This window comes from Gryllotalpicola protaetiae (assembly GCF_003627055.1).
GTDB lineage: Bacteria > Actinomycetota > Actinomycetes > Actinomycetales > Microbacteriaceae > Gryllotalpicola > Gryllotalpicola protaetiae.
Genome location: NZ_CP032624.1, coordinates 2,654,410 through 3,105,384, shown reverse-complemented (window position 1 = coordinate 3,105,384; position 450,975 = coordinate 2,654,410). Strand labels below are relative to the sequence as shown.

Below are 450,975 nucleotides of genomic sequence, written 5' to 3'. Positions count from 1 at the left end.
GAGCGGGCCGATCAGGTTGCCGATCGCGAATGGGAAGAAGAAGTAGCCCGTGTGGTCGTTCGGGATGCCGTAGAAGTTCTGCAGCACCAGCGCATAGCTGAAGAAGATCGCGTTGTAGAGGAACGACTGGGTGATCATCATCGCGGCGGCCGTGACCGTGCGTTTCGGGTAGTCCCGAAACAGCGTGCGCGCGATCACCCGGAACGGGACGTACTCGATGGGTTTGAGCTCGAGCGCCTTGGACTCGTCGACGGGTGTGAGGTTCCCGCCCTGCGATTCGACGAGCTCTTCGATCTCACCGATGGTCTTGTTCGCCTCGGCCTCGCGGCCATGCGTCACGAGCCACCGCGGGCTCTCGGGAATGTGCCGGCGCAGATAGATGATGAACAGGCCGATCACCGGGCCGATCCAGAAGGCGATGCGCCAGCCCCAGTTCTCCGGCACCAGGTCGTGGTTGAACAGCGGGATGCTCGCGGCCGCACCGAGCGCCGCACCGGCCCAGTAGGTGCCGTTGATCGCGATGTCGACCCGGCCGCGGTAGTGCGAGGGGATCAGCTCATCGATCGCGGAGTTGATCGCGGCGTACTCGCCGCCGATGCCCGCCCCTGCGACGAAGCGGAAGAGCAGCAGGAACCACAGCGAGAACGCGAAGCCGCCGACGCCCGAGCCGACCAGGTAGATGGCGAGCGTCAGGATGAACAGGCGGCGCCTGCCCAATCGGTCGGAGAGCCAGCCGAAGTACAGCGAGCCGACCACCTCGCCGACGAGGTAGATCGTTCCGACGAGGCCGACCTGGGCGCTCGAGAGGTTGAGCGTGTGCGCGTAGCCGTTGGCCGCGACGAGCTGCACTTCGAGGCCGTCGAGGATCCACGCGACCCCGAGCCCGACGACCACGGACCAGTGGAACTTCGTCCACGGCAGCCGGTCGAGCCGGGCGGGGATGAGACTGCGAACCGTGCCACCTGTCGCTGAAGTCGACGCCGTTGTCATGTGCGCACGGTACCCCCGCGCCTGCGTCATGCAACAGGTCTTGCATGACGCGGCGATCGGTGGCAGGGAATCCGGGCAGGGGCGTCTCCGGAGCCCCTCCCGGCTTCGAAGACGTGCGCTCGGACCGGTACCTCACAGTCCACTCGGGGTCGGCGACCACTTCGTCGTAGTCGTTGCTCGAAGTGCCGGCGCTTGCGCGATCCCCCGGATCCCCATTGATCCGCTGATCAATCTGCACTGACGCGGGGCCGGGGTCAAGCGAGGCTAGGTCACGATCGGATCAAGACGCGCATATGCCTCGCCCTGCGCCGGCCGCCGATCCGCCTGCCCACGCTCGGGCCAGAGCGAGAACGCGCGCTCGGCCTGTGCCGTGATGGTGAGCGCGGGGTTCACGCCGAGGTTCGCCGACACCGTCGATCCGTCGACGATATGCAGGCCCGGATAGCCCCACACCCGGTGATACGCGTCGACGACGCCGCCGGCCGGGTCGGCCGCGATCGTCGCCCCGCCGAGGAAGTGCGCGGTCAGCGGCACGCCGAACAGCTCGAGCCAGGTGCCGCGGGGCAGCGAGCGGATGCCGGTGTCCTCCTCGAGCTGCGCGGCCATGGCCTCAGTCGCCCGGTGCGCCTGCGGCAGCCAGTCGGGGTTCGGCTCGCCGTCGCCCTGCCTGCTCGTGAGGCGGACGCCGCGATCCCGTCCCCAGCGCGTGCGCGGGTGAAGCGACCTTTCCGCGGGCGTTGCGTCTCCCGCGGAAAGGCGGTTTCTCCCGCGCACGGGTGAGGGACGCGGCGTGACCGTGAGCGAGTTGTCGGCGCTCTGCATCACGAGCGCGATGACTCCGCGCTCTGTGGCGCGCCATGGCACGCTCGCGCGCAGTTCGGTGAGCGGATGCCTGGCGAACCGCCCCAGCAGGAACCCGAGCCGCCGGTGCAGGGGCCTCCCGCCCGGGGCGAGCACCGTCACGAGCGCCATGAGGGCGTTGGAGCCCTTGCCGTAGCGCACGTTCTGCACGTGCGTCTTCTCGTCGACGTAGAGCGAGGTGGTGATCGCCGAGCCCTCGGTCAGATCGACCCCTTCCGGCACCCGCACGGCGAGGGCGCCGTCGAGGGCCTCCGAGTTCGTGCGGGTGAGCCGGCCGAGCGCATCGGAGAGCTGCGGCAGCTCGCCGCGCTCCTTGAGCGTGTGCAGCAGCTTCTGGGTCCCCCACGCGCCTGCCGCGAAGACGACCTGCGCGGCGGTGACCGTGCGGCGGTCCTTCGGCGTGAGCGCGGTGCCCGTGCGCTCGGTCGTGATCACATAGCCGCCCGCCTGGTCGCCGTCGTCGATCGGGCGCACCGAGACCACCGTGCGCATCGGCTCGATGACGGCACCGCGCCGCTCGGCCAGCCAGAGGTAGTTCTTCACGAGCGTGTTCTTCGCACCGACGCGGCAGCCGACCATGCAGTTGCCGCAGAGCGTGCAGCTGGTGCGGTCGGGACCCTCGCCGCCGAAGAACGGGTCGGGCACGGTGACACCGCGCCGGGGACCGCCGGCCTGATCAGCGCCGCCGGCGCCCGGGATCCCGTAGTAGACGCCGGTCGGCGCGGTGCGGAAGGTCTCGGGCACGCCGAGGCGCAGCGCCACCTTCCGCATGAGCTGCTCGGCGGGCCCGTCGTACGGGTAGCGCTCTGCGGTGCCCAGCATCCGTTTGGCCGTCTCGTAGTGGGGCGCCAGCTCGCGCTGCCAGTCGGTGATGCCCGCCCAGCCGCCGCTCTCGAAGAACGACTGCCCCGGCACGTACTGCACGTTCGCGTAGTTGAGCGAGCCGCCGCCCACCCCGGCCCCCGCCAGGATCAGCACGTCGGGCAGCTTGTGCAGCCGCTGCGGGCCGTACCACCCGAGCGCAGGCGCCCAGAGCGCGTTGCGCACGTCCCAGTTGGTCTTCGCGAACTCGTGGTCCTCGAAGCGGCGGCCTGCCTCGTACACCAGCACGCCGTAGCCCTTCTCGGCCAGCCGCAGTGCCGCGACCGAACCACCGAAACCGGACCCGATGACCACCACGTCGTGGTCGAACTCCCCCGTCATGCGGCCGATGCTACTACTGACTGACAGTCAATAGCTCACGCCAACACCTCGGCGAGCAGCCCGTCGATCTGGTTCAGGGCCATCTTCGAGCCCTCTTCGTGGCCCATCGCGAGCATCTTCTCGAGGTAGGGCACCGAGTCGAACACCGTCACGGCGGTGAGGCGCGTGGCCGGCCTGCCGCCCAGCTCGACGGATTCGAAGGTGACGACGCCGTGCATCGAGCCATCGGGGTCAGGCGCCTTGGTGTCGTTGTCGGCGAGGCCGCCGTCGAACTCGATGCGATGCGGCCGGTCGACGGCGGTCGTCGCCCACCAGGCGCGCTGGAACTCGCCGGCGGGGCCGGTCGAGTAGTAGCTCGAGGTGCCGCCCGGCGTGAGGTCGTGGGTCTCGAAGGTCGCCGGGAACGGCTCGGGGCACCACCACTTCTCGAGCTGGCGCGGGTCCTCCCACAGCTGCCAGATGCGCTCGACGGGTGCCGCGAACTCGCAGACGATGGTGAGACTGCGGGCTTCCGGATCCCGCGTGGATGAGATGACGGGCATGATGCCTTCCCCTTAGTTCTCGTTGTTCGTGTCGTTCTCTGCGGCGAGCAGCGCGTCGATCGCGTTCGCCCGCGCGTGCCAGAGCCGTTCGTAACGGCCCAGCAGCTCGCGCGCGCGCCCGATCGTGTCGACCTCGCCGCTCACGAGCTGCTCGCGGCCGTTCCTGCTCTTGCTCACGAGCGCCGCCCTCTCGAGCACCGCGACGTGCTTCTGCACGGCCGCGAAGCTCATCGCATAGCCGGCCGCGAGCTCGCTCACCGAGTGCGGCCTCTGCAGCACGCGGGTCACGATGTCGCGCCTGGTCGCATCAGCCAGTGCGTGGAAGATGCGGTCAATGTCACTATCTACAACCATTTGGTTGTACGTTAGCGCGAGCGGATGCTTCGCACAAGACCCCGCTCACCCGAGCGGTTCCTGCCCGCCGGTAGCCTTGAGCCCATGCGTCGCACGCTCACCGCCCTCGCCCTCGCTGCCGCCGCGGCGTTCGCGCTTACCGGCTGCGCGAGCGGCGAGCCCACTGTCGGCACGGGGCCGACTCATGCCGTGGCTGTGTCGCCGAGCCCGGCGGTCACGAGCGCCGCCGACTGCACGGGCGTGTTCGTGACCGTGCAGTTCGGCTTGCTGGGGGCCGATGACGTGAATGCGTGCGCGCCGGCATCCGCCCCTCTCACCGCCGCTGCCGCGCTGAAGGCCGTCGGCGTCACGACCGAGGGCACCCAGCAGTACGGCGACCAGGTCGTATGCCGCGTGAACGGCGAGCCGTCCGCGTCGAAGCCGATCGACGTTCCCGGCCAGGCGCCGTATACCGAGAAATGCGCGGGGATGCCGGCCGCGTTCGCGTACTGGGCCGTCTGGGTGCGCGACTCTGCCGCCGGCCAGTGGGACTACGCCCAGAGCGGCATCACGACCGAGCAGCTGAAGCCCGGCCAGACGCTCGGCGTGAAGTTCACGACCGGCAGCGACACCACTCCCCCGCAGGGCTGAGCCTGTGCGCTTCCGGGCGGCGCCGCTGCGGCAGGCTGCGATCTTCGCGGCCGTGTTCGTGGCCGTCCGGGTCGTCTACGCCGCGGTGTTCGCGGGGGCCTCGGGCACCGGCATCCGCCTGCTCGATCTGCCCCTCATCACGTTGCCCGCGCCGTTCACCGGTGTGCGCCTGCTCGGGCCGGTCACGCTGGACGGTCTCGCCGCCGTCGCGCTGTCAGCCGTGCCCTTCGCCGCGGTGATCTTCGGGTTCGGCCTGCTGAACGCGCTGTTCGACGTGCGGCCGTGGTTCGCCGCGGCAGCGCGACGCGGGCCGCTGCGCTCGTTCGCGCGGTCGCTGGTAATCGCCTGGCAGACGCTGCCTGCGCTCGCCGCAGCCCTGCGGCGGGCGGCTCGCGCGGCGCGACTCCGCGGTGAGCGCCCGGGCCCGCGCGTGCTGGTGCCCGTGCTCGAGGACGCGATCGAGCGCGCGGTCACGCTGGCCGCGTCGCTCGAGCTGCGCGGGTTCGCGGCGTCGCGGCGGCTCGACGGCGCCTGCGAGGTGCCCGTCCGCGTGTCGGGCGCTGTGCTGGCGCGCCCCGGTTGCGCGCTGTCGATCCCGTCGCTCTCGCTGGCGACCGGCACGCTGACCGTGCTCACCGGTGCCACCGGGGCCGGGAAGTCGACCGTGCTCGATGCGCTCTCCGGGCTGTTCCAGCACGCCGATGGGGGCGTGCAGCAGGGCGTGATCGAGGTCGGCGGGATCGATCGGGCTCTCGTGCCGCCACGCGACACCGCCGGATTCGTGGGCGCGGTGGCGCAGCGGGTGCGAGCCGCGTTCGTCGGCGAGACGGTGGCTGAGGAGTTGGGCTTCGCGCTCGCCCTGCGCGGGGTCGCGCCGGTGATCGTCGGCGCGCGGGTCGCCGAGGTGGCGGAGCGGCTCGGATTCCCGCACCTGCTGTCGCGCCCGATCTCGGCGCTCTCGGCCGGCGAGGCGGAGCTCGTCGCGATCGGCGCCGCTCTCGCCGAGAGACCGACGCTGCTGCTGGTCGACGAGCCGCTCGCGGAGCTCGATTCCGCCGCGCGCCCGCGCGTCGTGGCCGCGCTGGCGTCTCTGGCGCATGAGGGCGGCATGTGCGTGCTGGTGGCGGAGCATCGCGTCGCGTGGTTCTCGGGCGTCGCGGACGGGTGGCTGTCGATCGCGGACGGCAAGCTGGCGGAGTTGGATGCTTCCTCCGCAGCACTTCGATCAGGGCACCAGTTTTCCGCGCCAAGCCCCCATTGGTGCCCTCCCGGCACCAATGGGGGCGGCGAGGCACCAACGGGGGCCTCGGGCGGAGAAGTGGTGTCCTCATCGAAACGCGCCGGAGAGGTCGTGGCCGAGGCGCGCGGGGTGAGCGTGGAACATGGCGAGCGGCCCGCGGTCGACGATGTGTCGCTCGCGCTCGCCGCAGGCGAGATCGTCGCACTCACCGGGCCGAACGGGGCCGGCAAGTCGTCGCTGCTGTGGGAGCTCGCCGTTCCGCGCGAATCCGGCCGCGTCTTCGTCCGCGGCGACGACGTGCGGACGCTCACGCACCGCGACCGGCGCTCCGCCGTCGCGCTCGTGCCCGAGTCGCTCGAGGACCTCTTCGTCACCGATTCCGTCGCCGCCGAGTGCCGGCGAGCCGACCGCCGCGCATCGCGAGGCGCGACGCTGCGCCGGGTCGGCGAGCTCCTCGGCCACGACGCGACGGCGCTCGCGGACACGCACCCGCGCGACCTGTCGGGCGGGCAGCGGGTGTGCCTCGCCGTCGCGCTGCAGCTCGCCGCGGACCCCGCGGTGCTGCTCATCGACGAGCCCGTGCGCGGCCTCGATCACGACGCGCAGCGCGAGGTCGCCGCCGCGATCCGACGAGCGGCCGCCAACGGCACCGCCGTCATGTTCGCGACGCACGAGACGGAGTTCGCGGCGGCGGTCGCGCAACGCACCATCCGCCTCGAGCAGGGCCGGATCAGCGAGACGCAGAGGGTGACGGCACCGTGACGGCCGCGACCACTCCTTCTGAGGCGTCGCCGACGGCAGGCATCCGCCCGGCTTTGCGCCCTCGTCTCGACTGGCGTGGAATCGCGCTCATCGCCGGAAGCGCAGCGGCCGCGGCCGGATTCGCCTGGCCGTTCTTCGCCCCCGCCCTGCCGCAGGACGCGCAGAACGCGGTGCCATATCTCGCCCTCGCGCTCGTACCGGCGATCGTCGCCGCGCTGCTGCTCGCGCTCGACCGGCAGTTCGCGAGCGCGAAGGCCGTCGCACTGCTCGGCGTGCTCGGCGCCATCGGCGCGGCGACCCGCGTGCTCGGCGACACAGTGGGCGGCATCGAGCCGGTGTTCGTCGTGCTGATCCTCGCGGGGCGCGCGCTCGGAGCGCGCTTCGGGTTCCTGCTCGGGCTCGTCGTCATGACCGTCTCGGCGATCATCACCGGCGGCGTCGGGCCGTGGCTGCCGTTCCAGCTGTTCGCCTGCGCATGGGTCGCCGCCGGGGCCGGGCTGCTGCCGCGCATCCGCTCGCGCATCGGCGAGCTGGTGATGCTCGCGGTCTACGGCGCGCTCGCATCGTGGATCGTCGGCGCCCTGCTCAACCTGTGGTTCTGGCCGTTCGCCATCGCGTCGGGGTCGAGCATCTCGTACGCGCCCGACGCGTCCGGCGTCGCCAACCTGAAGGCGTTCGCGCTGTACTCGCTCGCCACCTCGACGCTCACGTGGGACACCGTCCGGGCGCTCACGACGGTCGTCGGCATCGCACTCATCGGCCGCCCTGTGCTCGCCGCACTGCGCCGCGCGAAGCTGTAGCTAGACCGAGAAATACTTGGCTTCTGGGTGGTGGAAGACGAAGGCGTCGGTCGACTGCTCGGGATGCAGCTGCAGCTCCTCCGACAGCTCGACGCCGATGCGCTCGGGGCGCAGCAGTTCGACGACCTTGCGGCGGTCCTCCATGTCGGGGCACGCCGGGTAGCCGAGCGAGAAGCGCGCGCCGCGGTAGTCGAGTTTGAACAGCCCCTCGACCGAGGCCGGCTCCTCGGCGGCGAAGCCGAGCTCGGCGCGGATGCGCGCGTGCCAGAACTCCGCCAGCGCTTCGGTGAGCTGCATCGCGAGCCCGTTGAGCTCGAGGTAGTCGCGGTAGTGGTTGCCGTCGAACAGCTTCGATGTTGCGCGGCTGACGGACTGGCCGGCGGTGACGAGCTGCACGGGCATCACGTCGACCTGCCCTGGTGAATCGGCAGCGCCGCGCGAGCGCACGAAGTCGGCGAGGCACAGGTGCCGGTCGCGGCGCTGGCGCGGGAAGTGGAAGCGCAGCCGCTCGGCGCCCAGCGTGCCGCCGGACCCGCCGTCCGGGGCGAGCAGGCCTGGCGTACCCAGCGTGCCGGCGACATCGTCGCCATGGTGCAGCACGACGACGTCGTCACCTTCCGCGACAACCGGGAAATACCCGTAGGCGACGGATGCTTCCAGCAGGCCCTCCGCGAGAATGCGGTCGAGCCAGTACCGCAGCCGCGGGCGCCCTTCGGTCTCCACGAGTTGCTCGTACGACGCGGACTCGGAGCCGCGCCCGGGTTTGAGACCCCACTGCCCCATGAACGTCGCGCGCTCGTCGAGGAACGCGGAGAAGTCGGCGAGCGGGATGCCCCGCACGATGCGCGTTCCCCAGAACGGCGGGGCGGGCACGGGGTTATCGGTGGCGACGTCGGAACGGGTCGGCATCGCCTCCGGCTCGGTCAGGGTGAGCTGGGCGCCCTCGCGGTGGATGCGCTTCTTGAGCGGCGGAAGGCCGACCGAGTCCGGCGCGGCGCCGCGGGCGATCTTGACGAGCGGCTCCATCAGGGCGAGGCCCTCGAAGGCATCCCGCGCGTATCTCACCTGGCCGTCGAACTGGGACGCCAAGTCGTCCTCGACGTAGGCGCGCGTGAGCGCCGCCCCGCCGAGGAGCACGGGCCAGCGCTGCGCGACACCGCGCTGGTTCAGCTCGAGCAGGTTCTCCTTCATCACGACCGTCGACTTCACGAGCAGCCCGCTCATGCCGATGACGTCGGCGTTGTGACGCTCTGCGGCGGCGATGATGTCGGTGATCGGCTGCTTGATGCCGAGGTTGATCACCTCGTAGCCGTTGTTGGTGAGGATGATGTCGACGAGGTTCTTGCCGATGTCGTGCACGTCGCCGCGCACGGTGGCCAGCACGATGCGGCCCTTCCCCGCCGAGGCATCCGCCTTGTCCATGTGGGGCTCGAGGTAGGCGACCGCGGTCTTCATCACCTCGGCCGACTGCAGCACGAAGGGCAGCTGCATCTCGCCGGCGCCGAAGCGCTCGCCGACGATCTTCATGCCCTCGAGCAGGTGAACGTTGATGATGTCGAGCGCGCTCGTGCCGTCGGCCATCGCCTGGTCAAGATCGGCCTCCAGGCCCTTGGCCTCACCGTCGATGATGCGCCGCTCGAGCCGCTCGCCCACGGGCAGCGCCTCCAGCTCGGCGGCGCGCTGGTCGCGCAGCGCCTTCGTGTCGACGCCCTCGAACAGCTCGAGGATGCGCGCGAGCGGATCGTATTCGAGGTCGCCGTCGGCGTTGTAGCGGCGACGGTCCCACACGAGGTCGAGCGCGACCTGGCGCTGCTCGTCGGGCAGCGAGGCGAGCGGCACGATCTTGGCCGCGTCGATGATGGCCGAGTCGAGACCGGCCTGCACAGCCTCGTGCAGGAACACCGAGTTGAGCACCTGCCGGGCCGCGGGGTTGAGGCCGAACGACACGTTCGAGACGCCGAGCGTGGTGTGGATCCCGGGGTACTTCGCGGTGATCTGCGCGATCGCCGAGATCGTCTCGATCGCGTCGCGCCTGGTCTCCTCCTGCCCGGTGGCGATCGGGAAGGTGAGGCAGTCGACGATGATGTCGGTGACCTCGAGGCCCCACTCCCCCGTCAGCGACTCGACGAGACGGGTCGCGATCGCGACCTTGCCCTCCGCCGTGCGCGCCTGGCCCTGCTCGTCGATCGTGAGCGCGACGACCGCAGCGCCGTGCTCCTTGACGAGCGGCATGATGCGGCCGTACCGGGACTCCGGCCCGTCGCCGTCCTCGAAGTTCACCGAGTTGATGACCGGCCGGCCGCCGATCAGCTCGAGGCCGGCCTGCAGCACGGCGGGCTCGGTCGAGTCGACGACGAGGGGCAGGGTCGAGGCGCTCGCCAGGCGGGACACGACCTCGCGGGCATCCGCCACGCCGTCTCGCCCGACGTAGTCGACACAGACGTCGAGCAGGTGCGCGCCCGCCCTGATCTGCTTGCGCGCGATCTCGACGCAGTCGTCCCAGCGCTCCTCGAGCATCGCCTCGCGGAAGGCCTTCGAGCCGTTCGCATTGGTGCGCTCGCCGATCGCGAGGTACGACGCGTCCTGCTCGAACGGCACGTGCTGGTACAGGCTCGCGACACCGGGGTCGACCTCGATCGGGCGCGCGGTCGCGGCCGCCCGGCCGACGCGCTCGACGACGGCGCGCAGGTGCTCGGGCGTCGTGCCGCAGCAACCGCCGACGAGCCCCAGCCCGAACTCGCGCACGAACTGCTCGTGCGCGGTGGCGAGCTCCGCAGGCTGCAGCGGGTACTCCGCGCCGTTCGTGCCGAGCATGGGAAGCCCGGCGTTCGGCATGCACATCACGGGCACCCGCGAGTGCTTCGACAGGTAGCGCAGGTGCTCGCTCATCAGGTCAGGACCGGTCGCGCAGTTGAGGCCGATCGCGTCGACGCCGAGCGGTTCGATCGCGGTGAGCGCGGCGCCCACCTCTGAGCCCATGAGCATGGTGCCGGTCGTCTCGATCGTGATCTCGACGAAGATCGGCAGCCGGATGCCTGCGGCGGCGCTCGCCCGCTTGCAGCCGTTGATCGCGGCCTTCGTCTGGAGCAGGTCCTGCGAGGTCTCGACGAGGAACGCGTCGGCGCCGCCCGAGATGAGGCCAGCCGCCTGCTGGGCGAAGGTGTCGCGCAGGTGCGCGTAGGTGGTGTGACCGAGGCTCGGCAGCTTCGTGCCCGGCCCGATCGACCCGAGCACCCAGCGCTGCCGGCCGTCGCGGGCCTCCCACGCGTCGGCGCGCTCGCGGGCGATGCGGGCGCCGGCCGTCGCGAGCTCCTCGATGCGGTCGTCGATGCCGTAGTCGGAGAGGTTCGACCAGTTCGCGCCGAAGGTGTTCGTCTCGACCGCGTCGACGCCGACCTCGAAGTAGGCGTCGTGGATGCCGCCGATGATGTCGGGCCGAGTCACGTTGAGGATCTCGTTGCAGCCCTCGAGCTGCCGATAGTCCTCGAGCGTCGGGTCCTGCGCCTGGATCATCGTGCCCATCGCGCCGTCGGCCACGACGACGCGGGTCGCGACCTCGTCGAGCAGGGCTCGCGAACGGGGAGGAACGGCGGCCGTGGCGGGACTCGGGGTCACCGAACCAGGTTACCGGCGCGTGCGCGGGTGAAACGGCGCTTCCGCGGGCGAGGCTTCACCCGCGGAAGCGCGTCTTCACCCGCGCACACCGGGCGGGGCGAGGTCGGGCGACTCCAGATGCAGTCCGCGCAGCGCGAGCCGCGCCGCCTGCCACCCCGACTGACCGTGCACGCCGGGGCCGGGGGCTGTCGAGGCGCCACATAGGAACACGCCGGGAAGCGGCGTGCGCCAGGGCTCGCGCCGCGGTAGCGGCCGACCCACGAGCTGCCACGTCGATGTGGCTCCTGCCGCGATGTCGCCGCCGATGAGGTTGGGGTCCAGCTGCTCGAGGTCGCGCGCCGAGGTGCCGGCGCTCGCGAGCACGGTGTCGCGGAACCCGGGGGCGAAGCGCTCGATCTCGGCGGTGATCGCGTCGGTGCGATCGTCCGTCGCGCCGGCCGGCACGTGGGTGTACGCCCAAAGAACGTGCTTCCCAGCCGGGGCCCGCGTGTCGTCGATCACGCTCGGCTGACTGACGAGCAGATACGGATGCGTGGGGAGCCGCCCGCTCGCGACCTCGCCCTCCGCTCGGGCGAGGTCGGCCCGCGTGCCGCCGACGTGCACCGTCACCGCCTCGCGCAGCTCGGCTGCCGCCCATGGCACGGGCTCGCTCAGCGCGAAGTCGACCTTCGCGATGCCGTCGCCGTAGCGGAACCGCTGCAGCGCGACGCGATAGGGCGTGGGCAGCCGGTCGCCGGCGATCCTGGCGAAGGCACGCGGCGTGACGTCGAACAGCACGGCGTCCGCATCCGCCACCTCGTCGATCTTCTCGATCTCGACCCCGGTCTCGATGCGCCCACCGTGCGCGATGAGGTCGTCGGCGAGCGCCTGCGTGATCGCGCCGCTGCCGCCGCGCGGCACGGGCCAGCCGCGCGCGTGCGCGAACGCCGCGAGCACGAGACCGGGCGCTGCGGCGCCGAGTGCGGGCAGCCGCTTGTTGGTGTGGGCGATCACGCCGGTGAGCAGCGCGGGCGCCGCCTCCGTCAGGAACTCCCGGTTCCACCAGTGGCTGCCCTGCTCGAGCGCGCGCAGCCCGAGGCGCAGAGCGACCACCGGGTGCGCGGGCGGCAGGACGGCGCCGCCGATGACGTCGGCGACGCGGTCGGCGTCGGCCGCCAGCGGCCACAGCAGGCGGCGCCAGGTCGAGGCATCCGCCCCCAGCCCCTGCGCGGTGCGCTCGAGGTCGCGCCATGCGAGCGCCGCGGTCGTCTCGGTCAGCGCGTGGCCGTACGACAGCTCCGGAGTCAGCAGCTCGATGCGCCGATCGAGGCCGAAGCGGCGGAAGAACGCGGACTGCACCGCCATCGGATGCACGGCGGAGCCCACATCGTGGCGGAAACCGGAAAGGGTGAGCTCGCGGGTCGCCGCCCCGCCGCCGAGGTGCTCGGACTGCTCGAACACGGTGACCGCGAGGCCCGCGCGCGCGAGCGTGACGGCGCCGGCGAGCCCGTTCGGCCCTGAGCCGACGACGATCGCGCGACCGGTGCTCATGCGCCTAACGCTAGGGGTATCGGCGCGGCGGCTGTAGGGGTGTCGCCCGGGCGGAGGGCGCGCTACGGTCGCGCTTGGCATGGATTGGGCGCATCTCGACTGGCTCGGCACGGGCGACTACGACGTCGCCCGCGAGGTGCTGCAGCGCGGTGTCGCGGCGATCTTCTTGGTCGCGTTCCTGTCGGCCGCCGACCAGTTCCCCGCGCTGCTCGGCGAGCACGGGCTGCTGCCGGTGCCCCGGTTCCTGCAGTACGCGTACGCGCGGCGCCAGCCGACGATCTTCCGCTGGCATTACAGCGATCGGATGCTTCGCCTGGTGGCCTGGGCCGGGGTCGTCGTCTCGGCCGCGCTCGTGGCCGGCCTGCCGCAGCTCGCGCCGCCGTGGCTCACAACCGTGCTCTTCCTGGTGCTGTGGGGCGCGTACCTCTCGATCGTGAACGTCGGCCAGACGTTCTACGGCTTCGGGTGGGAGTCCTTGCTCTGCGAGGCGGGCTTCACCGTCGCCTGGCTGGGCTCGGCCGGAACCGGCACCCCACTCACCACACTGTTCCTCATCAGATGGCTCGTGTTCCGGCTCGAATTCGGCGCGGGCATGATCAAGCTGCGCGGCGGACGCGAGTGGCGCGATCTCACGGCGCTGTACTACCACCACGAGACCCAGCCGATGCCGGGGCCGCTCAGCAGGCGGGCGCACCTGCTGCCCAGGTGGATGCACCGCGGCGAGGTTCTCGGCAACCACTTCGCGCAGCTCGTGTGCCCGTTCTTCCTGTTCGCGCCGCAGCCGATCGCCTCGATCGCGGCGGCTGTCATGATCGTGACGCAGCTGTGGCTGATCGTCACCGGCAACTTCGCGTGGCTCAACTGGATCACTGTGGTGCTGCTGTTCTCCGGCATCGACGACGGGGTCGTGCACGCGGTGATTCCGGGGTGGGCGTGGCCGGTTTCCGTCCCTGCGGATGCCGGCGGGGTACCGCTCTGGTACGGGGTGCCGGTGCTCGCGGCATCCGCCCTGCTCGTCTATCTGTCCTGGCGGCCGGCGCGCAATCTGCTCGCGCGCCGCCAGCTGATGAACGCGAGCTTCAACCGCTGGCACCTGGTGAACGCCTACGGCGCGTTCGGCACGGTGACGAAGCGGCGCGACGAGATCGTGATCGAGGGCACGGATGACCCGACCGGCTCTTCCGGCTGGAGGGAGTACGAGTTCCACGGGAAGCCCGGCGACCCGGCCCGCGTGCCGCGGTGGTTCGCGCCGTACCACCTGAGACTCGACTGGCTGATGTGGTTCCTCGCGCTCGGCGCGGAAGGCGGCGGCTGGTTCGACCTGCTGCTCGTGCGGCTGCTGCAGGCCGATCGGCCGACGCTGCGGCTGCTGCGCGTCGACCCGTTCGGTGGCCGTGCGCCGCGATTGGTGCGGGCGCGTGTCTTCCGCTACCGCTTCGCGACGCGCGCGGAGCATCGGGTGACTGGGCTCGTGTGGATCCGCGAGGAGCGCGGGCTTCTCGTCCCGCCGGTGGGTACCCGCGACGTCGAAGAACGGGCGTGACCGGCCCGAGGCCGGCTGCACCCGTCACTGCAGAGCGAGTCGGTCCGGCACCTCGTACTGCAGGCGGCCGAGCCACTCGGCGTACTCGGCCGGCCACGGCCGCCCGGTCGGCAGGTGCCGCAGCTGACGCCGCACCTCCCCTGACGACGACGCCACCGGGATCACCCGGGTCGGCGCCTTCCGCGACAGCGCGCCGAACCACCAGTGCCGCCAGGTCCCCTCGACCGACTCGGGGTCGAGGACCAGGTAGTAGTCGGGCAGCTGGGCGCGGCCGGCACGCAAGGCATCCGCCGCCGCCTCCGCCTCGAACAGCAGCGTGTCGAGCGTCACACGGTCGTCGAAGAACTCGACCCAGGCCGCCGCGACGTGCGCGAGCGGGTCGACGTCGCTGATCACGTACGACGCCTGCGACGTGCTGATGCGACGCGAGGCGTCGGTCTCGTCGCCGACCGCCAAGGTGAACGCGTCGACGTTGCGCAAGGAGCCGAGCTCGGAGATCAGCTCGGGCGACTCGCCGCCGACGAGGGCGACGACTGTTCCGGAAGAAGCGGCCATGTTCCAGCGTATGCGCAGCTCAGCGCATGCTGGCGTCGATCTGGTCGCGACGCGCCAGCAGCAGCTCGTCGAACACCGCGATGGGCAACGGATGCCTGGTTGTGAAGTGCACCGACCCCGTCGTCGTCTCGAGCTCGGGGTGTGCGGCCGCCACCACTGACACCGCGACGCCGCTGAACGGGTAGACGGAATACCCCGCCTTCGTGACCTGCAGCGTGATGAGCGCCTTGCCGCGGTACGTCAGAGCCGGCATCCCATAGCTGCGGCCCTCGCATGTGCCCTCGACGATCTCGCGCGCGCGCTCGAAGTACGGGCGCAGCACCTTCGCGCGCCCCTCGTCGATCGAGCCGAGGTAGTCGTCGACCTCGGAGGCCGTGTCGGACATGCGAACAGTGTGCACAGCCCCTCACCGCCGCGCAACAGTCCGTACAATCGCGTCAGCTAACGTCAACCCCGTGAACCCGCTCTGGCCGTCGCAGTACCCGCGCCCCGAACAGCTCATCGTGCACCTCTCCGACACGCACTTCACGGCAGGCCGCGCGCCGATGTTCGGCCAGGTCGACTCCGACGAGGTGCTGGCTCAGGGGCTCAGACAGCTCGTCGGCGCCGGCCTGTCCCCCAGCGCGATCGTCATCACGGGCGACGTCGCCGATACGGGTGCCGGCGACGCCTACACGCGCGTGCGCGCGGCGATCGAGCCCGTCGTGGCCGAGCTGGGCGCCGAGCTCGTCTGGGTGATGGGCAACCACGACATCCGCGGCCGCTTCCGCGCGGGCTTGCTCGACGAGGACGCCACCGATGAGCCCTACGACCGCGTCATCGATCTGGACGGCCTGCGCCTCATCGTGCTCGACTCGACCGTCCCCGGGTTCCACTACGGCGCGCTCAGCGACGAGCAGCTCGCATGGCTGGCATCCGTTCTCTCCACCCCTGCGCCGCGCGGCACGCTGCTCGCCCTGCATCACCCGCCGATCCCGTCGCCGCAGGTCTTCGACGAGCTGATCGAGCTGCGCGATCAGGCCGGGCTCGAGAAGGTCGTCGCCGGCACCGACGTGCGCGGCATCCTCGCGGGGCATCTGCACTACTCGACGCACTCGACCTTCGCCGGCGTGCCCGTTTCGGTCGCGTCGGCGACCTGCTACACGAACGACCCGCTGCTGTCGCAGAACGGGTTGCGCGCGCAGGCGGGCGGGCAAGCGTTCGACATCGTGCACGTTTACGCCGATCGGATGCTTCACACGACGATCCCCGTCGGCGACTGGCCCACCGTGTACGAGGTCACCGCGGCACAGGCCGCGCGGATCGCGGCCCTGCCGGACGAGCAGCAGCAGGCGCTCGCCCGGCGCTACGTGACCGTCGGCGGGCTCTCCGGAGTTCCCGAGCTGTAAGCGCACTGACGGTTCCTGAGAGTGGACCATGCGTTCTTCTAGCGGCAAAGTGAGCACCCGTGTAGCTTCCGCGACATGACCAAACCCACGATCGTGCTCGTTCACGGCGCCTGGGCCGACGCTTCCAGCTGGAACCCCGTCGCCACCGCGCTCCAGTCGCAGGGCTTCACCGTCCTCGCCCCCACCAACCTGCTGCGCGGCGTGCAGCAGGACGCGGACTACATCGCCTCGTACCTCGCCCAGCACACCTCGGGCCCCGTCGTCCTCGTCGGGCACTCGTACGGCGGGTTCGTCATCACAAACGCCGGCGCGCACGGCGGCGATGTGAAGGCGCTCGTGTACATCGACGCGTTCGCACCCGATGAGGGGCAGTTTGTGTTCCAGCTGCTCGGCGGCTCGGGGTCGGCGTTCGACGTGCCCGACCCGACGACGGTGTTCGACATCCTCGGCTACCCGGGCGCCCCAGAGGGCGACGCCGAGGCGCACCTGAAGCCTGACACCGTGCACAACTCGTTCGCGCAGGACCTGCCCGAGGCCGAGCGCTGGCTCATCGTCGCCGGCCAGCGCCCCATCACCCTGCAGGCCAACACGACTCCGTCGGGCGTGCCCGCCTGGAAGACGATTCCCTCATGGGCCGTCGTCGGCACGGAAGACAAGGTGATCCCGCCGGCCGTGCAGCGCAGCATGGCCGAGAATGCGGGCGCCACGATCACCGAGGTGGCCGGTTCGCACGTGTCGATGCTGTCGCACCCGCAGGCAACGATCGACGCGATCCTCGCAGCCGTCGCCGCGGTGTCGGAGCCAGCCGGGGTCTGAGCTCAGGGGCGGAATTCGACGCCCGTCCAGAGCTCCGAGAGGCGCCACAGCTCCCGGCCGAACTCCGGCCGGGAGCTCGCGCTGCGGGCAGGGAACGGCACGGGCGCGCCCTTCATCCAGAACTCGGGGGCGTAGAGCCCGCCGCCCTGCGCGGCCGGGTCGGTGAGGGCGCGTACCAGCGGCGTCGCGCCCCAGTTCTTCCCCTGCGCGCCGAAGGCGAGCCAGCTCTCGAAGACGGGCGGGCGCGGCGGCGTCACCCCGGCGCGCGCAGCGGTGAGCCCGTCGGCGGAGTAACCGGGGTGTGCGGCGAGCGCGATCGACGACGAGCCGGATGCCCGCAGCCGCCGTTCCAGCTCCCACGCGAAGCCCTGCGCGGCATGCTTCGAGAGCGCGTAGGCGCGAGCGCCGGAATAGCCGTGCTCGGTGTTGAGCGCCGCAGCATCCGCCCTGGCGAACATCGTCGCCATGCTCGTCATGCCGACCCATCTGCTGCCCTCCGTACGCGCGAGCGCCGGCCAAGCGGTCGCTGCGAGCAGGAAGTGGCCGAGGTGGTTGGTGGCGAAGGTGACCTCGAAGCCCTCCGGAGTGGTCTGGCGCCGACGCGGACCCCAGGTGATCGCGCCGTTCGCGGCGATGCCGTCGAGCCGATCCCAGTGCGCGACGGCTTCGCCTGCGGCGCGGGCGGATGGCGGGGAGGCGAGGTCGAGCGGCAGGAATCCGACCTCGGCCCCGCCCACGCGCGCCTCGATCGCCGCAATCGCCCGCCGCGCCCTGGCCTCGTCACGTGCCGCGATCACCACGCGCGCACCCGCCCCGGCGAGCTGCTCGGCCGCGAAGTAGCCGATGCCGCGGCTGCCGCCCGTGACGAGGAAGACCTTCCCGCTCTGATCTGGCAGGCGTCTCGGGTCCCACCCGTCTCGTGCCGGCATCCGCCACCCCTTCTCGGTCGTCTCTCACGCACAGTCTGCCGGGTCGTAAGGTGCAGCCCGCTGGTTTGAGGCGTCAGGCCGCGTCGAGCTTCTTCACCTTCGGCACCCCGGCGGCGCGCTCGCGCGCAAGGTCGTAGGCGTTCTGCATTGCGAGCCAGGCTCGCGCCGTCGACACGCCTGCTTGTTCGAGCCGCACCGCCAGGTTGGGGCTGATCGCGGCGCGCTCGTTGATGACGCGACTGAGGGTCACACGCGCGACGCCCAAGCGATCGGCTGCCTCGGTGACGCTGAGCCCAAGGTCTGCAATCACGTCTTCGCGCAGAATCGCGCCCGGATGAACCGGAGTCCTCATAGCCACATCCGCTCCTTTGTCAGTGACAGTCCTGATAGTCGACTAACTCGATGTCTTGCTCGGTGAAGCGAAACGTCACACGCCAATTGCCATTCACCCAAATTGACCAGAATCCCGCGAGTTGTCCTTTGACACGACAGCTGAAGCTACAGGAGTTCGCGGCGGCGCTCGAGGAAGGCGGCCTCGACCTCGTTCGTGGTGAGGAGCAGGGCTTCCGCATACGCGTCGGCCGCGGCATCCGTCTCGCCCAATTGCCGCAGCAGTTCGGCGCGGGTCGCGGCGAGGTACGGGTATGCCGCAAGCCGCGGGTCGGACCCCAGCTCGTCGACGACGGCGAGCGCGGCAGCCGGGCCGTCGACGAAACTCAGCGCCACGGCGCGGTTGAGGGCGACGACCGGCGACGGCCAGCGTGCGAGCAAGAGGTCGTAGAGGCCGAGGATCTGGGGCCAGTCGGTCGCGGCCCAGCTCGGCGCCTCGTCGTGGAGTGCGGCGAGCGCGGCCATGAGCCCGTAGCGGCCCGCGGGCGGGGCGGCGAGCGCCTGCTCGACCAGGATCTGCCCTTCGGCGATCAGCGCGGGGTCCCAGACCCGGCGGTCCTGATCTTCGAGGCGCACCAAGGCGCCGGAGGCATCGAGACGCGCCCCGCGGCGGGCATCCGTCAGCAGCATGAGCGCGAGCAGGCCGGCGACCTCGCGCTCGCCGGGGAGGAGCAGGCGAAGCATCCGCCCGAGCTGAATCCCGCGCTCGGCCAGCTCGGGCCGCGTCAGCTGTGTACCCGCCGCCGCCGTGTAGCCGCTGGTGAAGGCGAGGTGCACGACATCGAGAACGGATGCCAGCCGGTCGGGCAGCTCGGCCGCATCGGGCGCCCGGTACGGAATGCCGGTCGCGGCGATCTTCTTCTTCGCGCGGGTGAGGCGCGCCTGCATCGTGGTCTCGGTGACGAGCAGGGCGCGCGCCACCTCGACGGTCGAGAGCCCGCAGACGAAGCGCAGCGTGAGAGCGAGCCTCGCCTCGGGCGCGAGCGCCGGGTGGCAGCAGGTGAAGACGAGCCGCAGGCGCTCGTCGGGGAAGTCGTAGGGCAGTGTCTCGACGGGGTCTGGCACGAGCAGCGGCAGCTTGCGGGCGAGCGTGCCCGCTCGGCGGCGCACCTCGAGGGCGCGGCGCGTCGCGACCGTCGTGAGCCAGGCGCCCGGCTTTGCGGGCACGCCGGATCGCGCCCAGTGCACGAGGGCCTGTGCGTAGGCGTCCTGCACGCAGTCCTCGGCGAGGTCGAGGTCGCCGGTGACGCGGGCGGTCGCCGCGAGCACGAGCGCCCATTCGCGCTCGTGCGCCGCGGCGACCGCCGCTGCAACATCCGCCATCTACTGCCCGGTCTGCAGGTCGGGGCCCATCTCGCGCTGCGGCCACACCTCGACCGCGCCGTAGACGCTCGGCACCTGCTTCGCCAGCGCGAGCGCCTCGTCGTAGTCGGCGGCCTCGATGACGTAGTAGCCGCCGAGCACCTCCTTCGTCTCGAGGAAGGTGCCGTCCGTCACGGTCACCCCGCCCTCGGTCTGCCGGATCGTCGTCGCCGTGTCGCTCGTGTCGAGCTGCGCACCGCCGCGGATCGCCGCCTTGTTGTTCGCGATGAACGCGACGTGCTTCTCGTGCATGTCAGCCATGACCTCGGGCGGCGTGTCGGCGAAACGCGTCTCGTCGTCGTAGATCAGCACCAGGTACGTGCCCATGTCCGTCTCCTTTGCTTGGGAACTTCACTACTCCGATGCGCGAGCTTGCGCGAGATCGACAACAAGACGAGCAGATCCGTTGGACGGAAAACGCTAGGACCGCGCCGCACCAGGATCTCCCCACCTGATCCAGTAATCGCCTCACGCAAGGGTCGTGACACTACAGCGCTCGAGTTGACCGCGATATTGACTTGCTTGCCTGTTGAAAAATAGTTCCTGAACTGCTGTGTCTTCGCCTGGTACTTATGGGGCTCATCGGAATTGGGCGTGTAGGTGGGGTCTGAAGCCGCCGGCTTCCAGCAGGGATCTCGCGATGCAGTGGCTGAGGTTCCGGAACCCGAGCGCGCTTCCGCGGAGGTGTTCGAGTCGGCCGTTGAGCGCCTCGGTCGGGCCGTTGCTGGTGCCGGGGCGCTCGAAGAACGCGAGGATGTCCGCGGCGCGCTGCTTCAGGGTCCGGCCGAGACGGCGCAGCTCGGCCAGCTGCGCGGGAACCCCGGCGGAGAGCATGTCGATGGTCTCGCGCATGAGCTTCTTCCCCTCGGCCTTCTCGCCGGTGCGGTAGGCGGCGATGACGCGCTGGTAGGTCCTCCAGGTGACCTCGACTTCCACGTGCTCGGGGATCGCGAACGCGGCGTCCAGGCGGGCCCGCTGTTTCTCAGTCAGCAGGCATTCTCCGGCGTGCAGGGTGCGGCGGATCCGGTAGAGCGGATCGCCGGACCTGCCGCGGTGCCCCAGGGTCTGCTGCTGCACCCGCTGCCGGCAGGCATCGAGTCCGTCGCCGGCGAGCTTGACGACATTGAAGGGGTCCATGACGGGCACCGCGTCGGGCAGCTCTTCCGCGGCGGCGGTCTTGAACCCGGTGAACCCGTCCATCGCCACGACCTCGATGCCGTCCCGCCACTGCTTCGGACGGGCGGCGAGCCACTGCTTGAACACCTGCTTGGAGCGGCCGGGCACCATGTCCAGAGGATATGCAACGCCTCCGACGGCAGGCTGCCCGCGGCGGGATCCGTCTGCAGAGCGAGGGACCCGTCCGCGGAATATCCGAAACTCGTCGTGAAGCTCAAGCCGCCGAATGCCGGCGCGCCAGCCGGAATCGACACTGTCGACGACAGCTGCTCATCGAGCGCGTTGTAGCTGCCAACCGTGGTCTTGTAGGCAAGCCCTGGCATGCCGGGAGTGGGCGATTCACTACCACGAGCCACAGGCTTCAGCGGATCTCCACCTCGGCGACTAGATCACTAAAGTCGGGAGCCCCAACGCCATCACTGCACCGAAATCTTAAGACGCCGCGATCATCTAGGTCGACGCGCATTGCCGCATTGAGAAGCCATGCTTGCGTCACGCCGTTGACCCGCCATGTATTCCAGATGCGCAATGACCGTCCTTGCTTCGACTCCCAGGCAATCTGGACACGAATCTCATTTGGCGCCGTGTCCTGCCAAAGAACGACGTCGTCGGTTCTTGTCGACTCAATTCCAAGAGCGCCGCCGCGGATCCGTAGCCTGAAGCCCTGGGGCGGGTGTGGAATCGCTGAACGAAATCGGATCGTCATCCTGCTCGTGTCTGTGGGTAGTTCGTAAAGGCTGTAGAGCGGGCCGTGCCAATCGATCTGGTGTTTCTGCTGTTCGGCAAACAGTCCGGCGAGGTCAGGAGTCACGTCAATATCCACGGTGTCAGTATGGGTCACTGACGGCGTGGTCTTATGGTGAGGTCCCACATGTCGGCCGATGCGGGTACCGACTGACCGGACGACGGAACCGCCATCGCCATGCTGGCGACAACTCATGACAAGTCTCGTGAGAGGCGTCAAAGCGCGCGTCGCGATCTCAGGCTTGATCTTTGAAAAATCTCGCCACGTCATAATTTGCAATTAGGAAGGCACTTTGGCGCGGGGATCTGCCGTAGCGGTTCGCATGATCAGGGTCCGCACCCAGTGAACGAAGGGCTTCGACGGCGGAATTTGATTCTCCCCGATAGCTCATAACCGCAACGAAAAGGGGCGAATTGCCGTGCTTGTTTTCGGCTTCCAAAGCAACGCCGGCTTCGGCGAGCGCTCGAACTACGCGACCGCTGCCGCCTTGAGCTGCAAAATGCAGAGGAGTGAATCCGTCGGCGTCCGGCAATGACGGATCCAAGCCCTCAGCAAGCAGAACCTTGATCTTGTCGCTGTCCCCCTCAGCCGCAGCGTAGTGCAATGCGGTACGCCCCTCTTGATCGATCACGTTCACCTCGGCATTTCAAAAAGATGGCTGCGGTTGCTTGACGGGCTTTCGATTTGATAGTGATCTGGATCGTTCTCATACTCGATCACTTGTTGCCTCGTCCAACCCGATCCACGCGCAAGTTGCTGTGTGCGCCACCACTCATACCCGGGCAAATGTCCGTAGTCAACCCGCGCGGTAGTCAGGCGAATTCAATTCGGCAAATTACGAACCGGTGCGCATAATCCGTTCTAGTCGGTTCTGAGCAAATACATCGCCCATCAAGCTAGCGCGGGGGCGGCCGATGGCTTCGTTTACTGAAACACGAACTTCATTGAGTCGACGGCTCGGATCAAGATCGTCGTACTCAACGCGGTATGCAGCGTCGTTAATTTCCTGATACCGGTACAAAGGCGGCATTCTCCACAAGTCCCGATCCCAACCGGGAAGAACGCCAAGAACGGGCCAAGATCCAGTTTCCACCCCGAGGCTCCCGAAATGGCCTATCAAGAGCGCGTCCTCAGGGCTCAACGTTGACAAGTCCAGCAAATCTGGCACTTTCGCTCGGCGGGGGCCGAAGAAGTGCCCAGCCAGAACCCCATTCTTGGCGCTTCGAGCGATCACGACCGTGCCATATCCGCCTCCCGGTACCGGCACTGCCGCAACCGTTCCTTCCGGAATGCGCTCACTCTTGGCCAAAGCTACTTGAACCTCTCCAGATAGCTGCTCGCAGCCTGCTGATATGCCGCTAGATTCGGGTTTGAGGGACTGACCGCGCCGATCTTGTTAAACCCACCGTTCGCCGCCCTCGCTTCCGGATAACGCTGATAGAGCCAGTCTTCCAGCCCGCGCTGCTCAGCATAGTCGTCCGTGTAAAATTCTTCATTGAAGTCAAACTGGCGCAGTATTGGGTCCTGTGCGTGCTGGCCCTGCCTAGCAACGAAGTCTTTCGTGCGGCCGGTGCGCACGACGTTTCCGTCACCGTCACGAAGTGTGTAGACGCCCCCACGCGCGTCCGCGGCGTTCTTGCCGGCGAAGACGTCGCCGAAGAAAGACTCGAATTCCGCTCCGAGGTCTTCGGCCGCTCCGTCTTCCGGTGCGGCTTCGGCGGCGGAGTTCATCCAGAGCATCTGCATTTGCGTGTTGGCCGACATCAGGTCCAGCTCATCGCCCAGGCTCTCCTCGCCCGGCTTAGCTGAGGCCCCAAGTCCGTAGTTGTCCTGCTGCCAGGCCTTGGCCATGGCATCCTTGAAAGCCTTAGAACTCGCGACAGTCAGGCCCCAGAGGTATATCTGCCCTAGTGGTGTTGCTTCGTATGCGGCCTGCTTCTGATCCGCGATCATCGTCGCGCTGGCCGCGGTGGCGCTGCCCTTGCTTGTCCCACAATTCGTTGCCTGGGTGAGAGCACCATTGCTCTGAAGGCATTCCCCCGAGGGGTCGGTGTCGGTGACCGGGTCGTTGCCGGCGTACGCGTACGCGTTCAACGACGCGAAGCTCGTGGCGTCCAGCAGCGGGTCCGCGGTCGTGAACGACCCGGTCGCCGAGTCATACAGGCGCGCACCCACCTGCGTGAGCCCGGAAAGCGCCGAGGACGAATCGTTCAGGAACCCGCGGTCCGAGGACCACGAGACGCCCGTGCCGCGGGTGTTGCCGAACGGGTCCGTGAACCTCTTCGTGACCTGCCCGGTGGCGGAGTTCACTTCCACATCCGGTGAGCCGTCCACGTCCACGCCCAGCCAGTACAGGCTCGAGGTCGTCGCCCCGGCGGCCGCGTCGCGCTCGGCGAACGGGACCCCTTCGACGCTGTACGTGCGGGATGCCGACGCGCTGGCCGCCCCGGCGGCGAGGCGCACCTCGGTGTCCCCGAGGAACAGAGTGGAGCCGGTGGGGTCGATCTGCAGCAGCAGGCTCCCGCCCGCGTCGTACACGCGCGTCTGCGTCGAGGTGCCCGAGGTGATGGTGGCGGTCTTGCCCTGCGAGTCGTACGACGCCGTCAACGCACCCAGCTGGGTAGCATCCCCGGCCGCATCCCAGCTATAGCTATACGGCTGCGTGCTGGTTGTCGCACCGGTGGCGGCGATCTGTGCGACCGCATGCGGATGCGGCGCCCCGGCCGCCGGATAGCGGTAGGCCGCCACCGTGTCGGTCCCGGATGCTGTGGTGGCGTGCTGGGTGGCCGAGAGCCGGTTCCCGGTCGCCGTGTCATACGTGAACGACTCCCAGTACGGCGCCGGACCACCCAACGTGGTCGAAGACGGTGCGGCCGTGCAGGAGGCGGAGGACGGCGACCACGCCGTCACCGGACATCGGCGTCCACGCCTTTGTTAGGGACGACGGGTCACGAAGGCGGCGCGTTCACCAGGAGTGTGTCGACGTACATGGAGAGGCTTCGTGAAGCGCCTTCTTCCCAGCGCTTTCGAACACGCGAGTGCGGAAAGATCCGAAGGGAGTGAAAGACCACAAGCGCCGCAGTCTCGTATTGTTCATCCCAGACCCAAGAACCGTCGTATCTCTGCCGGATGGCCTCACCGAAGTAGGCGCCGATGACCCGCACCATGGCCGCCCGCAGCTCATCGGATGCCTGGAGCCAGGGAGTCAGGCTGTCGATCAGCTCCTCGAGACCCGAGAGGGTGTTGAGCCGCCCATCGAGGCTAAAGCCGTTGCGGAGCGCAAGACGCTGACAGATCTCAGCATCCGAGATCATCTGCGGCTGGAGCTCATCACCGCGTTGCCGCATTGCCTCTCCTCAACTCAGAGCCAGCTGAGGCAGGTTTTCCCACCCGTCTTTGACGAATGCCGCATGGCCTAGCCCGGTCTTGATGCGAGCGGCGAGTTCGGCCCGATCATCGGGGGCATCAGTAAGGCTCGCATAAAGCCAGCACGCCAACCCGCCTTCAGCCTCGGACGTCTTAGACCACGGCAGGCCCTCAACAAGCCCTGCCCCGAACGCCTCTACATACCGGCCCGAAAACCAATTGAGCCAAAAGATCCCAGGAAGTCTTTGATTAATTGTTCCACTTACATACTGCTTCATGAACTCGGGCCAAGTATCTAAGAATGCATAGGCAATATTATGTCGTGCAAAAAAGTCGCTTTGAAAAAAGCTTGACAAGATGTTTATGTCACGCAGTCCGGGCCGATCAATAGCCACGTCTACAAGGTTAGCGCTTCCCTGACTCTGTGCAGTGGGCATGCACGCACGTATCCCGACTGTTGTTCGCGGGCCCCGCCCGATGAGATCGTGGCAGGGAAGCTCATGCGTAACTGGCGGAATAGTAAGAAGCTCCGTAACAACGGCTTCAGTATATAGCCTTCGTACTGGCTCCACATCATCTATGCGATCGAGCTTGACGCCATATGATTGAATTTCGTTGAGTACGGCAATGAGCTTGGCCGGATCGGTAAGGACAGTGTCGAAGGCCATCCAAAGGTACAAACTCTCCATTATTCTCCGTACGGGACGAAAGCGCCAGGACCGCGCCGGACCAGGATCTCCCCACCCGAGCGTGCGATCGCCTGTCGCAGGGGCGCAGACACCACAGTGTTCGAGTTGACCACGATATTGACTTGCTTGCCTGTTGCAAGGTAGTTCCTGAATTGATGCGTCTTCGCCTGGTATTTGACGTCCTTCACTTCCCAGATCTGGCCTCCGTCAACAGAATCAGGGATGCTTCCGCCCGGGACTTTCGCGGTGTTCTTGGTCAGTCCCAATTCTTCCAAGGTATCGGCTTCGAACTGCTGCCCCCTAAGCAACTGTGGCGGAACTGCCCCCGAATCCGCTAGATCGGCTGAGCTCTTCCCGCTGAAGACATCGGCCATCAGCCCTTCGAATTCCGCTCCGAGGTCTTCGGCTGCTCCGTCTTCGGGTGCGGCTTCGGCGGCGGAGTTCATCTGCAGCATCTGCATCTGCGTGTTGGCCGACATCAGGTCCAGCTGCTCGCCCCAGGTCTCTTGGCCGGGCTTCGCCTTCGGAAGCGTGTAGAGCCGCTTGACCGCCTCGGCGAACGCCGGAGAGTTCAAGTAGTCCGCGTAATGCGCCAAGTACTTCTGTCCGGCGGGTGTTGCTTCGTACGCGGCTTGGGCGTGGTCGGCGGCCATCGTCGCGCTGGCCGCGGTCGCGCTGCCCTTACTCGCCCCGCAATTCGTTGCCTGGGTGAGAGCCCCGTTGCTCTGAAGGCATTCTCCCGAGGGGTCGGTGTCGGTGACCGGGTCGTTGCCGGCGTACGCGTACGCGTTCAACGACGCGAAGCTCGTGGCGTCCAGCAGCGGGTCCGCGGTCGTGAACGACCCGGTCGCCGAGTCATACAGGCGCGCACCCACCTGCGTGAGCCCGGAAAGCGCCGAGGACGAATCGTTCAGGAACCCGCGGTCCGAGGACCACGAGACGCCCGTGCCGCGGGTGTTGCCGAACGGGTCCGTGAACCTCTTCGTGACCTGCCCGGTGGCGGAGTTCACTTCCACATCCGGTGAGCCGTCCACGTCCACGCCCAGCCAGTACAGGCTCGAGGTCGTCGCCCCGGCGGCCGCGTCGCGCTCGGCGAACGGGACCCCTTCGACGCTGTACGTGCGGGATGCCGACGCGCTGGCCGCCCCGGCGGCGAGGCGCACCTCGGTGTCCCCGAGGAACAGAGTGGAGCCGGTGGGGTCGATCTGCAGCAGCAGGCTCCCGCCCGCGTCGTACACGCGCGTCTGCGTCGAGGTGCCCGAGGTGATGGTGGCGGTCTTGCCCTGCGAGTCGTACGACGCCGTCAACGCACCCAGCTGGGTAGCATCCCCGGCCGCATCCCAGCTATAGCTATACGGCTGCGTGCTGGTTGTCGCACCGGTGGCGGCGATCTGTGCGACCGCATGCGGATGCGGCGCCCCGGCCGCCGGATAGCGGTAGGCCGCCACCGTGTCGGTCCCGGATGCTGTGGTGGCGTGCTGGGTGGCCGAGAGCCGGTTCCCGGTCGCCGTGTCATACGTGAACGACTCCCAGTACGGCGCCGGACCACCCAACGTGGTCGAAGACGGTGCGGCCGTGCAGGAGGCGGAGGACGGCGACCACGCCGTCACCGGACATCGGCGTCCACGCCTTTGTTAGGGACGACGGGTCACGAAGGCGGCGCGTTCACCAGGAGTGTGTCGACGTACATGGAGAGGCTTCGTGAAGCGCCTTCTTCCCAGCGCTTTCGAACACGCGAGTGCGGAAAGATCCGAAGGGAGTGAAAGACCACAAGCGCCGCAGTCTCGTATTGTTCATCCCAGACCCAAGAACCGTCGTATCTCTGCCGGATGGCCTCACCGAAGTAGGCGCCGATGACCCGCACCATGGCCGCCCGCAGCTCATCGGATGCCTGGAGCCAGGGAGTCAGGCTGTCGATCAGCTCCTCGAGACCCGAGAGGGTGTTGAGCCGCCCATCGAGGCTAAAGCCGTTGCGGAGCGCAAGACGCTGACAGATCTCAGCATCCGAGATCATCTGCGGCTGGAGCTCATCACCGCGTTGCCGCATTGCCTCTCCTCAACTCAGAGCCAGCTGAGGCAGGTTTTCCCACCCGTCTTTGACGAATGCCGCATGGCCTAGCCCGGTCTTGATGCGAGCGGCGAGTTCGGCCCGATCATCGGGGGCATCAGTAAGGCTCGCATAAAGCCAGCACGCCAACCCGCCTTCAGCCTCGGACGTCTTAGACCACGGCAGGCCCTCAACAAGCCCTGCCCCGAACGCCTCTACATACCGGCCCGAAAACCAATTGAGCCAAAAGATCCCAGGAAGTCTTTGATTAATTGTTCCACTTACATACTGCTTCATGAACTCGGGCCAAGTATCTAAGAATGCATAGGCAATATTATGTCGTGCAAAAAAGTCGCTTTGAAAAAAGCTTGACAAGATGTTTATGTCACGCAGTCCGGGCCGATCAATAGCCACGTCTACAAGGTTAGCGCTTCCCTGACTCTGTGCAGTGGGCATGCACGCACGTATCCCGACTGTTGTTCGCGGGCCCCGCCCGATGAGATCGTGGCAGGGAAGCTCATGCGTAACTGGCGGAATAGTAAGAAGCTCCGTAACAACGGCTTCAGTATATAGCCTTCGTACTGGCTCCACATCATCTATGCGATCGAGCTTGACGCCATATGATTGAATTTCGTTGAGTACGGCAATGAGCTTGGCCGGATCGGTAAGGACAGTGTCGAAGGCCATCCAAAGGTACAAACTCTCCATTATTCTCCGTACGGGACGAAAGCGCCAGGACCGCGCCGGACCAGGATCTCCCCACCCGAGCGTGCGATCGCCTGTCGCAGGGGCGCAGACACCACAGTGTTCGAGTTGACCACGATATTGACTTGCTTGCCTGTTGCAAGGTAGTTCCTGAATTGATGCGTCTTCGCCTGGTATTTGACGTCCTTCACTTCCCAGATCTGGCCTCCGTCAACAGAATCAGGGATGCTTCCGCCCGGGACTTTCGCGGTGTTCTTGGTCAGTCCCAATTCTTCCAAGGTATCGGCTTCGAACTGCTGCCCCCTAAGCAACTGTGGCGGAACTGCCCCCGAATCCGCTAGATCGGCTGAGCTCTTCCCGCTGAAGACATCGGCCATCAGCCCTTCGAATTCCGCTCCGAGGTCTTCGGCTGCTCCGTCTTCGGGTGCGGCTTCGGCGGCGGAGTTCATCTGCAGCATCTGCATCTGCGTGTTGGCCGACATCAGGTCCAGCTGCTCGCCCCAGGTCTCTTGGCCGGGCTTCGCCTTCGGAAGCGTGTAGAGCCGCTTGACCGCCTCGGCGAACGCCGGAGAGTTCAAGTAGTCCGCGTAATGCGCCAAGTACTTCTGTCCGGCGGGTGTTGCTTCGTACGCGGCTTGGGCGTGGTCGGCGGCCATCGTCGCGCTGGCCGCGGTCGCGCTGCCCTTACTCGCCCCGCAATTCGTTGCCTGGGTGAGAGCCCCGTTGCTCTGAAGGCATTCTCCCGAGGGGTCGGTGTCGGTGACCGGGTCGTTGCCGGCGTACGCGTACGCGTTCAACGACGCGAAGCTCGTGGCGTCCAGCAGCGGGTCCGCGGTCGTGAACGACCCGGTCGCCGAGTCATACAGGCGCGCACCCACCTGCGTGAGCCCGGAAAGCGCCGAGGACGAATCGTTCAGGAACCCGCGGTCCGAGGACCACGAGACGCCCGTGCCGCGGGTGTTGCCGAACGGGTCCGTGAACCTCTTCGTGACCTGCCCGGTGGCGGAGTTCACTTCCACATCCGGTGAGCCGTCCACGTCCACGCCCAGCCAGTACAGGCTCGAGGTCGTCGCCCCGGCGGCCGCGTCGCGCTCGGCGAACGGGACCCCTTCGACGCTGTACGTGCGGGATGCCGACGCGCTGGCCGCCCCGGCGGCGAGGCGCACCTCGGTGTCCCCGAGGAACAGAGTGGAGCCGGTGGGGTCGATCTGCAGCAGCAGGCTCCCGCCCGCGTCGTACACGCGCGTCTGCGTCGAGGTGCCCGAGGTGATGGTGGCGGTCTTGCCCTGCGAGTCGTACGACGCCGTCAACGCACCCAGCTGGGTAGCATCCCCGGCCGCATCCCAGCTATAGCTATACGGCTGCGTGCTGGTTGTCGCACCGGTGGCGGCGATCTGTGCGACCGCATGCGGATGCGGCGCCCCGGCCGCCGGATAGCGGTAGGCCGCCACCGTGTCGGTCCCGGATGCTGTGGTGGCGTGCTGGGTGGCCGAGAGCCGGTTCCCGGTCGCCGTGTCATACGTGAACGACTCCCAGTACGGCGCCGGACCACCCAACGTGGTCGAAGACGGTGCGGCCGTGCAGGAGGCGGAGGACGGCGACCACGCCGCCGTCAGCTCACTCAGCGCGTCATAGCCGAAGCACTGCGTATCAGTCGCGGCGGCGCTGGTGTTGCTCTCCTGCGTGATCCGCCCGGAAGCATCCCTGGTGTACTGCCGGTCGGCGAGGATCGTGGCCGCCGATCCGGTCGCCGCCTCATCCTGCAGCGCGTTCAGGTCCCCCGTGGCGGGGTCGTAGCCGTAGGAGGTGTACAGGTAGGTCGATCCGGTGGTGTGGGAGAAACCCGCCAGCTGCCCCAGACCCGTGTGGTTCACCGACCCGTAGGCCACACTCCCGCGCACACTCGTGACCTGATCCCGTGAGTCGCGGAGGATATGCAACGCCTCCGACGGCAGGCTGCCCGCGGCGGGATCCGTCTGCAAAGCAAGGGACCCATCCGCGGAATACGCGAAGCTCGTCGTGAAGCTCGAGCCGCCGAATGCCGGCGCGCCGGCCGGAATCGACACTGTCGACGACAGCTGCTCATCGAGCGTGTTGTAGCTGCCGACAGCGGTCTTGTAAGCGAGACCTGGCGAGCCGGGGGTCGAGCCGGTGTAGGCGGTAGAAGAGGTCAGGTCGCCCTTGTCCAGGGTGTCGTAGACCCAGGAGTCCAGGATCGTGCCGGCGCTGCCTGTGGCGGTGCCCTGGTAGGTGGCGGTCTTCCTGTTCAGCCCGTCGTAGGTGTAGGACAGCGTGGTGCCGTTGCCGTCGGTGCTGGTCAGGAGGTCGCCGGCATCGTCGTAGCTGCTCGTTGTCGTGCCGGTGTCGGGGTCGGCGGCGGTGATCTGCTGCCCGAGCACGTCGTATGCCCACGTCCAGGTGTTCCCGGCGGGGTCGACGGTCTTCGTCATGTGACCGGCCGGGTCGTAGCTGTACTGGGTGGTCTGCTGCGGTGCCGTCGGGCTCGGAGACGCGGCGAGGTAGTCGACCAGGCTGGTCTGCTGCCCGAGCGAGTTGGTGTAGCTCGTCGTCGGAGTGCCGCCGGCAGGCGGCGTGGTGTCGGTGCGGTCGGCGCCGCGGTACGTGAAGGCGGTGGTGCGACGCAGTGTCCCGCTGCTGTAGAGGCTTGTGGTCGTGGTGCGGCCGGCGCCGTCGTAGCTGGTGTCGGTCTCCGAGGGGATCTGCTGCTGGCTCGCCGGCACGAACAGGGCCGTGGCCGGGTTGGCCTGGGTGGTGACGTAGGGGCTGTTCTGCAGGTCCACGCGGCCGGCGGCGTCGTAGCCGGTGTCCGACATGACCGTGCCCTGGCTGCCGCTGGCCTGGGACTGAACCTGCCTTCCGAGCCCGTCGTAGAGGTCGATGGTCGTGTTGGACGTGTTCGCCGACTGGGTGACGGTCGTGATCGTCGATGCGGCGGTCTGCGACTCGGTGTAGCTGTAGCCGATCGAAGCAGTTGCTCCGGCGGACTGGGACGCTGTCGGGGTCCACACCCCAGTGCGGCGCCCGAGCGCGTCGTAGGCCGCCGTGGTCAGGTGGCCGTTCTGATCGGTCACCGAAGTCTCGACGCCCCACGCTGGGTTGTAGGCGGTCGTCGTCGTCCAGCTCAGCGGGTTCGTGGTCAGCTCGCTGGTCAGCGGGCCACGCGCTGCCGGGGTGTAGACGGTACTGGTGGTGTGGCCGAGCACGTCGGTGACCGCCAGCGGGCGGCCGAGACTGTCGTAACTGGTCGTGCTCGCGGTGGCCCAGTGGGCGGTGGCCGCGGTGGTTCCCGTGTAGCCGTCGACTTCTTGCGTGGCCGTCAGGTGGCCTTTGCTGGGTGTGGCCGCCGGGGCGGTCGGCGGGGTGGCCGGGACGCTGGCGCCGTCGTAGTAGTCGGCGGTGTCGGAGAGGACGTCGGCGGGGTAGCGGGCGGTGGCGGTGCTGGCGCAGGGGACGGCGAGTGCGGTGACGCGCTGGATAGCGCCGATGATCCAGGCGGTCGTGTTCGGTTGGGTGTAGCCGGTTGTGGTGCAGCTTGTGCCTGCGTCGCTGGTGGCCTTCTCGGCGGTGGTGATCAGCCCGTTCCCCGGGTCGTAGCTGTTGGTTGTCGTGATGGTGCGGTTGCCGCCGGCGGAGAGCGGCTGGGTGGTGACATCCACGCCGTCTTCGACGAAGCGGGCGGTGTGGGTTCCATCGTCGGCCTTCACGGCCGACGCCCACGGTGTGGAGACGGTGTCGGACAGGATGGCGCCGCCAGCGCCCTCGAGGCTCTTCTGCTCGCGGAGCTGACCGGCAAGCCAGAGCGAGTCGTGGACCGTGCTGGAGCCGGTCACGTCGACGGTCTTGGCACCGCCGGTGGTGCTGGCGCGGTCGCCGTCCATGCCCTGGAAGTAGGTGTAGTCCGTTGTCTGCTGCAGAGCTGGCGTGCTGGAGTCCCCGACGCGGACCTCGACGGTGTTGTAGCCGGCGTACACGTTCCAGGTGCGCTGATCGGCCGGTGTCAGCGGAGAGGTGTTGTACCGCCAGGCGGGTGTTCCGGTGTATTGGTAGTCCGTCTCGATCGGCCGGTCGTTGCCGCCGCCAGTCTTCGGGTCATCCAGTGTGGAGGTGACCACGTACTTGAAGAACAGGTCGAGCTTCGGGGTGGTGTACGGCAAGACGCCGGGGGCCCAGTACTCGGGGTAGCAGAGCTTCGTGTTCGTGTTCGCAGCCGCCTCGATCGCCGCAGCATTCGCCGGCGTGCAGTCGCTGCTGGTGGTGTAGTTGACAGCGAGGGATTCCCCGAGGCCGGTCTGGATCGCGGAGATGCGATATTTCATCAGGGGCGCGAGGCCGTCGATGGCCCACACCCTGTTCTGCATGGGGACGCCGCTGAACACGGTGGGCGGTTCGGTGAGGCTCGCCGAGCCGGTGTAGCCGGTGTGGGAGATCTGGGACAGCCACAGTGCCGCGTTGGTGCCGTCGCCGGGGCTGGGGAAGCTATGGCTGAGCGTCCAGGCGTCGACGTTCGCGTAGCTGCTGCCGGTGAAGTACTGAGTCGTGACGCTCGCCAGCATCGAAGTGGTGAAGAACGTCGGGGAGACGAGCCCCGTGCACGCGCCGGAGGCGCAGTTCTGGTCGAAGGGCACATCCGGGTAGTTCGCGGGCGTCGCCGGGGTGGCGATTTGGCCCGAGGCCGCTTCGCTCGTGCATCCGCTGCCGGCCGCGCAGCGCCCATTGGCGGCATATGAGAACGTGACCCGGTCGCTCGCCGCGTTCGCCACGTATGGGGCGTTGCCGGCGATCCCGTAGTCGATGTGGTCGAGCTCGCCGCCGCGCGTGTAGGAGACCGCTGTGGTGCCGTTCTGGGAATAGTGGTTGGTCTGAGCGTCGTAGTAGAGGGCTTCGGCGTTCCCGTCCGGGTCGAGGATGTAGTCGAGGTTCCACCGCCACGCCTGGGTGCACGAGGAGGTCGCGAAGGTGCTGGCGTGGCACGGCTCGCCCGCATCGTTTCCGTAGACAGGCACGGTCCAGGCGGAGTTCGTGGCGGCGTTGCCGGATGACCAGCCGGGCAGCTGGTTCAGCCCGAAGAAGTACTGGGTGCCGTCGGTGGTCGTCACCTTCCAGCAGTCGTCGTCGTATGTCCCGTTGGACGGGCCGCAGCCGGCGGCCTGGCCGACGAGGTGCTCGATGCGGGAGCCGTCGTCGGCCTGCATGACCCAGGTTCCGGTGGCGGTGTCCTTGACGAGCTGGCCGGAGTGGCCGTCGAAGGAGATGGTGGCATTGTCGCTCTGCCAGCACAGGTCGCCGGAGGTCGCCACCGGGCCGCTTGGGCCGCTGTCGTCGGAACAGGGTGTGTAGCTGCGCTCGATGAACCCGCCGCCGGACAGGCTCCAGCTCTCGCCGACGGAGCCCGGCTGGTTGTTCGTCGACCCACTTTCGCCGTCGACGGCTTGCGAGTCGTAGTCCAGCGCCAGGGCCGGCGCGGGGCCTGCCGCGGCCGGTGGGGTGCGCAGCGGGTAGGACCAGGCGAAGTCGCCGGTCTGCGTCGACACGTTCCAGCTGTCGGAGGGCTTCAGCGGCGTGGCCGTGAAGTTCCCGGTCCCGGTCGCTGAGACGGGGGCGGCAGTGGCTTGCAGCAACGTTGTCGTGCTCGTGGTCGTGGCCGTGAGCGTCACGGCGCTGGCTGTTGCGGCGACTGCCGGTGTGTCGCTCGGGTCGGCGCCGGTCGCTGCGGCCGCGGTTTTCGAGGCCGTGGCAGAGTCGGCTGGTTCCTGAGTCCAGCGCAGCCGGCTTGCGAAGTCGGCCCCGTAGAGGCCCTGCAGGGTTCCGGCGGGGATGTTGACGGCGACCACGCCGCTGCCGGCTTGCTTGTCGGTGCGGTGCAGGAGGAGCGCGAGCCCGTTCGCGCCGTAGCGCTTCGCGTCGGTCTTGCTGAGAACGGTCACGCTGTAGCCGACAGTGTTGGCCTGCGTCGAGTCCGCCGGCTCGATGGGAGCCGTCCGGATGCCGGTAGATCCGATCTCGGACCATTTCCGCCCGAGGTGGCCGCCGCCGCCGTTCGGAAGCGTGACATCGGCGCCGCGGTCCGGGCGGCCGGGGGCGATGTCGCTGGTGGTGGTCACAATCTTGGTCGGGGCAACGGCCGCGGACTTGAGGGCGTGCGCGGCCGTGGAGACCGGCCGCGCGAGTTCTCCCGGGACAGGCTTCGCCTGCGGGAACTCGTACGGATGGAACTGTTCCGTGGCGCCCGCCGGGGTGGCCGCCGCGAATGACGAGGCGAGGATGGCGACGGCAGCCAGAGCCGAGAAAGTGCGCGAAAGCCAGGGCATCGAGCGTGGCATCGGGTCTCCTTGCACAGTCGCGCCGACTTACTCGGCCGGGCTCAGGAAGTAGAGGTTCTCGATCTGCTGGTGGTCGAGGATGCCCTGGTAGACGCCGGGGTCTGCGATTAGCCCGTTCCATGAGTCCAGGGTGAAGCCGAGGCTGGTGGCGCCTCCGATGACGACATGGCCGGTTGCGGAGGTATCACCGCTGGGCACCGCGTATCCGGCGACGGCCGAGGGGTCCACGACGTCGCCGACGCGCACCGAAATCTGATGGTTGGATGCGTCCCATTCACCGATCACCAGCGACCACTTCCCCAGAGGCAGGCCCGGCGCGGTCGCACAGGGCATCTGCCCGGCGCCCGCCTGCGTGTGGAGGCACATGCGCGTGCTGCCGCCCGTGCTGCCGGAGCCGCCGGGCGATTCCTGCAGGTAGAACCCCGACGACGTCGCCCCGGATTCGGAGAGGATCGTGTGGTAATGGGTCGACGCTGCGGTCGTCTGCTCGGGATACACCCACGCGGCCGCAGTGAAGCTCTTCGTCGTGTCGATGGCCTGCTGGCTCGTCTGGTCTTGCCCGAGAACGGCCGTGTAGCCGAGGGTGGACTCTACGATCTGCCCTTCGCAGTTCGAGGAGGGTGAAGTGAAGTGCTCGGCGCCGACGCGGCACCGGTAGATCGCCTCCGACGGGATACCGGCCGGGGGCGCGGCCCAGATGTAGCCGAGCGTCGTCAGGCTGTACCCGCTCTGCCCTTCGCAGTTGGAGGAGCCCGTCGTCATCTCATCCCCGGTGGAGAGCTTGCACTCATACAGGGCGTGCGTGCCGCTTGGCTGCGCGCCGTCTGTGCTTCCGATCGCGCCGAGGTTGACGCTCTCCAATGCGTAACCGGACGGCAGCGCACCTTCGGTGAACACCATGTGGTCGCTGCCGTTGTTGCCACGGTGCAGCACCGAGTAGCCGGCGAAGGAGAACGCCGCGCCGATGGAGTAGCCGGCTTGGGCGAGATCCGTTGGCAGGTCGGCCTGGGTTGAAGTCGCGTCTGCAAGGCTCTGACCGGAACCGAGTGTCACGGGCAAGGCTGTCTGGTTGGTGTCGGCCACGCTGCTCTGCGTCGGGCTGACCCCCACGTCGGTGACCCATTCATGGCCGCCGCCGGTTGTCGGGTTCACGCCGTCATCGGCGCCGACCGCGAGCGTCGCGGTCGGCAGGGAGAGGAAGCCGGACGTGATCGCCGAGCCAGAAGGCGAGACGTTCCCCGCGCCGTCGACCGCCTCCACCCACAGGGTCGCCTGCGGGTAAGGAGGTGCGACGGTCAGCGCCGTTGTTCCTGCCGAGGCGCACACGATCGTGTACTGGCCCTGGTAGGAGGGGCAGGCGGCCAGCGCCTGGCTGTTGCCGGGAACGTAGGGCACGGACGCCACGTTCGCGGTCGGCCCTGGCGTGCTGCTGCTCGTCCACCAGTACACGAGTTCTGCCACGTGGTCGGCGCTATTCACCGTCACGTCCACCGTCGACGGCTTGCCGATCGTCAGACTTGTCACGCCGGAATCCAGTGTGACCGTCGGCCAAGCTGGCGCCTCGTTGTCGACGCTGAAGTAGCACGTTCCAGATGCCGGGCCGGACAGCGTCCCATCGTTGGCTGTTGCATGCCAGGAATAGCTGCCATCGCCCAGAGCGCCTTTCGGGATCTGGGCCGTCTGCGCACCCTCGGCACCCGATGCGGTCCCGTTCCACGCTGCGGTGCCCACTACATTGAATAGAACGCTGAGGTCGCCGCCATCCGGGTCGGTCGCGCTGGCCTGCAGTGTGATCGCCTGCGCCTTGCTGTTCACCCATGCCGGCGCAACTGCAGTGCCGCAGCCTCGCACGGGGCTGGCGATCGAAAGCCCGGTCGGCCCGTTCGGCGCCGAGTCGTACGTCACAGCCAAGGTCGCGTTCAGCGCCCAGTGCTTGCGGTCCGAAAGGTTCGACTCATCGCTGGCCCTCAAGCCGAATTGTGTCGAGCCAATGGAATTTGACGCCGCCCACTGCATCGCAGCCGCCACACCCACCCCGTTCGTTCCCGCCACAGGGGTGAACGTAGCCTGCGGGTGCGCCCACACATTCGCCGTCGCGTTCTCCTGATTCCAGGTCGCTCCGGGAGTCAACAGCGGGCTCTCGATCAGATACAAACCGGCGGTGTCTGTGCTGCTCCAGCTCTCGGTCTCGTTCAGCGTCAATCGCGCATCGGAAATTGTCTTGCCCGCTAAGGCTCCGGTCGGGAACTGCCAAAACGCCCGCGAGCGGTACGAGATCCCGTCCTGAACCGCAGAGCCCGTCCCGAGCCAGCTCGAGTTGTAGTTGCCGTTCAGGTACGACTGGTTCGGGTAGGCCATATCGTCATACCAGTGGTCGTTGTCGCCGGAAGACCACGCCGGGTCGACGAAGATCGGGTACACGGCGCTCGTGTCACTTCCGATCGCGGTGATGTCCAAGTCCTCGTGCGAGGCTGTCACGGAATGCGCGACGGGCTTCGGCTCGGCCTTGCCGCCAGGGCCCGCAGGGCTCGAACCCGGTTGCGAGGAGTCCCACCACAAGGGCTCCTGCGCCTTGACCTTCGCACCCGAGGAGAACGTCGCGACGGTGGAATCGACCTGATCCTCGCTCAGCGTTGCGCCCTGCACGCCGAGCTCCAGCGCTTGCAGTTGTGGGTTCGCAGCCGCGGTTTCCGAGTGCACCTCGAAGATCTCCGACATCCCCGACGGCGTCGCCGACAGCACCAGGTCGACGCCCGGCAGCACCGAGCTGTAGGTCGCCGTCGACCCAGATATTGATGGCACCGGCAAGATCCCGTCCGGCCAGGTCTGATCGGCCCAGGAGCCATCCGGCGCCTGAATCCTCGCCATCGTGCTCGTGTTGCCGCTCGAGAACTCGATCCCGTTCGGAACTGTGGATGGCGTCCACAGCCCGTCGGCTGCAAGTGTGAGCTTCGTGTTCACTGGCTTCCACGCGCCATCAGAGAGCACTCGCTGCGGCACGGAATCCGAAACCAGCTGCATCTGACCATCAGGCAGCGCGAGGACCTCAGTCGTTGGTGTGCTCTCGCCCGTCACGCCGACCGCGTGATCGTGCGCCGCGGCGATCGCCTCGGCAGCCGCGTCCGACGCAGCCCATTGAGCGTCTGCCGGACTCAAGTCGGCAGCCGGCGCTGTTGCCGCCCGAGCGGGCAGCGGAGTAGCCAGCCCGCATGCCAGCAGCACGACTGCGGCTCCTGCCGCGATTGCCATCGTTGACCGAAACACTCGAGCCCCCAAACCCGTGACTGAGAGGACACTACGAGCCGATCCATGGCCAGAGATATGGCACCTGCGTGCCATCTTCGCGCGCCCCGTCTACCCCTGAGCGGGGGCGTTGTTCCCCGAATCTTGGCGCTCATAGCATCTGCGTAGGCGCTCGAGAGGGGGACGGTGCTATACGACTCGGGCAAGCGCGAAACGGATCACGCGCGCGGCGGGAATGCCGCTTCCGCCCTGGTCGAAGATTTCACCACCGAACTCGCCTCACGCGTCGCAGCTTCCAGAGCGCTCGCGACGCGGCGGATGGCGCGCCGTGTGGCTCTTCTCACGGCGGGCTACGCTCTCGCGCTGCTCAATGGCGATGTACTAATACCGACCGATACCGATGGAATCGCACAGGCACTGATCGCGGATGGGAACACTTCAGAAGAACTCGTACTGGGCGCATCGATCTTGTTCGGCCTCGCGGTCACTCATCTCGGCCGCGTCCGCGCCGAGAGCAGCGAGGCGATCGCGAACGCAGCCAATCGCGCCATCTTGATCTGGCTCACGCCGACCATGACTGCCTTCGGCCGATTGTCCTCAGGCCCCCACGCGGCTTCTTTGGCCACAAGCGCCGCCGCCGCAAGCCGCCTAACCAGGCGAGAACGAGAGGTGCTTCTCGCCCTCGCGGCGACGACGCGCACCTCGGACCTGTGCCAGATGCTCACCATCTCGGCCAATACACTCCGTCACCACATCTCGAAACTGTGCGAGAAGCTTGGGGCTCGCAATCGATATGAGGCTTTACTCATCGCCCAACGGCTCAACCTCACGACATGACCGCAGTTGCAACGGAGCTTCCGCCGAGACATCGCCAGGAACCGATTCCCACTATTTAGCCGATTCCTAGCGATGCGCGCTTACCGTGAGCACATGGCGGGCCTGCGCGCTCGGGACTTACGAACCCCCGGCCCCCGCGCGACGTTGGCTGTCGCCGGGGCGATCGTCGCCGCGCTCGTGGTGGTGGTCGCCGTGCTCGCCTTCCGGCTCGGGGGCGCGAGCGACGCCGCGGCGAGCGCCACCCATACTCCGAAGCCGACGCCCAGCCCGACCGCGCCGACGGTCGCGCAGCTCTACCGCCTGGTCGGCCCGTCGGTCGTCATCGTGCAGACGAGCACCGGCGAGCTCGGCACCGGCATCGTCGCCACCAGCGACGGCACGATCATCACCGCGAACCACGTGATCTCGGGCGGCGGCACGATCGAGGTCGCCTTCTCGGACGGCACCGAGACCCAGGCATCCGTCATCTCGTCAGACCTGACCACCGACATCGCCGCGCTCGCCCCCGCCCAGCTGCCGCAGCCGCTCGTGCCCGCCACGCTCGGCGGCGACACGACGGTCGGCGCGCCCGTTGTCGCGATCGGCAACCCGCTCGGGCTGAGCTACAGCGTCTCAAGCGGCGTCGTGGCCGGCACCGATCGCAAGGCCGACACGGATGCGGGCGAGTTCAGCGGGCTGATCCAGTTCGACGCGAGTGTGAACCCCGGCAGCTCGGGCGGACCACTGCTCGACGGCAGCGGCGACGTCATCGGCATTGTCGTCTCGATCGCCGACCCCGGGCACGACGGCGCGTGGGCAGGCGTCGGCTTCGCCGTGCCCATCGGCGCGGCCCTCGGCGGCACCGGCACAGGCGAGCCGGCGCCACAGCTCTAGATAAACGGATGCCTGACACGAAGGAACACGCATGGTGACCTCACTCCCCCCGCACCCCCTCGAGCACGTACTGTTCGAGGTCAAGCGCACGATCGTCGGGCAGGACGTCCTGCTCGAGCGCATGGCCGTCGCCCTGCTCGCGGGCGGCCATCTGCTCGTCGAGGGCGTGCCCGGCCTCGCCAAGACGCTCGCGGTGAAGTCGCTCGCCTCGGCGATCGGCGGCCAGTTCCAGCGCGTGCAGTTCACGCCGGACCTCGTGCCCGCCGACCTCGTCGGCACCCGCGTCTACCACCAGCACACAGGCGAGTTCGAGACGGTGCTCGGGCCGGTGTTCGCGAACCTGCTGCTCGCCGACGAGATCAACCGCGCGCCCGCGAAGGTGCAGTCGGCGCTGCTCGAGGTCATGCAGGAGCACCAGGTGACGATCGGGCGCGAGACCTTCCGCGTGCCCGAGCCGTTCCTCGTCATGGCGACCGAGAACCCGATCGAGTCCGAGGGCACGTACCCGCTGCCCGAAGCGCAGGTCGACCGCTTCATGATGAAGGTCGTCGTCGACTACCCCACCCAGCCCGAGGAGCACGCGATCGTCGACCGTGCGCTGCGGCCGGCGCCGCTGATCCAGGCGATGCTGTCGCCGGAGTCGCTCATCGAGATGCGGGAGCTGGTCGACACGATCTACGTCGACCCGGCGATCACCGACTACGCCGTGCGGCTCGTCACGGCCACCCGGTCGCCGGGGCTCGTGGGACTCGGTGAGCTGGAGCGCTATGTGTCGTATGGCGCGAGCCCGCGCGCATCCATCGCCCTCGTGCTCGGCGGTCGCGCGCTCGCGTTCCTGCGCGGCCGCGGCTACGTCCTTCCGCAGGACCTCGCCGAGCTCGCCCTCGACGTGCTGCGCCACCGCGTCGTGCTCAGCTACGAGGCGCTCGCCGACGAGGTCGACGCCGACGCGATCGTCTCGCGCGTGCTCGGCGTCGTGCCGGCGCCCGAGGTCGTGCTGCAGGCGCGATGAAGAACAGGTGAGAGCGGATGCCTGAGCCCACCACGTCCCGTGCGGCGGAAAGGCTGCTGCTGCGGCTCGAGTGGCGCGTGCTGCGCCGCCTCGAGGGGCAGCTGCAGGGCGGCTACCGCACGGCGCTGCGCGGCTCTGGGTTCGACTTCGCGGGGCTGCGCGCCTACGTCGCCGGCGACGACGCCCGCCGCATGGACTGGAACGTCACCGCGCGGCTCGGCGAGCCGCACGTGCGCGTCTTCACCGAGGACCGCGAGCTGACGGTGTGGCTCGTGCTCGATCGCTCGGCGTCGCTCGGTGCAGGCCACCGCACCGAGGCCGGCCGCGGCAAGGACGACGTGCTCGCCGAGTTGGCCCTCGCCCTCGCGCGCCTGTTCGGGCGCGGCGGGAACCGGGTCGGCGCTCTCTTCTACGACGAGGGCGCGACCCGCGTCGTGCCGCCGGGGACCGGGCGACGGCACGCGCTGCGCATCGGGCACGAGCTGTCGCGCGAAGCATCGGCCCCGCGCCCGAAAACCCGCGCCACCACCGATCTCGCCGCCATGCTCGACCGCATAGCCGGGCTCGCGCGCCGCCGCAGCCTGATCATCGTCGTCTCGGATTTCATCGGCACCGGCGACTGGCCGGCCGCCCTGCTGCGGCTGACACAGCGGCATGAGGTGGTCGCGCTGCGCGTGACGGATGCCGCGGAGGGCGAGCTGCCCGAGGCGGGCCTCATCATCGTCGAAGACGCCGAGACCGGCGAGCAGCTGGTCGTCGACACCTCGGACCCGGTGTTCCGCGCGGGTTACCGCCGCGGCGTCGACCGGCTCGAGGGTGAGCTCGACGCGGGCATGCGCCGCGCCGGGGTGCCCGTGCACCGCGTCGACACCGAGCGCGAGCTCGACCGCGCGCTCGTCGACATCGTCGCCGCCACCCAACGGCCCCGGGCAGAGCGGCGCCCATGACCCTCGACGCTGCTCCCCTGCTCGTGCTCGGCGCCGTCGTCGTCGCGGCGCTCATCGTCGTCGCAATCGTGTTCGACCAGCGCCGCAGCGCCGCACTCGCCCGCCTCGGCGCGAACCGGGCGGGAAGCGGGCGTGCTCGTCGGATCGGCATCTGTCTGACGATCGCGGGCGTGGGTGTGCTGGCGTTCGGGGCGGCGGGGCCTGCGGCATCCGTGCCCGTCCCGCGCGCATCCGGCACGGTGATGATCGCGATGGACGTGTCGCAGTCGATGAGCGCCACCGACGTGAAGCCGAGCCGCATCGTCGCAGCCGAGAAGGCGGCCAAGAAGTTCATCGACGCGCAGCCGTCGAGCGTCGACATCGGCGTCGTCGCGTTCGAAGAGGGCGCGCTCGTGACGACGAAGCCGAACGCCGACCACAGCCAGGCGCTCAACGCGATCGAGCGGCTCAAGGTCTCGGGGGGCACCTCGCTCGCGGCGGCGATCACGGGCTCACTCGCGGCGATCACCGGGAAGACGGTCACGATCGGGCAGGACGGGCAGCTGCCGGACCTCGGCTACTGGGGCTCGGCGACGATCGTGATCTTCAGCGACGGGCAGGACACGGGCAACCCCGACGCCGTCACCGCCGCCGAGCTGCTCGCCCAGCAGTCGAGTGTGCACGTCGACACCGTCGGCGTCGGGACCACCGCGGGCACGACGGTGACCGTCGACGGCTACCGGCTGCACACCGCCCTCGACGAGGACACGCTGAAGGGCATCTCGCAGATCACGAGCGGCGCATACCACCCTGCGACGGATGCCGCGCAACTCGGCAGCGTCGCGAAGTCGATCGACCTCAGACTGACCCTGCAGAACAAGGCGTACCCGCTGGCGGGCGGCCTCATCGGCCTCGCGCTCGCACTGCTGCTCGCCGGCGCGGTGCTGACCGTGGCCGGCACGGGGCGGGTGGTCTGATGAGCTTCACATGGCCGTGGGCGCTGCTCGCACTGGTCGTCATTCCGGCGCTGCTCCTCACCGCCTGGTGGCTGCGGCGGCGCCGTCGGCGCGCGGCGGTGCGGGTCGCGTCGATCGCGGTCGTGCGGCAGGCGCTGCCCGCGCGCAGCAGCTGGGTGCGGCGGATTCCGGTTGCTCTGATGCTGCTCGGCATCGGGGTGCTCGCGGTCGGGGCGGCGCGGCCGCAGGCATCCGTCACCGTCCCGTCGAAATCGTCGACGATCGTGCTCGCTCTCGACGTGTCCGGCTCGATGTGCTCGACCGATGTGAAGCCCAACCGCATCACGGCCGCCGAGCAGCAGGCGAGCACCTTCATCACGTCGCTCGCCGGCGGCCCGAAGGTCGGGCTCGTCGCCTTCGCCGGCGCGGCGGGCGTGCTCGTGCCGCCGACCGGCGACACGAAGTCGCTGCTCGACGGGCTGAAGGGCCTCACCACCTCGCGCGGCACGGCGATCGGGCAGGCGGTGATGACGTCACTCGACGCGATCTCGAAGGTCGACCCGTCGGTCGCGCCGACCGGCACCGACAGCACCGCGCCCGACATGGTTCCGGCGCCGAAGCCCGGCGCCTTCGCCCCCGACGCGATCGTGCTGCTGACGGACGGCGCCAACACGCAGGGGATCGACCCGCAGACGGCCGCGAAGTTCGCGGCGGAGCGGCACGTGCGCGTCTTCACCATCGGCTTCGGCACGACTACGCCGTCGTCGCTCGTCTGCCCCGGCTCGCAGCTGAACGACGGCTTCGGCGGGTTCGGCGGCGGCGGGTTCGGCCCGGGGGCCGGCGGCGGTTTCGACGGGGGCGGCTTCGGCGGGCGCGGCAACGTGCTGCAGATCGACGAGGGCGCGCTGAAGCAGATCGCGAAGACGACCGGCGGCACCTATCACCGCGCGCAGAACGCCGACGAGCTCAAGAGCGCGCTGGCGAGCCTGCCGAGCAAGTTCAGCCTTGTGAAGCAGCATGTCGACCTCGCCGCATGGTTCGCCGGCATCGGCGGCCTGCTGATCGCGGTCGCGGTCGGGCTGTCGCTGTGGTTCTCGCGGGTGCGCACGCCCGGCGGCATACGACAGACGACGTATGGCGGTGACCGCCCGCCGCCGTGATGATGCGGCCATGCGGGTGCGGCGCGTGAGGACGGTCGGGTTGCTCGGCGCGCTTGCACTCGCGGTGGTGATCGGGGTGAGCGGATGCTTCGGCCCGTCCGCCTCCGCGAGCGGACCGGCCGGCGCTGCGAAGTTCTACCACCAGAAGCTGACGTGGAAGCCGTGCGTCGGCGCGTACATCTGCACCAAGGTCACCGTCCCCGAGGACTGGAGCAAGCCTGGCGGAGCGACCATCCACGTGGGTCTCATCAAGAGCGCCGCGCTCTCCGGGCGCGCAAAGGGGACGATCATCTGGAACCCGGGCGGACCCGGCGGAGTAGCCGAGGACTACACGGGCGGAACCAGCTATGGAGTCGACGGTCTCGTCGCAGCGGACTACGACGTAGTCGGCTACGACCCACCAGGCGTCGGGCTCTCGACGCGGGTGGACTGCGGACCGGAGTCCGAGCTCGGCACGCTGATCTTCGCCCCCGACCCGGCGCCCGTCGGCAGCGCGGCGTGGGTCTCGGCGGAGGAGAAGAGTGACCGCAGCTACGCGGCTGAATGCGTCAAGCACACGGGAACCGAGCTGCTCCGACATGTCGACACGGTGACGGCCGCGCGCGACCTCGACGTCGTCCGCGCAGCTCTCGGGCAGAAGCGGCTCGACTACGTCGGCGAGTCCTATGGAACAGACCTCGGCATCGTGTACGAATCCCTGTTCCCCGAGCACATCGGCCGCGTCGTCCTCGACGGCGTGGAGGACCCTCTCGAGCCCGCCGTCGACCTCGATGTCAACGCGGCCGCCGCGTTCGAGAAGGACCTCGACGACTACCTGGCGTCATGCAGCGGCAGGCTCGGGTGCCCGTTCACCGGATCGCTGGATCAAAGCCGCGCGACGTTGGCGAATCTGCTCGCCGGCCTTGCGGACCATCCGCTGACGACCTCCGGCAGTTTCCGACTCGGCGGCGGGGCCGCCACGCTCGGCATCAGCGATGGCCTCGCTTCGCAGTCCCTCACCGGCACCGCGTTCTCGAATCTCGATGACGCCCTCACCGCGGCGATGCACGGAAACGGCGATGACCTGCTCACGCTCGCAGAGGACTACTTCGCCTGGAGCCCGGACTTCACCTCAGGCTCGTGGTACCCCGCCAACATCGCCATCTCATGCGCGGATCGGAGTCTTCCCACCGGTGCCGCGGCGATGGCGGACGAAGCGATGAAACTGCGCACGGCGGCGCCGGTGCTCGGCCCCTATTTCAGCTATCAGGGCGCCGTCTGCGAAGGCCTTCCCACATCGGGCAAGCACTTCAGCGACAAGACGCTGCCGAGACCTGCGCACCCCGTGCTCATCGTTTCGGCAACCGGCGACCCTGAGACGCCGCACTCGAACGCCGTCGCCGTCCATGCCCGAATGTCGAACACACGTCTGCTGATCCGCGACGGTGACGGTCACACCTCGTACAACGGCGGCAACAACTGCGTCGACAGTGCCGTTGACGCGTACTTGATGTCGGGCACGCTCCCGCAGGACAACACGCACTGCTAGGTTCGGCGCGTGCCGACCGACGCGCCCGCCGCGCCCCCAGCCCGCCATCCCGGCACCGTCGCCGAGGTGTTCCTCGTCTTCCTGCGCCTCGGCGTCACCTCGTTCGGCGGCCCGGTCGCGCATCTCGGATACTTCCGCGATGCGTTCGTGCTGCGCCGCCGCTGGCTGTCCGAGAAGGCGTATGCCGACCTCGTCGCCCTCTGCCAGTTCCTGCCGGGCCCCGCCAGCAGCCAGGTGGGCATGGCGATCGGGCTGCAGCGCGCGGGATTCCTGGGGATGCTCGCCGCCTGGTGCGCCTTCACCCTGCCGTCGGCTGCACTGCTCACCGCATTCGCCTTCGGCGTCGAGGCCGTCGGCGACATCGGCGACACCGGCTGGCTGCAGGGGCTCAAGGCGGCTGCCGTCGCGGTCGTCGCGCAGGCCGTGCTCGGCATGGCCCGCACGCTCGCGCCCGACACCAAGCGCGCGACCATCGCGATCGGTGCGATGATCGCCGTGCTGCTCATCCCGAGCTCGCTCGGCCAGGTGATCGTGATCGCCGCGGCCGCCGGGGCCGGCCTGCTGTGGCTGACTGCGCCGCCGACGACGATCGAAGATGCAGATGCCTTCACCGTCCGCGTACCCCGCGGCGTCGCCGTCGCGTGCCTCACCCTGTTCTTCGCACTGCTCGCGGCGCTGCCCATCGCGTACGCGGCGACGCACGACGCAGGCATCCGCCTCGTCGACATCTTCTACCGCTCGGGCGCGCTGGTCTTCGGCGGCGGCCATGTCGTGCTGCCTCTGCTGCAGGCGGGCACGGTGCAGACCGGGCTCGTGAGCCATACCGATTTCCTGGCGGGCTACGGCGCGGCGCAGGCGGTTCCGGGGCCGCTCTTCACGTTCGCGGCGTTCCTCGGGGCCGTCATGCAATCGGGCCCGACGGGCGTCGCGGGCGCGTCGATCGCGCTCCTCGCGATCTTCCTGCCCCCGGCGCTGCTGATCGTCGGGGCGCTGCCTTTCTGGGATGCGCTGCGCGCCGCCCCGCGCGTGCGCCGCGCGCTCATGGGAGTGAACGCCGGCGTCGTTGGCATCCTCGCCGCCGCGCTCTACGACCCGGTCTTCACGTCGGGCGTCACCTCGGCGCGTGCTCTCGCCGTCGCTGTCGCGGCGTTCCTGGCCCTGCAGTTCTGGAAGTCGCCGCCCTGGGCTGTCGTCATCGCGGCCGGCGTGATCGGGTTCCTCGTCCTGTGACGCCTCGCGGCCGATCGGGCGCAACTGAGTCGATCGGGCAGATCGATCGGCACAATCGGTGCGCCCGATCGACCCGATTGCGCCCGATCTGCTCAGCGCCCTACCCGCCGAGCGCGGCGATCTGGGCGGCCGCCTTGAGCTTCATCTCGGCGAGCTCCGCCTCGGGCTCCGACGAGGCCGTGATCCCCCCGCCGGTGCCGAAGGTCGCGCGATCGCCGTCGACGACGATCGTCCGGATCGTCGTCGCGAAATCCGCCGGCCCGTCCGCCGCGAAGTAGCCGAAGGCGCCCGCATATGCCCCGCGCGGCATGCCTTCGAGCTCGGCCAGCAGCTCAACCGAACGCCGCTTCGGCGCGCCGGTCATCGACCCCGCGGGGAAGAGCGCGGCGAAGGCATCCGTCGCCCCCATGCCCGGAGCCAGCCGCCCCCTCACCGTGCTCACCAGCTGGTGCACGGTGCGGTAGCTCTCGAGGCCGAACAACTCGTCGACGGTCACCGAGCCGAGTTCGCTCACTCGGGACAGGTCGTTGCGCACCAGGTCGACGATCATCAGGTTCTCGGCTTGCTCCTTCTCGCTCGCGAGCAGCTCTGCGGCGAGCGCGGCGTCTGCGGCGGCCTCGGCCGCCCGAGGCCGCGTGCCCTTCATCGGTCGCGTCGCGGCGACGCCGTCGCGCACCTCGACGAACCGCTCGGGCGAGGCGCTCAGCAGCTCGAGTCCGCCGAGCCGCAGGTAGCCGCCGTGATGACTCGGCGCGAGCCGACGCAGCCGCCGATACACGTCGACCGGCGATGACGGTCGCGGCGCCGACCACTGCTCGGTGAGGCACAGCTGGTAGGCGTCCCCCGCGGCGATATGCGCCTGACTCGCCCGGATCAGCCCGAGATAACCCGCGTCATCATGCGCGCGCAAGATCTCGACGTGCTCGGTCGCGGCTGGCGGGTCGGATGCCTCGGCCGAAGCCCCCTCGAGCGCGCGCAGCGTCGCCTCGACCCAGTCGCCGTCGAGGTCGGCCGCGACGACCTTCACGACGCGAGCGCCGTGGTCGAAGACGACAGCCCGTTCGACCAGCATCATCGCGGCGAGCGCACCGCCGGCGGCCGCGGTCGGCACCCCCAGCAGCGCCGACCCGAACTCGTGCGAGAACCACCCCGCCCATGCGGGCAGCAGTCCGGCCCCGACCTTTGCGGACCCCACGGGCCGGTCGGCATCAACGCTGCCAACGCGCTCGAGAAGTTCAGCGAGATCCGCCTTCAACGCGGCGAGCATCGGCGAGACATCCGTCGCGGTGCGCGCGCTCAGCCGACGCGCGGCAGCGCCTGGCCACCCGATCACGCTGATGCCGTCGACGGCATCGGGCCCGGAATCGAGCCACACCACTTCGCTGCCCCGGTCGAGTGCGAGAAACGCCGCCTCCGGGTCGACCCAGGTCGCTGCGCGCTCGATCATCGTGCGAGCGTACCGGTCGGCCGCGTGGCGACCAGTGCCTCCCGCGTCATTTCGATGAGGGAACAGATTCGGCGCGTCGCCAAAAGTGTTCCCTCATCTGAGTCCGCCGACAGGCACGCCGCCGCTCGGTGCGACGGCGACCTCGCTCCTGCCGTCAGCCCCAGACGTCCTCGGCGATCGCGACGACCTCGCGCACCTTCGCCCACTGCTGCTCCTCGGTCAGCAGATTGCCCTCCTCCGTCGAGGCGAAGCCGCACTGCGGGCTGAGGGCGAGCTGCTCGAGCGGCGCGAACTCGGTCGCCTCCTCGATGCGCCGTTTGATCGCGTCGACATCCTCGAGCTCCCCCGACTTCGACGTGATCAGGCCGAGCACCACCGTCTTCGCACCGTGCGGCAGGAACCTCAGGGGCTCGAATCCGCCCGCGCGCTCGCTGTCGTACTCGAGGAAGTACCCGTCGTAGTCCGTGTTCGCGAGCAACTGCTCGGCGATGGGCTCGTAGCCGCCCGACGAGATCCAGGTCGACCGGAAGTTCCCGCGGCACACATGGGTCGTCACGACCATGTCCGACGGCTTGCCTGCGAGCGACGCGTTGATCAGCTCGGCATACCGCTCGGCGAGGCCCTCGGTGCGGATGCCTCGGGCGGCCGCCTTCTCGAGCTCGACCTCGGAGCAGAGGTACGCCCAGGCGGTGTCGTCGAACTGCAGGTACCGGCACCCGGCGTCGTAGAACGCCCGAACGGCGTCGCGGTAGGCGGCGGCGAGGTCGTCGAACGCGTCCTCATGGTCGACGTAGGCAGTGGTCGTCACCGCGTCGGCGTCCAATCGGAAGTGGAGCACCGTCGGCGACGGGATGGTCATCTTGGGAAGCAGACCGGCCGGCGCGTTCTCGTGCAGATAGCTGTAGTGCGCCAGGAACGGGTGCGTCGATGAGAACCCGATGCGGTCGCTGACCCGAAGCACCTTGTTCGCGGTCGAGACGCCCGTGAATTGGATTCCGTGGTCAGAGTCGACCACTGAGACCCCGTCGAGCCCGTCGAAGAAGTCGTAGTGCCACCACGCGCGCCTGAGCTCGCCGTCGGTCACGGCGCGCAGCCCTGAGTCCCGCTGCCGCCCGAGCACGTCGACGATGGCGGCGTTCTCGATCACGCGCAGCTGGTCCGCGTCGAGCAGGCCGAGCTCATAGTCGGCGCGGGCGAGCTTCACGCTCTCCGGGCGCAGGAAGCTGCCGACGATGTCACTGCGGAACGGAGGATCGACACTCACACGAGTCACGCTAGCCGCTCGGCCGCGCACACGGCCCGGCATGTCGTTAATCGAACCCCGGGCGGCCTGTCAACGGTCTGTTCCCCGCCGGCCCGCGCGCCTACGTTCACTACTACGGGGCGGCGCGGCCCCAAGAAGGGGGCAGGCATGAACAGCCAAGCTGTGTATCGGACGGAAGCGGGCGACTGGCGCATCGAGAAGCAGAGCGACGGCCTCTACCGCGTCACCGGCGCGGGCCACGGCACGAAGGGCAACGCGGGATTCATCGAGCAGGTCGGCGGCGTCTGGGTGGCGCTCGCCGGTGCGCGGCTCGACCACTGCGTCGAGGTCGGGCAGTCGGTCACCTTCGACCGCGCCGCAGCGCTGCTGCTGAAACACGGACCGGCGTGAGCCCGCGCCGACAGATCTCCCGCTCGCTCGGCGTCCGCCTCATCGAGGGCGGCGCCGAGTTCGCGGTGTACAGCGAGAACGCAGACGCAGTGGCAGTGTGCGTCGTCGGCGCCGACGGCACGGAGACCCGCACCGACCTCGGCGACCGCACCGGCCACGTGTTCCACGGGTTCGTTCGCGGCGTGGAGCCCGGCACACGCTACGGCCTGCGCGTCACGGGGCCGTCGGACCCGGCATCCGGCCTGCGGTTCGACGACAGCAAGCTGCTGCTCGACCCGTATGCGACCGCGACGACGGATGCTTCGGACGGCACGATCCTCGGCGTCGTGACCGACCCCCGCTCGTTCGACTGGGGCGACGACGCGCCGCCGCGCACGCCGCTCGCCGACACGGTCGTCTACGAGCTGCACGTGAAGGGCTTCACGAAGACGATGCCCGGCGTCCCCGAGGAGCTGCGCGGCACGTACGCCGGCCTCGCCCACGGCGCGGCGATCGACTACCTGCGCGATCTCGGCGTGACGGCCGTCGAGCTGATGCCGGTGCACCGCTTCGTGCAGGACGGGCACCTGCTTGAGAAGGGCTTGCGGAACTACTGGGGCTACAACTCGCTCGCGTTCCTCGCGCCTCATCCCGAGTACGCCGCAGCGGACGACCCGCTCGCCCAGGTCGACGAGTTCAAGACGATGGTCGCGGCGCTGCACGCGGCCGGCATCGAGGTGATCCTCGACGTGGTCTACAACCACACGGCCGAGGGCAACCACGACGGCCCGACGCTGAGTCTCAAGGGCATCGACAACCCGTCCTACTACCGCCTCGTCGAGGGCGACCCGGAGCACTACTTCGACACGACCGGCACGGGCAACAGTCTCAACGTGGGGCATCCGGCGGCCCTCGCCCTGATCATGGACTCGCTGCGCTACTGGGTGACCGAGATGCACGTCGACGGGTTCCGTTTCGACCTCGCGACGACGCTCACGCGGCAGGGCGGCGACCCCGACGTGCACAGCGCGTTCCTCGCGCTGACCCATCAGGATCCGACGCTCGCGCCGGTGAAGCTGATCGCGGAGCCGTGGGACACCGCGGGCTATCAGGTGGGCGGCTTCCCTGCCGACTGGTCGGAGTGGAACGGCCGCTACCGGGACGACGTGCGCGACTTCTGGCGCGGGCGGCCCGGGATCCTCGGCACGTTCTCGCAGCGCGTGCTCGGAAGCCCCGACGTATACGAGGCGTCGCGGCGCTCACCGCTGTCGAGCGTGAACTTCGTGACGGCGCACGACGGGTTCACGCTCGCCGACCTGACCAGCTACGACGAGAAGCACAACGAGGCCAACGGCGAGGGCGGCGCAGACGGGGAATCCGACAACCGCTCCTCGGGCTACGGCGCAGAGGGGCCGACCGACGACGAGGGCATCAACCGGCTGCGCACCCGGCAACGCAAGAACTTCCTCGCGACTCTGCTGCTGTCGGCCGGCGTGCCGATGCTGCTCGGCGGCGATGAGCGCGGGCGCACCCAGGGCGGCAACAACAACGCCTACTGCCAGGACAACGAGACGTCGTGGTTCGACTGGGAGCACGGCGACGACGAGCTGCTCGACCTCACGCGCAGGCTCATCGCGCTGCGCAGGGCGGAACCCGCCCTGCAACCCGACTGGTATCGAGAGGCGCCCGGAACCGGCATCCTGCGCTCGGTCGACCTGCGCCGCGCGGACGGCCGGCGGTTCGTCGCATCGGACTGGCTGCGCGCCGAGCACCGGGCGATCGTGTTCATCCTCGGCCACGCGGGCCACGACGCGTTCGCGGTGCTGATGAACGCGGCGGAGAACGGGGTCGAGTTCTCGCTGCCGCGACCGCCGCATCACGCCTGGCGGCTCGAGCTCACGAGCGACGAAGGCCTCGCGGTCGAGGTCGCCCGCCGGCTGACGCTCGCGCCGCGGTCGTTCGCCGTGCTGCGCTCGACGCGATCACTGCGCTGACGCGCACTCGCTCGTCCGGTCCCTCCACCGCCTGAAGCCGCGCCCGCAGAGCAACGACGCGATCGAATGCCGCCCGCGAGGTGCCTAGGCTGACCCCATGGCCACCGTCGTTCTCGTCAGGCACGGTCGCACCGCCGCGAACGTCGCGGGCGTGCTGGCCGGCCGCGCAGCCGGGGTGGGCCTCGACGAGGTGGGCCGCGAGCAGGCTGCGCGCACCGCCGAGCGCCTCGCCGCCGCTCCGCTGGCGGCTGTCGTCTCGAGCCCGCTGATGCGCTGCCGCCAGACCGCGCGGTCGATCATCGCCCGGCAGACGGGAACCCCCGAGACACCGCTCGACCGCGGCTTCATCGAGGCCGACTACGGCACGTGGCAGGGCCGCGCGATCGGCGAGCTCGCCCGAGAGCCGCTGTGGGACGTGGTGCAGTCGCGGCCGTCTGTGGCCGAGTTCCCGGGCGGCGAGGCGCTGACCGCCATGCAGGCGCGGGCGCTCGCGGCGCTGCGCCGCCACGACCACGCTGTCGAGCAGCGATTCGGCCCGGCATCCGTCTTCGCAGTGGTCACCCACGCCGACATCATCAAGTCGCTCATCATCGACGCGCAGGGGCGCCCGCTCGACGAGTTCCAGCGGATCGCCATCGCCCCAGCATCCTTGTCGATCGTCCGTTACTCGGGTGGGCAGGCCGACGTGCTCGCGATGAACTCGGTCAGCGGCGCGCTCGCGATCCCGAGTGAGGCGCGTAGATGACGGATGCCGCGGCTGGCCACCCCGACGGCGAGCTGCGCCTCATCGGGCGCATCCCGACCGCGTCCAACGCGGCGTTCCTGGCGTCGGTCGGTGAGACGCCGGTGATCTACAAGCCGACCGCCGGCGAGAAGCCTCTGTGGGACTTCCCCGACGGCGACCTCGCCCAGCGCGAGGTCGCGGCCTACCTCGTCTCAGAGGCGCTCGGCTGGGGCATCGTGCCGCCGACCTGGCTGCGCGACGGGCCGTTCGGCGCGGGCATGGTGCAGCTGTGGCGCGAGCCGAGCGGCCCGCGTGCGGTCGAGCTGTCACCGCCGGAAGCGCGGGCGGATGATGGTCGCCGGCGCGTGTTCGACATCATCGGCGAGCCCGACTTCCCCGTCGCGATCCTGCACGAGGACTCGGCCGCGCTGCGCCATATCGCCGTCTTCGACGTGATCGTGAACAACGCCGACCGCAAGGGCGGCCACATCCTCGAGATGCCGGGCGGCCACCGCCACGGTGTCGACCACGGCCTCACCTTTCACGTCGACGACAAGCTGCGCACGGTGCTGTGGGGCTGGGTCGGCGACGAGCTGACGGATGCCGAGCTGGCCGGCGTCGCAGCCGTGCGGGCGGCCCTCGCGAGCGCGCTCGGAGTCGCCCTCGCCGAGCTGCTGAACCCGTACGAGCTCGAGATGCTCGACTTCCGCTGCGAGCTGCTGCTCACGGAACACCGCTTCCCTGCGCCGCAGGGCAGCTGGCACACGGTGCCGTGGCCGCTCATGTGAATTACGCCAAAAAGCGTATTCGTGCCGCGCGGCGGCCCCGCCACGATGTGAAGAATGTTGGCTATGACCTGGCGCCCCGCTGACCTTGATGCCCTCGACCTCGAATACTCGCTCGTGCTCGCCGCGGGCGACTCCGGCGACGAGGTCGAGCTCGGCTTCGTGATAGTCGAAGGCGCCGTCTTCATCCGCGCCTACAGCGGGCCGAGCTCGACGTGGTTCCAGGCCGCGCGCGCCGCGGGGCGGGGCACGGTCGAATTCGGCGATCAGACCCTTGAGATCACCTTCACGGACGCCTCGGCTGAAGCATCCGTCATCGATGCCGCCTACTTCGAGAAGTACGGGCCCGCCGCCTCGCTCGCCACCAGCGCAGACGCGCGCGCCGCGACTCTGCAGCTCGACGCCGCGCGCTGACCCCCGGCGACGGCTACCGTTGAGGGATGACCGACACGGATTCCGCGCAGCCCGCCACCGATGACGCAAGCGCCGCGCCGGCGTTCACCGACCTCGGCCTGAGCGACGCGGTGCTCAAAGCGCTGAAAGACGTCGGCTATGAGACGCCGTCGGCGATCCAGGCGGCGACGATCCCGCTGCTTCTCGAGGGCCGCGACGTCGTCGGCCTCGCCCAGACCGGCACCGGAAAGACGGCTGCGTTCGCGCTGCCGATCGTCTCGCGCCTCGACATCTCTCAGAAGACACCCCAGGCTCTCGTCCTGTCGCCCACCCGCGAGCTGGCGCTGCAGGTCTCGGAGGCGTTCGAGAGCTACATGGCGCACGTGCGCGGCGCGCATGTGCTGCCGATCTACGGCGGCCAGGGCTACGGCACGCAGCTGTCGGCGCTGCGGCGCGGCGTGCACGTCGTCGTCGGCACGCCCGGCCGCATCATGGACCACCTCGAGAAGGGCACCCTCGACCTCTCCGAGCTCAAGTACCTCGTGCTCGACGAGGCGGACGAGATGCTGAAGATGGGCTTCGCCGAAGACGTCGAGACGATCCTCGCCGAGACGCCGGACGAAAAGCAGGTCGCACTGTTCTCGGCGACGATGCCCGCGCAGATCCGCCGCATCTCGAAGACCTACCTGCACGACCCGCAGGAGGTCACGGTCAAGACGAAGACCACGACCAGTGCGAACACCACGCAGCGCTACCTCGTCGTCTCGTACCCGCAGAAGGTCGACGCCCTCACCCGCATCCTCGAGGTCGAGAACTTCGACGGGATGATCGTGTTCGTCCGCACCAAGAACGAGACCGAGACACTCGCCGAGAAGCTGCGCGCCCGCGGCTACACGGCCGCCGCGATCAACGGCGACGTGCCGCAGGCGCAGCGCGAGCGCACGGTCGAGCAGCTGAAGGCGGCGAAGCTCGACATCCTGGTGGCGACAGATGTCGCGGCCCGCGGCCTCGACGTCGAGCGCATCAGCCACGTGGTCAACTACGACCTGCCGATCGACACCGAGTCGTACGTGCACCGCATCGGCCGCACGGGGCGCGCGGGTCGCAGCGGCGCCGCGATCAGCTTCGTCACCCCGCGCGAGCGTCGTATGCTCGGCACGATCGAGAAGGCGACCAGGCAGCCGATCACGCAGATGCAGCTGCCGACCGTCGACGACATCAACTCGACGCGCCTCACCCGCTTCGACGACGCGATCACGACGGCGCTCGAGCAGGAAGGCCGTATCTCGGCGTTCCGCGACATCATCGCCCACTACGTCGAACACCACGATGTGCCGGAGACCGACGTCGCCGCGGCGCTGGCCGTCGTCGCGCAGGGCGACGAGCCGCTGCTGCTCTCGCCGGAAGACGTGCTGCGCCCGCCGGTCGAGCGTGACGACCGGCGCGGGCGCGACCGCGATGGGGGGCGCGGCGATCGATTCGATCGGTCGGATGCCTCAGGCCGGCGCGGTCGTGACCGTGGCGCGCGCTCAGGTGGCGCCCTCGCGCCCTACCGCATCGAGGTCGGCAAGCGGCAGCACGTCGAGCCGCGCCAGATCGTGGGCGCGCTCGCGAACGAGGGCGGCCTGAGCCGCGACGACTTCGGCGCGATCAAGATCTTCCCCGACTTCTCGATCGTCGAGCTGCCCGCCGAGCTCGGCGCCGACACGCTGCGCCGGCTGGAGAGCACCCGCATCAGCGGCCGGCTCATCGAGCTCGCGCCCGACCAGGGTCGCAAGCCGCGCAGGCCGCGCCGCGACTGAGGCCGGTGGTTCTCACCAGAGGCTCGTCTGCAGCGTGGCGCCCGCTACGAGCGGCGCTGCCCCGACGAGCCGCTGCAGCGCGATGGCGTCGAACGGCGGCCGGTCTGTCGGAGTCGTCTTGTAGTCCGGGTCGTCGAAGTAGAAGAAGACGTCACGGCCTGCACCGTCGGGCCCGGCCCCGGCCAGCCACGCGCGTACGCGCGCGGCATGGTGCTCGAGGTCCTCAGGGGTCTGTCCTTCGGGGAACCGCCGCCGGGTGTCCTCGAATCGCACATAGACGAAATCCGCGGTGACGGCGTCGATGACCGGTCGCTCCGTCGAGTTCGTTATGACGGCAGCCACTCCGTGGCGACGCAGCAGTTCGAGATAGCGCTCGTTCACGAAGCTCCCATGACGCACCTCCATGCTGTGCCGCAGCGGGCGATCGGGTACCTTAGCGAGCTCGTCATCGACCTGGCCGCCGTGCCGTGCGATGAAGCTGCGCGCCTCATCGACGGAGCGCGGCAGCGCAGCGAGGAATCCGTCTATCAGCTCCGGGTCGAACGCGAGCGTGGGCGGAAGCTGCCAGAGGAACGGCCCGAGCTTCTCGCGCAGCAGCAGCGGACCCGAGGCGAGGAACGCGGCGACCTCATGCTCGGCACCGCGGAGTCGTCGTTCGTGCGTGATCGCCCCGTGCGCCTTGACGGCGAAGACGAAGTGCTCAGGCACTGCGTCGTGCCACTTGAGGAACGTCGATGGCGACTGCAGTCCGTGGTAGGTCGAGTTGACCTCGACCGTCGAGAGCCGCGCCGCGAAGTAGGCGAGCTCCTTCGTCTTCGCAAGACCACTGGGGTAGAACGTGCCGTTCCAGGCATCCTTCTGCCACGCCGACGTGCCGATGAATGCTCGGCCTCGTGCCTCTGCCATGCCCTCACGGTAACCGTCGGTCAACGTCTGCGCCCGGGTCACGGCGGCGTCGCGCTGTTCGCGGCTTTCGAACTTCTCGTCAGGAATCGCCCTGACCTCACCGCTTCTTGCCCTCGCGGAAGAGCGAGATCGCCTTGTCGATGCGCTTGGTCCTGGTCTCCGGGGTCTTCGCATCGTTGATGCTGTCGACGTGGTAGCGCTGCAGACTGTTGGAGAGACCGGCGAAGAATGCGCCGAGCCCGGGCTCAGCCGACAGCGCAGAGGCGAAGTCGTCGGGGATCACGATGCCGGTGTTGTTCCCGGTCGCCTCCACCGTGGTGTCGAATTCTGCGCTCGCTGGCATCCTCGCTGACCTCCTCGTACCGCTGCAGACTAGCCTTGCAGGCATGACTTCGCTCGCTCCCGTCGATGCCGCCGCGGTCGCCGGCGGCCCGTCCCTTTCCCAGGTGCGGAAGCTGGTGACGTCGATTCCCGGGCCGCGCTCTGTGGAGCTGCTGGAGCGCAAGAAGGCGGCGGTCGCCGCCGCGGTCGGCGTCTCGGTGCCTGTCGCGGTCGTCGCGGCCGGCGGCGGTGTGGTCGTCGACGCCGACGGCAACTCGCTGATCGACCTCGGCTCGGGCATCGCCGTCACCTCGGTCGGCAACGCCAACCCGCGTGTCGTCGAGGCGGTCACCGCGCAGGTCGCGGCGTTCACCCACACCTGCTTCATGATCGCGCCCTATGAGCCCTACGTGGAGGTCGCCGAGGCTCTCAACCGCCTCACCCCCGGCGACTTCGCGAAGCGCACCGCCCTGTTCAACTCGGGTGCTGAGGCCGTCGAGAACGCGGTCAAGATCGCCCGCAGTTACACGGGCCGCCAGGCCGTCGTCGCCTTCGACCACGCCTATCACGGTCGCACCAACCTGACGATGGCGCTCACCGCGAAGAGCAAGCCGTACAAGTCGGGCTTCGGCCCGTTCGCTCCTGAGGTCTACCGCGCGCCGATGTCGTACCCGTTCCGCGACGGGCTGAGCGGTGCCGAGGCCGCCGAGCGCGCCATCTCGATGATCGAGAAGCAGGTCGGGGCCGAGAACCTCGCGGCGATCCTGATCGAGCCGATCCAGGGCGAGGGCGGTTTCATCGTGCCGGCACCCGGCTTCCTGCCCGCGCTCGCCGCGTGGGCGAGGCAGAACGACGTCGTGTTCATCGCCGACGAGGTGCAGACCGGTTTCGCACGCACCGGCCACATGTTCGCGAGCGAGCACGAGGGAATCGTGCCCGACCTGATCACCACCGCGAAGGGCATCGCGGGCGGCCTGCCGCTGTCGGCCGTCACGGGCCGTGCCGAGATCATGGATGCCCCGCAGGTCGGCGGCCTCGGCGGCACCTATGGCGGGAATCCGCTCGCGTGCGTCGCGGCACTCGCCGCGATCGAGGCGTTCGAGCACGACGGGCTGGTCGAGCGCGCCGGCCGCATCGGCGAGGTCATCGCCGAGTGGGCCGTGTCTGTGCGCGCCGACGAGCCGCGCATCGCGGACGTCCGCGGCCGCGGCGCGATGGTCGCGATCGAGCTCGTCGACCCCACGACCGGTGCGCCGGATGCCGCGCTTGCCGGCCGCGTCGTCAGGTACGCCTACGAGCACGGGGTGATCGTGCTCACCGCCGGCACCTACGGCAACGTGATCCGCTTCCTGCCCCCGCTGTCGATCGGCGACGAGCTGCTCGCCGAGGGCCTCGGCGTCGTGCGCGAGGCCCTCTTAGCGAGCTGAGTCGGGCGGGGCGCCGGCGTCAGCCGATGCGGATGAGCTTCTTGTTCACGAACTCGTCCGCACCGAAGCGGCCGAGCTCGCGCCCGAAGCCGGAGCGCTTGACGCCGCCGAACGGCAGTTCCGGGCTGTCCGCCCCGACGAGGTTGACGTAGACCATGCCCACGTCGAGCCGGTCGGCGACGCGCTCGGCCTGGGCGGCATCCGTCGTGAACACGTACGAGCCGAGGCCGAACGAGGTGTCGTTGGCGATGCGCACCGCGTCGTCCTCGTCGGCCGCGCGGTAGACGACGGCCACCGGGCCGAAGAACTCCTCACGGTAGGCGTCGTTCGACGCGTCGACGTCGGTGAGCAGGGTCGGCTGGTAGAAGCATCCGTCGCGCTCGCCCCCGAATACGAGCGTCGCGCCCTGGCTGACGGCACGCTTCACCTGGTCGTCGAGCCGATCGGCCGCGGCAGCCGAGGACAGCGGGCCGATGACGGCGTCCTCGAGGCTCGGGTCGACGGGCGACGCCGCAGCGAGCGCCGCGCCGAACTTCTCGAGGAAGGCGTCGTAGAGGTCGTCGGCGATGACGAACCGCTTCGCCGCGTTGCACGACTGGCCGGTGTTGTCGAGGCGTGCGGCGACCGCTGACTCGACGGCGCCGTCGAGGTCGTCGGTCGAGAGCAGGATGAACGGGTCCGAGCCGCCGAGCTCGAGCACGACCTTCTTGAGGTGGCGGCCGGCGAGCGCCGCGACGGCCGAGCCCGCGCGTTCGGAGCCGGTGAGCGAGACGCCGCGCACGCGCGGGTCGGCGATGACGGTCTCGATCTGCTCGTTCGTGGCGTAGATGTTCTCGTAGGCGCCGGCTGGCAGCCCGGCATCCTGGAAGATCTGCTCGATCGCGGCGGCGGACTCGGGGCACTGCGGCGCGTGCTTCAGAAGGATCGTGTTGCCGATGACCAGGTTGGGGCCGGCGAAGCGGGCGACCTGATAGGCGGGAAAATTCCAGGGCATGATGCCGAGCAGGGGGCCGAAGGATGCTTTGCGCACGAGCGCGGACCCCTCGCCGCCGAGCAGCGTGATCGGCTCGTCGGCGAGGAACCGGGCAGCGTTGTCGGCGTAGTACTCATAGATATCGGCGGCGAAGTCGACCTCGGCGACGGCCTGCTCGATCGGCTTTCCCATCTCGCGGGTGATGATCTCGCCGAGCTCGCGGCTGCGCTCGCGGTGCAGTTCGGCGACCCTGCCGACCACCGCTGCGCGCTCTTCGACGGGCACTCGCGACCAGTGCGCGTGCGCGGCCGCCGCACCGGCGATCGCCGCGTCGAGCTCGGCGTCCGTGATCTCGGGGTAGGACTTCAGAAGCACCCCCGAAGCCGGGTTGGTGACGGCATACGTACTCATCAAGCTGTCCTCTCCGCGATCGCGCTGTCTCGATCGTCCTCCCCCAATCTCACCGCATCGCGGCGCGCCGGGCTAGGGCACGGCGCGGGGTGAAGCGATGCGCGTCGGCGGGTACCTGATGCGCATGAGCATTCACGACTCCGACAGCAACGAGCACGAGCACGAGCACGACGAGAAGCACACCCAGGGCGTGCCGCGCGAAGACGGCGCGTCAGAGCCCGACACCGCGAGCGGCGGCGCGCCCGACGAGGCGGACGACGAGGACGATCACTGAGCAGCGGCCGCCGGTGCGCCGGAGTAGCATCCGGCCGTGACCGCCGCTGAAGTCGAGGAGACTGCGGACGGTCTGCTGTCCGCGTTCCGCTGGCTCGCCGAACGCCTGCCTGCCGGCTGGAGTCGAACCGAGGGTCGCTCCGTCGCGGCGGTGACCGGGTTGCCCGCACCCGTGTTGAACGGCGTGTGGAGCGCCGAGGCGCACGCCGACCCTCAGGTTCTTGCCGAGCTGGTTGGCGTCGTGAGCGCGGCGGGGCTGCCGTGGTCGCTGCAGTCCCCCTCTCACAAGGAGTCGATGGGTCCGTTCGCTCACGCGCAGTCCCTCGTCGCGACCGAAACGATCCCGCTGATGCGCGTGGAACGTCGGCCGTGGTTGCGAGCGACCCCCGGGCTGACGATGCGGAGGCTCGAGACGCAGGATGCCGCGCTGCACGCTCGGCTCGCAAGCCTGGGCTACCCGGCACCGGCCGCCGTGTTCGAGCCGCTCGCGTCGGCCGAGCTCGCAGAAACGGGCGACATCGGATACTTCGTGGGCGAGGTGGAAGGCGAGCCGGTCGCGACGGCTCTTGGCCTGATGTTGGAAGACCATGTCGGCATCTTCGACGTCGCCACCCTGCCCGAGTATCGCCGCAGAGGCTTCGGTGCGGCTCTCACCGCCGCAGTGATCGATGACGCCATGGATCGCGGCGCGGGGTGGGCGTGGCTGCAATCGAGTCCGGCCGGATTCGGCGTGTACGAGAGCCTCGGCTTCCGGACGGTCTCGGAGTGGACGTGCTGGGCGCCGGCGTAGGCGCTCCCCCCTCGGCGATTTGTCCGTAGGGTGGGCCGATGATCGAGTCGGACATCGACGCACCGGGCGGCCGGCGCATTCACCTCTACGACAGTGGTCGAGTGGGCGGCTCGGGGGTCATCTACTGGCAGCATGGCGCCGGCATGAGCGGGCTGCCACCTCTGCCATTCGTCCATCGCGCACGCGACCTGGGGATTCGCGTCGTCAGCCACGATCGTCCCGGCTACGGGCGCTCGGCACCGCAGTCCGGCCGCAGCGTGGCCGACGGAGCCCGCGACGCCACATCCGTCCTGGATGCGCTGGAGATCGAATCCGCGGCGACACTCGGCCTGTCGGCGGGGGCGATGCACGCGCTCGCGGCTGTCGCCGTGAATCCGCTCCGTTTCACTGCCGCCGCGGTCCTCGGCGGCCCGGCGCCGTACGGCGCCGTAGGGCTGGACTGGTTCGCCGGCATGAGCGCCGCGAACCGGGCCGAGTTCGAGGCGGGGCTGGCGGGCGCCGAGCCGCTCCGCTCGCACCTGTCGGCGACGACCGAGGTCGACCTCGGCATGTTCGCAGCCGCCGATCTCGAAGCGATGCACGGCCCCTATTGGCAGTGGCAGCTCGACGCAGCCGCCGCCACGTCGACCGAGGGCACGATCGACGACGAACTGGCCTGTCTCGCCGACTGGCGATTCCGACTGGACCAGATCACCGCGCCCGTCCTGATCATGCACGGCGCCGACGACACCTTCGTTCCTGCAACGCACGCTCGCTGGGTAGCCGGCGCCATCCCGACGAGCACGCTTCGCATCGAACCCGGCGGACACATCAGCACCATCCCCTTGGTCGAAGAGTCCCTGCCGTGGCTGCTGGCATCTGGCCCGCGATTGGGGTTGAGCAGACGCTGAAGCGATGAACGCAAGCCGGCCCCGGTCGCCGGTTAGCGTTGCAGCATGACAGGAACTGGCTCGTCGGGAGTGCGACAGCTACGGCTGGTCGTTCACGCGGAGGATTTCGAAGCGGCGCTCGCGTTCTACCGAGACGTGCTCGGCCTGCCAGAGCAGGCCGCGTTCACCGGTGACGGCGACGCGAAGGTGGTGATCCTCGACGCCGGCCGGGCCACGTTGGAACTCTCCAACCCGGCCCAGGTCGAAATGATCGACCGCGTCGAAGCGGGCGGGGCGCCGAGCGCGCGCATCCGCGTCGCGTTCGAGGTAGATGACGCAGGAGGCAAGACCGGCGAGCTGGTCGACGCAGGCGCGGAACTCATCGCCTCGCCCCGAACGACCCCTTGGCAGTCTCTCAACTCACGGTTGAACGCCCCTGCCGGACTGCAGATCACACTGTTCCAGGAACTCGAACCCATCGAACTGCGCACACAACGAGACGGCTTCGGCACCGCCTGAGATCCTTCGAGCATCTCGAGCGTCTCGCGAGTCATCGCATCCATCGTGCCGGAAAACTCCGAGCCGCCAGTCAGACGCGATGGCCGCCCGCCGATACGTCAGCGTGCGTCGGCATTTGAGGTCGCGAGGTGCCTGACCAGGAACTTGACACTGCGGTTGATGATGTCATCGGCCTGTGTGGCGGTCCACGCGCTGTGGGGATAGCCGTCGAAGGTGTCGATACTCACGTTCGAGCCGGCGACCTCGACGAGGGCCTCGCGGTTCTCCGTCGAGACGTACTCGTCGGCAGTGCCGAACACGAGATACGTCGGGGCGGAGATCGCAGCGAGGTGCTGAGCGACGTCGGCGGCGTACGCCTCCTGCCAAAACGCATTGCCGACGCGCTGTCCGCCTTCTTCTACGAATCCGTCCGGCCTGGCAGTAAAGGCGTCGATGTTCGCATCGGGCACCCACGCAACCACCGCGCCAACGGGTAGTCCGTCTGCCGCGCAAATGGTTGCGGATGCGCCCATGCTTTGACCGAACAGGGCGACTCGTCGCCCTGCATCGAGTTCGCGTCGCGCGAGCAGCTTGATCGTCTCGACCCAGTCGGTGAACCGCGACTCGAGGAAGTCGCCGTCGGAGTCCCCGGACCCGTACTGGTCGAAGCGCAAGGATGAGATTCCGGCTGCTGCGAGCTGCCTCGCCGCCCGGACGAAGGTTCTGTTCGGCCCCGTCTTCTCACCGCGGAAGCCGTGGCTGAAGATGACGGTCGCCTCGCTGTCGGCATCATGGCGAGCGCACGCGATCGAGCGGCCACGGATGTCGGTGCGGAAAAACGTCTCAGACGGCGATGTCACGATCTCAGCCTGACATGCAGCCCCGCGAGGCCGGCCGCGTTGACTGAACAAGCGGCGACCCATGTTCGAGGCTGCGTGCGACCGCCGGTCTCGTACGCGGCATCCACGACGAAGCTCGCGCCGTCTTTCGCTACCGCCGGCAAATCCCATCGGGCAGTCACCACACTGCTGAGCCGCCGATGTCCGGCAACAAGAGATTCGTCCTACCATCCCGCTCTCACGAGCGGATGCGAGTCCCTCAGTGCACGTCGACGGTGAGTGATGCGCGGAGCAGTTCTTTCGCACGTGCGTAGCGGGTGCGTGCGGTCGAGCCGGGGATGCCCAGGAGCTCGGCGGCCTGTACGAGTGTCATCCGCTCCCAATGGATGAGGCGGACGAGTTCGCCGAGATCGGCGTCCAGGCGCTGGATGGCGTCTCTGACCTCCGCGCCGTCGTCGGCCGCCGGGGCAGCCGCAGCGCGGCTCGAGTATCCGCGGATGCGGTCGGCCAGCGCCCATCGTCGCCGCTCGCCGCGCCGATGGTTGAGGAGCACATTGCGGGCGATCCCGAACAGCCACATCCGGGCGCGTTCCGGCTCGCCGGGAAGATCCACGACGCGCTTCCACGCGGACACCATGGTCTCGCCGAGCAGATCGGGCGCGTCATCCGGGCCGACGCGGCGCTGGAAGTAGCCGAGCAGATCCGGCGCGGTCTCGGTGAGCGCGCGGGTGAGCCGGGCGTCATCCCGCCTCATCCGCGGGCCTTGGGGTAGGGCTGGCCGTTGCTGTCGACGCACGTGAGCTGACTGACCGGGTCCTGCGCGACGGCATAGGGGTCGATGCCGTGGCTGGAGAGCTCGTTGTCTTTGGCCTCGTCGATGGCGATGGCCCACGCCATCGACTCATGATCGTATTCGATCGACTCCGCCTGGCTCGCCGGCATCGTGTCGAGATCGGCGACCGTCTCGCCCGCGGTCAACCCGTATGGCAACCACGCACGCTCCGCAGGGACGAGCGCCTGCGTGTCGACGAGGGCATCGCCCGAGCGGTACCAGTTGTGCAGGACCGTGGTGGCCTGTGCCCAGATCGGGTCGGGGTCCGGGCCGAGGCTGTACGCGGCTTCCCGATAGTTGCACTGGAATCCGTAGGCCATCGTGAACGACATGGCGATCAATGGTTGCTTCGAGCGTGTCGGCGGCCGGAATCCGCCGGTGGCGGCGTATGCGACCCCGGTCCCGCCGGCGAGCAGCGCCACCACCATGCCGCCTGCCAGCCACGCCCGGGCGCGGCGCGGACGCGGCGCGGCCGTGCGCGCGTCGCCGACCATCGCACGGAATTCAGCAGCGGGAACGTGCGGGGATGCCGGTGCGGAACGATCCAGCAGGTCGTCCAGGATGTCGCGGGTCATGTCTCCTCCATCGTCGATGGTGCTCACACCCCGTACCTGTCCGGCATCCCGCGTTTCGTCCTCACGAGAGATTGCGAGAGTTCCTATGGCCGGTTCATCGGCAGTGTTCCACCTGGGGATCCCGTTGTGATCCCGTTGTGACCGCGACGTTCTGGCGTCCGAGGGCTACCGTTTCCGCGCGAGCTGCGGCCCCATGAAGCATCGGAGAGGTATCCGCTCGTCGACGGCTGGACTCACGCCGGCACCACGAAATCAGACAGGCCTGGGCACAGAAGCGCACGGTCGCGCTCGCCTCGGCCGCGAACCAATAGCCAGATGCCGAGAGCTCGGCTCTCAGACCTCCCAGTCGACCTCGTCACTCGCAAACCAGTGCAGACCGCGGCTCCGCCAGGCGGCGGCATGCCGGGCCAGAGCCGATCGCAGTCGTTCCCACGAGGTGGCGGTGGTCCCCCACGCATGCTCGGCGATGAGAGGAAGTCGAGGGAGAAGAAGCGCCAGCATGTCTGCGTCGCTGCGAACGGTCTCCGCCCAGAGGGCTGCTTCGATTCCGGCGAGCCGGCTTGCGTCGAATCCCGGGGCGAGGTCGTCAGGATTCCAGGCGGCGTACTCGTCAAGGCTGGCCGGTGGATAAAGGGGGTTCCCGAGCCGGGCGCGCAACTCCCCTTGTGCCGGGTCCGAGCTCGGCGCTGCATAACGTCGGTCGAGGTACGTCGCGGAAACAGGCGACGCGACCACCCAGGCACCCTGCCTACTGGCCAGGTCCAGGTCGTCTCGAGCGGGCGCGTAGTGCACGATGAGGTCGTCCACCGCCAATCCCAGCACGGTCTCCGGCAGCGCGCCGCTACGGGCGAGTGCGTCCAGCAGCTCCGGTTGGATCCAGTACTGGACGATGCTCTCCGCGGGCAGTGCGCCGCGCGCGGCCTCTTGCCAGCCGACCACGTACTTTCCGGTGCCCGCGACCAGCTGCGCCGCCCGCGTCACGAAGCGCGCATGCTCCGAGGGGGTGAGGTCGAAGGCCTCGTCGCCGCCGATGTGGACATAGCGGCCAGGCGTGAGATCGGCGACGGCGCAGATCACGTCATCGACGAAACGCCACGTCTCCTCCCGACTCCCGTCGAGTGCTGCTCGGCGCTGGCCGGAGTCGTCCTGCGCCGCATCCGCACCGATCTCGGGGTATGCCGCGATCGCGGCGGCGCTGTGTCCCGGCAGGTCGATCTCCGGTACGACGGTGATGAATCGAGCGGCGGCATGATCGACGATGCGCTGGTATTCGGCGGCGCTGTAGTGCGGGCCGGCGGCGGTGAGAGCCGGCCTCGTCGGGATCGCCAAGCGCCATCCCTGGTCGTCGGTCAGGTGCAGGTGCAGCGTGTTGAACTTGTAGAGGTCCAGCAGGTCGATGACCTGTAAGACCCGATCGACGTCGAGGAAGTGCCGGGCGACGTCGAGACTGAGGCCGCGCCAGGCGAATCGGGGGGCGTCGAGGATCGTCGTGCAGGCGATGCTTCCCGTGGCGGGGCCGGTCGCCGCCAGCTGGGTAAGGGTGGTCAGGCCGCGATGGATCCCCTCGGGGTGGGTCGCGCGCACGAGGATGCGCTCAAGCGTGACCTCGAGGCGGTATCGCTCACGCTCTACGTCGGCGCCATCCGCACGCACACCGCGCACGGCAGGCAGCCGTTCCTCACCGGGGATGGCATCGACCAGCTGCAGTTCGATCACGTTCGTCGAATCGACCGCATCGCCTCGGGTGATGTCGATGCCGCACCACGCGCGCAGGCTCGACACAAACGTCGCGCCAGTTTCCTCCAAGCAGGGGGCGGTGACGCGCAGCGCGGCGCCCCGTCCCAGCTCGAACGCCCTCGTGCTCTCCGTGATCTGCAGGGGGCGAGGGATCAGGTCTGCGGTGCTCACTTGACCCCTTTGATCGGCAGGACGGCGAGGGCGGATGCCGCGGCAAGCGCCATTCCCACTGGGAACAGCGCTGCGTAGCCGCCCGTGGCGAGGACGATGCCGCCGGCGATTCCCGGCGCCAGAACGTTCGGCAGCTGCCCGGCGATGTTGACGATGCCGAGATCCTTTCCGTGCCCGTCGGTCGACGGCAGAACCTCTGAGACGAGGGCGGTGTCGATGGCTTGGAAGCACCCGAAGCCGAGCCCCGCGATCACCGCCAGCGTGTACATCGCTGGAGCCGTGGGGGATGCCAGTGGCGCAATGAGTGCGGCGCCGACCATGACGGCCGCGATGATGACGAAGGGCTTCCGACGTCCCAGACGGTCGGAGAGGCGCCCGACGACCGCGGTGGAGATGATCACACCCGCGGCGATGATGATGCCGAGCCTGGCCACGACCGCCGAAGCGCCATCGCCGAGGCCGATGTAGTCCTGCAAGATGTACAGCTGGAATCCGAAGACGACGTAGAAGCCCGCGTAGGCGCACATCCTGCTCAGGAACGCCCACCCGAAGTCGGGGTGACGCACCGGGTTGAACCAGAAGATCGTCACCAGCTCGCGCCACCGCATCCGCGTCACACTCATCTGACGACTGGAGCCGTCCATGCACACGATGACGAACAAGCCGATGATCACGACGGTGAGTCCGGCGAGCACGACATAGCCGGAAGCGACGTCGCTGGCGAATGCCGCGCCGTACACCTGGCCGCCGACTGTGCCGAGCATGACCCCAAGTCCCCACAGCGACGCGAAGGTGCCGCGCTGCTCGGTTGGCACGCGGTCCGGCATGACCGCGGTGAGCGGCGCCCACGCGGCGTTGAAACCGATCTGCGCCACCACCCAGGCGATCGCGACGGCAGGAATGGTCGACGCGAACGCGAGGGCGACCAAAGCGACGCCGCCGAGGACGACGCCCGCGAGCATCCAGGGCGCTCGTCGGCCCAGGCGGTTGCGGGTGCGATCAGAGAAGAAGCCCGCGATGGGCTGGGAGAGCAACGACGCGACCGCCCCTGCGGTGCTGACGAGGGCGAGCTGGGCGACTTTGTCGCTTTCGCCGACCAGATGCTGCACCTGCAGGGCCAGCAGGACGGACGTCACCGCACCCCAGACCAGCGAGATGCTGAAAGACGCCGGGCCGAACATGACGAGAAGGCGCCGGCGCGACCGGGGATCCAAGAGCTGCGATGCGGCTGAACTCGGCGGGAAGAGCGGGGCGTCGGTCATGCTGCGGCTGTCCACTTCTTCGTCGGGCATGCGGACGGAACGCACCATGCCACCAAAACTGTCTTGGTCAGTCACATTAGCCACGAAAAACTGGCATAGCAAGACACTTTTCAAGGGGCGCCGCTAACGTGGCGATGTGAGCACACAAGCAGCATCGCCGGGACTGCGTGAGCGGAAGAAGTCGACGCTTCGTGCGCGACTCATCGAGGCCGCTCTGGAGCTCTGTGAAGAAGCGGGCTATGAGGCGACGACTGTGGGGCAGATCTCGCAGCGCGTCGGCGTCTCCACCCGCACCTTCAACCGGTATTTCGCCACGAAAGACGAGGTCGTGCTCGCGCACGAGGATCAGGTCATGGACGAGCTGGTCGCCGCCCTGGAAGCGCGACCGCCCGGCGAATCGCCTTTGACCGCGCTGCGGGGGATCTTCAGAGACCTGTTGGACGACAGTCGGTGGAACGACGCCCGGCTGCGGCGCTTCTGGCGCGCAGAAGCGCTGATCCGCGACAGCCCTGAGTTGATGGGCGCCAACTTCGCCAGATGGGAAGGCAGAAAGGAGCGTCTGGCCCGCCTGTTCGCGGCGCGCAGCGGCCAGGTTGTCGGCTTCGAGTGGCGCCTGCTCGCCTCCGTCGCATTCACGGCGATCGGCATCGCGCTCTCCGAATGGGCGGGCCTCCCCGCCCCGGATCGCGTGGCATGCGCCAGGCTCATCGACGCGGCGCTGGGGCGAGTCGCCCGCGGGCTCGATCACACGAGGCCTTGACGCCGCGCGGCCATCGCCCAGGCGGGCCATCCGTCGCGAAGCCTGAGAGCTCCGCGACGGATGGCCCGTTCGCTGAGTGCTACTTGACGACGGCGAAGCCGGCGTTCCAGCCGATCTTCTCCCCAACGGCGAGGGTGAGCTGCAGGAATCCGAGCGCCTCCAGCTCGTGCGCGCGGCGCAGCGAGCCCGCGTCGATCGCCGCGAGGCCGCCGGCCTCGATCGCGGCGGCGAGCGCCGACTTCGCCGCGTCGTCGTCACCGGCGATCAGCACCGTGGTCTTCTCGGGCCCGATCTGACCCGAGGCAAGCGTGGCCGCGAAGTTCGTGTTGAACGCCTTCAGAACGTGGGCGCCGGGGACCGACTGCTGCAGCTGGGCCGCGGCCGAGCTGCCCTCGGGCACCACCAGCGCGTCGAAGGTCTCGAAGTCCAACGGGTTGGTGATGTCGACGACGACCTTTCCGGCGAGCTGCTCGCCGTAGTTGGTCGCGATCGCCGCGAGAGCCGGGTACGGCACCGCGAGCACCACGATGTCACCGGTCACCTGCGCGTTCGTCTCGGAACTGCCGATGTGCTGCACGGATGCCCCGCCAGAGGCGAGCACGCCGGCGATCGCCGACCCCATGTTGCCACTGCCGAAGATCGTCACGCTGGTCATCGTCTGCTTCTTCCTGGCGCCACTCGCGCCGATTGGTTGTTGATACAAGCAATATATGCCGATTTAGTTGAAGATGCAAGTTTTTTGATAGACTCAGGCCATGACCGAACCACGCTGGCTGAGCCGCAGCGAACAGGACACCTGGGTGTCGTTCGCGGCCGTCCTCGAGCTGCTCCCCCGTGAGCTCGACGCGCAGCTCCAGCGCGACGAGACGCTGACACACTTCGACTACTTCACGCTCGCGATGCTCTCGGAAGCAGAGAATCGCACCCTGCGGATGACGGCGCTGGCCTCCATGACCAACTCCACGCTGCCGCGCCTGTCGCACGTGATCTCCCGGCTCGAGAAGCGCGGCTACGTGCGCCGCGAGCAGTGCGCCGAGGATGCCCGCGCGACCAACGCCGTCATGACCGACGAGGGCTGGCAGAAGATCGTGCAGGCCGCGCCCGGCCACGTCGAGAACGTGCGCTCGCTCGTCTTCGACCCCCTCACCGCCGAGCAGCTCAGGAACCTGCACGAGATCTCAGCGGCCCTGCTGCGCCGGCTCGACCCCGAAGGCCGGATGATGGCGTCCGCCCGCTCGAGCTCCGGGCGCGAGTAGCCGCGGATCTCCCGTCGCAGGCGCGCCGCGTCGCACGCGTCCGCGTGAGTGGACGTGTGCGATCAGTCGTCTTCGTCGACCAGATCGAGCAGATCAGGTGGAAATAGAAGTAAAACCACACCTGTTGTCTATTTCATGACTTCGGGGCATGGCGGCTCCCTCACGAGCCGAGGCGAGCGGAAAGTGGATGCACGCGTCGAGGCGACCCGGGCCCGTCTGCGCACGGCGGTCTTCGAACTGGCGTCCGCCAAGGACATCGCAGACGTGTCCGTCGCCGAACTGGCCCGCGCCGCCGACATCGACCGCAGCACCTTCTACTCTCACGCGAGCTCGCCGACCGAGTTGCTGAGCGGATTCCTGGGCGACGAGCTCGACCCGTTGCGCGAGGCGGTCGAGAGCACCCTCGACGAGGTCCCCGACACCCTGGCCGCCGTCGGCGCGCAGCTCAACGGCCGCCTCATCGACCACCTCGAGCGCAATACCGCGCTCTACTCCCAGCACGACGGCCGCCCGAACACCGCACTTCACCTCACCCTCGGCGCGTACACGAGCGGGGCGCTCGAGCAGGTCCTCGAACACCTGCACGCGCAGGGGGCATCGGGGCCGGCATCCGTCGATGAGCGCCGCTATCTCGCCTCGTTCATCGGCTATGGCGTCGTCGGCGCGGTCGCGACCTGGCTCGCCGAGCCCGAGCCGCGCGATCGCAGCCGGCTCGAGCGGGCGCTCGGCCTGGTCTACAGCGCCTGGCTGGTCCCGGCAGCCGAAAGCACCCCGCTGCGATCCCGCAGCGGACACTCGATCGAAGGAGAAACCCCATGAAGGCATGGCGTCTGACCGCCGCCCACGAGCCGCTCACGCTCGCTGAGGTGCCCGAGCCGGTGGCCGGCCCCGGCGAGGTCGTGATCGACGTCAAGGCCGCGAGCCTGTGCCACAGCGACGTCGGCTTCCTCGACGGGACCCTGACCGGCATCCTCGGCTTCACCCCGATCACCCTCGGCCACGAGATCGCCGGGGTCGTCTCGGCCGTGGGCGAGGGCGTCACCGGAGTGACGGTCGGCGAGCGCGTCGGCGTCCCGACCGCATTCGGCGGCCCCGGTCAGGCGACCGACGGAGGCTTCGCCCCGAAGGTCAAGGTCGGCGCCGAATGGGTCCTGCCGCTGCCCGACGGCATCTCGTTCCAGCAGGCGGCACCGGCGACGGATGCCGGCATGACCGCCTACCACGCGCTGAAGCTCGGCGGCGTCACGGCCGGGACGAAGCTCGGCATCATCGGCGCGGGCGGCCTCGGCTCGCTCGCCATCCAGTTCGCGGTCGGCCTCGGCGCAGAGGTCTACGTCGCCGAGATCAACGAGTCTGTGTGGGATGCCACCCGCGCCCACGGCGCGAAGGCCGTCGCAAAGGACATCACCGAGTTCGCCGACCTCGGCCTCGAGGTCATCGTCGACTACGCCGGCTTCGGCACCACCACCGCAGGCGCCATCGACGCCATCGCCCCGAAAGGCACCGTCGTGCAGGTCGGCCTGGGGCGCGAGCGCGCGGACATCTCCTCGCAGAACGTCGTCTTCAAAGAGGTCACCTATGTCGGCTCGTCTGCGGGCACGCACGAGGACTGCGCCGCCGTGATGCAGCTCATCGCCGACGGCAAGGCGTCTTCGACGCTGAGCGAGATCGGCTTCGACGAGATCGGCGAAGGCGTCGAGAGGCTCGCCCGCGGCGAGGTCGTCGGGCGTCTGGTCGCTGTCCTGCCGTGAGCGCCTGACCCGCGCGGCCACCCCGACCGCGGGCCCACCATCAGCTCGTCGTGATCTCTCGGACGACGCGCATCGTTCTCAGTGGCGTCACTAGGCCCCGGGCGGAGCGCGCAGCCCGGCGTTGCCGTGCCATTGGTGAGACTCCCGCGACTTGGGCGCTTGGTGCCGGATTGTCAATGGCTGGCACTGGGGCGTCCGCGGGCAAACGATGCTCGCATGAGCAATAGCGAGAATGACGAACGTGAGAAGGACTGGGGCGAGCAAGACGCGGATGCGGCTCACCCGTTCGATCAGACCAATGGCATCGTCGAAGGCCTAGAGGGTGATGCCGACTCTCCTGAAGAAGCCGACAAGAAGACCGAAAACGTAAACAGCACCGGCTTCTTGCCTGCGCCTGCGCCGGGGGGCCAGATGCTGCCCGGCGTCGTTCCCGTCGGCACCGAACAGGAGGCCAGCGCCGAGGCCGATGAGCCTGACTGAGCTTGAGACTGTGACTGCTTGCCCGCAAGGCCACGAGTCCTCGCTTGAGGAGTGCGCGTCTTCGCGGGGCTGACCTGGGCCGGCGCGGCGAGGCGCCGGCCCAGACCTGCGTCAGCGGAGAGCAGCGCTCAGTGCGACGTTCCATCCGGCGCCGTTTCGGGCGAGGCCCATCAGGAGGATGGCGGCCCACTCCAGAACGTAGGTCGACTCAAGGCCGCCCGTGTCGAGGGGGCGGATGCCGACGCTCTCGAGGAACATCGCGAAGCGCGCCCTCGCCTCCGAGTCGCCTCCGGCGAAGAGCGCGTCGAGGGGCGCGGCTTCGGCGAGCACGTCGCGGAAGATCGTGTTGAACGCCTTCAGGACCTGGGTGCCCCTCGGCGCCACGGCAGCGATCTGCTGCGACACGGATTCCCCCGGGGTGGTGACGATCCCGGTGCCGTCGGAGTTGAACGGGTTGGTGATGTCGATGAGGATCTTGCCGGTCAGCGCGTCCCCGAACTGCGTCACCACCTCGACCGCGTGCTGGTAGAGAACGGCCACGAAGACGATATCCCCGGCCGGTCGGGCGCCGAAGGTGCCGACCGTGGCGCCGTGTCCGATGTAGTCGGCTGCTGCTTTGGCCTTCGCCGGGTTGCGGCCGATGATCTCGATGCTGTGGCCGTGCTGTGCCGCGCGGGCACCGATGGCGGTGGCCATGTTGCCTGCGCCGATGATGCTGATGGTGGTCATGGTGCGTTCTCCTTTGTCGTAAGGGGCGTGGGTCGGTGGTCAAGGGTGCGTCGGATGGCGGTCAGATGATTCCGCCGACGATCTCGTCGAGCGGCTCGGGCTGGCCGGCTTCGTGGTGGAGCCGGGTGCCGCCGCGGATCAGTGCGGCGCTGAGAACGGCGCCGGCCCAGAAGGCGCCAGCAGCCCACCAGAATCCGATCGAGTAGCCGTGCATGGTCGCGTTCACGGCGGCATGGTGGCCGTGGACCGTCAGATAGTGACCCGTCGCGGCGGCGACGACGGTGCTGACGACGGCGATGCCGAGTGCGGGGCCGAGTTGCTGGAACACGTTGTTGACAGCGCCGGCCGTACCGGCGTCCCTGGCATCGATTCCCAGTTGTCCGACCGCGACCGCCGAGACGATGGCTGATCCGATGCCGACACCGGCGAGGACCAGCCCGGGCAGCACCCAGGCCGCGTACGGGCTGTGGATTCCGGTCTGGGCGAGCAGCGCAGCTCCAGCGCCGCCGATGAGCAGGCCGCCGGCGACGATGACGCGGAGGGTCAGGTGCTTCACGAGCACGTTCTGGGTGAGCGTGGCGATGATGATGACCGTGATCATCATCGGGAGGAACGCGACTCCGGTCATGAGCGGTGAGTAGCCGAGCGTGCCCTGGAAGTAGTAGGTCAGGAACAGGAAGAGCACGAACACCCCGGCCTGGCCGAGGAAGAGCGTCAGGTATGCGGCGCCGCGGTTGCGGTCGGCGAGGACATGCAGCGGGACGAGCGGGCTGCGGTCGAAGCGCTGCAGCACGATGAAGCCGACGAGCAGCCCGGCACCGGCAATGAGCGAGATCAGGGTGACCAGGGATCCCCAGCCGTTGGTCTGGGCCGTCGAGGCGCCGAAGACCAGCCCGAACAGCGCCGCCGAGCCGAGGATCGTGCTCGGCACGGACAGTCGTGGCGTGTCAGCGTGATCGGTGTTGTGCAGCAGCGCGAAGCCGCCGACGACGCCGACCACGGCGAAGACGATGTTGACGTACATCGTCCAGCGCCACCCCGCATAGTCGGTCAGCAGTCCGCCGAGCATCAGCCCGACAGCCGAGGAGCTTCCCGCGACGGCGCCGAAGATCGCGAACGCCTTGTTCAGCTCCTTCAGATCGGTGAAGATCACGGTGATCAGCGATAGCGCCGCCGGCGCCATGATCGCGGCGAAGCCGCCCTGGAAGGCGCGCGCCGTGATCAGCGCTGCGATGTTCGGAGCCGCGCCCGCCACCGCGGACGCGACGGCGAACCCGATCAGCCCGGTGATGAAGACGCTCTTGCGCCCGAACGCGTCCGCCAGCCGGCCGCCGAGCAGAAGCAGGCTTCCGAACGCCAGCAGGTAGGCGGTGACGACCCAGCCGCGAGCAGCATCCGAGAAGCCGAGGTCCGCCTGCACCGAGGGAAGCGCGACGTTCACGATCGTCGCGTCCAGCAGCAGCATCATCTGGGCGATGAGGATGACTCCCAGCGCGAGCCACCGCCTGCCGTGGTGGGGATCGTGCACTGCATCCGGCTGCGCGGCTCTCTGATCCGCCTGTGGAGCGGTCGCGGGCTCGTGGGTACTCATCGTGTTCTCTCCTGGTGAGTTCAAGTCGGGATGCAAAGGTGAGGCACCCCTCCGGTCATACACACGAACGGAGGGGTGCCTCAGGTTATTCCGGAGGGGTACCTCATTTTGTGAACCTGAGAGCAACCTCGACTTCCCGGCTAAAATCAGGAGATGACCGTGACCGATGTCCAGCAGGTCGACAGGCCTCTGCGACGCGACGCGCGCGAGCGCCGCAGCAGGCTCGTCGCGGCGGCGCAGCGCGAGTTCGCCGCGCACGGCGCGGACGCCTCTCTCGAGAAGATCGCACGCAGCGCCGGCGTGGCCATCGGCACCCTGTACCGCCACTTCCCCACACGTCTGGACCTGCTCATGGCAGCGTTCCGGCCCCGCGTGCAGGAATTCCGCGACGGCGCAGCGACTGCTCTTGCCATGGACGACCCGTGGGATGGCCTCGTCTACTACCTGGAGAACCTCTTCGCCATGCAAGTCGGCGACCGCGGCTTCAACGACTTCCTCTCCCGCCGCTTCACCGACAACGCCGAGACCGAGCGCATCCACGACGAGATGTGCCAGCAGATCGAAGACGTCCTCACCCGCGCCCAAGACGCAGGCGAGGCGCGCCCCGACATCACGCAGGCCGACATCGTCAACCTCATCTGGTCCAACGGCCGCATCATCGACGCCACGAGCGAGACCGCACCCAACGCCTGGCGCCGCTATCTGCACCTCATGCTCGACGCCTACCGCGCCGAACGCGCGCATCCGATCCCGGAACCACCGATGACCAGCGACCAGCTGTACAACGCGATGGTCCACCTGAGCGAAGCTAAGTAGACGCCCACTGCCCGCGAAGGGATATAAACAGCCCCGGTGAAAAATGTAGTTTCACCGGGGCTTTTTGGTCGGGCTGACAAGATTTGAACTTGCGACCCCCTGACCCCCAGGCGTCCAGACGGCCGTCGTCGGGCCAGAAACCGCGTAGTTCCGCGGATCAGATCATGCAGCACGCGTCATGCGATGCATGGTTTGCATGATTCTGGTCCCCTTTTGGTCCCCCTCCGGCGGTACGCCAAGAACACAGCTTCCGAGGCGTCGCCAGTCAGTCGATAACGGACGACCTGCCCGTTTAGGTATTCGAACCGTGCCCTTGCATTTGTGCAATGCGATCATCAGCATCCTCAAAATCGTCCTCGATGTCCGCGATGACAACGGCCGTGCCGTAGACGACCGCAGCATCGGTCCCTGGTGTTGCCGCTTGGTCTGTGTCAAGCAGCAGCAGGCTTTGCAAGCTCGCGATCTCATCCCATCCAGATCGGCCTTCTTCCGCTGAGCCCTTTGCGGTGGACAGGTCATCAGTGATCGCCGAGCCGATGACCGTCAAAATGTTGCTGAGCGCGGACACATACTCGGTTCCAGCGTGAGCGGAGGTGAGTTCATCGAGTTGCGTTTTGAGGCCGACAAGACGGTCCCACGATTCGTCAAGCACCCGTCCTTCCTCGTCGGGAATCAGAGTGCTCCCGCGGATCGCAATGATCGCCGCGATCGACGAGAGACGACGAGCTTGCTGAAGATAAGCCCCGTAGGGATCAGAAATTGGTGTCGCAGCGATCGAGCCTGCGAATGCGGAAGGCGCTCCACGATCGCCAAGTGGGAGCACCCCGTGATGCGCAACCTGGAAGATCGAGGCAGACAAGTAGCCATCGGCTGAGCGCAGTCCAATCCATACACGCCGGTCGGGCTGTTCAACAGCAGCTCTCGCAGCATCCGCGAGAGATGCGAGAGCATTTAGATGGGTGAGGACGCTCTCTCCTTCCACAATGATCACTAGGTCTCCTGGAGGCCAACTCATCATCGTGTGGTCGGAGGAGCTCGGCACTACAGCGACCGCGTACCCCGCGTTTGCGAGCGCAAGTCGCATTCGTTCGGCCTCTTTCTGCAAGGCTGCGAAAGAGCGCTCGGTCGCAACGGTGCCTGCTGCTGCGATCCGAGCGGTTCCCGTGTGTCGCCCAGCAGCGGCCCGCATGGATACGCGCATTGATAAGTCCGATCCTGCGCTGGCGGACGCGACCATTCGCAATTGGCGGAGACAGTCGAGTAGCTGAGCGCAATCGGGCGGGTCGGGGAGGTAGCGGTATCGGTCGAGTTCGATCAATGCGCCGACCTTTGGGATGAGACTGTCGAGCGTTCCGACAGTCAGGATGGGGCGCCGCTCGGCGACATCTGCCCGTGCAAGGTTTGGAATGACGTGCTGGAGCATCGATCGCACGACAGTGATGGCGTCGCTCTCGACGGGATAGTCACCGAGGGCGCCCGGCACTTCGTCCGTGTAGCCCTCGTCTGCCGGGGAGTCCATCTCGGAAAGTAGCGCGTTCACCGATTCGAACTGACGAACAATCGCTTGAGGCACAGTCCGATCGCCTAAGTGGGCGATGGTGATTTCGGGAAGCAGGTCGATGAGTGCCCCGAGTGCTTTAGCCTCAGCCGCAAGCTTGGACGTCAGCGTGCCCGCGCCGTACTTTCGAGACAACGCTCGAGCCTGGGCTCTGTTGTCGGAGACTTCGAGGGTATGGGGCAAATTCTCCCGCGGAATCGCTTTGTCAACGAGCGGGTAGTCGCCGAGCTTGACCAAACGCCCAAGGGCATCAACGGCACTTACCCGGGCGATCAACGCTGTCGGCGCAAGAGCGAGGGCCAGTCGGCACACCTCAACGACGGCCTCGTTCTGGTTCGGCTGTAGCTCCTCGTCGACAAAGATCCACCTGCCATCCACCCCGTCTTCTACGCGTTCCAGCGACGCTAGCCACGGTGTTTCTGTCGCGATCCTGCGCAGGAGGAGCTGCTCGCCGCCGGCTGTGATGACAGCGCGTTCCGCAAGTTCGGGTGCCGCGCGGCGCAACGCCTCCGTCATATCGGCCGCGTCGTGCAGCGGCCATACAGTCAGGCGTGCGCCGATTGCACCTGCCGTGGACTCCAGGGCTGTGACGTCAAAACCGCGAAGTACGGTGATGGCCTGCAAAAGGAGTTGAGTTGCATCATCATCGGGGACCGCGGCGGTCGTGAGTTCTTCGACCAGCGTCGTGTCGATCATTTGCCATAGGGGTTGCAGATCCGGATCGGTCGGGACGCTGCGGAGCCGCTCAACGGCTGCCACAATCTCGGGTTTGAAGAGCTGTTCTGTGTCGGGGCGTGGCTTTGTGCGGGACATCGTGAACGCAGTTACAGCGTTGCCAGCATCAACGTCACATTCATCGAGGATGAGCTTCCAGTCGTCGGCCCGCCGTCGCAGTCCATCGGCGCGGAAAGCGGATGCGACTGCGATGAGCGTCTGGAGGGTGCGATCGCGTGTGATGCGCTCGGTTGCGGCCTGGATCATTACGGCCTGGTCGGCCCCGGACTCGAGTGTGCGTCGGAGGAATCGTGCGAGTTCGGCGCTGGTCACCAGAGGGACAATGCGCTTGAGGGTCTCCTGCTGTCCGAAGGGGTGAGCTGTCCGGGCGAGTGCGGCGGAGCGGATTTCGTGCAGCGGCCGTATGAGGTTGCCCGAGTCCTCAACGATGAGGTGCTCGTCGATGAGGCGGCGACTGGCGGCGATGAATGCGTCGCGATCGGCATCCAGAGCGGATTGGATCGCGTATGCAGGGACGGCGACGCCGTATTGGTTGGCACACGATGCGAGCCGGAGGATCTCAAGCTCAAGATGTCGACTCGGGTCTGCTTCGCGTGCGGCGACTTGCGCGCTGACGACACTGTCGAGATTCACGCCTTCGGTGAGCAGAGTGACGTACTCCAGTAGGAGGCCGCCTGCTCGCTCGGCTGGTTCCCGCCATCCGGCCCATTCGGTGAGATTGTCAGCCCGGTAGTCGCGCCAGAGTTGCTCTGCAAAGGTGTCGTCAAGCATGGGCGTTATCGTGGCAATGGCCGACAGTAGCGGGACAGGGAAGCGGTCTTCCTCCCGAATTGAAACAACGGTGATCACGTTCGACAGATCCGCGAGCCGTCTCAGTAGTCGATCGAGCAGATCTGGGTCGTGGCGCCCAGCGTCGTCGATGAGGACTCCCACAGGGGCATACGCACTCGGCCGCAAAGACTCAATGCGTGCGGAAAGAAGTGCGACGGCATCGCGCCCGGTGCGCCCCGTTGGTGTCAGCGAGTGGACATGCTGCCAGCGATACAGACTCCGGGTCTCGTGCGCGGCGGCGTAGGCGAGTGCGCTCTTGCCACTGCCGCTCGGCCCGGCAACGACCGCCAACCGGCGGGCCACCGCGACTTCGATCACCTGCTGGGTTAGTTCAACACGGGGCACGAGCAATCCGGCAGCGACATGAGGAGCCCCCACATGCACGCCCTGACGTATGTCCGAGTCATCAGCAGGCGATCTCCAGTCGATTGCCTCGCAAACCCCCAGCGACCTTGCTTCATCGAGCAACTCGAGGTCAACGGTCGCAAGGACCTGGTCTATGAGGACATCGATGCCTGCAATGTCCACGGCCGCGCGCCGCGCGACATCCGGGTCCGCGTTCGCGTCGCTAGCCTGTCCCACTTGGGTGCACACGGCAGCCACAATGATTTCCGCAAGTCCATCCGGGAAATCACGAGCCCCGGCAACGATGCTGATCGCCTGCGCGTGCGGATCAGGACAGATTACAACTGAGGCTGAGGCCGCAAAGGCAACCGAATCCTGATCGTTGTCGAAGGATAGAGCATCCAGTTCCTTGGCCAATTCACTCGAGGCACTCGAGCCAGGTCGTGCAGCCTCACTCCCCCACCCGGGAACTGGGATTCGAGCGACCGGGCGCTCAAGCAAGAGGATCGTCTCGGCTGAGAGTTCGGCTTCCCTGCGCTTCACCCAGGCCTTCGCGACGGAACGTAAGTCTTTTCGCAGGTCTGTCGGGGCGAAATCGCCCGCGCTCTCGCGTCGCGACTTGACCTGAATGAAGAACGACCCGCTCGACGACTGCACCGAAATGTCGTCAAACCCTTCCGGTGTCACGACCGCTGTCGCGTCGCCTTCGCTCCACAGGCGCAATACAACAAGCGTGGCGACCAGATCCTGAAAACGAAAGCCGCGCCCGGCACGCGCACCGGCTCGGGAAGCAACCCACAACGCAGCCTGCGGGTCGGTTGGCACGCTAGTTGTCGCTGGGCTGGCAGGCGGTGAGGTCTCCCGTTTCTTGCCGCGGCGCTCCTGCGCGGCACCTCGTCGGCGCGCTTCGGCTATCGCGCGCTCGGAGTTTCGACGGGTCATATATTGATGGTATCGACGACCAGTGACGCACCTTCTAAGAGAGCCAGGCCGGGATGCCACTGACGCCATCTAGGATTCCGCAGAGGTCAACCGAAGAACTCCACGCCATGTCGGTGTTTGAGTTGACCATGTCAAAGGGAGGGTGAACGAGCACTCGCGTGCACGGTTCCAGTGCCCACCCTCCTGAAACAGATCGTCCGAAAATCCGACGAGGCTCCCCGCAGATCGAAGCTAGTTGGCTATCGCAGCGTCTGGCGCCCAGAGGTGGCGGGTGATGCCTTGATCTTCCTCGGTTGCGCGTTCGCCGAGTTCAATGGTGATGAGCTCGTCGCCTTCGTAGGCAGGGCTGAGCTCGAGAGCTAAGTAATCAAACAGTTCGCGTTCGTGGACGGCGATTATGACTTGCCGGTCGTTCTGCTTCGAAAGGAGGCGGATGAGTGCAGCGAACTGCGCCACATGTACTTCGTCCATTGCTTGGACGGGGTCATCGAAGACAAGGCACGGGACGATCGGTTCGACGGCGAGGTGGAGCGCGAGGAACAGGGACAGTGCTGCTGTGTTCAGATTGCCCGCAGACAGCATCATTTGGGGCGGGCCGCTGGCTTCGCCGTTGCGGTGGGTGGTCTCCAACTTGATGTCGAACGTCTTCTTTGTTGCGCTGGGAATTCCGAAGCTTGGGATGAACCCTTCGTTCGGGGCGAGCCTAGTGAATACGGTCTTCCAGACTTCGTTGAGGGATTCCGTGAAGACACGGTGGACGATGTTGGTGCGTGCCTGTGTTGCGGCTTCGTGGACTTCCTTCGCTACCCCTTGGCGGCGCTTCGCTTCAGCGACACGGTCGTCCCATTGCTTCTTGTGTTCGGCGATATCGGCGAGGCGTTGGACAGCTGCGGATTCGTCGTCGAGCGCGGCCGCAAGGCGAGCCGCTTCGACATCTGTTTTCCGGTACTGGTTGGCCTTGTCTGTGAGGCGGGCAACTTGAGCTTCGGCGCTTTTGAGCAGTTCTGCCGATACTGTCTGGAACGAATCGAACGTCGGAACCACGGTGACCTCCAGAAGGCTCGCGTATCTGGCGAGCTCGCCGCCGATGTGCCGCTCTTCTGAAGTAGCGGCCTCAAGGTCGTCGAGTGATTGCTGAAGGTCACGCACGAGCCGGAAGAGGTCCGTCCCGGCGGACTTGGTAGCTTCGATTCCTCCGATTTGGGCGGCGAGTTCAACGAGGGTTGCGTGACGCTCCTCGACGGCCTGCTGCTGGTCGGCGGAAAGGAGCCGGGCTATGAGTTGGGTGTGCTCAGTTTCCACACGAGTGACCCGTGCCGCAAGTTCGTCGCGCTCGTTCCGCAGGTCGACAAGTTGCTGTCCGTGACTGGTGAGCTCAGCCAGTTTTGTATCGATGTGAGCTAGGAGGCTGTGATGACCTGTTTCATTGAAGTCCCGGTCGCAGACCGGGCACCTGTTGCTATCGTCGACGACGCTGCGGACTGCGGCTAAGCCCTCGACGAGGGCGCTTGAATGCTCATGAGCATCAGCGAGTCGAGTCTGAAGCACATCCAACGCAGCTTGGTCGGACTCCAGTTGCGTGCCAACCGATTCGACCTGCGCGCGAACGTCGGAGGCATCGCTCAGCTCCTGGAGGGCCGAGTTCGTAGCGTACTCGACGGCGATACGCGGTTCGCTGCGCAGGTCGACACCAGCAGCCTGGGCTGCCGCTTCCCACGCCCGGACTTTCGCCCCGCCCTCGGCCTCCCACGCCTCTTTGTCGGCGGTCGCAGCCGCCAGCGCAAGGCGGGTCTCCTCGATTCGTTGCGTGGTCGGACGTTCGACCAGTGCTGAGATACGACCGCCCAAAGCGATGAGCTCCTGATGGAGCGTTACAGCAGCGGCAGACTCGACCCGGGTGGTGTCGCCGTCGAGTGTCGACCGGACGACCGCAAGAAGGTCCACATCGGAACCGGCGTCAGTCATTTCGCGATCGAGTCCAGCGACGGCCTCGCGGGTCGCGGCCCGCGCGTTGGTGACCTGCGTCCGGATTTCGGCTCGCAGAGCAGTCTGTTCTTTGAGCTGCATGGCTGCTGTCTTCGCTTCGCGATCGGCTTCGTCGACGCCGGCCGCGAGTTTCTTGAAGAGCCTGAAGTCATTTGCATCGCTGAGCCCGGTGCGAAGAGCGTCCAGTTTCTCAAGGCCAAGGAGCTCGTTGACGAACTTCTCGAGCGCTGTCTGTTCGTTGCCTTCGCGGGCTTGGTATAGGTCGAGGAGACGACCCAGCGATGTCTGGTCCAGGTAGCACCGTTCAGCGTAGAACTTCGCGGCGGCGGCGTTGAAGGCGGGGGTGCCTTCCAAACGCGCGCCGTTCACGGTCAGCGGGGTGCCGGGCGTTCCCGCTTGCAGGTACTCGGCAACGTCGGCTCGAACCGTTGCGTAGGACTGCCCGAGGAACGGGAGGTGCGCTCGGTAGCGATCGGACTGACGTTCCATGCTCCGAATACCGCCAGTCAAGGCGAGTTCTAGCGCCGACAGAACGCTTGTCTTTCCCGTGCCGTTTGGGCCGTGAATGAGTACGACGGGTGCGTCGAAAGGCAGTTCACGAGTGCCTTCTATGCGCCGGAAGTCGGAGACCATAAGGCGACGAATGGGGACGTCACTCATCGCCATCCCCCACCTCGTCGGTCCAGCCTGCTCCTTCATTCGCGTAGCGGCGCAGGGCTTCCTTTACTGTGTCCGGTCCGTCCGCGGCAGTCTTGATGAGCGCGATGTGGTCCGATGTCGCCCTCAGGGGACCGAGGACGGCCATCACTTCGTTGACTGGGTCGCCTCCGTGAACGAGGTCCGCGTTCGGCAGCTTCAGCGGCAGGAGGACGGCAACGGCTTCCTCAATTTCCGCGATATCGGGTGTGGAGGACGCGATGGGAAGGATGCGGGCGTATCGCTCCAACTCGATTCGATCGGAGGCGGCGACTCCGCCGAGAAGTACGAGACTCACAGGTCGCCGTGACGCCGCCAGGTCAAGGGAACGGGCTAAACCCGCGACGAGGCGTTGCAGACGCCGACGAGGAACTTGGTCAGTCGCAATCAGAACCAAGTCATGCGAAGTATTCATTCCGCGGGCCGCGGCCTCGAAGTCGAACTCTGTGCCGACAACAGTCAGAGGCTTGGGAAGTCGTTCGAAACCAGCTCTCTCCAGTACGGCGAGGACATCTTGAACGCTTGTCATCAGAACCCGCTCGCGAGTTTGAACGCCTCATACAAGTCATCAGCTGAGGCAGTGTCGGCGATGCTGGATGCGACGCTGAACCGCCCGGCTCTGGGCTTGCCATCACGACCGAAGCGAGATCTCGGTGATCGGGTCTGGGCCGGGGGCTCTTCATCCGCTATGACGATCAGCACATCCCCATCACTGTCGTCGAACGAGGCCTCCAACTCAAGCTGCGTCGACGTCGTGGCGTCCTTTACAAAGAACACACGGGCGGTTCGCTGGCCAGTGACCAGATGAACCACACCATCGCCGACTGCCCTGGCATCGCCCGGCATAGCTGACCACTGCCCCGAGGCGAGTCCGCGACCAATCAATGCCAGCGCGACACCGAGCCGCCCGAACTGTTTCGAAGGGAAATCTGCGTTGAGAACCGCCTGGGCGACAGGACGATCCGACAGCGGTTCATAGCGACCGCCACCGGCGGTCGGCATGCGGCCCGTACGAAAGACAGTCAGCGCCAAGTTTGCTACGTCGATAAGACGGGCAGCGAACCCCCTCTGAAACTCCAAAATCGCCGAGCGTTCGAGCGCTTCTGCGTCGTCGGGGTCAGCATTTTTCGCTGCCAGGTCGCGGAGGCCAAGTAGGTCTGTCTGCAACTGGCTCACGGCTGCCGGTCCCCAGACACTCTCAATTTCATGCTCGATCAAGAAGCTCAGTTTCTCGGTGAGCGACGACAGGACCAGGGCCAACAACGTTGGCTTGCCGTACGCACCCAGAAGGGCGGACTGTGCGATAGCGCTAGCGTTCCCCTGGTGATTCGAGCCATACGTAATCTTGAGAAGGTTCCGGTGATACGACTCCAGGTGCTCTTCACTGAGGACAACCGCAGGCGATGACGCCGGCCACGGCCGAGCCAAATCCTGGATGGCTCCCGCGAACACCGTGTGGAGGTTTGCATCCTGCGCCGACAGACCAAGCATCAACGTCAACCGGTCGGTATAGAGCACCTCAAGGTGCTTGCGCATCGACCGGTTCTCTGGCTGCTCAGTCCACCTCGAAATCTGTGATTCACGTGCGATGAGCAAATCCCGGTACTCGGACTCTTCATCTCGGGCACGCACCGCACAGCCATGGAACTTGATCACCTCAATACGCGGCCCGACAACACGAAAATCATCCGGCTTCACGGCAACGCGAACCAGCGAGCCAAACGCCGGAGTCAGTTCGCCGAGTGCCTTCTCAAGGAGCCCATCCCAGTTCGCGGTGACCGCCGATGCGACCAGCCCCTCCAGCATGAGGATCGCGATGCAGTAGTGCTCCACATCGGGCTCAAGGTCCGGTGCCCCATAGGTGTTCGGGACATCGAGACCTGTCCAGACGAGATAGTCGTCAGGGTTGGTGTCACCTACGAGAACATCAAGAACGCGCGAGTAGTTCGTCACCAGAGCTGGGATGATGCGGTCCCGCAGCGGCCAGCCCTCGACTGCGATCGAGAAATCGATGCTCTTCAGTTCCTCGCCCGTCAGACCGGCGAGCCGCAGCACCTCGTCAAGCGCGACCCGGTACTCACAGTTCGTGTCACCAGCAACGATGTTCGACCGGAGGTGCTCTATGACACGCTTGAGGAGTGCATTGACATTCGGCACCCTGTCGCGAGAGATACCCGAACCAAGCCACAGCACGTACTGACCTTCATTGAAGGCAGCAGTGAACGCTGAGAAGGTCGACCCGAACCTCTCCAGAACAGCCGGAACCGTTCGTAAAGGTTCAGCCATCCCGTCCCCCAAGCACGATACGTCTCCGCAACCCGCGGACGGTCTGGACGTCAGTGTGTCCAAGCCAATCTTGCCACGATTGCACGTTGATCCATTGAGAGCGTGAGCTCCGCGGTGGTCTCTACAGGCTCCACTCTGGCAGCACCATCCAATAACGGCATGCCGGTCTTGCGCCTACTCGAAGCGGAAACCGAACAGGCCACCGTCCTCAGTTGCGTCGCTGAGCCTCGTATCGAGAAGGTAGTCAGAACTATCGAAGGCCCCCTCGGCTTCTACGGACGCCAAGAAGTCTGAGTTCATTGTGACGACGTACTGAAATCCGTACTGCTCCGCTAAGCGCGCACCGATGTTTAGGCAGGACGCGACCTGCCGATGGTCGGTCGCGTCGAAGTTGTGGCTGTCATGCACTAATACCCGCGGTGCCCGTCCGAGCTGGAGGCCCTGAATCAAGGTGACGATGTCGAGAAGGAATGTCTCAACTCCCAGGATGCCCGTGCTGGCGTCGCCCGAGATTTCCGGCTTGACCTTCAGCGTCCCCAGAGACGACGGAGAGACCAACAGGTCAGAATGCCGTCATGGGCCAGAAGTACCAACGTCTGATTCCGCTTGTTTACTTGAGTTTTAGCCTACCAAGGGGCGTACGACAAGTGCGAAACCTCACACGTCCGCGGTACCGCATGGAATCTCCGACGCCACAACCGAGCACCGGCGGCGAGGGAGCTGGACTGCACTCGACCCCCTCGCGCAGGATTGCGAATCGGCGTTCAGGCCCGTAGGTAAACTCGAAATGGAGTTGAACTGCCTCTAAGACTCAAGCTGTCGCCCGACCGGTACCCGAGCCAGCGAGGGCCACACCGCTTGCCCCAATGCCGCCGTGGCGCTCCAGTTCTCGGGCCCGAGTGCCCCGAGCAAAATCTCGAGGGCGGTCCCGACCTCGGCATCCCGTAGTCCGGCGATCGTATGGGGCAGCGACGATGGCAGCGTTGCGAGTAGTCGCTGAAGGCTCGCGTCCCAAGCGGCTGTCAGAGCAGTCTCGCGAAGCTCGATGAGGATGCTGTCCAGCGATTGGCGAGCGCCTTCCGATAGTCCGAGCTCGGCTAGCTGGGGCTCGATGAGGTCGGCCAATAGAGCGTCAACTCGGGTCACTTGACCGAGGGAGGTCTGTGCCTCCGGTATGGGCGCGCCGAACTGGCCGGCCGCCAGCACGGAATGGGCGATCGTGCGCGCGACGGGAGTTCCCGCGAACGCTGCTTTCAGCGCGTTCCGGATGTACATCAGGTCATTTCCCACGCTGGCGTTGGAGAGGCCAATTGCGACGGCACGAACGTCTTGCGGAACGGGACCCGAGAGTGCTCGCAGCGCCACGTCGATCAATCTTCGCTGCCATCTGGGAGTCCGGGCAGCTAGGCCGTCGTCGAGCAGATATGCCGCCAGCTCCGGGCCGATTGCGCACAACCAGCCGGGCCAATTCGCGTTCTTGTCCACGTTTTCCACGACGTCGGTGACGAGGTCTCGGCGATGATCGGGACCTTCTGCGAACACACGTCCAGCCACGAACACCCAGGTATTGCGCCAGTGAGGGCTCGGCGCGGTTGCTGACAGATGAGCGTTAAGTTGCTCGTCGGTGACATTGCTCAACGCGCGTGCGGCCATCAGTTCCTGAAGGCTGCGTATCTCAAAAGAGACTCCGTCGTTCTCTGCAGGGACTAGCAGCACCAGGCGCTCGGTGGTTGCTTGGACAATCCGGTCCGCGATCCGGTCCACCTGCGGGCCAAGCTGGTGACCGACCTGGACGAGCCGCTGGACGGCAAGTTGGCGCAGTTCATCCTTCGTGAGGATCGCACGTGCATCGGTCGAGGTCTCGGCGTGGATTTGTAGCGACAGGCCGACAGCTTCGTGAAGGTCCGTGATCGCGGGTCGATGTTCGGCCAGGAATGGTGCGAGGTTTGTGGGTTTCGCTGATTCCCGTTGGTAGATGGTCTCGAAGTATCGCCAGAAAAGCTGGTATCGGTCAGCCGGAAGTACTCCGAACTGTTCAAGGATCAAGGTCATGATCAGAACTTGTAGCGGCGTCTTCATGAGTCGCAACATCGTGGCGTCGGATGCGTGTCGCTCGAAGCGTGCGATGACTTGATCTCGGCGGTCTAGGTCGTCAGAGAGTCGGCGAGAGGTGATATGGCGTCCATAGCTGATAGCTGTCGGAGCATCCAGGTACTTCAAGTTGAGCTGGGTAAACAGCTCAGGCATGATCTGTTCCGTGTAACCCATTGGTCGGGTCGTGACGATCACGAGGAGGTCTGCATCGTCCTGGTGCGCTTCCTCGACGAAGGTTCTGATCTCGTCCAGCACGCGGGGGCGCACTTCCGGCGCGGTGACTTCATCGAGTCCGTCGAGGACGACGAGGCACGGCCAGTGCTGGAACCACCTCTTCAGTGTGTGCGGCTTGATGTCCAGTTCGGCACGGGCAGTCACGCGTTCGCTCAGCCATCTCAACAGGCTCTTATCGCCGCTTGGACCAATCTCGTCGGCGTAGTGCGCGAGGTTTACCCGAATCGGCCACCGATGGTTCTTTGGGGCCGATACGCCGATGCGCTCCAGGGCGGCTGCGGTTCCGTCGAGGATCGCGGTTGTTGTTGCTGTGAGTGATTCGTCGGCAGCGAACCCGGACCGGTACATCTGGGTCAAGAACGACGTGGTCGTGCTCTTGCCGCTACCAGGTTGACCTGTGATGACGAGGTGCGGCTGCGCCGAGTGGAATGACGGCTTTAGTACGGAGTCGCCGCGGTCGATCACTTCCTGAAGCAGCGTCGTATTTTCGGCGCGCGTCCCGTCGGCCTTGAGATCGATGATGACCTCGTCGATCGATTGTCGGGTTGTCCCCCCAGCGTCACTGAAGTTCACCCAGCGCTCGACGCCCAGAGTTCTCATTGCGTGCGCTTTTAAAACAGGCTCGAACTGAGAAGGATCGAGCAGCCCGCCGAGCGCACCGAGCCGGGTGAGTAGGTCCCCGACCGTCAGCATTCCCTTGAAGGCGTTACGAATTCCGTCGTTCACCGTCAGTAAGCCGTTGAGCTGGTCGCGATGCCAGACCTTCGCAGACCGAAGACCTCGGGCGGCCAACGAGTCCCGGCCGTCAGTTCCAGGCACGGGCGAGGTGATCCGCTGACGGATGTTGGCGTTGATCTGGTCGATTCCGCCAGAGTTTGCGACGCTGCTTAGCCGCGCATTCGTCACGAAGATGATGTACTGAGGAAACTGTCCTCGCTTACTGTCGTTGGCCATCCAAGAATCGAATTCATCGGAAACCTGCTTCAGTAGCCATGAGGCGTTCTGCGCAGGAGTTCCGAGGGTTTCCTTTTGCTTCGCTTGAAGGACGATGTACCCGTCCCAAGAGTCCGTCCCGAAGCCCGTTGTCGCGGACCAGTTCACCGGTCCGGTGTAGGTCGCTTCCCGTCCACCATCCGGGCCCGACCCGAAGGCCTCGACTCCGTGCCCGAGTGCCTTGAGCGCCAACGCGACTGTGAGCTGCTCAAACGCCCGCGGGCTGAGTTCCTCCAACGGGTAGTCCTGCGCCATCGAGCCGCCTCCCGTGAATCGTCCTGCCCAATGATCCCATCAGGGACGGACACCGACGCGGAAGCCACACCCGCTGCTCAATAGTCTGCGATAAGGGCGACAATCTCAGAGCCAGTCGTAAGTGGCGTCCCGTCTGAGGAGATCTGGGTCCAGGCGCAGTGCGATCCACTATGGGCCTCAGGGAGGTCTTGCCCGGCTAAAGGAACCTTGCAGCCTACGTTGCAGGAGGATGGTGACATGAGCACAATCGAGCTGGGGAGCGCGGGAGCGCCGACATTGGAGCGGCTCTTCCGAGGCGAGTGGAGTTTCTCGACGCACCCCGACATCGCACTTCCCGGAACCCTGACCTTCACTCCCGCACAAGGCGCTCGCTTGGAAGTGGACGGCGAGTTCCTCGGCCAACATTTATGGACTGACGATTTCCAGATCCTCGGAACGGACGCTCACGGCACACGAGTCACGATGCTTGAGCCGCAGCGGATACTGACGACTACGCGTGCGGGAAAGCACAGTGAGGTCTGGGCTGCGCGAGAGATCGCTGTTGGGGCCTGGCTTCCAGATGGAACCGCGACGATGGTGAAGTCTCTGACTCTGAGAACGCGCGCGACTAGGGCCTGGGCGGACCAACACTCACCTGAAGTGCAGGAAACCTCCGAGGCCGGAGCAGTCGCGGTCCGGTCCGCGGTTCCTGAGCCACTCAGGTCGCGGCTCTTGGCTGGAACCCTCACCTTTCGATGGAACATCCAACAGCGGTCCAGTTCTATCGGCTTCAGCCGTCGCTACGTACCAGAGTTTGAGTACGTGCCTGACGAACCATTGGCTCTATCTGCGGCGTGGGAGGCATTTGTTACGCCTGTGCTGCACCTCATGACATTGGCCTGCGATACGGGCGACCAGTTCGAGAGTCTGACAGTTCAGCCCGCCGATGCCGAAGACGATGACGCGGAAGGTGTGGGCGCGCCCAAGGACGGGTACGACTACCCGATCTTCCCTGGCAGTTTCGAGTGGCTCACTTCGTCTTGGATGGCTCATCCAACTGATCGTGAATTTCCTGCCGACTTTGAGTTCCTCATCCCCTTTGACGAGATGGCGGTGCGCTTTCCAACACTTGTGGCCCGTTGGTTTGAAATGGATGAGCAAGGACGATCGGCCTTCTACAACTTCTTCGCATACGTGATGTGGCCCGCACTGAGCTCATTCGAGGAGTCCTTCCTGCGCGTAGTGCGCGCGCTGGAGGTTTGGCATGGTGTTCTCGACCCGTCGCTCGCGATTCCCGAAGTGGACTTCGCTCCCATCAAACGGAAGGTCAAGGAAGCTCTCGAAGGTGAACCACAAGGTGAGCTTGTTGTGTCTCGCCTCAAGCACGCAAACGAGCACAGCCTGAAAGCCCGCCTCGAACTGATGGTCGGCCGCTCCAGCCCGTTCGTTCGAGCGCGGTATGAGCGGCGAGAGCGCTTCCTTCGGCGCGTCGTTGATACACGTGACTCACTAACGCACGTTGGTGACCTCGGCGATCGATTCCAAGGGCGGGAACTATCTGAGGCGCTCGTACTTCTCAGCACGCTGATGAAAGCTGTGATGCTCCGCGAATTAGGTCTTGACGAACCTGAGGTAGATGCGATGCTTCGGCGAACTCAGTCAGTGAAGTATGGAATCAGATGAGCTTGCGCGCCGACCTACGCGGAGGGCGTCTCGTGTCACAACGCACTGTCGCCGGGAGTGGCCGGGCAGTCTTGCATCACATGGTTGTGTCTACGCTCCGATGGCCTCGTAGCGAGCCGACTTCATGGCGTCGCTTTGTTGCCGCACGCGGCGGCGCTCAGCGCTCTCTCGGACGCAGACGCGGAGCAGGAGGACGAGGCTGACGGGCCCCATGACCAGGAACTTGAGTGCGTTCCACAGGAACAGGAGCACGAGAAGGTTGAGCCATCCCGGAGCGCCGTCTGCGATGAGATTGGTGCAGATGCTCGCGGCGAGCAGGTGCGGGGCGGCCAGGAGCATCGCCGGGACACCCCACTTGAGGCCGCGGCGAGTGCGGATCAGGTCGAGCAGGATGTTCGTCGGCATGTAGCGGCGAAGGAAGTATCGGGTGTGGACGCTTGCCGCCCAGAGCAGTCTAAGCATGGTCGGGCCTCTCATCAGACGTGTTTCTCCGTCGAGGAGGCAGAACATGATGAGTGGCCCCGAAGGGACTGTCCCGAAGGACCCGCAGAGATTGGAACGCTGCCTCTCTTCTAGGGTACGACTTCCGGGCGACATTCGTAAGAGGTGCACACTTCGCGCCCTGGTTCCGAGCGCGCACCTGCCTGGCACAGTCTGATGGGAGCCGGGCATGGTGATGATCACTTCTCTCGCCAAGGACGAGCGAACCGCCAGGGTCGCTCTCGCCGCCACACTGGAGCCGGATGACTCGGTGACGGGCAGGCTGGTGTCGGCGGTCGGCGCGGCCGAGGCCGTGCGCCTGGCCGCAGGCACCGGCGCGTTCCCGAAGAAAGTCGATGCGGTCGAGGGTGAGTTGTGGCGGAAGAAGGTCGCTCCTCGTCTTGATGTGCGCACCATCACGCGGGCGCTGTCCGAGACCGACCGGCTGGGGCTCCGCATCATCGTTCCCAGTGAGAGCGACTGGCCCAGCGGCCTGAACGATTTGGGCGACCGCACGCCGACCGCATTGTGGGTGCGCGGGGCCGGTTCATTTCTGACCACACCGCTTCACGATCGGGTGACGATCACCGGCGCCCGCGCAGCCACCGGGTACGGCGAGCACGTCGCCGTCGAGCTCGCCTCCGATCTGGCAAGGACCGAACGGCTCGTCGTCGCCGGCGGTGCCTACGGCATCGACAGGGCCGCGCACAGCGCCGCCTTGGCTGCGGGAGGGCGGACGATCGCGGTGCTCGCGGGCGGCCTGGACCGTCTCTACCCGGCAGGCAACCATGAGCTGCTGGATCGCATCGGCGACGTTGGCCTACTCGTCAGCGAGATGGCCCCCGGTGCCGCGCCGACCAAGTGGCGCTTTCTCGCCCGCAATCGCATCCTGGGCGCCATCTCGGGCGCGACCGTGATCGTGGAAGCCGGCTACCGCTCGGGCTCACTCAACGTCGCCGCCCGCGCGGCCCAGATCGGCCGCCCGGTCGGCGCAGTTCCCGGCCCAGTAACCAGCGCCGCGAGCTCGGGCGCTCACCAGCTGCTCCGCGAAGGCATCGCCTCCCTCATCACCGATGCCGACGATGTCAACGCCCTCGCCCGCCCGCCCGCCGTAGCCAGCGGGCGAGCGTTTGAGCATGAGGCCGGGGTAGCCCGCTCCGCGCGCCCTCCGGGACGTTCGTTGTAATTGCGTCAGGTCCGCGGTGCGTGTCCCGATGTCCCGGGTGATGTGCTCGCTCATCTCTACGCTTAGAACATGACCTTTACCGCACTGCATCGCGCCCTCGGGGTCGCGCCGGGGCCGTTGACCGATGAGCTGCTCGATGCGGCGGTGAGCGGCGGCGTGGTGGAGGCGAATGACTTGGATTGGAAGTCTGAGCTGCCGCCGGCGAAGGGGCTGCCGCAGACTGACTTCCCCAAGGATGTCGCCGCGATGGCGAACAGCGGCGGAGGAGTCATCGTCTTCGGCGTGCGGGAGTCGCAGAAGGCCGCGACGGAGCGGGTCGATGTCGGCGAGTTCGATGAGGCGTATGAGAGATCGCTACGCAGCGCCGCGATCACCGCCATCTCGCCGCCGGTGTTCGGGCTGAACGTGCATCGGCTCGGAGATGAGGGCAACCGTGCCATCGTGGTCGAGATCCCGTCGAGCGTCGACGGCCCGCATCTGATCTACAGGAACGACTACTTTGGTGCGCCGGTGCGCAACGACTCGGACACTGTGTGGATGAAGGAGCGTCAGATCGAGGCGATGTATCGAGCGCGGTTCGATGAGCGTCGCCACGCCACCGAGGCCCTGGACAATCTATTCGCCGAAGCCGCGGGCGGGCGCAGCTCGGGTGAGCGTGCCTGGCTGATTGCCGTCGCCCATCCCCGTGTTCCCCGGTTCCGGGATCGGCTGACTCGGGACGAGGCCCGTGATGTGCTGTCCAAGACCGAGGGGCTTGCCCTGACGTACGCTGGCCGAGGTGGGGTTCATCCTTTGGAGAGCGTCGACAGGCACAACCCTCGACCTGGTCTGCGGCGCTGGGTTGCGGTCAACACTGCGACCGGCGACCGGTCGACGTGGAAAGAGTCTTGGCTGAGCATTCACCGCGATGGTTCGGTGACTCTCGCGGCGGCGGTGGGCGGGCATCGCATGAGCAGTGACGGCTACTTCGAGGGCTCGCAGGTTCAGTCTGCTGGTCTTGAATGCGGTATCGCGGACTTCATGGGACTCCTCCGCGCCACGGCCGAGGCGACCGACAACGACGAGTACGACGTGCGTATCGGGATCGAGTGGACCGGCGAGCAGCCGCTGACCATCCTGACCACCGATAATTTCGGTCAGACCTTTGACGGCGTCTCCACGCCGCTGCACCACTACGCCCCGGTCGAGACCACCGTGAACGCGGTCGAGCCTGCGTTGGACTACTACTGGCATGTCCACGACCTCGCCCTGGATTGCGTGAACCAGGGCGGCGTCTCGAACGTGCGGATGATCCAGCCCCCGGAGCGGACCGACCAGCAGTAGGCCGTTACAGCGACGGCCCAACGCGCTGAGTCCCTGTGCGACGCGTGCTTTCCTGCTCTGTCTGCTCAGCCTGGGTGAGGTTCTGTGCCCGGTCGAGCGCGGCGCGGGCGCGGGCGGCGTCGAGCTTCTGAGCGTCGGCCTCTGCGGGTGCGCCAAGCGGGAGCGGGTCGGCGATCCCGTAGCGATCCCGATACGCCGCGATGGTGCGTGCGGCATGTCGCCACAATTGCGCTGCTCGTTCCTGCTTCGGTTGCTTCCCGAGCGCCTCGATCCACTCGTGGCCCTCGCTGACTACGGCATCGAGGATCGCGTCTGCGCGGGCTTCGATGAGGTCGCGTCGCTTGGCGAGCGCCTGCCGGAACTCCGGGCTCATGGTTCCGGTGGCCTCGGGAATGAGACCAGCGATCAGGCGCGGCATCTTGCGGGCGCGCGCGGAGCCGGCGGGTCGCTCGGTGGCTTTGGCGACGCGGTGGTGGAGGACGGCGGCGATGTCGTCCGCATCGGTGAATCGTCGTGCTCGCACGAGGCGCGGTAGCAGCGTGTCGACCTCGTGGTGGTTGGCCTCGGCTCGGCGCAGTTCAGCGGTCAGCGCGCCGAATGCCGGAGAGTTGATCGCGGCTTCTGCCTCCTCGTCGGTGAGTCCGGATGCGCGGACGAGGGTCGCCCAGCGGTCGCGTTGCGCGGCGGCGGCGATCGTCTCGTACTCGGCGGAGAGCTGACCGATGTTCGCCCATGCTTCCTGCTCGGCGGTGGTCGTCTCGTGGGCGGAGAGCTCGGCGCCGACGTGCCGCAGCACCCCGAACAGCACCGACCGGGCGGTGGCTTCGATGTTGTCTCCAGGGTGCGGGCCGTCGTGGGAGCCGTCGGGCTTGTCGACGGCGACGTAGGCCCTGTTCGCCTCACGGCCGCGGGTGAGGGCGACGTACAGGTTCTCCCGTGTCATCGAAGCGTCGACCAGGACGTGGGCGGTGTCGGTGGTGATGCCCTGCGCGCGGAAAGAGGTCACCGCGTAGCCGAGGTCGAGGTGTTCGGCCACGTACCCGGCCGGGAGCACGACCGACCCGCCCCAGCGTCTCGCGGTGCGACGGAGAGTGAGCGAGCCATCGTCGCGGACCTCGGTGACTGTCCATCTGTCGCCGTTTCGGACCCAGCCGCGGCCGGCGCGCAGGCGTCGGTTGTTGTGCCGGGTGATGACCGAATCCCCGGCCGCCGCGCGGGTCCCGTCGTGCAGCTCGACCTCGTGCAACGCGTTCACCGTGCCGTCGAGGATCAGGTCTGTGCGGGCCCGCTGGTTGAGCGCGAGGACGGACTCGTTCGAGTCGGTGACCAGCACGGTCGCTCGTCCGGCAAGCCGGTCGGTCCGCCATGCGGCGTAGGCGGTGTCGATCATCGTCTCAGTCTCCCCGCCGTGGATTCGGCCGTGCTTCAGGTAGGTGTCGATGACCTCGGTGCGCCCGTGACGCAGACCGAGCGAAGCGGTCTTCTCCCACGGGTTCGCGAACCTGTGGACGTCGACCAGTTCGGGGGCGTCGTCCCGGTCGTGCACGAGCAGCGAGAACGCCCCGCCCGCGTCTACCGACTGGAGCTGCGCGTAGTCACCGACGAGCAAGACCTTCGCCCCAGTCTCGGCGGCGAGGCTCGTAATCCGGTCGAGCGACAGCGTGCCGGCGAGCGAGGCTTCATCGAGGATCACGAGCTGCCCCGTGCGGAACGTCTCGCCGGTGCGCTCGTGGGTGTCCCACCACTTCGCGGTGTTCTCGGTCTGGATGCCGAGGTCATCGGCGAGGACCTGCGCCGCGACAGCGGAGGGGGCGAGTCCGACCACCGAGCCGGGACCGTGCTCTGACTCCCACGCGCGACGGAGCGCGTTCATCGCGGTCGTCTTGCCCGCCCCGGCGGGACCCACGAGGACATCGACGACGCGGCCGGAGACGGCGACCTTCGCCAGGGCAGCGACCTGGTCGTCGCCGAGCATCTGCCCCTTCCGGTCGGGCCGTGCCGCGATCCGCTCGACCGTCGCCAGCGGCACAGTCGGTCCGGTGGTGGTCCGGGCGCGCTCGAGGAGGCGGTCTTCGGCCGCCAGCAGCACTTCGGAGGAGAACACGGTCGAGTGCTTCGGCCGGAACACGCTGGTTCCGTCCGGTCGCTGGAACACCGCGGGGCTCGATGCGAGCTCGGGCGGCGTCAGCCGCAGCGACACGGCCTCGGCGGCGTCCACGACCAGACCGACGACCGCCTCCCGATCGTCGGTGGTAGCGAACCTGTAGCTCATGGTCTGCCGGGCCGCCTCGGCGGTCAGGTTCCATCGCCGCCAGGTCGAGCGCTTCTCACCGACCGTCTCGACCACGCTTGTCCCGAGGGAAGCAATCACGTCCAACGGCACGTCGTCCGCGCGGAGCAGTAGCGGCTCCTCGTTCGCGGTCACATCCTGCGCCCACGAGGTCGCGTCCGATCCGAGGATACGGCCGGCGCGCTGTCGCCACTCGGCGGTGAGGTCGGCCAGCGAGTGCACTTCCTTCTCCGGCCGCGTGGTGAGGGTTGCCTGGGCGCGGAGCTTCATGATCGTCGCCGGAGCCGGCCTGCGCCCGTGCTCGGTGACGTACTGCTCGATCAGGCGATCAGTCTCGACGTCGATGTGCCGCGACCTCGTGGAGAACGCAGCCAGCAGTTCCTCTGGCACGCCGACGATCACCCACGCCGGGTTCCGGTCGCGGCCCATCTCGCGGGCCTCCCACACGACGCCGAACATGCGGGTCAGGTGGTCGGCGAACACCGCCTCGTGCAGCTCCGACATGGCGACGGTCGCCGCGTGCATGGGTCGCCCATCGAGGGAGCGCCACTTGCCGTCGAGGACGGTCTGCACCTTGTTCGAGACAACCACATGCGTATGCAAGTGCGGATCGCCCGCACGAGAGTCGTAGTGGTCGTACCCGGTTGCGATCAGCCCGTGAACGTCCACCTGTGCAACCGCGCCGTTGCGCCCGGTTGCGCCCGTGCGGGTGGCTGCAACCTCCCGCTCCATGAACGCAACCACCTCCGCAACCGCCGCATGATGCGCCTGCCCGATCAGAGATTGCGTGCCCGCGTCCGCAACGGCCCACAACACGGACGCCGACTTAGGGATGGAGAACGTGAAGTCGTATCCCGCAACCGCTCGCCGCGTGCCGCGCTCGGCCTCCTCCGCCTCGATTGCGGCGACCGCCTCCGCACGGGAGACCGGCCCCAGAGTAGGGTCGAGGTCCGCGACGCGCTCAGCGACCCGCTCAGCGACAGGCCGGTACGCGGGGTACGCGCGGCCCAACGGCTTCCCGGTGATCGGGTCGCGGCCCATGCCGATGAGGAGCTGGAGCTGGGCTTCGGAGACCTGATCGCCCTCCCCGATCTGACCGCCGCCGAGGTCAGCGACGCCGGAGCCGAGCCACCTGCCGGGCGGCGTGCCCTCGGCGTTGTAGTACCTCGTCAACGGCGTCGAGAGCGACCTGTCACCGTCGCCTGCGGCGACCGTGCGCAGCAGGTACTTGTAGCCATCACCCGCCGACATCACGCGCATCGAAACCGTCATCGCCCTGCCTCCGCTCGCTCATCGGGGAGGTGAGCGAGCGACTGCCCGAAGCGGGCGGGCGACCTCGATCTGCAAGAGGCGTGGTGGCTCAGATCATGAAAAGGAAACGACGGGTCGGACGCGCAGCCGGACAGCTACGCGGCATGATCGGGAACTGCGTCGCGCACCTGGCAGGTGGCCATCCCTGCATCGAATTCATGAGTGGACGACGACCGGGAATCACCCGACCTGCCGGAGTCTTCATGCGCGAGCCGAACGATCGCGACCGTGGCCCACGGGCAGTCGCGCCATTGATCGTGCTTCGCTGGCGGCGCCGGGTGCATTCGAGCGTCCATTGCGAAACCTCGCATCCGAGCCGAAGACCGTCTATCGAGATGCCGGCACCGCGGTGAGGTTTCCTAGAGCCACTCCCCCGCGCTGTCGAACAGTTCCTGCAATTCGTTGATCAACCGCGCGACGTGGAAACCGTCCGCGACCGCATGGTGAAGCTGCACCGCCAGAGGAATGAACACTCGGTCACCCTCATCGACATACTTTCCGAGAGTGAAAATCGGCAGGTAGTGCCCGTGCCCGCCTGCGATGTTCAACTCGAAGCCCGTAAACGACACCCACGGCAGGCTCGAGATGTCGAACGCGTTGTCCGGCAGCTCGCCCTGCGGGAACATCCGATCAGCCGAACGGTGGATTCGCGACAGTTCGACTGCCTCGGCGTGAAAAGCGTCGAAGTCATCGTCGTGGGGAAGCCACACGCTAGAGAAGGTCTCGCGATCAGAGTTGAAGACTGTGAACGCCGGATGCACGACATCCCAGACCGAAGGAATACCGTCATCGACAGACATCCGAAACTCTTCGTGTCTGTTCAACAGGCTTGAGATCGCCCATACCTGTGAGGGATAGGCTTTACGACCCGCCTGACGCACAGCCGTCGTAAACGATGTCACATCGAGGCGGATGGTCAAGCTATATGTGCACGGAAAACGCGTGAAGTGCTCGAACTGATCGCGACGAGGCCAGGCATCGAGGTCGACGAGTCGCCTCTGGTTCATCGAACCACCTACCTTCCAAAGATATGAGGGACGCGGCGTGCTCCCAGCCATTCCTGAGACACCGTGCGCGACGTCGAGTCGGCGCACCCAGTGATCTGCACTGTGCACCATGGTCGGCCTCCGACAACGCTGGTCCTATAATCTCATCACCGAACGGCCCCAACCTCCACTCATCAGTGACGCCTCGGCAGCAGTTGCCGCCAGCCCCGCGAAAGACGGGGCCTCACGCTGATCGATCCGTCAGCGAACAGGGTGGTGGCGTGGCAGTCGTTACCGACATTGGCGTGATCCGTGCGGCCGGTGGCGTTCGGGCCGATGGTGCCGCTCTGTGACCTGCGCGAGGGTGGTGGCATGCCTGAAAAGAAGAATCAAACGGATCCGCGGAGCGCGGATGGCAGCGCCGGGGATGCCGACTACGGGGTCATCGGTCTCGACTACGCCCGATATCGGCGCCCTGAGCCAGCCTTCGCTGCGGCGATTGCAGCTGCCCTGGGCGACGCCAGAACGCTGGTGAACATCGGTGCCGGCGCCGGCTCCTACGAGCCCACGGACCTCGACGTCACCGCGGTCGAGCCCAGTGCCGCGATGCGAGCGCAGCGCCCTGTCGGCTCCGCTGCGGTCGTCGACGCGGCTGCCGAGCGGATGCCGTTCCCGAATGCTGCCTTCGACGCGGCCCTGGCCTCCTTCACCGTCCACCAATGGCGGGACCTGCGTGCAGGCCTGCGGGAGGCGCGGCGCGTGGCGAGCGGGCCGGTCGTAATCCTCACCTGCGATCCGGCGGCGTTGCGATCCTCGTGGCTGAACGAGTACGCGCCCGAGGTCATCTCGACCGAGGCAGGGCGATACCCAAAGGTTGCCGACATCCGCTCGGGCCTCGGCGGGACCGTCACGGTCACAGCGTTGCCAATCCCTCTCGCGTGCACCGACGGCTTCTCGGAGGCGTATTACGGTCGGCCCGAAGCGCTCCTGGACGCGGGCGCCCGCCTGGCGAACTCGGCTTGGAGCTTCGTGGAACGGACCGTCGGCGAACGGTTCGAGCGGACTCTCCGCGCCGATCTCGACAGCGGTGCGTGGGATGCCCGGCATGGTCGCCTGCGCACCCAGCCGTTCTTCGATGGATCGCTGCGCCTGATCGTGGGCCGCCCGTGACGGGTGCCTCGGTGCTCAGATCCACGGTCGGCCGGTCGTTGTGGCCTACTGCTGCCTGGTTCTGGGCGTTGCAGTTCGCGGTATTGAACCCGCTGCTTGCGGTCCTGCTGGTTGCTCTCTATGACGCCACTCCGACACAGCTCGGTTTGACGCTCGGCGCGTACAACATCGGCGGGTTCATCGCGTCGCTGGTGATCCCGGCCGCCGCCGACAGATCGGGCGACTATCTCCGCCCTTTGCTGATCTGCGGGATCTGCGGTGTCGCGATGGTCATCGCCCTCGCCGTGACGACGGCACTGCCGGTCGCGTTGCTTGCACTCGTGCTCCTCGGGGGTCCACCGGGGGTTGGCTCCACGCTCCTGTTCGCTCAGCTGCGTCATGACGGGGCCTCGCCGTCACGGGTGATCCGGACCCGCGCGATCGTGTCGTTCGCGTGGGTAGTCGGGCCGCCGCTCGCCACCGCGTGCACCGGAGCGTTCGGAAACGGCTCCGCGCTGTGGCTGCTCGCTGGCATCGGGGTGGTCAACGTCGCAACCGCCCTGCTGCTCCACCGCGCCCGTCCCCGCGGCGCGAGCGAAGCGGGGCCGCAGGTTTCCCGTCCACCGATTCTCACTCAACTGCGCGGCTGGGGACGCTGGGGAACCGTCTCCGCGTTTCTCGTGCTCCAAGTGACCAACATCGCGACCGTGACAGTCACCACCCTGTTCGTCACTGTTCAGATGCACGCGCCGGTATTGTGGGCGGGCCTCATTCTCGGGGCGGCAGCTCTCATGGAGATCCCCGCGCTCCTGATCATCGGCCGAATCCACACGCGCATGGCCGCAAGAACCCTGATCCTCATCTCCTGTGTCGTGGGCGTCGCATACTATGCTCTCGCGGCTGGCGCCCAGAACACCTGGCAGCTCCTGATCCTGCAGCCGCTGAACGCATGGTTCTTCGCCACAGTTGCAGGCGTCGGACTGACGGTTTTCCAGGACGTCTTCCCGAGCCCGGGGCTGGCGTCCGGGCTGTTCGCCAATACCCGTCGCATCGGCGCGGTTCTCTCCGGCCTGCTCATCGCCGCCCTCGCAGTCTTCCCTGACACCTACCGGTCCGTCTACACGGCAGCTGCGATCCTCGTCACCGTCGCCCTCTTCGGCTACGCGGTAGCGGCTTACCCTCCTCGCGCGAACGCGACGGGCGCCGATGCGCAGTAGTGTCTCGAAGATGACCTCCTCAAGGAACCACCGCGTCGGTGTTCTCGTCCTCGATGGTGCGAAGGCGCTCGATGTCGGGATCGCGGCCCACGTCTTCGCCAAACGACCGAGCATGCCGTACGAGGTTCGCGTCTGCGGTGAGCACCCCGGCACGGTCGAGGGCTGGAACGGACTGGCCTACGCCGTCAGCCACGGCCTCGAGACGCTCGCCTGGGCCGATACGATCCTCGTCCCCGGCTATCGGAACCCCGCCGATACTCGCACCTCACCCAAGGTCATGGAAGCGCTGCGCACCGCCTATGCCCGCGGAGCCCGGATCGCCGCGATCTCTACCGGAGCGTTCACCCTGGCGGCCGCGAAACTCCTCGACGGCAAGCGTGCCACCACGCATTGGCACTACACGCACGCTATGCGCGAGAAGTACCCCGAGATCGCTGTCGACGAGAACGTACTCTTCGTGGATGCCGGCCAGGTCCTCACGAGCGCAGGCGCTGCCAGCGGCATCGACCTCTGCCTGCACCTCATCCGCCGCGACCACGGCGTCGGACTCGCGAACCACGTCGCCCGCCGACTCGTGAGCGCACCGTACCGATCGGGTGGACAGGCCCAGTACCTCCCGCACAGCATCCCTGAACCGCTCGGCGACGCCTTCGCGCACACCCGCGCCTGGGCTCTCGAACACCTTCGTGACGACCTCACCCTGACCGCTCTTGCGAGGCAGGCCAACGTCTCGCCCCGTACCTTTTCCCGACGCTTCACCGCGGACACCGGTATCACCCCCATGCAATGGGTCCTCCGGGCGCGCGTCGACCACGCCCGAGAACTCCTGGAACGCACCGACCTCACCATCACCCAGATCGCTGGGGCCGTCGGTCTCGGAACCGACACCAACCTCCGCCGACACTTCGGCAGCATCATCGGAACTTCACCATCGGCCTACCGCCAGGCCTTTCACGAATAGACGACCAGCGACCGCACCAGTATTTTTGACCATCGCCTATCGGACGCAGTCAGAGGGCCATGCCCAGCACGGTTCGAACGGTAATACTGCCTCCGTGGTCATCTTCGCGACATACGTCAACTTCAACACCCTTCAGATCGCTGAGGTCCGTGCGCCGACTCCCGGTCAGTTGAAGGTTCCGATCCAAATGGAATCGGTTAAGTGAGGCTGGTGCCGAGTCGTGTTGCTCGATGGTGAGGCAGCAGGTCGGGGAAAAGTGCTTCGAGGTCGCCGGTGGCGCGGGTGTCCTCGCCAACCCATGGGCGGAAGCGGTGGGTTGTGTCAGGTCTCAAGCTGCTGGCGTTCCGGCAGCGATGACCTGTCCAATGGCGTCACGGGATTCCGTGAGCGCGTCGATCGCAGAGATGATGCGGTCTTGTTCGTGCCGGAGTTCGTCAATGAGTTCCGCGCAGACAGGGGTGAGCTGCCCGAGTCGTTCGGTGAGGCAGGGCAGCACCGTGCCAATGGTGGCGGTGCTCAGCCCGACGTTCAGGAGTTGCCTGACCCGGCGAGCAGCGACGAGGTCGTCTACGGAGTAGTCGCGATAGCCGGAGCTGTTGCGTGCTGGGTCGAGTAGGCCTTGATCCTCGTAGTAGCGCAGCAGGCGGGCGGAGATGCCGGTGCGTACGGACGCTTCGGCGATACGCATGTGACGAACCTCTCGAGACGTGCCGATTTGCCTTCACATTGATGTCAAGGTTCAGCCTATCAGTATGAGCGTTGCACCACCCTCTTCGAAGAAGACACCGCACCCATCGGTCGTGCTCACTGGCTTCGTGCTGTTGGTGTTCTGCACCGGCACGGCCGAGTACCTCGTCGCGGGGGTCCTTCCCCAGGTCGCAGCTGACCTGGACGTGAGTGTCGCTGTGGCGGGCCAGACGGTGACCGCGTACGCGCTGGGGGTGGCTATCGGCGGTCCGCTCGTCACGGTTGCCACAGCCCGACTGCCGCGCAAGGGGCTGGCGCTGAGTCTCGGGCTGCTCTTCGTCGTCGGGACGATCCTGGCCGCCGTCGCTCCAGGATTCGTCTGGCTGGTGGTAGGACGAGTGGTCTCTGCGTGCGCGCAGGCGACGCTGTTCGCGATCGCCCTGGTGACCGCTGCACAGGCAATGGGACTAGCACGCTCCGGGCAGGCTGTCGCGATCGTCTCCTCGGGGCTCACAGTCGCGACGATGTTAGGCGTCCCGTTGGGAGCGCTGCTGGGCGGAAGCACGAGCTGGCGTGTGCCGTTCGCGATCGTCGCTGTCGTCGCCGCCCTCGGTGTGCTGTTGTTGGCTGTCGCGATGCCGCGCACACCCGCACCGCAGACTGGGGCGGGCGACGAAATTCGGACATTGCTGCGCGGCCCCGTGCTTCTCGCAGTGGCCACGACGGTCCTCGGATTCGCCGGTGTCGGCATGGTCTTCACCTACCTCGTGCCCTTGCTGACCGATGTGAGCGGCCTCGCCGCGAGTCTCGTGCCGGTACTGCTGCTGGCATACGGCGCAGGGGGGTTCGCGGGGAACCTCATCGCCGGAAAGCTCACGGACATCAACCTCGGGGCGACACTGCGCGGCGTTCTTGTGGCGCTGGTGGTCACGCTGGCAGCGTTCCCGTTGCTGGCGTCCTACCCGATCCCGATGGTGGCACTCACTCTTGTGCTCGGCTTGCTATCCACCGCGACGATCGCCCCCCTGCAAACCCTGCTGCTACGCCACGCTGGCTCTGCGCCCAGTCTGGCCCTCGCCGTCAACGTCGGTGCGTTCAATCTCGCCAACGCCATCGGTTCCGCCCTGGGCGGCATCGGCGTCGCCGTCGGACTGCTGCGCTTCGGCGGGTTCGGCGGCGCCGTCATCGCGCTGCTCGGACTGCTGTTAGCCGTACTTGCCCTCCACGCGACTCCACCAGCGGCCTCCACTTCATTCACCCAGAAGGAAGAACACGCATGAGAACCGCACTCATCCACCGTTACGGCGGACCAGAAGTGCTGCAAGTCGAGGACATGCCTGAACCGCAGCCGAATGCCGGAGAGGCGATCGTTGCCGTGATTGCCTCGACCATCAACCCCGTCGATGTCAAGACCCGTACACCCGGCACCGTCCAGCAGGTTCCTGGTTTCCCGGCCGTCCTCGGCTGGGACATCGCGGGAATCCTGCTTCACGCACCTGCCGAGTCCTCCTCGTAATCCGGTGCCACCGGTGCGGTGGGTGATGACCGTGTCTCCGATCGCGGCTCTGATGCTGTCGTGCAGCTCGACCTCCCGCGGTCCGCGCACGGTGCCGTCCAGGAACAGGTCGGTCCGCGCCCGCACGTTCGACGCCGTGACCGACTCGTTCGAGTCGGTGACCAGCACGGTCGCCTTCCCGGCGAGCAGGTCCGCCTCCACGCGGTGTCCGTCATCTGTTCGGTCTCGGCGCCCTGGACGCGGCCGTGGTCGATGTAGGTGTCGATGACCTGCGACCGTGGCGCAAGCCAAGGGAGGAGGTCTTCTCCCACGGTTTGTCGAAACGATGGGCATCGGCGAGCTCGGGCGTCGTCGCCGCCGTACGCGAGCAGCGAGAACGCGCCGCCGGCGGCGACGGCCTGGAGTTGCGCGTAGTCCTCGTCCTGCTCGACGCATGCCGGGTACGACCCTCGGTGACTTGTCGGCGGGGTGCTGGTGCGAGCTGTGGCACGTGGGCACCCAGCGCTGCGGTTTGACAAACGTCAGGTCTGGAAGTAGAAGTCCGTGTGGAGTTTGCAGCCCGGGTTGAAGGGTGCGGCGCAGGCCGGGCAGGCCTCTGTGTCGAGGTATTCGGTGACGGTCAGCTGGCGTCCGCAGACGCCGCAGAGCACCGCCTGCTCGCCGCGAGATTCGATCGGCCATTGTTCCGTGTCGTGGTCGGCGGTCTCGGCGTGGCAGAGGTGGCAGGGGTAGAACTCCTGGCAGCACGCGAACTTGATCGCGATCACGTCGAGCGGCGTGTGGTAATGGATGCAGCGCGTCTCCTGATCGACGACGGAGCCGAGGACGCGCGGCCGTGCGTCGCTCATCGCACACCCCGGGCGGTGAGCGCGTCTCCGAACTCGTCCGCGTGTTTGAGCGCCACGACGAGGAAGGGGACGACGAACAAGCGCAGGCTGGCCCGTGTGCCGCGGGCACGCTGGGCATCACGGACCTCGCCGGCGAGCCGAGCCAGCACCGGGATGGTGTTCAATGTCACTGTCAGCAGCAGGGCGACCCGTTGAGGATCGACGCGAAGCCGCTGCAGGGGATGGAGGCCACGCTCGACTGCGTGCAGCAGTGCGCTCACCCGCGTCGTGATGACCAGCAGTGCGGCGATCACGACCGCCGCGACGACCCGGGAGGCGTTGGCGACCGCTTGCTCCGGGCCGAGGAACACCAGCTGACCGGCGAGGGTGATCGCGACGACCCAGCGCACGCTGCGCACCTGACGGCCGAGCTCGCGCATGCCGTCACCGAGACCGGCCATGGCGTAGGCGAGGATGGTCACCGCCGCAGCGGCCCCCGCCGCCCACCACACCGCGGGGAGCAGTGAAACGCCGAGAACGACAGCAAGCAGGAGAAGAACCTTGGGACCGGCAGGCATGCGGTGCAGCCGGCCGTTGCCGGGACGGTACAGGGTCAGCATCGCAGCTTCGCCTCATACTCGGCGATGATCGCGGCCGGCTTGCCGACCGCCGTCAACCGACCTTCCGCGAACAGCACCGCCACATCGCAGCGCCTCGCCAGCGCGAGGTCGTGGCTCACCAGCACCAAACGGTGGCCCGTGTCCTTGAACAGGTGATCGGCTACGCGCCCGGCGTTGCGGGCGTCCAGGTACGCGGTCGGCTCGTCGGCGATCACCAGCTCCGGCTCGCGCACGAACGCGCCACACAGCGCAAGCAGCTGCTTCTGACCGCCCGAGAGATCGTGCGACGGATGGTCGGCCAGCGCCGTCAGGCCGAACCGCTCGAGCGCGACCGCCACCCGTTCCCGGATCTCGTCGGAACGCAGCCGGTCGGCGCGCAGCGAGAACGCGACGTCCTCGGCCACCGTCGGCATGACGATCTGGGCATCCGGGTTGCTGAACACGACCGCGACCCGTCGCCGCAGTTCGCCCGCCCGGTTGGCGGGGTTGAGCCCCAGAACGCTCAGCTCGCCGGCAGTGTGGCCGACGAGGCCGCCGAGCAGCCGTGCGAACGTGGACTTGCCGGAGCCGTTCTCACCCACGACCGCGACGGTGCGCGCATCCACGTCAAGGGATACCTCACGCAGCACGTCGACGTCTCCGAGGCGCACCCACACGTCGTTGAGGCGGATGCTCATCGCGCCACCTCCAGCACCGCGGCGATCCCGAGGCCGCCGCCGACCGATGCGGCGGCGACGCCGAGGGTTCCGGCCGGGGTCGAGGTTCGCACGAGCCGGCTGAACAGTCGCACGACGGCGACGGCCCCGCTCGCGCCCCAGGGATGTCCCAGCGCGAGGGCACCGCCGTCGGCGCAGACCCGCGAGTCGTCGTCCGCGAGGCCGAGCCGATTCAGCACGGCGAGGCTCTGCGCGGCGAACGCTTCCACGATCTCGAACGCGGCGACGTCGCTGACCGTCGCGCCGGCGGAGAGCAGGGCGGCCTCGATGGCGGGTGCGGCGCCGATGCCGGGAAGCGCGGGGTCACAGCCGATCACGGCAGCCGCTCGAACCACGAGTCCGGGTGCCGCGCCCGCGGGCGCCACGACCACGGCGGCGGCACCGTCGCCGATGCGCGTGGCGGTGCCTGCAGAGACCGTCCCACCGTCGAAGAGCGCTGGAAACCGCGAAAGGAACGGCTCTGCCGCACCGATCGCGTCGTCACGGTCGAGTCCGGCCAGCGGCACCAGCTCGGCGTCGAACCGCCCCGCGATCAAGGCCGCCCGTGCACGCGAGTGGCTGCGAGCGGCGTACTCGTCCTGCCGCTCACGCGTGATCCCATCGTGCACGGCGAGATCCTCTGCCGCTCGCGTCATCCCGGGATCGGCGAACCCTGCCGGGGCGAACGGTGCACGGTCGTAGGCGACACCGCCGATGGAACGGACCGGAGCAGTGGATGCGCTCTCGACACCGCCGGCCACTCGCGGTCGCTCGTCCCCGGCGCGGATCGCGGTCGCCGCATCCAGCACCGCCGCGAGCCCACTGCCGCACTGGCGGTCGACAGTGCCACCGGGGACCTCCATCCCGAGCCCCGAGGCCAGAGCAGCCACCCGGCCCAGGTTGCCGCCGGGACCCATGCAGTTGCCCAGCAGAACCTCCGCCACCCCGATCGGCGCCCCGATCGCCGCTTCCGCGTCGGCCAGAGCAGCACGGATCGCCGCCGCGGCCAGATCCTCGACGCGCACGGAGGCGAGCGCCCGCCCGCGCGTGCCGATAGCTGTGCGGCGGGCAGCGATGATGACCGGATCGCGATCAGACGTCAAGACGGGACACCTCCCCGGCCAGCGCGCGGCGCGCGGCCTCGGCTCGCGCGGGCTTCCCCGATGCCGTGCGCGGAAGGTGTCCGGCGAACCAGCGCCTCGGCCGGTGCGCGGGAGCCAGACGCGCGACCGCCGCGCGGCGAAGCTCCGTGGCCGCGTCGCCGTCCAGCTCCACGAACGCCGCGACCAGCGCACCGACCGGTGCGCGGGGCATTCCGAACACGATCGCGTCGCGAACGCCGGGAACCGAGCGCAGCACGGCCTCGACCTCCTCTGGAACGATCGTCGCGGATGCGCTCAGGATCGCATCGTCAGCCCGGCCGAGCAGCCGCAGTCGCCCGTCAACGAGTTCCGCCCGATCACCGACCGTCGCCCACGCGCCGTCCCGACGCCACGGACCGTCGGCGCCGGCGTACCCCGACGCGATGAACGGAGAACGCACCCACAGCTCGCCGGCCCGGATGCTCAGCTCCGCGCCGGGGAACGCTCTCAGACCGTCGCCCTCATCCACGGCGACGAATGACAGCTCGGCAGCGCCGTAGTACGCGGTCACGCGGATGCCGGCGGCCTCCGCACGTTCACGAAGAGCCGGGTCGAGAGGAGATCCGCCGACCAGCGCCGCGCGCAGGCGTGAGGGTGCGCCAGCATCGAGCACGGCGCGCAACGCCTGCGGGGTGCCATGCAGACAATGGGCATCGGAGTTCGACGCGACCCCCAGAAGCGGACGAGGTCCGCCCCCAAGTGCGTGCGCGAGCGAGAACAGGGTGAGTGACGCAGCAGGAGGCGCGGGGAGCAACACGGCATCGTCCGGACCGGCCCCGAGATACCCCGCCACGGCTTCGAACGACTCAGCCCACGATGACGCGCTGCGCAGCACGATGCGCGGCGATCCGCTACTACCCGATGTGAGCGTCGCCCAGGCGATATCGTCAGTGAGCTGCATGCCGGCCGAGGCCGCGCGCACGGTTTCCCACATCGCGCTCGGCCAGCGGTCGTCGCCGACCAGCGGGACGTCGCCGGCCGCGCGGATCTCGCGCAGAGCGTCGAGCAGCCCAGTCGTGGAGCCGCTGAGCGGAACGATCACGACACGACGGCGTGATCAGTTTCAGAGATGGTCGCAGGCTTCTCCGCCCATACCCGACGGAACGCCCGCGGATAGGCCCGCACCAGGGTCATCACCACGGCCGTGGCGAGCACCGCCTTCACCAGGTCGCCCGGGACGAACACCAAGCTCGTCAGCGCCGTCTCTGCCAACGGCAGGCGCGTCACCGCACTCTGCACCGGGATGCCCACTGCGTAGATCGCCAGGATCCCGCCGACCACCACGCCCACGAATGTCCGCCACAGCACCGGTTTGCGGCCGCCCGCATGCACGATGAGGCCGATCACGAATGCGCCGAGAATCCAGCCGAGCGCAAACCCGGCGGACGGGCCGACGAAGACCCCGATGCCACCGCGACCACCCGCGAGCAGAGGAAGCCCGACCGCCACGAGGGCCATCAGGACGGTCATCGACAATGCGCCGAGCCACGGTCCGAGAATGGCGCCGGCGAGCATCACGCCCAGGGTCTGCGCCGTGATCGGCACGGCGCCCAGCACGGTGAAGCCGCCGGGTAGGCCCAGCACGGCCACGATCGCTGCGAAAACAGCCACCCGTGCGAGGTCGGTCGCGTCCAACCGGCGGAAACGAGGCCGGCGGGCCGGCGCAGGGTGAGTGGTCATGGCGGCTCCTTTAGTAGCGGTACACCTGAACGGTGTTCACTAGAACGTCGTTCAGTATAGTTATGCCATGACCGGATCCGAAAACGGACGCAGGCACACCCGCGACGACGTCGCACGCACCGCCTTACGCATCCTGGACGACTACGGCCTCCCCGACCTCACCATGCGGCGTCTCGCGAGCGCGCTCGACGTGCAGCCCAGCGCGCTCTACTGGCACTTCTCCAACAAGCAGAGCCTTCTCGCAGAACTGGCGGACCGCATCGTGACCCGCGCAACGGTCCCGGGCCCCGCCCCCGGCGGCGCCGCGCGAGTCCACGCCGAGGCTGCCGCGCTCCGAGATGCACTGCTCGCGTATCGCGACGGAGCCGAGGTGGTGGCCAGCACGCTCGCGCTCGGCCTGGGATCAACTGTCGCGCACGACAGGCTCGCGGCCGCGATCGCCGCCGACGGCTTCGATCCGAACACCGCCCGACGTGCGGCGTCCACGCTGCTGCACTTCATACTCGGACATGTCTCGCATGAGCAACAGCGGATGCAGTACGACAGCCTCGGCGTGCTCGCCGACCACACCGGCTCCCTCCGCGACGAGGACGACCCGGCGGCCGAATACGCCTTCGGCGTGGGTCTCCTGGTGTCCGGCCTAGAGTTGAGCCGCTCCCCCGCGTGACACACGCGAACCTCTCCCGATGCGCACTCGGCTGACAACGCGACGGCCGACTACGAATCCCTCCCCCGTAAGCCGCATGATGCATGCCGCATGCCGCATGCCGACCAAACGTCATTACAAGGGCAAGGCTTCGCGCGGGCGAACAAGGTGATCGGGACGTAGAGCGTGCGCGGTGATCGCGATACGTGCTTTACACCGTCCCGTCGAGACGGCCGGAGCACCCTGCAATGACCAGGCCAGCATCGAGTTCATGAGTGGGCCACGGCCGGGCCTACGAGCCCGGCTTGCAAAGCATAACTAACACTGTTAGTTTATGCGTCTGGGGGTGACATGTCACGCAGGGCACGAATCGACCGCGGCGGAATAGTCAGTGCCGCGCTGGAGCTGTTGGACGAAGAGGGTCTGGCGGGCCTTTCGATGCGCGCGCTGGGCTCGCGGCTCGGGGTGCAGGCGGCGTCGTTGTACAACCATGTTTCAGGCAAGCCCGAGTTGCAGCAGCTCATCGCAGACGAGGTGTGGGCCGGCGTCATCGGCGCTCTGGATCAGGGTCTGCCGTGGCGGCCCTTGTTCGAGCAGCTCGCATCCGGCGTACGCGCGGGGCTGCGCGCCCACCCGGGTGCTGCCCAGGTGCTGGCCGTCACCAACGTATCGGCGGAGGTCTACCGCCCGGCCATCCCGATCATTACGCAGGCATTCGCCGCGCTCGGAGTCGGGAAGCAGGACGCGCTGCTCGCGATCTCCTCGCTCAGCGTGCTCGTGATCGGCCTCGCCGGTGCCGAGTTCGGCGACGTGCCCCACTCCCCGGTCGCGCGACCGGATTACTACGACGACTGGTTCGAGCTCGCTGTCGGGACGTTCCTCGACGGCGTCGCCGCTCGCCTCATCACAGGAATCTGAGCATGCTCATCACCGCCATCACTCTCGTCGTCCTCGCCGACGCGTATTTCGTGATCACGACCCTCGTCGACTTGCACCCCCTGAACAACGTCACCGCAGCGACCTCCAACGAGCGCCGCACCGAGGTGCTCGTCAACGCCCCGATCATGCTGCTGCCGGCGATCCTGTTGGCGACCGCCGGGGAGCTACGCTTGCCGTGGCTCGGGATGATCGGAAGCGCGATCGAGCTGGTGATCGCGCTCAGCGGGCTCGCCCTGTGGTGGTTGCCCTACGTGGCCGGAGTCACGGTGCCCTGGGCCACTGCAGGCGCAGGCAGCAGTTGGAAAGAGATGCACGCGCGCACCTATGCGCATACCGTGATCATCCTGCCCAGGATCGGTGACCGGCCCCGACCCAACCTCGAGCACATGATCCTTCATGCGCTGGTCCTCGCTGCGGCCATCATCGGATTCATCGCCACCGGCCAGCTCTAATAGCGCGGGAAGCGACCCTCGGATGCCCCACAGGAACGCGCCATTCACGATGACGATCACGCCTTCCGGTGTCTCACCTCACGTGATGTGGGACGCTATCGCCAGCCGCGAGTGGTCATCGGTCAACTGAAAATGACGCATTCTCGACCACCGGTCGGGAGGTATTCGGTCGCGGCCACCTGCCAGCATGCGTTCAGCTCCGGATAGCCGAGCAGGTACGGACATCACCTCGCCTGTAGAGTCTCCGCGTGAGGATCGAGCCGATGCATGGTGCACCCCGAGACGAGAAAGCATTGGCGGCGTTTCTTGATCAGGGCTGGCCGGCGTTCATATCTGCTGACGCTGTCGCTGCGCAGTACCTTCCGAGCGTCAGGGAGCGTTTCGCCGATCTTGAGCTGCTCGTTGTGGATGGCGACCGATATGTGGGTGCCGGTTGGGCTGTTCCGATCGTCTGGGACGGGAGTGCTGGCTCGTTGCCCGAGGGATATTCGGACAGCCTGCGTCGTTCCGTGACGGAAGAGACAGCGCACACGCCGAACACGCTCGTGGTGTGCGCGGCCCAGATCGACCAAGCCGAGCAGGGGCGGGGCATCGCGGCAGATCTTCTGCGCGCGTTCCGAGAGCAAGCAGTGGCTCGTGGCTTGGAGTATCTGATCGTCCCGTTGCGCCCCACGCTCAAACACCGGTATCCGCTCACCGCGATTGCAGACTATGCAGCGTGGATCCGAGCAGACGGTGCACCCTTCGATCCGTGGCTGAGAACCCATTGGCGGATGGGTGCGCGCGTCCTCGCCACAGCAGCGCAGTCGCAGACCATGACGGGAACCATCGCCGAGTGGGAAGACTGGACCGGAATGACGCTCCCGGATGCCGGCGACTACATCATCCCCGGCGGACTCGCACCTCTTCGTATCGACGACAACGGAAACGGCACCTATGTTGAACCCAACATCTGGGTCCAACATCCGTTGGACACCCCCGCTCACTAACCACCGGGGGTCTGTCCGATAAAGGGACTGTCTGATTCTCGCTGTTTCTGGATCGGACTGACCGAAAGGAACGGCGTGCGCGCCTCCGTCCGCGTTGCGTCAATTCCGATCTCCTGCGACGTGGAACATTCAAGTCGCCCAAACACATGGTCGACCTCAAGCCAGGAATCCGCATTGACAGTTCTTAGTCCACGATGAAGAGCGTTGCACCCCTGGCGGTGCTCGACCGGTGTGCTTCCATATTGCTCGCCACTTCATAACTCTGTCCGGCAGTCAGATGGATCACGCGACCGTCGTCGAGTTCGGTGCGAAGTTCGCCACCTGTCACGAGGAGAATGTGACCTCGCGTGCACCAGTGATCCGCAACATAACCTGGGGTATATTCCACCATTCGGATTCGAACCGCACCGATCTGTTTTGTGCGCCACAGGGCAAAGCCCGCCGACCCGGCATGCTCGGTGGGGTCGATGGCAGTCCAATCTGTTGTCGTGAACGGATGACCGACATCGATCACCATGGAGCCTCCCTATGTATTGACGGTTGCATGGCGCCTAGGCCGTCTCAAAATGTTGCGATCATACTGCCAGTGGCTTCGACCTCGTCGGGGGTCGGATCGGGTAGATGCTCCGTGACCAATGTGACCGCCAACGCTCAGCCACCCACGATGACCAGGATGACTGCTGCGATAAACACCAGTTGATAGATGATGCGCGGCATGAGCGCGGTGTGGGGTGCGTCGGGGTGGCGTCGGGCACCCGCGGCATAGATGTTTGCGGGGAACATGGCGATCAGCAGCAGGCCGAGGCAGACGGCGGCGAGCACTCTGGTCTGCGGGATAAGCAGTCCAATCGCGCCGACGATCTCGAGAATACCGGTCACGGACACGACCAACGCCGGCGCCGGGATCACGGGCGGGACGATGGCGATGAATCCTGCCCGCCGTCGGGGAACGAAATGGGTGATCGACGTCATGATGAACATCGCGGCCAGCCCATAGGCGGTCGCGGACGGCCAGGAGTCGATCACCGGGAGTCCGCTGATCCACCCGACGAGCCGGGTAAGTGCACTGATGACGATCAGGACGATGAGTGGCGCCACGGCGAAAAGCTCCCCCTTCAGAATGCGGCAAGTCCGGCGGCCAGGATGCCGATGCCCGCGACGATCAAGCCCGCCGTGACGCATCCGACCCCTGCCCACAGCAGGACGACCAAACGGTTGGGCCCCGCGGGGTCACGACCAATGACGGAGAGAAAGAATCCGGCAGGCATCAGGATCGCCGCGGCTGGCACCCCGTACCGGGCGATCACGTCCCACGCCCCCGACAACTTCGCTGAGTCCACGACGGAGAGGATCACTACCGACAGGACGAGCAGCACGGCGGCGTGGGCATGTCCGGCTCGGAAGAAGCTCTTCTGCAGCGTGTTGGCCGGAACGCCGCCCCGGACAACCCGGGTGAGGAATACACCGCCAGATTCCACGGTCACCAAGGCAAGCAGCAGGATGCCGATGACGACAAGGGACTGAGAATGGATAGCCATAGTCTCCAACTATAGATAGTTGTAGAATCTAGTGTCAACGGAGGTCACTCATGCGCGTGTCAAAACTCGTCGAACGGTCGGGGGTCCCGCTCGCGACGATCAAGTACTACATCCGCGAGGGCGTGCTCATGCCCGGCGAGACGACCAGCGCCACACAGGCCACCTATGGTGAACACCACCTGCGTCGCCTGGCACTCATTCGCGCCCTCACCGATATCGTTGGCCTCTCCGTACAGAAGACGGCCGAGGTGATCCGTCTCATCGAAACGCCGGGTGATGACCTTTTCCTCGCCCTCGGTGCCGCCATTGGCGCACTTCCGCCCTACGACGACTCGGACGGCGACGAACAACGCGACTACCCGCTAGCCCGCGCCGTACTGGAACGAAACGGCCAGGTGTACGATCCCGACTACCCCGCCGTCGCTCAGCTCGAACGAGCTCTCACGGCCGCGTCCGCTGCCGGATTCCCCATTGACGATGATCGCCTCGACCACTACGCCGCACACACCCGGGCCATCGCCTACTACGACCTCGATCACGCGCCGGAAGGGCCAGCGCGAGCCACAATCGAATACGCAGTCCTAGGCACCGCGCTCAACGAACCCGTCATCGCCGCCCTACGCCGACTCGCCCACCAAGACCTCGCCCTCGGCCGGTTCAGTGCGAATATCCCCGCCAGCTGAGGGCCGTACCTGACGATAGACGCATCGGCAACCTCACAACCGCTTCGTCGGCGCAGGGGCTGTCCGATAGATGGCGCGCTCGGCTCTCATGCCACATAAGGCGGATATTCCAGGGTGGCTGCGGCTAGCTCGGCGGCATCCTCACCGCAGAATCGTCTGATGAGATGTAGTCCCAGATCCAACCCCGATGTGAGTGCACCAGCGGTGATGACTCTGCCATCGTCCACCACCCTGTCGTCGACCACTTCACCGACGAGCGGTTCGAACTCGCTGAAGCAACTTCGGTTCGTGGTGGCACGATGCTCGCGCAGGAGACCGGCGTGAGCCAAGATCATCCCACCGGTGCAGACAGATGCGATCCAATCAACTTGGAGTTCGGCATTGGTCAGTGCTCGTGCAATTACCCCATTCTGGGCCTCCGCCCATGCTCCACGCTCTGCGCGGTTGAGCCAACCGCCCCCTGGCACGATTACACCGTCAGGACGAGGCTTGCCGGGATCGAGCAGAGCGAGGCCGACGTTGAGGCTTACACCACGTTGAGATGTGATGACACCGGCCCCGTGTGCGGCTGCCAGCTCAACTTCTGCTCCTCCAGCCGCCAGTGCCTCAAAGGGGCCGAAAACATCGATCTCGTCAAAGCCGTCGAAGACGGCGATCTGCACGCGCATATGACCAGATAACCGTGAGGTGCTCGGAGAAGGAACTGGCATAGTTGCCACTATGCAACAAGATCTCGCCAACCCGCGCCGCGTTGTTGTCCTTGCGCTGCAACCCGTCGTGATGTTCGATCTGTCCATCCCGCTGCTCATATTCGGGCGAGACGGCTACGAAGTGCGCGTGGCAACCGAGAACACGGGGGTGATCGCCACGACGAACGGCGTGAGCATCCAGGTCGAGTGCGGGTTGGACGCGCTCGAAACAGCGGACACTGTGCTCGTGCCCGGCTTCGGCCGCGCGACAGAACTGTCGACCGCTGAGCTGTCTGCTCTGCGATCCGCGCGAGATAGAGGCACAAGAATGGTGTCGATCTGCACCGGAGCGTTCGCACTTGCAGCAGCTGGGATCCTCGACGGCGTGGAAGCAACAACACACTGGGCGCACGCTGCCGAACTCGCTCGGCGGTATCCGAATGTCTACGTCAACCCTGATGCGCTTTATGTGGATCACGGTGATGTGATCACCAGCGCCGGCGTCACCGCGGGTATTGACTTGTGCCTGCATCTAGTGGAATCCGACCTCGGAGCCGGTGCGTCCTTAGATGCAGCCCGAGCGATCGTTGCCCCTCTGCGACGAGAGGGCGGCCAAGCACAGTACAGGCCAAGCCCGGTCGTGCCGGACTCTGATCAACTGCATTCAGTACTGAACTGGGCTACCGGTCACCTCGACCATGATCTGACGAGCGCAGTCCTGTCCCGGCGTGCTCACTTGTCGACTCGCACCTTCCATCGACGGTGCGTCGAGCTGACGGGACTGCCACCAGGCGAGTGGGTCACCCGTCAGCGCCTGGCATATGCACGACGTCTCCTGGAGGATCCCACTCTGTCCATCGACGAGGTGGCGATCCGGTCCGGGATCGGTTCGGCGAATAATCTGCGCCATCACTTCCGCCGCGCGTTGGCCACCACGCCGAGCCGATATCGCAACGCGTTCTTCAGAGAACCCGAGAACGTTCCCGCGTGAGCTGGATGCCGCCACCTGTGAAACGAGCCCCTGCCAACCCTCATTCGGATCGGCGACATCCCTGAGATCATCGGAATGCTAGGTCGTCCGGTCCGAACGACGGGGCTGAGAGAAGAGCATCGCATCCTTATGGACGCGGAGACCGTCGAGCATGGTGACGATCTCGTACAGCACCGCCTTCCTTACCCCCACCGGGTCCGGCGATCGTGCGACGACAACCGCCGCCTCACACAATGCCCCAAGGAGGAGCCTGGATCTCACCGAGCTGTCTCCTTCGCGCATTTGACCCGCTTCCTGCAGCCTGCGTAGTGCGTCGGTGAGCAGGGCGCCAACGTATTCATCCTCGACCACTCTGGCCTGATCGCGGCCGAGAATGGCGGGGCCGTCGAATACGATGATCCGACCGATCGACGTGCGCTGGCATTCCCGGATGAAAGCGTCGATGCCTGCGATGAGTCCGTCCCAGCCGTCACCTGCGTCCGCAGCTGAGTCTGTCAGCGTGGCCACCAGTTGCTGCTGCGCCTGGACGAAGACCGCTCGAAAGAGTGCCGATTTGTCGGTGAAGTGATGGTAGAGCGCGCCCTTGGTCATTCCAGCGCGCGCGGCGATGTCATCGGTCGAGACCGCTGCGTACCCTTCGTCGCCGAACATCTGTGCTGCGACGTTCACCAGCCGGGCCGCTGTACTCTCCGAGCGCTCTCGCTGACTGCGCGGGGTTCTCAAAAAAGACCTCCTTGACGGGGCAGGATTGCATTGATAGCTTACATACTCCAAGTACATACTTGAAGTATGTAGAGAGGAAAGGATATCTCATGACCGATTTTGTCGACCGGTGGGCGGCCTTCTGGGCGGCCCCCAACCCCGATGGGGTGGAGACCATTGCAGATGAGGGCATCGTGCTGCGGTACCCGGGAGTTCCCGAACCGATGACCGGTGTCGACGCATGGAAGGAACGTGTCGCTTCCATCGTCGAACGGTTTCCCGATGTGCGCCTCGATGTGACCTATCACGCGACCGTCGATGATCTCTGCTTCATCAGCTGGCGGGCGTCCGCCACAAGTCAGGGCAGGGCCATCTCATGGGAAGGGACTGATCGGATGCTGCTCAGAAACGGCCGCGTCATCGACTCGATGGTTGCGTTCGACACCTCAGGCTTCCGCCCGGCTGCCTGAATGGGAGTCGCGGCGCTCGCGGACCGCGGGCGCCGCGATCCCCGGCCCCCCGCTAAGCGCGTCATAGTCAGCGCGCGCCTCGAGAACGGCCCCCATATGAGTTTCAGACCACGCCTTGATCGCCGCCATGAGCGGGAGCAGCGTGCGTCCCAGCGCCGTGAGTTCATAGTCGGTGCGAACCGGGACGGAGGGCGTGAGGCGCCGCTCCACGATGCCATCCCGTTCGAGGGCGCGCAGGGTCTGGGTGAGCATCTTCTGGCTGACTCCGGCGAGTTTCCGGGCGAGTTCGCTGTAGCGCATTGGCCCGTCGGAGAGAGCGTTTATGGCGAGACTGACCCATTTGTCGGCGATGCGATCGAGCAGTTTTCGCGAAGGACATTCGGAGAGATAGGCGTTGAACTGCTGGCGTTGCTCGTCCCGAACCGCTGCAGCGCTCTTGGACACAACACTCTCCTTTCAGTGCATACGGCACTTGTGGGTGCCTTCTTCCTATTGGAGGGTAGTTTATTTATCGTCGAGCAGATGAAGGCAGTGCAGATCAGATCGTTCGGTGGTATCGATGTACTCGAACTCCGCGAGGTGGATGTTCCCCATCCTGGCCCCGGTCAGCTTAGGATTCGCGTGGAGGCCGCAGCAGTAAATCCTGTGGATATTCAGACCCGCTCGGGCGCCCTCGCTCAAGCCTGTGTGATGCTTCCCCGCCCCCACATCGGCCTGGGGTGGGATGTAGCCGGAGTCGTGGACCACGTCGGCGCCGGGGGTCGTTCGGACCTCACAGTCGGTGACCGGGTCATCGCCTTGTCGGATCGGCTCATGCAGCCACTCAAGGGTCAGGCTGACTTCGTGGTCGTCGATTCTTCACATGCAGCGCGGATTCCGATCGACGCCGACCCCGTCGCCCTGAGCACTCTGCCGCTTAGCGGCCTGACGGCGCTTCAAGCGCTCGACTACGCCGACATGGCGCCAGGACAGACTTTGCTCGTCACCGGAGCGGCCGGTTCGGTCGGCGGCTACGTCCTGCAGTTGGCGCAGAGGATCGGCCTCCAGGTGATCGCAACAGCACGAGCACATGACGAGACGCTCGTGCGTGCGCTCGGGGCGCACGAATTCGTCCCGAGTAATGAAGACCTCGCGGAAGAAACGCGACGCCTAACGTCGGGCGGCGCTGATGCCGTTGTGGACGCGGCGTCACTTGGCCTCGCAGCACTCGACGCGGTGAGAGGCAGCGGGACGTTCATCTCGCTTTCCGGACCCGGACCCATCCCGCTGCGTGGCACCCAAGTACGAAGCGTGTGGATCCGCGCCGACGGCGGACAACTCGCTCGACTCGTCGACGCGGATCTCACGCACCGGGTTGCTGGAACACATCCGTTGGAGCACGTCGGCGCCGTACACGAGCGCATGCAGGTAGGCGGGGAACGCGGAAGACACGTCCTGCTGCCCTGAGGCAGACCGTCATGAGCCCCACCGGTGTCCCCCAAGGCTCGTCCGCACCGAGGAACCTTGGCACTCATTGAACATCAGATATGGAGACATTTCATGCAAGCATTGCGATTGATCAGCCCAGCCCTCGACGCGAGCCAGGTGCGGGTCGGCGATGTCCCCGTCCCCATCGCGGGAGAGGGCGAGGTTCTCATCGAGGTGGCTTTCGCCGGACTCAACTTTTCAGACGTCATGGCGCGCCGAGGTGACCCCGGCTACGCAGCGTCCTACCCATTCATCCCCGGGCTGGAAATTGCCGGCATCGTGCGCGAGGTTGCCGACGGCGCGCAGCTGGCCCCCGGCGATCGTGTCGCTGCCTTCGTGCCTGGCGGCGGCCTCGCCGAGTTGGCGGTCGCGTCCGCCGCACTGACGGTACGCGTTCCACCGGAGGTTCCGCTGGATCTCGCGGCCACAGCGCCGCTAATGCTATCGACCGCCATACTCCTTTTGGAGGATGTCGGCCGCATCCGGCCCGGCGAATCACTGCTGATGCACTCCGCCGGCGGCGGACTGGGCTCGTCGGTATCCCAGGTCGCGGCGTTCTTGCATGCTGGAGTGAAAGTCGGCACCGTCGGCCGGGAGGACAAGATAGCGGCCGCACGTAACGCCGGATGGGACCACGTCGTCGTGCGCGACGGGAACTGGCCGCTGAAAGTTCAACAGCTTCTCCCGGATGGAGTCGAACTCGTGCTCGACCCCACCGGAACGGACAACCTCGACCACGACGCCCGTCTCGTTGCCGCCGGGGGTCGGATGGTTCTCTTCGGCAACCCAGGCGGCGGGGATCTCTCCCCCCTACCCGGCCTGCGCACCCTCATGGCCGGCAACATCGGAATTCTCGGCTTCAGTATTCGGCGGTTAAGTGCGGACAAGCCCACCCGCGTTGCTGCAGCACTCGCCCGTGCGCTGGATCTGCTCGCGAGCGGAGCCATCCGCCCCGAGGTCACTGTCATCGACGGACTAGTCAACGTCGCAGCCGTGCACAACCTGTTGGCGTCTGGCCGAGGAGTCGGCAAGTATGTCGCCGCTGTCACACCGGAGTGAGCACAAAGGTCTGGGCTCTTATGATCGGTGGTTCGGCGATCCAGGCCTTGCCCGCTACTATTTTGACAGGCCCCTGTCGAATGGAGGAATTGTGACTCGACTGCAGCGCGTGGTGATCTCGGTGTCCGACCTCGATCGGGCGGTGTCCTTCTACCGGGACTTGCTCGGCCTGCCGGGGACGGTGGGCGACGGAAAGGCAATACTGTCCGGTGCAAGGAACGTGGAGTTGCTACTGCACGAGCGTGAGACTGTCCCAAGCGATCTTTCTGTTGCGCTCAGCTTCGGCGTCGGTGAGCTCGAAACGGTGTGCTCTGCATGGCTGGCGGCTGGCGGCATCGTCGTCGACGCACCCGCGGATCAGCCGTGGGGCGAGCGGATGGCTGTGGTGCGAGATCCTGACGGCCATCTCGTCTGTTTGACGGCCGATCATGCCTGAGCACGCCCTGCCACCGCATCCCCTGGACGAATTGCTCACACAACTGGTCGATCATGTGTTTGCACTGTCCAGCCATTTCCTGGCTGCCGGCGACACGATCACCGCACCCGAAGGCCTCAGCGCGGCACGGTGGCTGGTGCTGGGAGCGCTCCAGAACGGCCCAATGTCCCCTGCCGGGATCGCTCGCCAACGCGGGCTGACCCGACAATCGGTGCGTGAGAGCGTCGCGCGACTCGAGGGCAGCGGACACATCTCCCGGGCCGACGGGGAAGATCGGAGAACCTTCCTCGTCGAGCTCACCGACAAGGGGCGCCAGGCGCTGGATCGGATCGAACCGCGTCGGCGCGAGTGGGCGACACAGACCGCCCTGAATGTCGACTCCGCGCATCTCGAAGGTGCCGTGACAGTCCTGGGTCAGCTTCGGTCGATGACCGAAGCACGCCCCCTGAGAAAGGAAGACGAATGACCATCGAGTACGAACTGGCCACCCCGGCCGAGGTGGATATCGAGGAGGTGGCACGCGTCTACGCGGAGTCCGGTCTCGGCGACCGGCGGCCCGTTGACGATACGCCACGATTCACCGCGATGGTGCGAGGCTGCAACCTGCTCGTGCTGGCGAGGGAACAAGGCCGAGCCGTCGGGGTCGCGCGCTGTCTCACCGACGACTCCTACGTGACCTACGTGAGCGACCTCGCCGTATCGAAGAGCCATCAGCATCTCGGAATCGGGCGGCGCCTGCTCGATGAGATCGAACGTCACACCCCGGGCGTGAAAATCGTGCTGCTCGCCGCGCCGGAGGCACAGGACTATTACCCGAAGGTCGGGTTCACACCTCACCACTCGGCGTGGGTGCGGAGCCCGACAGATCCCTGGCAGCGCCCCTGACCCGCTGGCACGGTCGCCGGTTCACGTCATCCGACGACGGCGGACGGTCTATCAGGCGCCGATACTCGGCGCCGCCGCGAGCCAGCTCCTCATACGGGTCAGCGCGCCCTTGCCTGCGACACGGTCGACGTCGTCCGCGACGTCTCTGATCGAGACGTCGCGCAATGCAGAGCGCCAGGCCTCTTCAGCCGCGATCATTACTCGCGCGATGGAGCAGGCCCTCTGGCAATCCTCAGCGGCTGCGGCGCAGGGACCCCGCTGGCGGATCTCGGTGCAGACGAATGCCGCCCCGTCGCCCTCGATCGCCCGAACGACATCGAGCACGGTGATGCTCTCGGCCGATCGCGTCAACCGGTAACCGCCGCGCTTGCCCCGCACAGATTCGATCAGCCCGTCGGCGGCGAGAGACTGCAGATGCTTGGCGAGATAAGTCGGCGACACGTCGTACAACTCAGCGAGCCGGGCGACCGGAACCGGCTCCTCCACTCCCCTGCTGAGCACGACACAGCAATGCAGCGCCCACTCCACCCCGCCAGACAATCGCATCACCTAACCCTACTTGATTCGGACAACATTTATCCGGATAATTAACCGGACATCATCTATCCGAAATAGGAGGAACCCATGAGAGTTGTCGTTCTGGGAGGCAGGGGCCGTATCGGTGCCGACGTGGTCAGGCTGTTGCAGGAGCGCGGCGATGACGTCGTGACCGTGTCACGGTCAACTGGCGTGGACGCCGTGCAGGACATCGGCCTCGTTTCCGCATTCCACGGAGCCGACACGGTTGTCGACGTGACCAACGCGGCGATCTACAACGAAGCCGAAGTGGTGGAGTACTTCACCTCGGTCACACGGAACGTGACGACTGCCGAGCAGAAGACCGGAGTCGGTCACCACGTCGCGCTGGGGATCGTGGGTATGGACCGGCTCACCACATCCGGCTACCTGGCGGGCAAGGCCGCCCAGGAGCACGCCATCGCCGAGAGTGACATACCATCGACGATCGTACGCGCTACTCAGTTCTTCGAGTTCCTGCCCAACATCCTCGACGCCCTCTCTGCGGACGGCACCGTTCGTGCCCCAGCGACGGCTTTCCAACCGGTTGCGGCGCTCGATGTCGCACGCGCCGTCGCCGACGCCGTGATCGCAGGACCTGGATCGAAGGTCGTCGAGGTCGCCGGCCCAGAGCGAACCTCCATGGCCGAATTCCTCCGCCGTGCAGCGGACGCGTCTCGACCGGTCGTCGAAGACGCCGACGCACGCTACTTCGGAGTCGATGTCGGCCGTGACGGGCTCGTCCCGTTGGGGACCTTCACGACCGGACGGATCGATTATGCGGCGTGGCAGCGCACACAGGACGGCGTCTGAACAAACACACAGGCACGGTGGATCCGTTAGCTTGCCGGCGGATCCACCGGCCGGGACATCTATTGCTCGGCGAGCACCTGCCCGATGATACGCGCTCCGTCCGGGAACGCGCCGGGGTTCGGACCTGAATAGTTGAGGCGCAGATATCGGCCCGTGGGCTCGGCTGGGAACCAGTCGTCACCGGCGGCGACAAGGACACCCTGGATCTCGCAGTCGCGGATCACCCGCGCCAGGTCCGTGCCGTCTGGCAGTCGCAGCCAGAGATTCAGACCTCCGCGTGGCACCTGCTCCAGGTGGGTATTCGGCGCGAACTCTCGGAGCGCGTCAACGAGAAGATCGCGGCGTGAGGCGAGTTGCCGGCGCAGGGTTCGCAGATGGGTGCGCCAGGCGGGCTGGCTGACAACATCGAGGGCGGCAGCCTGCAGCACGCCGCTGACGTACATGGTCTGTGCCTGGGAATCTACGAGGATGCGGTCACGGGCGGGGCCACGGGCGATGAGCCCGGCGACTCTGATAGCCGGTGACACGCTCTTGGTGAGAGACCGGATGTAGACGACATGTCCGCTGTCATCGTGCGCAGCAACCGGTGCAGAGTCGGCCGTGATCCCGAAATCATGCGCCCAGTCATCCTCGATGAGGAAGGCTCCGTGGCCCCGCACGATAGCGAGTACTCGGTCGACGATCTCCTGTGGCCACTGGGCTCCCGTCGGGTTGGCGAAGTTAGGCTGCGCGTAGAACGCCCGCGCGCCCGTCTGCGTGAACGCCCGATCAAGTTCATCGGGATCCGGGCCACGGTGGCCGCTAGGGATCGGGACGACCTCCACACCGACCTGTGCAGCGGCGAGGATCGCGCCCCAATAGCTCGGCGACTCGATCAGCAGCGGGCGCCCCGCACCCACCAGCGCACGGAACAGCGTGCTCAGCCCGCTCTGACTGCCAGGCAAGATGGTCACGTCGCTCACGGCGGGAGGGGTGAGGCCTGTCGGGGTGACCGCGCCGAGTTCGGATGCGAACCAGGCCTGCAGATCGGGCAGGCCCGCGGCGGGCGGTCGAAGGACAGCGGCGTCGCCGCGAGCGGCTCGGGCGAGCGCTGTTCGCACAAGCCCGACAGGAAGCAACTCCTTGTCGGGGTAGCCCGAGTGAAGCGCGATGACATCGTTGGGCGCCGTCCGCAGCGCAGATCCCGCTGAAGGCAGGTGGCTCGACGGCGAGCCGAGCGCAGCAGTCTGCCACCCGTAGTCGTGCGGACGGGCGATGCGTACTGCACGCACGAACGTACCCACGCCCGCACGCGCTTCCACGAGGCCCTGTGTGGCCAGTGTTCGCAATGCTCTCTGCACCGTGACCGGGCTCACGCCGTACCGGGCGACGATAGCCCGGGTTGAGGGGAGTTGAGCCCCCGCGGACGCCGACACGATCCATTCCTGCAATACCTCGACGAGGCGATCACTGCTACTGTTGATCATGACAGCACATGATAGCGCTATTGCTTCGGGTCCCTCTCCGCTACTGAAAACGCGATCCGGCCTGTGGTGGGGCCTGCTCGGTGTGGCCGCGTTCTCGTTCACCATGCCATTCACCCGCGTAGCCGTGGCCGGCGGGGCCATGTCTCCGCTGTTCGTCGGGTCGGGTCGGGCCGTCATCGCCGCGCTGCTCGCCGGAGTCGCGCTCGCAGTCACTCGGCAGCGAATGCCGCTCGGGCGTCAGTGGGGTCAACTGGCAATCGTCGCCGGTGGCGTCATTGTCGGCTTCCCGCTACTGACCTCGTATGCACTGACCACCGCTCCTGCCAGCCACGGAGCCGTCGTCGTCGCCCTACTACCGGCTGCGACCGCAGTGACGACCGTGATCAGGGGGCACGAACGCCCACCCGTGACATTCTGGGCCACCGCAGCCATTGGCGCCGTCGCAGCCGTCGCGTTCGCCTGCGTGCAAGGAGGCGGGATCGCACAACTCCAGTGGTCGGACCTGCTGCTGTTCGCCGCCGTCGTCGCCTGCGCGATCGGGTACGCCGAGGGCGGCATCCTCTCCCGGCAGCTGGGCTCGTGGCAGACCATCTCATGGTCGCTCGTGCTAGCCGCCCCCCTCATGGTCGCGCTCACCGGAGCCGCCATCATCCAGCAACCACCACACGGGACCTTCGTGGAATGGGGCGCCTTCGCCTACCTGGCGGTCGTGAGCATGTTCCTCGGGTACTTCGCCTGGTACCGGGGCCTCGCCATCGGTCCGATGGCGCAGGTGAGCCAGGTGCAGTTGGCTCAGCCCGTGATGACGATCGTCTGGGCCACGGTCCTCCTGCACGAGCAGCTCACCTGGCCCACCGTCCTCGGCGGCGTCGCTGTCATCGCGTGCGCGCTCCTCGCGGTCAGGGCCAGAGGTCGCGGGCGACCGAGTCGGAGCCTTCGCAGACCACGAGGTGTTCGATGACCGGCAGACCTTTCGGGGTCTCCCGGAACCGCGGCCGCTCAAGAATTCGATCGTCGCTGGTGGTCGAAATCGGGCGTCTTGTAAGGTCCTGATGTAAGCGTTGTGGTAAAGTCAATGCTTACATCATGCTGGAGGCATGGATGTAAATCGACCTGCTGCGGATTTGGTTGTTCGTGTCGTTAACGCCGCAACGGCGGGAGAGCTCGACGTCGACTGGACTCGTCAGTTGCTAGCACGAGAGTCGCTGCCCATCCGTCACCGGGCCCCGGGTGATCACATCGACCTCGCAAGCACGCAGCGGGCGTTGATCAAGCTGGCCTCCGACGTGCGGCCGCTGTTCGAGTCCACCGTGCTCGACGAAGCGGCTAACCAACTCAACACCTTGCTGGCGGAACTGCCTGTGCGTGTCAGCGTCTCGATCTCAGACAACTTCGCCCCCCATCTGCATTTCGATGGCCACGGTCCGAGCATCGGCGAACGATTGCGAGCAAACGGGCTAGTAGCTCTCGCGGTGCTTCTGGCCGATACAACAGGGCTGCTCCGCCTCGGTATCTGTGCTGCACCCGATTGCGACCTGGTCTTCGTTGATTTCAGTCGGGCAGGGCGCCAGCGATTCTGCTCGCGTCGGTGCGCCACCCGCAGCCACGTCGCCGCTCATCGCCGCCGCATCGCAAGCGGGCTCGGATGAGCACAGCACCGGTTAACGAACAAGCACCGGAACGATCGCCCATTACACAGGCCTTCCGCCTTGCGGGACTCGCAGCTCTGGCGCTGCTCGCGGAGCCTCTGACCGGAGTCGCCGATGCCGCGACGGCGGGCACGCTCGGGATCGTGATCCAAGCCTCGCTGGCCGTTGGCGCCGGCATCATCACGACCACGACCTGGCTGCTGACCCCGCTCCTGTTCGCGCAGACCACCGAGATCGGACGTCTGCGCGCGGACGGCCACCTCTCCCGCGCGGGGAAGACCGTGCGCACCACCATGAAGCTGGCGTCGGGCTGGGGTGTGATTCTCGCGCTCTCCATCACGGCGGTTGCGCTGCTGATCATCGGCGACCCCGAGGCCCGCTCGTACCTTCTCGCCCGCGCAGCGGGCATGCCAGTGTCGGCCCTCGTCCTCGCCGGCTACGGCGCGCTTCGCGGTGCGGACGCCGTACGCGACGTCACCTTCGCAGCGCTCGGCGGCGCTGTCGTTCACATCGGACTAGATGCGCTGATCGCCGCGACAGCTTGGGGTGGGCTCCTCGGCGTCGGGCTCGCCTCCGGGATATCGCAGTTGCTCGTATTCACGGTCGTACTACGCAGACTGATCGTGCGCGGCCTCTGGATCATCGTCCCCATCAACGACGGCACGCAACTGATACCGGCGTCGACGCGGAACTTCGTCCGCCCAGTCGCCCTCCTCGTGACCCGTTCGGCATTGCTCGGAGCCGCCACTCTGGCGATGACGGCAGCCGCCGTCTCTAACGGGCCGGAAAAGGCGGCCGCGCACCTCATCGTCTATCAGTGCTGGCTGCTCGCCGTGCTCGCGATCGAAGGGTGGAAATCCGCGGCGCAGATTCTCATCTCGACCGCGCCAACCGTTACGCGGCGGCGAAAGCTGGAGCGTCTCCTGCTGCTCGTTTCCCTTCTGATCGGTGCGGTCTCGTTTCTGGTGGTTCTCGCCGTCGGCGATCCGGTGCTCTCCGGTCTCACCGCTGACGAGACGGTCTCAGATTCCGCACGTGCAATTTGGTGGCTTTCGGCGCTTTCTTTGGGGGTGGGTGCGGTGGCGTTTACCCGAGACGGAATCGAGTTCGGGCGCGGGGCCTACCTCTTCAATCTCTCTCGCGTCGCCGCAGGCAGCGGCCTCGGCCTGATTGGCACCGTGGTCACAGCCGCATCCGGTGACCTTCTCTGGATGTGGGCAGCGATGACTGCCGGGCTCGTATTACGCGCCGCACTACCATCGAGCCGCACAATGCCATCTGAGCACCGCCGTGGACTCTCCCCCGCCGAGATGCGCGGCCTCAGCGCACGGCTACCCGACCCAATATCGAGTGATCGATGTGGTACGGAAAGCACGCGATGAGGACCACAGCCTCGCTCAACGCGTTGCGAACAGCTCGGGATCCCACCGCTCCCCCTCGCGACCGACCCGCGAGACGTCCCCGGACAGCGGGCACCCCAGTTCTGGGGGGCGTCAAGCTGAGCCCGATTCTTCAGAAAGTGAGCTCACAAGCGCGCCGACGGTCTTGATCAGCATGTCCCGACGACGTGAGCGATCACCAACCTCCCCGACAAGAAGGCGATCAATCTGCTCGAGTATCGGCCACCCGCAACTCAACACGACGATCGCGAAGAGCAACTCCGCGGATCGGGGGCGAGGGATTCCCGGAAGAACGCGCGCAATATCATCCACTTTCTTGTCGCTGAGCACGATGCGCTCAGGTGATCTGGTTGGCGGGCGATCCGACAGGCTCTCCCAGAACAACAGCCGCGCGAGGGTCCGATCGTCGCTGTGGTGGTCGAACATTCTTCCCGCGTAGTCGAGCACGGCGCTCTTGCCCGTGCCGGTGATGGGGATCAGTTCCATCACTCGCACCATCTCGTTCGCGACGACGGCGTCGAACAGTTCAGATTTGCTGCCGAAGTACTTGTAGATGCGCTGCTTGTTGACACCGGCCACCTCAGCGATCCGGTCCACTCGCCCCCCCGCCAATCCATGATCGGCGAACTCCCTAGTCGCAGCATCCAAAAGAAGCCGTCGGGTTCGCTCGGTGTCCCATGCCATACCGACACGATAGCAAATACCAACCAGGTAGTTGCGGACTCGCGCCGCACACGTTAGAGTCACTCCAAATAAAAACCAACTAGTTGGAGTTCTTATGACCCCTCAACCATCCCCGTCACGCCCCGCCCCGTCGATCCATGTCCGTGCGGTCCTCACCTGGCTGTCGATCTTCCCGCTTGTCGTGATCGGATTCACCATCCTGGGCGCCTTCGCAGACGGATGGAGTCCGGTGCTTCGCGCACTGGTATTGACGCTCGCTGTCGTCCCGTTGGCCGTCTACGTCTTCGTCCCGCTTCTTCTCTCCGGCTATGTCCGGCTCACATCTCGCCTGGGCCGGGGCGAACAGTGACCACGAGAGGTTCACTCGAGCGTCTTATGGACGCCGTCGCCGGGCCGGTGCTGATCCCAGGTGACGACGGTTACGCCGAGGAACTGGCCGGCTTCAATCTCACCGTGACCCATTACCCCAAGGTCATCGTCGGGGCGGCAATTGACGACGACGTGCGGGCGGCCATTGAGTACGCGCGAGTCGAAGGATTGAAAATAGGTGTCCTCGCTACAGGTCACGGCAGCATGTCGCCGCATGGCGGACTCCTCATCAGCACTCGGCGCATGACCGAGCTCACTGTCGACGCCAATACTCAGACCGTGCGAGTGGGGGCTGGAGTCCGATGGGGAGAGGTCATTGAAACACTGTCCGGTGCTGGCCTAGCGCCGTTGAACGGCTCGTCGCCTTTGGTGGGCGTGGTCGGGTACACGCTCGGCGGGGGAATCGGCCCGCTCGGGCGCTTGCACGGCTACGCGTCCGATCATGTCCTGGAGATGCAGGTTGTCACTCCTGACGGAAGAATGCGCACCGTTTCACCGCAGCTTCACTCGGAGTTGCACTCAGGCATCCTCGGGGGTAAGGACAGTTTCGGGATCGTCACCTCGATGAAATTCCGGGTGTTCCCGCACTCCAGGTTCTTCGGAGGAGGTCTGTACTTCTCGGGCGAACACGCACACGCCGTGGTCGATGGCTGGTCGCGATGGCTTCTTCGTGCGCCAGACGAGGTCTCGACCTCGATCGCCTTCCTGCGACTGCCTGACCTTCCATCGGTTCCGGAGCACGTCCGCGGTCGATTCGCCGTGCACCTGCGGGCGGCGCACTTCGGATCAAGATCGGCAGGAGAGACGATGGCGCGGGAACTTCGGCAACTGGCGCCATCGACGTTCGACTCGCTCGGCGAACGACCCTACTCCGAGATCGCACGCGTGCACGACGACGGAACCGAGCCGATGCCGTACCTGGAATCGAACATCATGCTTCGCGCTTTCGATGCGAAAGCCGCCATGACCCTGCTCCGGATCACAGGTCCGGCATCGACGAGCGCCGAGATCATGGTGGAATTGCGTCACCTCGGAGGAGCCCTGAACCGTCCGCCAGCGCATCCGAGCCTCGTCAGCAACAGGGACGCCGCGTTCAACCTCTCGGTGCTCTCCCACCCGGAGTCCTCCGGAAGCGACCGCCTCTTCCGCGAGATGGCCCCCTGGGCGACAGGCACCCGCTATCTGAACTTCCTGGGCGGAGCAGGCGCGAGCTCGAGGCTCGCGTCCGCATACGATGCCGCCGATCTCGAACGACTGCGAAGGTTGAAAGCGCAGTACGACCCTGATCAGCTCTTCCCGGCGCACGTGGCCGCAGCTCCGGCCCCCCGGATCGACGCAGCTCGTGAGTGAACGCCTCGCCACGCATGCAGCAACATCTGGCCAAAATATGTCGACTGGTCTATTATCTCCCCCATGGGAAACAAAGGCGAGCGAACACAGACCCGCATGGTGGAGTCGATGCTTGAGCTCATCCAGACACAGGGCTATACCGGGGCCGGGCTTAACGCCGTGACCGAGCACGCTAGGGTCCCGAAAGGGTCGATCTACTTCCACTTCCCTGGGGGGAAAGCCACGCTCGGCGCACGGGCGGTCGAGTTGGCTGCGCAGCAGCTGAGCGACCAACTGGCCGAGGCCATGGCCAATGCCGAGTCCCCTCGCGACGTCGTGGAGTCCATGGTCACAGCCCTGATCGAGATGCTGGTCGAGAGCGACTATCGACTGGGCTGCCCGGTATCGGTGGTGACCCTGGACGCAAGTGAGCGTAGTGAAGTGCTGCGCACCGCCTGCGCCGTCGCCTTCGACTCGTGGATCACGACACTCGCCGACTACCTAGAGACCCAGCGGCATCCGCGCCCGCAAGCATGGGCGATGGCGACGACTATCGTGACGAGCCTCGAAGGCACAGTCATCCTCTGTCGTGCGCACCGGAGCGTCGAAGCGCTCCGCGATACCGCAGCCGTGCTGGGCAGCATCCTCGATCACGCATCATCGCAAACGGAGGCGCTTCGATGAACGAGCCCGCACCGCAGCGGCACGCACTCATATTCGGTGCGACTGGCCTTATCGGTCGCCACGTGATCCTTGCACTCGATGAGGCCGACGTGCGCGTGACTGCTGCCAGCAGATCCGACTCGAGCGAGAGGCGCCTACGAGATTGGCTCGCCGACCACGACCGAGGAGAGAACGTCGAGCACGTTCGCGTCGACTTCGCGAGCGATCGCCTCCTTCTCGACGATGCGACGCAATGGGCCGGGATCACCGAGATCTACAGCTGCGCCGGCGCTTACCGCTTCGGAATGGGGATCGACGAGGCACGAGCGGCCAATGTCCACAGCGTCGAGCGGATCGTGGATTTCGCGGCGACCCTGCCTGCGATCCGCCGTGTCGTGCACGTCTCCGGCTACCGGGTGGGAGGACAGGAACCTGCGATCGAACGGTGGGATGCGGAGCGCATTCGGCGTGTCTATTCGACGCTCGGCGCCTACGAGGCGTCGAAGGTCGAGTCAGACGCCGTGTTCCGAACTCGTGCGGCTCGGATGGGCGTGCCGTGGAGCGTTGTCAACCCGTCCACCGTCATCGGAGACAGTAGGTCGGGCGAGACCGATCAACAGCTCGGACTGGCCGCAAACCTGGAAGACCTGTGGCACGGCAGGCTACCCGCCCTGCCCGGGAGCGACGCCACGTTCGTGCCCGTTGTCACCGCCGATTATCTCGCCGCGTTCATGGCGCTGCTCCCCGCAGACGACTCTACTGCACGGAAGAGCTACTGGATCCTCGACGACCAGACTCCGGCACTGCCTGCGCTGCTTTCAGGAATTGCGCGTCACTACGGGACGAAGGCTCCGAGACTGCGCATTCCCGCTGCGGTGATCAAGCGTCTTCCCCAGGCCGTGACCCGAACGGACCCGGAGACGCTCAGCTTCCTGTCTCGGGATCGCTACCCCACAGGCACGGCGATCGCCGTTGCCCGCAGACACGATCTCACGATGCCACCCACGGAACACTCCATCGATGTGTGGGCGGACTATCTCGCCGCTCATCGATTTGGCGCTGCACCTGAGCCGGATCGCCGCTTCGTTACCGTTGGCGGAGTGCGTACGTTCGAGCTTGGTCGTGCCCACGCCTCGACGATCGTGCTTCCCGGTCTGCCCGTCAACGCCGACACCTGGGCCGCCGTGGTCCGACTGTTGCCTGATGCGCGGGCGCTTGATCTTCCCGGCTTGGGCATGAGCGCAGGCGATGGGTCGTGGGACTGGTCTCGCTGGTTGGAAGCGCTTCTCGCCACATCCGACCAAACGCATATGGTCGCGCACTCCATCGCCTCGGCCGCTGCCCTTGAAGCGGCTGCGGCAGCGCCGCAGAAGGTCCGCAGGCTTACCTTGGTCGCCCCGTTCTTCCTGCAAGGGTCACCAGAGCCGATCTTGCGGGTGCAACCGGTGGTTCGGGCCCTTCTTAAGCGAGCGAAGCCTGCCGACATCGCCCGGCGCCTCACCGGCGACGAGAAGAACGCCGCAGCCCTGCAATCCAGCGTCGCGGATCTTCGGCGTCCCGGAACGGCAGCCCGCGTCGCCGGCCTGTTGGCCCGGTCGTCGGATCCGCGTTGGCGGGGCCACTTACGCGAGCTCCTGCGGAACTACCGCGGCTCCGTGCACATCGTCGTCGGAGCCGATGACCCTCTCACCTCGGAGGCGATCGACGACCTCGCGCCGCTGGGTCACGTCACCGTCTCGGAGATCGCCCACGCCGGGCACCACCCTCAGGTTACGCATCCCGTGAAGGTCGCAGATCTCATCAGCTCGTTTCTGCCTTCGAATGAGTTCGGGCTGGATCAGGCGAGCGCCAAGTGAAAGGGACGACAGCTCCGCCGGTGGCCGGTCTCAGCGCCGAACGACGAAATAGGCATCCGCCGCGCACGTTGCCGTTCTTCACCGTCGATGTGTTCACCGAGGAGCGCTTCGGCGGAAATCCTCTTGCCGTGGTCATGATGAACGATGAACTCGACACCGCGATGATGCAGACGGTGGCCGCCGAGTTCAACCTGAGCGAGACCACGTTCGTCTTGCCGTCCAGCGATCCAGTGAATACGGCCAGGATCCGTATCTTCAATCGCACGGCCGAGATGGCTTTCGCCGGCCACCCATTGGTCGGCACCGCCTTCACCCTGGCGACCCAAAGACCCGATCTAACGGCGGCGATCTTCGAGACCGCCGCCGGCCTCGTCGACGTCGCGATCGAACGCGACCCGAACGGCGCGCCAATCGCCGCGGTGATCGTGCCGCCGCAACCGCTGCAGGTCGGGGAACCAGTGCCGCCCGACGTCATCGCTAAAGCACTCCGACTGCACCCCGAAGACGTGCTAACGACGAATCACGCACCGGTCGCGACCTCCACCGGCACGTCCTATGTCATCGCGGAACTGGCCGACGACGCGCTGTCGCGGTGCGATCCAGATCTCGCGATGTTCCGGGAAGCCCGGGATGCCGATCCGCGACTCGGTGGTCGCTTCTCCGTTCACGTCTATTCCAAGCGCGGTCGGTCGATCCGCGCCCGGATGTTCGCGCCGCTCGCGGGAACATGGGAGGACCCCGCCACCGGAAGCGCGAATGCGGCGCTCGCCTGCCTGCTCCTGTCGCTCGAACCGGGTGCCACGGAGGACAGCTTCATCGTCCATCAGGGCGTCGAAATGGGTAGGCCAAGCGTGCTGCATGTTGATGCGCGGCGCACCCCTGACGGGATCGTCGCGACCCTGCGCGGCTCATGTGTCCCCGTCATGCGAGGGGAGCTCACGGTATGATCTGTGTCTTCCGCATACAACATCGGGCGGCGGGCTGTCTCTCGACCGGTCAAGCTGATGAACGGTCGCGTCTGCGGGCCGCTGGTTCGCCCGTATTGGTAGCGTGAACACCGTGAATATGACAGAGGCTGAAGAGTTCGCTCGGCAATGGGTAGACGCATGGAACGCGCACGATCTCGATGCTGTGCTTTCGCACTTTACCGACGACGCGGAGTTCTCCTCGCCCGTCGCGGCGCAGCTTCTTCCTGAGACGCACGGGGTACTCCGCGGTAAGCAGGAGATCCGTAGCTACTGGGCAATCGGACTGGAGAGGATCCCTATGCTGCGTTTCGAGATCGTCCAGGTCTACGCCGGGCTCAGCACGATAGTGATCAACTACCGCAACCACACCGGGAGTCTCGTCAATGAGGTTCTGCTACTCAACGACGACGGTATGGTCGAACGCGGCTACGGCACGTACCTAGTCGATGACGCCGCAAGAACGAGTGGCGCCTAGCAACCAAGGTTACCGATTCGTCAGGGCGAGTCCCGGGACGAGCTGCAGTCAGCCGGTCGAACCGGCTGGAATCCGCGTTGCGGTCCCAGCCCGAGCCGCGGCAAGAGCTTCCGCGGAATGGCTATTGTTAGGTTCCTGGAGCCATGGCGGATTCAATCCGAGCGAGCGCCCCTCGAAGCGCATCGATGTTACCCAGCAACTCCTTTCGCTGTCGCTGCAGCCGGAAGGCAAGCTCCGGGCACACGGCAAGTGTCGGCTCGATGCCGTCTGACACGCAGTGAGCAACGCGGACGATGGCGGACGTGGGCATGCCTGCGTCTATTAGCCAGCGAATGCTCCTCACACGAGCGACTTCCACCTCGTCATATTCGCGATAGCCGTTGAGTCCTCGGTTTGGATGCAGTAAGCCTCGCTCCTCGTAGTAGCGAAGCAACCTCTCGTTGACCCCAGTGAGCTCCGCAACAGCTCCGATCTTCATGTTTACGAGAGTACTTGAGCTTCACATGGTGTGAGGCTCTAGCTTGCATGTCATGACTGGATCAGTATTCATCATCGGTGCGGGCCCCGGCATAGGTGCAGCTGTCGCCCGCCGCTTCGCCCGCGAGAACCGTCCGATCGCGCTGCTCGCGCGTCGGCACGAAACTCTTGAGGCGGTTCGCAGTTCCGTACTCTCGCAGGTCGCTATCGCGACGGTCGCAGCTGACTGCAGCGATGAAAGATCGCTTCGCCGCGGACTCGATACTGCGGTCGCGGAGGTGGGACCTCCGGAGGTAGTCATATACAACGCTGCCGTGATCCGTCCCGATCGGATCGGGGAGCTCACAATGAGTCGCATCCTGAAAACTTGGGCGGTGGATGTCGGCGGGGCCGCTATCGCAGGTTCCCATCTCATACCGACCATGGTCGATAACGGAGGCGGCTCCTTCCTCATCACGGGAGGAATGCCCACTCCGAAATTCGACTACGTCACCCTCTCACTCGGAAAACTCGGCGTGAGAACGCTGGCACGAATACTCGATGCGGAGTTTGCTACGCAGGGCCTTCACGTCGCAAGCGTGACCATCTCTGATGTGGTCGCCCCTGGAGGTCGGTACGATCCCGACATCATCGCGGAACATTACTGGTCACTTCACGTCCAGCCCGCGGAATCCTGGGACCTGGAGGTTGTCATCTGACGCATCTTCGGGACCGCGCCCGGGACCGCGCGTCTGCAAGCTTGCCAAGCGAAGTTGCATAAAGAAACCGACGGGAACTCTTCGTCCGCACTCGCGGTGGCACACCGTCACCCGCCGTCCCGGCGGAAATGGCGACTCATACCTTCGTCGCTTTCACTGATCCCTCCTGCGCACCTTCCCGTCGCGGACTTCCGGTCCGTCGCGCCTCGCAGAGGAGAAGATCATCATGAAAGTCGGTATCGCCCCGAGTACCCGGCAGATCAGGTACGTCGAGAAGCTGCATGAGCACCTGGTCGACGCAGTCGAGCGCGTCGTCTCGGGCAATGACTGGCGGCGTGCGCTGGAGTTTACGGCGAGGTTCCGCTCACGCAGTTTCGGGAACACGCTGCTGATCTGGGCGCAGCACCTTGAAGCCTTCGAGCAGGGGCACGTGCACGCGCCAGAGCCGACCTATGTTGCGGGATACAAGCAATGGCAGTCCCTCAGCAGGCAGGTTAAGAAGGGCCAGCCGGGATACATGATCCTCGCCCCGGTGACCGGCCGGTTCGCATCCTCGACACCCCAGGATCCGTCCTCATGGCGACGTCTCGGTCGGGTCGAGAAGCCGAAGGCGGGCGAGGCGATGCGCTCCCGCATGGTCGGCGCGAAACCCGCGTATGTATGGGATGTCTCCCAGACCGACGGCGATCCAATTCCAGAGCGTCCGTCCCCGTTGCTGCTCGAGGGCGAAGCGCCCGAAGGCCTCTGGGATGGACTGGCGGGCCTGGTGGAGGCGGAGGGGTTCGCGGTGGTGCGGGTCGAGCACGAGGAGATGATCCACGGCGCGAACGGTCTAACTGACTACCAGGCTCGGACGGTCGCGGTGCGGACGAACATGGACGATGCCGCACAGGTGAAGACCCTCGCCCATGAACTCGCGCATGTGAAGCTGCACGGCCCCGATAGTCCCGATGCAACGGGGCACCGTGGGGTCGGTGAGGTGGAGGCCGAGTCGGTGGCGTTGATGATCGGCGCCGCGCATGGCATGGACACCACCGGCTACACGATCCCTTACGTCTCCGGCTGGGCGAGCACCGTCACGGACAAGGACCCGGCGGAGGTGGTGCAGGCCACCGGTGAGCGCGTCCGCAAGGCTGCCGGGGCGATCCTCGATGCTCTCCCCACAGCGCAGATCGGTGACGGTGACCCGCCCGGTCTCACCCGGGACCCCAAGCGTCCCGAACGTACCCCGAGAGCAGAGCGCCCTGCGGCAACGCGGGCGGTGGAGCCGCCGCGGTCGTCTCGCGCGGCGGAGGCGGCGGTGAGGGGCCTGTGATGAGCACCGCCGGACTGTTCGCCCAGGTCGCCGACTTGCCGCCGGCTGCGGCCGCTAGACGACTTGCGCACGCTGGGGTGCCGGTGTTCCCGTGCGTGCCCGACGGGAAGCGGCCGCTCACTCGCCGTGGCTTCCACGACGCGAGCACTGACCCGGCTCAGGTCGAGCCCTGGTGGCGGCGGTGGCCGGCCGCGAACATCGGCGTACCGACCGGCGCCGCCTCTGGATTCGTGGTGGTGGATGTGGATGTGCATGGCCCCGTTGATGGGCGGGTCGGCTTCGGCCGCGCGACCGTGGCGGGGTTGACCGGCGGGTGGGAGATGTTGGTGCGCACGCCTACGGGCGGGATGCACGCCTACTATCCGGCGACGCCGGGGACGGAGCAGCGGTCGTGGCAGGCGGGACGCGCCGGAGTGGATTTCCGTGGCGACGGCGGCTACATCATCGTCCCGCCCTCAGCCCGGACGATCGCGGGCACCACGGCCCGGTACCGGGTCGAGGAGGTCGGCTCTGGCCCCGCGAGAACCCTGGACGCCGGGCGGTTGCGGAACGTCCTCGCCCCTCGCCCCGACCCTCGCCCTCGACCTGGTACCTGGCAGCCGGTGGGGCGGGAGGATGCCGAGCGGTTGGCGCGCTGGCTGGACAGGCAGGACACCGACCGCAACCTGAAACTGTTCTGGGCGTCCTGCAGGCTCGCTGAGGGCGGCGTCCCGCTCGCTGATGCTCTCGATGCGGTATTGACGGCGGCGAAGTCCGACTTCGGGCCGCGAGAAATCGCCGCGACCGTCCGCTCCGCGTACCGCACCGTCCGCCCCGAGCCTGCCCGCCGCGAGTCGCCGCCGGTGCGGGGTGAGTCGTCTGAGTCGAGGTGGTTCGGCCGTCACGCCACCACTGGGTCGTTACTGAGGGGGCGGGGGCTGTGATGACCCCGGCGACGAGAACGCGCGGTGGCCGGGTCGCGGTGGCAACCGCGGTGGCCGGAACCGTGTTCATCGCCGCGGGTGCGTTCTGGCTCTCGTTCACGGCCCTGGCTGATCTTGCCCGTCGCTCGGGGGTGGATGCGGGGCAGGCGTGGGCGTGGCCGCTGATCGTGGACGGCATCATCGTCGTCGCCACCGTCGCCGTCGTCGCGCTGGCGGGGCAACGCTCGGCCTGGTATCCGTGGGCGCTGCTGGCCGCTGGTGCGGTGGTGTCGGTGACCGCGAACGCGATCCACGCCGTCGTCGCCGCGGACGCCGACGTGCCGGGTGTGCTCGCCGCGTCGGTGGCGGCGGTGCCGCCGCTGGTGCTGCTGGCGATCACCCACCTGACCGTCATCCTCACCCGCCCCATACCCGCACCCGTGCCCGAGGCATCACGAGAACCAGGCGAGGAGACGGCGACGGTTGCTCAGCCGCCCGTGCCGGTGGGGCGTGAGGTGGCGGTGCTGCTGCGGGAGGAGGAGGGCTGGTCGAACAAGCAGATCGCCCGCCACCTCGGTGTGCACCCGTCCACGGTCGGACGCTGGTTCGCCCGCTCCGCCCTGACCGATCCCGATACGGAGGAGACGACATGAACGACGACGACCAGCGCACCGCCCGAGTCCGGGAGCATTCCGCACGACGCCGGGAGGAGTCCGAGACGCCGGACACGGCGCACGGTGTCGGTGCCGGGGACGTGTCGGAGCTGGCCCGTCACGGCGATCCCTCCGCGACGAACACGAAGACTGCCGGTGCGGCGGAGGCGAAAAGGCGTCGGCCGGGGGTGGAGTGGGTGCGCCCGTCCGATCTGCTGGCCTCGCGGATGGGCAGGGTCGCCGGGCAAGGCATCGACTTCCAAGCCGAGCTCGTCCGTCGCGCCCGCCGGGCACCCGGCCAGGCATACCGCGGCACACGCAGAGTCGCCCGCAAGGGTGCGCAGGTTGCGAGCGAGCGGGCACGGAGGCTGCCCCCCGTGACCGCCTTCGGTAGTGGCGGCGTCGGGGAGCGGCACTCGTGGGTCTCGCGGTCCGGGATCGGGTTGGGGTGACGTAGCCCATGTGCGTCCCTCCTGCACCGGCGAGCACCACGCCTGGGGGACGCGTGCGCACCTGCTGTTCAGGAGGTGCGCGAATGACACAGGCAAGCACCCGCAACGAGGGGCGGGATCGGTTCGAGGACTCGGAGGCGCTGCGCGCCCTCCTCACCAGACTCCATGACGCCGGGCAGGATGCGTGGCGGAACGACCCGGAGGCGGCTGCGCTGATGCGGCACGCGGCCGACAAGTACGCGGCGCTGGCCCGTAAGCACGGCCTGGACCCGTGGGAGGCCGCCAGCGCGGCATTCGAGGCGATGCGGGGAGCCGCCACGAGGCGTGCGGATGATCCGTGGGCGGTGGTGACCCGCGCGGTCCAGGTGACCTGCATCGGCGAGGAGCGCGGCAACGGCCTGCTGTGCTCGGTGCACCAGGCCCGCCGGCCCCGCTATTCGGTGTTCCACGACGCGGAGCGGTTCAGCGACCGGGAGAACCCGCTGACCGACTACCACCCCGCGTTCCACGTCGACCCTTTCGCCGACGACGCCCACGATGACTCCGGCGAGGACGAGGATTTGCTGCTGGAGCGGACGATGAACGTTGTCTCGGCGGTGGAGGACACGATCGCGTTCCTCAGCCGCGTCGGGTGGGCGCCGGAGACCGCGCGGGCCGGGGTGGAGTACATCACCGGGCGGCTTGCCGAGTCCGTGTCTCGGCGGTCGGCATTCGAGGTCCTGCGCCGCGACCGGCAGGCCCGCGCCCTCCTGGACCTGCCCGGCACCTCCTGGACGACGCTGCTGCGGGTCGTGCTCGGCAACCCCGACCCCGCCCTCGCGCACACCAACGCCGGCCGCGGGATGCTCGTGCGGCTTCTCATCGGGGAACCGTTGCGGGTGCTGTGGCGTGACGACGACCTCGTGCTCACCGCGGGCCTTGCCGCTCCCGCTAACGGGAGCGAGGAGCCATGAGTTCTCCGCAGGATGGGCACATCGAGTTGGAGCGTGCGGTGGACTCCATCGGTGTCGGACGCCGGCACCGGCAGGACTACGGCGACCTCGCACCATTGGTCGAGTCGATTCGCCGCAACGGCCTGCTGCAACCCATCACGATCACCCTCGACGGCAACCTCATCTGCGGCGCGAGACGGCTGGCGGCGATCAAGCTGCTCGGGTGGAAGACCGTCAAAGTGTGGGTCCGGTCCGGCGTCTCGGATCGGCTCGGGCAGCTCCTCGCGGAGCAGGACGACAACCTGCTGCACAAGCCGCTGACCCAGTTCGAGGCCGCCGCCCTCTACCGTGAACTCAAGACCCTGCTGGCCGAGGATGCGGCCCGCCGTCAGGAGGCCACCCGCTTCCACGCCGCGGACGATGCGGGAGATGACGGTGCCATTAAGTTAACGGCACCGTGGGACACGCCCCCGGGCGAGGCCGCCGTGCAGGCCGCGCAGATGGTCACCGGCCGCGACTCCCACACCACATTGGAGCGCATCGGCCGCCTCGAACACCTCGCCGCCGACCGAACCCAACCCGAGTCCGTGCGCACTCGCGCGGCGGAGGAGGTCGAGCGGATCAAGGCCGGCGGAGGCGTCTACCCCTCCCACCTGCGCGTCAACGCCGAACTCTCCCTCGCCGAGCTCGACCAGATCGCCGCCGACCCCGCCCTGCCCGCTGATGTGCGCGGGCAGGCCCGCACCGAGGCCGTGCAGGTGCGGGCGGCGGAGCGTGACGCGCGGGCGGTGGAGCTGGAGGAGTTGGCGCAGGCCGCGCTCGCCCGCGTGAAGGCCGCCAAGAAGACCGGCCGGAAACCCCCGCGCCGCCCGCTGACCGCGGTCGAGAACCAGGGTGAGCCGGTGCCGTTCCCGCTGACCGTGTTCGTCGCGATCTGGGACGACATGGCCGGATGGTGGCTGCACCATGACCCGGACGAGGTTGGCCCGGCGTTGACCGAGGAGCAATGGTCGCGGTTCGAGCAGACCGTCGCCGGCACGATCGCGTTCGCTGATACCGCCCGCGCTGCCCGCCGGGCGCAGGAGCGCAGCGAGCACATCGCCTGACCGCCGCTTCGTGGGGGCGTGTGTGCACCTTCCAGGCGACCACCTACCTGTCGCCTCTTGGGAGGACCCGCATGGACCCCGCCACCCTCGCTGATCGCCGCCGTCGTCGTCTGCTGATCGCCACGATCGCGGGCGGGCTCGTGCTGCTCCTGCTGGTCGGTGTCGGCATTTACGGGCTGCTGCGCGGCCCCGCACCCCGCACTGACTCCATCCCCGCCGACCCACCGAGTTCCACCGTGACCGTCCCGACGGCCGGGCCGTCCGGTGAGGGGCCGGTGGCGGTGCCGCAGGCCGGCGGCCCGGAGGCGTTCGCTCGTGCGGCCGCCAGCGCGCTGTTCACCTGGGACACCACCACCGGTGACGGCCCGATGGACTACGCGCAGATGCTCGCAGACGTCGCCGCCGAGAACGAGGCGGACGCACTGGCCGGGGATGTGCGGGCGTATCTGCCGAGTGTGGAGGCGTGGGGGCAGCTCCGCCAGTACCAGACCCGCCAATGGCTCATCGTCGATACCGCGGTCATCCCGTATGCGTGGGAGACCGCGGTCGCGCAGGCCGCACCGGGCCAGATTCCCGCGGGGACCGTCGCGTACACCATCGAGGGCACCCGGCACCGGGACGGCACCTGGGGCACCGAACCTGTGGAGGCGTCCCGGACGGTGTCGTTCACGGTGTTCATCGTCTGCACCCCGGCAGTCACAGGCCGCGGTGTCACCGGCACGACCTGTGAGCTGCTGCGCCTGTCCCAACTCGACAACCCCCTCCGCTGAGAGCAGGTGGTTGTTGTGTGGAAGAAGCTCGCCGCGTTCGCGGTCGCCCTGCTGTTCTTCGCCCCCTCGGTCGTGCTGGTCGGGGTGGCGGCCGTGGTCAATCCTTCGATGACCGCATGCGCACCTGGGTCCCTCGCCGTGGGGCCGATCCCGGAGTCGCTGACCGCGACCACCCGAGGCGGGGAGACCGTCACCCTGAGCCGTACCCAGCTCACCCACGCGGCCACGATCATCACGGTCGGCGGGCAGACCGTCGGTGTCGGCCGTCCGGGAGTGGTGATCGCGCTGATGGCCGCGCTCACGGAGTCCTCGTTGCGGATGCTCGCGAATACCGGCACTTACCCGGAGTCGGCCGACTTCCCGAACGATGGCAACGGGTCCGATCACGACTCGCTGGGTTTGTTCCAGATGCGGCCCGCCGCTGGGTGGGGCACCGTCGCCGAGCTCATGGATTCGACCTATCAGGCGCGTGCGTTCTACGGCGGCGAGACCGGCCCGAACCACCCGTCTCCGCGTGGGTTGCTGGACATTCCCGGTTGGCAGAGCATGGACCCCGGCGAAGCCGCTCAGGCCGTCGAGGTTTCGGCGTACCCGGACAGGTATCAGAACTACCAGCCGGTGGCCGAGGCGATCCTCGCCGCCCTGACCCGCCCGCCCAGCACGGGCGGAGGCGGTGGCGGGGCGCCGATCGTGCCGGAGACGACGCGCATCGTGTTCCCGCTCCCCGAGGGGACGTGGGTGGACACCGACAGTTTCGGGTGGCGCACCGACCCGTTCACCGGGGAGCGCGCCTTCCACGCAGGGTCCGATCTTGCCGCCGCGGACGGCACCCCGATCCTCGCCATCGCGGACGGGGTGGTCATGCACGCCGGCTACAGCGGCGGCTTCGGCGGCCTGGTCATCATCGAGCACACCGTCGCCGGTGAGCGGGTCGCGTCCTATTACGCGCATATGTGGGAGACCGGCATCCACGTCACCGAAGGGCAGACCGTGACCGCCGGGCAGCACATCGGAGACGTGGGCTCCTCCGGCCGCTCCACCGGACCCCACCTCCACCTGGAGATCCACCCCGGCGGGCAAGGACAGCCCGCCGTCGACGGTACCGCCTGGCTCGCCGACCACAATGCGGAAGGCGTCACCGGCGGGGACACGACCCTCGCGACCTGCACCGCTGGGGGTGGGGCCTGATGGACGTGTTTCCCGACTTCGGCGGCGTCGGCGGTGCCGCAGAGCTGCGCTCCATCGTCGGGGCACTGCTGATGTTCGTCCTCATCATCGCCGTGCTCATGCTCATCGTCTGCGCGATCGTGTGGGCGGTCGCCTCGTCCAGCGGCAACCACCAGGCCGCGACAAAGGCCCGCACCGGCCTGCTCGTCTCGGTCGGCGCCGCCGCTCTTGCCGGTGCCGGGGTGGCGTGGGTGAACTTCCTCCTCGGCGTCGGCGAACAACTCTGATCAGCCGGAGTCAGGTGAGGATGCCGGCGCCGCGCAGGTAGTCGGCAAGGTTCGCCGTCACCGGGAGCTGGTCGAGCTCGGCGGCGGTGACCCAGCGGGCGTCGTCCGCGTCGTCGCCCGATGCCAGCTCGCCGCCGGTGACGGTGGCGGCGAAGTCGTGCACCTCGAACATTCGCTCGTCGCCGGCCGGGATCGTCACGCACCACAGCTCACGCCCTACCGACACCCGCAGCCCGGTTTCCTCGAACGTCTCCCGCGCGGCCGCTTCAGCCAGGGTTTCGCCGGGCTCGACGCTGCCGCCGGGGATCGACCAGCGGCCTTTCTCCGGCTCGGTGCCGCGCAGCACGAGCAGCACACGTCCCGCGTCGTCGGTGATGACGGCGCTGGCGGCCAGAACGATTCCCACCAGCCCAGGCTATCCGCCTGTCGCTGGGTGGCGGGGTGCACCTGACCGTCGAGAACACGTCTCGCGAACAGTCAGGAGCAACCCCCGTGATCGACATCGACCCCAACAGCTCGGGACTTCCCGGTATCGAGCAGCTACGCATCATCGTCGGCGCCGTGATGACCGTCGGCCTCATCCTCAGTGTCCTCGCCCTGATCATCTCGGCGATCGTGTGGGGGTTCGGCGCCAACTCCTCCAACCCGCACCTCGCCAGCCGCGGCAAGGTCGGTGTCCTCGTCTCGTGCGGGGCGGCGATCATCTGCGGTGCTGCGGTGACGCTGATCAACTTCTTCTGGGGCGTCGGGCAGGCCGTCTGATGACCACCCCAGCAACGCCTCGCTCGCGGCGGGGGTGGGTGCGGTGAGCGTGTGCGATGTCCCGGTCATCTCCTCCGTCTGCGACGCCGTGGGCGAGGGCACGGCGTCGTTGATCGCGGCGCCGTTCGACTGGCTCGGCCAGGCGACGGCCGGGGCGGCTGCCTGGCTGTTCGAGGCGGTCTGGACCGTGTTCGACACCACCACCCTGGTCGATGTCACCAGCGCCGAGTACGTCGGGGTCTACAACGTGCTGTTCGGCGTCGCGATCTTCGTGATGCTCGTGTTCTTCTGCCTCCAACTCATCACCGGCCTCATCCACCGCGACCCCACCGCCCTGTCCCGCGCCGCCCTGGGGCTCGCCAAAAGCGTGCTCGGCAGCTTCCTCGTCATCACCCTGACCGCGCTGCTGCTGGAAGTCACCGACCAGCTCGCGGTCGGGATCGTGCAGGCCACCGGGAACACGATGGAAGGAATGGGGACCCAGATCGGGCTCCTCGCCACCGGCCTTGCCGGGATCAACATCGCCGCGCCCGGTGTCGGCGCGATCCTGACCATCTTCCTCGCCGGCCTCGCCATCTCCGCGGCCGCGATCGTCTGGTTCAGTCTCCTCATCCGCAAGGCGCTGCTGCTGGTCGCGATCGTGTTCGGCCCCATCGCCCTGGCCGGGGCGACGTGGGATGCCACCAAGGGCTGGTTCGCCAAGTGGGCCGCATTCGTGATCGCCCTCATCTTCTCCAAGCTCGTCCTCGTCGTGATCTTCCTCGTGGCGATCGGGCAAGTCTCCGCCCCCATCGAAGCGGACCTCGCCTCCATCAGCGACCCGATCGCCGGGGTGGTGCTGATGTTCATCGCCGCGTTCGCGCCGTACATCACCTACAAGTTCCTGTCCTTCGTCGGCTTCGACATGTACCACGCCATGTCCAGCGAGCAGGAGGCGAAGTCCGCACTGAACCGGCCCGTCCCCGTCCCGGGCGCGCCCAAGGGCGACAGCGCCAAGAAGGTGCTTGACGGCGGCGGTGACACCGGCGGCAAGCCCAGCGGCGGAACTGGCGGAGGGGGCGGGTCGACGCCGCCGCCTGTGGGTGGCCCGGCGGCATCGGGCGGTGCCGGAGCGACCGGAACTGTCGGGGGCGCTGCCGCGTCATCCGGCGGAGGAGCCGGAGCCGGAGCGGGGGCGGGGGCCAGCGCGGGTGCTGGTGCGGCCGCGGGGCCTGTCGGGGCGGCGGTCGTCGTCGGCGGTGCAGTGGTCAAGGGTGCCGCGACCGCCGGGTCGAAGGCCGGTGCCGCTGTCGGCGGTGCCGCAGAGAACCATGCCGGCGCCGCGGGCGAACAAGCATCCCCGCCGCCGGTTCCACCCACCCAGGGCACACCCGCGCCGTCGTCACGCCCGGCACCCTCCGCCCCGCCCGCTGCGCCGTCGCAGGGGTCGTCGTCGCGGAGGTCGGACCCGCCGCCGCCTCCGTCCTCGAAGCCGTCCGGGAAGGAATGAGCCCATGGTCACCACCACGCACACCGAGTACCCGTTGTCGCCGGTGCAGTTCTCCCGCCTCACCCGCCGCGGGATCATGCTCGGCCTGTCGTTGCCGCAACTGATCGTCCTCGGCATCGCGATCCTCACCGTCGTCGCCTCCCTCTACACGAGCGGCGGCATGGGCCTGGCCTGGACGTCCCCGGTCTGGGCCGGCGCCGCCCTCCTCGCGGTGATCCCGGCAGGGGGCAGGAAGCTGATCGAGTGGGTGCCCATCCTGACCCGCTGGACTGCGCGCACCTATCTGGGCCAGCTCATCTACCGGCGCCGGGTCATCCGCCCGCGCCCGGCCGGCACCCTCGCCCTGCCGGGAGATGCGGCGCCGCTGCGGGAATGGGAGGACCCGGAGACGGGGGCGGCGATGGTCCACGACCCGCACGCGCAGACCCTTACCGTCATCCTCGGCGTCTCCCACCCGGCGTTCGTGCTCCTGGACCCCGGTGAGCAGCAACGCCGCGTCTCCGGCTGGGGACGTGTCCTGGCCGCCGCGTGCCGGTCAGGGCGGATCGCCCGCATCCAAGTCAGTGAGCGGACCCTGCCGGATTCGGGGACGGGGTTGGCGGAGTGGTGGCGCACCCACGGGACCGACGACGGCTCCTGGGCCGCGACCACCTACGCCGAACTCATCGACCGTGCCGGCCCCGCCGGGGAACGCCACGCGACCACGATCAGCCTCGCCCTGGACATGAAGAACAGCGCCCGGCAGATCAGAACCTCCGGCGGCGGCATACGCGGCGCTGCCGCCGTGCTGCGGCAGGAGATGACCACCCTGAGCACGGCGCTCCGCGCGGCAGAGCTCACCTCGACCGGGTGGCTCACCCCTGGCGAGGTCGCCGTCATCCTCCGCGGAGCGTACGACCCCGCCGCAGCCCCCGCCCTGGAACGCCACGGCGACCTCGGCCGCGACCTTGCCACCGCCGGTCCAGTGGCGGTCACCGAGACCTGGGACCGCCTGCGATCCGACAGCGCCTTCCATGCGGTGCTGTGGATCACCGAATGGCCCCGCTCACAGGTCTACCCAGGGTTCCTCGCCCCGCTCGTGCTGTCCAACGGCATCCTCCGCACCCTCGCCCTGCACTACACCCCGGTACGCGCCGACCAGGCGGCGAGGGACCTGCGGAAGAAGAAGACCGAACTCATCTCCGACGCGACCCAACGCCGCAAGATCGGGCAAATCGACGACGCCGCCTCCAGTGCGGAGCTCGATGACGTGCTGCAACAGGAGGCGGACCTGACCGCCGGGCACGGCGTCCTCCGTGTCTCCGGCCTCGTCTCCGTGTCCGCCCCGACCGTGGACGAGCTCGACGCCGCGGTGGCCGCAGTCGAGCAGGCCGCGATCCAAGCCTCCTGCGAGACCCGCCGCCTCGTCGGCCAGCAAGCGGCCGCGTTCACCGCCGCCGCCCTGCCGCTGTGCCGGCCCGTCTGACCCTGACCACCATCAACCGTTCCCTTGTGAGGAGCCGATCATGCCAACCTTCGACAACCCCGTGGAGGACGCGATGGAGGCATCCGCCGCGCTGCGTGGCCTCGCCCACGCCACCCGCACCTTCGACAATCCCGCCGAGACCTACCCCGTGCTCGGGGAACTGCTGGCCGGGGTGCGGTCGTTGCGGCAGGTGCTCGACCAGCTCGCCGCCGCCCACATCAAGGCCCGGTCCCGCGCGCACACCGACGCGGGCAGTCAGCCCGCCGGGGCGACGGCGGCGCTGGCGGCGGCGGATGAGCTGCACCAGGCCGGCACCCTGCTGGACACGGTCCATGACCGGGTAGACGCGGCGATGTCGCAGTCCGGGCAGATCGCCTGGCACCCCGCCCCCGAACCCCTCGACACGACCGGCGCGACGCGCACCACGGTGCAGGCTGGGGAGCTGAGGTTGACGGTGTGGCCGGATGTCCCGCTGGGCGAGCACCAGCGGTACGCGTACCGCATCGAGCACCCGGCCACCGGGCAGTCGGTCGAGGGACGGGACCTGTTCACCGGCACGGGCGCCCCCGTCTCACCGGAGCGGGCGCTGCGCGAGCTCGCGGTGTTCCTCTCCGCCGCCGGCGAAGCACGCCAGTTCACGATCGAGAATCCCGGCCAGCACACCGACAACGACGGGGCGTTCCCGGATTGGGTGACCGATGCCGCCCGCCAGCACCCCGACACCCTGATCGAGCTGATCGACCACGACCCAGACATCGCGGATAAGACGAGCAGGCGGTGGGTCAGCGTCGTGTTCCTCCAAGGCGACGAAGCCGACCCGGTGCTGGACATCATCGAACGAGATGGCACGGACACGGCGATCGAGCGCCTGGCCGGGTACGACTTCGGGGAGGAGACGACCCAGGCTGCGCTCGAGAACGGGTACGTCTACGACACGCCCCCGACCGGCGCCCTGGATCGCACCGCGATCGGGGATGTCTACACACTCACCTACAGTCCCTTCCTCGGCCACGTCTCCTTGCTTCGCACGCACGACGCCGCACCTGACCCGGCGCTGCTGGACATCGACATCCCCGCGCCCGCTCCGGCTCGGCGGACGGTCGAGCGGGCACCGGTTCGAGCGGGGCGTGCGGAGGCGACGGATTGGTTCGCCCGCCGGCCGGGCGCATCCGCCTCGCACGGGCGGGGGTTGGCGCTGTGACCGGGCAGGATGAGGGGCGTCTGCATACGGCGGTGCTGGTCGGCCCAGAGGGTGAGCGCCGACGGCATCGCAAAGCTCGCCAGAAAGCTGCCACCCGGATCGAGACCACCGCCCGCGACACACGGAGGGCGGAGGCGAAAGCGAGGTGGGAGACGGAGCAGGCCGAGCGCCGAAACACCACCTACCTCCCCGCTGGTGGCGAGTCCGGTGCTGCCGCGTTGCGGACTCCGGGGTGGCTGCGGCTTCCGAAGCACCAGGACACGTCCGCGACCCTCGCCGGGCAGTACCCGTTCCTGGCCGAGGGGGGCCTCGGCTCGGCCGGCGTGTTCGTCGGCCAGGACCTCTACTCCGGCGGGAGTTTTGTCTACGACCCGTGGGTGCTCTACCAGCAAGGCCTCATCACCGCCCCCAACGTCGTCCTCGCAGGGATTGTCGGCTCCGGCAAGTCCTCCCTCGCGAAGTCCCTCTACACCCGCTCGCTGCCGTTCGGCCGGCGCGTCTACGTCCCCGGCGATCCCAAGGGCGAGCACACCGCCGTTGCCGAAGCGGTCGGCGGGAAAGCGATCGTCCTGGGGCATGGCCTATCGAACCGCCTGAACCCGCTCGATGAGGGCCACCGCCCCTCGGCCGTGTCGGATGCGGAGTGGGCAATGCAGGTCGCCTCCCGCCGCCGAGACCTCATCGGCGCCCTGGCGGAGACCGTGCTGGATCGTGTGCTGTCGCCGTTGGAGCACACCGCGATCGACCTCGCCCTCCAAGACGCGGTCAGGTCTGCGGAGGTGCCGATCCTGCCGATGGTCGTCGACCGCATCCTGGCCCCCAACCATGAGGATGACGAAGACGGTCGACTCGCCGAAGACGGCCGTCTCGTCGGCCATGCCCTGCGCCGCCTCGTGGCCGGCGACTTGCAAGGGCTGTTCGACGGTCCCTCCACGGTGAGGTTCGACCCGTCACTGCCGATGGTGTCGCTGGACCTGTCCCGCGTCGCCGAGAACAGCACCTTGATCTCGGTGCTGATGACGTGCTCGTCCGCGTGGATGGAATCGGCGCTGTCGGACCCGAACGGCGGGCAGCGGTGGGTGATCTACGACGAAGCCTGGCGCCTCATGGCCTACCCTTCCCTGCTGCGCCGCATGGATGCACAGTGGCGGCTCGCCCGGCACTTCGGGATCGCGAACATGCTGATCTTCCACAAGCTCTCCGACCTCGACAATGTGGGCGACCAGGGCTCCGCCATGAGAGCCCTGGCGTCTTCGCTGCTGGCAAACGCGGAGACCCGGATCGTCTACCGGCAGGAAGCCGACCAGCTCGGCTCCACCGCTACCGCCCTCGGGCTGACCGGCACCGAGCAGAAGCTCCTCCCCAGCCTCGGCACCGGACAAGGGCTGTGGCGGATCAAGGACCGTTCTTTCGTCGTGCAGCACCAGCTCCACCCCGCCGAGCTGACCGCGTTCGACACCACCACCCGCATGACCTCGGATTCCCGTAAGCTCACGAATCGTGAAACCTGAAAGGGTGGGGACTCGCGGGTTCAGGGTCAACCTAGGGGCGCGTGAGGGTGTGAGTTCGTGGAACTCACGTCACCTCGATGAGAGGTCTGCTGGATTGCCGGGTTTGTGCCAGAGCAGCAGGTAGCGCCAGTAGAGGAGCCGCCGCACGCGTGCGCCGGGCAGGAGCATCGCGACCTGGGCCGCAGCTTCTCGGGTGGTCAGCGGCGGGTACATCTCGACCGGCATCGACTGGTCGTCGCTCTTGGGGAACCCGCCCACGCGCCGCAGCGCCCGCCGGGCTGCGAACAGCGTGCCGAGCGCGCGATATCCGACCGCGGCCGCGATCTCGACATGAAGCTCGTGGGCGAGGTCCGGTCGAGGGAGGGCGATGGCGGCAAGGACACCACCCGGCCGCAAAGCAGCCGCCAGCTTCGGCAGGACGTCCGGCAGGGACATGTGATGCAGAGCGCTGATCGAGAAAATCGCGTCGTAGCCGTCAGCGGGCAACGGGTCGGTGAGGATGTCGGCCAGGACGCACTCGACGTTGTCGGGCGCCCGGTGGCAGGCTTGATCGATCATCTCTGCGGAACGGTCGAGAGCGTCGACCTTCTCGGCGCGCCCGGCCAGTTGGATGGCGAACGAGCCGACGCCACAGCCGACGTCCAGCACCCGTTGTGGGCGGAGGCATCTGGCGCAGCAGGAGCCGGTGGTAGTATGCGTTGTGATCCCAGTCGAGCACGGCTAGAACCTAGCCGTTCCTTCTGTGGCGTTCATGAGTCGTGGCCTCGCCCGTCGCTTATTTCGGTTTGATCTGCTCCAGAACGTGCCCGGTCATCGCATGCACGTCGCCCTGGTATCGGGCGATCGCGAAGTCGTAGAACTGCACCAGCGTCCCGGCCCTGCCCGCCCATATACTCACCGCCCGACCCGCGCTCCGCGGCTCTGCGAGGAAACGATCAGCGCCATCCGATGCTGCGCTCCATAGCTGTGCGGCCGGGCTCTGCCGGAACTCGAACACCGTCACGCCGCCTGAATATGCCCGCCGGTCAGTGCGGCCACCGCCATCGCCAGCACATATTGAGCGACAGCTCCTACTCGAAGCCCTCTTCGTGCGGATGCCGTGCCGATCGGAACCAATAGCCAGCAATCGGTCGCCACGCTCAAGCCACCTCAACTACTCCGGGCCCGATTCTCTTGGTGATCGAGCCGTTGAAGTATGGCGGTGGTCTCGGGGTCCGCAGGGAGGAAAGTCTCGATAGCCAGCTCGGACACGGTGACATCCAGCGGAGTTCCGAAGGTCGCAATGGTGCAGAACAAGGCCAGCTCATCGTCACGGTAGCGGATGCGTAAAGGCACCATCAGTTCGGGAGCGTCATCGGTTTGTCCGGGATCATGCGGGGCGTAGCCTACGACCTCTCTGTACAGTGCGGCCAAGGCGGGATCTCCGGTGAGTGTGACGCGACGGCCCAGTCTGGCCAGCAGCGAGTGGCTCCATTCGCCGAAATTGAGGATGCGTGGACGCATTCCTTTCGGGTGGAGGGCCAGGCGCAGCGCGTTTACGGGTGCTTCGAGCAGGAATGGGTCAGCGTCAAGGCTAAAGATGCCGAAACCGGCGTTGGATTCCACGATGTTCCAGCCGCGATCGACAACGTGCGCAGGAAAGGGTTCGTTGGCGGTCACGATACGACGCAAGGCTGCTCGCACGGAGGCCATCTCCTCACTCTCCAACGCAAGCGCAGTGAATGCCGGCGCAAAGCCCGCAGCGAGGAGCAGCTCGTTCTGCTCCCGCGGCACCAGTTCGAGATGCGTGCCGAGCCGGGCGATCATCTCCCTGCTAGGGTGCGAGCGGCCAGTTTCCAGGAAGCTGAGGTGGCGGACGGAGATCCCGGCGACGGAGGCTAGACCGAGCTGACTGAGTCCTCTCCGCTCCCGCCATGTTCGCATGAGTTCGCCCACCGGGGGCCGGCGCCGGCCGGCCGGTGACGCGCTCGTATCCTGCACGATCACCACGGTAGACCCTCTGTGGTTTTCTCGAACCGGTAGAGGATCGATTTCATCGCCTCGTCAATGACCACGTCGACCCCGGCGGTGTGAGAGGACGGGTCAACCCAGTCGGCCCACAGTGCACCGTGGTGCGCTGCGGCATGGCCGGATAACCGGCGTCCTGGCACCGAACCATTCGAGGCGAGTTGTGCTTCGGCGCGCTGGTTGAGTTCCGCCACGGCGACGGTCGGCGTGCTGAATTGCCAGTCTTTTCGGATGTGCGAGGCGTCATCCAGCAGGAGGAGATCGTATCCACCGCCGATCTTCTCCCCAGCGCTTGAGAGCATAGACCACGAGAGTGCAACCGCCCGCTGCGATCTGTAGAACCAGTCGCCGGGAGCGAAGACGGCGATGCCGCCGGAGACGAATTGTTCGTGCGCCTCTGTGATCCGCCTGAAGAGCGCTTCATGTCCCCGGAATTCGCGAGTTGGAGTGAAATGCGCTGCATCCCGCGTCCACATTTGTCGGATGGCGTCATGGCGGAGAAGGGGGTTGGGCTCGTTCCACTGCTGCACATACCGCCGCACGACTCCGGCCGCCTCTTCCTGAGATGGTGTCGTGAACGTGGTCGCGTTCATCGGGCATCCCTTCCGGAGGGTAGTGCCTGGGTCAGCGCGATCAGGACGGCCGCGATGGCCAGGAGGAAGACCAGGCTGTGAGTGAAAGCTACGCCGTAGCCTGCGCCGGCGAGGCCGTGGTAAAAGACGATTCCGATCAGTGCCACGCCTAGCGCATTGCCGATCTGGAGAGCCGTGCTCAGCACTCCGGATGCGGATCCTGCATATTCGGGGTGCATCCGTGCCAGCACGGTGGATGCCAACGGTGCCACTGCCAGACCCATGCCTGCCCCGTCCACGACGAGTCCGGGGATGAGCCAGCCGACCGACGCGGAATCACCGCCGACGATGACGGCTGCGCTGAGCAGGGCGAGGCCAACAACCATAAGCAAGGCGCCCATCGCGATGACCTGGCGGCCCAGTCGGCGGGCGATTCGTCCCGCGGTCATCGAAGTCAGCAGATATCCTGCACCGATCGCGGTGAAGAGCACGCCCGCGCCGAGAGCGTCCAGACCGCGACCGGACTGAAGGTACAGGGCAAGCACCAGGAAGAAGGAAGCTTGGCCGATCCAAAACACCAGCTGACAGGCCAGGCCGACGACGAAGGCCCGGTCGTGGAACATTTCCACATTCACCAGTGGGGCACCGCCACGCTCAGCGAGTCGCCGCTGCTGCCAAACGAACACCGCAAACAGCGCCGCGCCAGCACCCAGGCTCAGCCAGGCCCATACCGGCCAGCCCGCGTCACGACCCTGGATCAGCGGAAGCACGATCGCGGTAATGGCTGCGGCGACCAACAGAATCCCTGCCGGATCGAGCCGCGCTTTGACCCGTGGTGTCGCGGGCACGAGCGCCTGTGCCAGAACGATGATCAGTGCTCCGATCGGGATGTTGACGAGGAAGCAGGAGCGCCAGCCCAGTCCTGCGATATCGGCGTGGGTGAGCGCACCGCCGATCAGCTGGCCGAACACCGCGGCGAGGCCCATCGCGAGCCCGTAGCCGGTGAACACCCGCGCTCGCGCCGCCCCGGTGTACAGGGTGCCGAGGATTGCGAGCACCTGCGGGGCCAGCAGAGCCGAGGCGAGCCCCTGGACGACGCGAGCCGCGATGAGCATCCCCGCGCTCGCGGCCACGCCGCACAGCAGAGAAGCGACGGTGAAGAGTCCGAGCCCCAGCAGGAACATGCTCTTCCTGCCGTACAGGTCGCCCAGGCGTCCGCCGGTGATCAGTCCGACCCCATAGGCCAGCCCAAACCCCGCCAGCACCCACTCGATCTGAGCCGACGAAGCCCCTAGTCCCTCCTGCATCGAAGGCACGGCAACATTCACGATGAAGAAGTCCAACGTCGTCATGAACACACCAGCGAGAACCACCGGCAGAACCAGCGGATGCACGGGCCTTGAAGTCGGGCTGGACCCTTCGGACAATTCACTGACCGCGGTCACCATAGCTGTTCTCCTTCTGATCGGCGCGCCGCCCGCACGATGCGCGACGACCCACCACTCAGAATTCCCACGACCGGATAGCCCCGCAATTACCCTCCAGGTAAAGGGTGACCGGAAGTTGCGCTGGATCAATCGTCGGGCGCCGACTTCCTGATAGGAATGCTGAGGCTTCGTCGCTGGATGCCCGACGATGTCAACTAATGAGCGGTCGGACGCACCTATCCGGCGTGATACAAGAGAAGGATTTTGGACCCGACCTCGAGGGCCCCGAGCACCCCGCGGGGAGAGTGAGCCGGCGCCGCTACAAGCGGGCGACCAGCGAGGCCTCGGCCGAGAAACTGTCGGTCCCGATTGTCCTACCGCAAGTCGTCATGGCCGTTGCCGAGGACGGCAGCATGACGGTCGCCGTCGACGGGACGCATCTCGCCCCGGAGCCGCTTGCGCCGAGGTGGCAACGTGACTCCTTCGCCCGGGTGCTCGACCAGCTCACCGAACAGCGCCGCTCCCCTATGCGAGTCGAGGTGCACGAGGCCGACGGAACCGTGTTCACCGACATCGTCACTCCCGGCAAGAGCCGCCGTCCCCAGCCCGAAATCGATCACGCACGACCAGCACCGAAAGTCGGACCCGAGTTGGTCGTGCTGCATGGTGAGGGGTTCGTGCCCGGTGAGGACGTAGCGATCGCGGTCGTGATCGCGTACGGCGACGCCGCTCCGGACGGCACCATGCGCGGCCTGCTCACCGCGGACCAGCTCGCCACGAGCCCGACTCGTGAGGTCATCCTGCTCGGCCGCGTCTCGGGCACCCTGACGATCGAGCATCCCGAATGAGCACGCCGAGACCTGCGGGGTCGCTCGGGGACGAGCTGAGCAACCTCGGCATCGGCCTGCTCATCGGCGCCGCGATCTTCGCCTGTATCCTCCGCGGAGCCGGCTCCGTCACCGCGTGGATCACCGGCGTCGGCCAGCCCGACGGCGGCATCGAGGCCGGGCTCCGCGTGCTGCTCAACCCCGCAGACCCGGCGGCCGCGCTCGACGCACCCGGCCTGAACGTCGTCGCCTACTGGCTCACCGCGGCCCTGCTGATCCTCGGGGCCGGGGCGGCCGGATGGTGGGCTTGGCGGTTCTTCCGCGAGCACGGCCGACAGGTGAAGACCGACCCGTACCGCATCGCCGGGATCGCCACCCGCAGCGAGGTCGTCAAGGCTGCCTCCGAGACGGCGTTGCTGCGCCGTGCCAGGCATCTGCGGCCCTCTCTCGACAGGATCCGCCCGAAGGACGTCGGCTACCGAATCGGGACCTCACGCGGCACATCCGTGTGGGCATCGGTCGAAGACAGCATCCTGTTGATCGGCCCGCCCCGCTCCGGCAAGGGCGCCCATATCGTCATCAACGCCATCCTCGACGCGCCCGGCGCCGCCGTCACGACGAGCACGAGGCCGGACAACCTCACCGCGACGCTCCGCGCCCGGGAGCGGATTGGCCCGGTCGCCGTCTTCGACCCGCAACACCTCGCCGAAGGCATACCCGCCGGACTGCGGTGGTCGCCCATCCGCGGATGCGAGGACCCGCTGACAGCGATGATCCGCGCGACAGGCCTCGCCGCCGGCACCGGCCTGTCCGCGGGAGGGGTCGAGGGCGGCGGGTTCTGGGAGGGCAAAACCCGGACAGCGCTCCAAGCCCTGCTCCACGCCGCCGCGCTCGACCACCGGTCACCCTCGGAGCTGTTCCGCTGGACCCTCGACCCCTCCGCCGCCGCAGACGCCGTGGCGATCCTCACCGCGAATCCACTCGCCGCAACTGGGTGGGCGGACTCGTTGCAGGCGATGATCGACTCCGACCCCCGAACCCGCGACTCCATCTGGCAAGGCGTCTCGCTCGCCCTCGCCGCCCTCGCAGACCCGCGCGTCCTCGATGCTGTATCTCCGAGGGAGGGCGAGGACTTCGATCCCGAAGCGTTCCTCCGGGCGAAAGGGACCCTCTACCTGCTCGCTACCGGTGCCGGTGCGAACAGCAGCGCGGCGTTGGTGGCGGCGTTCGTGGAAGACCTCGTGGAAGCCGCTCGGCATCTCGCGGCGACCAGCCCCGGAGCCCGCCTCGACCCGCCGCTGCTGCTCGCGCTCGATGAGGTGGGCAATCTCGCGCCCCTGCCGTCGCTTCCGACGCTCATGGCTGAGGGCGGCGGAACCGGGATCACGACGATGCCCGTGCTCCAGTCGCTCGCGCAGGCGCGGGAGAAGTGGTCAGAGAACGCGGCCGGCGCGATCTGGGACGCAAGCATCGTCAAGATCATCCTCGGCGGAGCGTCGAACTCCAAGGACCTACACGACCTCACCACGCTCATCGGCGAACGGGACGAAGTGACCGGCTCCACCACGGTCGGAGACCACGGCTCCCGCTCCGCACAACGCTCCATCCGCCGCGTGCCGATCATGCCGCCCGACACGATCCGCATCCTGCCGTTCGGCACCGCGCTCGTGCTGCTGCGCTCCGCGCCGCCCATCGTCACCCGGATGCGGACCTGGACAGACCGGCCCGACGCGAAAGAGCTGCGCGCTGACCGGGCCGACATCGAGGCGACCTTGCTGCGCCGCTCGGAGGAGCCGCCGGGCGCACCTGCCTGACAGAGCGGCCCCGTCGTGGGGTCGCCGCCGATGTCAGAAAGAGGGGCAGTCCGATGGCTCTCCACACGCAGGAATCCCTCTCGGGGTTCATCGCCTCCGACCCGCAGCTCACCCACACCGAGCGGGGCGATGCGCGGTTCTACGCCAAGATCGGGCAGGAGCACTACCGCCGTGAGGACGACGGGTCGTTCACGCAGACCGAGACGACCTTCCATGACCTCGTGGCGTTCAAGAAGACCGCCGAGCGCGCTCACGACCGGCTCGCCAAGGGCGACAAGTTCGTCGCGGAGGGCTACACCCGCGAGTACGACCGCGCCACGCCGGAGGGCGAGATAGTCAAGGCCGAGGAATTCGTGGCGAAGAAGATCGGCCACGACCTCGCCCGCACGAGCTACGAGGTCGACCGCACCCGCCGCCAGCCCGCCACGACACAGGAGCCCGTGGGACAGGCGGCCGACGCAGCTCGTCGCGAGAGCTCGGGCGCCGCCCCGGCGCTCGGGCTCTGAACGGCGGTGACCGCGATGAACGAGAACGACACCGCCCCCGAGACCGACGAGCCGGACCTGGACGAGGAGTCCGAGGAGTTCGACGGGCCGCTGATCCCCGAGCCGCCGCACCCAGTCAACTGGAACCTGCTCACCGCCGACGAGGCGGAAGCCGAGTGGCTGGAGCTCAACCGGTGGGTCGACTGGCTGCGACGCACCTACGGGCTCCCCGCCAGCGTGATCCCGCCGTTCTGGCACCGGCACCCCGAGCTCTTGTGGGAACTGAGCGCGCTCCACTTGCACTGGCTGTCCGCCTACGACCCGGAACAGAACGGCTCCGCACCACTGGGCTGGCATCGCGATTTCGCCGACGCCCGGCAGCGGCTGCGCGACTGGGTCGCGGCTTCGGGGACCCGTCTGGATCGCGACCGGCCCACTCGCCAGACCGCCTGGCCCGGCGACGACCCTGCCGAGCCGGTCGAGGACACAATCATCGCCCACCGCGATCAGGACTTCGTGCAGTTCGTCCTCGACGACGTCGCCACCCGCCGCGAGGCCGAGGACGCCTTCTATGCCGGACTCGATCCGAACACCGGAGAAGTCTCGTGAACCAGAACAGCGGCACGATCATGGTCTCTCCGCTGATGGACAGTCGCGAGATCGCCGCGTATCTCAAGGTGTCCGAGTCGACGCTGTCCCGGTGGCGGTCCGCCGGTCAGGGGCCGCCGTTCCTGCGTCTGGGCGGGATCGCCCGCTACCGGATCGATGCGGTCGACGCGTGGCTGGCTGGTCTGGAGCATGGCCATGCCCCGGAAGGCTGAACCGCTCCCGCAGGCGCAGCCCAAGCCCGTCCCACCAGTTGGGGTGAAGATCTCCACCGATATGGAGCGCCGCTCCTATGGCATCCGTGCTCGAGCCCGCTGGACCGATCCGATCAGCAAGCGCCGGGTGATCCGCTCGGAGATCGTCGCCGACGAGGCCGCCGCGCACGCGTTCTTCGACTCGCTGCGGCAGTCGTCCGTGAAGGGCATGGACGTGTCGATGACGCTCACAAAGTTCGTCACCGCGATCGGCGACAGGTGGGCCCGCGGATTGGACCCGACATCGACCGGGGAAACCTACGGGTATGGGCTCAAGCTGCGCGTGCTGCCCGCGCTCGGGCATCTGCCGGTGACGCAGATCACCGCCGGGGCGATCGACCGCACCATCGACGCCTGGGAGAAACGGCACGGGGCTTCCACCATCAAGAACTCCATCGCGCCGCTGGTGCGTGTGCTCGATGAGGCCGTGCGGGACGGGCTGATCGCGATCAACCCGGCGAAGAATCGCGCCAAGCGCAGCCTGAACCGCAACGCGTTCCGCATCCAACCCGCCGAGCAGGCATCCCCGCGCGCGCACGCCATCCCCGATATGGGCACGCTGACCCGGCTCGCCGAGGCATGCGGGAAGATCGACCAGTCGTACTCGGACTTCGTCATGCTCGCCGCCCTCCTCGCCGCGCGCTCATCGGAAGTCTCCGGGCTGCAGGCCGGCGATGTCCGCTTCGACAAGAACGTCGTCGTGATCGCCCGGCAGACCTATCCCGGGAAGGGCGGGCTCGTCACGAAGCAGACCAAGGGCCGCAAGGAGCGCCGGGTCCCGATCCTCGACCCGTTGCGGCCGATCCTCGAACGCCTCACGAAAGACAAGGAACCAGAGGGCCGGCTGCTGGTCGGGCCGAAGGGCGGCGCGCTCACCACCGCGACCGTGCGGGACGCGACGAACTGGGATCAGATCGTCAAGGATCTCGGCTTGCCCGATCTCACCCGTCACGGGCTCCGGCACACCGGGGCGACCTGGATGGCCGACGCTGGCATCCCGCTGCACGTTCTCCAGGACATCCTCGGCCACGCCTCGGTCGAGACCACCCGCGGCTACCTGCATCCCGACGACCGCCATCTGGCCTCCGCCGCCGAGCAGGCCAACGCCTTCCTCAAACGGTCTGCCAAGGTGAGCGGGCAGTCGCGCCGCAGCGCGTCGAGGACCTTGTAGAGGCGCGTGGAGATGCCCGCGCAGCGTTCTGGTCCCCTTTTGGTCCCCTTATCCACAGGTTGCTCCGTTCGGAGGGCATCAGAAGCCGATCGACGCCTCTCGCCGGTCGAGCGGGGGGACCAGGAGGGGACCAACAGAAACCCGTCGCCGGACATGACGAAGCCCCGATGAAATTGGCTTCTCATCAGGGCTTTTTCGTCGGGATGACAGGATTTGAACCTGCGACCCCCTGACCCCCAGTCAGGTGCGCTACCAAGCTGCGCCACATCCCGTGGCATCATTTTTCAGTTATTCGGGCCGACCAGAGCGGGGTAAACCCCTTGACCCCCAGTCAGGTGCGCTACCAAGCTGCGCCACAGCCCGTTGCCGACTGCGCCGAAGCGCGGACAACCTGACCATCATAACGTGACGCCTGGGCCTCCGACGAATCGAGCGGGCGACGGATGCCCGATGTCGGTGCCCCTCGCTACCGTGGGCTCATGGCACCGACGCCGATCACCGAGCAGCTGCGCGTCATCCCGGCGAACGAGGCGAGCTGGGCCGACATCCAGGCCGTCTTCGGCCCGCGCGGCGACGCGCACGGCTGCCAGTGCCAGTGGTTCAAGGTTCCCGCGAAGCAATTCGGCGTCGTCCCCTGGCAGGAACTCGAGCAGCGCCAGCGCGAGCTCACACATTGCGGCGAGCCGACAGCAAAGCACACGACAGGCCTCGTCGCATACCTCGGCGGCGAGCCCGTCGGCTGGGTCGCCGTCGAGCCGCGCATCAATTACGTGCGCATGCAGACGCAGCGCATCCCGTGGCTAGGGCGCGATGAAGACAAGGCAGATGCGGGTGTCTGGGCCGTCAGCTGCTTCGTCACCAGGGTTGGCTTCCGTGGCCGCGGCCTGATGGCAGAGCTCGCCGCGGCCGCGGCCGGCTTCGCCAGAGACCGCGGCGCCAGCGCTGCAGAGGGCTACCCGCTGGTCCTGAAGCCCGGCGAGAGGCTCGGCTGGGGCGAGCTCTACGTGGGCGCGGTCTCAGCGTTCGCCGCGGCGGGCTTCCGTGAGGTCAGCCGGCCGAGCCCCCGCCGCGCGGTGATGCGCATCGACTTCTCATCGACGGCAGATAAGGGCGCTCGACGGTAGTCGGCGGTCATATGGTGTGGAGATGAGCCCAACCGTGGGCCGGCTGCGGTATGAACACGCGCCGGTCATCTCACACGACGAACAAGTGGCGAGCGGCAGGCGGATCCGCAACGAGCTGCCGCGGAGTGCGCATGCGGTCTATCGTGCGGATGCCGGCCGCGACCCCCTGGGAATCATTCAGCGTCAGCACGAGGCGCGCGTCCCCGAGCTGGTCCCGCTCCGCCTCGAGCGGATGCTGGCCAGTCCGTTCGCGTTCTACCGTGGGACCGCGGCGATCCAGGCGGCCGACTTGGCGCACGAAGCGACGACCGGCATCCGGGTCGTGATCTGCGGTGACGCCCATCTCTCGAACTTCGGCATCTACTCCTCCTCGCAGCGCAGCCTCGTCTTCGACCTCAACGACTTCGATGAGTCGACAGTCGGCCCGTGGGAATGGGATATCAAACGCCTGATCACGAGCGTGATCATCGCCGCGCGCGATCGAGGTTCGAAGGAATCCGCCGTTCGAAAGGCAGCACTTCACTCCGCGTACGCATACCGAGCGGGGTTGCGGCGCATCCTCGAGAGGAACGTGATCGAGCGCTACTACGTCCGGGTCGACGTCGCAGCTGCGAGCGCGGGCCTCGACCCGGATTCCAAGTCCGTCGTCGAGGGCGCCATCAAGGCGGCACGGAAGCGCACGTCGGAGCGGGTCTTCCAGAAGATCACGGAGCGGGCGCCCGACGGCTCCGTCCGCATCGTCGAGCAGCCGCCGACGCTGACGCATGTCGAACCGCAGATCGAGGAGCGCATCCACAACGACTTCAACGCCTATCTCACGACCGTGCCGCCCGACGTGGCGCTCCTGCTGTCCCAGTACACGCCGACCGACGTGGCGCGCCGGGTCGTTGGGGTCGGCAGCGTCGGCACGCGCTGCTACATCCTGGTGCTCACCGGGCCGCGCGGCGAGCCGCTCATCCTGCAGGTCAAGCAGGCCACCCGCTCCGTGATCGACGAGTTCGGCGGGGTCGCCCTCGACCCGACGCCCGAAGGGTTCCCCGACCCGACCACGCTGCACGGCTATCGGGTCACCTCGAGCCAGCGCATCCTCCAGGCGACGTCGGACCCGTTCCTCGGGCACCTCTCGGCGCGAGGCAACCAGTTCTACGCCCGCCAATTCCGCGACGGAAACGTCTCGATCGACACGTCCGAGCTTTCCGAGCAGACCTTCGGCGGCTACGCCCAGGCCTGCGCCCTCCTGCTGTCCAGAGCGCACGCGCAGAGCCCGGATGCCGCACGCATCGGCGGGTACCTGGGTAGCGGCGACGCATTCGACCGCGCGGTCGTCGACTGGTCGCTCGCGTATGCCGATCAGTCGCTATCCGACTACCGGCAGTTGCAGGCCGCCGTCGCGGCCGGGCGCCTCTAGCGCTGCCGCCGCTCCCGAACCCTCATATTGAGAACGATCGGGGACCCCTCGAACCCGTAGATCTCGCGCAGCCGCCGCTGGATGTAGCGGCGGTAGCCCGGGTCGAGGAATCCGGTCGTGAACAGGACGAATGTCGGCGGCCGGCTCGACGCCTGCGTGCCGAACAGGATGCGCGGCTGCTTCCCGCCCCGCAGGGGGTGCGGGTGCGCGGCGACGAGTTCGGCGAGGAAGGCGTTGAACTTGCCGGTGCCGATGCGTGTGTCCCACGACTCGAGCGCGAGCTCCAGCGCCGGCACGAGCTTCTCGAGGTGGCGGCCGGTCTTCGCCGAGATGTTGACGCGCGGCGCCCAGTCGACGTGCGCGAGGTTCTGCTCGATCTCGCGCTCGAGGTAGCGGCGGCGGTCGTCGTCCAGCAGGTCCCACTTGTTGTACGCGATCACCAGCGCGCGACCCGACTCGAGCACGAGGTCGACGATGCGCACGTCCTGCTCGCTGATCGGCTGTGTCACGTCGAGCACAACGACGGCGACTTCAGCCTTTTCCAGGGCGGTCGAGGTGCGCAGCGACGCGTAGAAATCGGCGCCTTGCGACAGGTGCACACGGCGACGGATGCCTGCGGTGTCGACGAACCGCCACACCTTGCCGCCGAGCTCGATCTGCTCATCGACCGGGTCGCGGGTCGTGCCGGCCAGGTCGTTGACGACCACGCGCTCCTCGCCGGCGGCCTTGTTCAAGAGCGACGACTTGCCGACGTTCGGGCGCCCGACGATGGCGACGCGGCGGGGGCCGCCGACCTCGCGCTTCGCGACGGCCGACACCTCGGGCAGCTTGCCGACGACGAGGTCGAGCAGGTCGGCGACCCCGCGCCCGTGCAGCGCCGACACGGGATGCGGCTCGCCGAGGCCGAGAGACCACAGGGCTGCCGACTGCGGCTCGAGGCGCGCGTCGTCGACCTTGTTGGCGACGAGATATACCGGCTTCTTCGTCTTGCGCAGCAGGCGCACGACGTGCTCGTCCGTCGCGGTGGCGCCGACGTTCGAGTCGACGACGAACATGACGGCGTCGGCGAGGTCGATCGCCACCTCGGCCTGCGCCGCGACCGAGGCGTCGATACCGCGGGCGTCGGGCTCCCAGCCGCCGGTGTCGACGATGGTGAAGCGGCGGTTCATCCACTCGGCCTGATACGAGACGCGGTCGCGCGTGACACCCGGCGTATCCTCGACGACGGCCTCGCGGCGGCCCAGGATGCGGTTGACGAGCGCCGACTTGCCGACGTTCGGCCGGCCGACGATGGCGACAACGGGCAGCGCAGGAAGATACGCGATCGCGGAGACATCCTCGGACGCGGCATCCAGAACCGCGAGGTCCTCGTCGTCGAGATCGTAGTCGGCGAGGCCGCCGCGCAGCGCCGCGGTGCGGCGCTCGGCGGACACGTCGTCGAGCGCGGCGAGCTTGTCGGCCAGGTCGTCGCCGCCGACAGCGGCGTCGTCGAAGTCGTCGGTGTCGGCCATGGGTTTCTCGTTTCTACAGATTGGTGCGAATCACGGCGATGACCGCGTCCACGGTCTCATCGAAGTCCAGCTCGGTTGAATCGACGGTCGTCACCCCGTCTGCGGCGGTCATGAAGTCCACGACGCGCGAATCGGCGCGGTCCCGCGCCTTCAGCTGCTCGCCGACGACCTGAGCCGAATACCCGGTCAACTCGGCAGAGCGACGTCCCATTCTAGCTTCTTCGCTCGCCGTCAGCAGAACGCGCACCTGGGCGTCCGGGGCGACGGCGGTCGTGATGTCGCGCCCCTCGATCACGATGCCGTCCCTCTCGGTCGCGGCGGCGATCGACCGGAAGACCTCGGTGAGCGCCGCCCGCACCTCCGGCACGCGCGCGACGAGGCTCACGATGCCAGTGACGGCAGGCTTGCGGATGGCATCCGTCACGTCCTTCTCACCCACGCGCACAGAGAAGTGATCGGGGTCGGTCGCCTCACTGAACTCGAAAGAAGGCAGGGCAGAGGCGACGGATGCCGCATCCTCGAGCTCCACGCCCGCGTTCTGCGCGTGCCAGGCGAACGCGCGATACGCCGCCCCGGTGTCGAGGTAGGCGTAGCCGAGCTTGCGCGCGACCGCCTTCGACACACTCGACTTCCCGCTTCCGGCCGGCCCATCAACGGCAACCACGATCCTGCTCATCCGGCGATCCTCCAGCCGCGCGCGGTCAGGTCCTCGACGGTGCGCGCGAGCACCTCCGGCACGACGGCGAGCTCGGCGATGCCGATCTGCGCGCCCGGCGAGTGCTCCATGCGGAAGTCCTCGATGTTGACGCCGAGCTCGCCGAGTTCGGCGAACAGCCGGCCGAGCTGCCCCGGCCGGTCGTCGATCAGCACGACGACGCTCGCGAAGCGGCGGTCCTGACCGTGCTTCCCCGGCAGCCGCGCGACCCCCGCGTTGCCTCCGGCGAGCGTCTCGGCGAGCGAGCGCCGGCTTCCTGGCTCGTCGATGTTCTCGAGCGCCCCGATCACCTCGTCGAGGTCGCCGCGGTACGCGCGCAGGATCGAGGCGACCGTCGCCGCGTTCGCCGACAGGATCTGCACCCACAGCGCGGGGTCGCTTGAGGCGATGCGCGTGACGTCGCGCACTCCCCCGCCGGCCAGGCCGAGCGCGGCATCCGTCGCACCGCCCAGCCTGCGCGCCATCAGCGTCGAGACCAGCTGCGGCGTATGGGAGACGAGGGCGACGGATTCGTCGTGAACCGCGGCGTCCATCTCGACCGGGATGGCGCCGAGGTCGAGCGCGAGCGCCTCGACCGCCGACACCCGGGCACGGCCCAGCTCGGACCGTGTGCACACGACCCACGGCCGGCCGAGGAACAGGTCGGCGCGCGCTGAGATCGGGCCGCCGCGCTCGCGACCGGCGAGCGGGTGCGAGCCGACGTAGCGCGACAGGTCCGCACCCGAAGCCGCGAGCTCCGCGAGCGGCGCCGACTTCACGCTCGCGACGTCGGTGACGATCGCGTCGGGGAAGGCCGCGAGCTCGGCCGCGACGACTTCGGCGATCGCGTCGGGTGGCACGGCCACCACGATGAGAGCGGGCGCGTCCGTCTCGGCGGGCGGGCGCCCGGCCCCGTATTCGACCGCGAGGCGGGCGGCGGTACGTGAGGCATCCGTCACCACCACGTCGACGCCGTGCGCACGCAGACCGAGGCCGACGGATGCCCCGAGCAGGCCCGACCCGACGATGCGGACCGTCCCGCCCACTCGCGCTTCCGTCACATCCGGCCCTTCTGCTCCTCGGCCCCGCGTGCGAGGGTGAGCAGCTGGCCGAGTTCGATTTTAGTCAGCTCGCGGGTGCGCCCCAGCTTGAGGCTGCCGAGGTGCAGCGGCCCGAAGCTGCGCCGAACGAGCTCGATGACCGGGTGGCCGGCGGCCTCCATCATGCGGCGCACGATGCGGTTGCGGCCCGAATGCAGGGTGAGCTCGACCATAGATGCCCCGTCGGTGGCCCCCCGCGTGATGAGCTTGCCGCGGTCGATGCGGATCGGCCCGTCGTCGAGCTCGATGCCGTTCCGCAGCTCCTGCAGCGTCTGCGCGGTGACCGTGCCCTTCACCTTCGCGATATACGTCTTCTCGACCCCGAACGACGGGTGCGCGAGCACCTGCGCGAGCGGCCCGTCGTTGGTCAGCACGAGCAGCCCGCTCGTGTCGTAGTCGAGCCGCCCGACGTTGAACAGCCGCTCCTCGTAATCTGCGACGAACCCCGACAGATCGGCGCGCCCGCGCTCGTCGCTCATCGAGCTGATCACCTTGGTCGGCTTGTTGAGCATCAGATAGCGCCTGGTCTGGTCGAGCTGCACGGCGACGCCGTCGACGGCGAGCAGGTCGGTCTCGGGGTCGATGCGGGCGCCGAGCTCGGTGACCTTCTTCCCGTTCACGGTCACCCGCCCGCGCACGATCAGCTCCTCCGACGCGCGCCGGCTCGCGACACCGGCGGCCGCCATGACCTTCTGCAGCCGTTCCCCGTCGGTGCGCTGCGCGCCCCCATGGTCAGCGGACATCGCCCTCGAACCCTTCCGTGCCGTCGGCGAGCAGCGGCGAGATCAGCGGCAGCTCGTCGAGCGAGTTGATGCCGAGCTGTGTCAGCAGCAGCTCGGTGGTGCCGTAGTTGATCGCGCCGGTCTCGGAGTCTGCGAACACCTCGGTGATCAGCCCACGGCTCAGCAGCGTGCGCACCACGGAGTCGACGTTGACCGCGCGGATGCTGGCGACCTGGCCACGCGTGATCGGCTGCTTGTACGCGATGACAGCGAGCGTCTCGAGCGCCGCCTGCGACAGCTTCGTCGGGTTCTGCGTGACGACGAAGTCGTTCACGACCGCGTCGTACTCCGCGCGCACGTACAGCCGCCAGCCGCCGCCGACCTCGCGCAGCTCGAAGCCGCGCCGCACTCCCCCGGTCGTCGGGTCGTCGCCGTTGTAGTCCGCGACCAGCGCCTCGATCGCCTGTCGCACCGCCGCCACCGGCGCGCCGACGGACGTGGCGAGGCTCACGAGGCTCTGCGGCTCGTCGGCGATCATCAGAATGGCTTCGAGCGCACGCCTCACGTCGAGAGAATCACCCGTCATAGTCAGCCCCCAGATTGGCGAGGTTGTCTTCTGTCCAGTTCGCGGCCGACCATTGCACGGTCAGCTCGCCGAGCGGCTCCAGCTGCTCGAAGTGAATGGCCGCGTGCCGGTACAGCTCGAGGATCGCGAGGAAGCGCGCGATGATCACGCCCTTCACCTCGACGCCGGCGATCAGCTCGCGAAACGACCTGGGCGCCCCGTCGCGCAGCAGGGCGACGACGGTCGCGGCCTGCTCGCGGATGCTGACGAGCGGCGCGTGCAGATGGTCGAGACCGACCACCGGGATCTCTTTCGGCGTGAACGCGAGCAGCGCGAGCGCCGCGAAATCATCCGCCGACAGCGTCCACACCAGCTCGGGTGTGCGCGCACGATACCTCTCGTCGAGCCGCACGACGCGGGCATGGCGAGCGGATTCCCGTTGCAGATGCTCGTCGAACCATGCCGACGCCTCCTTGAAAGCGCGGTACTGCAGCAGCCTCGCGAACAGCAGGTCGCGGGCCTCGAGCAGCGCGACGTCCTCGGCGTCGACGAGCTCGCCCTGCGGCAAGAGCCCCGCGACCTTGAGGTCGAGCAAGGTCGCTGCGACGACGAGGAACTCGCTCGCCTGGTCGAGCTCCGAGGCCAGGTCGATGCCGCGCAGGTAGGCGATGAACTCGTCGGTGACGCGCGAGAGCGCGATCTCGGTGATGTCGAGCTCGTGCTTGCCGATCAGCGACAGCAGCAGGTCGAACGGGCCCTCGAAGTTGTCCAGCGCGACGCGGAACGACGGCGCCTGCGCCTCAAGGTCACCCGTGGGATCAGGCGACGGCGCCACGCGAGACGAGCTCCCGTGCGAGGTGGCGGTAGGCCTCCGCGGCCGGGTGGTCCGGCGCGAACTGCGTGATCGGCGAGCCCGCCACCGAGGCGTCCGGGAACTTCACGGTGCGCGAGATGACGGTGTCGAGAACCTTGTCCTTGAAGGCCTCGATCACGCGCTCGTAGACCTCGCGCGAGTGCAGCGTGCGCGCGTCGAACATCGTCACGAGAATCCCGTCGAGCTCGAGCGCGGGGTTGAGCCGCTCCTTGACCTTCTCGACTGTCTCGATCAGCAGCGCGACGCCGCGCAGCGCGAAGTACTCGCTCTCGAGCGGGATCAGCACACCGTGCGCCGCAGTCAGCGCATTGACGGTCAGGATGCCGAGCGAGGGCTGGCAGTCGATGAGGATGACGTCGTAGTCGTCGCTCACGCGGCGCAGCACGCGCGCGAGCGCTTGCTCGCGGGCGACCTCGTTGACGAGGTGCACCTCTGCGGCGGACAGGTCGATGTTCGCAGGGATCACGTCGAGCCCGGGCACGCCGGTCGGCTGAATCGCCTCGCGCGGCTCGAGCTTGCCGTTGAGCAGCAGGTCGTAGATCGTGGTCGCCTCGTGCGTGTTCACCGCGAGGCCCGCCGACAGCGCACCCTGCGGGTCGAAGTCGATGGCGAGCACCTTGCGGCCGTACTCGGCGAGCGCCGCACCCAGGCTGATGCTGGTCGTCGTCTTGCCGACGCCGCCCTTCTGGTTGCACAGCGTGATGATGCGCGCGGGCCCGTGCTGCTTCAGCGGTGCTGGCACCGGGAAATCGGTCTTCGTGCGCTCCATCGGCACAACACTACCGCGCACGCGGATGCGCCTGTGTGTACACGTCGCGCAGGGTGTCGGCCGTCACGAGCGTGTACAGCTGGGTGGTGGCGACGGATGCATGGCCCAACAGTTCCTGCACCACGCGCACGTCCGCGCCGCCCTCGAGCAGATGCGTCGCGAAGGAGTGTCGCAGGGTGTGCGGCGAGATCTCGGCCTTCAGTTCGGCCCTCTCCGCGGCCTTCTTGATGATGAGCCATGCGTTCTGCCGCGACACCCGTTGCCCGCGCACTCCGAGGAACAGCGCGGCGGCGTCGCGGCCCTTTCCGCGCGAGGCGAGCGCGGGGCGGGCACGCACGAGGTACGCGTCGAGCGCGGTGCGCGCGTAGCTGCCGAGCGGCACGATGCGCTGCTTGTCTCCCTTGCCGGTGAGGCGCACGATCTCGCGGTCGACGACGTCGTCGACGTCGAGGTCGACCGCTTCGGAGACGCGCGCGCCGGTCGCGTACAGGAGCTCGAGCAGCGCCCGGTCGCGCAGCGCCACGATGTCGTCGCCTGAGGCGGTCTCGATCAGCGCCGTGACGTCCGCCTGAGGGATCGCCTTCGGAAGCCGCAGCGGTTTCTTGGGGGTGCGCAGTTCGCGTGCGGCATCCGTCTGCACCCGCCCTTCGACCTGCAGGAAGCGGTGCAGCTGCCGCACGGCCCCGAGCATGCGAGAGATGGATGCCGCGGCCAGCTCTCGCTGGCCCAGGAACTTCGCATACGCACTGAGCGTCGCGGGAACCACCTCGTCAAGCGAGTCGATCCCCTGATCTGCGAGCCAATCCGTGTACGCAGCGAGATCCCGCCGATACGAGGCGATGGTGTTCTTCGCAAGCCGCCGCTCGAGCCCGGCATACCTGAGGTACGCCGTCACGTCGCGCTCGATCGCCGACGCAGACCGGCCGCTCAGCGCAGGCGCGGGTGCCTCGACCACGGCTCCTCCGGCGCGCCGAGGCTCGTCCACCCGCGCGCCCGGGACGCGTGCGCCGCGAGCGCGCCGATCGTGAGGGGCGGGTTCTGCAGACGGCGCGCGAGCACGCCGTCGACGACCTCGTCGAGAGGCACCCAGCGCTTCACGATGTCGGCCTCCTCGTCACTGCGCTCGAAGGCCGTCGGCGTCGCCGAGAGCCCGCGGGCGAGGTAGAGCCGGATCGCCTCGTTGCTGCCGCCCGGCGTGGTCCAGAACTCGCTGAGCACGCTCCAGTCGGTGGCGACCAGATCGGCCTCCTCCGCGAGCTCGCGCTGCGCGGCGAGCAGGGGGTCCTCGCCCTCGACATCGAGCAGACCGGCGGGAAGCTCCCAATCGCGGAAGCGGATCGGATGCCGGTACTGCTGGATCACCAGCATCCGGTCGTCCTCGTCGAGCGCGACGACCGCGACAGCCCCCGTGTGATCGATGTAGTCGCGCCGCAGCTCGTGCCCGTTGTACTCGAACACGTCATAGCGCACGTCCCATACCCGCCCCTCGAAGACCAGCTTCGAGTCGACGATGCGCACCTCGGCCCGCTCGTCGGCGATCAGGCCGTCATCGGCGCCGCGCTCAGGCAACGTTCTCCTGCTCCTCGACGGGGAACAGGCGGGTGGACTCCTGACGCTCGAGCGCCGCGCCGATCAGGCCCCGGAACAGCGGGTTGGCGCGGTTCGGTCGGCTGCGCAGCTCGGGGTGCGCCTGCGTCGCGACGTAGAAGGGGTGCACCTCGCGCGGCAGCTCGACGTACTCGACGAGGTGCCCGTCGGGCGAGACGCCCGAGAACCACAGCCCGGCATCCGCGATCTGCTGGCGGTACCTGTTGTTGACCTCGTAGCGGTGGCGGTGGCGCTCGGATGCCTCGGGCGCGCCGTACAGCTCGGTGACGATCGAGCCCTCGGCGAGCTTCGCCGGGTACAGGCCGAGACGCATGGTTCCGCCCAGGTCGCCACCGGCGATGATGTCGACCTGCTCCGCCATCGTCGCGATCACGGGGAACTCGGTGTCCGGGTCGAACTCGCTCGACGAGGCGCCGGGCAGCCCGGCGACGTTGCGCGCGTACTCGATGACCATGCACTGCAGGCCGAGGCACAGGCCGAGCGTCGGAATCCCGTTCTCCCGCGCGAAGCGCAGAGCGCCGAGCTTGCCCTCGATGCCGCGGATGCCGAAGCCGCCCGGCACGCAGATCCCGTCGACGTCGGCGAGCGCCTTCGCGGCGCCGTCCGGCGTCTCGCACGTGTCGGAGGCGACCCAGCGCAGCTGCACCTTCGTGTGGTGCGCGAAGCCGCCGGCCTTCAGCGCCTCGGAGACCGACAGGTAGGCATCCGGCAGATCGATGTACTTGCCGACGAGCGCGATCGTGATCTCCTTGCGGGGCTCGTGCACGACCTTGAGCAGCTCGTTCCAGCTGGTCCGGTCGGGCTCGACGGCCTTCTCGCCGAGGCCGAGCTGCTCGATCACATAGCTGTCCAGCCCCTGCTGGTGCAGTGTCACGGGGATGTCGTAGATGCTCGGCAGATCGACCGTGTTGATGACGGCGTCTTCGTCGACGTCGCACATCAGCGCGATCTTCTTCTTGTTCGAGTCGGAGACGGGCCGGTCGCTGCGCAGCACCAAAGCGTCGGGCTGGATGCCCATCGAGCGCAGCATCGCCACGGAGTGCTGCGTCGGCTTGGTCTTCTGCTCGCCCGAGGCGTTCATGAACGGCACGAGCGACACGTGCACGAAGAACACGTTCTTGCGGCCCAGCTCGTGGCGGATCTGGCGGGCGGCCTCGATGAACGGCTGCGACTCGATGTCGCCGACGGTGCCGCCAACCTCGGTGATGATCACATCGGGCTGCGGGTCCGCGGTGGCCTGCAGGCGCATGCGGCGCTTGATCTCGTCCGAGATGTGCGGGATGACCTGGACGGTGTCGCCGAGGTACTCGCCGCGGCGCTCCTTCGCGATCACCTGCGAGTAGATCTGGCCGGTGGTGACGTTGGCCGCCTGCGACAGGTTCACGTCGAGGAAGCGCTCGTAGTGGCCGATGTCGAGGTCGGTCTCGGCGCCGTCATCGGTGACGAACACCTCGCCGTGCTGGAACGGGTTCATCGTGCCCGGGTCGACGTTGAGATAGGGGTCGAGCTTCTGCATCACCACGTGCAGTCCGCGTGAGGTCAGCAGATTGCCGAGGCTTGCGGCGGTGAGGCCCTTGCCCAACGAAGAAACGACACCACCCGTCACGAAGATGTGCTTGGTAGTGCCGTTTGAAGAATTGATCTGGCCCGCGTCTGAAGAATCCACCACGGGCTTCGATTCTATCGCACCCGACCCGATGGTTGAGGAGCACGCGAAGCGCGCGTCTCGAAACCATCGGCCTCACAGCTGCTACGAACGCGCGAGCTCCAGAAGCTCCCGCGCGTGCGCGACCCCGCTCTCGGAATCCGCAAGTCCCGACAGCAGCCGCGCCATCTCTGCTTCGCGCTCGCCGCCCTCCAGCTGCCGCACGCTGCTGGCGGTCACCGCGCCGCCGGTGTCCTTCACCACGTTCAGGTGATTGTTCGCGAACGCGGCGACCTGCGCGAGGTGCGTGACGACGAGCACCTGCGAGCGCTCGGCGAGACGGGCGAGCCGTCGGCCGATCTCGATCGCCGCCGCGCCTCCCACGCCGGCGTCGACCTCGTCGAACACGAAGGTCGGCACGGGGTCGCTGCCCGCGAGCACGACCTCGATGGCGAGCATCACGCGCGACAGCTCGCCCCCTGAGGCTCCGCGGCCGAGGGGCCGCGGCTCGCTGCCGGGGTGCGGCTGCAGCAGGATCGCGACCTGATCGCGCCCCGATGCCCCCAGTTCGCCGCGGTCGCTCACCTCGACGACGATGCGCGCGTCCGGCATGGCGAGCGCGGCGAGTTCACGGGTGACGGATGCCGCGAGCTCCTCCCCCGCCGCAGCGCGCGCCGTCGACAGCCCGTCAGCCAGCTCCTCGGCCGCCGCGGCGTCTTCGGCGACACGTGCCGTCAGCTCTGCGATCCGGTCAGAGTCCCCGTCCAGCTCGAACAGCCGCGCGCTCCCGCTCTGCAGCCGATCGATCACGTCGTCGAGCGACGACCCGTGCTTCCGCACGAGCGCCGCCAGCAGCGCTTTGCGCTCCTGCAGCAGTTCGAGGTCGTGGGAGCCGTCGGTGTCGAGCGCTGCGAGGTACGACGAGAGCTGGGCGGCGGCATCCGTCACCTGGTACTGCGCCGTCTGCAGCGCCTCGGCGATCGCTCCGAGCTCGGCGTCGTGACGCGCGGCGCTCTCGAGCGAGCGACGCGACGCGTCCAGCAGGCTGAGGGCATCGGGGCCGTCGGATTCCTCCGCCGAAAGCACCTCGCGCGCCTCTGCGGCCGCGACCCGCAGCGTCTCGGCGTTCTCGAGCCGCTCGATGCGCTCGTCGAGCTCGGCGTCCTCGCCGGGCTGCGGCGCCGCCGTCTCGATCTCGTCGAGCGCGGCACGCAGCTCTTCGGCCTCGCGCACGCGCCGATCCCGGTCGCCGGTCAGCTGCTCGAGCTCGGCGGCGCCGTCCTTCCAGCGCCGCCATACGGACTGGTACTCGGCGAGGGATGCCTGGAACCCAGCCCCCGCGAACCGGTCGAGCGCCTCGCGCTGAGCCGTGGCGCTCTTCAACCGCAGCTGCTCGGACTGCCCGTGCACGACAACCAGGCGCTCACCGAGCTCGGAGAGCACGGCGACGGGCGCGCTGCGCCCGCCGGCGTAGGCGCGGCTGCGGCCCTCCGGCGACACCGAGCGGCTGAGCACGAGCTCCGCGTCGCCGCTCTCGCCGATCGGGTCGACGTCGCCCCCTGAATCCCGCACCCGCTCGGTGATCTCGCCGTCGGCCGGCACCAGCCAGCGCCCTTCGACCCAGCTCTGCGTCGCGCCCATGCGCACGGTCCCGCTGTCCGACCGTTCCCCGAGCAGGAGTCCGAGCGCCGTCACGACCATCGTCTTGCCCGCGCCGGTCTCGCCGGTGATCGCCGTGAACCCCGGCCCGAGCGGCAGCGTGGCCTCCGCGATGACGCCGAGGTCGCGGATCGAGATCTCCTCGATCACACTGCACCCCGTGTGGCGCGGCGCTGCCGCGACGTGCTCGCGCCCGTCACGCCGGCCCTCGCCAGCCCACGACGGGAAGGTTGAACTTCCGCACGAGCCGGTCGGTGAACGCCGCGCGGTGCATGCGCGCCATCTTCACCGGGATCGGCGAACGGGTGACCACGATGCGCGCGCCGGGCCGCAGCTCGACCGAGCGGCGCCCGTCGCACCACAGAATGCCGCCGGTCTGCACGCGGTCGAGCAGCTCGACCGCGATCGCGGAATCCGGCGTCACCACGAGCGGCTTCGCGAACAGCGCGTGCGCCGAGATCGGCGTGAACAGCAGCGCGTCGAGCGTGGGCCACACGATCGGCCCTCCTGCGGAGAACGAGTACGCGGTCGATCCTGTCGGCGTCGACATCACGACGCCGTCGCAGCCGAAGCTCGACAGCGGGCGCCGGTCGACCTCGACCATCACCTCGATCATCCGCTCGCGGCTGGCCTTCTCGACGCTGGCCTCGTTCAGCGCCCAGTCCTCGTACACGACCTCGCCGTCGTACTTCACGCGCACCGCGAGCGTCATGCGCTCCTCGACCTCGTAGTCGCCGGCGAGTGCCCGTGCGACCGAGCGCTTCAGGTCGTCGCGCTCGCTCTCTGCCAAGAACCCGACATGGCCGAGATTCACCCCGAGGATCGGCACGTTCTCGCCGCGCACCATCTCGGCAGCACGCAGAATCGTCCCGTCCCCGCCCAGCACGATGACGAGCTCCAGGTCTCCGGGCCGGCACTCGGCCCCGAGCACCTCGAGGCCCATCAGCTCAGGCGCGTACGCGCGCAGATCGTGCAGCTCGTCAGAGCTCAGCACGGGCACGACGTCGGATTCGTCGAGCAGCTGCCTGCACACCTGCAGCGCAGACTCGAGGGACTCCTCGCGCCCGGTGTGCGAGACGACCAGGATGCGGCGACCGGCCATTGAACGTCACGCTCCCGTCATCGTCGAAACCCTGTCCACCCATTCTGTCGGATTCGTCCCGCGCGCCGCCGACATCCAGCACACGTACTCGCGGTTCCCGTACGTTCCGGCGATCGGCGACGGTGTGAGCCCTGCGATTCCGAGCCCGAGGTCCCACGCGGCCCACAGCACCCCGGCCACGGCGTCTGCGCGCAGCACGGGGTCGCGCACGATCCCCTCTTTCACGCCGGTGCGCCCGACCTCGAACTGCGGCTTGATCAGCACCACGAAGTCCGCATCGCGAGTCGCGGTCTCACGCGCGGCCGGCAGCACGTGGGTGAGCGAGATGAACGACAGGTCACCGACGACGAGGTCCGGCGATTCAGAGATTCCGGATGCCTCGGCCAGCCGCGTCGCGGTCAGATACCGCGCGTTCACGCCCTCGAGGTCGCTCACCCGCGGGTCGCCCTTCACGGGCACGGAAAGCTGCCCGTGCCCGACGTCGACCGCGAGCACGTGCCGCGCCCCTCTTTCGAGCAGCACCTGCGTGAACCCGCCGGTCGACGCGCCGAGGTCGAGCGCAAGTCGGCCGCTCGGGTCGACGTCGAACGCGTCGAGCGCGGCGATCAGCTTGTGCGCGCCGCGGCTCACGTAGTGGTCGGGCAGAGCGACGACGATCGCGCTCGCGTCATCGACCTGAGCGGATGCCTTGACGACCGGCTTCCCGTCGACCGTCACGCGCCCGTCGGCGATCAGCTTCGCAGCGGCCGTGCGGGAGCGCGCGAGCCTCCGTGCGACGACGGCTGCGTCGAGTCGGGTGGACGGCACCGGCTCAGCGCCCGCCCTGTCGGTCGGCCGCGTCGAGCGCTTCGCGCAGCTCGTCGTGCAGGTGGGCGTAGGCCTCCGCACGCGTCTCGAGCGGCTGGTCCTCGATCAGCCTGAGGCGCGGCAGCAGCGCGTCGCCGCGCACGTCGTCGTCTCGCTCGTCTGCCACGATCTCCACGGTACAGCGAGCTACCGATACAGGCGTTCCGGCACGTCGAGCGCGTAGATCGCGATGCCGGAGTCCCAGATCGCGTGGCAGGCCGCGCGCAGCAGGTTCACCGGGTCGCCGCCTTCTCTGGCCACCTCGACCGTGGTCCCGCTCACGCGTACCGCGGCGTCGCCGACAACGGTCGCCCCGCCGCGCGCCTTCTCGACGGCCGGGTACGCCTCGTGCAGCCCGCGCAGATCCTCGAGGATGTAGGTCGGCCGCGAGTCCGGCCCTGCCGCCAGCAGCTGCTTGGCCTTGTCGATGCCGGTCAGCACGAGCACAGAGTCGATGCCCGCGCGATTCGCGCCGATCACGTCGGTGTCCAACCGATCGCCGATGAAGAGCGGATGCTTCGCGCCGAACCGCGCTCGCGCCTCCTCGAAGATCGCGACCTCCGGCTTCCCAGCGACGACCGGCAGGCGTCCGACCGCGTTGTGCACCGCGGACACCAGCGTGCCGTTGCCCGGCGCGATGCCGCGGGCGACCGGCAGCGTCCAGTCCATGTTCGTCGCGACCCACGGGATCCCGTCATCGCCGCCGGCGAGCGCGAAGGACGCCTCGGCGAGGTCCTTCCACCCGAGCTCCGGCGCGAACCCCTGGATCACGGCGGCCGGCTCGTCGTCTGCGGAGCTCACGATCGTGAACCCGGCGGCGCTCACGACCGAGGAGAGCCCCTCGCCTCCGATGACCAGGATCCGAGCCTCAGCGGGAACGAGCCCCGCGAGCAGCCGGACCGCTGCCTGCGGCGACGTGACGATGTCGCTCGGCTGCGTGTCGAGGCCGAAGCCGCGCAACTGCTCCGCGACCGCGGCGTCCGTGCGCGACGCGTTGTTCGTGATGTACCCGACGCGCGCGCCTTGCGCGGCCTGGTTGATGCTCTCGACCGCGTGCGGAATCGCCTCGTGGCCCTTGTAGACGACCCCGTCGAGGTCGGCGAGCAGAACGTCGACGCCGTCGAGCGGCGCCGCCTGAACGCTATTCCTTGTCCGGAACAGTGCCATCGCCGTCCCCGTCCTCGTCGGCGCCCTCGTCGAGCAGCTCGGCGACCTCGTCCTCGACACTGAATTCCTCGTCGTCCTCGCCCGCGTCGTCCGCTCCGTCATCGGCCTCGTCGGCCGCATTGTCTTCGGCGCTGAACCGGTCATCATCTTCGGCTGCGTCGTCAGCGCCGTCGCCGGGCTCGATGTCCTCTTCGAGGTCGCCGCCTTCGACGATCACATCGACGGTCTCGTGCTCAGCCACCTCCGACGCCTCCTCGAGCGCCTCGGTCGCGCGATCGGCGCGGTCCCACCACTCCTGGGCCTCCGCCGCGCGCCCTAGCTCGTCGAGCACATCGCCGTACGCCTGGAACAGGGCAGGACTCCACGAATACGCGACGTCAGGATCCAGCTGCGGAATCTCGAGCTCGCCGAGCGCAAGCTCCTGCTGCCCGAGATCAAGGCGCGCACCGGACATCGCGATAGCGAGGGATGCCTGCACCTCGTTGCTCAGGGTCGAACGGTCCACCGACCGCCCGAGCTCCAGCGCGCGGTCCGGTCGCCCGACTCCGCGCTCACTGTCGACCATCAGCGGGAGCTGGTCGTCCTTGCCGGAGATGCGCCGATAGGTGCGCAGCTCGCGGAGCGCGAGCGCGAAGTCACCGGATGCGTATGCGGTGATCGCGAGCGTCTCGCGCACGACGCCGACGCGGCCTGCACGGCGCGCAGCCGACAGCGCGTGCTTGTGTGCCAGCTCGGGGTCGTCATCGATGAGGCGCGCGGCCATCACGAGGTGCCGCGCGACCTCTTCCGCGTTGTCCTTGGCCAGCGTGCGCAGCTCGAGCCGTGCGCCGTATTCGAGATCCTTGCCGGTGACGGACTCCGGCAATTCGGGGTCGTCGTGACGCGGCCGAACCGACCTGAGCTCGGCGCGCAGCCGGCGCTCTTCGTCGTCCTGCCACTCGGGCCGCGACGCGTCGCGGTCACCGCGCGCCGGCCTGCCGTCGCGCGTCCACAGACGCTGCTCGTCATCCCGCCGCGGGCGGTGGTCGTTGTCGCGGCGTTCGCCCTGCCCGCCGTCGCGGCGCGGACCGCGGAACTCGCCGTCGCGGCGCGGCTTGTCGTCACCGTCGTGACGCGGCCGAGCCTCGCCGTCGCTGCGTGGCCGGGACGGCCCTTCGCGACGCGGGCGTTCGGCCCCGCCACCGTACGTGCGTCGCTCACCGTCGCGCTGGCCGTAGCCGCGCCCGTCACCGTCGCGACGCGGCCGCTCACTCCGATCGCCGTAGGGACGACGTTCACCATCCCGTGGCGTGACGCCGCGCGCATCGCCATCGCGCCGAGCCCGCTGATCGCCATAAGGCCGACGCTCTCCATCGCGGGGTGAATAGCCGCGCCGCTCACCATCGCGGGCAGAGTATCCGCGTCGCTCGCCGTCCTGACGTGGGCGATCGCCCCGGTCACCGTAGGTCCGACGCTCACCGTCACGCGCAGCGCCACCGCGGCCCTCGCCATCTCGACGAGGTCGCTGATCGCCCTGCGGCCGACGGCCACCGTCACGCGGAGCGTAGCCCCGACCGTCGCCATCGCGACGCGGCCGAGCAGCCTGGTCGCCGTACGACCGGCGCTCACCGCCGCGCGGCACACCTCCGCGACCGTCGCCATCGCGACGCGGCCGCTGATCCCCGTATGACCCGCGCTCGCCATCGCGTGGCGCAGCCCGACGAGCGTCGCCATCGCGACGCGGCGGCTGATCTCGGTACGACCGGCGCTCACCGTCACGTGGGACGTAGCCCCGACGCTCGCCATCCCGGCCCGGGCGTTCGCCTCGGTCACCAGAGGGGCGGCGTTCGCCGTCGCGCCGTTCGCCACCACCGCGGCGCTCAGAGTTGTAGCGCGGAGCAGGCCGGCCGCCTCGGTCGTCGCGACCGCGCGGACCTCCCGGCTCGCGGCGCGAGCCGCGCTCCTTGTCGTCATCGCCTGAGCTGTCGCTCACGGTCTACTCCTCACGCTGCTGTGGACTTATAGGCATTAAAGCGAAAGGGCCATCCGAATATCGGATGGCCCTTTCATAATGGGTGTTCGGCGGTGTCCTACTCTCCCACAGGGTCGCCCCTGCAGTACCATCGGCGCTGGGAGTCTTAGCTTCCGGGTTCGGAATGTGTCCGGGCGTTTCCCTCCCGCTATGGCCGCCGAAACGTGTTCGACCAGGCACTGGTCTGTTTTCAGCTTGTGTGCTGGTGCCCGTATGTCGGGAACCACTCAGTGGACGCGAGTCAACAGTGAAGACTGATGTTGGGGTGTAACAAGTTGTCGGCTTATTAGTACCGGTCAGCTGCGCAGGTCTTTCGTCCCTGCTTCCACATCCGGCCTATCAACCCAGTCGTCTGGCTGGGAGCCTCTCCCCACGAGGGGATGGAGATCTCATCTCGAGGCCGGCTTCCCGCTTAGATGCTTTCAGCGGTTATCCATCCCGAACGTAGCTAATCAGCGGTGCTCCTGGCGGAACAACTGACACACCAGAGGTTCGTCCAACCCGGTCCTCTCGTACTAGGGTCAGATCCTCTCAAATCTCCTGCGCGCGCAGCGGATAGGGACCGAACTGTCTCACGACGTTCTAAACCCAGCTCGCGTACCGCTTTAATGGGCGAACAGCCCAACCCTTGGGACCTACTCCAGCCCCAGGATGCGACGAGCCGACATCGAGGTGCCAAACCATGCCGTCGATATGGACTCTTGGGCAAGATCAGCCTGTTATCCCCGAGGTACCTTTTATCCGTTGAGCGACGGCCGTTCCACAACGTACCGCCGGATCACTAGTCCCGACTTTCGTCCCTGCTCGACCTGTCAGTCTCACAGTCAAGCTCCCTTGTGCACTTACACTCGCCACCTGATTGCCAACCAGGTTGAGGGAACCTTTGGGCGCCTCCGTTACTCTTTAGGAGGCAACCGCCCCAGTTAAACTACCCACCAGGCACTGTCCCTTGACCGGATCACGGTCAGAAGTTAGATATCCAGAGCGACCAGAGTGGTATTTCAACAATGACTCCACGAACACTAGCGTGCCCGCTTCGCAGTCTCCCACCTATCCTACACAAGCCGCACCGAACACCAATACCAAGCTATAGTAAAGGTCACGGGGTCTTTCCGTCCTGCTGCGCGTAACGAGCATCTTTACTCGTAGTGCAATTTCGCCGAGTTCGCGGTTGAGACAGCTGGGAAGTCGTTACGCCATTCGTGCAGGTCGGAACTTACCCGACAAGGAATTTCGCTACCTTAGGATGGTTATAGTTACCACCGCCGTTTACTGGGGCTTAAATTCTCAGCTTCGCTCAATAAAGAGCTGACCGGTCCTCTTAACCTTCCAGCACCGGGCAGGCGTCAGTCCGTATACATCGTCTTGCGACTTGGCACGGACCTGTGTTTTTAGTAAACAGTCGCTTCCCACTGGTCTCTGCGGCCACTCCACGCTCCCCCAGCAAGTGGGTTCACGCTTCGGGCCCCCCTTCTCCCGAAGTTACGGGGGCATTTTGCCGAGTTCCTTAACCACGATTCTCTCGATCTCCTTGGTATTCTCTACCTGACCACCTGAGTCGGTTTGGGGTACGGGCGGCTAGAACCTCGCGTCGATGCTTTTCTTGGCAGCATAGGATCACCGAATTCCCCTTGACGGGTATGCGTCAGATCTCAGGCACACAGGAGACGGATTTGCCTATCTCCAGCCCTACATCCTTGCCCCGGGACAACCATCGCCCGGTACGGCTACCTTCCTGCGTCACACCTGTTAACACGCTTGCCTCCCCGGACTGGGTCGCATGCTCCGCCGGCGGCGCCCCCTCGAAAGGAGACAGTGCCGGCATCGGATGCTTAGCATTACCAGATCAGCATGGGCGGTTCTTCGCCGGTACGGGAATATCAACCCGTTGTCCATCGACTACGCCTGTCGGCCTCGCCTTAGGTCCCGACTTACCCAGGGCGGATTAACCTGGCCCTGGAACCCTTGGTCTTTCGGAGGACGGGTTTCTCACCCGTCTTTCGCTACTCATGCCTGCATTCTCACTCGTGTGGCCTCCACAGCTGGGTCACCCCGCTGCTTCACCGCCCACACGACGCTCTCCTACCCATCACCGCGACTGGACCACGAAGGCCTGTCTGCTGCGGCAATGCCACGACTTCGGTGGCGTGCTTGAGCCCCGTTACATTGTCGGCGCGGAATCACTTGACCAGTGAGCTATTACGCACTCTTTCAAGGGTGGCTGCTTCTAAGCCAACCTCCTGGTTGTCTGTGCAACTCCACATCCTTTCCCACTTAGCACGCGCTTAGGGACCTTAGTCGGTGGTCTGGGTTGTTTCCCTCTCGACGATGAAGCTTATCCCCCACCGTCTCACTGCTGCGCTCTCACTTACCGGCATTCGGAGTTTGGCTAACGTCAGTAAGCTTTTAGGCCCCATCGGCTATCCAGTAGCTCTACCTCCGGCAAGAAACACGCAACGCTGCACCTAAATGCATTTCGGAGAGAACCAGCTATCACGAAGTTTGATTGGCCTTTCACCCCTACCCACAGCTCATCCCCCAGGTTTTCAACCCTGGTGGGTTCGGTCCTCCACGACGTCTTACCGTCGCTTCAACCTGGCCATGGGTAGATCACTTCGCTTCGGGTCTAGGACACGCGACTAAAAACGCCCTATTCGGACTCGCTTTCGCTACGGCTTCCCCACACGGGTTAACCTCGCCACGTATCGCTAACTCGCAGGCTCATTCTTCAAAAGGCACGCCGTCACCGGAACAAGCCGGCTCCGACGGTTTGTAAGCGAACGGTTTCAGGAACTATTTCACTCCCCTCCCGGGGTACTTTTCACCTTTCCCTCACGGTACTTGTCCGCTATCGGTCATCTGGGAGTATTCAGGCTTACCAGGTGGTCCTGGCAGATTCACACGGGATTTCTCGGGCCCCGTGCTACTCGGGAACACCCTCCGGCCGGCGCAGCATTTCGGCTACAGGACTCTCACCCGCTACGGTCAGCCTTTCCAAGCTGTTCGCCTACACCACGCGCACGTCACCGCAGGAGAACGGCAGTCCTCCTCGAAGGGTCCCACAACCCCCACCACGCAACCCCTGCCGGGTATCACACGTGACAGGTTTAGCCACATCCGCGTTCGCTCGCCACTACTAACGGAATCACATTTTGTTTTCTCTTCCTGTGGGTACTGAGATGTTTCACTTCCCCACGTTCCCTCTACCCGCCCTATACATTCAGGCGGGAGTAACCAGGTCACCCAAAGGGCCTGGCCAGGTTTCCCCATTCGGACACCCTCGGATCACAGTTCGCTTATCAACTCCCCGAGGCTTATCGCAGATTGCTACGTCCTTCATCGGCTCCAGATGCCAAGGCATCCACCGTTCGCTCTTAGAAACTTGCCACCACAACATGAGTCAAAAAAGAATCGCTCCAAGAGCCAAAGCCCTCAGAACAGACCATTTTGGTGACCCGCAAACTCAAAAGAGCCGCGGATCTAAGATGCTCGCGTCCACTGTGTAGTTCTCAAAATACGGACAGCACCCCCCACCCGCAGAACAAAACCTGCATCGGGAAGGCCTGAAGAAAAACCGCTCAACCACCAACCGGCAGCCAGCACGGTCCCTCAGGACCCAACAGCGCGCACCCCCCGACCAACCCCAACCAGCCCCGTTCCAAACCCGAAGGCCGTACTGAGAACCGATCAGCTCGATCGGAGGCATCGTCAATGTTCCACCCATGAGCCCCACCCCACAGACATTCGCCATGGGCGCGGGTTCTGGACCAGCAAGCTGGTCAGATGCTCCTTAGAAAGGAGGTGATCCAGCCGCACCTTCCGGTACGGCTACCTTGTTACGACTTAGTCCTAATCACCGATCCCACCTTCGACAGCTCCCTCCTTACGGTTAGGCCACTGGCTTCGGGTGTTACCGACTTTCATGACTTGACGGGCGGTGTGTACAAGGCCCGGGAACGTATTCACCGCAGCGTTGCTGATCTGCGATTACTAGCGACTCCGACTTCATGAGGTCGAGTTGCAGACCTCAATCCGAACTGAGACCGGCTTTTTGGGATTCGCTCCGCCTTACGACATCGCAGCCCTTTGTACCGGCCATTGTAGCATGCGTGAAGCCCAAGACATAAGGGGCATGATGATTTGACGTCATCCCCACCTTCCTCCGAGTTGACCCCGGCAGTCTCCTATGAGTTCCCACCATAACGTGCTGGCAACATAGAACGAGGGTTGCGCTCGTTGCGGGACTTAACCCAACATCTCACGACACGAGCTGACGACAACCATGCACCACCTGTATACCGACCACAAGGGGGCGACCATCTCTGGCCGTTTCCGGTATATGTCAAGCCTTGGTAAGGTTCTTCGCGTTGCATCGAATTAATCCGCATGCTCCGCCGCTTGTGCGGGCCCCCGTCAATTCCTTTGAGTTTTAGCCTTGCGGCCGTACTCCCCAGGCGGGGCGCTTAATGCGTTAGCTACGACACGGAAACCGTGGAATGGTCCCCACATCTAGCGCCCAACGTTTACGGCGTGGACTACCAGGGTATCTAATCCTGTTCGCTCCCCACGCTTTCGCTCCTCAGCGTCAGTTACGGCCCAGAGAACTGCCTTCGCCATCGGTGTTCTTCCTGATATCTGCGCATTCCACCGCTACACCAGGAGTTCCATTCTCCCCTACCGCACTCTAGCCCGCCCGTACCCACCGCACGCCTCAGGTTGAGCCTGAGGATTTCACGGCAGACGCGACGAACCGCCTACGAGCTCTTTACGCCCAATAATTCCGGACAACGCTCGGACCCTACGTATTACCGCGGCTGCTGGCACGTAGTTAGCCGGTCCTTTTTCTGCAGGTACCGTCACCCGAAGGCTTCTTCCCTGCCAAAAGAGGTTTACAACCCGAAGGCCGTCATCCCCCACGCGGCGTTGCTGCATCAGGCTTTCGCCCATTGTGCAATATTCCCCACTGCTGCCTCCCGTAGGAGTCTGGGCCGTGTCTCAGTCCCAGTGTGGCCGGTCACCCTCTCAGGCCGGCTACCCGTCGTCGCCTTGGTGAGCCACTACCTCACCAACAAGCTGATAGGCCGCGAGCCCATCCATGGCCGATAAATCTTTCCACCCCCCACCATGCGGCGAGAAGTCCTATCCAGTATTAGACGCCGTTTCCAACGCGTATCCCAGAGCCAAGGGCAGGTTACTCACGTGTTACTCACCCGTTCGCCACTAATCCAGCCAGTGCAAGCACCAGCCTTCATCGTTCGACTTGCATGTGTTAAGCACGCCGCCAGCGTTCGTCCTGAGCCAGGATCAAACTCTCCACAAAAAACTTGCGGACAAAGTCCGACCATGACAAAAGAACATCAAAACTGACATTCAATCCATCAAATAAACCAAAGGAATCCCAACACCATCCAAAAAACGGTGCCAGGGGTATTGGCATTGACAATGTGCACGCTGTTGAGTTCTCAAAGACCGTACGCACCCGGCCTAGACCTTTCGGTCATCGCGCCGGGGCAACCTATCTAACTTACCACACTCGCTGCTCTTCACTCGTCGCGATGACGCGACGCGGAGCTGGTGTGGACTTCCCATCTTAGGCACTCGGCTCGGGCCAAACAAGTGACCTTCGGAGTGTCTGTGATGAGGTCCCGCTTGAGGCCGGCGAGCTGAGCAGCTCAGCCGCACCTTTGGGGTGACAAGTAAGTAATTTACGCGGCACCAGGCCACCGCTCAAATCCAGGCAGCGCCCCGGGCGTGTCGCGGTCTACTCGACCGCGAACACCCCGGCGAGCGTCTTCTTTCCGCGACGCAGCACGGCCAGCCGGCCGGCGATCAGGTGGTCGGCGATCACCGCCTGATCGTCGTCGATCTTGAGGTTGTTCACGTAGACACCGCCCTGCGCGATCGCACGCCGGGACTCGGACAGACTCGTCGTGAGAGCGGTGTCGACGAGCAGCTGCGCGATCGTCTCAGCGCCCGAGGCGTCGACCGTCGGGAGTTCGCGCAGCGCCGCCTCGAGTGTGCCCGTGTCGAGGAGCGAAAGGTCACCGTTGCCGAAGAGAGCCTGCGATGCGAGGACAGCGGCGTTCGCGGCATCCGGCCCGTGCACCAGAGTCGTCACCTCGACGGCAAGTGTGCGCTGCGCCTCGCGGCGGAACGGCACCTCGACAACGGACTGCTCCAGCCGCTCGATCTCCGCGCGCGACAGGAAGGTGAAGATCTTGATGCGCGAGATCACATCGGCATCGTCGGTGTTGAGCCAGAACTGGTAGAAGGCGTACGGGCTGGTCAGGGACGCGTCCAGCCAGACGGCGTTGCCCTCGCTCTTGCCGAACTTGGTGCCGTCGCTGTTCGTGATCAGCGGTGTGCCGATCGCGTGCGCAGAGACGCCCTCGACACGTCTGATCAGATCGGTGCCGCTCGTGAGATTGCCCCACTGATCGCTGCCGCCGGTCTGAAGGACGCAGCCGTGCTGACGGTAGAGCTCGAGGAAGTCGAGCCCCTGGAGGATCTGGTAGCTGAACTCCGTGTACGAGATTCCCGCGTCGGAGTTGAGGCGGGCGGCCACCGCGTCCTTCTTGAGCATGGTGCCGACGCGGTAGTGCTTGCCGATGTCACGGAGGAAGTCGATCGCGCTCAGCTGCCCGAACCAGTCGAGGTTGTTCACGAGGCTCGCGGCGTTGTCGCCCTCGAAGCTCAGGAACTTCGACACCTGCGCCTGCAGGTAGCCGACCCACTCGCCGACGGTCTCTTTCGTGTTGAGCGTGCGCTCGGCGGTCGGGCGCGGGTCGCCGATCAGGCCCGTCGAACCGCCGACCAGGGCAAGCGGGCGATGCCCCGCGAGCTGCAGCCGGCGCAGCAGCACGAGCTGCACCAGATTGCCGAGGTGGAGGCTCGCCGCGGTCGGGTCGAAACCGCAGTAGTACGTGATGGGATCGCCTGCGAGGAGCTGCTTGAGCTCGCTCTCATCAGTGGAGACATGGATGAGGCCGCGCCAGACGATTTCGTCCCAGATGGATTCGAAGGAGGAATCGTTGTGCTGCGCGGCCAGGATTTCAGGCGTCGACACGCGGTCAACGGTATCAGCGGCCGCTCGCGCGAGAGTTCCAGCATTCACCTGGACTCGTGAATAGTTAGAGGTATAGCCTTAATATCGCACGAGTTAAAGGCTTTAGCTTAAGGAGCGCGATGTTCGTCATCACCGCGGATCAGATCGACTCGCGTCGCAGCGCCGACCTCGTCAGCGCCGAGCTCGAACGGATCAACGGAGAGCACGCGGCCGGGCTGGCCCTTCCGGCAGACCGCACCGCCGGCGACGAGCTGCAGGCACTCACCGATGACGCCGCGACCGCCCTCGCGCTCGCGCTGCAGCTCACCCGCACGCGCAGCTTCCACGTCGGGATAGGGGTCGGGCCAGTGCGCTCGCCGCTGCCGGCCGCGACACGCGAAGCGAGCGGGCCGGCGTTCTTCGCGGCACGGGACGCCGCGACGAGGGCGAAGAAGTCAGGCATCCGCCTCGCCATTCACAGTCAGAGCCAGCCACAGGCGGGCAGCACCCGCGCGGATGACGCGGAGTCGCTGCTCGCACTGCTGCTCATCGTGCGCGAGCGGCGGTCGGATGCCGGGTGGGAGCTGTTCGACCTCCTGGCCGCAGGGCGCACGCAGGCGGAGGCCGCGGCACGCCTCGGGATCTCAGCGCCTGCCGCGAGCGCACGCGCGAAGGCCGCGAACATCAAGGCGGAGCTCGCTGCGCTGCCCGGTCTCACTAGGCTCTTGGAGCAAGCCGACCTCATGACGCGACAGGAGCAGTAGCCGATGTACTACGCCGGGCCCGGGATCATCGTCGCGGTGCTGTTCTGGATCGTCCTCGCACTCGTCGTCGCGGGAGGGGTCGTCTTCTCGGTGCTCGCGGTGAAGGGCGGCCGCTGGGCCGCGATCGCCGCCGGAGCCTTCCTGGTCGTCGCCGTCGTTATGGTCGGCCTGCCGCACCCCCAGGGACCGGCAGTGCTGGGCGCCGTGATCGCGCTCGGCGCTGTCGCCATCTCGGCCTTCGGCGGCTCGCCCGCCGTGCGGACCGTGCTCGCCCTCGCGACGCGACAGGTCGAGGGCACGGCCGGCGGGATCCTCATCGAGCCGAGGGACGCGACGGCGCCCGGGCAGACGCGGGAGGTGCTGCGCGGCGGCCTCACCATCGGCATCCTCGAGCGCATCGGGACCACCGTCTCACTGCTCGCAGGTGTGCCTGAGGCGATCGCCGTGATCATCGCGATCAAGGGCGTCGGCCGGTTCAGCGAGCTCGGGGCCTCCGAAGCGCAGGAGCGCTTCATCATCGGCACACTCGTCAGCCTGGGGTGGGCGGCGCTGTGCGGGGCACTCGCGCACCTGGTCTGGTAGCGCGCGGCTTCGCCGGGCGGTAGACCGAGACCGTCGGGTCGCCCGCGATCCAGAACCTCCAGGGGAACGCCTCTCCCCCGCCATCGCCCGAGACCCCGACGCGCGGGCCGGAGACGAAGGCGGGCGGCCTCGCCTCGAGTTCGAGGGCAAACGGTGCGGAGAGCGCGTCCGCACCGTTCTCGTCGAGGCGGATGCCCGCCGCGACGGTGAGACGGGCCGGACCGCGGGCGAGGTCGCGCGCGGGGACCGCACCCCGGCGCACCTCGGCGAGCTGGGTGCCCTCGACCACCTCGGCGGCGCGCAGCAGGACCGCCGTTGCGGCGCCCGGCGGCGAGCACACCAGGTTCGCGCAGACATGCATGCCGTACGTGAAGTACACGTAGACGAAACCGGGCTCCCCGTACATCACGCCGTTGCGCTTCGTGCGACCGCGGAAGGCGTGCGAGCCGGGGTCCGCGCCGTCGCCCAGATACGCCTCGACCTCGGTGAGGCGGAGCACGACCGCCCCGGCATCCGTCTCGTGTGTCAGCCGCGCGCCGAGCAGAAGCGGGGCGATCTCGGTCGCCGGACGTGCGAAGAACTCGCGGTCTGGAGTGAACCGAGCATCGACGGGCACGTCAGAAGAGCCGGCCGCCGACGGCGTAGGTCACGATGATGCCCGCGACGACGATGGCGACCGCGACGCTCAGGATGGACCACCACAACCACGGGCGCATCGCCTTCTTCTGGCGCGGGGTGCTGTCGAGCTTGAACCGGGCCATCACAGTGCCTCCTGAGTCGCGCCGATGCGGGCGGTGACCTGACGAACGCGATCGGCGAGCAGGGCGCGCTGCGCGGCGACCCGCACGGGTGCGGTGCCGGCGATGCCGTCGCGGCTCGCGACGGATCCCTCGATCGTGAGGACCTCGCGGACCTCGGGTGTCAGGTGCGGCGAGATCTGGGCGAGAGACACGTCGTCGACCGCCTCGAGCCCGATGCCGCGCCGCTCCGCGAAGGACACCAGGTTGCCGGTGATCTCGTGAGCGTCGCGGAAGGGCACGTGCTGCTTCACGAGCCACTCGGCGACGTCGGTCGCGAGCGAATAGCCCTCAGGCGCGAGCTCGCGCATGCGGTCGGTGTGGAAACGCAGCGTCGCGACCATGCCGGTGAAGGCGGGCAGCAGGACCTCGAGCGTATCGATCGAGTCGAAGACCGGCTCCTTGTCCTCCTGGAGGTCGCGGTTGTACGCGAGCGGAAGGCCCTTCAGCGTCGCAAGGAGGCCCGTGAGGTTGCCGATGAGGCGGCCCGACTTGCCGCGCGCGAGCTCGGCGATGTCGGGGTTCTTCTTCTGCGGCATGATCGACGAGCCCGTCGAGTAGCTGTCGTCGAGGGTGACGAAGCCGAACTCGCGGGTGTTCCAGATGATGATCTCCTCCGCGAGGCGCGAGAGGTCGATGCCGAGCTGGGCCGTCACGTAGGCGAACTCCGCGACGACGTCGCGCGAGGCGGTCGCGTCGATCGAGTTCGGGGCGACCGCCGCGAAGCCGAGCTCGTCGGCGATCAGGGCGGCATCCAGGCCCAGGGTGTTGCCGGCCAGCGCTCCCGAGCCGTAGGGCGAGGCATCCGCGCGTCTGCGCCAGTCGTCGAGCCGCTCGAGATCGCGCACGAGCGGCCAGCAATGCGCCAGCAGGTGGTGCGCGAGCAGCACGGGCTGCGCGTGCTGCAGATGCGTGCGGCCGGGCATGATCGCATCGGCGTTCGCCTCCGCCTGCGCGGCGAGCGCGTCGATGAGGTCGACGACGAGCCCGGCGAGCACGGCGGAGTGGTCGCGCAGCAGCATGCGGATCAGCGTCGCGATCTGGTCGTTGCGGCTGCGGCCCGCGCGGAGCTTGCCACCCAGCTCGGCGCCGGCGATCTCGATGAGACCGCGCTCGAGGGCCGAGTGGACGTCTTCGTCGGATGCCGCAGGAAGGAACTCGCCCGTGTCTACGCGACGCTGCAGCTCGTCGATCGCGGCGATCATGCCGCCGAGCTCTGCGTCGTCGAGGTAGCCGGCGCGGTGCAGGGCGCGGGCGTGGGCGCGCGAGCCTGTCAGGTCATAGCCGGCCAGCTGCCAGTCGAACTGCGTGGACTTGCTGAGGCGGGCGAGCTCGGGCGACGGGCCGTCGGCGAAGCGGCCGCCCCAGAGAGCGCCGGCCTCGCCCGCGCGGTTGATGTCGTCAGGCATCCGACCCCTCTTTGTTCTTCTCGAGCAGCCACGCGAGCACGGCCTTCTGCGCATGCAGACGGTTCTCCGCCTCGTCCCAGACGACGGACTGCGGGCCGTCGAGGACCTCTGACGTGACCTCGTAGCCGCGGTACGCGGGCAGGCAGTGCAGGAAGATCGCCTCGGGCGCCGCCTGCGCCATCAGAGCTGCATCGACCGTGTAGCCCGCGAACGCCTCGACGCGCGCCGACTTCTCGTCCTCCTGGCCCATCGAGACCCAGGTGTCGGTGAGGATCACGTCTGCGCCCGCAGCGGCCGCTGTCGTGTCGGTGAGGACCTCGACGGATCCGCCGGTCGTCTCGGCGATGCGCGCGGCGTCGGCGAGGATGCCCGCGTCGGGCTGGTACGCCGCCGGGGTGGCGATGCGGACGTGCATGCCGGCGGTCGCGCCGCCCAGCAGATACGAGTGCGCCATGTTGTTCGCGCCGTCGCCGACGTAGGTCATCGTGAGGCCGGCGAGACGGCCCTTGTGCTCGGCGATGGTGAGCAGGTCCGCGAGGATCTGGCACGGGTGGAAGTCGTCGGTCAGAGCGTTGACGACCGGGACACCCGCGTATTCGGCCATCGTCTCGAGGTCGGACTGCGCGTAGGTGCGCCACACGATCGCGGCGACCTGGCGGCCGATGATCCGCGCGACATCCGGAACGGACTCGCGCGTGCCGATCTGCGCCTTCGTTCCATCGACCAGGAACGGCGCGCCCTGGAGCTCGGCGACACCCACCGTGAAGGACGTCTGGGTGCGCAGCGTCGGCTTGTCGAAGATGAGCGCGACGGTCTTCGGGCCGGCGAGCGGCGACGCCGCGAAGCGGTCTGCTTTGAGGCGCGCGGCGAGGTCGAGGATCTCGGCCTGCTCGGCGGGCGTCACATCGTCGTCGCGGAGGAAATGGCGCCTCATGCGCTCACCTTCCGTTCGTGGGCCTCCGCTTTCGCGTCGACCTCGTGGAGCGCGGCACCGAAGCGCGCGCGGAATTCGTCGAGCTCGATCTCGCCGATCACGAGCGGCGGGGCGAGGCGGATGCTGTCGGGGCCCGTCGCATTGATGATGAGGCCCTGCCCGCGGGCTGCGGTGACGAGCGCCTCGGCGACAGGTGCTGCCAGCGCGATGCCGACGAGCAGGCCCCGGCCGCGGGTGCCCGCGATGAGCGGAGACTCGAGGTCGGCGATGACGGCTTTCAGCTGCTCGCCCCTGGCCCGGGCGTTCTCGACGAGGCCGGACGCCTCGATCTCACCGAGCACCGCATTGGCGGCTGCCGTCGCGAGCGGGTTGCCGCCGAACGTCGTGCCGTGCTGGCCGCGGTGGAACAGTGCGGAGGCCGCGCCGAAGGTGACCAGGGCGCCGATCGGGACGCCGCCCGCCATGCCCTTCGCCAGGGTGATCGCGTCGGGCGTGATGCCTTCGTGCTGGAATCCGAACCAGTCCCCGGTGCGGCCGGCGCCGGTCTGGACCTCGTCGACGATGAGCAGTGCGCCGTGCCGCTGCGTGAGCTCGCGCGCCTTCGCGAAGAATCCGGCGGGGAGTTCGAGCACGCCCGCCTCGCCCTGGATCGGCTCGACGAAGAGCGCAGCGACGCTGTCGTCGATTGCCGCCTCGAGCGACTCGAGAGTCGCCGGGATGTGCTCGACACCCGAGACCATGGGCTGGAAGGGGTCGCGCATGTAGGCCTTGCCGGTGAGCGCGAGTGCGCCCATGGTGCGGCCGTGGAAAGCGTTCTGCAGCGCGAGGACGCGGGTCTTCGAACCGTCACCGCGGTTCAGCCGCGCGAGCTTGAAGGCCGCTTCGTTCGCCTCTGTGCCCGAGTTCGCGAAGAAGACGCGGCCCTGGTCGCCTGCGCCGGTGAGCCGCTTCAGCCGCTCGGCGAGCTCGAGCTGCGGCGCCGAGGCGAACAGGTTCGAGACATGCGCGGCGAGCGAGACCTGACGGGTGACCGCCTCGATCAGGACGGGGTGCGCGTGGCCGAGCGAGTTCACGGCGATGCCGCCGAGGAAATCGAGGTACTTGTTGCCCTCGGCGTCCCACACCCACGCGCCCTGGCCGTGATCGAGCAGCAGCGGCGGGGTGGCGAAGGTGCCGACCAGGTCGGACTCGTAGCGGGACTGCCACGCCGCCGGGGCGGACGTGCTGTTCTCGGTCACGCGGTGACCTCCGTTCCGATGCCCTGCTGGGTGAAGATCTCGAGCAGGATCGAGTGAGGGATGCGGCCGTCGACGATCGCGGCCTTGGGAACGCCGCCCTGGACGGCGTCGAGGCACGCCGACATCTTCGGGATCATGCCGGACTCCAGGCTCGGCAGCAGCGCGTGCAGCTCGCCCGCCGAGATGCTCGTGAGCATCGACGCGCGGTCGGGCCAGTCGCGATAGAGGCCGGCGACGTCGGTCAGGACGATGAGCTTCTCAGCCCGCAGGGCCACTGCGAGGGCCGCGGCCGCGGCATCCGCATTCACATTCAATGACTGCCCTGCCACGTCGCCGTCGGGGGCGACCGACGAGACGACGGGAATCCGCCCGGCGTCGAGCTGGGTCAGGATCACCTCGGGATTCACCGCGACGACGTCGCCCACGAGGCCGAGGTCGACGATCTCGCCGTCGACCATCGCGCCGCGCCTGCGGCCGGTGAACAGCCCCGCGTCCTCGCCGGACATGCCGATGGCGATCGTCGGGTTGAGCTCGTTGAGCGAGCGGACGATGCCGCGGTTGATGTGCCCCGTGAGCACCATGCGCACGACGTCCATCGCCTCGGGCGTCGTGACGCGGTAGCCGCCCTTGAACTCGCTGTGGATGCCGAGCTTGTCAAGCATCGATGAGATCTGCGGGCCGCCGCCGTGGACGACGACCGGCTTCAACCCGACGTGGTGGAGATAGAGGATGTCCTCGGCGAAGGTGCGCTGCAGCTCGGGGCTGACCATCGCGTTGCCGCCGAACTTGACGACGACGATCTTGTCGCGGAACGAGCCGAGCCACGACAGCGACTCGATGAGGATCGCGGTCTTCTCGAGCGCAGCCTCGCGTGCGGCGACGATCTCTGCGTCGTCCGGGTTGATGGTGGTGAGGGTTTCGTCGGCCATGGCGTCAGCTCGCGTACGCGCTGTTCTCGTGCACGTAGTCGTGCGTGAGGTCGTTGGTCAGGATCGTCGCGCGAGCCGGGCCCACCTTCACATCGATGCGGATGTCGACGGCGCGCGGGGTGAGGTCGACGAGCTCGCGCGGCTGGTCGGGCTGGCCTGCGGCGCAGACGCGGACGCCGTTGAACCACACGTCGATGTCGTAGGGGTCGAACTCGGCCGCGGTCGTGCCGACGGCGGCGAGCACCCGGCCCCAGTTGGGATCGTTGCCGAAGATCGCCGCCTTGAAGAGGTTGTTGCGGGCCACCGCGCGGCCGACCTCCACCGCATCGCTCTCGCTCGCCGCGTTCTCGACATGGATGGCGATGTCGTGGGATGCCCCCTCGGCGTCCCCCTGCAGCTGCTCGGCGAGGCTCTGGCAGACCTCGGTGAGGGCTGCCGTGAACTCGGTGAGGTCGGGTGTGACGCCGCTCGCCCCGGAGCCGAGCAGAGCGACGGTGTCATTGGTCGACATGCAGCCGTCGGAGTCGAGACGGTCGAAAGTGACCGCCGTTGCTGAGCGCAGCGCCTGGTCGAGCTCGGCGCTCGGGAGCACTGCGTCGGTCGTGATCACGACCAGCATGGTGGCGAGGCCCGGAGCGAGCATGCCGGCGCCCTTCGCCATTCCGCCGATCGTCCAGCCGGCCGGCGAGGTGCGCACAGCCTGCTTCGCCACAGTGTCGGTCGTCATGATCGCCTCGGCCGCCGACTGACCGCCGGCGGGCGTTCCGGCGAGCGCGGCCGCTGCATCCGTCACCCCTGCCGTCACCTTGGCGAGATCGAGCTGCTCGCCGATGAGGCCCGTCGAGCACACCAGCACGTCGCCCGCGGAGATGTCGAGCAGCTCGGCGACGCGTTCGGCCGTAGCGTGCGTGGTCTGGAAGCCTTGCGCGCCGGTGTAGCAGTTGGCTCCGCCCGAGTTGAGGACGATGGCCGAGACGGTGCCGTCCTTGATGACCTCTTTGCTCCACAGCACCGGATTCGCGAGGCACCGGTTGCTCGTGAAGACGGTCGCCGCGTTCTGGAGGGGGCCGACGTTGCGGACCAGCGCCACGTCGGACCTGCCGGTCGACTTGAGCCCGGCGGGCACGCCGGCTGCGAGGAATCCTGCTGCTGCGGTGACGCTCACGGGGCGACTCCGTTCGTGGTCAGCGCGGTGCCCTCAGGCAGGCCCAGCGCGATGTTTGCGGACTGGACGGCGGCGCCCGCCGTGCCCTTCACGAGGTTGTCGACCGCGATCAGTGCGACGACCCTGTTCGCCGCCTCGTCGACGGTGACGCCGATGAGCGCGGTGTTCGCGCCGAGGACATCGGCGGTGCGGGGCCAGGTGCCCTCGGGCAGCAGCTGCACGAACGCCTCGCCCGCGTAGGCGCCCTCCCAGGCATCCCGCACCTGCTGCGTGGTTACGCCCGCCTTGAGCGGCGCGGTGACGGTCGCGAGGATGCCGCGCGCCATCGGCACGAGGACCGGCGTGAACGACACCTTCGGATCGGTGGCGCCCGCGAGCTTCAGGTTCTGGATGATCTCGGGGATGTGCCGGTGGCCGCCGCCGACACCGTACGGGTTGGCCGAGCCGAGAAGCTCGCTGCCGAGGTACTGCACCTTGAGGTTCTTGCCTGCGCCTGAGGGCCCGACCGCGAGGACCGCGACGATGTCCTCGTCGATGAGGCCGGCTGTGATGCCGGGGGCGATCGCGAGTGAGACCGAGCTCGCGTTGCAGCCGGGGGCCGCGATCTTCGTGGCGCCGATGAGGCGATCGCGCAGCTTTCCGCCGGCGGCGGGCAGCTCGGGCACCCCGTAGGCCCACGGCTCGTTGAACTCGCCGCCGTAGAACTTGGCCCACGCCGCCTCGTCGGTGAGGCGGTGGTCGGCGCCGCAGTCGACGACGAGGACGTCGTCGGGCAGTTGCGCGGTGATCGCGCCCGACGCGCCGTGGGGCAGGGCGAGGAAGACCACGTCGTGGCCCGCGAGGACGGCGGGAGTGGTCTCTTGCAGGATCAGGTGCGCATACGAGCGCAGATGCGGCTGCAGCAGGGCGAGCGGCTTTCCCGCGTTCGAGGATGCGGTCACGGTTGTGACCTCGAAATCGGGGTGGCCTGCGAGCAGCCGCAGCACCTCCCCGCCGGCGTAGCCGGATGCTCCGGCGACGGCGACCGTGTACGTCATGGTTGGTTCCACCTTGTTATTTCTGGACGGCGACGGATTCTGAGTCACGGCGACGCCTGCGTGGAACCGGCAGACTTCCGGCTACGCGAGCGCCGCCGAGATTCGGCCGCCCAGGAAACGTCGACGCAGCACGAGCCGCGCACGCGAACGTGCGGCGACGGTGATGCGGACGGAAGTCATGCCGCCAGCATATCCGCCGCCGCGGGTCACTCGCGAACCGTCGCGCCGAAGCGGTCACCGGCGAGTGCGGCACCCGCGAGCTTGGCGTCGCTCGCCTCGGACGCCGTCAGCGTGCGATCGCCCGCGCGGAAGCGCAGCGCGAAAGTCAGGCTCTTGCAGCCGGCGGGCACGCCCTGGCCGCGATAGTCGTCGACCACCTGGGCGTGCTCGAGCAGCTCGCCCGCGCCCTCGACGACCGCAGCGAGCACCTCGCCCGCGGCCGCGGCGAGCGGCACGACGAGCGAGAGGTCCTGCGTTGCGGCCGGAAACGACGAGATCGGCGCGACCTCGAGGGTCTCGGGCGATGCCGCGATCAGCGCGCCCAGATCGGCCTCGAACACCGCGACGATGCGCGGCAGGTCGAGCTCGGCTGCGAGGGCGGGCAGCAGCTCGCCGGCGAATCCGACGGATGCCTCGCCGTCGGCTGTCGCCACGAAGAGCTCTGCGGTGCGACCCGGGTGCAGGCTCGCGTGGCGTCCCTGGCGGACGGAGATCTCGACCCCCACCGCGGCGCCGAGGGTGCGCACCGCGGCGAGCGCGTCGGCGAGACCGGTCGCCACGGCCGGATGGCCCGGCTGCTTCGGCGTCGCGTTGCCGAGGAACAGGCCGGCGACGTGGCGGGGCTGCGGCGGGATGCTCGCGTCGAGCGCCGCGAGCGTGGCGTCGTCCGGGCGCGCGTTCCCGATCGGCAGGCGGTCGACGCCGTAGCTCACGCCGGCTTCAGGTCGGAAGACGAGGCCGAGCTCGTAGACCGCGAGGTCGGTGAGCCCGCGCGACAGGTTGCGCTGCGCGATGTCGATGAGACCGGGCAGCAGCGTGGTGCGCAGGAACGGCACACGCGCGTCGAGGGCGTTGGCGAGCTTAACCGCGGGCACCGGCTCGCCGCTCGGCGAGCCGAACGCGTTGTTCTGCTCGGCCGTCAGGAACGGCATGGCCAGGACCTCGGTGAGTCCGCTGCCCGCAAGCGCCCAGGCCGCCTGGCGACGCAGCTGCTGCTCGCGGGTGAGGCCGCGCCCGGGGGGCGCGACCGGGATGACGCTCGGGATACGCTCGTAGCCGCCCACGCGCGCCACCTCTTCGGCGAGGGTCGCCGCGTCGGTGAGGTCGGGGCGCCAACTCGGCGGGGTGACCGTGAACCCGGCATCCGCCTTCACCACGCTCGCCCCGATCGCCGTCAACGTGCGCTCGATCTCGGCGTCGTCGTAGTCGACGCCGACGAGCCGCGTGGCGAAGCCGCTCGGCAGCTCGATCGGCTGCGGAGCCGATTCGTTGTGGATGCGCGCACCCAGTGCCACCGCATGACCGCCCGCGAGCTGCTCGAGCAGCTGCACGACGCGCGCCGCGGCCGCCTCGGCCACGGCAGGGTCCACGCCGCGCTCGAAGCGGCGGGACGCCTCGGAGGGCAGCTTCTGGCGACGCGCGGTGCGCGCGATCGACACCGGGTCGAAGTTCGCCGCCTCGACCAGAACCCGCGTCGTCGTGTCGGACATCTCGGTCTTCGCGCCGCCCATCACGCCGGCGAGGCCGATGGCGCCCGACTCGTCAGCGATGAGCAGATCTTCCGGGTCGAGCTTGCGCACGGCTCCGTCGAGGGTCTCGAGCGTCTCGCCGGGCTGCGCTCGACGCACCGTGATGCCGCCGGCCAGCTTGTCGAGGTCATAGCCGTGGATCGGCTGCCCGAACTCGAGCATCACGTAGTTCGTGATGTCGACGGGCAGCGTGAGCGATCGGATGCCTGCGAGACGTAGCCGCGCCGCGAGCCACGGCGGCGTCGGACGCGTCGGGTCGACGCCCTCGACGGTGCGCGCGACGAACACGGACGCGCCGACGTTGCCGCGGATGGGGGCGTCGTCGGAGATCGCGAGCGGGAAGCCGTCGGCTGCGGCATCCGACTGCACCTGATCGACCGGGTCGCGGAAGACCGCGCCGGTCGCGTGCGAATACTCCCGCGCGATGCCGCGGATCGAGAAGGCGTAGCCGCGGTCGGGCGTGACGTTGACCTCGACGGCCGCGTCGTCGAGACCGAGCAGCGCGATCGCGTCGGCGCCGATCTCGGGGTCGAGGCCGAGGGTCGCGAGCACGAGGATGCCCGCGTGCTCGTCGTTGAGCCCGAGCTCGCGGCCCGAGGCGATCATGCCGTCGCTCGTGTGGCCGTAGGTCTTGCGCGCCGCGATCGGGAACGGGCCGGGCAGCACGGCGCCGGGCAGCGTGACCGCGACCTTGTCGCCGGCCGCGAAGTTGTGGGCGCCGCAGACGATGCCGCGCACTCCCCCGTTCGCCTCGCCGACGTCGACCTGGCACCAGCGGATGGTCTTGCCGTTGCTCTGCGGCTCTTCGACGAACTCGAGCACCTGACCGACCACGACGGGGCCGGTCACCTCGAAGCGGTGGATCGCCTCTTCCTCGAGGCCGACCTTGACGAGCGCCGCGTGGACGTCCTCGGGGGTCGAGCCGGGGAGCAGATCGACGTACTCGGCGAGCCAGCTGAGTGGGACGCGCATCAGACCACCATTCCGAACGACTGGGAGAAGCGGATGTCGCCTTCGAGGAAGTCGCGCATGTCGCTGAGCTCGCTGCGGAACTGCAGGGTGCGCTCGAGGCCCATGCCGAAGGCGAAGCCGGTGTACACCTCGGGGTCGACGCCGCCCGCGCGCAGCACGTTGGCGTTGACCATGCCGCAGCCGCCCCACTCGATCCAGCGGGGGCCGCCCTTGGCGGACGGGTGCCAGACGTCGAGCTCGGCCGACGGCTCGGTGAACGGGAAGTAGTTGGGGCGCAGTCGGATCTTCGCCTCAGGGCCGAACATCACGCGCGCGAAGTGCTCGAGCGTTCCGCGCAGGTGCGCCATGGTGAGCCCCTTGTCGACGGCGAGGCCCTCGATCTGGCTGAACGCGGGCACGTGCGTCGCGTCGACCTCGTCGGTGCGGTAGGCGCGGCCGGGCGCGACGATGTAGATCGGCAGCTCACGGCCGAGCAACGAGCGGATCTGCACCGGGCTAGTGTGCGTGCGCATCACGAGGTGGCGCTCGACGGGCTCGACGAAGAAGGTGTCCTGCAGGGCGCGGGCCGGGTGGTCCTCGTCGAAGTTCAGCGCGTCGAAGTTGAACCACTCGTTCTCGAGCTCTGGCCCTTCCGCGATCTCCCAGCCCATGCCGATGAAGATGTCGCTGACCTTCTCCTGAATGAGCGAGAGCGGATGCCGGGAGCCGACGCGCCCCGGAACGGCGAGCGCCGTCACGTCGACGGCCTCCGCCGCGAGCTGGGCGTGCTCTTCGGCTGCGGAGATCTCGGCCTCCTTCGCCGAGAAGGCCTGGTTGACCCGGCCGCGGGCGCCGCCGACGAGCTTGCCGAGGGCCGCCTTCTGATCGTTCGGGACGCTGCGCAGCTGCCCGTTGAGGCGCGCGAGCAATGAATGCTCGCCGAGGTGCTGCGCACGCACGTCCTTGAGGGCGGCGGAGTCGTCGGCTGCGGTGATGGCCGCGAGGGCGGCGTCGACGGCGGCGCGGACGGACTCCTCGTTGAGCTCGGGAGTGTCTGACACGGTCCACAAGCTTACCGGGGGCGTCTGCGCCTCTCGGCGCGGCGACATCGCCTATGCCCGCTGGGCGAAGGCGGATTCGTAGAGACAGACGGATGCCGCGGTGGCGAGGTTCATCGACTCGGCGTACCCGTAGATCGGAACGGTGATGACGCGGTCGACCAGCTCGAGGTCTTCCGCCTCGAGCCCGCGCGCCTCATTGCCGAACACCCAGGCCGTCGGCGCCGCGAGCAGGTTCTCGCGCCGGGCGACCAGCAGGTCTTCGCCCTTGACGTCGGCGGCGAGCACCTGCAGCCCCGCTTCACGCGCCCGCCCGACGACATCGCCGAGGCTCGCGCCGACCGCGACCGGAAGATGGAAGATCGACCCCGTCGTCGACCTGACGACCTTGGGGTTGTACAGATCGACCGTGCGGCCGGTGAAGATCACGGCGTCGACGCCGGCCGAGTCCGCGGCGCGCACGATGGTGCCGGCATTGCCCGGGTCGCGCACTTCCTCGAGGACCGCGATGAGCTTCGGTTCACCGGAGAAGATGTCCTTCACCGAGGTCGGGAACTGGTGCACGACCCCGACGAAGCCCTGCGGCGTGACGGTGTCGGACATCGCGTTCAGCACCTCTTCGGTGACGAACTCGACGTCGACGCCCGCGTCGACCGCGGTCTGCGCGATGTCGGTGTAGCGGTCGAGCGCCGTGGGCGTCGCATAGAGCTCGACGATCAGCTCCGGCCGATAGCTGAGCACCTCGCTCGCGGCCTGCGGCCCCTCGAGCAGGAACATGCCGGTCTCGGCGCGGGCGGTCTTCTTCGCGAGCTTCGCGACGCTGCGGACGCGCGGAGACCGGGGATTGTCGAGCACGGTCGTCAGTCTACAAAAAGGCCCGGTCATCACGGGGATGACCGGGCCTTTCGAGCGGGATGCCCGCTTATGCAGCCTTGGGGGCCGAGGTGTCTGCCGGAAGCGCCTTCTTGGCGGCCTCGACGAGGCCCGCGAAGGTGTTCGGCTCGTTGACCGCGAGGTCGGCGAGGATACGGCGGTCGACCTCGATGCCGGCCAGGCCGAGGCCCTGGATCAGGCGGTTGTAGGTCAGGCCGTTCTGGCGGGCCGCGGCGTTGATGCGCTGGATCCACAGGCGGCGGAACTCGCCCTTGCGAGCGTGACGGTCACGGTAGGCGTAGACGAGCGAGTGGGTGACCTGCTCCTTGGCCTTGCGGTAGAGACGCGAGCGCTGGCCGCGGTAGCCCTCCGCGCGCTCCAGGATGGTCCGACGCTTCTTGTGTGCGTTTACTGCGCGCTTGACACGAGCCATTTCTTTACTTCCTTAAACTCTGGGCCGGGCTCAGTTGGCGAGCAGGCGCTTGATGATCTTGGCGTCGACGGCCGGGAGGACCTGGTCCTCGTTGAGGCGACGCTTGCGACGGGCCGACTTGACCTCGAGGTTGTGGCGCATGCCGGCCTGCTGCTTCATGACCTTGCCGCTGCCGGTGATCTTGAAGCGCTTCTTGGCGCCCGAGTGGGACTTCTGCTTGGGCATCTCGTTATTCCTTCTCGTTCGTCGCCTCGGGCTGAGGGGCCTCAGCCGGCGAGCTGTTCGTTTCCTGGGCACGCGACTCGGCCTTCGCCTGTGCGCGCCGCGCGTTGGCCTCGGCCTTCGCGTCCGCCTTGTTCTTCAGCGGGCCGATGACCATGACCATGTTTCGACCGTCGATGGTCGGGTTCGATTCGACAGAACCGAACTCCGCTACATCTTCGGCAAATCTTTGGAGCAGACGGACGCCCTGCTCGGGGCGGGACTGCTCGCGACCGCGGAAGAGGATCATGGCCTTGACCTTGTCCCCCGTCTGGAGGAAGCCGATGGCCCGCTTCATCTTGGTCTCGTAGTCGTGCTTGTCGATCTTGAGGCGGAACCGGACCTCTTTGAGGATGGTGTTCGCCTGGTTGCGCCTGGCCTCCTTGGCCTTCTGCGCAGCCTCGTACTTGAACTTGCCGTAGTCCATGATCTTCACCACGGGGGGCTTGGAGTTCGGGGCGACCTCAACGAGGTCGAGATCCGCTTCCTGCGCCAGGCGAAGTGCGACCTCGATCTTCACGACGCCGATCTGCTCGCCGTTAGGGCCGACGAGTCGCACTTCGGGGACGCGAATACGGTCATTGGTACGGGGATCGCTGATGCGTAGCTCCTCTGTTCGAGACATATTTCCGACTGCCGCAAGGCAACGAGAGGAGAACTGCTTTCGCCGCGACGCCCGCGCACCTGCGCGTGCAATCACTCGGCACGCCCCCGAAGTGCTCGTGAGCACCGACCGGCGGACCGGCGGAGGGCATCGACCCGGTAGCCTGTTGAGGCGGTCAACGCGGGTGGGAAGGGATTCCACTTTCGTTCCGACGCACAGAGGCGACGGAGCCAGTAGATGAGTCTACCAGACACGAGGGCAGGGTTATGAGCGACGTCGAGGATGCCACCAGGGACATCGCCGAGGTTCCCGCAGCCGAGTTGATCACCACCGTGTCCGTGCATCTGATGAGCGCCGCCGCGGTGAAGCTCGGGCTGGCGGAGAACGGCGAGGCGGACCTCGACCTGGACGAGGCGCGCAAGCTCATCGACGCACTCGCCGGCCTCGTGACGGCATCCGCCCCCCATATCGGCGATCAGCATGCCCGCCCGCTGCGCGACGGTCTGCGCACGCTGCAGTTGGCGTTCCGCGAGGCGTCGCAGATCCCCGACGAGCCGGGCAAGGGCCCCGGCGAGAAGTGGACAGGCTCCGTCATCTGAGCTCGGTGTCGTGCCCCGGCTGACACGATGCGGGGCGGATATGTAGGTGCTTCGGCGCTCGCGTCCGGGTTCTGCCCAGACGGCCCGTTTAGCGTCGAACACGTGATCAGGCGACAGGCGCTCGGATGGCTCGGTGCGGCCGTCTGCTCGGTCGCTCTCGTCATCGCGGGCGGACTCGTTCTGAGCAGCTTGGCCGTGCACCGCTATCTGCAGGCGTCGGATTCCGCGCAGCAGCGCAGTCAGACGTCGGCCGCCGGTGAGACGCCCGCCGCAAGCGAGCGCGCTGCCGTCGAACGCACCGTCTCGGCGCTCGTACGCATGCCGGGAGTGGCGACGGCGACCAGCTCGACGGACAGGTCTGACACGCCTGCGCAGCCGGGTGTCATGAGCCTGCGCAGCAGCCCCTCGCCGACGACGGACTCCACGACGCTCAGCTACGACGTGTCGGTGATCATGAATCCCGACGCGACGGCCGCGCAGTGCGCCGAGGTCGTGTTCACGATGACGCAGCGGCTGCAGAACGGGCGCGTCAGCCTCGAGCTCTCGCTTCCCGCCGGCGATGGGCATGCGGCATCCGTCATCGACTACCGCAATGTGTTCGCGACGCCCGTGCCCCGCTCGACCGTCGCCGCCGTCTCGCATGCCGTCGATGTCGCCGCCTCTGTGCCCGGCGTGAGATCGGTGCATGTGGTGGTGCCGTATACCTGGAACCTCGCCTCTGGCGATCTCGAGGTGCAGATGGCGACGGATGACTCGCATCAGACCGCCCAGTTGAAGGACGCACTCTCGCGCACGGCCCTCGCCGACGTCGGCTGGGCGGACCCGAGTTCGGCGCCGAGCTCGATGCCGTCACCGGCACCGACTCAGCCATCGCGCTGACTCAGTCGCTGACGAGCTGCAGCGTCAGCGAGTCGACGCCGTTCGCGATCTCGGGTGACGCGGCCCAGCGCTCGGACAGACGCGCCACCAACTGCCGGAGGGATTCCGGGGCGAGCCCCGCTCGAAGACGCAGGCGCACCGCGAGCTCGGCCGCCTGCAGCCGTTGCGCCGGGTCGGCCGCCGCCAGTTCGAGGCCGACGGCGTCGGACTCACCGGAGAGGGCCCGCTCGAACGCCGCACGGATCGCTGGCGCACGGTAGGGAGCGACCCAGTCCGCGCCGGTCGCAAGGGCGAAGACGGCGGGTCGGCGCAGCACGAACTCTGTCGGGCTGGCCGGGTCGATCACGATCAGCTCGGTCTGCTCGCTCGCGGCGGCGAGGGCCACCCGCGGGCCTGCTGCAGGCACGGGACGCGCCTTCGGATCCCACGCGGCGAGCGTCTGCACCGACGTGAACGCCGGCAGCACCTTGCGACCGTCCGGCCCGGCAACCGTCACGATGGAAAGCTCCTGCGTCTTGTCGACCAGGTGTCCGTCTGGGGCGGTCTCGACCTCGCCGGCGTGCGCCAGGAGCGGGATCAGCAGACGGGCGCTTCGGAAGGTCGCGACGACATCCTCAGGGGAAGCCGTTCCGGTCAGGAATCCGGTCAGCGCCTGGAGCAGCCGCGGGTCGGCTGAACCGTCATCGGCCGCCGCAGTGTTGGGGGTGAAGCTTCGCCCGGCCCACGGCTGGCCGGCCGAGTCGGCGGCGCCGTGCGCCTCGCGCGGTTCAGTCCCCTGCGACACGGAGCGCCTCGGTCAGTGTGAAACGCCCCGAATACAGGGCCTTGCCGACGATCGCCCCCTCGATGCCGTTCGGCACGAGCGCGCGCAACGCGGCGATGTCATCGAGGCTCGAGATGCCGCCGGAGGCGACGACCGGCTTGTCGGTCTTGGCCGCAAGCTCGGCGAGCAGCCCGACGTTGGGGCCGCGCAGCGTTCCGTCTTTCGTGACGTCAGTGACGACGTAGCGCCGGCAGCCGGCTGCCTCCAGGCGGCCGAGGACCTCCCAGAGGTCACCGCCCTCCCTGGTCCAGCCGCGCGCGGCGAGCGTGGTGCCGCGCACGTCGAGGCCGACCGCGATCGCCTCGCCGAATCTGCCGATCACCGCGTCGGCCCACTCGGGGTTCTCCAGCGCGGCCGTGCCGAGGTTGACTCTTGTGGCGCCGAGCTCGAGAGCCTGCTCCAGAGATGCGTCGTCGCGGATACCGCCCGACAGCTCGATCTTCACGCCCTGGACCTCGCGCAGCACATCGCGCATGATCGCGCGGTTGTCGCCACGCCCGAAGGCCGCGTCGAGATCGACGAGGTGGATCCACTCGGCGCCCTGCCCGGCCCAGTCGAGCGCCGCGTCGATCGGGCTGCCGTAGCCCGTCTCGCTGCCCGCCTCACCCTGGGTGAGACGCACGGCCTGGCCGCCCGCGACGTCGACGGCGGGGAGAAGGACGAGCTGGGGCGCGGTGGGTGCGTCGGTCATGCGTTGCTTTCTGGTGGTGCGGATGCGGGGGGCGCGCACTACTTGCGCAGTGACCGCACCCAGTTGGTGAGCAGGCGGATGCCGGCCTGCCCGGACTTCTCGGGGTGGAACTGGGTCGCGCTGAGCGGCCCGTTCTCGACTGCGGCGATGAACCTCGCGCCGTGCTCGGCCCAGGTCACTCGCGGCGCGGGGAACGGCGGCTGGGTCTCAAGCGACCAGTCCTGCGCCGCGTAGGAGTGCACGAAGTAGAAGCGCTCGCCCTCGATGCCGTCGAAGAGCACGGACCCTGACGGGGCCTCGACGGTGTTCCAGCCCATGTGCGGAAGAACGGGCGCGTCGAGCTCTGAGACCTCGCCCGGCCACTCCCCCAGCCCGTCGGTCTCAGCGCCGCGCTCGTCACCGTGCTCGAAGAGGACCTGCATGCCGACGCAGATGCCGAGGACCGGGCGGCCGCCTGCAAGACGGCGCTCGATGACCTCGTCGCCGCGCACGGCCTTGAGCTGCTCGACCACCGCACGGAATGCGCCGACACCCGGGACGAGAAGCCCGTCGGCGTCCATCACGGCCTGGCGGTCGCGGGTCACCGTGACCTCAGCGCCCGCCGCCTCGAGCGCCTTGGCCGCCGAGTGCACATTCCCACTGCCGTAGTCGAGCACGACCACGGTCGGACGGGCGGTCGCGCCGGTCACAGGGCGCCCTTCGTCGACGGGACGCCGCTCACCGCCGCATCGAAGGCCTTGGCCTGCCGGAACGCGCGCGCAAAGGCTTTGAACTCGGCCTCGGCGATGTGGTGGGGGTCGCGGCCGTCGAGGACCCGGACGTGAACCGTGAGCGCCGCGTTGAATGCGATCGCCTCGAGGACGTGCCTGACCATCGAACCCGTGAAGTGGCCGCCGATCAGGTGGAGCTCGAAACCGGCAGGCTCGCCGGAGTGCACCAGGTACGGACGGCCGGAGATGTCGACGACAGCCTGAACCAGAGCGTCATCGAGCGGGACGAGCGCGTCGCCGAACCGACCGATACCGCTCTTGTCGCCGAGCGCCTGGCGGATCGCCTGGCCGAGGACGATGCCCGTGTCTTCGACAGTGTGGTGGACGTCGATATCGGTGTCGCCGCTCGCCCGAACGGTGAGGTCGGTCAACGAGTGCTTCGCGAACGCAGTGAGCAGGTGGTTGTAGAACGGCACCGACGTGTCGATGTCGCTGCGCCCCGTGCCGTCGAGGTCGAGGCTCAGCTCGATGCGCGACTCGCTGGTCTCACGTGTGATGGAGGCGGAACGGGGGCCTGCGGTCATACGCTCAGCCTACCGGGGCGCGCTCGGGCGACGCCGTGCGCGGGCTGCCATGCCGCTCGACATAGCGGGCCATCGCGTCGAGGAATTCCCCGGTCTCGGCTTCGGTGCCTGCCGAGACCCGCAGGCTGTTCGGGATGCCCATCTCACGGATGATGATGCCCTCGGCCAGCAGCTCGTCGAACACCTCACGCGGGTCGGCTACGCCGTCGAAGAGGACGAAGTTGCTCCAGGTGCGATACGCCCGGAAGCCGAGCGCATTCAGCCCGTCGACGATGCGGTCGCGCTGCACCTTGATCTCATCGACCATGGCGAGCATCTCGCGTGAGTGCGCAAGCGCCCCGAGCGCGGCCGCCTGCGTGAGCGCGGACAGGTGGTAGGGAAGCCGTACGAGACGCAGCGCGTCGGTGATCGCCGGATCTGCGGCGAGGTAACCGAGCCGGACGCCGGCGTAGGCGAACGCCTTGCTCATCGTGCGAGAGATCACCAGGCGCTCGCGACCCGGCAGCAGCGTCAGTGCGCTCGGCTGGCCGGCCGGGAAGAACTCTGCGTAGGCCTCGTCGACGACGACGACGCCCTGTGCCTCGGCGTAGACCGCCTCAATGACGTCGAGCGACAGCGGGGTCCCGGTCGGATTGTTGGGCGAGCACAGGATGACGACATCGGGCTGAGTGCGCCTGACCCACTCGGCCGCCCGGCCTGCGGAGAGCTCGTAGTCGGCATCGCGGTCGCCGGCCACCCAGGCGGTTCCCGTTCCGGAGGCGAGCAGCGGGTACATCGAGTAGGTCGGGGCGAAACCGAGCACGGTGCGCCCAGGGCCGCCGAACGCCTGCAGCAGCTGCTGCAGGATTTCGTTCGACCCGTTCGCCGCCCAGAGGTTGTCGCGGCTCAGGCCGTGACCCAGATACCCGGCCAGCGCCTCACGGAGCTCGACGAACTCGCGATCGGGATAGCGGTTGGCGCCGGCGATCGCCTTCGCAAGGCGACCCAGCACATCGGCCTGCACGTCGTCGGGAATGGGGTGGGTGTTCTCGTTGACGTTCAGCTCGACCCGGACATGCTTCTGCGGCGCCCCATAGGGCTCGCGCCCACGCAGGTCATCGCGGATCGGCAGATCAGACAGAGACGTCACCCTTCCATCGTAGGCGCGGCGCCTCACGCACTCGCCCGCCTACTTGGCGTACTGCGGCGGGACCGCGAGCGTCTGACCGGGGGTGACCACCGAACCCTGCAGACCGTTCATGTCGACGAGTGCGTCGACGACGTCCCGCGGGTCGTCGTGTGGAGCGATCGCCTCAGCGATCTGCCACAGGGACTCACCAGGGGTGACCGTGACATGCTCGAGCGCTGCCGTCGAGGCCGGGGGCTCGCCACCCGCCGCGGCGAAGCCGGAATTGACACCGAACCAGAGTGCTGCGGCGACAAGCGGCGTAGCAGCGAGTGCAACCAGCACAACCCGGCCGCGGCGCGTGAGCCGCAGATGCGAGCGCGCGCCCGCGGCAGACAAGTGAACAGTGACGCTGCTCATCTCGGACCCTCTACCTTCGTCATCTGATTCGGAACGCATGTTCGATGTTTTCTGCATTTCCGAACCTATCTTCGATTTGGTCATTACGCAAGCCCCTGCCGATCAGCGAAGTTATCCACCGGTTTCGGCGACTCGCTCGAACAAATCGCCTACACAACGAGGGTTTGCCGCTAATCTGTGGCTCACTGGTCGAAATGCAACCAGGGACCACCGACATTGGGGATTCACGTGACCACAGATGCAGTCGCCAAAGACACTCCAGCCGGCAAAGACGCCGGCGTCCCTCCCAAGCGGCGCACGCGACGCCGCAAGAACCTCAGCGACAAGCAGCTCGCGATCCTGGACGTGATCAAGAAGTCGCTCGCGGCGCGTGGCTACCCGCCGAGCATGCGCGAGATCGGCGACGCCGTCGGGCTCGCCTCGCTGTCGAGCGTGACTCACCAGCTGAATCAGCTCGAGCTCTCGGGCTATCTGCGCCGTGACCCCAACAGACCGCGTGCGCTCGAGATCCTGATCGACCCGCCGTCGCCCACCGAGCAGACCGATGACTTCGAGGCGAAGGCGCCGGTCGGCGACGCGACGCTGGTGCCGCTGGTCGGCCGAATCGCCGCCGGGGTGCCGATCACGGCCGACCAGCAGGTGGAAGAGGTGTTCCCGCTTCCGCGGCGACTGGTGGGAAACGGCGATCTGTTCATGCTCAAGGTCGCAGGCGAATCGATGATCGACGCGGCGATCTGCGATGGCGACTGGGTGGTCGTGCGGCAGCAGCAGGACGCGATCAACGGCGACATCGTCGCGGCCATGCTCGAGGGCGAAGCCACGGTCAAGGTCTTCCGCCAGCGCGACGGCCACACCTGGCTCCTGCCGCGGAACTCGGCGTTCGAGCCGATCCTCGGCGACGAGGCCGTCGTGCTCGGAAAGGTCGTCGCGGTCCTTCGAGCGGTCTGACCCGGGTCAGGCCAGCGGCGCCCCGGCGAACTCGGTCGAGACGAGCCGCTCGTAGAGCCCCGCCTCGATGAGCCCAGCGCGGGCAAGCACCGCCAATGGCGTCTCATGCAGGTTGCGCGTGTAGAGGTGGATGCCCGGCGCGCCCCCGTCGACCAGCTGCTGCACCAGCTCGGCCGCGAAGTCGATTCCGATCTCGCGCTGACCCTCTGCGGTGGGTTCGGCGCCGAGCCTGCCGACGAGCTGCGTCGGCGCCTGCTCGCCGGCGAGCTCGCGGGCACGCACGACGCCAGAGGTGCTCACGACCGGCAGGATGCCCGGGATGATGGGAAACTCGACGCCGGCTGCCCTGGCTCGCTCCACCAGGCGGAAATAGTCGTCTGCGTGGAAGAAGAGCTGCGTCAGGGCCAGGTTCGCGCCCGCGGCCTGCTTCGCCAGCAGTGTGTCGATGTCCTGTTGAAACGACCGTGAAGACGGATGCCCGTTCACGAACGCCGCGACCGCGATGACGACGCGCTCTCGGCCCTCGCGATCCAGGGTGATTCCCGGGGTCCCAGGAAGACGCACCTCACGCCAAGGGGCGCGCTCATGCTGCACCGCCTGAATGAGCTGGACGAGTTCCGCCCCTGAGCGGATGTCGCCGGGGAACTCCTCAGCCGTCGAGCCGAGCGGCAGGTCGCCGCGCACTGCGAGGAAGCTGTGCACCCCGGCATCCATGAAGGTCCGCACGGTGTCATGGCTGGACTGCACGCTCGAGCCGACACACGTGAGGTGCGCCATGGTGCGCACCTCAGGGTGTCGGTCGATGACGTGTTTGAGGACGTCGAGTGATGCGTCCTGCGACGACCCGCCCGCTCCGTAGGTGACCGAGACGAACTCGGGCCCTGCGGCGACCAGCCTGGCGATGCGATCCGGCAGCTGCTGCGCCACCCGGTCGGAACGCGCAGGGTGCAGTTCGAACGAGAACGGCACCTGCCTCATGATCGCGGCGCCGCTTCGAGCCGATAGGGCTCGAACTGCGCAAGGCGCGTCGGGTCGATCAGTGCCGAGATGCGCGTGCCCGCCTCCGTGTACGCCTGGGAAGTGACCCTGCCGCGTTCGTGCAGCGCGGAGATCACCTCTCCATGGGCATAGGGCACCAGCAGCTCGATCGGAACCGAGCGATCGGGGATGAGATAGGCGATCCGAGCGAGCACCTCATCGATGCCCTCTCCCGTGCGGGCACTTGCGAACACGGCGCCGGGCACCAGGCCGCGCAGCACGAGACGGGCGTCGTCATCGATCAGGTCGGACTTGTTGAAGACCACGAGCTCGGGGATGTCGCGCGCGCCCACCTCGCCGATCACGTCGCGCACGGTCTGAAGCTGGCTCGCAGGGTCGGGGTGGGACCCGTCCACGACGTGGACGATCACGTCGGCATCCTGCACCTCCTCCAGCGTCGAGCGGAACGCCTCGACCAGCTGGTGCGGCAGATTGCGCACGAACCCGACCGTGTCGGCGAGTGTGTAGGGCCGGCCGTCGACGGTCTGCGAGCGGCGCACCGTCGAGTCGAGCGTCGCGAACAGCGCGTTCTCGACGAGCACACCCGCCCGCGTGATGCGGTTCAGCATGCTCGACTTGCCCGCGTTCGTGTAGCCGGCGATGGCCACAGACGGCACCTCGTTGCGGCGACGGTTCGCCCGCTTGGCGTCGCGCGCCGGCTTCATCTCCTTGATCTGCTTGCGCAGCTTCGCCATGCGGGAGTGGATGCGGCGGCGGTCGAGCTCGATCTTCGTCTCACCCGGGCCGCGACTGCCCATGCCGTTGCCGGCGCCGCCGACCTGGCCGCCGGCCTGCCTGCTCATCGACTCGCCCCAGCCGCGCAGGCGCGGCAGCAGGTACTCGAGCTGGGCGAGCTCGACCTGCGCCTTGCCCTCGCGGCTCTTGGCATGCTGGCTGAAGATGTCGAGGATGACGGCGGTGCGGTCGATGACCTTGACCTTCACCACGTCTTCGAGGGCGCGCCGCTGGCTCGGCGCGAGCTCGGTGTCAGCGATGACGGTGTCTGCACCCAGGTGCGCGACCACCGCCGCCAGTTCCTCTGCCTTTCCGCGGCCGAGGTAGGTGCTGGGATCGGGGTGCGGGCGGCGCTGCAACAGCCCGTCGAGCACAACGGCGCCCGCGGTCTCTGCAAGGGCTGCGAGCTCGCGCAGCGAGTTCTCGGCGTCTTCGAGCGACCCGCCTGAGTAGACGCCGATCAGGATGACGTTCTCGAGGCGCAGCTGGCGATACTCGACCTCGGTGACGTCCTCGAGCTCCGTCGAAAGGCCGCCGACGCGCCTCAGCGCGGCCCGGTCGTCTCGATCGAGCTGCTCGCCATCGGTGCTGTCGAAGCCTGCGGCATCCGTCGTCGCCTGCAATGCCTGCGCACGCTGACCGAACAGCGAATAGCCGGCCGCGTGGGAATCCGCGTTCGCAAGGACGCGCGCCACGACGTCGTCGTCTGCGCGGGTCTCGGTGTCGTGTGAAGTGGGGTGATCTGCGGTCATTATTGAGAATTAACTCTAGTTCTGTCGGTGCTGTACGTTTCTGACATGTCTTCCGGTGACCACTACTTCAGCGCGTCACCGGGAAGCGACCCGAAGCTGCGGCCCATCGATGTGCGCCTCGCGGGCCGCGATCTCACGGTCACGACGGGCGCTGGCGTGTTCAGCCCGGACCACGTCGACACCGGCACCGCCGTGCTGCTCGCCAACACGCCGCCACCGCCGCCAGGCGGGCACCTGCTCGACCTGGGCTGCGGGTGGGGGCCGATCTCGCTGTCGCTCGCGCTCGGGTCTCCGCACGCCACCGTGTGGGCCGTCGACGTGAACGAACGGGCGCTCGAACTCGTCGCGCGCAACGCCGCCGACCTCGGCATCACCAATGTCAACGCGGTGCGACCGGAGGATGTTCCCGCCGACATCGCCTTCATGACCATCTGGTCGAACCCGCCGATCAGAGTGGGCAAGAACGAGCTGCACGGCCTGCTGCAGACCTGGCTGCCGCGGCTCGAGGCAGGGTCGGATGCCTGGCTGGTCATCGCCCGCAACCTCGGCTCCGACTCGCTGCAGCGCTGGCTCGACAGCACGCTTCCCGCGTACGGCACCACCCGCGCGGCGACCAGCAAGGGATTCCGCGTGCTCCGTGTGCGGCGGCACGCCGAGCAGTAGTCGCGGCGTGCCCTCACGCACTCAGGCGAGAGAGATCTCGCCGTCGAAGACGAGCTCGGCCGGACCGGAGAGCGACAGATGCTCGCCGTCCTCCGCCTCGAACATGCGCACCAGCACCTCGCCGCCCGGCACCTCGACGCGCCACTCGTCCGGCGCACGATCGCCCGCCCAATGGCGGATCGCGAGCGCGGCGGCCACCGTGCCGGTGCCGCACGACATCGTCTCGCCGACCCCGCGCTCGTGGACGCGCATGCGGATATGGCCCACTCCGTCGCGCACCAGCGGCACGCCGGGGACGACGAACTCGACGTTCGCCCCGCCCGCGGGCTCGGGTTCGATGACGGGGACGTAGTTGAGGTCGAGAGCGTCGAGCTCTGCGTCGTCGGAGAGCGCGACGACGACGTGCGGGTTGCCGACGTCGATGCTGAGCCCTGGACGCGCGACCTTGAACGATCTCGCGGTGACGAGCGGCTCATCGTCGGCCGTCCACCAGGTGCCCATGTCGACCTGGTAGCCGAGCTCCGAGCGCTGCACGTCGCGCACGCCGGCTCGGGTGCCGATCGGCAGGATCTCACCGTGCTGCAGTTCGGCGAGCCCGCTGCGGGTCAGGAACTCGGCGTAGACGCGGATTCCGTTTCCGCACATCTCGGCGATCGAGCCGTCGGCGTTGTAGTAGTCCATGAACCACTCGGCCCCTGGATTGTCGAGCAGCGACGACGCGCCAGGAAGGATGTTCTCAGATCGCACCGCACGGATCACACCGTCGGCGCCGATGCCGAAATGCCGGTCGCAGAGGACCTGAACCTGCGCCGTGGTCAGCTCAAGGGAGCCGTCGGGGTCGGCGAAGAGGATGAAGTCGTTCCCGGTGCCGTGACCCTTGCTGAAGTGGAGCGTGACCGCCATTCGTCAAGCCTATCGACGGCCGCGTGGGCTCGCTGTGAGGCATCCGCTGCCTCGGTGTCGAACCATGCCACGTGCTCATACCGCTTGAACCAGCTGACCTGCCTGCGCGCATAGCGGCGCGTCATCGCCTGCGTCTGCGCGATCGCCTCAGGCTCACTGAGCTCACCGCGAAGCTGGGCGAGCGCCTGCGCGTAGCCGATCGCCCGAGACGCCGTCACACCCTGCTCGAGGCCGACGGAGCGCAGCCCGTCGGCCTCGGCGACCAGTCCCTCGGCCCACATCGCCTCGACCCGGGCGTCGAGGCGCGTGACGAGCAGCTCGCGCGGCGTGGACAGGCCGATGACGACTGACGGATGCCACAGCCGAGGCGACTCGGGCAGCGCCGCGCCGTGGCCGAGCTCGGCGAGCTCGTGGATCTCGAGCGCCCGGACGACGCGCCGGCCGTTCGCCGGGTCGACTCTCTCGGCAGTCGCGGGGTCGACCGCCTTCAGGCGCGCATACAGCCTGCCGGGACCCTGCTGCTCGAGCTCGCGCTCCAACCGAGCGCGCAGCTCGCGATCCCGCGCCGGGAAGCGGAAGTCGTACACGACGCTGGAGACGTACAGTCCGGAGCCGCCGACCAGGATCGGGATCGCACCCCGCCGCTGAATGGCCTCGATCGTGACGCGTGCGTCGCGCTGGTAGGCGGCGACGCTCGCCTCGTCGGTCACGTCGAGCGCGTCGAGCAGGTGATGCGGGATGCCTCGCCGCTGCGTCTCACTGACCTTCGCCGTGCCGATGTCCATACCCCGGTACAGCTGCATCGCGTCGGCGTTCACGATCTCGGCCGGCTCGCCGCGCGCGGCGAGCGACTCGGCGACGCCGATCGCCAGCTCCGACTTCCCGGTGCCGGTCGCGCCGACGACAGCGAGGAGCGGCGCGCCCGTCACATTCAGCGCAGTTCGTCGTTCAGGTCGTAGATCGGCGCCGTCGCGACCGCGATCGCCGACTCACCCAGCGGCCGCAAGGTCGGCATGCCGAGCGTCACCGATCCGGAGGCGCCGGTCGCGGCACCATGGCTGTGACCGCTCGGGATGCCGCAGGCCTCGGCCTGCTCGGCGTCCCAGGCGTCCCCCGCGCGGGTGCGGCGGATCGCGAGCGGGGCGCCCTGCGGCGAGTCGGCGAGCAGGTGGAACGGCGCAGCATGGGTGACCTGCACGGTGACGACATCGCCGGGGCGCGGCACAGGCGAGTTCGCCGGCACCTCGAAGTGCACGAGACGGCTGTCTTCGGCGCGGCCGCTCATACGGTGGGTCTCGCCGTCCTTCTTCCCCTCGCCGGTCGAGACGAGAACCTCGACCGTGCGGCCGAGCTGCCTCTCGTTCTCCTCGAGCGAGATGCGCTCCTGCACGGCGGTGAGACGCTCGTAGCGCTCCTGCACGACCGCCTTCGGAACCTGATCGGCCATCGTCGCCGCGGGCGTTCCTGGCCGGATCGAGTACTGGAAGGTGAACGCCGAGGCGAATCGCGCCTGCTCGACCACGCGGAGCGTCTCCTGGAAGTCCTCCTCCGTCTCGCCGGGGAAGCCGACGATGATGTCGGTCGAGATCGCCGCGTTCGGGATCTTGGCGCGGACCCGGTCGAGGATGCCGAGGAACTTCTCCGACCGGTAGGAGCGTCGCATGGCGCGCAGGATCCTGTCCGAGCCCGACTGGAGCGGCATGTGCAGCTGCGGCATGACGTTCGGCGTCTCGGCCATCGCGTCGATGACGTCGTCGGTGAACGCCGCCGGGTGCGGGCTGGTGAACCGCACACGCTCAAGGCCCTCGATCTGGCCGGCGGCGCGCAGCAGCTTGCCGAACGCCTGGCGGTCGCCGAACTCGACGCCGTAGGAGTTCACGTTCTGGCCGAGCAGTGTGACCTCGATCGCTCCCTGGTCGACGAGCGACCGAAGCTCGGCGAGGATCTCGCCGGGCCGGCGGTCGCGCTCCTTGCCGCGCAGCGACGGCACGATGCAGAAGGTGCACGTGTTGTTGCAGCCGACCGAGATCGACACCCAGCCGCTGTAGCTCGAATCGCGCTTCGTCGGAAGCGTCGACGGGAAGGTCTCGAGCGCCTCGAGGATCTCGATCTCGGCCTCGTCGTTGTGGCGGGCTCGCTCGAGCAGGCTCGGCAGCGAGCCCATGTTGTGGGTGCCGAAGACCACATCGACCCACGGCGCCTTCTCGAGGATGACGCTCTTGTCCTTCTGGGCGAGGCAGCCGCCGACGGCGATCTGCATGCCGGTGTGCCGCCTCTTGACGGAAGCCAGATGACCGAGGTTGCCGTAGAGCTTGTTGTCGGCGTTCTCGCGAACGGCGCAGGTGTTGATGACGACGATGTCTGCCTCTGCGCCATCGGCCGGAAGGTAGCCGGCCGCTTCGAGCGAGCCCGCCAGCCGCTCTGAGTCGTGAACGTTCATCTGGCACCCGTAGGTGCGCACCTCGTACGTGCGGCGACGCCCGGTCTCGTCGACAGCGGCGTCGGATGGCGCGATCGTGGTCGGCAGTTCGCTCGGCCGATTCGTCTCACGACTCGGGATGACGGTGCTCATGGTGCGACAAGTCTACGATCGTCGCGCCTGCGAGCATGCCGCCCGGAGCGACGGGCGAGCTCAGCGGCTCTCGTGCCTGCTGCGCATGGCGTCGCCCACGGCGATGCAGACCGCCTCACCCGAGTAGCCCCGTCGCTGCAGATAGCCGTACAGGCGCCGCTCGGCGGTCTGGTCGTCGAGGTCGTGCAGCTGGGCCACACGCTTCAACGCCACCTCGATGGCCTGGTCGAGCTCGTCTTCCTGGTCATAGTCTGCCAGCGCCTCGAAGATCGCGTCGTCGTCGATGTGGCGACGTCGCAGCTCGCGCTCGATGGCCTGTCTGCCCTGGCCCTTCCTGGCTCGTGCCGCGTAGACCAGCGAGACCGCGAGCGCGCCGTCGTCAAGCAGGCCGACGCTTTCGAGCCGGTCGAGCTCGGCCTCGGCGACCGCCTCGTCGACCTCGCGCTTGCGCAGCACCTGCTCGAGCTCCCATCGGGACATGCCGCGGCGGGCGAGCTGGTGCAGCGACACGTTGGCAGCACGCTTGCCCGCCTTCTCGCGCACTCTGCCGAGCGCGCCCTCGGCGGTGCCCTGCTCGGCTGCGGCGTCAGCCTCGGCGACCGAGCGCACTGCCGCAGCAGCCGCCTGCGCACGCTCGGTCGGCGCGGCGCCGGGCAGGTAGGCGATCGCCGCCTGCCCGGCCGGCCGGCCGTCGTGCTTCACCACGCGGCGGCGCCCGGCGCCGACGCCGCTCGCACGCTCATCGTCAGAGGGGAAGAACCGGACGACCATGTCGCGCCGCCCGCTAGGCGCCCTTGCGCTGCGGCAGCTTCGCCACGTTCTCGGGCGCGGCGGCGATCACCTCTGCAACAGCGTTCGGGTCTTTCACGACGCCGAGCTTCACCAGGATCTTCTGCTCGATCTCAGTCGCGATCTCGGCGTGCTCGATGAGGAAGTTACGCGAGTTCTCCTTGCCCTGGCCCAGCTGGTCGCCCTCGTAGGTGTACCAAGCCCCGGACTTCTTCACGATGCCGTGCTCGACGCCGAAGTCGAGCAGGCTGCCCTCGCGTGAGATGCCCACGCCGTAGAGGATGTCGAACTCGGCCTGTTTGAACGGCGGCGCCATCTTGTTCTTGACGACCTTCACGCGCGTGCGGTTTCCGACTGCGTCGGCACCGTCTTTCAGGGTCTCGATGCGGCGGATGTCGAGTCGGACCGATGCGTAGAACTTGAGCGCCTTGCCGCCGGAGGTGGTCTCAGGGCTTCCGAAGAACACCCCGACCTTCTCACGCAGCTGGTTGATGAAGATCATGGTCGTGTTCGTCTGGTTGAGCGCACCGGTCAGCTTGCGCAGCGCCTGGGACATGAGACGCGCCTGAAGGCCGACATGCGAGTCGCCCATCTCACCCTCGATCTCGGCGCGGGGAACGAGCGCCGCGACAGAGTCGATCACGATCAGGTCGATCGAGCCGGAGCGCACGAGCATGTCGGCGATCTCGAGCGCCTGCTCGCCCGTGTCGGGCTGAGAGACGAGCAGCGCGTCGATGTCGACACCGAGCTTCTTCGCATACTCGGGATCGAGCGCGTGCTCGGCATCGATGAACGCGGCGATTCCGCCGCCCCGCTGCGCGTTCGCGATCGCGTGCAACGTCAGCGTCGTCTTACCCGACGACTCAGGACCGTAGATCTCGACGATGCGGCCACGGGGCAGCCCGCCGATGCCGAGTGCGACGTCGAGGGCGATCGACCCGGTCGGAACGACCTCGACCGGTGCGCGCTCGTCGCTGCCGAGGCGCATGACCGAGCCCTTGCCGAACTGGCGATCGATCTGTGCGAGAGCGGTCTCGAGCGCTTTCTCGCGATCGGCTGGAGTGGGCATTTACGTTCCTTTCGAAGGACTGCGGCGGTGACGTCTGCGACAGTACGCGCAGGGTCTGACATCGGCCGGCCGAGCACGTGCATCGGTGTGAAACTCACCGACGACCCGGCCTGTGCTGGTCAAGTCATCGCTGAGGACACGATAGCAACGGTCGAACCCGTGTTCGAGATCGATGCGGCGTGTCTTGCAGCGAATTTCGTATCAGCCGCGATTCTTCTTCGGCTCGACCAACCCGGCTCCGTGGCGGCGGGCCACCGGGACATCCATCGCCTCGCAGAGCGCGAGCCACGCGTCGCGCGCCGGAACGCCCGCCGCGATCGCCTGCTCCGCCGTGCGCGAGCCGAGCTCGATGATAACCAGCTCACGCACGAGCTGGCCGCCGTAGGCGGCGCCGAACTCGTGCTCGACCGCTCGGTTGAACTCACTCAGTCGCATGGTGACTCCACGTTAAGACAGACGGATGCCCCGAGCCGCAGCCCGGGGCATCCGCCCTAAATCGAATGACCTCAGCGCTGGCTGACCAGCTCGCCGTCGAAGCCGGCTGCGAAGTCGTCCGGCAGGGCGTCTGGCACGATCGACTCGATGCCTTCGAGGACGGCAAGGCGGTCGCCCACCTCGCGCATGATGACCGAGATCGGCGTGTCGAGCGCCTCGGCGACGGAGGCGAGGATCTCGCTCGACGCCTCCTTCTGGCCGCGCTCGACCTCGCTCAGATACCCGAGCGCCACGCTCGCCTTGCTGGCGACCTGGCGAAGGGTGCGGCCCTTCTGAAGGCGGAAGTCCCGCAGAACGTCGCCGATCTCCTGACGAACCAGAATCATGGGCGCCCCCTTCCTGCTCGGTCGGCCGATCATTCGGCCGAAGGTGGAAGCGCCCATTCCGCGCGCTTCTTGCGTTGCACTGTAGTTCACGTTCCCTGCAATCCGCTGGCTAATCGTATGAAAAGTAACGTGAGCGAAATAGCGGCTATTCCGCGAGCCGCGCGGCGAGCGCCGCAACGGCCGCGGTGACGGTTCGAGCACGGATTCCTGCCCTGTCGCCGGCGAGCTGCAGGGCCTCCACCCATGTGTCCGGTCCGACCGCGACCCCGACGAACACGGTGCCGACCGGTTGGCCGCCCTGCGGGTCCGGCCCGGCGACACCCGTCGTCGAGATGCCGATGTCGGCCGCCTTGCCGTCGACCGCGAGGACCGCGCGCACCCGCTCCGCGAGCTGCCGCGCGACGTCGGGGTGCACCGGGCCGTGCTCGCCGATCAGGGTCTCGTCGACGCCGACGACGCTGTGCTTGAGCTCGGTGGCATAGACCACCACTCCCCCGTTCACCACAGCCGATGCGCCGGCCGGCCGCGTGAGCTCTGCCGTGAGCTGCCCCCCGGTGAGCGATTCCGCGACCGCGACCGTGAGGCCCCGCAGGGTGAGCGTCGCGATGAGCCCGGCCGTCTGGTCGACTTCGTCGATGAGCCTCTCGTCAGGCATCCGACCCCTCGTCACGCCGCCTGCGCAGCTTCACCGCGTTCCATGCGTAGTCGAGCCCGGAGACGACTGTCAGCACGAGCGCGATGGCCATGAGCACCCAGTTGACCCAGTGCACCCAGTCGCCGAGCGGCACCCACAGGGGCACGAGCGCGAAGGAGATCGCGACGGCCTGCGCGACCGTCTTCAGCTTGCCGCCGCGGCTCGCGGGGATCACCCCGCCGCGGATGACCGCGAACCGGTACACCGTGATGCCGACCTCGCGCACGAGGATCACGATCGTGACCCACCACCACAGCTCGCCGAGGATCGACAGGCCGACGAGCGCCGCGCCCGTCAGCACCTTGTCCGCGATGGGGTCGAGCAGCTTGCCGAGCTCGGTGACGAGCCCGCGGCTGCGCGCCAGGTAGCCGTCCACACCGTCCGTCGCGATGCCGACGATGAACAGCACGGCCGCCCACCAGCGCAGCGGGCCGTCGTTGCCGGCGTCTGCCAGCAGCATCCAGAAGAAGACCGGGGCGAACAGGATCCGCACGATCGTGATCGTGTTGGGCAGGTTCCAGTTGCTCGGCCGCGCGGGGCGTCCCTCTGCGGCGCCGGGCTGGGTCATGCATCCAGCCTAGAGGCCCCTTGCCCGCCTACTCCGGCTGCGGTGCGAAGCGGTCGACGAACGCGAGCGCCTCCTGCGCGACCGCGGCCCAGCCGTGGTCGATCGTCAGCGAGTGCCCACGGCCCGGGATCTCAAGGAACTCGGTCACGCCCGGGTTCTTCTCCTGCTGCTTGAACGTGGCCTTCGTGATCGACAGCGGCACCGTGTTGTCCTCCGCGCCGCCGATGACGAGCAGAGGGCCGCGATCCGGATTCTTCACGTCGACGGTCACCTCGTTGTGGAACGGGTTGAAGTTGGCGACGACGGCCTGGAACAGCGGGACGCCGGAGGCGGGCACATGGAACTCGTCATAGAGCTTCTGCGCCTCGTCTTCTTCCAGGTTGTTGGCCCATCCGTAGGTGAACTGCTCGAAGGTGAGGGCGATCGCCTTTCCGCGGTTGGCCGGATTCCCGAGGACCGGGGCCGCGGACTTGATGGACGACAGCGGCACGGGCAGCACACCCTTGAACGGCGCGTTGTCGATCGCCACCGTGACGGCCGCGGCACCCGTGCCCGCGATCTTCTGCGCGATCAGGCCTCCGAACGAGTGGCCGATCACCACGGGCTGCAGGTCGAGCTTCTCGATCGCCGCGAGGTAGTGGTCCGTGACCTGCTGGACCATCTTGTGGGCGAAGGCGTCGGGATTCTCGCGTGCCTCCTCGACGGTCAGCGGGTCGTCCGGCCAGCCGGGGGCCAGCGTCGTGTAGCCGCTGCTCTCGAACAGCTCGCGCCACGGCTTCCAGCTGCTCGAGAGCAGCCACAGTCCGTGCACGAACACCACCGGGGTCCTGCCCGACGCGTTCGCGCGGTCGACCTCCTCTTGCTCCCACGACGTGATCTCCGGCATCCGTGCGCACCTTTCGCTTCGGTTCGACGAGACGTCAGCGGTCGGATGCCGCGCTCGCGGTCTGATGAGGTTGTGTCACATCATGCCGCGATCGCGGCTCTCGCAACAGGTGCACGATTCAGTCGCGGCCGGTGAGCCCCCAGGCATCCTCGTCAGGCGACGCCTCGACCTCTTCGAGCCCGCCGAAGTCGTCGGCGAGCGGGTCGCTGTCGTAGCGATCGGCGGCGGACGCCTGGGCGGGCGGCGACTGCGCAGGAGCGGGCGCCGATGCATCCTCGCCGCGAATCCTCGCGAGTACCGCGGGCAGCTGCTCAGCCGACGCGAGCACGTCGCGCGCCTTCGACCCCTCCGAGGGCCCGACGATCTCACGGGACTCGAGGAGGTCCATCAGACGACCGGCCTTGGCGAAGCCGACGCGCAGCTTGCGCTGCAGCATCGAGGTCGAGCCGAACTGCGTCGACACGACGAGCTCTGCGGCCGCGATCAGCAGCTCGAGGTCGTCGCCGATGTCGGAGTCGATCTGCTTCCTCTCGGCGGCAGGCACCACGTCCTGACGGTAGTCGGGGCGCGCCTGGCGGGTCACGTGGTCGACGACCTTCTGGATCTCGGACTCGTTCACCCAGGCGCCTTGCACGCGCAGCGGCTTGCCTGCGCCCATCGGCAGGAACAGCGCATCGCCCTGGCCGATCAGCTTGTCGGCACCCGGTTGGTCGAGGATGACGCGAGAGTCGGTCACCGAGGTGACCGCGAAGGCGAGGCGCGAGGGCACATTCGCCTTGATGAGGCCGGTGACGACATCGACGGACGGCCGCTGCGTGGCGAGCACGAGGTGGATGCCGGAGGCGCGAGCGAGCTGGGTGATGCGCACGATCGAATCCTCGACGTCGCGCGGCGCGACCATCATGAGGTCGGCGAGCTCGTCGACCACGACCAGCAGGTACGGGTACGGCTTGAGCTGGCGCTCACTGCCTGCCGGAAGCACGATCTCGTTGTTCACGACGGCCTTGTTGAAGTCGTCGATGTGGCGGAAGCCGAACGACGCGAGGTCGTCGTACCGCATGTCCATCTCCTTCACGACCCACTGCAGCGCCTCCGCGGCCTTCTTGGGGTTCGTGATGATGGGCGTGATGAGGTGCGGCACGCCGCCATAGATCGTGAGCTCGACGCGCTTCGGGTCGATGAGCACCATGCGCACCTCGGTGGGCTTCGCGCGCATGAGCAGCGAGGTGATCATCGAGTTGACGAAGGACGACTTGCCGGAACCGGTGGAGCCCGCGACGAGCAGGTGCGGCATCTTCGCGAGGTTCGCGACGACGTAGCCGCCGCCGACGTCTTTTCCGACGCCGATCGTCATGGGGTGCCTGCTGTTCGTGGCGGCCGCGGAGCGCAGCACGTCACCGAGAGACACCGTCTCGCGGTCGGAGTTCGGGATCTCGATGCCGATCGCGCTCTTGCCGGGGATCGGCGAGAGGATGCGCACCTCGTTCGACGCGACGGCGTACGACAGGTTCTTCGACAGCGCGGTGACGCGCTCGACCTTGACGCCCGGGCCGAGCTCGATCTCGTACTGGGTCACTGTCGGTCCGCGCGAGAAGCCGGTGACCTTGGCGTCGACACCGAACTGGGTGAGGACCTCGGTGATGGCGCGCACGACCTCGTCGTTGGCCGACGACCGGGTCTTCGGTGGTGGGCCAGCCGACAGCGTGCTTGCGGAGGGCAGCACGTACGGCTTGGCCGGCTCGGCCGGCTTGATGACGGGAACGACCTCGCCGCCCTCGGTGAGCGGCAGCAGGTCGTCGACCGGCACCACCTCGGTCATGTTGTCGCTGCGCAGGCCGGCCGCGCCGTCCGGCACTTCGCCGGTGAACCGCTTGACCGCGTCTTCCGCGTTGGCGAGCTCGGCGAAGACGTCGAGCCCGCTCGGCTCAGGAGCCGGCTCGATCGCGGAGGCGAAGCCGCCCTTGGCGGGGGCCGCCTCGCCGAAGACATCCGTCAGGCCGTTCGCATCGTGCTCGAAGTCGGGGTCCTCTTCCCGACCGCTCTTGTTGCGGCGCCACCACGGCAGCTTGTCGGAGTCGGCCGGCGCATCGTCGTCGATTCCGTCGAGCTCGACGGCGAGGCTCTTCTCGGCCTTCGCCGCCTTCGCGGCCTCGCGCTCCTCGTCGGTCGGCAGGCTCGCACCGAACAGGTAGGCGTACAACTCGTGCAGGCGGCGGCCGATGCGGTTCGGCGGCGTCTTGGTGATGATCAGCAGGCTGAGCGCCAGCAGCACGATCATGATCGCCGTCGCGCCGTACTGGGTGGTGATGTGGATGAGGGAGGCCCCGATCATCCACCCGATGACACCGCCCGCCTGCGCCAGCACGGGCATTCCGTCGACCGCCTGCGGCCGGTCGCTGAAGATGTGGCACAGGCCCGAGACGCTGATCAAGGCGATGACGAGCCCGATCCCGATGCGCGTGTTGTCATGCACAGACGAGGGATGCCGGAACAGCCACACCGCGAACAGGAACAGCACCACGGGCAGCACGAAGGCCACCCTGCCCAGCAGGCCGCCGAACGACCACGCGTCGAGCGCGTGAGCCCACGACGCATTGATGAAGAACCACTCGACGCCCGCACCGGCGATCGCGAGCAGCACGAGGAAGAAGGGAAGCCCATCGCGGCGCTCTTCCTTCGCGAGGGTCTCAGGCCCGAGCGCGCGGGCGGCGCCGCCCACGAGGTGCGCCAGCCCCATCCACGCCCGGGCGATGAGTGCGTGCTCGGTCGTCTCGATGACGACGGTCTGGTTGGTCGGCAGCTTCTTGGTAGGCGCGGTCTTCTGTCGCTGACTCGCCTGACCGCGCGAAGCCCCGCCGCTCGCACCGCGGGCGCGCGAAGAGGACTTGGTGCTCGTGGCCATGGTGCGAACGTAGCCGAGGGGTGCGACAACACCCCGGAACGGGGCCGGAGAGTCTGCGCTTAGGAGGTTCTCAGGCTCACGCCTCGATACTCTGCCGACCCGTCATCGAGCTAGGCCTCGATGACCAGGGGCACGATCATCGGGCGGCGGCGGTAGCTCGTGTTCACCCAGCGGCCGACCGTGCGGCGCACGAGCTGCGTGAGCGCGTGGTTGTCGCGCACCCCGTTCCCAGCCGCCTCGCGCAGCGCGGCCGCGATCTTCGGCTTGACGGCGTCGAACACCGCGTCGTCCTCCGCGAAGCCGCGGGCGTGGATCTCGGGGCCGGCGACGATGCGGCCTGAGGCGGCCTCGACGACGACAATGACCGAGATGAAGCCCTCTTCGCCGAGGATCCGCCGGTCTTTCAGATCGGCGTCCGTGATCTCACCGACGCTCGACCCGTCGACGTAGACGTAGCCGATGTCGAGCTGGCCGACGACCCGCGCGACGCCCTCGTGCAGGTCGACGACGGTGCCGTTGGAGGCGAGGATCGTGTTCTCGTCGGGGATGCCGGTCTGACGGGCGAGCTTCGCGCTGGCATCCAGATGCCGGTACTCGCCGTGCACGGGCATGACGAACGTGGGCTTCAGGATGTTGTAGCAGTACAAGAGCTCGCCTGCTGACGCGTGGCCGGAGACGTGCACCTTCGCGTTGCCCTTGTGCACGACGGTCGCACCGAGCTTCGTGAGCCCGTCGATCACGCGGTAGACCGAGTTCTCGTTGCCGGGGATCAGGCTCGAGGCGAGGATCACGGTGTCGCCGGGCCCAAGCTCGATCTGGTGGTCGAGGTTCGCCATGCGGGCGAGCACCGCCATCGGCTCGCCCTGCGAGCCGGTCGACATGTAGACGATCTTGTTGTCGGAAAGGTCGGCGGCCTTCCGGTAGTCGATCAGCACGCCGTCGGGCACCTTGAGGTAGCCGAGCTCGGCGGCGATGCCCATGTTGCGCACCATCGAGCGGCCGAGCAGCGCGACGCGGCGGCCGTTCTTCGCGGCGGCGTCCATCACCTGCTGCACGCGGTGCACGTGGCTCGAGAAGCTCGCGACGACGACGCGCCGGGGCGCGTTCGCGATGACGTTGGCGAGCACCGGGCCGATCTCGCGCTCGATGGGCGTGAAGCCGGGCACGTCGGCGTTGGTCGAGTCCGGCAGGAACAGGTCGACCCCGTTCTCGCCGAGGCGCGAGAAGGCGCGCAGGTCGGTGAGGCGACCGTCGAGCGGCAACTGGTCCATCTTGAAGTCGCCGGTGTGCAGCACGACGCCGGCCCAGGTGGTGACCGCGACGGCCAGAGCATCCGGAATGGAGTGGTTGACCGCGATGAATTCGAGCGTGAACGGCCCGAGGGTCTCGACGTCGCCCTCTTTGACCTGCAGCGTGTACGGCTTGATGCGGTGCTCTTTGAGCTTCGCCTCGACAAGCGCGAGGGTGAGCCCCGAGCCGATCAGCGGGATATCACCGCGCAGCTTCAGCAGATATGGGACGGCACCGATGTGGTCTTCGTGGCCATGGGTGAGCACGATGCCGATGACGTCGTCCAGGCGATTCCTGATGGGCCCGAAGTCCGGCAGGATCAGGTCGACGCCCAGCTGGTCGGGCTCGGGGAACAGCACGCCGCAGTCGACGATGAGGATCTTGCCGTCGATCTCGTACACCGTCATGTTGCGGCCGACCTCGCCGAGCCCACCGGTGGGGAAGATGCGCAGCGTTCGCGGCTCGAGTGCGGGCGGGTCGAAGACGGCTTCTGCCATGGCTCCTCTATTTTCTGATCGGATGCCTGCGGTCGAGGTGGCTCAGCGCGTTGCGCCGGCGACCTTCGGCAGGGCGCCGCCCGCGGCCGCATTGCGGTCGGGGCGGAAGTTGCTGAAATCGACGCCCTCGACATCGTGGACGAGGTCGAGCTCTTCCTCGATGAGGGCGGCCTCGAAGTCCTCGGGGCCGACGAGCGGCAGGCGCACGCGCGGCGACTCGATGCGGCCGAGGCCGTGCAGGATGTACTTCACGGCGACGGTTCCGGGCACGTGGGTCATGGTGGCGCGCACGAGCGGCTCGAGCTTCTTGTGCTGCTCGGTCGCGGTGGCGAGGTCGCCGCGGTTCACCGCGTCGACGATGATGCGGTACGGCCGGGCCGCGATGTTCGACGTCGTGCCGACCAGGCCGGCCGCGCCGATCGCGAGGTGCGGCAGCACGTTCGCGTCGTCGCCCGAGAAGTACAGCAGGTCGGTGTTGTTCAGCACCCGGCTCACCTCGGCGAAGTTGCCCTTTGCATCCTTGACTCCGCGGATGTTCGGGTGCTTCGACGCGCGCAGCAGGGTCTCGTAGCTGAGCGCGACGCCCGTGCGGCCGGGGATGTCGTACAGGATGACCGGCAGGTCGGTCGCGTCGGCGATGAGCCGGAAGTGCGTCAGGATGCCCGCCTGCGTCGGCTTGTTGTAGTACGGCGTGACGATCATGATGCCGTCGATGCCGAGCTTCTCGCTCTTCTTGTAGAGCTGGATCGCGTGCGCGGTCTCGTTCGACCCGCCGGCCTGGATGATCCTCGCGCGCCCGGCCGCGACGTCCTTCGCGACCTCGATGGCGCGCAGCTTCTCCGCGTCCGTCAGGGTGGACGTCTCGCCCGTGGTGCCCGAGATGATCAGCCCGTCTGAGCCGTTGGTCACCACGCTGTCGACGTGCTTCTCGAATCCGGCCCAATCGACCTCGCCGTCAGCGGTCATGGGCGTGACCAGGGCGGTGAGCACCTGGCCGAACGGATTCTCAGTCGACATGACTCTCAGGCTACCGGGTCGGCCTGTCTCCGGCCTCCGTCACTATTCGTCACGTCCCTGCGGCCGGTGCGTGCCCGCGCGTACCGTTTAACGGTTATGTCACCTCTCGCAGCAGTCCTCTCGGTCCTCGGCCTGATCGCCGCCGCGACCGTCGTCGGACTCGTCTGGAAGCAGCGCACGGGCCGCGTCGCTCCGGCGTCGGGCGGCGCCCAGATCGTGAGCCCGGCGGATGTCGGAGCGGCTGCGCCCTTCGGCGAGAAGGCCACCCTGCTGCAGTTCTCGACCGAGTTCTGCGCATACTGCCCGGCGACCAGGCGCGTGCTCGGCGGCCTCGCCGACGCCAACGACGGGGTCGCGCACGTCGACGTCGACCTCACCCACTCGCCAGAGCTCGCGCAGCGCTTCCGCGTGCTGCAGACGCCGACGACGCTGCTGCTCGACGGCGACGGCGCCGTGCGGGCGCGGATCGGCGGCGCTCCGAAGCGAGCCGAGCTGGAAGCATCCCTCGCCCGAATCCTCAACGGAGACGCACATGTCGCAGCCTGACCTTCGCCCCCTGCCCGGAACCCAGGGCATCGACCCGCGCGGCCCGCGCTTCTCCGCCGGGATCACCGCCGTGCTGCTCGCGGTCGACCTCGTGCTCGGCCTCGTCGGCCTGCAGCTCGCCGCGTGGATCCTGCTCGTCGTGATCGCCGTGCTGTTCCTGTGGGGCGCGGTCGCCGGCGTCCAGAAGCATCCGTACGGCGCCCTCTATCGCGCCGCGCTGCGCCCGCGGCTCGCGCCGCCCGCCGAGCTCGAGGACCCGGCCCCGCCGACCTTCGCGCAGCTCGTCGGCCTGATCATCACGGGCCTCGGCGTGATCCTGGGAATCTGGTTCCCCGTGATCGTTGTCATCGCCGCCGCGCTCGCCTTCGTCGCCGCGTTCCTCAACTCGGTGTTCGGCTACTGCCTCGGCTGCCAGATCTACCTGTTGCTCGTGCGAGCCGGGCTGATCCGTCGCGGAACCGGCACTGCCGCGTAACCCGCCCCGCTCCTAGGCTGAAACCGGATCGCACCGACGGCGGTGCGGCCGACGACCTAGGAGGCACCACATGGCTCTCACGAGCAACGCATCGGCCGTCTGGAACGGAGATCTGCCGAGCGGCAGCGGGAACATCACGCTCGACTCGTCGAAGCTCGCGACCTTCTCGTACAACTGGAAGGCGCGCTCGGAGGGTGAGAGCGGCGTCTCGACGCCGGAGGAGCTGCTGGCCGCCGCGCACGCGGGATGCTTCGCCATGGCGTTCGCGAACGAGCTCGCCTCGGCCGGCCACACCGCCACGCGCGTCTCCGCCTCAGCAGCCGTCACCTTCGACATCTCGAAGGGCGGCATCACCGGAAGCCATCTCGTCGTCGACGCCGAGGTCCCCGGGATCGCCGAGGACGAGTTCCAGCAGATCGCCGCAGCCGCGAAGGCCGGCTGCCCGGTCTCGAAGGCGCTGACCGGCATCGAGATCACCCTCGAGGCCAAACTGGCCTAGCGGCTAGTACTGCAGCAGCGAGAAGGTCTCGATGCCGCGGTCCTCGAGCTTGGCGCGGCCCCCGAGGCCGTCGAGCTCGAGGGCCACGGCGAAACCCGTCACGTGCCAGCCGGCGCGCTCCATGAGGTTGGCTGCTGCGAGGGCCGTTCCGCCTGTGGCGAGCACGTCGTCGACGATCAGCACGCGGCTGCCGACGGGCAGCTGATCGACGTGCACCTCGAGGGCGGCGACGCCGTACTCGAGGGAGTACTCCTGGCTGAGCACCGCGCGCGGCAGCTTGCCCGCCTTGCGCACGCTCAGGACACCGGCACCCGTCACGATCGAGGCGGCGCCGGCGATCAGGAATCCACGAGCCTCCAGACCGCCGAGGTACTCGAAGCGGCCCTCGAACGGCGCCGTGAGCGCGGTCGACAGTGCTTTGAGCGCCGCGCCGTCGGCGAACACGGGAGTGAGGTCGCGGAACGTCACGCCGTGCTCGGGGAAATCGGGGATCGACGCGATCAGGCTGTCGACGAGGGCTGCTTCGGGGGTGACGGTCACGGGCAGAAGCCTAGGCGTGCGGCGACTTGGAGAGCTTGATCGCCTCGCGCAGCGCCCAGCGGGCGCGACGGCGATCACCTGAGGCGTCGTAGGCGAGACCGAGCCGGAACCACGCGCGCCAGCTTCCCGGCTCTGCTTCGACCTCTGCCTTGTACTTCGGGAACTCCTCATCGGCGACCTCGCGCACCGGACGGCCGGACGCCGTCACTGCCGTCTCGACGGGCAGGCCGCCCTCGGCCGCCAGCTGCTTGACGAGCCTCTCGGTCTGGAATCCGAACCGCAGCTCCCGCCACAGCGCCCAGATCGCGATCAGCGGGAACACGATGAGCGCACAGCCCGCGATGACACCGAGCGCCGTGCCCGCCTCGAACAGCAGCACCGCGCGCTGCCCGGCGATCACGATGTAGATCAGCAGCAGCAGCGCCATGATGAGCGCGGCGATGCGGCCCTTCATCGTTCGGCCGGCGCCCCGAGGTCGATGAGGGCGTCGAGGCCGACGGTGAGCCCGGTGCGCTCGGTGGCTGCGCGCAGTGCGAGCAGGATGCCCGCCGAGTACGCGCTCGAGCTGATGACGTCGTGCCTGATGACGAGGGTCTCGCCTTCCGCGCCGAACGTGACCTCCTGGCGGGCGGAGACGCCGGGCAGTCGCAGGCTGTGGATCGGCACGGAGCCCACCTGCTGACCACGCGCCCGCTGGTCGATGTGCGGTGCGGACACCGGCCCGAGCTCGCCCCGCGCCTCCTGGATCAGCTCTGCGGTGCGCACCGCCGTGCCCGACGGCGAGTCCACCTTGCCGGCGCCGTGCGTCTCGACGATCTCGATCGCGTCGAAGAACCGGCTGGCCGCCGCAGCGAACGCGGTGCCGAGGGCGCTTCCGAGGGAGAAGTTGGGGATGACGACGACGCCGCGCTCCGGATGCGCGGCGAGCAGGGGCTTCAACGTCGCGAGCCGATCGGCCGACCAGCCGGAGGTGCCCACGACGACGTTGCGCCCGTGGGTCACCGCGTAGTCGACGATGGCGTGGCTCACCTGGGGCAGCGTCACGTCGAGGACGACGTCACTCGGGGCATCCGCCGCCCCCAGCATCTCGGCGTGCTCGCTGCGCGACCCGAGCCGCGCCACCACCTCGAAACCGTCCGCCTGGTCGAGAAGCGCCGTCGCCGCCGAGCCGAGCTTGCCGGTCGCTCCGACCACGGCCACGCGGATCGTCATACCCCGTGCCTTTCTGTTCGCCGGTCCCTGCCCGGCGAACTCGGTGAGGCGCCGTACACGCCGCCGCTTCACCTCAACCCTACTGTTGGAGCCATGCCGTTCGAACCCGTGCCCGTCACCGATGCCCGCGCCGATGAGCTGCTCACGGAGTACTTCGCCTACCGCTCCGCCACCTTCCCCGTCGCCGACGGCTATGTGGTCAAGCCACCGGACGCCGCCGTGTTCACCCCGCCGGCGGGCGAGTTCGTGCTCGCTCTCAACGAGTCGGGGACGGCGATCGGATGCGGCGGCATCAGGCGCCTGCCCGACGACGTGCTCGGCGGCGAGCCGCGCACGGTGTGGGAGGTCAAGCACCTGTGGGTGCGGGATGCCGGCCGCGGACGCGGCACCGGGCGGGCGCTGCTCGCCGAGCTCGAGCGCCGGGCAGCGGCATTCGGTGCGACGACGGTCGTGCTCGACACGAACGCGAGCCTCGTGGCCGCGAACGCGCTGTACGCCTCGAACGGCTACGTGGCGATCCCGCCGTACAACGACAACGGGAACGCGACGACCTGGTTCCGCAAGGACGTCTAGAACGGCAGCACGTCGGGCAGACCCGTGCGCAGCTCGGCCGGCAGGTGCCCGAGATCGTTGAAGACCAGCAGCTCCGGCTTCTTGGCCGGGCGGTGGCGGATGACGGTGAGCGACGCGTTCGCGGCGTTGAGGCCGAGCCACCGCCACGTCGGGGCGTCCATCACCTCGCGCACGAACCATGCGATCACGAAGTTGTGCGTGATCAGCAGGTCGTGGCGCTCGGCGCGCGACGGCGAGAGGAACTCGGCGACCGCATCGTCCATCTGCGCGTGGCCCGCCTCGATGCGCGCCTCGCTGATGCCGTGGAAGAACGGCTCGAACGACTTCGGCGTGCCGGGCTCGGGCCCTGAGGGGATGCAGTCGAACAGCAGGTTCGACGGCTCCGGGTCGATCGCGGGCAGGCGCTCGGCGAGCACGCGGGCGGTCTGCTCGCCGCGCATCAGCGGTGAGTGGTACGTGCCGGTGAACGGCACGCCGCCGAGACGGTCGGCGAGCATGCGCACCTGCCGGATGCCGCGCGGCGAGAGCGGCCCGTCCTCCATGCCGTGCTCGGCGTCCTGCTGCTCGCCATGGCGCACGAGGTACAGATAGTGCGTCATCCGAGGCCCAGTCCGGCGAAGGCGCTCGCGTCGAGGTCGCCGACCGCGGCGAGCGCCGGCTGCACTGCCGCGAACTCTGCGGCGAGCTCGCGCACCTGAGCGGAGGTGACGAGGGCGAGCCTGCGCAGGCTCTCGTCGAGATCGCTGAACTCACCCATGCCGACCTCGGCGCGGCCGAGCCGCGTCATGCGAGTGTCTGAGTCCTCGAGGGCGAGCGCGGTCGCGCCGGAGAGCTGGCCTACCGCGCGCCGCAGCTCCTCCCCCGTGATGCCGAACTCGGCGAGGCGGGCCAGTTCGTCGCGCGCCAGCTCGACCACCTGCGGCGCCTTGTGCGGCGCGCAGCCCGCGTAGACGCCGAACAGTCCGGCATCCGAGAAGCCCGCTGCGAACGAATACACCGAGTAGGCGAGCCCGCGCTTCTCGCGGATCTCCTGGAACAGCCGGCTCGACATTCCCCCGCCCAGCACGGCATTGAGCACCGCGAGCGCCGAGCGCCGCTCATCGGTGGCCACGAGCCCGGGCACGCCGAGGAACAGGTTCACCTGCTCCACCGGGCGCTGGATGGTGACCACGGATGAGCGGTACCCCAGCTCCGCCGGTGCAACCGGACGGCGGGCGGCCGGCTGCGCGTCGTCGGGGAATTCGCCGCGGGCGAGGGCCGCCGTCACATCGGCGACGAGGCGGTCATGGTCGACGGCCCCGGCCGCCGCGACGACGAGGTGCTCTGGCCGGTGCGTTGCGCGATAGTGCTGCCACACTCCGTCGCGGGTCGCAGCGCGGATGGTCGCGGGGTCCCCGCCGATGGGGCGGCCGAGCGGATGCCTGCCCAGCACCGCCTTGTAGAGCTGCTCGCTCGCGGCATCCGCTGGGTCGTCGTCGGCCATCGCGAGCTCTTCGAGGATCACTTGGCGCTCGTTGTCGAACTCGTCAGGGTCGATCACGCTCGAGCTGATCATGTCGCCGATCACCTCGACGGCCATCGACAGATCCTTGTCCTGCACCTTGGCGTAGTAGCAGGTGTACTCCTTGCTCGTCGCCGCGTTGTGCTCGCCGCCGACCGCGTCGAACGAGACGGCGATCTCGAGGGCGGTGCGCGACGGCGTGCCCTTGAACAGCAGGTGCTCGAGGAAGTGGGTCGAGCCGAAGCTCGCGCTGTGGCCCTCGTCGCCGCCCGTCTCGTCGCGTGAACCGACCGTCACCCAGAATCCGACAGTGGCGCTGCGCGCCCCCGGGACCCGCTCGCTCAGGACGCGGGCGCCGTTCGGCAGCACTGTGCGCCGCACCAGCGCGTCGCCAGAGGCCGCGAACGCCAACTCGACCGCGTCGAGCGGGAGGGACACTGCGCCGTTCATCACCTGCCACTCTATGGCGGACGACGAGGCCGCCGCACCGCCGGGACGCGCCCCCTGAACTCGGGACACGCGAAGAGCGCGTGTCCCCCGGGATGAGGACCCGAAGGCGAGGGTCTAGATATACTGACGACTTGAGCGTCGACCCCGCGCTTGCCTTGGTTTTCCCTTGCCATCAGCATTTTCTCAGCCCGTCAGAAGGACTCGCTGCATGATTCCGACCGCCATTGCGCCTCGGCCGCCCGCACCTGCGAAGCTGAAGATCCTCGACGTCGCCGACCAGCTGTTCTACAACGAGGGCATTCACACCGTCGGCGTCGATCGGATCATCACCGAGGCGCACGTCACCAAGGCCACCTTCTACAAGCACTACCGTTCGAAGGACCTGCTGATCGTCGCCTACGTCGAAGGCAGGCACCTGCGGGCGAAGCAGCTCATCGACGAAGCGCGCAGCGACCTCAGGGACGCGGCCGACGTGCTGCGCGCGCTCGCCACGCTGATCGGCCAGATCGCGACGCGGCCCGGCTTCCACGGCTGCCCGTTCATCAACGCAGCCGCCCAGTTCGGCGACCCGAGTCACCCCGTGCGCCAGGCGGTCAGCCGGCACCGCGGCTGGGAGCGGTCCCTCGTCGCCGAGCTCGTCGACGAGCTGGGCCACGCGGCTCCCGAGGACGCGGTCGACGACCTGATCCTGTTCCGCGACGGCGCGCTCTCCGGCAGCAACGTCGGCGACCCGGAGCGCGCCTATCGCGCGCTGGCGCGCGCGATCGAGCGGATCATCGCCGAGCGCTCGGCCGGCGCAGCCGAGCAGCTGCTCACCGCATAGCTCGGGCTCACGCGAGACCGACGGATTCCTGGGCGAGCCCCGCCTTCGCCGCAGCGCGGGTCACCGCGTCGATCGTGCGTGCGACCGCTTCGGCGTCCGTGTGCGCATTGCTGACCGAGAAGCGGAGGACGGCCTGCCCGTGCCAGCGCGACGGCGAGGCATACGCGACCCCGTCGGCGAGCAGCGCGTCGCCGAGCGCGACCGTGGCCTCGTCGCCGGTCGCGGCGACGCACACCTGGGTGAACACCACGTCGTTCACGACGCACAGCCCTGGGATGCCGCCGAGTCCTGCCGCGAGGCCCGCCGCCGCCCCGGCGAGCCGGTCGACGAGCGCCACGACCCCGTCGCGGCCGAGTTCGCGCAGCGCCGCCCACACGGGCACCCCGCGGGCCCGCCGGGAGAGCTCGGGCACGAGGTCGTGCGGCTCCGACATGGTGCCGTCTTCGGGAAGGTAGGCCGCGGTGAAGCCCATCGCCTCGGTGAGCGCGCTGCGGTCGGCGACGACGGCGACGCCGCAGTCGTATGGGGTGTTCAGGGTCTTGTGCGCGTCGGTCGCCCACGAGTCCGCTGCGGCGAACCCGGCCGTGAGGTGCCGGAACCGGGGCGAAGCGGCGGCCCATAGCCCGAATGCGCCGTCGATGTGCGCCCAGGCGTCGGCCGCGTGGATGACGTCGACGGCCGCCGCGAAGTCGTCGAAGGCGCCCGAGTGCACATTGCCGGCCTGCAGCGCGACGATCGCCGGCCCCTCGCCCTCAGCCAGCGCCGCCTCGAGAGCCGCGACGTCGATGCGGCCCTCGTCGTCCGCCGGGATCAGCCGCGGCAGCCCGAGCCCGGCCATGCGGCCCGCGGACTCGACGGACTCGTGGCGCTCCGCGCCGGCAAGGAAGCGGACCTTCGGGCCGCCCGCGAGGCCGTCGCGTCCGCTCCTCCAGCCGGCCCGCTCCAGTACCCGGTCTCGTGCGGCGGTCAGGCAGGTGAAGTTCGCCGTCGTCGCGCCCGTCACGAACCCCACGCCGGAGACAGCCGGAAGGCCGAGCAGCTCGAGCACCCAGCCGGCGGCGAGCTCCTCAGCTCCCGTCGTCGTCGGGGTGAGCCGCATGCCCGTGTTCTGATCCCACGCGCTGACCAGCCAGTCGGCGCCGAGCGCCGCGGGGAGCGTGCCGCCGATGACGAATCCGAAGAAGCGCGACGACGGCATGCCGACGAGGCCCGGCTCGCCCGCGGTGGCAAGATGCTCGACGACCTCGGGTGCCGGCGTGCCGTGCGACGGCAGCTCGCGCCCCAGCGCGTCCTTGATCTGGTCGATGTCGGCATGCGGTGCGATCGGCCGCTCGGGCAGGCTGGCGAGCCAGCGGCTCGCGTTCCGGTGCGCCACCTCCAGCGCTTCAGCGAATTCTTCGAGCTCGCTCATGGGAGAAGATCATGTCGCGCTCGCGGCTCCGCCGCCAGACGCCGCTCAGCGTGCGGTCTCGACCGCCCTGTCGAGCTCGAGCATCTCCGCTCGCGTGAGCCGCACGGACCCCGCGTCCATCAAGAGGTCGACCTGTTCCGGCCGGGTGACCTGCACGATCGGCGCGACCACGCCCCGTTTGGCGAGCAGCCATGCGAGCTGGGCCGTGACGGGCGCGATGCCGAGCTCTGCCGAGACGCGGTCGAGCGCGACGCCGATGCGGTGCTCGCGCCCGCGGCCCGCGAGCACATCGATCGCCCGCTCGGGCTCCGGCTTCACGACCCGCGCGTTGACCGCCTGGCTGAGCCGGGCGCCGCGGCCCCAGCCGGAGAGCACCTTGGGCGGCAGCGACGGGCTCGCGAGCGCGAGCGAAGCCGCCGTCGCGTCCGGCAGGAGGGCGAGCTGCTGCGCGGCAGCGACCATGCGCATCTCTGCGTCGCTCGCGACCTTGTCCGTGATGTCCCAGTCGAGGCGGACCGCGGCGATGCGCGGCAGGCCGTTGCCCGCCAGCACACGCGCCTCGAGCAGCTGGTCACCGGTTGCGCCGACCGCACCGAGGTGCCGCACCTTCCCCGCGACGACGAGCTCGTCGGCCGCGCCGAGCAGCTGGTCGACGCTGAGGTCGAGGCGCGCCGCCTCCCCCAGATCGAGCACGAGCAGGTCGATGCGCTCGAGACGCAGCCGCTTCAGCGCGGCCTCGACGGCGCGCACGAGTCGGTTCGAGCCGCTCGCGCGACCGCCGTCGCGGGCGACCGATGGCGTCAGCATCGTCAGCACCTTGGCTGGCCTGCTCGATGCGAGCCAGCTGGCGACGAGTTCCTGGCTGTGCCCTGAGCCGTCTTCGTCGCCGACGTCGTAGAGGCTGCCGCCGCGCGTGGCGAAACGGTGCAGGATGCGCCCGGCCGCGACCTCGTCGACGGCGGCGAGGCGGCCCGTTCCCAATGCGAACGGGAACGCGGACAGCTCGGTGTCGCCGACGCGCCGCTCGGCGAGGATCGGCACCGGCCGCGTGAATGCGGCGTCGTCGGCCGCGAAGATCGTCGCCTCGACGTCAGCGCTGTCGTGACCTGTGAGGGACCCCCGGCCCGACTGGCTGATGTGCTCGCGCGCCCCGACGGGCGAGTAGTCGCTCACGAGCCCCCCTTCCCCTGTGATGGCGATGCCCCCGCACCGCCTCACGGAATGAGGTTATGTCACGCCTCCGACATCCACGGGCATCCACCCGTACGAATCGCGCAACCGTTATGAAATGTTCGCCCAGCGGACAATGCAGGGCACTAAAAGGGCGGATGCCTGCGCCGAGAACACTCGGCACAGGCATCCGCGCTGTCGTCGATCGCTCGCGCCTACTCGGCGGCGACGGTCTCCTCCGCCGGGGCGTCAGCCTCGGCCTCGGCGATCACCGGGGCGAGCGACAGCTTGCCGCGGTCGTCGATCTTGGTGATCTCGACGAGGATCTTCTGGCCGACGCCGAGCACGTCCTCGACGTTCTCGACACGCTTGCCGCCGGCGAGCTTGCGCACCTCGGAGATGTGCAGCAGGCCGTCCTTGCCGGGCAGCAGCGAGATGAACGCGCCGAAGGTCGCGATCTTGACGACCGTGCCCAGGAACTGCTCGCCGACCTCGGGGTTCGTCGGGTTGGCGATCGCGTTGACCTGCGCACGCGCGGCCTCGGCGCTCGGGCCGTCGGTGGCGCCGATGTAGACGGTGCCGTCCTCTTCGATCGAGATCTCGGCGCCGGTCTCGTCCTGGATGGCGTTGATCGTCTTGCCCTTCGGGCCGATCAGCTCGCCGATCTTGTCGGTCGGGATCTGCACGCTGATCACGCGCGGAGCGGTCGGAGCCATCTCGTCCGGGCCGTCGATCGCCTGGTTGATGACACCCAGGATCGTGATGCGGGCGTCGTGCGCCTGCTGCAGCGCGCCGGCGAGCACCGACGACGGGATGCCGTCGAGCTTCGTGTCGAGCTGGATCGCGGTGACGAACTCGGAGGTGCCGGCGACCTTGAAGTCCATGTCGCCCAGCGCGTCCTCCGCGCCGAGGATGTCGGTCAGCGCGGCGTACTTGGTCTCGCCGTCGACCGTCTCGGAGATGAGGCCCATCGCGATGCCCGCGACCGGAGCCTTCAGCGGCACACCCGCGTTGAGCAGCGACAGCGTCGAGGCGCAGACGGAGCCCATCGAGGTCGAGCCGTTCGAGCCGAGCGCCTCGGAGACCTGGCGGATGGCGTACGGGAACTCCTCGCGCGAGGGCAGCACCGGCACGAGCGCGCGCTCTGCCAGGAATCCGTGGCCGATCTCGCGGCGCTTCGGGCTGCCGACCCGGCCGGTCTCACCGGTCGAGTAGGGCGGGAAGTTGTAGTGGTGCAGGTAGCGCTTGTGCGTCACCGGCGAGAGCGAGTCGATCTGCTGCTCCATCTTGAGCATGTTCAGCGTGGTGACGCCGAGGATCTGGGTCTCGCCGCGCTGGAAGATCGCCGAGCCGTGGACGCGCGGGATGACCTGCACCTCGGCGTCGAGCGGGCGGATGTCGCGCAGGCCGCGACCGTCGATGCGGATGCCCTCGGAGAGGACGCGGCCGCGCATGACCTTCTTGGTGACCGACTTGTAGGCGGCGGACACCTCGCCGAGCGTCGACTCGGGCAGCTCGCCCGCCTCGACCTTGGCCGCGATGGCCTCCTTGACGCGCGCCTTGAGGGCGTCGTCGGCGTTCTGGCGCTCGATCTTGTCGGCGATCCGGTAGATCGGGCCGAGCTCGGCGAGCGCGAGCGCCTCGACGGCGGCGTAGCTCTCAGCGGTGTAGGGCAGGAAGACCGGGTACGGCTGGACCTCCTTGGCCGACTGCGCGGCGAGTGAGGCCTGCGCCTCGACGAGGGTCTTGATGAACGGCTTGGCCGCCTCGAGGCCCTGGGCGACGACGTCCTCAGAGGGCTTGGTCGCGCCGGCCTTGATGAGGTCCCAGCTGCCTTCCGTGGCCTCGGCCTCGACCATCATGATCGCGACGTCCTCGTTGCCGGCGGCGTCGGTGATCACGCGGCCCGCGACGACGATGTCGAACACCGCGTCGGCGAGCTGGCTGTGCTTGGGGAATGCGACCCACTGGTCGCCGATGAGCGCGAGGCGCACACCCGCGATCGGGCCGCTGAACGGCAGGCCCGAGATCTGGGTCGATGCGGATGCCGCGTTGATCGCGAGCGCGTCGTAGAACTCGTCGGGCGCGATCGAGAGGACGGTGATGACGATCTGCACCTCGTTGCGGATGCCGTCGGCGAACGACGGGCGCAGAGGGCGGTCGATGAGACGGCAGACGAGGATCGCCTCGGTCGAGGGGCGGCCCTCGCGGCGGAAGAACGAGCCGGGGATCTTGCCGGCGGCGTACGAGCGCTCTTCGACGTCGACGGTCAGCGGGAAGAAGTCGAAGTTGTCCTTCGGCTGCTTGCTGACGCTCGTCGCGGAGAGCAGCATCGTCTCTTCGTCGAGGTAAGCGGCGACGGCGCCCTGCGCCTGCTGCGCGAGGCGGCCGGTCTCGAACCGGACGACGCGCTTGCCGAACTTGCCGTTGTCGAGAACGGCCTCGGCGAACTTGATTTCAGGACCTTCCATTAAGGTCTTACTCCTTTGGGTTCCGCGCCGCCGTGTTGCGGACGCGGGCGTACAGCGGAGCAGGAAAAACAGGACTGAGCACTAGCTCGTGCTGGCCACCAGTAGAAGAGCGCGGACAAGAGCTTCCGAAATCCACCACCGAGGACCAGCCTCCTGTCGGCCTGCCCCTACAGGCCCAATTCTATCAGTGGGACTCCGCCGAATGCCGGTAGTGCCAGACGGCCTGCGCCGCGGCGAACAGTTCCTGCCCGTAGCCGCGGCCGTAGCTCGCCGCGTGCACGGCGAGTGGATGGAGCTGATGCAGCGGAATCCGCGCGCGCCAGCCCGCATGCAGCGGGTGCACGCTCTCGTAGCCGGCGATGAGCTCGTTGAGGTGCGGAGCTCCGAACAGCGCGAGCATCGCGAGGTCTGTTTCGCGATGGCCGCCGTGCGCAGCCGGGTCGATCAGCACGCCGCCGCGCTCGTCCCACAGCAGGTTGCCGTTCCACAGGTCGCCGTGCAGACGCGCAGGTGGCTCGCCGTCGTCGAACTCGCCGTCGGCGATGAAGCCGCACAGTTGCCGGACAAGACGCGCCTCCCCGCTCGTCACGCTGCCCGCGTCCTCCGCGATGTCGAGGAACGGCAGCACGCGGTCGCGGGCATAGAACGCGCCCCAGCTCGCGTCGTGCGCGTATGCCTGGGGCCGATCGCCGATGAACCCGGGGCCGGCCCATCCGGCGGGCGGTGCTCCGAAGGCGTCGGCGCCTGCGTCGTGCGTGCGCGCCAGCGCCGCACCGAATGCGCGTGCGGCTTCCGGCGTCGGCCGCGCCGGCTGGATGCGCTCGAGCTCGATACGGCCGGACGCGACCGCGATCACGGCCGCGACGCGGGCTCCCCCAGCATCCGTCGCCGCGGCGAGCCAGCGCAGCCCCGCCGCCTCCGACTCGAAGAATCCGTCGGGCGCAGCCGGGTTCTGCTTGACGATGGTCTCCACCCGTCCAGTCTCGCTCGGTCGTCAGTAAGTCAGGCCGTGCACCCACAGAACCGGACTTTGGGACGACCGAGCGCGGTGTGCAGCAGTGGGTCGTCGAAAAGTCATCCGGCACGCGTGGTTGACCGGACTAATCGACGACCGGCGTCGATGCCGCCTCGGTCAGCGGCGGCGGAGCATGGGAACGGCGGTTGCGATGACGATGGCGAGGACGGCGAGCGCGAAGCCGACGAGGACGCCGGGGATCGGGAAGAAGGCGAGCGCGACGCCGACCGCGATCACGGGGATCGTCAGGCCCGCGTACGCCGCCAGGAACATCGCGGCGAGCACCTCACCCCGGTTGTCAGGGCGAGCGGATGCCGCGGCGACGCCGATCGACGAGGTGAAGACGAGCCCGACGCCGGCGCCCGCGATGACACCGGCGACCAGGAAGAGCGCGAGCGACGGCGCGAGGCCGACGATCGCGACGAGGCCGAGACCCACGACCATCAGGCCGACGCCGAGGCGCAGCTTCTGAGTGCGCTCCACGCGGGCGAACACGAACTGGGAGACGGCGCTCGCGCCCATCACGGCGAAGACGACGACGCCCGCGACCAGATGGCTCTGGATGTGCAGCAGCCCGATCACGATGCTCGCGGTGAGCGCCGTGAAGAAGCCGAAGACGCTGAACGCGGCCGCCGCGCCGATCGCGGCCGCCCCGAAGGTCGCCCGCGCGTCGTCGGGGATGCTGACCTTCTGCGGTGCGTACGGACGGCGGGATGCCCGGACGTCGACGGTCTCCGGCACGAAGAGCGCGAACACGATCGTCACCGCGAGCAGTCCGAGGAAGATCGCGAACGGCGTGAACACGGGCGCGGGCAGGAACTGAGCGATCAGGCCGCCGAGCAGCGGGCCGAGCGCGAGACCGCCCGTGTTGATCACGGTCGCGACCGTGCCGGCGGTGGCGCCGTCCTCGTCGGGGTGCGACACCGCGCGCAACTCGGCGAGGTACGCGGTGGCCGTCGCGGTCAGCATTCCGATGCCGACGCCCGAGACGAAGCGCGCCACGAGCAGGCCGGACAGATCGTTCCAGAACAGGAACATCACGGCGGCGAGCGCCTCCACCCCGACCGCCGCGAGGACGATGCGCCGCCGGCCGAGCCAGTCACTGACGTGGCCTGCGAGATACAGCGCCACCATCACGCCCACCGCGTAGGCGGCGAAGACGATGGTGACGACGTAGCCGGGGAACCCGTCACGCTGCTCGTAGATCGGATAGAGCGGGGTCGGCACGGTCGAGAACGCCATCGCGAACAGGAACGCGACGGCGATGATCCAGAACCCTGCGTGGTGCGCCGCGCGGCCTGCGGTGCGGCTCTCGGCGGTCATTGTTGTCATGGTAGGGAGAACCGGGGCAGGCATCCGTTCATTCATCATCGCCGACGAATGTTCTTGCAGACACAAATCGGATTCCTCGATAATCGGGGTCGTGGACGGACGCCAGCTCGAGATCTTCGCCGCCGTCGCCGAGGAGAGCAGCTTCAGCCGCGCCGCCCGGCGGCTCTTCGCGGCGCAGTCGACCGTCTCGGCGGCCGTGCGCTCCCTTGAGCAGGAGCTCGGCGCGAAGCTGTTCGAGCGCTCGACACGCTCGGTCGAGTTGACCGCGTTCGGCGAGACCGCGCTCAGCGACGCCCGCGTCGCGCTCGAGGCGATGGAGCGCATCCGCACCCTCGCCTCGCCGGAGACTGCCGGTCTGCGCGGGCGGGTGCGTCTCGGGATCTTCTCGAATCTCGAGTTCCTCGACCTTCCCGAGCTGCTCGGGCGCTTCCATCGGGAGCATCCGCTCGTGAACCTGCGCCTCGTCGTCTCGAGCGCGGGGTCGAGCGGGCTGCTCGACGACATCAGGCACGGGCGCCTCGACGTCGCACTGGTCGGGCTGCCCGCGCAGGATCTCGCCGGCCTCGACGCGACTCCGCTCGGCGAGGCCGAGTTCACGGCGGTGCTTCCGGCCGGGCATCCGCTCGCCTCTCGCCGGTCGCTGACGCTCGCCGATCTCGCCAGCGAGCCGTTCGTGGACTCGCCGCCCGGCTTCGGAAACCGGCTGGCGGTCGATCGCGCGTTCGAGGCGCTCGGGAGCCCGCGAACGGTGGTCGCGGAAGTGCCTGAGCTCCCGAGTGTTCCCCGGTTCGTCGCTCAGGGTCTCGGCGTGGCGGTCGTGCCGATGATCACCTCCATGAGCGGCGTCGACGTGGTCGCCGTGCCGCTGCGGGACGGTCCGCTATGGACCCTGTCGGCCATCGCGCCGCTGCGGCACAGTGCGGCCGCCGACGCCATGCTCGAGCTGCTGCAGGCCCGGCGGGGCGGCACCCCTCAGGCCACGTTGCGGTAGCGCGTCAGCTCGGCCTCGAGCTCGCGGATGCGGTGCCGGTCGCGCTCGCGCCGGTAGGCGGGGATCGTGACGATGAGCGCCACGATCACGCCGATCGCGCCGCCCACGCTGTTGGAGACGATGTCGCGCACATCGGAGACGCGCCCGGGGATGAACCGTTGCGCCGTCTCGATGAAGCCCGTCATCGCCACGCACAGCAGCACCGCCGCCCACCAGAACCGGCGGCCGAGCAGCAGGACGAGGAACAGGCCGATCGGCGCGAACATCGCGATGTTGGCAGCGAACTCGACGTGGTCGTACGTCAGCTGGGCGGCGAGACCCGGCCACCGTGACGCCGCGAGCTCACGGCCTTCGCGCAGCGCCTCGACGAGCCAGTCCTGGCGCTGATGGTCGAGCGGCTGCGGCCCGAGCGTGACCCACGCGACGAGCGCCAGGTAGGCGAGCGTCAGCGGCGCGAGGACCGGGTGGCGGCGGAACATCAGGCGACGACCCCCGCCTCGCCGACGCGCAGGCCCTCGAGGCGCACATCGACCTTGAACGCGCGCTCGACGCCGGTCACCTCGGCCGGCACGACCGCGTAGCGACCGGCCGCTCGCAGCTCGTCGAGCACACCCTGCCAGCCGACCTGGGCGTGGTCGCTGAGCCGGCCGACATGGTAGAACCGGCCGGCGGTGAGCAGGTACACGGCGACGTCTGAGCGCAGACCGAGCCAGCTGCCCGCGTCGGGCACGAGCAGCGCGCGCAACCCATCGGCTCCCCGCGCGGCGGCGGCGCTGATGGCGTACTGGTGCCTGTGCACGTCGGCGACCGCACTCGGGCCGCCCGCGGTGGCGGACTCGGCGAGCTCAAGCCCGTCGAGACGCTTCAGCTGCCCTTCCGCCGTGAAGTTCGGGCCACGGCGGCGGGCCCCGATCACGAGCGCCACGACGAGTGCGGCGCCGTAGACGACCGTGACGACGATGCCCGTGACATAGGCGCCGATCGCGTGCAGATCGTACAGCGGGCTGGTCGCCGCCATGAGCAGGAACAGCACGAGCCACGGCAGCGGCGCCCAGCGCCAGAAGGGCTTACGACGTGGCCTGGGCATCCTGCAACGCTACTGGTACAGCGCTGGGCGTGCGCCGCACGGTACGTGTGAGCCCGATGGCAATCAGCGCCTCGGCCGCCGTGTAAGTGAGCATCACCCAGAAGCCGGACTGCGGCAGCGCGAGATCGGGCCGGAAGAGGTGGATCGCGAGCAGCCCGTCGGAGACGATGAAGACGAGCCCGCCAACGCCGAGCAGACGCGAGGTGTAGGCGGCCACCGCAGCCATCGTGCACAGGGCGAGCCCATAGAGCATGACGGCGGGCAGCATCGCCCCGACGTGTGTGACCAGCAGGCTGAGCAGCGCGAGGTACAGAGCGACGAACGGCATCGCGTGCCGCCAGGTCCAGCTCGGATTCCGGTGGCGGATCGCCCGCCGCGTGAACGCGACGATGAAGCTGACGTGCGCGAGCAGGAACGAGCCGAGCCCGAAGACGAACGAGACGCCGAGCAGCACGTCGCCGCCCCACGAGAACAGCAGCGCGAGCACGAGCCACGCGGTCACGGGGCTGCGCAGCGGCGTGATCGTGAGCAGCACCGCGAGGATCAGCAGAGGCATCAGCGCCCACTGCGAGTACCGCGCGAGGGCATCGAGGTGGGCGAGGTCGGCAATCAGGTTGACGACGGCCGCTGCGGCGTAGGGGAGGTAGGGCAGGAACGTCTTTGTTCGCATGGTGAGCAGATGCTATAGCCCAGGCATCCGCTCATTGAAAAAGGGCCGTCAACCGAGAACGGGTGACGGCCCTTGAAGCCTTGAGAGGCTGCCGCGTCGGGCTGGGACCGGCGCGCGATCAGCGCTCTATCGACGCAAACCCAGACGCTCGATCAGAGCGCGGTAGCGCTCGATGTCGATCTCCTGCAGGTAGCCCAGCAGGCGGCGACGGTGACCGACCAGGATCAGCAGACCACGACGCGAGTGGTGGTCGTGCTTGTGCTCCTTGAGGTGCTCGGTCAGGTCTTTGATCCGCTTGGTGAGGATCGCGACCTGGACCTCAGGGGATCCGGTGTCACCGGGGTGGGTAGCGTACTCGTCGATGATCGCCTTCTTGGCCTCTGAATCAAGTGCCATGGATGGGATCCCCTTTCTCTCGCTGCGCGGTGCCCGGGGCAGGATGCCTGAGCTCTCTTGTTCCGCGGCCGTCGGACGGCAACCTTGAAAGTCTAGCAGAGGGCGGCCCCGGCTCAGAATGCGGCCGACTTCGTCGCCTGCCTCAACGTTGCTCCCAGGCCGAATGGGGAACCTGACACGTATGCGGGGCACACGATCGGACATCCAGGGCCTGCGCGCCCTGGCGGTCGCAGCAGTCGTACTCGACCACGCTGGCCTGCCGGGGGTCGGCGGCGGCTACGTCGGCGTCGACGTCTTCTTCGTCGTCTCCGGCTTCCTCATCACCGGCCAGCTGGCCCGGCGGCTCGGGGCGACCGGGCGCATCGGCTTCGCCGACTTCTACGCGCGCCGCGCCCGCCGCATCCTGCCCGCATCGCTCACGGTGCTCGCGCTCACAGCCGGCGGGGTGCTGCTGTTCGTGCCGCCAACGCTCAGATCACAGGCGATGGCGGATGCCGCGGCGGTCGCGCTCTACGCACCGAACTACGTCTTCGCGGCACGCGGCACCGACTACCTCGCCAACCCGACGCCGTCGGTGTTCCAGCACTACTGGTCGCTCGGCGTCGAGGAGCAGTTCTATCTGCTGTGGCCCGCCCTGATCGGCCTCGCGTGGCTGCTGCTGCGCCGCCGCCGCGCGGCGATCGGCGGGGTGCTGGGGCTTCTGGCCGCCGCGTCCTTCATCGCGGGACTGGTGCTGACCCAGACGAACCAGCCGTGGGCGTTCTTCGCGCTGTGGCCGCGCGCGTGGGAGCTCGCTGCGGGCGGTCTGCTCGCCCTCGCCGCGCCGCGGGTGGCACGGCTGCTGCCGTCGTGGGCCGCCCGCTTCCTCGGCTGGGCAGGGCTCGCCGGAATCGTCGCAGCATGCACGCTGTTCACCGCCGACACCGTGTTCCCCGGCACGGCGGCACTGCTGCCCGTTCTCGCGACCGTCGCGGTGATCGCCGCCGGCGAAGTGCCCGCGCGCGGCTCGGTCGGCGGCCTGCTCGGGCTGCGCCCCTTCCAGTTCCTCGGTGCGATCTCGTATTCGCTCTACCTCATGCACTGGCCGATCGAGCAGCTGCCGCAGGCGGCGGTCGGGTACGAGAATCCGTTGCCGCTCGCTCTCAAGCTGGCCCTCGCCGGCGTCGCCGTGCCGATCGCGTGGGCCATGTACCGGTTCCTCGAGAACCCGGTGCGGCACGCCTCGGCGCTCGCCGCCGCGGGCCCTCGGCGCAGCCTGCTGGCGGCGCTCGGCGGCAGCGGGGTGCTGGCCGCGGCATCCGCCGTCGCCATCGTGCTGACCGCCAACCCGACCCTGCATGCCGGGCGCGACGTCGCCGACCAGGCGCCGACCGCGCCGGTGAAGTCGACCGCCTTCGTGCCGGGGAACCTGAAGCCGCCGCTCTCCAAGGCGTCGAGCGACAACCCGTCGCTGTACAGCGACGGCTGCGAGCTCGACTTCTCGGCGTCCGAGCCGAAGCCGTGCGGCTTCGGCCCGGACGGCGCGCCGACCGTCGTGCTCTGGGGCGACTCGGCGGCCGCCCAGTGGGCGCCCGGGCTGCAGCAGGCGATCGAGTCCTCGGGCAGCCGGCTCGTCACCCAGACGAAGAGCGGCTGCGCATCGACGCTCGTGACCCACGTGAAGGACGGCGAGGCGTACCCGTCGTGCGACGCGTGGCGGAAGAACGTGCTCGCGCAGCTGGCGGCCGACCCGCCCGCCGTGATCGTGCTCGCCGACTACGCCAATGAGGAGTTGCCGAAGGGGGCAGACCCGGAGAAGACCTGGGCCGACGGAATCGCCGACACGATCTCTCGGCTGCCCGCGCAGTCGAAGGTGCTGCTGCTCGCGGACAGTCCCGACTTCGGGACGAGCCCGATCGAGTGCCTGTCGCGGCATGTCGAAGACGCGGACGCGTGCGCCCGGCCTGCGGCCGTCGCGCTGCGCTCCCCCGGCCGCGTCGCGACCTTCCGCGCCGCGGGTGACACCCGTGCGGACCTCATCGACCTGACGCCGTACTTCTGCGCGGACACCTGCCCCGCGATCGTCGGCGACACGCTCGTGTACCGCGACTCGCACCATCTGACCGCGAGCTATTCGAGCGAGCTGGCCGCGCCGCTCGCGACGAAGCTGGCGCCCTACCTGCCGTAGCCTTGACCGGTGAGCGACCCGGACCATCCCGCCTCCGCCGCGCCCGCACGTCGCTCGCTGTTCGTCGACACGACTCCCCTTCGGGAGAGCCCGCCGTTCGCGCGCCTCTGGGGCGGCAACGCGATCGCCGGCATCGGCAGTCAGATCACGGTCGTCGCCGTCGGGCTGCAGATCTACGACATCACCCACTCGACGCTCGCGGTGTCGTTCGTGGCGCTGTTCGCACTCGGGCCGATGGTCGTCTTCGGCATCTACGGCGGGATGCTCGCCGATGTCTTCGATCGGCGGAAGGTGGCGCTCATCTCGGCGCTCGTCGCGTGGGCGGCGACCGCGGGGATCTGCGCGCTCGCGTGGCTGCACAACGAGACCGTGTGGCCGCTCTACGTGCTGACCATGCTGAACACGGTCGGGGCGACCGTGTTCGCCTCAGCCGACACCGCCATCACCCCGCGGCTGCTGCGCAAGGAGCTGCTGCCCGCGGCGGCCGCGCTGAACGGCATCTCGGCCGCGATCTCGATCACCGTCGGCCCCGCGGTCGCCGGGGTGCTCGTCGCCGCCGTCGGCTTCGCCCCGACCTTCTCCATCGACGTGGTGACCTTCACCTGCGCCTTCCTCGCCGTGCTGCTGCTGCCGCCCGTCGTGCCGGAGCCCGGCGCCGAACGGCCGGGGCTGCGCTCGCTCATCGAAGGCGCGCGCTTCCTGCGGCGCGCTGCCAATATCCGCACCTCGTTCATCGCCGACATCATCGCGATGACCTTCGGGCAGCCGCGCGTGCTGCTGCCCGCGGTCGGCGCCCTGCTGATCGGCGGCGGGGCCGTCACCGTCGGCGTGCTGACCGCCGGCTACGCGATCGGCGGCCTGATCTCCAGCGTGTTCTCCGGCCCGCTCGGGCACGTGCGGGCGCAGGGCCGCGCCGTCGGGAGGGCGATCACCGTGTACGGCGCCGCGATCCTCGCCTTCGGCGTGGTGCTGCTCGTCCAGAGCCTCGACGGGCACGGGCGCGTCTCGCAGCACTGGGGCGATGTGCACTGGCCATCGCTCATCGCCGCAGCCGCGGCGCTGCTCGTCGCCGGTGGCGCCGACAACGTGAGCGCCATCTTCCGCGGGACGATCCTGCAGGCATCCGCCCCTGATGCCATGCGCGGGCGCATTCAGAGCGTCTTCATCGTCGTCGTGACCGCCGGGCCGCGCGTCGGCGACCTCTACATCGGCGCCGTGAGTGCGATCTGGGTCGCACTGTGGCCTGGGCCGGTCGCCGGCGGCGTCCTGATCGTCGTGCTGATCTTCGTGCTGATGCGCACACAGCGCTCGTTCCGCGAGTACGACGCCCTACATCCGGTCGCGTGAACGGAGAAGGCCCCGGCGAACCGGGGCCTTTCGCGTGTTACTTCACGCCCAGAAGGTCGATGACGAAGATCAGCGTCTGACCGCCGAGCGGGTGGCCGCTGCCGGCCGGGCCGTAGGCGAGGTGCGGCGGGATGGTCAGCTTGCGGCGGCCGCCGACCTTCATGCCGGGGATGCCTTCCTGCCAGCCGGCGATCAGCCCGCGCAGCGGGAATTGGATCGACTGGCCGCGGCCCCACGACGAGTCGAACTCCTCGCCGCTGTCGAAGCCCACGCCGACGTAATGCACGTCGACGGTGGCACCGGGGACGGCCTCCGCGCCGCTGCCGACCTCGAGGTCGACGATCTCGAGCTCGGTGGGAGCGGCGCCCTCGGGCGCCTCGATCTCGGGCTTGGTCTTTTCGGTATCTGCCATGCCGTCAATCAAAGCGGCTCAGGCCAGCCGCGCGCAAAGCGATCAGCGGATGCCCAGCCGCTCTTGCCTGTTCGGCGGCCTCGCGGGACACTAGAGGCAAGAACTCGCCGACCGCTCGCGTTGCAGGCACAGCCGCACCAGGGTCGGCGAGTTTGCATGTGTAGGCGGTGCGGGCGGCACTCCGCTGGTCTCAGCCCGCCAGCACGTGCCGCCGGTCGTCTGTCACGACGCGCAGCAGGCGCAGCTCGTCACGCTGCGCCCGCACCCGCCCGTGGTTGCTCTGGATGCGCTGCCGCGTGTACGCGAGCGCCGTCGCATCCCGGATGAAGCGACGCATGGCGCGTCTCGCGCGCGGCCCACGGCCGCGCGCCCACAGCCGGGCCTGTCTGCGCCCGCTGCTCGTGCCGAGCAGGTCGACCTCCGCCGGCGTGAACCAGCCTGCGCGCGCATACATCGTGAGCGCCTGATAGGTGAGCTGGGCGTCGCGGCGGCGGGCGAGCAGAACGAAGACGGCGACGAGGGCGAAGATCGGCAGCTCGACGATCAGGTAGAAGAAGAACGCGCCGTTCTCGTTGAAGGCCGAGCCCAGGTTGAAGCCGGCGTGCAGCACGATCGCGAGCGCGAGGCCGCCGAGGAACAGACCGACCGTGCGGCCGACGCTGCGCTGACCGCGCGCCGCGTAGCCGAGCGCGATGCCCGTGCACGAGGTGAAGGTCAGGTGCGCGAACGGCGAGAGGATGCCGCGCACATAGAAGGTGTACGCGAGATCGGTGTCGCCGCCGTCGCGCAGGGCGAGCCCGAAGTACTGGATGTTCTCGACGAAGGCGAAGCCCGCGGCGATCGTCGCCGCGTAGACGACCCCGTCGACCGGCCCGTCGAAGGTGCGCTGGGCGATCAGGAAGATGATCAGCACGCCGACGCCCTTGGCGACCTCCTCGACGATCGGCGACTGCACCGTGATCATGAAGAACTGGCTGCGGCTCACGCCGAGGTGATGGCTGTAGACGTTGAGCGTCTCGTCGACGACGAGCGCCGTGAGGATCGACACGCCCGCACCCCAGAGGAAGGCGAAGGCGCGCGCGACGAACGGCTCCGGTTCCCAGCGGTCGACCCAGCGCACCACCGCGAGCACCGCCACGAGCGGCACGAGGGCGATTAGGCCGTTCAGCACGACGCCGTCGACGCCGAGCACACTCACGAGATAGGCGACGACCCAGAGCACCGCGATCGCGCAGATCGCGATGCCGACCACGATCAGGGCCGCCATCCGCACGTTGCGCGGGCGGCCCGAGACCGTGGGCAGCAGGGATGCGATCGGCCCCGCCGCCGACGTCGGCGGCGCGTACGGATCGGTGGCGCTCATCGGAACCTCACTCGATGATCTCGAACACCTTGCCGGGGTTGAGGATGCCCCGCGGGTCGAACACAGTCTTCACCTGGCGTTGAAGAGCATACGAGTCGGGGCCCAGCTCGTCGATGAGATGGTGGCGCTTCAGGATGCCGACGCCGTGCTCGCCCGTGAGGGTGCCGCCCAGCGCGAGCGCGACCCGGAACAGCGCATCGGCCGCCTGCTGCACGACCGGTGTCACCGCCCCGCCGTCGACCACGAAGTTCGGGTGCAGATTGCCGTCGCCGGCGTGCGCCACCGTCGGAATGCGCACGCCGTACCGCGCCGAGATCTCGGCGATCGCGTCGAACGCGTCGGCGAGGCGCGAGCGCGGCACCGAGACGTCTTCGATGAGCACCTCGCCGCGGGCTGCGAGGGCGGGGTGGAACGCGCGGCGGATGCTGAGCAGCTGTTCCCCCGTCGCGGCATCCGTCGACACCCTGGTCTGCCCGCCCGCCTGCTCGATGAGTTCGACGGCGTGCAGCACCGTCTCAGGCGCAGGCGACTCATCGAACTGAACGAGCAGGAATCCGTCGCCGCTCGCGTGCCCCATGGCGCTGTGGATCACCTCGTCGCCGAGGTAGGCGCGGATCGCCTCGAGCGCCTGCCCGTCGAGCAGCTCCATCACGGCCGGGCGCAACCGCGCGGCGACCACCGCACTCGACGCGGCGGCCGCCTGGCGGATCTGCGGGAAGAACGCGCCGACCGTCACGACGTCGCCGGCCGGCCGCGGCAGCACGCGCACGGTCGCCTCGACGACGACCCCGAGCGTGCCCTCGGATCCGACGAAGAGCGCCGTCAGGTCATAGCCCGTGACGCCCTTGACGGTGCGGTGGCCCGTCGTGAGCAGCCGCCCGTCGGCGAGCACCACCTTGAGGCCGAGCACCGCCTCGCGCGTGACGCCGTATTTCGCGCACAGCAGGCCGCCGGCGTTCGTCGCGATGTTGCCGCCGATCGACGAGATCGCCTTGCTGGCCGGGTCGGGGGCATACCAGAGCCCGTACGGCTCGAGGGCCGCGTCGAGGTCGGCGTTGATGACGCCCGGCTCGACGACGGCGAGCTCGTTCGCCGGATCGATCTCGATGATCTGGTTCATCTTGGCGACCGAGAGCACGATCACGCCCGCGTCCCCGACGGCACCGGCCGCGAGCCCCGTGCCGGTGCCGCGCGGCACGACGCCGACGCCGGCCTCGTTCGCGAGCCGCAGCGTCGTCTGCACGTGGTCGACACTGCTCGCCTCGACCAGCGCGAGCGGGGCGGACGCCGACAGGAATCCGGATTTGTCGGTGCGCACCGCCTCGAGGCGGACGGGGTCGATGGTGACCACGTCACCCAGCTCGGCGGTGAGACGGGCGACGAGATCCATCCCCCGATGCTATTGCCGTCTTACGATTGACTGCGGCCCTGGGGCGAGCAGCCCGCGCCGCGGAAGCGGCGGCGCTCGAAGGCGGGAGAGGAGACTGGCGCATGACCACCCTCTCCGTCGTGATACCCGCGCTCGACGACGCCGACATGCTGCGGCAGTCGCTCGCCGCCCTGGCGGCGCAGACACGGCCGGTCGACGAGATCATCGTGGTCGACAACGGCAGCACGGATGCCACGGCCGATGTCGCCCGTGCGGGCGGCGCGCGGGTGCTGTTCCAGCCGCAGCGCGGCATCATGTCGGCCTCGGCAACCGGCTACGACGCCGCGCACACCGACCTCATCGCACGCATCGACGCCGACTCGAGGCCGCCGGCCGACTGGGCGGAGCGCGTGGTCGCCGAGTTCGACGCGTCGCCGGCCATCGGCGTGCTGACCGGGCCCGGATCGTTCTACGGCCCGCACGCGTGGGCGAACTGGATCGGCGAGCACCTCTATATCCCCGCGTACTTCCACATCGTCGGCCCGTGGCTCGGCGGGCCGCCGATCTTCGGCTCGAACTTCATCATGCGGGCATCCGTGTGGAACGAGGTGCGCCAGCTGGTGCACCGAGACGACCCCCGCATCCACGACGACCTCGACATCACGCTCCACCTGCCGCTGGATGTCGTGGTGCGCTATGACGAGGCCCTGCGGGTCGGGGTCTCGGCCAGGCCGCTCGAGAGCTGGCACGGCATCGGACGCCGGCTCGCCTGGGCGTACCACACCTTCGCGGAGCACTGGCCCGAAGCATCCCCATGGGGTCGCCGCGCCCTGCGGCGCGATTTCGTGCGGCCCGTCGGCGCCGAACGCGCCGATGTCAGCGCGCGCTGAGCTTCTCGCTCGTGCGGTACAGCTGCACAAGGTCGAGCGCGAGCTGGTGCGGCGTGGTCTCACACGGACTGTGACCGGTCGCGTAGACCGCGACGGCCGCGCCGATGCGCTTCGCGAAGCGGCGATAGAGCTTCGCACGCCACAGGTCGTGTTCGCCCGCCACGACGAGCTTCGGCACGGCTGAGTCGCGCAGCGGCTGGTACAGGTTCGGGGTCGTCATCATGAGGCCGACGATGCCGTCCACACTCTCGCGCCGGGTGTGGTCGAGCCGCGCGTTCGCGAAGGCGAGCCGCTCGGGCGTCACCTTGCTGAAGTTCGTGCGGACGTTCCAGATCATCACGCCCCCGACGAAGTGCTTGCGGACGAGGAACGGCACGCGGGCGAGCCACCCGAGCGTGCGCACCCCGCGGAAGACCTGCCCGGTCAACGGGGGCGTCGCGAGCAGCGTCAGCGAGCGCACGAGCTCCGGCCGCTGCACGGTGACCAGCTGCGCGACGATGCCCGCGAACGAGAAGCCGAGCAGGTGCGCAGGCGTGCTGCCCGCCTCGAGGAAGGCGATCATGTCGTCGACGAAGAGCTCGTAGCTCCAGCCCTCGGCGCCCTCGGGGCCCGCGTCGGCCGATTCGTACTGGCCGGGCAGGTCGTAGCTCTGCACGAAATAGCCCTGCCCCGCGAGGATCGGCGCGAGCAGCGCGAAGTCCTCCTTCGAGCCGGTGATGCCGGGGACCATAACGACGCGCTCGCCCTCAGGGTCGCCGAGGTCCCACGCGGCGAGCGACCCGCTCGGGGCCGCGAAGCGGTAGGCCCTGGTGCCCTCCGGCGCCAGCGCCCAGTCGATCGGCGGAAGCACCTCGTCGAGCCCATAGGCGGCTTCCGCGGTCATGGGCAGGCTCATGCGGGCTGCTCCGCACGTCGAAAGGTCGTGATCATGTCCAGTGCGAGTTGGTTCGGAGTGGTCTCGCACGGGCTGTGCCCCGTGCGGTAGACGGCGAGTTCTGCGCCGATCATATCCGCGTACTCGGCGTGTGCCCGCACGGGCCACAGGTCGTGCTGGCCCGTCGCGACGAGCAACGGCACGCCAGCGGAGGCGACGGCCGCCGTGACATCCGGCGTGTCCATCATGAGCGCGATGATGTCGTCGACGCTCTCGCGCCGGGTGATGCCGAGGCGGGCGCGCACGAAGTCGAGCCGGCGCTCGTCGACGCCGTTCTTGTTGGTCTGGATGCCCCAGATCATCAGCCCGGCGCCCGCATGCGGCGACGCGAAGCGTGCGATCGGCCCGATGATCTTGATGCCGCGGAAGACGTTGCCGGTGAGCGGGGGCGTGGTGAGCAGGGTCAGGCTGCGGAACAGCTCCGGACGGCCGGCGAGGGCGAGCTGGGCGAGGATGCCCGCGAACGAGTAACCGAGCACGTGCGCGGGCTCGCCCGCCTCGAGAAACGTGATGAAGTCGGCCAGGTAGAGGTCGTAGTCCCAGTGGCCCGATACCCGCGACGGGCCGGCCGCGGCCGACTCGTACTGGCCGGCGAGGTCGTAGGACTCGACGAAGTACCCCGCCTCGACGAGCGGCGGGGCGAGCAGCACGAAGTCCTCTTTCGAGCCGGTCGCGCCGGGCACCAGCACCACGCGTGGGTTCGCGGGGTCGCCGATCGACCACGCCGCGAGGCTGCCGCTGGGCGCGTCGAACCGGAACGCCGTCGAGCCGGGGTCAGGCGCCGACCAGTCGATCGGGTGCAGCCGCGCATCGAGCTCGGCCGCCTGGGCCCGCGTGTCGACCGCCGTCTCCATACGGTCCATTGTGCTCTTCCCCGCGCGTTTCCCCGTGCGTTCAGTCGCCGGCCGGCGCACCGGAGAGTCGCTCGGGCGACAGCTCGATGGCCACCTGCTCGCGCGTCATCAGACCCGACTCGACCACGAGGTCGGCGATGCTGCGGCCCGTCAGCAGCGCGGTCTTCGCGAGCGCGGCTGAGGCCTGATAGCCGATGAACGGCGTCAGGGCCGTCACGACGCTGACGCTAGAGCCGACCATGCCGGCCAGCCGCTGCTCGTTCGCCGTGATGCCCTCCACACAGTTCACCCGCAGGGTGAGGAATGCCTGCCGCATCCAGGTGATCGACTGCAGCAGGGAGTGCGCGATCACCGGCTCGAAGGCGTTCAGCTGCAGCTGGCCGGCCTCGACCGCCATGGTCACCGTCACGTCGGCGCCGGCGACCGAGAACGCGACCTGGTTGACCGCCTCGGGGATGACGGGGTTCACCTTCCCCGGCATGATGCTCGAGCCCGCCTGCTTCGGCGGCAGGCTGATCTCGCCGAACCCCGCCTGTGGGCCTGAGGACAGCAGCCGCAGGTCGTTGCAGATCTTCGACAGCTTCACGGCCGCCCGCTTGAGCGCCGACGAGAACGTCATGAACACGCCGGTGTCGCTCGTCGCCTCGATGAGATCGCCCGCCGTGACCAGGTCGAGGCCGGTGATCTCGGAGAGGTGCCTGCGCACTCCGGCCGCGTAGCGCGGGTCGGCGTTGATGCCCGTGCCGATCGCGGTCGCACCGAGGTTGATCTCCGACAGGAGCGGCAGCGTGTCGGTGATGCGGTCGACGTCCTCGGACATCGTGGTGGCCCAGCCGTGGAACTCCTGCCCGAGCGTCAGCGGCACCGCGTCCTGCAGCTGGGTGCGGCCGATCTTGAGGATGTGCGCGAACTCGACCCCCTTCGCGGCGAACGCGTCGCGAAGCATCCGCATCTCACCGAGCATGCTTGAAAGGGAATACATCATCGCGATCTTGATGGCGGTGGGGTAGACGTCGTTGGTCGACTGGCTGCGGTTGACGTCGTCGAGCGGGCTGAGGAAGCCGTACTCGCCCTTCTCGTGGCCGCCGAGCTCCAGCGCGCGGTTCGCGATCACCTCGTTGGCGTTCATGTTGGTCGACGTGCCCGCCCCGCCCTGGATCACGCCGACGACGAACTGGTCATGCAGGCGCCCGCCGATCACCTCGGCGCAGGCGGCGTCGATGAGAGCCGCCTTGTCCGGTGAGAGCACGCCGAGCTCGACGTTCGCCCGCGCGGCGGCCTGCTTCACGGAGGCGAGAGCGACGACGAGCTCGGGATACACCGAGATCTGCCGCTTGCTGATCGGGAAGTTGTCGATGGCGCGGGCCGTGTGGATGCCCCAATATGCCTCGTCGGGAATCTGACGTTCGCCTAATGAATCCGTCTCCGTGCGCACGACACCCGCCCCTCCGGGCTCAGCTGATCCTGCCGAGCACCTTGCGAATGAGATTCTCGCGCGCCGGAGTGTACGGGGGCGCGATCAGCTGGATCGTGTCGGGCTTGAGCGGCTTGCTCAGCACCGCCTTCTCGTGGCTGAACGTCACGAGCGACCGGCGCCCGTGGTATGCGCCCGCGCCGCTCGCGCCGACGCCGCCGAACGGCAGCCCGTGCACGCCGATGTGGCCGAGCGGAATGCCGAAGCCGAGCGCCCCTGACGAGGTCTCGGTGAGGAAGCGGCGCCGGGTGCGCGCGTCGTCGCTGAACACGTACAGCGCAAGCGGCTTCTCGCCCGCGGTGATGTAGCGGATCGCGTCGTCCAGCCCGTCGACGGTCACGAACGGCAGGATCGGCCCGAAGATCTCCTGCTGCATGACGGGCGCGTCACGGGGCACCTCGGCGAGCACTGTCGGCGCGAGGTAGCGCTCACCGGCATCCCTCTCACCGCCGGTGACCAGCCGTCCCGCGCCCAGCAGGCCGGCCAGCCGCTCGAACTGGCGGTCGTTGATGATGCGGCCGTAGTCGCCGCTCTTCTTGGGATCCGCACCGAAGTATCGCTCGATCCACTTGGCGATCAGGGGTCCGAGCTTCGCCTGCACGGTGCTCGTCGCGAGCACGTAGTCGGGCGCGATGCACGTCTGGCCGGCGTTCAGGAACCGGCCCCACACGATGCGCGCGGCAGCCGCGTCGAGGTCGACCGAGTCGTCGACGTACGTCGGCGACTTGCCGCCCAGCTCGAGCGTGACGGGCGTGAGGTTCTTCGCGGCGGCCTCGAGCACGATGCGGCCGACCGTGCCGTTGCCGGTGTAGAAGATGTGGTCGAGCTTCTGCGCCAGCAGCTCCGTGGTCTCCGGCACCCCGCCCTCGATGACCGCGACCGCTGCGGGATCGAGGTACCGCGGCACCAGTTCCGCGAGCACGCGCGAGGTGGCCGGCGACAGCTCGCTCGGCTTCAGCACGACGGCGTTGCCCGCGGCGAACGCGCCGATCGCCGGGGCGAGGGTGAGCTGCACCGGGTAGTTCCACGGCGCGATGATCGCGACGACGCCGAGCGGCTCGAGCACGGTCTTGGCCGTCGCGGGCAGCAGCGCGGCCGGCGCGGCGACGCGGGCCGGCCGCAGCCAGCCGCGCAGGTGCTTCTGCACCGAGCCGAGCTCGGCGAGCGTGAAGCCGATCTCGGCGTACTGCGCCTCGGCCGGCGCCTTGTGCAGGTCGTCCCAGAGCGCCTTCTCGAGCGCCGGGCCGTTCTCGCGCAGCAGGGCGCCGAGCGCCTTGAGCTGCGCGAGGCGCCAGGTGAGCGGCTTGGTGCGGCCGGATTCATACGCGTCGCGCAGGCGCGCGACGGTGTCAGAGGCGGATGCCTGGCCCAAGGTCTCCCCCATCGCTGCAGTGCTCATGCGCGTCAGCCTAGTCTTACTGACCGACCGTCAATAGCGTGTCCAGGTGCGAGGGCAGCCCGAGGTCCGGGTGGAACCGCGTCGTGAGCTGCGGGCCCTCCGGTCCGTCGGGGATCAGGCGCCACAGCCACCGGAACGGCGTGCCGACGAACTGCAGGTGCAGTTCGAGCGCGCCGTTCAGCCAGCCCGCGCGGGCCGCCACCGGAACGTCGCGCAGCGACTCGAGCGGGCTCGACGGGAACGTTCCGTAGACCCACTCGGTGCGGCCCGCGATGAGCTGGGCCGAGCCGCCGCCCTGACTCACGCCCGGCCCGGAGAGCTCCAGCGTCACAGCGTCGTCCGCGAACGTCACCGCGAGGCCGTCGACCCCGATCGGAGTGCCGGGAAGGCCGAACCGCGTGCCGTCGAGAGAGTCTTCGGCCGCGGCATCAGCCGCCTCGAGTCGCGGCTCCGGAACCCGGCGTCCGCTCAGCGCGAACAGCTCGCCGTCGACGTCGCCGAGAACCTCATGACCCGCCTCCACCCCCGGCAGCAGCTCGCGCCAGATGAGCTCGAGGATGCGATTCGCGTCGGGCGACCCGGAGGTGGTCGCGACGACGAGGTCGAGCTCGGGGATCACGACGGCGAACTGGCCGCACATGCCGTCGGCGCGGAATCCGTGGCTGGAGCGCCAGAGCTGGAATCCGTAGCCGATCTCGGACTCGTGGCTGCCGAACCAGGGGTTGCGGACCTGGTGCGCGCTCGCCTGATCGATCCACTCGGCCGGCACGAGCTGCCTGCCCTCCCATTCGCCGCGCTGCAGCAGCAGCTGGCCGAACTGGGCGAGCTGCCTCGTCGTCAGTTTGAGCCCCGTGCCGCCGTGCTCGAGACCGCGCCGGTCGCGCTCCCAGTGGGGCGTCGGCCAGCCGAGGGGGCCGAACAGCCGCTCGTCGAGGAACTCGGTGAGACTCTGACCGGAGCGGCGCACCACGGCCGCCGCGAGCACGTAGGTGCTCGCCGTGCTGTAGACGAAGTGCGTGCCGGGCGGGTACTCGGCCGGCGACTCGAAGAACAGCTCGACGCCGTCTCGCTCGGGCAGCGACTGCAGAACGTCCCAGAGATCGCTGTCGTGCCCCGTCGTCATCGTGAGCAGGTGGCGCACCGTCTGCCCCGGGATCTCGCGGAACTCGGGGAAGATCGCATGCGTCGGCTCGTCGAGCGCAAGAAGTCCCTCGCTGATCGCGAGGCCCACCGCCATCGACGTGAACGCCTTGCTGACCGAGAACATCATGTGCGGCTCATCCGGCTGATACGGGTGCCACCAGCCCTCGGTCGCGACCCGCCCGTGCCGGGCGATCACCAGGCCGTGCACACCGAGCCCCTTCTTGTCGACCGCGTCGGCGAACGCCGTGATCGCGGCCTCATCGATGCCAAGGGATGCCGGGCTCGAGTGCTCCATTGCCATGTGATCGACAGTAGCGCCGGGCGAGGACCGGCGCTCGGACGGCACTGCGCGCCGGGCGAGGACCGGCGCGCAGATGGCATTACCCGCGCCGGCCCACCATTATTGGCCCATGTCAGCGCGCACAGCCATCTGGACCCTGCACGGCGATGGGAAGACCATCGCACCCACCGCGATCGTCGGGCCGGGTGAGCGGCTCAGCTGGCCGCGCACGATCGGCATCGGGGCTCAGCACGTCGTCGCGATGTTCGGCGCGACGTTCCTCGTCCCCCTGATCACCGGATTCCCACCGGCGACGACGCTGCTGTTCTCCGGCATCGGCACGCTGCTGTTCCTGTTCATCACCCGCAACCGGCTGCCCAGCTACCTCGGCTCCTCATTCGCGTTCCTCGCTCCGATCGCGGCGGCCATGGGCCCGAAGTACGAGAAGGTCGACCATCTGCCGGCGGCGCTGTTCGGCATCGTCGCCGTCGGCGTGCTGCTCGCACTCGTCGGCCTGCTCGTGATCGTCACGGGCACGGCCTGGATCGACGCGCTCATGCCGCCGGTGGTCGCCGGCGCGATCGTGGCGCTGATCGGGTTCAACCTCGCACCCACCGCCGGCTCGAACTTCGGGCAGGCGCCGCTCACCGCCGGCATCACCCTCGCGGCGATCGTGCTGATCGCGGTGATCTTCCGCGGGCTCATCGGGCGGCTGTCGATCTTCCTCGGCGTCGTCGTCGGCTGGATCGCGGCGGCGCTGCAGGGTCAGGTCGACTTCTCTGCCGTGGGCAAGGCGGCGTGGTTCGGGCTGCCGCAGTTCCATCTGCCTGCGAATCCGTTCAGCGACGCGCTTCCCACCTGGGGCCTCCTGCCCGCGTTCCTGCCGATCGTGCTCGCCCTGATCGCCGAGAACGTCGGGCACATCCGTGGCGTCGCGGCGATGTCCGGGCATCCCGAGCTCAACAGGCAGACCGGTCGCGCGCTGTTCGCCGACGGCCTGTCGACGGTGATCGCCGGCATGTTCGGCGGCTCGGGAACGACGACCTACGGCGAGAACATCGGCACCATGGCAGCGACGCGCGTGTACTCGACGGCTGCGTACTGGGTGGCCGGCGCCATCGCGATCATCCTCGGCCTGTGCCCCAAGGTCGGCGCGGTGATCTACTCGATCCCCGCTGGCGTGCTCGGCGGGGCCACGGTCGCGCTCTACGGCCTCATCGGCGTCATCGGCATCAAGATCTGGATCGACAACAAGGTCGATTTCTCGCGCCCACGCAACCAGTTCACCGCTGCGATCGCACTGGTGATCGGCATCGCGAACATCTCACTCACCTTCGGGCAGGTGCAGATCGCCGGCATCGCGCTCGGCGCGATCGCCGCCGTCGTGGTCTACCACGTGATGACCTGGATCGGGACGCGGCGCGGAACTGCGTGATCGGAATGAGGATCACCGACGCCACGGCCCCTCCCGTACGATCGAGCGCGTGACGAACGACACGGCCGCACGCCCCACGCTGCGGGAGTGGTTCCTGACCGGGATGACGGACATCCGCGGCACTCAGGTCGGGCCGCACGCGGCCGAGTCCGAGAAGCCGGCGTCATGGTGGCGCGTCATGTGCCTCACCGGCCTCGACTACTTCTCGACCCTCGGCTACCAGCCGGCGATCGCCGCTCTCGCGGCCGGCCTGATCGCGCCGTTCGCCACCATCGTGCTGGTGCTGCTGACGCTCTGCTGCGCGCTGCCGGTCTACCGCAGGGTCGCCCGCGAGAGCTTCAAAGGCTCCGGCTCGATCGCGATGCTCGAGCGCACGCTGCCGTACTGGTGGGGCAAGCTGCTCGTTCTCGCGCTGCTCGGCTTCGCGGCGACCGACTTCATGATCACCATGACGCTGTCCGCCGCGGACGCCACGGCGCACGCGATCGAGAACCCGCTCACCCCGAGCTGGATGTCGGGCGCCGGCTGGCAGATCGGCATCACGCTGTTCCTGCTCGCCATCCTCTCCGCGGTCTTCCTGCGCGGATTCCGCGAGGCGATCGGCATCGCAGTCGTGCTCGTCGCCGCCTATCTGCTGCTGAACGCCGTCGTCGTGATCGTCGCGTTCCTGCACATCGCCGACCACCCCGTGGTCGTCGACGACTGGTGGTCGGCGATGTTCCGGCAGAACGGCAACTGGGCCCAGATCATCGGGATCTCGCTGCTCGTCTTCCCGAAGCTCGCCCTCGGCATGTCGGGCTTCGAGACGGGCGTCGCCGTCATGCCGCAGATCAAGGGCGGCCCGCAGGACACCCCGACGCTCCCGATGGGCCGCATTCGCGGCACCAAGCGCCTGCTCGGCACCGCGGCCGCGATCATGAGCGTGTTCCTCATCACCTCGAGCATCACGACGACCCTGCTGATCCCGCAGAAGGAGTTCCAAGCCGGCGGGCAGGCGAACGGGCGCGCGCTCGCGTTCCTCGCGCACGAATACCTCGGCCCCGCCTTCGGCTCGGTGTACGACGTCTCCACGATCGCCATCCTGTGGTTCGCCGGCGCCTCGGCGATGGCGGGCCTGCTCAACCTCGTGCCGCGCTACCTGCCGCGCTACGGCATGGCCCCGCAGTGGGCGAGCGCGGTGCGGCCGCTCGTCGTCGTGTTCGGGCTCATCGCGTTCCTGATCACGATCGTCTTCCGCGCGAGCGTCGACGCGCAGGGCGGCGCCTACGCCACCGGCGTGCTGGTGCTCATGAGCTCGGCCGCGCTCGCCGTCACGATCTCTGCATACCGGCACCGCCAGCACAAGCGCATCTGGGCGTTCGGCTTCGTCACGGTCGCGTTCCTCTATTCCACCGTGGTCAACGTCATCGAGCGGCCCGACGGCGTGCGCATCGCCGCCCTGTTCATCCTCGCGATCCTCGTGATCTCACTCGTCTCGCGCGCGAAGCGCTCCTTCGAGCTGCGCGCGTCGTCGGTGAGCTTCGACCCGGTCGCGGACGCGTGGCTGCAGGAGGACGCGGACGACGAATCCGGCGTCATCCGCATCGTGGCGCACGAGCCGGGCCCGGACACCAAGGACGAGTACAGCGACAAGAGCAAGTCGGAGCGCTACTTCAGCCACATCCCGCAGGGCGCCCGCCTGATGTTCATAGAGGTCATGCCCAAGCCGCGCACCAAAGAGGACTCGTCCGATTTCGTCGAGACGCTGCTCGTTCGCGGCGTCGAGAAGCACGGCTACCGCGTGCTGCAGCTCGAGAGCATCTCGGTCCCGAACGCGATCGCGGCGGTGCTGCTCGAGATCCGCGACCAGACCGGCATCGTGCCGAGCGTGTACTTCCAGTGGAACGAGGGGAACCCGATCTCCAACATGGCCCGCTTCCTGCTCGACGGCACCGGCGAGATCGCGCCGGTGACGCGCGAGGTGCTGCGCGAGGCGGAGAAGAACCCTAAGCGTCGGCCGATCGTACACGTGAGCTGACCTGGGCGATGAAGTCCTGCAGGCGCTCGTAGACCTCGGCCGACTCCGGGTGCGCGGTGTCCTGCTGCCAGGTGTGCTCGGTGTTGCGCGAGTCCCAGCCGTAGCTGACGAATTCGACGGGGATGCCTGCGGCCTCGGCCTTCTTCGCGAAGTTGACGTTCGCGTGATAGAAGATGTCGCGCTCGCTCGTGGTGACGAGCACGGGCGGGAAGTTCTCGTCGACCCATTCGATGGGGCTGAGCCAGCGGGACGCCCGCTGCAGCGACGCCGGCTTCATGCGATGGCGTCGATAGCCCGGCAGAAGCATCCGCACGAAATCGTGACTCATGATGAAGCCGGGCTCGAACACGACCGAGAAGTCGACGGCGCCGCAGTGCAGCACGAGGCCGCCGAGCTCGCCGCGGGTGACCGCCGGGCGCAGGCGGAAGTGGTTCGCGAGCTCAGGCCGGGTCGTCGTCGCGGCGAGCAGCGCCGCGATCTGCGCGCCGGCGGAGTCGCCGCCGAGGACGATCGCGCTCGCGTCGCCGCCGTGCTCGCCGACGTGCGCGACCACCCAACGCAGCGCCTCGTTGGCGTCGTTCAGCATGTGGCGCATGCCGAAGCCGCCGCCGCGCAGACCGGCCCGGCGATAGTTCACGTTGACGACGACGATGCCCGTGTCGGCCTGCACCGCGCAGTACTTGGTGAGCGCCGACTTGTCGCCGCTCGTCCAGCCGCCGCCGTGGAAGTAGACGTAGACGGGAAGCCTGTCCTCTTCTTCAACAGGGCGTGAACCGCCGGTGTCGCGGCGCGGCGTGAGCACGTCGAGACGGTGGCCGGGGTGGTGGTCGCCGACATAGTCGACGTCGAGCAGGTAGTCCACGGTGCGCACCGGTTCCTGGTTCAGCCGACGGGACTGCAGGGGCGCGAAGGGCAGCATCATCGCCGTCCACAGCCAGGGGCCGACGGGGAACGGCGCCGAGCGGCTACCGGAGCGCCGTGACATCGATCAACGCCAGAAGGGCGAGTGCATAGGCGGATTCCGGGTCGGATGCGTCGAATTCGCGCGGCTCGCCGGCCCTCTCGGTCGTCACGCGCCAACCGCCGCCCGGAAGGGCGGCGAGGCTGCGGAACGTGCCGCCGAGCAGTTCGCGCAGCTGGTCTTCGCGCGGCAGCCACAGCGACTGCTCGAGCGAGACCGAGTCCAGGGCCCACTCGGTCGTCCCGTTGAATCCGAGGATCGTGCCCGTGTCGAACTCGTGCGCCTCGACCGTCATATCGGACACGGTGAAGGTCTCGTCTGAGGCGAATTCCGGGCCGTCGATTCGGAAGAAATCGCCCGGAGCGGGATGCCATTCCAACCCGGCGTCCCGCAGCTGCCGGGCGAGTGAACTCGCGATCACACGCTCATTATGGCCCCACGAAACCGGTGATCGTCCGGGTGCGCCCTTGGCAACGGCCGGGAGCGGAATGGATCTGGCACTCTCGGCGTTCGAGTGCTAATGTGACTTCAAGTTGAGTCGATGTGACTCAAGTTAGGGACCACAGAGAAGGAGCTGATTCATATGGCCATGAACTTCGACCCGTTCCGCGAGTTCGACCGCCTCGCGGGCTCGTTCGTCGACCGCCCCGCGGGCCCGCGGCTGATGCCGATGGACCTCTACAAGGACGGCGAGACGTACGTGCTCTCGGCCGACCTGCCCGGCATCGACCCCGGCTCGGTCGACATCGACATCGACGGGCAGCTGCTGACCATCCGCGCGCAGCGCACCCTTGCGACCGGCGACGGCGTCAAGTGGCTCACCCGCGAGCGCCAGGGCGGCACGTTCCTGCGCCAGCTGAGCCTGGGCCAGGGCGTCGACACCGAGCGCATCGCCGCCGATTACTCGAACGGCGTGCTGTCGATCACGATCCCGATGAGCGAGAAGGCCAAGCCGCGCAAGATCGCCGTGGCTTCGCGGCCCGAGACCGTGCACCCGGCCGTCGAGGACTCGCACAGCGAGGCCGCAGAGGCATAAGCACCGCATGCAGAAAGGCCCCGGCTCGCCGGGGCCTTTCTGCATGCGGTGTCAGCGGGTGACGACGACGATCTTGCCGCGCACGTGGCCCGCCTCGAGGCGGGCGTACGCCTCGGCGACGCGCTCGATCGGGTAGACGGCCTCGATCGGCACCGTGATCGAGCCGTCTGCGACGAGTCGCACGATCTCGGCGAACTGCTCCATCGTCGCCTGCGGGTTGCCGACGCCCTGGGCGCCGCGGTGCCCGCGCGCGGCGATCGTGTTGATGCGCTCGATCGGCACGCCGAGGGCGAGCGCCGCGTCGACCGAGTCGGGGCCGTGGCAGTCGAGCGCGGCGGTGAAGCCATCGGGCGCGGCATCCGTCAGCCGCTCGATCAGGCCGTCGCCGTAGGCGACGGGCGTGACGCCGAGATCACGCAGGAACTCGTGGTTCGCCTCGCTCGCGGTGCCGAACACGGTCGCGCCGCGCAGCCGCGCGAGCTGGGCCGCGATGACGCCCACTCCCCCGGCGGCCGCGCTCACGAGCACCGTGTCGCCCGGGCCGACGCCGACGCGGTCGACGGCCGCGATCGCCGTGCGCGCCGTCACCACGAGCGCACCGGCCGTGTCGTAGTCGAGCGCGGCGGGCTTCTCGATGAGGACGCCGTCGCGCTCGGCATCCGCCCCATCAGCCTGGATGATGACGAAATCACCCAGCGCATGGTGCCGCCGCCCGCCGAGCACCGCATCGCCCAGGGTGAAGCGGGTGACTCCGGGGCCGAGCTCGTCGACGTCGCCCGCGAAGTCGAAGCCGACGCCGGTTCCGCGACCGTCGCCACGCGGGTCGGCGATGCCGTAGTGCGCCGCATGCCCGGGCGAGTTCATGACCTTGAAGTCGACCGGGTTGAGGCCGTTCGCCCGGACCTGCACCCGTACCTCGCCGGGACCCGGATGCGGCGGCTCCTCATGGACGACGCCCAGCACCTCGGCCGTCGGGCCGAACCGGTGAAATCTCGCGAAGCGGGCCATGCTCGCAACGCTAACGTGGACAGGGTGACCGGCATCGCCCCCAGCCCCAAGAAGATCCCCACAGAGCGCACCTTCCACGGCGACACGGTCGTCGACGAGTACGAGTGGCTGCGCACGAAGGACGATCCCGAGGTGATCGCACACCTCACCGCCGAGAACGCCTACGCGGAGGCCCGCAACGCGCACCTCGCACCCCTGCGTGAGGCGATCTTCGAAGAGATCAGGTCGCGTACCCTCGAGACCGACCTGAGCGTGCCCGTGCGCGAGGGCGCTTGGTGGTACTATTCGCGCTCGTTCGAGGGGAAGCAGTACGGCGTGCAGTGCCGCGCGCCGATCGCCGGGCCCGACGACTGGGCGCCGCCGCGGCCCGCCGAGGTCGACGCCGCGACGCCGGCGCTGCCCGGCGAGCAGGTGCTGTTCGACTCGAACGTCGAGGCCGCCGGGCACGACTTCTTCTCGCTCGGGTCGTTCGACGTGTCGGCCGACGGGCGCCTGCTGGCCTACGCCGTCGACGTCGAGGGTGACGAGCGGTACACGCTGCGCGTGCGCGACCTCGAGACCGGAGCCGATCTCGACGACGAGGTGCCCGGCACCGCGGCCGGGGCGTTCTTCGCGCCCGGCGGCGGCTTCGTCTTCTACACGACCGTCGACGACGCCTGGCGGCCGGACACCGTCTGGAGGCACGAGGTCGGCACCGTCGCCTCTGCCGACGTGCAGGTGTTCCACGAGCCCGACGAGCGCTACTGGGTGGGTGCGGGGCTCACACGCAGCCGCCGCTTCATCGAGGTGGGCGCATCGTCATCGGTCACGAGCGAGTCATGGCTGATCGATGCGGATGCCCCGACTGACGCGCCCCGCGTCGTCTGGCCGCGGCGCGAGGGCGTCGAGTACTCGGTCGACCACGCGGTCGTCGCAGGCGAAGACAGGCTGCTGATCCTGCACAACGACGGGGCCCTCGATTTCGAACTGGTGGACGTGCCGGCATCCGACCCCGCCGCCGCGCCGCGCGTGCTGATCGCGCACGACCCGGCCGTGCGGCTCGACGACATCGACGCGTTCGCCGAGCGTGTGGTCGTCGAGTACCGGCGCGAGGGGCTGACGCGACTCGGGCTGCTGCCGCTCACGGACGCCGGGTACGGCGAGCTGGTCGAGGTGCCGTTCGATGAGCCGCTCTACACCGTGCACGCCTCGGGCAACCCGGAGTGGGAGCAGCCCACGATCCGACTCGGCTACGGGTCGCTCGTGACGCCGTCGACCGTCTACGACCTCGTGCCGGCGACCGGGGAGCTGAGGCTGCTCAAGCAGCAGCCCGTGCTCGGCGGCTACGACCCGTCGCACTATGAGCAGCGCCGCGAGTGGGCGGTCGCGTCCGACGGTACGCGCGTTCCGATCTCGCTCGTGTACCGGCGCGAGCTCGTGTCGTTCGGCGCCGATGGCGCGCCTGCCGCACCGGCGCCGCTGGAGCTGTACGGATACGGCTCGTACGAGCACAGCATCGACCCGTCGTTCTCGATCGCCCGGCTGTCGCTGCTCGACCGCGGCGTCGTGTTCGCGATCGCGCACGTGCGCGGCGGCGGCGAGCTCGGTCGCTCGTGGTACGAAGACGGCAAGAAGCTTGCGAAGCGGAACACCTTCACCGACTTCGTCGCGAGCGCGCGCCACCTGGTCGAGACTGGCTGGGCCTCGCCCGCGCGTCTCGTCGCGGAGGGCGGGAGCGCCGGCGGCCTGCTCATGGGTGCGGTCGCGAACCTGGCCCCCGAGCTGTTCAGCGGTGTCCTTGCCGAGGTGCCGTTCGTCGATGCGTTGACCTCGATCCTCGACCCGTCGCTGCCGCTCACGGTGATCGAGTGGGACGAGTGGGGCGACCCGCTGCACGACGCGTCCGTCTACGAGTACATGCGCTCCTACACGCCGTACGAGAACGTGAGGCCGGATGCTGCATACCCGCCGATCCTGGCCGTGACCAGCCTCAACGACACGCGCGTGCTGTACGTCGAGCCGGCCAAGTGGGTGGCTCGGCTGCGCGCGGTCGGCGCCGACGCGCTGCTCAAGATCGAGATGGTCGCTGGCCACGGCGGCGTCTCGGGTCGCTACAACGCGTGGCGCGAGCGCGCGTGGGAGCTCGCCTGGCTCCTCGACCGGCTCGGCCTCGCGGCACACTAGAGCCCGTCGCCGCGAAGGGCACACAGATCTAGCCGAAGAGCAGAGCCGCCTCGTCCCAGCGGTAGCGCGGCACCGAGTTGAGGCTGCGCGTGGCCTCGGTGATGCTCACATCGACCACGTCCGTGCCGCGCAATGCCACCATGGTGCCCCACTTGCCGTCGTGCACCGCGTCGACCGCCGCCATGCCGAACCGGGTCGCCAGCACGCGGTCGAAGGCGCTCGGCGCGCCACCACGCTGGATGTGGCCGATGACGGTAGCACGCGATTCGATGCCCGTGCGCTCCTCGATCATCGGCGCGATGATGTCGGCGATACCGCCCAGCAGCGGGCGCCCGAACGGGTCGAGGCCCTTGTGCGAGTGCGCTCCGTCCATCGTCGGCAGGTGGAAGCCCTCGCTGACCACGATCACCGGTGCGCGACCGCGGTCGCGCACCGACTCGACCCACTCGCAGATCTGCTCGATCGTCGCCGTGACCTCGGGGATCAGAATCGCGTGCGCCCCGGCTGCCATGCCCGAGTGCAGCGCGATCCAGCCCACGTAGCGGCCCATCACCTCGACCACCATGCAGCGCGCGTGCGACTCGGCGGTCGTGCGCAGGCGGTCGATCGCCTCGGTCGCGATGCCCACGGCCGTGTCGAATCCGAAGGTGTAGTCGGTGGCCTGCAGGTCGTTGTCGATGGTCTTCGGAACGCCGACGATCTTCAGCCCGTCGGCCGACAGACGGCGCGCCGCGCTCAGTGTGCCCTCGCCGCCGATCGCGATGATCGCGTCGATGCCGTTCCTGTCGAGCACCTTCTGGATGTTCTCCGGGCCGCCGCCCGCCTCATACGGGTTCGTGCGGCTCGAGCCGAGGATCGTGCCGCCCTCTTTCGAGAGACCCCGGACGCGGTGCCGCGGAAGCTCCATGAGGTCGCCCTCGACGACGCCCTTCCAGCCCCACCTGAAACCTACGAAGTCGTGGCCATAGACACGATCGCCCTTGAGGACGGCGCCCCTGATGACGGCGTTGAGTCCGGGGCAGTCCCCACCGGAGGTCAGAATTCCGATTCGCATGGCAACTCCTTCTGGGGCGAGACTATCGGCTCGCCCACTACCGGTGGATCACACTCCGAGCGCGCGTGCAAGCTTCGAGCCGGCCGACGGCGGTTGCGCCCCTGAGGCGACGAGTCGTTCCTCGATCGCGTCGAGCAGGGCTGCGCGATCGGATGCCTCGCCCACGCTGCCTCCAGGCAGCAGCTCGACCTCCCATTCCTGCCAGCGACGCTCCGTGCCGCTGGTTGCTCCCTCGCGCAGGTCCGTCGCGACGACGTGATCGTCGGCGAGCTCGGCGACGGGCTCGCCCGCGGCGTCGCGCAGCACGGTCGCGACGCGGTGATTGCGGATCCGCGCGACGGGAACCAGTGGAACGTCGCCGACGAGCCCAACCAGCTCCGCGCGCACGTCGTCGGGCACGCCCTCATCGTCGCCGAGCTCGAACTGCTGCTCGCGTCGACCCTCGTCGAGCGGAGGCCACTTGATGTGCCACCCCGCGTCGTGGCCGCCGAGGCGCCGGCGCACGGCGATGCGGAGGCTCGAGAGCCTCATCTCGGCGGTGTCGTAGTACGTGGCGTCGAGATCGAAGGCATCCGCCTCGTCGGCTGAGGCCACACGCCCCGCTCCGATCAGCGACGGCACCCGTGCTGCCGCGTCGACGTCGTACTTCCGCTCGATCTCGACCTCGCCACCGCCCATGTGAACAGTTTGGTCCATGGTCGGAAAGGAACCCGAATCGGGTATTGGCCCGCAGCGAGGCCCCGGCGTAGCCTGCATGCCATGAGCGACAGCCGACCCACCGAATTCGACGACGACGACGTCGATCTCGAGGATGAGGCCCCCGAGGACGTCGAGGACTACGAGCCCGAGACCGAGAGCTACGACGAGGACGATCTCGACCTCGACGACGACTTCGAGTCGGACGATGAGGCGTTCCCCGACGAGGAGCGCCCCACCGGCTACGACGACGAGCTCGACGAAGACGACGAGGAATTCGACGACTTCGACGAATGACTACGAGAGCGCGTCCCGAAGCAGCCCGATGAGCGCGTCGAGCTGAACGGATGCCTCAGAGCCCGGCTCGACGTCGATGCCGTCGAGCGCGCGCAGCGAGAGGCCCTGCTTCGCGTCGATGAGTTCGGCGATCTTCGAGTCGATGGTCTGCGCCGCGATGATGCGCCATGCGGTGACCGGCTCCTCCTGCCCGATGCGGTGCACGCGGTCGATGGCCTGCGTCTGCTCGGCTGACGTCCACGACAGCTCGGCGAGCACGACGTTCGACGACACCTGGAGGTTGATGCCGACGCCGGCCGCGGTCAGCGAGCAGACGACGACAGAGACCTCCGGGTCGTTCTGGAACGCGTCGATCGCCTTCTGCCGCTCGATCGCGTTCTGATCGCCGCGGATCGACACCGACTTCAGCTCGCGCGCCGCGAACAGCGCCTCCGCCTGGTCCATGACGTCGATGTGCTTGGCGAAGAACACGACCTTGCCCGTAGAGCGGGCGAGCTGTGCAGCGTAGTCGGCCGCGAGGCCGGCCTTCGCCTGGCCGATGCGCCTGACCATCGTGAACACGTTCTCGCCGGTCTTGGCGTTCTTCGACTCCTCGAGCTCGGCGTGCGCGACCATCCTGATGAGGTGCTCGCGCCTGGCATCCGAATCGCCCTCGAGGCTCTCGCCTACACCGGCCGCGAGCGCGCGCTGATAGCGCGCCACGAGGCGGGCCGCGAGCTCGCGCTCTGCCGCCTTGATCGACCGGCCCAGCTCGTCGTCGAGCTCGACGGGAAGGTCGACGACGCGCCGAGAGGGCAGATCGGCTGCGACGTCGATCTTGCGGCGACGCACGATGCCGAGGTCGATGACGGTCTCCCGCGCCTCCGGATAGAACTCGTGGTCGGCCGGGGTGAGCCCGGTCTCCTCGAGGCGGTTCATGAGCTCGCGGGTCGGCTTGGCCCCGTCGATCCAGCCGAGGAACTGCCAGATCGCGCGGAAGTCGTCGATGTCGTTGATCAGCGGCGTACCGGTAAGGGCGATGAGCAGCGGATGCCCGCCGGGCGCCGTCTTGCGGATCGTGTCGGCGAGCGCCAGCACGTACTGCGAGCGCTGCGAGTGGAGGTTCTTGATGAAGTGCGCCTCGTCGACGACCATGCCCTTGAAGCCCATCTGGGCGATCCAGGAGAGGTGGCGATCGAGCACCTCGTAGTTCACGATCACGATGTCGGCGAACGCGTCGAGGCCGGCGCCGTCGCCGTGGATCACGGTGGCCCGGCGCTGCGGCGTCCACCGCTCGACCTCGCGCTGCCAGTTCATCTTGACGACGTTGGGCACGACGACGAGCAACGGGTAGGCGTCGGCGACGGATGCCGCGAGCAGCGACTGCGCCGTCTTGCCGAGACCCGGCTCGTCGGCGAGCAGGAAGCTGCGGTGGCCGAGGCGCGCGGACTCGACGAACTGGGCCTGGTGATGCATGAGCTCCATGCCGTGGGGCGCGTAGCGGTCGATCTTCGGGGCGGGCGGCAGCTCCATGCTGGCGATCTGGCCGCCTGCGCCCTGCTCGAAGGACTTGAACAGCGGCCCGAGCAGCTCCCATGAATCGAGGCGCCGGCGCGGAGCGGGCGCCGCTTGATCGGCGTACCGGCTGAAGTCGGGGGCGAGGAACGGGTTCGAGAGCTGACGCGCCTTCACCGACTGCGGCACGACCTGCTTCTCGGCGAGCTCGGCCGAGAGCACGGGCTTGTTGTCGATGACCTTCGGCTCGTCAACGGTGATGATGAGGTCATCGGGGCTGAGCGCCGTGCCCGATTCGAGCAGCCAGTCGCGGCGCATCGTCTGCGCGGCGGCCGACGGCGCGGCATCCGTCTCGAGCAGCTGGATCAGGCTCGTGTCGCGCGCCGCGGTCTTCGCGAGGATCTGCGCGATGCCGTCGAGCCGCTTCAGCTGCTCGGCACGCTGCGCCTCGGTGAGTTCCGGGTCGGACTTGGCGCGGGCGCGCTCTTCACGCATGAGCAGTGCGATGACCTGGAACTTCGTGCGGTTGGTGGGCCCGAGCTTCTTGCCGCCCTGGGCTTTCGCCTCGACCTCGCGAACGCGACGGGCGAGGACGGGGATGAGGCCGTCGTTGTTCTGATGACGGCGCCCGGAGCGTCGCTGCTGTGCGACGCGCTCTCCGGTCTGGGACATGTGCCTCCACGAACGATATGTGGGTCCGCCCGGGAAGCCCCCGGGTGCGGACCGGCTGTGTCTTTTACGAACACAGCGCACGGATGCCGGGGCCGTGGCACGAACGAGCAGCGAAAGCCTCTCGGGCCGCGGCGGAACGGGAATCCGGCGCGGTATCAGTCTACCTCAGGAGTTCGGAGTGACCTTGATCAGCACGCCGGCGGCGATGAAGGTCGCCGCCGCTGCGATGCTGAGGCCCTGGAACGCGATGGCCGGAAAGGGCAGCGGGAAGACCGGATTCCATACGACGACGATCGCTGCGAGGCCGACGACGAACCACCACTGCTTGGCCTGGATCGCGAACCAGCCGGTGATCGCGGCGAGGATCGCGGTCGGGTACTCGATCCAGGTGTAGTTCGGCGAGCCGACGAGCGCGAGACCGGCCATCACCACGATCGCACCGAGGAAGCCTGGGGCAAGCGCGAGGCGGGCGGGCTGGGGCGCGTTCGTGGGGCGTGGCATGGCGGGGGAAGCCTATCGGGCGCTGCCTCTCACCCCGCTGAACGGGCCCCTGTGCTCAGCCGAGCAGCGCGGGCTCGCCCTTGCGCAGCAGGAACGCGGCGGGGTCGCCGCCGCAGCTCGAGTGCACGGTGAACTCCGACTGGCGCGCGAGCAGAGCGAAGTCGTCCTCGTCGAGCCGGGACATCGGCACGCGGCGCAGCTCGGCGTCCGCCGCGATGCCGCACACCGCGAAGACGACGTCGGGAAGCTCGTCGGCCGTGTCCGCCTTGTCGAGGTACACGATGGGCGCCCCGGTGCGATCGAGCGGAAGCACGCTGAGGATCGCCGCGACCGCGGCCTCCGTCGAGACCTCGCTCAACTCGATGACGGTGTGGTCGGGTCCACTGACCGGCGTAGCGATCGACCCCGCGGTGAGCGTGAGCCACTGGCCGGGCCGCATGCCGTCGAGAACGGTGAGCAGGGTGCCCGAAAGGATCGGGTCGAGGTTCTTGAGCACGAAACGCCTCATCTCAGCAGTCGTAAAAACTGACTCTCCCTCAACCCGAGATCGACGATAACCGCAGAGACACATGGAGCAGAACACCCCAACCGGGGGGCCATCACGGCGTGTCGCGCGGACCGCACGGCATCCGCCCTCACACGAAGTGGTAGCGGACTACGCCTCGAGCGCAGGGCGCAGGGCCTCGAACCACGCGGCGTAGCCCGCGTCGGTGAGATGCAGGCCGTCGGTCGTGAACTCGCCCTTGAGACCGCCGTTCTCGTCCGCGAGAGCAGGCCACAGGTCGACATAGCGGCACGAGACGGTGGGCACGAAGCTCTCGAGGTGCTCGTTCACGCTGCGGACGATGTGCGCGTATTCCGGCTGGCGCGGCGGGATGCTCTGCATCACGATGTTCGCGGCCGGCAGCTTCTCGCGCAGCACGCCGAGGATCTCCTCGATGTTCTGCGCGACCTCTTCTGGCGGAAGGCGCCACGCGAAGTCGTTGGTGCCGATCTCGACGACGACGACGGACGGCGCTGCCGCGACCACCTCGTCGAGCCGATCGAGCAGATCGTGCGTCGTGTTCCCCTCGACGCCGAAGTTGATGACGTGCTGGTCAGGCAGCAGCGCCTGCCAATCGCCGTGCTCGGTCAGACTGTCGCCGACGAACGCGGTCACGGTCGCTTCGGTCATGTTCATGGCCTCCTTGAGTACATAAGTTAGCGAACTACTCGGCCCGCCTGGGGCCGTTGCGCCACGTCAGTGCACGAGAGTGCGCCCCATGATCGCCGAGCTGAGCGCGTCTACGGGGTCCGCGGCCGAATGCGGGTTGGCGATCAGCGTGAAATCCACATCGCCGATCTCGGGGAGCCCGAGCCGGTTGCTGACCTTGACGAGGTCGCCCGGGATCAGCGTGCGCGGGAACACCGCGACGCCGAGCCCGGCGCGAACGGCGGAGAGCACGCCGTTCACCTCGCGGGTGTTGCAGGTGATGCGCCAGGTGCGGCCCGCGCTCTCGAGCGCGTCGATCGCCATCTGCCTGCTCATCGACGGGTCCTGGTACGACACGAGCGGCACCGGCTCGTCAGGCCCGAGCTGGATGCCGTCGAGCGCCATCCACACCATCTGGTCGGTGCTGACGCGGGTCCCCTCGTCGCTGCCCGGGGTCTGCTTGATGAAGATCAGATCGAGCTGACCCGAGCCGAGCCGCCGATGCAGAGCGCCCGACTGGCCGACCGTGAGCTCGAGGTTGAGCTGGGGATGCAGCGCGCGGAAGTCCCTGAGGATGCGCGGCAGCTGCGTCATCGTGAAGTCGTCGGCAGCGCCGAACCGCAGTCGGCCGCGCATCGCCTTGCCACTGAAGTAGCTCTCGGCCGATGCGTGCGCCGCGAGGATGCTGCGCGCGAACCCGGCCATCGCGTCGCCGTTGTCGGTGAGGCGCACCTGGCGGGTGTCTCGGTCGATGAGGATGCGCCCGGCTTGCGTCTCGAGCCGCCGCACGTGCTGGCTCACCGTGGGCTGGCTGAGCTGCAGCCGCTGCCCGGCCCGGGTGAAGCTGCCGGTCTCTGCGACGGCCAGGAAGGTGCGCAGCAGGACGGGGTCGAACATCGCGTTCCTCGACTCTCACTATTGCGTTTCCCAATGGGAGTTATTGCCTTCATTCTACGGATCTATCGAATCGATGCGACTAGCGTTGATCGCGCCGTGACTGCAATGCCTGCGAATCCCCCGACCGAGCCGATGCCGGTACTGGCCGCCAGGCCACGCTGGCGCGACATGTTCGCCTCGCTGAAAGTGCCGAACTACCGGCTCTACGCGACCGGCCAGATCGTCTCGACGACCGCCCAGGGCATGCAGCGCATCGCTCAGGACTGGATCGTGCTGCAGCTCTCCGGCAACGTGGCCGACGTCGGCATCACCGTCGCACTGCAGTTCGCGCCCATGCTCGTCTTCGGCCTCTATGGCGGCGTCATCGCCGACCGGTACCCGAAGCGCCGCATCCTGCAGGTCACGCAGACGCTCTCCGCGCTGCTCGCCGGCACGATGGCCGTGCTCATCTTCACCGGCAGCCTGCAGGTTTGGATGATCTGGTGCGTCGCCCTCATCGGCGGGTTCGGCACCCTCGTCGACAACCCGGCCAGGCAGTCGTTCGTCTCCGAGGTGGTCGGCCCGTCGCTGCTGCGCAACGCCCTCAGCCTGAACTCGTCGACGTTCCAGCTCGGCGCGCTGATCGGGCCGGCGATCGGCGGCATCCTGCTGTCGGCGATCGGCGGCGGGTGGTCGTTCGGCGTCAACGCGCTCGCGTGCCTCGGCACGGTGTTCGCGCTGAGCCGCATGGACCCGTCGAAGCTGCGGCCCGCCCCGAAGGCGCCACGCCGCAAGGGCCAGTTGCGCGAGGGGCTCGAATACGCCGCCCGAAAGGACGAGATCCTCTTCACGCTGATCGTCCTCAGCTCGGTGGCGCTGTTCGTGTACACCCTGCCCGTGCTGCTGACGGCGTTCGCCGATCATGTCTACGACGTCGGCTCCTCCGGCTACGGCATCTTCAACGCCCTCGTCGCCCTCGGCGCGCTGAGCGGCGCGCTGCTCTCGAACCTCCGCGCCACCGTCACCCTGCGCACCGTCGTCGTCGGCGCCATGGTGCTCGGCGTCGTGCAGTCGCTCGCCGGCCTCGCGCCGCAGATCGCGATCTTCGGCGTGCTGCTCGTCGGCGCGGGCATGTCGCAGCTGCTGTACTTCATCGCCTCGAACTCGCTCGTCCAGATGTCGACCAACATCGCGATCAGGGGCCGCGTCATGGGCGTGTTCGTGCTGATCCAGCTCGGCGGCCAGTCGATCGGCGGGCCCCTGATGGGATGGATCGTCGACAGCTTCGGCCCGCACGTCGGCATGACCGTCTCCGGCGTCATGCCGCTTCTGACGGCGAGCGTCGCCGGCCTCGTGCTTCTCAAGCGGCGCGGACAGTCCGTGAGAACCGCGTTCGGCGCGCGGCTGTGGCGGCGCAGCGGGTCACCACGCGCCGGACGCTGAGCGAGCTGCGCTCGCGAAGGCGAGCCCGGTTTCGCCAATAGGCTGAAAGGCATGGCTGAACCGCTCGTCCTCGCCGTCGACTTCGGCGGAACCAAGGTCGAGGCCGCCCTCGTGCGGCCTGACGGGACCCTCGTCGCCGGCTCCCGGAGCCGCGCCGCGACCGGCCGCAGCGCCGAGGTGGCCGAGCTCGAGGCATCCGTCGCCCAGGTCGTGAGCCACGCCCTCGAATCGCTCGACGCCGAGTCCGAGCTGATCGGCGCCGGGGTCGCGTGCGCCGGGCCGATCGACCGCGCGGCCGGCGCCATCTCGCCCCTGAACGTGCCGTCGTGGCGCGGCTACCCCATGCGCGCGCTGGTCGAGCAGGTGCTGGCGGATGCCGGGCACGATGTCCCGGTCGTGCTGGAGATGGACGGCGTGGCGATCGTGCTCGCCGAGCACTGGGTCGGCGCCGCGCAGGGGGCGCAGAACGTCATGGGAATGGTCGTCTCCACCGGTGTCGGCGGCGGCATCATCACGCACGGCCGCGTCGTCGTCGGGAAGACCGGCAACGCAGGGCACATCGGCCACGTCGACGTCGCCGGCTTCGAGGGCGAGAACACCTTCGGGAACCCGCACGTGCTCGAGGCGATCGCGAGCGGGCCGCACACGGTCGCGTTCGCCCGCCGAGGCGGCTTCGCAGGCACGTCGGGCGAGGAACTGGCGACCGCCTATGCGGCGGGCGACCCGGTCGCGCGCGGCGCGATCGAGCGCACCGGGCGGGCGATCGGCCAGGCCATCGCCAGCGCCACCGCGCTGCTCGACCTCGAGGTCGTCGCCATCGGCGGCGGCTTCTCGCAGGCGACGCCCGACCTGTTCGGTGTGATCCGCGCGCAGATCGCGACACACCACTTCGAGTTCGTGCGTCAGGTTCGCGTCGTCCCCTCGGGCCTGTCGGGCGAGGGGCCGCTCATCGGCGCCGCGGCGCTCATCTACCGCGCGGAGATGATTCCCGCCTAGCTCAGACGCCGAGCACGCGGCTGGCGACCTTCACGTCGTCGGCGATCTGCTCCACAAGGGCGGGGATGCCCTGGAACGCGGTCATTCCGCGGATGCGCGCGACGAAGACCACCTCGACCTCATGGTCGTAGAGGTCGATCGTCTCGCCGATCACGTGCGCCTCGACCTGCTTCTGCGGCACCCCCTCGAAGGTCGGGTTGTTGCCGACCGAGATCGCCGCGGGGTGGCGCACTCCATTGTCGACGAGCCAGCCGGCGTAGATGCCGTCGGCCGGAATCAGCCCCTCGGAGTGCGCGGAGAGGTTCGCCGTCGGGAAGCCGAGCTCGCGGCCGCGCTTCGCACCGTGCACGACGAGCCCGCGCAGCGTCGCCGGCCGGCCGAGCAGCCGTTCGGCCCGCTCGACGTCGCCCGCGGCGAGCAGCTGGCGGATGCGCGTCGACGACACCCGCTCGCCCGCCGTGCCGACCACGTCGTCGATCAGCTCGACGGTGAATCCGAGTTCGTCGCCGAGCGCGCGCAGCTCTGAGACGTCGCCGGCGTTGCCTGCGCCGAAGCGGAAGTCGCTGCCGACGAACACGCGCTTGGCGCGCAGCGACCTGACCAGGTACTCCGTGACGAACCGCTCGGCCGAGACGCCGGCGAAGTCCTCGTCGAAGCGCACCACGAGGGTCGCGTCGACGCCCGTCGCCGCGAGCAGCTCGAGCTTCTGGTCTAGGCTCGCGAGCGCGTCGGGGCAGCGCTCTGGCGCGATGATCTCGAGCGGATTCCTGTCGAAGGTGACGACAGCCGAGACGAGTCCGTGCGCCTGCGCCGCAGTGACGAGCTGCTCGATGACCGCGCGGTGGCCGGAGTGCACGCCGTCGAACTTGCCGATGGTCACGGCGCTCGGCCCGAAATCCGGCGAGATCTCTGACTCGGATCGGAAGACCCTCACGCCGCCGCCTTTCCCCGAACCCCGGCGGGGTGCGTGCGCAGCCACCACATGCCGGCCAGCGGCAGCACCAGCGGCACGAACCAGTAGCCCTGGCCGAACACCGTCCAGACGGTCGCGGTGTCGCCGAACGCGTTCCCGGAGTCCGGGCCGACCGCGTCCGGGAAGAACGTGGTGATGGCGCCGACGACGACGACGCCGGCGAACTCGACCGAGACGGTGGCCCAGGCGATGCGGTACCACACGCCCTTGTGGAGGATCAGTGCGACCATCGCGAGCACGTACACGAGGGCGGAGATGCCGGAGATCGAGATCGCGATCGGCGCCTTCGAGAAGTGGTCGATGATCTGGAACGCGCTGCGGCCGACGGCCGCCATCACGAGCACCGCGTACACCGCGATGAGCACGGTGAGCGTGCCGGTGCCGACCAGGCGCGGCATGACGGCCGAGAGCCTCTCGGTGACGGATCTGGACTCGGACATCGCTAGACGATTCTAGGTTGGCCGGGCTGTGAGCTCGTACGCACCTACGCTCCTTGCACCGTCCAAATGATCCACATCCTGTAGAGCATCACGCTGACCGCCAGCCCAGACACCCCCAGCACGACCACGCTCCACCGCCCGCGCTCGACGAGCGCCCAGATCATGGCGAGCAGCGGGACGAGCACGATCGCGACCTGGTACATCCAGAACTCGAGCAGGCTGCCCGTCGGATGGTTGCCGACGGCCGGCGCAATGGCCGAGGTCACGAGCTGCGCGATCAGCAGCACGGCGACGAGCGCGATCGGCCCCATGCTCACGTCGCTGGGGGGCCGCCCGGCGAAGCCGAGCACCAGGCACAGCACGCCCGCGGCGAGCGCGATGAAGATCTGCGCGAAGGTGAACCACTCGACCACTCAGGACTCCTCGTTCGGGAAGCCGGTCTCGACGCGCACGACACCGGTCGCCGACACGGTGGCGAGGGCGACCAGGCGGCCGGATGGACCGATGGCAGCCCGGATTCCGGGCTGCTCGGTCGCCTCGACCTGAAGCTTCTTGCCGTGCCCGAGGTCGACGGCCTGCTGAGGGTCGAGTTCGAGCACGGGGAACAGTCTGCCAGCAGCATCCGCCGGGCCCTGCAGCACACTCGCGACGGGCACGCTACCGTCCGCGAGGGACTCGAGTGCGGTCGCATCAACCACGGAGAACGGCCCGACCGACGTGCGCCGCAGCATCGTGAGGTGCCCGCCGACCCCGAGCGCGCGGCCGAGGTCACGGGCGAGAGCGCGGATGTAGGTGCCTGACGAGCAGGCGACGCGCACGTCGAGGTCGATCAGCCCAGGCATCCGCCTCGTCGCCCGCAATTCGAATTCGTGGATCGTGACGGGCCTCGCGGCCAGCTCGACCTCTTCGCCCGCGCGGGCACGCGCATAAGCGCGCTTGCCGTCGACCTTGATGGCGCTCACGGTGCTCGGCACCTGCTCGATAGGGCCGGTGAGGGTTCGGATGCCTGCTGCGATCGCCACGTCGCCCACGGCGTCGACGACCCCGGCCTCCGCGCGCTCGACCACGTCGCCTTCCGCATCGTCGGTGACGGTCGACTCCCCCAGCCGGATCGTCGCCTCGTACACCTTGTCGGTGCCGACGACGTGGGTCAGCAGCCGGGTCGCCGTGCCGATTCCGACGATGAGCAGCCCGGTCGCCATAGGGTCGAGGGTGCCCGCATGGCCGACCTTGCGGGTGTTCGCCGCGCGACGGATGCGAGCGACGACGTCGTGGCTCGTGAGCCCCTGGGGCTTGTCGACGAGCAGGATGCCGCTCGGCGCGGCCTCGCTCACGACGCGTTCCTCGCGGCCAGAACAGGGCCGAGCTTGTCGCCGAATGCGCACCCGAGCAGCTCGTGCGCGGTGTCGTCGCTGTCGTAGAGCTGGGTCATCTGCAGCGTCAGCAGCGTGTTGAGCAGCATGCCGCCCGCCAGGAAGTCACGCACGTCCTCCGGGGCGAACCCGGCCTCGTCGCGCAGGATCCGATAGATGACCAGGAAGCCCTCACGGGCGTACTTCCCGATCACGGGGTCATGGCCGAGCAGGAAGCCCTGCATCAACGGCAGCACGATGTCGCCCTCGTCGACGAGGTCGACGTAGGCGCGGCCGAGGAACTTCTTGCGCTCCGTGACGTCGAGTGCCTGCACCTCCGGACGTGCGAGCGCCGCGCGCATGCGCTCCTCGAGTCGCTCCCGCGCGCGCAGCAGCAGCTCGCAGAACAGCTTCTCCTTGCTGCCGAACATGCGCACCACGTAGGGCTGGCTGATGCCGGCCGCCTGGGCGACCTGGTCGGTGGTCGTCGCGGCGTAGCCACGTTCGCCGAACACCTTCGCCGCGGCATCCAGAATCTGCTCGCGACGCTGCGCCGCAGGAATCCGCTCGCTCTTCGTCTCACTCACGCTTGACAGGTTATCAGTCGATTACTTAGAGTCTGCGTTTGTAATCATTCAATTACCACCATTGGAGGACAACGTGTCTGTTCCCCTCGCGACGGAAGCCGCGCAGACTGACGCCGTGGCACCGCGCTTCCTACGCCGCCCGCTGTGGGTCGTCATCGCCGCAGCGTCCCTGCCCATGTTCATGGGCACCCTCGACAACCTCGTCGTGACCAACGCCCTGCCCGTCATCGGCCGCGATCTGCACGCGGGCATCGACGAGCTCGAGTGGGTCATCAACGCCTATGCGCTCGCGTTCGCGAGCTTCATCCTGACCGCGGCCGCCCTCGGCGACCGCTTCGGCCGCCGCACCGTCTTCGTGATCGGCATCGGCCTGTTCACGCTCGCCTCCGCCCTGTCGGCGCTCAGTGCCGAGCCGTGGCAGCTGATCGCCGCGCGTGCATTGCAGGGCGTCGGCGCGGCGGCGCTCATGCCGCTCTCGCTGACGATGCTCGCCGGCTCGGTGAGCGAGAAGGCGCGGCCTGCCGCGATCGGCGTGTGGGGCGGCGTCGCCGGCCTCGGCGTCGCGCTCGGGCCGCTCATCGGCGGCGCCGTCACGCAGGGCTGGGCCTGGCAGGGCATCTTCTGGCTGAACGTTCCGGTGGGCATCATCGCCGTGCCGCTCGTGCTGTGGGCGCTGCCCAACAGCTTCGGGGCGAGGCTGCGGGCCGATCTGCTCGGCCTCGTGCTCGCCGGTGTCGGCGTCTTCGGCATCGTCTACGGCATCGTCCGCGGCAACTCGGCCGGCTGGTCGAGCGGCGAGGTGCTCACCGCCCTCATCGGCGGCGGCGTGCTGATCGCGGCGTTCATCGCGTGGGAGACCCGCGCGCCCGCACCCATGCTGCCCCTGCGCCTGTTCCGCTTCCCGAGCTTCACGATCGCGAACGCGGTCGGCGTGATCTTCAGCTTCGGCATCTTCGGCGCGATCTTCATCCTGATCCAGTTCCTGCAGGTCGTGCAGGGGAAGAACCCGCTCGAGGCGGGCGTCATGACGATCCCATGGACGATGCTTCCGCTCATCGTCTCACCGCTCACCGGCTTCCTGATCCTGCCGAGATTCGGGCCGCGGATGCCGATCGCGGTCGGTCTCGCGATCTCCGCCATCGCCATCGGCTGGATCGCGTGGATCATGTCGCCCGACCTCACGTACTCGGCCATGGTCGCGCCGTTCCTGCTCGCCGGGCTCGGCATGGGGCTGATCTTCGCGCCGTCGTCGACCGCGGTCCTGATGGACATGCCAGAGACCGATCACGCCAAGGCGTCTGGCACGAACTCGACGCTGCGCGAGATCGGCACGGCGCTCGGCATCGCGGTGCTGACCGCGGTCTTCACCGGCGCCGGCGGGCAGCTGACCCCGACGGGCTATGTGGATGCCGCACAGAAGGCCGTCTTCGTCGGCGCCGCCGTGCTGGCGCTCGCCGCGATCGTGGCGCTCTGGCTGCCCGGGCGGAAGTCGATTCTCGCCGCTCGCTAGCCTTGAGCCCATGCGCATCGGGGTCATCGGGGCGGGGGCCATCGGGGGCGCCATCGCGGCACTGCTCGACCGTGCGGGGCACGAGGTCGAGGTGACGGCGCGCGGCGCGACCCTCGCCGCGATCGATTCCGCGGGGCTGCGCCTCGACGGCAAGTGGGGCGAGCACACCGCTCGCGTCACCGCCGCCGGGGCGCTCACCCGCACCCCGGAGCTGGCGTTCCTCGCGACGAAGGCGCAGGACGCGGCATCCGCTCTCGAACTGAATCGCGACCGCCTCGCGGGCGTGCCGCTCGTCGTCGTGCAGAACGGCCTCGAGGGGCTCGAGACCGTGCGGCGGGTGAGCCCCCGCTCCCCCGCCTTCGGCGCGCTCGCGCTCTACGCCGCGCAGAACGTGGAGCCCGGCCGGGTGACGATCACCGCGACCGGCACCACCGTGGTCGACCGGTCACGCGAGGCGGCCGCGCTGCTGGCATCCGTCATGCCTGCCCAGGTCACCGACAACTTCCGCGGCGCGCAGTGGACCAAGCTCGTGATCAACATGGTGAACGGAACGCCCGCGGCCACTGGGCTGCCGGTGCAGCAGACGGTCGCCGACGCGCGGCTGCGGCCGATCGTGACCGGGCTGATCCGAGAGGCGTCGCGGGTCGGGCTCGCGCACGGGGTGCGTTTCGATGCGATGCAGGGGCTGTCGCATGCCGGCGTGCGGTTCGCGGCCACTGCCCCGCTCTGGGCCGGCCAGCTGCTGCCGCGGCTGATGGCGCGGCGCATGGGCGCCGTTCCCAATCTCGGGTCGACGCTGCAGAGCATCAGGCGAGGGCAGCGCACCGAGATCGACTACCTGAACGGCGCCGTCGTCGCGCAGGCCGAGCAGGTCGGCCTGCGCGCGCCGGTCAATCAGACGGTGACGGCCGCGGTCCACGCGGTCGAGGACTCCGGCAGGTTCTTCTCGCCCGACGAGCTGGCAGAGCTCGTGCGCGCGGCCAGCGCCTCGTCCAGCCAGTCGTAGACCCCGCCACCGACCGCGGTCACCCGACCGAGCGCTCAAGGCCCGCCTTCAGATCGGCGGGAAGCGCGCCGACCACGGTCGTCGTCACGGTCGTCGCGACGGTGGGGGTGCCGGCCGGCACCGCGCCGATCGCCTCGGTCGCACCTTCAGGCTCGTTGAGGAACGACGTCCTGCCGGTGACGAGGCCTGTCGACGTGTCGATCGTCAGCCGATCGTCGCTGTGGATGCCGAGGAGCCGAAGGGTCGACAGGGTGCCGCTCGTGCCGAGCAGACTCACCCCAGGAATGAGCGCGAGCGCCTTGAACGAGGCCGCCCGCAGTCCTGCCGGCAGCAGATTCGACTGCAGGTCCGCGACGATGGCGTCGAAAACGAACTCGTTGTCGGCCGCGATCAGCGTGGGATCCGTCGAGTTGCCGTACCCGGCAGGCGACAGCTGCTGGCGGTAGAAGGCGAGCAGCGCGGCCGGGTCCGTCGGGACCGCCGAGGCGTCGACGTCGCTGCCGGCCGGCGAGTCGAGACGGGAGGGGCGCCCGCCGGCGTCGGACGCACCGGCCGGCACCATGCCGCCGCGGAAATACTGCACCGCGTTCGCATACATGCCGGGGTTCTCCGCCTGCTGTTGCGCGATCGCGGCATCCACGTCGTCGCCCGTCTTGTCCGAGATCATCACGGCGGTCGCGTTGTCGTCCTCGACCCACATGCCCGAACGGTCGGCGGGCACAAAGATCACGTTCGAGGAATGCGTGATCCACGATGCCGTCGAGCCCTGCCGGCGCTGCCCGTAGGTCCCGGGGCCTGCGGTGTTCAGCCGGGCGTAGTCGGTCTCGACGCGCAGGTACTGCCCGGGTGCGGGCTGCGCCGGGGCCGATCGGGGGGCGAGTCGGGCCGCACGGTTCAGCACCTCCTCCGCGCTCGCCGGCGGAACGGCGACAATGCCGGTGCCGCCGTGATGGCGGCCCGGCTTCGCGACCGGGCCGAGACCGCCGACGGATGCCACGACCAGCGCGACCGCGACGACTGCCGCCGCCGCGGTGGCGACACCCGCCCAGGCGAAGCCGCGTCGATGGCGGCGGCTCACCGCGCGCGGCGGCGCCTCGGCGGCGATCGCCTGCTCGAGCCGCGCGAGCGCCGCGTCGGTCTGCTCTGCGGTCGGCCCGTCGACGTCAGATCGCAGACGGCGCACCTGGTCCAAGGCATCCATCGCCCTCTCCTCTCGTATTCGCATCGGCACTGGTCAGATCTCGGATTCCGGCCGCATCGGCGGCCGCGGCGAGTTTGCGTCTCACCCGGTTCAGCCGGGAGCGCACCGTGCCGATCGGCACTCCGAGCGCCGCGGCGACGCCCGCGTAGTCGAGGTCGGCCCAGGCATACAGCAGCAGCGTCTCGCGGTCGCGGCGCGGCAGAGCGGCGATGGCAGGCGCCAGTCCGGCGACGTCCCGCTCGGCATCCAGCCGCTCGATGATCGCCTGCCCGCCGTCGCCGCCCTCGCGGAACGCCGCGGTGGCTGCTTCGAGGGCACGCAGGACCCGCGCCTCCCCCGCGCGGTGCCGCCGGATGAGCACCGTCGCGATGCCGAACAGCCAGGGCCCGGCATCCTCGTACTCGGTGTCGAACCGGGCGCGTCGGCGGAAGGCGACCACGAAGGTCTCCGACATGATGTCCTGCGCCGCCTCAGCGCCGACGCGCTTCGCCGCATAGCGGAAGATGCGATCGGAGTGCCGCGGGAACAGCAGGCCGAACATCGCCGGGTCCGTCTGGGAACCGACGACGATGTCTCGATCAGTGCTCACACCGGTACTTCCGCGATCGTGCCGATCGAGTTCACGCGACATCGACGGTGAACAGCTCGCCGACTTCGCAGTCGAGGGCGGCGCAGATCGCCTCGAGGGTGCTGAACCGCACGGCCTTCGCGCGGTCGTTCTTCAGCACCGAGAGGTTGACCACGCTCACGCCGGCCCTGGCCGACAGCTCGACCAGGGTCATGCCGCGCTCGGCGAGCAGCTCGTCGAGGTGGCAGCGGACAGCCGCCACTAGACGAGGCCCTCGCTGTCCTGCCGGTACGCCGCGCCGACGCGGAACACCGCGGCGAGCGCGAGCAACGCTGCCGCCACGTAGAGCGGCCAGCCGATGAAGACGGTGACGCCCTCGTTGGTGTTCCACAGGCCGTCCTGATCGGCTGGCGCGCCGGCGAGCACGGTCGTGAAAGCGAAGTCGGCGATTCCGCGCAGCGCGTCCGCCGCCTCGAAGCCGGCGAAGACGACACCCGCGAGCCACAGCAGCGCGACGTACGACGCCCGCGCGAACGGGACGCCGGCGGCCATGCGATTCGTGAGCACCACCAGGCACACGGCGATCCCCGCTCCGGTGAGGATGGCGACGATGTCCGCCAGGCCGTGCATCACGATCGTGCCGACGGGGATGCCCGCGACGGTCGCCGTCATCTCGGTGAAGTGCGCCGTGCTGCCCGGAACGATGAACGCCGCTCCGGAGAAGGTGTTCCCGGTCGGCTGAGGCACCGGGTAGTCCGTGCTCCAGGTCCACGTGATGCCACTCGCTCGGCTTCCGAGATCCCTGAGCAGCTGATTGACGGCATCGAACAGCTGGATCGCTGAGAGGACGAGGTAGAGCAGCGAGATCCAGAACACGAACCGCAGCGCCCCGGACTTCGCCAGAGGGCGGGCGATCTCGTCGGTGAGAGCCATCCGCTGAACATATCGATTTTCGTTATGCCTGTCGATATCCTCACCAGGGGTGCCGCTAGGCGGCCGACCAGCCCGTCCAGCGCTGGGCGCGGATCGCGATGACCGGGCCGTCGGGCCGGCGAGCTCGGTACTGCGGGTAGCGAGCGACGAGGACATCGATCGGATGCCTGAGCTCACCGGCATCCGTCAGCACCGTCGCCTCGCCGTCGACTCGCGCCCACCACAGCTCGTCCCAATCGTCGCCGTACGCGTCGACCAGCAATGCGACCTGGGGATTCTCGGCGATGTTGCGCAGCCGTCGAAGATTCGGCGACGACTTCGGCTTGAAGTCGACGGCGATGTAGATGAGCTCGCCCTCAGGCGCGAAGACGACCGGGACGAGGTGCGGCGCACCGTCGCGGCCGACGGTTGCGAGCCGCGCCACGCGGGCGGAGGCGACGCGTGCCCGCGCATCCGCCTCACTCAGCTTCACTCGGTCACCGGGTCGAATGTCGGGTACCCGAGCCGTTCTGCGACGGTCTGCATGGTGAGGTCGTGCGTGACGACCGTCGCGTCGAGCCCGCTGGCGATGACCGAGCCGAGGTGGATCGCATCGAGGGTCTTGAGGGGAGGCTCGATCGACTCGGCCGCGGCGAGCACACCCTCTGTCACGGGAACGAGCGAGAACACATCCAGCACCTCATCGCGCAGCCGAACCGGGAGTTCCTCGCGCCGCAGCACCCTGGTGAGCTCGGTGCGCAGCAGACGCGACGAGACCAGGGCATCGCTTTGCCCGGCGCTGACAGCGTCGATCCAGACGGCTGCGGATGGCGAATGCCCCAACAGCGCGCGCAGCGCGACGGAGGCGTCGACATAGTAGGTCGTCAACGGTCGCGCTCGTCGGCGAGCAGCTCGTCGATGGTCGCAGCGCTCGTCAACTCGTGCCGCGGAAGGTCGGCGAGACGAGAGCCGCCCGATCGCTTCGGCTCGACGAGCAGAGGGACGGCCGCCAACGGCACGATTCGCGCGATCTCACGGTCATGCCGCGTGACCCGGTACGTCTCACCGGCCTCGACGTCGGCGAGCATCGCCGTCGGGTTCTGCCTGAGCTGGCCGACCGTGATCGACTTCATGACTCGATGGTACGCGAATGTCTACCGATGTCTACGCCTGACCATGGCGCTCAGCGACTGACTAGGCTCGCCACGTGGCCGACAATGCACAGCTCATCCGCTCGCGCGAGTTGTACGGCGGGGTGCCGTATGCCTACGCCGCGACCGCGCCGGCGGATGCCCGGCTGGTCCACCTCGCCGGCGCGTGCCCTCTGAACGCCGACGGCTCGACGGCGGCGGTCGGGGACTACGAGGGCCAGACCCTGACGTGTCTCGAGAACCTGCGCATCGCGCTCGGCGACGCCGGTGCCGAGCTCACGGATGTCGTGTTCCTGCGCGTTCTCGTCGCCTCGAACCGACAGCAGGACCTCTCCGCGGCCTGGGCGACGGTGCGCACGGCGTTCGGCGACCACGACGCACCCGGCACGCTGTTCGGTGTCACCGTGCTCGGCTGGCCCGATCAGCTCGTCGAGATCGAGGCGATCGCCGCCGTGCGCTGACGGCGCCTCAGCGGCCGCCCGTGAGGGAACGGCTGCGTTGTGCCGCGCCGGCCGCACCATACGGGTATGCGTCGACGCGGGGCGAGCTCGCGCCCGACAGCTCGGCGAGCTCGTCCGGCGAGAGCTCGAGCTCGACGGCGCCGAGATTGTCGGCGAGCTGCTCGAGGTTCCGTGCCCCGAGGATCACGCTCGTCACCGCAGGCTGCGCGCCGAGCCAGGCGAGGGCGACCTGCGACATCGAGACCCCGCGCGCCTCGGCGACGCGCCCCACCGCATCGAGGACCGACCACGTGCGGTCGTCGGCGTTCCGCGCCTGCCAGGCCTCCATGCCCCGCTTCGGGTTCTCGCCGAGGCGCGTCGCGCCGGTCGGGTCCACGTCGCGCCGGTACTTGCCGCTCAGCCAGCCGCCCGCGAGCGGCGACCACGGCAGCAGGCCGATGCCGGCGTCGAGCGCGGCGGGGACGACCTCGTGCTCGATGCCGCGCACGAGCAGGTTGTACTGCGGCTGCAGGGTGACCGGGGCCGGCCAGCCGTGCGCCTTCGCCACGTGCACAGCCTTCGTCAGCTGCCAGCCGAGGTAGTTCGAGAAGCCGTAGTAGGCGATCTTCCCGGCTGCGACGGCCTCGGCGAGGAATCCGAGCGTCTCCTCGACCGGTGTGTGCGCGTCCCACGCATGCATCTGGTAGACGTCGATCTGCTCGACGCCGAGGCGCGTGAGCGAGGCGTCCAGCGCGCGACCGAGGTGACGGCGGCTGAGCCCCAGATCGTTCACGCCGTCGCCCATGGGGAAACGGCCCTTCGTCGCGATGACGATGTCCTTCGCCTCGGTCGGATGCGCCGCGAGCCAATGACCGATGATCGTCTCCGAGCCGCCACGGCTGTAGACGTCGGCGGTGTCCACGAAATTGCCGCCCGCGGCGACGAACGCGTCGAGGATCGCGTGCGACGTGGGCTCATCGGCCTCCGCGCCGAACGTCATCGTGCCGAGGGTGTGCGCAGAGACGACGGTGCCGCTTGCGCCCAGGGTGCGGTAATGCATGGTTTTCTCCTTACCCGGCTGACCGACGGGGCGATCAGCAGGAGTCGCTGAGGATCCGCTTCGGCACGTCAGGCGACGACGTGTCGACGACGGCGGATGCCGAGAAGAACGGCGTCGCGGCGACGAGGTACTCATCGTCGGGCTCGGCCTGCTGCGCGTCGACGTAGACCAGGAAGTGCCAGATGCCCTTGAACGCGCCGAGCAGGTAGGCGCCGTCGACGATCAGCACGGCATCCGCCGGCGCGGTCTTCCACTCCGACAGGGCAGGCACATCACGGGCCGCGTCGAAGGCCGAGGTCTGGAACCCTGTGCTGCCCGCGAGCCGCCACGGGTCGAGCAGCACGCGACGGAAGGTCGTCTCGTCGTAGGCCTGGTCGCCGGAGCCACGGATCGCTCGCGGCTTCAGGAAGTCGCCCATCGAGGCACGGAACGCGGGCACGCCGCCGTCGTCGAACACCGCGGCGAGGTCGTCGGCGAGCGCGTGAGCTCCCGAGCCGGGGAATCCGTCGACGCCGATGATGCGCCGGCCGCGCGGGTAGTTGGACAGGATCTCGTCGCGCAGACCGCGGAGGAACTCGACGCGGGGTGTAGACACGAGCTGCATGCCTCGAGCGTACGCCGCGGAATAGGCTTTTCCGGTGCCCGAGACCACGACCACGACCACGACCCTGAGCGAAGCGGTCAACGGCTGGTTCCTGGCCAACGCCCGCGAGCTGCCATGGCGTGAGAGCGGATGCTCGGCCTGGGGCATCCTCGTCTCGGAATTCATGCTGCAGCAGACTCCGGTCGCCCGCGTGCTGCCGCAGTGGCAGGCTTGGCTCGAGCGCTGGCCGACGCCGGGCGCCCTCGCCGCGGTGCCGCCGGGCGAGGCCGTGCGCGCCTGGAACCGGCTCGGCTACCCACGCCGTGCGCTCTGGCTGCACGCATGCGCCGTCGCGATCACCGAGCAGCATGGCGGCAAGGTGCCGCGCGACGTGGACGCACTGCTCGCTCTTCCCGGCATCGGCCCGTACACGGCGCGCGCCGTCGCCGTCTTCGCGTACGGTGTGCGGGCTCCCGTAGTCGACACGAACGTGCGGCGCGTGCTGGCGCGAGCCGTTGACGGGCAGGCCGAGCCGGGCCCGCCGTCTGCCGTGCGCGATCTCGCCGCGATGTCTGCCGTGCTGCCCGTCGACGACGCCGAGGCGCGCGTCTTCAACGCCGGCGCGATGGAGCTCGGCGCGCTGGTCTGCACGGCCCGCGCACCGCTGTGCGGCGACTGCCCGCTGGCATCCGCCTGCGCCTGGCGCATCGCGGGGTACCCGTCTTACGACGGGCCGCGGCGCGCGGTGCAGAAGAAGTACGAGGGCAGCGACCGTCACGTGCGCGGACTCATCATGCGCGAGCTGCGCGCGGCTCACGTGCCCGTGACGGATGCCGAGGTAGCGGCGCTCTGGCCCGACGAGGTCCAGCTCGCGAGGTCTCTCGCGGGCCTCGTCGCCGACGGCCTCGCCGTGCGCGACGGCACGGGCTACGTGCTTCCGTGAAGGCGGCTTCAAGGTGCTTCATGGGCGCCGCAAGTAGCCTGAGGTGATGCCCGAATCGCCGCTCTCCGCCTCGCCGTACGAGGTGCTCGGCGTCGACGCGCGCGCCAGCGAGGACGAGCTGAAGCGGGCGTACCGCAGGCGCTTGCGCGAGACCCACCCCGACACGGGCGGCTCGGCCGCAGAATTCCGCGCCGTGCAGGAGGCGTGGGAGCGCATCGGGACGCCGGAGGCGCGGGCGATCTTCAACAGGTCCAGGTCTCCGTTCAGCGCCGCGGGCGGCGCCGAGTCGGGCGGCGGGGGCGCGAGTGACGACGAGCACGTCTGGGCGACCTCGCGCACCGAGGGGGTGCGCCGTGACACGCGGCCCCGCGCCCGCTCATACGGCCACCCCGGCGGCTGGCGCCGCGAGCGCTACCTCGCGATGATGCGCGAATGGGCCGGCCGCGGCACAGCGCTCGATGACCCCTACGACCCCGCGTTGGTGCGAACCGCGCCGTACGAGATCCGACACACGCTCGCCGACGCGCTCGCCGAAGAGGCGACCGCGCGGGCCACTGCAGACCTCGGCATCGGCTACACGGTCTGGCACGACGTGTTCGCCCACGACGGCGGCAAGATCGATCATCTCGTGCTCGGTCCGACGGGTCTGTTCGCGCTCCAGTCCGAGGACTACGGCGGCGCTGTCACCGTGAAACGCGGCGAGCTGATCCCGGCGGAGCCGGGGGTGCAGCTCGACGGCCGTCCCGCGCACGACCTGGCCGAGCGGGCGCGCCACCTCGGTCGCGCGCTCGGCGTGAAGTTCGCCGGCGCGATCGTCGTGCTGCCCGACGACGCGCTCGAGGCGCCGGGGGTGGAGATCGGAAAGTACCGGGGCATCGCGCTCCTCGCGGTGCAGAGCTCGGTGCTCGGCCACCTGCTGCGCGAGGGTGTGCCCGGCGTGCCCCGCGCGCTCGGGCTCGACCTGTTCGAGGTGCGCAGCCGCCTCCAGCGCGGCGTTCGCTTCATTTAGTTGCCGCAGGAATCCGCAACCGACTTGCGAAAACGGATGCCTTCGCCTTAGCTATTTAGGTAATGCTTACCTTACCCACTGAGCTCGACCGCGTCCGCGACGACCGTCCCGCCTACCGCCCGTTCCGCGTGGCCGTGCGCTCGGTCGCCCGGCTCTCGCCGTCGTTCCTCCGGGTGACCTTCGCGGGTGACGAGCTGGCCGACTTCGGCCGGGCGGGCCTCGACCAGCGCGTCAAGCTGCTGCTTCCGCTCGAGGGCGCCGACGCGCCCCGCGGTTTCGAGCACCTCGGCATCTGCTCGCCCGACGCCGTCGCCGACGGCAGCTGGTACGAGCTCTGGCGAGCGGCCCCTGAGCATCTGCGCAACCCGTTCCGCACCTACACGGTCCGGGCGATCCGCCAGCAGGAGCGGGAGCTCGACGTCGACTTCGCCGTGCACGGCGACGGCGGCCCCGCCAGCCGCTGGGTGCGCAGCGCCCGCGCGGGCGATGAGGTCGTCATCGTGGGCCCCGACGACCGGTCGACGGGCTGGCGCATCGGGCTCGACTGGCATCCCGGCACGCGCGACGAGCTGCTGCTCGTCGGCGACGAGACCGCGGTGCCTGCCGTGTGCTCGATCCTCGAGTCGCTCGAGCCGGGCGTGCGGGCGCGGGCATTCCTCGAGATCCCCGAGGCGGCGGACGCGCTCGACGTCGCGCTCGGCTGCCCCGATCACGCGGTGACCTGGTTGCCCCGGAACGGCGGCGCCCGCGGCGAGCGCCTCATCGCCGAGGTGCGCGACTGGGCGCTCGCCCGGCGGCACCTCGTCGCTCCGGCATCCGTCGGCGGTCGCGCCGCAGCGTCGTCGAGCACAGACACGACGTCGCTGGCGAGCGCCGAATCCGACACAGACCCCGGACTCGTGTGGGACTCACCCGCCGAGGCAGCCGACACCGGCTTCTACGCCTGGATCGCCGGCGAGACGCAGACCGTCGTCACCCTGCGCCGCTTCCTCGTCAGAGAGCTCGGGGCCGACCGCGGCAGGGTCGCCTTCATGGGCTACTGGCGCCAGGGGCGGGCGGAGCTCGCCTGACATGTCCTCCACCCACAGAGCCACGATCTTTGTGGCGTCCTTCGTCGCGCTCGCCCTGCTCACGCTGCTGAGCCTGGGGCTCGGCGCCGAGTCGCTCTCGCTCGCCCAGCTGCTGCACGCTCTGGCACACCCGTTGGGCGGCGGCCAGCCCGAGCGGATCGTCATCGGGCTGCGGCTGCCGCGCACCGCCGTCGCGCTGGTCGCAGGTGCCGCTCTCGGCCTCGCGGGCGCCGTCATGCAGGGCGTCACCCGCAACCCGCTCGCCGACCCCGGTCTGCTCGGCGTGAATGCGGGCGCCTCGCTCGCCGTCGTGACGGCCATCGGGGCCTTCGGCGTCTCGACCGCATCGGGCTACGTGTGGTTCGCGTTCGGCGGCGCGGCCGTCGCCGCGGCGGTCGTCTACGCGATCGGCGTGCTCGGCTCGGGTGGCGCGACCCCCGTCAAGCTCGCGCTGGCGGGCGCAGCGCTGACTGCGACCCTCACGTCGATCACCACGCTCGTGCTGCTCTCGCACCAGGACGTGTTCCAGCAGTTCCGGTTCTGGCAGGTTGGGTCGGTCGCGGGCCGCTCACTGCACGACGTCGGCGTCATCGCCCCGTTCGCGGCGGTCGGCGCAGTGCTGGCGCTCGTCGGTGGCCGGATGCTGGACGTGCTCGCCCTCGGCGACGACGCCGCCCGCGGGCTCGGCCTCAACGTGCCTCTCGCCCGCGCGATCTGCGCCGTCGCGGTCGTGCTGCTCGCCGGCGGCGCGACGTCGATCGCGGGCCCCGTGGTCTTCGTCGGACTGGTCGCCACGCACGCGGCCCGGCCCCTCGCCGGCCAGGACCACCGCACGCTGATCGCGCTCGCCGGCCTCGTCGGAGCGGGGCTGCTCGTGGCATCCGATCTCATCGGCCGGTTCATCGCCCCACCTGGCGAGCTCGAGGCCGGCGTCGTCATCGCGCTGATCGGCGCGCCCGTGATGATCGCGCTGGTGCGCAGGCGGCGGGCGGTGATGACCGCGTGACGATTCAGCTCGGGGCAGCGGATGCCTCCGCCGTACCCGCCCTCGCCGTGCGCCAGGCGCTTCGTCTGGGCCGGCGTCGGCGTGCTCTCGCGGTGAGCGGTCTTGCCGCGGCAGTCCTGCTCGTCGGGGTGCTGAGCCTCAGCCTCGGGACGATCCCGGTTCCTGCGACGCGCCTGCCCGCCGTGCTCGCCGGCCACGGCGACCCGCTCGAGAACCTCGCCGTGCTGACCCTGCGACTGCCGCGCTGGACGACCGGCGCACTCGTCGGCGTCGCCCTCGGCCTCGCCGGCGCGCTGTTCCAGACGACGCTGCGCAACCCGCTCGCGAGCCCCGACATCCTCGGCATCTCCGGCGGCGCGAGCGTCGCCGCCGTCACCGCGATGCTCGTCTTCCACGCGACCGGCGTCGGCGTGCCGCTCGCCGCGCTCATCGGCGGTGCCGTCGTGGCCGCCATCATCGGCCTGCTGTCGTGGCGCGAGGGTTTCGCCGGGCAGCGCTTCGTGCTGATCGGCATCGCCGTCGCGTTCCTCGCGAGCGGCGGCCTGTCGTACCTGATCACCCGCGCCGACGTGCGCGCGGCGCAGCAGGCGCTCGCCTGGACGGTCGGCAGCGTCAGCGATCCGAGCTGGCCCGAGACCGGCCTGCTCGCCGCCGCTCTCGTGGTGCTCGTGCCGCTCGCGCTCTGGCTCGCCGTTCCGCTGCGCGTGCTCGCCATGGGGTCGGATGCCGCGCACGGCCTCGGCGTGCGGCCCGTCGCCATGACGGTGCTCGCGACGGCGACGGGTGTCGCGCTGGCGTCCGTCGCCACGGCCGTGGCCGGCCCGGTCGCGTTCGTCGCGTTCGTCGCCGCTCCGATCGCGCGCCGCATCGTCGGCGCGGGCGGGCTGCAGCCGGTGGCATCCGCTCTCACGGGCGTCGCGCTCGTGACCGCGGCCGACTTCGTGGCGGCCAGACTCGGCGACTTCCAGGCGCCGGTCGGGCTCGTCACCGGCGTCGTCGGCGCCCCCTACCTGCTCTGGCTGCTGACCAGGAAGGACGGTATCGGCGCATGAGCGCGGCCCTCACCCCCGCGACCCCGCGCACGCTCGCCGCGCACGGCCTGCAGCTCGCCTACGACGGCCACGTCATCGTGCCAGGCCTCGACCTCGAGCTCGCCCCCGGCCGCATCACCGCGATCATCGGCGCGAACGGCAGCGGCAAGTCGACCGTGCTGCGCGGGCTCGCCCGGCTGCTCGCGCCACGCGCGGGCGACGTCACGCTCGACGGCGAGGACCTGCGCGGCATCCCCGGGCGGCGCCTCGCACGCATGCTCGGCATCCTGCCGCAGGAGCCCATCGCGCCAGAGGGCGCCACCGTCGCCGAACTGGTCATGCGCGGCAGGCATCCGCATCAGGGCGTGTTCGGCGGCCGCAGCGCCGCCGATGAGGCCGTCGTCGCCGAGGCGCTGCACCTCACCGACACCGCGGAGCTCGCCGGCCGTCGCCTCGGCGAGCTCTCCGGAGGCCAGCGCCAGCGTGTCTGGATCGCCCTCGCGCTCGCGCAGAACCCGGACGTGCTGCTGCTCGACGAGCCGACCACGTTCCTCGACATCGCGCACCAGCTCGAGGTCCTCGACCTGCTGGCCGAGCTGAACGCGCGCCTCGGCACGACCGTCGTCATGGTGCTGCACGACCTCAATCTGGCTGCTCGCTACGCGGACGAGCTCGTCGTCGTTGCCGACGGCCGAGTGCTCGCCGCAGGCTCCCCCGCCGACGTCATCACCGAGCCGGTGCTCTCCGCCGCGTTCGGACTCGCCGCCCGGGTCATCGCCGACCCGGAGACCGGCTCGCCGCTTGTCATCCCCACCGCACGCAAGACGCGCGGAGACCGCACAAAGCCGGCCGAAGCGGCCGGCTTCGAGAACAACAGTAGGGAAAACTCATGACCCCACGACGCAAGGCGCTCATCGGCGCGGCCGTCGCCGTCATCGCCGCACTCGGCCTGGCCGGTTGCTCGTCGGCCGACAACGGCAGCGGCGCATCGCAGCCGACGAGCTCGGCGAAGGCATCCGCCGTCACCATCCATGACGCGTTCGGCGACACCGTCATCGCATCCAAGCCGAAACGCGTCGTCACGCTCGGCTGGGGCTCGACCGAGGCGGCACTCGCGATCGGCGTCGACCCCGTCGCGATGCCGTTCCAGGCGTACGCCGGCGACAAGGACGGCGTGCTGCCCTGGATCAAGGACTACGTCGCCAAGAACAAGCTCGAGATGCCGAAGGTGCTGCCGAACACGACCGACGACCCGCCCTACGAGGCGATCGCCGCGGCGAAGCCCGACCTGATCCTCGCACCCTACTCGGGCCTCACCCAGAAGCAGGACCAGCTGCTCAAGGCGATCGCACCCACCGTCGCCTACCCGGACCAGCCGTGGGCGACGCCGTGGAAGGACATCATCTCGATCTCGGGCACGGCGCTGTTCGAGCCCGCGAAGGCGACGAAGGTGCTCGACGGGATCGAGACGCAGATCAAGGATGCCGCCGCCGCCCACCCCGAGTTCAAGGGCAAGTCGATCGCCGAGGTCTGGGCGTCGCCGCAGGAGTTCGACGTCTACAAGAAGGAGGACCCGCGCGTGCAGTTCGCGCTCGACCTCGGCTTCACCTCCGCCCCGAGCGTCGACCAGCTCGCGAACGGCGACCAGACGTTCTACTACGCGCTCAGCACCGAGAAGGTCGACCAGCTCACGAGCGATGTGCTCGTCTCCTACGGCGACACGGATGCCTCACAGCAAGCATTCCTCACTTCCAGCTACGGTTCGGGGATGAGCCAGGTGAAGGCCGGGGCCGTCGCGCAGCTGACCGGCCCGGCGTTCATCTCGGCCGTCTCGCCGCCCACTGCGCTGTCGCTGTCGTGGGGTCTCAAGGACTACGTCGCGGCGCTCTCGAAGGCGGCGAAGGCCGCCGGCTGACACAGGCTCCCCCGACGGTTCTGGACGTTCGGGGGCACAGGGAAGGGCCCGGGGAGGATCGCTCTCCGGGCCCTTTCGTGAGGCATCCGATCTATTCTTCGATCTCGTCCTCGTCGTACTCGCGCGGCTTGACGTACGGGTCCTCGTCGCCGGCGTAGTGCGCGGTCTCAGCGAGCGCGGCCACCTCGGAGTCGCGTGCTGCCGCTGAGCGCAGCAGCTCGTCGATGTGGGCGGCGTTCTCGGGGATCGCGTCGGCGATGAACTCGAGCGTGGGGGTGAGTCGCACGCTGATGTTGCGACCCACCTCGGTGCGCAGCATGCCGGTCGCGGCCTTGAGAGCCGCGGCCGAATCCGTGCGCTCCTGCTCGGTCCCGTAGACCGTGTAGAAGACGGATGCATGCTGCAGGTCGCCCGTCACCCGGACGTCCGTGATCGTCACGAAGCCCAGGCGCGGGTCGCGCAGCCCCTTCTCGAGGCGCTTCGCGATCACGACCTTGATGCGGTCTGCCAGCTTCCTGGCGCGTTCCGGATCCGCCATGTCCTAACCTCGCGGCTTCTCAACCATTTCGATGGTCTCGATCTCGTCGCCGACCTGGATGTCGTTGAACTTGCCGAGGCCGATGCCGGCCTCGAAGTCCGTGCGCACCTCGGTGACGTCGTCCTTGAAGCGACGCAGCGACTCGATGGCGAGGCCGTCGGCCAGCACCACCCCGTCGCGGATGACGCGCGCCTTGGCGTTGCGCGTGATCGTGCCGCTGCGGACGTAGACACCCGCGATGTTGCCCCACTTGGACGAGCGGAACACCTCGCGGATCTCGGCGAGACCCGACTGCACCTCTTCGAACTCCGGCTTGAGCATGCCCTTGAGGGACTGCTCGATGTCGTCGATCGCGTTGTAGATGACCGAGTAGAACCGGATGTCGACACCCTCGCGGGCGGCGCGCTCGCGGGCCTTGACGTCCGGGCGGACGTTGAAGCCGACGATGATCGCGTTGTCGATCGTCGCGAGGTCCACGTCGGACTCGGTGATCGCGCCGACGCCGCGGTGGAGGATGCGCAGCTGGACGCTGTCGTCGACCTCGATCTTGAGCAGCGACTCCTCGAGCGCCTCGACGGCACCGGAGACGTCACCCTTGATGATGAGGTTGAGCGACTCGACCTTGCCCTCTTCGAGAGCGCGGGTGAAGTCCTCGAGGCTGATGCGCTTGCGGGCCTTGGCCAGCTGGGCGTTGCGCTCGGCCGCCTCGCGCTTCTCGGCGATCTGGCGGGCCGTGCGGTCGTCCTCCGTCACGATGAAGGTGTCACCGGCGCGCGGCACCGACGACAGACCCTGCACCTGGACGGGGCGGCTCGGCAGAGCCTCCGCGACGTTCTCGCCGTTCTCGTCGAGCATCGCGCGGACGCGGCCGTAGGCCGTGCCTGCGACGATCGAGTCGCCGACATGCAGCGTTCCGGACTGGATGAGGACGGTCGCCACGGCGCCACGGCCCTTGTCGAGCTTGGCTTCGATCGCCACACCGCGCGCGTCCTTGTCGGGGTTCGCGCGCAGATCGAGACCCGCGTCTGCCGTGAGCAGCACCGCCTCGAGAAGCTCGGTGAGACCGATGTTCTCGCGCGCCGACACGTCGACGAAGATCGTCTCGCCGCCGTACTCCTCGGCCACGAGGCCGAACTCGGTGAGCTGCTGGCGCACCTTGGCCGGGTTGGCGTCGGGCTTGTCGATCTTGTTGACCGCGACCACGATCGGCACGTCGGCCGCCTGCATGTGGTTCAGCGCCTCGATGGTCTGCGGCATGATGCCGTCGTCCGCCGCGACTACGAGGATCGCGATGTCGGAGACCTGCGCACCGCGGGCACGCATGGCGGTGAACGCCTCGTGACCGGGGGTGTCGATGAAGGTGATGGCGCGCTCGGCGCCTTCGTGCTCCGTCCACACCTGGTACGCACCGATGTGCTGCGTGATGCCGCCGGCCTCGCCTGCGACCACGTTGGTCTGGCGGATCGCGTCGAGCAGGCGGGTCTTGCCGTGGTCGACGTGGCCGACGACGGTGACCACAGGCGGCCGGGGCAGCAGGTCCTCGTCGGACTCGTCCTCGAGCTCCTGCTCGAGGTCGATGTCGAAGCCCTCGAGGAGCTCCTTGTCCTCGTCCTCTGGGGAGACGATCTGGATCTTGTAGCCGAGCTCCGCGCCGAGCACCTCGAAGGTGGCCTCGTCGAGCGACTCGGTCGCCGTCGCCATCTCACCGAGGTGGAAGAGGACGGTGACCAGGTTGCCGGGGCTCGCGTCGATCTTGTCCGCGAAGTCGGAGATCGACGAGCCGCGACGCAGCCGGACGATCGTCGAGCCGTCGCCGCGGGGAACGCTCACGCCGCCGAGCGACGGTGCCTCCCGCATCTCGAACTCTTGGCGCTTCGTCCGCTTCGACTTGCGGGCGCGGCTCTTGCCGCCGCCACGGCCGAACGCACCGGCGGTACCGCCACCGGGGCCACGACCGCGGCCGCCGCCGCCACCGGGGCGCGGGCCGCCGAAGCCGCCGCCAGGAGCGCCGCCACCTGGGCGCTGGAAACCACCTGCACCGGCGCCGCCGGGACGCTGGAAGCCGCCTGCGCCGCCCGGACGACCGGGACCGCCAGGGCGGCCCTGACCAGCGCCCTGGCGCTGGAAGCCCTGACCGGGGCGGGGCGCGCCGGGGCGCGGAGCACCCGGACGGGGTGCGCCGGGGCGCGGAGCCTGAGGCCGCGGGATGTTGCCGGGCGAGGGGCGCTGGCCCATGCCCTGCGACGACGCGAACGGGTTGTTGCCGGGGCGCGGCGTGCCGGCTGGGCGCTGGCCCATGCCCTGCGACGACGCGAACGGGTTGTTGCCGGGGCGCGGCGTGCCCTGCGGGCGCGGCGCGGCCGGCTTGGCCGCACTGGGCGCGGAACCGCCACGCGGGGCATCCGTCTGCTCGGCCGCCGGGCGTTCGGCCGGTGCCTGCGCGGCGGGCGCGGGCGCCTCGGCCACGGGGGCGGCTTCGGCCTTCGCGGCAGGAGCAGGTGCCGGGCGCGGTGCGGCCGGCTTGGCCGGGCCGGGCTTCGCGGAAGCTGCCGGCGCCTTCGCGCCGGCGTCGCCGGAGACCAGCTCTGGGTGGTCCTTGATGTATGCCGTGAGCTTGCGCACGGCGGGGGGTTCGATGGTCGACGAGGGAGTCTTCACGAACTCCTTCAACTCGCCGTTGAGGATTTCGACCGCAGCCTTGCTCTCGATTCCGAGGTTCTTGGCGATCTCACTCACGCGTGGTTTGGCAGCCACATTTCTCCTGTTCCGAGGCCCGCCCTCGGTTCAGGGCAGGCGCTAGTGGTGGACGGGTCTCATTTCGAGCCGCTCATTAGTTGTCCATTAGCCGTTCAGCCTGTTCTCTAGCTGGTGCGCGATCGATACCGTTTCGATCGCGCCTGACACCCGCAGCGCTCGCCCGAAGGCTTTGCGCTGGAGCGCCTTCTTCACGCATTCCGGGCTCGGGTGGAGCCACGCACCCCGACCCGGCAGTGTGGCGGACTCGTCCACCACGATGACGGATTCTTGGACGACGACCCTCAGAAGAGAGGATCTCGGAGCGCGAGAACGGCACCCGATGCACGTTCTGACGGGTTCCATTCTAGACCCCTGCCTTTAGCAGCGCTGACAGCGCAGCAGCAGAAATGCCGGGAGAGGTGTTCCCCCGGCATCCCCTGTCACTCACTGAGCCGAGTCGGGCTGGATGTCGATCTTCGCGCCCGTGAGCTTCGCGGCGAGGCGGGCGTTCTGCCCTTCCTTGCCGATCGCGAGCGAGAGCTGATAATCCGGCACGAGTGCGCGCACGGCCTTGAGGTTCTCGTCGACGACGTACGCCTTGGTCACCTTCGCCGGGCTGAGGGCGGATGCCACGAACGCGGCGAGATCCGGCGAGTAGTCGACGATGTCGATCTTCTCGTTGTTGAGCTCCGCCGTGACGGCGCGCACGCGCGACCCCATCTCGCCGATGCACGCGCCCTTGGCGTTGATGCCGGGCTCGACGGCGCGCACCGCGATCTTGGTGCGGTGCCCCGCCTCACGCGCGAGCGACACGATCTCGACCAGGCCGCCCGCGATCTCGGGAACCTCCAGCGCGAACAGCTTGCGCACGAGCGCCGGGTGGGTGCGGCTCACCGTGATCTGCGGGCCTTTGAGACCCTTCGCCACACTCGTCACGTAGACGCGGATGCGGGAGCCGTGGGCGTATTCCTCGCCGGGCACCTGCTCCTCAGGGGGCAGAATCGCCTCGATCGAGCCGAGGTCGACGTGCACCATGCGGGGGTTGGGGCCCTGCTGGATGACGCCCGCGACGATGTCGCCCTCGCGGCCCTTGAACTCGCCGAGCACCGACTCGTCCTGGATGTCGCGCAGGCGCTGGTTGATGACCTGCTTCGCCGCGAACGCCGCGATGCGACCGAAGTCGCTGGGGCTGTCCTCTGCCTCGCCGATGACGTTGCCCTCGTCGTCGAGCTCAGGGACGTAGACGGTGACGTGCCCCGACTTGCGATCGAGGTGCACCCGCGCGGCGGGCTGCTTCGTCGCAGTCTCTGCGTGCGGGGCGGGAGCGGCGCCGGGGGCGCCGTGGTGGTGCGGTTCGGCCTGCCCGGTGTGCTTCAGGTAGGCGGTCAGAATCGCCTGCTCGATGATGTGGACGAGCTCGTCGAAGGGGATCTCCTTCTCGCGCTCCATCAATCGCAGGACGCTGAGGTCGATGTCCATATGCCGGCCTCCTCAATATTGACTTTCCGGTATTCAGTTCAGCGCCCGGGTCATTCCAGCGCGCACAGCAGCCCACGCTCGCGCGCAGGCTAAACAACCAGTCTACCCGAGCATTCGGCGCCGAGGCCAGGCGTGCTCTTGACGCGGCATCTCATTTCAGTGTTAATCATCGTTAACATGAAAACGACTCGCACCTACGTGATGCGCGAACGCGCCGAGCGGGCCGAGCGGACGCGCGAGCGCGTCCTCACGGCCACCGTCGCACTCGGCTATTCCCGACCGCTCGCGCAGTTGACGCTGCAGGCCGTCGCTGACCGCGCGGGCGTGTCGGTGCAGACGGTGCTGCGCCAGTTCGGCACCCGCGACGAGCTGATCGCGGCGGCGATCGAGCACGAGCAGGGCCAGGTGCGCGACGATCGCGTCGCCGACCCCGACGATCTGGCCGCGTCGCTGCGCTCGCTGCTCGTCGAGTACGAGCGCCTCGGCGACGGCATGATCCGCATCCTCGGGCAAGAGGAGTGGGAACCCGCGGCCGCCGCGATCACCGGGCCCGGTCGCGCGCTGCACCGGAGCTGGGTGATGCGAGCGTTCGCCCCTGCCATCGCCGCCGCAGCCGACGCTGCGGCCGCGACCGACCTGCTCGTCGCCGCGACCGACCTCTACGTCTGGAAGCTCTTCAGGCGCGATCGCGGGCTCGGCCGCGACGCCACGGCGGCGCGCATCCGCGCGCTCGTCGACGCGGTGCTCGCGTCGCTCCCCTCTGGGCCGGGTGCGCCCGAAGCATCCGGCCCCTCCCCCAGTTGAAACGGAGACGCCCGTGTCTCGCATCATGTTCGTGTCGGCCGATGCAGGCGGAAATCTGCCGCCCGCGCTCGCCCTCGCCCGCACCCTCGCCGCGCACGGCCATGAGGTCGCGATCGCCGGCAGCCCCCGCCAGAGCACGCGCGTCGGCGACGTCGCCTTCCGCTCACTGCCGGCGCTCGCGGACTGGCCGGACCCGACCGCGCCGTGCTCGGCCGTCGCCACCGTGCGGAAGTATCTGCGCCTCGCCGCCTCGCGCCGCATCGCCGCAGATGCCGCCGCAGCGGCCCGCGACTGGGCGGCCGACGCCGTCGTCGTGGACTGCATGATGCCGTCATCCGCCCAGGCCGTTCACGAGAGCGGGAAGCGCACCGCGATCCTCTTCCACACGCTGCTGTCGTACTGGACGGGACCGTGGGCGCACGGCCCCATCGGCGGACTCGCACGGCTCGCTGGCACCGACGCGGTGCGGGCCTGGTCGCAGGCCGACGCCCGCCTCGTCACGACCGTGCGGGAGCTGGATTCCGGCTCACTGCCCGAGACGAGCTGGATCGGCACGACCGAGAGCGGGGTCGCGGCGATGCCGGCCGAGCCGCCCCTCGTGCTGGTCAGCTTCAGCAGCATCTTCTACCCGGGCCAGGCGGCCGCGTACCGGAACGTGATCGCCGCGCTCGGAACGCTGCCGGTGCGCGCGATCGTGACGATCGGCGCCGGCGAGTCGATCGGCGGTGAGACACCGCCCAATGTCGAGGTGCGCGGCTACGCCGATCATTCGCAGCTCATGCCCGGCGCCGCGCTCGTGATCACCCATGGCGGCCACTCGACGACGCTCAAGGCGCTCGCGCACGGCATCCCTGTTCTCGTCGTGCCCATGTACTTCCCGGTCGATCACCCGATCATCGGCCGCTCGGTCGAGCAGGCCGCGGTCGGTGCCGTGGTCTCGCACAAGGCTCGGCCGGCGGAGTTCGCAGCGGCCATCGCCGGGCTCCTCGGCGACCCGGCGCGCGCGGTCGCGGCGCGCGCGCTCGGCGAGCGCATCAGGGCGACGGATGCCGCGGAATCCGCCGCACGCATCATCGCCGGCCTCGCGCCGAGCTCAAACGCCGTGGAATCGCGCTGACGCGCGCCGCGACGGCCGCGCCGCGGCGCGCCGCGGCGCGCTAGCGTGAGGCATGCTGTACGAACATCAGGGGCTCACGCCGCGGGTGCACGGCGACGCGGTCGTCGCACCGAGTGCGGTGGTGAGCGGTGACGTCGAGCTCGACGAGGGCGTGCAGGTGCTGCACGGGGCTGTGATCACCTCAGAGGGCGGCCCGGTGCGGATCGGTGCGTACACGATCGTGATGGAGAACGCCGTGATCCGCGGGGTCACCGGCAACGCCGTCAGCATCGGCGACCACTGCCTGGTCGGCCCCCACGCATACGTCTCCGGGGCGACCGTCGAGCCCGAGGTCTTCCTCGCCACCGGCAGCCGCGTCTTCAACGGCGCGGTCATCGGCCGCGGCAGCGAGGTGCGCATCGACGCGATCGTGCACCTGCGCACCGAGCTGCCCGAGGGCACCACGGTGCCGATCGGCTGGGTCGCGGTGGGGTCGCCCCCGCTCATCGCCCCGCCTGAGCAGCACGACGAGATCGAGGCGCGGCAGCGCGAGCTCGACTTCCCCGAGTACGTGTTCGGCCTCGACCGCGACACTCCGGACCTCATGGTGCAGCTCACGGAGCGCTACGGCGCCCGCCTCGGCCGTCACTCCGACGACCGGGCGGTCTGAGCGGACGACGACGGGTGCGAGAAGTACGTTCCATCGCGAACGAGCGTACTTTTCGCACCCGTTGCCCTCAGCCCCGATAGCCGCGCGCTCGCAAGATGGTCACGAGGCGGGCGATGAAGTCCACGGGGTCTCCGAAGACATCTGCCGCGAACACCCGGATGACCTTCCAGCCAGCCTCCTCAAGTAGCTCGCGCCGGCGCTGGTCCCGCGCCCACTGCCTCCGATCGCTCCAGTGGTTCTCGCCCTCATACTCGAGAGCGACCCGCCACTGCGGGAACTTCAGATCTGGGCGCAGCGTGAGGCTGCCTCCTTGGACCGGCGTCGGGTCATTCACCAGAGGCTCCGGAAGCCCGGCCGCGACGACCATGAGCCGCAGCAGCGATTCTGGACGGGAATCCACGCCCTCCCTCACCCGCGCGAGCGCCCACCTCAGCTTCTGAGCACCGCGGCCGCGGGCATGCCGATCGACCGCATCGGCGAGCTCCAGCCTCGTCGCCAACGGGGTTCGATAGCGACCATCGTCGGGGTTGCCCGAGATCAGGTAGTCCCCAACCGCCACGAGCTCTTCGCGGCTCAACTCACCGGCGAGCTGGCACCATGCGTCAGGCGGCGACACGAGCGCGAATCCGAACGCGGTCCGCAATCGCGCCCGGCCCTCGACAACCTTGATGCCCTGCACGCCATGCGTTCGCGGAGGCGTTCGCGGTGCGATCACCCCGACCACCAATGGCCGTTCCTCGAATCGATCGGTGAGGGGCGCCTGCCACACGAGCGCGGCCGTGCTTCCGGCGAAGAACTGGCCCGGAAGCATCCGCGCGCTGTACTCACGGCACGCGATCTGGGTTGCAGAGAGGTGCGCGCGCAATGGGTCGGCCTGCCCTTCGATCACGTTGACGCCGTGATACGGATGCCGCACCACGGGCTGCCTCAGCTGGGCACGCGTCAGCCCACCGAGCTGCGCAGCCGCGGTCGAGAATGCCTGTCCGTGAAAGCCGGGATCGATCGGCTTGCGAATCGTCATGCGCGCAAGCATCCGCACCGCGCGCGCACTTGCGTGGCGTGCTTACTTGTGCACTGTGGGAAACTCGCGCCCTTCGGCGGGTGTGGAAAGTACGTCCGATGGCGAACGAACGCACTTTTCGCACCCGCCGACGGGGCGGCGCAGGGCGGGGACGAGCTCAGCGCCAGCCCAGGGCCGGGGCGACCTCCGTCAGGATCGACTCGATCACGTGGGCGTTGTACTCGACGCCGAGCTGGTTGGGCACGGTGAGCAGCAGGGTGTCGGCCGCGGCGATCGCCTCGTCCTCGGCGAGCTGCTCGATGAGCTTGTCCGGCTCTGCCGCGTAGCTGCGGCCGAAGATCGCACGCGTGGTCTCGTCGATGAATCCGATCTGGTCGTGCTCGTCGCGGCCCTGCCCGAAGTACGCGCGATCCTCATCCGTGACGAGCGCGAAGATGCTGCGGCTGACCGAGACGCGCGGCTCGCGCTCCCAGCCCTGCTCCTTCCACGCGGCGCGGTAGCGCTCGATCTGCGCCGCCTGCTGCTGGTGGAAGGGCCTGCCGTCCTCGTCGTTCTTGAGCGTCGAGCTCTGCAGGTTCATGCCGAGCTCCGCGGCCCACTCGGCGGTCGCATTCGAGCCGGCGCCCCACCAGATGCGGTCGCGCAGCCCTTCGGAGAACGGCTCGAGCGGCAGGAGCCCCGGCGGGTTCGGGAACATCGGCCGCGGGCTCGGCTGAGCGAACCCCTCGCCCTCGATGACCTTCAGGAACACCTCGGCGCGGCTGCGCGCCATGTCGGCGCCGCTCGCGTCGTCTTCGCCCGGGTCGTAGCCGAAGTACCGGAAGCCGTCGACGACCTGCTCGGGCGACCCCCGCGAGACGCCGAGCTGCAGTCTGCCGCCTGCGATGAGGTCGGCTGCGCCAGCATCCTCAGCCATGTACAGCGGGTTCTCGTATCTGAAGTCGATGACGGCCGTGCCGATCTCGATCTTCGAGGTGCGCGCGCCGACCGCGGCGAGCAGCGGGAACGGGGAGGCGAGCTGGCGGGCGAAGTGGTGCACGCGGAAGTACGCGCCATCAGCGCCCAGCTCTTCGGCTGCGACCGCCAGGTCGATCGACTGCAGCAGCGCGTCGGATGCCGAGCGGGTCTGCGAGTGCGGCGACGGGGTCCAGTGGCCGAAGCTCAAGAATCCGATTGATTTCACGGATGCCACAACAGCACAAACGCCGCGGAAATGCCGGGGCCGCGCCGATCGTGTGCGGCGATCGGCGCGGCTCAGCAGGGGTGGGGTGTGTCAGCCCCTGGTGCGCCACTCGTCGAGCGGCAGGCGCAGCGCGATCGCGGCGACCATGGCGAGGCCGACGGTCTCGAGGATCGCGCCGGCGACCTCGAACCATTCGCTGCCCGCGATGAGGCCGGTCACGTGCAGCACGGGCCAGGCGATGATCAGGACGCCGGCGAGCTTCGGCACCCCGCGGCTGAGCAGCGCCGCGAGCCCGAGCAGGAGTGTGCCGACCAGGTTGCCCGCGACGAACACGAGGAACCACGGCTGAGCGCTCGGGTCGTTCTGGGATGCGTCGATGGCCGCAGCCGCGTCGACATGGTGCTCGCCGAGCGCCATCACGAGCCAGTTGGTGCCGCTGACGACGGCGTACGAGATGTATCCGGCGCCCATGAGCGCAACCGCGATGAGCGCGAGCCGCGGGCGCGTCGGGCGCAGCACCCGGGTCGCCGTGGGCAGGCCGACGATCAGGATCATGACGCCGACGATGAGCGCGACGGTCGCGAGGCGCAGCAGGCCCTCTTCGCTGCTGTACAGCTCCATCGCGTTCGCGGCGGTGGAGTCGTCGCCGCCGTTCAGGGTGGCGAGCGCGTACGCGAGGTTGACGACGGCCTGGGCGAGGATGCCGAGCGGAAGCGCGACCGCGGTGCAGAAGCGCCGGAAGCCGGCCGTCGGATCGGGGGTGAGCTGCGCCGTGAACTGCGGCGCGGCGATGGTCTGAGTCATGGCGGAGCCTTTCGAGGTGGATGGTGCGTACTCGACCACCCTCGTGCGGCGGCACGCGCCCGGCATCGGCGCCCGCCCCGAGATCGCCTACGCATCAGCACTGATTTCGAGCAGAACTCAGCTGCCCTATCGTGGGCGCATGGCGTGGGGTCGCACAGTCGTCATCGCCTGCTGGCTGGCCGTGGCCGCAGGCGTTGCGACGTTCGCGGTGCTCGCCCCTGGACCGCTCGACGATGTCGGCTCGTTCCTCGGCGGCCTCGCGCTCGCGGCCGTGCCGCTGGTGCTCGCCGTGGTCGTCGTGCGGCGCTTCCCCGCGCATCCGGTCGGCGCACTGCTCGGGGCGAGCGGGGCCTCCGCCGCGCTCGTGACGTTGCCGATCCCCGGGCAGCTCACGACATCGGGTGTGCTGCAGGGCGTCTGGGTGCTGCTCTACCTGCCGCTCGCGCTGCTGCTGATCACGGCGCCCGACGGGCACGCCCGGTCACGCTATGCGCGTGTCGTGGCGTACGGCTTCACGGGTGTCAGCGCATTCTTCGTCGTGGGCTGCGTGTTCGACGCGCTGTTCCCCGGCACGCCGGCGCTCCAGGCGATCGGCGGGGTCGTGCTCGGGCTGATCATGCTGTCGCTGCTGGCATCCGCTCTCGCTCCGGTGCTGCGCTATCGCGCGGCCGACGAGCGCGAGCGGCTGCAGCTGCGGTGGCTGTTCGTCGCAGGGTTCTCGCTGCCGCTCACGCTGATGCTGTGCTGGACCGGCTACCTCGTGTTCGGCGACCCGTCGCTCGTCGGCATCGGGCTCGAGGTGATGTTCGTCGCCATCCCGGCGGCGGCCGCGATCGCCGTCGTGCGGCCGGCGTGGTTCGACATCGACCGGGTGGCGCTCGAGATCGCGACCACGGTGGCCGTGGGGGTCGCGGTGCTCGCGCTGCTCACGGCGGCAAGCCTCAGCTTCGGCATCCGTCTCGCCGGCATCACGCCGGTCGCCGCGCTCGTCGTCGCGGTCGTTCTGACGGCGTTCGCGGCGGCGGTCTACCCGCTGGCGCGCCGCCTTCTGGCGCGCGTGGTCTACCCGGAGCGCGGCCGGGTGCTGGCGGCACTGCGGCTGCTGCGCCAGGAGGTCGACGCCGGCCGCGCCGAGCCCGAGTCCGTCGAGGCGATGCTGCGCGAGACCTTGCGCGACCCAGGGTTGCGGGTGGCCTACCGCCGCGTCGGCGACGCCGCCCTGGTCGGGCTCGACGGCTCACCGGTGACGGGCGAGCGGCTCGAGCCGGTGCGGCTCGCCGGCGAAGAGATCGGGGCGCTCGCCGTCTCGCCCGACCGCGCCCGGCGCATCGCGCGCTCGGTGGCCGATGCCGCGGCCCCACTCGTCGAAGCCGCCCGACTGCGCGGCGAGCTCGCCCGCACCTCCGCCGAGCTCGCGGCCTCGCGTGAGCGGATCGTGCGCGCCGGCTATGAGGAGCGCCGCCGGCTCGAGCGCGACCTGCACGACGGGGCGCAGCAGCGACTCGTCGCGCTCGGCATGTCACTGCGCGTGCTGCAGCGCACGGCGCCCTCCGCCGACACGCTCGCCGGGTCGCTCGACACCGCGGTCGCCGAGCTCAGCACGGCGCTCGCCGAGCTGCGTCAGATCGCGCACGGCATGCGCCCGAGCGCCCTCGACGACGGCATCGGGCCCGCACTCGCGAGCCTGGTCGCACTCGCGCCCGAGGCGATCGAGCTCGACGTGCAGACCGGCGAGCTGCCCGACGCGGTCGGCACGACTGCGTATTTCGTCGCCAGCGAGGCGGTGACGAACGCGGTCAAACATGCGGATGCCTCGCGCATTCACGTCTCGGTGCATGGGAGCGGCGACTGGGTGAGGGTCAGGGTCGTCGACGACGGCCGCGGTGGCGCCGTGATGCGCCCCACCGCAGGGCTCGCCGGACTGCACGACCGCGTCGCGGCGCTCGGCGGCCGGCTCGAGATCGCCTCGGAAGCCGGGACCGGCACGGCGGTGGAGGCGATGCTGCCGTGGCAGACATGACGCCGCTGCGGGTCGTGATCGGCGAGGACTCCGCTCTGTTCCGCGAAGGGCTCGCCGCGTTGCTGCAGTCGGCCGGGCACGAGGTCGTCGCGCGCGCGGCGACCGCCACGGCGGCGGTCGCTCAGGTGCGCGCGCATGCGCCCGACATCGTCGTTCTCGACATCCGCATGCCGTCGGGCGAGGAGGGGGTCGCCGCGGCGCTCGAGATCCGCGCGTGGGATCCCCCCACCCCTGTCCTGCTGCTGTCGCAGCACATCGAGACGCGCCGCTCTGTCGAGCTGGTGTCGTCGGGGGGTTTCGGCTATCTGCTGAAGGACCGTGTGCTCGACGTCGACGACTTCCTCGCCGCGCTCGAGCGCGTCGCGCGCGGCGGGACGGCGCTCGACCCTGAGGTGGTCTCGCGGCTGGTGGCGAGCGCTCGGGCGTCCAGTGTGCTCGACCCGCTCACGCCTCGCGAGCTGGATGTGCTCGCGCTCATGGCGCAGGGCCGCTCGAACGCGGCGATCGGGCAGCGCCTGTTCCTGTCGGAGCGGACGGTGGAGACCCACATCCGCAGCATCCTCGCCAAGCTCACGATCCCGGAGTCGGCCGACGGCCACCGGCGGGTGCTCGCGATCCTCACCTACCTCGAGGCACGAGCGGCCTGAGGCCGTGGCCGCACGGCCCGGGCGCTATGCGGTGAGCTGCGCGACCGCGTCGGCGATCGCGACCGTCTCGCGCTCGCCCGTCGCACGGTTCCAGAGCTCGACCTGGCCGTCGGCCGCGCCACGGCCCACGACGAGAACGCGCGGCACGCCGATCAGCTCGGCGTCGCCGAACTTCACGCCGGGACTCACCTTCGGGCGGTCGTCGTAGAGCACGTCGAGGCCCGCCGCCTCGAGCTGCGCGATGACGTCTTCCGCGATGCCGTAGACCGCGTCGTCCTTGCCGGTCGCGACCACGTGCACGTCGAAGGGGGCGACGGATGCCGGCCAGATCAGGCCCTTCTCGTCGTTGTTCTCCTCGGCGATGATCGCGAGGATGCGCGTGACGCCGATCCCGTAGGACCCCATCGTGACCGTGACGAGCTTGCCGTTCTCGTCGAGCACCTTGAGGCCGAGGACCTCGGCGTACTTGCGGCCGAGCTGGAAGACGTGGCCGATCTCCATGCCTCGCTCGATCGTGACCGGCCCCGAGCCGTCGGGCGCCTCGTCGCCGGGCAGCACCGCGGCCGCCTCGACGACGCCGTCGGCGGTGAAGTCGCGGCCCGCGACCAGGCCGAGCACGTGCTTGCCCTCGACGTTGGCGCCGGTCACCCAGCCCGAGCCGTCGGCCACGCGGGGGTCGACGAGATAGCGGATGCCGGTGCGCGACTCCTCGCCGAGCACGGCGCCGTCGGGCGACCAGGGACCGATGTAGCCCTTCACGAGGCCCGGGTTCTTCGCGAAGTCGGCCTCGGTGGCGGGCTCGACCTCGGCAGGCTGGAACGCCACCTCCGCACGCTTGATGTCGAGCTCGCGGTCACCGGGGATGCCGACGACGACGAGCTCGCGCGTGCCGTCGAGGTGGGTGAGCGCGAGCACGACGTTCTTGAGCGTGTCGGCCGCAGTCCACGCGCGGCCGTCGGGGCGGGGGTGGTTCGCGTTGGCGATCGCGACGAGCGACTCGATCGTCGGGGTGTTCGGGGTGTCGACGACCTCCTGAGGGGTCAGCTTCTCGTAGCCGCGAGCGGGCGGTGCGGTCGTGGTGAAGGCTTCGACATTGGCTGCGTAGCCGCCGGCCGACTGCACGAAGGTGTCCTCGCCGACGGGGGTCGGGTGCAGGAACTCCTCGCTGCGCGAGCCGCCCATCGCGCCGGCATCCGCCTGCACGATGACGTAGCTCAGGCCGAGGCGCTGGAAGATGCGCTCGTATGCGTCGCGCTGCGCGAGGTAGGAGGCGTCCAGCCCGGCATCCGTGTAGTCGAAGGAGTACGCGTCCTTCATCGTGAACTCGCGGCCACGCAGGAGCCCAGCGCGGGGCCGCGCCTCGTCGCGGTACTTGTCCTGGATCTGGAAGATCGTGAGCGGCAGGTCCTTGTACGAGGAGTACAGGTCCTTCACGAGCAGGGTGAACATCTCCTCGTGGGTGGGCGCGAGCAGATAGTCGGCGCCCTTCCTGTCCTTGAGGCGGAAGATGAGGTCGCCGTACTCGGTCCAGCGATTCGTCGCCTCATAGGGCTCGCGGGGCACGAGCGCCGGGAAGTGCACCTCGTGCGCGCCAGCCGCTGCCATCTCCTCGCGGATGATCTGCTCGATCTTCGCCTTCACCCTGAGGCCCAGCGGGAGCCACGAGAAGACGCCGGCCGCCGTGCGCCGGATGTAGCCGGCGCGCACGAGCAGCTTGTGGCTCACGACCTCGGCGTCGGCGGGGTCTTCGCGCAGGGTGCGCAGGAAGTAGTTGGAAAGGCGAGTGGGCACGGGTCAAGTTTTCCACATCGGCTTGCGCGCCTTGACAGCGGAAAGCTCGAGGGCCGTACGGTCGCAGGCATGGAAGTCTCTGCACCGTCTTCAGAAGTCGAGCTCTACCAGTCCGCCGACGGCTCGGTGACCCTGGAGGTCAAGACTGACGACGACACCGTGTGGCTGACGCAAGCTCAGCTATCGGCATTGTTCGGCCGCGATCGCACCGTAATTGCCAGGCATGTCGCGAATGCCAAGAGAGACGAGCTCTCAGGGAATCCAGTTAGTGCACTTTTTGCACATACTGCCGATGACGGCAAGACCTATCAGGTCGAGCATTACAACCTGGACACCATCATCTCCGTCGGCTACCGCGTCAAGTCCACGGAAGGGGTTCGGTTCCGTCGGTGGGCATCCGACGTACTCAAGCGGTACCTCGATCTTGGCGGACACGCAGCCGGGTAGCCTCGGGCCATGGCGCGACGCAGCTCTCGACTCTCGGCGTCGGCGGCGCAGAGCGAACTTGCCGAGGCGCTCGCGGCGCTGCGGGTTCAGCTCGGGGTTCCTGGCGAGTGGCCCGACGATGCCGCGGTCGAGGCGGAGCAGGCATCCGCCGCCCCGCTCGGCGAACTGCCCGACCTGACCGACCTCGAATTCTTGACCATCGACCCGGCAGGGTCGACCGATCTCGACCAGGCGATGCATCTGGCGACGACGGACGCCGGTTTCGAGGTGCACTACGCGATCGCCGACGTGCCCTTCTTCGTCGCCCCCGACGGCGCTCTCGACGACGAGACGCGGCGGCGCGGGCAGACGCTCTACGCGCCCGACGGACGGATCCCGCTGCACCCGGCCGTGATCTCGGAGGGTGCGGGCTCGCTGCTGCCCGGGCAGCTGAGGCGAGCGTTCGTGTGGCGGTTCGAGCTCGAGGCCGGCGGCACGGTGACCGCCACCTCGCTCACCCGCGCGCTCGTGAAGTCACGTCGGCAGTGGAGCTACGACGAGGCGCAGCAGGCGATCGACGACGGCACCGCTCCCCCGGCGCTTGCGCCGCTGCCCGCGATCGGCAAGGCGCTGATCGCGCAGGAGGCGGCGCGGGGCGGGGCATCCCTCAACACTCCGGACCAAGAGGTCGTGCTGACACCGGACGGCTACGGCGTCGAGCGGCGCGTGCCGCTGCCGATCGAGGACTGGAACGCGCAGCTCTCACTGCTGACCGGCATGGCCGCAGCCCACATCATGCTCGGCGGCGGGGTGGGGATTCTGCGCACCATGCCACCCGCCGACGAGTCCGCCGTCGCCGCATTCCGCGCGCGCACCGAACTGCTCGGCTTGCCATGGGCCGAGGGCACCGAGTACGGCGAGTACCTTCGTGGTCTCGACAGGGCTCAGCCGCGGGTGCTCGCCGTGCTGCAGGCGGCCGCGTCGCTGTTCCGGAACGCCGGCTACGAGGTGTTCGACGGCGCGCCCCCGAAACAGCCGGTGCAGGCAGCGCTCGCAGCACCCTACGCGCACGTGACCGCGCCGCTGCGCCGGCTCGTCGACCGCTGGGGCCTTGTGATCTGCGAGGCGCTCGCGACGGGGAAGCCGGTGCCCGACTGGGCGCGTGCCTCGCTGCCCGAACTGCCGCGCATCATGGCGACGACCTCGTCGCTGTCGGGTCGTCTCGACTCGGGCGCGCTCGACCGCGTCGAAGCCGCCGTGCTCTCGGGCCGCGTCGGCGACGAGTTCGATGCCGTGGTGCTCGCGCAGAATCACACGAAGACACGGATTCAGCTTGCGGAGCCGCCGGTCGAGGCATCCGTCGACGGCATCGTGGGCGCGCCGGGCGACACGCTGCGCGTGCGGCTGGTCGGGACGGCCATCGCGACCGGCGAGATGGAGTTCGCACCGGTCGCGATCGGGTGATTCAGCGAGCGGATGCCTGCAGCGCGGCCTCGACGTAGGGCGTGAGATCGACCGCCACGGTGGCGGGCAGGGTGACGGCGGCCGGGCTCAGTTGCTCGGGCACAGGTAGCCCTTCAGGCGGTCCTTCGTGCATCCGGTCGCATCGAATCCGCCATTGGCGGTGCCGCGGGGCGCGGAATCCACGACGCTGGTGGCGACCGAGGTCCACTCGATGCTGGTGCCGGCCGGCATTCCGCTGTCCGCCCTTAACAGCACCTCGCGCTCGCCGATGAATGCGCCGGTGGCGGGGTCGATGATGATGTCCTGGCGGTAGCCGGCGCTGGTCGAGGCGAAGCCGACCGCGGTGCCGGTGCGGCCGTCGAGGTTCGCGGCCTTGTCTGTCAGCTGCACACCGGGGATCAGCGCGGCTGCGCGGAACAGCGCGGCGCGGGTGCCCGCCGGGACGATGCCGGTGCGCAGCAGGTCGGCGATCCACCCGATCGCGGCCGCGCCCTGCGAGTCCCCCTGGCCCTTCGAGCGCGCGTAGACCTGGTCGAGCAGCTTCCCCGGGCCGCTCGGCAGCGCGGCGATCGCGGCCGGCGTCATGTCCGTCGAGCACGAGCCGTAGTAGCAGCCGCCGGCCCCCACGACCCATTCAGTGGGAACGTTGAAATCGCCTGCGAGGTCCTGCTTGGCGGCGGCCTCTGACGCGGGGCCGAACGTCCGATACAGGGTCGCCGCCGGCCGGATCCAGATCCATGTCTGCGACTGATCCGCCGGGATGTACTGCTCGTCGGAGTTCTCGCGAAGGTACGACACGGTCGTCCCCGACTCGCCGCCGACCGTCGAACTGTACACCGCGTCGGTCGTGAGCTTGAGGTACTGCCCGGGCGGCACGACGGGGTCGCTCGCGTTCGCAGCGACATCAGCTGCGTTGATCAGCGCGGATGCCGCAGCCGGGCTCGCCCCGCCGTGCCCGCCCGGCAGCCCGATCACGTTCGTCAGCGCGAGCGCAGCTGCGACGCCGAAGGCGACCGCGACTCCTCCGGCCGTCCAGCCGGCGCGGCGCCAGGTGAGACGTGGGCGACTCGCCCGTGCTCGTGGGCGCTGCTTCGGCGAAGCATCCGTCGTCCACAGCTCCTCGAGCTGCGCGCGACCTGCGACGAGCGCCCCCTCGCTCGGCTCCTTGATCTCAGCGCGCACCCGGCGCAACAGCGTCAACTCGTCCACGATCCACCTCCTCGTGGCGGGCATCGCCCGCGTCGAAAGCCGCCCGCAGCTTGGTGCGGGCGCGGTTCAGTCGTGAGCGGACGGTTCCGATCGGAATCCCCAGCGCGCCTGCGACGCCCTCGTAGTCGAGGTCGCCCCATGCGTACAGCAGCAGCGCGTCGCGGTCGCCGTCGCGCAGGCGCCGGACGGCTCCGGCGATGCGCCGCACGGCGGCCGCAGCGTCAAGGGTGTCGCCGAGTGCGGCCATCGGGTCCGCGGCGAGGATCGTCGCCGCATCGGCCGCGACGAGCGCCCGCCAGGCCTTCGCCTCGAGCCGCGCGTGCTTCCGCAGCAGGGTCGTCGCGATGCCGAGCAGCCACGGCCGGGCATCCACCTGGTCGGTGTCGAACGCGCCGCGCTTCTCGAAGGCGACCAGGAAGGTCTCGGCCATCACATCGTCGGCCACCTGAACGCCCGCGCGCCGCGCCGCGTAGCGGTGCACCGTGCGGGCGTGCCGGTCGTACAGCTCGCCGAAGCGCGCCGGCTGCGACCGGGAGGCCGTGATGATCTCGCCGTCTGTGCTCACGTCAGGTATTGCACGTTTCGGCGGTTCGGGTTCACGGTTTCACGAAGCCCGAGCCGCGGGCGTCCGGCGCGAGTTCAGTGGCCGACGGTCACCGACGGCTCGCCGACCGGGGCGTCGGCGCCCATCTCGGCCGCGAGGCGGCGAGACTCGGCGATCAGCGTCTCGACGATCTCGGACTCCGGCACCGTCTTGATGACCTCGCCGCGCACGAAGATCTGGCCCTTGCCGTTGCCGGAGGCCACGCCGAGGTCGGCCTCGCGCGCCTCGCCCGGGCCGTTCACGACGCAGCCCATGACGGCGACGCGCAGCGGGACGGTGACATCCTTGAGGCCTTCCGTCACATTGTTCGCCAGCGAGTAGACGTCGACCTGGGCGCGGCCGCAGGAGGGGCACGAGACGATCTCGAGCTTGCGCTCGCGCAGGTTCAGCGAGCGCAGGATCTGCAGGCCCACCTTCACCTCTTCGACCGGCGGTGCGGAGAGCGAGACGCGGATGGTGTCGCCGATGCCCTCTGACAGCAGGATTCCGAAGGCTGTCGCGCTCTTGATAGTCCCCTGGAACGCCGGCCCCGCCTCGGTGACGCCGAGGTGCAGGGGCCAGTCGCCCCGCTCGGCGAGCAGGCGGTAGGCCTTCACCATCACGACGGGGTCGTTGTGCTTGACCGAGATTTTGAAGTCGTGGAAGTCGTGCTCTTCGAAGAGAGACGCCTCCCACACGGCGGACTCGACGAGCGCCTCCGGCGTCGGCTTGCCGTACTTCTGCAGCAGGCTCGGCTCGAGCGAGCCCGCGTTCACGCCGATGCGCAGCGAGACACCCGCGGCCTTCGCGCGCCGCGCGATCTCGCCGACCTGGTCGTCGAACTTGCGGATGTTCCCCGGATTCACGCGCACCGCGGCGCACCCCGCGTCGATCGCGGCGAAGACGTAGTTCGGCTGGAAGTGGATGTCGGCGATGACCGGGATCTGGCTCTTCTTCGCGATGATCGGCAGCGCCTCTGCGTCGTCGCGGCTCGGCACGGCGACGCGCACGATGTCGCAGCCTGCCGCCGTGAGCTCGGCGATCTGCTGCAGCGTCGCGTTGATGTTCGTCGTCGGCGTCGTGGTCATCGACTGCACGCTGACGGGCGCGTCGCCGCCGACCAGAACCTTGCCCACCTTGATCTGGCGGGACACGCGTCGGGGGGCGAGAACGTCGGGCGCCGTCGGCATGCCCAGATTGATTGCTGCCACCTCAGAAGTCTAGGTAAGGACGTGACATGCGCGCTCAGCCAGCCATCAGCGAATCGGCTACTTGCTCGCCGATTCGCGGAGCGACTCGCGCTGCGCTGGCCGCTGAAGAGCGACAGCCCGGTGGGCTGTCGCGCGGCTGGCGCTGGCCAAGCTGCGCTTGGCCAGGACCGGCGTGACTAACCAGCGCTGATCGGCTTCACGAGGTCGGCATAGGCGAGCAGCAGCTCCATCGCGATGAGCACCGTGACCACGCCGAAGGTGAGCGGCAGCAGGCGCGCCATGTCGACGTGCTTGGGCTTCTTCCCCCGGCGGAACGCGGCGAACCACCAGCGCTTCCCCTGCTCCCACAGCGCCCCGAGGATGTGCCCGCCGTCGAGCGGCAGCAGCGGCACGAGGTTGAAGACGAACAGCGAGATGTTGAGCGCGGCCACGATCGACAGCAGCCACTCGAGGCGGTCCACGAACGGCGTCTGGGTGTTGCTCGCGACGTCGCCTGCGAGGCGACCGACTCCGATCAGACCGACGGGGCCGTTCGCATCGCGCTGCTGCGAGCCGAACGCGGCGTTCCACACCTGCACCATGCGGTTCGGCAGGTTGAGGAACACGCCCGTCGTCGCGGACAGCTGCTTGCCGACGGCGCCGGGAACCGAAGAGATCGGCTGGCGCACATTGCCCTGCCCGAACGCGAAGCCGACCACGCCGGCCTTCACGACCTTCGCGTTGCCCTGGGCGTCGTAGACCGTCTTGCTCGACAGCACGGGCGTCATCGACAGCGTCACATCCTGCCCGCCCCGCTCGACGACGACCGAGATCTGACGGCCCGGCGCGTCACCGATGAGGTCGGATGCCTTCTGGAAGTCGTTCCCGATGCGGTGGCCGTCGACGCTGACGATTCGGTCCCCCGGCTGCATTCCCGCGAGCGCCGCGGGCGCGACCGGATCGGCGCCGGTGCAGGTCGTCGACGTGCTCGTCGCGGGCTTGAGGCATTGCGACACCGAATCGACGACGGGGATGCTCGACGGGATTCCGACGCCCACCGCGATGATGCCGATGACGACGACGGCGATGACGAGGTTGGCGAAGGGTCCCGCGAACATGATGATGATCCGCTTCCACGGCGCCGCCGCGTAGAACGCGCGGTGCTCCTCCCCCGCGGGCACCGTCTCGGCGCTCGACTGACGCGCGCTGTCGATGAACTGCGCGAGGCGCCCGCGCCGCGGCTGCTTCCCGTCGGGCCCCGGCGGGAACATGCCGATCATCGCGATGTAGCCGCCGATCGGCAACGACTTCACGCCGTACTCGGTGTCGCCCTTCGTGCGGCTCCACAGTGTGTTGCCGAAGCCGATCATGTACTGCGTGACCTTGACGCCGAAGATCTTCGCGGCCGTCAGGTGCCCGAGCTCGTGCAGGCCGATCGAGACGCCGATGCCGACGACGATGAAGACGATGCCGAAGAGGAACAGCAGGACGGATTCCACACGGCCAACCTAACCGCGGCCGCTTTGAACCTGCCGCAAGACGGCTATGTGTGACGCAGGTGGACGCGGTAAGCATCCGTCGCTCATTTAGGCTTTGCCTCGTGACGAATCCCGATCGCCAGACGAAGGCCCAGCGCCAGAACGCCGCACGTGAGAAGGCCCGCATCATGCGGGAGGAAGCGAAGCGGAAGGCGCGCCGCAACCGGTTCATCCTTCAGGGCAGCATCGGCGTGGTCATCATCGCCGTGATCGTGGTGGTCGTCATCGTGATCGTGAATGTCTCTCGTCCCACCTCGAACGCCGGGCCGCGGAACATGATCAGCGACGGCATCGTGCTGACGAGCTCCACAACATATGTCGCCACGCCGGGCATCGCGCACAACGGCAAGCCGACGCCGACGACTCAGCAGGACGACGGCAAGGCGCACATCACGATCTACGAAGACCTGCAATGCCCCATCTGCCAGCAGTTCGAACAGGCCAACAGCGCCCAGATCGGGCAGTGGCTCGACGCCGGCACCGCGACCTACGAGATCCACCCGATCTCTCTGCCGAACCTCGATGCGGCCTCGAACGGCAACCACTACTCGAGCCGTGCGGCGAGCGCCATCGGATGCGTCGCGCAGTACTCGCCGAGTGACTTCTTCGCCGTCAACACGGCGTTCTACGCCAACCAGCCCGAGGAGAACGGACACGGCAAGACCGACGCCCAGATCCTCGCGACGATCAAGAAGGGCGGCGCGAGCAGCGCCGCGATCACCGACTGCGTGCACGAAGAGAAGTTCAAGGGGTGGGTGCAGGCGGCGAGCAACCGCGCGCTGAGCGGAACCTCGATCCCGAACTCGAGCCTCAAGCAGATCACGGGCACGCCCACGATCATCGTGAACGGTCACCAGTACCAGCCGCCGACCGGCAGCCAGGGCTGGGCTGACACCGCCGCGTTCGAGACGTTCGTCAAGACGACGGTTTCCGGCTGGTCGCCCGACGGCTCGGGCGCGACGGCATCGCCGTCGCCGAGCCCAGCGGGCTGATCGCCCCGCTTGAGGCAATCGCAGGAGGCTGGTTCGTCGCCGTCGGCGCAGGCCAGCCTCTGCGCGACGCCGCTCGGGGCTCCCGCAAGGTGGGCGCCCTCTCGCTCGCCCGCGCGATACGGTCCCGTCCGCGCGCTATGCACAGACGCATTGCGCGGCGCTGCTCGCATCGCGCGGATGACGGGGCGAGCTACCGGCCGGCAGCGATGAGCGCGTCGGCCGTGGCGCGCGCCCACTCTTCGGCGGCAGCGAGCGACTCGCGGCTCAGCGCACCCTCTGGGGTGTGCGCGTCGACGACGCGCTGCACGGTGTCGACGATGTCGAGGAATCCGATCGTTCCCGCGTGGAACGCGTGGACCGCCTGCTCGTTCGCCGCGTTGAACACGGCGGGGTAGGTGCCGCCGGCCTCGCCGACATGCTTCGCGAGCGCCACAGCGGGGAACGCGGCGTCGTCGAGCGGCTCGAAGGTCCAGGCGTGCGATCTCGTCCAGTCGAGCGGCACGCCGACGCCGGCGACGCGGTGCGGCCAGTCGAGGCCGAGCGAGATCGGCAGGCGCATGTCGGGCGGGCTCGCCTGCGCGAGCGTCGAGCCGTCGACGAATTCGACGAGCGAGTGCACCACCGACTGCGCGTGCACGGTGACCTCGATACGGTCGAACGGCACGTCGAAGAGCAGGTGCGCTTCGATCACCTCGAGCCCCTTGTTGACGAGCGTGGCCGAGTTGGTCGTGACCATCAGCCCCATGTCCCACGTGGGGTGCGCCAGGGCCTCGGCCGGGGTGACGGATGCCAGCGATTCGCGGCTGCGCCCCCGGAACGGCCCGCCCGATGCGGTCACGACGAGCCGGCGCACCTCGTCGTGCGTGCCCGAGCGCAGCGCCTGCGCGAGGGCGGAGTGCTCCGAGTCGACGGGCACGAGCTGGCCCGGCTTCGCAAGCCCCGTCACGAGCTCGCCGCCGACGATCAGGCTCTCCTTGTTGGCGAGCGCCAGCGTGCGGCCGGTCTCGAGCGCGGCGATCGTCGGGCCGAGTCCCACCGAGCCTGTGATGCCGTTCAGCACCACCTCGGCATCGACCTCGCGCACGAGCGCCTCGGCCTCCGCAGCCCCGAGGGCGGTGTGCACGACGGAGAATTCGGATGCCTGAGCCGCGAGCCCCGCGACATCCGTGCCCGCAGCCAAGCCGACCACCTCGAACCGCTCGCGGTTCGCCCTGATGACGTCGAGCGCCTGTGTGCCGATCGAGCCGGTGGAGCCGAGGATGATGACGCGTCGCACGATGACGACGCTACCGGTTCGGCCTACTGCTGGGCGGGTGTGGCGGCCGTGTAGAGGATGTCGATGACGAACACCAGGGTCGACGTCTTCGTGATCGTCGTCTGGTTCTGCGGCGGGTTGTCGCCGTAGCCGTCGGCGGGCGGGATGACGACCTCGACCTGCGAGCCGACCGTCTGGCCGACGAGCGCGTCACCGAAGCCCTTCACGACGTCGGTGGTCGCGAACGATGCCGGCGTCGACGGGTAGGTGCCGCCATGCGCGTCGCCCCATGACTCGTCGAAGATCTTGCCGCTCTTCCACTCGGTGCCCTGGTACTGCACGGTCACGGTGTCGCCGGCCGTGACGGTGGCGCCGGTGCCCTTCTTGAGCACCTCGATCTGGGTCGTCGTCGGCGGGGTCGACTTCTTGTCGTAGCTGATGCTGGGCGTGCCGTCCTTCGCGAGCTTCACGGTCGGGAAGCCGGCCTGCGGAGTCTGGTCGGCGCCGTCGGCCTTCTCGGCGAGCTGCCCCAGGATGTCGCCGACGAACACCACGGTGTCGGTCGCCTTCACGCTGCCGTCGCTGAAGTTGTTCTTCACATTGTCGGCGTTGCCGAAGGCGACGGAGGCGGGCGCTGCGTAGACCGTGCGGGTGCCGACGGGCTCGCAGCCGAAGGCGTGCGTGAGCCCCGGGACCTTGCTGGCGTCGCCGAGCTGGATCTGCAGCAGGCCCTTCTGGTCGCCGTAGCCGTAGGGGGCCGAGATCGCATTGCCGCTCGTCGCGTCATACGCCGCGAAGCCGATGATGACGGTGGTGCCCGCCTTCGGCTTCTCGCCGGTGCCTTCGGTGACGACAGCGCGCTGCTCGGCCTTCGCCGTGGTGCCCTTCGGCACGTTCACGGTCGGCGCGGTGCCCGCGTCACCGGTGACCTGCACCGCCTTCGTCGCGTCGCCCTCCTTGATGGAGCAACCGAGATCGATGCTCGCCGCAGCGCTCGACGTTGGCTTCGGAGTGCTCTTGGCCTTCGCACCCCCACCGCCGGCGCAGGCTGTCAGCAGCAGGGCGGAGGCCGCCGCGAGGACGACGAGTGAGACGGATCTGCGCACGAAAAAACTCTCGATCGAGGGGTGGAGGGTTTCAGTGTGCACCATCGACCTTTCCGGTTTCTCAAGATCGCGTGCACGTAGGGTGGGCGCGTGCACCTCCGCCGCCTCGTGTCGCGAACGGGCTGGGCCAGCTGGTCGGCCCGCGCCGTCGCCGCTGCGGTGCTCCTCGTCATGGTCATCGCGCTCACGACGCTGACGGTGCACACCGCCGCCGCAAGCCGCGCCGACAACGCCCCGCATGCGACCCAGATCACCGGGAAGACGAAGCTGCCGCCCTTCCAGGCCGGCGAGCTGATCAGCGACGACTCGTTCTTCAACGCGCAGGCGATGACCACCACGGGCATCCAGCAGTGGCTGCTGCAGATGCCGTGCGAACCGAAGGACACCTCTCCGTGCCTCGCGTTCTTCCGCCAGGACACGGCGACACGCCCGGCGAACACGAACTGCGGCCGGTATTCCGGCGCCCACGACGAGAGCGCCGCCGCGATCGTCTCGAAGGTCGCGCGGGCGTGTGGCATCAGCCCGCGCGTCCTGCTCGTGCTCGTGCAGAAGGAGCAGTCGCTCATCACCCGGCCGAGCGCCTACGGCTACCAGCTGGCGACCGGCTACGCCTGCCCGGACTCCGGCAAATGCGATGAGAAATACTACGGATTCTTCAACCAGCTGTACTCCGCCGCGTGGCAGTTCCGCGAATACGGCAACGCCAAGGATCACTGGGCGATCGCGCCGGGCACGGCGAAGGTGCAGTACTCGCCCGATGCCTCCTGCGGGGCATCCGCCATCACTGTCGCGAACCAGGCGACCGCCGACCTGTACCTGTACACGCCGTATCAGCCGGATGCCTACACGCGGGCCCACCCGGACGGGCCGGCCGGGCGCTGTTCGGCATACGGCAACCTCAACTTCTTCCGCCTGTACAGCGTGTGGTTCGGCGACCCGCGAGCGGTGAGATACCCCGAGTGGTGGGGGCCGTGCCTCGACAACGTGGGCGGAATCGCATGCCGCGACGGGAATTGAACTGCGATTACCCTTGGCGGAATGGCACTCGAAGCTGACACCTCCGAGGCGGCGGCAGACCCCGCGTCCGAGCCCGACGACGATGTCGAGACCAGCGCGGACATCCGGCACACGAACCGCGGTCTGTACACGCTGGCGCGGTTCACGATGTCGCCGCTCGCCCGCCTGCTGTTCCGACCGCGCGTCATCGGGCGGCACAATGTGCCGAAGCGCGGCCCTGTCATCATCGCCAGCAACCACCTGTCGTTCATCGACTCCGTCGCCATTCCCATGGTCTCGCCTCGGCGTGTGCGTTTCCTCGCGAAGTCCTCGTACTTCGACGGCACGGGAGCGAGGGGCGGCTTCCAGAGGCTCTTCTTCAGCTCGGTGGGCGCGATTCCCGTCGTGCGCGGCGCAGGCAGCGCCGCGCAGGCCGCGCTCGACCAGTCGCGGCGCATCATCGAGTCGGGCGAGGCGTTCGCCCTCTACCCGGAGGGCACGCGCTCACTCGACGGCCGGCTCTACAAGGGCCGCACCGGCGCCGCCTGGCTCGCGCTCACGACGGGTGCGCCGGTCGTGCCCGTCGGGCTCAAGCGCACCAACGACTTCCTGCCGGTCGGCGCGAAGATCCCCCGCAACGTGCGCATCACGATCGAGTTCGGCAAGCCGCTCGACCTGCGCCACCTCGGCTCTGCCGACTCCGGCAAGGCGCGCAGGCAGGCTACGGACGAGATCATGTCGGCGATCCAGTCGCTGTCCGGGCAGGAGCTCGCCGGCAGCTACAACGAGGCTCCGCCGAGCGGCACCGTCGAGCGCGTCAGGCGCCTGATCCCCCACGAACGGCGATAGCCGGCTCGTGTTGTACGGGGAAGTTCACGGATGAGGCGATGAAGCACATGCGCTGGGCCTCGTGGTGGAGCTCTTCGGCGAGCGCCAGCTGCGCGGCATCCGTGATCTCGATGCGCGGGCGCAGCGTGACGGACGTGAAGCGGCCGCCGCCGTCGGGCGTCTGGGCCATCGTGCCCACCGCTTCGTCGTCGTAGGAGACCACCGTGACGCCCGCCGTCGCCGCCGCGTGCAGGTAGCTGAGCATGTGGCACTGCGACAGGGCGGCGAGCAGCAGCTCCTCCGGGTTCCAGCGCGCCGAGTCGCCCCGGAAAGCCGGATCCGAGCTGCCGGCGATGTCGGCCTTGCCTGCCGCGCTGATGTCGTGGTCCCGGCCGTAGTCGCGGTAGCCGCTGGTGCCTGTTCCCCGGTTCCCGCTCCAGCTGACGGTCACGGCGTAGTGGTGCTCGAGTCCCATGCGGCCAGTCTGTCACCCGGGCAGGGGCGGGCTCCGCCGATACACTGCCAGAATGACCGCCCCTCAGACCCCCGGCCATGGACTCTCGGACCTGACGGGCATCTCGAACCGGCCAGAGGCGACCGCCACCCTCGCCGACTCTGCCGAGCTGGCCGTCGTGGTGCGCGGCGACTTCGTCGAGTCGCGGCATGCGGGCAGCGCCGTCGTGCTCGGGCAGGACGCCGCCCTGGTGCGCACGGTCGGGGACCCTGCCGCGCCGGTGTTCGGGCGGTCGTCCCTCAAGCCTTTGCAGGCGCTGGCCGCGCTCTCGGCGGGTGCGGAGCTCGAGGGGGTCGAGCTCGCCGTCGCGTCCGCGAGCCATTCGGGCACCCCCGCTCACGTCGAGACGGTGCGCAGCATCCTCGCGAAGGCGCAGCTGCCCGAGTCCGCGCTGAAGTGCCCGGCTGCCATGCCGGCCGACGCAGACGCTCGCGCACGCGTGCACGCAGCGGGCGGCAGCGCCGCTCCGATCTACATGGAATGCTCGGGCAAGCACGCCGCGATGCTGCTCGCGTGCGTCGCGAACGGCTGGGACGTCGACGAATACCTGGACACAGAGCACCCCGTGCAGAAGCACGTCGTCGACACGCTCGAGCGGCTCACCGGCGAGAAGGTCGCCAACTTCGCGGTGGACGGCTGCGGCGCACCGACGTTCGCCGTGTCGCTGACGGGACTCGCCCGCGGCACCCAGCGCATCGCGACGGCACAGGCCTCGTCGCCGTTCCCGCTCTACAAGAAGGCCGCGGCCGTGGCGCAGGCGATCCGCGACTTCCCGTGGGCGATCCACGGGCAGGGGCTCAGCGACAGCGTGCTCGTCGAGCGACTCGGCGTGCTGGCGAAACGCGGCGCCGAGGGGCTGCTCGTCGTGGCGGCACCTGACGGCACCACGGTCGCCCTCAAGGTGCTCGACGGCGCGCACCGGCCTGCGGCGGTCGTCGCGCTGACGCTGCTCGTGAAGGCGGGGGCGCTGCCTGCGGCATCCGTCGCCGCCGTGCTGCCCGATGTCGTGGGCCCCGTGCTCGGGGGCGGCCGACCCGTCGGCGAAGTCCGTCCGGTCGTCTGACCTTCGCAACCGATTCCGCTCTGTCAGTTCGATTGAATGACGGATTTCGCAGCCGATCGCGCTGAGCACTGTCGATCTCGACCCTTCACCGACTAACGTGGGTGTCGGCCCACGAGGCCGGACGCCGACGACAGGAGCGACATGCGCATCGCAGTACCCCGTGAGATCAAGGACAACGAGTACCGCGTGGCGATCACGCCGGCCGGGGTGCACGCGCTGAGCAGCAGCGGCCACCGCGTCGTCGTCGAGGCCGGCGCCGGTCTCGGCTCGTCGATCACCGACGCCGAGTACCGCGACGCGGGCGCCGAGATCGAGCCGCATGCCGCGACGGTCTGGGCCGACGCCGACCTCGTGCTCAAGGTGAAGGAGCCGATCGCACGCGAGTACGGCTACTTCCGCCCCGGCCTCGTGCTCTTCACCTATCTTCACCTGGCAGCCGACCGGCCGCTCACCGATGCGCTCGTCGCGTCCGGGGTCACCGCGATCGCCTACGAGACGGTGCAGCTTCCCAGCCGTCAGCTTCCGCTGCTCGCGCCCATGAGCGAGGTCGCCGGCCGGCTCGCGCCGATCGTCGGCGCCAACACCCTGATGAAGCCGGCGGGCGGGGTCGGGCTGCTCGTCCCTGGCGTGCCCGGCACGCGGCCGGCCAATGTCGTCATCATCGGCGGCGGGGTCGCCGGCTCCAACGCGATCACGACCGCCGTCGGGCTCGGCGCACAGGTCACCGTGCTCGACACGAACATCGAGCGGCTGCGGCAGCTCGACGACCTGTACCAGGGCCGCATCAAGACGATCGCGTCGAACCCGTTCGAGATCGAGAAGGCCGTCACTGCCGCCGACCTCGTGGTCGGCTCCGTGCTGATCCCGGGTGCGAAGGCGCCGAAGCTCGTGACGAACGAGCTCGTGGCGCGCATGCGGCCGGGAAGCGTGCTGGTCGACATCGCGATCGACCAGGGCGGCTGCTTCGAGGACAGCCGCCCGACCACGCACAGCGCACCGACGTTCCCGGTGCACGACTCGATCTTCTACTGCGTCGCGAACATGCCGGGCGCCGTCGCGCAGACGTCGACGTATGCGCTGACCAACGCGACGCTGCCGTACCTGCGCGCCATCGCCGGGCGGGGGTGGCAGGCGGCGCTCGCCGCCGACAACTCGCTCGCGCTCGGCTTGAACGTGCATGCCGGCGCCGTGGTGAACCCCGGCGTCGCCGCGGCTCACGGGCTTCCTCTCGGTTCCTTGCAGGCGTCGATCGCATAGCAGCAACGACCCAGTGGGTCGTTGCGCGATCGACGCCGAGCGAGCTGCGCTCGCGAGGGGTAGCTCCCGCGCGATCGACGCCGAGCGAGCTGCGCTCGCGAGGGGCAGTCCCCGCGCGATCGACGCCGAGCGAGCTGCGCTCGCGAGGGGCAGTCCCCGCGCGATCGACGCCGAGCGAGCTGCGCTCGCGAGGGCAGCCTATGCGGCGGTGAGCACACACCGCCGCATCCGCCCGTCGGTGAGCACGAGCCAGCCCGAGCCGGTGCCCGGCGCCAGTGGCGGTGGGAGTACTCGGCTGCGCGTCAGCGCCCGCACGTCCGCCGCATCACAGCCCGAGAAGACGACCGTATGCCGCGATTTGAGCGTCGCGAACAGCGACCACCTGCCCATCCAGGCCTCGGGATCGCCGACGAGCAGCACACCGACGGGCAGGTGTCCATCTGCGAGCAGAGCCTCGGGGGTCAGCGCGCCGGGCTCCGCAGGCCGGGTCAGGTCGACGAGGGATTCAGGAGGCAGGCCGGCGGCACGGGCCCGCGCGACGATCCGTGCCGGCGACCGGCTGACCACGACGGTGGCACTGCCCTGCGGGGGAACGAGCTGCACCGGCGACGGCGGCTCACCGCCCGCCGACGCGCGCACCCCGGCGAAGGTCTCGAGGTGCGGCGGCGGAGCGAGGAACTGCACGCGCCGACCGCGCCAGACTCCGCCGCCCGCGGGCATGCCCTCGTCCCACAGTTCCGCGGCCGCGCCGGCGAGCACGTGATCCTGCTTGCTCTGCTGTCGCAGCAGCACCGTCTCACGCGCGAGCCCGAGCGCGCCGCGCAACGGGCCTGTCTGCCGCTGAGCGGCGACAACCGGGTAGACACCGGCCGCAGGCCCGTCGCGCAGTACTCGCGCGAGCCGGTCGCACCAGACCACCGCGTACTCGTCCCCCAGACGAGCGCAGAGCGCGTCGGCGTCGTCGACGGCGAGCAACAGCCCGGGCTCGGCGCGCGCCTCCGGGTCCTCACAGCGCTCGGCGGCTGCCTCGACCGCGTCCCACGCCTGCTCGCGATCGGCCCCGACGATGACGGATTCGACGGTGGATGCATCCGCGAGGAGCCTCAGCAGGCTCGACTTGCCGCTGCGTGCGGCGCCGAGCACGACCAGCGGCGCCTGCTCCGGCTGGAATTCGAGCATGGCCCGGCGCTGCTGCTCGGGCAGGTCGGCGACGCCGACCACCTGCGGCGTCGCCCGCGCGGAAAGGTCGGCGCGGGTGAGCACCTCTGGCAACGGGTCGAGCCACGGCCGCCTCGGCGGCGCGGCCGGCGGTGTCGCCGCGGCGAGCCCGGCGAGGTCGGCCGCCGCCGTGCGGGCGACCTGCACCTCGGTGGTCGCGCCGTCGATCGACAGGATGCACCTGCCCGGCGTCGCCGCCGACAGCCGTGACGCGGCGTCGGTGCCGACGACCCATCGACTGTCGGCATCGGACTGCACGCGCAGGCTGAGCCGCAGTGGGCAGTTGGCGACCAGCGCGTCGCGCATCACGCCGGCTGGTCGCTGAGTCGCGAGGATCAGGTGGATGCCCAGCGCCCGCCCCCGCGCAGCGATGTCGGCGAACAGCGGCCCGAAGTCGGGGAAGGCGTCGATCATCGCGGCGAACTCGTCGACCACGATCACGAGCCGGGGCAGCGCGCCACGCGCGTCGGCGACGTCGCGCACGCCGAGCCGTGCGAGCTCGGCCTCTCGGCGGCGCAGCTCGGCCGACAGGCTGCTGAGGGCGCGCGCCGCCTCGCCATGCGCCAGATCGGTGACGACTCCCACGACGTGCGGCAGCGCTGCGAGTGGCCGAAAGGCTGTGCCGCCCTTGAAATCCACCAGCAGAACGACGACCTCGTCGCTCGTGCGGCCCGAGACGATGCCGGCCACCCACGTCACCAGCAACTCGCTCTTGCCGCTGCCCGTGACGCCGGCGACGACCGCGTGCGGCCCGTCGGAGACCAGGTCGATCTCGGCGACGCCGTGCAGGGTGCGGCCGATGGAGGCGGCGAGCCGCGGGCCGCCGGCCGCCGGCAGGTCGCCGAACGCCACCTCGCCCGGCAGCGAACGGGTCGCCGCGCCGAGCCCCAGTCCCGCCGCGCGCACCGCCAGCGCCGCGGCGATGCGCGCGGCCTCAGACAGGGAGACGAGCTCAGGCACGACGGATGCCTCGAGCGGCTCGTGGTCACGACCGCGAGCGGCGCCGCCTGCCTTCGGACCCGGGTAGTGCTCGACGATGGCCGCGAGAGGCGATGCCAGCGTGACGACGGTGCGGAAGCCGGGAGGCACGAGACGTGCCTCGGCGAACACCCCGAGCCGCGGCCCGATGCCGGCGGCACCGACCTGATGCGGCAGCCGATCGAGCCAGTCCCACTCACCGCGCGCCCTGCCTGCCGCGTCCGCGAGGTCAGGCGGCGCGAGCCGGCCGGGCGGCAGCGCCGTGTACAGCTGCACGAGAAGCCCGCGCAGATAGGCGCGGGCGAGCACCCCTGGGCCGCAGACGGCGACCCCCTCGACGGGGTCGGCGAGCACGGGCGCATCGTCGAGCCGAGCCGCGGCGCGCTGCAGCTCGAGTTCGTCGGTGTCGCGCGCGTCGCCCGAGATCACGAGTCCGCTCGCCACCGAGCCGCGCCCCAGGCTCACCACTGTCTCTTCGCCCTTCCAGAGCACAGGGCCGTCGAGCCCGTCGATCGCCGCGGCCGCCCCACGTGCGCGCCGCAGCAGCTCGCGCCGCAGCCTGTCGTGCGCCCCGGCGATGCGCTCGCGCAACCGGTCCAGCTCTTCGGCGCGCTCGGCGAACGCCGCACGGCGCTCGCGCCCGCCGCCGCGGCGCCCCTCGACCAGCGAGAGCACCGCACCGACCGGGCCGAGCGCGGCGAACGCCAGCGAATACGGCGATCGGGTCATGAGCCAGAGAGCTCCCGCCATCACGACCGGCGTGATGAAGGCGGCCCACGACATGCGGGCGGGGCGCGGTGCGGGGGGCCTCGGCGGGAGTGCGAGCGGGGTGGTCACCCGCTCAGAAGAGCACGGCTGAGGCATCCGCCCCTGCTCGGATGCACCCAAATGTGGAGAACGCGAGCGATCCCGCGGTTGCGCTGGGGAAGATCCCCGGCGATCAGCCCACGATCAGGTACTGATCGCCGATCTCGACCCGCGATCCGCGGGTCACGCGGTAGCGCCGCCCCGGCTCGCATTCGCGGCGCATGCCGTCGTCGCTGACGATCGCAGTTCCGTTCGACGAGAAGCGGTCGAGCACCCAGAGCTCCTCGGCCTCGACACCAAACTCGAGATGCGTCTTCGACACCGACCGGCCCGGGTCTGCGATCGGTACGAGCTGATCGAAGACCTCACCGTCGCCCGCGACCGGCTTGCGCCCCACAAGCCCGTTTCCGGCGATGATCACGCGCTCGCCGGTCGAGGCCGCGATCACCCACGTCGGAACGGGCGCCGACAGGTCGCCCTGGTCGGGCAGAGCCGACTGCTCGACCACCGCGGGCCGAGCCGCGGCCGCCGTGCGACGCGCGGCCGATTCGCTGATGGTGCGCAGCACCGACGCGGTCACGACCTGCGTGTCGGTGGGACGGCTGTCATCGACCGGACGCTTGAGATACGGCGTCGCCTCGACGGCGCTGCCGCATTCGCCGCAGAAGATCGCCCCATCGAAGAGCTCGCTTCCGCACACGCGGCATGTCAGTGCTCCGGTCCCCTCCACGCTCTCACGATAACCCGGCCGCCTGCGACCGGGGCCGAGGTCACGCCGTGACAGGACCGGTTCGCGCGCGCCTTCCCGCGCCCCCAGTTCGGGGCTTCGCGGCCGCGAGCTCGGGGGTTCCGAGCACATCGACGACGACCACACTGACGTTGTCGCGGCCGCCGTTGCCGAGGGCCGCGTCCATCAGACGGGTGGCAGCGTCGGAGGCGGAGGCACCGATCGACAGGAAGTGTCGGATACCGTGCTCGGTGAGCTCCTTCGTCAGCCCGTCGGAGCAGACGAGCAGCCGAGAGCCGGCGACGATCGGGATCAGCCAGAAGTCCGGCACGGGGTCCTCATTGAACCCGACGGCACGCGTGATGACGTTCGCGTGCGGGTGCACCTCGGCCTCGGACGGGGTGATGAGCCCCCTGTCGAGCAGCTGCTGCACGATGCTGTGGTCGACCGTGAGCTGCTCGAGCACCCCGTCCTGCAGCTGGTAGACGCGCGAGTCGCCGATGTTGAACACGAGCCAGTACGGCTCGCCGTCTTTGAGAGTCAGGGCGAGGCCTGTCACCGTCGTTCCCGTGCCGAGGTCGGTCATGCCGACCCCGCGCGTCATGTCGTCGACCGCTGCACGCAGCGCGTCGCTGATCTCGGGCGCGGCGATGAAGCGGCGGCCGAGCTGCTCGGCGAGGCGGGTGATGACCGCGGCACTTGCGAAGTCGCCCGCCTCGTGGCCGCCCATGCCGTCGGCGACGGCGAAGATCGGGGCCCTGGCCAGCACACTGTCCTCGTTGACGGCGCGGCGGTGCCCTCGATCGCTCGCCGCCGACCACGACAGCGTGATGCGTGCGCCGTCGTGCTCAGGCAGCGCGACGTCATGCCGCCTGCTGCTGCGACCGATCTGAGTCACAGAGGTCTCCCGGGATGGAGTCGTTCGGTGGTCGCAGACAGCCTAGTCAGTAGATGCTCCTGCTGTTGACCTGATCTCAATAACTCACTCGCCGATGAAAGACATCACGTGCTTGATGCGCGTGTAGTCCTCGAAGCCGTACTGCGAGAGGTCCTTGCCGTAGCCCGAGTGCTTGAACCCGCCATGCGGCATCTCGGCGACGATCGGGATGTGCGTGTTGATCCACACGCAGCCGAAGTCGAGGCCCTTCGCGAACCGCATCGCGCGGGCGTGGTCGCGGGTCCACACCGATGAGGCGAGCCCGTACTGCACGCCGTTCGCGTGCCGCAGGGCTTCGGATTCCTCACGGAACGTCTGCACCGTGATGACCGGCCCGAAGATCTCCGTCTGGATGTGCTCGTCGGTCTGCCGGAGGCCGTCGAGCACGGTCGGCTCGATGAGGAATCCGCTCTCGCCCTTGCGCGCACCGCCGGTCACCACGCGCGCGTGGTCGGGCAGCCTGTCGAGGAAGCCCATCACCCGCGCGAACTGGTCTGCGTTGTTCACCGCGCCGAAGAACGCGTCGGCGTCGCCGGGAAGGCCCACCGGCGTGTTCGCCTGCGCGTATTCGGCGAGCGCGGCCACGAACTCGTCATGCACCCGCTCGTGCACGAGCACGCGGGTCGCGGCGGTGCAGTCCTGCCCCGCATTGAAGTAGCCGGCGCTCGCGATGCCGGCGACCGCCTTCTCGAGATCGGCGTCGTCGAAGACGATGACCGGCGCCTTTCCGCCCAGTTCGAGATGCACGCGCTTGAGATCGGCGGATGCCGCGCGCGCGACCTCCATTCCCGCGCGGACGGACCCGGTGATCGACACCAGCTGGGGCGTCTTGTGGTCGATCATCGCGGCGCCGGTGCCGCGATCCCCGACGACGACGTTGAGCACGCCCTTCGGCAGGAACTCGGCGGCGACCTCGGCGAGCAGCAGGGTCGACTGCGGCGTCGTGTCCGAGGGCTTGAGCACGGTCGTGTTGCCCGCGGCGAGCGCGGGCGCGAACTTCCACACCGCCATGTTCAGCGGGTAGTTCCACGGCGTGACCTGGCCCACGACCCCGATCGGCTCGCGGCGCACGAAGCTCGTGTGATCCTTCACGTACTCGCCCGCTGCGCGACCCTCGAGGTTGCGCGCGGCGCCGGCGAAGAAGCGGATCTGGTCGACCGAGAGCATGATCTCGTCGGCCACCAGGTTGGCGCGCGGCTTGCCGGTGTCCTGCGACTCGAGGTCGGCGAACTCGTCGGCGCGCTGCTCCATCGCGTCGGCGATGCGGAAGAGGGCGAGCTGGCGCTCGGCCGGCGTCGTGTCGCGCCAGACTTCGAAGGCGTCGGATGCTGCGCCGAACGCCCGATCGACATCGGCGGCCGTCGACACGGGTGACTGCGCGTATTCGACTTCGGTCGCCGGGTCGATCAGCGGCAGGGTGCGCTCGCCCCCGGCATCCGCATATTCACCGGCGATGAAATTCTTGAGCACGCGCGTTGACGACATGCACCGACTCTACCGATTTCGTTGCAACCTGCGCTTACTGATGCGGATTCACTTGCTGATGCCTAGTTGCACTGACAGAATCGCACTATGTCGTCCCTGCCGCGCTCGATCGCGCCCCGCCCCCAGCCGCTCGACGAGGTCTCGAAAGCGATCATCGAGCAGCTGCAGGCCGACGGCCGCAGGTCGTACGCGGAGATCGGCAAGGCCGTCGGCCTCTCGGAGGCCGCGGTGCGGCAGCGCGTGCAGAAGCTGACGGAATCGGGCGTCATGCAGATCGTCGCCGTGACCGACCCGCTGCAACTCGGCTTCAACCGCCAGGCCATGATCGGGATCCGCGCGAGCGGCGACACGCGCGTGGTCGCCGAGCAGCTCGCGCGGCTGGAATCCGTCGACTACGTCGTGCTCACCGCGGGCGACTTCGACATCATCGTCGAGGTCGTGTGCGAGAGCGACGACGAGCTGATCTCGCTGCTGAACTCCGAGATCCGCGCCATCGAGAACGTGGTCTCCACCGAGACCTTCGTGTACCTCCGCTTGCAGAAGCAGCACTACAACTGGGGCACGCGCTAGACCGGCGCCGCCCCGAAGGGAAGTACGGCACATGACCGACACCATCGCTCCGACCGTCTACACCGAGGCCGCTGACGCCGCACTGCGCGCGAAGGCGAAGGACCACCTGTGGATGCACATGTCGTCGCAGGGACCCATTGAGGCCGGCGAGACCCCCATCATCGTGCGCGGTGAGGGCCACACCATCTGGGACAGCCGCGGCAAGTCCTACATCGACGGCCTCGCCGGGCTGTTCGTCGTGAACGCCGGGCACGGCCGGCGGCGGCTTGCGGAGGTCGCGGCCAAGCAGGCCGAGCAGCTGGCGTTCTTCCCGCTGTGGTCGTACGCGCACCCGGCGGCGATCGAACTCGCCGACCGGCTCGCCGACTATGCGCCGGGCGACCTCAACCGCGTGTTCTTCTCCACCGGCGGCGGCGAGGCGGTCGAGACCGCGTTCAAGCTCGCGAAGAACTACTGGAAGCTGGTCGGCCGGCCGCTCAAGCACAAGGTGATCTCGCGGGCGATCGCCTACCACGGCACCCCGCAGGGCGCCCTCGCGATCACCGGCCTGCCCGGGCTCAAGCAGCAGTTCGAGCCGCTCACCCCCGGCGGCTTCCGCGTGCCGAACACGAACTACTACCGTGCGGAGCAGTCCGGCTTCCCCGGCGGCACCGAGGAGGAGTTCGGCATCTGGGCGGCCGAGCGCATCCGCCAGGCCATCGAGTTCGAGGGGCCCGATACGGTCGCGGCCGTCTTCCTCGAGCCCGTGCAGAACTCGGGCGGATGCTTCCCGCCGCCACCCGGCTACTTCCAGCGCGTCCGCGAGATCTGCGACGAGTACGACGTGCTGCTCGTCTCCGACGAGGTGATCTGCGCGTTCGGGCGCATCGGCTCGATGTTCGCCTCGGACGACTTCGGCTACGTGCCCGACATGATCACCTGCGCGAAGGCCCTGACGTCTGGCTACTCCCCCATCGGCGCCACGATCGTGAGCGACCGCATCTACGAGCCGTTCCGCACGGGCGAGAACAACTTCTACCACGGGTACACCTTCGCCGGGCATCCGGTCTCGGCCGCCGTCGCGCTCGAGAACCTCGACATCTTCGAAGAGGAGGGGCTGAACCAGCGGGTGAAGGACAACTCGCCCTTGTTCAGAGCCGAGCTCGAGAAGCTGCTGGCGCTGCCGATCGTCGGCGATGTGCGCGGCGCCGGGTACTTCTTCGGCATCGAGCTCGTGAAGGACAAGGCAACGAAGGAGACGTTCACCGGCGAGGAGTCCGAGCGGATCCTCAAGGGCTTCGTCTCGCACCAGCTGTTCGAGAACGGCCTCTACTGCCGCGCGGACGACCGCGGCGACCCCGTCATCCAGCTCTCGCCGCCGCTCACGATCGGGCCGGCCGAGTTCGTGCAGATGCGCGAGATCCTCGAGGGCGTGCTCTCCGACGCCTGGACCAAGATCTGAGCGGGCGGATGCCTGCATAGGAACCGGCCCTACCACGCACGATCGGCCCTACGGAACCTCGGGTTCCAGTAGGGCCGATCGTGCGTATTGCGCCCGGTTCCTACGACTGCTGTTGGCGTCAGTCGGCGAGCAGGGCCTCGAGGTACGCGACCGTCTCTTCCCAGCCGGCGACGGCGTGGGTGCGCACGCCGGTGCGCACCACGGGGTAGTCGTTGCCGTCTGGGTCGAGGCGGTCGCCGACGAAGATCATGTCGCCGACCGCGACGCCACTCGCCGAGACGAGCTTTTCGAGCGCGTAGCCCTTGTCGACGCCCGTGCGGGTGATGTCGATCGATGTCGAGCCGCCCGAGCGGACAGAGAGCTGCGGAAGCTGGGACTGAACGGATGCCGCGAGGCGGTTCTTCTTCTCCCCCGTGGGATCCCAGGCCTTCTTCGCGTCGACGGGCGCCTGCTGGCCAAGCGCGGAGAAGGTGATCTGCGAGCCGCGGTCTTCGAGGATCGGGCCCCAGGTCTCGCTCTCCCAGTAGCCGAACTCCTTCGCGGTCGTCTCGATCGCCGACAGCGCCGCCGACTTCTCGTCCTCCGTCAGCCCGTCCTCGTACTGCATGGCCCAAGCGCCGTCGACGAAGCGCCAGTACTGGGTGCCGGTCACCGGCATGAGGTGCAGCCGGCTGAGGCCTTCGGCCGAGGCATCCGTCAGCCTCTCGATCACCTGCTGACGGAACTGGCCGATCTGGCCGCCCGAGATGATCGCGACCGCGGCGCGCTCGAGCAGGCGACTGAGCACCGAGGCCACCGCGTCAGGCAGAGGCGACTTGGAGGGCGCCAGCGTGTCGTCGAGATCGAAGGCGATGAGCTGGGCGTCGATGGTCATGCAGGTGCTCTCCGATAGAGGTAAGGGACTCCGCCATCGTACCGATCGCACCCGATTCCCCGCCCTGGGTCCGCCCTAACAGCCCTCCGGCATCACGAACGCCCAGTTCGGCAGGTGACCCTGCGTGAGCACCGACTGCAGCAGCTCGGCCAGGCCGTAGGACGGGTCCAGCTCACGTGCCCGGCCGACGAAGCGGCCCGCGACCGAGCCGCGCCCCTGGGACCAGTGCAGCCAGGCGAGGACGGTGAGCGGAATGTGCGCGATGTCGTCAGGCGCGAGAACGGCGAGGCGCGACACGAGCGTGATCGCCCGCGCGATGCGGTCACGGTCAGGTGGCTCCGCGCTGCCGATGCCCATCAGGTCGAGCGCGATGGTGTCGTCGCCCGGCCCGATCTCGCCGTCGTCGATGCGCTCGGCCTCATCGAGCAGCTCGAGACCCCGGTCGCCGCCCCACGCCCAGGTGAACAGCACGGCGTCGCGCAGCTCGGGGTGCATCAGCACGTGCATGAGCGCCGCGAAGTCGTCGCTGGTCGCTGCACGCGGGTCGAGGGCGATCGCATCCTCGGCGTCGACGACGGGGCGCATGATCACCCCGCGGCGCAGCAGGCGATCAAGGGCGAGCTCGAACGCCTGCCTGGCGAGATACCCCGCCGTCGGCAACTCGGCGAGCTCGTCGGGGGCCGCCTTCGGCTCGCAGTCCTCGGCTCCGGGCGGCGCCTCTTCGAGCTCGTCGAGTCGGTGCGCGATGCCCGCGTCATGCCCGTCATACGCGCCCCAGGCATCGTCGGCGACGCAGAGCGCGTCGTGCACGGCGAACCCGGAGCCGAGCAGACGCTTGACCAGCGGGCGAACCAGCGACGCCCGAGCCACGTCGCCGTCGGCGCCGAACGGCCCGTCGGTGAAGACCACCACCAGCGTCCGCTCGACATCGGGCACCTTGCACAGCATGCCCGCGAGCGAGGTGACGTAGCGCTTCTCGGCCGCGGGCGGCGCCGGGTCGGGCAGGTCGACCCGCAGCGTGGAGACGCGCCCGCCTGCGTGGGTGTTGATGAGCACGATGCTGCGGCGCGGCCGGTAGCCGAGCAGGTGCGGCACGGCCGCGGCGACGTCGCGGGAGGAGCGCAGGCGGATGAGCCTGTCGGGGGGTGCGGTCTGGGTCATGCAGGCAAGACTGCGCGCAGCATCCGTTGCCATCTGCAACAAAATGGCGTGAGATGGCACGGATGCGGCACACCAGCGCCTGTGAGCGGAAAGACCCGCGCTACACCTCGTCGATCGCCGCCCCGGCGAACTGCGCCTGGTACAGCCGCGCGTATGCGCCGCCCGCCTCGAGCAGCGACGAATGAGTCCCCTGCTCGACGATGTCGCCGTGCTCCATGACGAGGATCAGGTCGGCATCGCGGATCGTCGACAGCCGGTGGGCGATCACGAACGAGGTGCGCCCGGCGCGAAGCGCGCTCATCGCCTGCTGCACCAGAACCTCGGTGCGCGTGTCGACCGAGCTGGTCGCCTCGTCGAGGATCAGCACAGACGGCCGCGACAGGAACGCGCGCGCGATCGTCAGCAGCTGCTTCTCGCCGGCCGAGACGTTGGCGCCCTCATCCTCGAGCACGGTGTCGTAGCCGTCGGGAAGCGAGTGCACGAAGCGGTCGACATACGCCGCGCGGGCCGCCGCGAGGATCTCGTCCTCCGCGGCATCCGTTCGTCCGTATGCGATGTTGTCGCGAATCGTGCCCGCGAACAGCCAGGTGTCCTGCAGGACCATGCCCATCGCGTCGCGCAGCTCCTGCCTGCGCAGGTGGCGCGTGTCGACGCCGTCGAGCGTGATGCGCCCGGAATCCGGGTCGTAGAACCGCATCATGAGGTTCACGAGGGTGGTCTTTCCCGCACCCGTCGGCCCCACGATCGCGACCGTCTGCCCCGGCTCCGCCACCAGGTTCAGCTTCGTGATCAGCGGCTTGTCCGGCGAGTACGCGAACGCCACGTCCTCGAAGGCGAAGCGCCCCGTGACCTCGCGCAGAGGCTCGGCGTCCATGTCGTCGGGCGTCTGCTCGTCGGCGTCGAGCAGCTCGAACACGCGCTCGGCGCTCGCAACGCCCGACTGCAGCAGGTTCGCCATCGACCCGAGCTGGGTGAGCGGCTGCGTGAACTGGCGCGAGTACTGGATGAAGGCCTGCACGCTGCCGAGGGACAGCGACCCGCTCGTGATCAAGAGCCCGCCGACGACGGCGATCACGACATAGATCAGGTTCCCGACGAACATCATGGCCGGCATGATGATGCCGCTCACGAACTGCGCGCCGAAGCTCGCGCCGAACAGCTCGTCGTTCTTCGCGGCGAACCGCGCCTCGACCTCGCGGTGGCGCCCGAACACCTTGACGAGTGCGTGGCCGCTGAACGCCTCCTCGATCTGCGCATTGAGCTCGCCCATGTGCCGCCACTGCGCCACGAACTGCTTCTGCGAGCGCTTCGCGATCTGCTGTGTGACGACGATCGTGAGCGGGATCGTGACGAGCGCGATGATCGCGAGCAGCCACGAGGTCCAGAACATGAACGCGAGGACGCCGATCACGGTGAGCAGCGACTGCAGCAGCTGGCTCATCGTCTGCTGCAGGCTCTGCTGCACGTTGTCGATGTCGTTGGTCACACGCGAGAGCAGCTCGCCGCGCGGCATCCGGTCGAAATACGAGAGCGGCAGCCGGTGGATCTTCGCCTCGACGTCCTGCCGCAGCGCGAACGTGGTGCGCGCGACGACGCCGTTCATGATCCACCCCTGCGCCCAGCCGAAGAACGCGGCGATGACATAGAGCAGCAGCACCCACATCAGCAGGTGCGCGAGCGAGGTGAAGTCGATGCCCTGACCTGGAGTGAAGTCGATGTGCCGCAGCAGATCGGCCATCTGGGTGTTGCCCTGCTTCTCGAGCCCGGCGATCACCTCCGCCTTGGTCGTGCCGGCCGGCAGGTGGGTGAACTGACGGCCGATGAACCCGGCGAACACGATGTTGGTCGCGTCACCGAGCAGCTTGGGTCCGATGACGGTGAAGGCCACGGATGCCGCGCCCAGGACCGCCACGAGAACGACCGCCAGTCGCTCGCCGCGCAGCCGGCCGAGCAACCGCCTCGCGCTCGGCCCGAAGCTCGACGCCTTCTCGCCGGGCAGCGCCATGCCCATCGGGCCGCCGCCGCCCATGGGGCCGCGGCGAGCGCCTGCGGGTGGGCCGGCAGGCCGCGCGTCGGCGGCGGGGCCCGCGGGGGCCGAGGCAGGGGTCTTGTCGCTCATCGCGCCTCCTCCGCGGTGAGCTGCGAGCTCACGATCTCGGCGTACGTCTCGTTGCCCGCGAGCAGCTCCTCGTGCGTTCCGGCGCCGACGATGCGGCCGTCTTCGAGCACGATGATGCGGTCCGCTTCGACGATGGTCGACACGCGCTGGGCGACGATCACGAAGGTCGCGCCGTCGACCTCTCTCTTCAAGGCCGCGCGGAGCCGGGCATCCGTCGCCAGGTCGAGCGCCGAGAACGAGTCGTCGAACACGTAGATCTCCGGCCGCTTGACGAGCGCGCGCGCGATCGCGAGCCGTTGCCGCTGGCCGCCGGAGACGTTCGTGCCGCCCTGGGCGATGGCCCCGTCGAGGCCGCCCTCCATCTCGCGCACGAAGCCCTCGGCCTGGGCGATGCGCAGCGCCGCCCACAGCTCGTCCTCCGTCGCGTCGGGCTTGCCATAGCGCAGGTTGCTCGCCACCGTGCCCGAGAACAGGTACGGCTTCTGCGGCACGAGGCCGATGCGGCTCCACAGCAGCTCGGGGTCGAGCTCGGCCACGTCGACGCCGTCGATGTAGACGGTGCCGCTCGTCGCGTCGAACAGCCGCGGCAGCAGGCTCACGAGGGTCGTCTTGCCGGCGCCCGTCGAGCCGACGATCGCGAGCGTCTGGCCTCGCTCTGCCCGGAACGAGACGTCGGTGAGCACGGGCTGCTCGGCGCCCGGATAGTGGAAGCCGACCTCGAACAACTCGATCGTGCCCTGCTCGGCGAGCTCGGTGACGGGCGCCGCGGGCGGGGCGACCGACGGCTCGGTGTCGAGCACCTCGCTGATGCGCGTGGCCGAGACGGCGGCACGCGGCACCATGACCGCCATGAACGTCGCCATCATGACCGACATCAGAATCTGGGCCAGGTAGGCGAGGAACGCGGTCAACGCGCCGATCGGCATGCCGTCCTGCACACGGAACGCGCCGAACCAGATCACGGCGACGCTCGACAGGTTGAGGATCAGCATGACGATGGGGAACATCGTCGTCATCCAGCGGCCGGCGTTGAGGGCCGCCTCCATGACATCGGAGTTCACATCTTCGAAGCGCTTCGTCTCGATGTCCTCGCGCACGAACGCGCGGACGACGCGGATGCCGGTCAGCTGCTCGCGCAGCACCCTGTTCACCGCGTCGATGCGCTTCTGCATCTTCCGGAACCACGGCACCATGCGGCTGACGACGGCGCCGACGCACACGAGCAGCACGGGCACCGCGACGGCGATGATCCACGACAGGTCCGCGTCCTGCTGGATCGCGAGGATGACACCGCCGATCGCGGTGATCGGGGCGGAGACCATCATGGTGCAGCTCATCAGCACGAGCATCTGCACCTGCTGCACGTCGTTCGTCGACCGTGTGATCAGGCTCGGCGCGCCGAACACCTGCACTTCGCGCTCGCTGAACTCGCCGACGCGGGTGAACACGTTGAGCCTCAGGTCGCGACCGAGGCTCATGGCGGCACGGGCACCGAAGTACACCGCGGTGATCGAGCACGCGACCTGCACCAGCGTCACGAGCAGCATCCACGCGCCGATGCGCATGATGTAGCCGGTGTCGCCCTTGGCGACGCCGTTGTCGATGATGTTGGCGTTGAGCGTCGGCAGATAGAGCGCCGCAAGCGACTGGGCGAGCTGGAACACCAGCACCCCGACGAGCAGCTTCCAATGCGGGCCGAGATGGCGGCGCAGCAGGGTGATCAGCATCGATCTTCCTTGGTTTCGGTAGGGGTGGCGGATGCCTGGGTGGCGGATGCCTGGCGGGCGGCTCCATCGCCGACGATCCCATGAAGGGCGAGGTCGACGAGCTCGTCGATCTCGATGGGGCCGGAGGCCTGGAACGGGCCGATGGAGGTGACGAAGGACAGGGCGCGCAGGAACGGCCCGATCCGATCTGGCGCGATGCCGAGCCGCTCGATGTCGGGCGCGAAGAGCTCGGCGATGATCTGCGCGTAGCCGTCGCCCGTGTCGCGCGGCACGGGCGGCCGCTCGCGCATGCCGACGGCCGTCATCATCGCGAAGACGCCCTGGAAGCGCTCCTGGAGCATGGAGAGCACCTGGCGCACCTTGAACTCGAGCGGCAGGGTTGGGTCGATGGCCCCGAGGCGCACGCGCAGCGGCGCCGGATCGAGGTACTTCGCGACAGCCGCGTCGATCACGGCGTCCTTGTCGCCGAATGCGCGGAACACAGTGCCCTCGGCCACCCCGGCGGCCTCGGCGATCTGCTTCGACGTCACTGCGGCGCCCGCGGCGAGCACGAGCGGGATCGTCGCGTCGACGATCTGCGCGCGCCGGTCCTCCGGGCTCATCGCGGGGGCGCGCCGCGCGGGAGCCGCCTCGGGCGAAGCATCCGTCGTGGTCACTCGCTCACTCTAGTGAGTGAGTACTCACTCGGCAATACGGTCTGCCGTTCGACCCGCTGCTCCGAGGGGTGCGTCCGGGCTCCGTCTTCGCGGCTGCTGCGACCCGAGCGCACCCCTCGGCGGCGAAGGAGCAAGGGCAAAGGCAGAGAGAGCCCGTCCGGCTACACGAACGCGGCGAAGAGGCGCGAGATGTCGGCGACCTCATCCGGCGAGGGATGCCAGGCCGAGGCCGCTGCCACGTTGGCGTGCACCTGCTCGGCCTTCGTCGCGCCCGCGATCACCGAGGTGAGCCCCGGCTGGGCCAGCAGCCAGCCGAACGTCGCCTCGAGCATCGTGATGCCGCGTGCGTCGGCGAATGCCTGATATTCGTCGAGAAGGTCCCATGGGGCGTCGTCGACGAGATGCCTGCGCTGCTGCATGATGCGACTGTCGGCGGGGCCGCCGTCGCGCGTGAACTTGCCGGTCAGCAGCCCGTTCTGCAGCGGGAAGAACGGCAGGAACCCGAGGCCGTACTCGTTCACGGCCGGCAGCACCTCGCGCTCGGCGCCGCGGGTGAGCAGGTTGTATTCGTTCTGGGCCGAGATGAACTTGGGATGCCCGGCGAGCGCCGCCTGGTACTCGGCATCCGCGATCTGCCACCCGCTCAGATTCGAGTGGCCGATGTAGCGCACCTTGCCCTCGCCGATGAGGTCGTCGAGCACGGCGAGCGTCTCTTCGATCGGCGTTACACCGTCGGGCCGGTGCAGCTGGTAGAGGTCGATCCAGTCGGTCCTGAGGCGGGTCAGCGAGCCCTCGACCGCGCGGCGCACATAGCGGCGCGAGCCGCGGGCGCCCCAATCGGGGCCGTTCGCGCCCGCCATGTCCATGCCGAACTTGGTGGCGAGCACGATGCGGTCGCGCTTGCCCGCGAGAGCGTTGCCCATGAGCGTCTCGGAGAGGCCACGCTGCGCGCCATAGATGTCGGCCGTGTCGAACAGGGTCACGCCCGCGTCGACGGCGGCGTCGATCACGGCGTTCGTGCCCTCCTGCGTCTCGGTGACGGTGCCGGCGCGGCCGAAATTGTTGCAGCCGAGTCCGATGGTCGAGACGACGAGGCCGGAGCGGCCGAGAGCGCGGTATTCGATTTCTGCCATGTCTCGAGCCTAGGTTCGATGAGCGGCCGTTCGGCTATGCGGACGCCTGGAACGCGGCATCCGTCGCCCGCACCACCCGCATGATGTTGCCGCCCGCGAGCTTCGCGAGGTCGGCAGCCGACCAGCCTCGGCGCGCGAGCTCGGCGAGCAGCTTCGGGTAGCCCGCGACGCTCTCGAGTCCACTCGGCAGGTCGGGGGTGCCGTCGAAGTCGCCGCCGAGGCCGAGGTGGTCGACGCCCGCGACCGCCCGCGCGTGCTCGACATGGTCGGCGACGTCGGCCACCGTGACCCGCGGCTTGTCGCCCTCGCGGCCGCCGGCGAGCCACAGGCGGTACTCGTCTGAGACGAATTGAGGGACGAAGGTGATCATCACGACGCCGTCATTGCCGGGAATCCGCTCGAGCACGTCATCGGGCACGTTGCGCACGTGGTCGGTGACGGCCCGGCACGAGCTGTGGCTGAAGATGACGGGGGCGGATGCCTCGTCGAGCGCGTCATGCATCGTGGTCGTCGCGACGTGCGACAGGTCGACGAGCATGCCCAGGCGGCCTAGCTCGCGCACGAGCTCGCGGCCCCGGTCGGAGAGGCCGCCGTGCTGCGGGTCGTCGGTCGCGGAATCCGCGAACTCGCTCGTCAGCCAGTGCGTGAGGGTGAGGTAGCGCACGCCGAGGCGCGCGTACTGGCGCAGCACCGCGAGCGAGCCGTCGAGCTGGTGGCTGCCCTCTGCGCCGAGGAAGCTCGCGACCGTGCCGCGGCTGCGCGCCTCCTCGAAGTCGGCTGCGCTGCGGGCGAGGGTGAAGTGGTCGGGGTATCGTCTTGCGAGCCGGTGCACGACGTCGATCTGCTCGAGCGTCTCGCGCACATGCTCGGCGCCGGCACGGCGGTCTTCGACGTAGACCGACCAGAACTGGCCGCCCACTCCCCCTGCGGCAAGGCGCGGCACGTCGGTGTGGAAGTCGTCGCTCTGGTCGCTGTCGAGGCCGTCGAGAGAGGAGTCGCGCCCCTCGCGCAGAGCCCACGGCCAGTCGTTGTGGCCATCGACGATCGGATGCCTGGCGAGCGCGTCTCGGGCAGTGGCGTCGGCAGCGGTCATGCCCCCATCCTGCTGCGTTGCGCCGATCTTCCCCAGCACAGCTGCCCGCGGTGCGGCATTCTCAACCGATGTCCGATTCCCGCGAGCCGGTGTCGGCGGCCGCGGTTACTGTCGAGATATGACCACCGCGATTCCCCTCTTCCTGGCGCGCACCGATTCGCCCATCGGCCGCCTCGAGCTGACCAGCGACGGCGACGCCGTGACCTCGCTGTCGATCGCCCGCGAAGGGCGCCTTCCTCTCGAGACCCTTCCCGAGAACTCGAACGCCGTGCTCGACGAGGCGGTGCGGCAGCTCGGCGAGTACTTCGCCGGGTCGCGCACCACGTTCGACGTGCCACTGCACCTCGCGGGCACCGACTTCCAGAAGTCCGTCTGGGCGATCCTCGCGAAGCTGCCGTTCGGCGAGTTCACCTCCTACGGCGAGATCGGGCTCGAGCTGGGCCTGCTGACCGCGGGGCGCGCCGTCGGCGGGGCCGTCGGCGCCAATCCGGTTCCCCTGCTGATCGGCTGCCACCGCGTGCTGTCGTCGAACGGCAGAGTGACCGGCTACAGCGGCGGCGACGGCATTCCGACCAAGCTCTGGCTGCTCGCCCACGAGGGCATCACCCTCGCCGCATGAGCGGCTATCGCGACGCCGTAGAGGGCGCAGACGGCAAGCCGCGCTGCGCCTGGGCGGTCTCCTCCCCCGAATACGTCGCCTACCACGACGACGAGTGGGGCTTCCCGCTGAAAGACGAGCGGCGGCTGTTCGAGAAGATCTGCCTAGAGGGCTTCCAGGCCGGGCTGTCGTGGATCACGATCCTGCGCCGCCGCGAGGGCTTCCGCGCCGCATTCGACGGGTTCGACCCTGCGACCGTCGCCGCCTATGGCGAGGCCGATGTCGAGCGGCTGCTCGGTGACGAGCGGATCATCCGCCACCGCGGCAAGATCGAGGCGACGATCGGCAACGCTCGCGCCCTGCTGGCGCTCGACGAGCCGCTCGTCGAGCTGGTGTGGTCGTTCGCGCCCGAACCCGGCTCGCGACCCAGGCCGGCCTCCTTCCTCGACGTGCCGGCGGTCACGCCCGAGAGCACGGCGCTCAGCAAAGAGCTGCGGAGGCGCGGGTTCCGATTCGTCGGCCCGACGACGATGTACGCGATGATGCAGTCGGCGGGGCTGGTCGACGACCACGTCGCCGGCTGCTGGCGCGCACGGGCTGTCAGTCAGGCCGAGGCGCACCCCTAGACGCGCACCGTTCCCATCGCCCCGCGCGCCACGCTGCTGCCCGACCGCAGAGCACGGCTTTCGAGGGAGAACGCGAGGCGGCGACCGATTCGCGCGTGCTCCTCGGCCTGACTTGGAATGAGCATAGCTCACTTCCTGTGATGCCTCGCAAGCCCCCCACATACGGGTCGAGCCGGCCGCGGGGCGTCAGGCGGTGATGAGCACCAGCCGCGATCCTGCGCCCGCGGGGCCGGGGGTGCCGGCCTCAAGGCGGAAGCCGTGCGCTGCACCCCAGTCGACGAGCTCCCGAACGGTGCCCGGGTGCTCACCGCTCAGCGCGTAGGCGCGCGCGAGCTCGCCCTTGGCGTGCTTGTTGAAGTGGTTGAGGGCGCGGCGGCGTCCGTCCGGTCCCTCGGCGACGACCTCGAGCCAGACCGCATGCGGCGCGGGCCCGAGCGCCGCATAGCCCTGCGAGCGCGCGTCGAGCACGAGGCCGCTCTCGCCGCCGAGCGCCCCGGCCGCGGCATCCGCCCACAGCGCCCGCAGCCGCACACCCGGAAGCCGAGAGTCGTGCGAGAGCCGGTAGTCCGGGATCCCGTCGAGCGCGCCGATCGGGCCCAGCACGGCGGAATGGATGACGACGTGCCGGCCGAGCCGCTCACGCGCGTGCTCTGGCAGCGTCGCCGCGTCGAGGGCGTCGTAGAGCACACCCGTGTAGCGGTCGGCCGCCGGCAGCACCTCTGAGGTCTCGAGCACCCGGTTCTTCGCCACCTCGTGGTGCTGCTTCACGCCGAGCTTCAGCGCTTTGACGGCCGCCTCGTGGTCGTGCGCGAGGGCGGTCACCGCGTCGAGGGTGGCTCGCCTGGCATCCGTCAGCATCGGGTAGCGCAGTTCCGAGAGCGCGAGCCGCGTGCCGGGCGCACCGCCCGCGCGCTTCGTCTCAGACGGAGGCAGCAAGAGCAGCACGAGGATTCCTGACGGGAACGCGGAAGTCCCGCCCCGGCGAGCGGGGCGGGACTTCCGTTGAGAGAGACAGTCTTCCGGCTAAACCAACTCGGCCTGCGACGCGACGATCGTGACGATGTCAGCCGCGACCGAGAAGTAGCCGCCTTCGGCGTTCGCCGTGATGCGCTCGCCGCCCGGCAGCGTCAGCCGCACCTGACCGCCCCTGGCGAGCAGGGCGAGCACCGGCTCGTGACCGGCGAGCACGCCGATCTCGCCAATCGTGGTCTTCGCCACGACCATCGAGGCCTCGCCCGACCACACCTTGTGGTCAGCCGCGACGACGCTGACGTTGAGCAGCTTCGCCATGGCTTACGCGTTCTCCTTCTGGATCTGCGCCCACTTCTCTTCCACGTCGGAGATGGAGCCGACGTTGAAGAACGCCTGGGTGGCGACGTGGTCGAAGTCACCGCGGGTGATCGCGTCGAACGACTCGATCGTGTCCTTGATGGGGACCGTGGAGCCCTCGACACCGGTGAACTTCTTCGCCATGTAGGTGTTCTGCGAGAGGAACTGCTGGATGCGGCGAGCACGCTCGACCGTGATCTTGTCCTCTTCGGAGAGCTCGTCGACACCGAGGATTGCGATGATCTCCTGCAGCTCCTTGTTCTTCTGCAGGACCTGCTTCACGTTCGTGGCCACGCGGTAGTGGTCCTCGCCGATGTAGCGCGGGTCGAGGATGCGCGAGGTCGAGCTCAGCGGGTCGACCGCGGGGTAGAGGCCCTGCGAGGCGATCTCACGCGAGAGCTCGGTGGTCGCGTCGAGGTGCGCGAACGTGGTGGCCGGGGCCGGGTCGGTGTAGTCGTCAGCCGGCACATAGATCGCCTGCAGCGAGGTGATCGAGTGACCGCGCGTCGAGGTGATGCGCTCCTGCAGAACGCCCATCTCGTCGGCGAGGTTCGGCTGGTAGCCCACCGCGGAGGGCATGCGGCCGAGCAGCGTCGAGACCTCGGACCCCGCCTGCGTGAAGCGGAAGATGTTGTCGATGAACAGCAGCACGTCCTGCTTCTGGACGTCGCGGAAGTACTCGGCCATGGTCAGCGCCGAGAGGGCGACGCGCAGACGCGTCCCCGGCGGCTCATCCATCTGGCCGAAGACCAGGGCGGTCTTGTCGAAGACGCCGGCCTCCTCCATCTCGTGGATGAGGTCGTTGCCCTCACGGGTACGCTCGCCGACGCCGGCGAACACCGACACACCGCCGTGGTCCTGCGCGACGCGCTGGATCATCTCCTGGATGAGGACCGTCTTGCCGACGCCCGCGCCGCCGAACAGGCCGATCTTGCCGCCCAGCACGTAGGGCGTCAGCAGGTCGATGACCTTGATGCCGGTCTCGAACATCTGGGTCTTCGACTCGAGCTGGTCGAACGACGGCGCCTTGCGGTGGATCGGCCAGCGCTCGGTGATCTCGATCTTCTCGCCGGGCTGGGCGTTCAGAATCTCGCCTGTGACGTCGAAGACGCGGCCCTTGGTCACGTCGCCGACGGGCACGGAGATCGCTGCGCCGGTGTCGCGCACCTCCTGGCCGCGGACGATGCCGTCCGTCGGCTTCAGGGAGATGGCGCGCACGAGGTCGTCACCGAGGTGCTGGGCGACCTCGAGCGTGATCTCGTGGGCTTCCTCTTCGTCACCGGTGAAATTGATGGTGGTCTTGAGGGCGTTGTAGATCTCGGGGATCGAGTCGTGCGGGAACTCGATGTCCACGACGGGGCCGGTGACGCGCGCCACACGGCCGACGCCGGGGGTCACCTTGGCGTCGGTGCCGGGGGTCTCGGCGGTGATGGTCATTGTTGTCTCTCTCTGTTGGTCAAACAGCGTGTCTGTCTCTCGGACAGCCCGTGTGGTGTCAGGAGGCGAGCGCGTCGGCGCCGCCGACGATCTCGGAGATCTGCTGAGTGATCTCGGCCTGACGTGCGTTGTTGGCGAGGCGCGTGTAGTTGGTGATCAGCTTGTCCGCATTGTCGGATGCCGACTTCATCGCCTTCTGCGTCGCAGCGTGCTTCGACGCCGCCGAGTGGAGCAGCGCGTAGAACACGCGGCTCTCGACGTATGCCGGCAGCAGCTGGTCGAGCACGGTCTGGGCGTCGGGCTCGAACTCGTAGAGCGGCGGCACACCGTCGGCGTCCGGCAGGGTCTCGTCTTCGAGCTTGCCCTCGATCTCGAGGGGAAGCAGGCGACGGACCGTCGGCACCTGGGTGATCGAGCTCACGAACCGGTTGAAGACGCCGTGGATCTCGCTGACGCCGCCCTCCGACTCCGGACGCGTGAAGAGCTCGATCTGCTTGTCGCTGATCTCCTTCGCGAGCTCGAACGTGGGCTGGTCGGTCTCACCCGTCCAGCTCTCGAGGTACTCCCGGCGCCGGAACGCGAAGTAACCGACGGCCTTGCGACCGACCAGGAAGTACACGACCTCTTTGCCCTGCTCGGTGAGCAGGGTCTCGAGCTGCATCGCCTGGCGGATCACCTGCGAGTTGAACGCGCCGGCGAGACCGCGGTCGGACGTGTACACCACGATGAGCGAGCGGCCGATCTGCTCGGGCTCGGTCGTCAGCGGGTGCTGCACGTTCGAGCGGTGGGCGACGAGCGCCACCGCCTTCGAGAGCTCCTCGGTGTAGGGAGCGGCCTCGTTCACCCGCGCAAGCGACTTGGCGATCCGGCTCGCGCTGATGAGCTCCATCGCGCGGGTGATCTTCTTCGTCGTCTGCGCGGACCGGATCTTCGACCGGTAGATGCGAAGCTGAGCGCCCATGCCTAGTTGCTCCCGGGGATCTTCTCCTGCTCGACAGCATCGGCCTCGAGGGCCGCGTGCTGCTCCGTGCCAGGCGCGTCGAGGGGCTGGCCCTTGCCGGTCTGGAACTCGAGCTTGAACGTGTCGATCTGGGAGGAGATCTCGGCGACGGTCTCGTCAGAGAGCTGGCCGGTCTCGCGCAGGGTGTCGAGCACCGTGGTGTTGCGACGCAGGTGGCCGAGCAGCTCGCCTTCGAAGCGCAGGATGTCCTCCACCGCGATGTCGTCGAGCTTGCCGTTGGTGCCGGCCCAGATCGAGACGACCTGCTCCTCCACCGGGTACGGCGAGTACTGCGGCTGGCGCAGCAGCTCGGTCAGGCGCGCACCGCGCTCGAGCTGTCGACGCGAAGCCGCGTCGAGGTCGGAGGCGAACATCGCGAACGCCTGCAGCGAGCGGTACTGGGCCAGTTCCAGCTTCAACGTGCCCGAGACCTTCTTGATGTGCTTCAGCTGCGCGTCGCCACCGACGCGCGAGACCGAGATGCCCACGTCGACCGCGGGGCGCTGGTTCGCGTTGAACAGGTCGGATTGCAGGAAGATCTGGCCGTCGGTGATCGAGATCACGTTGGTCGGGATGTACGCCGAGACGTCGTTCGCCTTCGTCTCGATGATCGGAAGACCGGTCATCGAGCCGTGGCCGAGCTCGTCGGACAGCTTCGCGCAACGCTCGAGCAGACGCGAGTGCAGGTAGAAGACGTCGCCGGGGTATGCCTCGCGGCCCGGCGGGCGGCGCAGCAGGAGCGACACGGCGCGGTACGCCTCGGCCTGCTTGGTCAGGTCGTCGAAGATGATCAGGACGTGCTTGCCGCCGTACATCCAGTGCTGGCCGATGGCCGAGCCGGTGTAGGGGGCGAGGTACTTGAAGCCGGCGGGGTCGGAGGCCGGCGCTGCGACGATGGTCGTGTACTCCATCGCGCCGGCCTCTTCGAGGGCGCCCTTCACCGAGGCGATGGTCGAGCCCTTCTGGCCGATCGCGACGTAGATGCAGCGCACCTGCTTGTCGGGGTCACCGGAGTCCCAGTTGGCCTTCTGGTTGATGATCGTGTCGATCGCGATCGCCGTCTTGCCGGTCTGGCGGTCGCCGATGATGAGCTGGCGCTGGCCGCGACCGATCGGGATCATCGCGTCGATGGCCTTGATGCCGGTCTGCATCGGCTCGTGCACCGACTTGCGCTGCATGACGCCGGGCGCCTGCAGCTCGAGTGCGCGGCGGTCGTCGGTGACGATGTCGCCGAGGCCGTCGATCGGGTTGCCGAGCGGGTCGACCACGCGGCCGAGGTACCCGTCGCCGACGGCGACGGAGAGGACCTCACCGGTGCGGGTGACTTCCTGGCCTTCTTCGATGCCGGCGAACTCGCCGAGCACGACGACGCCGATCTCGTCCTCGTCGAGGTTCAGCGCCAGGCCGAGCGTGCCGTCGGCGAAGCGGATGAGCTCGTTCGCCATGACGCCGGGGAGTCCCTCGACGTGCGCGATGCCGTCAGCCGCGTCGAGCACATGACCGACCTCGGTGGCGGCAGCCTTGCTGGGCTCGTACGACGTGACGAAGTCCTTCAGCGCGTCCCTGATCTCATCGGGGCTGATGGAGATGTCTGCCATGTTGTTCCTTTGATTAGCGAGGCGCTGGCCTCAATGGTGAAGACCGGTTATGCGAGCTGCAGCCGCACGTCTGAGAGACGCGTTGCGATGCTCGAGTCGATGACGTCGTCGCCGACCCGCACGCGCAGGCCGCCGATGAGCGAGGCGTCGATGACGGTGCTGAGTGCGACCGCCTTGCCGTAACGCGCCGCGAACACGTCGCGGAGACGACCGAGCTGGGCCGCGGTCAGCGGCTGCGCGGTGGTGACGACCGCGAGCACCGCGTCGCGCTGGTCGGCGATCGTCTGCTGCGCCCAGCGGAGGGATTCGCGGATGCTTCGACCGCGCGGGTCGGCGACGAGCTGGCTCACGATGGCGACCGTGCCCGCGGAGACCTTGCCCGTGAGAAGGCGGTCGACGACGCCGACCTTCGCGTCAGCGCCGGCGAGCTTGCTGCGCAGCGCGAGCTCGAGCTCCGCGTCGGACGAGACCGCCCCTGAAACGGCGAACAGCTCGTCGCCGAGGCGCTCGGCATCCGCGGAGTTCTGCGCGATGGCGCGCACGCCGACCTCTTCCAGCCCCTCTGCCAGGTCCGCCGACGCGGACCAGCGCTGCTGGACGGCGGTCTTGAGGATGGCGAGCGTCGATGCGGCGACCTTCCCGCCGAAGATGCGCTCGGTCAGCGCCGCCTTCTCGGCAGGGTCGGCGGTCGGGTCTGCGATGGTGTTGCGCAGCTGCAGCGAGGAACCGACGAGGCGCGCGATGGAGAACAGCTCCTCCGCGACGGCGAGGTCGGCCGCGCCGCCCTGCTGGGCGAGCGCGTCGCGCAGCACGACGGCCGCGCTCCGGGTGGCGCTGCCCATTAGGCCTGCGCCCCTGCCTTGCCCTCGCTCGCCTCGAGTTCTGCGAGGAAGCGGTCGACCACGCTGCTGGCCTTCGCGTCGTCCTTCAGGGACTCGCCGATGACACCCGAGGCGAGATCGATCGCGAGGGAGCCGACCTCGGTGCGCAGCTGCGATGCCGCGGCCTTGCGCTCGGCCGCGATCTGCGCCTGCGCGTTCGCGGTGACGCGGGCCGCCTCGACAGTGGCCTGGTCCTTGTGCTCGGCGACGATGCGCTTACCGTCTTCACGTGCCTGCTCGCGGATGACCGCGGCCTCGCTGCGAGCGTCTGCCAGCTGGGCGGTGTACTGCTCGAGCAGCGCGTTCGCCTTGTCCTGGGCCTCGTCGGCGCGCTCGATGTTGCCCTGGATCGCGTCACGACGGGCGTCGAGCGCCTTGTTGACGGCGGGCAGGACCTTCCAGATCAGCACAGCCAGAACGGCGAGGAACGCGATGGTTCCCCACACCAGGTCGGGCAACTCGGGAACGAGCACGCTGTGCGAGGTCGACCCCTGGTCAGCCGCGAGGATCAATGCGTGAGACATACTCACTCCCTAACGGTGGCTGCAGGATTTAGGACGGGAACGGGATGAAGGCAACACCGATCGCAATGAAGCACAGGGCCTCCGTCAGCGCGATACCGATCCACATCAGGGTCTGGAGGCGCCCGGCGAGCTCGGGCTGGCGAGCGACGGACTCGATCGTCTTGCCGACGACGAGGCCGACGCCGATGGCCGAGCCGATGACTGCGAGGCCGAAGGCGAGCGGTGCGATATTACCGACCATTTGTTGTTCCTTTCAGGGTGTCCTGTTGTGCCGTCGAGCTCAGTGCTCGTCGGCGATGGCCATCTGGATGTAGATGGCGGTGAGGATTGCGAAGATGTATGCCTGCAGCGCGCCCACGAAGAGCTCCAGCACCGTGAAGGCGATGCCGAACGCGAAGCTTCCGATGCCGAGCAGGCCGAGGGGGTTGCCGCCGGCGAGCACGGTGAAGAAGAAGAAGTTCGTCGCGAGGAAGCACAGCGCGAGGAGCATGTGGCCGGCGACCATGTTCATCGTGAGTCGCAGAGTCAGGGTGACCGGGCGGACGATGAAGGTCGAGAGGAACTCGAGCACCGCGATCACGGGCTTGATCGCGATCGGCACACCCGGGAGCCACAGCGAGTGGGCGATGAAGCCGCCGGTGCCGTGCTTTCGGATTCCTGCGTAGATGAAGGTCACATAGGCGATCGCCGCCATGATGAGCGCCTGGCCGATGAGGCCGGTCGAGGCGATCTGCAGACCGGGGATGACACCCGTGAGGTTCCAGGCGAGGGTCCCGAAGAACATCGCCATGATCAGCGGCATGAACCGCTTGCCGTCTTTCTCGCCGAGCGTGTCGTTGACGATGCTGACGCGCGGGAAGTCGATGAGGAACTCCCACGCGGCCTGCCCGCGCGACGGGACGACCTTGAGGCGGCTCGACCCGATCCAGAGGATCGCGACGATCACCGCCGTTGCGAAGAGGCGGACAAGCAGCACGCGGTTCAGCGCGAAAGGCGTGCCGGCGAAAAGGACCGCGTTCGGAAAGAAGTCGTCGATAGACGGACCTTGGAAGCCGCCGCCATCAGCGGAAACGACTTGCCCCAGCGCGAGTACAGCGTTCGAAATCAGCGTTATCTCCTGTTGGGACATCGGAGATCGCTCTTGATTCCGATGGAGTCTTTCTGCTCACCGAAAGGCACCAGAAAGAATCGGTGCGCAGTGTGATTGCTGTCAGCCTACTAGACCGGGTGTACGCCGACAAATTCTCGGCGAGTGGGCGGAACGGCCTCGTCTCACGGTGCATCCGGCACGTAGAGCACGCGGCTGCGGGCCACGATCACGACCTCGATGACGAGGGTGATGACGATGCCGACGATGATCGTGAGGAACAGCACGGTGGGGTCGATCCAGGCCTGACCCCGCAACGTCAGGGCGAGCGCGATGAAGACGATGAGCTTGAGCAGCCAGCCGCCGGTGATCAGGCCGACGAACACGAGCGCGTGCTCCGGCCCGGTGGCGCGCCTGCCCGCGATGCGGATGCTCGTGGCCGTGATCGCGGTCAGCGCGGCGACGATCGCGGCGCCGATCAGCCCGCTGAGGGCGCCGGTGCCGCCGGCGACCAGGCCGCCGATCACGCCTGCGATCACCGCGACGGCGCCTGCAGCCACGAAATTCCACAGCATCGCGCGCTGCATGACCTGCGCGGGAGTGAGGGTCTTGGGGGTCACGAGGCCTCCTTGTGTGCGACGGGAGCCTCGGCCGAGGCATCCGCCGCTCTGATCGTGGGCTCGGCGATGTGCGACTCCGCGGCCATGACAGCGCGGCGGCGGCCGAGCGGCGCAAGGGTGACCGCGGTGCACGCGAGCAGCCCGACGACGACGAAGACGATCGCGGCCCACACCGGCACGACGGGGGCGAACGAGAACAGCAGCATGCCGATCGAGGCGACCGCCGTCCACGCGTAGAAGATCAGCACGGCGTGGAAATGCGAGTGCCCCATGTCGAGCAGCCGGTGGTGCAGGTGCTTGCGATCGGCCGCCATGGGCGAGCGCCCCGCGTTCACGCGGCGGATCACCGCAAGCCCGAAGTCGAGGAACGGCACGATCAGCACGGCGAGCGGCAGCACGATCGGCAGGAACGCCGACACCAGGTGGGTGCGCCCGACGACATGCTGCAGCGTCGACGGGTCGAACTGCCCCGTCACCGTCACGGCGCTCGCGGCCATCAGCAGGCCGACGAGCAGCGCCCCGGCATCGCCCATGAACATGCGCGCGGGGTGCCAGTTGAGCGGCAGGAATCCGACGCAGGCGCCGATCAGGATCGCGGTGATGACGGATGCCAGCGAGAAGTAGTTGAGCGGGCTGGTGCGCACCGTGATCGAGTAGGTGTACACGAGGAAGACGCAGTTCGCGATGATCGCGACGCCGACGACGAGCCCGTCGAGTCCGTCGATGAAGTTGATGGCGTTCATCGTGAGCACCACGACGATCACCGTGATGATCACGCTGGTCAGCGGCGACCAGACGGTGAGGCCGCCGAGCGGCAGGGACAGGATCTGGACCCCCGACCACGCCACGAGACCCGCAGCGACGAACTGGCCGGCGAGCTTCGTCATCCAGTCGAGGTCGACGAGGTCGTCGATGACGCCGATCACGACGATCAGCAGGCTGCCGCCGAGGATGCCGAGGATGGGCTTCGGGTCGTTGAAGACGATCGAGAGCAGCGAGAAGTGCGCCGAGAACAGCCACGCGGCGCCGAACGCGATCAGCACGCCGAGGAACATCGCGACCCCGCCGAGCCGCGGGGTCGGGCGCGTGTGCACGTCGCGCTCGCGGATCGCCGGGTACAGCTTGAAGCGCAGCGCGAAGCGGTAGACGGCCAACGACAGCCCGAAGGTCACGAGCGCGGTGAAGAGACCGAGCAGCGCGAGAAGGGTCATGGGGCGTCAGGCCTCCGGATCGGCCGGCTCCGGCGGGAGCTCATCCCTCGCAGGCACAGCCTGCTCGGCGTCCGGCGAGTGCTGACCCACCGGGTCAGCACCCTCATCGCCCGACACGGCCGAGACCTGCTCGGCCGTCTGCAGCTTGTCGCCGATGACCGCGCGCAGCTCGTCGGCGGAGACGACGCCCTGCCGCAGAATCCGCACGCCGCGCCCGTCGGCGAGCCCCGTGACGTCGACGATCGTCGACGACTCGCTCGCGCCCGACTCGGTCACACCGTCGTACGCGGCGCCCGCGAGACCCGCGTCGAGGTAGACGGCGACGGCGTCGCCGAGCATCTCCTCGGCGGTGACGGCGGTCTTGGCAGCAGGCAGGCCGGTCTTGTTGGCGCTGGAGACGGCGAGCGGCCCGGTCTCACCGAGCAGCTCGAGGGTGAGCTTGTGGTCGGGCATGCGCAGAGCGACCGTGCCGCGCGTCTCGCCGAGGTCCCACACGAGCGACGGCTGCGCGTTGAAGACGATCGTGAGGCCGCCCGGCCAGAACGCCTCGGCGAGCTGCCGAGCCTCGTCGGGAACGGTCGCGGCGAGCGCGTCGAGCGTCTTGAGGTCGGGGATCAGCACGGGCGGCGGCGACTGACGGCCGCGCCCCTTGGCGTCGAGCAGGCTCTGCACGGCAGCCGCGTTGAACGCGTCGGCGGCGACACCGTAGACCGTGTCGGTGGGGATCACGACGAGCTCACCGCGGCCGAGCGCCTGGCGGGCGAGGCGTGTGCCGGTGAGCAGCTCGTCGGGGTCGGAGCAGTCGTAGATCGAGGGCATGACCTCCGAAGTCTATCGGCCACCCCCTGCGTCCCCTGTGCGCGGGTGATGCGACACGTGCGCGGGAGAAGCTGCGCCCGCGGACACGCGATTTCACCCGCGCGCACAGGGAAGGTTGACACGGCACCCACAACTGTTTATGGTCTACGCATTGCGTATGCAATACACACAATCTGCGGAATACACAGAAAGGGTCGACATGGACTCCCCCGCGATCGAGGTCGACGCGCTGCGCAAGCGCTACGGCCGCCGCTGGGTGCTCGACGGCGTGGACTTCCACGCGGTGCGCGGCACCGTCCTCGCACTGCTCGGGCCGAACGGCGCCGGCAAGACCACCACGGTCGGCATCCTGTCGACGCTGCTGCCGTCCGATGGCGGCACGGCCCGCGTGTGCGGGCACGACGTCAGCCGCTCCCCCGCCGCCGTGCGCCGCAGCCTCAGCCTCACCGGTCAGTACGCCGCGGTCGACGGCTTCCTCACCGGCCGCGAGAACCTCGCGCTGATGGCGGGCATCGCCGGTCTGCGCGGCCGCGGCGCACGCACGCGGGTCGCGCAGCTGCTCGACGACTTCGAGCTGACGGATGCCGCGGGCCGGCGCGTCTCCACCTACTCCGGCGGCATGCGCCGCCGCCTCGATCTCGCGATCAGCCTGCTGCCGCGCCCGGAGGTGCTTGTGCTCGACGAGCCCACCACCGGGCTCGACCCGCGCAGCCGCACGCAGGTGTGGCGGTCGATCCGCGAGCTCGTCGGCGCCGGCACGACCGTGCTGCTCACGACGCAGTACCTCGACGAGGCCGACGCGCTCGCCGACGACGTGGTCGTGCTCGACCGGGGCGCGGTCATCGCACACGGCTCGCCGGAGGAGCTCAAGCGCCGGGTCGACAGCGACCGGGTCGTGGTCTCGCTCGCCGACCACGAGTCGCTCGAGCTGGCGCGGGCGGCGGCGCCCCAGGCATCCGTCGATCTCGAATCGCTGACCGTCGCGATCGCGACCACCGACGCCGCAGGCACCCTGCGCGCGTTCTTCGACGCCGCACCCGGCGCCGCCGTCGCCGATGTGCGCATCGACCGGCCGACGCTCGACGACGTCTTTCTCACCCTCACCGGGCGCGAGCCCGAATCGCAGGAGGTGGCGGCATGACCGCTCTCGGCACTCCCCCGGCGCCGACCCGCGCCGGCTTCCGTCCCGTCGGCGACACCACCCGGCTCATCGGGCGCGAACTGCGCCGCACGCTGCGCAGCTTCGACAGCCTGTTCTCGAGCCTGCTGCTGCCGACCGTCGTCATGCTCGTCTTCGTCGTCATCTTCGGCGGCGCCGTCGACCGGACGGGTCACTACGTCGACTACGTGGTGCCCGGCGTGCTCATCATGTGCGTCGGCATGGGGGCGTCGTTCACAGCGGTCACCGTCGCGCAGGACATGGCGGCCGGCGTCATCGACCGGTTCAAGACGCTGCCCATGTTCGAGCCGGCCGTGCTGCTCGGGCACGTCGTGGCCGGGGTGCTGCGCAACCTCGTGGCGTGCGTCCCCGTCGTGCTCGTCGCCGTGGCGCTCGGCTGGCGGCCGGCCGCCGGCGTCGGCGACTGGGTGCTGGTGTGGGCCTACCTGGCGCTCGCCGCCCTGTCGTTCACCTGGCTCACCTGTCTTGCCGGGCTCACGCTCTCTGTCGACGCCGCTCAGTCGGTGAACTTCGTGTTCCTGTTCGTGCCGTACATGTCGAGCGGGTTCGTGCCGGTGGACACCATGCCGCACTGGCTGCGCGGCTTCGCCGAGCACCAGCCGTTCACGCCGATCATCGAGACCGCGCGCGGGCTGCTGGCCGGCGCCCCCGACGCGGGCACGGTCGCCGCAGCCCTCGCGTGGCTGATCTCGCTCGGGGCGGCGGCAGTCGTGGCATCCGTCATCGTCTATCGCAGGCGCACGCTTGCCTGACTCCCCCTTCAACCCGCCCAGCCCACCCTGGCTCGTTCCTAGACTGGCCGACATGGCCGACCAGTCTGAGCCCGCACTGCCCCACGCCATCGCCCTGGCGTGGGGCGTTGCGGCTAATCCCCAGCGCGGGCCGCGGCGAGAGCTCTCGATCGAGCGGATCGTCGAGGTCGCCGTCGGCCTCGCCGACTCGGAGGGGCTCGGCGCCGTGTCGATGGCGCGGGTCGCGCAGGAGCTCGGGTACACGACCATGTCGCTGTACCGCTACGTCACCGCGAAAGACGACCTGCTGAAGCTCATGCAGGACGCGGTCTCTGGCATCGACGTGCCGGCGGCAGCCGGCGAGGACTGGCGCGCGGAGCTGCGCACCTGGACGCGGGCGATGATGGCCCAGCTGGGCGCGCACCCGTGGATGACGGAGCTGCCGATCACGGGAATCCCGATGATGCCCAACGAGCTGCGCACGCTCGACGCCGCCCTCGCAGCGCTTGCGCGCACCCCGCTCTCCGCGCTCGAGAAGATGGCCACGATCCTCGTGGTCGCGAACCACGCCCGGGTCGCGGTGGCGATCCAGCATCAGATCGCGTCGGCGGGTGTGCCGGTCGAGCAGGCGACGGGCGAAGCCTATGAGAGCGCGCTGCGCGAGCTGCTCGACCCCGCCGAATACCCCGAGCTGCGCAAGGTGTTGGATGCCGGGCAGCTCTCGGACCGCGAGTTCGACGACGCCGGATTCGGGCTCGAGCGGATCCTCGACGGGATCGCGGCGTATCTCGCCGCGAAGAAGGCGGGCGCCGCCGAGCCGGTCGCCGCCCCAGACCCGGACCTCGTGCACTACGCGAAGGACCAGAAGGTGAAGGATGCCGTGCAGCGCCGGCGCGAGGCCGAGAAGTCGCTGCGCGAGGCGCAGAAGCACGAGCTCGAGGCGCTGAAGAACGCGCGCGAGCGGGCTGCTGCAGCCGCCGAGCGGGAGGCGGCTCGCGCTGAGCGCGAGCGGGCGCGCGCGCGGGCCAACCGCGGATAGGGGCGGTGCGTAGAACGCACGATTTCCCCTATCGAACCAGTCGTTTTGTAGGGGCGAGCGTGCGAACTAGGGCCAGTTCCTACGCGCGCGACGGGCGGGCGGGCGCTTGCGGGCGACGCCTTTGGCGCAAGGCGGGTGTGTGCCGTGCAGGCGGCGCCTCTGGGCGCGAGGCGGGCGCGCGCACTGGGGCGGCGCCTATGGGCGCAGGGCGGTGGTCGCGCGGTCGCGGCCGGTGAGATCCGGGTGCGTGGCGGGGGCGCGCCAGCCGTCCGCCGCGAGCAAGGCGCGGATGTCGGCGCCCTGCAGCTCGCCGTGCTCGATCACGAGCAGCGCGCCCGGGTGCGCGAGTCGCAGCGCGGTGCGCGACAGCGCGCGCACGAGGTCGAGCCCGTCAGGGCCGCCGTAGAGCGCCATCGCCGGGTCGAACAGCCGCACCTCGGGGTCGCGCGGAATCGCGTCCTGCGGGACATACGGCGGGTTCGAGATCACCACGTCGACACGTCCGCCGAGCTCGGAAAGCAGCGCGGGATCTGCCAGGTCGCCTTCGACCAGGGTGGCATTCGAGGCGCCGGATGCCTGGAAGTTCCGCCTCGTCCATGGCAGCGCCTCTGTCGACTTCTCGACGCCGAACACCCGCGCGTGCGGCACCTCGACTGCGAGCGAGAGCGCGATCGCGCCGCTGCCCGTGCCGAGGTCGACGGCGAGAGGCTCGGGCGAGGCCGACCCGCGCAGCGCGTCGATCGCGAACTGCGCGACCTGCTCGGTCTCGGGGCGCGGAACGAACACACCGGGCCCGACCGCGAGCTCCAGCGAACGGAACGCCGCTGTGCCCGTGATGTGCTGCAGCGGCTCGCGCGCAGCCCGCCGGGCGGCGAGCGTGCGCACCCTCTCGACGACGGAGGCGTCGGCCGAGGCATCCGTCAACGCCATCGCCTGCACGCGCCCGCGCGAGGCGTCCGTCACAAATCCGATGAGCAGCGCCGCATCGACCCCCGGTGTGGTCACCCCAGCGGTCAAAAGCTGCTCTGTGACCTCGGCGAGCAGTGCTCGGAACGTAACGGACATCGTGTTCATAACCCCAGCAACAATAGGCTTTCCCGTATGGCCGAGATTCTTCCTGACATCACCAAGGCGGTGGGCGGAACGCCCCTCGTCAAGCTGAACCGCGTCACTGACGACGCGCCCGCGACAGTGCTCGCGAAGCTCGAGTTCTTCAACCCCGCCTCCAGCGTCAAGGACCGCATCGCGGTCGCGATCGTCGACGCGGCCGAGGCCGACGGCGCTCTCACCGAGGGTGGCACCATCGTCGAGGCGACCAGCGGCAACACCGGCATCGGTCTCGCGATGGTCGGCGCCGCGCGCGGCTACAAGACGATCCTCGTCATGCCCGACACGATGAGCATCGAGCGCCGCCTGATCCTCCGTGCGTTCGGCGCCGAGGTCGTGCTCACCCCGGGCGCCGAGGGCATCAAGTCCTCGATCGCCAAGGTGCAGGAGATCGTCGCGTCGACGCCCGGCGCGATCTGGGCCCGTCAGTTCGAGAACCAGGCGAACCCCGCCATCCACTACAACACCACCGGCCCGGAGATCTGGGACGCGACCGGCGGCGACGTCGACGTGTTCGTCGCGGGCATCGGCACGGGCGGCACGATCACCGGTGCGGGCCGCTTCCTCAAGGAGCAGAACCCGAACGTGCACATCGTGGCCGTCGAGCCGGCCGAGACCGAGGTGCTGCGCGGCGGCGCCCACGGCCCGCACAAGATCCAGGGCATCGGCGCGGGATTCGTCCCCGAGGTGCTCGACACCGACGTCTACGACGAGGTCTTCCCCGTTCCGAGCGATGACGCCATCGCGACGGCGCGCCGCCTCGCCGCCGAGGAAGGCGTGTTCGCGGGCATCTCGTCCGGTGCCGCGGTGTACGCCGCCGTGCAGCTCGCCAAGCGGCCAGAGTTCGCGGGCAAGAACATCGTCGCGGTCGTGCCCGACACGGGCGAGCGCTACTTCTCGACGGCGCTGTACAAGCACCTCGCCGAGGCCGACGCGTAAGTGCCGGTCCACCCGCTCCGCTCTCTGCGCGAGGACGTCGCGGCGGTCCGCTATCGAGACCCGGCCGCCCGCAACGCCGCCGAGATCGTGCTCGCCTACTCAGGCATGCACGCCATCTGGGCGTATCGCCTCGCGCACCGCTGGTGGCGCGCACCCGGCCTCAAGCTGGCCGCGCGCCTCCTCTCCCAGTTCACCCGGTCGGTGACCGGCGTCGAGATCCACCCGGGGGCCGTCATCGGCCGCCGGGTGGTCATCGACCACGGCATGGGAACCGTCATCGGCGAGACCGCCGTCGTGGGCAACGACGTGCTGATCTACCATGGAGTGACGCTGGGCGGGAACAAGCGGGGCCAGAACGACAAGCGGCACCCCACGATCGGCGACGACGTCGTCATCGGCGCGGGAGCGAAGCTGATCGGCGACATCTCGATCGGCTCGCACAGCCAGATCGGGGTCAACGCGGTCGTGACGCACGACTTCCCCGAGCACTCGGTGCTGACCGGCATCCCGGCGATCAACCGCAACGAGCACGTGTAGCGCGCCATCTCAACGCGATCGAGCGGTGCGAAAAGTACGTCCGATGACTCGGAAACGTACGTTTCGCACCGCTCGATGCGGTTGTCACGCGGCCAGCGTCGGGTCCCAGTCCTCGGGCAGCGGCGCGACCGGGGTGACGCGCGACGCGATCTCGACGGGAGCGCCGCTCGCGGCGGCGTCGCGGATGCCGAGCAGGATGTCCAGCACGTGCGACGCGAGCACGCCCGAGGCCCGCTCGGGCACGCCCGCGCGGATCGCGCGGACCAGCTCGACGACACCGGTCCCGCGGCCGTAGGCGGCTCCGGTCGCGGGGATCGTCGTCGGCTCGTCCTGGCCGTAGCGCCACAGGGTGCTGTCACCGTCGAAGTTGTTCGGGTCGGGCAGGCTGATCGTGCCCTCGGTGCCGTTGATCTCGACGAAGCCCGCGCGCGGCAGCGCGTGCTGGAACGAGAAGGTCGACTGCGCAGAGGCGCCGCCCACGAACTCGATCAGTGCGGCGTGGTGCGTCGGAACCTCGACCGGGAACGACTGCCCCGCACGCGGTCCGCTGCCGATCACGCGCGTCTCACGCGACTTCGACGAGACCGCCTGCACGCGTGAGGCCGAGCCGAACGCGTGAACGAGCGTGGTGACGTAGTACGGCCCCATGTCGAACAGGGGGCCGGCGCCCGTCGCGAACAGGAAATCGGGGTTCGGATGCCACAACTCGGGCCCCGGCACGTGGAACATGGTCGTCGCGGTCAGCGGTTCGCCGATGTCGCCGCGTGCGATCGCGCGCAGAGCGGTCTGGATGCCCGCGCCGAGGACCGTGTCGGGCGCGCACGCGACGCGCAGGCCGGCGGCCTCTGCGGCGGCGAGCAGGCCAGCCGCGGACTCGTGGTCGAGGGCGACGGGCTTCTCGCTCCAGACGTGCTTGCCCGCGGCGATGATGCGCTGGCCGACCTCGGTGTGGGCGGCCGGGATCGTGAGGTTGACGACCACGTCGATGTCGTCGCGGGCGAGCAGCTCGTCGACGGCGCCCGACGCGGGGACGCCGTAGGCGTCGGCCTGCGCGGCCGCGCGCGGCAGGTCGATGTCCGCGACGAAGCGCACCTCGACCTCGGGGAAGGTCGTGAGGTTCTTCAGGTACTGCGTCGAGATGTTGCCGGCGCCGATGATGCCGACGCCCGCGCGGTTCGCACCGCTCATGCCGCGGCCTCGGTGTCGTTCTCGGCGAGCCACGCGAACGACTCCGCGATCCCCTGGAACACGTCGCCCTTGTACGCGTCGAACTCGACCACGCGCAGCGCCTGCGGCGCGGCGGCGAGGATCGCGGCGACGTCGACGTCGCCCTGACCGGCCGGCGTCTGGTTCTCGAACGCGGCCTGCAGCGCCTCGGGCACGATCAGCGCGCTCTCGCTGCTCGGCAGCACGTTGCGGATCGCGTCGTCGATCACGCCGTCCTTGACGTGGATGGCACGCACCCGCTCGCCGAGCGAGCGCAGCACAGCGGGGGCATCCGCACCGCCCACCGTCGCCCAGAAGGTGTCGACCTCGAGCACGACGGCCGGCGCGAGCTGCTCGACGAACAGTTCGTAGATCGGGCGGCCGTCGACCTTGTTCGTGAACTCCCACTGGTGGTTGTGGTAGCCGAACTCGAGCCCGCGCGCCGCGGCCTGCTCGCTCAGCGCGTTGACGCGCTCGGCGATTCGGCTCGCATCGTCGGCGGTCTGCCAGCGGTCGGTCGGGATGAAGGGATCGATGACGGTGGTCATGCCGAGCTCGCCCGCGGCGTCGAAGATCGCGGAGGCGTCTTCCGCGTCGATCACCGCGGCGTGACCCGACGGCGCAGAGACACCGGCGGCGGTGAGCGCGCGCTTCAGGTCGGCGGTGCGCAGGTGGAAGGCGTAGGGCTCGGCTCTGGTGAATCCGATCTCGGCGAGGCGTGCGACGGCGGCGTCGACGTCCTCGTCGATCGCGTCGCGGACCGAGTAGAGCTGGACGGAAGGGGCAGACATGGTTCACTCCTTGAAGAACGAAAGCGGTAGCTCGATGCTACAGCGAAAACCGTACAGTGGAAGATAATGGTGGCGATGTCAGCCGAATCGGATGCCGCAGGCCGCGGCCCCTACGCCAAGGGCGTCGCCCGGCGCCGCCAGATCATCGAGAGCGCCATCGCCGAGTTCGCCGAGCGTGGGGTCGACGGCACGTCGCTGCGCACCCTCGGCGATGCGATCGGGGTCTCCCACGCGACGCTGCGGCACTACTTCGCATCGCGCGATGAGCTGCTGATCGAGGTCTACCGCGCCCATGAGGAGCGGGACCCGGCCGACGGGCCCGACGCCCGCGGAGCCGTCGACATCATGACGGCCAGCGCCGACATCAACCGGGCGATCCCGGGGCTCGTGCGGCTCTACGCGACCCTGTCCGCCGATGCGCTGCAGGAGGACCACGCGGCGTCGCGGGATTTCATCCGCGAACGCTTCGCCGCCGTGCGCGAGGACCTCGCCGGCAGGATCCGCGAGGGTCAGGCATCCGGCCGCATCGCTGCGGACATCGACCCCGTCGACGCCGCCGCACTCGTCATCGCGGCCTCGGACGGACTGCAGGTGCAGTGGCTGCTCGCCCCCGACGAGGTCGACGTGCGCCGCTCGCTCAGCCTGCTCGAGCGCCTGCTGCCCGACTCGCCCGTTTAGCTCTCGGTGTCGCCGAGGGCTGCCAGGCGGGCCTCCTCGTCGGCGGTGATCGCCGACTCGATGACGGGCTCGAGGGCGCCGTTCAGCACCTGGTCGAGGTTGTAGGCCTTGAAGCCGGTGCGGTGGTCGGCGATGCGGTTCTCGGGGAAGTTGTAGGTGCGGATCCGCTCAGAGCGGTCCATCGAGCGCACCTGCGACTTGCGGGCGTCGGATGCCGCGGCATCCAGCTCCTCCTGCTGCTTCGCGAGCAGCCGCGCCCGAAGCACGCGCATCGCGGCCTCGCGGTTCTGGATCTGCGACTTCTCGTTCTGCATCGACACGACGATGCCGGTCGGCAGGTGCGTGATGCGCACCGCCGAGTCGGTCGTGTTCACCGACTGGCCGCCGGGGCCGGATGAGCGGAAGACATCCACGCGGATGTCGTTCGCCGCGATCTCGACCTCTTCGGGCTCATCGACCTCGGGGAAGACGAGCACGCCGGCCGTCGAGGTCTGGATGCGCCCCTGCGACTCGGTCGCCGGCACACGCTGCACGCGGTGCACGCCGCCCTCGTACTTGAGGTGCGCCCACACGCCCTGCGCCGGGTCGGTCGCATTCGACTTGATGGCGACCTGCACGTTCGTGTACCCGCCGAGGTCGGTGGCGTCCGCCTCGAGGATCTCGGACTTCCACCCCTTCGAGTCGGCGTAGTGCACGTACATGCGCAGCAGGTCCGACGCGAACAGCGCCGCCTCTTCCCCGCCGGCGCCGCCCTTGATCTCGAGGATCACGTCGCGGCCGTCGTCGGGGTCGCGCGGGATCAGGAGGCGCCGCAGCTTCTCCTGTGCGGCGGTCTGCCTCTCCTCGAGCGAAGGGATCTCCTCGGCGAAGGCGTCGTCCTCGCGGGCGAGCTCGCGCGCGGCGTCCAGGTCATCGACCGACTGCTGCCAGTCCTCGTAGGCCTTCTTGATCTGCGAGAGCTCGGCGTAGCGGCGGTTGACCTTCTTCGCGCGCGCCGGGTCGGCGTGCAGTGCCGGGTCGGCGAGCTGCTGCTCGAGATCGTGGAACTCGTCGAGCAGGCCTGAGACCGACTCGAACATCAGCGGTGGTTGTTCTCGTTGCCGTGCGAGTGCCCGCCATTGCTGGACGTCGGGATCGACTTCTGCATCTGCACGAGGAACTCGACGTTCGACGAGGTCTCCTTCAGCTTGCCGAGCACCACCTCGAGCGCCTGCTGCTGGTCGAGGCCCGCGAGGGCGCGGCGCAGCTTCCAGGTGATCTTGACCTCGTCGGGCGACAGCAGCATCTCTTCGCGGCGGGTGGAGGACGCGTTCACGTCGACCGCCGGGAAGATGCGCTTGTCGGCGAGCTGGCGCGAGAGGCGCAGCTCGCTGTTTCCGGTGCCCTTGAACTCCTCGAAGATGACCTCGTCCATCTTGGAGCCGGTCTCGACGAGCGCCGTCGCGAGAATCGTGAGCGACCCGCCGTGCTCGATGTTGCGAGCAGCACCGAAGAAGCGCTTGGGCGGGTACAGGGCGGACGCGTCGACACCACCGGACAGAATGCGGCCGGATGCCGGGGCGGAGACGTTGTACGCACGGCCGAGGCGGGTGATCGAGTCGAGCAGCACGACGACGTCGTGGCCCAGCTCGACGAGGCGCTTCGCGCGCTCGATGGCGAGCTCCGCGACCGTCGTGTGGTCCTCGGCTGGGCGGTCGAAGGTCGAGGCGATGACCTCGCCCTTCACCGTGCGCTGCATGTCGGTGACCTCTTCCGGCCGCTCGTCGACGAGCACGACCATGAGGTGGACCTCGGGGTTGTTCGTCGTGATCGCGTTCGCGATCTGCTGCAGCACGATCGTCTTGCCGGCCTTCGGAGGCGCGACGATGAGGCCGCGCTGGCCCTTCCCGATCGGGGCGACGAGGTCGATGATGCGCTGGGTCAGCTTCTCGGGCACGGTCTCGAGGCGCAGGCGCTCCTGCGGGTAGAGCGGGGTGAGCTTGCCGAACTCGACGCGGGTGGCCGCCTCTTCGACCGTCTGGCCGTTGATCGAGTCGACGCGCACGAGCGCGTTGTACTTCTGGCGCGAGCCCGCGCCGTTGTCGTTCTCGCGCGGCTGGCGGATCGCGCCGACGACCGCGTCGCCCTTGCGCAGGCTGTACTTCTTGACCTGGCCGAGCGAGACGTACACGTCGCTCGCGCCCGACAGGTAGCCGGTGGTGCGCACGAACGCGTAGTTGTCGAGCACGTCGAGGATGCCCGCGACCGGGATCAGCACGTCGTCCTCGGTCAGCTCGACCTCGGCGTCGTCGCCGCCCGCGGCGCCGCGGCGCTTGCGGTCGCGATAGCGGCTGCGACGGCCGCCCTCGCCCTGCTCGCCGTCAGGCCCGTTCTGACCCTGGCCGTTCTGGCCCTGGCCGTTGCGGTTTCCGCTCTGGCCGTTCTGGTTCTGACCGTTCTGGCCGTTGCCCTGCTCGCGGCCGCCCTGCTGGCCTTCGGGCTTCTCGCCCTGGGCCTGCTGCTCGCCGTTCTGCCCGTTCGACTCGCGCTCCGCACGGTTGCGGTTCCGGTTGCGGCGGTTGCGGCGGCTGCGGCTGCTCTCGCCCTCGCCGGGCTGCTGGCCGCCCTCGTCGGCCTGCTCGGCGTCGGATGCCTCGCCCTCTGCCTGCTCGGCCGGGGCCGTGTGGCCCGCCTGGCGCTGCTCTGCCACCGCGTCGAGCGCGGACAGCAGCGACTCGACGCCGGTCTGTCCGGCGTTCACGTGGCCGGCGGCCGCCGTGACGGTGCCGCCGGTCGAGGCACGGCGCGAGCGGCGTGCGGGGCGGGTGGGTTCGGATGCCTCGTCTCCACTCGGCTGCTGCGCAGCCGAGTCGACGGGCGGAAGGAGGTCGCCGCTGGTCGACTCAGCCTCGGGCTGAATGGAGACCAGGGACTCGTCGGAGGGAGCATCGGCGGGGCTACCGCTCGCAGGCGCAGCCTGCTCGCCGTCCGCCAGGTGCTGACCCACCGGGTCAGCACTCTGTCTGGCGGACGCGATGGCGGCGATGAGCTCGCCCTTGCGCAGCTTCGCGCCGCCGGCGATGCCGAGCTCGGACGCGAGGGCCTGCAGCTGCGGAACGCGCAGCGAATTGAGGTCGATGTCAGCGGATTCGGCGCTGATCAGATCAGTCACTTTTCTTCGGATTCCTATCTCCGAAGGGCGCATGAGGGCCACATCGGGAAAGCACTCGCAACTTCAATGGTGCGCGGCGGACCGTTCCGCCGCTGGTTGGTACTCGGGTTGGATCAACTCGATTGCGAGGCGTACGTGTTTCTGATTCACCCGCAGATTCCGAGTCGCCGACAAGCCGGGACTTCGGTGGGTGATGCGCCCATACTAACACTCAGGAGGCGGCGCTCTGCGCCCCCATAGGCGTCACGGTGGCGCCCTTGAAGTCGACGGCGAGCATCAGCGGCTGCCAGGCGACGGCTGATTGAGCGGCGACCAGGTCGGCCGCGAGCAGGCGGTCTGACGGCCGTTCGCAGAGCACGAGCACGCTCGGGCCGGCACCGGAGACGACGGCGGGGAACCCCGACCCGCGCAGCAGCCGCACGAGCGCGCTGGTGTCTGGCATCGCGGAGGCGCGGTAGTCCTGGTGCAGCTTGTCCTCAGTTGCAGACAGCAGCAGCTCGGGGCTCTGGATGAGCGCCGCGATGAGCAGCGCGGAGCGCGAGACGTTGAACACGGCGTCCTCGTGGGGCACCTGCGCAGGCTGCAGCGAGCGCGCGAGCTTCGTCGGCACGGTGTGCGCAGGCACGAACACGACCGGCGAGACGCCGCGGTGCACGTTGAGCTTCTTGTGCTGGGGACCGCGTGGCTCGAGCCACGCGATGGTCAGGCCGCCGAAGAGCGCGGGCGCGACGTTGTCGGGGTGGCCCTCGAGCTCGGTCGCGATGGCGAGCAGTTCGGCCGGGCCGAGCTCGGCCACGCCCTCGAGCAAGCCCTTGGCGACCATGATGCCGGCGACGATCGCCGCGCCCGACGAGCCGAGGCCGCGACCGTGCGGAATCGCGTTGCGGGCGACCAGATCGAGCCCGGGCACCTCGACGCCTTTGCGCGCGAGGACGTCGAGCACCACGGAGGCGACGAGATTCGACGCATCCGTCGGCACGGCGCCGTCAGCACCCACCCCGTGCACCTCGACGCGCACGCCCGGCGTCGCCGAGACGGTCGCGTCGACCTCGTCGTAGAGCGACAGCGCGAGGCCGAGGGTGTCGAAGCCGGGACCCAGATTGGCGGTGGTGGCGGGCACGCGCACGTGCACGCTGCGGCCGATGGGGATCGCCGGCCCCGGCATCTCGCCCGGGGCGACGGTCATGCCCCCGCCCCGACGGATGCCTTCTCGAGGCCGATCGCCCCGGCGACGGCGTCGGCAGAGACCTCGACCACCGTCGGCCGCACCTCCGAGCCGTCGGCCTGGCGGAGCGCCCACTGCGGGTCCTTGAGGCCGTGGCCGGTGACGGTGATCGTGACGACCGAGCCCTCGGGGATCACGCCGGCTGCAGCGCGCTCGAGCAGGCCAGCGACGCCGATCGCGCTGGCCGGCTCGACGAACACGCCGACCTCGGCCGCGAGCAGCTTCTGCGCCGCGAGGATCGTGTCGTCGTCGATCGCGCCGAAGTAGCCGTCGGTCTTGTCGCGCGCCTCGAGCGCGAGGCTCCACGAGGCGGGGTTGCCGATGCGGATCGCGGAGGCGATGGTGTCGGGGTCCTTCACGGGGTGGCCGAGCACGATGGGCGCGGAGCCCGCCGCCTGGAATCCGAACATGCGGGGCAGCTTGGTCGTCGCGCCGCGTTCGAGCTCTTCGACGAAGCCGCGCGTGTAGGCCGTGTAGTTCCCGGCGTTGCCGACGGGGATGAAGTGGAAGTCCGGGGCGTCGCCGAGGCGCTCGACGATCTCGAACGCCGCCGTCTTCTGGCCTTCGATGCGGTCGTTGTTGACGGAGTTGACGAGGTGCACGGGGTATTCGGCCGCGAGCTCGCGTGCGACGTCGAGGCAGTCGTCGAAGTTGCCCGTGAGCTGCACGATCTCGGCGTCGTGCACGATCGCCTGGCTGAGCTTTCCGAGCGCGATCTTCCCCTCGGGGATCAGCACGACGGCCTTGATGCCCGCGTGTGCCGCGTAGGCCGCGGCCGACGCCGAGGTGTTGCCTGTTGAGGCGCAGATGACGGCCTTCGCGCCGGCTTCGACGGCCTTCGAGATCGCCATCGTCATGCCGCGGTCCTTGAAGGAGCCCGTCGGGTTCATGCCCTCGTACTTGATGTACACGCGCGCGCCGGTGCGGCGCGACAGCGCCGGAGCCTCGATGAGCGGCGTGCCGCCCTCGCCGAGGGTGACGATCGGCGTCGCATCCGTCACATCGAGGCGGTCGCGGTACTCGTGCAGGACTCCCTGCCACTGGTGGGCCACTTGCTCTTACGCTCCTTCGATCCGCAGCACATGCGCGATCGACGTGACCGCGGCGCTGGCGCGCAGCGCTTCGACGGTCGCCGCGAGGGACGCCTCGAGGGCTGCATGGGTTCCGATGACAAGGGTAGCCGTCGGCGACTGCCCGTCCGCCGCGCCGGCGGGACCGGCGACCGACTGCACGACGGTCTCGATCGACGCGCCGTTCTCGGCGAACAGGCGCGCGATCTCGGCGAGCACACCCGGCTGGTCGGCGACGTGCAGAGTCACGTGGTAGCGCGTGACGGCGGCCGACACGGGCAGCACGGGCAGGTCGGCGTGGGTGGATTCCGCGACCCCCGGGCCGCCCGCCACGTGGCGCCGCGCCGCCGAGACGACGTCGCCGAGCACGGCCGAGGCGGTCTGCACGCCGCCGGCGCCCGCGCCGTAGAACATCAGGTCGCCCGCGGCCTCCGCCTGCACGAACACGGCATTGTGCGCGCCATGGACGGCAGCGAGCGGATGCCTGCGCGGCACCAGCGCCGGATGGACACGCGCCGACACCGCCGCCTCACCGGTGGCCGGGTCGGCGATGCGCTCGCAGATCGCGAGCAGCTTGACGACGTAGCCCATCTCGCGGGCGAGGTCGACCTGCTCCTTCGTGATGTCCTCGATGCCCTCGCGGTAGACGGACTCGAGCGGCACGTTGGTGTGGAACGCGAGGCCCGCGAGCAGCGCCGCCTTGGCGGCCGCGTCGTAGCCGCCGATGTCGGCGGTCGGGTCGGCTTCCGCATAGCCGAGCTCGGTCGCGACGGCGAGCGCCTCGCCCAGTTCGTCTCCGTCGACATCCATGCGGTCGAGCACGAAGTTCGTGGTGCCGTTCACGATGCCGAGGATGCGGGTCACCGAGTCGCCCGCGAGGCTGTCGCGCAGCGGCCGGATGATCGGGATCGCCCCGCCGACCGCCGCCTCGTAGTACAGCTGGGCGCCGACCTGGCCGGCCAGGTCGAACAGCTCGGGACCGTGCACTGCGAGCAGCTGCTTGTTGCCCGTCACGACGTCGGCGCCGGAGTTCAGCGCCTTGACGATCAGCTCGCGCGCCGGCTCGATGCCACCCATCAGCTCGACGACGATGTCGGCGCCGAGGATCAGCTGCTCGGCGTCGGTCGTGAACAGCTCGCGCGGCAGCGCCGCGTCGCGCGGCTTGTCGAGGTCGCGCACGGCGATGCCGGCGAGCTCGATGCGCGCGCCGCTGCGGCTCGACAGCTCTGCGCCGTTCTCGAGCAGCAGGCGCGCAACCTGCGAGCCGACCGTGCCGCCGCCGAGCAGCGCGATCTTCAAAGTCCTGTATTCGATCAACGGATGACTCCCGTGTCGTGTGAGAGAAGGTCTTCCTCGGTCTCGCCGCGCACGATCACGCGGGCGACGCCGTCGCGCACGGCCACGACGGCCGGGCGTGGAAGGTAGTTGTAGCGGCTCGACAGCGAGAAGCAGTACGCGCCGGTCGCGGGCACCGCGAGCAAATCGCCCGGCACAATGTCGCCGGGCAGGTAGTCGGCGTCGACGACGATGTCACCGGATTCGCAGTGCTTGCCCGCGATGCGGACGAGCACGGGCGAAGCATCCGATCGCCTGCTCATCAGCCGCACGCTGTAGTCGGCCTGGTAGAGCGCGTGCCGCGCGTTGTCGCTCATGCCGCCGTCGACGCTCGCGTACAGCCGCATGGCCGTGCCGCTGCCGGCGGCGACCTCGACCGGCTTGGTCGTGCCGAGCTCGTAGAGCGTGACACCGGGCGTGCCGATGATCGACCGGCCCGGTTCGAAGGCGAGGTGCGGCACCGGGATGCCGAGCTCGGCGCAGGTCGCGGCGACGGTGCCGACGATGTGCGCGGCGAGCTCGTCGATCGGCGTCGGATCGTCGGCGGTCGTGTAGGCGATGCCGAAGCCGCCGCCCAGGTTCAACTCGGGCATGGGGCCGCCGTCGAGCAGCCGTGCATGCACCGCGAGCAAGCGGCTGGCGGATTCGGCGAAGCCGTCAGACCCGAAGATCTGCGAGCCGATATGGCAGTGCAGGCCGACGAAGTCGAGGGATTCATGCGAGCGGATGCCCGCCACGACGCGCTCGACCTGGTCGAGCGGCAGGCCGAACTTCTGGTCTTCGTGGGCGGTCGCGAGGAACTCATGGGTGTGCGCGTGCACGCCCGAGTTGACGCGCAGGCGCACACGCTGGCGGCGGCCGTGGCGGGCCGCCGCGTCGGCGACGCGCTCGACCTCTTGCTCTGAGTCGATGACGATCGTGCCGAGACCCACGGCGGTGGCGCGGTCGATCTCGGCGAGGGACTTGTTGTTGCCGTGCAGCCCGAGCCGCGCCGGGTCGACGCCCGCTGCCAGCGCGACGGCGAGCTCGCCCGCGCTGCACGTGTCGATGTTGAGGCCCGTCTCGGCCACCCAGCGCGCGACCTCGGTGGAGAGGAACGCCTTGCCCGCGTAGTAGATCGTGACCGTGGTGCCCGCCGCCGCCGCGGCAGAGGTGAAGGCGGCCAGCGTGCGAGCGGCGCGCGCCCGGGCATCCGCCTCGTCGATGACATAGAGCGGCGTGCCGAACTGCGCCTTCAGGTCGGTGACACGCACTCCCCCGATGCTGACGACGCCGTCTTCCTCGCGGCGGGCGCTCGCCGGCCAGATCGCGGCGGGCAGCGCGTTCGCGTCATCGGGAACGGTCAGCCAGCTCGGCGCCAGGGGGTTGGTGACCACGGGTGTCCTCTGGTTCAGATGGGGATTCCGGTCAAGTTTACCGGGCGCCCCTGAGCGCCGGAGAACTCATGACGGCGGGAGGCACGGGTGGATGCGCACATCGAGACGCGCCGCTACGAGGTTCTGCGCGGACATTCACCCTGAATCGCGCGCTTCGGTGGGGTCATCCTTCAGCCACGCCATCCCCGCAGCATCAGAGCTTCGCGGGTCATGCGCGCGACATCGGCGGCCGTGTGGTGCTTGCGCACCCTGATCACGGTCCAGCCCGCGAGCACGAGTCTGTTGTATCGATCGACGTCGAGCCCCGACCAGCGATCCTTGTGCCAGCGCTCACCCTCGTATTCGATGACCACCTTGAAGCGGCGGTAGACCAGATCGCCGATCGCGATGAGCTTCCCATCCGAGCCGAGGATGCGCAGATTCCGCTCGGGCTCGGGCAGGCCGGCCCGCAGAATCACGAGTCGCACCCAGCTCTCGCGCGGCGACCACACGTTCTCTCTCAGCTGAGGAAGCGCCTCGCGCAGCTTGCGGGCTCCACGGCCGGGGCCGTGCACTGCAACCGCGTGCTCGAGGTGACGCAAGGTCGTGAGCAGGAAGGGTTTCTCAGACAGCATCCGATCGCCGGCCGCGATCAGTTCGTCCACATCCATGACGGATGCCAGTTCGCACCACACCTCTGCCAGGACGCGTACGCGCCGACCGTTCATCCACGTCGTCTCGGCAAGCTGTGCGGTGTGGCCCACCACCAAGGGCCCACGTGGCGTCGATCTCGTCGGCGCCGTCACGTGCACTTCGAGGCGCTCGAGCCGCGCCGGCAGCGGGACCCCAGTGATGCGGGCGGCAGTCGGCCCGCTGAAGAACCACCCGCGCGGCATCCGCACTTGATATGCGTCGCACAGGAGCGCGAACCGCTCGTCGTCGTCGGCCTCTTCGAGCAGTGCGAGGGGAAGACGCACGCCACGGAACGGGTTCGCAAGATCTGATGCTCTGAGTCTGTCGCGGGTGAGCCCGGCCGCGTCGGCCTGGGTCACGGTGAATGGAGCAATCGAGAGAGACTCTGGCAGCGGGCTGGGTCGGCGCATGCCGGAAGTTTGGCGAGGAGCCGCACGCGGTCGCCGGGCCGAAGCCCGTATTCGGGGACGACGAGTGCTCGAGCCCGCCTGTGCTGTGCAAGACCGACGCAGCGCTGCTTGTCCCGCACGGCAAGTCGAGGCCTGCTGGCGCTCTCATCGAAACGCGCGCAAACGGGGCTCTGGGCGACCGAAAGCCCATTTCAGCGCGTCTCGACGGCGCGCGGACACTGCGGGCAGGCGCGGCGGGGGCGCAGGGCAGCAGGCGCGGCGACTACGAGGCGGGGCAGGTGCCGTGGGTGTTGAAGGTCTTCGGGTCGAGCGAGAAGTGCTGGGCGTCGAAGCTGATCGCCGCCTTGCTGCGCGCGATCGTGATGTCGCCGATGTTGAGGCCGGCCGGCAGGTAGGGCGCGACGCAGAGGTTCACCGGCTTGCCGTCAAAGAGGCCGCCGAGCAACGACTTGACGTCGAAGTGCACAGGCCCCGAGGTGACGTTGACGGATTCCGGGTAGAGGCGGATCACCCCGCCGTCGGCCACGGGCCGCACCGCCGCTGAATAGCTGAGCGGCAGGCCGAGCACCTGTGCGGTGGCGAGATAGGTGACGGTCTTCGCGCTCAGCTGGATCGACGCCGTCGGGTCGGGCAGCGCGACCAGGCCGTTCACCGCGGCCTCAGAGACGTGCAGTGTGCCGTGCATCGAGCCGAGCACCGGAGCCACCTGGAACGAGCGGTCGATGGTCACATCGTTCGCCTCGAGCGTCGCCGACACCGAGCCGCGGTCTGTCGTGATCGCCGGGGCGTCGACCTGGACCTGGTCGAAGCGGCCCTCGAGGTACTGCGCGAGGAACGAGAAGCCGCGCACGTGGACTTTCAACCCCGGCGCGGTCACGCCGGCGGGCAGCGCCTTCGCGATCTCGGATTCCATGCGGCTCTGGGCATATGACCGCAGCGCCGCGTCGGCGCCGAAGGCGAGCGCCACCACCGCGAGGAGGACGACGACGAGCCAGGCGAGACGACGCGCTCTGTTCATTGCAGACCCCAGCTGGCGCTACATCTTCTCCGGAGCGGAGACGCCGAGCAGCTCGAGCCCGTTGCGGATCGTCTGGCCAACGGCGAGGTTCAGGGTCAGTCGCGTGCGATGCACGTCCTCGACGGGCTCCTCGCCCTGCGGGATGACGCGACAGGTGTCGTACCAGCGGTGGTACAGCCCGGCAACCTCTTCCAGGTAGCGGGCGACGCGGTGCGGCTCGCGCAGCTCGGCGGCGTGCGCGATGACGCGCGGGAACTCCTGCAGGGCGCCGAGCAGCGCCGACTCGGTCTCGTGCGTCAGCAGCTCGGGCGCGAACACGCTCGTTTCGACCCCGGCAGCCTGCGCGTTGCGGGTCACCGAGCAGATACGCGCGTGGGCATATTGGACGTAGAACACCGGGTTGTCATTGGTGCGGCTGCGCAGCTGCTCCGGGTCGAGGGCCAGCGGCGAGTCGGCCGGGTAGCGGGCGAGGGAGTACCGCAATGCATCCGCCCCCAACCATTCGATCAGGTCGTCCATCTCGATGATGTTGCCCGCGCGCTTCGAGAGCCGCGCGCCGTTCACCGACACGAGCTGGCCGATGAGCACCTCGATGTCCTTCTCGGGGTCGTCGCCGGCGGCGCCCGCGAGCGCCTTGAGGCGGTGCACATAGCCGTGGTGGTCGGCGCCGAGCAGGTAGATCTTGTGCTCGAATCCGCGCTCGGACTTGCTCAGGTAGTACGCGGCGTCGGCGGCGAAGTACGTGTAGACCTCGTTCGAGCGGCGGATGACGCGGTCTTTGTCGTCGCCGAAGTCGGTGGTGCGCACCCACACCGCGTCATCGGCGTCGAAGACGTGGCCGAGCTTCCGCAGGTCTTCCACGGCGTCGTCGATCGCGCTCGTCCCGGTCTCGGGATCCACCGCGTGCAGGGTGCGCTCCGAGAAGTAGACGTCGAAGTGCACGTTGAAGTCGGCGAGCGACTGCTTGATCTCACCCAGCTGCCGCGCATAGGCGACCTCGCGCGCCGTCGCGAGCGCCTCGTCGGAAGGCAGCTCGAGCAGACCCGGGACCTCTTCGAGCACCTGGGCGGCGAGCTCGGCGATGTACTGGCCGGGGTAGCCGCCCTCCGGCGTCGGCTCGCCCTTCGCGGCCGCGAGCACGCTTGCGCCGAACTTGTCCATCTGGGCGCCGGCGTCGTTGATGTAGTACTCGCGCGCCAGCTCGGCCCCCGAGGCGAGCAGCACGCGGGCGATCGAGTCGCCGAGCGCCGCCCAGCGGGTGTGGCCGATGTGCAGCGGGCCGGTCGGGTTGGCGCTCACGAACTCGAGGTTGATGGTGCGCCCGGCCTGGCTGGTGTTGCGGCCCCATGCGGTGCCCGCGTCGACGATCGTCTTCGCGAGCTGGCCGGCAGCAGCCGCCTCGAGGCGCAGGTTGATGAAGCCGGGGCCGGCGACCTCGGCCGACGCGACGCCCTGCAGCGCCGCCGCCGCCGCCGCGATCTCGGCCGCGAGCTCGCGCGGGTTCGTGCCGAGCGGCTTCGCGAGCTTGAGGGCGACGTTCGTCGCCCAGTCGCCGTGCTCGCGGTTCTTCGGGCGCTCGAGCGTGACGTCGGCCTCGACGAATTCCGGCCCCTCGCCGTCGCCGCGGCGTCGCGCGACGATGGGCGCGACGAGGGCGAACAAGGCAGCGGAAAGCTCGTCAGGAGTCACAAATAACGATTCTATGGGAGGGCAATCGGCAGCTCCTGAGAGGGCTGGGTCGCTTGATAGGCTCGCGGCCAACGCGTGCCGCAACCCCAGTACGGCACGGATGCCTCGACGGAAAGCTCCCCCGCCATGCCCTTGCCTCGCCCTGCCCTTCGCATCACGACCGTCCTCGTCGCCGCGTTCGCGACCGCGGCGCTGCTGGCAGGGTGCACGCACGCGTCGAGCACCGCGAAGGACACCCCGAAGGCCGGCGACACGTCGAACACGGCGCCGAGCGACGGCGCCACCACGCCGGCGGCCGAGCCGAGCTCGACCCCGACGCCGACCCCGACGCCCGTGACGCTGCAGCAGGGCGAGGTGTGGACCGCGCAGCAGGTCTACGACTTCAACCCGAACTTCTCGCCTGACCCGAACTACAAGCCCAGCGACACCGCCGCGAAGCTCGTCGACCTCAAGGGCGTGAGCTTCGGGTGGGTCAACCAGACCAGCGGCGACACCATCGAGATCGCCGTCGCGCACCCGTCCGAGAAGAACTTCGACCAGTTCAGCGGAGCGGTCGCCAGCAGCGGCGCACAGCAGGTGCCGATCGACGGCGCTCCGGCCGACACCGTGAGCTACTTCAACGTCGCAGACGGCACCGGGACGCTCGACGTCTTCACCGCGAACGGCTACTGGATCGTCATCGACTCGAAGATCTTCCTCGAGCCCGGCGACAGCTACCAGATCGCGAGCGCGGTCATGGGCAATTTGAAGTAGCTAGCGACCCACGCGGGCGACGCGCTCAGCGAGCGCGTCGGGGGTGAGGCGGGCCAGCGCGACGATCAGCTTGTAGCGCAGGCTCGGGATCGACACCGCGCGTCCGCGCATCGTGTCGATCAGCGCGGCGCGCACGACGTCTGGCGCGGCGAGCCACATGAAGTCGGGCACCGCCCTCTCGAGCTGGGTGGGGCGCGCGACCTCGTCGGCGGCGACGGCCGCGTGGGCATCCGTCGCCAGGCGCTGGTGGAACTCGGTGCGCACGAAACCGGGCGCGATCGCCGTGATGCGCACACCGCGGCGCCGGTACGCGACGTTCGCCCACCTGCTGAAGGTGAGCAGCCACGCCTTCGCCGCGCTATAGGTGCCGCGTGGCGTGAAGCCGGCGACCGACGCGATGTTGATGATCGTGCCGCTGCCGGCGGGCAGCATGTGCGCGAGCGCCGCATGCGTGAGGCGCAGCGGCACCTCGACGAGCATCGTGAGCAGCTCGAGCTCGTCATCGACCGAGTTGCGGTCGAAGTCGCGCGCGAGGCCGAAGCCCGCGTTGTTCACCAGCACGTCGATGCGGCCCACGGATGCCCCGACCCGCGCCTCCGCCGCCTTGACGCCCGCCTTCGTCAGCAGGTCGGCGGGTAGCACCTCGACCTCGACGTCGTGGGCGGAGCGCAGCTCGTCGGCGAAGGCCTCGAGCCGAGCCGCGTTTCGGGCGACGAGAACCAGGTCGAGCCCGGCCGCCGCCAGCTGGCGCGCGAACTCGGCGCCGACGCCGCTCGAGGCTCCCGTGATCAGGGCACGGGTTCCGATCGATCGACGCTGGAGCACTGGTTCACGATATCCGCACTTGACAATCCGAGCTAGCGATATATCGTTAATGTGTCTTTGAAGTTCAAAGACCTGTTTACAGAAAGGTCGACCGATGCGATACGACGACATGTCTCATCAGAACAACACCGGACATCACGACTTCCCGGCGCGCACTGCGCGCTTCCATCACGACGAGCACCACGGCCCCTTCGGCGGCGGCCCCTTCGGCGGTCGCGGCATGCGCGGCGGTTTCGGCGGTTTCGGCGGCGGCTTCGGCCCGAGCTTCGACCCGGCCGACTTCGCGCGAGGCGGCCGCGGCCGCAGGCGCGCGTCCCGCGGCGACATCCGCGCCGCCCTGCTCTCGCTGCTCGCCGAGGCGCCCGCCAGCGGCTACGCCCTCATCAAGGCGATCGGCGACAAGACCGACGGCCTGTGGGTTCCGAGCCCCGGCTCGGTGTACCCGACGCTGCAGCAGCTCGTCGACGAAGAGCTCATCGCCCCGTCGGGCGAGGGCCGCAAGACCGAGTACACGCTGACCGACGCGGGCCGCGCCTATGTCGACGAGCACGCCGACGAGCTGGCCGCCGCATGGCAGGCCGCGCCGTCGCGCAGCGGCGCCGACGCCGAGCTGTTCACCTCGATCGGCAAGCTGATGGGCGCGATCCACCAGCTGCGCTTCGTCGCCTCCGACGAGCAGCGCTCGCAGGCGGCGGCGAAGATCGACGCCCTGCGCAAGGACCTCTACGCCCTCCTCGCCGAGAGCTAAAAGGCCGATACACCCGTGATGGCGCGGCCGATCAGGAGCTCCTGGATCGACTCCGTGCCCTCGAAGGTGTGCAGCGCCTCGACGTCGGCGAGGTGCCTGGCCACCGCGTTCTCGAGCAGAATCCCGTTGCCCCCGAGCAGATCGCGCGCGTCCGCTGCGATCGCTCGGGCGGTGCGGGTGCTCGTGAGCTTCGCGACGGATGCCGCTTGCTCGGTCAATCGCCCGGCATCCGCCTCTCGGGCAAGCTGCACGAGCAGCGTCTGCAGCTGGGTGATCGCGGCGAGCTGACGCGCGAGCCGCGACTGCACCAGCTGTGTCGCGGCGAGCGGTTTGCCGAACTGCACGCGGACGCCCGCGTAGTGAACGGATGCCTCATAGCAGGCCACCGCGTGTCCGAGCGCCGCCCACGAGACCGTCAGCCGTGTCGCCAGCAGCACCCGCGTCACGTCGCGGAACGAGTGCGCCCCGGGCAGCACCGCGTCCGCCGGAACGCGCACGCCGCGGAGCTCGATGTGCGCCTGGTGGATCGAGCGCAGCGCGAGCTTCCCGGTGATCGGCCGGGCCGCGTAGCCTGCGGTCGACTGCGGCACGAGGAATCCGCGCACCCTGCCGTCGTCCTCGCCGCCCGAGATGCGCGCCCACACGATCGTGAGGCCGCCGGAGGCTCCCCCGCCGATCCACTTCTTCTCGCCGTCGAGCACCCACTCGTCGCCGTCGCGGCGGGCGCTCGCCTCGAGAGCGACCGAGTCGGAGCCGTGCAGCGGCTCGGTGAGCGCGAAGGCGCAGAGCACCTCGCCGCGGGCGAGCGGGCCGAGCCAGCGCTCCTGCTGCTCCGGTGAGCCGAACTGCGCGATCGTGCGCAGCGCGAGGCCGCCCTGCACACCGGCGATCGCCGCGACCGAGCCGTCGCCGCGATTCAGCTCGGCGGTCGCGAGGCCCGCGGCGAGCGTGGACTGGTGCGGGAAGCCCTCGACCTCCACACCGTCACGCAACAGGTCGAGCGCACCGAGCCGCGGCAGCAGCTGGGCCGGGTAGTGCGCGTGCTCCCACCACTCGTCGATGTGCGGCAGCACCTCCGCCGCAGTGAAGTCGCGCGCGCGATCGCGCCACGCGAGCTCATGCGGTGCGAGGCCGCCGAGCACCCCGGCGACGTCAGGATCGAGCGCGGGTACGTCCAGCACTCCCCCAGTCTGAACCCGCCAGGCCTAGGTGCGGCCTACGTATGCCTCCCAGCAGACGGTGCAGATGGCGAACTTGGGCACGTTGCCCGCGCCGCGGACGGCCGCCGCGTTGCCGCACAGGCTCTCCGTCGGCTCGCCGATCGCCGGGGCCACCTCAGGCGGGGCGTAGCCGATGCTGACATGGATCAGCTTGTCCGGGGTCGGCGTGGGCACGCACGGCTTGTATTGCGTCGGCAGCGCGACGAGGAGCGCACCGGTCAGTTGAGCCATTGACGTTGGGATAGCCATGAGCTTTTCTCTACTCCGAGGCGCAGGCGCTGTCTAGCTCCCGAGCTGGGGCAGACAGTTCGCCGATGCGTCGCTAATCGGCTGCGCTCGCGGCCCGCGCGCGCAATGTGCTGAGAGCGCGCGCGGCCTCCGTGCGATTCCGCACGCCGAGCTTTCCGAGGATGCGGCTGACGTGCACCCCGACGGTGCGCTCGCTGATGAAGAGCCGCTCCGCGATTCCCCGGTTCGAGAGACCTTCTGCGATGAGCTCGAGCACCTGGAACTCGCGTTCGCTGAGCCCGGCAGGGGCCACCCGCCCCCCGTCGCTCAGCGCCACCGGTGTGAGTTTCAGGCCACCCGCGTGGATCGTCTCGAGGATCAGGCCGGTCAGCGGCCGGGCTCGAAGACGGCTTGCGATCTCGTGTGCGCGTGACAGAAGGCTGACCGCATCGGCCGGCGCGCGCGAGGTCAGCGCGCGCAGTCCCCCGCGGAAGCTGGCGTAGGCCTCATCGAACAGACGATCGCCCTGCTCTGCCCCGTCGGCGATGGCCCGCCACTGGCCGACAGAATCCTCGTCGACAAGGCGAGCGAACTCGGCCTCGCAGAGCTGCGCGAAACTCTGCCCGAGTGAGGGCAGGTCGGCACCGAGCGCGGTACGCCGCGCAAGCGCGATCAGCGGCTCTGCCAGCCCGCGCACGAGAGCGGTGCGATCCCTCGGGCGACTCGATTCGAGATCGTCCGCGTGGGCGCGGAGCGCGAGTGCGGCGGCGTGCAGGACCATCTCAGGATCGTCCTGCTGGGGGAGTTCGCCGAGCCCGGGGGCGAGGATGCTCAGCGCCTCCCGCGGCTGTCCGCGCCAGATCGCATACGCGGCCTCGTTGAAAGTGAACTGCAGCGCGTAGATCCCATCCCCGAGCTGCCTCCGCGCGATGTCGATGTGCTCGGCGGCATCCGTCCACTCGCCCCGCAGCGTCTGGATCTCGATGATCTCGTTGTGCAGATGGATGCCCATGCTGGACGAGACATGCTCGGCGAGCGCCGCACGCGCGACCGAGAGCGCCTCGTCCCACTCACCGACGGCCGCGAGCGCCGAAACGTAGTTGGAGGTGACGCTGGATGCGATCGACAGGATGGGGCCGTATCGGGCGCACTTGTCGATCGCCTCACGCGCGACCTCGATGACCTCTCGATGCCGCTCCGCGACACCGAGCACGTAGGTCAGATTCCCGTAGGCGCGGATGGCGGTCTCGAGGTCATCGGCCTCAAGCGCGAGACGCGCGCACTCGCTGAGCTCGGCCTCTGCGCGCGCGCCGGCGTCTGCCGCGGGCTCCGGCACGAGAGTGCTCACCACGGCGCGCGTGACACGGGCGTCAATCTGCGCGTGGCGCTCGCCGGCGGCCGAGGCATCCGCCATCGCCTGCTCGGCGGTCTGCACGCTCGCAGCCATGTCGCCCTGGTTCATCTGGTCGCGCGCGAGAGCGGCAAGGGTGCGAGCGCGCAGTGCCAGCCGGGCCGCGTCTGCGGGGTCGGTAAGCCCGAGCACCGCGCGGAAGCTCGCCGCGGATTCAGCGACCCGACCCTCTGCCGAGAGCAGCCGGCCGCGTTCATAGGCGACCCGCGCCTCGTCCGCGCCGGCGACGGCACCTGCCTCGTCGAGCAGAGCCAGCGCAGACGCGACGTCGCCCGACCAGTGGTAGGCGGGCACCGCCTCGAGCAGCAGCTCGGCGCGCTCCGGCGCCTCGGCCTGGGCCGCGGCCGGGATCGCGAGCAGTTCGGCGTAGGCATCCCGCGCGAGAGCGAAAGACCGCACCTCGAGGGCGTGCCGCGCGCCGCGCAGCAGCTGGTCCCTCGCCTCATCGACCCGCCCGGCAGCGTGCAGATGGCGGCCCAGCTCGAGCGCGTGCTCGCCGTCGGCCGCGCCGTGCGCGGCCAGCAGATCGGCTGCGGCGCCGTGCACCGCCCGGCGCTGCTGCGGGGTGCCCGCGCCCTCGAGCACCTCGCCGATGAGCGCGTGCCGCAGCCGCAACTCGTCGCCGGCGTCGTTCAGGATGTCGCGGTCGAGCAGCTCGTCGACCGCACCGCTCTCGCCCGCGAGCTCGTAGAGGTCGTCGGCATCGACACGCCCGCCGAGCGCGCCGACGACCGCGACGAGGTGCCGCCCTTCGGCCGAGATGCCCCGCAGCTCGAAGCGCAGCAGCTGCTCCAGGTCGCTCGGCAAGCCGGGTCGTGCGCCATGCCGGGCGAGGCGCGCGGCGAAGAACGGGCTGCCGGCAGCCCGCGCAGTCAGCACCTCGACGACCGCGGCGTCGAGCTCAGGCTCTGCCTCGGTGATGATCTCGGCGATCGCCGTGTCGGGCAGCGGTTCGAGTTCGATGGTCTGCGCGACCTCGAGGCGCGTGAACTCGAAGACGAAGTCGGCCAGCTCGTCGGTCTGCCGCGGCGGCCGGCTCGTGGCCAGCAGCAGCACGTTCTGGTCGACGAGCTTGCGGGCAACGAAGCCGAGCAGGTCGAGGCTCGCCGCGTCGGCCCAGTGCAGGTCTTCGATGACGACGACAAGAGGCTGGGCGGATGCGACGGCGGTCAGCGTCACGATGACGGCGGCGAAGAGACGCGCGTGCGACAGGGCCGCGTCGGCGGCGCCGTGCAATGCGGCATCCGCCTCGCCATCGCCCCAGCCCGCCGCGATTGGCGCGAGACCGGCCCACACCTCGTCGGTGACCGCATCGCGCAGCCCGGGGTGCTGCTCGCGCAGGTCGCGCATCAGGTCGGCGACCGGCCCGAACGGCAGGCGGGTCGCGCTCGACGGCGTGCAGTTGCCGCGCACCACCGTGTGCCCGCGCTCGGCGGCGGTACGAGCGACCTCGTCGATCAGGCGAGTCTTGCCGGTTCCCGCGTCCGCCGTGACGAGCACAGCAGTCGGTACGCCGACCTCGCTGGCGTCGAGGTAGGCGAGCAGCCGCGCGTACTCGGGTTCGCGGCCGATCATGCGGGGAACGGGTCGGGCCATGCTGTGCCCAGGGTAGCCGCCGACTACGTCATCCGGGCAGTGCCCTGTGACACACAGGTCAACACAATACGTACTGGCACGCAGGCGAATACGTAGTTTGCCGGATTCGCCGACTACGTCACCCGGGCAGAGTCAAGACATGCTCATCTCCGATCCGTTCGCGATCGACACGGTCGCCAGGCTCGAGGCCCGCGGATTCTTCGCGGGAACCGCCGTCAGCGCCGTCGAGCCGCTGCACCGCCGCAGCCTCTGCTACCGCGTGCGCCTCGCCGACGGGCGGTCGCTGTTCGTCAAACGGCGCTCGCGCAGCACCGCCGAGACGCTGGCCGCGAGCTTCGCCTATGAGCGCCGGCTGACCGAGGTGCTCGCCGGGCGCCGCATCCGCATCCCCGCCGAGTTCCTCACCCTCGCGGCCGACGACGACGAGATCCTCGTCACCGAAGACCTGGTCGGCTACGCGCCGCTCGCCGAGCGGCGGGCAGAGGCCGGCGGCACGAGCGAGCTGTGGGCGCACGAGGTCGGGCGCCGGCTCGCCATGCTGCACCGGGCGACCTCAGGTGAGGCATCCGCCGCCCTCATCGACAGTGACGACGCAGAGGTGAGCCGCCTGCGCCTGCCGGAGCGCCTGCTCACCGCGCTCACCGTCGTCTCGCCGGGCCCCGCCACATCGTGCACCGACGGGTGGGTCGAGATGCTCGCGCTCGTGCGCCACGCCGGCCTGCTGCGCGGGCTCGAGACCGCGGTCGCGCACTGGACGCCGTCGTGCGTGATCCACGGCGACGTCACCGACGACAACCTGCAGTGCACCGAGAGCGCTGACGCCCGCGAACCGGTCGTCTTCGTCGACTGGGAGTCGGCGGGCTATGGCGACCCCCACTGGGACTTCGGATGCCTGGTCGGCGAGTTCCTCGGCAGCTGGCTGCTCGGCCTCGACTTCCGAGACGGCACGACCCTCGACGAGTGGATCGCCGGGTCGGCCATCGCCTTCACCGATGTGCTCGCCGAGATCCGCGCAGGCATAGCCGGCTACGAATCCGTTCTTCCCCAGACCCCCGAAGACCGCAGGCAGTGGGCGCGGTTCGCCGCGTTCAGCCTGCTGTCGAAAGTCGCCGGCATCGCCGCCGACGCGCCCATCCTGCCCCCGCACGCGCTGGCCTACCTCCAGGCCGCCGAACAACTCGCGCTGCGACCCGACGCCGCGCTGGAACTGCTCTCATGATGACCCTCGATTTCTCCCCCATGTCCCCTCTCTCTGCGAGCGGCGCCCGACGCAGCAACATGCGCTGGTACCCGCTGCTGCGGCGCATCGCACGCGAAGTCCAGGCGCCGCTCGCCGTGACCTCGGCGTACGAGCTCGACCTGCTCACCCGCCGCCTCTATGCCGCGTACTTCCACGGCCACACGGATGCAGAGGCGTGGCCGCCGCGCGACGACCACGGCACCCTGCACCCGGTCGGCGACCCCGACGCGGCGTTCGTCGCGCGGCTGCAGGCCGAGTTCCCAGGGAACCGCCGGCTGCGCACGCGGCTGCTCGGCTACCTCACGATCCACGGCTCGACGCACGTGGGCGAGCCGGCGCCGCCGACGGTGCGCTGCTACCTCAATGTGAGTCCGGATGCCGCGCCCCACGTGTTCAGCGCGGTCGTCGCCGGACTCGAGTCGAGGGGCGTCGCGTTCGCCGCGAAGCTGCTCGACAACCCGGCGAACTTCGGCCGACCCGACGCTGCCGTGTTCTACACGACCCGCGCCGACGCATCGGCACTCGTGAGCAGCGCGAGCGCCGCATGGGACGAGCACGCGTTCGGCGCCGCCGTGCCCGCGTTCACCCGCGAGGTGGCGCCCGGCATCGCGATCGCCGACGACCCGGGCGACGGCGTCAGCTTCGGCTACCACCGCTGCGCGCTCATCGCCCACGGCCTCACGGCGGTCGGCAGGTCGGACTCGCACGAGCGCCTCGGCGCGATCATCGACGCGTTCCTGCGCGCCGGCATCGACCCGGCCCGGCCGCACCTCGGGGCGGGCCAGCCCGAATTCACCCTCGACGGGGCGGCGGCATGACACGCCTTCCGTGACCCAGACCCGGGAGCGTTGACGACACACCCACCCCCTTCTCCCTCACCTGTCGACGCCACCCGACGGCCGCTCGCGGCCGGCACCGCGCAAGCCCCCTGCGATCCCAGTCCGCAGGGGGCTTGTGCGTTGTGCGGGGTGGCGGGCTCAGCCCGCGTCAGGCGGCGACGGCTGCGACGGCAGCGGGGCGGCGAAATCGGGCGCGCACCGCCTTCACGATGAGGTCGAGCAGGACGCCGCTCAGCACGCCGAACGCGATCGCGATGCCCATCGCGACGAGCGGGTTGCCGAGCAGCGCGAACGCCGCCGACCCGACGAGCGCGGCGATCGCCACGTGGAAGGCCGTGTAGATGGTGACCGAGGCGACCGCCAGGGGGAAGTACCTGCGCAGCGGCATCCGCCCGGCACCTGCCGTCATCGAGACCGCGACGCGCACGACCGGCAGGAACTTCGCCGTGATCAGGATCGAGGCCGGGCTCGAGTCGAGGCGCCGCTGGGCGAACCGGAAGGCGCGGGCGAGGCGGGGGCGCTTCGGGGTGATCCAGCGCTCGACGCCGAGGCGGCGGCCCAGGTGGTACGCGATCAGGTCGCCCGCCAGTGCGGCGGGCACGGCCACCGCGAGCACGAGCCACACGCTGCCGCCGGCTGCTGCCGCGGCGGCCGCGGTCGCCACCACGAGCGTCTCGCCGGGCACGAACGGGAAGAAGCCGTCGATGACGAGGAACAGCGCGACCAGCGCGAGCGCCCATGGTGAGGCGGCGGCGAGGGTGATGAGATGCCCGAAGTCCATGACATCGAAATTACGGATGCTTCGCGCCCACGTCGTCACCCCCTGGTCGCCCCTCACCCCCTACTGCGGTATCGCATTTCGCGCCGGTGACCGCCCGGCGCCAAGCGGTGTGGCACGGTAGCCGTGGAAGGAGGCGACATGCCGCGATTCGGCCTGCCCGACACGCTCACCGCGTGGTCGAAGCGCGCACCGCGAGAGCCGCGTGCTCCGCGCGAACCGCGCCTGCCCCGGCCGACGCGCACCCCGCGCCGGGCGCTGTCGCCTCGCGCCCGCCGCGTGCTGTTCTGGGTCGTGCTCAGCGCGGTCGCCGCGAGCCTCTACGCGGTCGAGGTGCCGACGTCTGTCGAGCTCTACAGCGTTCCGATCGAGATCGTCTTCATCATCGTCGCCGCGCACGTGGGGGCGCTGCCGCTGGCGGTGTGGCGGCCGCGCGAGGCATCCGGCCTGGCTGTCGCCGCCGCCTTCATCCTCGCGCTCGTGTCGATCGACGGCGCCGCGAGCGCGCCGTGGCCGTGGGCTGTCACTCCCCTGATCACCCAGTCGCTCGTGCTCGCGATCGTCGCGTGGCGCGACACCTGGTGGTGGGCGCTCGCGGCGTGGGCGGGGAGCGCGGCGGCATCCGTCATCGCCGCCCTCGTGCTGTGGGCGAAGGTGCCGTTCCCCGAGAGCCTGACCAGCATCATCGTGTTCTCGAACATCGCATTGTTCACCGTCGCCGCCGCGATCGTGCTGCGGCTGCTGCTGCGCACGCGTGTGCAACTTGCGGAGGAGCGTGAGACCAGCGAGAGCGAGCGCACCAGGCGTCAGGTCGCCGACGAGCGCACGCGCATCGCGCGCGAGCTGCACGACGTGGTCGCGCACAGCATGTCGATCCTGAACGTGCAGGCGACCAGCGCGCCGTACCGTCACCCCGGGCTCGCGCCCGAGGTGGTGACCGAGTTCGAGCAGATCGCCGCGCAGACGCGCACGACGCTCGCCGAGATGCGGCGGCTGCTCGGGGTGCTGCGGGCGGATGAGCCCGCGGGGGGTGTCGGCGGTTCGGGGACTGGTGGGGCCGCTGGGGCCGCTGCATCGGTCGGTTCCGGTCCTTCGACGGGCTCGACGGCCGAGCTCGCGCCGCAGCCCGGGCTGCCGCAGCTGCCCGCGCTGATCGAGCAGGCGCGGCAGGCGGGCGCCGAGATCCTGTACCAGCCGGGCACCGCGCTCGACCAGCCGGTCGACGACGTGGTCGGGCTGTCGGCGTACCGCATCGTGCAGGAATCCCTGAGCAACGCGCTGCGCCACGCGCCCGGCGCGCCGGTCACAGTGACCGCGACGCGCGACCCGCAGGTGCTCGAGCTGATCGTCGTCAACGGGCCGGTGCGCGGTCAGGCCGCGCGCGAGACCGGTCAGCTCGCGGGCGCCGGGTTCGGCCTGCGCGGCATGCACGAGCGCGCGGGGGCCGTGGGCGGCACCGTGGAGTACGGGCCGACGCCCGACGGCGGCTGGCGCGTCTCTGCCGTGCTGCCGGCGCGACCGGGCGGTGCGTCGTGACGCGCCTCGTGATCGCGGACGACCAGGGTATGGTGCGCGCCGGCTTCGCCGCCCTGCTTTCCGCCCAATCCGACCTCGAGGTCGTCGGGCAGGCCGCCGACGGCGCCGAGGCGGTGCGCCTCGCACTCGCACTCGTGCCCGACGTCGTGCTGATGGACGTGCGCATGCCCGTCATGAACGGCATCGACGCGACGGCTGCCATTGCGGCTGCGGGCATTCCGACGCGGGTGCTGATGCTGACGACGTTCGACATCGACGATTACGTCTTCCAGGCTCTGCAGGCAGGGGCGAGCGGATTCCTGCTCAAAGACGCCCTGCCCGCAGAGCTCGTCGACGCGGTGCGCGTGGTCGCCGCCGGCGAGGGGCTGCTGTCGCCGCGGCTCACCCGGCTCGTGATCGAGCAGTTCGCGCGCGGGGCCGGGTCCGGTCAGGCATCCGCCGCTTCGCCTGATGTCAGCGACGCCCGACCTGAGCTCGCCGAACTGACCCAGCGCGAGAACGAGATTCTCGTGCTGGTGGCGCAGGGGCTGACGAACGGCGAGATCGCGCGGTCGCTGTTCCTCGCCGAGCAGACGGTGAAGACGCACGTGTCGCGGATCTTCACCAAGCTCGGGCTGCGGGACCGGGCGCAGGCGGTGATCCTCGCGTATGAGAGAGGGCTGGTGCGGCCGGGCGCGTAGGCACGCGTCGCGTATTCCCCGTTGCGGCTCGTCTTGTGGTCAGGCCGTCAGGATGACCGGGCCGTCGGCCGTGATCGCGACGGTGTGCTCACTGTGGGCGGTGCGAGCGCCGGTGGCACTGCGCAGGGTCCAGCCGTCGGCGTCGGTGATGAGCCGCGCAGTGTCGGCCATGACCCACGGCTCGATCGCGATGAGCAGGCCGGGGCGCAGGCGGAATCCACGGCCGGCGCGGCCGTCGTTGGCGATGTGCGGGTCCTGATGCATCGTCGTGCCGACCCCGTGGCCGCCGAACTCCGTGTTGACCTCGTAGCCCGCCGCACTGAGCGTTTCACCGATCGCCGCGGAGATGTCGCCCGTCTTCGCGTCGGGCTGGGCTGCCGCGATGCCCGCCGCGAGAGCCCGCCGAGTGGCCTCGATCATCTTCGTGTCTTGCGGGTTCGCGGTGTGACCGACGGTGAAGCTGACGGCGCTGTCGGCGACGATGCCGTCGAGGGATGCCGCGAAATCGAGCGTCAGCAGATCGCCGTCTCTCAGCGCGTAGTCGTGCGGCAAGCCGTGCAACACGGCGTCGTTGACCGAGGTGCAGATGTAGTGCCCGAAGGGGCCGCGGCCGAAGGAGGGGGCGTAATCGACGTAGCAGGAGACCGCTCCGGCCTCCTGGATGAGTTGGCGCGCCTGCGCGTCGATGTCGAGAAGGTTGGTGCCGACCGCTGTGCGCTGTCGGAGCGTCGTGAGGACGTGGGCGACGAAGCGGCCGGCTGCCTCTGCACGATGAAGCTCCGCCGGGCTGAGGATCTCGATCATGCGGTAATACTATCCCGGTATTAGTATTGGGGGATGGTTCGCGTGCCGCTGTCTCCTGCCGAAGTGCAGCGCGGGCGGCGGCTCGGGGCGCTGCTTCGCTCGGCCCGCGGCGAGCGGTCGATTCTCGAGGTCGCTCTTGCGGCCGGCATCTCGCCGGAGACGCTGCGGAAGATCGAAACCGGGCGCGTGGCCACGCCGTCGTTCGCGACCGTGGCCGTGGTCGCCGGGGTGCTCGGGCTGTCGCTTGACGCGGTGTGGGGTGTTGTGAGCCGGGCGCCCGAGCCGGTCTCGCTGTAGCGTTCTGCGGTGGAACGGCGCCCGGGCGCACGTTTTTCGAGACTTTGTGTGCCGGAGGAGGTTTCCACCGCGTCGCCGACGGCGGTCAGGCTCAAGCGGCGGAACGTGAACATCCGTCGCCTGTCAAGGCCTGGTTTGAGTGCAGAGGTGTCCGTCACTCTCGAACCGGGAGAGTTCATCACCGAGGGGGAAACTCATGAGCTTGGTCACCGCAACGCTGCACCGCCTTACCCGAGTCGTTCGGGACTCGCCTGCACTTGCCGACGTCGAAGTGATCGCAGTGGGCGATGGCGACTGGCGAGTGAGCCTGCCTGGGGGCAGCCCGTTCGGCTTGCTGGGCTTCGTGACGCTGAGCGAGGGTCGCTATCACGTGCAGTCGCTCGGGCGCCCGTTCGTCGAGCTGAGCACCGACACCCTCGAGGAGGCGATCGACGCGCTCCGGCCGCGCAGCGCGGATGTGCCGGCGATGCTCGCAGGCATCCGCCCTGCCCGCGACGCCGCCTGACGCCGGCGCCGCGGGCGCGTGGTACGCGGGCGCATGGCGCGCGACGAGTAATCCGCGAGCCCGTGACGCATGGCACGTGGCACGCGGGCACGCTGAGCGGCACGTGGGCGTTGAGCGATGCGCGGTCTGGCGCGAGGCGCGCTCGCCCGGCATGCTGAGCGCATGAGCGAGGAACGCGGAGTCCACGAGCATCCCGGCGTCGGGCCGACGCGCCGCATCGAGGCGCTCGTCGACGGGGTGTTCGCGATCGTGATGACGATCATCGTGATCGAGATCGATATTCCTGAGGGGCCGGCCTCGCAGCTGCTGGCGCAGCTCGGCGAGAACGTGCCGACACTGCTCGGCTACGCGCTCGTCTTCATCACGCTCGGCACCGTGTGGTTCGGCAACCGCACGTCCGCCGACTTCGCGCGCTACGCCGACCATGCCTACGTCTGGCTCACACTGCTCATGCTGATGCTGGTCGCCTTCGTGCCGTTCACCGCGAACCTGCTCGCCCACTACCCGACCTCGCGGGTCGCGGTCGTGACGTTCGGCATCCACGTGACGGCCATCACGGTGGTGCACGGGTCGCTCACTCTGTATCTCTCATTCCACCCGTGGCTGCTGCACGAAGGCATGACGGATTCCTATCGGAAGCGCTCGCGGTTCCCCGCGTTCACCCTCGCGATCGGCTACGCGGTCAGCACACTGATCGGGCTCGCCTGGCCGCCTGCGGGGCTCATCGCCTATCTGCTCGTACCGGTCCCGTACGTGTCCGGGCTGTTCTACCGCTGGCTCACGCACCTCGCGCAATCGCCTGCGGATGAGGAGGAAGCGGCGACGTGACGCTCGCGCAGCGCTACGGGGTGCGGGGCGGGTAGGTCTCGAGCGCTCGATCGACCACGCGGCGCGGAACGCGTGGGCGGACCGTGGGTCGGGACTCAGGAGAAGTGTCCGGCGATATCGCCGATGCGCCCTCGATCGCCGCCGCGAGCACCTCGGCGAGGTGCTGTGCTGTACGCCCCTCACCCAGGTGCTCGAGCTGGGTTCGGCAGCTGAAGCCGTCAGCCAGAACAAGCGCGTCGGGTGAGGCCGACCGCACCGCCGGCAGCAGGTCGTGTTCGGCGACCGAGACAGAGACGTCCAGGTGGCCGGCCTCGAAGCCGAAGTTGCCGGCCAGCCCGCAGCATCCCTCGACCGCCTCGGCGCGGATGCCGGCCTTCTTCATCAGCGTCTCGTCGGCCGCGAAGCCGAGCACCGCGTGCTGGTGGCAGTGCGGCTGCACGACCGCCGCACTGGCGACGAGCGGCGGCTCCCAGTCCGGGGTGTCGAGCAGGAGCTCGGCGAGGGTGCGCGCCCGGTCGCGCAGCAGCGCGATGTCGGGGTCTGCGGGCAGCAGCTCCGGGCCGTCCGAGCGGAAGACGGCGAGACACGACGGCTCGAGCGCGACGAGCGGGGTGCCCGACACGAGGTACGGGGCGAGGGCGTGGGCGGTGCGGGCGAGCACCCGCTTCGCACTCGCCAGTTGCCCCGTCGAGACGAGCGTCAGCCCGCAGCACAGCGCCTCGATCGGCACGACGACGCGGTAGCCCGCGTTCTCGAGCACGGTCACGGCCGCCCGCGCGACGTGCGGGTGGAAGTTGTCGGTGAAGGTGTCAGGCCACAGCACGACCTCGCCGTGCGGCGCGGCAGCAGGCGACGGATGCTTCGCGAACCAGTCCGTGAAGCGTTCCGCCTGGAACTGGGGCAGCGGCCGATCGGGCTCGACGCCGCCGAGCCGCTTGGCGAGCCGGGCGCCGCGCGCGCGACCCAGTCGATTGACGAGACCCGGTAGGCCAGGCGCGACGTGAGTGAGGCGCGCCCACAGCGGCAGCCACCCCATCGAGTAGTGCGCCGCGGGCCGCACCCGGCCGTCATAGTGATGGGCGAGGAACTCGGCCTTGTAGGTCGCCATGTCGACGTCGACCGGGCAGTCGGACAGGCACCCCTTGCACGACAGGCACAGGTCGAGGGCGTCGCGCACCTCGGTCGAGCGCCAGCCGTCCTGGATCGGGCCGTCCTTCGCCTCGCCGTTCACCATCTCGAACAGCAGGCGGGCGCGGCCGCGGGTCGACTGCTCCTCCTCCCCCGTGGCGCGGTACGACGGGCACATCACCCCGCCCGTGTGGCTGCGGCAGTTGCCGACTCCGACGCAGCGCAGGGCGGCGCGGTCGAAGCGGCCCTCATCGTCGGGGTACGAGAAGTGCAGCTGCACGTCGACCTTCGGCCGGTAGTCCGCGCCGAGCCGCAGGTGCTCGGTCGGTCCGAGTGGCACGTCGAAGCGGCCGCCGGCCGCGACGACGACCTTGCCCGGGTTCATCAGATCGCTCGGGTCGAACACCGCCTTGAGCTCTCGGAACGCCTCGACGACGCGGTCGCCGAACATGATCGGCAGCAGCGCCCCGCGCGACTGTCCGTCGCCGTGCTCGCCCGAGAGCGAGCCGTCGTACGACGCGACGAGGTGCGCCGCTCGCTCGATGAACGCGCGATAGTGGTCGATGCCCTGCTCGGACTGCAGATCGAACGGGATGCGGCAGTGCACGCACCCCTGCCCGAAATGGCCGTAGCGCGAAGCCGGCTGCAGCTCGAACTCCTCGAGCAGTGCGCCGAAGTCGCGCAGGTAGTCGGCGAGCCGGTCGGGCGGCACAGCGGCGTCCTCCCATCCCTCCCAGGTGTCGCGCTGGCCGGGCACCCACGCGGTCGAGCCGAGCCCGGCCTCCCGCACGTCGAGCATCTCCTGCTCTTGCACAGGGTCGTCGAAGATCTTGGCCGCGGGCTTCGGGTCGAATGACTCGAGCTCGGCGAGCAGGCGCTGCGATCTGGCATCCGCCTCTTCACGCGATGAGCCGGGCATCTCGACGACCAGCCATGCGTCCCCGGGCGGCAGCAAGTGCAGCGCCTTCGTGTTCTCGCGCTTGCGCTTCTCGTTCTCGATGAGGATGCTGTCGAGCCCCTCGATCGACAGCGGGTCATGCCGGGCGATCGTGGGGGATGCCGCTGCCGCGTCCTCGATGGACGGGAAGCCCAGCACGATGAAGGCCTTCGCGGCCGGCACGGGCACGAGCTGAAGCTCGGCGTGCAGCACCGTGACGAGCGTCGACTCCGATCCCACCAGCGCGCGGGCGACATCGAAGCCGCGCTCGGGCAGCAGCGCGTCGAGGTGGTAGCCGGAGACGAGGCGCGGGATGTCGGGGAAGCGCGCCCTGATCTCCTCGCCGTACTCGTCGGCGATGGCCCGCATGCGCTCGTAGAGCCGGGCGCGAGCACCGCCTTCGGAGAGGATGCGCTCGTATTCGGCATCCGTCGTCGGCCCCACCCAGCACCGCGTGCCGTCGTACGTCACGATCTCGAGCCGCCGCACGTTGTCGCTCGTCTTGCCGTAGGCCTGGGCCGTCGAGCCGCACGAGTCGTTGCCGATCATGCCGCCAAGGGTGCAGTGCGAGTGGGTCGCCGGCTTCGGGCCGAACTGCAGATGGTGCGGTGCGAGCAGCGCGTTCAGGGTGTCGAGCGGGATGCCGGGCTCGACGACGCACGTGCGGGCGTCGACATCGAGTGAGACGAACGCATCGCAGTGCTTCGACCAATCGATGACGACGGCTTCGTTGCAGCACTCCCCCGCGAGGCTCGTGCCGCCGCCGCGCGAGAGCACCGGCGTCGCATAGCGACGGCAGACCTCGAGCGCCCGCACGCCCGCCTCGACCGAACGCGGCACCACGACGGCGATGGGCACCTGGCGGTAGTTCGACGCGTCCGTCGCGTACGCGGCACGCGTGCCGTCATCGAAGCGGACCTCACCGTCGACCTCGTCGGCTAGCGCGTCGGCGAGACCCCGCACGTCGACGCCGGCCGAGGTGATCATTCCCGCTGGCCCGCGTCGTCGCCGCCGAGGTGCAGCACGTTCTTCGCGCGCTGCAGAGCCTCAGCGCCGATCGCCTCGGCCGAGTCGACGACCGCGCCGACGCGCAGCGGGTCGCGGCCGGCGAGCGCCTTCAGGGTGTTGTTGCGATACTCCTTCGAGATCTTCGGCGGAAGCGGCGGAGCGTTGCGCGTGACGTAGGCGTCGATCAGGGTGACGCCGTCGTGGCGGAAGGCCTGCTCCCAGGCATCCGCCGCCTCGTCGTCATGGCGCAGCCGCACGCCGCGGAAGCCGAGCAGCTCTGCGTAGCCCGCATAGTCGATCGATTCGACGTCCTGCGAGCCGCGCCACACCGGGTCGGCGTCCTGCGTGCGCTGCTCCCACGAGACCTGAGCGAGGTCGTCGTTGTGCATGACGGCGATGATGAACTGCTTGTTCGGCCAGCGCTCCTGGTATTTCTTCAGCGTGATCAGCTCGTTCATTCCGAGCATTTGGAAGGCGCCGTCGCCGATCGTGCAGATGACCGGCCGGTCGGGGTAGGCGAACTTCGCCGCGAGCGCGTAGGGCATCGCGGCGAGCATGCTCGCGAGCCGGCCGGACAGGTCGCCGCGCATGCCGCGGCGCAGGCGCACGTGATGCGCATACCAGTCAGCCGTCGTGCCCGCGTCGGCGGTCACGATCGCGTTCTCGGGCAGCCGCTCGTTGAGCTCGAAGAACACGCGACGCGGGTTCACCCCGTCGGGGAACGAGACCATCGCCTCGGCGCGCATCTCGCGCTCCCAGCCCTGGAACGCCTCGGCGACGTCGCGCTGCCAGCCGAGGTCGGATTTCTGCGCGATGAGCGGCAGCAGCGCGTCGAGCGTCGCGCCGACGTCGCCCCAGAGGTTCGCCTCGGTCGGGTAGCGCACGCCGAGCTGCTCGGGCTTGAGGTCGACCTGCACGGCGCGGCACTGCCCGGTGGCCGGCAGGAACTCGCCATAGGGATAGTTCGTGCCGAGGAGCACGAGCGTGTCGCACTCCTTCATCTGGGTGAGGCTCGGCATGGTGCCGAGCAGGCCGAGCTGCTGGGTGTGGAACGGGACGTCGCTCGGCACCACGTCCTTGCCGCGCAGCGCGGTGACGATACCGGCGCCCGTGCGGCGCGCGAGCTCGAGCACCTGGTCGGTGGCGCCGCGCGCGCCCGCACCGACGAGCAGGGTGACCTTCGAACCCGCGTTGATGACGGATGCCGCCGCCTCGAGCGCCTCAGGCGCGGGAACGATGCGGGTCGAGGCGGGCGCCGAGCTCGATCGGGAGACCCAGTGGGCGGCGCCGGGCTCTGCGGCATCCATCGCCTGCACGTCGTGCGGCAGCACGATGACCGCCGGCTGCAGCCGCGCCTGCGCCGTGCGAAACGCCGTGTCGACGACGGCCTGCGCCTGCTCGGGCGACACGATCGTCGTGACGTAACAGGCGACGTCGGCGAAGACCCGCTCGAGGTTGCTCTCCTGCTGGGTGAAGGTGCCGAGCGCGTCGAGGCCCTGCTGGCCGACGATCGCGACGACGGGCACGTTGTCCATCTGGGCGTCGTAGAGCCCATTGATGAGGTGGAACGCGCCGGGGCTCGAGGTGGCGACGCAGACGCCCACCTCGCCCGTGAACTTGGCGTGGGCGGTCGCCATGAACGCGGCGATCTCCTCATGGGTGGGCCGGATGTATTCGAGCCCCTCCCCCTTCACGTCGAGCTCGCCCAGCACCCCGTCGAAGGCGCCGATGCCGTCGCCAGGGTAGCCGAACACACGGCTCACACCCCACTCTCTGACGCGGTCGATGATGAATTCGCTCACGGTCTTGGCCATGACGGGTCGTTACCCAGATCGAGCCCGCGCAAAAGCGGCGATCTCCGCGCGAATCGTCGCGGTTCGCCGCAGTGCGGCTTTGAGAGGGACGATGTCCACTCTTGCGCGCGTCTCACGCAAGCGAGACTTCGACGTGCCCGTTCTCGATGCGAGTGCGGAACCGCGGCTGCGGCGCCGTCGCGGGGCCGTGGACGACTGCGCCGTCCTCGAGCGCGAAGACGCTGCTGTGCCAGGGGCAGGTCACGCACGGGCCGAGCTCGGGGTCCTCGCTCAGCTCGCCCTCGTGCAGCGGGCCGGACAGGTGCGAGCACGTGTCGGCCAGCGCGAGCACCCGTTCGCCGTCGCGGTAGAGCACCACAGGGGTCGCGCCGACCAGCCGCTGCCGCAGCTGGCGTTCGGGCAGCTCGGTGAGGAGCCCGAGATCGTGCCAGCCCTCCGGAGTGAGGTGCGGCACGTGCTCGGCATGGTTCGCGCCCATCGCCTGGCGATAGGCGAGATGGCCGCCGAGATAGCCGCCAACGGATGCCGCGACCAGGCCCGCGAACGCCAGGCGCTTCCCCGCCTTCTTGTTCCCGCTGATGCGGGCGACGAAGGACGCGCCGTAGAGCGTGCCCGCCGTGGCGACCGACGCCCAGTGCACGAGGCCGACGCGCTGCTGCTCGGGGTGGGCGGCGGCGAAGTCGACGGCGCCGGCCGCTGCCGCGGGGATGGCGGCCGCCGTGCCGACGCCGACGAGTGCGGTGGCGGGAATCCAGCCGCCGGGGATGAGGTCGAGGACGTTCGCCGACGTCCAGGCCCCGAGCGGGAACTGCACCAGGAACGGGTGAGCAGGGTGGCCGAGCGGGACGCCGTGCAAGAGGTCGCGCACCGGCCCCTCGGGCACCAGCTTCTGGATGAACCCCATCAACGGCTGCGCGAGCTTGTCGAGCCGCTCCTCCCCCTCGATGGTCTTGATGAGCCGGCCGACCGCGCGCCCGGCATCCGTCATGGTCTTCGTCACCTCAGCCATGAGCGCGACGCTAGGCGCGAGAGGTCGCCACCACCACCGGTTGACACCCTGGGGACCGATGACTATTCGGCCGGAGTGAGCACAGCTCGCTCTGCGTCTGGCGCGCGACGACCCCACCGGGTCGTCGCTGCTATGCGCCAGCCGCGCGCTTCACGATCTCGGCGATGCGCTTCTCGTCGTCGGCGGAGATCTCGGTGATCGCGAAGGCGGTCGGCCACATGGTGCCGTCGTCGAGCTGCGCCGCATCGAAGAAGGCGAAGTTGCCGTAGCGCACCTTGAACTTGGCGCGCTCCTGGTAGAAGCAGATCACCTTGCCGTCGGCGTTCGCATAGGCGGGGCTGCCGTAGAAGGTGCGCGGCTTGAGCTCGGGCGCGACCTCGGTGATGATCGCGTGGATGCGCTCGGCGTTCGTCTTGTCCGGCTCTTCGAGCGACGCGATCTTGTCGAGCACGGTCTGCAATGCCTCAGCGGCGGATTCCTGCGCCTTCAGCTCCTTCGCGCGCTGCCGCATCGCCGCGCGCTCTTCCGCTGTGAACCCGGATTTCTCTGCCATGCGACCCATTGTGGCCGGTGGGGCGGCCCGCGCGCTTCTTCGAAACTGCTCGATGACGCGATCGGGTGATCAGGCGAGTCGCGGCGCGGCGGCCACGAGCGACCGCGTGTACGGATGCTCGGGCCGAGCCAGCACCTCGCCCGTCGACCCCTGCTCGACGATCGCCCCGTCGTGCATCACGACGACGCGGTCGGCGACGTGCTGCACGAGTCCGATGTCGTGCGAGACCAGCACGATCGTGAGCCCGAGCTCGCGCCGCAGTTCGACGAGCAGCTCGAGCACCTGCGCCCGCACCGTGACGTCGAGGGCGCTGAGCGGCTCGTCGCCGACGAGCAGTCGCGGCCCGTGCACGATCGCGCGCGCGAGGGCGACGCGCTGGCGCTGGCCGCCCGAGAGCTCATGCGGGTACCGCTCGGCGAAGGACGCGTCGAGGCCGACGCGCGCGAGCACCTCGTCGACGAGCGCCCGATGGTCGCCCGCGACGCCGAGCGCGCGCAGCGGTTCGGCGACGACGCGGCGCACGGTGAAGCGCGGGTCGAGCGATGAGTACGGGTCCTGCAGCACGATGCCGGTCTCACGCCGCAGCCAGCGCAGGCCGGCAGCACTGCCGGGCTTCACCTCGCGGCCGTCGAAGGTCACGCGACCCGCCGTCGGCTGGTCGAGCGCGAGCAGCAGTCGCACCAGTGTCGTCTTCCCCGAGCCCGACTCGCCGATGACGGCGACGACCTCGCCCGCCGCGACCTCGAGATCGACCCCGCGCAGCGCGTGCGCCACACGAGGCGCACCGAACAGCGTGCGCCGCGGCAGGCGGTGATCGCGGGTGAGTCCGGTGGCGGTCAGCAGGGTCATCGGACGTCCTCCGCGGTGAAGCTGGTGCGCCGCGCGGCGGCGACGAGACCCGCGGTGACCGGGTGCCGCGGGTTGGAGATGAGCTCGGCGACGCTCCCCCGCTCCACCGCGACGCCGCCCGCGAGCACGAGCAGCGTGTCGGCGACGTCGGAGAGCACGGCGAGGTCGTGCGTGACGAAGATGAGGGATGCCCCGGCATCCGCCACCAGCGCGTTGAACAGTGCCAGGATCTCGGCCTGGATCGTCACGTCGAGCGCCGTGGTCGGCTCGTCCGCGAGCAGCAGCTGCGGCGACGCGGCCACCGCGATGCCGATCCCGACGCGCTGCCGCTGGCCGCCCGAGAGCTGGTGCGGGTAGCGCTCGACGATCAGCTCGGGCTCGGGCAGCCGCACGAGCTCGGCGAGCCGCACCGCCTGCCGCACTCGCCCTGGGCGGTCACGCCGGCTGACGAGGCCGTGCAGCAGCAGCGGCTCGACGAGCTGGTCGCCGATGCGGCGCATCGGGTTGAGCGCGGTCTGCGGGTCCTGGAAGACTGCGCCGACGCGGCGGCCGCGGATGCGGGCGAGCTCGCGTTCCGGCATCCCGATGATCTCAAGTCCGTCGAGACGGATGCTTCCGGTGGCCGTGATCCCGTCGGGAAGCAGCCCGAGCACCGCGAGCGTTGTGAGCGACTTGCCCGAGCCCGATTCGCCGATGATGCCGAAGCGCTCCCCGTCGGCGACCGTGAACGACAGCCGGTCGACGAGCACCCGCTGACCGAGACTGATCGTGAGGTCGCGCACCTCGAGGCTCATCGACTCTCCTTCAGTCGCGGGTCGGTGGCCTCGCGCAGCGCGTCGCCGAACAGGTTGAACGCGAGCACGGTGAGCGCGATCGCGACGCCCGGCCAGATCGCGGTGAGCGGGTAGAGCGTCACCTCGCCGCGCACGTCGCTCAGCATTCGCCCCCATGAGGCGACGTCGGGGCTCGCGCCGTAGCCGAGGAACGACAGCCCCGCCTCGGCGAGCACCGAGACTCCAGCCGCGAGAGACAGCTGCACGATGAACACGGGGGCGATGTTGGGCAGGATGTGCGAGACCAGCACACCCCACGGCCCCGTGCCTGAGGCCCGAGAGGCGAGCACGTAGTCGGTGCGCGCCACCCGCCGGATCTCGCCCCGGCTGACACGCGCGATGTTGACGCCGAACCCGATGCCGACCGCGACGATCACCGTGATGAGCGACGCTTTGAACACCGCGCTCAGCATGACCGCGATGAGCAGCACGGGGAACGCGATCAGGATGTCGACGGCGACCGCCACCACCTCGCGCGCCCAGCGCCGGGTGAGCGCCCCGAGCGCGGCGAGCAGCAGCCCGAGCACGGTCGCGACGACCGACGAGCCGAGCGCGACGAGCAGCGTGGTGCGCGCCCCGAGCATGAGGTAGCTGAGGATGTCTTTGCCGGCGCCGTCCGTGCCGAGCAGGTGCTGCGCGCTCGGCGCCTGCCAGCGGTGGAACGGGTCGGCGGCGAACGGGTCGTGCGGCGTCCAGAAGCTCGCGACGACCGCCACGACGACGAGCAGCACGAACACGACCACGCCGTAGACTCCGCCGGGCCGGCGCCACACCTCGCGCAGCCACATCATTCGGCACCCCCCGCGGTGCGCTCGCGTGGGTCGAGCAGGCGGTGCACGACATCGACGATGAAGCCGACCACCAGGATCAGCGCGGTGAGCACGAGCAGCTCGCCCTGCACCTGGGTCAGGTCGCGCTGCTGCACGTCGTCGACGAGCGAGAGCCCGATGCCGGGCAGCTGGAAGATCAGCTCGACGATCACGGCACCCACGAGCAGCGCCGCGAGCTGGATGCCGAGCACCGACACCACCGACAGCAGCACGTTCGGCAGGCCGTGCGTGATGAGCGCGCCGGTGCGCGTCATGCCCTTCGCAGCCGCGGTGCGAACGAAGTCCTGGCCGAGCGCATCGAGCGCGGCCGAGCGGGTGAAGCGCAGCAGCACGGCGCCCTCGACGAGCGCGATGGACAGCGCCGGAAGGATCAGCGACACGAAGGCCCTGCCCGGGTCACCCTGCCAGCCGTGCGGCGGCCAGCCCTGCGCCGGCAGCCAGCGCAGCTCGCCGCCGATCCAGGCCGAGAGCAGCAGGCCGATCACCACGACCGGGATCGACGCGATCACGAGCGCGACGGCCGACACCAGGAATCCGCGCAGCTCACGGTGTCGAATCGCCGACCAGACGCCGAGAGGGATGCCGATGAGCAGTCCGAACACGAGCGAGAGCCCCGCGAGCGGAAGCGTCACCGACAGCGCGCGCCCGAGGTTCGCCGCGACCGGGGTGCCCGTCGTGAGCGACACCCCGAGGTCGCCGCGCAGCAGGCCGCCGACCCAGCTCGCGAACTGGGCGCCAAGCGGCCGGTCGAGGCCGAGCGTCTGGCGGATGTGCGCGAGCTGCGCCGGGGTCGCCTGCGTGCCCGCGATCGTCCCCGCCACGTCACCGGGCAGCACCCGGAGCGTGAAGAAGATGAGCGCGGCCGCCGCCGCGAGCCCCACCAGGAGCAGCAGCGTCCTCGTGACGAGAAAGCGGGCCACTACCGGCTGTCGGCCGCTGAGCCGGCGACGATCGACACCTGGCCGAGGCTGAGCCGGCTGTTGGTGTTGTTCGTGGGCAGGCCCGTCACGCCGACCGCGACCGCCTTCTCGACGGCGCCCTGGTAGAGCCAGTCGCTCGGCGAGTCCTGGTCGACGAGCTTGGCCGCCTGTGCGAGGTCGGCCGCCTCGGCATCCGCACTGGTCTCTGCCAACGCCTTCGCGTAGAGCTCGTCCACCTTCGGGTTGTCGTAGTGGTGGTAGTACTTCGCGCCGCCGGCCCACTGGGTGCCGAAGTCATGCGACTCGACGTGGTCGACGATCGTCAGCTGGTAGTCGCCCGCCGTGTACACCTGCGACAGCCAGGTGTTGAAGTCCACCTGGTTCACCTTGAGCTTGACCCCGACGGCCTTGAGCTCGGTGGTAAGCAGGTCGGACAGGCCGGTGCCGTACGGGCTCGGGATGGTCAGCGTCAGCTGGTCGACGCCCGCCGCCGCGAACGCCGCCTTCGCCTTGGCCGGGTCGTACGCGTCGATCGAGCTCAGGTCCTCGTAGCCCGGGTCGCCCTTGGCGATCGGGCCGCCGGGCGCGGTGCCCGCGCCGTTGACCGAGGCGAGGATCGCCTTCGGGTCGATCGCCTCGCGGATCGCGTCGCGCACCTTCTGATCCGCGAGCGTGGGGTCAGTGACGTTGAAGCCGAGCTGCCACTTGTCGCTCGCGGTGCCCGTGACGACCTTGACATTCGAGTTGCCCGAGAACTTCGGCAGGTCGGCGGGGGTGATCGCGACGAGCACCTGGTCGGTGCCGGCGAGCACGGCGCTCTCGGCGGTGGTCGAGTCGGCGTAGTAGTGCCAGTCGACTTCCTTCACCTGAGCCTTCTTACCCCAGTACGTGTCGTTGCGCTCGAGCACGAGGCTGGTCTTGCCGTCGAAGCTGCCGATCGTGAAGGGGCCCGTGCCGACGGCCTTGCCCGTGGCATCCGTCTTCGCGCCCTTCTCCAGCACCACGCCGGCGCGACCGGCGAGTGCCCAGAGGGTCTCGATGTTCGGCTTGTCGAGCTTCAGCTCGACCGTCGATGCGTCGGGTGCGCTCACCGAGGTGACATCGACCAGGCCGGCCGCGTCGACGTAGGTCTTCTCGTTCGCGATCACATCCTGTAGGGAGGCGACGACGTCGTCGGCGCTGAGCTGCTTGCCGTCGCTGAAGGTCACGCCGCTGTTCAGCGTGAAGTCGTACGTCAGGCCGTCGCTCGAGATCGTCCAGCTCTTCGCGATCGACGGCACGACCTTGCCGTTCTGGTCGAGCGTCACGATGCCCTGGTAGACGTTGTCGAGCAGCGCCTGGTCGAGCGCCGCGCCCGAGGTGTTGCGGATGTCGAGGTTCGTCGGCGGCAGGATCGCCCCGATGTTCAGCGTCGCGCCCGTCGCCGACGTGCCTGAGGCGGAGCCCGAGCCCGACCCGGATCCGGAGCCGCCGCCCGAGCAGCCGGAGAGGACGAGGGTCGCGGCGAGCGCCGCACCGGAGGCGGCGAACGCGAGGCGGCGCGTGCGCACGGATGCTGAGGTCATCGGGGTTCCTTTGTGGGGTGTGATGAGGTCACGCGGCCAGGAAGGCGGTGATCGCGTCGGCGAGGGCAGCGGGTTGCTGCTCCTGGACGTTGTGGCCGGCGTCGAGCTCGACGAGGGCGGCACGCGGCACGCGCGCGTGGAATTCGGCGACGACGTCGGGCGGCAGGAATCCGCTGCTGCCGTGCACGAGGAGCACGGGCACGTCGGATGCCTCGAGCGGCGCCCACAGCCCCGAGAAGTCGGTGTCGAGGCTCGCCCCGGCCGGCGGCGCGGCGAGGTGGTGCTTGAAGACGACCTTGCCGTCGTCGCGGACGCGCGTGTTGAGCACGACCCCGCGCGCGAGTCTCACGCGGTCGCTGCCGATGCCGCTCGCGACCGCGAGCTCGACGATCTGCTCGCGCGAGTCGAACACGAGCGGCCCGGCGAGGAAGTCGCGCACGCTCGACGCGTCGGCCGGCCTGAGGCCGGGGCTGACGTCGACGAGCACGAGGGATGCCACGAGCTCCGGTCGCGCCTCGAGCAGGGCGATCGCGGTCGAGCCGCCGAGAGACTGCCCGATCACGGCCTGCGGAACACCCGGGGCGAGCGCGTCGAGAGCGGCGGCGACCGCGGCCGCGTTGGTGCGCGCGCCGTAGTCGAAGTCGTCGCGCCACGCGGAGTCGCCGTGGCCGGGCAGATCGACGGCGAGCGCGTCACGGCGGAGCCGCAGCAGCGTCGCGTCCCACGTGTGCGCGTTGAGGCCGGCGCCGTGAAGCAGGGTGAGGCGCGGCTCGACGCCCCAGAGCAGGGCGCTCAGCTCGCCGCCGGGCGCGTCGGCCGTGACGCGACGCACGTCGGGCACCACGGGATCCGCGCCGACCTCGGCGGCCTCGTCGGCGAGATAGGCGAACTCGTCGATCGTCTGCGTCATCGATCTCCCTCTCTCACTGAATCGTCGCCCGCGCGCGACGGCGCGCGCGAATCTGTGACGGAAGGTGACGGGCGGTCGGCCGCGCGGGGCCGCTCAGCGCGAGCCGGGAAGGGCCGGCGAGTAGCGTATCGCCCCCGGGCGCAGACGCAGCTCCTCCCCCACCTCGGCGATGTCGTCCCAGAGCACGAGCACCGCATGGCGCTGCCGCGCCGCCAGCACGTGCGCGATCAGCCACGGCCGGTCGACCCTGCTGCGCTCGTAGCCGAGGAACGACTCGCCGCCGTGCGGGCTCACGATCAGCCCGTGCAGGCGCGCCTCGGCCAGGGCCCCTGCGCCGTTGCCGGACGGCGGCCCGTCGAGCACGAAGCGCACATCGGCGACCGTGCCGAGCGACACGCCGCCCGCGTCGCGCACGGGCAGTCCGAGCAGCTCAGTCAGGAGCATGGCGACCCCCGGGAATCCGCCCGACGATGTGCTCGCGCACCCAGCGCTCCGACCAGTTCGCGTCGTAGTCGTCGGCCGCGCCCGACAGCGCGACGACTACGTCGACCGAGGTCACGTCGCGCCACGGTGCCTCCTCCAGGTGCGAGCGACGCGGCTGGCCCGCGAAGATGCGCGTCCACAGCACCGGTCCCGAGAGCAGCGCGGCGATGCGGGGTTGCTGCCCCGGCGACGCATCCGTCAGCTCGACGTCGTCGACCGTCGCGACGGGAACGCCGTCGCGGTCGACGAGCTGCCTGTCGAGCAGGTGCAGATGCGCGTCGAGCACCCGGCCGCGCGGCGAGTCGTCGAAGGACAGGTCCTCCCTGGCATCCGCGCTCGACATCTACGCCCCCATCCCCGAGATGATCATGAGCGGGATCGACGCGACCGAGGCGACCACGATGAGCACGAGGAACACCAGCCCGAAGGCGTTCGTCACGCGCCCGTTGACGTCTTTGCCCATGTACTGCGGGTCGTTCGCGACGATCAGGATCGGCAGGTATGTGAGCGGCAGCGCGAGCGCCGACAGCACCACCGACGCCTCGGTCACCTCGATCGGGTCGGCGCCGGTCGCGAGGATGCCGAGGGCGATCACGAGCGTCGCGATCATCACCAGGTGGAATCGCGCAGCCTTCGCCGGCCGCCGGAATTTGCCCCATGACCAGCCGAAGTACTGTGCGATCGCGTACCCGCTCGACAGCGACGTCTCGAGCGCCGCGCCGAAGGTCGCGGCGACGATGCCGACGATCAGCGCGACCATCAGCAGTACGCCGCCCGCCTGCGCGACCGGCAGCGCGACCTGCGAGAGCGACTCGACCTGGATGCCGAGCGGCAGCAGCACGATCGCCGCGCACGCCGCGTTCGACAGCGACACCGCGCCGCCGAGCGGGAAGCCGAGCAGCACGTTCGCCCGCGACAGCGACAGGTCCTTCCGCGTCCACTTCTCCTCACGGGCGCCGGAGGAGTAGAAGAACACCTCGTACGGCGTGAGCGCGGCGCCGAACAGCGAGACCGCGAAGTACCAGTACGTCGACGGGTGCTCCGACGTCGGCATGCCCGAGATCAGCGAGTGCCCGAGCTCGCCCCAGTTGGGATGCAGCAGGAACACCGCGACCGCGAACGCGATGAGGCACAGCCCCGCGAGGCCCACGACGTTCTCCATGATCTTGAACTTCACCCGCCACAGCACGATCCAGACGGCGAAGGCCACGACCGGGATCCACAGCAGCGGCTGGATGCCGCTCGCGAGCTGCAGGGCCAGCGCCACGCCCCCGATCTCGGCGGTCAGGGTGAGCAGGTTGATCAGGAAGGAGGCCGCAAGGTTCAGGAATCCGGCCCGCGGCCCCAGTCGCTCGCGAATGATCTCGAACGTCGCCCGCCCGCTGATCGCGGCGACCCGCCCCGACATCTGCGCGAACACGACGATGCCGATCACGCCGAGCACCGTGACCCACACGAGCGAAAGGCCGAAGCGCGATCCGACGACGGACTGCGTGACCAGGTCGCCGATGTCGACGAAGCCGCCGATGGCAGTCAGGATTCCGAGGAAGACGCCGAGGAACTTCTTCACTCGGCCTCACCGCCCTGCCTGATGATGGTGCGCCGCGCGTGCTCGAGCGCATCGCTCGCGTCCGCCACTTCCCGGCGCGCCTGTGACCAGCGGATGCCTGCGCCGCCCGCCACCGCCGCCCTGGCGTCCTTCAGCGCGGCGTCGAGTTCGCCGATCGCGTCGTCGGCGCCGCTGCGCCAGCGGCGCTCGGCGGGCGTCGCCGGCTCGACGCCCGCGAGCCCGGCCCGCTCCTCGCCGAGCTTGGTCAGCGCGTCGTCGATCGCCGTGTGCGCCTGCTGCGGCGTGGTACGGCCCGCGCTCAGCTCGCGCAGCGCGAGCGACGCGGTCTGGGCATTGCTGTCGGCCGACGCGAGTCCCCGCTCGAGCCGCCCGGGGACCCCGCCCGAGTCGGGCACGCAGCCGGCCAGCACGAGGACGAGGGCCGCCGCGAGGCATCCGCCCGCCCCTGCGCGCCGTCTCGCGGTCATGCCCGATCGGTCCCCTGGGAATCGGCGAAGTATGCGCATCCGTCGCAGTGACCCCTCGGGGCCTGGCTTCTCGCGTCTGCCCGGCGCCGAGCCCCGCTATGTCGACGCGTCGGGGCGCGCGGTGCGCGACGAGGAGGTGCTCGAGCGGATCCGCCTGCTCGTGATCCCGCCGGCGTGGCTCGACGTGTGGATCTCGCCGCACCGGAACGGCCACATCCAGGCGGTCGGAACCGACGCGGCCGGGCGGCGGCAGTATCTCTACCACGAGGAGTGGCGGCGGAAGCGCGACGCCGTGAAGTTCGAGCGCATGCTCGAGCTCGCCGAGGCGCTGCCCGGCGCACGCCGCACGGTCACCCGCGATCTGCGGCTTCCTGGCACCCCGCGTGAGCGGACCCTCGCCGCCGCGTTCCGCATGGTCGACCGCGCCGCGCTGCGCATCGGCGAGGAGCGCTACCGCCGCGCCTACGGCACCCGGGGGCTCACGACGCTGCTCTACCGCGACGTCACGATCGACGGGCCCGAGCTCGAGCTGCGATTCCCGTCGAAGAGCGGGCAGGGCTGGGACTCGTCGTTCCGCGACCCCGAGCTCGCCGACTATCTCGCCGAGCTCGCCGAGCGCCGCCGCCCCGGCTCGCGGCTGCTCGCCTGGCGCGACACGCGCTGGCACCCGCTGCACCCGGCCGAGGTCAACGAGGACATCCGCCGGCGCACCGGCGTCGACGCGAGCGCCAAGGACTTCCGCACCCTGCGCGGCACGATCGTCGCCGCCGACACGCTCGCCCGCATCGGGCCGGCCAAGACGCGGCGCGCGGGCGACGCCGCCGAGCGCGAGGCAGTGCTGCGCGCAGCATCCGCCCTCGGCAACACCGCCGCCGTCGCCGCGCGAGCTACATCGACCCTCGGGTGTTCGACAGGTACCGCAACGGGGAACTACTGGAGGTGCGCCGCTCACCTGAGGCGGCGCTCGTGAAACTGCTGAACTAGGAGATGGGGATGCCTGGAAGCAAGGATCTGCCCAGCACGCTGGAGCGCTCGCCGAAGCACGCGCAGGAGATCTGGGTGAAGGCGCACGACTCGGCCATCGAGGAGTACGGCCGCGGCCGCCGCGCGCAGCAGACCGCGTACGCCGCGCTCAAGCACCAGTACGAGAAGGTCGGCGACCACTGGGTCGAGAAGGGGCACAAGGGCCCGTCCGATGCCGGCGCGAAGCGTCGCGGCCGCCCCACAGCAGGCGGGGTCGACGCGAACGCCTCCAAGTCGCACCTGATGGACGTCGCTCGGCAGCTCGACGTCAAGGGCCGCTCGAGAATGACCAAGCCGCAGCTGGTCAAGGCGATTCAGAGCGCGAACGACAAGGCCACGCGGAAGGCGCGCAACTGAGGCATCCGGGCTGTTCTGCTGCGGCATCCGGATGCTCGGCATCGCCTTCGTCTTCTCGCATAACCCGGCGTGCGCGGGTGAAACGACGCGTTCGCGGGTGCAGTTTGTCCCGCGGACGCGTCGCAAGTCCCGCGCACGTTAGGGGGTCGGCATGCCGCCCGTGACCGCGAGGGTCTCGCCGACCACGTAGCTCGACTCGGGCGAGGCGAGGAAGACGTAGGCCGGCGCGAGCTCGGCCGGCTGGCCCGCGCGGCCGAGCGGCGTCTGCTCGCCGAACTTCGGCAGCTTCTCCGGCGGCTGGCCCTTGCTCGGCTGCAACGGCGTCCAGATCGGACCGGGGGCGACGGCATTGACGCGGATGCCGCGCGGCGCCAGCTGCCCCGCAAGCGCCTTCGTGAACGCGTTGATCGCCGCCTTCGTGGTGGCGTAGTCGACGAGCTGAGGCCCGGGCAGGTACGCCTGCACCGAGGTCGTGTTGATGATCGCCGCGCCGGCGGGCAGATGCGGCAACGCGGCCTTCGTCAGATAGAACATCGCGTGGATGTTCGTGCGCATCGTGAGCTCGAACTGCTCATCGGGCAGCTGGGTCAGGTCCTCGCAGAAGATCTGCTTCCCGGCGTTGTTCACGACGATGTCAAGCCCTCCGAGCGCGTCGAGCGCATGCTCGACGGCGACGCCGCAGAACGCGCGATCGGTGAGGTCGCCCGGAATCAGCACGGCCTTCCGCCCCGCCTTCTCGATCTGCTCGGCCACATGGTTCGCGTCGACCTGCTCCGCAGGCAGGTAGACGATCGCGACGTCGGCGCCCTCGCGCGCGAACGCGATAGCGACGGCCGCCCCGATCCCCGAATCTCCCCCGGTCACGAGCGCTTTCCGTCCCTCGAGCCGCCCACTGCCGACGTATGTCTCCTCGCCGTGGTCGGCAGGTGGGTCGAGTTCGCTGTCACGCCCGGGCTCCGACACCATGTCGGCCGGCGGCTCGACCTTCGGGTAGCGCGTGACGGGGTTGTCGAAGGTGTTCTGCGTCCAAGTCATCGACCCACGAAAAGCAGAACGGGCCTCGATCCGCAAGGGGGTTTCAGGCTCGCGCCCGGCTTGATCTGATCGGAGCAAGTAGTCGAACAGCGCGCTACGCCACTCGTTCCATGAACACGGAGTGAGGCAGCACACATGAACGGCAACACCGCAACCAACGTCGCAACGCTCGAGGCCCGACGCCGTCGCAGCGAGGAGACGACGGCGGCCTTCGACAGGGTCGGCGCCTGCACGCCGGAAGAGCGCACGCAGATCGAGAACCGGATCGTCGTCGCACACATCCCGCTCGCGGAATCCATAGCCCGCCGCTACCGGCGCGGCGACGAGGACTACGGCGACCTGCGCCAGGTGGCGCTGCTCGGGCTCGTCAAGGCCGCCCGCCATTACGACCCCGAGCGGGGCACGCCCTTCGTTCCGTACGCCGTGCCAACGATCGACGGCGAGCTGAAGCGGCACATCCGCGACCACGGCTGGCTCGTGCGGCCCGGCCGCCGCATGCAGGAGCTCTGCTCGGCGCTGATGCGCGCCAGGCCCCGCCTCGCGCAGACGCTGGGGCGTGAGGCATCCGATCTCGAACTGGCCGAGGAATTGCACGTGACCGAACAGGATGTCCGTGCCGCCCGCGCCTGCCTCGACGCGCAGTCGCCCGTCACCGTGGCGTCCGCCGGCGACGACGAGGACACGCCGTCGATGATCCCGTCGTACGTCGACCCCGACTTCGACCGCGCAGAGCTGCGCGCGATGCTGCAGCAGGCGCTCGCGCACCTGAACGAGCGCGAGGCGCTCATCCTCGAGCGCCGCTTCGGCGAGGAGAAGACGCAGGCCGAGATCGGCGAGGAGCTCGGCGTGAGCCAGATGCAGGTCTCGCGACTGCTCGCCAAGATCCTCGACAGGCTGCGGCACGAGCTCGCCGGGACCTTCCCGCACGGCCTCAGGGATGCCGCCTGACCCGTGTGCCGGGCGCGCACGGCGGGTACCCGCCTGACATGGCGGCACTGGTATTCCCCGACTTCGCGCGCCACGGCGACGCGGAGGAAGAACTGACCATCAGCGACCCGCGCACGGGCGACGTCGTCGGCACCGTGCGCTGCACGGGCGACGGCGAGCTGCGGCAGACCGTCGACACGTCGCGCATCGCCCAGGCGCTCTGGGAGCAGGCGCCCGCAGAATCACGCGGGCGCCTGCTGCGTGAGGCATCCGACCTCATCGCGGCGCACGCAGGCGAGCTCGCGCGGCTCACGGCGCGCGAGACGGGACAGAGCGAGGCGGATGCCCGGTCGTGCGCTCTCGCGGGCGTCGACGCGCTGCGCCGCTTCGCCGAGCTGGGTGCGGTGCACGGTGGCCGCAGCCTCGCCGGCGTCAGCACCGCGAGCGACTACACCCGGTTCGAGCCCCGCGGCGTCGCCGTCGTGCTGACGCCGTGGAACGACCCGGTCGCGGTCGCCTGCGGCCTGATCGGCGCGGCCGTGGTGACCGGGAACACGGTCATCCACAAGCCCAGCGAGCGCGCCCCGCACACCGGACTGCGACTCGGCCGGCTGCTTTCCGACGTGCTGCCGCCCGACGTGGTGCAGACCGTCGTGGGAGGGCCCGGCGTCGGGTCGCGCCTCGTCGGCGACCCGCTCATCGACGTCGTCGTGCATGTCGGGTCGTCGGCCTCGGGTCAGGCGGTGTCGCGGCTCGCGGCAGTCACCGGCGCCCATGTCGTGCGCGCGAACGGCGGCAACGACGCCCTCATCGTCGATGCGGGCCTCGACCCGCGCTGGTGCGCGCGCGAAGCGGCGCAGGGCGCGTTCGCGAGCAGCGGCCAGCTCGGCACCGCGGTCGAGCGCATCTACGTGCACCGCGACATCGCCGAGCCGTTCATCGCGGAACTCGCCGCGGCCGCGGCCCAGCTCAATGAGACCGGCGAGCTCGCACCACTCGTCGACGAGCGCATGTGCGCCCACGTCGACGAGCAGGTGCAGGATGCCGTCGCGAACGGCGCCCGCGCGATCGTCGGCGGCGCGCCGAGCCCCGGGCCCGGCTGCGGCTACCCGGCGACCGTGCTCGTCGGCTGCACGCCGACGATGGCCGTCATGCGCGAGGAGACCTTCGGGCCCGTCGCACCCGTGCAGGTCGTCGACGACTTCGACGAGGCGCTGATCGCGGCCGGCAATGACCGCTACGGCCTCTCGGCGACGGTGCTGACCAGCCAGATCGCGCACGCCGAACTCGCCATCGCCGAGCTGCAGGTCGGCAGCGTGAAGATCAACAACGTGTTCGGCGGGGCGCCGGGGGCCTCGTCGCAGCCGCGGCGGGACAGCGGGCTCGGCTTCGGCTACGGCCCCGAGCTGCTGAACGAGCTGAGCGTCGCGAAGCTCGTGCATCTGGCTGCGCCGGGCGGGCGGGCTTCGGCCTAGGCATCCGGCCAGGCATCGCCTGAGAAGAATCAGGAGGCCAGCGCGCCGAGCCCCGGCAGTTCGCGCTCGCGCACCACGCGCTCGGCGACGTCATGCAGCTTCACGTTGCCCTGCTGCGAGTAGCGGCGCAGCACCGAGAAGGCGGTGTCGGCATCGAGGCCGTAGCGCTCCATCAGGATGCCCTCGGCCTGCCCGATCACCGTGCGCGCGTCGACGGCCTGCTTGAGGTGGTCGGTGCGGCGCACCGCGGCGAGCGCGACCGACGAGCGCCTCGCGAGCAGCGTGGCGATCGCGTTCTGCTCGGCGCCGAACGCCGCCGGCCGCTCCGAGTACAGCTGCAGCACCGCGAACACGCGCCCCCGCTCGTGCAGCGGCACCGTCAGGCTGCTGCGGAAGCCGAGCTCGCTGACGTCGCCCGCCCACATCGGCCAGCGCCCGTCGGCGGCCAGGTCGTCGGCGACCACGACCTCGCGGTCCTCGGCTGCGACGCGGCCGGGCCCCTCGCCGAGTGAGCCCTGCAGCTGTTCGGCCCGATAGGCCTCGCGCGAGGTGCCTGCGGCCGGCTGGATGCGCCGTCCCGCCGCCACGAGGCTCACCGCCGCGGCGTCGCAGCCGACCGCCTCGCGGCCCGTCTGGGCGATGCCGTCGGCGATGCGGGTGGCGTCACCGAGCGCGTAGAGCTCGTCGGCCAGATCGGCGAAATAATCAGGATTGCCCACATCCGCAGGTTAGGAAGCATCCGAAGCGGGTAACAGGGGGTTGCGCCGAGCGGCACCCCCACTTAGGGGGCGACCGCCGCGCCTGCCGCGTGCAGGTACTCCTCGACCTCGTTCTCGTGCAGCAGCACCATGCCGCGGATGCCGTGGGAGGACCGCTCGAGCGCCTCGAGCCACTGCCGGTTGAGCTCGGGCGGCTTCGGCGCCGAGAAGATGAACTGGAGCGGAATGGCGGGCGAGAGCCACACGCTGACGCGGCCGGAGCCCTGGTCGGCAGGGATCGTCCAGTTCAGCAGGAAGCTCTCCTGGCGGCGCAGCTTCGTGGTGATGGCGATCTTGATGTGCGCGAGGGTGCGGTCGTCGACGTCGAATCGGCCCGTGCCTGCGTAGATGAGCGTTCCCATGAATACTCCCCTGTACGGCCGGCGAGGGGTGGAGCGCCGCGAGGCGCTGACGCAGCCGCTGAGCAGAAAGTTAGCATCTGTGAAACGTCTGGCGGCCGGTTGGCCGGGAAGTGGCGCGGGTATCGCCCGGGGCATGGGTACCGCACACTGGCCCCCGCAGGGACTCGTCTACGGCGTCGACCCTTCGCGCTTCCAGGATTCGACCGGTGACGGCATCGGCGATCTCGCCGGCGTCACCGGGCGCCTCGACCATGTGGCGGCGCTCGGCGCCGACTGGCTGTGGCTGCTGCCGATCTATCCGAGTCTCAGGCGCGACAACGGGTACGACATCGACGACCACGAGCACATCGACCCCCGCTTCGGGACCGCGGGCGATTTCGCGGCGCTGGTGGAGGGATGCCACAGGCGAGGCATCCGGCTCATGCTCGATCTCGTCATTCACCACACGTCAGAGCGGCACCGTTGGTTCCAGGCCGCGCGGCGCGACCGGAAGTCGCGGGCAGGCGACTACTACATCTGGGCAGACGAGCCGATCGACTCCCCCGACGACCGCCCCGTCTTCCCCGGCGAAGAGGACAGCGTCTGGACCTTCGACGACGAGGCGGAGGCCTGGTACCACCACCAGTTCTACGGCTTCCAACCCGACCTCAACGTCGCCAACGAGGACGTCTTCGAAGAGATCGTGCGCATCGCGACGAGTTGGCTGAGGCGCGGGGTCGACGGCTTCCGCATCGACGCGGCGATGCCCGCCGTGCAGCCGAAGCCCACCGAGGGAACCGGCGTCGACCCTGGGCGTTTCTACGACCGGCTGCGATCGCGGCTCGCCGAGGTGCGCGACGACGTCGTGCTGGTCGCAGAGGCCGACGCGGCGCCCGCCGAGCTCGCGGTGCTCGTCGACCACCACCGCATCGACGCCGTTCTCGACTTCACGCTGAACAACTCGATCTTCCTCGGGCTCGCCCGCGGGCAGGCGGCGCCGCTGCATGCGGCGCTCGAGGGGCTGGATCGCTCGGTGCCGGCATCCGCTCGCCTGAATTTCGTCCGCAACGTCGACGAACTCGATCTCGACCAGCTCGCCGACGACGAGCGCGACGAGGTGCTCGAGGAGTTCGGCGGCAGCCGCGCCGCGCTGCTCTACGGCCGCGGGCTGCGCCGCGGCTGGGCGCCGATGATGGGCGACGCGCGCCGCTTCCGCATGACGCTCAGCATGCTGCTCGCGCTGCCGGGGGTGCCGCTCATGATGTACGGGCAGGAGCTCGGCATCGGCGACGACCTGTCGGTCGAGGGGCGCGACGCATGCCGGCCCGTCATGCAGTGGTCGGCCGCGCGCGGCGGCGGGTTCACCCGCGCCGATAACGCTCCGCTGATCCTGCCGGCGCAACGGGACGGGCCGTTCGACTTCCATCACGTGAACGCCCGAGCGCAGGCGACTGAGCCGGATTCGCCGCTCGCGCTCACCAGGCGGCTCACCGCCTTGCGCGGCGAGTTGGGCCTCGCGGCCCGGCCGGTGCGGCGGCATGTGCTGCCCGGCGCGCCGTCGGTGCTGGCTTTGAGTGCGGGCGGATTCCTGACCCTGCACAACCTCGGTCGGGAGCCGGCCGAGGTGTTCGAGGCGTACGGCGCGAAGCCGTTGCTCGCCGAGCGCTGGAACGGACACCGGCTCGGGCCGTACGGCTTCGCGTGGCTGGGGCGGTAGAGTCCCGGCGAGCGTGCCGGCGTGCCGGCGTGCCGGCCGTGACGCCAGGGGCGTGCGCATAACTCCTGAGCGCTCTGCCCTGGCGCGCCCGAGCCCCGGTCGTTCTGCGGTTCTCCGGTCGCCGATCGCGAGACGCACCGGAATTATGAACGCCGCGCAAGCGTGGCGACCACCGCCGTGGCGCCGGCGACCGCCGCAGCCACTGCCGCCCCGCCGAGCGCGCGGCGGTGACGCAGCGCCCACAGCTGGGGCGAGTCGTCGATCGCGCGATCGTCGAAGGCGCCGTGCGCCCCGTGATCGCCGGGCACCGGCGCGTACAGGTTGCTGGGGAACGCGGGGCCGTCGCCTTTGTCCGGCGCCTGCTGGCCCGCGAAGCCGGTCTTGGCCAGATAGCCGTCGAGCAGGCGGCTCGCCGCGCGGCTGCCGAGCACCGTCGCGACCGTCGGGCCGCCGACCCACGTGCGCCGCCGCGGGCGCTCGGCCACGTCGGCGACGACGCGCGCACCCGCCTCCGGCTGGTAGACCGGCGGCACAGGCTGGGGATGCTCGGGCAGCGACGACTTCACCCAGTCGAACTGGATCGTGTTGAGCGCCGGCATGTCGACCTGCGAGATCTTCACATGCGAGCCGTCGTGCAGCAGTTCGGTGAGCACCGACTCGGTGAAGCCGGTGATGGCGTGCTTCGCGCCGCAGTACGCGGCCTGCAGCGGGATCCCGCGGTGCGCGAGCGCCGAGCCGATCTGGATGATGTGGCCCCGGTCGCGTGCCCTCATGCGGGCCAGCGCCGCACGGGTGCCGTTCACCGTGCCGAGGTAGACGACCCGCGTCACACGCTCGTAGTCCTCGGGCACGGCGTCGAGGAACTCGCCGAAGACCCCGGTCATGGCGTTGTTGACCCACAGCTCGATCGGGCCGAGCTCGGCCTCGGTGCGCTCGGCCGCCGCCTCGACCTGCTCGTGGTCGGCGACGTCGGTCTCGACGGCGAGCGCGCGGCGCCCGGCCAGCTCGACGTCGTGCGCCGCTCCCGCGAGGCCGTCGAGTCCACGCGCGAGGACGGCGACGTCCCAGCCGCGGGCCGCGAGCTCGCGCACGATGGCACGGCCGAGCCCGGCCGAGCCGCCTGTCACGGCGGCGACGCCGCGGTTCTGCGGGGGATGCTGGTGGATGCTCGCGGCTGTTCCCATGACCGAGAGATACCCGGGTCGGCGCCGGCCGGCACCTCAGAGCCCGTCGTCCCCGAGGTCCGACTCGCCGTCGTCGAGGTCCTGGGGCGCATCGTTCTGGTCGTCGACGGCGTCGTGCTCGTGGTACTCGGGCTGGAACTCGCGCGGCGACCCGCCGGTCGGGCCGTCGTTGCCTTCGCCCGCGCCCGGGTCGATGGTCTCGCCCGCCACGGCGTCGTTCGTCGTCACTGTATTGCGCTCGATGAATGCGAGCAGCTCGTCATCGCTGGCCGGGGCGTTCTGGTTCTCGTTCTCGTTCTCGTCGCTCATGCCCCGCCGGTACCCGGCTCGGCGAGCGCGGCATCAGAGTGTTGCGGCGTGCGGCCGCCGCCTCGAAACTATGGCGATGACGGATGCCACACGCCAGGTGCTGGCGTTGAGCTACCAGCTCGACGGGGTGTCAGGAGCTGATGCCGACGCCGTCGTCGGCGACGCCCTCGCGGCGCTCGTGCCGGCAGATTCGGTGCGGCACTTCTGGGGGCATCCGCTCGACGGGTCGATGCAGGCGTGGTCGAGCGACGGGCCGCTCGACGTCGAGACGTGGGACAGTCTCGTCACGTCGATGCCCCGCGACCCCGTCTACCGAGACCTGACGCGGCACCCCGAGCCCGGCCCGCGGGGCGCTGATGGCGCGTGTGATCCCGCTGCTCGCCGCGATCACGACGCTGAGAGCGCAGACGCGACCGGCGCCCCGCGAGGGTCATTCACCGCTGACGAGGCAGGAGGCCCGCATTCTCGGCTTCGTCGCCGAGGGACTGACCGCGACGCAGATCGGCGATGCCTTGCGCATCAGCCCGCTCACGGTGCGCAAGCATCTCGAGCACAGCTACGAGAAGCTCGGCGCGCACAACCGCGTACAGGCGGTGCGGGAAGCGGAGCGTCTCGGCATCCTCGAGAGGGCACGACTAGTTCCGCAAGCGGCCGCTCAGGCGGCCATGGAACCCGCGGCTGACGTCGTCGAGGCCGACGATGTCGACATCGACGCCATGCTGGCGGAACCGCGTCTCGACGGCGTCGAGAGCGGCAACACTCGAGGCGTCCCACACGCGTGACTCTCCGAGGTCGATCGTCACCCGGGTCGGGTCGTCGACATAGCTGAACTGCTCGACGAGATCGTTGCTCGACGCGAAGAACAGCGGCCCGATCACTCGGTAATGCGCGTGCGACTCATCCTCAGACACCGAGCGCTCGACCCGGACCACCCGTGCGACGCGGCGGGCGAAGAACAGCACGGCCAGCAGCACCCCGACACCGACGCCGATGGCGAGGTTGTTCGTCGCGACGACCACCGCGACGCTCGCCAGCATGACGACGGTCTCGGGCACAGGCATCCGCTTCAGCGTCGCGGGGCGCACGCTGTGCCAGTCGATCGTCTGCACGGCGACCACCATCATCACGGCAGCGAGCGCCGCCATCGGAATGAGCGCCATGACGTGCGAGAGCCCGACGACGAGCAGCAGCAGGAAGAGCCCGGCGACCAGCGTCGACAGGCGGGTGCGCGCCCGCCCGATCTTCACGTTGACGACGGTCTGGCCGATCATGGCGCAACCGGCGATGCCGCCGTAGAACCCCGCGGCGAGGTTCGCGACACCCAGCGCCCAGGACTCGCGGCCTTTCGCCGAGCGGCTGTCGGTGAGGTCGTCGGTGAGCTTCGCGGTCAACAGCGTCTCGAGCAGCCCGACGAACGAGACGGCGAGCGCGGTGGGGGCGACGAGCCGCAGCGTGTCGAGCGAGAGCGGCACCTGCAGCGGGGTGAGCCCCGGCAGGCCGCCGCTCACCCGCCCCTCGTCTCCGACATCCGGCACGTTCAGGTGCAGGGCGACGGCCGCGACCGTGACGAGAACGACGGCGATGAGCGGCGCGGGAACCGCGGTCGTCAGCCGCGGCAGCAGCAGCACGATGAGCACCGTCGCGGCGGCGAGCGGGTACACCGCCCACGGCACGCCGATCACGTGTCGAAGCTGCGCGACGAAGATCAGCACGCCGAGCGCGTTCACGAAGCCGACCATGACGGATCGTGGGATGTAGCGCACGAGTCGCGCGAGCCCTGCGGCGCCGAAGGCGATCTGGATGATGCCCGCGAGAAGTACGGTCGGCAGCACGTACTGCACGCCATGGTCCTTCACCAGCGGCGCGATGACGAGCGCGACCGATCCGGCGGCCGCGGTCACCATCGCCGGCCTGCCGCCCAGGAACGACATCGTGACCGCCAGCACGACCGATGCGATGAGGGCGACGTCGGGCCCGACGCCCGAGATCAGCGAGAACGAGATCACCTCAGGGATCAGCGCGAGGGTGGTCACCATGCCCGCGAGCACCTCGGTGGTGATGAAGCGCGGATGCTTCAGCAGGGCTCGTACCGGCACCTGGCCGCGAGCGTCGCGTGAGGCATCGAGCGGGGACGCGTGCGGGCGAGGGGGCATGGCCCCTCGACTTTACCCGGCGCGCGAACCGGTCCGGGGCCGCGCCGACGCGTCGGTTGCCGACCGGAAGCCGCGTCCGGCCCACAGATTCACCGAGGAGGGATCGCCCGCCGACGTCGCGGCGGCGCGGATCGGGCGAGTGAGGTGGTGCACGGCGGGATACCCGATCGGGGCATCCGCACCGTGGTCTTTCACGAAGCCATTGGGGAGCGCCCGCGCAAGACGTCCCGTGAACGCACGGGTGAGCACGGTCTCGGTGTAGGCCGGGTCAGCCAGAGCGGACTTATGAATGGCGGATGCTCCGCTCTCGCTGGCGCGCAGCACCGCGGTGCCGACCGACACGGCGGCGGCGCCGGCCGCGCGCGCAGCCGGGACGCCGGCAGCCGAGCCGATGCCGCCCGCGGCGATGATCGGGATGCCGACCTGCGCGTGCACGCGACGCACCAGTTCAGCCAGGCTCAGCTCCGCCGGTGCGACCCGCGGATCCCATCCGCCGGAGTGCCCACCGGCCGCGAAGCCTTGGAGCGCCAAAGCGTCGACGCCGGCCTCCTCCGCGGCGCGAGCCTCTTCGATCGTGGTGACGGTCTGGATGGTGAAGCTGCCGCGCCGCCGCAGCATCCCGATCGCGGTCGCGGCCGGGAGCGCGAAGGTGAAGCTCACGATGGGCACCGGATCGCGCAGCAGCAGGTCGAGCTTCCGATGCCATAACCGGCGGTGAGGATCGCAACCGCACGGGGCACCTGGACGTGCCGGCCGGTCGCCAAGGACAGCGTCGTGATACCGACGAAGGTGGCGCCGAACAGCAGGGCGGACGCCACCACGGCCGGCACCGACGGCGAGAGCGCCGGAAGGGCGATGCCCGCCCCGACTCCCCCGTACGACCATCCGACCATGTGTGGGCGCGAGCTGGCCAGCTCGGACAGGATCGTGTTGCCGGCGACCATGAACACGACCGCGCTCGCCACCCCGGCGGCGCCGCGGATCGTCACCCACGCGGCGACGCTGTGGGTCAGCGGCATCAGCACCAGTGTGACGATCAGCACGACGCCGCCGATCCGTGCGGACAGACGAGTGCGGCTCAGGGCAGGCGCGACGATTCCGAGGATCGCCCCCACCAGATAGCCGCTGCACTGCTGCTGGCTGCTCGCGCAGACCAACGGTGAGAAGCCTCTGCCGCGACGCAGCCTGGCCGAGTTCTTCGAGCTCCCCGAGCCGTATCTCGCGAAGGTCCTCAAGCAGCTCACCGCGGCCGGCATTCTCAGTTCGACCGCCGGAGTCGGCGGCGGCTACCGCCTTGCGCGCCCGGCGGCGAAGATCACCGCGCTGGAGGTCGTGCGCGCCGTGAACGGCGAAGCCGCGATCTTCCACTGCGCCGAGATCCGACAGAATGGCCCCGTCGGCCTCAGCCCTGGGCAATGCACGCAGCCATGAGGCATCGCCCGCCTGATGCATCAGGCCGAGCTCGCCTGGCATCGCGAACTGGCGGGCACCACGATCGGCCAGCTGACCGAGAACGCGACGCCGGCATCGGCGGAACGGGCCGCTCGATGGCTCCGCCCGGATGCCCGCGTGGGGCTCAGCGCGCAGGGCTGACTCGGAAGAAACTCAGTTGGGCGAGCGCTGAGTGGACTTCGTCAATGGTGTGCCCCGTATTGGATTCGAACCAATGGCCTTCTGCTCCGGAGGCAGACGCTCTATCCCCTGAGCTAACGGGGCCAGGGCGAACCCAGGCTATCAGAGGGGGCGGATGCCTCAGGCATCCGCCCCCCCTGTGCAGACCGCGAGCTACGCGGCGATCTTGCCCGCGATCGCGGTGCCGTGCTGCTCGGCGGCCGCGTGCGCGTCGGCGAGGTTCTTGCGGGCGAGGTCGACGAGCGCGGCCATGGCCGGGGTCGACTCGGCGAGGGTCAGCTCAGCCTCGATGACGGTGACGTCGTAGCCCCAGACGTCCTCAAGGACGCGCTTCAGCCAGGCGCTCGCGTGGTCCCAGCCGAAGCGCGGGGTGCCCTCGCCGTAGCCGCCGCCGCGTGCGATCACGAGGAACGCGGTCTTGCCCTCGCCGGCCTTCTCGGCCGCACCGGGGCTGAAGCGGCCGTCGGTCAGCACGAGGTCGAACCAGGTCTTGAGGTGCTGAGTGACACCCCAGTTGTAGAACGGCGCGGCGATGATCGCGACGTCGGCCGAGGCGAGCTCGTCGGCCAGCTCGGTCGCGAGCGCGACGGCCGCGTTCTGAGCCTCGTTGCGCTGGTCGGCGGGCACGTAGCCGGCGAAGGCGGCGGTGGCCCACGCGTCAGAGGGCAGCGGGTGCAGGCCGATCTCGCGGCGGGTGACGGTCGTGTCGCCGGCGGCGGCGATCGCGTTCTCGAGGGTGTCTGAGACGGCGCGGGTGACCGAGCCCTCTGGCTTGATGCTCGCGTCGAGGCGGAAGACGGTGCTCATGGGAATGGTCTCCTTGAGTGCTTGGTTGTATAAGCCATCGGTATTCACAGCAGATGTTCTGTGACCTAGATGATCATAAGCATAGACTTTCTGAGAATCGCAAGAGCCACCACCAGAGAACGGAACCCGGGCGGATAAAGTGAGCGTCATGGCGAGCACACAGGAGCGACAGGCCGACCTCGGCTGGTCCCTGGGCGCGCTGCTGCGCGGCTACCTGAAGCTCTCGGCAGAGGCGGTCGGCGACCTCCCCGGCGGCGCACGCGGCTTCCAGGTGCTCTCGATCGCCGCCTCGAACTCGTGCGGCAACCAGGCGCAGATCGCCGATTCGACGGGCCTCGACCGCACCGTCCTCACCTACCTCATCGACGACCTCGAGAAGGCCGGCCTGGTGACCCGCACGCCGGACCCGAACGACCGCCGCTCGCGGCGGGTGACTCTGACAGATGCCGGCTCTGAGCGCCTCTCCCAGCTGACCGACCGCATGAACCAGGTCGAAGACCGGCTGCTCGCCGGTCTGCCCGGTGACGACGCCGCGGCCCTGCGCAAGATCGTCGCGCGGGCCGCGCACGCCCTCGACGAAGAGGCGGAGCAGGTGTGCGAGACCATCGACCAGGTCCGCGACGAGGTCGCGTCGGCTTAGCCGGTCACGAAGTCGATCAGCTGCTCGACCCTGCCGAGCAGGGCGGGTTCGAGGTCGGCATACGTGCGCACCCGGCCGAGAATCCGCTGCCAGAGGCGCGCGATGTCCTCCTGGTTCTCGTGCGGCTGTCGCAGCGCCTGCGCGATGCCTTTTTTCCACTCGATCGAGCGCGGAATCTCGGGCCAGGCTTTGAGCCCCACCCGATCCGGCTTCACCGCCTGCCAGATGTCGACGAACGGATGCCCGACCACGAGCACGTTCGCCCCGTACGGCCCCTTCGCGACGGCCTCGGCGATGCGGCTCTCTTTCGAGCCCGTGACGAGGTGGTCGACGAGAACGCCGACGCGCCGCTTCGGGCCGGGCTGGAACTCGGCGAGCAGCTCCTCCAGGTTGTCCACGCCTTCGAGGTACTCGACGACGACGCCCTCGACGCGCAGGTCGTGGCCCCACACCTTCTCGACGAGCTCTGCATCGTGCCGGCCCTCGACGAAGATGCGGCTGCCACGTGCGATGCGCGCCCTGACGTCGCCCGCGTGGAACGAGCCCGAGGCGCTGCGCGCGTGGCCCGTCGGCGCGGCCGCGCGGGGACGGGTCAGCACCGCGGGGCGGCCGTCGACCAGGAATCCGTGCCCCAGGGGGAAGACGCGCACCTTGCCCAGCCGGTCCTCGAGCTGCACGAGACCACCCTCGGCGATGCCGACGACGGCGCCGACGAAGCCCCCGTCGACGACCTCGACGACGAGGTCGCGCTCGGCGGGCGTCTCCACCGGCTGAACGACGCCGCGGCGCCGCCAGTTCTTGTCGGCGAGAACGTCAGATCCGTACGGGTCGTCCCAGGTCACCCGCTTGACGCTACCGGCGCCCCGCCCCCGTGCGCGGGTGAAACGACGGTTGCGGGGGAGAAACTGCACCCGCGCAGGCGTGGTTTCACCCGCGCGCGCAGAGACAACCGCATCGAATCGATACGACGAGCCCGGTCCGCCGACTAACGTGAAGACCATGGCGACGAAGACGTTCCTTTTCATCGGTGGCACCGGCACGATCTCGGCGAGCAGCGTTCGGCTCGCCGTCGAGCGGGGCCACGCGGTCACGGTGCTCAACCGCGGCCGCGAGTCCAGCCGGGCGCTGCCCGCCGGGGTCGAGACGCTCACGGCAGACATCCGCGACCCCGCGTCGGTGCGCGCCGCCCTCGGGAACCGCGAGTTCGACGCGGTCGCCGAGTTCCTCGCCTTCACGCCCGACCACGTGCAGACCGATCTCGAGCTGTTCGAGGGCCGCGCCGGGCAGTACGTCTTCATCAGCTCGGCGTCCGCCTATCAGACGCCGCCCAAGACCACCCCGGTCACCGAGTCGACACCGCTCGTGAACCCGTTCTGGAAGTACTCGCAGGACAAGATCGCCTGCGAGGACCTGCTCGTGGCCGCCGTGCGCGACCGCGACTTCCCGGCCACGATCGTGCGGCCGTCGCACACCTACGACGAGACCCGCCTGCCGACCACCGGCGGCTGGACCGACGTCGCCCGCATGCGCGCCGGCAAGCCCGTCGTCGTGCACGGCGACGGCACCAGCCTGTGGACGATCACGCACTCCCGCGACTTCGCCGTCGCCTTCGTCGGCCTGCTCGGCAACCCGCTCGCCGTGGGCGACACCTTCCACATCACGGGCGACCACCACCCCACGTGGGACCAGATCTACACGTGGATCGGCCAGGCCGCCGGGGTGCGCGAGCCCGAGCTCGTGCACGTTGCGAGCGAGACGATCGGCCGCGTGCTGCCCGACCAGCTCGCGGGGCTCATCGGCGACAAGGCCCACTCGATGGTGTTCGACAATTCGAAGGTGAAGGCACTCGTACCCGAGTTCCAGACCACGGTCCCCTACTGGCAGGGCGCCGCAGAGGCGATCGCCTGGTTCGACGCGCACCCGGAGGCGCAGAAGACGGATGCCGCGCTCGACGCCGCCTTCGACAAGCTGGTGGCCCACGCTCGGGCCCTCTGACCGCGTGCCCGGTGCCGGTGTGCGCGGGTGAAACGGCGTCTCCGCGGGCGGTTCGCCTCCCGCGGAAGCGACTTTTCTCCCGCGCACGCGGGGACGAGCCTCGATAGTGTGGCGACATGCCCGCGCGCTTCCTCGTCGTGCCCCAGTGGCAGGGTTCCGGCTCGTCCCGAGCGATGCGGCTCGCCGACGGCGCGAACGCCATCGCCGGCGACCTGCCCGCCGCCGCGACCACCCCGGTGGAGGTGCGCGTCGAAGCCGGCGAGTCCCTCGGCACCGGCGTGCACCGGTTCTCGTCGATCCATGCGATCGCCGATCAGGTGCGCGCGGCGCTCGACACCTTCGACGACGACGAGACGGTGTTCCTGATCGGCGGCGACTGCGGTGCCGACCTCGCGCCGGCCGCCCGCGCCGCCGAGCGCAACGAGGGCCTGCTGATGGTCTGGTTCGATGCGCACGGCGACCTGCACACTCCGGAGTCCTCCCCCAGCGGCACCTTCAGCGGCATGGTGCTGCGCACCCTGCTCGGCGACGGCGCAGAGGGTCTCGCCTCCCGGCAGCCGGCGTTCACCCCCGACCGGGTCGTGCACGCCGGGGCGCGCGCGCTCGACGACGCCGAGGTCGAGTACCTGGCCGCCTCAGGCATCCGCTCGCTCACCGTCGATGAGCTCGCGACCCCTGACGCGATCATCGCGGCTGCGGAGGCGACGGGCGCGACCAAGATCTACCTGCACGTCGATCTCGACGTGCTCGACCCGGCGATCATCGCGGGCGTCGGCTACCCCGAGCCGTTCGGGCTCGCGGTCGAGCAGCTGACCTCGGCGATCCGTGCGCTGCGAGCGCGCTTCGAGCTGGTCGGCGGCGCGGTGACGGGCTTCGCGCCCGCGTCGCCCGAGGCCGCGGCGTCCGACCTCTCCGCGATCCTGCGCGTGCTCGCCGCGCTCACGAGACCGCTGCCAACGCCGAACCCAACGGAGGACGCATGACCACCACCTACGACCTGATCGTCATCGGCGGCGGAGCGGTCGGCGAGAACGTCGCCGACCGCGCCGTGCAGGGCGGCCTCAGCACCGTGATCGTCGAGGCAGAGCTCGTCGGCGGCGAGTGCTCGTACTGGGCGTGCATGCCGTCGAAGGCGCTGCTGCGCGGCGGCGGAGTGCTCGACGTCGCCCAGCGCACGCCGGGCGTGCGCGAGATGCTGAGCGGCTCGATCGACGTGCCGCAGGTGCTGAAGCGGCGCAACTCGGTGACGAGCAACTGGAAGGACGACGGCCAACTCAAGTGGCTGGATTCCGCCCACATCGACCTCGTGCGCGGCCACGCCGTGTTCACAGGGCCGAAGGCGCTGCGCGTCACCGCTGCGGACGGCACGGTCACCGAGCTCACCGCGAACCACGCGATCGCGGTGTCGACCGGGTCGCTGCCGCTCATCCCCGACACCCCGGGCCTCGCCGAGGCCGAGCCGTGGGCGAGCCGCGAGGCGACGAGCGCGCAGGAGGTTCCCTCCTCGCTCGCGATCATCGGCGGCGGCGTGGTCGCGGCCGAGATGGCGACGGCGTACACCTCCCTCGGCGCATCCGTCACCCTCATCGCGCGCGGCAAGCTGCTCGCCAATCAGGAGCCGTTCGCCGGCGAGAAGGTCGCCGACGCACTCACGAAGGCGGGCGCGGACGTCAGGCTCGGCACGAGCGTCGAGCGGGTCGAGACGGCGGATTCCGGTGAGGGCCACACCCTCTTGCTCTCCGACGGCACCGCGATCACCGCGGAGAAGATCCTCGTCGCGACGGGCCGCGTGCCGCGTTCTGGCGACCTGGGGCTCGAGGCGATCGGCCTGCCGACCGGCGGCTGGCTGAAGACGGACGACTCGCTGCGCGTCCTCGACGCAGACGGCGCCCCCATCGACTGGCTGTACGCGGCCGGCGACATCACGGGCCGCGCCCTGCTCACCCACCAGGGCAAGTACCAGGCACGCATCGCCGGCGACGCGATCGCCGCCCGCGCCCTCGGTAGACCCGTCGACACGAGCCCGTGGGGCGTGCACTCCGCCACGGCCGACCACGCCGCGGTGCCGCAGGTCACCTTCACCTCCCCCGAGGTCGCCTCGGTCGGCCTCACCGCGGCCGAGGCCGAGAAGCGCGGCATCCGCACCCGCGTCGTCGACTACGAGATCGGCTGGGTCGCGGGCGCCACCATTCACTCCGAGGGCTACGAGGGCACGGCACGCGCCGTCGTCGACGAGGACCGTCATGTGCTCGTCGGCGTGACCTTCGTCGGCACGGATGTCGGCGAGCTCCTGCACGCCGCCACGATCGCCGTCACGGCCGAGGTGCCGCTCGAGCGGCTCTGGCATGCGGTGCCGTCGTATCCGACCCTGAGCGAGGTGTGGCTCAGGCTGCTCGAGACCTACGGACGCCCCACGGCATGACCTTCGCCCGGCTTCTCTCGCTGCCAGGCTTCCTCTTCGCCACCGCCGTCGGCCTGGTCTGGGGCTTCCTGTGGTCGACGGGTGCGGTGCACGTGCGCCACGGCCTGTTCGTCTTCACGGGCATGCCGAAGTGGACTTTCGGCCGCGGCGGCTCGTGCGTCGGCGCCTGCTACCTGACCGCGGCGAACGCGGGCGACACGGTGCTCGAGCACGAGGCCGTGCACAAGCTGCAGTGGCAGCGCTACGGCATGCTCTTCCCGCTGCTCTACGGGATCGCCGGCCGCGACCCGCTGCACAACCGCTTCGAGATCGAGGCGGGGCTCGAGAAGGGCGGGTACGTGTGAGCGCACGCGTTGTCGTGGTCACCGGGGCGAGCTCGGGGATCGGCCGCGAGACGGCTCTGGCCGCCGCCGCGCGCGGCGATCACGTCGCGGTCGTCGGCCGCAACCCCGAGCGAACGCGTGCCGTCGCCGAGGCGGCGGGCGGCGAGGCATATCTCGCGGATTTCGACAGGCTCGACGATGTGCGGATGCTGGGCGCAGACCTGCTCGCCCGGTACGACCGCATCGATGTGCTCGTGAACAACGCGGGCGGGCTGGTCAGCGAGTGGGAGATCACCGGCGACGGCCACGAGCGCACCGTGCAGTCGAACGTCATCGCGCCGTTCCTGTTGACCGAGCTGCTGCTGCCGAGGATCGAGGCGACGGCCGCGCTGCGCGACACCGCCCCGGCGCGGGTGCTCGCGACCGCATCGATGGCGAACCGGTTCGGCCACATCGAGCTCGACGACCTGGAGTGGGCGGAGCGGCCGTACCGTCGCGGGTGGCCCGTGTACGCGGCATCCAAGCTGGCCGTCGTGATGTGGATCCGCGAGCTCGCCGAACGTCTCACGGGCACCGGGGTGGCCGCCTACTCGGTGCACCCCGGCATGGTGGCGACGGGCTTCGGCGGAACCTCGCGGCTCGTCAGACTCGGCAACGCCCTGCTCGCCGGCCACTGGGGCCGTTCGGCGGCGAGCGGCGCCGCCCCGCTCATCGCGTTCTCGAGCGACTTCCCGGTGGACGCCCCGAGCGGCACCTACTTCTCGCGGTTCACGCCGTTCGGGCCGGTCGCGAAGCAGGCCTCGGACCCCGAACTGCGCCGGGACCTCTTCGAGGTTCTCGCCCGGCTCACTCGCGTGCGCGGGTGAAACCGCGTGTGGGCGGGTGAAACCACCCCCGCGGAAGCGTCGTTTCACCCGCGCACGCGTCACCAGACCGGCGGGCGGCGGAAGCGCCACCTGAACTTCCGCTCGAGCTGCGCGGCGAGTGCGAGCAGCGTCCGCTCGCCACCCGGGCGGCCGATGAGCTGCACGCCCATGGGCAGGCCGACCGGGGCATCCGGCGTCGCCTCGGTCTGGTGAACCGGCACGCTGATCGCGGGCAGGCCCGACACGTTCACCATCGACGTGAACGGCGTGTACTGGCATTGCTGCTCGAAGTTGTGCGCCATGTCCGCCTGGTCCCACCAGCCGTTCGGCCGCGGGGTCATGGCGAGCGTCGGTGTGAGCACCGCATCGAACGGCGCGAGACGCGCGATGAAGCGGCGCTCGAACGCGCGCAGCGCGACGAGGGCGCTGTGCAGTTCCGGGGCCGACAGTGCGCGGCCCTCGCGCACGAGCCACTGCATGAGCGGCCCGTCGAGCTCGAAGCCCTCGTCGACGAACGGAACGGCTGCCGCGCCCGCCTTCCATGCGGCGGTGAACGCAGGGGCGTACGTCGGGTCCGGGTCGAGCGAGGTCTCCTCGATGCCGTGGCCCAGCTCGCCGAGCGCGGCGACCGCCGCGGCGAGCGCAGCCTGCGCCTCGGGCGAGGTGGTGATCTCGTAGGCGGCGTCCCATGCCGAGCTCGTCATCACGCCCAGCTGGAACCGCTTCGTGCCGTCGCCGAGCTCGCCGCGAACTGCGGCCGACAGGAACGGCTCATCGCCGCCGGCGGCGCGCAGGGCGTAGTGGTGGCCGATCGTCCCGTCGGGGTTCCGGCCGATCATGCCGTCGAGCAGCAGCGCGGCGTCCGCCGTCGTGCGCGCGATCGAGCCGTTCACGACGAGCCCTTCGGGCAGCGCGAGGTCGAGGCTCGACGGGACGAGCCCGCGGCCGGGCTTCAGCCCGACGAGGCCGCATGCCGCTGCGGGAATACGAATCGACCCGCCGCCGTCTGACCCTGGGGCGAACGGCAGCATTCCCGCGGCGACGGCCGCCGCCGCTCCCCCGCTCGATCCGCCCGCGTTCAGATCGAGCTGCCACGGGTTGCGCGCAGGCGGCCCGACGAGGGTCTCGGTGTACGCCGGCATCCCGAACTCGGGCACCGCGGTCTTGCCGAGGCTGATCGCTCCCGCTGCGTCGAGCTGCTCGACGACCTCGTCGCTGACGTCGGGCACGAACCCGGTGCGCGAGCGCGACCCGAAGCCGGTCGGCACGCCCGCCCGGTTCCACAGGTCCTTGTCGCCGAGCGGCAGACCCCATAGCGGCGCCGTTCTGGGCACCGAGGTCTCGACGAATCGCGCGCGCTCGAGCGCCTCCTCCCCCAAGACCGTCACGAACGCGCCGACGCGGTCGTTCAGCGTCTCGATGCGCTCGAGATACGCCTCGGTCAGCTCGACCGGGCTCACCTGCCCCGACTGCAGCAGCTGCCACTGCTCAAGGGCGCTGTACTCGTGCAGCTCATCGGCGTCATCGGTCACTGGCCAACTCTTCCATGCCGCACGTGCGCTGGGTGCGCCCGTCACCTGCGGCGCGCTCGTGGCGCGTCATTCCCATGCCGCGCGCGTGACGCGCGGCTCCCGCTGGAGGGGCTGCGCCCCACGGCGTTCCCCCGGATCCGGATTCGGTCATCCGGGTGGTGCGCCGGGTGGTGCTGTGGTCTTGAGGTGTGCGGCAGTGCCGTCACCGGCTGCTCTCCACCCGGTGTCTTTCCCGCCGTAGGCGTATCTGACTTCGGGGAGGCTCCGCAACACCCGCGTAGAAGGCGAGCCCGGTACCGGACTCAAGTTCGTTGACTGTCGTGGACAGCCACACGGTGGGGTGGTCGCCGCCCAACTCGGGCAGTTCGGTGGAGCGGGCGGCGAGCGCGAACACGTCTCTGAGGTGGTCGGCGTCGGCCTGCCCGGCCGTGCGCACATCCACAGGCGCGAGGTCCTCGGCGGACATGAACGACACGGTCTTCTTGCCCTTCGGGTTCCGCAGCCCGTCGAGGACACCCTTGATGACGGCGGCGCGGCCAGCTCGACAAGTTCCGCCTGCGCGGTCGCAAGCTGACCGGCGTCGGCGGTGGGGGCGGCTTTCTTCAGCTCCCCGCTGATCGCTGCGGCTGCCTCCCGCCCGATCCGCCCATCCAGCAGTGCAGCCTCGACCGCGGGGAGCTGCGCCAAGTCGGTGGCTTCAGCGACGAGTTTCTGCGCCTCCTTGCCGGAGGACTTCGTCACCCCGGCCAGCGCAACCGCTGCGGTCTTGAACCCCAGCCGCCGCGCCAGAGAATCCGGGTCGTCGGCCTGCGACCGGCGCGCCACCTCGGCAGCCGCGGCGAGCTTCACCGCGCCCACCTGACGCTCCGCGGCCTCCGCGTCCTCCACGAGCCGGATCAGCTGCCCGTCCGTGAGCACGGCGGGGTCGATGGGCAGGGTCCGCCCGAGGCGCGTGAGCGTCTCGCAGGCTGCGGCACCGATCTTCGACATGCCCCCGAGTCTACTGAGCTGGCATCCACATTGGAAGCAAAACATCCGAATAAATATCCACAACCGCCCCGAGCACCCACAGTTTCACACAGGCCATCGACACCCCAACATCCGCGCCGTCGGCCTCACAGGTCCCACCCGCCGGAGACCTCGATGTCCTGCCCCGTGATCCAGCGCGCCTGATCCGTCACGAGGAACGCAATGACGTCGCCGACGTCCGCCGGCTCGCCGATGCGACCGAGGGCAGTGCGCGCGGCCTGCGGCGCAATCAGCTCTGGGTACTTCTCGAACGCGTCGCCGCCGAGCCTGGTACGCGTGACCCCCGGGGAGACCGAGTTGACCCGGATGCCGCGCACAGCGAGCTCCTTCGCGAGGTACCGCGTGAGCACGACCAGCCCGCCCTTCATCGCGGCGTAGACCGAATACCCGGGCGTCGCCCCGGTGGCGTGTGTCGACGAACTCGTGGTGTTGACGATCGCAGCTCCGTCGGCGACCAGCGGCAGCAGCGCCTGCGTCAGGAACAGCGGTCCCTTGAGCAGCACGCGGTTGAGTTTGTCGTAGTGCTCATCCGTGATCTCCCCCAGCATCGCAACCTCGCCGACACCGGCGTTGTTGACGAGCGCATCGATGCGGTCGGTCTGCCATGTCTCCGCGAGCACCGCACGCACCTGTTCCGCAAACGCAGGGAACGAAGCGGACTCGCCCACGTCGAGCGGCAACGCGACCGCTGTGCCACCCTCGGCCGCGATCGCCGCGACGACCTCGTCTGCACCCTCTGGGTGACTGCGATAGGTGAGGATCACCCCGTACTCCTGCCGCGCGACCGCGGCAGCAGCCGCTTGCCCGATCCCCGCACTCCCACCGATGATGACAGCGACCTTCATGCTCTGACTCCTTGACTTGACGATCAATGTGACCAGTCAAGTCAAAGCGCAGGCATCCGCTCGCCGTAGATCATTGCTGCCGATAACTTGCTCATTCCTGCCTTTTCTGCACCGAATAGCCGGGGCGGATGCTTGACTGAAAGCCATGGACCTCAGCCGGCTCGCCGCCCTGATCGCCCGGCACGCGCCGAGCGGGCAGACACGCATCGGCGACAGCGCGGTCATCTCATCGGTCGGGCGGGAAGGGCCGCCCGAGTTCTCCATGACCGGCACGGTGTTCGTGCTTCTCGCCCGCGGCGGCAAGCGCATCGCGGTCGGCGACCAGGTGCACGAATACCGCCCCGGCCAGTCGTTCATCGCCTCGGTCGACCTGCCGGCCGTTGGCAGCTTCTTCGACGCGACCGCGGAGAGACCCGCGCTCGGCTTCGCCGTCACCCTGAAACCCGCCCTCGTCGCCGAACTGCTGCTGCACCCGGCCGCCGCTTCGCTGCCGCGGCAGCCGCGCGCGGCGACACCGGCGGCGGTGTCGGTCGCCGAGCTCACTCCCGGCATTCTCGACGCCGTGACCCGGATGGCCGCCCTCGCCGGCAGCCCCGACGATGTGCCGGTGCTCGCCCCGCTCGTCGAGCGCGAGCTGACCTGGCTGCTCCTGCGCGGCGCTCACGGTCCGGCCGTGCGCCAGCTCGGCCTCGCCGACAGCAGCCTCAACCGGGTCGCGCACGCGGTCGCCTTGCTGCGCGAGCGCTTCGCGGAGAGCATCCGCATCGACGAGCTCGCGGCAGTGGCGCGCATGAGCCCGTCCGCGTTCCATCGCGGGTTCCAGGCCGTCACGGCCACGAGCCCGATCCAGTTCCAGAAGCAGCTGCGCCTGCAGGAGGCGCGTGTGCGCCTGCTCGCCGGCGGCGGCGACGTCGCCGGGGTGGCGTATGCCGTCGGCTACGAGAGCCCGTCGCAGTTCAGCCGTGACTACAAACGGCAGTTCGGCGCGACCCCGCGCGAGCACGCGGCGGGGTGAAGACTCAGCGCGCGCTGCTCGGATCCGCCGTGCGCGGTGCGGATCCGAGGCGCGCCAAGCGGATCCGAGCAGCGCAGCCGAGCGCGCATAGCCTGAGGCGATGACCGCCGCAGACCTCCGCCTCCCTCTGCGGCGCATCCCCGACTTCCGGAAGCTCTGGGTCTCCAACGCGCTCGGCGACGTCGGCGCCGCGTTCGCGTCGCTGGCGCTCAGCGTCACCGCCGTCGTCGCCCTGCACGCGGGCGCGTTCGAGGTCGCGGTGATCACCGCGCTGGGAAACGGCGCATACCTGTTTCTCGGCGTGCCCGCTGGAGTATGGGCAGATCGGATTCCGGCGAAGCGCCTGCTCGTCACCGCGGACCTCGCCCGTTTCTTCGCGATCGGCAGTGTTCCTGTCGCGTACCTCGCGCACACACTGACGGTGCCGCACCTCATGGTCGCCGCCGCCGTCACGAGTGCGGCGAACGTCGTCTTCGAGGTCGCGCACACGACGGCGCTTCCGCCCGTCGTCGGCCGCGACCGGGTGGCTCACGCATCAGCCGCCTTGCAGGGCGCCGACTCGACCGTCAATGTCGTCGGCCCCGGCATCGCGGGCTGGCTGATCGCGCTGACCTCGGGCCCCATCGCCTTCATCGTCACCGCCGTGATGCACCTCGGCTCGTCGATCAGCGCGGCGCTCATCTCGACGCCGCGCACGCAGGTGCAGGCATCCGCTCACCCGCCGTTCTGGTCGTCGCTGCGCACCGGCGTGACGTTCGTGTTCCGCACGCCGCTGCAGCGCACCTTCGTGCTCGCCGCCGCGACCATCAACTTCGGCGCGGGATTCATCGCCGCGTCCTACGCGCTGTTCGCACTGCGCACGCTGCGGCTGAGCGCGGGGGAATACGGCGTGATCCTCGCGATCGGCGCTGTCGGCGGCATCCTCGCCTCGCTCGTCGCCATGCGCGTGCGGCGCGCGATCGGCGAGATCCGCACGCAGCTCATCTGCTACGCGCTCATTCCGGTCGCGTTCGCGCCGGCGCCGCTCGCGCAGCATCTGCCCGTGCCGCCCGCAGTCTCGATGACCGTCGCGGAGTTCCTGCTCAACCTGATCATCGTCGTCGCCGCGATCAGCAGCGCGGGCGTGTACCCGCGCATCACGCCGGCCGCCCTGTTCGGGCGCGCGACGGCCGCGCGCCGCACCATCACGATGGGGGTGCTTCCGCTCGGCACGCTGCTCGGCGGGGTGCTCGGGGGCTCGATCGGCTATGCGCCGACGCTGTGGGTCGGCACCGGAGTCATCGCCTGCAGCGTGCTCGTGCTCGCGACGTCGCCGATCATCGGGTGGCGCGATCTGCCGACGGACCTGAACCTGCCTGACTAGGGCGGCTACCGCTCGGCCACGCGCGACAGCAGGCCGCCGAGCAACTGGTCGATGAGGCGGGTGGCGAGCTGTCGGTCCGACTCGTGCCCGCTGATCAGGGTGATCCCGCCGATCGCCATCAGGATGTCTGACGGGGACGCGTCGGGGCGCAGCCGGCCGGCTGTGACGCCCGCCTCGACGAGTGCGGTCATCGCCTGCAGCAGTGCTTCCCTGCTGTGCGCGCGCAGGCCGTCACGGGCCGCGAGGATCGCGGGCAGCGCATCCGCCATGCCCTGCTTGGTGAGCATGTAGTCGACGAACTGCTCCATCCAGTCGCGGAGCGCTCCGATCGGCTCCGTGTGTTCGAGCAGTTCTGGCGCTGCGGCGCACAGCTGCTCTGTGCGGCTGCGATAGGTGGCCTCGATCAGGTCATCGCGGGTCGGGAAGCGGCGGTAGAGCGTTGCGATGCCGACGCCCGCCTCAGCGGCGATCGCCTTCATCGAGGTGTCGGCGCCGTCGCGGGCGAAGACCCGAGCCGAGACGTCGAGAAGCCGTTCGTAGTTGGCCTGGGCGTCTGCGCGCAACGAGCGGGGCATCGATCTCCTTTTGCAAGTGGAGCCGGCTCCGCTTATGCTGGAAAAATAAACGGATGCAACTCCGTTTAAAGCATATCGGAGAAAGGCACGAGCATGTCCGAACGCATCACCACACCCTTCGGCCCGCAATCGACCGCCGACGAGGTCATCGCGGGGGTCGACCTCTCCGATCGCCGCGCGATCGTCACGGGCGGCGCCGGCGGCCTCGGCCGCGAGACCGCGCGCGCACTGGCGTCGGCCGGGGCCGACGTGACCATCGCAGCGCGGCGGCTGGACGCCGCCGCAGAGGCGGCGACAGAGATCACCGAGACCACCGGGAACCCGGCCGTGCACGCGGCCCGTCTGGATCTCGCCGATCCCGCCTCCGTCGCCGAGTTCGTCGCCGGGTGGTCCGGCCCGCTGCACATCCTGGTCGACAACGCCGGCATCATGGCGACGCCCGAGCAGCGCACGCCCGAGGGTCACGAACTGCAGTTCGCCACCAACCACCTCGGCCACTTTGCGCTGACCGTCGGTCTGCACGGCGCCCTCGCCGCGGCGGGCGGCGCGCGGGTGGTCGTGCTCAGCTCGGTGGGCCACACCAACGGACCCGTCCGCTTCGACGACCTCGACTTCACCGCCGAGCCCTACGACCCCTGGCTCGCGTACGCCCAGTCGAAGACGGCCAACATCCTCTTTGCCGTCGAAGCAGCCAAGCGCTGGGCCGCCGAGGGCATCACCGTGAACGCGCTCAACCCGGGTCGCATCTGGGGCACGAACCTGGGCCGCCACATCGACACGCCCCCGCAGACCTTCGACCCATCGGGCAAGACCGGAGTATCGGAGAAGAACATCGCCCAGGGCGCAGCCACCTCGGTCCTGCTCGCGGCGTCGCCGCTCGTCGAGGACGTCACCGGACGCTACTTCGAGGACTGCCAGGAAGCCGAGCCGTTCACCCCCGGCATCCGCCGCGGCGTCGCCGCCTACGCCCTCGACGCCGACAACGCCCGCCGGCTGTGGGACCTCTCGAGTCGGCTCACCGGAATCGGAGCATAAGCGGCAGGCGATCGATTCGACCGTGCGCAGCGCTTGACAACCGTTCGCCTCGGTGGTTCATTAGTCGAGTAACTAACCAACGAGGTGCGCATGATCGATGAAGGCAAGCCGATCTTCCTGCAGATCGCGGAGCAGATCGAGAACGAGATCATCGACGGCACCCTGGCCGAAGAGACCCAGGTTCCGTCGACGAACGAGTTCGCCGCCTTCCATCGCATCAACCCCGCCACGGCCGGCAAGGGCGTCAACCTGCTGGTCGACGAGGGCGTCCTCTACAAGAAGAGGGGGATCGGCATGTTCGTCGCCACCGGCGCTCGCGACACGCTCGTCAAGAAGCGCCGTACGCAGTTCGTGGACGACTTCGTGCGCCCCCTGCTCGCCGAGGCCGAGAAGCTCGGCATCGACCCGACGACCCTGAACGGCTTGATCACGGATGCGTCAGCCGAAGCATCCGTGTCAACCATCACCCCCACCGCAGCGACCAACTAGGACCAGAAATGACCAGTGTGATCGAGGTCAGCGACCTCACCAAGCGCTTCGGCTCCATGACGGCGCTCGACAGCATCTCCCTCACGATCCCGACCGACTCCATCACGGGGCTGCTCGGCCGCAACGGCGCCGGCAAGACCACGCTCATGCACGTGCTGACCGGGCAGGACTTCCCGACCAGCGGCGACGCCCGCGTGTTCGGCAAGACGCCGGCCGAGAACGCGTCGGTGCTGCAGCACATCGCCTTCATCAAGGAGAGCCAGAAGTACCCGGACGACTTCAAGCCGTCGCACGTCTTCCGCTCCGCGCCCTGGTTCTTCGAGAACTGGGACGCCGACTTCGCCGCCCAGCTCGTCGAGGACTTCCGCCTTCCGACGAACCGCCGCATCAAGAAGCTCAGCCGCGGGCAGCTCTCCGCCGTCGGCGTCATCGTGGGTCTCGCGTCCCGCGCGCCGCTCACCTTCTTCGACGAGCCGTACCTCGGCCTCGACGCGGTGGCCCGCCAGATCTTCTACGACCGCCTGCTCGCCGACTACGCCGAGTTCCCGCGCACCATCGTGCTGTCGACCCACCTGATCGACGAGGTCGCGAACCTGCTCGAGCACGTGGTCGTGATCGACCAGGGCCGCATCATCCTCGACGCGCCGGCCGAGGAGCTGCGCGGCCGCGCCGCCAGCATCGTGGGAGCGAAGGCCGACATCGACGCGTTCGTGAGCCGCCGCCGGCTCGACGTGCTGCACCGCGACGAGCTGGGCTCCACGGCATCCATGCTCGTCGACGGCGTGGACGAGGTCGTGCGCCTCGACGCCCTCAACTCGGGTCTGCAGCTGACCCCGGTCAGCCTGCAGCAGCTCATCGTGCGCCGCACGGGCGGCGCGCTGGCGCAGGCGACGGATGCCGGCGCCCCCGTTGCCGCTGCGAAGGACGGCGTCTCGCGCCGCGCCCGGCAGGGGGCCTCGCGATGACCGCCGTCGCGCTCGCGGAGCCCGGCGCCCGCGGCTCCGCGGCCGGCACGCCCACCGCAGCAGACCGCATCTGGCGCATCGTGCGCCTGCACTACGCCAACCGCTCGAACTCGATGATCGTGCCCCTCGGCGTCGCCGCCTGCATCTTCGCGGTGTACCTGATCGTGCAGGGCATCATCAACTACTCGACCGGGACGAACGCCGACAGCGGGCAGAGCTACTCGACCGGGCTGGTGTACTTCCTGCCCTATCAGGTCGTCTTCGCGGTGCAGGCCACGAACCTGACGTTCGCGTACGCGCTCGGGCTGTCATCGACACGCCGCGACTTCTCCTACGGCACCTGGCTGATGTTCCTGATCCAGTCGGCGGCCTTCGCCGTGCTCTTCACGGCGCTGTCATACCTCGAGCAGTGGACGACAGGCTGGGGACTGCACGCCGCCATCTTCCAGAGCGTCATCTACGGCACGGGCAGCCTCGGCCAGCGGCTGCTGACCTTCTTCGCCGGCGTGCTGATCTTCCAGTGCCTGGGCTCGGTGTTCGGCGCCGCCTATGTGCGATGGCGGGTCTACGGCATGTACGTGCTGAGCGCAGCCTTCGTCTTCGTGATCCTCGGAGCGGTCGCGCTCTTCACCTTCACCGGCTCGTGGCCGGCCGTCGGCCGCTGGTTCCTCGAGGTCGGGCCGTCGGGCTTCGCCGCCTGGCTGCTCGTGCCCTCCGCACTGTTCGCCGTGATCGGCCACCTGGCGCTGCGCCGGGCGACCCCCAAGAGCTGAGAAGCGAGAAGACCATGACCACGCTCACCGCCGTGCCGCAGGCATCCATCAGCACTCCGTCCGCCTTCGATCGCATCTGGCGCGTCGTGCGTGTGCACTACCTCAGCTGGCGCATGACCCTGCTGTTCCCCTGGGCGATCCTGATCGGCATCCTCGGCGTGAACATCGCGATCTGGTACCTGATCGTGTTCGCCTCGCACGAGAACCACCTGCAGACGCAGTACACGGGGTCGCTGTCGTACCTGTTCGTCTACCAGGCGATCGTCGCCGTGCAGCTGATGAATCTGAGCTTCGGATACGCGCTCGGCATGTCGTCGACGCGGCGCGACTTCTTCCTCGGCACCGGGCTGTTCTTCGTCGTCCACGCGGCGCAGTTCACCGCGGGCATCGTGCTGCTCACCTATATCGAGCAGTGGACGAACGGGTGGGGTGTCGGCGGCCACATGTTCCAGACCGTCTATCTCGGCACCGGCCCGCTCGGGCAGCGCGTCTTCACCGTGTTCTTCGGACTGCTCGCAGTGCTGTTCCTCGGGTCGATCTTCGGCGCGGTGTTCGTGCGGTGGCGCGCGTACGGCCTCTATGCGGCATTCGGGCTCGTCCTGATCGTCCTGCTCGGCGCCGCCGCCATGATCACGTTCACGCAGTCCTGGCCGGAGGTCGGCGCGTGGTTCGTGCGCAACCGCGCGCTCGGGGTCGTGGCCTGGTCTCTGCCCGTGACGGCTTTGTGCGGGGCCATTGGCTTCGTCGCGCTGCGCCGCGCGATCCCCCGCGGCTGACCGCGCTCCCATTCCGAACGCATGCGCTGCCCAGATCCGCCGCGCGCTGCTCGGATCCGGACAGCGCACGGCGGATCCGGACAGCGCAACCGCGCGAGAACTACTTCTTGTCGCGCAGTGAGAGCTGCATCGTCACGGTTCCGAGCCAGCGGTCGAACTTGAATCCGACGCGGCCCATGCGCCCGACCTCTTTGAAGCCGAGCTTCCTGTGCATCGCGATGGACGCGTCGGCCCCCTGGTCGGCGATGACGGCGATGATCTCGCGGATGCCTGCCGCGCGCGCCTTGTCGAGGAGCGCCTTCAGGAGCGGGGTGCCGAGGCCCTTCCCCCGCGCGGCAGGCCCCAGGTAGATCGAGTTCTCGACCGTGTAGCGGTACCCGGCCTTCGCCGACCACGGCGAGACCAGCGTGTACCCGAGGATGTTCCCGCTCGGACTCTCTGCCACCAGGAACGGCATGCCCGCCTTGCGGATGTGATCGAACTTCGTGCGCCACGCGCGCAGCGTCATGGGCTTGTCGTCGAAGGTGACCGTCGAGTTGGTCACGTAGTAGTTGTAGATCTCGCGCACGCTGGGCAGGTCTTCGGCGACGGCGTCGCGGATGCTGTAGGAGAACGGCGCCTCCTGCGGGACGGGCTTGCGCAGGTGGTAGGGCAGCGGGCGTCGCTCCTGGTACTCCTCTTCCAGCATGGGCATCAGCCTATGTCCGCCTGCGCGGGAGAAACGACGCGTCCGCGCGAGGAACTTGCCCCGCGAACACGCGGTTTCACCCGCGCACGAGCGAGGGCGCTAGAGAGACCAGTCGACCGGGGCGGCGCCCTGGGCCGCGAGCAGCTCGTTGGCGCGGCTGAAGGGGCGCGAGCCGAAGAATCCGCTCGACGCGGACAGGGGCGACGGGTGCGCGCTCGCGATGATGGGCGTCTGGCCGAGCAGGGGGCGCAGGGTGCCTGCGTCCCGCCCCCACAGGATCGCGACCAGCGGTCCGCCGCGCGCGACCAGCGAGCGGATCGCGTGCTCGGTCACCGCCTCCCACCCCTTGCCGCGGTGCGAGGCGGGCGCGCCCGGCCGCACCGTGAGCACCCTGTTGAGCAGCATGACGCCGTGCTGCGCCCAGGCGGTGAGGTCGCCGTGGTCGGGGGTCGGGGTGCCGAGGTCTTCCCGCAGTTCGCGGTAGATGTTCTGCAGCGAGCGCGGCACCGGCCGCACGTGCCGCTCGACGGCGAACGACAGGCCGATCGGATGCCCGGGGGTCGGGTACGGGTCCTGCCCGACGATCAGGACCCTCACGTCTGCGAGGGGGTACGAGAACGCCCGCAGCACGTTGGGGCCGGCAGGCAGATAGCCGCGGCCCGCGGCGTTCTCTGCGCGCAGGAAGCCGCCCATCGCGGCGATCTGCGGGGCGACCGGCTCGAGCGCGGCAGCCCAGCCCGGGTCCATGGCGCCGTCTGAGGCGAGCTCGGCGAGCGACTTGCCAGGAGCCATCAGAACTCCAGCACGAGCCACGGCGTGCGCTCCGCGGCGAACGCGCGCTCGAGCGCGAGCGCGGCGCCTGGGGTGCCCTCGGTGATGCGGCCTGCGCGCGCCATGGTGACGGGTGAGACGCCGCCCAGATAGATCGCGGACAGCTCGGTGACAGGCAGGGCGACGGATGCCTCAGCCGAGGCCTCCTCGTCGCCGAGGCTCCGCACATGCCCGACCCCGTCGGCGCCCGCCTCGAGCAGGAAGCGGCCGGCCGCGAACCCGTCGGGGTCGTCGACCTCGAGCACGAGGCGCGTCGCAGCCGCGTAGCGCCGTGCCTCGAGCACAGCCGGCACGTCGAGGATGCGCAGCCAGAGCCGGTCGAGACGGCGTCGGCGTGCGGCGCGCAGGTCGCCGATCCACCAGTTCACGGGCTCGTCGACCGGCCGCTCGAACGCGCGCACCGTCGAGACGAGGTCGAGCTCGAGCAGGAAGCGCCAGAGCGCGGCATCCGCCTCATCGGTCGCGCCGAGCAGGTGCTGCACCGTCACCGTGTGCTTCGTGAAATCCCCCTCGGTCGGCGTGAGGCGGTAGCACGCGAAGCCCTGTGGAACGCCGTCGGCATCGTCGTAGCGCACGGTGCGCAGCGCGGCGCGGTCGTCGCCGTAGAGCCCGATCGCGCGCCCGAGAAGAACCTCGTCGTAGCGCACCGCCCCCGGCTGGAACGCCCGCACCGCGTCGACGATGCGCAGGGCGTCGGGCAGCAGCTGCTCGGGGCCCACGAAGCGGACGCGACCCGAGGCGTCCGGCCCGCTCCACCGCACGCGCTTCGTCTCGATCTCGGTGACGTCGGCGAAGGTGGCGGCGCCGAAGCCGTAGCGGCCGTAGATCGTGGCCTCGCTCACCGTGAGGCCGGCGAGCGGAACACCCTCGGCGGCCGCGGTGCGCAGCTCGGCCTCGAGCATCGCGCGCGCGACGCCGCGGCGGCGATGGGTCGGCGCGACCGTCACCGACGCGATCGACCACAGCGGCACGGTTCCGCCGCCCGGCACGGTCAGCGGCGCGACCCAGCTCTGCGCCGTGGCGACCGGCTCGGCCGGCAGCGGGGCCGCCGGGTCGTAGACGCCCGTGATGCGGCGGCGCGGGGCGTGCGCACGCACCTCGGCGAGCCGCTCGGGGCTCGGCGCGCTCTCGTGGAATCCGCGGAAGTCGGCGTGTAGCCAGGCGTCGCGGGCCGCGGCATCGTCGTGGTCGACGAGCCGCAGCTCGAGGCCGCCGCGCACGAGTCGCTCGGCCGAGACGGGGTCGATGGGCGCGTCGTCGAAGCTCACACGACCACGCTAGCCGTCAGGCGTTCACGGGCGGCAGTGCCGACCAGGGGAAGGCGATCCAGGCATCCGTCTCACGCCACACGTAGTCGGGGCGCAGAATCGTGCGCGGCTTGACGTACAGGCACACGGTGCGCACCTCTGCTCCCATCTCCTCGATGAGCCGCTTCACCAGGTCAAGCGTGCGGCCCGAGTCGCTGACGTCGTCGACGAGCAGCACGCGCTTGCCCGCGAGCGAGCCGCCATCGAGCATCGGCGGCAGCACGACCGGCTCCGGCAGCGTCTTCTCCATCTCGGTGTAGAACTCGACGTTGAGCGCGCCGCAGGCCTTGACGTCCATCGCGTAGGCGATCGCGCCCGCGAGGAGCAGCCCGCCGCGGGCGATCGCGATGACGACCTCGGGCTCGAAGCCCGAGTCGAGCACGTCCTTCCCGAGCACGCGCGCGACGGAGCCGAACTCCGGCCAGCCGAGCACCTCGCGCCCCTGCTCGTCGAAGACCACTTCTGGGGCGCTGGGCGCAGGTGTCGTCATGCGATCACGCTACCTGCCGAGCGGTTAGCATCCGTGAATGACCACGACCTCGCCGGCCCGGGCAGCGTCGCTCGGCGTCTCGGCCTCCCTCATCGGCTGGCTGTTCTGCGTCGAGCTGACGAGCGGCATCCTGCAGGGCTACTACGTGCCGCTGATCAGCGACATCGTGAAGCACCTCGACATCCACGACGCCGACTACAACTGGTTCGACGCGATCCAGCTGCTCGTCTCGGCTCTGGTGGTGCCGATCCTCGCGAAGCTCGGCGACATGCACGGGCACAAGCGCGTGCTGCTCGTCGCGACGGTGATCACCGCGGGCGCGACGTGGTGGCTCGCGTTCGCCGGCAGCTTCACGACGTACCTCATCGCGTTCGCGTTGCAGGGCTTCTACGTCGTGTGGCTGCCGCTCGAGGTGGCGCTCATCTTCGAGCGGGGCAGGCGATCGGATTCCGGGGTGTCTCAGACCCGCAGAGCGGCCGGCCTCCTCGTGGTGGCGCTCGAGACGGGCGCCATCGTGGGGGCGCTGCTGTCCGGCATCCTGTTCACGTCCCTCGGCTCGCTGCCCGCCACGCTCGCCGTACCCGCGGTGTGCGTGACGCTCGTGTTCTTCGCGATCCTGTTCGGTGTGCCGGAGTCGGAGCCGCTGCCCGGGCGCCGTCTCGACTCGACGGGCTTCGCCGTGCTCGCCGTCGCGCTGCTGCTCGTGACCGGCGGCCTGACGCTGCTGCGTCTGAACGGGCCGGGCAGCGTCTGGGTGTGGTTGCTCATCGCGCTCGGCGTGCTGGCGTTCCTGCCGTTCGGGCTCATCGAGCTGCGCAAGGCCGACCCCGCCATCGACCTGCGCGTGATGGCGCGGCCCACGATGTGGCCCGTCATCACGACAGCCGGCCTGCTCGGCATCAGCCTGCTCGGCGCGCAGGCGCCCCTGTCGACGTTCGCGGGGACCGACCCTGCGAACGGGTACGGACTCGGCCTGCCCGCCTTCGCGCGCTCGCTGCTCATCGGCGTCTATCTGATCTCGATGATCATCGGCGCCGTCCTCTTCCCGCTCGTCTCGCGCTGGGCGACGCCGCGGTGGGCGCTCATCATCGCGTCGCTGCTCGTCGGCATCGGATACCTGCTGTTCCTGCCGTTCCACGCGCAGACGCTGCAGGTGCTCGTGAACATGCTGATCGCGGGGCTCGGCTCTGGGGCGCTCATGGGGGCGCTGCCTGCGGCGGCGGCCGCGGCCGCGCCGCGGGGCCAGACCGGCGTCGCCACCGGCATGACGAACACGACGAAGACCATCGGCGGCTCGATCGCGTCGGCGGTGTTCGGGGTGGTGCTGCTCGCGGGCGCATCGACGACGGTGACCTCAACCGCCGCGAGCCTCACGGGCTACATCACGGTGTGGCTGATCTGCTCCCTCGGCGCCTTCGCGGCGACGGCCTTGCTGTTCTTCGTGCCGAAGTCTGCTTTCGCGGACGCCCCGGCGGAGGGCTGAGGCGGGGTCGTCACAAAATCCCACTTCGCACCGTCGAAGTATGACTTTTCGACGACCGGGCGTCGACAGGTCAGAGCCGCGGGGTGAGCTTCCCGCGGTGCACCGCGAACTGGGCGGCCTGCGCGACGGGGCGCAGGACGATGAGGTCCTGGTTGACGTGCCAGGGCTGCTCGAGGGCGGAGACGATGACGGATGCCACATCGTCGGCCACGAGCGGGTGATCGACGCCCTCGTAGATCGCGGCGGCCCTCGCCGCGTCGCCGCCGAGACGGTTGAGCGAGAACTCGTCGGTCTGCACCATCCCAGGGGCGACCTCGATGACCCTGATCGGCTCGCCCCTGAGGTCGAGGCGCAACGCCCCGATGAGCCCGTGCACCGCGAACTTCGCGGCGTTGTAGCCCGCGCCGCCCGCGTACGCCTGAAGCCCGGCCGTCGACGAGACGGTCACGATGTCGGCAGAGCCCGAGGCGCCTGCGGCCGCCCGCAGCAGCGGAAGCAGCGCCTGGGTGACGAGAGCGACGCCGACGACGTTCACGTCGAGCATCCAGCGCAGGTCGTCGATCGAGAGGGAGGGGACGGGGTCAGAGCCGCGCGCCCCTCCGGCGTTGTTGACGAGCGCGTCGACGGCGCCGGTCTCGGCGAGGTACGCGGCGAGCGCCGCGACGTCGGCCTCGCTCGTCACGTCGGCCACGAAGGTGTCGATCGAATCCGATGACGCGGCGAGGGCCGCCAGCCGGTCGGCGCGCCGCGCAACACCGACGACGTTCCAGCCGCGTGCGGCGAACAGCCGCGCGGTCGCCTCGCCGATGCCGGAACTGGCGCCGGTGACGACGACGCGCTTGACCTCACTCATAGCTCAATTGTGGAGGCTCCAAAGCGGGCACCGTACCGTTGATGACGATGACGGCAACCGAAACCACCCGGCAACCGACAGCCAAGACGAAGCGCACGCCCTTCTGGGACAACGCGCGCTGGATCGCCGTGACGCTCGTGATCATGGGGCACGCCACCCTCAAGCTGATCTCGGCGAGTGACGTCGCCTACGCCTTCTACCTCTTCGTCTACACCTTCCAAGTTCCGGTCCTGGTGCTGGTCAGCGGCTATTTCGCGAAGGCCGAGCCACCGAACGGGCGGCAGCTCAAGCGGCTGCTGACCGACATCGTGCTGCCCTATCTGATCTTCCAGTCGATCTGGATCGTCATTCAGTGGGCCGTCGAGCCGAAGCATCCGTTCACGCTCGACTACACGAGCGCGAAGTGGACGCTGTGGTTCCTCATCGCCCTCGCGATCTGGCGCCTGGTGCTGCCATATCTCGCAATGTTGAAGTTCCCGTTCCTCATCAGCGTGCTGATCTCGTTCGTCTCGGGCTACGCGAACAGCGCGGACGACACGCTGTCGCTCGCCCGCGTCGCGGCCCTGCTGCCGTTCTTCGTTCTCGGGTGGGAGCTGCGCCGCCGCAGCCACTACGCCCGCCGATGGATCGCCGCGCGCCCGCGGGTCGTGTGGCCCGTGCGCGGAGTCGCGGCCGCCATCCTCGTCACCGCCGGCGTCACCATGTACTTCGGCATCGACGTGTGGCGCGACCTGCTCGTGCGGCGCTTCCTTCTCTTCGACGAGCAGTACTCGAACTTCGGCTACGACCAGTGGTGGGCGGGCTTCGTGCGGCTGCTCGTGATCGCCCTCGCGCTCGTGATGACCTTCGCGGTGCTCGTGCTCGTGCCGAGGCGCCACACGATCTTCACCGAGTGGGGCTCGGCGACGATGTACATCTACCTGCTGCATCCGTTCTTCCTCTATCCGATCCGCGAGTCGGGCTGGCTCGAGGACAACTCGAACGTCCCGGTGCTCGTCGGCATGGTCCTGCTGTCGATCGCGGTCGCCGTGCTGCTGTCGCAGAGATTCGTCAGACGCGCGTTCCGGCCGCTCGTCGAGCCGCGCGCGCGGTGGCTGTTCCACCATCGCCGGGCGCCAGCGTGACGTGTTATGTCGCGGTGATTGCGGGGCGGATGCCTGACTTCTAGCCTCGGTGCGAACCCGAGACTCATCCCGCAAGGAGCACCGATGACCGCCGATCCCACCACGTGGAAGTTCGAGACCAAGCAGATCCACTCGGGCGCCGCGCCCGACCCGACGACGAACGCCCGCGCGACGCCGATCTATCAGACCACCTCGTACGTGTTCAACGACTCGGACCACGCGAAGAACCTGTTCGCGCTGGCCGAGTTCGGCAACATCTACACCCGCATCCAGAACCCGACGCAGAACGTCGTCGAAGAGCGCCTCGCCGCGCTCGAGGGGGGCACCGGCGCCCTGCTCGTGGCGAGCGGCCAGGCCGCTGAGACCTTCGCCGTGCTGAACATCGCGCAGGCCGGCGACCACATCGTCTCGTCGAGCTCGATCTACGGCGGCACCTACAACCTGTTCAAGTACACGCTCGCGAAGCTCGGCATCGAGACGACCTTCGTCGTCGACCAGGACGACCCCGACGAGTGGCGCCGCGCGGTGCGCCCGAACACGAAGCTGTTCTTCGCCGAGACGATCGGCAACCCGAAGATCAACGTGCTCGACATCGAGACCGTCGCGGGCATCGCGCACGCGAACGGCGTGCCGCTCATCGTCGACAACACGATCGGCACCCCGTTCCTGCTGCGCCCGATCGAGCACGGCGCCGACATCGTCATCCACTCGGCGACGAAGTTCCTCGGCGGCCACGGCACCACCATCGGCGGCATCATCGTCGACGGCGGGCGCTTCCCGTGGTCGGAGCACGCCGACAAGTTCCCGGGGCTTACGACCCCCGACGAGTCGTACCACGGCGTGGTCTACACCGACGCGGTCGGCGACGGCCTCGCCTTCATCATCAAGGCGCGCGTGCAGCTGCTGCGCGACCTCGGCTCGGCGATCGCGCCACTGTCGGCGTGGCTCTTGATCCAGGGCCTCGAGACGCTGTCGCTGCGGGTCGAGCGCCACGTGCAGAACGCGCAGGAGATCGCGGAGTTCCTCGAGCGCCACCCCGACGTGGCGACCGTCAACTACGCGGGCCTGCCGACGAGCCCGTGGTACGCCGCCGCCAACAAGTACACGCCGAAGGGCGCGGGTGCCGTGCTCTCGTTCGAGCTCAAGGGCGGCGTCGACGCCGGCAAGGCGTTCGTCGACAGCTTGAACCTGTTCAGCCACCTGGCGAACATCGGCGACGTGCGCTCGCTCGTGATCCACCCGGCGTCGACGACGCACTCGCAACTGACCCCGGAGCAGCAGCTCACCACGGGTGTCACCCCGGGCCTCGTGCGCCTCTCGGTCGGTCTCGAGAACATCGACGACCTGAAGGAAGACCTCGAGATCGGCCTCGCGGCCGCCCGCGCGGTCACCCTCGCCGCGCGCAACGCCTGACCCCGGCATCCGCGCGATACGGACTCATCCGCGCGCTACGGCGCCACCCAACACGCGGTGGCGACCGTAACGCGCGGATGAGCACGTCGGCGCGCAAATAGGATCCCCCTATGGAGTGGCAGACCGCCGAAGACACGGTGCCGTCGAGTTTCATCACCGACGCGCAGATCCGCTCGCTCCTCGGCAAGCCGCCCGCAACGGGCGCCTGGCGCGAGAGCGACCCGATCGGGAACCGCCGGTTCATGGGGATCGGCGCGTTCGGCTTCGAGAGCGGGCAGTCGCTGCCGTTCGTGCGCATCGCCTACGAGACGTGGGGCGAGCTGAATGCGGATGCCTCGAACGCGGTGCTCGTCGAGCACGCCCTGACGGGCGACAGCCATGCGGTCGGCGAGGCCGGCGACGGGCATCCGACCTCGGGCTGGTGGCAGGGCATCATCGGCCCGGGGAAGGCGATCGACACGGACAGATGGTTCGTGGTCGTTCCCAACATGCTGGGCGGATGCCAGGGCACGACGGGCCCCGCATCCGCAGCCCCCGACGGTGAGTCGTGGGGCGCGCGCTTCCCGTTCACGACGATCCGCGACCAGGTGGCCGCGCAGGCGGCGTTCGCCGACAGGCTCGGCATCGCGAAGTGGGCGGCCGTCATCGGCGGCTCGATGGGCGGCATGAAGGCGCTCGAGTGGGCGGTCGGCTACCCCGAGCGGGTCGAGCGGCTCGCGGTGATCGCCGCTCCCCCGGTGACGACAGCCGACCAGGTGGCGCTCAACTCCGTGCAGCTCGAGGCGATCCGCACCGACCCGCTGTTCCACGGCGGCGACTACTACGACGCGGCCGACGGCGAGGGGCCGCATCGCGGTCTCGCTCTCGCCCGCAGGATGGCGCTGCTCAACTACCGCAGCCCCGACGAGCTGAACGCCCGCTTCGCGCGCAGCTGGCAGAGCGACATCAACCCACTGGGCGCGGGCGGCCGCTTCGCGGTCGAGTCGTACCTCGACTTCCACGGCAACCGCTTCACCCGCCGGTTCGACGCCAACAGCTACATCACCGTCGTGCAGGCGATGAACTCGCACGACGTCGGCCGCGACCGCGGCGGCGTGGCGGCCGCGCTCGAACGCATCACCGCCCGCACCGTCGTCGTCGGCATCGACACCGACCGCCTCTTCCCCGTGGAGGGCCAGCGGGTCATCGCGGCCGGGATCGCGGGGAACATCGACGGCGGTCACGCCGTCGTCATCCGCTCGGAGTACGGTCATGACGGGTTCCTCATCGAAGACGAGCTCATCGGCGAACAGCTGACCCGGCTGCTTGTCGAATGATCGCCCGGGTCCCCGCATGAATCGGATCTCCAAAGAGCGCGACCGCCTGCTCGCCGCCGCCGCGCGCGTCTACGGCGCGCTGACGACCCTCACCGCGATCGTCTGCTTCGTCCTGCCCTACGCGATCGAGCCGACCTGGGTCGAGGTGACGGTCGTCGGGCTCCTGCTGGTCGCGCTGGTCGGGTTCCTGTACCTCAGGGTCACGAGCGGCATCTGGTGGATCATCGGCATCGACGCCTTCGCGATCGCGGCACTGATTCTCGTCGGCACGGCCGACCCGAGCGTCGCCAACTCGGCGACCGCGTACGGCATCGGCGTCGTCGCGGGCGGCTCGGTCGCCGGCGTGGGCATCATGCTCGGGACGACGGGACCGCGCATGGTGCTCTACGTGGTGACGCTGTTCGCGTCGATCGCGGCGCTCGTCATTCCCGACAGCCACACCGAGTTCAAGTTCCACACGATCGCGATCGGCGTCGCCGGCTGGGTGTTCTGCACGGTTCTGGCCCTCTGGCTCGGCCGCATCGTGCCGCAGGCGATGCGACGCATCGCCAACATGAGCGACGCCTACCGCGCAGAGCGGGCCGCGAGCGAGACCGAGGCGCGCCGCCGGCAGGGCGCACGGCTGCTGCACGACACCGTGCTCGCGACGCTCACGCTGCTCGCGCACTCCGGCGTCGGCGTCGGCGAGACGTCGCTGCGCGAGCAGGCCGGCGAGGATGCCGCGCTGCTGCGCCAGCTGCGCATGGGATTCACGCCGAACCCCGCGGCGAGCGGCGAGTACAAGCTGCGGCCGGTCGAGGAATCCACCCTCGGCAACACCCTCGAGTCGGTCAAGCAGCGCTTCCGCCGCATGGGACTCGAGGTGACCTGGCACGGCAAGGGCCAGGTGCTGCTGCCGAGCGACACCCTCGACGCGTTCCTGCTGGCTCTGTCGGAGAGCCTCGAGAACGTGCGCAGGCACTCGGGCGTCGGCGAGGCGCACGTGACGATCACAGACGACGACCAGAGCGTGCGCGCCATGGTGACGGACGACGGCGTCGGCTTCTCTCTCGACCAGATCGCCCCCGGCCGGCTGGGCTTCAGCGAGTCGATCGTCGCGCGGCTGCGTGACGTCGGCGGCGACGCCCGCCTGTTCTCCGCGCCGGGGAGCGGCACGACCGTCGTTCTGGAGGTCCCGAAGTGAGCCACGTCGCCGCGCCCCCGCCCGTCGCCGAGTCGGTCCCGAGCGTCGATCGCCTCTCGAGCGGCCTGAACCTCGCTGCGAACGTCGTCCTCGCGCTCTGCTTCCTGTTCTTCATCGCCGACATCGCCTCCGTCGCGGTCCTGCCGCTCGACATCGCCGCCTGGGTCATCCTGATCGTGGTCGTGACGCTCACACAGCTCCGTACGGCCCGGCGCGTGCAGCTGCCACCGAGCTGGTACATCTACGCCCGCATCCTGTTCGCCGTCGTGCTGGTGCTCGACGTCTTCGGCGTGCTCGGCGAGGTCGGCAAGTCCGTGTGGGGCCCGTTCCCGACCGCGGCGATGGGCGTCGGCGCCGGCCTCGCGATGTTCGCGACCACCCAGAAGGGCCGCAGCATCCTGATGGCGGCCGCCGCCCTCGGCATCCTGCTCGTCGCCGACATCGTGCTCACGGCGAAGACCGCGTACGCCTTCGATCTCGCCCCCGGCATCGTGTCGATCGCGATCGCCGTGATCCCGCCGATCCTCGCCGTCGCGATCGTGCAGTCCTTCCGCAACATGGTCGAGTTCCAGTCCGACCTGTCGCAGGCCAAGGGCACCACCAGCGGCGCGGGCGCGAGCCTCGGCATGACCGCCTCCGAGCAGCTGGTGCGGCTCGACGCCCAGGCGGAGAAGCTGCTCGACGACGTGGCGAGCGGCCGGACGACGCTTCCGCTCCCCGACGAGATCGCGGAAGAGGCGTCCGCCATCGCCACCCAGCTGCGCATGAATCTGGTGGCGGGCAAGAGCGAGACCTGGCTGTACCACGCGCTGACGGAGTCCTCCGTGCTCGGGTCGATCACCTCGATCGACGACCCGGAAGGCCTCGCAGCCGGCCTCGCCCCCGACCAGCGCGACGGCCTGCTCACGTCCATCTGGATGTTTGCGGGCGACGGCGAGCGGGTAGCCCAATCGCTGACGGTGACCGTCCGCCGGTCGAGCGGGGCCGCAGGCCAGAACCAGCGGCTCGCGATCACGCTCGAGCTCATCGGTGTGCCGAAGCGGCGCATCGACCCGGCGGCATGGCAAGCTATCAGCCGAGTGGGGCGTTATTCGGATTCGTTCCAGAGTCCCACTCTGAGAATTGATGTCGATTGCGCGCTCGACGTTGTCGCCGATCGCTGACATCCCAAGAGAAGGAAGCGCTGTGACTGGCCAACCCATTCGGATCGCGATCGTCGATGACCACCGCATGATCCTCGGCGCGCTGACCGAGTGGATCCGCAACGCCGCCGACGACATCGAGGTCGTCTCCGCCGTCGCCACGTGGCCCGAGCTGCTCACGAGCCCGGCGTTCCCCGTCGACGTCGTGCTGCTCGACCTCGACCTCAAAGACAACATCCCCGTCTCGGTGAAGCTGTCCGCGCTCAAGACCGCCGGCGCCCGCACCGTGCTGATGAGCGCGTACTCCGACCCCAATGTGGTGCGCGAGGCTCTCGCGGCCGGCGCGCTCGGCTACGTCGTCAAGAGCGAGGACGCCGCGATGATCGCCGAGGCCGTGCGCTCGGCCCTCAGCGGCGAGACCTTCGTGTCTGCCGAGCTCGAGGTGCTGCTCAACGAGTCCGAGGGCTCCAGCCCCAAGCTGTCTGCGCAGGAGCGCCGTGTGATGGCGCTCTACGGCGCGGGCGAGCCGGTCAAGTCGGTCGCCTACAAGCTCGGCATCAGCGACGAGACGGCGAAGAGCTACTTGAAGCGCATCCGCGAGAAGTACCGCCTCGCGGGTTTCGACGTGGGCACCAAGGTCGCGCTGCGCAAGCGCGCCATCGCCGACGGCATCCTCTTGCACAACGACTGACGGCTTCGTCCTTTACGTGGTCGGCAGGTTGTTGACCGTGTCGGTGAGCTGCTGCAGGAACGGCCCGAGCCAGCTGCCCAGCCAGATGCCGACGCTGATCAGCGACCCGACCGAGGCCGCGATGAAGACCCAGATCGGCGCGAGCCCGCGCGGTGCGGCCACGCGCCGCACGATCACGCTGCGGCCGATCACGTAAACCCCGATCGTGGCGACGAGCGCGAAGAACGCGAAGCCCCAGTGGAACGGCCGGACGACGCCGATACGCGTGAGCCGCTTCCAGTCGAAGTACGCGAGCACGATCGACGCGGCGATCGACGCCCAGCCGAGAACGGTGCTCAGCCAGTAGGCCGGGCCGAGGAACGCCAGCGCGTCCGGTGGCGCGACGGGTGTGGTCTGCCCGGCATCCGTCGCCTGCTGCACCTGGTTGATGTAGTCGATGAACGGGCCCGTCTCGACGTGCACGAACCACACCGCGAGGCCCCCGACCAGCGGCAGCAGCGCGAGGATCCAGATGAGCGGGCCGTAGATCGGCGCCCCCTCCGGCAGCCGCTGCCGCACGGCCTGGGCGTTGGCGGTCGCCACGTGGTCTGTCCACTGCCCGCCGTCCCAGAATCGCTGGGCGGAGGGGTTCCAGGGGTCCGGGTACCAGCCGGGCGTCGCGTTGGTCACACCGGCAGGCTAGCGGGTGAACGGATGCCTCAGGCATCCGTCTTCGCCGACCGTCAGCGCACCGCGGGAAGCGACAGCTCGAGGGGCCGCGTGTGGGCGCGCAGCCGGCCGGTGCGGCGCTCGACGAGGAACGACGCCGACGCGATCACGAGGCCGAGCAGCGTCAGCACGAGGCCGATCCAGACCGGCGCGCGGTAGCCGAAGCCGAACGAGATCACGACGCCGCCGAGGTAGGCGCCGAGCGAGTTGCCGATGTTGAACGCCGAGTGGTTGAGGGCGGCGGCGATCGAGTGGGCGTCGTGCGCGACATCCATCAGCCTCGACTGCACCGCGGGCGCGACGGCCGACGCGGCCGCGCCGACCAGGAACACCCCGATGATGAGCAGCACGGGGATGCGGGCGAACAGGCCGGTGAACGCCAGCGAGACCATCACGGCGCCGAACGACGCGAAGATCGTGAGCTTGACCGAGTAGTCGCCCGCGCGACCGCCGGCGAGGTTGCCGACGAACATGCCGAGGCCGCAGACGACGAGCACGAGCGGCACCCACGGCTGCTGCGGCAGGTGCGCGACGTCGGTGACGAGCGGGGCGATGTAGGTGTACAGCGCGAAGAACCCCCCGAACCCGATCGCGCCCATGCCGAGTGCGAACCAGAGCTGCGGATGCCGGAACGCACTCAGCTCGCGCCGGAACGTCTGCTCGGGGTTGCCCGGCTGCCACGGCACCGCCGCGGCGATCGCGACGAAGGTGAGCGCGAACAGGCCGGCGACGAACAGGTAGGCGACCCGCCAGCCGTAGGTCTCGCCGACCCAGGTGATCGCGGGCACGCCGACGATGTTCGCGACCGTGAGGCCGGTCATGACGAACGCGACGGCGCGCACGCGCTTGCCCTCGCCCATCAGGTCGCCTGCGACGAGCGAGGCGATGCCGAAGTAGGCGCCGTGCGGCAGTCCGCACAGGAAGCGGAAGACGAGCAGCGAGCCGAAGTTCGGCGACAGCGCCGCGGCGACGGTCGCCACCGTGAAGGCGACGAGCAGCCACAGCAGCAGCTTCTTGCGAGGAAGCTTCGCCGCGCTCGCGGCGATCGTCGGGGCGCCGACGACGACGCCGAGGGCGTAGGCGCTCACCATCCAGCCGGCGCGCGCGTTGGCATCCTCATGGTTCGCCGCCCAGAGCTGCGGCAGCATCGCGTGCGCGATGTCGGGCAAGAGGCCCATGGCGACGAACTCGGTCGAGCCGATCGCGAAGCCGCCGAGGGCGAGCGCGATCAGGGCGAAGCGGATTCGAGCCGGCGAGAGCACCGCCGACCCGGCGGCGGTGCGGGGCATGGCGTCGATTCTACGCGAATCTCGAATCGATTCGACCCCGTGCCGGGTCAGGCGTCGAGCGCGGCCTCGAGGCGCTCGATCTTGCCGGCGAGCTCGCCCGAGTAGCCCGGGCGGATGTCGGCCTTCAGCACGAGCGAGACCCGGTTTCCGAACGGCAGCACGGCCTCGGTGGCGGCCTTCACAACGGCCATCACCTCGTCCCACTCCCCCTCGAGCTCGGTGAACATCGAGCTCGTGCGGTTCGGCAGGCCCGACTCGCGCACGACGCGCACCGCGGCGGCGACGGCGTCGTGCACCGAGCCGTCGTCGTTGGCCGAGGCGCCGCCCGACGGGGCGACGGAGAAGGCGACGATCATGATCTTCCTTTCGTTGACGGGGCGCGCCAGAGCGCGACGAGCGCCCAGGCGAAGACGACGAGCTCGAGCGCGTTGCGCGCCGTGAGCACAACGAGCATGAGCGGGTTGAGCGCGAGCATCGCGTTGTAGAACCAGGGGTAGATGAGCTGGGTGAGCACGGTGGATGCCAGCACCAGCGCAGCCGGCAGCGCGAACCGCCGCCCCGCGACCATCAGGCCGAGCATCACCGGCACGGCGAACCAGGCGTGATACTGCGGCGATCCGACCTTGTCGAACGCGCAGAAGCCGACCGTGAGGGCGAGGGCGAGCAGCGCGGTCCCGTATCGCGGCTCGGCCTTCTGCAGCACCGCGACGAGGCCGATCAGCACCGCGGCGGCGACCGCCACCGGCATCCCCCAGTCGGCGATGTGCGCGAGCGTCGACGAGCCCGGGCCCGAGACCTGGAACGTGTAGATGCCGGTGTCGTAGTAGACGCGGATGCCGGGGATCTTCGCCCACGCCGCCCAGAGCAGCGGCGTCGCGAACGGCGACTCGACCTGCAGGCCGCGCCCCGACTGCTGCCCGACGAAGCTGAACAGGTAGCGCGCGCCGAGTGCGAACCACGCGATCGCGACGACCGCCGCCGTGGTCGCGACGGCGGCGATGAGCACCCGCCAGCGGCCCTTCGCGGCGACGACCGCGGCGAGCACGATCGCGGCCGGCCAGAACTTCACCCAGGCGCCGAGCGCAAGAAGCACGCCCGCGAGCCACGGCCGCGTCGCGAGCGCGACGACGCCGAGCACGGCGAGCGCGACCGACACGACGTCGAGGCGGCCGAGCGCGACCGGGCCGAGGGCGAGCAGTGCGGCGAGCCAGTACCAGGCGGCACGCGTGCGCGGCACCGTGTTGCGCGAGATCAGCACCCCGAACGCCGCGGCGTTCAGCAGGCTCACCTGCAGCAGCCAGATCGCCCCGTAACCGGCGGGCCCCCCGATCAGCGGGATCAGCATCGGCACGAGCGCGACGATCGGGTACACCCACGGCTGATCGATCGCGGGCCACCCGTTCCCGTGCACCGCGTTCTCGGCCCACACCCGGTAGAAGCCGGTCACATCGTTGAACGAGTCCCCGGTGACGCCCGGCCAGAGGCACGCCGCCGCGATCACGAGGTGCACGGCGATGAACGCGGGCCACAGCACAGAACGACGTCTGAGCAGGGCGCGCATGGCCCCACCCTAGCGGGGCGGCGGCGCCGGCCTCGCCGGCCCGGGGGTTCGTCACCTCACGCACGATTCGTCACCTCGATCTCGCCTCGCGGGGTGACGAATCGCGCGTTCCGTGACGAATCGTGCGCAGCCCATGAGGCCGCCCGGTGAGGATCTTCCCGCACACAAGGGCTTGACCACGGCTGCTGTCCCCAGAACCGCCCCTGGGCGGCGAGCCCGACCTCGCGAACTCGCGAAACTCCCCTCATGAGGCTCGACACACTTCTCGGCGTGAACCAGGGATTCATCTCGCGCGCCCAGCTGCGCCACGCCGGGTTCACATCGCATGGAATCCGCGCCCTCCTCGCCGAAGGCGCTCTCGTCGCGTTCACGCGCGACATCCTCGGGCGGCCGACCGCGAACCCCGCGTTCAAGCGGGCGGTCACCATGGGCGGGCGCGCCGCCTGTGTGACCGCGGCGCGCGCCATGGGCGTCTGGGTGCTCGACACCGATGAGTTCCACATCATCCCGCGCTCGCACAATGGCCGGTTCCGGGCCGATGGCCAGGTGCCGGAACCCGTCACGCATTGGACGCCCGAACCCATCGAGCCCGACCACTACCGTCTGGCCGTCGAATCCGGCCGGAACGCGCTTGCGCACATCGCCCGATGCCAGCCCCTCGACGTCGCCGCCGCCAGCTTCGACTCGGCGGTGAAGCTGGCCATGATCACCGTCGAAGAGCTGCAGCGCCTGGCATCCGTTCATCGCGGCCGGTTCGCCGAGACCGTGGCGCTTGTCACGGGCGACGCGGATTCCGGGCTCGAGACCCTGGCGCGCGTGCGCCTCGGCTGGGCCGGCGTCGAGTGTCGACGCCAGGTCGTCATCGACGGACACCCCGTCGACCTTCTGATCGGCGACCGGCTCATCATCCAGCTGGACGGGAAGCAGCACCTCGAGGACCCGGTGCAGCTCGCGCGCGACCGCCGACAGGATCGGCGGCTTCGGCTGATGGGCTACACGGTGCTCCGCTACGGCTACGCCGAGGTCGTGTTCGGCTGGGAAGGCGTTCTGGCCGAGATCCTGGCCAGCGTGGCGGGACTCGCCCACGTCGCCCAGTAGGGGAACGCACGATCCGTCACGCGGAACTCGCCGCGCGAGGTGACGAATCGTGCGTCGGGTGACGAATCGTGCGCGGCGGCCGACTCAGACGGCGACGAAGACGGCCATGAGGGCGACGGATGCCGCCGACAGCAGCATCTCCGCACGAGCACCGTGCCGGCGGGCGCGCCACACCGACCACCCGACGTACGCAGCCGCCGCGGCGAGCGCGAGCGGCGCGACGCCGAGCCCCTGGCTCATACCGGGCATGGCCATGCCCGGAGAACGGCCGCCCGAAGCATCCGCCATGGCCCCTGTCATCGCCACCGTGAGCGCCGCCATCACGACGAGCCCAAGCGCACGATGAGCCGCGAGGGGCGTGCAGCAGCGTGCCCCGCTCCCCGGCACCGCGACCACGATCGCGAGGCCCAGCTCGAGCGCGACCCACAGTGCCGCAGGCAGCAGGCGCAGCGCCGGCACCATGGTGTCCGCCATACCGAGCACCATCACGGCCATGGCTGCCGGGCCGCGCCAGGCGACCAGGCGGCCACGAGCCACAGCGACGGGACTAGTGGTGGTGGTCATGCCCCGCGTGCTCCGAGTGGTCGGAAGAACCCGTGTGGCCAGGTGCGCAGTGGTCGGACACGGTGGGCTTCACGTTGAGCGCCGGGTTCCTGTCGAAGAATCCGTACGGCTTCATCGTGAACTTGACGTAGTCCGTCGGCATGACGGGCCAGTCCTCGGGGCGCGGGAAATGCGTGAGACCGAAGGTGGTCCACAGAACGATGTCGTCGCCGTCGAGGTTGCGATCGGCGGCCTGCCAGGCCGTGATGCCGTCCACACCTGGATTCTGGTTCACGAACTCCCCAGCCGGGTAGCGCTCGTCGGAAGAATATTGCGTCACCCACAGCGTCTTGGTCGTGTAGGCGGCGCGCTTCGCGATCGAGGATGCCGGGTCCGCGAGCAGCGTGGGCGACTGCTCGACGTGCAGCACGTAACCGGGGTGCTGCCCGAGGCCGTTCACCTTCTCGGTGTTGGTGATCATCCAGTTGCGGCTCGCGGCGCCGTGGGCGTCGAGGGCGCCCTCCGCCTCCGAGGCGATGCGGCGCACCGACTTGGTGAACGCGTTGCCGTGCTCGTTGCCCGGCCCGATCGGCACGCGCACGGCGTCGATCTCGTCGACGGCGTTCGTCACGCCGTCGACCATCATGTCGAGTCGCGCGCTGAACAGGTGCTGGTGGTACGGGGCGCCGACGCCCGGCGCGACCAGGGTCGCGTATTGATAGTCGGGGTCACCGCTGTGAGCGGAGGGGAACAGGATGCCGGTGAGCTTCGCCTCGAGCTCGATGGTGCCGTCGAGGTACAGGTACCAGTAGAAGCCGTAGTCGTAGTTGCCGACGGTCGTGAAGAACGAGATCACGAGGCGCCGCGAGCGGCGCACCTCCGACTCTCCCGTGAAGACGTCGGTGTGCTTCCACAGCACGCCGTAGTCCTCCTCGTGCATACAGATCGCGTTCTCGATCGTGCGCGGGTTGCCGAGCTCGTCGGCGAGCGTCGCGTCGAAGTACCGGATCTCGCCGAGGCAGTCGCAGCCGAGCGTGAGCGAGTTCGTGTAGCGCCCGAAGACGTACTCGCCCGTGTCGAAGTAGTTCTGCCAGTAGCGCGACGGCGACGGGTCACCGTAGGGCACGACCATCTCGGCGATCGAGCCGCGATACATGATCGGGCGCACCTCGCCGCCCTTGTCAGGGTCTGCGAAGGCGAGATTGCGCAAGATCAGCCCCTCGCGGGCGTCGAAGCCGAGGTCGAGGCTCCAGTTCGCCCACTCGACGTGCTCGCCGGCGACCGTGAAGCTGGGCCCCTCGGGCTGCGTGATCTCGAGCGGCTTGAGCCCCTCGAGGTCGGCGGGGCGACCCTCGGGCAGGTGGTAGTTCGCCGACGCGTCGGGAATCGGCGCGGCATCCGTCTCGACGATCTGCAGCAGCTCGTGCGAGATCACGTCGACGTAGGCGCACAGGCCGTCGACCGGGTGCGCCCATGGGTGGTCGTGCTCGTGGTCCATGCGGAAGGCGAACACGCGGATGACGCGGCGCCCCTCCTCCCCCGGGATCTCGTAGAAACCAGGCGAGAGCGGCACTTGGACGACCTGCTCGGGCGTCACGCCGCGCCGGGCGAGCGCCTCGACCCAGCGCGGGTCCTCGTTGACGATGCCCGCGATGTCCGCGAACTCCTCATCGAGGATCGGCACCTGGCCGCGGCTGCCATCGATGGGCACGGTCGAGACGACGGATGCCTGGGTCAGCGACACCGCGACGTCGAGCGACGCTCCGGTGGCCCGGTCGAGCAGCATGGCGCGCACCTCGCGGGCGGGGGCCTCGCCGGTGCCCGCCTGCCAGGCGAGCACGTCGGCCTTGTCGGGCTCGAGAAGCCCGAGATAGGCGTAGCGCGTCGTCGGCGTCACGAGCCCTGCGGCCGCGATGAGCTCGCTGGCCGCGGCGATCTCGGCCGCGGTCAGGCTCGACAGCGGTGTGGCGGCGCGGGCCGCGTCGTCGTGGTGGTGGGCGTGGCTGTGATCGGTGATGGTCACTGTCTTACTCCTCGATGGTGCTGATGGTGTCGATGACGTTCTTGTAGGCCGCGGGCTTCCGCGCCTTGATGACGAGGGCCTGCACGATCCCGAAGACGGGGAAGGCCGCCATGAGGGCGAGGAACGTCACGGTCAGGGTGCCGAACACGGGGTTGCCCTTCGCATCGGCGTCGCCGATGAGCAGCGGGAAGTTCTGCGCGATGATCACGGCGACGACGGCCAGGCCGAGGAATCCGATCACAGGTGCGATCCACGTCTTCCACAGACCTGCCTTGATCTTCTTCGCGGTGAAGTAAGCGATCACCGCGAGACAGGTGAGCCCCATCAGCACAACGATCGCGAAGGTCGAGATGCCGCTGAACCAGGTGAACACCTGCAGCACCGGGTCGAGGTGGAACAGCGCGAACGCGATCATGAGCACGGCGGCGGTGATCGTCTGCACGATCGACGAGGCATGCGGCGAGCGGTGCGTCTTGTGCACCTTGCCGAGCGCCGTCGGCAGCACGGACGCGTTGGACATCGAGTGCTGGTAGCGGGTGATCACGTTGTGGAAGGACAGCACGCAGGCGAACATGCTCGTGATCATCAGGGTGTTGACGATCCAGCCGCCAACGGGGCCGAGGTAGCGCGCGGTGACGGTGCCGATGAAGGCAGACGGGTCCTTGGCGAGCTCGCTCATGAGATGGCTCGGGCCGATGCCCATGACGAGCGCCCATGAGGCGAAGGTGTAGAACACCGCGATGATGATCAGGGAGGCGTAGGTCGCCCGGGGGATGGTCTTCTGCGGGTCCTTCGCCTCGTCGCGGTAGATCGCCGTCGACTCGAAGCCGATGAACCCCGCGAGCGCGAACATCAGCGCGAGCGCGGGGGCGCCGCTCATCACGTTGGTCGGGTTGAACGGGGCGACCGACAGGCCCTCGGCGCCGCCGGTGGCGACGACCGCGCCGGCGAGCACCAGCACGACGCCGATCTCGCAGACGAGGAAGACGCCGAGCACCTTGCCCGACAGCTCGATGTGGCGGTAGCCGAGCAGGCCGACGATCGCGACCATCGCCAGCGAGTACAGGAACCAGGGCAGCGTCGGCCCGTGCAGCGAGACGACGTAGCCGCTCATCACCGCACCGACATAGCCGTACACCGCCACCTGCACGGTCGTGTAGGTGAGGATCGCGAGCCAGGCGGCGGCGAGCCCGAGGGGGCGGCCGAGGCCGTAGCCGACGTAGGTGAAGAACGCGCCGGGGCGCGGCACGTAGTTGCTCATCGTCGAGAGGCCGACCGCGAAGAACAGCAGGATCGCGCCGCCGACCAGGTACATCGTGGGAGCGCCGATGCCGTCGCCGAGCAGGGCGCCGACAGGGAAGCCGCCACCGACGACGGTGAGCGGCGCGGCTGCGGCGATCACCATGAAGACGATCGAGCCGACGCCGAGGCGGCCGGTGAGCTTCCGGGCAGGCCGCGCCGGGGCGGCCACGGCGCCGGAAGCGGCGGGGAGTGCGGTGGGGTCCGCGGTTGTCATGCGAGCCTCCTCAGGTAGTGGTCGGAACGGATGAGCCCATGCTCGACATGGCCGGTTTCGCCTGAGTGACCCCGCCGTAACGCTCGTTGCGACCCGAATGAGACAGGGTGTCGGATCCGTCTCATCCGGGGTCCCACAGTCGCGATCTGCAGGAAACGCGCGCGCAACACTCCGGTGTCACGCTCTTTCGGTGACCGCGCACGACACGCCAGACCGCCTCGTCGCGCTCGGCCGCGCCATCGCGCGCCCCCCGGTCGTCGCAGGCGTCGAGCAGAACAGCCCGATGGCCGGACTCGAGCGACGCACGGTCGGATTCGTCGATGTGCTGGCCCAGTCGATCGGGGCGGTCGCCCCGGCGGCGGGCACCGCGACGGTCCCCGCGCTCATCGCCGTGCAGGCCGGCTCCGGCGTGCTGATCGCCGTCGCCGCCGCGTGGCTGCTCGCGATCTGCGTCGCCGCGACCCTGAACCAGTTCGCGCTGCGCATCGCGGCGCCCGGCTCGCTCTACACGTTCACCACGAAGGGGCTCGGCGCGGGGCCCGGGTTCGCCGCGGCATCCGGCCTGCTCGTCGGCTACGGATTCATCGCGATGTTCGGCGTCGTCGGCGCCGCCTATTTCCTGCAGAACTTCCTGAGCGCACTCACCGGGGCGTGGGCGGCCGGGCCATGGGTGACGGTCGCACTCCTCGTCGGCGTGGGGGCCGTCTGCTTCGGGGTGCTGCGGCGCGGCATCCGCCTCTCGTCCCGGGTCACCCTTGTGATCGAGCTGGCGTCGCTCGTCGTGATCCTCGCCCTGCTCGCGATCGTGCTGAGCCGCCTCGATGCGGCGCAGCTGGCCGCGCCGTTCACCGCGCGGCCGCCGGCGTTCGGCGGCCTCGTGGCCGGCACGGCGGTCGCGCTCACCGCGTTCGTCGGCTTCGAGTCGGCCGCGTCGCTCGGCCGTGAGGCGGCACGGCCCTTCCTCACCGTGCCGCGCACGATCCGCTGGACGGTGCTGGGCGTCGGCGCCGTCTACCTGCTGTCCGCCTATACGCAGCTGGCGGGCGCCGGGGCATTCGGCATCGGCTTCGACGGCGGGCAGGCAGTGGCGAGACTTGCGAGCGACACGGATGCCGCGGCTGTCGGCACCCTGCTCGATCTCGGCCTCGCCGCGTCGTTCACGGCGTGCGCGATCGCCTCGCTCACCGCCCTCGCCCGCGCGGTCTTCACCCTCGGGCGCGAGGGCGTGCTGCCGCGCGCGGTGGGGCGCATCGAGCCGCTGCGGAAGACCCCGTACCGCGCCCTCGCGGTCGTCATCCCCATCACCGTCGCGGTGCCGCTGGCACTCCACGCGGTCGGCTGGTCGCCCTGGCAGTCGCTCGAGTTCCTCATCGTGGTGTCCGCGGCGGGCTACATCACGGCCTACGTGCTCGCGACGGTGGCGCTGCCCGCGTTCCTGCGCCGCATCGGCGAGTCGAGTCTGCGCACCGACCTCGTCGCCGGCATCGCGGCGGTCGGGCTCACCGGGGTGCTCATCACCTACCTCGTGGTGATGGTGCCGGGCGAGCCTGTCGCCGTCGCCGTCGTCGGCGGCCTCGCTGTGCTCGCCGCGCTCGCCTACCTCTACCTGCGCACCGCGCGCTCGCGAGCGCTCGCCCGGGCGGGCCTCTTCGACCACACGACCTCGTCAGACCTGCTGGGCGGCTCATGAGCCAGCCCGGGCGCGACCCCGGCCTGACCGGACGGCAGCCCGGGGCGGTGCACGGCGCGCTCAGCGTGCTCGAGGAGGTCGCCAGGGTGGGTCCCGGCGTCACCGCACAGCAGATCTCGGCAGGCCTCGGGCTGCCGCGCGCCACCACCTATCGCCTGCTCAACCTGCTCGTGCAGGACGAGTACCTGGTGCGCCTGCCCGACCTCGCCGGCTTCGCGCTCGGCCGCAAGGTCGCGCTGCTCGCGGGAGTCGCGGGGCTGGCCGTGCAGCCCGAGCCGCAAGACGCGCCGCACGACATCCTGGTCGAGCTGCGCGGTCGCATTCGCGGCGGCGTGCACCTCGCCTCCTTTCGCGAGGGCGTGCTCGAGCTCGTCGACGTCGACCCCGACTTCCCGCTCTCCGACGAGCGGCGCATGCTGAGCGACCTCACCGCCTCCGCCCTCGGCGGCCTCTTGCTCGCCGAGCGGCGCGGCGCGCCGGTGCCGTACGTCGCGGTTTTCGACGGCTCGGTTCCGGGCCGCGGATGCTTCGCCGCGGCGATCCGCGACGCGCAGGGGAGCCTCGTGGCCGGCCTCGCGCTCGCGCTGCCCAGTCAGCGCCTCGGCGACCCGGAGGCGCTGCTCGAGCTCACCGCGGCCGACCGGCCTCGGCTCGCGGCGGCTTTGCGGTGAGTCGCGCGTAGGAACCGTGCCTAGGACGCAGGCTTGTTCCTACGTCTTCGCTCACTCAACAGGAACAATCGTGCGAAATACGCCCCGTTCCTACGCGGGGTCGCCCGCAGATGGATCGCTTTCGTCGCGCATCTGAAGCAAAGCCGAGACCACGCCCGGCAGCGTGCGCGTGATGTCGAGCGCCGCGATCGGGCCGCCGTTCGAAGCCTTCACCCCCGCGAGCCCGTGCAGCGCGGCCGCCGTCGCGGCGAGCTCGCCAAGCGCCGCGTGACCGCGCTCCGCGATGTCGGCCGCGTGGCTCGCGAGCAGCGCGCCGAGGACTCCTCCGAGCACGTCACCGCTGCCGGCACTAGCGAGCCACGTCGTTCCGAGCGACACCGAGATCGGCTCGCCGCCCGGCGACGCGATGTGCGTGGTCGAGCCCTTGAGCAGCACGGTCACCCCGAGGGTCTCGGCGGCGTGGGCGGCGGCGGCCGCGGCATCCGCCCTGATCTCGTCGATCGCGAGCGGGGAGCGGGTGGTCGCCAGCGTACGCTCCAGCTCGCGGTAGTGCGGGGTGATCACGGCCGGCCCGGTCGCGACCTGCAGCCGGTCGAGCGCGCCCGCGTCGATCACGACCGGCACCCCGTCCATGAGCGCGGTGCCGATGTGCGTGTTGTCGTCCATGGTGCGCTCGAGGGCGCCGGGGATGCCTGAGCCGACCAGCCACGCCTGCACGCGCCCGGCGCCGGTCACCACCTCGGGGCGCCGCTGCAGCACGAGCGCCGTCGGGGTCGGCGACCCGAAGTAGCGCACCATGCCGACGCCCGTGCGCACCGCGGCCTCGACGCCGAGCACGGCGGCGCCCGGGAACGCCTCGGAGCCGGTCGCGACGCCGAGCACCCCGCGGCTGTACTTGTCGTCGCCCGTGACGGGTGCCCGCAGCATCCGCGCCGTGTCCTCCGGTGTCCACACCCGTTCGGCCGTCATGCCACCACGATAGGTTCGAAGGCGTGAGCTCGCCCATCTCTCTTCCCGGCCGTACCGTCGTCTTCGACTACGGCGAGGTGATCTCGCTCTCCCCGACGGAGGCGGACCGCAGGGTGATCCTCGGATTGGCCGACGTCCCCGCCGACCCGTTCTGGCGGGCGTACTTCGCCCACCGCGACGGGCTCGACCAGGGCACGGCCGGCGTGCGCGCCTACTGGCAGGCGATCGCGGCCGAACTCGGGGTCACGTGGTCGGACGCGCGCATCCACGAGCTGTGGGCCGCCGACTTCCGCTCATGGCTCTCGGTGAACCCCGGCACGGTCGAGGTGCTCGCCGACCTCAAGGCCGGCGGCACGAGGCTCGCACTGCTGTCGAACGCGGGGCCCGACTTCGGCTCCTACTTCCGGCACGGTCCGCTCTCGGACTGGTTCGACGCGTTCTACGTCTCCGGCGAACTGAAGCTGCTGAAGCCGGAGGCCGACATCTACCGTCATCTGCTCGACGACCTCGGAATCGCCCCGGCCGAGATGGTGTTCACGGACAACAGGGCGGACAACGTGGCAGGAGCCGAGGCCCTCGGCATCATCGGCCACGTGTTCACCGACGCGGAATCGCTCCGCGGATTCCTGACCTCACTCGCCTAGGACCCATGACCTCACAACTCTTCACCCCGATCACCCTCGGCCCCGTCACCTTCGCCAACCGCGTCTTCATCGCCCCGATGTGCCAGTACTCGGTGCTTGCGCGCGACGGCGTGCCCACCGACTGGCACCTCGTGCACCTCGGCTCGCTCGCTTCGGGCGGCGCGTCGCTCGTCATCACCGAGGCGACCGCGGTGAGCCCGGAGGGGCGCATCTCGCCGCAGGACACCGGCATCTGGAACGACGAGCAGCAAGAGGCGTGGGCCCGCATCGTCGGCTTCGTCCACGAGCGCGGGGCGAAGGCCGGCATCCAGCTGCAGCACGCGGGCCGCAAGGCGTCGACGTATGCACCGTGGGGCACCGACCGCCGCGGAACGGTGGCCGCCGCCGACGGCGGGTGGACGCCCCTCGGCCCGTCGGCCGTCGCCTTCCCCGGCTACGACACGCCCGAGGCTCTCGACGCGGCGGGCATCGACACGGTGGTCGCCGACTTCGCGACGGCCGCCCGGCGTGCGCTCGACGCCGGTTTCGACGTGCTCGAGCTGCACGCCGCGCACGGCTACCTGCTGCACCAGTTCCTGTCGCCGCTGTCGAACCGGCGCGACGACCAGTACGGCGGCT

446 protein-coding genes, 3 tRNA genes, 3 rRNA genes and 3 pseudogenes (2 of these 455 cut by a window edge) are annotated in these 450,975 nt (G+C 69.1%); 182 read left to right on the top strand and 273 right to left on the bottom strand.

Annotated features, from left to right (window positions below; genetic code table 11):
* The 4 genes from D7I44_RS15060 to D7I44_RS15045 form a co-directional block, all read right to left on the bottom strand.
* Nucleotides 1-990, bottom strand: partial view of an MFS transporter gene (locus D7I44_RS15060; RefSeq protein WP_120790993.1) — the 5' portion only. It extends 459 nt beyond the left edge of the window; only the first 990 of its 1,449 coding nucleotides appear in the window; it begins with the start codon at nt 988-990; its stop codon lies off the left edge, out of view.
* Nucleotides 991-1,254: 264 nt separating this feature from the next.
* Nucleotides 1,255-3,054: a GMC oxidoreductase gene (locus tag D7I44_RS15055; RefSeq protein WP_120790242.1), complete on the bottom strand. Its 1,800-nt coding sequence runs from the start codon at nt 3,052-3,054 to the stop codon at nt 1,255-1,257.
* A 35-nt stretch (nt 3,055-3,089) separates the two neighbouring features.
* Nucleotides 3,090-3,596, bottom strand: coding sequence for an SRPBCC family protein (locus D7I44_RS15050; protein ID WP_120790241.1), 507 nt, complete (start codon nt 3,594-3,596; stop codon nt 3,090-3,092).
* Nucleotides 3,597-3,608: 12 nt separating this feature from the next.
* Nucleotides 3,609-3,950 carry an ArsR/SmtB family transcription factor gene (locus D7I44_RS15045; RefSeq protein ID WP_120790240.1) on the bottom strand — a complete coding sequence of 114 codons (342 nt, stop codon included), beginning with the start codon at nt 3,948-3,950 and terminating at the stop codon, nt 3,609-3,611.
* 84 nt (nt 3,951-4,034) lie between these two features.
* On the opposite strand from D7I44_RS15045, the gene D7I44_RS15040 reads away from it, so the two are divergent.
* From D7I44_RS15040 to D7I44_RS15030, 3 genes are read left to right on the top strand one after another with little or no spacing between them, the layout of a single operon-like run.
* Nucleotides 4,035-4,580, top strand: coding sequence for a hypothetical protein (locus D7I44_RS15040; protein WP_120790239.1), 546 nt, complete (start codon nt 4,035-4,037; stop codon nt 4,578-4,580).
* 4 nt (nt 4,581-4,584) lie between these two features.
* On the top strand, nt 4,585-6,582 hold the full coding sequence (locus tag D7I44_RS15035; RefSeq protein ID WP_120790238.1) for an ATP-binding cassette domain-containing protein: 1,998 nt from the start codon (nt 4,585-4,587) through the stop codon (nt 6,580-6,582).
* Entirely contained in the window at nt 6,579-7,382 is an 804-nt protein-coding gene (locus D7I44_RS15030) for an ECF transporter S component (RefSeq protein WP_162940314.1), read from the top strand. The genes D7I44_RS15035 and D7I44_RS15030 overlap by 4 nt, the downstream gene beginning before the upstream one ends.
* Here D7I44_RS15030 and metH read toward each other — a convergent pair whose 3' ends face one another.
* Both metH and D7I44_RS15020 read right to left on the bottom strand, forming a co-directional pair.
* Nucleotides 7,383-10,997, bottom strand: coding sequence for a methionine synthase (metH, locus tag D7I44_RS15025; protein ID WP_120790236.1), 3,615 nt, complete (start codon nt 10,995-10,997; stop codon nt 7,383-7,385).
* A gap of 75 nt (nt 10,998-11,072) precedes the next feature.
* Nucleotides 11,073-12,527: a phytoene desaturase family protein gene (locus tag D7I44_RS15020; RefSeq protein ID WP_120790235.1), complete on the bottom strand. Its 1,455-nt coding sequence runs from the start codon at nt 12,525-12,527 to the stop codon at nt 11,073-11,075.
* 79 nt (nt 12,528-12,606) lie between these two features.
* On the opposite strand from D7I44_RS15020, the gene D7I44_RS15015 reads away from it, so the two are divergent.
* Nucleotides 12,607-14,070 (top strand): lipase maturation factor family protein, encoded by a 1,464-nt coding sequence (locus D7I44_RS15015; protein WP_120790234.1) that lies wholly within the window; start codon nt 12,607-12,609, stop codon nt 14,068-14,070.
* Between the two features lie 24 nt (nt 14,071-14,094).
* On the opposite strand, the gene D7I44_RS15010 is transcribed toward D7I44_RS15015, so the two are convergent.
* Together D7I44_RS15010 and D7I44_RS15005 are read right to left on the bottom strand one after the other, a co-directional pair.
* Nucleotides 14,095-14,625 carry a hypothetical protein gene (locus tag D7I44_RS15010; RefSeq protein WP_120790233.1) on the bottom strand — a complete coding sequence of 177 codons (531 nt, stop codon included), beginning with the start codon at nt 14,623-14,625 and terminating at the stop codon, nt 14,095-14,097.
* Nucleotides 14,626-14,644: 19 nt separating this feature from the next.
* Nucleotides 14,645-15,010, bottom strand: a complete 366-nt coding sequence (locus D7I44_RS15005; RefSeq protein ID WP_120790232.1) for an iron chaperone — start codon at nt 15,008-15,010, stop codon at nt 14,645-14,647.
* Between the two features lie 70 nt (nt 15,011-15,080).
* Between D7I44_RS15005 and D7I44_RS15000 the strand changes: the two genes are divergently transcribed.
* Together D7I44_RS15000 and D7I44_RS14995 are read left to right on the top strand one after the other, a co-directional pair.
* The gene (locus D7I44_RS15000) at nt 15,081-16,013 is read left to right on the top strand and encodes a metallophosphoesterase (RefSeq protein WP_220093786.1); all 933 of its coding nucleotides are present in this window, start codon (nt 15,081-15,083) and stop codon (nt 16,011-16,013) included.
* A 75-nt stretch (nt 16,014-16,088) separates the two neighbouring features.
* Nucleotides 16,089-16,829 carry an alpha/beta fold hydrolase gene (locus D7I44_RS14995; protein ID WP_120790230.1) on the top strand — a complete coding sequence of 247 codons (741 nt, stop codon included), beginning with the start codon at nt 16,089-16,091 and terminating at the stop codon, nt 16,827-16,829.
* 2 nt (nt 16,830-16,831) lie between these two features.
* Here D7I44_RS14995 and D7I44_RS14990 read toward each other — a convergent pair whose 3' ends face one another.
* The 10 genes and pseudogenes from D7I44_RS14990 to D7I44_RS14950 form a co-directional block, all read right to left on the bottom strand.
* Complete coding sequence (locus tag D7I44_RS14990; RefSeq protein WP_120790229.1) at nt 16,832-17,758, bottom strand: SDR family NAD(P)-dependent oxidoreductase; 927 nt, start codon at nt 17,756-17,758, stop codon at nt 16,832-16,834.
* Nucleotides 17,759-17,831: 73 nt separating this feature from the next.
* Nucleotides 17,832-18,110 (bottom strand): HigA family addiction module antitoxin, encoded by a 279-nt coding sequence (locus D7I44_RS14985; protein WP_120790228.1) that lies wholly within the window; start codon nt 18,108-18,110, stop codon nt 17,832-17,834.
* Nucleotides 18,111-18,256: 146 nt separating this feature from the next.
* Complete coding sequence (locus D7I44_RS14975) at nt 18,257-19,471, bottom strand: RNA polymerase sigma factor (protein ID WP_120790226.1); 1,215 nt, start codon at nt 19,469-19,471, stop codon at nt 18,257-18,259.
* Entirely contained in the window at nt 19,472-19,837 is a 366-nt protein-coding gene (locus D7I44_RS14970) for a YciI family protein (protein WP_120790225.1), read from the bottom strand.
* Between the two features lie 252 nt (nt 19,838-20,089).
* A pseudogene (locus tag D7I44_RS14965) lies at nt 20,090-20,818 on the bottom strand (ISL3 family transposase); the annotation flags it as partial.
* Nucleotides 20,819-21,047: 229 nt separating this feature from the next.
* Nucleotides 21,048-21,509 carry a hypothetical protein gene (locus D7I44_RS18315; protein WP_162940313.1) on the bottom strand — a complete coding sequence of 154 codons (462 nt, stop codon included), beginning with the start codon at nt 21,507-21,509 and terminating at the stop codon, nt 21,048-21,050.
* A gap of 157 nt (nt 21,510-21,666) precedes the next feature.
* Nucleotides 21,667-22,068, bottom strand: a complete 402-nt coding sequence (locus tag D7I44_RS14960; protein WP_120790224.1) for an ankyrin repeat domain-containing protein — start codon at nt 22,066-22,068, stop codon at nt 21,667-21,669.
* Nucleotides 22,065-22,217: a GH-E family nuclease gene (locus tag D7I44_RS18780; protein WP_220093785.1), complete on the bottom strand. Its 153-nt coding sequence runs from the start codon at nt 22,215-22,217 to the stop codon at nt 22,065-22,067. The genes D7I44_RS14960 and D7I44_RS18780 overlap by 4 nt, the downstream gene beginning before the upstream one ends.
* A gap of 49 nt (nt 22,218-22,266) precedes the next feature.
* On the bottom strand, nt 22,267-22,665 hold the full coding sequence (locus D7I44_RS18775) for a hypothetical protein (protein WP_425459335.1): 399 nt from the start codon (nt 22,663-22,665) through the stop codon (nt 22,267-22,269).
* 77 nt (nt 22,666-22,742) lie between these two features.
* Nucleotides 22,743-24,179 carry an RHS repeat-associated core domain-containing protein gene (locus D7I44_RS14950; protein ID WP_162940312.1) on the bottom strand — a complete coding sequence of 479 codons (1,437 nt, stop codon included), beginning with the start codon at nt 24,177-24,179 and terminating at the stop codon, nt 22,743-22,745.
* A gap of 1 nt (nt 24,180) precedes the next feature.
* Here D7I44_RS14950 and D7I44_RS18310 point away from each other — a divergent pair, with 1 nt between their 5' ends.
* Nucleotides 24,181-24,369: a hypothetical protein gene (locus D7I44_RS18310; protein ID WP_162940311.1), complete on the top strand. Its 189-nt coding sequence runs from the start codon at nt 24,181-24,183 to the stop codon at nt 24,367-24,369.
* 10 nt (nt 24,370-24,379) lie between these two features.
* Here the strand turns inward: D7I44_RS18310 and D7I44_RS14945 are convergent, their stop codons facing one another.
* From D7I44_RS14945 to D7I44_RS14920, 7 genes are read right to left on the bottom strand one after another with little or no spacing between them, the layout of a single operon-like run.
* A complete protein-coding gene (locus D7I44_RS14945) occupies nt 24,380-24,778 on the bottom strand; it encodes a hypothetical protein (RefSeq protein ID WP_120790220.1) in 399 nt (132 codons plus the stop codon).
* 9 nt (nt 24,779-24,787) lie between these two features.
* Nucleotides 24,788-25,465 carry a hypothetical protein gene (locus D7I44_RS18305; RefSeq protein WP_162940310.1) on the bottom strand — a complete coding sequence of 226 codons (678 nt, stop codon included), beginning with the start codon at nt 25,463-25,465 and terminating at the stop codon, nt 24,788-24,790.
* A gap of 20 nt (nt 25,466-25,485) precedes the next feature.
* Entirely contained in the window at nt 25,486-27,096 is a 1,611-nt protein-coding gene (locus D7I44_RS14940; protein WP_120790221.1) for an RHS repeat-associated core domain-containing protein, read from the bottom strand.
* 38 nt (nt 27,097-27,134) lie between these two features.
* Entirely contained in the window at nt 27,135-27,533 is a 399-nt protein-coding gene (locus D7I44_RS14935) for a hypothetical protein (protein ID WP_120790220.1), read from the bottom strand.
* A 9-nt stretch (nt 27,534-27,542) separates the two neighbouring features.
* Nucleotides 27,543-28,220, bottom strand: coding sequence for a hypothetical protein (locus D7I44_RS18300; protein ID WP_162940310.1), 678 nt, complete (start codon nt 28,218-28,220; stop codon nt 27,543-27,545).
* 20 nt (nt 28,221-28,240) lie between these two features.
* Entirely contained in the window at nt 28,241-34,579 is a 6,339-nt protein-coding gene (locus D7I44_RS14930; protein ID WP_162940309.1) for an RHS repeat-associated core domain-containing protein, read from the bottom strand.
* A 27-nt stretch (nt 34,580-34,606) separates the two neighbouring features.
* Complete coding sequence (locus tag D7I44_RS14920) at nt 34,607-37,828, bottom strand: LamG domain-containing protein (RefSeq protein WP_162940308.1); 3,222 nt, start codon at nt 37,826-37,828, stop codon at nt 34,607-34,609.
* A gap of 180 nt (nt 37,829-38,008) precedes the next feature.
* Here D7I44_RS14920 and D7I44_RS14915 point away from each other — a divergent pair, with 180 nt between their 5' ends.
* From D7I44_RS14915 to chrA, 8 genes are all read left to right on the top strand, one after another.
* On the top strand, nt 38,009-38,659 hold the full coding sequence (locus tag D7I44_RS14915; RefSeq protein ID WP_120790216.1) for a helix-turn-helix transcriptional regulator: 651 nt from the start codon (nt 38,009-38,011) through the stop codon (nt 38,657-38,659).
* Nucleotides 38,660-38,752: 93 nt separating this feature from the next.
* Entirely contained in the window at nt 38,753-39,532 is a 780-nt protein-coding gene (locus D7I44_RS14910; RefSeq protein WP_120790215.1) for a S1C family serine protease, read from the top strand.
* Between the two features lie 31 nt (nt 39,533-39,563).
* Nucleotides 39,564-40,544 carry an AAA family ATPase gene (locus D7I44_RS14905; protein ID WP_120790214.1) on the top strand — a complete coding sequence of 327 codons (981 nt, stop codon included), beginning with the start codon at nt 39,564-39,566 and terminating at the stop codon, nt 40,542-40,544.
* A gap of 17 nt (nt 40,545-40,561) precedes the next feature.
* Complete coding sequence (locus tag D7I44_RS14900; protein WP_120790213.1) at nt 40,562-41,491, top strand: DUF58 domain-containing protein; 930 nt, start codon at nt 40,562-40,564, stop codon at nt 41,489-41,491.
* A complete protein-coding gene (locus D7I44_RS14895) occupies nt 41,488-42,447 on the top strand; it encodes a VWA domain-containing protein (protein ID WP_120790212.1) in 960 nt (319 codons plus the stop codon). The genes D7I44_RS14900 and D7I44_RS14895 overlap by 4 nt, the downstream gene beginning before the upstream one ends.
* Entirely contained in the window at nt 42,447-43,586 is a 1,140-nt protein-coding gene (locus D7I44_RS14890; RefSeq protein ID WP_120790211.1) for a VWA domain-containing protein, read from the top strand. The genes D7I44_RS14895 and D7I44_RS14890 overlap by 1 nt, the downstream gene beginning before the upstream one ends.
* Complete coding sequence (locus D7I44_RS14885; RefSeq protein WP_120790210.1) at nt 43,561-45,114, top strand: alpha/beta hydrolase; 1,554 nt, start codon at nt 43,561-43,563, stop codon at nt 45,112-45,114. Before D7I44_RS14890 ends, D7I44_RS14885 begins: the two co-directional genes overlap by 26 nt.
* Nucleotides 45,115-45,123: 9 nt before the next feature.
* Nucleotides 45,124-46,344, top strand: coding sequence for a chromate efflux transporter (gene chrA, locus D7I44_RS14880; protein ID WP_245979704.1), 1,221 nt, complete (start codon nt 45,124-45,126; stop codon nt 46,342-46,344).
* A 100-nt stretch (nt 46,345-46,444) separates the two neighbouring features.
* On the opposite strand, the gene D7I44_RS14875 is transcribed toward chrA, so the two are convergent.
* On the bottom strand, nt 46,445-47,791 hold the full coding sequence (locus D7I44_RS14875) for an anthranilate synthase component I family protein (RefSeq protein ID WP_120790209.1): 1,347 nt from the start codon (nt 47,789-47,791) through the stop codon (nt 46,445-46,447).
* Between the two features lie 154 nt (nt 47,792-47,945).
* The gene (locus tag D7I44_RS14870) at nt 47,946-49,055 is read right to left on the bottom strand and encodes a 5-methyltetrahydropteroyltriglutamate--homocysteine S-methyltransferase (protein ID WP_245979700.1); all 1,110 of its coding nucleotides are present in this window, start codon (nt 49,053-49,055) and stop codon (nt 47,946-47,948) included.
* A 147-nt stretch (nt 49,056-49,202) separates the two neighbouring features.
* Here D7I44_RS14870 and D7I44_RS14865 point away from each other — a divergent pair, with 147 nt between their 5' ends.
* The 6 genes from D7I44_RS14865 to D7I44_RS14840 all read left to right on the top strand — a co-directional run bounded on the left by D7I44_RS14865 (nt 49,203) and on the right by D7I44_RS14840 (nt 55,122).
* Nucleotides 49,203-49,445: a hypothetical protein gene (locus tag D7I44_RS14865; RefSeq protein ID WP_120790207.1), complete on the top strand. Its 243-nt coding sequence runs from the start codon at nt 49,203-49,205 to the stop codon at nt 49,443-49,445.
* Entirely contained in the window at nt 49,442-51,418 is a 1,977-nt protein-coding gene (gene glgX, locus D7I44_RS14860; RefSeq protein ID WP_181445574.1) for a glycogen debranching protein GlgX, read from the top strand. Before D7I44_RS14865 ends, glgX begins: the two co-directional genes overlap by 4 nt.
* 97 nt (nt 51,419-51,515) lie before the next feature.
* Entirely contained in the window at nt 51,516-52,163 is a 648-nt protein-coding gene (locus D7I44_RS14855; RefSeq protein ID WP_120790206.1) for an MSMEG_4193 family putative phosphomutase, read from the top strand.
* Nucleotides 52,160-52,930 carry an SCO1664 family protein gene (locus D7I44_RS14850; RefSeq protein WP_120790205.1) on the top strand — a complete coding sequence of 257 codons (771 nt, stop codon included), beginning with the start codon at nt 52,160-52,162 and terminating at the stop codon, nt 52,928-52,930. Before D7I44_RS14855 ends, D7I44_RS14850 begins: the two co-directional genes overlap by 4 nt.
* A 63-nt stretch (nt 52,931-52,993) precedes the next feature.
* The gene (locus D7I44_RS14845; RefSeq protein WP_120790204.1) at nt 52,994-53,341 is read left to right on the top strand and encodes a DUF2255 family protein; all 348 of its coding nucleotides are present in this window, start codon (nt 52,994-52,996) and stop codon (nt 53,339-53,341) included.
* Nucleotides 53,342-53,367: 26 nt separating this feature from the next.
* Entirely contained in the window at nt 53,368-55,122 is a 1,755-nt protein-coding gene (locus D7I44_RS14840) for a DEAD/DEAH box helicase (RefSeq protein ID WP_120790203.1), read from the top strand.
* A 12-nt stretch (nt 55,123-55,134) separates the two neighbouring features.
* On the opposite strand, the gene D7I44_RS14835 is transcribed toward D7I44_RS14840, so the two are convergent.
* Both D7I44_RS14835 and D7I44_RS14830 read right to left on the bottom strand, forming a co-directional pair.
* Complete coding sequence (locus tag D7I44_RS14835; RefSeq protein ID WP_162940307.1) at nt 55,135-56,028, bottom strand: DUF72 domain-containing protein; 894 nt, start codon at nt 56,026-56,028, stop codon at nt 55,135-55,137.
* Between the two features lie 97 nt (nt 56,029-56,125).
* Nucleotides 56,126-56,371 (bottom strand): YdeI/OmpD-associated family protein, encoded by a 246-nt coding sequence (locus tag D7I44_RS14830; RefSeq protein WP_181445573.1) that lies wholly within the window; start codon nt 56,369-56,371, stop codon nt 56,126-56,128.
* A gap of 43 nt (nt 56,372-56,414) precedes the next feature.
* On the opposite strand from D7I44_RS14830, the gene gabT reads away from it, so the two are divergent.
* On the top strand, nt 56,415-57,776 hold the full coding sequence (gene gabT, locus D7I44_RS14825) for a 4-aminobutyrate--2-oxoglutarate transaminase (RefSeq protein ID WP_120790200.1): 1,362 nt from the start codon (nt 56,415-56,417) through the stop codon (nt 57,774-57,776).
* Nucleotides 57,777-57,795: 19 nt separating this feature from the next.
* Here gabT and D7I44_RS14820 read toward each other — a convergent pair whose 3' ends face one another.
* Nucleotides 57,796-59,160, bottom strand: a complete 1,365-nt coding sequence (locus D7I44_RS14820) for an NAD-dependent succinate-semialdehyde dehydrogenase (protein WP_120790199.1) — start codon at nt 59,158-59,160, stop codon at nt 57,796-57,798.
* Between the two features lie 124 nt (nt 59,161-59,284).
* Here D7I44_RS14820 and D7I44_RS18295 point away from each other — a divergent pair, with 124 nt between their 5' ends.
* The 4 genes from D7I44_RS18295 to D7I44_RS14805 are packed head-to-tail and all read left to right on the top strand — an operon-like array spanning nt 59,285 to nt 61,611.
* Nucleotides 59,285-59,434 (top strand): hypothetical protein, encoded by a 150-nt coding sequence (locus tag D7I44_RS18295; protein ID WP_162940306.1) that lies wholly within the window; start codon nt 59,285-59,287, stop codon nt 59,432-59,434.
* 36 nt (nt 59,435-59,470) lie between these two features.
* Nucleotides 59,471-60,223: a GNAT family N-acetyltransferase gene (locus D7I44_RS14815; RefSeq protein WP_120790198.1), complete on the top strand. Its 753-nt coding sequence runs from the start codon at nt 59,471-59,473 to the stop codon at nt 60,221-60,223.
* A 38-nt stretch (nt 60,224-60,261) separates the two neighbouring features.
* Nucleotides 60,262-61,113 carry an alpha/beta fold hydrolase gene (locus tag D7I44_RS14810; RefSeq protein ID WP_120790197.1) on the top strand — a complete coding sequence of 284 codons (852 nt, stop codon included), beginning with the start codon at nt 60,262-60,264 and terminating at the stop codon, nt 61,111-61,113.
* 45 nt (nt 61,114-61,158) lie between these two features.
* Nucleotides 61,159-61,611 carry a VOC family protein gene (locus tag D7I44_RS14805; protein ID WP_120790196.1) on the top strand — a complete coding sequence of 151 codons (453 nt, stop codon included), beginning with the start codon at nt 61,159-61,161 and terminating at the stop codon, nt 61,609-61,611.
* 98 nt (nt 61,612-61,709) lie between these two features.
* On the opposite strand, the gene D7I44_RS14800 is transcribed toward D7I44_RS14805, so the two are convergent.
* The 5 genes from D7I44_RS14800 to D7I44_RS14780 all read right to left on the bottom strand — a co-directional run bounded on the left by D7I44_RS14800 (nt 61,710) and on the right by D7I44_RS14780 (nt 67,054).
* The gene (locus D7I44_RS14800; protein ID WP_162940305.1) at nt 61,710-62,450 is read right to left on the bottom strand and encodes an alpha/beta hydrolase family protein; all 741 of its coding nucleotides are present in this window, start codon (nt 62,448-62,450) and stop codon (nt 61,710-61,712) included.
* Nucleotides 62,451-62,688: 238 nt separating this feature from the next.
* On the bottom strand, nt 62,689-63,183 hold the full coding sequence (locus D7I44_RS14795) for an RNA polymerase sigma factor (protein WP_120790194.1): 495 nt from the start codon (nt 63,181-63,183) through the stop codon (nt 62,689-62,691).
* Nucleotides 63,180-63,836, bottom strand: coding sequence for a hypothetical protein (locus D7I44_RS14790; protein WP_162940304.1), 657 nt, complete (start codon nt 63,834-63,836; stop codon nt 63,180-63,182). Before D7I44_RS14790 ends, D7I44_RS14795 begins: the two co-directional genes overlap by 4 nt.
* A gap of 333 nt (nt 63,837-64,169) precedes the next feature.
* Entirely contained in the window at nt 64,170-65,744 is a 1,575-nt protein-coding gene (locus D7I44_RS14785) for a family 20 glycosylhydrolase (RefSeq protein WP_162940303.1), read from the bottom strand.
* Nucleotides 65,741-67,054: an MFS transporter gene (locus D7I44_RS14780; RefSeq protein WP_120790191.1), complete on the bottom strand. Its 1,314-nt coding sequence runs from the start codon at nt 67,052-67,054 to the stop codon at nt 65,741-65,743. The genes D7I44_RS14785 and D7I44_RS14780 overlap by 4 nt, the downstream gene beginning before the upstream one ends.
* A gap of 205 nt (nt 67,055-67,259) precedes the next feature.
* Here D7I44_RS14780 and D7I44_RS14775 point away from each other — a divergent pair, with 205 nt between their 5' ends.
* Nucleotides 67,260-67,766 (top strand): TetR/AcrR family transcriptional regulator, encoded by a 507-nt coding sequence (locus tag D7I44_RS14775; RefSeq protein WP_245979697.1) that lies wholly within the window; start codon nt 67,260-67,262, stop codon nt 67,764-67,766.
* 79 nt (nt 67,767-67,845) lie between these two features.
* Here D7I44_RS14775 and D7I44_RS14770 read toward each other — a convergent pair whose 3' ends face one another.
* Nucleotides 67,846-68,421, bottom strand: coding sequence for an NADPH-dependent F420 reductase (locus tag D7I44_RS14770; protein ID WP_120790189.1), 576 nt, complete (start codon nt 68,419-68,421; stop codon nt 67,846-67,848).
* Between the two features lie 100 nt (nt 68,422-68,521).
* Here D7I44_RS14770 and D7I44_RS14765 point away from each other — a divergent pair, with 100 nt between their 5' ends.
* The 4 genes from D7I44_RS14765 to D7I44_RS14750 all read left to right on the top strand — a co-directional run bounded on the left by D7I44_RS14765 (nt 68,522) and on the right by D7I44_RS14750 (nt 71,253).
* Nucleotides 68,522-69,022 (top strand): MarR family winged helix-turn-helix transcriptional regulator, encoded by a 501-nt coding sequence (locus D7I44_RS14765; protein WP_120790188.1) that lies wholly within the window; start codon nt 68,522-68,524, stop codon nt 69,020-69,022.
* 183 nt (nt 69,023-69,205) lie between these two features.
* A complete protein-coding gene (locus D7I44_RS14760) occupies nt 69,206-69,841 on the top strand; it encodes a TetR/AcrR family transcriptional regulator (protein WP_162940302.1) in 636 nt (211 codons plus the stop codon).
* Nucleotides 69,838-70,773 carry a zinc-binding dehydrogenase gene (locus D7I44_RS14755; RefSeq protein ID WP_120790186.1) on the top strand — a complete coding sequence of 312 codons (936 nt, stop codon included), beginning with the start codon at nt 69,838-69,840 and terminating at the stop codon, nt 70,771-70,773. The genes D7I44_RS14760 and D7I44_RS14755 overlap by 4 nt, the downstream gene beginning before the upstream one ends.
* A gap of 216 nt (nt 70,774-70,989) precedes the next feature.
* Nucleotides 70,990-71,253, top strand: a complete 264-nt coding sequence (locus tag D7I44_RS14750) for a hypothetical protein (RefSeq protein ID WP_120790185.1) — start codon at nt 70,990-70,992, stop codon at nt 71,251-71,253.
* A 111-nt stretch (nt 71,254-71,364) separates the two neighbouring features.
* On the opposite strand, the gene D7I44_RS14745 is transcribed toward D7I44_RS14750, so the two are convergent.
* Together D7I44_RS14745 and D7I44_RS14740 are read right to left on the bottom strand one after the other, a co-directional pair.
* Nucleotides 71,365-71,982: an NADPH-dependent F420 reductase gene (locus D7I44_RS14745; protein ID WP_120790184.1), complete on the bottom strand. Its 618-nt coding sequence runs from the start codon at nt 71,980-71,982 to the stop codon at nt 71,365-71,367.
* Between the two features lie 61 nt (nt 71,983-72,043).
* A complete protein-coding gene (locus tag D7I44_RS14740; protein ID WP_120790183.1) occupies nt 72,044-73,573 on the bottom strand; it encodes an MFS transporter in 1,530 nt (509 codons plus the stop codon).
* A gap of 153 nt (nt 73,574-73,726) precedes the next feature.
* Between D7I44_RS14740 and D7I44_RS14735 the strand changes: the two genes are divergently transcribed.
* Nucleotides 73,727-74,389, top strand: a complete 663-nt coding sequence (locus tag D7I44_RS14735) for a TetR/AcrR family transcriptional regulator (RefSeq protein WP_120790182.1) — start codon at nt 73,727-73,729, stop codon at nt 74,387-74,389.
* A 292-nt stretch (nt 74,390-74,681) separates the two neighbouring features.
* Here the strand turns inward: D7I44_RS14735 and D7I44_RS14730 are convergent, their stop codons facing one another.
* The 6 genes from D7I44_RS14730 to D7I44_RS14705 form a co-directional block, all read right to left on the bottom strand.
* Nucleotides 74,682-78,800: a dsDNA nuclease domain-containing protein gene (locus D7I44_RS14730; protein WP_162940301.1), complete on the bottom strand. Its 4,119-nt coding sequence runs from the start codon at nt 78,798-78,800 to the stop codon at nt 74,682-74,684.
* Between the two features lie 231 nt (nt 78,801-79,031).
* Entirely contained in the window at nt 79,032-81,446 is a 2,415-nt protein-coding gene (locus D7I44_RS14725) for an AAA family ATPase (RefSeq protein ID WP_162940300.1), read from the bottom strand.
* Nucleotides 81,439-82,011: a hypothetical protein gene (locus tag D7I44_RS18290; protein WP_162940299.1), complete on the bottom strand. Its 573-nt coding sequence runs from the start codon at nt 82,009-82,011 to the stop codon at nt 81,439-81,441. Before D7I44_RS18290 ends, D7I44_RS14725 begins: the two co-directional genes overlap by 8 nt.
* Nucleotides 82,011-83,768 carry an SIR2 family protein gene (locus D7I44_RS14715; RefSeq protein WP_120790178.1) on the bottom strand — a complete coding sequence of 586 codons (1,758 nt, stop codon included), beginning with the start codon at nt 83,766-83,768 and terminating at the stop codon, nt 82,011-82,013. Before D7I44_RS14715 ends, D7I44_RS18290 begins: the two co-directional genes overlap by 1 nt.
* 174 nt (nt 83,769-83,942) lie before the next feature.
* Nucleotides 83,943-84,326, bottom strand: coding sequence for a DUF2326 domain-containing protein (locus tag D7I44_RS14710; protein WP_220093784.1), 384 nt, complete (start codon nt 84,324-84,326; stop codon nt 83,943-83,945).
* Nucleotides 84,327-84,572: 246 nt separating this feature from the next.
* Nucleotides 84,573-87,344 carry a hypothetical protein gene (locus tag D7I44_RS14705; protein WP_120790176.1) on the bottom strand — a complete coding sequence of 924 codons (2,772 nt, stop codon included), beginning with the start codon at nt 87,342-87,344 and terminating at the stop codon, nt 84,573-84,575.
* 237 nt (nt 87,345-87,581) lie between these two features.
* On the opposite strand from D7I44_RS14705, the gene D7I44_RS14700 reads away from it, so the two are divergent.
* Nucleotides 87,582-89,006, top strand: coding sequence for an ApeA N-terminal domain 1-containing protein (locus D7I44_RS14700; protein ID WP_120790175.1), 1,425 nt, complete (start codon nt 87,582-87,584; stop codon nt 89,004-89,006).
* A gap of 90 nt (nt 89,007-89,096) precedes the next feature.
* Here D7I44_RS14700 and D7I44_RS14695 read toward each other — a convergent pair whose 3' ends face one another.
* Complete coding sequence (locus D7I44_RS14695; RefSeq protein WP_120790990.1) at nt 89,097-89,468, bottom strand: sulfate permease; 372 nt, start codon at nt 89,466-89,468, stop codon at nt 89,097-89,099.
* 208 nt (nt 89,469-89,676) lie between these two features.
* Between D7I44_RS14695 and dprA the strand changes: the two genes are divergently transcribed.
* Together dprA and D7I44_RS14685 are read left to right on the top strand one after the other, a co-directional pair.
* Entirely contained in the window at nt 89,677-90,672 is a 996-nt protein-coding gene (dprA, locus tag D7I44_RS14690) for a DNA-processing protein DprA (RefSeq protein ID WP_120790174.1), read from the top strand.
* 69 nt (nt 90,673-90,741) lie between these two features.
* Entirely contained in the window at nt 90,742-91,995 is a 1,254-nt protein-coding gene (locus D7I44_RS14685) for an AlbA family DNA-binding domain-containing protein (RefSeq protein ID WP_120790173.1), read from the top strand.
* A gap of 4 nt (nt 91,996-91,999) precedes the next feature.
* On the opposite strand, the gene mobF is transcribed toward D7I44_RS14685, so the two are convergent.
* Together mobF and D7I44_RS14675 are read right to left on the bottom strand one after the other, a co-directional pair.
* Nucleotides 92,000-95,557, bottom strand: a complete 3,558-nt coding sequence (gene mobF / locus D7I44_RS14680) for a MobF family relaxase (RefSeq protein WP_120790172.1) — start codon at nt 95,555-95,557, stop codon at nt 92,000-92,002.
* 398 nt (nt 95,558-95,955) lie between these two features.
* Nucleotides 95,956-96,603 carry a CatA-like O-acetyltransferase gene (locus tag D7I44_RS14675; RefSeq protein WP_120790171.1) on the bottom strand — a complete coding sequence of 216 codons (648 nt, stop codon included), beginning with the start codon at nt 96,601-96,603 and terminating at the stop codon, nt 95,956-95,958.
* A gap of 351 nt (nt 96,604-96,954) precedes the next feature.
* Here D7I44_RS14675 and D7I44_RS14670 point away from each other — a divergent pair, with 351 nt between their 5' ends.
* Genes D7I44_RS14670 through D7I44_RS14660 form a run of 3 tightly spaced genes read left to right on the top strand, consistent with a single transcriptional unit; the run spans nt 96,955 to nt 99,909 of the window.
* Complete coding sequence (locus tag D7I44_RS14670; RefSeq protein WP_120790989.1) at nt 96,955-97,752, top strand: class I SAM-dependent methyltransferase; 798 nt, start codon at nt 96,955-96,957, stop codon at nt 97,750-97,752.
* Entirely contained in the window at nt 97,749-98,948 is a 1,200-nt protein-coding gene (locus tag D7I44_RS14665; RefSeq protein WP_162940298.1) for an MFS transporter, read from the top strand. The genes D7I44_RS14670 and D7I44_RS14665 overlap by 4 nt, the downstream gene beginning before the upstream one ends.
* Nucleotides 98,949-98,958: 10 nt before the next feature.
* Nucleotides 98,959-99,909: a GlxA family transcriptional regulator gene (locus D7I44_RS14660; RefSeq protein ID WP_120790169.1), complete on the top strand. Its 951-nt coding sequence runs from the start codon at nt 98,959-98,961 to the stop codon at nt 99,907-99,909.
* A gap of 328 nt (nt 99,910-100,237) precedes the next feature.
* Here the strand turns inward: D7I44_RS14660 and D7I44_RS14655 are convergent, their stop codons facing one another.
* Nucleotides 100,238-100,597, bottom strand: coding sequence for a MerR family transcriptional regulator (locus D7I44_RS14655; protein ID WP_120790168.1), 360 nt, complete (start codon nt 100,595-100,597; stop codon nt 100,238-100,240).
* A 112-nt stretch (nt 100,598-100,709) separates the two neighbouring features.
* Between D7I44_RS14655 and D7I44_RS14650 the strand changes: the two genes are divergently transcribed.
* Nucleotides 100,710-101,876, top strand: coding sequence for an MFS transporter (locus tag D7I44_RS14650; protein ID WP_220093783.1), 1,167 nt, complete (start codon nt 100,710-100,712; stop codon nt 101,874-101,876).
* Nucleotides 101,873-102,112 carry an alcohol dehydrogenase catalytic domain-containing protein gene (locus D7I44_RS18285; protein WP_162940297.1) on the top strand — a complete coding sequence of 80 codons (240 nt, stop codon included), beginning with the start codon at nt 101,873-101,875 and terminating at the stop codon, nt 102,110-102,112. The genes D7I44_RS14650 and D7I44_RS18285 overlap by 4 nt, the downstream gene beginning before the upstream one ends.
* 521 nt (nt 102,113-102,633) lie before the next feature.
* Here D7I44_RS18285 and D7I44_RS14640 read toward each other — a convergent pair.
* The 6 genes from D7I44_RS14640 to D7I44_RS14615 are packed head-to-tail and all read right to left on the bottom strand — an operon-like array spanning nt 102,634 to nt 107,076.
* Nucleotides 102,634-102,960 carry a CHY zinc finger protein gene (locus D7I44_RS14640; protein WP_120790166.1) on the bottom strand — a complete coding sequence of 109 codons (327 nt, stop codon included), beginning with the start codon at nt 102,958-102,960 and terminating at the stop codon, nt 102,634-102,636.
* A complete protein-coding gene (locus D7I44_RS14635) occupies nt 102,957-103,559 on the bottom strand; it encodes an energy-coupling factor transporter transmembrane component T (RefSeq protein WP_120790165.1) in 603 nt (200 codons plus the stop codon). The genes D7I44_RS14640 and D7I44_RS14635 overlap by 4 nt, the downstream gene beginning before the upstream one ends.
* The gene (locus tag D7I44_RS14630; RefSeq protein ID WP_120790164.1) at nt 103,553-104,236 is read right to left on the bottom strand and encodes an energy-coupling factor ABC transporter ATP-binding protein; all 684 of its coding nucleotides are present in this window, start codon (nt 104,234-104,236) and stop codon (nt 103,553-103,555) included. Before D7I44_RS14630 ends, D7I44_RS14635 begins: the two co-directional genes overlap by 7 nt.
* Nucleotides 104,233-105,357 carry a thiolase family protein gene (locus D7I44_RS14625; RefSeq protein ID WP_120790163.1) on the bottom strand — a complete coding sequence of 375 codons (1,125 nt, stop codon included), beginning with the start codon at nt 105,355-105,357 and terminating at the stop codon, nt 104,233-104,235. The genes D7I44_RS14630 and D7I44_RS14625 overlap by 4 nt, the downstream gene beginning before the upstream one ends.
* The gene (locus tag D7I44_RS14620) at nt 105,347-106,438 is read right to left on the bottom strand and encodes a class I adenylate-forming enzyme family protein (protein WP_245979695.1); all 1,092 of its coding nucleotides are present in this window, start codon (nt 106,436-106,438) and stop codon (nt 105,347-105,349) included. The genes D7I44_RS14625 and D7I44_RS14620 overlap by 11 nt, the downstream gene beginning before the upstream one ends.
* Nucleotides 106,435-107,076, bottom strand: a complete 642-nt coding sequence (locus D7I44_RS14615; protein WP_120790162.1) for a biotin transporter BioY — start codon at nt 107,074-107,076, stop codon at nt 106,435-106,437. The genes D7I44_RS14620 and D7I44_RS14615 overlap by 4 nt, the downstream gene beginning before the upstream one ends.
* Nucleotides 107,077-107,143: 67 nt before the next feature.
* On the opposite strand from D7I44_RS14615, the gene D7I44_RS14610 reads away from it, so the two are divergent.
* The 4 genes from D7I44_RS14610 (at nt 107,144) to D7I44_RS14595 (ending at nt 110,102) form a co-directional block, all read left to right on the top strand.
* On the top strand, nt 107,144-107,743 hold the full coding sequence (locus tag D7I44_RS14610; RefSeq protein ID WP_120790161.1) for a TetR family transcriptional regulator: 600 nt from the start codon (nt 107,144-107,146) through the stop codon (nt 107,741-107,743).
* A gap of 330 nt (nt 107,744-108,073) precedes the next feature.
* The gene (locus D7I44_RS14605) at nt 108,074-108,640 is read left to right on the top strand and encodes a TetR/AcrR family transcriptional regulator (protein ID WP_120790160.1); all 567 of its coding nucleotides are present in this window, start codon (nt 108,074-108,076) and stop codon (nt 108,638-108,640) included.
* A 2-nt stretch (nt 108,641-108,642) separates the two neighbouring features.
* A complete protein-coding gene (locus D7I44_RS14600) occupies nt 108,643-109,113 on the top strand; it encodes a hypothetical protein (protein ID WP_120790159.1) in 471 nt (156 codons plus the stop codon).
* Nucleotides 109,114-109,361: 248 nt separating this feature from the next.
* Complete coding sequence (locus tag D7I44_RS14595) at nt 109,362-110,102, top strand: hypothetical protein (protein WP_162940296.1); 741 nt, start codon at nt 109,362-109,364, stop codon at nt 110,100-110,102.
* Between the two features lie 184 nt (nt 110,103-110,286).
* Here D7I44_RS14595 and D7I44_RS14590 read toward each other — a convergent pair whose 3' ends face one another.
* The 3 genes from D7I44_RS14590 to D7I44_RS14580 all read right to left on the bottom strand — a co-directional run bounded on the left by D7I44_RS14590 (nt 110,287) and on the right by D7I44_RS14580 (nt 111,640).
* On the bottom strand, nt 110,287-110,619 hold the full coding sequence (locus D7I44_RS14590) for a DHCW motif cupin fold protein (RefSeq protein WP_220093782.1): 333 nt from the start codon (nt 110,617-110,619) through the stop codon (nt 110,287-110,289).
* 134 nt (nt 110,620-110,753) lie between these two features.
* Nucleotides 110,754-111,200, bottom strand: a complete 447-nt coding sequence (locus D7I44_RS14585) for a DoxX family protein (RefSeq protein ID WP_120790157.1) — start codon at nt 111,198-111,200, stop codon at nt 110,754-110,756.
* Between the two features lie 17 nt (nt 111,201-111,217).
* Nucleotides 111,218-111,640: a hypothetical protein gene (locus D7I44_RS14580; protein WP_120790156.1), complete on the bottom strand. Its 423-nt coding sequence runs from the start codon at nt 111,638-111,640 to the stop codon at nt 111,218-111,220.
* 50 nt (nt 111,641-111,690) lie between these two features.
* On the opposite strand from D7I44_RS14580, the gene D7I44_RS14575 reads away from it, so the two are divergent.
* Complete coding sequence (locus D7I44_RS14575; protein WP_120790155.1) at nt 111,691-112,323, top strand: MerR family transcriptional regulator; 633 nt, start codon at nt 111,691-111,693, stop codon at nt 112,321-112,323.
* Between the two features lie 86 nt (nt 112,324-112,409).
* On the opposite strand, the gene D7I44_RS14570 is transcribed toward D7I44_RS14575, so the two are convergent.
* Complete coding sequence (locus tag D7I44_RS14570) at nt 112,410-113,033, bottom strand: DJ-1/PfpI family protein (RefSeq protein ID WP_220093781.1); 624 nt, start codon at nt 113,031-113,033, stop codon at nt 112,410-112,412.
* A gap of 10 nt (nt 113,034-113,043) precedes the next feature.
* On the opposite strand from D7I44_RS14570, the gene D7I44_RS14565 reads away from it, so the two are divergent.
* On the top strand, nt 113,044-114,003 hold the full coding sequence (locus tag D7I44_RS14565) for a GlxA family transcriptional regulator (protein ID WP_120790153.1): 960 nt from the start codon (nt 113,044-113,046) through the stop codon (nt 114,001-114,003).
* A 78-nt stretch (nt 114,004-114,081) separates the two neighbouring features.
* Here D7I44_RS14565 and D7I44_RS14560 read toward each other — a convergent pair whose 3' ends face one another.
* Nucleotides 114,082-114,672, bottom strand: coding sequence for a TetR/AcrR family transcriptional regulator (locus tag D7I44_RS14560; RefSeq protein ID WP_162940295.1), 591 nt, complete (start codon nt 114,670-114,672; stop codon nt 114,082-114,084).
* 143 nt (nt 114,673-114,815) lie between these two features.
* On the opposite strand from D7I44_RS14560, the gene D7I44_RS14555 reads away from it, so the two are divergent.
* The gene (locus tag D7I44_RS14555) at nt 114,816-115,175 is read left to right on the top strand and encodes a nuclear transport factor 2 family protein (RefSeq protein WP_120790151.1); all 360 of its coding nucleotides are present in this window, start codon (nt 114,816-114,818) and stop codon (nt 115,173-115,175) included.
* On the opposite strand, the gene D7I44_RS14550 is transcribed toward D7I44_RS14555, so the two are convergent.
* A complete protein-coding gene (locus D7I44_RS14550; protein WP_120790150.1) occupies nt 115,152-115,619 on the bottom strand; it encodes a winged helix-turn-helix transcriptional regulator in 468 nt (155 codons plus the stop codon). The genes D7I44_RS14555 and D7I44_RS14550 overlap by 24 nt on opposite strands.
* 78 nt (nt 115,620-115,697) lie before the next feature.
* Between D7I44_RS14550 and D7I44_RS14545 the strand changes: the two genes are divergently transcribed.
* The 5 genes from D7I44_RS14545 to D7I44_RS14525 all read left to right on the top strand — a co-directional run bounded on the left by D7I44_RS14545 (nt 115,698) and on the right by D7I44_RS14525 (nt 119,022).
* On the top strand, nt 115,698-116,621 hold the full coding sequence (locus tag D7I44_RS14545) for an NADP-dependent oxidoreductase (RefSeq protein WP_120790986.1): 924 nt from the start codon (nt 115,698-115,700) through the stop codon (nt 116,619-116,621).
* 57 nt (nt 116,622-116,678) lie between these two features.
* Nucleotides 116,679-117,701, top strand: coding sequence for a quinone oxidoreductase family protein (locus D7I44_RS14540; protein WP_220093780.1), 1,023 nt, complete (start codon nt 116,679-116,681; stop codon nt 117,699-117,701).
* Nucleotides 117,702-117,810: 109 nt separating this feature from the next.
* A complete protein-coding gene (locus tag D7I44_RS14535; protein WP_220093779.1) occupies nt 117,811-118,137 on the top strand; it encodes a VOC family protein in 327 nt (108 codons plus the stop codon).
* On the top strand, nt 118,130-118,603 hold the full coding sequence (locus D7I44_RS14530) for a MarR family winged helix-turn-helix transcriptional regulator (protein WP_120790147.1): 474 nt from the start codon (nt 118,130-118,132) through the stop codon (nt 118,601-118,603). The genes D7I44_RS14535 and D7I44_RS14530 overlap by 8 nt, the downstream gene beginning before the upstream one ends.
* Nucleotides 118,600-119,022 (top strand): GNAT family N-acetyltransferase, encoded by a 423-nt coding sequence (locus D7I44_RS14525; RefSeq protein ID WP_120790146.1) that lies wholly within the window; start codon nt 118,600-118,602, stop codon nt 119,020-119,022. Before D7I44_RS14530 ends, D7I44_RS14525 begins: the two co-directional genes overlap by 4 nt.
* Nucleotides 119,023-119,073: 51 nt before the next feature.
* Here the strand turns inward: D7I44_RS14525 and D7I44_RS14520 are convergent, their stop codons facing one another.
* Nucleotides 119,074-119,568, bottom strand: a complete 495-nt coding sequence (locus tag D7I44_RS14520) for an RrF2 family transcriptional regulator (protein WP_120790145.1) — start codon at nt 119,566-119,568, stop codon at nt 119,074-119,076.
* Between the two features lie 78 nt (nt 119,569-119,646).
* Between D7I44_RS14520 and D7I44_RS14515 the strand changes: the two genes are divergently transcribed.
* Nucleotides 119,647-120,390 carry an SDR family oxidoreductase gene (locus tag D7I44_RS14515; RefSeq protein WP_181445572.1) on the top strand — a complete coding sequence of 248 codons (744 nt, stop codon included), beginning with the start codon at nt 119,647-119,649 and terminating at the stop codon, nt 120,388-120,390.
* Nucleotides 120,391-120,449: 59 nt separating this feature from the next.
* On the opposite strand, the gene D7I44_RS14510 is transcribed toward D7I44_RS14515, so the two are convergent.
* Entirely contained in the window at nt 120,450-121,856 is a 1,407-nt protein-coding gene (locus tag D7I44_RS14510; protein ID WP_120790144.1) for an aminotransferase-like domain-containing protein, read from the bottom strand.
* Here D7I44_RS14510 and D7I44_RS14505 point away from each other — a divergent pair.
* The 3 genes from D7I44_RS14505 (at nt 121,855) to D7I44_RS14495 (ending at nt 124,887) form a co-directional block, all read left to right on the top strand.
* Nucleotides 121,855-122,817 carry a DMT family transporter gene (locus D7I44_RS14505; RefSeq protein ID WP_120790143.1) on the top strand — a complete coding sequence of 321 codons (963 nt, stop codon included), beginning with the start codon at nt 121,855-121,857 and terminating at the stop codon, nt 122,815-122,817. The two genes, D7I44_RS14510 and D7I44_RS14505, sit on opposite strands and share 2 nt — an antisense overlap.
* Before the next feature lie 136 nt (nt 122,818-122,953).
* Nucleotides 122,954-123,505, top strand: a complete 552-nt coding sequence (locus tag D7I44_RS14500; RefSeq protein ID WP_120790142.1) for a CGNR zinc finger domain-containing protein — start codon at nt 122,954-122,956, stop codon at nt 123,503-123,505.
* Nucleotides 123,502-124,887: an MATE family efflux transporter gene (locus D7I44_RS14495; RefSeq protein ID WP_120790141.1), complete on the top strand. Its 1,386-nt coding sequence runs from the start codon at nt 123,502-123,504 to the stop codon at nt 124,885-124,887. The genes D7I44_RS14500 and D7I44_RS14495 overlap by 4 nt, the downstream gene beginning before the upstream one ends.
* A 111-nt stretch (nt 124,888-124,998) precedes the next feature.
* Here the strand turns inward: D7I44_RS14495 and D7I44_RS14490 are convergent, their stop codons facing one another.
* Nucleotides 124,999-125,589, bottom strand: coding sequence for a TetR/AcrR family transcriptional regulator (locus D7I44_RS14490; RefSeq protein ID WP_120790140.1), 591 nt, complete (start codon nt 125,587-125,589; stop codon nt 124,999-125,001).
* Between the two features lie 94 nt (nt 125,590-125,683).
* On the opposite strand from D7I44_RS14490, the gene D7I44_RS14485 reads away from it, so the two are divergent.
* The 6 genes from D7I44_RS14485 to D7I44_RS14460 all read left to right on the top strand — a co-directional run bounded on the left by D7I44_RS14485 (nt 125,684) and on the right by D7I44_RS14460 (nt 131,249).
* Nucleotides 125,684-125,938: a putative antibiotic biosynthesis monooxygenase gene (locus D7I44_RS14485; RefSeq protein ID WP_120790139.1), complete on the top strand. Its 255-nt coding sequence runs from the start codon at nt 125,684-125,686 to the stop codon at nt 125,936-125,938.
* Nucleotides 125,939-125,964: 26 nt separating this feature from the next.
* Nucleotides 125,965-127,308, top strand: coding sequence for an FAD-binding oxidoreductase (locus D7I44_RS14480; RefSeq protein ID WP_120790138.1), 1,344 nt, complete (start codon nt 125,965-125,967; stop codon nt 127,306-127,308).
* Nucleotides 127,309-127,416: 108 nt separating this feature from the next.
* On the top strand, nt 127,417-127,971 hold the full coding sequence (locus D7I44_RS14475; RefSeq protein ID WP_162940294.1) for a TetR/AcrR family transcriptional regulator: 555 nt from the start codon (nt 127,417-127,419) through the stop codon (nt 127,969-127,971).
* A complete protein-coding gene (locus D7I44_RS14470) occupies nt 127,968-129,806 on the top strand; it encodes an alpha/beta fold hydrolase (protein WP_120790136.1) in 1,839 nt (612 codons plus the stop codon). The genes D7I44_RS14475 and D7I44_RS14470 overlap by 4 nt, the downstream gene beginning before the upstream one ends.
* Nucleotides 129,807-129,826: 20 nt before the next feature.
* Complete coding sequence (locus tag D7I44_RS14465; protein ID WP_120790135.1) at nt 129,827-130,753, top strand: PhzF family phenazine biosynthesis protein; 927 nt, start codon at nt 129,827-129,829, stop codon at nt 130,751-130,753.
* A 118-nt stretch (nt 130,754-130,871) separates the two neighbouring features.
* Nucleotides 130,872-131,249: a nuclear transport factor 2 family protein gene (locus D7I44_RS14460; protein WP_162940370.1), complete on the top strand. Its 378-nt coding sequence runs from the start codon at nt 130,872-130,874 to the stop codon at nt 131,247-131,249.
* A 127-nt stretch (nt 131,250-131,376) separates the two neighbouring features.
* On the opposite strand, the gene D7I44_RS14455 is transcribed toward D7I44_RS14460, so the two are convergent.
* Complete coding sequence (locus D7I44_RS14455; RefSeq protein ID WP_120790133.1) at nt 131,377-131,727, bottom strand: MerR family transcriptional regulator; 351 nt, start codon at nt 131,725-131,727, stop codon at nt 131,377-131,379.
* A gap of 52 nt (nt 131,728-131,779) precedes the next feature.
* Here D7I44_RS14455 and D7I44_RS14450 point away from each other — a divergent pair, with 52 nt between their 5' ends.
* The 10 genes from D7I44_RS14450 (at nt 131,780) to D7I44_RS14405 (ending at nt 140,008) form a co-directional block, all read left to right on the top strand.
* Nucleotides 131,780-132,424 carry an SDR family NAD(P)-dependent oxidoreductase gene (locus D7I44_RS14450; RefSeq protein ID WP_120790132.1) on the top strand — a complete coding sequence of 215 codons (645 nt, stop codon included), beginning with the start codon at nt 131,780-131,782 and terminating at the stop codon, nt 132,422-132,424.
* Between the two features lie 226 nt (nt 132,425-132,650).
* Nucleotides 132,651-133,739 (top strand): ArdC-like ssDNA-binding domain-containing protein, encoded by a 1,089-nt coding sequence (locus D7I44_RS14445; RefSeq protein WP_120790131.1) that lies wholly within the window; start codon nt 132,651-132,653, stop codon nt 133,737-133,739.
* On the top strand, nt 133,739-134,662 hold the full coding sequence (locus D7I44_RS14440) for a bifunctional DNA primase/polymerase (protein WP_120790130.1): 924 nt from the start codon (nt 133,739-133,741) through the stop codon (nt 134,660-134,662). The genes D7I44_RS14445 and D7I44_RS14440 overlap by 1 nt, the downstream gene beginning before the upstream one ends.
* A complete protein-coding gene (locus tag D7I44_RS14435; protein WP_181445571.1) occupies nt 134,662-135,294 on the top strand; it encodes a DUF2637 domain-containing protein in 633 nt (210 codons plus the stop codon). Before D7I44_RS14440 ends, D7I44_RS14435 begins: the two co-directional genes overlap by 1 nt.
* Complete coding sequence (locus D7I44_RS14430; RefSeq protein WP_120790129.1) at nt 135,291-135,746, top strand: hypothetical protein; 456 nt, start codon at nt 135,291-135,293, stop codon at nt 135,744-135,746. Before D7I44_RS14435 ends, D7I44_RS14430 begins: the two co-directional genes overlap by 4 nt.
* 83 nt (nt 135,747-135,829) lie before the next feature.
* Entirely contained in the window at nt 135,830-136,699 is an 870-nt protein-coding gene (locus tag D7I44_RS14425) for a hypothetical protein (protein ID WP_120790128.1), read from the top strand.
* Entirely contained in the window at nt 136,696-137,784 is a 1,089-nt protein-coding gene (locus D7I44_RS14420; RefSeq protein WP_120790127.1) for a ParB N-terminal domain-containing protein, read from the top strand. Before D7I44_RS14425 ends, D7I44_RS14420 begins: the two co-directional genes overlap by 4 nt.
* Nucleotides 137,785-137,855: 71 nt before the next feature.
* On the top strand, nt 137,856-138,554 hold the full coding sequence (locus D7I44_RS14415) for a hypothetical protein (RefSeq protein WP_120790126.1): 699 nt from the start codon (nt 137,856-137,858) through the stop codon (nt 138,552-138,554).
* 15 nt (nt 138,555-138,569) lie between these two features.
* Entirely contained in the window at nt 138,570-139,742 is a 1,173-nt protein-coding gene (locus D7I44_RS14410; RefSeq protein WP_120790125.1) for a M23 family metallopeptidase, read from the top strand.
* Nucleotides 139,742-140,008, top strand: coding sequence for a DUF6112 family protein (locus D7I44_RS14405; RefSeq protein ID WP_120790124.1), 267 nt, complete (start codon nt 139,742-139,744; stop codon nt 140,006-140,008). The genes D7I44_RS14410 and D7I44_RS14405 overlap by 1 nt, the downstream gene beginning before the upstream one ends.
* A gap of 10 nt (nt 140,009-140,018) precedes the next feature.
* Here the strand turns inward: D7I44_RS14405 and D7I44_RS14400 are convergent, their stop codons facing one another.
* A complete protein-coding gene (locus D7I44_RS14400) occupies nt 140,019-140,414 on the bottom strand; it encodes an NUDIX hydrolase (protein ID WP_120790123.1) in 396 nt (131 codons plus the stop codon).
* Nucleotides 140,415-140,500: 86 nt separating this feature from the next.
* On the opposite strand from D7I44_RS14400, the gene D7I44_RS14395 reads away from it, so the two are divergent.
* The 5 genes from D7I44_RS14395 to D7I44_RS14375 are packed head-to-tail and all read left to right on the top strand — an operon-like array spanning nt 140,501 to nt 146,436.
* Complete coding sequence (locus tag D7I44_RS14395) at nt 140,501-140,770, top strand: DUF6112 family protein (RefSeq protein WP_022883069.1); 270 nt, start codon at nt 140,501-140,503, stop codon at nt 140,768-140,770.
* 43 nt (nt 140,771-140,813) lie between these two features.
* Nucleotides 140,814-142,259 carry a TrbL/VirB6 family protein gene (locus D7I44_RS14390; RefSeq protein ID WP_120790984.1) on the top strand — a complete coding sequence of 482 codons (1,446 nt, stop codon included), beginning with the start codon at nt 140,814-140,816 and terminating at the stop codon, nt 142,257-142,259.
* A 4-nt stretch (nt 142,260-142,263) separates the two neighbouring features.
* Nucleotides 142,264-143,724, top strand: a complete 1,461-nt coding sequence (locus tag D7I44_RS14385) for an SCO6880 family protein (protein ID WP_120790122.1) — start codon at nt 142,264-142,266, stop codon at nt 143,722-143,724.
* A 40-nt stretch (nt 143,725-143,764) separates the two neighbouring features.
* Nucleotides 143,765-144,925, top strand: a complete 1,161-nt coding sequence (locus tag D7I44_RS14380; protein ID WP_120790121.1) for a hypothetical protein — start codon at nt 143,765-143,767, stop codon at nt 144,923-144,925.
* Nucleotides 144,922-146,436: an ATP-binding protein gene (locus D7I44_RS14375; RefSeq protein ID WP_120790983.1), complete on the top strand. Its 1,515-nt coding sequence runs from the start codon at nt 144,922-144,924 to the stop codon at nt 146,434-146,436. Before D7I44_RS14380 ends, D7I44_RS14375 begins: the two co-directional genes overlap by 4 nt.
* Before the next feature lie 69 nt (nt 146,437-146,505).
* On the opposite strand, the gene D7I44_RS14370 is transcribed toward D7I44_RS14375, so the two are convergent.
* The 6 genes and pseudogenes from D7I44_RS14370 to D7I44_RS14350 all read right to left on the bottom strand — a co-directional run bounded on the left by D7I44_RS14370 (nt 146,506) and on the right by D7I44_RS14350 (nt 150,463).
* Complete coding sequence (locus D7I44_RS14370) at nt 146,506-147,084, bottom strand: class I SAM-dependent methyltransferase (protein ID WP_220093778.1); 579 nt, start codon at nt 147,082-147,084, stop codon at nt 146,506-146,508.
* Between the two features lie 127 nt (nt 147,085-147,211).
* Entirely contained in the window at nt 147,212-147,439 is a 228-nt protein-coding gene (locus tag D7I44_RS14365) for a hypothetical protein (RefSeq protein WP_120790120.1), read from the bottom strand.
* A 146-nt stretch (nt 147,440-147,585) separates the two neighbouring features.
* Nucleotides 147,586-148,242, bottom strand: a complete 657-nt coding sequence (locus tag D7I44_RS14360) for an MmyB family transcriptional regulator (protein WP_245979691.1) — start codon at nt 148,240-148,242, stop codon at nt 147,586-147,588.
* Nucleotides 148,243-148,251: 9 nt separating this feature from the next.
* Nucleotides 148,252-148,359 (bottom strand): annotated as a pseudogene (locus tag D7I44_RS18770) (helix-turn-helix domain-containing protein); the annotation flags it as partial.
* 59 nt (nt 148,360-148,418) lie between these two features.
* Nucleotides 148,419-149,036: a hypothetical protein gene (locus D7I44_RS14355; RefSeq protein WP_120790119.1), complete on the bottom strand. Its 618-nt coding sequence runs from the start codon at nt 149,034-149,036 to the stop codon at nt 148,419-148,421.
* Entirely contained in the window at nt 149,033-150,463 is a 1,431-nt protein-coding gene (locus D7I44_RS14350; RefSeq protein WP_220093776.1) for an MFS transporter, read from the bottom strand. The genes D7I44_RS14355 and D7I44_RS14350 overlap by 4 nt, the downstream gene beginning before the upstream one ends.
* A 368-nt stretch (nt 150,464-150,831) precedes the next feature.
* Between D7I44_RS14350 and D7I44_RS14345 the strand changes: the two genes are divergently transcribed.
* The 6 genes from D7I44_RS14345 to D7I44_RS14320 are packed head-to-tail and all read left to right on the top strand — an operon-like array spanning nt 150,832 to nt 155,599.
* Nucleotides 150,832-151,290, top strand: a complete 459-nt coding sequence (locus D7I44_RS14345; RefSeq protein WP_245979689.1) for a hypothetical protein — start codon at nt 150,832-150,834, stop codon at nt 151,288-151,290.
* Nucleotides 151,287-153,083: a type IV secretory system conjugative DNA transfer family protein gene (locus tag D7I44_RS14340; protein ID WP_120790118.1), complete on the top strand. Its 1,797-nt coding sequence runs from the start codon at nt 151,287-151,289 to the stop codon at nt 153,081-153,083. The genes D7I44_RS14345 and D7I44_RS14340 overlap by 4 nt, the downstream gene beginning before the upstream one ends.
* 53 nt (nt 153,084-153,136) lie before the next feature.
* Nucleotides 153,137-153,589: a single-stranded DNA-binding protein gene (locus tag D7I44_RS14335; protein WP_120790117.1), complete on the top strand. Its 453-nt coding sequence runs from the start codon at nt 153,137-153,139 to the stop codon at nt 153,587-153,589.
* A gap of 15 nt (nt 153,590-153,604) precedes the next feature.
* Complete coding sequence (locus tag D7I44_RS14330; RefSeq protein ID WP_120790116.1) at nt 153,605-154,177, top strand: hypothetical protein; 573 nt, start codon at nt 153,605-153,607, stop codon at nt 154,175-154,177.
* Nucleotides 154,174-154,389 carry a helix-turn-helix transcriptional regulator gene (locus tag D7I44_RS14325; RefSeq protein WP_342768586.1) on the top strand — a complete coding sequence of 72 codons (216 nt, stop codon included), beginning with the start codon at nt 154,174-154,176 and terminating at the stop codon, nt 154,387-154,389. The genes D7I44_RS14330 and D7I44_RS14325 overlap by 4 nt, the downstream gene beginning before the upstream one ends.
* Nucleotides 154,390-154,432: 43 nt before the next feature.
* Nucleotides 154,433-155,599, top strand: a complete 1,167-nt coding sequence (locus D7I44_RS14320; protein ID WP_342768585.1) for a tyrosine-type recombinase/integrase — start codon at nt 154,433-154,435, stop codon at nt 155,597-155,599.
* A 198-nt stretch (nt 155,600-155,797) separates the two neighbouring features.
* On the opposite strand, the gene D7I44_RS14315 is transcribed toward D7I44_RS14320, so the two are convergent.
* Nucleotides 155,798-155,871 (bottom strand) — tRNA-Pro (locus D7I44_RS14315).
* A 20-nt stretch (nt 155,872-155,891) separates the two neighbouring features.
* Nucleotides 155,892-155,962 (bottom strand) — tRNA-Pro (locus tag D7I44_RS14310).
* A gap of 116 nt (nt 155,963-156,078) precedes the next feature.
* On the opposite strand from D7I44_RS14310, the gene D7I44_RS14305 reads away from it, so the two are divergent.
* The gene (locus tag D7I44_RS14305) at nt 156,079-156,723 is read left to right on the top strand and encodes a GNAT family N-acetyltransferase (RefSeq protein WP_120790115.1); all 645 of its coding nucleotides are present in this window, start codon (nt 156,079-156,081) and stop codon (nt 156,721-156,723) included.
* A 22-nt stretch (nt 156,724-156,745) separates the two neighbouring features.
* Entirely contained in the window at nt 156,746-158,131 is a 1,386-nt protein-coding gene (locus D7I44_RS14300) for a DUF2252 domain-containing protein (RefSeq protein WP_120790977.1), read from the top strand.
* Here the strand turns inward: D7I44_RS14300 and der are convergent.
* From der to D7I44_RS14225, 16 genes are all read right to left on the bottom strand, one after another.
* Nucleotides 158,128-159,642 carry a ribosome biogenesis GTPase Der gene (der, locus tag D7I44_RS14295; RefSeq protein WP_120790114.1) on the bottom strand — a complete coding sequence of 505 codons (1,515 nt, stop codon included), beginning with the start codon at nt 159,640-159,642 and terminating at the stop codon, nt 158,128-158,130. The genes D7I44_RS14300 and der overlap by 4 nt on opposite strands.
* Nucleotides 159,643-159,655: 13 nt before the next feature.
* Nucleotides 159,656-160,318 carry a (d)CMP kinase gene (gene cmk / locus D7I44_RS14290; protein WP_120790113.1) on the bottom strand — a complete coding sequence of 221 codons (663 nt, stop codon included), beginning with the start codon at nt 160,316-160,318 and terminating at the stop codon, nt 159,656-159,658.
* Nucleotides 160,315-161,397 (bottom strand): prephenate dehydrogenase, encoded by a 1,083-nt coding sequence (locus D7I44_RS14285; RefSeq protein ID WP_120790112.1) that lies wholly within the window; start codon nt 161,395-161,397, stop codon nt 160,315-160,317. The genes cmk and D7I44_RS14285 overlap by 4 nt, the downstream gene beginning before the upstream one ends.
* Nucleotides 161,394-162,179, bottom strand: a complete 786-nt coding sequence (locus D7I44_RS14280) for a pseudouridine synthase (protein WP_120790111.1) — start codon at nt 162,177-162,179, stop codon at nt 161,394-161,396. The genes D7I44_RS14285 and D7I44_RS14280 overlap by 4 nt, the downstream gene beginning before the upstream one ends.
* Nucleotides 162,169-162,744 carry an SMC-Scp complex subunit ScpB gene (scpB, locus tag D7I44_RS14275; RefSeq protein WP_120790110.1) on the bottom strand — a complete coding sequence of 192 codons (576 nt, stop codon included), beginning with the start codon at nt 162,742-162,744 and terminating at the stop codon, nt 162,169-162,171. Before scpB ends, D7I44_RS14280 begins: the two co-directional genes overlap by 11 nt.
* Complete coding sequence (locus tag D7I44_RS14270; protein WP_120790109.1) at nt 162,734-163,558, bottom strand: segregation and condensation protein A; 825 nt, start codon at nt 163,556-163,558, stop codon at nt 162,734-162,736. Before D7I44_RS14270 ends, scpB begins: the two co-directional genes overlap by 11 nt.
* A complete protein-coding gene (locus D7I44_RS14265) occupies nt 163,542-164,366 on the bottom strand; it encodes a ParA family protein (RefSeq protein WP_120790108.1) in 825 nt (274 codons plus the stop codon). Before D7I44_RS14265 ends, D7I44_RS14270 begins: the two co-directional genes overlap by 17 nt.
* 10 nt (nt 164,367-164,376) lie before the next feature.
* Nucleotides 164,377-165,321, bottom strand: coding sequence for a site-specific tyrosine recombinase XerD (gene xerD / locus D7I44_RS14260; RefSeq protein ID WP_245979688.1), 945 nt, complete (start codon nt 165,319-165,321; stop codon nt 164,377-164,379).
* Nucleotides 165,294-165,935 (bottom strand): NUDIX domain-containing protein, encoded by a 642-nt coding sequence (locus tag D7I44_RS14255; protein WP_220093775.1) that lies wholly within the window; start codon nt 165,933-165,935, stop codon nt 165,294-165,296. The genes xerD and D7I44_RS14255 overlap by 28 nt, the downstream gene beginning before the upstream one ends.
* On the bottom strand, nt 165,928-167,640 hold the full coding sequence (locus D7I44_RS14250) for a CTP synthase (protein ID WP_425459334.1): 1,713 nt from the start codon (nt 167,638-167,640) through the stop codon (nt 165,928-165,930). The genes D7I44_RS14255 and D7I44_RS14250 overlap by 8 nt, the downstream gene beginning before the upstream one ends.
* Before the next feature lie 84 nt (nt 167,641-167,724).
* Nucleotides 167,725-169,428, bottom strand: a complete 1,704-nt coding sequence (gene recN, locus D7I44_RS14245) for a DNA repair protein RecN (RefSeq protein ID WP_120790106.1) — start codon at nt 169,426-169,428, stop codon at nt 167,725-167,727.
* Between the two features lie 46 nt (nt 169,429-169,474).
* On the bottom strand, nt 169,475-170,380 hold the full coding sequence (locus tag D7I44_RS14240) for an NAD kinase (RefSeq protein WP_120790105.1): 906 nt from the start codon (nt 170,378-170,380) through the stop codon (nt 169,475-169,477).
* Nucleotides 170,381-170,386: 6 nt separating this feature from the next.
* Complete coding sequence (locus D7I44_RS14235; protein WP_120790104.1) at nt 170,387-171,187, bottom strand: TlyA family RNA methyltransferase; 801 nt, start codon at nt 171,185-171,187, stop codon at nt 170,387-170,389.
* A gap of 4 nt (nt 171,188-171,191) precedes the next feature.
* Complete coding sequence (locus tag D7I44_RS18280) at nt 171,192-171,353, bottom strand: hypothetical protein (RefSeq protein ID WP_162940293.1); 162 nt, start codon at nt 171,351-171,353, stop codon at nt 171,192-171,194.
* 20 nt (nt 171,354-171,373) lie between these two features.
* Nucleotides 171,374-172,393 (bottom strand): HAD-IIA family hydrolase, encoded by a 1,020-nt coding sequence (locus tag D7I44_RS14230; RefSeq protein ID WP_120790103.1) that lies wholly within the window; start codon nt 172,391-172,393, stop codon nt 171,374-171,376.
* Nucleotides 172,368-173,258 carry a hypothetical protein gene (locus D7I44_RS14225; RefSeq protein WP_245979686.1) on the bottom strand — a complete coding sequence of 297 codons (891 nt, stop codon included), beginning with the start codon at nt 173,256-173,258 and terminating at the stop codon, nt 172,368-172,370. Before D7I44_RS14225 ends, D7I44_RS14230 begins: the two co-directional genes overlap by 26 nt.
* A 12-nt stretch (nt 173,259-173,270) precedes the next feature.
* Here D7I44_RS14225 and D7I44_RS18275 point away from each other — a divergent pair, with 12 nt between their 5' ends.
* Nucleotides 173,271-173,756, top strand: coding sequence for a hypothetical protein (locus tag D7I44_RS18275; protein WP_162940292.1), 486 nt, complete (start codon nt 173,271-173,273; stop codon nt 173,754-173,756).
* A gap of 693 nt (nt 173,757-174,449) precedes the next feature.
* Here D7I44_RS18275 and rrf read toward each other — a convergent pair.
* From rrf to tyrS, 4 genes are all read right to left on the bottom strand, one after another.
* A 5S ribosomal RNA gene (gene rrf / locus D7I44_RS14215) occupies nt 174,450-174,566 on the bottom strand.
* Nucleotides 174,567-174,670: 104 nt separating this feature from the next.
* Nucleotides 174,671-177,792: ribosomal RNA gene (locus D7I44_RS14210) — 23S ribosomal RNA — on the bottom strand.
* A gap of 406 nt (nt 177,793-178,198) precedes the next feature.
* Nucleotides 178,199-179,724 (bottom strand): 16S ribosomal RNA (locus D7I44_RS14205).
* Together the 16S, 23S and 5S rRNA genes form the textbook arrangement of a ribosomal RNA operon.
* Before the next feature lie 441 nt (nt 179,725-180,165).
* Nucleotides 180,166-181,470: a tyrosine--tRNA ligase gene (gene tyrS / locus D7I44_RS14200; RefSeq protein WP_120790101.1), complete on the bottom strand. Its 1,305-nt coding sequence runs from the start codon at nt 181,468-181,470 to the stop codon at nt 180,166-180,168.
* A gap of 119 nt (nt 181,471-181,589) precedes the next feature.
* Here tyrS and D7I44_RS14195 point away from each other — a divergent pair, with 119 nt between their 5' ends.
* Nucleotides 181,590-182,213 carry a DNA-binding protein gene (locus D7I44_RS14195; protein ID WP_120790100.1) on the top strand — a complete coding sequence of 208 codons (624 nt, stop codon included), beginning with the start codon at nt 181,590-181,592 and terminating at the stop codon, nt 182,211-182,213.
* 3 nt (nt 182,214-182,216) lie between these two features.
* Nucleotides 182,217-182,795 carry a hypothetical protein gene (locus D7I44_RS14190; protein ID WP_120790099.1) on the top strand — a complete coding sequence of 193 codons (579 nt, stop codon included), beginning with the start codon at nt 182,217-182,219 and terminating at the stop codon, nt 182,793-182,795.
* On the opposite strand, the gene D7I44_RS14185 is transcribed toward D7I44_RS14190, so the two are convergent.
* From D7I44_RS14185 to infC, 14 genes are all read right to left on the bottom strand, one after another.
* A complete protein-coding gene (locus D7I44_RS14185; protein ID WP_120790098.1) occupies nt 182,743-183,411 on the bottom strand; it encodes a DNA-3-methyladenine glycosylase in 669 nt (222 codons plus the stop codon). The genes D7I44_RS14190 and D7I44_RS14185 overlap by 53 nt on opposite strands.
* Before the next feature lies 1 nt (nt 183,412).
* On the bottom strand, nt 183,413-183,556 hold the full coding sequence (locus D7I44_RS18270) for a hypothetical protein (RefSeq protein ID WP_162940291.1): 144 nt from the start codon (nt 183,554-183,556) through the stop codon (nt 183,413-183,415).
* Nucleotides 183,556-185,001, bottom strand: a complete 1,446-nt coding sequence (gene argH / locus D7I44_RS14180; protein ID WP_120790097.1) for an argininosuccinate lyase — start codon at nt 184,999-185,001, stop codon at nt 183,556-183,558. The genes D7I44_RS18270 and argH overlap by 1 nt, the downstream gene beginning before the upstream one ends.
* Nucleotides 184,994-185,935 carry an ornithine carbamoyltransferase gene (gene argF, locus D7I44_RS14175; protein ID WP_120790096.1) on the bottom strand — a complete coding sequence of 314 codons (942 nt, stop codon included), beginning with the start codon at nt 185,933-185,935 and terminating at the stop codon, nt 184,994-184,996. Before argF ends, argH begins: the two co-directional genes overlap by 8 nt.
* The gene (locus D7I44_RS14170) at nt 185,932-187,173 is read right to left on the bottom strand and encodes an acetylornithine transaminase (protein ID WP_120790095.1); all 1,242 of its coding nucleotides are present in this window, start codon (nt 187,171-187,173) and stop codon (nt 185,932-185,934) included. The genes argF and D7I44_RS14170 overlap by 4 nt, the downstream gene beginning before the upstream one ends.
* Nucleotides 187,170-188,102, bottom strand: a complete 933-nt coding sequence (gene argB / locus D7I44_RS14165) for an acetylglutamate kinase (RefSeq protein WP_120790094.1) — start codon at nt 188,100-188,102, stop codon at nt 187,170-187,172. Before argB ends, D7I44_RS14170 begins: the two co-directional genes overlap by 4 nt.
* A gap of 4 nt (nt 188,103-188,106) precedes the next feature.
* On the bottom strand, nt 188,107-189,267 hold the full coding sequence (gene argJ / locus D7I44_RS14160; RefSeq protein ID WP_120790093.1) for a bifunctional glutamate N-acetyltransferase/amino-acid acetyltransferase ArgJ: 1,161 nt from the start codon (nt 189,265-189,267) through the stop codon (nt 188,107-188,109).
* Nucleotides 189,264-190,304, bottom strand: a complete 1,041-nt coding sequence (gene argC, locus D7I44_RS14155) for an N-acetyl-gamma-glutamyl-phosphate reductase (RefSeq protein WP_120790092.1) — start codon at nt 190,302-190,304, stop codon at nt 189,264-189,266. The genes argJ and argC overlap by 4 nt, the downstream gene beginning before the upstream one ends.
* Before the next feature lie 206 nt (nt 190,305-190,510).
* The gene (pheT, locus tag D7I44_RS14150; RefSeq protein ID WP_120790091.1) at nt 190,511-193,024 is read right to left on the bottom strand and encodes a phenylalanine--tRNA ligase subunit beta; all 2,514 of its coding nucleotides are present in this window, start codon (nt 193,022-193,024) and stop codon (nt 190,511-190,513) included.
* Complete coding sequence (gene pheS / locus D7I44_RS14145; protein ID WP_120790090.1) at nt 193,024-194,064, bottom strand: phenylalanine--tRNA ligase subunit alpha; 1,041 nt, start codon at nt 194,062-194,064, stop codon at nt 193,024-193,026. Before pheS ends, pheT begins: the two co-directional genes overlap by 1 nt.
* Nucleotides 194,065-194,115: 51 nt before the next feature.
* A complete protein-coding gene (locus D7I44_RS14140) occupies nt 194,116-194,916 on the bottom strand; it encodes a TrmH family RNA methyltransferase (protein ID WP_120790089.1) in 801 nt (266 codons plus the stop codon).
* Nucleotides 194,917-194,983: 67 nt separating this feature from the next.
* Complete coding sequence (gene rplT / locus D7I44_RS14135) at nt 194,984-195,367, bottom strand: 50S ribosomal protein L20 (RefSeq protein ID WP_120790088.1); 384 nt, start codon at nt 195,365-195,367, stop codon at nt 194,984-194,986.
* 30 nt (nt 195,368-195,397) lie between these two features.
* Complete coding sequence (rpmI, locus tag D7I44_RS14130; protein ID WP_120790087.1) at nt 195,398-195,592, bottom strand: 50S ribosomal protein L35; 195 nt, start codon at nt 195,590-195,592, stop codon at nt 195,398-195,400.
* 4 nt (nt 195,593-195,596) lie between these two features.
* Nucleotides 195,597-196,253 carry a translation initiation factor IF-3 gene (gene infC / locus D7I44_RS14125; protein ID WP_120790086.1) on the bottom strand — a complete coding sequence of 219 codons (657 nt, stop codon included), beginning with the start codon at nt 196,251-196,253 and terminating at the stop codon, nt 195,597-195,599.
* A gap of 245 nt (nt 196,254-196,498) precedes the next feature.
* On the opposite strand from infC, the gene D7I44_RS14120 reads away from it, so the two are divergent.
* Together D7I44_RS14120 and D7I44_RS14115 are read left to right on the top strand one after the other, a co-directional pair.
* Nucleotides 196,499-196,831, top strand: coding sequence for a DUF1844 domain-containing protein (locus D7I44_RS14120; protein ID WP_120790085.1), 333 nt, complete (start codon nt 196,499-196,501; stop codon nt 196,829-196,831).
* A gap of 102 nt (nt 196,832-196,933) precedes the next feature.
* Nucleotides 196,934-197,710 (top strand): hypothetical protein, encoded by a 777-nt coding sequence (locus D7I44_RS14115; protein ID WP_120790084.1) that lies wholly within the window; start codon nt 196,934-196,936, stop codon nt 197,708-197,710.
* A gap of 1 nt (nt 197,711) precedes the next feature.
* On the opposite strand, the gene D7I44_RS14110 is transcribed toward D7I44_RS14115, so the two are convergent.
* From D7I44_RS14110 to D7I44_RS14085, 6 genes are read right to left on the bottom strand one after another with little or no spacing between them, the layout of a single operon-like run.
* A complete protein-coding gene (locus tag D7I44_RS14110; RefSeq protein ID WP_120790083.1) occupies nt 197,712-198,494 on the bottom strand; it encodes an SseB family protein in 783 nt (260 codons plus the stop codon).
* The gene (gene priA, locus D7I44_RS14105; RefSeq protein WP_120790082.1) at nt 198,478-199,224 is read right to left on the bottom strand and encodes a bifunctional 1-(5-phosphoribosyl)-5-((5-phosphoribosylamino)methylideneamino)imidazole-4-carboxamide isomerase/phosphoribosylanthranilate isomerase PriA; all 747 of its coding nucleotides are present in this window, start codon (nt 199,222-199,224) and stop codon (nt 198,478-198,480) included. The genes D7I44_RS14110 and priA overlap by 17 nt, the downstream gene beginning before the upstream one ends.
* Nucleotides 199,225-199,262: 38 nt before the next feature.
* On the bottom strand, nt 199,263-199,913 hold the full coding sequence (hisH, locus tag D7I44_RS14100) for an imidazole glycerol phosphate synthase subunit HisH (protein WP_120790081.1): 651 nt from the start codon (nt 199,911-199,913) through the stop codon (nt 199,263-199,265).
* A complete protein-coding gene (gene hisB / locus D7I44_RS14095) occupies nt 199,910-200,518 on the bottom strand; it encodes an imidazoleglycerol-phosphate dehydratase HisB (RefSeq protein WP_120790080.1) in 609 nt (202 codons plus the stop codon). The genes hisH and hisB overlap by 4 nt, the downstream gene beginning before the upstream one ends.
* Nucleotides 200,519-200,522: 4 nt before the next feature.
* Nucleotides 200,523-201,647: a histidinol-phosphate transaminase gene (locus D7I44_RS14090; RefSeq protein WP_120790079.1), complete on the bottom strand. Its 1,125-nt coding sequence runs from the start codon at nt 201,645-201,647 to the stop codon at nt 200,523-200,525.
* Nucleotides 201,648-201,686: 39 nt separating this feature from the next.
* Nucleotides 201,687-202,043, bottom strand: coding sequence for a LysM peptidoglycan-binding domain-containing protein (locus D7I44_RS14085; RefSeq protein WP_120790078.1), 357 nt, complete (start codon nt 202,041-202,043; stop codon nt 201,687-201,689).
* A gap of 336 nt (nt 202,044-202,379) precedes the next feature.
* Here D7I44_RS14085 and lexA point away from each other — a divergent pair, with 336 nt between their 5' ends.
* Entirely contained in the window at nt 202,380-202,991 is a 612-nt protein-coding gene (lexA, locus tag D7I44_RS14080) for a transcriptional repressor LexA (RefSeq protein WP_245980337.1), read from the top strand.
* Nucleotides 202,992-202,997: 6 nt separating this feature from the next.
* Here lexA and D7I44_RS14075 read toward each other — a convergent pair whose 3' ends face one another.
* Nucleotides 202,998-203,969 (bottom strand): methylenetetrahydrofolate reductase, encoded by a 972-nt coding sequence (locus D7I44_RS14075; RefSeq protein ID WP_120790076.1) that lies wholly within the window; start codon nt 203,967-203,969, stop codon nt 202,998-203,000.
* Nucleotides 203,966-205,516, bottom strand: a complete 1,551-nt coding sequence (gene hflX / locus D7I44_RS14070; protein WP_120790075.1) for a GTPase HflX — start codon at nt 205,514-205,516, stop codon at nt 203,966-203,968. Before hflX ends, D7I44_RS14075 begins: the two co-directional genes overlap by 4 nt.
* Before the next feature lie 45 nt (nt 205,517-205,561).
* On the opposite strand from hflX, the gene D7I44_RS14065 reads away from it, so the two are divergent.
* Nucleotides 205,562-206,179, top strand: a complete 618-nt coding sequence (locus D7I44_RS14065; protein ID WP_120790074.1) for a class I SAM-dependent methyltransferase — start codon at nt 205,562-205,564, stop codon at nt 206,177-206,179.
* Between the two features lie 21 nt (nt 206,180-206,200).
* Here D7I44_RS14065 and dapF read toward each other — a convergent pair whose 3' ends face one another.
* The 13 genes from dapF to dapA all read right to left on the bottom strand — a co-directional run bounded on the left by dapF (nt 206,201) and on the right by dapA (nt 220,187).
* Nucleotides 206,201-207,082 carry a diaminopimelate epimerase gene (dapF, locus tag D7I44_RS14060; protein WP_120790073.1) on the bottom strand — a complete coding sequence of 294 codons (882 nt, stop codon included), beginning with the start codon at nt 207,080-207,082 and terminating at the stop codon, nt 206,201-206,203.
* Nucleotides 206,995-208,011, bottom strand: a complete 1,017-nt coding sequence (gene miaA, locus D7I44_RS14055) for a tRNA (adenosine(37)-N6)-dimethylallyltransferase MiaA (protein ID WP_120790973.1) — start codon at nt 208,009-208,011, stop codon at nt 206,995-206,997. Before miaA ends, dapF begins: the two co-directional genes overlap by 88 nt.
* Nucleotides 208,012-208,013: 2 nt before the next feature.
* Nucleotides 208,014-209,654 (bottom strand): tRNA (N6-isopentenyl adenosine(37)-C2)-methylthiotransferase MiaB, encoded by a 1,641-nt coding sequence (gene miaB / locus D7I44_RS14050; RefSeq protein WP_120790072.1) that lies wholly within the window; start codon nt 209,652-209,654, stop codon nt 208,014-208,016.
* 60 nt (nt 209,655-209,714) lie between these two features.
* Nucleotides 209,715-210,425: a regulatory protein RecX gene (locus tag D7I44_RS14045; RefSeq protein WP_120790071.1), complete on the bottom strand. Its 711-nt coding sequence runs from the start codon at nt 210,423-210,425 to the stop codon at nt 209,715-209,717.
* Nucleotides 210,426-210,438: 13 nt separating this feature from the next.
* Complete coding sequence (gene recA / locus D7I44_RS14040; RefSeq protein WP_120790070.1) at nt 210,439-211,512, bottom strand: recombinase RecA; 1,074 nt, start codon at nt 211,510-211,512, stop codon at nt 210,439-210,441.
* 201 nt (nt 211,513-211,713) lie between these two features.
* The gene (locus D7I44_RS14035) at nt 211,714-211,947 is read right to left on the bottom strand and encodes a DUF3046 domain-containing protein (protein WP_120790069.1); all 234 of its coding nucleotides are present in this window, start codon (nt 211,945-211,947) and stop codon (nt 211,714-211,716) included.
* 71 nt (nt 211,948-212,018) lie between these two features.
* Nucleotides 212,019-212,333 carry a helix-turn-helix domain-containing protein gene (locus D7I44_RS14030; protein WP_120790068.1) on the bottom strand — a complete coding sequence of 105 codons (315 nt, stop codon included), beginning with the start codon at nt 212,331-212,333 and terminating at the stop codon, nt 212,019-212,021.
* Nucleotides 212,334-212,478: 145 nt separating this feature from the next.
* On the bottom strand, nt 212,479-212,988 hold the full coding sequence (locus D7I44_RS14025) for a CinA family protein (RefSeq protein ID WP_120790067.1): 510 nt from the start codon (nt 212,986-212,988) through the stop codon (nt 212,479-212,481).
* The gene (gene pgsA / locus D7I44_RS14020; protein ID WP_120790066.1) at nt 212,981-213,595 is read right to left on the bottom strand and encodes a CDP-diacylglycerol--glycerol-3-phosphate 3-phosphatidyltransferase; all 615 of its coding nucleotides are present in this window, start codon (nt 213,593-213,595) and stop codon (nt 212,981-212,983) included. The genes D7I44_RS14025 and pgsA overlap by 8 nt, the downstream gene beginning before the upstream one ends.
* A gap of 28 nt (nt 213,596-213,623) precedes the next feature.
* Complete coding sequence (locus D7I44_RS14015; protein WP_120790065.1) at nt 213,624-214,481, bottom strand: alpha/beta hydrolase; 858 nt, start codon at nt 214,479-214,481, stop codon at nt 213,624-213,626.
* 118 nt (nt 214,482-214,599) lie between these two features.
* Nucleotides 214,600-217,383 (bottom strand): FtsK/SpoIIIE family DNA translocase, encoded by a 2,784-nt coding sequence (locus D7I44_RS14010; RefSeq protein ID WP_120790064.1) that lies wholly within the window; start codon nt 217,381-217,383, stop codon nt 214,600-214,602.
* Nucleotides 217,384-217,493: 110 nt separating this feature from the next.
* Nucleotides 217,494-219,170: a ribonuclease J gene (locus tag D7I44_RS14005; protein ID WP_120790063.1), complete on the bottom strand. Its 1,677-nt coding sequence runs from the start codon at nt 219,168-219,170 to the stop codon at nt 217,494-217,496.
* Between the two features lie 42 nt (nt 219,171-219,212).
* Entirely contained in the window at nt 219,213-220,187 is a 975-nt protein-coding gene (dapA, locus tag D7I44_RS14000) for a 4-hydroxy-tetrahydrodipicolinate synthase (RefSeq protein WP_120790062.1), read from the bottom strand.
* Between the two features lie 96 nt (nt 220,188-220,283).
* Here dapA and D7I44_RS13995 point away from each other — a divergent pair, with 96 nt between their 5' ends.
* The 3 genes from D7I44_RS13995 (at nt 220,284) to D7I44_RS13985 (ending at nt 221,707) form a co-directional block, all read left to right on the top strand.
* Complete coding sequence (locus D7I44_RS13995; RefSeq protein WP_120790061.1) at nt 220,284-220,733, top strand: TlpA family protein disulfide reductase; 450 nt, start codon at nt 220,284-220,286, stop codon at nt 220,731-220,733.
* Nucleotides 220,720-221,208, top strand: a complete 489-nt coding sequence (locus D7I44_RS13990; protein ID WP_120790060.1) for a DUF4395 domain-containing protein — start codon at nt 220,720-220,722, stop codon at nt 221,206-221,208. Before D7I44_RS13995 ends, D7I44_RS13990 begins: the two co-directional genes overlap by 14 nt.
* A 70-nt stretch (nt 221,209-221,278) precedes the next feature.
* On the top strand, nt 221,279-221,707 hold the full coding sequence (locus D7I44_RS13985) for an OsmC family peroxiredoxin (protein WP_120790059.1): 429 nt from the start codon (nt 221,279-221,281) through the stop codon (nt 221,705-221,707).
* 3 nt (nt 221,708-221,710) lie between these two features.
* Here D7I44_RS13985 and D7I44_RS13980 read toward each other — a convergent pair whose 3' ends face one another.
* From D7I44_RS13980 to dapB, 3 genes are read right to left on the bottom strand one after another with little or no spacing between them, the layout of a single operon-like run.
* Entirely contained in the window at nt 221,711-222,247 is a 537-nt protein-coding gene (locus D7I44_RS13980; protein WP_120790058.1) for an adenine phosphoribosyltransferase, read from the bottom strand.
* Between the two features lie 10 nt (nt 222,248-222,257).
* On the bottom strand, nt 222,258-222,701 hold the full coding sequence (locus D7I44_RS13975) for a tetratricopeptide repeat protein (RefSeq protein ID WP_162940290.1): 444 nt from the start codon (nt 222,699-222,701) through the stop codon (nt 222,258-222,260).
* Complete coding sequence (gene dapB / locus D7I44_RS13970; RefSeq protein WP_120790057.1) at nt 222,698-223,459, bottom strand: 4-hydroxy-tetrahydrodipicolinate reductase; 762 nt, start codon at nt 223,457-223,459, stop codon at nt 222,698-222,700. The genes D7I44_RS13975 and dapB overlap by 4 nt, the downstream gene beginning before the upstream one ends.
* A gap of 93 nt (nt 223,460-223,552) precedes the next feature.
* Between dapB and D7I44_RS13965 the strand changes: the two genes are divergently transcribed.
* The gene (locus tag D7I44_RS13965) at nt 223,553-224,032 is read left to right on the top strand and encodes a GNAT family N-acetyltransferase (RefSeq protein ID WP_120790056.1); all 480 of its coding nucleotides are present in this window, start codon (nt 223,553-223,555) and stop codon (nt 224,030-224,032) included.
* On the opposite strand, the gene D7I44_RS13960 is transcribed toward D7I44_RS13965, so the two are convergent.
* Together D7I44_RS13960 and D7I44_RS13955 are read right to left on the bottom strand one after the other, a co-directional pair.
* Nucleotides 224,029-224,631, bottom strand: a complete 603-nt coding sequence (locus D7I44_RS13960; protein WP_120790055.1) for a histidine phosphatase family protein — start codon at nt 224,629-224,631, stop codon at nt 224,029-224,031. The two genes, D7I44_RS13965 and D7I44_RS13960, sit on opposite strands and share 4 nt — an antisense overlap.
* Nucleotides 224,628-225,983, bottom strand: coding sequence for a M16 family metallopeptidase (locus D7I44_RS13955; RefSeq protein WP_120790054.1), 1,356 nt, complete (start codon nt 225,981-225,983; stop codon nt 224,628-224,630). Before D7I44_RS13955 ends, D7I44_RS13960 begins: the two co-directional genes overlap by 4 nt.
* A 208-nt stretch (nt 225,984-226,191) precedes the next feature.
* Between D7I44_RS13955 and D7I44_RS13950 the strand changes: the two genes are divergently transcribed.
* Nucleotides 226,192-226,806, top strand: coding sequence for a TetR/AcrR family transcriptional regulator (locus D7I44_RS13950; RefSeq protein ID WP_120790053.1), 615 nt, complete (start codon nt 226,192-226,194; stop codon nt 226,804-226,806).
* A gap of 7 nt (nt 226,807-226,813) precedes the next feature.
* Here D7I44_RS13950 and D7I44_RS13945 read toward each other — a convergent pair whose 3' ends face one another.
* From D7I44_RS13945 to D7I44_RS13925, 5 genes are all read right to left on the bottom strand, one after another.
* On the bottom strand, nt 226,814-228,217 hold the full coding sequence (locus D7I44_RS13945; protein ID WP_120790052.1) for a pyridoxal phosphate-dependent decarboxylase family protein: 1,404 nt from the start codon (nt 228,215-228,217) through the stop codon (nt 226,814-226,816).
* 45 nt (nt 228,218-228,262) lie between these two features.
* Complete coding sequence (locus D7I44_RS13940; RefSeq protein ID WP_162940289.1) at nt 228,263-229,390, bottom strand: aldo/keto reductase; 1,128 nt, start codon at nt 229,388-229,390, stop codon at nt 228,263-228,265.
* Nucleotides 229,391-229,602: 212 nt separating this feature from the next.
* The gene (locus D7I44_RS13935) at nt 229,603-231,858 is read right to left on the bottom strand and encodes a polyribonucleotide nucleotidyltransferase (protein ID WP_120790050.1); all 2,256 of its coding nucleotides are present in this window, start codon (nt 231,856-231,858) and stop codon (nt 229,603-229,605) included.
* 184 nt (nt 231,859-232,042) lie between these two features.
* Nucleotides 232,043-232,822 (bottom strand): fructosamine kinase family protein, encoded by a 780-nt coding sequence (locus tag D7I44_RS13930; protein ID WP_120790971.1) that lies wholly within the window; start codon nt 232,820-232,822, stop codon nt 232,043-232,045.
* A 168-nt stretch (nt 232,823-232,990) separates the two neighbouring features.
* Nucleotides 232,991-234,196, bottom strand: coding sequence for an MFS transporter (locus D7I44_RS13925; RefSeq protein WP_220093774.1), 1,206 nt, complete (start codon nt 234,194-234,196; stop codon nt 232,991-232,993).
* A gap of 100 nt (nt 234,197-234,296) precedes the next feature.
* On the opposite strand from D7I44_RS13925, the gene D7I44_RS13920 reads away from it, so the two are divergent.
* Complete coding sequence (locus D7I44_RS13920; protein ID WP_120790048.1) at nt 234,297-235,196, top strand: LysR family transcriptional regulator; 900 nt, start codon at nt 234,297-234,299, stop codon at nt 235,194-235,196.
* Here the strand turns inward: D7I44_RS13920 and D7I44_RS13915 are convergent.
* The 4 genes from D7I44_RS13915 to rpsO form a co-directional block, all read right to left on the bottom strand.
* Nucleotides 235,178-235,675: a VanZ family protein gene (locus D7I44_RS13915; RefSeq protein WP_120790047.1), complete on the bottom strand. Its 498-nt coding sequence runs from the start codon at nt 235,673-235,675 to the stop codon at nt 235,178-235,180. The genes D7I44_RS13920 and D7I44_RS13915 overlap by 19 nt on opposite strands.
* Nucleotides 235,675-236,283 carry a hypothetical protein gene (locus tag D7I44_RS13910; RefSeq protein WP_162940288.1) on the bottom strand — a complete coding sequence of 203 codons (609 nt, stop codon included), beginning with the start codon at nt 236,281-236,283 and terminating at the stop codon, nt 235,675-235,677. Before D7I44_RS13910 ends, D7I44_RS13915 begins: the two co-directional genes overlap by 1 nt.
* Nucleotides 236,264-236,953, bottom strand: a complete 690-nt coding sequence (locus tag D7I44_RS13905) for a lysoplasmalogenase (RefSeq protein WP_120790045.1) — start codon at nt 236,951-236,953, stop codon at nt 236,264-236,266. Before D7I44_RS13905 ends, D7I44_RS13910 begins: the two co-directional genes overlap by 20 nt.
* A 126-nt stretch (nt 236,954-237,079) precedes the next feature.
* Complete coding sequence (gene rpsO, locus D7I44_RS13900) at nt 237,080-237,349, bottom strand: 30S ribosomal protein S15 (protein ID WP_120790044.1); 270 nt, start codon at nt 237,347-237,349, stop codon at nt 237,080-237,082.
* A gap of 181 nt (nt 237,350-237,530) precedes the next feature.
* Between rpsO and D7I44_RS13895 the strand changes: the two genes are divergently transcribed.
* Together D7I44_RS13895 and D7I44_RS13890 are read left to right on the top strand one after the other, a co-directional pair.
* Nucleotides 237,531-239,516 carry an acyltransferase family protein gene (locus D7I44_RS13895; protein ID WP_162940287.1) on the top strand — a complete coding sequence of 662 codons (1,986 nt, stop codon included), beginning with the start codon at nt 237,531-237,533 and terminating at the stop codon, nt 239,514-239,516.
* A gap of 9 nt (nt 239,517-239,525) precedes the next feature.
* Nucleotides 239,526-240,863, top strand: coding sequence for an MFS transporter (locus D7I44_RS13890; protein ID WP_120790042.1), 1,338 nt, complete (start codon nt 239,526-239,528; stop codon nt 240,861-240,863).
* A gap of 37 nt (nt 240,864-240,900) precedes the next feature.
* Here the strand turns inward: D7I44_RS13890 and D7I44_RS13885 are convergent, their stop codons facing one another.
* The 3 genes from D7I44_RS13885 to D7I44_RS13875 form a co-directional block, all read right to left on the bottom strand.
* Nucleotides 240,901-241,275, bottom strand: a complete 375-nt coding sequence (locus tag D7I44_RS13885) for an FKBP-type peptidyl-prolyl cis-trans isomerase (protein ID WP_120790041.1) — start codon at nt 241,273-241,275, stop codon at nt 240,901-240,903.
* Between the two features lie 190 nt (nt 241,276-241,465).
* The gene (locus D7I44_RS13880; RefSeq protein WP_120790040.1) at nt 241,466-242,638 is read right to left on the bottom strand and encodes a PrsW family intramembrane metalloprotease; all 1,173 of its coding nucleotides are present in this window, start codon (nt 242,636-242,638) and stop codon (nt 241,466-241,468) included.
* Nucleotides 242,639-242,645: 7 nt separating this feature from the next.
* On the bottom strand, nt 242,646-244,028 hold the full coding sequence (locus D7I44_RS13875; RefSeq protein WP_120790039.1) for an FAD-binding oxidoreductase: 1,383 nt from the start codon (nt 244,026-244,028) through the stop codon (nt 242,646-242,648).
* 101 nt (nt 244,029-244,129) lie between these two features.
* On the opposite strand from D7I44_RS13875, the gene D7I44_RS13870 reads away from it, so the two are divergent.
* Nucleotides 244,130-244,897 (top strand): glycosyltransferase family 2 protein, encoded by a 768-nt coding sequence (locus D7I44_RS13870; RefSeq protein WP_120790038.1) that lies wholly within the window; start codon nt 244,130-244,132, stop codon nt 244,895-244,897.
* On the opposite strand, the gene D7I44_RS13865 is transcribed toward D7I44_RS13870, so the two are convergent.
* The 5 genes from D7I44_RS13865 to D7I44_RS13845 are packed head-to-tail and all read right to left on the bottom strand — an operon-like array spanning nt 244,884 to nt 251,002.
* Entirely contained in the window at nt 244,884-245,792 is a 909-nt protein-coding gene (locus tag D7I44_RS13865) for an alpha/beta fold hydrolase (RefSeq protein ID WP_120790037.1), read from the bottom strand. The two genes, D7I44_RS13870 and D7I44_RS13865, sit on opposite strands and share 14 nt — an antisense overlap.
* On the bottom strand, nt 245,789-246,685 hold the full coding sequence (locus D7I44_RS13860) for an alpha/beta fold hydrolase (protein ID WP_120790036.1): 897 nt from the start codon (nt 246,683-246,685) through the stop codon (nt 245,789-245,791). Before D7I44_RS13860 ends, D7I44_RS13865 begins: the two co-directional genes overlap by 4 nt.
* Nucleotides 246,686-246,725: 40 nt before the next feature.
* On the bottom strand, nt 246,726-248,120 hold the full coding sequence (locus D7I44_RS13855; RefSeq protein WP_120790035.1) for an aspartate ammonia-lyase: 1,395 nt from the start codon (nt 248,118-248,120) through the stop codon (nt 246,726-246,728).
* A 19-nt stretch (nt 248,121-248,139) separates the two neighbouring features.
* Nucleotides 248,140-249,558, bottom strand: a complete 1,419-nt coding sequence (locus D7I44_RS13850) for an aldehyde dehydrogenase family protein (RefSeq protein ID WP_245979683.1) — start codon at nt 249,556-249,558, stop codon at nt 248,140-248,142.
* 16 nt (nt 249,559-249,574) lie between these two features.
* The gene (locus D7I44_RS13845; RefSeq protein ID WP_120790033.1) at nt 249,575-251,002 is read right to left on the bottom strand and encodes a serine hydrolase domain-containing protein; all 1,428 of its coding nucleotides are present in this window, start codon (nt 251,000-251,002) and stop codon (nt 249,575-249,577) included.
* 109 nt (nt 251,003-251,111) lie between these two features.
* Between D7I44_RS13845 and D7I44_RS13840 the strand changes: the two genes are divergently transcribed.
* Both D7I44_RS13840 and D7I44_RS13835 read left to right on the top strand, forming a co-directional pair.
* Nucleotides 251,112-252,416, top strand: a complete 1,305-nt coding sequence (locus D7I44_RS13840; protein ID WP_120790032.1) for a uracil-xanthine permease family protein — start codon at nt 251,112-251,114, stop codon at nt 252,414-252,416.
* Between the two features lie 103 nt (nt 252,417-252,519).
* Nucleotides 252,520-254,433 (top strand): APC family permease, encoded by a 1,914-nt coding sequence (locus tag D7I44_RS13835; protein WP_245980336.1) that lies wholly within the window; start codon nt 252,520-252,522, stop codon nt 254,431-254,433.
* Here the strand turns inward: D7I44_RS13835 and D7I44_RS13830 are convergent.
* The gene (locus tag D7I44_RS13830; RefSeq protein WP_245979680.1) at nt 254,402-255,418 is read right to left on the bottom strand and encodes an alpha/beta hydrolase; all 1,017 of its coding nucleotides are present in this window, start codon (nt 255,416-255,418) and stop codon (nt 254,402-254,404) included. The genes D7I44_RS13835 and D7I44_RS13830 overlap by 32 nt on opposite strands.
* Nucleotides 255,399-255,815, bottom strand: a complete 417-nt coding sequence (locus tag D7I44_RS13825) for a hypothetical protein (protein WP_120790031.1) — start codon at nt 255,813-255,815, stop codon at nt 255,399-255,401. Before D7I44_RS13825 ends, D7I44_RS13830 begins: the two co-directional genes overlap by 20 nt.
* A 162-nt stretch (nt 255,816-255,977) precedes the next feature.
* Between D7I44_RS13825 and D7I44_RS13820 the strand changes: the two genes are divergently transcribed.
* Complete coding sequence (locus D7I44_RS13820; protein WP_120790030.1) at nt 255,978-256,430, top strand: Hsp20/alpha crystallin family protein; 453 nt, start codon at nt 255,978-255,980, stop codon at nt 256,428-256,430.
* 51 nt (nt 256,431-256,481) lie between these two features.
* Here the strand turns inward: D7I44_RS13820 and D7I44_RS13815 are convergent, their stop codons facing one another.
* Nucleotides 256,482-257,438 carry an NADP-dependent oxidoreductase gene (locus D7I44_RS13815; protein ID WP_120790029.1) on the bottom strand — a complete coding sequence of 319 codons (957 nt, stop codon included), beginning with the start codon at nt 257,436-257,438 and terminating at the stop codon, nt 256,482-256,484.
* A 24-nt stretch (nt 257,439-257,462) separates the two neighbouring features.
* On the opposite strand from D7I44_RS13815, the gene D7I44_RS13810 reads away from it, so the two are divergent.
* The gene (locus D7I44_RS13810) at nt 257,463-259,601 is read left to right on the top strand and encodes a S9 family peptidase (protein WP_245979677.1); all 2,139 of its coding nucleotides are present in this window, start codon (nt 257,463-257,465) and stop codon (nt 259,599-259,601) included.
* Nucleotides 259,602-259,629: 28 nt separating this feature from the next.
* Here D7I44_RS13810 and D7I44_RS13805 read toward each other — a convergent pair whose 3' ends face one another.
* Together D7I44_RS13805 and D7I44_RS13800 are read right to left on the bottom strand one after the other, a co-directional pair.
* Entirely contained in the window at nt 259,630-260,655 is a 1,026-nt protein-coding gene (locus D7I44_RS13805) for a 6-phosphofructokinase (protein ID WP_120790027.1), read from the bottom strand.
* Between the two features lie 48 nt (nt 260,656-260,703).
* Entirely contained in the window at nt 260,704-261,351 is a 648-nt protein-coding gene (locus D7I44_RS13800; protein ID WP_245979674.1) for a CYTH domain-containing protein, read from the bottom strand.
* A 63-nt stretch (nt 261,352-261,414) separates the two neighbouring features.
* On the opposite strand from D7I44_RS13800, the gene D7I44_RS13795 reads away from it, so the two are divergent.
* Nucleotides 261,415-261,648 (top strand): hypothetical protein, encoded by a 234-nt coding sequence (locus D7I44_RS13795; RefSeq protein WP_120790025.1) that lies wholly within the window; start codon nt 261,415-261,417, stop codon nt 261,646-261,648.
* Here D7I44_RS13795 and D7I44_RS13790 read toward each other — a convergent pair whose 3' ends face one another.
* The 5 genes from D7I44_RS13790 to D7I44_RS13770 form a co-directional block, all read right to left on the bottom strand.
* A complete protein-coding gene (locus D7I44_RS13790) occupies nt 261,649-263,814 on the bottom strand; it encodes a DEAD/DEAH box helicase (protein ID WP_120790024.1) in 2,166 nt (721 codons plus the stop codon). It abuts the gene before it with no gap.
* 165 nt (nt 263,815-263,979) lie between these two features.
* Nucleotides 263,980-264,315 carry a hypothetical protein gene (locus D7I44_RS13785; RefSeq protein WP_120790023.1) on the bottom strand — a complete coding sequence of 112 codons (336 nt, stop codon included), beginning with the start codon at nt 264,313-264,315 and terminating at the stop codon, nt 263,980-263,982.
* Between the two features lie 55 nt (nt 264,316-264,370).
* Nucleotides 264,371-264,823, bottom strand: a complete 453-nt coding sequence (locus D7I44_RS13780; RefSeq protein WP_120790022.1) for an RbsD/FucU family protein — start codon at nt 264,821-264,823, stop codon at nt 264,371-264,373.
* Nucleotides 264,824-264,970: 147 nt separating this feature from the next.
* A complete protein-coding gene (locus D7I44_RS13775) occupies nt 264,971-265,489 on the bottom strand; it encodes a GDSL-type esterase/lipase family protein (RefSeq protein WP_162940286.1) in 519 nt (172 codons plus the stop codon).
* 66 nt (nt 265,490-265,555) lie between these two features.
* Entirely contained in the window at nt 265,556-266,404 is an 849-nt protein-coding gene (locus D7I44_RS13770; RefSeq protein WP_120790020.1) for a LysR family transcriptional regulator, read from the bottom strand.
* 105 nt (nt 266,405-266,509) lie between these two features.
* Here D7I44_RS13770 and D7I44_RS13765 point away from each other — a divergent pair, with 105 nt between their 5' ends.
* Nucleotides 266,510-267,826, top strand: a complete 1,317-nt coding sequence (locus D7I44_RS13765) for an MFS transporter (RefSeq protein WP_245980335.1) — start codon at nt 266,510-266,512, stop codon at nt 267,824-267,826.
* Between the two features lie 51 nt (nt 267,827-267,877).
* Nucleotides 267,878-268,822 (top strand): ROK family protein, encoded by a 945-nt coding sequence (locus tag D7I44_RS13760; protein ID WP_120790018.1) that lies wholly within the window; start codon nt 267,878-267,880, stop codon nt 268,820-268,822.
* Between the two features lies 1 nt (nt 268,823).
* Here the strand turns inward: D7I44_RS13760 and D7I44_RS13755 are convergent, their stop codons facing one another.
* The 5 genes from D7I44_RS13755 to D7I44_RS13735 are packed head-to-tail and all read right to left on the bottom strand — an operon-like array spanning nt 268,824 to nt 272,174.
* Nucleotides 268,824-269,756, bottom strand: coding sequence for a bifunctional riboflavin kinase/FAD synthetase (locus D7I44_RS13755; protein WP_120790017.1), 933 nt, complete (start codon nt 269,754-269,756; stop codon nt 268,824-268,826).
* Complete coding sequence (locus tag D7I44_RS13750) at nt 269,753-270,235, bottom strand: hypothetical protein (protein WP_245979672.1); 483 nt, start codon at nt 270,233-270,235, stop codon at nt 269,753-269,755. Before D7I44_RS13750 ends, D7I44_RS13755 begins: the two co-directional genes overlap by 4 nt.
* A 44-nt stretch (nt 270,236-270,279) precedes the next feature.
* Complete coding sequence (locus D7I44_RS13745; protein ID WP_120790016.1) at nt 270,280-270,648, bottom strand: hypothetical protein; 369 nt, start codon at nt 270,646-270,648, stop codon at nt 270,280-270,282.
* Nucleotides 270,649-271,569, bottom strand: a complete 921-nt coding sequence (truB, locus tag D7I44_RS13740; RefSeq protein WP_120790015.1) for a tRNA pseudouridine(55) synthase TruB — start codon at nt 271,567-271,569, stop codon at nt 270,649-270,651.
* Nucleotides 271,566-272,174, bottom strand: a complete 609-nt coding sequence (locus D7I44_RS13735) for a TetR/AcrR family transcriptional regulator (RefSeq protein ID WP_162940285.1) — start codon at nt 272,172-272,174, stop codon at nt 271,566-271,568. The genes truB and D7I44_RS13735 overlap by 4 nt, the downstream gene beginning before the upstream one ends.
* Before the next feature lie 73 nt (nt 272,175-272,247).
* On the opposite strand from D7I44_RS13735, the gene D7I44_RS13730 reads away from it, so the two are divergent.
* A complete protein-coding gene (locus D7I44_RS13730; RefSeq protein WP_245979668.1) occupies nt 272,248-273,684 on the top strand; it encodes a DHA2 family efflux MFS transporter permease subunit in 1,437 nt (478 codons plus the stop codon).
* A 10-nt stretch (nt 273,685-273,694) separates the two neighbouring features.
* The gene (locus tag D7I44_RS13725; RefSeq protein WP_120790013.1) at nt 273,695-274,690 is read left to right on the top strand and encodes a ketopantoate reductase family protein; all 996 of its coding nucleotides are present in this window, start codon (nt 273,695-273,697) and stop codon (nt 274,688-274,690) included.
* 19 nt (nt 274,691-274,709) lie between these two features.
* On the opposite strand, the gene D7I44_RS13720 is transcribed toward D7I44_RS13725, so the two are convergent.
* The 7 genes from D7I44_RS13720 to D7I44_RS13690 are packed head-to-tail and all read right to left on the bottom strand — an operon-like array spanning nt 274,710 to nt 278,504.
* Nucleotides 274,710-275,891: a DUF1840 domain-containing protein gene (locus tag D7I44_RS13720; protein ID WP_162940284.1), complete on the bottom strand. Its 1,182-nt coding sequence runs from the start codon at nt 275,889-275,891 to the stop codon at nt 274,710-274,712.
* On the bottom strand, nt 275,854-276,480 hold the full coding sequence (locus tag D7I44_RS13715) for an RNA polymerase sigma factor (RefSeq protein ID WP_120790011.1): 627 nt from the start codon (nt 276,478-276,480) through the stop codon (nt 275,854-275,856). The genes D7I44_RS13720 and D7I44_RS13715 overlap by 38 nt, the downstream gene beginning before the upstream one ends.
* A gap of 31 nt (nt 276,481-276,511) precedes the next feature.
* Nucleotides 276,512-276,673: a helix-turn-helix domain-containing protein gene (locus D7I44_RS13710; protein ID WP_120790966.1), complete on the bottom strand. Its 162-nt coding sequence runs from the start codon at nt 276,671-276,673 to the stop codon at nt 276,512-276,514.
* 47 nt (nt 276,674-276,720) lie between these two features.
* Complete coding sequence (locus tag D7I44_RS13705) at nt 276,721-277,392, bottom strand: hypothetical protein (RefSeq protein ID WP_120790010.1); 672 nt, start codon at nt 277,390-277,392, stop codon at nt 276,721-276,723.
* 55 nt (nt 277,393-277,447) lie between these two features.
* On the bottom strand, nt 277,448-277,864 hold the full coding sequence (locus tag D7I44_RS13700) for a TIGR03668 family PPOX class F420-dependent oxidoreductase (protein WP_120790009.1): 417 nt from the start codon (nt 277,862-277,864) through the stop codon (nt 277,448-277,450).
* Complete coding sequence (locus tag D7I44_RS13695) at nt 277,861-278,259, bottom strand: PIN domain-containing protein (RefSeq protein WP_120790008.1); 399 nt, start codon at nt 278,257-278,259, stop codon at nt 277,861-277,863. The genes D7I44_RS13700 and D7I44_RS13695 overlap by 4 nt, the downstream gene beginning before the upstream one ends.
* A complete protein-coding gene (locus D7I44_RS13690; protein ID WP_120790007.1) occupies nt 278,256-278,504 on the bottom strand; it encodes a type II toxin-antitoxin system Phd/YefM family antitoxin in 249 nt (82 codons plus the stop codon). Before D7I44_RS13690 ends, D7I44_RS13695 begins: the two co-directional genes overlap by 4 nt.
* Before the next feature lie 74 nt (nt 278,505-278,578).
* On the opposite strand from D7I44_RS13690, the gene D7I44_RS13685 reads away from it, so the two are divergent.
* Complete coding sequence (locus D7I44_RS13685; protein WP_120790006.1) at nt 278,579-278,983, top strand: RidA family protein; 405 nt, start codon at nt 278,579-278,581, stop codon at nt 278,981-278,983.
* A 7-nt stretch (nt 278,984-278,990) separates the two neighbouring features.
* Here the strand turns inward: D7I44_RS13685 and D7I44_RS13680 are convergent, their stop codons facing one another.
* Both D7I44_RS13680 and D7I44_RS13675 read right to left on the bottom strand, forming a co-directional pair.
* Complete coding sequence (locus D7I44_RS13680) at nt 278,991-280,022, bottom strand: aldo/keto reductase (RefSeq protein WP_120790005.1); 1,032 nt, start codon at nt 280,020-280,022, stop codon at nt 278,991-278,993.
* A 34-nt stretch (nt 280,023-280,056) separates the two neighbouring features.
* Entirely contained in the window at nt 280,057-280,626 is a 570-nt protein-coding gene (locus D7I44_RS13675) for a nucleoside/nucleotide kinase family protein (protein WP_120790004.1), read from the bottom strand.
* A 34-nt stretch (nt 280,627-280,660) separates the two neighbouring features.
* Between D7I44_RS13675 and D7I44_RS13670 the strand changes: the two genes are divergently transcribed.
* The 7 genes from D7I44_RS13670 to D7I44_RS13640 all read left to right on the top strand — a co-directional run bounded on the left by D7I44_RS13670 (nt 280,661) and on the right by D7I44_RS13640 (nt 287,579).
* The gene (locus D7I44_RS13670) at nt 280,661-281,548 is read left to right on the top strand and encodes an HhH-GPD family protein (RefSeq protein WP_245979656.1); all 888 of its coding nucleotides are present in this window, start codon (nt 280,661-280,663) and stop codon (nt 281,546-281,548) included.
* A 46-nt stretch (nt 281,549-281,594) separates the two neighbouring features.
* Nucleotides 281,595-282,557, top strand: coding sequence for a J domain-containing protein (locus D7I44_RS13665; protein WP_120790964.1), 963 nt, complete (start codon nt 281,595-281,597; stop codon nt 282,555-282,557).
* Nucleotides 282,558-282,619: 62 nt separating this feature from the next.
* The gene (locus D7I44_RS13660) at nt 282,620-283,627 is read left to right on the top strand and encodes a siderophore-interacting protein (protein WP_120790003.1); all 1,008 of its coding nucleotides are present in this window, start codon (nt 282,620-282,622) and stop codon (nt 283,625-283,627) included.
* 1 nt (nt 283,628) lies between these two features.
* The gene (locus D7I44_RS13655; protein WP_120790002.1) at nt 283,629-284,633 is read left to right on the top strand and encodes a FecCD family ABC transporter permease; all 1,005 of its coding nucleotides are present in this window, start codon (nt 283,629-283,631) and stop codon (nt 284,631-284,633) included.
* Nucleotides 284,630-285,685, top strand: a complete 1,056-nt coding sequence (locus D7I44_RS13650; RefSeq protein ID WP_245979643.1) for a FecCD family ABC transporter permease — start codon at nt 284,630-284,632, stop codon at nt 285,683-285,685. Before D7I44_RS13655 ends, D7I44_RS13650 begins: the two co-directional genes overlap by 4 nt.
* Entirely contained in the window at nt 285,682-286,557 is an 876-nt protein-coding gene (locus tag D7I44_RS13645; protein WP_120790001.1) for an ABC transporter ATP-binding protein, read from the top strand. Before D7I44_RS13650 ends, D7I44_RS13645 begins: the two co-directional genes overlap by 4 nt.
* Nucleotides 286,554-287,579 carry an iron-siderophore ABC transporter substrate-binding protein gene (locus D7I44_RS13640; protein WP_120790000.1) on the top strand — a complete coding sequence of 342 codons (1,026 nt, stop codon included), beginning with the start codon at nt 286,554-286,556 and terminating at the stop codon, nt 287,577-287,579. The genes D7I44_RS13645 and D7I44_RS13640 overlap by 4 nt, the downstream gene beginning before the upstream one ends.
* A 91-nt stretch (nt 287,580-287,670) precedes the next feature.
* Here the strand turns inward: D7I44_RS13640 and rbfA are convergent, their stop codons facing one another.
* From rbfA to nusA, 4 genes are all read right to left on the bottom strand, one after another.
* Nucleotides 287,671-288,117 (bottom strand): 30S ribosome-binding factor RbfA, encoded by a 447-nt coding sequence (gene rbfA / locus D7I44_RS13635; protein ID WP_120789999.1) that lies wholly within the window; start codon nt 288,115-288,117, stop codon nt 287,671-287,673.
* Between the two features lie 3 nt (nt 288,118-288,120).
* Nucleotides 288,121-290,853: a translation initiation factor IF-2 gene (gene infB / locus D7I44_RS13630; protein ID WP_120789998.1), complete on the bottom strand. Its 2,733-nt coding sequence runs from the start codon at nt 290,851-290,853 to the stop codon at nt 288,121-288,123.
* Nucleotides 290,854-290,958: 105 nt separating this feature from the next.
* On the bottom strand, nt 290,959-291,216 hold the full coding sequence (locus D7I44_RS13625; RefSeq protein ID WP_120789997.1) for a YlxR family protein: 258 nt from the start codon (nt 291,214-291,216) through the stop codon (nt 290,959-290,961).
* An 81-nt stretch (nt 291,217-291,297) separates the two neighbouring features.
* Complete coding sequence (gene nusA, locus D7I44_RS13620; RefSeq protein WP_120789996.1) at nt 291,298-292,332, bottom strand: transcription termination factor NusA; 1,035 nt, start codon at nt 292,330-292,332, stop codon at nt 291,298-291,300.
* A 177-nt stretch (nt 292,333-292,509) separates the two neighbouring features.
* Between nusA and D7I44_RS13615 the strand changes: the two genes are divergently transcribed.
* Genes D7I44_RS13615 through D7I44_RS13605 form a run of 3 tightly spaced genes read left to right on the top strand, consistent with a single transcriptional unit; the run spans nt 292,510 to nt 294,902 of the window.
* Complete coding sequence (locus D7I44_RS13615) at nt 292,510-293,136, top strand: TetR/AcrR family transcriptional regulator (protein WP_120789995.1); 627 nt, start codon at nt 292,510-292,512, stop codon at nt 293,134-293,136.
* 13 nt (nt 293,137-293,149) lie between these two features.
* Nucleotides 293,150-294,253 (top strand): glycosyltransferase, encoded by a 1,104-nt coding sequence (locus tag D7I44_RS13610; RefSeq protein ID WP_120789994.1) that lies wholly within the window; start codon nt 293,150-293,152, stop codon nt 294,251-294,253.
* A gap of 52 nt (nt 294,254-294,305) precedes the next feature.
* Nucleotides 294,306-294,902, top strand: a complete 597-nt coding sequence (locus D7I44_RS13605; RefSeq protein WP_120789993.1) for a gamma carbonic anhydrase family protein — start codon at nt 294,306-294,308, stop codon at nt 294,900-294,902.
* A 67-nt stretch (nt 294,903-294,969) separates the two neighbouring features.
* On the opposite strand, the gene D7I44_RS13600 is transcribed toward D7I44_RS13605, so the two are convergent.
* The 3 genes from D7I44_RS13600 to D7I44_RS13590 all read right to left on the bottom strand — a co-directional run bounded on the left by D7I44_RS13600 (nt 294,970) and on the right by D7I44_RS13590 (nt 297,910).
* Nucleotides 294,970-295,923, bottom strand: a complete 954-nt coding sequence (locus tag D7I44_RS13600) for an endonuclease domain-containing protein (RefSeq protein WP_120789992.1) — start codon at nt 295,921-295,923, stop codon at nt 294,970-294,972.
* 157 nt (nt 295,924-296,080) lie between these two features.
* Nucleotides 296,081-297,106: an LLM class flavin-dependent oxidoreductase gene (locus tag D7I44_RS13595; protein WP_120790962.1), complete on the bottom strand. Its 1,026-nt coding sequence runs from the start codon at nt 297,104-297,106 to the stop codon at nt 296,081-296,083.
* 90 nt (nt 297,107-297,196) lie between these two features.
* A complete protein-coding gene (locus D7I44_RS13590) occupies nt 297,197-297,910 on the bottom strand; it encodes a hypothetical protein (protein WP_120789991.1) in 714 nt (237 codons plus the stop codon).
* Here D7I44_RS13590 and D7I44_RS13585 point away from each other — a divergent pair.
* Together D7I44_RS13585 and D7I44_RS13580 are read left to right on the top strand one after the other, a co-directional pair.
* Nucleotides 297,909-299,930, top strand: a complete 2,022-nt coding sequence (locus D7I44_RS13585; RefSeq protein WP_120789990.1) for a sensor histidine kinase — start codon at nt 297,909-297,911, stop codon at nt 299,928-299,930. The genes D7I44_RS13590 and D7I44_RS13585 overlap by 2 nt on opposite strands.
* A complete protein-coding gene (locus tag D7I44_RS13580; RefSeq protein WP_245980334.1) occupies nt 299,927-300,577 on the top strand; it encodes a response regulator transcription factor in 651 nt (216 codons plus the stop codon). The genes D7I44_RS13585 and D7I44_RS13580 overlap by 4 nt, the downstream gene beginning before the upstream one ends.
* Before the next feature lie 24 nt (nt 300,578-300,601).
* Here the strand turns inward: D7I44_RS13580 and D7I44_RS13575 are convergent, their stop codons facing one another.
* Nucleotides 300,602-302,368: a proline--tRNA ligase gene (locus tag D7I44_RS13575; protein WP_120789989.1), complete on the bottom strand. Its 1,767-nt coding sequence runs from the start codon at nt 302,366-302,368 to the stop codon at nt 300,602-300,604.
* A 69-nt stretch (nt 302,369-302,437) separates the two neighbouring features.
* On the opposite strand from D7I44_RS13575, the gene rhuM reads away from it, so the two are divergent.
* Both rhuM and D7I44_RS13565 read left to right on the top strand, forming a co-directional pair.
* Nucleotides 302,438-302,815, top strand: a complete 378-nt coding sequence (rhuM, locus tag D7I44_RS13570) for a RhuM family protein (RefSeq protein WP_120789988.1) — start codon at nt 302,438-302,440, stop codon at nt 302,813-302,815.
* A 9-nt stretch (nt 302,816-302,824) separates the two neighbouring features.
* Nucleotides 302,825-304,258 (top strand): RNB domain-containing ribonuclease, encoded by a 1,434-nt coding sequence (locus D7I44_RS13565; protein ID WP_120789987.1) that lies wholly within the window; start codon nt 302,825-302,827, stop codon nt 304,256-304,258.
* An 87-nt stretch (nt 304,259-304,345) separates the two neighbouring features.
* Here the strand turns inward: D7I44_RS13565 and D7I44_RS13560 are convergent, their stop codons facing one another.
* The 4 genes from D7I44_RS13560 to D7I44_RS13545 form a co-directional block, all read right to left on the bottom strand.
* Nucleotides 304,346-305,467, bottom strand: coding sequence for a CU044_5270 family protein (locus D7I44_RS13560; protein ID WP_162940282.1), 1,122 nt, complete (start codon nt 305,465-305,467; stop codon nt 304,346-304,348).
* Nucleotides 305,430-306,032, bottom strand: coding sequence for an RNA polymerase sigma factor (locus D7I44_RS13555; protein WP_245979640.1), 603 nt, complete (start codon nt 306,030-306,032; stop codon nt 305,430-305,432). Before D7I44_RS13555 ends, D7I44_RS13560 begins: the two co-directional genes overlap by 38 nt.
* 74 nt (nt 306,033-306,106) lie before the next feature.
* Entirely contained in the window at nt 306,107-307,261 is a 1,155-nt protein-coding gene (ispG, locus tag D7I44_RS13550) for a flavodoxin-dependent (E)-4-hydroxy-3-methylbut-2-enyl-diphosphate synthase (protein WP_181445569.1), read from the bottom strand.
* A 176-nt stretch (nt 307,262-307,437) separates the two neighbouring features.
* Entirely contained in the window at nt 307,438-308,739 is a 1,302-nt protein-coding gene (locus tag D7I44_RS13545; RefSeq protein WP_120789984.1) for a M50 family metallopeptidase, read from the bottom strand.
* A gap of 101 nt (nt 308,740-308,840) precedes the next feature.
* Here D7I44_RS13545 and D7I44_RS13540 point away from each other — a divergent pair, with 101 nt between their 5' ends.
* Nucleotides 308,841-309,770, top strand: a complete 930-nt coding sequence (locus D7I44_RS13540) for a thioredoxin domain-containing protein (RefSeq protein ID WP_120789983.1) — start codon at nt 308,841-308,843, stop codon at nt 309,768-309,770.
* A 190-nt stretch (nt 309,771-309,960) separates the two neighbouring features.
* Here the strand turns inward: D7I44_RS13540 and D7I44_RS13535 are convergent, their stop codons facing one another.
* Both D7I44_RS13535 and D7I44_RS13530 read right to left on the bottom strand, forming a co-directional pair.
* Nucleotides 309,961-311,046, bottom strand: coding sequence for a 1-deoxy-D-xylulose-5-phosphate reductoisomerase (locus D7I44_RS13535; RefSeq protein ID WP_120789982.1), 1,086 nt, complete (start codon nt 311,044-311,046; stop codon nt 309,961-309,963).
* 23 nt (nt 311,047-311,069) lie between these two features.
* Entirely contained in the window at nt 311,070-312,131 is a 1,062-nt protein-coding gene (locus D7I44_RS13530) for an FKBP-type peptidyl-prolyl cis-trans isomerase (RefSeq protein ID WP_245979632.1), read from the bottom strand.
* A gap of 90 nt (nt 312,132-312,221) precedes the next feature.
* Between D7I44_RS13530 and D7I44_RS13525 the strand changes: the two genes are divergently transcribed.
* Nucleotides 312,222-313,148: a hypothetical protein gene (locus tag D7I44_RS13525; protein WP_120789980.1), complete on the top strand. Its 927-nt coding sequence runs from the start codon at nt 312,222-312,224 to the stop codon at nt 313,146-313,148.
* A 21-nt stretch (nt 313,149-313,169) separates the two neighbouring features.
* Entirely contained in the window at nt 313,170-313,976 is an 807-nt protein-coding gene (locus D7I44_RS13520; RefSeq protein WP_120789979.1) for a lysophospholipid acyltransferase family protein, read from the top strand.
* On the opposite strand, the gene D7I44_RS13515 is transcribed toward D7I44_RS13520, so the two are convergent.
* Complete coding sequence (locus D7I44_RS13515) at nt 313,945-314,430, bottom strand: OsmC family protein (RefSeq protein WP_120789978.1); 486 nt, start codon at nt 314,428-314,430, stop codon at nt 313,945-313,947. The two genes, D7I44_RS13520 and D7I44_RS13515, sit on opposite strands and share 32 nt — an antisense overlap.
* 52 nt (nt 314,431-314,482) lie before the next feature.
* On the opposite strand from D7I44_RS13515, the gene D7I44_RS13510 reads away from it, so the two are divergent.
* Nucleotides 314,483-315,532: an asparaginase gene (locus D7I44_RS13510; protein WP_120789977.1), complete on the top strand. Its 1,050-nt coding sequence runs from the start codon at nt 314,483-314,485 to the stop codon at nt 315,530-315,532.
* Between the two features lie 141 nt (nt 315,533-315,673).
* Complete coding sequence (gene ald / locus D7I44_RS13505; RefSeq protein WP_120789976.1) at nt 315,674-316,789, top strand: alanine dehydrogenase; 1,116 nt, start codon at nt 315,674-315,676, stop codon at nt 316,787-316,789.
* A gap of 198 nt (nt 316,790-316,987) precedes the next feature.
* On the opposite strand, the gene D7I44_RS13500 is transcribed toward ald, so the two are convergent.
* The 4 genes from D7I44_RS13500 to D7I44_RS13485 all read right to left on the bottom strand — a co-directional run bounded on the left by D7I44_RS13500 (nt 316,988) and on the right by D7I44_RS13485 (nt 322,941).
* The gene (locus D7I44_RS13500; protein ID WP_162940281.1) at nt 316,988-319,822 is read right to left on the bottom strand and encodes an FtsK/SpoIIIE domain-containing protein; all 2,835 of its coding nucleotides are present in this window, start codon (nt 319,820-319,822) and stop codon (nt 316,988-316,990) included.
* 103 nt (nt 319,823-319,925) lie between these two features.
* The gene (locus D7I44_RS13495; RefSeq protein ID WP_162940280.1) at nt 319,926-320,522 is read right to left on the bottom strand and encodes a hypothetical protein; all 597 of its coding nucleotides are present in this window, start codon (nt 320,520-320,522) and stop codon (nt 319,926-319,928) included.
* A 40-nt stretch (nt 320,523-320,562) separates the two neighbouring features.
* Nucleotides 320,563-321,417, bottom strand: a complete 855-nt coding sequence (locus D7I44_RS13490; protein WP_120789973.1) for a PP2C family protein-serine/threonine phosphatase — start codon at nt 321,415-321,417, stop codon at nt 320,563-320,565.
* Nucleotides 321,418-321,501: 84 nt separating this feature from the next.
* Nucleotides 321,502-322,941: a gamma-aminobutyraldehyde dehydrogenase gene (locus D7I44_RS13485; RefSeq protein WP_120789972.1), complete on the bottom strand. Its 1,440-nt coding sequence runs from the start codon at nt 322,939-322,941 to the stop codon at nt 321,502-321,504.
* A gap of 87 nt (nt 322,942-323,028) precedes the next feature.
* Between D7I44_RS13485 and D7I44_RS13480 the strand changes: the two genes are divergently transcribed.
* Together D7I44_RS13480 and D7I44_RS13475 are read left to right on the top strand one after the other, a co-directional pair.
* Nucleotides 323,029-323,511, top strand: a complete 483-nt coding sequence (locus tag D7I44_RS13480; RefSeq protein WP_120789971.1) for an Lrp/AsnC family transcriptional regulator — start codon at nt 323,029-323,031, stop codon at nt 323,509-323,511.
* A 31-nt stretch (nt 323,512-323,542) separates the two neighbouring features.
* On the top strand, nt 323,543-324,952 hold the full coding sequence (locus tag D7I44_RS13475) for an aspartate aminotransferase family protein (RefSeq protein ID WP_120789970.1): 1,410 nt from the start codon (nt 323,543-323,545) through the stop codon (nt 324,950-324,952).
* Nucleotides 324,953-325,070: 118 nt separating this feature from the next.
* On the opposite strand, the gene D7I44_RS13470 is transcribed toward D7I44_RS13475, so the two are convergent.
* The 7 genes from D7I44_RS13470 to D7I44_RS13440 form a co-directional block, all read right to left on the bottom strand.
* A complete protein-coding gene (locus tag D7I44_RS13470) occupies nt 325,071-325,826 on the bottom strand; it encodes an HAD-IIB family hydrolase (protein ID WP_120789969.1) in 756 nt (251 codons plus the stop codon).
* 75 nt (nt 325,827-325,901) lie between these two features.
* The gene (locus tag D7I44_RS13465) at nt 325,902-326,987 is read right to left on the bottom strand and encodes a DUF4192 family protein (protein ID WP_162940279.1); all 1,086 of its coding nucleotides are present in this window, start codon (nt 326,985-326,987) and stop codon (nt 325,902-325,904) included.
* Between the two features lie 100 nt (nt 326,988-327,087).
* On the bottom strand, nt 327,088-329,106 hold the full coding sequence (locus D7I44_RS13460; protein ID WP_120789967.1) for an ABC transporter ATP-binding protein: 2,019 nt from the start codon (nt 329,104-329,106) through the stop codon (nt 327,088-327,090).
* Nucleotides 329,103-330,833, bottom strand: coding sequence for an ABC transporter ATP-binding protein (locus tag D7I44_RS13455; protein WP_120789966.1), 1,731 nt, complete (start codon nt 330,831-330,833; stop codon nt 329,103-329,105). Before D7I44_RS13455 ends, D7I44_RS13460 begins: the two co-directional genes overlap by 4 nt.
* The gene (locus D7I44_RS13450; RefSeq protein ID WP_120789965.1) at nt 330,827-331,489 is read right to left on the bottom strand and encodes a TetR/AcrR family transcriptional regulator; all 663 of its coding nucleotides are present in this window, start codon (nt 331,487-331,489) and stop codon (nt 330,827-330,829) included. The genes D7I44_RS13455 and D7I44_RS13450 overlap by 7 nt, the downstream gene beginning before the upstream one ends.
* Nucleotides 331,490-331,650: 161 nt before the next feature.
* On the bottom strand, nt 331,651-332,622 hold the full coding sequence (locus D7I44_RS13445; RefSeq protein WP_120789964.1) for an aldo/keto reductase: 972 nt from the start codon (nt 332,620-332,622) through the stop codon (nt 331,651-331,653).
* Nucleotides 332,623-332,656: 34 nt separating this feature from the next.
* Nucleotides 332,657-333,715: a dipeptidase gene (locus D7I44_RS13440; RefSeq protein ID WP_120790959.1), complete on the bottom strand. Its 1,059-nt coding sequence runs from the start codon at nt 333,713-333,715 to the stop codon at nt 332,657-332,659.
* Nucleotides 333,716-333,833: 118 nt separating this feature from the next.
* Here D7I44_RS13440 and D7I44_RS13435 point away from each other — a divergent pair, with 118 nt between their 5' ends.
* Entirely contained in the window at nt 333,834-334,334 is a 501-nt protein-coding gene (locus D7I44_RS13435) for a methylated-DNA--[protein]-cysteine S-methyltransferase (RefSeq protein ID WP_120789963.1), read from the top strand.
* Complete coding sequence (locus tag D7I44_RS13430; RefSeq protein WP_120789962.1) at nt 334,331-334,939, top strand: DNA-3-methyladenine glycosylase I; 609 nt, start codon at nt 334,331-334,333, stop codon at nt 334,937-334,939. The genes D7I44_RS13435 and D7I44_RS13430 overlap by 4 nt, the downstream gene beginning before the upstream one ends.
* 186 nt (nt 334,940-335,125) lie before the next feature.
* Here D7I44_RS13430 and D7I44_RS13425 read toward each other — a convergent pair whose 3' ends face one another.
* The 12 genes from D7I44_RS13425 to D7I44_RS13370 form a co-directional block, all read right to left on the bottom strand.
* The gene (locus tag D7I44_RS13425) at nt 335,126-335,884 is read right to left on the bottom strand and encodes a YaaA family protein (protein WP_120789961.1); all 759 of its coding nucleotides are present in this window, start codon (nt 335,882-335,884) and stop codon (nt 335,126-335,128) included.
* A 78-nt stretch (nt 335,885-335,962) separates the two neighbouring features.
* Nucleotides 335,963-336,229 (bottom strand): F0F1 ATP synthase subunit epsilon, encoded by a 267-nt coding sequence (locus D7I44_RS13420; protein WP_120789960.1) that lies wholly within the window; start codon nt 336,227-336,229, stop codon nt 335,963-335,965.
* Nucleotides 336,230-336,232: 3 nt separating this feature from the next.
* Complete coding sequence (gene atpD / locus D7I44_RS13415; protein ID WP_120789959.1) at nt 336,233-337,705, bottom strand: F0F1 ATP synthase subunit beta; 1,473 nt, start codon at nt 337,703-337,705, stop codon at nt 336,233-336,235.
* A gap of 58 nt (nt 337,706-337,763) precedes the next feature.
* The gene (locus D7I44_RS13410) at nt 337,764-338,666 is read right to left on the bottom strand and encodes a F0F1 ATP synthase subunit gamma (protein ID WP_120789958.1); all 903 of its coding nucleotides are present in this window, start codon (nt 338,664-338,666) and stop codon (nt 337,764-337,766) included.
* A 2-nt stretch (nt 338,667-338,668) separates the two neighbouring features.
* Nucleotides 338,669-340,303, bottom strand: a complete 1,635-nt coding sequence (gene atpA, locus D7I44_RS13405; RefSeq protein ID WP_120789957.1) for a F0F1 ATP synthase subunit alpha — start codon at nt 340,301-340,303, stop codon at nt 338,669-338,671.
* Between the two features lie 47 nt (nt 340,304-340,350).
* Nucleotides 340,351-341,145, bottom strand: coding sequence for a F0F1 ATP synthase subunit delta (locus D7I44_RS13400; RefSeq protein ID WP_120789956.1), 795 nt, complete (start codon nt 341,143-341,145; stop codon nt 340,351-340,353).
* Nucleotides 341,145-341,708 (bottom strand): F0F1 ATP synthase subunit B, encoded by a 564-nt coding sequence (locus D7I44_RS13395; protein WP_120789955.1) that lies wholly within the window; start codon nt 341,706-341,708, stop codon nt 341,145-341,147. The genes D7I44_RS13400 and D7I44_RS13395 overlap by 1 nt, the downstream gene beginning before the upstream one ends.
* A 28-nt stretch (nt 341,709-341,736) precedes the next feature.
* On the bottom strand, nt 341,737-341,949 hold the full coding sequence (gene atpE, locus D7I44_RS13390; protein ID WP_120789954.1) for a F0F1 ATP synthase subunit C: 213 nt from the start codon (nt 341,947-341,949) through the stop codon (nt 341,737-341,739).
* A 39-nt stretch (nt 341,950-341,988) separates the two neighbouring features.
* Nucleotides 341,989-342,684, bottom strand: coding sequence for a F0F1 ATP synthase subunit A (atpB, locus tag D7I44_RS13385; protein WP_245979629.1), 696 nt, complete (start codon nt 342,682-342,684; stop codon nt 341,989-341,991).
* 296 nt (nt 342,685-342,980) lie between these two features.
* Complete coding sequence (locus tag D7I44_RS13380) at nt 342,981-343,415, bottom strand: Cg1360 family ATP-synthase-associated protein (RefSeq protein ID WP_120789952.1); 435 nt, start codon at nt 343,413-343,415, stop codon at nt 342,981-342,983.
* Nucleotides 343,412-344,626, bottom strand: coding sequence for an MraY family glycosyltransferase (locus D7I44_RS13375; RefSeq protein ID WP_120789951.1), 1,215 nt, complete (start codon nt 344,624-344,626; stop codon nt 343,412-343,414). Before D7I44_RS13375 ends, D7I44_RS13380 begins: the two co-directional genes overlap by 4 nt.
* A gap of 6 nt (nt 344,627-344,632) precedes the next feature.
* Nucleotides 344,633-345,445, bottom strand: a complete 813-nt coding sequence (locus tag D7I44_RS13370) for an L-threonylcarbamoyladenylate synthase (protein WP_120789950.1) — start codon at nt 345,443-345,445, stop codon at nt 344,633-344,635.
* Between the two features lie 199 nt (nt 345,446-345,644).
* On the opposite strand from D7I44_RS13370, the gene D7I44_RS13365 reads away from it, so the two are divergent.
* From D7I44_RS13365 to D7I44_RS13355, 3 genes are read left to right on the top strand one after another with little or no spacing between them, the layout of a single operon-like run.
* Nucleotides 345,645-346,586, top strand: a complete 942-nt coding sequence (locus tag D7I44_RS13365) for an ATP-binding cassette domain-containing protein (RefSeq protein ID WP_120789949.1) — start codon at nt 345,645-345,647, stop codon at nt 346,584-346,586.
* Nucleotides 346,583-347,377, top strand: a complete 795-nt coding sequence (locus D7I44_RS13360) for an ABC transporter permease (protein WP_120789948.1) — start codon at nt 346,583-346,585, stop codon at nt 347,375-347,377. Before D7I44_RS13365 ends, D7I44_RS13360 begins: the two co-directional genes overlap by 4 nt.
* A 52-nt stretch (nt 347,378-347,429) precedes the next feature.
* Nucleotides 347,430-348,395, top strand: a complete 966-nt coding sequence (locus tag D7I44_RS13355) for a TetR/AcrR family transcriptional regulator (RefSeq protein WP_120789947.1) — start codon at nt 347,430-347,432, stop codon at nt 348,393-348,395.
* Between the two features lie 195 nt (nt 348,396-348,590).
* Here D7I44_RS13355 and prmC read toward each other — a convergent pair whose 3' ends face one another.
* Entirely contained in the window at nt 348,591-349,460 is an 870-nt protein-coding gene (prmC, locus tag D7I44_RS13350) for a peptide chain release factor N(5)-glutamine methyltransferase (RefSeq protein ID WP_245979627.1), read from the bottom strand.
* Between the two features lie 36 nt (nt 349,461-349,496).
* Between prmC and cysK the strand changes: the two genes are divergently transcribed.
* Both cysK and cysE read left to right on the top strand, forming a co-directional pair.
* A complete protein-coding gene (cysK, locus tag D7I44_RS13345) occupies nt 349,497-350,441 on the top strand; it encodes a cysteine synthase A (protein ID WP_120789945.1) in 945 nt (314 codons plus the stop codon).
* Nucleotides 350,442-350,978 carry a serine O-acetyltransferase gene (cysE, locus tag D7I44_RS13340; RefSeq protein WP_120789944.1) on the top strand — a complete coding sequence of 179 codons (537 nt, stop codon included), beginning with the start codon at nt 350,442-350,444 and terminating at the stop codon, nt 350,976-350,978.
* Nucleotides 350,979-351,062: 84 nt separating this feature from the next.
* Here the strand turns inward: cysE and D7I44_RS13335 are convergent, their stop codons facing one another.
* Nucleotides 351,063-352,166 (bottom strand): Gfo/Idh/MocA family protein, encoded by a 1,104-nt coding sequence (locus tag D7I44_RS13335; protein WP_120789943.1) that lies wholly within the window; start codon nt 352,164-352,166, stop codon nt 351,063-351,065.
* Nucleotides 352,163-352,975, bottom strand: a complete 813-nt coding sequence (locus D7I44_RS13330) for a sugar phosphate isomerase/epimerase family protein (protein ID WP_120789942.1) — start codon at nt 352,973-352,975, stop codon at nt 352,163-352,165. Before D7I44_RS13330 ends, D7I44_RS13335 begins: the two co-directional genes overlap by 4 nt.
* 75 nt (nt 352,976-353,050) lie before the next feature.
* Here D7I44_RS13330 and D7I44_RS13325 point away from each other — a divergent pair, with 75 nt between their 5' ends.
* The gene (locus tag D7I44_RS13325) at nt 353,051-353,653 is read left to right on the top strand and encodes a TetR/AcrR family transcriptional regulator (RefSeq protein WP_120790958.1); all 603 of its coding nucleotides are present in this window, start codon (nt 353,051-353,053) and stop codon (nt 353,651-353,653) included.
* Here D7I44_RS13325 and prfA read toward each other — a convergent pair.
* From prfA to argS, 9 genes are all read right to left on the bottom strand, one after another.
* Nucleotides 353,650-354,732 carry a peptide chain release factor 1 gene (gene prfA / locus D7I44_RS13320; protein ID WP_120789941.1) on the bottom strand — a complete coding sequence of 361 codons (1,083 nt, stop codon included), beginning with the start codon at nt 354,730-354,732 and terminating at the stop codon, nt 353,650-353,652. The genes D7I44_RS13325 and prfA overlap by 4 nt on opposite strands.
* The gene (gene rho / locus D7I44_RS13315) at nt 354,732-356,804 is read right to left on the bottom strand and encodes a transcription termination factor Rho (protein WP_120789940.1); all 2,073 of its coding nucleotides are present in this window, start codon (nt 356,802-356,804) and stop codon (nt 354,732-354,734) included. Before rho ends, prfA begins: the two co-directional genes overlap by 1 nt.
* Before the next feature lie 211 nt (nt 356,805-357,015).
* A complete protein-coding gene (gene thrB, locus D7I44_RS13310; RefSeq protein ID WP_245979621.1) occupies nt 357,016-357,990 on the bottom strand; it encodes a homoserine kinase in 975 nt (324 codons plus the stop codon).
* Nucleotides 357,987-359,081, bottom strand: a complete 1,095-nt coding sequence (gene thrC / locus D7I44_RS13305; protein ID WP_120789939.1) for a threonine synthase — start codon at nt 359,079-359,081, stop codon at nt 357,987-357,989. The genes thrB and thrC overlap by 4 nt, the downstream gene beginning before the upstream one ends.
* Nucleotides 359,082-359,087: 6 nt before the next feature.
* Complete coding sequence (locus D7I44_RS13300) at nt 359,088-360,416, bottom strand: homoserine dehydrogenase (RefSeq protein WP_120789938.1); 1,329 nt, start codon at nt 360,414-360,416, stop codon at nt 359,088-359,090.
* On the bottom strand, nt 360,413-361,810 hold the full coding sequence (gene lysA, locus D7I44_RS13295) for a diaminopimelate decarboxylase (RefSeq protein WP_120789937.1): 1,398 nt from the start codon (nt 361,808-361,810) through the stop codon (nt 360,413-360,415). The genes D7I44_RS13300 and lysA overlap by 4 nt, the downstream gene beginning before the upstream one ends.
* A 170-nt stretch (nt 361,811-361,980) precedes the next feature.
* Complete coding sequence (locus D7I44_RS13290) at nt 361,981-362,892, bottom strand: hypothetical protein (RefSeq protein ID WP_162940278.1); 912 nt, start codon at nt 362,890-362,892, stop codon at nt 361,981-361,983.
* Nucleotides 362,893-363,154: 262 nt separating this feature from the next.
* Nucleotides 363,155-363,910: an LmeA family phospholipid-binding protein gene (locus D7I44_RS13285; protein ID WP_120789935.1), complete on the bottom strand. Its 756-nt coding sequence runs from the start codon at nt 363,908-363,910 to the stop codon at nt 363,155-363,157.
* Nucleotides 363,911-363,928: 18 nt separating this feature from the next.
* The gene (gene argS / locus D7I44_RS13280) at nt 363,929-365,599 is read right to left on the bottom strand and encodes an arginine--tRNA ligase (protein WP_120789934.1); all 1,671 of its coding nucleotides are present in this window, start codon (nt 365,597-365,599) and stop codon (nt 363,929-363,931) included.
* Nucleotides 365,600-365,674: 75 nt separating this feature from the next.
* Between argS and D7I44_RS13275 the strand changes: the two genes are divergently transcribed.
* Nucleotides 365,675-366,352 carry an iron ABC transporter ATP-binding protein gene (locus D7I44_RS13275; RefSeq protein ID WP_162940277.1) on the top strand — a complete coding sequence of 226 codons (678 nt, stop codon included), beginning with the start codon at nt 365,675-365,677 and terminating at the stop codon, nt 366,350-366,352.
* Here D7I44_RS13275 and D7I44_RS13270 read toward each other — a convergent pair whose 3' ends face one another.
* Nucleotides 366,353-367,177, bottom strand: coding sequence for an SDR family NAD(P)-dependent oxidoreductase (locus tag D7I44_RS13270; protein ID WP_245979619.1), 825 nt, complete (start codon nt 367,175-367,177; stop codon nt 366,353-366,355). It abuts the gene before it with no gap.
* Between the two features lie 94 nt (nt 367,178-367,271).
* Between D7I44_RS13270 and D7I44_RS13265 the strand changes: the two genes are divergently transcribed.
* A complete protein-coding gene (locus tag D7I44_RS13265) occupies nt 367,272-367,925 on the top strand; it encodes a PadR family transcriptional regulator (protein WP_245979618.1) in 654 nt (217 codons plus the stop codon).
* Here D7I44_RS13265 and D7I44_RS13260 read toward each other — a convergent pair.
* The 3 genes from D7I44_RS13260 to D7I44_RS13250 all read right to left on the bottom strand — a co-directional run bounded on the left by D7I44_RS13260 (nt 367,922) and on the right by D7I44_RS13250 (nt 372,380).
* A complete protein-coding gene (locus D7I44_RS13260) occupies nt 367,922-369,106 on the bottom strand; it encodes an acyl-CoA dehydrogenase family protein (protein ID WP_120789930.1) in 1,185 nt (394 codons plus the stop codon). The genes D7I44_RS13265 and D7I44_RS13260 overlap by 4 nt on opposite strands.
* Before the next feature lie 24 nt (nt 369,107-369,130).
* Complete coding sequence (locus D7I44_RS13255; RefSeq protein ID WP_120789929.1) at nt 369,131-369,376, bottom strand: hypothetical protein; 246 nt, start codon at nt 369,374-369,376, stop codon at nt 369,131-369,133.
* 91 nt (nt 369,377-369,467) lie between these two features.
* The gene (locus D7I44_RS13250; RefSeq protein ID WP_120789928.1) at nt 369,468-372,380 is read right to left on the bottom strand and encodes a helix-turn-helix transcriptional regulator; all 2,913 of its coding nucleotides are present in this window, start codon (nt 372,378-372,380) and stop codon (nt 369,468-369,470) included.
* A 139-nt stretch (nt 372,381-372,519) separates the two neighbouring features.
* Here D7I44_RS13250 and D7I44_RS13245 point away from each other — a divergent pair, with 139 nt between their 5' ends.
* Entirely contained in the window at nt 372,520-373,599 is a 1,080-nt protein-coding gene (locus D7I44_RS13245; protein WP_120789927.1) for a phosphotransferase family protein, read from the top strand.
* A gap of 20 nt (nt 373,600-373,619) precedes the next feature.
* Nucleotides 373,620-374,438: a T3SS effector HopA1 family protein gene (locus tag D7I44_RS13240; protein ID WP_162940276.1), complete on the top strand. Its 819-nt coding sequence runs from the start codon at nt 373,620-373,622 to the stop codon at nt 374,436-374,438.
* A gap of 169 nt (nt 374,439-374,607) precedes the next feature.
* Here D7I44_RS13240 and D7I44_RS13235 read toward each other — a convergent pair whose 3' ends face one another.
* Complete coding sequence (locus D7I44_RS13235; RefSeq protein ID WP_120789925.1) at nt 374,608-375,240, bottom strand: DedA family protein; 633 nt, start codon at nt 375,238-375,240, stop codon at nt 374,608-374,610.
* Between the two features lie 138 nt (nt 375,241-375,378).
* On the opposite strand from D7I44_RS13235, the gene D7I44_RS13230 reads away from it, so the two are divergent.
* Both D7I44_RS13230 and D7I44_RS13225 read left to right on the top strand, forming a co-directional pair.
* On the top strand, nt 375,379-376,773 hold the full coding sequence (locus D7I44_RS13230) for a sensor histidine kinase (RefSeq protein WP_120789924.1): 1,395 nt from the start codon (nt 375,379-375,381) through the stop codon (nt 376,771-376,773).
* Entirely contained in the window at nt 376,770-377,453 is a 684-nt protein-coding gene (locus D7I44_RS13225) for a response regulator (protein WP_120789923.1), read from the top strand. The genes D7I44_RS13230 and D7I44_RS13225 overlap by 4 nt, the downstream gene beginning before the upstream one ends.
* A 39-nt stretch (nt 377,454-377,492) precedes the next feature.
* Here D7I44_RS13225 and map read toward each other — a convergent pair whose 3' ends face one another.
* Nucleotides 377,493-378,257 carry a type I methionyl aminopeptidase gene (gene map, locus D7I44_RS13220; RefSeq protein WP_120789922.1) on the bottom strand — a complete coding sequence of 255 codons (765 nt, stop codon included), beginning with the start codon at nt 378,255-378,257 and terminating at the stop codon, nt 377,493-377,495.
* A gap of 33 nt (nt 378,258-378,290) precedes the next feature.
* On the opposite strand from map, the gene D7I44_RS13215 reads away from it, so the two are divergent.
* The 3 genes from D7I44_RS13215 to D7I44_RS13205 all read left to right on the top strand — a co-directional run bounded on the left by D7I44_RS13215 (nt 378,291) and on the right by D7I44_RS13205 (nt 379,887).
* Nucleotides 378,291-378,554: a helix-turn-helix domain-containing protein gene (locus tag D7I44_RS13215; protein WP_120789921.1), complete on the top strand. Its 264-nt coding sequence runs from the start codon at nt 378,291-378,293 to the stop codon at nt 378,552-378,554.
* A gap of 196 nt (nt 378,555-378,750) precedes the next feature.
* Nucleotides 378,751-379,059, top strand: coding sequence for a hypothetical protein (locus D7I44_RS13210; protein WP_162940275.1), 309 nt, complete (start codon nt 378,751-378,753; stop codon nt 379,057-379,059).
* 162 nt (nt 379,060-379,221) lie between these two features.
* Nucleotides 379,222-379,887 (top strand): TMEM175 family protein, encoded by a 666-nt coding sequence (locus tag D7I44_RS13205; protein ID WP_162940274.1) that lies wholly within the window; start codon nt 379,222-379,224, stop codon nt 379,885-379,887.
* A gap of 13 nt (nt 379,888-379,900) precedes the next feature.
* Here D7I44_RS13205 and D7I44_RS13200 read toward each other — a convergent pair whose 3' ends face one another.
* The 14 genes from D7I44_RS13200 to D7I44_RS13135 form a co-directional block, all read right to left on the bottom strand.
* Nucleotides 379,901-382,939: an FAD-binding and (Fe-S)-binding domain-containing protein gene (locus D7I44_RS13200; RefSeq protein WP_120789918.1), complete on the bottom strand. Its 3,039-nt coding sequence runs from the start codon at nt 382,937-382,939 to the stop codon at nt 379,901-379,903.
* Complete coding sequence (locus D7I44_RS13195) at nt 382,936-384,774, bottom strand: thiamine pyrophosphate-requiring protein (RefSeq protein WP_120789917.1); 1,839 nt, start codon at nt 384,772-384,774, stop codon at nt 382,936-382,938. The genes D7I44_RS13200 and D7I44_RS13195 overlap by 4 nt, the downstream gene beginning before the upstream one ends.
* Nucleotides 384,775-384,886: 112 nt before the next feature.
* The gene (locus tag D7I44_RS13190) at nt 384,887-385,783 is read right to left on the bottom strand and encodes a Rieske (2Fe-2S) protein (protein WP_245979617.1); all 897 of its coding nucleotides are present in this window, start codon (nt 385,781-385,783) and stop codon (nt 384,887-384,889) included.
* 130 nt (nt 385,784-385,913) lie between these two features.
* A complete protein-coding gene (locus D7I44_RS13185) occupies nt 385,914-386,336 on the bottom strand; it encodes an iron chaperone (RefSeq protein ID WP_120789916.1) in 423 nt (140 codons plus the stop codon).
* Nucleotides 386,337-386,405: 69 nt separating this feature from the next.
* Nucleotides 386,406-387,185, bottom strand: a complete 780-nt coding sequence (locus tag D7I44_RS13180) for an ABC transporter ATP-binding protein (RefSeq protein WP_120789915.1) — start codon at nt 387,183-387,185, stop codon at nt 386,406-386,408.
* Nucleotides 387,182-387,979, bottom strand: coding sequence for an ABC transporter ATP-binding protein (locus D7I44_RS13175; RefSeq protein ID WP_120789914.1), 798 nt, complete (start codon nt 387,977-387,979; stop codon nt 387,182-387,184). The genes D7I44_RS13180 and D7I44_RS13175 overlap by 4 nt, the downstream gene beginning before the upstream one ends.
* Nucleotides 387,976-388,809 carry an ABC transporter permease gene (locus tag D7I44_RS13170; protein WP_120789913.1) on the bottom strand — a complete coding sequence of 278 codons (834 nt, stop codon included), beginning with the start codon at nt 388,807-388,809 and terminating at the stop codon, nt 387,976-387,978. The genes D7I44_RS13175 and D7I44_RS13170 overlap by 4 nt, the downstream gene beginning before the upstream one ends.
* Nucleotides 388,806-389,768 carry an ABC transporter permease gene (locus D7I44_RS13165; protein ID WP_120789912.1) on the bottom strand — a complete coding sequence of 321 codons (963 nt, stop codon included), beginning with the start codon at nt 389,766-389,768 and terminating at the stop codon, nt 388,806-388,808. Before D7I44_RS13165 ends, D7I44_RS13170 begins: the two co-directional genes overlap by 4 nt.
* Nucleotides 389,768-391,333, bottom strand: a complete 1,566-nt coding sequence (locus tag D7I44_RS13160; protein WP_120789911.1) for an ABC transporter substrate-binding protein — start codon at nt 391,331-391,333, stop codon at nt 389,768-389,770. Before D7I44_RS13160 ends, D7I44_RS13165 begins: the two co-directional genes overlap by 1 nt.
* Before the next feature lie 28 nt (nt 391,334-391,361).
* On the bottom strand, nt 391,362-392,243 hold the full coding sequence (locus D7I44_RS13155) for an alpha/beta fold hydrolase (RefSeq protein ID WP_120789910.1): 882 nt from the start codon (nt 392,241-392,243) through the stop codon (nt 391,362-391,364).
* A 93-nt stretch (nt 392,244-392,336) separates the two neighbouring features.
* A complete protein-coding gene (locus tag D7I44_RS13150; protein WP_120789909.1) occupies nt 392,337-392,687 on the bottom strand; it encodes a PRC-barrel domain-containing protein in 351 nt (116 codons plus the stop codon).
* Nucleotides 392,674-393,069 (bottom strand): hypothetical protein, encoded by a 396-nt coding sequence (locus D7I44_RS13145; protein WP_120790955.1) that lies wholly within the window; start codon nt 393,067-393,069, stop codon nt 392,674-392,676. Before D7I44_RS13145 ends, D7I44_RS13150 begins: the two co-directional genes overlap by 14 nt.
* A complete protein-coding gene (locus D7I44_RS13140) occupies nt 393,070-394,296 on the bottom strand; it encodes an NRAMP family divalent metal transporter (RefSeq protein ID WP_120789908.1) in 1,227 nt (408 codons plus the stop codon).
* Nucleotides 394,293-394,763 carry a hypothetical protein gene (locus D7I44_RS13135; RefSeq protein ID WP_120789907.1) on the bottom strand — a complete coding sequence of 157 codons (471 nt, stop codon included), beginning with the start codon at nt 394,761-394,763 and terminating at the stop codon, nt 394,293-394,295. The genes D7I44_RS13140 and D7I44_RS13135 overlap by 4 nt, the downstream gene beginning before the upstream one ends.
* A gap of 31 nt (nt 394,764-394,794) precedes the next feature.
* Between D7I44_RS13135 and D7I44_RS13130 the strand changes: the two genes are divergently transcribed.
* Entirely contained in the window at nt 394,795-395,733 is a 939-nt protein-coding gene (locus tag D7I44_RS13130) for a DNA topoisomerase IB (RefSeq protein WP_342768582.1), read from the top strand.
* Nucleotides 395,734-395,756: 23 nt separating this feature from the next.
* The gene (locus D7I44_RS13125) at nt 395,757-396,143 is read left to right on the top strand and encodes a ChaB family protein (RefSeq protein WP_120789906.1); all 387 of its coding nucleotides are present in this window, start codon (nt 395,757-395,759) and stop codon (nt 396,141-396,143) included.
* Nucleotides 396,144-396,281: 138 nt separating this feature from the next.
* On the opposite strand, the gene D7I44_RS13120 is transcribed toward D7I44_RS13125, so the two are convergent.
* Nucleotides 396,282-397,178: a glucose 1-dehydrogenase gene (locus D7I44_RS13120; RefSeq protein ID WP_120789905.1), complete on the bottom strand. Its 897-nt coding sequence runs from the start codon at nt 397,176-397,178 to the stop codon at nt 396,282-396,284.
* Between the two features lie 135 nt (nt 397,179-397,313).
* Between D7I44_RS13120 and D7I44_RS13115 the strand changes: the two genes are divergently transcribed.
* Together D7I44_RS13115 and D7I44_RS13110 are read left to right on the top strand one after the other, a co-directional pair.
* Nucleotides 397,314-398,126: a sigma-70 family RNA polymerase sigma factor gene (locus tag D7I44_RS13115; RefSeq protein WP_120789904.1), complete on the top strand. Its 813-nt coding sequence runs from the start codon at nt 397,314-397,316 to the stop codon at nt 398,124-398,126.
* Between the two features lie 38 nt (nt 398,127-398,164).
* Nucleotides 398,165-399,580, top strand: a complete 1,416-nt coding sequence (locus D7I44_RS13110) for an aldehyde dehydrogenase family protein (RefSeq protein WP_120789903.1) — start codon at nt 398,165-398,167, stop codon at nt 399,578-399,580.
* Between the two features lie 29 nt (nt 399,581-399,609).
* Here D7I44_RS13110 and D7I44_RS13105 read toward each other — a convergent pair whose 3' ends face one another.
* Both D7I44_RS13105 and D7I44_RS13100 read right to left on the bottom strand, forming a co-directional pair.
* Nucleotides 399,610-400,299: a GAF and ANTAR domain-containing protein gene (locus D7I44_RS13105; RefSeq protein WP_120789902.1), complete on the bottom strand. Its 690-nt coding sequence runs from the start codon at nt 400,297-400,299 to the stop codon at nt 399,610-399,612.
* A 62-nt stretch (nt 400,300-400,361) separates the two neighbouring features.
* Complete coding sequence (locus tag D7I44_RS13100; protein WP_120790954.1) at nt 400,362-400,700, bottom strand: DUF7882 family protein; 339 nt, start codon at nt 400,698-400,700, stop codon at nt 400,362-400,364.
* A 133-nt stretch (nt 400,701-400,833) separates the two neighbouring features.
* On the opposite strand from D7I44_RS13100, the gene D7I44_RS13095 reads away from it, so the two are divergent.
* Nucleotides 400,834-402,396: an alpha-amylase family glycosyl hydrolase gene (locus D7I44_RS13095; RefSeq protein WP_162940273.1), complete on the top strand. Its 1,563-nt coding sequence runs from the start codon at nt 400,834-400,836 to the stop codon at nt 402,394-402,396.
* Between the two features lie 143 nt (nt 402,397-402,539).
* Here D7I44_RS13095 and D7I44_RS13090 read toward each other — a convergent pair whose 3' ends face one another.
* From D7I44_RS13090 to D7I44_RS18265, 3 genes are all read right to left on the bottom strand, one after another.
* Complete coding sequence (locus D7I44_RS13090; protein WP_120789900.1) at nt 402,540-403,580, bottom strand: SDR family oxidoreductase; 1,041 nt, start codon at nt 403,578-403,580, stop codon at nt 402,540-402,542.
* Nucleotides 403,581-403,616: 36 nt separating this feature from the next.
* Complete coding sequence (locus D7I44_RS13085; RefSeq protein ID WP_120789899.1) at nt 403,617-403,889, bottom strand: hypothetical protein; 273 nt, start codon at nt 403,887-403,889, stop codon at nt 403,617-403,619.
* 111 nt (nt 403,890-404,000) lie between these two features.
* On the bottom strand, nt 404,001-404,177 hold the full coding sequence (locus D7I44_RS18265) for a hypothetical protein (protein ID WP_162940272.1): 177 nt from the start codon (nt 404,175-404,177) through the stop codon (nt 404,001-404,003).
* A 68-nt stretch (nt 404,178-404,245) separates the two neighbouring features.
* Here D7I44_RS18265 and D7I44_RS18765 point away from each other — a divergent pair.
* Nucleotides 404,246-404,434, top strand: a pseudogene (locus D7I44_RS18765) (LuxR C-terminal-related transcriptional regulator); the annotation flags it as partial.
* A gap of 90 nt (nt 404,435-404,524) precedes the next feature.
* Here the strand turns inward: D7I44_RS18765 and D7I44_RS13075 are convergent.
* The 3 genes from D7I44_RS13075 to D7I44_RS18480 are packed head-to-tail and all read right to left on the bottom strand — an operon-like array spanning nt 404,525 to nt 407,286.
* On the bottom strand, nt 404,525-406,042 hold the full coding sequence (locus D7I44_RS13075) for a SulP family inorganic anion transporter (protein WP_120789897.1): 1,518 nt from the start codon (nt 406,040-406,042) through the stop codon (nt 404,525-404,527).
* A gap of 12 nt (nt 406,043-406,054) precedes the next feature.
* The gene (locus tag D7I44_RS13070) at nt 406,055-406,702 is read right to left on the bottom strand and encodes a nitronate monooxygenase (protein WP_245979615.1); all 648 of its coding nucleotides are present in this window, start codon (nt 406,700-406,702) and stop codon (nt 406,055-406,057) included.
* The gene (locus tag D7I44_RS18480; protein WP_120789895.1) at nt 406,699-407,286 is read right to left on the bottom strand and encodes a YbfB/YjiJ family MFS transporter; all 588 of its coding nucleotides are present in this window, start codon (nt 407,284-407,286) and stop codon (nt 406,699-406,701) included. The genes D7I44_RS13070 and D7I44_RS18480 overlap by 4 nt, the downstream gene beginning before the upstream one ends.
* Between D7I44_RS18480 and D7I44_RS13060 the strand changes: the two genes are divergently transcribed.
* Both D7I44_RS13060 and D7I44_RS18260 read left to right on the top strand, forming a co-directional pair.
* Nucleotides 407,168-407,473 (top strand): RrF2 family transcriptional regulator, encoded by a 306-nt coding sequence (locus D7I44_RS13060; protein ID WP_120789894.1) that lies wholly within the window; start codon nt 407,168-407,170, stop codon nt 407,471-407,473. The two genes, D7I44_RS18480 and D7I44_RS13060, sit on opposite strands and share 119 nt — an antisense overlap.
* Nucleotides 407,474-407,488: 15 nt before the next feature.
* A complete protein-coding gene (locus D7I44_RS18260) occupies nt 407,489-407,635 on the top strand; it encodes a hypothetical protein (protein WP_162940271.1) in 147 nt (48 codons plus the stop codon).
* Nucleotides 407,636-407,685: 50 nt separating this feature from the next.
* On the opposite strand, the gene D7I44_RS13055 is transcribed toward D7I44_RS18260, so the two are convergent.
* Both D7I44_RS13055 and D7I44_RS13050 read right to left on the bottom strand, forming a co-directional pair.
* Nucleotides 407,686-407,758 (bottom strand) — tRNA-Arg (locus tag D7I44_RS13055).
* Between the two features lie 69 nt (nt 407,759-407,827).
* A complete protein-coding gene (locus tag D7I44_RS13050; protein WP_120789893.1) occupies nt 407,828-408,481 on the bottom strand; it encodes an FMN-dependent NADH-azoreductase in 654 nt (217 codons plus the stop codon).
* 148 nt (nt 408,482-408,629) lie between these two features.
* Between D7I44_RS13050 and D7I44_RS13045 the strand changes: the two genes are divergently transcribed.
* Entirely contained in the window at nt 408,630-409,121 is a 492-nt protein-coding gene (locus tag D7I44_RS13045; RefSeq protein ID WP_120789892.1) for a MarR family winged helix-turn-helix transcriptional regulator, read from the top strand.
* Here D7I44_RS13045 and D7I44_RS13040 read toward each other — a convergent pair.
* Nucleotides 409,118-409,963, bottom strand: a complete 846-nt coding sequence (locus D7I44_RS13040) for a DUF3097 domain-containing protein (RefSeq protein ID WP_245979612.1) — start codon at nt 409,961-409,963, stop codon at nt 409,118-409,120. The genes D7I44_RS13045 and D7I44_RS13040 overlap by 4 nt on opposite strands.
* Nucleotides 409,964-410,120: 157 nt before the next feature.
* On the opposite strand from D7I44_RS13040, the gene D7I44_RS13035 reads away from it, so the two are divergent.
* From D7I44_RS13035 to D7I44_RS13015, 5 genes are all read left to right on the top strand, one after another.
* Nucleotides 410,121-411,116 (top strand): SDR family oxidoreductase, encoded by a 996-nt coding sequence (locus tag D7I44_RS13035; protein ID WP_120789890.1) that lies wholly within the window; start codon nt 410,121-410,123, stop codon nt 411,114-411,116.
* 116 nt (nt 411,117-411,232) lie between these two features.
* Nucleotides 411,233-412,099 carry an arginase family protein gene (locus D7I44_RS13030; RefSeq protein WP_120789889.1) on the top strand — a complete coding sequence of 289 codons (867 nt, stop codon included), beginning with the start codon at nt 411,233-411,235 and terminating at the stop codon, nt 412,097-412,099.
* Nucleotides 412,096-413,538: a dihydrolipoyl dehydrogenase family protein gene (locus D7I44_RS13025; protein WP_120789888.1), complete on the top strand. Its 1,443-nt coding sequence runs from the start codon at nt 412,096-412,098 to the stop codon at nt 413,536-413,538. The genes D7I44_RS13030 and D7I44_RS13025 overlap by 4 nt, the downstream gene beginning before the upstream one ends.
* Nucleotides 413,535-413,882 (top strand): Fe-S oxidoreductase, encoded by a 348-nt coding sequence (locus tag D7I44_RS13020; protein ID WP_120789887.1) that lies wholly within the window; start codon nt 413,535-413,537, stop codon nt 413,880-413,882. Before D7I44_RS13025 ends, D7I44_RS13020 begins: the two co-directional genes overlap by 4 nt.
* Entirely contained in the window at nt 413,879-414,727 is an 849-nt protein-coding gene (locus D7I44_RS13015) for an SDR family NAD(P)-dependent oxidoreductase (RefSeq protein ID WP_120789886.1), read from the top strand. The genes D7I44_RS13020 and D7I44_RS13015 overlap by 4 nt, the downstream gene beginning before the upstream one ends.
* A 59-nt stretch (nt 414,728-414,786) precedes the next feature.
* On the opposite strand, the gene D7I44_RS13010 is transcribed toward D7I44_RS13015, so the two are convergent.
* From D7I44_RS13010 to D7I44_RS13000, 3 genes are all read right to left on the bottom strand, one after another.
* Nucleotides 414,787-416,259: an amidase gene (locus D7I44_RS13010; RefSeq protein ID WP_120789885.1), complete on the bottom strand. Its 1,473-nt coding sequence runs from the start codon at nt 416,257-416,259 to the stop codon at nt 414,787-414,789.
* A gap of 202 nt (nt 416,260-416,461) precedes the next feature.
* Complete coding sequence (locus D7I44_RS18600; RefSeq protein ID WP_245979609.1) at nt 416,462-416,725, bottom strand: hypothetical protein; 264 nt, start codon at nt 416,723-416,725, stop codon at nt 416,462-416,464.
* A gap of 649 nt (nt 416,726-417,374) precedes the next feature.
* Nucleotides 417,375-418,133: an SDR family NAD(P)-dependent oxidoreductase gene (locus D7I44_RS13000; RefSeq protein WP_120789883.1), complete on the bottom strand. Its 759-nt coding sequence runs from the start codon at nt 418,131-418,133 to the stop codon at nt 417,375-417,377.
* 145 nt (nt 418,134-418,278) lie between these two features.
* Between D7I44_RS13000 and D7I44_RS12995 the strand changes: the two genes are divergently transcribed.
* Nucleotides 418,279-419,148 carry an AraC family transcriptional regulator gene (locus tag D7I44_RS12995; RefSeq protein ID WP_120789882.1) on the top strand — a complete coding sequence of 290 codons (870 nt, stop codon included), beginning with the start codon at nt 418,279-418,281 and terminating at the stop codon, nt 419,146-419,148.
* A gap of 100 nt (nt 419,149-419,248) precedes the next feature.
* Nucleotides 419,249-420,511 carry an MFS transporter gene (locus tag D7I44_RS12990; protein ID WP_120789881.1) on the top strand — a complete coding sequence of 421 codons (1,263 nt, stop codon included), beginning with the start codon at nt 419,249-419,251 and terminating at the stop codon, nt 420,509-420,511.
* A 5-nt stretch (nt 420,512-420,516) separates the two neighbouring features.
* Here the strand turns inward: D7I44_RS12990 and D7I44_RS12985 are convergent, their stop codons facing one another.
* Nucleotides 420,517-421,086 carry a TetR/AcrR family transcriptional regulator gene (locus D7I44_RS12985; protein WP_120789880.1) on the bottom strand — a complete coding sequence of 190 codons (570 nt, stop codon included), beginning with the start codon at nt 421,084-421,086 and terminating at the stop codon, nt 420,517-420,519.
* Between the two features lie 93 nt (nt 421,087-421,179).
* Between D7I44_RS12985 and D7I44_RS12980 the strand changes: the two genes are divergently transcribed.
* The 5 genes from D7I44_RS12980 (at nt 421,180) to D7I44_RS12960 (ending at nt 425,124) form a co-directional block, all read left to right on the top strand.
* Nucleotides 421,180-422,121 (top strand): SDR family NAD(P)-dependent oxidoreductase, encoded by a 942-nt coding sequence (locus D7I44_RS12980; protein WP_120789879.1) that lies wholly within the window; start codon nt 421,180-421,182, stop codon nt 422,119-422,121.
* Between the two features lie 90 nt (nt 422,122-422,211).
* Entirely contained in the window at nt 422,212-422,610 is a 399-nt protein-coding gene (locus D7I44_RS12975) for a GntR family transcriptional regulator (RefSeq protein ID WP_120789878.1), read from the top strand.
* 8 nt (nt 422,611-422,618) lie between these two features.
* Nucleotides 422,619-423,575 (top strand): ABC transporter ATP-binding protein, encoded by a 957-nt coding sequence (locus D7I44_RS12970; RefSeq protein WP_120789877.1) that lies wholly within the window; start codon nt 422,619-422,621, stop codon nt 423,573-423,575.
* Entirely contained in the window at nt 423,572-424,348 is a 777-nt protein-coding gene (locus D7I44_RS12965) for a hypothetical protein (RefSeq protein ID WP_120789876.1), read from the top strand. The genes D7I44_RS12970 and D7I44_RS12965 overlap by 4 nt, the downstream gene beginning before the upstream one ends.
* A 14-nt stretch (nt 424,349-424,362) precedes the next feature.
* Nucleotides 424,363-425,124 carry a hypothetical protein gene (locus tag D7I44_RS12960; RefSeq protein WP_120789875.1) on the top strand — a complete coding sequence of 254 codons (762 nt, stop codon included), beginning with the start codon at nt 424,363-424,365 and terminating at the stop codon, nt 425,122-425,124.
* Between the two features lie 100 nt (nt 425,125-425,224).
* On the opposite strand, the gene D7I44_RS12955 is transcribed toward D7I44_RS12960, so the two are convergent.
* From D7I44_RS12955 to D7I44_RS12940, 4 genes are all read right to left on the bottom strand, one after another.
* Complete coding sequence (locus tag D7I44_RS12955; RefSeq protein WP_120789874.1) at nt 425,225-425,812, bottom strand: GNAT family N-acetyltransferase; 588 nt, start codon at nt 425,810-425,812, stop codon at nt 425,225-425,227.
* Between the two features lie 99 nt (nt 425,813-425,911).
* Nucleotides 425,912-426,604 carry a uracil-DNA glycosylase gene (locus tag D7I44_RS12950; RefSeq protein ID WP_120789873.1) on the bottom strand — a complete coding sequence of 231 codons (693 nt, stop codon included), beginning with the start codon at nt 426,602-426,604 and terminating at the stop codon, nt 425,912-425,914.
* Nucleotides 426,604-427,911, bottom strand: a complete 1,308-nt coding sequence (locus tag D7I44_RS12945; RefSeq protein ID WP_120789872.1) for a GNAT family N-acetyltransferase — start codon at nt 427,909-427,911, stop codon at nt 426,604-426,606. Before D7I44_RS12945 ends, D7I44_RS12950 begins: the two co-directional genes overlap by 1 nt.
* A 16-nt stretch (nt 427,912-427,927) precedes the next feature.
* Complete coding sequence (locus tag D7I44_RS12940) at nt 427,928-428,440, bottom strand: phosphoribosyltransferase (protein WP_120789871.1); 513 nt, start codon at nt 428,438-428,440, stop codon at nt 427,928-427,930.
* A gap of 37 nt (nt 428,441-428,477) precedes the next feature.
* On the opposite strand from D7I44_RS12940, the gene D7I44_RS12935 reads away from it, so the two are divergent.
* A complete protein-coding gene (locus D7I44_RS12935; RefSeq protein WP_120789870.1) occupies nt 428,478-429,923 on the top strand; it encodes an MFS transporter in 1,446 nt (481 codons plus the stop codon).
* 70 nt (nt 429,924-429,993) lie between these two features.
* Here D7I44_RS12935 and D7I44_RS12930 read toward each other — a convergent pair whose 3' ends face one another.
* Nucleotides 429,994-430,776, bottom strand: coding sequence for an SDR family NAD(P)-dependent oxidoreductase (locus D7I44_RS12930; protein WP_120789869.1), 783 nt, complete (start codon nt 430,774-430,776; stop codon nt 429,994-429,996).
* Nucleotides 430,777-430,823: 47 nt separating this feature from the next.
* Between D7I44_RS12930 and D7I44_RS12925 the strand changes: the two genes are divergently transcribed.
* From D7I44_RS12925 to D7I44_RS12900, 6 genes are all read left to right on the top strand, one after another.
* Nucleotides 430,824-431,900 (top strand): acyltransferase family protein, encoded by a 1,077-nt coding sequence (locus tag D7I44_RS12925; RefSeq protein WP_162940269.1) that lies wholly within the window; start codon nt 430,824-430,826, stop codon nt 431,898-431,900.
* An 84-nt stretch (nt 431,901-431,984) separates the two neighbouring features.
* Nucleotides 431,985-433,313, top strand: a complete 1,329-nt coding sequence (locus tag D7I44_RS12920) for a bifunctional o-acetylhomoserine/o-acetylserine sulfhydrylase (protein WP_120789867.1) — start codon at nt 431,985-431,987, stop codon at nt 433,311-433,313.
* Nucleotides 433,314-433,423: 110 nt separating this feature from the next.
* Nucleotides 433,424-434,629, top strand: a complete 1,206-nt coding sequence (gene metX / locus D7I44_RS12915; protein ID WP_120789866.1) for a homoserine O-acetyltransferase MetX — start codon at nt 433,424-433,426, stop codon at nt 434,627-434,629.
* Nucleotides 434,630-434,645: 16 nt separating this feature from the next.
* The gene (locus tag D7I44_RS12910; protein WP_120789865.1) at nt 434,646-435,812 is read left to right on the top strand and encodes a sensor histidine kinase; all 1,167 of its coding nucleotides are present in this window, start codon (nt 434,646-434,648) and stop codon (nt 435,810-435,812) included.
* Entirely contained in the window at nt 435,809-436,975 is a 1,167-nt protein-coding gene (locus D7I44_RS12905) for a hypothetical protein (protein ID WP_120789864.1), read from the top strand. Before D7I44_RS12910 ends, D7I44_RS12905 begins: the two co-directional genes overlap by 4 nt.
* 67 nt (nt 436,976-437,042) lie before the next feature.
* Nucleotides 437,043-437,645, top strand: coding sequence for a LuxR C-terminal-related transcriptional regulator (locus tag D7I44_RS12900; RefSeq protein ID WP_245980328.1), 603 nt, complete (start codon nt 437,043-437,045; stop codon nt 437,643-437,645).
* 12 nt (nt 437,646-437,657) lie between these two features.
* Here D7I44_RS12900 and D7I44_RS12895 read toward each other — a convergent pair whose 3' ends face one another.
* The 4 genes from D7I44_RS12895 to D7I44_RS12880 are packed head-to-tail and all read right to left on the bottom strand — an operon-like array spanning nt 437,658 to nt 441,203.
* The gene (locus D7I44_RS12895) at nt 437,658-438,314 is read right to left on the bottom strand and encodes a DUF2510 domain-containing protein (protein ID WP_120789862.1); all 657 of its coding nucleotides are present in this window, start codon (nt 438,312-438,314) and stop codon (nt 437,658-437,660) included.
* A gap of 53 nt (nt 438,315-438,367) precedes the next feature.
* Nucleotides 438,368-439,642 (bottom strand): MFS transporter, encoded by a 1,275-nt coding sequence (locus D7I44_RS12890; protein WP_120789861.1) that lies wholly within the window; start codon nt 439,640-439,642, stop codon nt 438,368-438,370.
* Between the two features lie 47 nt (nt 439,643-439,689).
* Nucleotides 439,690-439,998, bottom strand: coding sequence for a thiamine-binding protein (locus D7I44_RS12885; RefSeq protein ID WP_120789860.1), 309 nt, complete (start codon nt 439,996-439,998; stop codon nt 439,690-439,692).
* The gene (locus D7I44_RS12880) at nt 439,995-441,203 is read right to left on the bottom strand and encodes a glycosyltransferase 87 family protein (protein ID WP_120789859.1); all 1,209 of its coding nucleotides are present in this window, start codon (nt 441,201-441,203) and stop codon (nt 439,995-439,997) included. The genes D7I44_RS12885 and D7I44_RS12880 overlap by 4 nt, the downstream gene beginning before the upstream one ends.
* Nucleotides 441,204-441,449: 246 nt before the next feature.
* On the opposite strand from D7I44_RS12880, the gene D7I44_RS12875 reads away from it, so the two are divergent.
* Entirely contained in the window at nt 441,450-442,301 is an 852-nt protein-coding gene (locus D7I44_RS12875; RefSeq protein ID WP_120789858.1) for an endonuclease domain-containing protein, read from the top strand.
* 84 nt (nt 442,302-442,385) lie between these two features.
* On the opposite strand, the gene D7I44_RS12870 is transcribed toward D7I44_RS12875, so the two are convergent.
* From D7I44_RS12870 to D7I44_RS12860, 3 genes are read right to left on the bottom strand one after another with little or no spacing between them, the layout of a single operon-like run.
* Nucleotides 442,386-442,865: a hypothetical protein gene (locus tag D7I44_RS12870; RefSeq protein ID WP_162940268.1), complete on the bottom strand. Its 480-nt coding sequence runs from the start codon at nt 442,863-442,865 to the stop codon at nt 442,386-442,388.
* Complete coding sequence (locus tag D7I44_RS12865) at nt 442,849-444,867, bottom strand: primary-amine oxidase (protein ID WP_245979608.1); 2,019 nt, start codon at nt 444,865-444,867, stop codon at nt 442,849-442,851. The genes D7I44_RS12870 and D7I44_RS12865 overlap by 17 nt, the downstream gene beginning before the upstream one ends.
* 4 nt (nt 444,868-444,871) lie before the next feature.
* A complete protein-coding gene (locus D7I44_RS12860) occupies nt 444,872-446,383 on the bottom strand; it encodes an APC family permease (RefSeq protein ID WP_120789856.1) in 1,512 nt (503 codons plus the stop codon).
* Nucleotides 446,384-446,573: 190 nt separating this feature from the next.
* Here D7I44_RS12860 and D7I44_RS12855 point away from each other — a divergent pair, with 190 nt between their 5' ends.
* Both D7I44_RS12855 and D7I44_RS12850 read left to right on the top strand, forming a co-directional pair.
* A complete protein-coding gene (locus D7I44_RS12855) occupies nt 446,574-448,073 on the top strand; it encodes an APC family permease (RefSeq protein ID WP_245979606.1) in 1,500 nt (499 codons plus the stop codon).
* Nucleotides 448,070-448,744: a helix-turn-helix domain-containing protein gene (locus D7I44_RS12850; RefSeq protein ID WP_120789854.1), complete on the top strand. Its 675-nt coding sequence runs from the start codon at nt 448,070-448,072 to the stop codon at nt 448,742-448,744. Before D7I44_RS12855 ends, D7I44_RS12850 begins: the two co-directional genes overlap by 4 nt.
* 90 nt (nt 448,745-448,834) lie before the next feature.
* On the opposite strand, the gene D7I44_RS12845 is transcribed toward D7I44_RS12850, so the two are convergent.
* The gene (locus D7I44_RS12845; RefSeq protein ID WP_120789853.1) at nt 448,835-449,713 is read right to left on the bottom strand and encodes an ADP-dependent NAD(P)H-hydrate dehydratase; all 879 of its coding nucleotides are present in this window, start codon (nt 449,711-449,713) and stop codon (nt 448,835-448,837) included.
* Between the two features lie 23 nt (nt 449,714-449,736).
* Here D7I44_RS12845 and D7I44_RS12840 point away from each other — a divergent pair, with 23 nt between their 5' ends.
* Entirely contained in the window at nt 449,737-450,357 is a 621-nt protein-coding gene (locus D7I44_RS12840) for an HAD family hydrolase (RefSeq protein WP_245979603.1), read from the top strand.
* Between the two features lie 5 nt (nt 450,358-450,362).
* Nucleotides 450,363-450,975: the 5' portion of an NADH:flavin oxidoreductase/NADH oxidase gene (locus tag D7I44_RS12835; protein ID WP_120789852.1), read on the top strand. Its footprint extends 473 nt past the window's final position; the window shows 613 of its 1,086 coding nt (coding positions 1-613); the start codon lies at nt 450,363-450,365; the stop codon falls past the right edge of the window.

Coding starts and splice junctions, on each gene's coding strand:
- D7I44_RS13180 (WP_120789915.1), bottom strand. CDS start 387,185: ATGACCCTGCTGACCGCCACCGGACTCACCCGCGATCACCGCCTGCCG.
- D7I44_RS13725 (WP_120790013.1), top strand. CDS start 273,695: ATGCGCATCGGGGTCATCGGGGCGGGGGCCATCGGGGGCGCCATCGCG.
- nusA (WP_120789996.1), bottom strand. CDS start 292,332: ATGGACATCGACCTCAGCGTCCTGCGATTGATGGAGCGCGAGAAGGAG.
- D7I44_RS14740 (WP_120790183.1), bottom strand. CDS start 73,573: ATGAGTACCCACGAGCCCGCGACCGCTCCACAGGCGGATCAGAGAGCC.
- D7I44_RS14755 (WP_120790186.1), top strand. CDS start 69,838: ATGAAGGCATGGCGTCTGACCGCCGCCCACGAGCCGCTCACGCTCGCT.
- rpmI (WP_120790087.1), bottom strand. CDS start 195,592: ATGCCCAAGCAGAAGTCCCACTCGGGCGCCAAGAAGCGCTTCAAGATC.
- D7I44_RS13115 (WP_120789904.1), top strand. CDS start 397,314: ATGAACGGCAACACCGCAACCAACGTCGCAACGCTCGAGGCCCGACGC.
- D7I44_RS14005 (WP_120790063.1), bottom strand. CDS start 219,170: ATGGCAGAAGCCGTCTTCGACCCGCCCGCACTCGAGCCGCGAACGCTG.
- D7I44_RS14745 (WP_120790184.1), bottom strand. CDS start 71,982: ATGACCACCATCAGCATCATCGGCGCAGGCAACATGGCCACCGCCATC.
- D7I44_RS14075 (WP_120790076.1), bottom strand. CDS start 203,969: ATGAGGCAGGTGCCGTTCTCGTTCGAACTGCACCCTGCGCGTTCCGAC.
- D7I44_RS14455 (WP_120790133.1), bottom strand. CDS start 131,727: ATGAAGATCGGAGCTGTTGCGGAGCTCACTGGGGTCAACGAGAGGTTG.
- D7I44_RS13330 (WP_120789942.1), bottom strand. CDS start 352,975: ATGTCTGCCCCTTCCGTCCAGCTCTACTCGGTCCGCGACGCGATCGAC.
- dapA (WP_120790062.1), bottom strand. CDS start 220,187: ATGTCGACTGAGAATCCGTTCGGCCAGGTGCTCACCGCCCTGGTCACG.
- mobF (WP_120790172.1), bottom strand. CDS start 95,557: ATGACGGTTTCGATGCGCGTGATGTCGGCGGGTGATGGCTACAAGTAC.
- pgsA (WP_120790066.1), bottom strand. CDS start 213,595: ATGACCCAGCCCGGCGCCGCAGAGGGACGCCCCGCGCGGCCGAGCAAC.
- D7I44_RS13085 (WP_120789899.1), bottom strand. CDS start 403,889: ATGAGCGACGAGAACGAGAACGAGAACCAGAACGCCCCGGCCAGCGAT.
- D7I44_RS14510 (WP_120790144.1), bottom strand. CDS start 121,856: ATGATCAACAGTAGCAGTGATCGCCTCGTCGAGGTATTGCAGGAATGG.
- D7I44_RS14330 (WP_120790116.1), top strand. CDS start 153,605: ATGAACGAGAACGACACCGCCCCCGAGACCGACGAGCCGGACCTGGAC.
- D7I44_RS14715 (WP_120790178.1), bottom strand. CDS start 83,768: ATGGCTGAACCTTTACGAACGGTTCCGGCTGTTCTGGAGAGGTTCGGG.
- infC (WP_120790086.1), bottom strand. CDS start 196,253: ATGTCTCGAACAGAGGAGCTACGCATCAGCGATCCCCGTACCAATGAC.
- D7I44_RS13580 (WP_245980334.1), top strand. CDS start 299,927: ATGACGCCGCTGCGGGTCGTGATCGGCGAGGACTCCGCTCTGTTCCGC.
- D7I44_RS13045 (WP_120789892.1), top strand. CDS start 408,630: ATGGCGAGCACACAGGAGCGACAGGCCGACCTCGGCTGGTCCCTGGGC.
- D7I44_RS13710 (WP_120790966.1), bottom strand. CDS start 276,673: ATGACCCTGGTCGAGCTGTCGGCCAGGGCCGGCGTGAGCGTGGTCAAC.
- D7I44_RS12985 (WP_120789880.1), bottom strand. CDS start 421,086: ATGCCCCGCTCGTTGCGCGCAGACGCCCAGGCCAACTACGAACGGCTT.
- D7I44_RS13860 (WP_120790036.1), bottom strand. CDS start 246,685: ATGGAGACGGCGGTCGACACGCGGGCCCAGGCGGCCGAGCTCGATGCG.
- D7I44_RS13150 (WP_120789909.1), bottom strand. CDS start 392,687: ATGCTCCTGACTGAGCTGCTCGGACTGCCCGTGCGCGACGCGGGCGGC.
- ald (WP_120789976.1), top strand. CDS start 315,674: ATGCGCATCGCAGTACCCCGTGAGATCAAGGACAACGAGTACCGCGTG.
- hflX (WP_120790075.1), bottom strand. CDS start 205,516: ATGACCGCAGATCACCCCACTTCACACGACACCGAGACCCGCGCAGAC.
- D7I44_RS14240 (WP_120790105.1), bottom strand. CDS start 170,380: ATGGCCGGTCGCCGCATCCTGGTCGTCTCGCACACCGGGCGCGAGGAG.
- D7I44_RS13515 (WP_120789978.1), bottom strand. CDS start 314,430: ATGGGACTCGAGCACCACTACGCCGTGACCGTCAGCTGGAGCGGGAAC.
- D7I44_RS13925 (WP_220093774.1), bottom strand. CDS start 234,196: ATGACCGCCGAGAGCCGCACCGCAGGCCGCGCGGCGCACCACGCAGGG.
- D7I44_RS14230 (WP_120790103.1), bottom strand. CDS start 172,393: ATGGCACTGTTCCGGACAAGGAATAGCGTTCAGGCGGCGCCGCTCGAC.
- atpE (WP_120789954.1), bottom strand. CDS start 341,949: ATGGTCGGTAATATCGCACCGCTCGCCTTCGGCCTCGCAGTCATCGGC.
- D7I44_RS13485 (WP_120789972.1), bottom strand. CDS start 322,941: ATGTCGTCAACGCGCGTGCTCAAGAATTTCATCGCCGGTGAATATGCG.
- D7I44_RS14460 (WP_162940370.1), top strand. CDS start 130,872: ATGACAGAGGCTGAAGAGTTCGCTCGGCAATGGGTAGACGCATGGAAC.
- D7I44_RS13935 (WP_120790050.1), bottom strand. CDS start 231,858: ATGGAAGGTCCTGAAATCAAGTTCGCCGAGGCCGTTCTCGACAACGGC.
- D7I44_RS13470 (WP_120789969.1), bottom strand. CDS start 325,826: ATGACCATCGACGCCCAGCTCATCGCCTTCGATCTCGACGACACGCTG.
- D7I44_RS13360 (WP_120789948.1), top strand. CDS start 346,583: ATGACCGCTCTCGGCACTCCCCCGGCGCCGACCCGCGCCGGCTTCCGT.
- D7I44_RS13885 (WP_120790041.1), bottom strand. CDS start 241,275: ATGGCAGATACCGAAAAGACCAAGCCCGAGATCGAGGCGCCCGAGGGC.
- D7I44_RS12950 (WP_120789873.1), bottom strand. CDS start 426,604: ATGGCTCCTGGCAAGTCGCTCGCCGAGCTCGCCTCAGACGGCGCCATG.
- D7I44_RS14695 (WP_120790990.1), bottom strand. CDS start 89,468: ATGCTTAGACTGCTCTGGGCGGCAAGCGTCCACACCCGATACTTCCTT.
- D7I44_RS14480 (WP_120790138.1), top strand. CDS start 125,965: ATGGACGCCGTCGCCGGGCCGGTGCTGATCCCAGGTGACGACGGTTAC.
- gabT (WP_120790200.1), top strand. CDS start 56,415: ATGACTTCGCTCGCTCCCGTCGATGCCGCCGCGGTCGCCGGCGGCCCG.
- D7I44_RS13915 (WP_120790047.1), bottom strand. CDS start 235,675: ATGTTCCGCCGCCACCCGGTCCTCGCGCCGCTGACGCTCGCCTACCTG.
- D7I44_RS13035 (WP_120789890.1), top strand. CDS start 410,121: ATGGCGACGAAGACGTTCCTTTTCATCGGTGGCACCGGCACGATCTCG.
- D7I44_RS14065 (WP_120790074.1), top strand. CDS start 205,562: ATGTCTTCCGGTGACCACTACTTCAGCGCGTCACCGGGAAGCGACCCG.
- D7I44_RS14840 (WP_120790203.1), top strand. CDS start 53,368: ATGACCGACACGGATTCCGCGCAGCCCGCCACCGATGACGCAAGCGCC.
- D7I44_RS13460 (WP_120789967.1), bottom strand. CDS start 329,106: ATGAGCGACAAGACCCCTGCCTCGGCCCCCGCGGGCCCCGCCGCCGAC.
- D7I44_RS12965 (WP_120789876.1), top strand. CDS start 423,572: ATGACCGCCGTCGCGCTCGCGGAGCCCGGCGCCCGCGGCTCCGCGGCC.
- D7I44_RS14555 (WP_120790151.1), top strand. CDS start 114,816: ATGACCGATTTTGTCGACCGGTGGGCGGCCTTCTGGGCGGCCCCCAAC.
- map (WP_120789922.1), bottom strand. CDS start 378,257: ATGATCGAGATCCTCAGCCCGGCGGAGCTTCATCGTGCAGAGGCAGCC.
- D7I44_RS14900 (WP_120790213.1), top strand. CDS start 40,562: ATGCCTGAGCCCACCACGTCCCGTGCGGCGGAAAGGCTGCTGCTGCGG.
- D7I44_RS13325 (WP_120790958.1), top strand. CDS start 353,051: ATGTCAGCCGAATCGGATGCCGCAGGCCGCGGCCCCTACGCCAAGGGC.
- D7I44_RS14500 (WP_120790142.1), top strand. CDS start 122,954: ATGGATGTAAATCGACCTGCTGCGGATTTGGTTGTTCGTGTCGTTAAC.
- D7I44_RS14610 (WP_120790161.1), top strand. CDS start 107,144: ATGACCGGATCCGAAAACGGACGCAGGCACACCCGCGACGACGTCGCA.
- D7I44_RS15040 (WP_120790239.1), top strand. CDS start 4,035: ATGCGTCGCACGCTCACCGCCCTCGCCCTCGCTGCCGCCGCGGCGTTC.
- D7I44_RS13255 (WP_120789929.1), bottom strand. CDS start 369,376: ATGGCTCAACTGACCGGTGCGCTCCTCGTCGCGCTGCCGACGCAATAC.
- D7I44_RS13480 (WP_120789971.1), top strand. CDS start 323,029: ATGTCGTCCCTGCCGCGCTCGATCGCGCCCCGCCCCCAGCCGCTCGAC.
- D7I44_RS13800 (WP_245979674.1), bottom strand. CDS start 261,351: ATGGACCAAACTGTTCACATGGGCGGTGGCGAGGTCGAGATCGAGCGG.
- D7I44_RS13820 (WP_120790030.1), top strand. CDS start 255,978: ATGGCCATGAACTTCGACCCGTTCCGCGAGTTCGACCGCCTCGCGGGC.
- D7I44_RS14435 (WP_181445571.1), top strand. CDS start 134,662: ATGACCCCGGCGACGAGAACGCGCGGTGGCCGGGTCGCGGTGGCAACC.
- D7I44_RS14660 (WP_120790169.1), top strand. CDS start 98,959: ATGACCTCCTCAAGGAACCACCGCGTCGGTGTTCTCGTCCTCGATGGT.
- D7I44_RS13905 (WP_120790045.1), bottom strand. CDS start 236,953: ATGCGAACAAAGACGTTCCTGCCCTACCTCCCCTACGCCGCAGCGGCC.
- D7I44_RS14190 (WP_120790099.1), top strand. CDS start 182,217: ATGTACTACGCCGGGCCCGGGATCATCGTCGCGGTGCTGTTCTGGATC.
- D7I44_RS12845 (WP_120789853.1), bottom strand. CDS start 449,713: ATGACGGCCGAACGGGTGTGGACACCGGAGGACACGGCGCGGATGCTG.
- D7I44_RS13335 (WP_120789943.1), bottom strand. CDS start 352,166: ATGAGCGGTGCGAACCGCGCGGGCGTCGGCATCATCGGCGCCGGCAAC.
- D7I44_RS14265 (WP_120790108.1), bottom strand. CDS start 164,366: ATGGAGCGCACGAAGACCGATTTCCCGGTGCCAGCACCGCTGAAGCAG.
- D7I44_RS14845 (WP_120790204.1), top strand. CDS start 52,994: ATGACCTGGCGCCCCGCTGACCTTGATGCCCTCGACCTCGAATACTCG.
- D7I44_RS14600 (WP_120790159.1), top strand. CDS start 108,643: ATGCTCATCACCGCCATCACTCTCGTCGTCCTCGCCGACGCGTATTTC.
- D7I44_RS13195 (WP_120789917.1), bottom strand. CDS start 384,774: ATGGCCAAGACCGTGAGCGAATTCATCATCGACCGCGTCAGAGAGTGG.
- D7I44_RS14750 (WP_120790185.1), top strand. CDS start 70,990: ATGAGCAATAGCGAGAATGACGAACGTGAGAAGGACTGGGGCGAGCAA.
- D7I44_RS14380 (WP_120790121.1), top strand. CDS start 143,765: ATGCCAACCTTCGACAACCCCGTGGAGGACGCGATGGAGGCATCCGCC.
- D7I44_RS12925 (WP_162940269.1), top strand. CDS start 430,824: ATGACGGCAACCGAAACCACCCGGCAACCGACAGCCAAGACGAAGCGC.
- D7I44_RS14590 (WP_220093782.1), bottom strand. CDS start 110,619: ATGGTGATCGATGTCGGTCATCCGTTCACGACAACAGATTGGACTGCC.
- D7I44_RS12900 (WP_245980328.1), top strand. CDS start 437,043: ATGATCCTCGGCGCGCTGACCGAGTGGATCCGCAACGCCGCCGACGAC.
- D7I44_RS13990 (WP_120790060.1), top strand. CDS start 220,720: ATGTCGCAGCCTGACCTTCGCCCCCTGCCCGGAACCCAGGGCATCGAC.
- rpsO (WP_120790044.1), bottom strand. CDS start 237,349: ATGGCACTTGATTCAGAGGCCAAGAAGGCGATCATCGACGAGTACGCT.
- D7I44_RS13870 (WP_120790038.1), top strand. CDS start 244,130: ATGACCACCCTCTCCGTCGTGATACCCGCGCTCGACGACGCCGACATG.
- D7I44_RS14970 (WP_120790225.1), bottom strand. CDS start 19,837: ATGGGCACGTACCTGGTGCTGATCTACGACGACGAGACGCGTTTCGCC.
- D7I44_RS12880 (WP_120789859.1), bottom strand. CDS start 441,203: ATGCGCGCCCTGCTCAGACGTCGTTCTGTGCTGTGGCCCGCGTTCATC.
- D7I44_RS14735 (WP_120790182.1), top strand. CDS start 73,727: ATGACCGTGACCGATGTCCAGCAGGTCGACAGGCCTCTGCGACGCGAC.
- D7I44_RS13000 (WP_120789883.1), bottom strand. CDS start 418,133: ATGAAGGTCGCTGTCATCATCGGTGGGAGTGCGGGGATCGGGCAAGCG.
- D7I44_RS13420 (WP_120789960.1), bottom strand. CDS start 336,229: ATGGCGAAGCTGCTCAACGTCAGCGTCGTCGCGGCTGACCACAAGGTG.
- D7I44_RS14355 (WP_120790119.1), bottom strand. CDS start 149,036: ATGAACGCGACCACGTTCACGACACCATCTCAGGAAGAGGCGGCCGGA.
- D7I44_RS14905 (WP_120790214.1), top strand. CDS start 39,564: ATGGTGACCTCACTCCCCCCGCACCCCCTCGAGCACGTACTGTTCGAG.
- D7I44_RS13135 (WP_120789907.1), bottom strand. CDS start 394,763: ATGACCGCGAGACGGCGCGCAGGGGCGGGCGGATGCCTCGCGGCGGCC.
- D7I44_RS14780 (WP_120790191.1), bottom strand. CDS start 67,054: ATGGTGCGTTCCGTCCGCATGCCCGACGAAGAAGTGGACAGCCGCAGC.
- D7I44_RS14545 (WP_120790986.1), top strand. CDS start 115,698: ATGAAGGCAGTGCAGATCAGATCGTTCGGTGGTATCGATGTACTCGAA.
- miaB (WP_120790072.1), bottom strand. CDS start 209,654: ATGAGCACCGTCATCCCGAGTCGTGAGACGAATCGGCCGAGCGAACTG.
- D7I44_RS13265 (WP_245979618.1), top strand. CDS start 367,272: ATGCGATACGACGACATGTCTCATCAGAACAACACCGGACATCACGAC.
- D7I44_RS18290 (WP_162940299.1), bottom strand. CDS start 82,011: ATGACAAGCGTTCAAGATGTCCTCGCCGTACTGGAGAGAGCTGGTTTC.
- D7I44_RS13875 (WP_120790039.1), bottom strand. CDS start 244,028: ATGGATCTCGTCGCCCGTCTCACCGCCGAGCTGGGTGACGTGGTCACC.
- D7I44_RS13210 (WP_162940275.1), top strand. CDS start 378,751: ATGAGCTTGGTCACCGCAACGCTGCACCGCCTTACCCGAGTCGTTCGG.
- D7I44_RS13985 (WP_120790059.1), top strand. CDS start 221,279: ATGGCTCTCACGAGCAACGCATCGGCCGTCTGGAACGGAGATCTGCCG.
- D7I44_RS12970 (WP_120789877.1), top strand. CDS start 422,619: ATGACCAGTGTGATCGAGGTCAGCGACCTCACCAAGCGCTTCGGCTCC.
- D7I44_RS13950 (WP_120790053.1), top strand. CDS start 226,192: ATGATTCCGACCGCCATTGCGCCTCGGCCGCCCGCACCTGCGAAGCTG.
- D7I44_RS14570 (WP_220093781.1), bottom strand. CDS start 113,033: ATGCCAGTTCCTTCTCCGAGCACCTCACGGTTATCTGGTCATATGCGC.
- atpD (WP_120789959.1), bottom strand. CDS start 337,705: ATGACCATCACCGCCGAGACCCCCGGCACCGACGCCAAGGTGACCCCC.
- D7I44_RS15045 (WP_120790240.1), bottom strand. CDS start 3,950: ATGGTTGTAGATAGTGACATTGACCGCATCTTCCACGCACTGGCTGAT.
- D7I44_RS14835 (WP_162940307.1), bottom strand. CDS start 56,028: ATGGCAGAGGCACGAGGCCGAGCATTCATCGGCACGTCGGCGTGGCAG.
- D7I44_RS13945 (WP_120790052.1), bottom strand. CDS start 228,217: ATGAGCGAGCTCGAAGAATTCGCTGAAGCGCTGGAGGTGGCGCACCGG.
- D7I44_RS13285 (WP_120789935.1), bottom strand. CDS start 363,910: ATGAACAGAGCGCGTCGTCTCGCCTGGCTCGTCGTCGTCCTCCTCGCG.
- D7I44_RS18285 (WP_162940297.1), top strand. CDS start 101,873: ATGAGAACCGCACTCATCCACCGTTACGGCGGACCAGAAGTGCTGCAA.
- D7I44_RS13025 (WP_120789888.1), top strand. CDS start 412,096: ATGACCACCACCTACGACCTGATCGTCATCGGCGGCGGAGCGGTCGGC.
- D7I44_RS12990 (WP_120789881.1), top strand. CDS start 419,249: ATGACCGCCGCAGACCTCCGCCTCCCTCTGCGGCGCATCCCCGACTTC.
- D7I44_RS14575 (WP_120790155.1), top strand. CDS start 111,691: ATGCGCGTGTCAAAACTCGTCGAACGGTCGGGGGTCCCGCTCGCGACG.
- D7I44_RS13510 (WP_120789977.1), top strand. CDS start 314,483: ATGACCGCCCCTCAGACCCCCGGCCATGGACTCTCGGACCTGACGGGC.
- D7I44_RS13590 (WP_120789991.1), bottom strand. CDS start 297,910: ATGACTCAGACCATCGCCGCGCCGCAGTTCACGGCGCAGCTCACCCCC.
- D7I44_RS12885 (WP_120789860.1), bottom strand. CDS start 439,998: ATGATCGTCGCCTTCTCCGTCGCCCCGTCGGGCGGCGCCTCGGCCAAC.
- D7I44_RS13125 (WP_120789906.1), top strand. CDS start 395,757: ATGCCTGGAAGCAAGGATCTGCCCAGCACGCTGGAGCGCTCGCCGAAG.
- D7I44_RS13240 (WP_162940276.1), top strand. CDS start 373,620: ATGTCCCCTCTCTCTGCGAGCGGCGCCCGACGCAGCAACATGCGCTGG.
- D7I44_RS13410 (WP_120789958.1), bottom strand. CDS start 338,666: ATGGGCGCTCAGCTTCGCATCTACCGGTCGAAGATCCGGTCCGCGCAG.
- D7I44_RS14830 (WP_181445573.1), bottom strand. CDS start 56,371: ATGCCAGCGAGCGCAGAATTCGACACCACGGTGGAGGCGACCGGGAAC.
- D7I44_RS14865 (WP_120790207.1), top strand. CDS start 49,203: ATGAACAGCCAAGCTGTGTATCGGACGGAAGCGGGCGACTGGCGCATC.
- argC (WP_120790092.1), bottom strand. CDS start 190,304: ATGACGTACACGGTCGCCGTCGCCGGAGCATCCGGCTACGCCGGCGGG.
- D7I44_RS13440 (WP_120790959.1), bottom strand. CDS start 333,715: ATGACCGCTGCCGACGCCACTGCCCGAGACGCGCTCGCCAGGCATCCG.
- D7I44_RS13895 (WP_162940287.1), top strand. CDS start 237,531: ATGCGGGGCACACGATCGGACATCCAGGGCCTGCGCGCCCTGGCGGTC.
- D7I44_RS13865 (WP_120790037.1), bottom strand. CDS start 245,792: ATGAGCCTGCCCATGACCGCGGAAGCCGCCTATGGGCTCGACGAGGTG.
- D7I44_RS15020 (WP_120790235.1), bottom strand. CDS start 12,527: ATGAGCACCGGTCGCGCGATCGTCGTCGGCTCAGGGCCGAACGGGCTC.
- D7I44_RS12910 (WP_120789865.1), top strand. CDS start 434,646: ATGAATCGGATCTCCAAAGAGCGCGACCGCCTGCTCGCCGCCGCCGCG.
- D7I44_RS13680 (WP_120790005.1), bottom strand. CDS start 280,022: ATGCATTACCGCACCCTGGGCGCAAGCGGCACCGTCGTCTCTGCGCAC.
- D7I44_RS12890 (WP_120789861.1), bottom strand. CDS start 439,642: ATGCCCCGCACCGCCGCCGGGTCGGCGGTGCTCTCGCCGGCTCGAATC.
- D7I44_RS13780 (WP_120790022.1), bottom strand. CDS start 264,823: ATGAGGCGTTTCGTGCTCAAGAACCTCGACCCGATCCTTTCGGGCACC.
- D7I44_RS14340 (WP_120790118.1), top strand. CDS start 151,287: ATGAGCACGCCGAGACCTGCGGGGTCGCTCGGGGACGAGCTGAGCAAC.
- D7I44_RS13770 (WP_120790020.1), bottom strand. CDS start 266,404: ATGTTCGACCCCGTCCTGCTGCGCACCTTCCTGGCCGTCGCAGAGACC.
- D7I44_RS12935 (WP_120789870.1), top strand. CDS start 428,478: ATGACCACGACCTCGCCGGCCCGGGCAGCGTCGCTCGGCGTCTCGGCC.
- D7I44_RS13455 (WP_120789966.1), bottom strand. CDS start 330,833: ATGCTGATCACCCTGCTGCGCCGCCATCTCGGCCCGCATTGGAAGCTG.
- D7I44_RS13090 (WP_120789900.1), bottom strand. CDS start 403,580: ATGGGAACAGCCGCGAGCATCCACCAGCATCCCCCGCAGAACCGCGGC.
- D7I44_RS14770 (WP_120790189.1), bottom strand. CDS start 68,421: ATGACCAGCGTGACGATCTTCGGCAGTGGCAACATGGGGTCGGCGATC.
- atpA (WP_120789957.1), bottom strand. CDS start 340,303: ATGGCAGACATCTCCATCAGCCCCGATGAGATCAGGGACGCGCTGAAG.
- der (WP_120790114.1), bottom strand. CDS start 159,642: ATGGCCGACACCGACGACTTCGACGACGCCGCTGTCGGCGGCGACGAC.
- D7I44_RS13100 (WP_120790954.1), bottom strand. CDS start 400,700: ATGGGAACGCTCATCTACGCAGGCACGGGCCGATTCGACGTCGACGAC.
- D7I44_RS12875 (WP_120789858.1), top strand. CDS start 441,450: ATGAGGCTCGACACACTTCTCGGCGTGAACCAGGGATTCATCTCGCGC.
- D7I44_RS14725 (WP_162940300.1), bottom strand. CDS start 81,446: ATGAGTGACGTCCCCATTCGTCGCCTTATGGTCTCCGACTTCCGGCGC.
- D7I44_RS12860 (WP_120789856.1), bottom strand. CDS start 446,383: ATGACAACCGCGGACCCCACCGCACTCCCCGCCGCTTCCGGCGCCGTG.
- D7I44_RS13830 (WP_245979680.1), bottom strand. CDS start 255,418: ATGTCACGGCGCTCCGGTAGCCGCTCGGCGCCGTTCCCCGTCGGCCCC.
- D7I44_RS14305 (WP_120790115.1), top strand. CDS start 156,079: ATGGCACCGACGCCGATCACCGAGCAGCTGCGCGTCATCCCGGCGAAC.
- D7I44_RS13965 (WP_120790056.1), top strand. CDS start 223,553: ATGCCGTTCGAACCCGTGCCCGTCACCGATGCCCGCGCCGATGAGCTG.
- D7I44_RS14415 (WP_120790126.1), top strand. CDS start 137,856: ATGGACCCCGCCACCCTCGCTGATCGCCGCCGTCGTCGTCTGCTGATC.
- D7I44_RS12980 (WP_120789879.1), top strand. CDS start 421,180: ATGTCCGAACGCATCACCACACCCTTCGGCCCGCAATCGACCGCCGAC.
- D7I44_RS14685 (WP_120790173.1), top strand. CDS start 90,742: ATGACCTTTACCGCACTGCATCGCGCCCTCGGGGTCGCGCCGGGGCCG.
- D7I44_RS13120 (WP_120789905.1), bottom strand. CDS start 397,178: ATGACTTGGACGCAGAACACCTTCGACAACCCCGTCACGCGCTACCCG.
- priA (WP_120790082.1), bottom strand. CDS start 199,224: ATGACCGACGCACCCACCGCGCCCCAGCTCGTCCTTCTCCCCGCCGTC.
- D7I44_RS13795 (WP_120790025.1), top strand. CDS start 261,415: ATGAGCGACAGCCGACCCACCGAATTCGACGACGACGACGTCGATCTC.
- D7I44_RS18270 (WP_162940291.1), bottom strand. CDS start 183,556: ATGGCCCGGTTCAAGCTCGACAGCACCCCGCGCCAGAAGAAGGCGATG.
- D7I44_RS13615 (WP_120789995.1), top strand. CDS start 292,510: ATGAAAACGACTCGCACCTACGTGATGCGCGAACGCGCCGAGCGGGCC.
- D7I44_RS14085 (WP_120790078.1), bottom strand. CDS start 202,043: ATGAGCAGCGTCACTGTTCACTTGTCTGCCGCGGGCGCGCGCTCGCAT.
- D7I44_RS13050 (WP_120789893.1), bottom strand. CDS start 408,481: ATGAGCACCGTCTTCCGCCTCGACGCGAGCATCAAGCCAGAGGGCTCG.
- cmk (WP_120790113.1), bottom strand. CDS start 160,318: ATGAGCAGGATCGTGGTTGCCGTTGATGGGCCGGCCGGAAGCGGGAAG.
- D7I44_RS13075 (WP_120789897.1), bottom strand. CDS start 406,042: ATGCCCCCTCGCCCGCACGCGTCCCCGCTCGATGCCTCACGCGACGCT.
- D7I44_RS13200 (WP_120789918.1), bottom strand. CDS start 382,939: ATGATCACCTCGGCCGGCGTCGACGTGCGGGGTCTCGCCGACGCGCTA.
- prmC (WP_245979627.1), bottom strand. CDS start 349,460: ATGTCCGTTACGTTCCGAGCACTGCTCGCCGAGGTCACAGAGCAGCTT.
- D7I44_RS14945 (WP_120790220.1), bottom strand. CDS start 24,778: ATGCGGCAACGCGGTGATGAGCTCCAGCCGCAGATGATCTCGGATGCT.
- D7I44_RS13995 (WP_120790061.1), top strand. CDS start 220,284: ATGTCACCTCTCGCAGCAGTCCTCTCGGTCCTCGGCCTGATCGCCGCC.
- D7I44_RS14030 (WP_120790068.1), bottom strand. CDS start 212,333: ATGATTCTGGTTCGTCAGGAGATCGGCGACGTTCTGCGGGACTTCCGC.
- D7I44_RS14335 (WP_120790117.1), top strand. CDS start 153,137: ATGGCTCTCCACACGCAGGAATCCCTCTCGGGGTTCATCGCCTCCGAC.
- D7I44_RS13370 (WP_120789950.1), bottom strand. CDS start 345,445: ATGCCCTCGATCTACGACTGCTCCGACCCCGACGAGCTGCTCACCGGC.
- argH (WP_120790097.1), bottom strand. CDS start 185,001: ATGCCTGACGACATCAACCGCGCGGGCGAGGCCGGCGCTCTCTGGGGC.
- D7I44_RS12940 (WP_120789871.1), bottom strand. CDS start 428,440: ATGACGACACCTGCGCCCAGCGCCCCAGAAGTGGTCTTCGACGAGCAG.
- D7I44_RS14920 (WP_162940308.1), bottom strand. CDS start 37,828: ATGGCAATCGCGGCAGGAGCCGCAGTCGTGCTGCTGGCATGCGGGCTG.
- D7I44_RS13705 (WP_120790010.1), bottom strand. CDS start 277,392: ATGGCTCTCACCGACGAGATCGCCCGCCCTCTGGCGAAGTCCGGGGCG.
- D7I44_RS14895 (WP_120790212.1), top strand. CDS start 41,488: ATGACCCTCGACGCTGCTCCCCTGCTCGTGCTCGGCGCCGTCGTCGTC.
- D7I44_RS13230 (WP_120789924.1), top strand. CDS start 375,379: ATGCCGCGATTCGGCCTGCCCGACACGCTCACCGCGTGGTCGAAGCGC.
- D7I44_RS14615 (WP_120790162.1), bottom strand. CDS start 107,076: ATGACCACTCACCCTGCGCCGGCCCGCCGGCCTCGTTTCCGCCGGTTG.
- D7I44_RS14820 (WP_120790199.1), bottom strand. CDS start 59,160: ATGAGTACGTATGCCGTCACCAACCCGGCTTCGGGGGTGCTTCTGAAG.
- D7I44_RS13520 (WP_120789979.1), top strand. CDS start 313,170: ATGGCACTCGAAGCTGACACCTCCGAGGCGGCGGCAGACCCCGCGTCC.
- argB (WP_120790094.1), bottom strand. CDS start 188,102: ATGGCCGACGAAACCCTCACCACCATCAACCCGGACGACGCAGAGATC.
- D7I44_RS13850 (WP_245979683.1), bottom strand. CDS start 249,558: ATGAGCACTGCAGCGATGGGGGAGACCTTGGGCCAGGCATCCGCCTCT.
- D7I44_RS13690 (WP_120790007.1), bottom strand. CDS start 278,504: ATGAAGTCGATCACGGTCGGCCAGCTCAGGCAGAACCCGACGGCGATG.
- D7I44_RS15010 (WP_120790233.1), bottom strand. CDS start 14,625: ATGGCCGCTTCTTCCGGAACAGTCGTCGCCCTCGTCGGCGGCGAGTCG.
- D7I44_RS14730 (WP_162940301.1), bottom strand. CDS start 78,800: ATGACCCGTCGAAACTCCGAGCGCGCGATAGCCGAAGCGCGCCGACGA.
- D7I44_RS13815 (WP_120790029.1), bottom strand. CDS start 257,438: ATGGCCCGCTTCGCGAGATTTCACCGGTTCGGCCCGACGGCCGAGGTG.
- D7I44_RS13775 (WP_162940286.1), bottom strand. CDS start 265,489: ATGACCGAAGCGACCGTGACCGCGTTCGTCGGCGACAGTCTGACCGAG.
- D7I44_RS14490 (WP_120790140.1), bottom strand. CDS start 125,589: ATGGCATGGGACACCGAGCGAACCCGACGGCTTCTTTTGGATGCTGCG.
- D7I44_RS14035 (WP_120790069.1), bottom strand. CDS start 211,947: ATGCGACTGAGTGAGTTCAACCGAGCGGTCGAGCACGAGTTCGGCGCC.
- D7I44_RS14345 (WP_245979689.1), top strand. CDS start 150,832: ATGGCCGTTGCCGAGGACGGCAGCATGACGGTCGCCGTCGACGGGACG.
- D7I44_RS14565 (WP_120790153.1), top strand. CDS start 113,044: ATGCAACAAGATCTCGCCAACCCGCGCCGCGTTGTTGTCCTTGCGCTG.
- D7I44_RS13465 (WP_162940279.1), bottom strand. CDS start 326,987: ATGACCCAGACCGCACCCCCCGACAGGCTCATCCGCCTGCGCTCCTCC.
- D7I44_RS14505 (WP_120790143.1), top strand. CDS start 121,855: ATGACAGCACATGATAGCGCTATTGCTTCGGGTCCCTCTCCGCTACTG.
- D7I44_RS14530 (WP_120790147.1), top strand. CDS start 118,130: ATGCCTGAGCACGCCCTGCCACCGCATCCCCTGGACGAATTGCTCACA.
- D7I44_RS18295 (WP_162940306.1), top strand. CDS start 59,285: ATGAGCATTCACGACTCCGACAGCAACGAGCACGAGCACGAGCACGAC.
- D7I44_RS13205 (WP_162940274.1), top strand. CDS start 379,222: ATGAGCGAGGAACGCGGAGTCCACGAGCATCCCGGCGTCGGGCCGACG.
- rbfA (WP_120789999.1), bottom strand. CDS start 288,117: ATGGCGGATCCGGAACGCGCCAGGAAGCTGGCAGACCGCATCAAGGTC.
- D7I44_RS12870 (WP_162940268.1), bottom strand. CDS start 442,865: ATGACCACCACCACTAGTCCCGTCGCTGTGGCTCGTGGCCGCCTGGTC.
- D7I44_RS14990 (WP_120790229.1), bottom strand. CDS start 17,758: ATGCCGGCACGAGACGGGTGGGACCCGAGACGCCTGCCAGATCAGAGC.
- D7I44_RS13625 (WP_120789997.1), bottom strand. CDS start 291,216: ATGGAACCCGTCAGAACGTGCATCGGGTGCCGTTCTCGCGCTCCGAGA.
- D7I44_RS13400 (WP_120789956.1), bottom strand. CDS start 341,145: ATGGGCAGCGCCACCCGGAGCGCGGCCGTCGTGCTGCGCGACGCGCTC.
- D7I44_RS13910 (WP_162940288.1), bottom strand. CDS start 236,283: ATGCCCAGGCCACGTCGTAAGCCCTTCTGGCGCTGGGCGCCGCTGCCG.
- D7I44_RS14045 (WP_120790071.1), bottom strand. CDS start 210,425: ATGGTCGTCCGGTTCTTCCCCTCTGACGATGAGCGTGCGAGCGGCGTC.
- metX (WP_120789866.1), top strand. CDS start 433,424: ATGGAGTGGCAGACCGCCGAAGACACGGTGCCGTCGAGTTTCATCACC.
- D7I44_RS13605 (WP_120789993.1), top strand. CDS start 294,306: ATGCTGTACGAACATCAGGGGCTCACGCCGCGGGTGCACGGCGACGCG.
- D7I44_RS18305 (WP_162940310.1), bottom strand. CDS start 25,465: ATGGCCTTCGACACTGTCCTTACCGATCCGGCCAAGCTCATTGCCGTA.
- D7I44_RS14300 (WP_120790977.1), top strand. CDS start 156,746: ATGAGCCCAACCGTGGGCCGGCTGCGGTATGAACACGCGCCGGTCATC.
- D7I44_RS14635 (WP_120790165.1), bottom strand. CDS start 103,559: ATGCTGACCCTGTACCGTCCCGGCAACGGCCGGCTGCACCGCATGCCT.
- D7I44_RS13110 (WP_120789903.1), top strand. CDS start 398,165: ATGGCGGCACTGGTATTCCCCGACTTCGCGCGCCACGGCGACGCGGAG.
- rhuM (WP_120789988.1), top strand. CDS start 302,438: ATGGAAGTCTCTGCACCGTCTTCAGAAGTCGAGCTCTACCAGTCCGCC.
- D7I44_RS14025 (WP_120790067.1), bottom strand. CDS start 212,988: ATGCCTGACGAGAGGCTCATCGACGAAGTCGACCAGACGGCCGGGCTC.
- D7I44_RS14440 (WP_120790130.1), top strand. CDS start 133,739: ATGAGCACCGCCGGACTGTTCGCCCAGGTCGCCGACTTGCCGCCGGCT.
- D7I44_RS13805 (WP_120790027.1), bottom strand. CDS start 260,655: ATGCGAATCGGAATTCTGACCTCCGGTGGGGACTGCCCCGGACTCAAC.
- D7I44_RS13955 (WP_120790054.1), bottom strand. CDS start 225,983: ATGAACGGCGCAGTGTCCCTCCCGCTCGACGCGGTCGAGTTGGCGTTC.
- dprA (WP_120790174.1), top strand. CDS start 89,677: ATGGTGATGATCACTTCTCTCGCCAAGGACGAGCGAACCGCCAGGGTC.
- D7I44_RS14875 (WP_120790209.1), bottom strand. CDS start 47,791: ATGATCGAGCGCGCAGCGACCTGGGTCGACCCGGAGGCGGCGTTTCTC.
- D7I44_RS13160 (WP_120789911.1), bottom strand. CDS start 391,333: ATGACCTCAGCATCCGTGCGCACGCGCCGCCTCGCGTTCGCCGCCTCC.
- D7I44_RS14425 (WP_120790128.1), top strand. CDS start 135,830: ATGACACAGGCAAGCACCCGCAACGAGGGGCGGGATCGGTTCGAGGAC.
- D7I44_RS14430 (WP_120790129.1), top strand. CDS start 135,291: ATGAACGACGACGACCAGCGCACCGCCCGAGTCCGGGAGCATTCCGCA.
- pheT (WP_120790091.1), bottom strand. CDS start 193,024: ATGCGCGTCCCACTCAGCTGGCTCGCCGAGTACGTCGATCTGCTCCCC.
- D7I44_RS13845 (WP_120790033.1), bottom strand. CDS start 251,002: ATGGCAATGGAGCACTCGAGCCCGGCATCCCTTGGCATCGATGAGGCC.
- D7I44_RS13665 (WP_120790964.1), top strand. CDS start 281,595: ATGCCCGAATCGCCGCTCTCCGCCTCGCCGTACGAGGTGCTCGGCGTC.
- D7I44_RS13720 (WP_162940284.1), bottom strand. CDS start 275,891: ATGGATGCCTTGGACCAGGTGCGCCGTCTGCGATCTGACGTCGACGGG.
- D7I44_RS13095 (WP_162940273.1), top strand. CDS start 400,834: ATGGGTACCGCACACTGGCCCCCGCAGGGACTCGTCTACGGCGTCGAC.
- D7I44_RS13655 (WP_120790002.1), top strand. CDS start 283,629: ATGTCCTCCACCCACAGAGCCACGATCTTTGTGGCGTCCTTCGTCGCG.
- dapF (WP_120790073.1), bottom strand. CDS start 207,082: ATGGCGGTCACGCTCCACTTCAGCAAGGGTCACGGCACCGGGAACGAC.
- D7I44_RS13565 (WP_120789987.1), top strand. CDS start 302,825: ATGGCGCGACGCAGCTCTCGACTCTCGGCGTCGGCGGCGCAGAGCGAA.
- D7I44_RS18300 (WP_162940310.1), bottom strand. CDS start 28,220: ATGGCCTTCGACACTGTCCTTACCGATCCGGCCAAGCTCATTGCCGTA.
- D7I44_RS15015 (WP_120790234.1), top strand. CDS start 12,607: ATGGATTGGGCGCATCTCGACTGGCTCGGCACGGGCGACTACGACGTC.
- cysK (WP_120789945.1), top strand. CDS start 349,497: ATGGCCGAGATTCTTCCTGACATCACCAAGGCGGTGGGCGGAACGCCC.
- D7I44_RS14670 (WP_120790989.1), top strand. CDS start 96,955: ATGCCTGAAAAGAAGAATCAAACGGATCCGCGGAGCGCGGATGGCAGC.
- D7I44_RS14630 (WP_120790164.1), bottom strand. CDS start 104,236: ATGAGCATCCGCCTCAACGACGTGTGGGTGCGCCTCGGAGACGTCGAC.
- D7I44_RS13170 (WP_120789913.1), bottom strand. CDS start 388,809: ATGATGTGGCTGCGCGAGGTGTGGCGCCGGCCCGGCGGAGTCTACGGC.
- scpB (WP_120790110.1), bottom strand. CDS start 162,744: ATGACGGGTGATTCTCTCGACGTGAGGCGTGCGCTCGAAGCCATTCTG.
- D7I44_RS14605 (WP_120790160.1), top strand. CDS start 108,074: ATGTCACGCAGGGCACGAATCGACCGCGGCGGAATAGTCAGTGCCGCG.
- D7I44_RS13445 (WP_120789964.1), bottom strand. CDS start 332,622: ATGGCAGAAATCGAATACCGCGCTCTCGGCCGCTCCGGCCTCGTCGTC.
- D7I44_RS14930 (WP_162940309.1), bottom strand. CDS start 34,579: ATGCCACGCTCGATGCCCTGGCTTTCGCGCACTTTCTCGGCTCTGGCT.
- D7I44_RS13790 (WP_120790024.1), bottom strand. CDS start 263,814: ATGTCCCAGACCGGAGAGCGCGTCGCACAGCAGCGACGCTCCGGGCGC.
- D7I44_RS18600 (WP_245979609.1), bottom strand. CDS start 416,725: ATGTCCGCCGAGGACCTCGCGCCTGTGGATGTGCGCACGGCCGGGCAG.
- D7I44_RS14655 (WP_120790168.1), bottom strand. CDS start 100,597: ATGCGTATCGCCGAAGCGTCCGTACGCACCGGCATCTCCGCCCGCCTG.
- D7I44_RS14405 (WP_120790124.1), top strand. CDS start 139,742: ATGGACGTGTTTCCCGACTTCGGCGGCGTCGGCGGTGCCGCAGAGCTG.
- recA (WP_120790070.1), bottom strand. CDS start 211,512: ATGCCCACTCCAGCCGATCGCGAGAAAGCGCTCGAGACCGCTCTCGCA.
- D7I44_RS13975 (WP_162940290.1), bottom strand. CDS start 222,701: ATGAAGGGCCGCATCGCCGCGCTCATCATGGCGCTGCTGCTGCTGATC.
- D7I44_RS14015 (WP_120790065.1), bottom strand. CDS start 214,481: ATGCCGGAGATCACGTCGTGGGAGCAAGAGGAGGTCGACCGCGCGAAC.
- D7I44_RS13660 (WP_120790003.1), top strand. CDS start 282,620: ATGCTTACCTTACCCACTGAGCTCGACCGCGTCCGCGACGACCGTCCC.
- D7I44_RS13880 (WP_120790040.1), bottom strand. CDS start 242,638: ATGAGCGCCACCGATCCGTACGCGCCGCCGACGTCGGCGGCGGGGCCG.
- D7I44_RS14790 (WP_162940304.1), bottom strand. CDS start 63,836: ATGACCCGCGACATCCTGGACGACCTGCTGGATCGTTCCGCACCGGCA.
- D7I44_RS13190 (WP_245979617.1), bottom strand. CDS start 385,783: ATGGCTGAGGTGACGAAGACCATGACGGATGCCGGGCGCGCGGTCGGC.
- D7I44_RS14700 (WP_120790175.1), top strand. CDS start 87,582: ATGAGCACAATCGAGCTGGGGAGCGCGGGAGCGCCGACATTGGAGCGG.
- D7I44_RS14120 (WP_120790085.1), top strand. CDS start 196,499: ATGAGCGACGTCGAGGATGCCACCAGGGACATCGCCGAGGTTCCCGCA.
- D7I44_RS15055 (WP_120790242.1), bottom strand. CDS start 3,054: ATGACGGGGGAGTTCGACCACGACGTGGTGGTCATCGGGTCCGGTTTC.
- D7I44_RS12975 (WP_120789878.1), top strand. CDS start 422,212: ATGATCGATGAAGGCAAGCCGATCTTCCTGCAGATCGCGGAGCAGATC.
- D7I44_RS12955 (WP_120789874.1), bottom strand. CDS start 425,812: ATGCTGGAAGAGGAGTACCAGGAGCGACGCCCGCTGCCCTACCACCTG.
- D7I44_RS13675 (WP_120790004.1), bottom strand. CDS start 280,626: ATGCAGCTCGTGTCTACACCCCGCGTCGAGTTCCTCCGCGGTCTGCGC.
- D7I44_RS14795 (WP_120790194.1), bottom strand. CDS start 63,183: ATGAGGCGGGATGACGCCCGGCTCACCCGCGCGCTCACCGAGACCGCG.
- D7I44_RS13130 (WP_342768582.1), top strand. CDS start 394,795: ATGCGCATCCGTCGCAGTGACCCCTCGGGGCCTGGCTTCTCGCGTCTG.
- D7I44_RS14850 (WP_120790205.1), top strand. CDS start 52,160: ATGACGGATGCCGCGGCTGGCCACCCCGACGGCGAGCTGCGCCTCATC.
- D7I44_RS13840 (WP_120790032.1), top strand. CDS start 251,112: ATGTCAGCGCGCACAGCCATCTGGACCCTGCACGGCGATGGGAAGACC.
- D7I44_RS18260 (WP_162940271.1), top strand. CDS start 407,489: ATGCATCAGGCCGAGCTCGCCTGGCATCGCGAACTGGCGGGCACCACG.
- D7I44_RS13960 (WP_120790055.1), bottom strand. CDS start 224,631: ATGACGCACTATCTGTACCTCGTGCGCCATGGCGAGCAGCAGGACGCC.
- D7I44_RS14420 (WP_120790127.1), top strand. CDS start 136,696: ATGAGTTCTCCGCAGGATGGGCACATCGAGTTGGAGCGTGCGGTGGAC.
- D7I44_RS12960 (WP_120789875.1), top strand. CDS start 424,363: ATGACCACGCTCACCGCCGTGCCGCAGGCATCCATCAGCACTCCGTCC.
- D7I44_RS13215 (WP_120789921.1), top strand. CDS start 378,291: ATGGTTCGCGTGCCGCTGTCTCCTGCCGAAGTGCAGCGCGGGCGGCGG.
- D7I44_RS13365 (WP_120789949.1), top strand. CDS start 345,645: ATGGACTCCCCCGCGATCGAGGTCGACGCGCTGCGCAAGCGCTACGGC.
- D7I44_RS14475 (WP_162940294.1), top strand. CDS start 127,417: ATGCTTGAGCTCATCCAGACACAGGGCTATACCGGGGCCGGGCTTAAC.
- D7I44_RS14385 (WP_120790122.1), top strand. CDS start 142,264: ATGGTCACCACCACGCACACCGAGTACCCGTTGTCGCCGGTGCAGTTC.
- argF (WP_120790096.1), bottom strand. CDS start 185,935: ATGAGGCGCCATTTCCTCCGCGACGACGATGTGACGCCCGCCGAGCAG.
- D7I44_RS14525 (WP_120790146.1), top strand. CDS start 118,600: ATGACCATCGAGTACGAACTGGCCACCCCGGCCGAGGTGGATATCGAG.
- D7I44_RS15050 (WP_120790241.1), bottom strand. CDS start 3,596: ATGCCCGTCATCTCATCCACGCGGGATCCGGAAGCCCGCAGTCTCACC.
- D7I44_RS15005 (WP_120790232.1), bottom strand. CDS start 15,010: ATGTCCGACACGGCCTCCGAGGTCGACGACTACCTCGGCTCGATCGAC.
- D7I44_RS12995 (WP_120789882.1), top strand. CDS start 418,279: ATGGACCTCAGCCGGCTCGCCGCCCTGATCGCCCGGCACGCGCCGAGC.
- D7I44_RS13430 (WP_120789962.1), top strand. CDS start 334,331: ATGAGCGGCTATCGCGACGCCGTAGAGGGCGCAGACGGCAAGCCGCGC.
- D7I44_RS13585 (WP_120789990.1), top strand. CDS start 297,909: ATGGCGGAGCCTTTCGAGGTGGATGGTGCGTACTCGACCACCCTCGTG.
- D7I44_RS14580 (WP_120790156.1), bottom strand. CDS start 111,640: ATGGCTATCCATTCTCAGTCCCTTGTCGTCATCGGCATCCTGCTGCTT.
- D7I44_RS13145 (WP_120790955.1), bottom strand. CDS start 393,069: ATGTCGAGCGCGGATGCCAGGGAGGACCTGTCCTTCGACGACTCGCCG.
- D7I44_RS12920 (WP_120789867.1), top strand. CDS start 431,985: ATGACCGCCGATCCCACCACGTGGAAGTTCGAGACCAAGCAGATCCAC.
- D7I44_RS13245 (WP_120789927.1), top strand. CDS start 372,520: ATGCTCATCTCCGATCCGTTCGCGATCGACACGGTCGCCAGGCTCGAG.
- D7I44_RS14935 (WP_120790220.1), bottom strand. CDS start 27,533: ATGCGGCAACGCGGTGATGAGCTCCAGCCGCAGATGATCTCGGATGCT.
- D7I44_RS13765 (WP_245980335.1), top strand. CDS start 266,510: ATGCCTGCGAATCCCCCGACCGAGCCGATGCCGGTACTGGCCGCCAGG.
- D7I44_RS13175 (WP_120789914.1), bottom strand. CDS start 387,979: ATGAGCCTCGAGGTGCGCGACCTCACGATCAGTCTCGGTCAGCGGGTG.
- D7I44_RS13785 (WP_120790023.1), bottom strand. CDS start 264,315: ATGCCACGCCCCACGAACGCGCCCCAGCCCGCCCGCCTCGCGCTTGCC.
- D7I44_RS13750 (WP_245979672.1), bottom strand. CDS start 270,235: ATGTCCGAGTCCAGATCCGTCACCGAGAGGCTCTCGGCCGTCATGCCG.
- D7I44_RS13835 (WP_245980336.1), top strand. CDS start 252,520: ATGACGGACATCCGCGGCACTCAGGTCGGGCCGCACGCGGCCGAGTCC.
- D7I44_RS14805 (WP_120790196.1), top strand. CDS start 61,159: ATGACAGGAACTGGCTCGTCGGGAGTGCGACAGCTACGGCTGGTCGTT.
- D7I44_RS13235 (WP_120789925.1), bottom strand. CDS start 375,240: ATGGACTTCGGGCATCTCATCACCCTCGCCGCCGCCTCACCATGGGCG.
- D7I44_RS13290 (WP_162940278.1), bottom strand. CDS start 362,892: ATGCGCCGACCCAGCCCGCTGCCAGAGTCTCTCTCGATTGCTCCATTC.
- D7I44_RS14010 (WP_120790064.1), bottom strand. CDS start 217,383: ATGGCCACGAGCACCAAGTCCTCTTCGCGCGCCCGCGGTGCGAGCGGC.
- D7I44_RS14445 (WP_120790131.1), top strand. CDS start 132,651: ATGAAAGTCGGTATCGCCCCGAGTACCCGGCAGATCAGGTACGTCGAG.
- D7I44_RS14855 (WP_120790206.1), top strand. CDS start 51,516: ATGGCCACCGTCGTTCTCGTCAGGCACGGTCGCACCGCCGCGAACGTC.
- D7I44_RS12850 (WP_120789854.1), top strand. CDS start 448,070: ATGAGCCAGCCCGGGCGCGACCCCGGCCTGACCGGACGGCAGCCCGGG.
- D7I44_RS12930 (WP_120789869.1), bottom strand. CDS start 430,776: ATGAGTGAGGTCAAGCGCGTCGTCGTCACCGGCGCCAGTTCCGGCATC.
- rplT (WP_120790088.1), bottom strand. CDS start 195,367: ATGGCTCGTGTCAAGCGCGCAGTAAACGCACACAAGAAGCGTCGGACC.
- D7I44_RS13395 (WP_120789955.1), bottom strand. CDS start 341,708: ATGTCTCACGCATTGATCCTCGCGGCTGACCAGGGGTCGACCTCGCAC.
- D7I44_RS14810 (WP_120790197.1), top strand. CDS start 60,262: ATGATCGAGTCGGACATCGACGCACCGGGCGGCCGGCGCATTCACCTC.
- hisB (WP_120790080.1), bottom strand. CDS start 200,518: ATGACCGCAGGCCCCCGTTCCGCCTCCATCACACGTGAGACCAGCGAG.
- D7I44_RS13030 (WP_120789889.1), top strand. CDS start 411,233: ATGCCCGCGCGCTTCCTCGTCGTGCCCCAGTGGCAGGGTTCCGGCTCG.
- D7I44_RS14350 (WP_220093776.1), bottom strand. CDS start 150,463: ATGGTGACCGCGGTCAGTGAATTGTCCGAAGGGTCCAGCCCGACTTCA.
- D7I44_RS14520 (WP_120790145.1), bottom strand. CDS start 119,568: ATGCGATTGTCTGGCGGGGTGGAGTGGGCGCTGCATTGCTGTGTCGTG.
- D7I44_RS13185 (WP_120789916.1), bottom strand. CDS start 386,336: ATGGCAGAGAAATCCGGGTTCACAGCGGAAGAGCGCGCGGCGATGCGG.
- D7I44_RS13640 (WP_120790000.1), top strand. CDS start 286,554: ATGACCCCACGACGCAAGGCGCTCATCGGCGCGGCCGTCGCCGTCATC.
- D7I44_RS14985 (WP_120790228.1), bottom strand. CDS start 18,110: ATGAGGACTCCGGTTCATCCGGGCGCGATTCTGCGCGAAGACGTGATT.
- D7I44_RS14485 (WP_120790139.1), top strand. CDS start 125,684: ATGACCCCTCAACCATCCCCGTCACGCCCCGCCCCGTCGATCCATGTC.
- D7I44_RS14360 (WP_245979691.1), bottom strand. CDS start 148,242: ATGATCGCCCGGCTCGGCACGCATCTCGAACTGGTGCCGCGGGAGCAG.
- D7I44_RS14705 (WP_120790176.1), bottom strand. CDS start 87,344: ATGGCGCAGGACTACCCGTTGGAGGAACTCAGCCCGCGGGCGTTTGAG.
- D7I44_RS13600 (WP_120789992.1), bottom strand. CDS start 295,923: ATGACGATTCGCAAGCCGATCGATCCCGGCTTTCACGGACAGGCATTC.
- D7I44_RS14280 (WP_120790111.1), bottom strand. CDS start 162,179: ATGTCCGCTGACCATGGGGGCGCGCAGCGCACCGACGGGGAACGGCTG.
- D7I44_RS14495 (WP_120790141.1), top strand. CDS start 123,502: ATGAGCACAGCACCGGTTAACGAACAAGCACCGGAACGATCGCCCATT.
- D7I44_RS14470 (WP_120790136.1), top strand. CDS start 127,968: ATGAACGAGCCCGCACCGCAGCGGCACGCACTCATATTCGGTGCGACT.
- D7I44_RS13375 (WP_120789951.1), bottom strand. CDS start 344,626: ATGACCCTTCTCGCGCTGCTCGGTCTCTTCACCGCGCTCGTGACCTTC.
- D7I44_RS14515 (WP_181445572.1), top strand. CDS start 119,647: ATGAGAGTTGTCGTTCTGGGAGGCAGGGGCCGTATCGGTGCCGACGTG.
- D7I44_RS13020 (WP_120789887.1), top strand. CDS start 413,535: ATGACCTTCGCCCGGCTTCTCTCGCTGCCAGGCTTCCTCTTCGCCACC.
- dapB (WP_120790057.1), bottom strand. CDS start 223,459: ATGACGATCCGCGTGGCCGTGGTCGGAGCGACCGGCAAGCTCGGCTCG.
- D7I44_RS14195 (WP_120790100.1), top strand. CDS start 181,590: ATGTTCGTCATCACCGCGGATCAGATCGACTCGCGTCGCAGCGCCGAC.
- D7I44_RS14640 (WP_120790166.1), bottom strand. CDS start 102,960: ATGAGCGACGCACGGCCGCGCGTCCTCGGCTCCGTCGTCGATCAGGAG.
- D7I44_RS13355 (WP_120789947.1), top strand. CDS start 347,430: ATGGCCGACCAGTCTGAGCCCGCACTGCCCCACGCCATCGCCCTGGCG.
- D7I44_RS14765 (WP_120790188.1), top strand. CDS start 68,522: ATGACCGAACCACGCTGGCTGAGCCGCAGCGAACAGGACACCTGGGTG.
- D7I44_RS14675 (WP_120790171.1), bottom strand. CDS start 96,603: ATGAACCAGAGGCGACTCGTCGACCTCGATGCCTGGCCTCGTCGCGAT.
- D7I44_RS14885 (WP_120790210.1), top strand. CDS start 43,561: ATGGCGGTGACCGCCCGCCGCCGTGATGATGCGGCCATGCGGGTGCGG.
- prfA (WP_120789941.1), bottom strand. CDS start 354,732: ATGTTCGAGTCGGTCTCAGGCCTGCTCGACGAGTTCCACGATCTCGAG.
- D7I44_RS13155 (WP_120789910.1), bottom strand. CDS start 392,243: ATGACGCAGACGATCGACGAGTTCGCCTATCTCGCCGACGAGGCCGCC.
- D7I44_RS14995 (WP_120790230.1), top strand. CDS start 16,089: ATGACCAAACCCACGATCGTGCTCGTTCACGGCGCCTGGGCCGACGCT.
- D7I44_RS14890 (WP_120790211.1), top strand. CDS start 42,447: ATGAGCTTCACATGGCCGTGGGCGCTGCTCGCACTGGTCGTCATTCCG.
- D7I44_RS13475 (WP_120789970.1), top strand. CDS start 323,543: ATGACCGACACCATCGCTCCGACCGTCTACACCGAGGCCGCTGACGCC.
- D7I44_RS13760 (WP_120790018.1), top strand. CDS start 267,878: ATGGCTGAACCGCTCGTCCTCGCCGTCGACTTCGGCGGAACCAAGGTC.
- thrB (WP_245979621.1), bottom strand. CDS start 357,990: ATGACCGTCGCCCCGGGCGAGATGCCGGGGCCGGCGATCCCCATCGGC.
- D7I44_RS14975 (WP_120790226.1), bottom strand. CDS start 19,471: ATGGCGGATGTTGCAGCGGCGGTCGCCGCGGCGCACGAGCGCGAATGG.
- D7I44_RS13250 (WP_120789928.1), bottom strand. CDS start 372,380: ATGGCCCGACCCGTTCCCCGCATGATCGGCCGCGAACCCGAGTACGCG.
- D7I44_RS14450 (WP_120790132.1), top strand. CDS start 131,780: ATGACTGGATCAGTATTCATCATCGGTGCGGGCCCCGGCATAGGTGCA.
- D7I44_RS13435 (WP_120789963.1), top strand. CDS start 333,834: ATGACCACCGCGATTCCCCTCTTCCTGGCGCGCACCGATTCGCCCATC.
- D7I44_RS13645 (WP_120790001.1), top strand. CDS start 285,682: ATGAGCGCGGCCCTCACCCCCGCGACCCCGCGCACGCTCGCCGCGCAC.
- D7I44_RS14910 (WP_120790215.1), top strand. CDS start 38,753: ATGGCGGGCCTGCGCGCTCGGGACTTACGAACCCCCGGCCCCCGCGCG.